The following is a 461,373-nucleotide window of genomic DNA, read 5'->3' on the forward strand; positions in this document are numbered from 1 at the left end:
TGGGGGGTTCCAGAAAAGATCGCAGCCTTCGGCAGCTCCAACAGAGGAATGCGATCCCCTGTAGGAGCTGCCGAAGGCTGCGATCTTCTGATCTTCAGCGCGGTTCGATATGAGCAATCATCAGTTGCACAGTCTCGTTGCCACGAAACTCGTTGACGTCGAGCTTGTAAGCCAGTTCAACCCATTGAATCGTCGGGTTCGGCCACACATCGCGGTCAATGCCAAACGCGATGCCATCGAGCTTCACCGAACCGCATTCGCTTTTCAGCACCACTTTCAAATGCCGTTCGCCAACCACGCGCTGCTCGACCAACTGAAACACGCCATGGAACAGCGGCTCCGGAAAATGCTGCCCCCATGGCCCGGCGTGGCGCAAGGCGCGAGCCAGTTCGAGATGAAACTCTTCAACGGCCAGCGTGCCATCTGAAAGCATCCGCCCAGTGAGGTCTTCTTCGCGAAGTTGCCTACGTACTTCAGCGTCGAATGCCTCGGCGAACAGCGGAAAATTCTCCTGCGGCAAGGTCAGACCAGCGGCCATCGCGTGGCCACCGTACTTGGCGATCAGGTTCGGATGCTGCGCCGCGACCACGCTCAGCGCATCGCGAATATGGAAACCCTGCACCGAGCGACCGGAGCCCTTGAGCAGACCATCACCGGCATCGGCGAAAGCAATGGTCGGGCGGAAATAGCGCTCTTTCATCCGCGAGGCGAGGATGCCGATCACACCCTGATGCCACTCCGGATCGAACAGGCACAGACCGAACGGCATCGACTCGACCGGCAGATCCTTGAGCTGCGCCAGCGCTTCTCGCTGCATGCCCTGCTCGATGGATTTGCGATCCTGGTTCATGCCGTCCAGTTGCGCAGCCATTTCCCGCGCCAGATTGGCGTCGGCGGTGAGCAGGCATTCGATGCCCAGGCTCATGTCGTCCAGACGCCCGGCGGCGTTCAGGCGCGGGCCGACAATAAAACCCAGGTCGGTGGAAGTGATCCGCGCAGCCTCTCGCTTGGCGACTTCGAGGATCGCCTTGATCCCTGGCCGCGCCCGGCCGGCACGAATCCGCTCCAGCCCTTGATGCACAAGAATGCGGTTGTTGGCATCCAGCGGCACCACGTCGGCGACGCTGCCCAGCGCCACGAGATCGAGCAGTTCGCCGATGTTCGGTTGCGGTTTGCTCTCGTACCAGCCAAGGCTGCGCAGGCGTGCGCGCAAGGCCATCAACACATAAAAAATCACCCCGACGCCAGCCAGCGCTTTGCTCGGAAACTCGCAGCCTGGCTGATTCGGATTGACCAGCGCATCAGCCTGCGGCAGTTCATCGCCGGGCAAGTGGTGGTCGGTGATCAACACCTTCAGTCCGGCGCGCTTGGCCGCCGCGACGCCTTCGACGCTGGAGATGCCGTTATCGACGGTGATCAATAGTTGCGGTTCACGGGTCAGCGCGACTTCGACGATTTCCGGCGTCAGGCCATAGCCGTATTCGAAACGGTTCGGCACCAGATAATCGACATGCGCCGCGCCCAGCAGGCGCAGGCCGAGCACACCGACAGTGCTGGCGGTGGCGCCGTCCGCATCGAAGTCGCCGACGATCAGAATGCGCTGGCGTTGCTCCAATGCCGTCACCAGCAGGTCGACCGCCGCATCAATGCCTTTGAGCTGCTGGAACGGGATCAAGCGCGCCAGACTTTTGTCCAGCTCCGCTTCCGATTGCACGCCCCGCGCCGCGTACAGGCGGGTCAGCAGTGGCGGCAGATCACCAAGGAAAGGCAGCGTGGCAGGCAGTTGACGAGGTTCGATACGCATGGGGCGAAGGAGGCTTCTCTTTGATTCGTGGGAAATATCAGCGGTGTCGCGACCTCAGCCGCGCTCACCTTGCAGCCATTGCAACTGGACTTCGTGCTGACCGCGGTCGTCGGTGACGAAGATTGTGCCTTCGCTGATCATCACGTCCCATTTGATGACACGCGGCATGTCCTTGGCCAGGGTCTCCAGCATTTCCTGCGGAACGGCTGCGATGTTGACGTTTTTCAGGTTCTTGATCGCCGGGATCACCTTGGTTTCCCACACACGCAGGCTGCCGTAGGCCAGCAGGCTGGTGCGTTCGGTGCGGCGCGAGCACCAGGTCAGGCGATCGGCATCCGGCTGGCCAACTTCGATCCAGTGCAGGACACGGTCGTCCAGGCTCTTTTCCCACAAGGCCGGTTCATCCACGTCTGACAGACCACGGCCGAACGACAGCTGCTCGTTGTACCAGAGCGCGTAGGCCAGCAGCCGCACAGTCATGCGTTCTTCGGTCTCCGAAGGATGACGGGCGATGGTCTGCTTGACGCTCTCGTAGACGCTGCGGTCGAGGTCGGTGAGGTTCAGTTCGAATTTGTAGGTAGTGGACGGCTGGGCCATGAACGGGCTTCTTGATACGAGGAAAGTCGGCAAGTCTAACCGATGCCACAGGCAATCATCGAATTGATGGCAATCCAGCTGCGGCGTCTGACAGCCGGCTATGTTAAAACCCTGTATCCGTTCAGCCTTGTCCTACAGGATTTCGCATGCCGTTCACCAGCAAACCGCTCTCGGGTCTGAAAGTCATTGAATTGGGTACGCTGATCGCCGGGCCTTTTGCCTCGCGCATTTGCGGCGAATTCGGCGCCGAGGTGATCAAGATCGAGTCGCCGGACGGCGGCGATCCCCTGCGCAAGTGGCGCAAATTGTACGAAGGCACCTCGTTGTGGTGGTTCGTCCAGGCGCGCAACAAGAAGTCGCTGACCCTCAATCTGAAACACCCGGACGGTCTGGCGATCCTGAAACAGCTGCTGGGCGAGGCCGACATCCTTATCGAGAACTTCCGCCCCGGCGTCCTGGAAAAACTCGGCCTGAGCTGGGAAACCCTGCACGCACTGAATCCGAAACTGGTGATGGTGCGCCTGTCCGGTTTCGGTCAGACCGGGCCGATGAAGGACCAGCCAGGTTTCGGTGCGGTCGGCGAATCCATGGGCGGTTTGCGTTATATCACCGGTTTCGAAGATCGGCCGCCGGTGCGCACCGGGATTTCCATCGGTGATTCGATTGCCGCGCTGTGGGGCGTGATCGGTGCGTTGATGGCACTGCGTCATCGCGAGCTCAACGGCGGACTGGGCCAAGTGGTCGACGTTGCGCTGTATGAAGCTATCTTCGCGATGATGGAAAGCATGGTGCCGGAGTTCGACGTGTTCGGTTTCATCCGCGAGCGCAGCGGCAACATCATGCCGGGCATCACGCCCTCTTCGATCCACACCAGCGCCGACGGCAAGCATGTGCAGATCGGTGCCAACGGTGATGCAATCTTCAAACGCTTCATGCTCGTGATTGGCCGCGAAGATCTTGCCAACGACCCGCAGCTGGCCAGTAACGACGGGCGTGACAGTCGCCGGGACGAGTTGTATGGCGTGATTGATCGCTGGGTCAATTCCTTACCACTGCAGACTGTTCTCGACTTGCTCAATCAGGCCGACGTACCCGTCAGCCGGATCTTCAGCGCCGAGGACATGTTCAACGATCCGCAATATCTGGCGCGCGAGATGTTCCTGCATGCCAAGCTGCCGGACGGCAAGGACTTCAAGATGCCCGGCATCGTGCCGAAACTTTCCGAAACCCCAGGTTCATCCGAATGGGTCGGGCCGCAGTTGGGCGAACACAATGCGCAGGTGCTTGGCGATCTGGGCTACGACGCGGCGCAAATGGCTCGGCTGCGTGAAGACGGGGCCATCTGAGCAGCGCCGGGCGCTTGGCTTTTTCGAGCAATAGCCGCGCATTGCGCAAACGCCGGGCAAAAGAAACCCCGAGAAGTGGGGAGACGACTCGGGGTTAAACGGGGTCTGCTTCGAGACCCGTAGCAGCAAGCGACAAGCACCGGAGCACAATGCTTGATCCTGCTGTTATGGGCTCTGACTGACAGGGATGCAGGAAGGTTCCCACAAAAAATATTTCATCTTTACAGGGCCGGACGCTTGTCCAGAGCTGCATTGCGCAACGCCGCAATGACGCAGGGTTCCAGCCGCCCTTCGGCGATCATCACGTCACGGTGCAGGCCGTCCACCACGTCGGTCAGCAAGCGCTTGTCGCTCAACTGGGCCTGATTGAATTCGCGTTCCACCACAATGGCGCCGCTGCTGTTCTTCAGCGTCACCAGACATTCACCATGGCTGCCGCGAGGGGTCAGCGTCACCTGATACGGGCTCAGAGCCTCACCGAGCAATAGACTGATACTTTCCATCTCGATCTCCACTCAATAGTCCGAAAACACAGTGCCTGGGGCGTGTTCACATTAAATGACCACCGGCCCGAGAAGAAAGTTCTGCCTGTCGCGTCCCGACCTTGCGGGTCCGCGTCTGACAGAGCATGCACCGCGAAGATGACAGAAAAATATTCGCCGGTTTCAGGCCTCGATGAGCTCCTGCGGGGTGATCAGATAACTGTCCAGCAGACCTCTCATCAACACCGCCGAAACCGGCGTTTGCAGCCGTCCCAGCAGGCGCAGGCGTTGCTGGCGGAGCAGCGGCTCCAGATCACTCATCAAACTCTGCGCGACCGAGCCCAGCAGAATCAGGGCACGCGCCTCATGGTGCGCCGCCAGGTGATGAATCAAAGCCAGCCCATCGCCACCTTTGAGCTGCGGATCGCAAATGGCGATATCGACCGCGCCGCGATGTCCCAGTGAACTCAAGGCTGACGCCAGCGAAGGCGCGGTCAATACATCGTAGATGCCGATGGCATTGAGCATTTGATGCAATGCCATCAGCTGGAACGGGTTGGGTTCAAGAATCAGGACTTTAAGCGAGCGCATGGGCGACCTCTGGAGCGATCATCGCGGACTCTCACCGCAGTTGTCGTTCACTCTAGGGCAGGCGTCTTAAGCCTCCCATCAGAAAAGTAGCCGCGTCTTGCAGGACATTTCCCTTCTTTACTGCAGACAGCGACACCCGCTCTCGGTCCTGCGCTGAGTGATGTCGGTCCAGCCACCCAACAGGCCGCGCAATTTACCGTCACCGCTGTAAAACGGCACGGTCCACTGATACACCTCGCGAGACCCGCCCTTGAACAGCAGCTGCCGTTTGCTGAAGCGCGACTTGCGGGTCTGCAACTGGGCGATGAATTCGTCGTGCAGCATCCGCGCAGTGGCTTCTGGAAACGCATCGACTTCGATCAGCAGGCGACCCTGCATCTGGTCCAGGCGCACCGACAGTGCTTCCTCGTAACTGCGATTGCAGATGATCAAGCGCCCGTGCAGATCACGGACAAACACCGGATCCGGCATCGAATCGATCAGGGCGTGCTGAAAGGCCAGTTGATCACCCAGCTCCTTTTCCGCTGCGCAGCGCAGCTTGATTACGGCTGCCAGACGCCTGTTCCACACCAGCGACAGCATTCCGAAAACGCCGATTACCCCCATCGCCCAACATGCCCACTCGACCAGCCGTTCCCAGACGGAGGGCACGGGCGGCGGCGAAACGCCTGCCAGCCACTTGAGACGCATCGCCCGCAACTCCGCCGCAGGAAACGCTTCCAGCGCCTTGTTGAGAATACTCAGTAGTTGCGGCATGCCTTTTCGTACAGCCAGATGATCGGCTTCCCACTTGCCCTCTACCAGGGCACCGACCTTGAGCATGCCCAACGGATAGAGCTGCGCGCCGATTTCGTTTTCGATGGTTGCGTAGGCTTCACTGCTCTCGACCAGAGCCCGCGCTTCGGCGTAGGTTTTCACCGAGCGTATTTCAATCGACGGATAGTCGCGCCGAATCGCATCCTCCAGGGCATGACGGGCGGGCAGCACCAGAACGCGCTTGGCCAGTTGCTCGAAAGACTCCACCCGCGGGGTATTGGCATGTCCGACAAAAACCCAGCCTGCCCCTCCAAAAGCATGACTGAAATCGAGAAACGCCTTGCGATCATCACTCATGGCCAAGGTCGTACTGATGTCCGCGACCCCGCTTTGCAGGCGATCGAGCATATGGTCGGTAGAGAACGATTCCTGGTGCTCGAATTGCAGGCCGGTCATTGCGCTGACGCGCTTGAGCACATCGTTGTTCAGACCGCTCCACTGGCCATGTTCGTCCTGAAACAGGTACAACGGATATTGCACCGATGCCACCGTCACTCTGGGGTTGTCACGTATCCATTGTTGCTCGTGCGCATCCAGCTCGATAGCCTGGACACTGGCTGACGCATTGGCCTGATCGAGTGCCATTTGCGCTGCCACGCCGCTGTGTGTCCACCCCAGCACCGCCAACAAAAACAACCAGCCCAGTGCCGGTTTCAAACCTCTGTAAAACAGCATTGCCATTTCCTTCGTGATCGACTCACCCGTCCTTCGTGGGTGAAAACCCGAGCAGTGTGGCAGCAGAAACAAAAAAGCCCGTCAGGAGACGGGCTTCAAAATGTGACAGCTTTTACTGGCTTAGAGCGGCTTGCCGCGGTTGCCATGCTGGCTGACAAAGGCTTGCACGGCTTTCAGGTCGTTTGGCAGAACCGTGCAGCGCTCGTTTCGCTCAAACAAATCAGAAAGATGTGCAGGTAGTTCGAGCGCTTTTCCTACACCCGCTTTCTCCACTGCCTCAGGAAACTTGACCGGATGGGCAGTACCCAGAATGACCATCGGGATATCCAGGCTGCGACGGCATTCGCGCGCGGCTTTCACACCGATGGCAGTGTGCGGGTCGAGCACCTCACCGGTTTGCTCGTAGACGTCGGCGATGGTTTCGCAGGTCTGCGCATCGTCCACCGCCAGCGAATCGAACAGCTTGCGTGCTTCGGTCCAGCGTTCCTGCTCGACGCTGAAACTGCCGTCCTTTTTGAACGAGTCCATCAGGCCGGCAATCGCCGCACCGTTACGCCCGTGCAGGTCGAACAGCAGGCGCTCGAAGTTCGAGGACACCATGATGTCCATCGACGGCGACAGCGTTGCGTGCAGGGTTTCCTTGACGTACTGGTTGCCGCTCATGAAGCGGTGCAGGATGTCGTTGCGGTTGGTCGCGACGATCAACTGGTTGATCGGCAGGCCCATGTTGCGCGCCAGGTAACCGGCGAAGATGTCGCCGAAGTTGCCGGTCGGTACCGAGAACGACACCGAACGCGCCGGACCGCCCAACTGCAGGGACGCATGAAAGTAGTAAACGATCTGGGCCATGATCCGCGCCCAGTTGATCGAGTTCACCGCCACCAGACGCGTGCCTTTGAGGAAGCTCTGGTCGGCGAAGCTGTTCTTGACCATTTCCTGGCAGTCATCGAAGTTGCCTTCGATGGCGATGTTGTGGATGTTCTCGCCGAAGATCGTTGTCATCTGCCGACGCTGCACTTCCGATACACGCTGATGCGGATGCAGGATGAAGATGTCGACGTTTTCGCAGTGCTTGCAGCCTTCAATGGCCGCAGAACCGGTGTCACCCGAGGTGGCACCGACAATCACCACGCGCTCGCCGCGCTTTTCCAGCACGTAATCGAGCAGGCGACCGAGCAGTTGCAGGGCGAAGTCCTTGAACGCCAGGGTCGGGCCGTGGAACAGCTCAAGCACCCATTCATTACCGTTCAACTGACGCAGTGGCGCCACGGCGCTGTGGGCGAACACGCCGTAGGTTTCTTCGAGAATCTTCTTGAAATCGGCATCCGGAATGCTGCCGGTGACGAACGGACGCATCACCCGGAAGGCCAGTTCGTGATACGGCAGGCCGGCCCAGGAAGCGATTTCTTCCTGAGTGAAACGTGGCAGGTTTTCCGGGACGTACAGACCGCCATCGGTCGCCAGACCGGCCAGCAGGACCTCTTCGAAATTCAGGGCCGGGGCCTGCCCGCGAGTACTGATATATCGCATTTTTTTCAAACCTTCGGTTTGAGCTGCAAGCTGCAAGCTGCAAGTCGCAAGTAAAAGCCAGACTGCTTCTCTCTTGCCACTTGCCGCTCGAAGCTTGCCGCTGCTTTTTAGTTCAAATGTTCGACACGGATCCGTACAACCGGGCCGTCAACGCCAGCCAGTGCTTCCAGCGCGGTGATCGCATCGTTGATGCGCTGCTCGATCACGCGGTGGGTCAGCAGGATCATCGGCACCAGGCCGTCATGCTCTTCGACTTCCTTCTGCATGATCGATTCGATATTGATGCCGCGCTCCGACAGGATGCTCGCCACCTGCGCCAGTACGCCCGGATGATCCTTGGCGTGAATGCGCAGGTAGTAAGCGCTTTCGCACGCTTCGATCGGCAGGATCGGATGCGCCGACAGCGAGTCCGGCTGGAAGGCCAGGTGCGGCACACGGTTTTCCGGGTCGGAAGTCATCGCGCGAACCACGTCGACCAGGTCGGCGATCACCGAGGAGGCGGTCGGCTCCATGCCAGCGCCGGCACCATAGAACAGCGTCGAACCGGCGGCGTCGCCGTTGACCATCACTGCGTTCATCACGCCGTTGACGTTGGCGATCAGGCGATCGGCCGGGATCAGCGTCGGGTGCACGCGCAACTCGATGCCGGCGTCAGTGCTGCGCGCCACGCCGAGGTGCTTGATGCGATAGCCCAGCGCTTCGGCGTAGTTGACGTCGGCAGTGGTCAGTTTGGTGATGCCTTCGGTGTAAGCCTTGTCGAATTGCAGCGGAATGCCGAAGGCAATCGACGCCAGAATGGTCAGCTTGTGCGCGGCATCGATGCCTTCGACGTCGAAGGTCGGGTCGGCTTCGGCGTAACCCAGCGCTTGCGCTTCGGCGAGCACGTCTTCGAAAGTACGGCCCTTCTCACGCATTTCGGTGAGGATGAAGTTGCCGGTGCCGTTGATGATCCCGGCAACCCAGTTGATGCGGTTGGCGGACAGGCCTTCGCGGATCGCCTTGATTACCGGAATGCCACCGGCCACCGCTGCTTCGAACGCCACGATCACGCCTTTCTCGCGTGCCTTGGCAAAAATCTCATTACCGTGAACGGCTATCAGCGCCTTGTTCGCGGTGACCACATGCTTGCCATTCTCGATGGCCTTGAGTACCAGCTCGCGGGCAACGGTGTAGCCGCCCATCAGCTCTATGACGATGTCGATCTCAGGGTTCGTGGCCACTTCGAAGACATCGTTGGTAATCGCAATACCGGTCGTCTGGAACTGAGGCTTTGGCGTGCGCGTGGCAATTTGTGCCACTTCGATTCCACGCCCGGCACGACGAGCAATTTCCTCGGCGTTGCGCTGAAGTACGTTGAAGGTACCGCCACCGACGGTCCCTAACCCACAGATGCCTACTTTGACCGGATTCACTGTGAACTCCCCATGAAACGGCCGACACAGGGTCGGCCGGAAAACAACCGCGTGCTCGCGGCTCTCTGTTGATGGCCCGGCGCTGCTGCTGCCGGACCACGATCGTCAACGGTTGCCCGTGACGATGCGAATTACTTCGCGCCCAGCGCCAGTTTGGCGACTTGTGGCGCCGGCTGGTAGCCCGGAATGACCTGGCCGTCGGCCAAAACGATGGCCGGTGTACCGTTCACGCCGATCGACTGACCGAGGGCGAATTGCTTGGAAACCGGGTTATCGCACTTGGCGGCCTTGATTTCCTTGCCATCGACCATTTTGTCCATGGCGGCTTTCTTGTCTTTCGAGCACCACACTGCTTGCAGCTGCTCGTCACCCGGCGAATTCAGGCCCTGGCGCGGAAACGCCACGTAGCGCACTTCAATGCCGCGCTTGTTCAGCTCGGGCACTTCGGCATGCAGTTTGTGGCAGTACGGACAGGTGGTGTCGGTGAACACGGTGATGTGCGACTTGGTCTCGCCCACGGCCGGGTAGACCACGGTTTCGGCCACCGGGATGGCATTGATCAGTTTGGAAATGCCCAGGCGTTCGGTCTTCTCGGTCAGGTTGACCGGTTTGCCATTCGCGAGCTGATACAGGTTGCCCTGCACGATATACTGGCCATCGGCGCTGGCATACAGCACGCGGCTGCCTTTGAGTTTGACTTCGTACATGCCAGGCAACGGGCTGGCACTGATGCTCTCGACCGGAACCTCGAGTTCGAGTTTTTCCAGGCTTTGACGAATGGCTTTGTCAGCCGCGTCGTCGGCGACGGCAAAGGTGCTCACCAACGCAATGGCGGCGGCGGCGAAAATCTGGGTCAGACGCATGAGTACTCCTGAGGGCGGGCCAATGAAACGGTCAGAACGCCCGTGCGAAACACCGGGTCATAACCGTCCATCGTGCAAACCGGCAAAGCCTAACACATAAGGTCACGAGGGCCGAATGCGCCTGTCGCCACACACTCATGTGCAACTGACACATCTTCATGCTTGTACAGCTGACCCACAACCACATGTGGCTGACACACATTATTGTGGCGAGGGGATTTATCCCCGCTGGGTTGCGAAGCAGCCCTGAACCATCCACCGCGATCTTTCAGTCAAAATCGAGCCAGCCGGGTTTGCGACTGCTGCGCAGCCGAACGGGGATAAATCCCCTCGCCAGAGGTCAGTGTTTCAACATTATGGGATGTGTCAGCCGCGTGGGTGGTGCTTCGCGTGCAAGTCCTGCAAGCGGGCGCGGGCGACATGGGTATAGATCTGCGTCGTAGACAGGTCGCTGTGGCCGAGCAGCATCTGCACCACGCGCAAGTCCGCGCCGTGGTTGAGCAGGTGCGTGGCAAACGCGTGGCGCAAGGTGTGCGGCGACAGCGACTTGCCGATCCCGGCGACCTTGGCCTGATGCTTGATCCGATGCCAGAACGTCTGCCGGGTCATCTGCTCGCCGCGCTGACTGGGGAACAGCACATCGCTGGGGCGGCCACCGAGCAACTCGCCACGACCATCACGCATATAGCGCTCGACCCAGACAATCGCCTCCTCGCCCATCGGCACCAGACGCTCCTTGCTGCCCTTGCCCATCACCCGCAATACGCCCTGGCGCAGGTTGACCTGCTCCAGCGTCAAGCTGATCAGTTCGGTCACGCGCAGGCCGCAGGCATACAGCACTTCCAGCATCGCGCGGTCACGCTGGCCGATGGCTTCACTCAGGTCCGGTGCCTTGAGCAGTGCTTCGACATCGGCTTCCGACAGCGACTTGGGCAACGGCCGACCCAGTTGCGGCATGTCGACGCGCAACGTCGGGTCGACGCTGATCAGTTTTTCCCGCAGCAGATAGCGATAAAAGCCACGCACCCCGGAGAGAAATCTCGCCGTCGAGCGCGGCTTGTAGTTTTGCTCCAGCCGCCACGCCAGGTGATCGAGGATCAACTCGCGGCCGGCATTGATCAGCTCGAGATTTTTCTCCTGCAACCAGCCGTTGAACAGCGCGAGGTCGCTGCGATAGGCGTCGCGGGTGTTGTCGGACAGGCCTTTCTCCAGCCATAAAGCGTCGAGAAATTGATCAATCAGCGGATGGTCGATGGCAGGCATGGGTGCTCGGGGCAGGCGGTTTTTAACACTGCGCGCAAATAGACAGTGAACGACGGGAATGGCCGCTAGTCTTTCATAGCCAGCCAGATCAAGGAACAGGGAGCATCAATGAACGAGCAGCAAATTCTCTTGGCATTTGGCGGGATCGGCGCGGCGGCGCTGGGTTGTCAGTGGCTGGCATGGCGCCTGAAGCTGCCAGCCATTCTTTTTTTGCTGCTGACCGGCATTCTGGCCGGCCCGGTGCTGGGTTGGCTCGACCCGCAGGAAATGTTCGGCCCGCTGCTGATGCCACTGGTGTCGCTGGCGGTGGCGCTGATCCTGTTCGAGGGCAGCCTGACCCTGCACCTGTCGGAATGGAAAGAAATTGGCAGCGTCGTCCATCGCCTGGTGACCCTCGGTGCGATCTCGACCTGGATCGTCATCGCGGTTGCCACGCACTTTCTGCTCGGTTTCGACTGGATGCTGGCGATTCTGTTTGGCAGCCTGACGCTGGTCACCGGTCCGACCGTGATCGTGCCGATGCTGCGGGTGGTGCGGCCGAAGGCCTCGATCGCCAACATCCTGCGCTGGGAAGGCATCGTCATCGATCCGATCGGCGCTCTGCTCGCCGTCGTGGTGTACAGCTTCATCATCGCCAGCGCTGAAGGCCATGGCCTCAAGCAAAGCCTCTTCACCTTCGGCGGGGTGATTCTCTGCGGCACCGTGTTTGGTGTCGTCGGGGGTTGGCTGCTGGGGACGGTGATCCGGCGTCAGTGGCTGCCGGAATACCTGCACAATCTGGCCTCGCTGGCAGCGGTGCTGGCGATCTTCATCGGTGCCAACCAGGTGATGCATGAGTCCGGCCTGCTGGCGGTGACGCTGATGGGCATGTGGCTGGCCAACATGAAAGGCGTGGACGTGCGGCACATCCTGCACTTCAAGGAAAACCTCAGTGTATTGCTGATTTCCGGACTGTTCATCCTGCTCGCGGCGCGCCTGGACCTGAACGCTTTGCTTGGTCTGGGACCGCTGGTGTTGATTCTGCTGTTGGTGATCCAGCTGATCGCTCGCCCATTGAATGTTTTGCTCAGCACCGCCGGTTCCAGTCTCAGCTGGCGTGAACGGGCGTTGCTGTGCTGGATCGCGCCGCGGGGGATCGTCGCTGCGGCTGTCTCGGCGATTTTCGCGATTCGCCTGGATGAATCCGGACATGAAGGCGCCCTGCTCCTGGTGCCGCTGACCTTTGCGGTAATCATCGGCACCGTGGTTTTGCAAAGCGCAACGGCGCGACCGCTGGCACGGCTGTTAAAGGTCGCCGAACCGGCGCCGAGCGGTTTTCTGATCGTTGGAGCCAATGGCCCGGCCCGTGAATTGGGCAAGTCGCTGCAGCAACTGGGCAGTCGCGTACTGCTGACCGATTCGAGCTGGGAGAATATCCGCGCGGCACGTATGGAAGGCTTGCCGACCTATTTCGGCAACCCGGCGTCGCAGCATGCCGACGCGCATCTGGATCTGGTGGGGTTGGGGCATTTGCTGGCGCTGTCACCGTCGGGCGAGCTGAACACACTGGCGGCGATGCGCTTTCGTCATGACTTCGGTCATCAGCGCCTGTTCGGTCTGGCCAGCGGCCATGAAAGCCGCCGCAGCGATAAACATCGGGCGAGCCTGGAACACCGAGGCAACCAATTGGGCAGTGAGGCACTGACCTATTCGAAACTGGCCGGCCAGATGGGCCAGGGTGCCGAGCTGTACAGCACAACCTTGACGGATGGGTTTGGCTGGGAGGATTACCAAGCGCTGCACGGCAATCGCGCGACGCTGCTGTTCATGCGTGATGACAGCGGCTGGGTGCATGTGGTGACACCGGAAACGGCGTTGAAGCCGGGGGCTGGGTGGACGTTGCTGGCGTTGATTCAACCGCAAGGTTCCGGCGCCTGACGGATCGATTCGCGAGCAGGCTCGCTCCCACATTTGAATTCCTGTGGGAGCGAGCCTGCTCGCGAAGGCCGCGACTCGGTCAGGGACAGAAGATCTTTGCAGCGCAAATCGCAGGCAACAAAAAAGCAGCCCGTAGGCTGCTTTTTTCTGCATCGGAAGCTGGGCTTAAGCCAGTTTTTCCTTGATGCGTGCTGCTTTACCCGACAGGTCGCGCAGGTAGTACAGCTTGGCTTTACGTACGTCACCGCGACGTTTGACAGCCATGCTGTCGATCTGCGGGGAGTAGGTCTGGAAAGTACGTTCTACGCCAACACCGTTGGAGATTTTACGAACGGTGAACGCACTGTTCACGCCGCGGTTACGCTTGGCGATTACAACGCCTTCGAACGCTTGCAGACGGGAACGATCGCCTTCCTTCACTTTCACCTGAACGACAATAGTGTCGCCTGGGGCGAAGGTAGGGATTTCTTTGGTCATCTGCTCTGCTTCGAGTGCAAGGATGATTTTGTTGGTCATGCTGTGCTCCTAAGGTAAATCGTTCGATCTACCATCGATACGTTGTTAACTATCGTCCCGCTCGCGGATGTATTCCTCGAGCAGCTTCTTCTCTTCTCCAGAAAGCGAGCGGCTTTCCAGAAGATCGGCGCGTCGTTCAAAGGTCCGACCAAGGGACTGCTGTAAACGCCAACGCCGGATATGCGCGTGATTGCCACTCAGCAACACGTCGGGAACACGCTGATCCGCATACACCTCCGGTCGGGTGTAGTGCGGGCAATCCAGCAGACCATCCGTAAAGGAATCTTCCTCAGCGGAATCCGCATGCCCTAAAGCTCCAGGCAGCAGTCGTGTAACCGCATCGATCAGGACCATGGCCGGCAGCTCGCCGCCAGACAGTACATAGTCGCCAATCGACCACTCTTCATCGACATGAGCCTCAATAAAGCGCTCGTCAATGCCTTCGTAGCGGCCGGCAATCAGGATCAATGCATCCGATTGTGCCAGCTCGCGTACCGCCGACTGAGTCAGTTGACGGCCTTGGGGGGACAGGTAAATCACCTTCGCCGCCTCCCCGGCTGCTGCCTTGGCCTGAGCCAGTGCATCTTCCAGGGGCTTGATCTTCATCACCATGCCCGGACCACCGCCAAACGGGCGATCGTCCACAGTGTGATGCCGATCCGTCGTGTAATCTCGCGGATTCCAACAGGTCAGCTGCAAGAGCCCCTGTTTGACCGCACGACTGGTGATGCCGTAATCGCCAATGGCGGAAAACATCTCGGGAAACAAACTGATCACTTCTACGCGCAAGTTAGCCACGTTCAGAAGTCCGCGTCCCAATCCACCTTCATCTCGCCCGCTTCCAGGTCGACGGCCAACACGCATTGCTCCGTATAGGGCAACAGGCGTTCGCGATCATCCAGGCTGCCAGCGCAAGGCTTGACGACCATTACATCATTGGCGCCGGTTTCCAGAAGATGATCGATTTTCCCGAGCAGTTGCCCAAGGGTGTCGATGACCTTCAGACCTTCCAGCTGGTACCAGTAGTACTCGCCTTCGGTCAATTCAGCGAACAGGTTGCGCGGCACGCAGATCTCATAACCGGCCAGAAGACGAGCTTCTTCACGATCATCGAGACCCTTGAGCTTGGCGACCAGGAACTTGTCGCTCCCGCGTCCACTGACCAGCTCGACCTGCTTAACATTGCCTTCGCGCTTGAGCGTCCAGGTTTTGTACTGCAACAGGTTTTCAGTCGGATCAGTAAAGGAATAAACCTTCACTTCGCCGCGAACGCCATGAACAGAATAAATTTTGCCAATAACGATCAAATCATCGGCAGGGGCTGGCGTCGCGTTCATATTGCTCAGGCCGCAGCCTTGGCAGATTCCTTCAACAACTGAGCAACGCGCTCAGAAGGTTGTGCACCAACGCTCAGCCAGTAGGCAACGCGCTCTTGGTTCACGGACAGACGGATTTCCTGACCACGGGCAACAGGGTTGAAGAAACCAACCTGTTCTTTGTGGGAGCCGTCACGCGGGTTACGCGAGTCGGTTACGGTCAGGTGGTAAAACGGGCGCTTTTTGGAGCCGCCAAGGGCAAGACGGATTGTTAGCATGTGAACATCGTTCCTGTAGTCGGTGCTGCAAATCTAAATGCACAGCGGGCATGGGTGCCCGAAAGGCCGCATATTCTAAGGAATATCCGGACTTTTGCAAATGACTTTTTCCGGCGCCCATGGCATGCCGTGCAGATTTGCATAGAGAGCCGTCGATAAAAACGGCCAGTCAGCTCCCGCCGAGTGCGGGTTTGCTGTTGATCCTGCGTCCTTGCAGGGTCTGCGCCGGTGCGACGACCGGCGAAGTCTTTACATTTTCGGCATGCCGCCGCCGGGCAACATACCGCCCATGCCGCGCATCATTTTTGCCATACCGCCCTTGGCGGTGAATTTCTTCATCATCTTCTGCATCTGCTTGTGCTGCTTGATCAAGCGACCGATGTCCTGCACCTGCGTGCCGGAACCCATGGCGATCCGGCGCTTGCGCGAACCGCTGATCAGCTCAGGGTCGCGGCGCTCGGCCGGGGTCATGGAATTGATGATGGCTTCCATCTGCTTGAACTGCTTCTCTGCGGCGTTCTGGGCATTGCCCATCTGCGACAGGTTGACGCCGCCGATGCTCGGCAGTTTGTCCATGAGCCCGCCGAGGCCGCCCATGTTCTTCATCTGTTGCAGCTGATCGCGGAAGTCTTCGAGGTCGAAGCCCTTGCCCTTCTTCAGCTTCTTGGCCAGTTTGTCGGCCTTGTCCTTGTCCAGCGTCGCTTCGGCCTGCTCGATCAGGCTGAGCACGTCGCCCATGCCGAGGATTCGCGAGGCGATACGCTCAGGGTGGAACGGATCGAGCGCTTCGCTCTTCTCGCCCATACCGATGAACTTGATCGGCTTGCCGGTGATGGCGCGCACCGACAGCGCGGCACCGCCACGGGCGTCGCCGTCGACCTTGGTCAGGATCACACCGGTCAGCGGCAGCGCATCGCCGAACGCCTTGGCCGTGTTCGCGGCGTCCTGACCGGTCATGGCGTCGACCACGAACAGGGTTTCGACCGGGTTGATCGCGGCGTGCAGCGCCTTGATCTCGCCCATCATCTCTTCGTCGATGTGCAGACGACCGGCGGTGTCGACGATAACCACGTCGATGAATTTCAGTTTGGCTTCTTTAATAGCCGCATTGGCGATGTCGACCGGCTTCTGGCTCAGGTCGGACGGGAAGAACGTCACGCCGATGTCGTTGGCCAAGGTTTCCAACTGCTTGATCGCGGCCGGACGGTAAATGTCCGCAGACACGACCATGACCGACTTCTTCTTGCGCTCTTTAAGAAAGCGCGCCAGTTTGCCGGCGGTGGTGGTTTTACCCGCGCCCTGCAGACCGGCCATCAGAATCACGGCTGGCGGAACGGCGCTCAGGTTGAGGTCTTCGTTGGCCGCGCCCATCAGGCTTTCGAGTTCGGCCTGGACGATCTTCACGAATGCCTGGCCCGGCGTCAGGCTGCGCGACACCTCGGTGCCGACAGCGCGCTCCTTGACCGAATTGACGAAGTCCTTGACCACCGGCAATGCGACGTCAGCTTCGAGCAACGCCATGCGCACTTCACGCAGGGTGTCTTTGATATTGTCCTCGGTCAGCTTGGCCTTGCCGGTGACATGGCGCAGCGTCTGCGAGAGACGGTCGGTTAAGTTTTCAAACATTGCGCGATCCTTTCAGGCCCTGTACGAACCGGGATAATGGCGGCCCAGACCGGAATCAACATGTGCTCGGCGAGCCTGCGGCGTGGGCAGGTCGCGGATTATAGCGAAGACTGCGGCCGGCGGACACCTCGCCGTCAGCTTGCGGAGTCTTTCGTGCCGTGGCGGTTCTATGCCAAACTCAGCGCCTTTCGGGCTCGCCTAACAGGATTTATGCTCCCCTTGTCACCCAGTTTGCTGACCACCCTCGCCGCCGCCCTGCTCTATGCCGCTGCGACCGTCTATCAAAGTACCCGCCTGGCCACCGGCGCCAAGGCGAACAAGCGCCTGCTGGTCAGCCTCGGCGTCTTCGCCGTGCTCGCCCACGGCGCCAGCCTGCTCACGCATCTATTGACCCCGATCGGCCTCGGCCTGGACTTCTTCAGCGCGTCCAGCCTTATCGCCGCGGCGGTGATTGCCCTGACCTTGCTCGCCTGCTCGCGGATCCCGGTGGAAAACCTGCTGGTGCTGCTGTTCCCGCTGGGTGCGATCACGGTATTGCTGGCGCAGTTCGCGCCGACCGGCACGGTGCAGATCATCGATGAAGAGCCGGGCATCCTCGCGCACATTCTATTGTCGATCCTCGCCTACGGCATGTTCACCATCGCCGTGTTCCAGGCGTTGCTGCTGCTGGTTCAGGACCATCAGCTCAAGCACAAGCACCCGTCCGGGCTGATCAAGAACTTCCCGCCCCTGCAAACCATGGAAAGCCTGCTGTTCGGCTTTCTCTGGGCCGGCTGGACGCTACTGTCGCTGTCGCTGATTTCCGGCTGGCTGTTCGTCGAGAACCTGTTCGCTCAGCACTTGGTGCACAAGACCCTGCTGGCCTGCCTGGCATGGATCGTCTTCAGCGTGCTGTTGTGGGGCCGCAACCGTCTGGGCTGGCGTGGCCACAAGGCGATTCGCTGGACCCTCGCCGGTTTCTGCCTGCTGATGCTGGCGTACTTCGGCAGCAAACTGGTTCGTGAATACATTCTGCACATCTGACGGGCGGCATAAATGGACGGTTTGCCCATAGGGCCGATGCTCGCGGTATTTGTCCTGCTGATTTTATGGTCAGGGCTGTTTACCGCCGTCGAAATCGCGCAGCAGCACCTGCTCGCGCAACGTATCGCCTCGCGCGCCAGCGATAAACCGCTGGCGAAGCTGAGCTTCCCGCTCGACAGCCTGATCCTCTGCAACACCCTGTGCCGCGCTCTCGCGGTGATCATCGCGACGCTGCTGGCGATTTTTCTCTGCGAAGAAAACGGCCCGTGGGCGGCCTGCCTTAGCGCCGGTGGCATCCTGCTGGTGTTCGCCGATTATTTCCCGCGCACCGTGGCCCGGCGCTATCCGGATGCCGTGCTGGCGTTCGGCAATGCCCTGCTGACCGTGCCGATGAAAATCGTCTACCCGTTCGCGTGGCTGTTCAGCCGGGTCAGCGCTTTGTTGATGACCCCGTTCACGCGCAAGGCGCAGGTGGTGCAACAGAGCGACGACGAGTTGCCGGCCGATCATGATGAGGATCACGACCATCCGGTCCGCACCCACCCGGTGTCGGGCATTCATGCGCTGGACAACATCACGGTCAACGACATTCTGGTGCCGCGCAGTGACGTCGACGGCATCAACCTCGACGATTCGATCGAAGAGATCATCGAGCAACTGCGCGAGAACAAGCGCACGCGTCTGCCGGTGTTTCACAGTGACATCAATCAGGTCGAAGCGGTGCTCAACACCCGCCAGATCGGCCATTTGCTAAGCAACGGTGGATTGACCCGCGAGGCACTGCTGGCCGCCAGCTACGAGCCCTACTTCGTCCCGGAAAGCACGCCGCTGCAACTGCAACTGCTGAATTTCCACAAGCAGCAACGCCGCCTCGGCATGGTCGTCGATGAATACGGCGAAGTGCTGGGCATCGTCACCCTTGAAGACATTCTCGAAGAGATCGTCGGCGAATTCGAAAGCGAGCACAGCCTCGACAACCCGCACATCCATCCCCAGGCCGACGGGCGTATGGTGATCGATGGCGCCGCATCGATCCGCGACCTGAACAAGTGCCTGGGCTGGCACCTGCCGAGCGACGGGCCGAAGACGCTCAACGGCCTGGTCACCGAAGCGCTGGAAACCATTCCGGAAAGCGCGGTGTGCCTGAAGATCGGGCGTTATCGACTGGAAATCCTCGAGACCGAGGAGAACCGGGTGAGCAAGGTGTTGATCTGGCATACCTCTTCTGCTCCTGCTTTGGTGCCCGCCAGATAAAAGATCAAAAGATCGCAGCCTTCGGCAGCTCCTACCCTGCGATCTTTTGCGCTTGTTTGATCGTTAGCCCCCTTCCTATAATCAAGGCGCTTACCCAAGCGCCGTCGATCCCTGTGCCTACCCGGCACTGCCCGGATCCTGACTGTTTCCGCTGCAAACCGACGACTGCTCCTACTCGAAACAGCGCTCGCGCCCTACCCCACATCCCTGGGTGTTCGACCATAATAATTCGCTCCACTGGAGCTCATGACTGTCAGGGATCACCGCATGACGACCCATACCGCTTACAGCGAAACCGCGCCTGCCCAGCCGACCAATTCCGCCACCCGCGTGGCCACGGCAAGCTTCATCGGCACCGCTATCGAGTTCTACGACTTCTACGTTTATGCCACTGCTGCGGCGCTGGTGATCGGGCCGGTGTTCTTTCCGCAGACCTCCGGCACGGCGCAGATGCTTTCCGCTTTTCTCACTTTCGGCATTGCCTTCCTCGCCCGACCACTGGGTTCGGCACTGTTTGGCCACTTCGGCGACCGTATCGGTCGTAAATCGACGCTGGTCGCCTCGCTGCTGTTGATGGGCGTGTGCACCACCTTGATTGGCGTGTTGCCGGGCTACGACAGCATTGGTGCCTGGGCGCCGATTCTGCTGTGCGTGCTGCGTTTCGGTCAGGGCCTGGGCCTTGGCGGCGAATGGGGCGGTGCGGCGCTGCTGGCCACGGAAAACGCGCCGAAGGGCAAACGCGCGTGGTTCGGCATGTTCCCGCAGCTCGGGCCATCGATTGGTTTTCTTGCGGCCAACGGCCTGTTCCTGACCTTGGCCATGACCTTGGATGACGAACAGTTCCGCAGTTGGGGCTGGCGCATTCCATTCCTGCTCAGCGCGGCGTTGGTGATGGTCGGCCTGTATGTGCGCCTGAAATTGCATGAAACGCCAGTGTTCGCCAATGCGATCGCCCGTCAGGAGCGGGTCAAAGTGCCGCTGGTCGAGTTGTTCAGCCAATACTGGGCGCCGACCCTGCTCGGGGCGGCGGCGATGGTGGTCTGCTATGCACTGTTCTATATCTCGACGGTGTTTTCCCTGAGCTATGGCGTATCGACGCTGGGTTACAGCCGCGAGACTTTCCTTGGCCTGCTGTGCTTTGCCGTGTTGTTCATGGCCGCCGCGACGCCTTTGTCGGCCTGGGCCAGCGACCGTTACGGGCGCAAACCGGTGCTGATCATCGGTGGCGTGCTGGCGATTCTGTCCGGATTTCTCATGGAGCCATTGCTGACGCAGGGCTCGACCTGGGGCGTGGCGCTGTTTCTGTGCATCGAGTTGTTTTTGATGGGCGTGACATTCGCACCGATGGGCGCGCTGTTGCCTGAGCTGTTTCCGACCCACGTGCGTTATACCGGTGCTTCAGCGGCGTACAACCTGGGCGGCATCGTCGGGGCCTCGGCGGCGCCGTTCTTTGCGCAGAAACTGGTGGCGATGGGCGGGTTGAGCTATGTCGGCGGGTATGTGTCGGCGGCGGCGGTGTTGAGTCTGATTGCGGTGCTGTGCTTGAAGGAGACGCGCAATAACGATCTGAATCAGGTTGCCTGACAGAAGATCAAAAGCTTCGCGAGCAGGCTCGCTCCCACAGGGAAATGCATTCCAAATGTGGGAGCGAGCCTGCTCGCGAATAGCTGCCGCGACCCGGTTTACAGCTCGACAACAACCGCCTGCGACGCACGGGTCGCTTTGGCGCGTGCGGCCTCGATCGACTCATCACGGGCCAGCGCCACGCCCATGCGGCGCTGACCGTTCACTTCCGGCTTGCCGAACAGACGCAGCGCGGTGTCCGGCTCGCTCAACGCAGCGCCCAGATTGGCGAATGCAGTCTGGGTCGACTGGCCTTCCACCAGAATCACGGCCGACGCCGATGGGCCGAACTGACGGATCAGTGGTACCGGCAGGCCGAGAATGGCGCGGGCATGCAAGGCAAACTGCGACAGGTCCTGAGAAATCAGCGTCACCAGCCCGGTGTCATGCGGCCGTGGCGAGACTTCGCTGAACCACACCTGATCGCCTTTGATGAACAGCTCGACGCCGAACAGACCACGGCCACCCAGCGCTTCAGTGACTGCTTTGGCAACGCGCTCGGATTCAGCCAGAGCAATCGGGCTCATGGCCTGCGGCTGCCAGGATTCCTGATAGTCGCCCTTCTCCTGACGGTGACCGACCGGTGCGCAGAACGTGGTGCCGCCAATGTGGCGCACGGTCAGCAGGGTGATTTCGTAGTCAAAGTCGATGAAGCCTTCGATGATCACCCGACCTTTGCCGGCGCGTCCGCCCTCTTGCGCGTAATCCCAGGCTTTCTGTACGTCATCGGCGCTGCGCAGCAGGCTCTGGCCCTTGCCCGACGAACTCATCACTGGCTTGACCACGCAAGGGAAACCCAGGTCCTGAACGGCTTTGCTGTAGTCCTCGAAGGTGTCGGCGAAGTGGTACGGCGAGGTCGGCAGGTCCAGCTCTTCGGCAGCCAGACGACGGATGCCTTCGCGGTTCATGGTCAGCTGTGCCGCACGCGCGGTCGGGATCACAGTGAAGCCTTCGGCTTCCAGCTCGACCAGCGTGGCGGTAGCGATGGCTTCGATTTCCGGCACGATGAAGTGCGGCTTCTCGGCTTCGATCACTGCACGCAGAGCAGCGCCGTCGAGCATGTTGATCACGTGGCTGCGATGGGCGACTTGCATGGCCGGCGCGTTGGCGTAGCGGTCGACGGCAATCACTTCAACGCCCAGGCGCTGCAGTTCGATTACCACTTCCTTGCCCAACTCACCACAGCCACACAGCAATACGCGGGTCGCGGTTGGCGACAATGGAGTTCCGATACGGGTCATCTCAGGTCCTCAAAGGAAGCGGATCATCGAGGAAAGCCACGCAGGTGCGCTTTCCATGGGGAGAAAGCGCGGCATTTTACATGAACCCGAGGGTTTGGCTTCAGCTGGCGACAGCCTGTTTGCGATCACGCCAGGCCATGATCAGCCAGACCGCGGTGACGCCGGCAAACTTGGAGGCCAGCGCGGTGATGATCACCGGCGGCGTCAAGGCGTCGATCATGCCGAAGAAGATGAAGGTATCCAGTGGAATGCTCAGCGCCGAACTGATCCACAGTCGATCACGCAACGGCCGCTTGGTAATGCTGAACACCAGCCAGTCGATGCACTCGGAGACCGCGAACGCCGTGGCGCTGGCCAGCGCGATGGAAGGGTCGGACGTGATGTAGGAGAGCACCAGCGCCGCCAGCATCGCCACGATCGCGCCATGACCGAAGCGCGTTTGCACCATGTCGCGCAGCACGAACACCAGGCCGCCCCAGGCCGACCAGATGATGTCCAGGTGCGGTGCGGTGGAAAAGGCGAAGTTGATCAGCACGACGCTGCTGATGTAGGCGATGAGGAAGATCATGGGGGCGGCCTGTAAATGTGGCGCACAGGTTACTTGAGCGCTGGTATTGCGCCAATAGGTGCGGTGACAGCACCGACGTCTTCGCGAGCAAGCTCGCTCCCACAGTGGAACGCATTTTCAAGGTGGGAGCGAGCCTGCTCGCGAAAGCGGTGGTTCAGACGCCTGACTTCGCGGGAATCATCCAGACCAATCCACTCGCCTTCGCCCGTTCATGACACAACCCCAGCACCACCCGGCGCTCGTCATTGCTCATGCGGCCCCAGCGGGTGATCTCTGCGACCGTGCGCTGGCACCCGGTGCAAACATCATCTTCGTCCAGCGCGCAGATATTCACGCAGGGCGAGGCGACTGGTCGTTCAACAGTCGTCATTGTTCCTGCTCGACCAGATCGCGGGCGTAACGCTGCGAGTTATGCACATAGTGCGCGGCGCTGGCTTCGAGCATATTCTTTTGCGCCTCGGTCAGTTCACGCACGACCTTGCCCGGCGAGCCCATCACCAGCGAACCGTCGGGAATTTCCTTGCCTTCGCCGATCAGCGAATTGGCGCCGATGATGCAGTTCTTGCCGATCTTCGCGCCGTTGAGAATCACTGCGTTGATACCGATCAGGCTGTAATCGCCGACCGTGCAGCCGTGGAGCATCGCGTTGTGGCCGATGGTCACGCCGGTACCGATGGTCAGTGGATAGCCCATGTCGGTGTGCATCACCGTACCGTCCTGCACATTGCTGTTCTTGCCGACGAGGATCAGTTCGTTGTCGCCGCGCAACACAGCGTTGAACCAGACGTTGGCGCCCTCTTCCAGGCGAACCTTGCCCACCAGCACGGCATTGGGCGCGACCCAGCTCTTTGGATGGATTTCGACACGGGCGTCGCCCAGGCGGTATTTCATCTTGTTTTCCTCAGGGCTCACGGCCGTTCGAACGACGGCTCAGGTATCGATAAAGCTTTTCGGCGGTCGGTGCAGGCTGATTTTGGCGTCATAGAGCAGGTTGATCAACTCGACGATCATGATCGCCGTCAGGCCCCAGATCTTGTACTCGCCGAAGCGATAGCTCGGCACGTACCAACTGCGGCCCTGATAATCGATGCGATGGGTATGCTCACGCGGGTCCTTGCGGAAGAATTCCAGCGGCACGCTGAAGACGGCGGCGATCTCGGCGTCATTGGGCTGGTATTCGACAAAGTCGGGAATCACGCCGACATACGGCGTTACCTTGATGCCGTGCAGGGAGATCAGCGGACTGAGCGGGCCGATGACTTCGACCAGGCCCGGTGGCAGGCCGATTTCTTCTTCGGCTTCGCGCAGCGCGGTGAATATGAGGTCCGGATCTTCCGGGTCGCGGCGCCCTCCGGGGAAGGCAACTTCGCCGCCATGGGTCGAAAGACCGCTGGCGCGCAGGGTCAGGACCAGTTCCGGTTCGTCACTGCGGGTGATCGGCACCAGCACGGCGGCTTCGGGGAAACGTGCGTCGGTCTCCAGCGTACGCGGTGTGTGGTTGCTTACCCTATGCAGTAGCTCGTCCAGCATGAGTGTTCTCGATCGGTGCCTTGCTCCGCATCATGCACCAATCAAAGCGAGCGCCCAAGCCCCCGAAACCCGTCGTGTCGCGAAACGACAACTTGCCGACCGGCCCCGCTGCACGCCAAGATAGGCGCAGCATTCAGGAACCCGAGCATGAAATTTTGCAGCCACTGCGGTAACCCGGTCACCCAGCGCATTCCCGAAGGCGACTCGCGGCTGCGATTTGTCTGCGACAGCTGTCAGACTATTCACTACCAGAACCCCAATATCGTCGCCGGGTGCGTACCGACCTGGGGGACGAAAGTGCTGCTCTGCCGCCGCGCCATCGAGCCGCGTCTCGGTTACTGGACGCTACCTGCCGGCTTCATGGAAAACGGCGAGACCATCGAGCAGGCCGCCATCCGCGAAACCGCCGAAGAAGCCTGCGCCCGGGTGCGCAACCTGAGCATCTACACGCTGATCGACGTGCCGCATATCAGCCAGGTGCATGTGTTTTTCCGCGCCGAACTGGCCGATCTGCAATACGCGGCCGGGCCGGAAAGCCTTGAAGTGCAGCTGTTCGAAGAAGCCGACATTCCCTGGGACGAGCTGGCTTTCCGCACGGTCGGTCGCACGCTGGAATGTTTCTTTGCCGATCGGCGCAGCGAGGTTTACCCGGTGCGTTCGGAGTCGATTCCGCCACTGGTGCAGCCGGCGATCACTTGAGCTTCGCGGCACCCTGCCGATAACCACACCTGCATCTATCACTATGTGTCTGCGTCATTCTTGGGGAATCGTTTCAATGCGTTGGTTGCTTGCCCTGTTGTGCCTGTCGTTCGTCAGCGTTTCGCAAGCGTCATTCGTGACCACCGTGACGCCCTCGAACACTCCGCTGATCGAAAAAGTCCTGGTACTGAAATCGGCCCACCAACTGCAGTTGATTGCCGACGGCAAGCCGCTGAAGACCTATCGCATCTCCTTGGGCAAGGGTGCAAAGAAAGGCCCGAAACTGATCGAGGGCGACAAACGCACACCCGAAGGTTTCTATTGGATCGACTGGCGCAAGACCAGCGACAAATTCAACCTGTCGATGCACATCTCCTACCCGAACATCAGCGATGCCGCCCGCGCACGCCGTGAAGGTGTCGAGCCCGGCGGGATGATCATGATCCACGGCACCCCGGATTCGGCAGACAATCCGGAGCAGTTGTTCCATACCCTCGACTGGACCGACGGCTGCATCGCCATGCGCAACGTCGACATGCGTGAAGTGTGGAATCTGGTACCGGACGGCACGATGATCGAGATTCGTCCGTAACCTCGACCGCTGGTCACCGCAAAAAAAATAAATCAAAAGATCGCAGCCTGCGACAGCGCCTACAGGGGTGATACCACTCTCAACTGTAGAAGCTGTCGCAGGCTGCGATCTTTTGCTTTTTATGGGCCACCACTAATACCACTTTAAACAGTGACCCCTGACAACCGCCAATCCATTGGGCCAGACGCCAGTTCATCGCGTTGACATGGTATTCAAGTGGTATTAGCTTCCGTCGCACAAGCGAGCCACAACAATCCTATACTCGCGACGGAAACGACCTACATGAACGACCTTCAAACCCTACGTCCCGATGACTCCCAGCCGACGCCGCTGTACTTGCAACTGGCGCGCAATCTGGAAGCGGCGATTCATGCCGGGCAGTGGAAGGCCGAACAGGCGATGCCGTCCGAGCGCAACCTGAGCGACCAGCTCGGCATCTCCCGGGTCACCGCACGCAAGGCTTTGGAAGTTTTGCTCGAGCAAGGCCTGATCCGCCGCCTGCAAGGCTCGGGCACGTTCATCACCCCACGCCTGGAACAACCGCTGTCGCGTCTGTCCGGCTTCAGCGAAATGCTGCGCCTGAAAGGTTTCGTGCCTAGCTCGAAGTGGCTGGAGCGGGAGATCACCCTGCCGACCCACGAAGAATTGATCCGCCTCGGCCTGTCGCCGAACGACAAGGTGGCGCGCATGAAGCGCCTGCGCAAAGCCGATGACACGGTCATGGCGATCGAGATGAGCACCCTGCCCGCCTCAATCATGCCCAGGCCGCAAGCGGTGGGCGATTCGCTTTACGAATACCTCGACGGCATCGGCAAACCGATCGTCCGCGCCCTTCAGCACATCCAGGCAATCAACGCCTCGGACGAATTCGCCGCGCTGGTCGGCATCGCCCCCGGCACCGCCATGCTGCTGATGACCCGGGTCGGCTATCTGGAAGACAACACGCCGATCGAAGTCACCGACACCTATTGCCGCAACGACTACTACGACTTTGTTGCAGAGCTTCGTAGATAAAGAGCCGCGTCGCTGAGCGCGGCCCCAAGCGAGAACGAAAATGTCCGAAGACAACATCCTCACCGCCAGCGGCTGGGTTCGCGGCCGGCTGATTCACGAACACGGCAAGATCGTGTCGATCGAAGGCGTGCCCTGCGATCCGGCCGCCAACGATCTGCCCTACCTGCTGCCGGGTTTCATCGACCTGCATGTGCACGGCGGCGGTGGCAAAGACATTATGGAAGGCGCCGAAGCCTTCGAAACCATCAGCAAAACCCATGTGCGTTTCGGCACCACCTCGCTGTTGGCCACGACCATGACTGCGCCGAGCGCGGAGATCTCAAATGTCCTGAAAGAGGTAGGACAATTCTGTGAACAGCGTCCGAAAGGCGCCGCGCGTGTTCTCGGCGTGCACCTTGAAGGCCCGTACATCAACCCGGGAAAACTCGGCGCTCAACCGAACTTCGCCCACACCGCATTGATGGCCGAAGTTGAAGAATATCTGGCGCTGGCGCCGATCCGCGTCATCACCATCGCCCCGGAAATCGCCGGTCACGATGCATTGATTCGCGAACTGAGCAGCCGTGGCATCCGCATGCAGATCGGCCACACCCTCGGCAGCTACGAGGAAGGCGTGGCCGCGCTGGCTGCCGGTGCCAGCAGTTTCACCCACCTCTATAACGCCATGAGCCCGCTGCATCACCGCGAGCCGGGCATCGTCGGCGCAGCACTGGCCCACGCCAAATACGCCGAGCTGATTCCCGATCTGTTGCACGTGCATCCCGGCGCCATCCGCGTGGCCCTGCGTTCGATCCCGTGTCTGTATTGCGTCACCGATTCGACCGCCGCCGCCGGCATGCCCGACGGTGAATACAAGCTTGGCAGCCACACCGTGACCAAATGCCTGGGCGGCGTGCGCCTGCCCGACGGCACGCTGGCCGGCAGCACCCTGACCATGGATCAGGCCCTGCGCAATCTGGTGAAAATCGGCCTGCCGATCAGCGAAGCCTCGCAGCGTCTGTCGCAATTTCCCGCCGACTACCTCGGCATTACCGAACGCGGGCGCCTTGCCCCCGGCGCCTGGGCCGACTGCGTGCGGCTCGATCGCTCACTCACACTGACCGCCGTCATGGTCGAAGGAGAAGACATTGACTTCAAAAATGCTTGAAGAGGCGCTGTCCTCGTTCGAGGCCGTGCAAGCCCAACTGCAACAACTCGACGCGCCGATGATCGAGATCGCCGGGCGCCTGCGCCGGCAGCCACCGCAAGTGGCGATGACCGTCGCCCGTGGCAGCTCCGACCACGCGGCGAGCTACTTCGCCTACCTGACCATGCAGCAACTGGGCGTGCCGGTGGCCTCGTTGCCGATGTCGGTAGTGACCATGCAGCAGGCGCCGCTGAAAGTCAGCGGTCAGGTCGCCTTTGCGTTTTCGCAGTCGGGGCAGAGCCCGGATCTGGTCAACAGCCTGCGTCTGTTGCGCAAGCGTGGCGCGCTGAGCGTGTCGATGGTCAACGCTGCCGATTCGCCACTCGAAGCGGCCTGTGAATTCAGCCTGCCGCTGCTCGCCGGCACGGAAAGCAGTGTCGCTGCGACCAAAAGCTTTATCGCCACCCTCAGCGCCAGCGCGCGTTTGATCGCGCACTGGAAAGAGGACCGCGAACTGCTGCAAGCCCACGATGCGCTGCCAGAAGGCCTGCGCGAAGCGGCGAAACAGGACTGGAGCGTGGCCATCGAAGCCCTGCGCGATTGCGAGCGCCTGATGGTGATCGGCCGTGGCGCCGGTTTCGCCATTGCTCAGGAAGCCGCGCTGAAGTTCAAGGAAACCTCGGCGATTCAGGCCGAAGCGTTCAGCAGTGCCGAAGTGCGTCACGGCCCGATGGCACTGATCGACGAACACTATCCGCTGCTGGTTTTCGCCCCACGCGGCGCTGAGCAGGCCGGCCTGCTGAGCCTGGCGGCGGAAATGCGCCAGCGCGGCGCCCGGGTCTTGCTCGCCGCGCCGGATGACGTCAGCGAACGCGACCTGACCCTGACCCGTGCCGAACACCCGGCCCTCGACCCGATTCTGGCGATCCAGAGCTTTTACGTGATGGCCGCAGGCCTGGCCGTGGCGCGGGGCATGGACCCGGATCAGCCGCGCCATTTGAGCAAAGTGACCCGCACGCATTAAGTCCGACTGACTGCACACCTGATGAGATCCAGCCATGCCCGACAACAATAAAGAGCTGACCCTCAGCGCCCCGCTCAGCGGCCCGGTGCTGACGCTCGCCAATGTCCCGGACGCGGTGTTCGCCAGTGGCGCGATGGGCGACGGCATCGCCATCGACCCGCTCAACGACACGCTGTATTCGCCCTGCGCCGGCGTGGTCATCCACGTCGCGCGCAGCAGCCACGCGGTGACCGTGCGCGCCGACAACGGTGCGGAAATCCTCCTGCACCTGGGCCTCGACACCGTTGAATTGAACGGCGAAGGTTTCGCCATGCTGGTCAAGGAAAGCGATCGCGTCAGCCTCGGTCAGCCGCTGCTGCGCTATGACCTGGACAAGGTCGGCCAGCACTGCAAAAGCCTGGTCAGCCTGTTGATCCTGACCAACAGCGCGGATTTTCAGGTGCGGCCGATCACCCTCAAAGCGGTGAAAGTCGGCGAGCCGTTGCTGCACATCATCGCGCGCAATGTGGTGGCGGCGAATACCGATATAAGCGCTGGGCCTGAGGTTCGTGGTCAAGTGCAGGTCGCTCATCGCGGCGGCTTGCATGCGCGCCCCGCTGCGCTGATCCGCCAGACCGCCCAGGGGTTCAGCAGCCACTCACAGCTGCACTTCAACGGCAAATCGGCGCCGTGCAACAGTCTGATCGGTTTGATGGGGCTGGCGATTGGTGAGCAGGATGAGGTGCAGGTCAGTTGTCAGGGACCGGACGCCGATGCCGCATTGCAAGCTCTGCTCAGCGCATTGGCCACGGCGCTGCCGGACGATCATCACGCGCAAGCGCCGACCACCACAGCCGCGCTGAAACGTCCGGCCGAGGCTGGGGTGTTGCACGGTGTTTGCGCCGCGCCAGGGCTGGTCGCCGGGCCGTTGTTTCGCTTGAACGCGATCACCTTGCCGGCGGATACGGGCCATCACGATCCAGTGCAACAGCAGCAGACGCTTGAAACGGCATTGAACGCGGTGCGCAGCGAAATCGCCGCCACCCTCGCCCAGGCGAAAAAGCATAAGAACGCCGACGAAGAAGCGATCTTCGCTGCACACATGGCGCTGCTCGAAGACCCGGCCCTGCTCGACGCCGCGCAGCAATTCATCGCGCAAGGCACCGCTGCGACGCACGCCTGGAGTCAGTCGATCGACACCCAGTGCGACATGCTGCAAGGCACCGGCAGCCCGCTGCTGGCCGAACGGGCCAACGATTTGCGCGACCTCAAGCAACGCGTACTGCGCGCCCTGCTTGGCGAGGCCTGGCAATACCAGGTTCCGGCCGGCGCCATCGTTGCCGCCCACGAACTGACGCCATCGGATCTGCTGCAACTCAGCGCGCAAGGCGTCGCCGGGTTGTGCATGGCCGAGGGCGGCGCGACCTCCCACGTAGCGATTCTGGCGCGCGGCAAAGGTCTGCCGTGCATCGTCGCTTTGGGCGCGCAATTGCTTGAGCAGCCGCAAGATCAGGCCGTGGTGCTCGACGCTGACGATGGGCGCCTCGAATTGACGCCAAACGCCGAGCGCCTGAGCGAAGTACAGCAGGCACAAATCCAGCGCCAGCAGCGTCGCGACAGCCAACAGGCCAAGGCCCATTTGCCCGCTGAAACCCGCAATGGCGTGCACATCGAAGTGGTCGCCAATGTCGCCTCAAGCAGCGAAGCCGCAGACGCTTTTGCCAACGGTGCCGATGGCGTCGGCCTGTTGCGCACCGAGTTTCTCTTCGTCGATCGCCAGACTGCACCGGACGTCGAAGAACAGCGCAGCGCCTATCAAGCGGTGATCGATGCCATGGGCGACAAGCCAGTGATCATCCGCACCATCGACGTCGGTGGCGACAAGCAACTCGAGTACCTGCCGCTGCCCGCCGAGGCCAACCCGGTGCTCGGTCTGCGCGGCATTCGTCTGGCCCAGGCGCGGCCGGAAATTCTCGATCAGCAACTGCGTGCGCTGCTGCAGGTCAAGCCGTTGTCGCGTTGCCGGATTCTGTTGCCGATGGTCACCGAGGTCGACGAACTGCTGCACATCCGCCAGCGCGTCGATGCCTTGTGCCTTGAGCTGGGCATTGCCGAGCGCCCGGAAATCGGCGTGATGATCGAAGTCCCCGCCGCCGCGCTGCAAGCCGAACAACTGGCCGAACACGCCGACTTTCTCTCGATCGGCACCAACGATCTGTCGCAATACACCCTGGCCATGGACCGCGACCACGCCGGGCTGGCGGCACGGGTCGATGCCCTGCACCCCGCGTTGCTGCGCCTGATCGCCATGACCTGCGAGGGTGCGGCGGTACACAAGCGCTGGGTCGGTGTCTGCGGCGCCCTCGCCTCCGACCCGCTGGCCACGCCGGTGCTGATCGGCCTCGGCGTCACCGAACTGTCGGTGAGCCCGGTGCAGATCGGTGAAATCAAGGACCGCGTACGTCAGTTGCATGAAGCCGAATGTCAGCGCCTGAGCCGCGACTTGCTCAAGCTGTCCAGCGCCGCCGCCGTTCGCCACGCCTGTCATCAACATTGGCCTCTGCGCTAACAAAAACAAAAAGGACAAACGCCATGTACCAACTCTTCATCGAAGGCCTGCAACGCCTGGGCCGCGCGCTGATGCTGCCGATCGCGATCCTGCCGATTGCCGGCCTGCTGCTGCGCCTGGGCGACACGGACCTGTTGAACATCGCGATCATTCACGATGCCGGGCAAGTGATCTTTGCCAACCTGGCGATGATCTTTGCCATCGGCATCGCCGTCGGTTTCGCCAAAGACAACAACGGCACCGCCGGCCTGGCCGGGGTGATCGGTTATCTGGTGATGATCTCCACGCTCAAGGTGCTCGACTCGACGATAAACATGGGCATGCTCGCCGGGATCGTCAGCGGCCTGATGGCCGGCGCGCTGTACAACCGCTTCAAGGACATCAAGCTGCCGGAGTATCTGGCGTTCTTCGGTGGCCGGCGTTTTGTGCCGATCGTCACCGGGTTCGCGGCGGTGGGTCTGGGCGTGCTGTTCGGCTATATCTGGCCGCCGATCCAGCAGGGCATCAACGCGTTCGGCGCACTGATGATGGAAAGCGGCAGCATCGGCGCCTTCGTCTTCGGCGTGTTCAACCGCCTGCTGATCGTCACCGGCCTGCACCACATCCTCAACAACATGGCGTGGTTCGTCTTCGGCAACTTCACCGACCCGACCACGGGCGCCTTGGTGACCGGCGATCTGTCGCGGTATTTTGCCGGCGATCCGAAGGGCGGCCAGTTCATGACCGGCATGTTCCCGATGATGGTCTTCGGCCTGCCCGCCGCCTGCCTGGCGATGTACCGCAACGCTTTGCCGGAGCGGCGCAAGGTGATGGGCGGGATCTTCCTGTCGATGGCGCTGACCTCGTTTCTGACTGGCGTCACCGAGCCAATCGAATTTGCCTTCATGTTTCTCGCGCCGCTGCTGTTCCTCCTGCATGCGCTGCTGACCGGGCTGTCGATGGCGATCACCAACGGCTTGAACATTCATCTGGGCTTCACCTTTTCCGGTGGCTTCATCGACATGATTCTCGGCTGGGGCAAGTCGACCAATGGCTGGCTGGTGGTGCCGGTCGGGCTGGCTTATGCGGTCATCTATTACCTGGTTTTCGACTTCTGTATTCGCCGCTTCAATCTGAAGACGCCGGGGCGCGAAGACGTCGCCAGCGCCGAAAAAACCGTGCTCTCGGAAACCGAACGCGCCAGTGCGTATATCAAAGCCTTGGGCGGCGCAGACAACCTGCTGACCGTCGGCGCCTGTACGACCCGACTGCGCCTGGAGATGGTCGACCGCAACAAGGCCTCGGATGCCGAGCTGAAAGCGTTGGGCGCGATGGCGGTGGTGCGCCCGGGCAAGGGCGGCAGTTTGCAGGTCGTGGTCGGGCCGTTGGCTGACAGCATCGCCGATGAAATTCGCTTGGCCATGCCTGCGCTGGGCCGAACAGCGTTGGTGGAAACCGCAGTCATCGATGAGCCGAAGAGCGTTGCGCTTACCCGCAACGAGGCGCAGCAATGGCTGGATGCACTGGGCGGTCGCGACAATGTGCTGCAGCTCGATTGCATCGCCATGACCCGCATTCGCCTGCAACTGGCCGATGCCAAGGCGTTGTCCGATGCGCAGCTCAAAGCGCTCGGTTGCCTGGGTGTCAGCCAGTTGGACGGTGGCGTCTGGCATTTGCTGGTGGGGGACAAGGCCGCGAGTTTGAGCGGGGCGATCGAGGCGTTGCTGAGTCGCGGGGAGGTCAGCGCGCAGGTTTGATCTGCGCGGGTGGCGGGAGGGCTGGAGCGGGCGGGGAAAATCCGGCACGCGCACGATACATGAATACCACCCTCCTCCACGCCCCGCTCGCCATGCTGGCCCTTCATCCCCAGCATGGAAATCGTGCCTATGAGCACCCCCAACGCACCCACACCCGATGAGATCAAAAACGATCTCAACCAGATCGGGCGTCTGCTCTTCAACACCGAAACCCCGCTGCTGCCCGAGCACAAACCGAGCACCGAGCAGGCCCATCTCAAACGCCTCGAAGAGCAGCTGAAAACCTATCGCGACAGCTACCTGCAACGCAGCCGCGCGCTCTATCAGGTGCTGGCAACCAGCGACCTGCAAAGCGAGGCAGGCAAGCAACTGATCGCCACGCTGAAGGTGCGCCTCAGCACGCAACTGATCAACATGGATCTGCGTGACCAGATCGACGGCAAACCGGCAAAAACCTTCCTTAAATACGACGCCGGTTTCACCGCGCTCGAGTACGAGGCGCAACAAGCCGTCAAGGATCGCCTGTTGCACCCGCAGGCTGGTAAGCTGATGAAGAAACTGGCGCTGGGCCCGCTGTTGCGTCCGGCCATGTATGCGTTGCAGTTCACTTATCAGCAAACCACTGTCGAGCTCGCCGGGGCCTTTATTGTTACGCAAAACGACACCCCGAAAGTCAGCGATCTGCTGACCGACCAGAGCGCAGGTTTCGTCGTGTTGTTCACACCCGCCAGGGGCCTGGAGCTGTTCAATTCGCTGGCTGATCTCAACGCCCATCTGCTCGAGACCATGAAGCACAGCATCAGCCGTGGCGAGTTGATGCAGCTGCTGCCCAGCCGCTACCACGAGGTCGGTACAGCAGGAATCTGGCCATTGCAGCTGGCGCCCATCGACAGCCAACCGCTGTTCGAACACATCTATGATGCCTTGATCGAAAAACGCACCCTGGATATCGAATACGCACTGAGTTTCGCCGCTAACCCGCAGCAGGATCCCGCTCGCTTGATCGCCGAGCTGGAGCGCGCCATCGGCGCTGCGCTGCCGGATCTCACTCCGCGTCTGGCCCTTCAGGCACAAACCCTGTTCGAACGGCACCTGCGCAACAGCGCCCCGGACTGGTACCGCAGCGCCGACACCGCCAAGCGGGCCGAACTGGCGTTGCACCTGGGCAACTACAATCAGGCCCGGCAAAACCTGCTTGACCTGATGGGCCCGGCGGTCAGTCTGATGGCCGTGGCCCGCCAGCAATGGCTGGAGCGTCTGAGTGATGATCTGCAAATCGACGATCTGCAACCGGACAACCTGCAAATCACCACCGACCGGCGAGTACCGGGATACGGCGTATATGTGCACAAGCGCAACCTGCTCGAGCTGACCCTGCGCGGCCCGCATATCGGCGATGAGTTGCCAGGCTCGGAGTTTCTCAGCCACACCCGGCTGACTTACAACGACCTGCCGCTATCCGACGAGTACGCGGACGTGACGCCCGCCTGGGTGATCAAGCAGGCACTGGAGCTGGAACCGCGCGTCGACTTCGCACGTTTGCAAACGCAGATGCAGGCAAGCTCCGCAATCAAACCTGCGATTGAGCAGATGCTCGATCAGCGCATCGTCGCGCTCGCCCATACCGCAGCGCTGCAAGGGCACCTGCTCGACAGCGACCTGCAAATGATCCAGCGCCTGCGCAGCGGTAGCGATTCACAGTTGCGTGCCGCCACGCTGTGCTTGCACGGTGCGCAACTCCAAGACCTTTGGGTGCTGCGTCAGAACGATCAGACCGGTGCGCTCAAACGCGTTCTGCTATGCACGCCACAAGCCCCACGCGATCGCCAGTTCGAGGCCTTTGACAGTGAGCGCGAGTGTCAGGCCCATGTGTTGTCGTGGGCCAAGCAGAGTGACGCCGCCCAAACCATGGCCGGTTACCTGGTCAGCCGCGCACCGATGCGCTTTCGTCCTGCTCTGCGCAAAGTCTTGTCGGGGCTGAGCTTCAAGCCGGAAGCAGCGGAGCACCAGAAGGTGACTTTCGATCACCTCGGCAACCATCTCGATTGCCTCAAAGCGATGGCTGAACACGTGCTTGCCACACGCATCGATGATTATGATTTCAGTACACCGGTGTGGTATCGCTCGACCACTGCGGCCAATCGCCGACAACTGACGACGCTGAGCGACGACGCCGAGGGCGCACTGCTCGCATTCAATCAACATCCGCTGTCGGGCGGGCGTTTCCAGACATTTGACGCCTACGTGCACGAGCAAGCGAAGCTCAGCCTGAACCGCTTGCTCAAACGTGCGGCCAATGACGTCGATCCTGACACCGTCTGGGCCTACTCGCCAAAATCGATCGTGCCCTCATGGACACCAAAGCCGTTGACCTATACCCGGCTGTATCGCGACGGCTATGCCGACGGCGTGGGTTTTCTCGAGCAGAAATTTTCACGCTCGGCGCGCTTCAGAGGTCCGCAAGGCGTCGATATCAGCAGCCTGACCGCGCAGAATGTCGCGCGCTCGGTCACAGGGGTGTGGATCGGCCAACGCTATACCGACAAAGTCAAAAAGGAGCTGCAGAATTCCCAGAGCGACGGCTACGCGTTCCGCCGCAACGCGACGCTGGCGATCACTCAGCGCCAGATGCAAAGCGCCGCGCTGGAATGTCAGCTGCAAGGACATATCGCCAGCAGCGACCTGCAATGGCTCCAGCAAAGCATCACCAGCATGGATCAAACGTCGGGGCAGACGCGGACGAAGTACCCGATCCACCGGTTGATGATCGACGGCGAATGGGTGATCGATACCTGGCTGTTCAGCCATGGCAGTAATCCGGTTCTGCTGTATACGCCGGACGCGCCGGACGGCGTGCGTTTTCGTGAAGCGCGCCTGTTCAATTATCTGCTGCTGCAATCGGGCATGGTCGAGTACTTCACCTCGCGCGTGGGTATCAGCGCCCAGACCCGGGTCCGCACGCACCTGGACAACATCCGCAAGAAGCTGCCCAAAGACCTCAACAAAACCACCCCCAGCCCCGCCCGCTACGACTCGATGCGACCGGCTGACGCCGTCAGCGACCTGCTCACCGCGCTCTATGACATGAAGCTGCAACGGCGGATCGACAACGTCCACGCGACCACCACCAGTCGTATCGAAATGATCGCCGGCCTGATCTGGACAAGCGTTGAGTGGGTCGCGGCCATCGCCACCGCGCCCTTCCCGCTGTTGAGCCTGAGCACCGGCCTGTTGCTGGCCTTCAAGGATGCGATGCTCGCCCTGCATGCCTATCGTCAGGGCAACAACAACGAAGCGTTCCGGCACTTGCTCGGTTATCTGTTCAACAGTGCCGGCGCGGTGCTGACGGATCTGCGTCCGGCGCTACGGTCACTCAAGCCCGTCCGGCGTCCGTTGCGTCAGGCTGTCGCAACTGCCGGCGATGAGCAACAGAGTGCTCTGGCATTGGTCGATCAAATGGCCACTGAACCCGTCTGGGATGATATGCAAGCGGTCGCTTTCAGAGGACAGTCGTATTACGCCAGCAACAACCCGGACGCGCTGGGCCGTTATTTGCTCTACCGCCCGGATCCGAATGGCTCCGGACTGCTTTCGACCGGCATTCTGACCGTGCGTAACTCCGACGGGGTGATGGTGCGCAGCGGCCTGTCCGGCGGGGCACCGAAATACGAAGCTGTGCCCGATACACCCGGTCCGCACAAAGATTATGGAGTCGCGATCGACTACCGCGAGCGCGTCGAAACGTTGCTGGTGCCGCAATCGCGCGAGGCATTGCTGCAACTGAGCGACATGGGTATCCCGCGGCAGACCATCATGGCCCGGGTGGTCGATCAGTTGAGCGATGTACGCACAGCCTATCTGCAACAGGTCGAAAAACTCACCAAAGATGCCACGCGCCATTTTGCCCGGCTCGCACCGCTGCCCGCCCGTGCCGAAGTGCCGGCGGTTGCCGCCAATACCTCATTCGCACAGTTGATCGGCAGCGATGCATTCGCCGCAAAAAACCTGGTGATCGGTGCACAACCTGGTTCGATCGCCAGCAAACAGTTATTGATCGAGCATCTCGACGTCCTCGTGGCGAACGGCTACAAGCATCTCTTTCTCGAATACCTGCCGGGTGACGTGTTTCATCTCAAACTGGAAAAGCTCAACAGGAACGGCTCCTGGTTTCATATCAACAAACACCTGAAGGCGCTCGACAAAGCCATGGGGTATGCGCCGGACGCAGCTTTTTCTTACCTGGCGCTGGTGCGCAGGGCCCGGGAAAAAGGCATGAGCATCCATGCGCTAGACGGCTCGGCCAGCTATAAACTCGAAGGGATCATGGTGATGTCCGAGGTCTCGCCGCTGACCCCGCGAAACAACTCCATCAGAAACTTCTATTCGCACAAGGCGCTTGCCAGTGATGTGGCCGACGTCGGCGAAGAGCGCTGGATTGCCCTGACCGAACAGTCGCGCATGACCACGTTCGACAACACGCCCGGCCTGGCCGACCTGCACGAGGCCGTAGCCGTGCGTGTTGAAGACATCGACCTGTACCAACCCGCACGCATAAGCAGGGATACACCCGGCGCCATCGCCGGCGATGCGACTGCGCAAGGTGATTTCCTGGTACAGATGCCGAGCACCTACAAGGCACCTCTACCCGTCTCCAGGCCGCCCGCCGCAGCTAGCGCCGTTGATCACTTCAGCGATTTCGATGTGGCTTTGCCGCTGCGTGACGATATTGCTGAAATGTTGCATAAGCCCTACTCCATGGACTCGAATTACACCCCGACGATCTCCAGTGAAAGAACGGCCTACGAGGCTTTCATCGCCCAGCGCAAGCGCCTGGAAAAAACCGCCAGAGACGCTTTCGCCGACTACGTCCCTCCCGATGCGCCGATCCTGCCGGTGCTCACCTCTGACTGCACATTCGAGACTTTTTTGCGGCAACTGGCCGACGGACGCTTGAATCTGCTGATCGGCGAGGCCCATGCCGATGTAGCGAGCAAAGCGCTGCTGAAAAAGCACATGAAAGCGCTCAAGAAAGCAGGCTATGACACGTTGTATGTCGAGCACCTGTTCACCGATCTGCACCAGGCCGATCTCGACATTTTTTTGCGAACCCAACGTATGCCGGACAGGCTGAAGGCGTACCTGCATCGTCAGGACCGAGGGCACATGATGGCTTACGGTGGGAGCGATACCTACACGGAGCTCTACCAGGCAGCAGCCAAATACAACATCCGCATCAGAGCGATCGATTGCACAGCGTCCTACCACCTCAAGGGCCTGCATGACAAAGCAGTCTCGCGAAACGAGATGTTCAGCTATTTTGCAACCCAAGTGATCGAGGCTGATCAACTGGCCAACGGCCCGCATAAATGGGTGGCCCTCATCGGCAGTACGCACACCAATTACAACCTCGGTGTGCCAGGTCTGGCCGATACGCTTTCAGCCGTCAGCCTGCACGTGCGTGACACCGCCCCTGAACTGGCCAGGGATATTCACCGTGGGACATGGGAATTTATCAGCGACAAGCACGAGGCCAACGTGAGGGCCTTGAGCAGCGACTTTGTGATGGAGGTGGCCGTCCCCGGCACGAGAAAGCCTGCTGCGCCTCCGTCTGTCAGTCGCAGCAGACTGACTCGACAGGGCCAATTCCTGATCGAAAATGCAGATACCCGCAACGCCAGTGTGGTGCATAGATCCAGGTCCGGCGAGATCGTTGAGACGCCGATTCAGATCAATGACAAAGGTCTGTTCTTCATTGATCGCTGGGGGAAAAAAGATGAGAGCTTCAAATACCTGCGAACCTTGGTCGACATGCTTGTAACGGACGTCAAGCTGACACAGGTGACGTGACATCCACGCGATTGCACGTCGTGGAAAACCACCGGGCTCCACGGCCCGGTGGTTTTTTCACGCCTACGGATCAACCCGATCCAGCGCACGGTTCACCGCCAGCTCAGCGAGCATGATGATCTGCTGAATCGCCAGCGCCGTATTGCGCTGCGGTCGCCCCAACTGATCGGCGAAATCACTGGCCAGGGTGTTGGCTGAAGCGAGTGACTCACAGGCGTGGGCCAGCAGGGATTCGGTGTCGACGTCGGGCTGGATGAGGAACATGGTGCCGGGCGGGCGCGCCTTGCTCGGCTGTGGGCACAGGTAAAAATCCAGAGCACGCTTGATCGCTTCGCGGTTTTCGCGAGGTCGTCGGCGCGGATGGTTTGTTCGAGAGGGGTTGTGGGTTCGTGGGGTGGGTCGGGGACGATCTTATCCAAAATGCTTCTCCTGCTGATGCTGATGGGCAGCCATCAATCGCCGGATCTCACGCGGCGAATAGGTGGCAGCTATGTGCGAGGTGAGATCCACCGGAGCAGGCAACCGGCCAGACCGAAGTCTGCCCGCACACAGCCGCCATAAAGCAGGCAGCAGATTGAGCTGGCGCCAATTATCGTGGTGCTGGCGCCAGTTGCAAGCTATCCGGGGATCTCACTCCCGATCGCTGATTCGCAGCGACGGGAAAAGACTAGAGATCGCACGTCCGACGGACAACCTGAAAACCTTGTGGGAAGGTTCTGGTCATTGGGTACCGGATTTAAACAATCTCTAGTTCTCGAGAGCATGGATGGGCCTCATCGCGAGCAGGCTCACTCCTACAGTTGTCATCGGGTCATTCAGTGAGAAACGGGTCGGCTGACAGGCCGCCTTCGCGAGCAGGCTCGCTCCCACAGAAAGCAAAATCAAGATCAAAAGATCGCAGCCTTCGGCAGCTCCTACACAATGAGCGCAAGCTCGAGTGCTCTTGATCTTGATCCACCGGCGACGTCGGAAGGCTGAGTGGAGGGATTGATCCGGGCGTGGGAGCGCAGCGACCGTCTGGCGCAGCCAGACACAGCGGAAGGAGGTGCAGCGAAGCAAACCGGAGCCGCTGCGCCCGGATCAGTCCCGCAGCGAAGGGACCCGAGCCTGCGAGGGCCGAACGTAGGAGCAAGCGTTTTTTTGCTTACTTTTTTTAGGCGTTTGTAAAAAAAGTGAGTCGCCGTAAGGGCGAAACCGCCAGCCGCCACACCCGAAGCAACGGATATTCACCCAATCAGCCAGCATGCTCGCCTGTAAGGGCGCCTTTGCGAGCAGGCTCGCTCCCACAGTGAAAATGCGCCCGCACAAAAATCAGCGGCAACAAAAAACCCGCAGACAATCACTCATCTGCGGGCCTCCCGTTCAAGCAGCCAAGAAGATCAGAAATCCTCCAGCCGCCACACCTCATAAGCCGGCGTCTCATACGGATGACTGAGCTTCAACGCCGCCACCACAGCCACAATCAACTCATCCGCCACGACAAGCTCAACCTTCCATTCCTTAACCCGCTCGACCTGCCCCGCCTGACCAATAAACGGCTGACTGCCGTCCAACGGTCGAAACTGGCCAGAGCCAAGCACCTGCCACGCACAGTGGTCATAGTCACCGATCCGCCCACCACCGGCAGCGAACACAGCCCCTTTGACCACCTCGACATGACTGTCGGGAACAAAAAACGCCAACTTGTACACGACGATCAGTTAACCCACACGCGAGCGTTACGGAACATGCGCATCCACGGCGCGTCTTCGTTCCAGTCTTCCGAACGCCACGAGTTCTGCACCGCACGGAACACACGCTCCGGGTGCGGCATCATGATCGTCACGCGACCGTCACGGCTGGTGAGGCCGGTGATCCCGCGCGGCGAGCCGTTCGGGTTGGCCGGATAGGCTTCGGTGACCTTGCCGTGGTTGTCGACAAAACGCATCGCCACGCAACCGGACAGATCGGCTTCCAGCAGTGCTTCTTCGCTGGCGAACTCGGCATGCCCTTCACCGTGGGCGATGGCGATCGGCATGCGCGAACCGGCCATGCCCTGCAGGAAGATCGAGTTCGATTCCTGGATCTGCACCATCGCCACCCGCGCTTCGAACTGCTCGGAGCGGTTGCGCACGAAGTGCGGCCAGAACTCGCTGCCCGGGATCAGCTCGTGCAGGTTGGACATCATCTGGCAACCGTTGCACACGCCCAGCGTGAAGCTGTCGTTACGCTCGAAGAAGCCCTGGAACGCATCGCGGGCGCGGCTGTTGAACAGCGCCGATTTGGCCCAGCCTTCACCGGCGCCGAGCACGTCGCCGTAGGAGAAACCACCGCAGGCCACCAGGCCTTTGAACTCGTTGAGGTCGACACGACCGGCGAGGATGTCGCTCATGTGCACGTCGATCGCGCTGAAACCGGCGCGGTCGAACGCGGCGGCCATTTCCACCTGACCGTTGACGCCCTGCTCACGCAGCACGGCAACCTGTGGGCGAATGCCTTTCTTGATGTAAGGCGCGGCGATGTCCTGATTGACGTCGTAGCTGAGCTTGATGCTCAGGCCCGGATTGTCTTCTTCCAGCAGCGCGTCGAATTCCTGCTCGGCGCAGTCGGCGTTGTCGCGCAGACGCTGGATCTGATAGCTGGTCTCGGCCCACTGACGTTGCAGCAGACGACGCTGGCCTTCGAACACGGTGTCACCGTTGAAGGTGATGTTGATCTGGCCATTGTTGATCGGCTGACCGATCACCGACACGCAGTCGCCCAGGCCGGCGGCGCTGAATTGCGCGAGGATGTCCGGGGTGGCGTCCTGACGAACCTGGATCACTGCGCCGAGCTCTTCGTTGAACAGGATCGCGGCGATTTCCGAAGCGGATTCGGCAACGCTGTCCAGGTTCAGGCTCAGACCGCAGTGGCCGGCGAAGGCCATTTCCACCACGGAAGTCAGCAGACCACCGTCGGAACGGTCGTGGTAAGCCAGCAGGTGACCGTCGGCGTTGAGGCCCTGGATCACCGCGAAGAAGGCTTTCAGGTCTTCGGCGTCATCGACATCCGGCGCATGCTGGCCGAGTTTGCCGTGGACTTGCGCGAGGATCGAAGCACCCATGCGGTTCTGGCCGCGACCGAGGTCGATCAGGATCAGGTCGGTGGTGCCCTTGTCCATGCGCAGCTCCGGAGTCAGGGTCTGACGGATGTCAGCCACTGGCGCGAAACCGGTAACGATCAGCGACATCGGCGAAGTGACGGTCTTGTCTTCGCCGTTGTCATTCCAGCGCGTGGCCATGGACATCGAGTCCTTGCCCACCGGAATGGTGATGCCCAGCTCAGGGCACAGCTCCATGCCGACCGCTTTCACGGTGTCGTACAGACGCGCGTCTTCGCCCGGGTGACCGGCCGCCGACATCCAGTTCGCCGACAGTTTGATGTCGGAGAGCTTGTTGATGCGCGAGGCAGCAATGTTGGTGATGGTTTCGCCGATGGCCATGCGGCCCGAGGCCGGCGCGTCCAGCAGAGCCAGCGGAGTACGCTCGCCCATCGCCATCGCTTCACCGGTGTAGACGTCGAAACTGGTGGCGGTGACGGCAACGTCGGCCACCGGCACTTGCCACGGGCCGACCATCTGGTCACGGGCAACGAGGCCAGTGATGGTGCGGTCGCCGATGGTGATCAGGAAGCTTTTGCTGGCCACGGCCGGGTGATGCAGAACGCGTTCGATGGACTCGCTGATGTCGAGGTTCGACGGATCGAAGTCATCGCCCAGCTCGGCTTCGCGAACCACCGAACGGTGCATGCGCGGCGCCTTGCCCAGCAACACTTCCAGCGGCATGTCCACCGGGTTGTTGCCGAAGTGGCTGTCGGTCACGGTCAGTTGCGGTTCGGCAGTCGCTTCACCGACTACGGCAAACGGGCAACGCTCGCGTTCGCAGATCGCCTGGAAGCGCTCGAAGTCTTCCGGGCCGACTGCCAGCACGTAACGTTCCTGGGATTCGTTCGACCAGATTTCGTGCGGGGCCATGCCCGGCTCGTCATTCGGGATGTTGCGCAGTTCGAAACGGCCACCGCGGTCGCCGTCGTTGACCAGTTCCGGGAAGGCGTTGGACAGACCGCCCGCGCCGACGTCGTGGATGAAGCTGATCGGGTTCTTGTCGCCCAGTTGCCAGCAACGGTCGATGACTTCCTGGCAACGACGCTCCATTTCAGGGTTTTCACGCTGCACGGAAGCAAAATCCAGATCCGCCGAGCTGGTGCCGGTGGCCATCGACGAAGCCGCGCCGCCACCGAGACCGATCAACATCGCCGGGCCGCCGAGCACGATCAGCTTGGAGCCGACGACGATCTCGCCTTTCTTGACGTGTTCTTCACGGATGTTGCCCATGCCGCCAGCGAGCATGATCGGTTTGTGGTAACCGCGCACTTCGTCGCCGTGCGGGGTAGTGATCGATTGTTCGAAGGTACGGAAGTAGCCGGTCAGCGCCGGACGACCGAATTCGTTGTTGAACGCAGCGCCGCCGAGCGGGCCTTCGATCATGATGTCCAGCGCGGTGACGATGCGCTCAGGCTTGCCGTACGGCACTTCCCACGGCTGTTCGAAGCCAGGGATCTGCAGGTTCGATACGGTGAAACCGGTCAGGCCAGCCTTTGGCTTGGCGCCGCGACCGGTTGCACCTTCGTCACGGATCTCGCCACCGGAACCGGTCGATGCGCCCGGGAACGGCGCAATCGCGGTCGGGTGGTTGTGGGTTTCAACCTTCATCAGAATGTGCACCGGCTCCTGCACCGCGCCGTACTGGCGGGTTTCAGGATTCGGGAAAAAGCGGCCGGCAACGTTGCCGACGATCACCGAAGCGTTGTCCTTGTAAGCGGACAACACGCCTTCGCTGTGCATCTGATAGGTGTTCTTGATCATGCCGAACAGGCTTTTTTCCTGGCTCTGGCCGTCAATGTCCCAACTGGCGTTGAAGATCTTGTGGCGGCAGTGCTCGGAGTTGGCCTGGGCGAACATCATCAGTTCGATGTCGTGCGGGTTGCGCTTCAGACCGTTGAAGGCGTTGACCAGATAGTCGATCTCGTCTTCGGCCAGGGCCAGGCCCAGCTCGGTGTTGGCCTTTTCCAGCGCGGCGCGGCCGCCACCGAGGATGTCGATGGCGGTCAGCGGCTTCGGCTCGGCATGGCTGAACAGACCGGCGGCGTGTTCGAGGTTGGCCAGCACGATCTGGGTCATGCGGTCATGCAGCGCGTCCGAAATCAGCTGGGCTTCGGCTTCGCTGAACTGCCCTGCAACATAGAAGGCGATACCGCGTTCCAGGCGCTGGATCTTGCTCAGGCCGCAGTTGCGGGCGATGTCGCTGGCCTTGCTCGACCACGGCGAGATGGTGCCGAAACGCGGCAACACCAGAAACAGACGGCCGGTAGGCTCTTGAACCGGAACACTTGGGCCGTACTTCAGAAGGCGCGCTAGCACCTGCTGTTCGTCGCCGGTCAGGACGCCGGTGACTTCGGCGAAGTGAGCGAATTCAGCATACAGGCCACTGACAGCTGGAACCTTCTGGCTCAGTTGCTCAAGGAGTTTGCTGTGGCGAAAGGCAGAAAGGGCAGGAGCGCCGCGCAGGATCAACATCTTCGGGACAGCCTCGGGAAGGGGTGTGCTTTGAGGCCGTGCATTCTAGCCTAAACCGACCTCAACATCACCCGAAACGCTACGCACGGTTGCACTCGGGTAGCAATCTGTGTTTCTGCCTTCGGGGTCAGGTAAATCGAGCGTTTCAGCATGGCTTATTTTTACTGTAACAAAATGCCCTGAAGGCCCGTATTCAAGGGATTTCGTTCGATTTTGTGATCGCTAGCAGACTAGTCCTACGCTGTCGAGATATGGCGCCCGTGGCCGTTTGCGTATACTGCGCAGATGTTTTTCCCAACGGCTTTGCGTCCGCGATACGCCAAATGGCTGATCGCAACCGGACTCTTCCTGGTGCTCGGTGGCTGTGTTGATAAACCCAACACACTCGAGCGCGTAAAGGAGGACGGTGTGCTGCGCGTGGTTACCCGCAACAGCCCCGCCACCTACTTTCAGGATCGCAGCGGTGAAACCGGCTTCGAATACGAGCTGGTGAAGCGCTTCGCCGACGATTTGGGCGTCGAATTGAAGATCGAGACCGCCGACAATCTCGACGACCTGTTCAATCAGGTCGGCAAGCCGAACGGCCCGGTACTCGCAGCCGCCGGTCTGGTCAGCAGCGATGAACGCAAGAAGCAGGTGCGGTTCTCCCACTCCTACCTCGAAGTCACCCCGCAGATCATCTACCGCAACGGCCAGTCGCGCCCTACAGATCCGGCGGATCTGGTCGGCAAGAAGATCACCGTGCTAAAGGGCAGCACCCACGCCGAACAACTGGCCGCGCTGAAACAGAAATATCCCGGCATCGACTACGAAGAATCCGACGCGGTTGAAGTGGTCGATCTGCTGCGCATGGTCGATGAAGGTCAGATCGATCTGACGCTGGTCGACTCCAACGAAGTGGCGATGAATCAGGTGTACTTCACCAATATCCGTGTGGCCTTCGACCTCGGCGACGCACGCAGCCAGAGCTGGGCGGTTGGCCCGGGCGAAGACAACAGCCTGCTCAATGAAATCAACGCCTATCTGGACAAGGTGCAAAAGAACGGCACCCTGCAACGCCTGAAAGACCGCTACTACGGCCATGTCGATGTGCTTGGCTACATGGGCGCCACCACCTTCGCCCAGCACTTGCAGCAGCGTCTGCCGAAATACGAACAGCACTTCAAGAACTACGCGAAGAAAGAGAAAGTCGACTGGCGCCTGCTGGCCGCCATCGGCTATCAGGAATCCCTGTGGCAGCCGACGGTGACCTCGAAAACCGGCGTACGCGGCCTGATGATGCTGACCCAGAACACCGCGCAGGCGATGGGCGTATCGAACCGCCTCGACCCCAAGCAGAGCATCATGGGCGGCGCCAAGTACCTGGCTTATATGAAAGATCAGCTAGACGATTCGATCCAGGAACCGGATCGCACCTGGTTCGCGCTGGCGGCGTACAACGTCGGCAGCGGCCATCTGGATGACGCGCGCAAACTGGCGGCGAAGGAAGGCCTGAATCCGGACAAGTGGCTGGACGTGAAAAAGATCCTGCCGCGCCTCTCGCAGAAACAGTGGTATAGCAAGACCCGCTACGGCTACGCCCGCGGTGGCGAGCCGGTGCATTTCGTGGCGAACATCCGTCGCTACTACGACATCCTCACCTGGGTGACCCAGCCGCAGCTTGAAGGCGATCAGGTGGCCGAGGGCAACCTGCATGTGCCGGCGATCGACAAGTCGAAACCGGCGCAGGAACCTGCCCCTCTTTAAAGCAAAAGATCGCAGCCTTCGGCAGCTCCTACAGAGCTATGTGTACACCTGTAGGAGCTGCCGAAGGATGCGATCTTTTGTTCTTAGCCCTTGAGAGCAGCAGCCAGGATCAGCGCTTTCATCTCCGACACAGCAGATTTGAAGCCGACAAACAACGCATGCGCCACCAGCGCGTGGCCGATGTTCAGCTCGTTGATGCCTTTGATCGCAGCCACGGCTTCAACGTTGTGGTAATGCAAGCCGTGACCGGCGTTAACGATCAAGCCTTGGGCCAGACCAAACGCAACGCCATCCGCCACACGCTTCAATTCCTCGGCCACTTCAGTCGGGGTTTCAGCATCGGCATAACGACCGGTGTGCAGCTCGATTGCCGGCGCACCGACGCGCTTGGAAGCCGCAATCTGCCGCTCGTCAGCATCGATGAACAGCGACACTTCGCTGCCGATTTTCGACAAGCGCTCGACCGCAGCCCTTATGCGTTCTTCCTGCCCCGCCACATCCAGGCCACCTTCGGTAGTCAGTTCCTGACGGGTTTCCGGGACCAGGCAGATGTGCGCCGGGCGAATACGCTCGGCGAACGCCATCATTTCTTCGGTGACGCCCATTTCGAAGTTCATGCGGGTTTGCAGCACATCCTTGAGCAGCAGCACGTCACGCTCCTGGATGTGACGGCGGTCTTCGCGCAGGTGCACGGTGATGCCATCGGCGCCCGCCTCTTCTGCATCCAGCGCCGCTTTGACCGGATCCGGGTAGCGCGTGCCACGGGCCTGACGCAGGGTGGCGACGTGGTCGATGTTCACGCCGAGAAGAATGCGATTGCTGCTGGTCACGGATGCGCTCCTGAATTGAGAGGTTCGGCGCACAGCATATCAGGGCTTGCGAAACAGCTCGCGACTGACAAGCGGACGCCCGCCCAAATGCACCGCCAAGGCCTGGCGCATCAGACGCTTGGCCGCCGACAGCGCACCGGGCGCCGACCAGTCGGCTTCGGCCATGGCCAGCAGCTCGGTACCGTTGAACAAGCCGGGTTGCAGCAGGTAAACGCGCTCGAGTCCGGCGTCCACTTGCAAGCGATAGAGGCCGTCAGCAGCGACAGGTTCGCCGTGGATGTCGGTATTCATGGAGAAGCCGTAGCCGAGATCATCCAGCAATCTCCATTCGAAGGAGCGCAACAATGGCTCCAGCGGCCGACCTTCGGCCAGCGCCAGCAAGGTCGCGGCGTAATGATCAAACACTGCGGGATGCGGATCTTCGGCAGGCAACAGGCGAATCAACAGTTCGTTGAGATACAGACCGCTGAACAGCGCCTCGCCGTTGAGCCAAGCAGAGGTGCCAGAACTCTCCATGCGCCCGACATTCTTCAGCTCGCCCTTGCCACGGAACTCGACCTCCAGCGCCACGAACGGCCGCGCCAGCGTCCCGGCCTTGCCTCGCGCACTGCGCAACACCGCCCGCAGCCGACCTTGCGGCGTGAGGAAATCGACCAGTGCGCTGGTTTCGCGATAGGCGCGCGAATGCAGGACGTAGGCGGGTTGGGCGGGAGGCGGGTTTTGCGACATTGAGTTCTCGATGAAAAAACGCGGTTTTTACATGCAACCCAAAACCACTGTGGGAGCGAGCCTGCTCGCGAAAGCGGAGTGCCAGTCAACATCAATGCTGAATGTTACATCCTCTTCGCGAGCAGGCTCGCTCCCACAGTGGGTATCGGTGTTCTCGAGATCGCTACTTACAGGTCGCCGTAACCCAGCGAACGCAGCGCACGCTCGTCATCGGACCAGCCGCCTTTCACCTTGACCCACAGGTTAAGCATGATCTTGGAGTCGAACAGCAGCTCCATGTCCTTGCGCGCTTCGGTGCCGATGCGCTTGATGCGCTCGCCCTTGTCGCCAATGATGATCTTCTTCTGGCCGTCACGCTCGACAAGAATCAGCGCGTGGATGTGCAAGGTCTTGCCCTGCTGCTTGAATTCTTCGATTTCGACGGTGATCTGGTACGGCAGCTCGGCGCCCATCTGGCGCATGATTTTCTCGCGCACCAGTTCGGCGGCAAGGAAACGGCTGCTGCGGTCGGTGATCTGGTCTTCCGGGAAGAAGTGATCATTCTCGGGCAGGTGATCGGCAATGACCTTTTCCAGCGCTTCGAGGTTGTGCCCGTGCTGCGCGGAAATCGGGATGATCTGTGCGTTCGGCAGCTGTTCCTGCAACCAGCTCAGGTGCGGCATCAGCTCGGCTTTGTCTTCGATACGATCGGTCTTGTTCAGCGCGACGATCAGCGGGCCGGTCACGTATTGCACACGCTCCAGAACCATCTGGTCTTCGTCGGTCCACTTGGTGCGGTCGACGACGAAGATCACCACGTCGACGTCTTTCAGCGCCGCCGAAGCGGTTTTGTTCATGTAACGGTTCAGGGCCTTTTCGCCACCCTTGTGCATGCCCGGGGTGTCGACGTAGATCGCCTGCACGTCGCCCTCGGTCTTGATCCCGAGCATGTTGTGGCGAGTGGTCTGCGGTTTGCGCGAAGTGATCGCGAGCTTCTGCCCGAGGATGTGGTTGAGCAGCGTCGACTTGCCGACGTTGGGACGGCCGACGATGGCAACGTAGCCACAGCGAGTTGCGTTTGTATCAGTCATTGCCATTCTCCACGCCCAGGGCAATCAGTGCTGCGGCGGCCGCTACCTGTTCGGCAATACGACGGCTCACACCCTGACCTCGGCTTTTTTCATTCAGTAAAACCACTTCGCATTCGACGAAGAAGGTTCGGCAGTGCGGTTCGCCCTGGATATCCACCACTTCGTAGCGTGGCAGTTCGCAACCGCGCGATTGCAGGTGTTCCTGCAAGCGGGTTTTCGGATCCTTGTTGGTGTCGACCAGCGTCAGGCCTTCGAATTCGCCGGCCAGCCAGGCCAGCACGCGCTCGCGGGCGACGTCCATGCCGGCATCGAGGTAGATCGCGCCAATCAACGCTTCGAGGGCATCGGCCAGAATGGATTCACGGCGGAACCCACCGCTCTTCAGTTCACCCGAACCCAGGCGCAGATAATCGCCGAGGTCGAAACCGCGAGCGAGTACGGCCAGCGTCTCACCTTTTACCAGCCGAGCGCGTAAACGTGACAACTGGCCTTCGCGAGCCAGCGGGAAGCGATCGAACAGCGCCTCGCCAGCGACGAAGTTGAGGATGGCATCACCGAGGAATTCCAGACGCTCGTTGTTGCGCCCGGCAAAACTGCGGTGCGTGAGGGCCAGCAGCATCAGCTCCTGGTCCTTGAAGGTGTAACCGAGCTGGCGCTCGAGACGGCTTAGAGAAACGCTCACGGTTTACCCACGCTGAGTTCGTGGCTGGTTTCCACTGCCATAGCCGGGGTACGGCGCAGGCCTGGGACAATTAACGCTGTGTTCAAAAAATAAATCCTGGCGATTGCGAAGCCGATTGTGCCGGCTCCAGAAATGCATTCGGCGCTGTGGTCAACAGCGCCGTGTTTGATTACTTGATCAGGCCAACCCGCGAGAAATTCGGCAGGTGGCTGAGTTTCGGCTCCGGCCAGCTCATCCAGACCGCGAAGGCCTTGCCGACAATATTCTTGTCGGGAACCATGCCCAGCAGATCCTTGGGAATGTTCGGATCATCCCAGTAGCGGCTGTCGTTCGAATTGTCGCGGTTGTCGCCCATCATGAAGTAGTGCCCGGCAGGCACTGTCCACGAACGATCCGGGGTAGCGCGGTAGCGGCTCATTTCCTTACGGATCAGGTGCTCGGCTGCGCCGAGTTTTTCCTGGTAAAGCTCCGCGCTGCCCAGCGATCCCGCCTCGGCGCCGACCATCTTCTCGGCAATCGATTCGCCGTTGACGAACAGACGCTTGTCGGCGGTGTAACGCACCGTGTCACCCGGCAGGCCGACCACACGCTTGATGTAGTTGACGTTCGGGTCGCTCGGGTAGCGGAACACCATCACATCGCCGCGCTGCGGGTCACCGACTTCGATGATCTTCTTGTCGATCACCGGCAGACGGATGCCGTAGGAAAACTTGTTCACCAGAATGAAGTCGCCGACATCCAGGGTCGGTTTCATCGAGCCGGACGGGATCTGGAACGGCTCCACCAGGAACGAACGCAGCACCAGCACGATAAACAGCACCGGAAAGAACGACTTGCCGTATTCAACCAGCAGCGGCTCTTTGTTCAGCTTCTCGACCACCACAGGCTCGGGCTGGCTGACACTGCCTTGATAAGAGGCAATGGCAGCACGCCGACGCGGTGCCAGGAACAGCAGATCAAGCAACGCCAACAGGCCGCAGACGAACACGGCGATGACCAGCAACAGCGGGAAATTTAGCGACATAGGACCTGATTATTCCAACCTGAGCACGGCGAGGAAGGCTTCCTGTGGAATTTCCACGTTGCCGACCTGTTTCATGCGTTTCTTACCGGCCTTCTGCTTCTCGAGCAGTTTCTTCTTACGACTGACGTCACCGCCGTAGCATTTGGCCAATACGTTCTTTCTGAGCGCCTTGACGGTTGTCCGCGCCACGATCTGACCACCAATGGCAGCCTGGATCGCCACGTCGAACATCTGACGAGGAATCAGTTCTTTCATCTTCTCGGTCAACTGGCGACCTTTGAAGTGCGAATTGTCACGGTGCACGATCAATGCCAGGGCATCGACCTTGTCGCCGTTGATCAGCACGTCCAGTTTCACCAGATTAGCCGATTGGTAACGATCGAAATGGTAGTCCAGCGAAGCATAGCCGCGGCTAGTGGATTTGAGACGGTCGAAGAAGTCCAGGACCACTTCGTTCATCGGCAGGTCGTAGGTCACTTGCACCTGATTGCCGAGGAACAGCATGTCGACCTGAACACCGCGTTTCTCGATGCACAGGGTGATCACGTTGCCCAGGTGTTCCTGCGGTACGAGGATATTGGCGCGCACGATTGGCTCGCGCATGTCCTCGATCGCCGACACGTCCGGAAGCTTCGACGGGTTGTCGACGTAAATCGTTTCACCGGTTTTCAGCACCAGCTCGAAAATTACCGTCGGCGCAGTGGTGATCAGGTCCAGGTCGTATTCGCGCTCGAGGCGCTCCTGGATGATTTCCATGTGCAGCATGCCGAGGAAGCCGCAACGGAAGCCGAAGCCCAGGGCGTCGGAGCTTTCCGGGGTGTACTGCAACGAGGAGTCGTTCAGGGTCAGCTTCTGCAGCGCTTCGCGGAAATCCTCGAAGTCATCGGAGCTGACCGGGAACAGACCGGCGTAAACCTGTGGCTGAATGCGTTTGAAGCCCGGCAGCACCGGCACGTCCGGCGTGGAGCTCAAGGTCAGGGTGTCACCGACCGGCGCACCGTGAATGTCCTTGATGCTGGCGATGATGAAGCCCACTTCGCCGGCCTTCAGATCAACGGTGGCGGTGTGTTTCGGGTTGAACACGCCGACGCTGTCGACCAGGTGCACCTTGCCGGTGGACTTGACCAGAATCTTGTCGCCCTTCTTCACACGGCCGTGGCGCACGCGTACCAGGGAAACAACGCCCAGGTAGTTGTCGAACCAGGAGTCGATGATCAACGCTTGCAGCGGATCTTCGATATTGCCGGTCGGCGCAGGGATGGTGTGCACCAGACGCTCGAGCACTTCGTCGACACCCAGGCCGGTCTTGGCGCTGCAGGTGACGGCGTCGGTGGCGTCGATGCCGATGATCTTCTCGATCTCGTCCTTGACGCGATCCGGCTCGGCCTGGGGCAGGTCGATCTTGTTCAGGACCGGCATGACCTCCAGGCCCTGCTCGATGGCGGTGTAGCAGTTGGCCACGGACTGGGCTTCGACGCCCTGCCCCGCATCGACCACCAGCAAGGCACCTTCGCACGCGGCCAGGGAACGGCTGACTTCGTAGGTGAAGTCGACGTGGCCCGGGGTGTCAATGAAGTTCAGCTGATAGGTGATGCCGTCTTTGGCTTTGTAATAGAGGGTAACGCTGTGGGCCTTGATGGTGATCCCGCGTTCACGCTCAAGATCCATGGAATCCAGTACCTGGGCTTCCATTTCACGCTCGGCCAGGCCGCCGCACATCTGGATGAAACGGTCAGCCAGCGTCGACTTGCCATGGTCAATGTGGGCGATGATGGAGAAATTGCGGATATGACTCAAATCACTCACGGATCAACACTCAAAAAGGCTGCAGGCTTGGCCCGCCGAAAAATAGCCGGGAATTGTACCTGATACACGGCGCAAGCGTCACGTTCGCCTGTCACCCGGATCGCATGCAAAAACGCCCCGGTCTGGCGACCGAGGCGTTTTCAGGGTTCAAGCGCTCAATGAAAGCTTGTTCATCAGCCCGCGCGTCTGAGCAGCCAGACACCCGCCAGCGCACACACGCCGGCCGGCACCAGCACCGCAAACAGCGGCGAGAATCCGAACACCAGACTCGATGGCCCCAGCAGATCCTGGACGATGCGGAAGGTGAAGCCCACCAGCACGCCGGTGAACACACGCTGGCCAAGAGTCACCGAACGCAGTGGACCGAAGATGAACGAGATCGCCATCAGCACCAGCGCGGCGGTCACCAGCGGCTGCAACACCTTGACCCAAAATGCCAGCCAGTAGCGGCCATTGCTCAGGCCCTGCTCAGCCAGATAGTGGATGTAGCCCCACAGACCGCTGATCGACAGCGATTCCGGCGCCATGACTACGGTGCTGAGCAGTTGCGGGCTCAACGCCACGTCCCACTCCTCGCTCGGGGCATTGACGACCTCGGTGCTGCGCTCGTGGAACAGCGTGGTGGCAACGTCGGTGAGCTGCCACTTGGTGCCGTCGAACTCAGCCTTTTTGGCGAAGCTGGAGCTGAGCAGATGGCGCTCCTTGTCGAAGTGATAGCGCGTCACGCCGTACAACAGACCGTTCGGCTGAACCGCGTTGATGTGGATGAATTCTTCACCCTGACGGTGCCACATACCGTGCTTGGCGCTTTGCGCATCGCCGCTGCCCTGGGCCAGCGAGCGATTGGCCTGGGCCATGCTTTCGGTGGCCGGGGCGACGTATTCGCCGATCAGCACGCCGGCGAGCATCAGCACGAGCATCGGCTTCATGACCGCCCAGACAATGCGGCCGATCGACACGCCAGCAGCGCGCATGACCGTCAGCTCACTGCTGCTGGCCAGACTGCCGAGACCGATCAGGCAGCCGATCAATGCCGCCATCGGCAGCATTTCATAGAGCCGGCGCGGTGCGGTCAGCAGTACGAAACTGAGGACATCGACCAGTGTATAGGTGTCGCTGACGTCGCCCATTTCATCGATGAAGGCAAACAGCGTCGCCAGGCCGAGGATGATCGCCAGCACGGCGATGATCGCCATGAATACGCTGCTGCCAATGTAGCGGTCGAGTTTAACCACGGGCCACCTCCAGCGCGGCGCTGCGACGACTGGCCAGCTTCAGGCGCAGCGGCTCCCAATAAAGCAGGCCGAGGCCGATCACCAGGAAGATCGCGTGCACCCACCACAGGCCAAGGGCCGGCGGGATCTTGCCTTTTTCAAGGGCGCCGCGAGCGGCAATCAGGATGGTCAGGTAAGCCATATAAAGAAGAATCGCCGGCAGCAGCTTGAGGAAACGCCCTTGACGCGGATTCACCCGCGACAGCGGCACCGCCATCAGGGTCACGATGAACACCAGCAGTGGCAGGGACATGCGCCATTGCAGTTCGGTTTTCGAACGGATGTCATCACTGCCCCACAGGGACGAGGTCGGCATTGCGTCACGATCGGTGACTTCTTCGCTGACATCCGGCTTGGGCAGCAGCACACCGTAGGTTTCGTAATGAATGGCGCGGTAATCGGCCTGCCCGGGGCTGCCGTCATAGCGGTAGCCGTTGTCGAGAATCAGGTAACGATTGCCGTCGGGGCGGATTTCCTGACGGCCCGACTCGGCCACCAGCACGGAAATCCCGCGGTCCTTTTTATCGGCGCCGAGGTTCTTCTGCGAGATGAACACGCTACCGAGATTGACACGGTCGTCGCTCAGGGTTTCGGTGTAAGTCACTCGGGTGCCGTCGCGCAAGGCCTGGAAGCGTCCCGGTTCGAGGGTATCGAACTCGGTCAGCGCGTCCTGCTTGTTCAGCAGCAGCTGAAACTGGTTGGCGCCCTGCGGAGCCAGGCCGAGGCTCAGCCACGCCACCACCAGTGCCACCAGCGTTGCCGGAAACAGGGTCATGCGAAACAGCTTTTGCTGGCTCATGCCGGTGGCCGAGAGCACGGTCATTTCGCTTTCGAGGTACAGGCGACCGTAGGCCAGCAGGATCCCGAGGAACAGGCCCAGCGGCAGAATCAGTTGCAGGAAACCCGGCAGACGAAAGCCCATGATCAGGAACAGCGAGCCCGGATCGAGCTGACCGGCCGCAGCCTGCGCCAGGTATTTGATGAAGCGACCGCTCATGATGATGACCAGCAGCACGGCACTTACGGCGCTGAGGGTCAACAGGACTTCGCGGGACAGATAACGGAAGACGATCAAACCAGACACTCCAGGGTTGTCAGGCTAAGGCGGCCAAACAAGCAAACACATCGACCGGCCCGCCATGCAGAGCGGTCGAAAAAAGATGCGGCATTATCCTGTGATTGGGTGCGCCTGTCACTGCGCACACTCATCCATCGCTGTAATCCTTTGCTGAGGGTTGTCAGGCGCGGGGAGCGAGGTTCAAACTGCGGCCCTTGTCGCAGGCTTTGGCCTGCGCCTCTTCTATCTATAAGCAGGCGACTGCGGACAACGTCGAACGCCTGCGTGTTGACCATTCATTCAGGGATCCGGACATGGAACTGGTTGTAAAAAGCGTTAGCCCAGAAACGTTGAAAACCGCCACCCTGGTGGTTGCCGTCGGCGAAGGCCGCAAACTCGGTGTCGCCGCCAGACTGGTTGACGAGTCGAGCGGTGGCGCGATCAGCGCCGTGCTCAAGCGTGGCGACCTGGCTGGCAAGGTCGGTCAGAGCCTGCTGCTGCACAGCCTGCCGAACCTGAAAGCCGAGCGCGTGTTGCTGGTCGGCGTGGGCAAGGACGAAGAACTGGGCGACCGTCCGTTCCGCAAAATCGTTGCCAGCATCCTCAACACCCTCAAAGGCCTGGGCGGCGGTGATGCCGTGCTGGCGCTGGATGAAGTCATCGTCAAAGGTCGCGACAGCTACGGCAAGACTCGCCTGCTGGCAGAAACCCTGGTCGACGGCGGCTACACCTTCGACCAGTTCAAGAGCCAGAAAGCCGAACCGCGCGCCCTGAAGAAAATCACTCTGCTGACCATCAAGGCTGCGCAGGCCGAAGTGCAGCGCGCCGTGAATCACGCCACCGCGATTGCCAATGGCATGGCCTTCACCCGCGATCTGGGCAACCTGCCACCGAACATCTGCCACCCGACCTTCATGGGCGAACAGGCCAAGAACCTGGGCAAAGAGTTCAAGGATCTGAAAGTCGAAGTACTCGACGAGAAGAAGATCAAATCCCTCGGCATGGGCTCGTTCTACGCCGTGGGCCAGGGCAGCGCCCAGCCGCCGCGCCTGATCGTCATGCAATACAACGGCGGCAAGAAATCCGAGAAGCCATACGCGCTGGTCGGCAAGGGCATCACCTTCGACACCGGCGGCATCAGCCTGAAGCCGGGCGCCGGCATGGACGAGATGAAGTACGACATGGGCGGCGCTGCCTCGGTGTTCGGCACGTTGCGCGCCGTGCTTGAGCTGAAACTGCCGATCAATCTGGTGTGCATCCTCGCCTGCGCCGAAAACATGCCGAGCGGCAATGCTTCGCGGCCGGGCGATATCGTCACCACCATGAGCGGCCAGACCGTGGAAATCCTCAACACCGACGCCGAAGGCCGTCTGGTGCTGTGCGATGCGCTGACCTACGCCGAGCGCTTCAAGCCACAAGCGGTGATCGACATCGCCACCCTGACCGGTGCTTGCGTAGTGGCCCTGGGCGCACACACGTCTGGCCTGCTGGGCAACAACGACGAACTGATCGACCAACTGCTCAGCGCCGGCAAGGCTGCCGACGACCGCGCTTGGCAACTGCCGCTGTTCGACGAGTATCAAGAGCAACTGGACAGCCCGTTCGCCGACATCGCCAACATTGGCGGGCCGAAGGCCGGCACCATCACTGCCGCCTGCTTCCTGTCGCGCTTCACCAAGAACCTCAACTGGGCGCACCTGGACATCGCCGGCACGGCATGGACCAGCGGCGGCAAGGACAAGGGCGCCACTGGCCGTCCGGTTCCGCTGCTGACCCAGTACCTGCTCGATCGCGCCAAAGCCTGACACCGCTGATGGGCGGCGGCGTCACTTTCGGGTGACGCCGCTTGCCGCTCTGGAACCGCAATGACCAAAGTCGACTTCTATATCCTGCCCAGCGCCGATCCTTCAGCGCGCCTGGATTTCGCCTGCAAGCTCACCGAGAAAGCCTGGCGCATGGGCCATCGCATCTACCTGCATTGCAGCGATGCGGCCCAACGTGACGATCTCGATGCGCGGCTGTGGGCATTCAAGGGCGAAAGTTTCGTGCCTCACGGCCCTGCCGACAGTGAGCCCGACGGTTTGATCGTGCTGGGACACGGGGCAGACTGCGGTGAGCACCAGGATCTGCTGGTCAATCTCGATCTGAAAGTCCCGGCCTTCGCCAGCAAATTCGCCCGCGTGGCGGAAGTGGTGGTGGAAGATCCAACCATCCGCGCAGCGGCGCGGGAGAGTTTCCGTTTCTACCGCGAACAGGGCTATTCTCTGCAAGACCACCGTTTACAGCGACTCTGAGCACTCCAATGGACACTCCGAAACCGCAACAGAAGTCCGCACACCTGCTGGACGATCTCGAATCGATCCGCCAGTTGCTCGGCGATGACAACCTGCAACCGCCGCTGTTGACCGATACGGTCGATGACAGCGAACAGGAACAGATTCCAATGCTGTTCGACTCCGTCGGCAACCAGCCGGCGGCCGTCGAGCCGCCACCAGCGCCGCCGGCTGCCCCGGCTGCCGCACCGGTCGATAAAGGCCCGGACGCCTTGCTGCACCTGGACAGCGAACTGCGCGCCGCCGCGCAATTGATCATGCAAGACGTGATCGACGACTTCGCCCCGCACATCGAAACCGAAATCAAACGCCGCCTCGATGCGCGGATGGAGCGGCTGCTCGCTGCAGCTGCAAGCGGCAAGCTTTAAGCTGCAAGCCAAAGCCAAAGCCAAACCCACCGCTATCCTCTTGCAGCTTGTGGCTTGTGGCTTGTAGCTGCCCCCCCAGCTATACTTGCCGGCTTTTCCTGAATAAATGCCAATAGGGTCCCGCCGCGCATGGATAAGACCTACCAGCCGCACGCCATTGAAACTTCCTGGTACAAGACTTGGGAGTCCGAGAACTACTTCGCCCCGCAAGGCGCGGGCGAGTCCTACACCATCATGATCCCGCCGCCGAACGTCACTGGCAGCCTGCACATGGGTCACGGCTTCAACAACGCGATCATGGACGCGTTGATCCGTTTCCGCCGCATGCAGGGTCGCGACACCCTGTGGCAGCCGGGCACCGACCACGCCGGTATCGCCACGCAAATGCTGGTGGAGCGTCAGCTCGAAGCCCAGGGCCAGAATCGTCACGATCTGGGCCGGGAAAAATTTCTCGAGAAAGTCTGGGAGTGGAAAGATCAGTCCGGCGGCAACATCAGCCGGCAGATCCGCCGCCTCGGCTCGTCCGTCGACTGGAGCCGCGAGCGCTTCACCATGGACGACGGCCTCTCGGAAGCGGTCAAGGAAGCCTTCGTGCGCCTGCATGAAGACGGCCTGATCTATCGCGGCAAGCGTCTGGTCAACTGGGACACCAAACTGCACACGGCGATTTCCGACCTCGAAGTGGAAAACCACGAAGAGAAAGGCTTTCTGTGGAACCTGAAATACCCATTGGCCGATGGCGTTAAAACCGCCGAGGGCAATGACTTCCTGATCGTCGCCACCACCCGTCCGGAAACCATGCTCGGCGACTCCGCCGTCGCGGTTAACCCGAACGACGAGCGCTACAAAGCGCTGATCGGCAAATTCGTCGAGCTGCCACTGGTTGGCCGGCGCATCCCGATCATCGCCGACGATTATTGCGACCCTGAATTCGGCACCGGCTGCGTGAAAATCACCCCGGCCCACGATTTCAACGACTACGAAGTCGGCAAGCGCCACAACCTGCCGCTGCTGAACATTTTCGACAAGAACGCCAACGTGCTGCCTGCCGCGCAGGTGTTCAACCTCGACGGCACGCTGAACGAGAGCATCGACGGCAAGATTCCGGCGGAGTTCGCCGGTCTGGAACGTTTCGAAGCGCGCAAGCAGATCGTTGCCGCGTTCGACGCTGCCGGCCTGCTGGTGAGTGTCAACGATCACAACCTGAAAACGCCGAAAGGCGATCGCTCCGGCACGGTCATCGAGCCGTGGCTGACCGATCAGTGGTACGTATCGACCAAGCCTCTGGCCGAGCCGGCGATTGCTGCCGTTGAAGACGGTCGCATCCAGTTCGTGCCCAAGCAGTACGAAAACATGTACTTCTCGTGGATGCGCGACATCCAGGACTGGTGCATCAGCCGTCAGCTGTGGTGGGGCCACCGGATTCCGGCCTGGTACGACGAGTCAGGCAAGGTCTACGTCGGTCGCGACGAAGCCGAAGTGCGTGCCAAGCACAACCTCGGCCCGGACGTTGCGCTGCAACAGGACAACGACGTACTCGACACCTGGTTCAGCTCCGGCCTGTGGACCTTCTCGACCCTGGGCTGGCCTGAGCAGACCGAGTTCCTGAAGAAATTCCACTCCACCGACGTGCTGGTCACCGGTTTCGACATCATTTTCTTCTGGGTTGCCCGGATGATCATGATGACCATGCACCTGATGAAGAACGAAGACGGCACGCCGCAGGTTCCGTTCAAGACTGTGTACGTACACGGTCTGGTGCGCGACGGCCAGGGCCAGAAGATGTCCAAGTCCAAGGGCAACGTCCTTGACCCGCTGGACATCATCGACGGCATCGACCTGGAAACCCTGGTGCAGAAGCGCACTTCGGGCCTGATGCAACCGAAACTGGCGAAGAAGATCGAGAAAGCCACCCGCGAAGAATTCGCCAATGGCATCGAAAGCTACGGCACCGACGCCCTGCGCTTTACCTTCTGCTCGCTGGCCTCGACCGGTCGCGACATCAAGTTCGACATGGGTCGCGTCGAAGGCTATCGCAACTTCTGCAACAAGATCTGGAACGCCGCGCGTTACGTTCTGGACAAAGGCGAAGACTGCGGCCAGAACGGCGAAGCCTACGAGCTGTCGTTGGCTGATCGCTGGATCATCTCGCAGCTGCAACGCACCGAAGCCGAAGTGACCCGCCAACTGGATCAGTTCCGTTTCGACCTCGCCGCACAAGCGCTGTACGAGTTCATCTGGAACCAGTACTGCGACTGGTATCTGGAACTGTCCAAGCCTGTGCTGTGGGACGAGAACGCGCCGGTCGAACGTCAGCGCGGTACTCGCCGGACGCTGGTGCGCGTGCTGGAAGTGGCGCTGCGTCTGGCGCATCCGTTCATGCCGTTCATCACTGAAGAAATCTGGCAGCGCATCGCGCCGCTGGCCGGTATTCAGGGCAAAACGATCATGCTGCAGCCTTGGCCGGTGGCCAACGAAGAGCGCATCGATCCGGCGGCGGAAAACGACATCGAATGGCTCAAGGAACTGATGCTCGGCACGCGCAACATTCGTGGCGAGATGAACATCGGCCCGGGCAAGCCACTGCCGATCTTCCTGAAGAATGTCAGCGCTGACGACCAGCGCCGCCTGAGCGAGAACGAAGCGCTGCTGAAGAAGCTAGCGCGTCTGGAATCGATCACCGTACTCGCCGCTGGCGAAGAAGCACCGCTGTCCGCCACCGCACTGGTCGGCGAGATGGAAGTGCTGGTGCCGATGGCTGGCCTGATCGACAAAGGCGCGGAACTGGCACGTCTGGACAAGGAAATCCTGCGCTTGCAGGGCGAAGTCCAGCGCGTTGGCGGCAAACTGTCCAACGCAGGTTTCGTCGACAAGGCCCCGGCCGAAGTCATCGAGAAGGAACGCGCCAAACTGGCCGAGGCCGAACAGGCCCTGGGCAAACTGGCCGAGCAGCATGCGCGGATTGCCAGCCTGTAACGGCAAATCGCAGTGAAAAAGGGAGGCCCAGGTGGCCTCCCTTTTTCATGCCCACCACTCTCCCCTGTAGGAGCTGCCGAAGGCTGCGATCTTTTGATCTTGCTTCTAAAAATCAACATCAAAAGATCGCAGCCTTCGGCAGCTCCTACATGGGTTCGGCGCATGGCCCATCAATGTGGGACAATACCCGCCACTTTCAGCCATACCCGAATCGACCACGCCCATGACCGCCCCCCGCACACCCAAACCTGCGCGCAAGAAGCCTGACGCCGCGTCCCCGAGCAAAGCCGTCGAGCCGCGCGAGAAGGCCAGCCTGCATCCGCGCAATCGCCATCAGGGTCGTTACGACTTTCCGGCACTGATCAAGACCACGCCGGAACTGGCCAAGTACGTGATCACCAACCCGTACGGCAAGGAAAGCATCGATTTCGCCAGCCCCGACGCGGTGCGTGTGTTCAACCGGGCGCTGCTCAAGGCGTTCTACGGCATTCAACATTGGGACATCCCGGCGGACTACCTCTGCCCTCCGGTTCCAGGGCGTGCCGACTATGTGCACTTTCTCGCCGACCTGCTGGCGAGCATGAACGACGGTAAGGTGCCGCGCGGCGCGATCGTCAATGTGCTGGACATCGGCATGGGCGCCAACTGCGTGTATCCGCTGATTGGCAACAGCGAATACCGCTGGCACTTCCTCGGCTCGGAGATCGACCCTACAGCCGTGGCGGCGGCGCGAGCGATCGTGCAGTCCAATGATCTGAGCAAGGTGATCCAGCTGCGCCAGCAGGAAAACCGCAAGCACATCCTCATTGGCTTGCTGGAGCCGGGCGAGCGTTTCGACCTGACCATGTGCAACCCGCCATTCCACGCCTCCATGGAAGAGGCGACCAAGGGCAGCGAGCGCAAATGGCGCGCCTTGGGCAAGGCCGACCCGAAACGCAAACTGCCGGTGCTGAACTTCGGCGGGCAGTCGGCGGAGCTGTGGTGTGAAGGCGGCGAAGCGCGCTTCGTGACGCAACTGATTGCCGAGAGCGCGAACTTCCAGCACAAGGTGTTGTGGTTCAGCACGCTGGTGTCGAAGGCCTCGAACCTGCCGGCCATTGAAACCGCGCTGAAGAAGGCCGGGGTGCTGGAGAGCCAGGTCGTGGAGATGTCGCAGGGGCAGAAGCAGAGCCGCTTTGTCGCCTGGACCTTCCAGACCAAGTCCGAGCAGCAGATCTGGCGGCGCGAGCGCTGGGTGCGCTAAGACACAGCAGATCCCCTGTGGGAGCGAGCCTGCTCGCGAAGGCAGCGTGTCAGTCAGCTTCAATATCGACTGACCCACCGCTTTCGCGAGCAGGCTCGCTCCCACATTTGCCCGCGACTTGACCGTCAAATCACAGACACAAAAAAACCGTGCCCCGGATCACTCCGAAGCACGGTTTTTTTATCGCTGCGTCTTACTTGTTCACAGCGTCGGTCAGGCCTTTGGCCACAACCAGCTTGATCACTTTCTTTGCAGGGATTTCGATGGCAGCGCCAGTCGAAGGGTTACGGCCGGTGCGGGCAGGACGCTCGGTCACTTTCAGCTTGCCGATACCTGGCAAGGTGATTTCGCCGCCGTTTTCCAGCTGATCGGCAACGATTTGGCCCAGTTGGTCCAGAGCGTTACGCGCGGTGGTTTTCGGCGCGTCGATAGCTTCAGCGATGTCGGCGATCAGTTGGTCTTTAGTAAGAGCCATGTAGTGTTCCTTCCCTATCAAATTCATATGGATTGCAGAGTGCAGTGTCAGCCATCGAGCCCGATCTTCTGGATCTGGCACCCTCGGCGATAACCACGACGAGTCGGGTTATAGATGCCGAAATCAGGGTTTGGTTCGACCTGACAAATGCTGAATGCACGCTTAACGCAGTGACTTCGCGTAAGACCGGGCAAAACTAGCACAGCGACAAGGAAATATCCGCCTCTAGCTACCCATTTGGTCAGCTTTATTGCGCTAAATCGGTAAAAAACCGCTTAAGGCCGGGCGCGCGCCCCGGTTTTGCCCTGCAACCCGCGCCAAAACCAGTGGTTGCGGTACACTGAGCGCTTTTTCGGGGGAGCCTGCCCTCCTCCCTTCCAACAGCCGAGAAGCCCATGCCGATCCGTCATTGCATCGTCCACCTGATCGACAAAAAACCCGACGGCACGCCCGCAGTTCTGCACGCCCGTGACTCTGAACTGGCCGAGTCCTCAGCCATCGAAAACATGCTCGCCGACCTCAATGAAAGCTACAACGCCAAACAGGGCAAAGCCTGGGGGTTGTTCCATCCGGAATCCGGCGCATTCCCGTTCAGCGGCTGGCTGAAGGAGTACATGGACGGCGGCCGTGACTTCACCGCGTTCAGTAAAGTGGCGGTCGAGCATCTGCAGAAGCTGATGGAAGAATCCAACCTGTCGGTGGGTGGCCACGTGCTGTTCGCCCACTATCAGCAAGGCATGACTGACTACCTGGCGATCGCCCTGCTGCACCACAGCGAAGGCGTGGCGGTGACCGACGAGCTCGACGTGACGCCTTCGCGCCATCTCGACCTTGGCCAGTTGCATCTGGCAGCGCGGATCAACGTTTCCGAGTGGCAGAACAACAAGCAGTCCAAACAGTACATTTCGTTCATCAAGGGCAAGAATGGCAAGAAGGTCTCGGAGTATTTCCGCGACTTCATCGGTTGCCAGGAAGGCGTCGACGGCCCCGGCGAGACGCGCACACTGCTCAAGGCCTTCAGCGACTTTGTCGAGAGCGAAGACCTGCCGGAAGACTCGGCCCGCGAGAAAACCAAGACTCTGGTCGACTATGCCAGCAGCCAGGCCAAGCTCGGCGAACCGATGGGCCTTGAGGAGCTGTCGGAGCTGATCGACGAAGAACGTCCGAAGGCCTTCTACGACCACATCCGAAACAAGGACTACGGCCTCTCGCCAGAGATCCCGGCAGACAAGCGCACCCTCAATCAATTCCGTCGTTTCACCGGCCGCGCCGAGGGCCTGTCGATCAGCTTCGAAGCGCACCTGCTGGGTTCGAAGATCGAGTACGACGAAGAGAACGGCACCCTGATCATCAAAGGCCTGCCGACTTCGCTGACCGACCAGCTGAAGCGGCGTAACTGATGCTCGGCAATGTGCTGAAAAAAGTCGCCTTGGTGCTGCTGGTGGTCGTGGTCTATCAGAACTGGGGCAAGATCGAGCGATTATTCAATCCCGCGCAGATGGTCTCGCAGCAGACCCGGGCGCAGGCCAATGTCGTGCTCTATGCCACCGACTGGTGCGGCTACTGCAAACAGACCAAACGCTTTCTCGACAGCAAGGGTATACCGTTCAAGGAGTTCGATATCGAGAAAGATGCTGATGCGCGCAAGGCGTATGAGGCATTGGGTGGACGCGGGATTCCGCTGATCGATGTAAACGGTACGTTGATTCGCGGATTTGATCCAGACGAAATCCTCGCTGCCCTGAAATAATCCACTGTGGGAGCGAGCCTGCTCGCGAAAGCGCTGCATCAGCCAACAACCATGTTGAATGATCCATCGTCTTCGCGAGCAGGCTCGCTCCCACAGGTTTTGCAGCTGACTGGATAAATCAGCGCGCTTCGATACGGAAACCAAAACGCGGGAAGTGTACGTGCACCACGCCGCCACGTTCGTCTTCACGGCGAATGATCAACTCCTCGCTGCCGGCAAACAACAACTCGCCCACCACCGGATCAACGCCGTAATCGATAGCGGCGATTGCCACTTGCTGGCCCGCCTTGAAGCCGTTCGGATCGACGAACCGCTCATCCGGCAATGCCGCTGGCGTAGCCTCACGCGCGACCTCCAGTGCCTCGGCAGAGGACATCTCGCTCGCCGCGCCATGGCCGAACCCCAGCACCCGACCCAGCCACGCCGCCACCGCCGGATATTCATCCACCAGCGGCGCCGTGACGTAGGTCGCCTTGAGGAACCACAGCGGATGCGCCAGGGCGAAGTCGGCAATCGATGGCTCGCCGAAGAGGAAGTCGCCCTGCTCGCGCTGCAACTGCTGCTCCAGACGCGCCATGATCGTCGGCCACTGATGTTTGGCCTGCTCGGCGGACAGACGCGTGGCGCTGCCACCGCTGAACAAACCGGCGCGGTCGGCCAGGAATGCCTTGATCGCTTCCGGAGGCAATTTGCCGAAACGCACCGCCACCGATTCCGGCTGGAACACCAGGCTCACCGCGTGCTGAAAAACCACCGAATCGGCCCACGCCGCAAAACTGGCGCTGGTCATTTCCTGGCCCTCGGGGAAGAACGCCGGCAGGGCTTTTTCCTGTTCCAGGCGTCGAGCGATCAGTGCGGTGTCGCAATAGATGTCAGCACCGATCTGCAACACTGGAGTCTTGCGGTAGCCACCGGTCAACGCCGTCAGATCCGGCTTTGGCATCACCGGGGAAATATGCACCGAACGCCAGGACAGGCCTTTGAAACCCAGCAGCAGGCGGGCCTTCTCGGCGAATGGAGAGGTCGGGTAATGGTGCAGAATCAACTCGGACATGCTCGGCTCCGCCGCTGGAAAAGTGAATCCGCAGCTTAGCGTGCATTACCTGACAGGCCTACAGATCTGCCTGATGGGAACCAATCAGTCAGATTGATATGACGCCACCAGGCATTCCTTGGCGCTTTTGCGCAGCTTTTTGATCAGCCGTTCCTGGCGCAAAGCATCGCTTTTGTCGCGGCACAGTTCGGTGTAGACCAGCGCCATCGCCGGGCTGGAGAGAAAGAACCGCGCGCCCTTGCCGCTCTGGTGCTTGGCAAAACGCCGCACCGGGTCGTCGCTGATTCCGCAGTACAACGAGCCATTGGCGGCACGCACGAGGTAGACGAACCAGGATTTGCTCACTGGCTCGGCAGCATCGACGGATTGTTCGCTAAGACTGGTCACTTGGGTGATCTGAACGTGTAGGAAAACAGGCGGCGATCTTATCAGCGCCCGGCCTGAAATGCCTTCAGTCCCTTGCGCGCCTGGGCGCGGACGGCGTTGCGCACCAGCGGCGTCCAGCCCAGCAGCAGGCCTTTGAAACCGAGCGCCTGGCGCGACCAGCGCCACAGATCGAAGTGGTCGTGGTGCTCACAGATCTTGCCGTCACGGAACACGAAACGCGCCTGGATATCGTTGATGACGATGTTGCCGGTCTGGCTGAACAGGTAGGTCGCGACCCAGTGTGCGCCGCCGCTGCGTTCGTCGGCGCGGACGTTGTCGAAGGTCAGGGAGAAATCCTTGGCGCGGGTAGTCAGCATGCGCCACATGTCGCCGGCATCGCGCCCGCGCAACTCACCGAACGCCGGATCGCTGAAGACCACGTCATCGGTGTAGCAGGCGGCCATGGCTTCGGCGTCGAGGCGCTGAAAAGCTTGGTAGAAGCGGGTGATCAGGGCGCTGTGGGCTTCGCTCAAGGCAGTCTCCAAAAAATAGGTACAGATTGCCAGCACCATAATCTGCCGCGCGCAGAAACACTATCGGCAATACGCAAAACCCTTGTGGGAGCGAGCCTGCTCGCGAAGGCAATTCAACATTCAACATCCATGTTGACTGAAACACCGCTTTCGCGAGCAGGCTCGCTCCCACATTTGCACCCAGTGCATTCAGATCTTTTCGCTTTGCACCTGCACATACAGCGCCCGGCCGGCACCCAGCCCGGCGAGGATTGCACCGGCGCCGATAATGCCGAAAATCCAGCCCAGCGCATTCCAGCCGCCGGTCCAGTCATGCACCACACCCACGGCGAAAGGCCCCATGGACGCCAGGGTGTAGCCAAAACCCTGCGACATGCTCGACAGGTTCGCCGCGACATGGGAATCGCGCGAGCGCAGGACGATCAGGGTCAGGGCCAGACTGAACGTACCGCCCTGCCCGAGGCCGAGCAGAATCGCCCAGCCCCACAGACCTTCGATCGGTGCGTACAGGCAGCCGAACAGGCCGGCCAGGGTCAGCGCCATGACCACGACGATCGCCAGACGCTGATCCTTGCCACGGGTCGCCAGCCACGGCGCGGCCAGCGAACTGGCCAGCTGAATGATCACCGAACCGGACAGCACCAATCCGGCCTGAGTCGGTGTCAGCCCGCGACCGATGAGGATCGACGGCAACCAGCCAAACACGATGTAGGCCAGCGACGATTGCAGGCCCATGTACAAGGTCACCTGCCAGGCCAGCGGATCACGCAGCAACCCGCGCACGCGGTAGGCGACGTTGTGTGCGCCATGTTTGGAGCCGACTTGTGGCAGCCAGAAAACCGCCGCCACCAATGCCGGAATCACCCAGAAGCCCAGGCCCATCGCCCAGCTGTTGCCGAAGTGTTCACTCAGCGGCACGGTCGAACCCGCCGCCATCGCCGCGCCCAGGCACAGCGCCATGGTGTAGACGCCGGTCATGGTCCCGGCGTGTTTGGCGAAGTCGCGCTTGACGATGCCCGGCAGCAGCACGCCGACGATGCCGATGCTGGCGCCGCCAAGGACGCTGCCGGCGAACAGCCCGATCTCGCCGAAATTGCTGCGCAGGACGATGCCGCCGGCCAGTGTCAGCAGAATCCCCAACACCACCCGCTCAGCACCGAAACGCCGCGCCAGAATCGGCGCCAGCGGTGCGAACAAGCCCAGGCACAGCACTGGCAACGTGGTCAGCAATCCCGCCTGCGCCGCAGACAGCCCGAGGCTTCTGGAGACCTCGCTGAGCAATGGCGCCATGCTCGACAACGCCGGGCGCAGGTTCAGCGCCACCAGAATCAACCCGAGCAGCAGCAACCATGGACGTTTCACCAACGGATGGCTTTGCTGCACCTGCTCGTCATCAGCCTCGGCATCGATCAGCAGCTCTTCAAGTTCGGGGGTGCGTTTCGACGCTGTGGATAACTCACTGCGGGACATGGTTTTCTCGGTTTCAAGGTTCATTGATCAACTGCCTCGACAAGGCTTTGGCCCGTTCCGGGTCGCGTTGCTCGACCGCATCGAGCAACTCGATGTGCAGATCGAACACTTCCTGACGGCGCGGGGAGATATTCAGGGTCTGGCGCAATTGCGCGCCGACGATGCTGGAGAAGTAGCGATACAACTCGCTGAGGGTCGGGTTGTGCGCGGCGTCGACCAGTCGGCGATGGAACACCAGATCGCAGGCGATATAGGTGTCGAGATCGCCGTGGTAATGGCTGCCGCTGGTGCCGAGCGCTTCACGCAGCGCCGCCAGATCCTCATCGGTACGACGCAACGCCGCCAGGCCGATGGCCTCGACTTCAAGGATGTGCCGGGTCTCCCTGGCCTGCTCCAGCGAACAACGCGATAGCGCTTTAAGTGTGTCGAGCGGGTCGACCAGCGCACGAAGATAACTGCCGTCGCCCTGGCGAATTTCGATCAATCCCGAGAACGCCAGAACACGCATTGCCTCACGCACCGTGTTGCGGCTGATGCCCAGCTCGGCGCACAGCTCAGGCTCGGTCGGCAGACGCTCGCCGACCTGCCACGCACCGCTGTTGATGCGCTGACGCAGTTGATCCAAAGCCTGATCGACCAGGGATCGCTTGATCAAAGGGGAAATTTCGGACATGAGCTTCGCCTTTTCATCCAATCATAGGATGAATTTTCCGACATGTTAGTCAGACCCATGTAGGACGGCAACCACCTAGGGTCAATCGGAGACACATGGAGCGGCATTTTCGATTGGTCAAAATTACCCTTTAAGGGTAATTTCAGGGACAGGGTTTTGGCTTCTTATGGAAAAGAACACACCCCATTACGACTTGGCGGTGATCAAGTCTGAAGTGAGGCGACTGGGTCAAAATGCTTTCACCAAAACTTCAGTAAGGTCAGCTGAGAAGCTCGGCTTCAATGTCAGCGAAATGCAGGAAATTGTTTTCGAGCTACAAACCAGGATGTTGTACAAATCGATGACTACTTATGAGGATCATCGAATCTGGCAAGACGTGTATCACATCAATTCACGAGATCAGGAGATTTACATCAAGGTGACATACCGCCCCGGCGGCAGCCCACCGGTGATCTCCTTCAAGGAGAAAAACCCATGAAAACCCAGCAATGTGTCAGCTGCGGTGCACGTGAGGGAATGAGGCATTTTCAGGGGCGTGGCGAAACCCTGAAAGTCAAAGGCATGGAGCGGCGTGTGGATGATCTTTCTGGCTGGGAGTGCCAGAACTGCGGTGAGGTCGAATGGGACGCCGATACCGATAGCGCGGAACGTTATTGCGACGCAGGTGATGAGTTGGTCATCGCTGCCAGGAAAATGATTGGCGACGAGATGAAGCGGATTCGCCGCAAATTGCATCTGACGCAAAAAGAGACGGTGCAACTGCTATCTGGGGGTGGGCATAACGCATTCTCTCGCTACGAGCGCGGCGAAATCTTGCCGCCCAAGGCACTCATACTGCTGATGCGTTTATTGGATCGTTACCCATATTTGCTAACCGATGCAAAGACTCTCGGCGAAGGTGCAGATTTGAGAGGTTTCGAGCACATCGTCCACAAAGAACATGAATCCCTTTCGGTTTCCTGACCCCGAAAAAACAACCCGGCACATGGCCGGGTTGGTTTCACTCATCAACCATCAATGCAAAATCTGACTCAAGAACAACTTCGTCCGATCATTCTGCGGATTGTCGAAGAAATCGTTCGGCGCCGCCTGTTCAACGATTTCGCCCTTGTCCATGAAGATCACGCGGTTGGCCACGGTGCGGGCAAAGCCCATTTCGTGGGTCACGCAAAGCATGGTCATACCGTCTTCGGCCAGACCGATCATGGTGTCGAGAACCTCTTTCACCATTTCCGGATCGAGCGCTGAAGTCGGCTCGTCAAACAGCATGATTTTCGGCTTCATGCACAAGGCGCGGGCGATCGCCACACGCTGTTGCTGGCCGCCGGACAGTTGCCCCGGGTACTTGTGCGCCTGCTCCGGAATGCGTACGCGTTCCAAGTAATGCATGGCGATTTCTTCGGCCTTGCGCTTGGGCATCTTGCGCACCCACATCGGCGCCAGGGTGCAGTTCTGCAGAATGGTCAGATGCGGGAACAGGTTGAAGTGCTGGAACACCATGCCGACTTCGCGGCGGATCGCTTCGATTTGCTTGAGGTCGTTGGTCAGTTCCACGCCATCGACGACGATGCGCCCCTGCTGGTGTTCTTCCAGACGATTGAGGCAACGGATCGTGGTCGATTTACCGGAACCCGACGGGCCGCACAGAACGATGCGCTCGCCCTGTTTGACGTTGAGGTTGATGTCTTTGAGTACGTGAAACTGGCCGTACCACTTGTTCACGCCCTGCATCTGGATAATGCCTTCCGGACCCACAGGCTTTTTGATTGCTTCGCTCATTTACAGAGAACTCCTAACGCTTGTGGCCAGTGTCGAGCTTGCGTTCCAGATGCATGGAATAGCGCGACATACCAAAACAGAAAATCCAGAACACGAGGGCGGCGAACACGTAGCCTTCGGTGGCCATGCCCAGCCATTTCGGGTCGGCGGCGGCTTGCTTGACGCTGTTGAGCAGGTCGAACAGACCGATGATGATCACCAGGCTGGTGTCCTTGAACAGCGCAATGAACGTGTTGACGATGCCCGGGATCACCAGCTTCAGCGCTTGCGGCAGAATCACCAGGCCCATCGAACGCCAGTAACCGAGGCCCATCGCTGCAGCCGCTTCGTACTGCCCTTTGGGAATCGCCTGCAGACCACCGCGCACCACTTCGGCAACGTAGGCCGACTGGAACAGGATCACGCCGATCAGCGCCCGCAGCAGCTTGTCGAAGTTCATGCCTTCGGGCAGGAACAGCGGCAGCATTACCGAGGACATGAACAGCACCGTGATCAACGGCACGCCGCGCCAGAACTCGATGAAAGTCACGCAGACCACACGAATCGCCGGCATGTTCGAACGCCGTCCCAGCGCCAGCACGATGCCCAGCGGCAATGCTCCGGCGATGCCGACGGTGGCGATCACCAGAGTCAGCATCAGGCCGCCCCACTGGCTGGTCGGCACGGTGGTCATTCCGAAACCGCCATGCAACAAGATGAAGGCGATGATCGGGTACAGCACCAGGAAGCTCAGGCCGTACACCGCTTTACGCGGCACGCGCGAGATGAACAGCGGTGCTGCGCCAATGACCGCCAGCCACACGGTCAGGTCGACGCGCCAGCGCAGCTCGGTCGGGTAGTAGCCGTACATGAACTGGCCGAAACGCTGCTGAATGAACACCCAGCAGGCGCCTTCCTTGGTGCAGTCGGCGCGCGTGGTGCCGACCCAGTTGGCATCGACGATCGCCCAGCTGAGGATCGGTGGCACGACCAGGTAGATCAGGTAGAACGCAAACAGCGTCAGCAGGGTGTTGAGCCAGCTGGAGAACATGTTTGCGCGCATCCACGCCACCACGCCGATGCTGCTGTTCGGTGGAGGCATGTCGGGTTTGAAAGTATGAGTACTCATGCGCTTTTCCTTACCGCTCGATCAGCGCAATGCGCTTGTTGTACCAGTTCATCAGCAGGGAAATGCTGATACTGATCGCCAGGTACACGCTCATGGTGATGGCAATCACTTCGATGGCCTGCCCGGTCTGGTTGAGCACGGTGCCAGCGAACAGCGAAACCATTTCCGGGTAACCGATACCGGCGGCCAGCGAGGAGTTCTTCGCCAGGTTCAGGTATTGGCTGGTCAGCGGCGGAATGATCACGCGCAGGGCTTGCGGGATGATCACCTTGCGCAGGGTCGGGCCGTTGCGCAGGCCGAGGGATCGCGCTGCTTCGGTCTGGCCGTGGCTGACCGACTTGATCCCGGAACGCACGATCTCGGCGATGAACGCTGCGGTGTACACGGTGAGCGCCAGGGTCAATGCCAGCAGTTCCGGGATCAGCACCCAGCCACCGACAAAGTTGAAGCCCTTGAGCTCGGGCATTTCCCAGTGCAGCGGAGCGCCGAAGATCAGCGCGCACAGGGTCGGGATCACCAGCGCAATTGCCAGGCCGGTCCAGAACTTGTGGAACGGTACGCCGGTTTCTTCGAAGCGCTTGTTGGCCCAGCGGCACATCAGCACGATGCCGACAATGGCCAGGACGATGCTGATCATGAACGCCCAGAAACCGTCGGCAGCGAGTGCGGCCGGCATGTTCAGGCCACGGCTGCTGACGAAGAAGGTGTCGCCGAAGTTGTGGCTGTTGCGCGGCCCCGGCATGGTCAGGAACACCGCGAAGTACCAGAACAGGATCTGCAGCAGCGGCGGAATGTTGCGGAATACTTCCACATACACCGTCGCCAGTTTGGCGATGATCCAGTTCTGCGACAGCCGCGCCACGCCGACGATGAAACCGAGAATCGTCGCCAGGATCACGCCGATAAAGGTCACCAACAGGGTGTTGAGCAGGCCGATGACAAACACCCGCGCGTAACTGTCCGCTTCGGTGTAGTCGATCAGGGTTTGAGCGATGCCGAATCCGGCACTGCGCTCCAGAAAGCTGAAGCCGGAGGTGATGCCCCGGTGCTGAAGGTTGGTTTGCGTATTGTCGAACAGGTACCAGCCAAGCGAGACCACTGCCACAACGGTGATGATCTGGAATAGCCACGCACGCACTCGTGGATCGCTGAGGCTGAGCCTCTGCTTTGGTGCGCCGATTGAATTTTGCATGAAGTGCCCCGGAAGAAATGGAACAAGAACATCACCCGGCGGTTGGCCCGCCGGGCGATAGAACCATTAGCGCACTGGTGGTGCGTACTGAATGCCGCCGTTGTTCCACAGGGCGTTCAGGCCACGGTCGATTTCCAGCGGAGTGCTCTTGCCGAGGTTTTTCTCGAAGATTTCGCCGTAGTTGCCGACCTGCTTGACGATCTGCACAACCCAGTCTTTCGGCAGTTTCAGGTCTTTGCCGTACTCGCCGTCAGCGCCGAGCATACGGGCTACGTCCGGGTTCTTGGTGGACTTGGCTTCAGCTTCGACGTTCTTCGAAGTGATGCCGGCTTCTTCGGCATTGAGCAGCGCGTAGCCGACCCAACGCACGATGGCCAGCCACTCGTCGTCGCCGTTACGTACGACCGGGCCCAGTGGTTCTTTGGAAATGGTTTCCGGCAACACCACGTAGTCCTTCGGCGAGGCCAGCTTGCTGCGCTGGGCGAACAGCTGGGACTTGTCGGAGGTCAGCACGTCGCAACGACCGGATTCCAGCGACTTGGCGCTTTCATCGGAGGTGTCGAAGGTGATCGGGGTGTATTTCAGACCGTTGCCACGGAAGTAGTCGGAAACGTTCAGTTCGGTGGTGGTACCGGCCTGGATGCAAATGGTCGCGCCGTCGAGCTCTTTGGCACTTTTCACGCCCAGCTTGTTGTTCACCAGGAAGCCGATGCCGTCGTAGTAGGTGATGAAGCCCGGGAATTTCAGGCCCATGCCCGCGTCACGGGAACTGGTCATGGTGGTGTTGCGCGACAGGATGTCGATCTCGCCGGACTGCAGCGCGGTGAAGCGCTCCTTGGCGTTCAACTGGCTGAACTTGACCTTGTTGGCGTCGCCGAAAACGGCTGCCGCCACAGCGCGGCAGACGTCAGCATCGATGCCGAGAATCTTGCCGGTCGCATCCGGTACCGAGAAGCCCGGCAGACCGTCGCTCACGCCACACTGCACGAAACCTTTTTTCTGTACCGCATCCAGGGTTGCACCCGCCTGAGCGAACCCGCTGACGCCGAGTACTGCTGCAGCAGTCACGACCGCCAGAGTGGATTTCAACATCTTCATTCAAACCTCCAGTTTTGCTCTTGTTGTGTCGGAGCTTGAGTCCTGTCGCACCCTTTTGAGGCGTTGTTGACCCGTGTTGGCTTTTTTTGGGGTCAACCGACGTAAGACCTTCGCTATGAGTCTAGTAGGAGAAAATCCACATCATGGATCACTCACTTCTCACCAATCGGCCGAACGGGCTGTAGCCCTTTCACGTTCGCTAAGCCCGTTTCGGCCATTGGCGAACATCCATCACCGGATTCGTTGCTATCCCATCGCGCGACTGACACTGATAGTGTTACCGCCGCGCAACGGATGCTTCGTACGCAAAGCTCCATAGCAAACGCCGTACCACACCGCTTGCGAAAGTGATTGCGCGACACGTCAATAGCTAAACTTGTAACCTTGCGACATCTTGTTAACGGATCAGCCGGGCGCGCCCTTCAATCACGCACTCAATGAGAGCGCCCGCACATTTTTGGAGCAGACATGACCGAGCCCTTGATTCTTCAGCCTGTTAAGCCCGCGGATGCCTGCGTGATCTGGCTGCACGGCCTCGGCGCCGACCGTTACGACTTCCTGCCGGTGGCCGAGGCGTTGCAGGAAAGTCTGTTGAGCACGCGCTTTGTGCTGCCGCAGGCACCGACCCGTCCAGTGACGATAAATGGCGGATTTGCCATGCCCAGCTGGTATGACATCAAGGCCATGAGCCCGGCCCGGGCGATCGATCGCGACCAACTGGAGGCGTCGGCAGAGCGCATCATCGAGCTGATCGAAAACGAGCGCGCCAGCGGAATAGACGCCTCGCGGATTTTCCTCGCAGGATTTTCCCAGGGCGGCGCGGTGGTATTGCATACCGCGTTCCTTAAATGGCAGGGACCGCTGGGCGGGGTGCTGGCGTTGTCGACGTACGCACCGACATTCAGCGACGAACTGGAGTTATCCGCCAGTCAGCAGCGTATTCCGGTGCTGTGTCTGCACGGGCAGTTCGATGGCGTGGTGCAGAACTCGATGGGGCGTACTGCCTATGAGCATTTGGTGAAGCATGGTGTCACCGTGACATGGCAGGAATACCCAATGGAGCACGAAGTGTTACCTGAAGAGATTCGCGACGTCGGCGTCTGGTTGAGCGAACGTCTGCGCTGATTTGCGAGCAATGTCGGCCCATTGATCCCTCCTACTACGCCGCGCCCGATTCTTGCATTACACTGGCCGGCGTACATTCCTTAACCAACTGATGAGATGACCGTGCTCAAAGCACTCAAGAAGATGTTCGGTAAAAGCGAGGCTGAGCAGCTCGCGCCAGTTCCCAGTGCGCCGTCGCACGCCCCCGGTCATCGCACCGATGCCCCGCAGGCCGACCGCCCCGCTCCCGCAGCCGCACCGAAGCCAGAAGAAATACCCGCTGCGCCAGCGCCAATTGCCGTAGAGCCTGCACCCAGCGAAGCGCCGAAACCGGCCAGGCCACGTCGCGAACCGAAGCCCAAGGCACCGGTCATTCCATGGAAACTCGAAGACTTCGTCGTCGAGCCGCAGGAAGGCAAAACCCGCTTTCACGATTTCAAGCTTGCTCCGGAACTGATGCACGCCATCCAGGACCTGGGCTTTCCGTACTGCACGCCGATCCAGGCGCAGGTGCTGGGTTTCACCCTCGCCGGCAAAGACGCCATTGGCCGCGCGCAGACCGGCACCGGCAAGACCGCCGCGTTCCTGATCTCGATCATCACCCAGTTGCTGCAGACGCCGCCGCCGAAAGAGCGCTACATGGGCGAGCCGCGCGCGCTGATCATCGCGCCGACCCGCGAACTGGTGGTGCAGATCGCCAAGGACGCCGCTGACCTGACCAAGTACACCGGCCTCAACGTCATGACCTTCGTCGGTGGCATGGACTTCGACAAACAGCTCAAGCACCTCGAAGCACGTCATTGCGACATCCTCGTCGCCACGCCGGGCCGCTTGCTCGACTTCAACCAGCGCGGCGACGTGCATCTGGACATGGTTGAAGTAATGGTCCTGGACGAAGCCGACCGCATGCTCGACATGGGCTTCATCCCGCAGGTACGGCAGATCATTCGCCAGACCCCACCGAAGTCCGAGCGCCAGACCCTGCTGTTCTCCGCGACCTTCACCGAAGACGTGATGAATCTGGCCAAGCAATGGACCACCGACCCGGCCATCGTCGAAATCGAAATCACCAACGTCGCCAACGAGAACGTCGAGCAGCACATCTACGCCGTGGCCGCTGCCGACAAATACAAACTGCTCTATAACCTCGTCAACGACAACGGTTGGGAGCGGGTCATCGTGTTTGCCAACCGCAAGGACGAAGTACGCCGCATCGAAGAGCGTCTGGTGCGTGACGGCATCAACGCCGCGCAGCTGTCCGGCGACGTACCGCAGCACAAGCGCATCAAGACTCTGGAAGGTTTCCGCGAAGGCAAGATTCGCGTGCTGGTCGCAACCGATGTCGCCGGTCGCGGCATCCACATCGACGGCATCAGCCACGTGATCAACTTCACCCTGCCGGAAGTGCCTGACGACTACGTGCACCGCATCGGCCGTACCGGTCGCGCAGGCGCTGACGGTGTGTCGATCAGCTTTGCCGGCGAGGACGACTCCTACCAGTTGCCGTCGATCGAAGAAAAGCTTGGTCGCAAGATCAGCTGCGAAACCCCGCCGACGCATCTGCTGCGTGCGGTTGAGCGCAAGCGTCCGCAGTAAGCCCCGCTATATGAGAAAGCGCAGCCGGAAACGGACTGCGCTTTTTTTATGCCCGATGGTTGCTCGCCAGAACTAAAAGTCCATAATGGAAAAATAAGTTTAGTTTCAGAGCGCGAAATGTCCAGTACGCCTTATGTGATCGATCAAGCCCAGGCCCATGAGCTATTGGCGCGTATCGATGTTCCGCAAATCCTGCGCAAGCTGTTCCGCGATCTGGCGGCCGGTAACGCCGTGCAGCCGGCGCAGCAATGGGTCGAGTTCCCGCAGGGCGCCGGCGACTTCATCAATTATCTGGGCGTGCTGGCCGAGGATGGCGTGTACGGAGTGAAGACTTCGCCGTACATCGTCCGTGAGCAGGGTGCGCTGGTGACGGCATGGACATTGTTGATGTCGATGAAAACCGGCCAACCGCTGCTGCTCTGTGATGCCGGCGAACTAACCACCGCCCGCACCGCTGCGACCACGGCAGTGGCGGTCGACGCCCTCGCCCCGTTGGACGCCCAGCGACTGGCAATCATCGGCAGCGGCAAGGTCGCTCAGGCGCATCTGCATTACGCCAAGGCGCTGCGCGACTGGCAGAGCATCAGCCTGTATTCGCCATCGCTGCTGGAAGATGCGGAAACACAGACTGTGTTGAAGTCCATCGCGCCGTCACTGAAGATTGCCGACAGCCGCGAGACCGCCATCTCCGATGCTGACGTGATCATGCTCTGCACCTCGTCTGCCGGGCCGGTGATCGATCCGGCGCAACTGCACAAACCGGCGCTGATCACCTCGATCAGCACCAACGCCCCGCGCGCCCATGAAGTACCGCCGCAAAGCCTCAACGACATGCAGGTGTTCTGCGACTATCGTCTGACCACGCCGGGTTCGGCTGGTGAGATGCTGATTGCCGCCGAACAGCATGGCTGGAGCAAGGATTCGATTGTCGGCGACCTCGCCGACTTGCTCAGCGAAAAAGTACAGCGCCCGGGTTACAACCGTCACGTGTTCTTCCGTTCAATCGGCTTGGGCCTGGAAGACATTGCCCTCGCCAATGCGGTTTATCACTTAACCCACTAACGCCAAAAATCCCCTGTGGGAGCGAGCCTGCTCGCGAATGCGGTCTGACATCACCGAAGATGTCGACTGATACACCGCTTTCGCGAGCAGGCTCGCTCCCACAAGGGACTAGCGAACGCCTTGATATTGCGTACCCACTGGAGACCTACATGAACCACGCAGATTTCATCATCATCGGCGGCGGGATTGCCGGCGCTTCTACCGGGTTCTGGCTGGCGCCGCACGGCAAAGTGATCGTGCTCGAGCGTGAAACCCATCCCGGCTATCACTCCACCGGTCGCTCCGCCGCGCTGTACACCGCCGCTTACGGCACCGCACAGGTCCGCGCACTGACTCAGGCCAGCCGCGAGTTTTTCGACAGCCCTCCAAGCGGCTTCTGCGAGCACCCGCTGCTGACCCCACGCGGCGAAATGACCGTCGACTTCATCGGTGATCCCGCCGAACTGAACAACCAATACCTCAGCGCCAAAGCCACGGTGCCGCAGATGCAACTGCTCAGCGCCGACGAAGCCTGCGCGCGTCTGCCGATCCTGCGCCGGGACAAAGTCCACGGCGCGATCTACGATCCATCGGCCTGCGACATCGACACCGACGCGCTGCATCAAGGCTACCTGCGCGGCATTCGGCGCAATCACGGCGAAGTCCGCACCGATTGCGAGGTGCTCGGCTTGAGCCGCGATGCCGATGGCCTGTGGATCGTGCAGACCAACGGCGAGACATTCAGCGCACCGGTGCTCATCAACGCCGCCGGTGCCTGGGCCGACAAGATCGCTGCCCTGGCCGGAGCGCAGCCGCTGGGGCTGCAACCGAAGCGCCGCGCCGCATTTATCTTTGCCGGCCCGGAAGGCGTGGACACTCATCACTGGCCAATGCTGGTCAGCCTCGACGAATCCTTCTACATGAAGCCCGACGCCGGCATGTTCCTCGGCTCGCCGGCCAACGCCGATCCGGTCGAACCGCACGACGTGCAGCCGGAAGAACTCGACATCGCGATGGGCATCTATCAGATCGAAGAGGCCACCACGCTGACCATCCGCCGTCCGACCCGCACCTGGGCCGGTCTGCGCAGTTTCGTTGCCGACGGTGATTTGCTCAGCGGCTTCGATCCGCAGGTGCCGGGGTTGTTCTGGGTCGCCGCGCAGGGTGGTTACGGCATCCAGACGTCGCCAGCGATGGCCCAGGCCAGTGCGGCGCTGGTGCGCGGCGAGCCGTTTCCCGAGCACCTGCATCAATTCGGTCTGGACAGCGCCATGCTCTCCCCGGCCCGACTGGCTTGATCGCATCGACTCGTCGAAAAGATTGCGGCACACTCGCAGCGCCCCGGCACAAGGGGCGCTGACGCTGCCTGGAGTTTCATTGTCATGACTGCCCCCGAATTCGACCCGGCGCTGGATAACTTCCGCGCCATCGCCGACGCCATCGCCACGCTGTTCTTTCCCCATGCCGAGGTGGTGCTGCACGACCTGCGCACGCAGAAGGTCGACTACATCGCCAACAACCTGTCCAAGCGCGAGATCGGCGACGACTCGTCGCTGGAAGACATGCTCAGCGAGGATGTCAGCGAGAGGAACATCGGCCCGTACGAAAAGCTCAACTGGGACGGCCAGAAAATTCGCAGCCTGAGCACCGTGCTGCGTGACAGCGAAGGTCGTCCGCTGGCGGTGCTGTGCATCAATCTGAATATTTCCCTGTTCGAGAACGCCAAGGCGGCGCTGGACCTGTTTCTCTCGCCGAGCAAACTGATTCCGCAGCCGGACTCGCTGTTCCGTGATGACTGGCAGGAGCGCATCAACACCTTCCTCCACGCCTGGTTGCGCGAGCGGCAGTTGAGCCTGAACCTGCTGACCCGCGATCACAAACGCGAACTGGTGCTGGCGCTGCACGCCGAGGGCGCGTTCAAGGGCAAGAGCGCCTCGAACTACGTGGCCAATGTGCTGAACATGGGGCGGGCGACGGTGTACAAGCATTTGAAGGAATTGAAGGGCTGAAGATTTGCATCGCCAGCGCTGGCCTCTTCGCGAGCAGGCTCGCTCCCACATTTGGAATGCGTTACCCCTGTGGGAGCGAGCCTGCTCGCGAAAGCGCTTGATCAATCGCCGTAGATATCGGTCTTGAAATATTTCTCGGAAATCTTCTGATATTCGCCATTCGCGCGAATCCCGTCGATGGCGCTGTTCAACTGGCTGACCAGCTCAGCATTGCCCTTGCGCACGGCAATCCCCGCACCCTCGCCCACGTACTTCGGATCCTTCAGCTCTGGCCCGACAAACGCATAACCCTTGCCGCGCGGCATCGACAGAAAGTCGTTAAGCGGAATGGTGTCGGCAAAAATCGCATCAAGGCGCCCCGCCGCCAGGTCCATGTAGATTTCTTCGTTGTTGCTGTAGCGCTTGACGTTGATGCCCTTGGGTTCGAACACCTCGGTGGCATAACGATCAGTGGTGGTCGCGCGCTGCACGCCGACGTTCTTGCCTTTGAGGCTGGCGTACTGATCATCCACCGTCGCGCCTTCCTTCATAACCAGACGCGAAGAAGTGAAGTAATACTTGTGGCTGAAATCCACGGACTTCTTGCGATCTTCATTGATGGTCATCGACGACAGCGCCATGTCGATCTTCTTCACTTTCAGCGAAGGAATCAGCCCGTCGAACTCACCTTCAACCCACACGCACTTGACCTTCATCTGCGCACACAGGGCGTTGCCGATGTCGTAGTCGAAACCGACGATTTCACCTTTATCGGTTTTCGACGCGAATGGCGGGTAGGCCGCTTCGATGCCGATGCGCAAGGTTTTCTCGGCGGCAAAGGTGCTGGCACAGGCCAGCAGGCTGAAGGCAAGGCCGGTAATGAGGGGGAATTTCTTCATGTTCGTTCTCTCGCGGGTTGTTGTTGGTTTGGCGAAGAAGAGCAGCTACAAGCGGCAAGCTGATAGCTGCAAGACAGAAGCTTTTTTGTACTTGGAAATCCATACTGGACTCTCAGGTACAAATCGTCAATCCGGCAGAGCGGTAGGAATTTTTGGTGTTTCAGAAGGCCCCTTCGCGAGCAGGCTCGCTCCCACAGGGGAACGCATTTCAAATGTGGGAGCGAGCCTGCTCGCGAAGACTGACTGATGAGCGATACAGGAATTACTTTTTCCAGCGATCCGCAGCCGCATGATCACTGTCCCGCCCTTCAACCCAGCGCGGTCCATCACTGGTGTTTTCTTTTTTCCAGAACGGCGCGCGGGTTTTCAGGTAGTCCATGACGAAGGCGCAGGCATCGAACGCGGCCTGGCGATGGGCGCTGGCGGCGCCGACGAAGACGATCGGCTCGCCCGGTTCCAGCGCGCCAATGCGGTGCAGCACTTCTAGCTTCAGCAGCGGCCAGCGCTGCTCAGCCTCGACGGCGATTTTGCCGAGGGCTTTTTCGGTCATACCCGGATAATGCTCGAGGAACATCCCGGCCACGTCGAGACCGTCGTTGAAGTCGCGCACGTAACCGACAAAGCTCACCACCGCGCCAACGCCGACATTGGCCGCGTGCATCGCATTGACTTCAGCGCCCGGATCGAACGGCGTGGCCTGCACGCGAATCGCCATGCTCAGCCTCCGGTCACGGTGGGAAAAAACGCCACTTCGTCGCCATCGACCACCGGCTCGTCGAGCTGGCAGAGGTCTTCGTTACGTGCGCACATCAGGTTCTGCTCGCTCAGCACTTCGGCGCCATCACGTTGCGCCAACAGTGCGCGAACGTCATCGACGGTGGCGAAATCGCCTTCAACCGCAACTGAATCCACGCCCAGCGCTTCACGGTAGCGGGCAAAAAATTTCACGGTCAGTTTCATGGTTGCTCCGCCTGGAAGTGGCCGCTCTTGCCGCCGACTTTCTCCAGCAGACGCACGCTTTCGATGGTCATGCCACGGTCGACGGCTTTGCACATGTCGTAAATGGTCAGGGCGGCGACGCTGGCGGCGGTCAGCGCTTCCATCTCGACACCGGTCTGCCCGGACAACTTGCAGCGCGCGACGATACGCACGCTGTTCTCACCCTCGGCGCTGAGTTCGACTTTGACGCCAGTCAGCATCAGCGGATGGCACAGGGGAATCAGATCGCTGGTTTTCTTCGCCGCCTGAATCCCGGCGATGCGCGCCACGGCGAACACATCGCCCTTGGGGTGGCCGCCGCTGACGATCATCTGCAGGGTTTCAGGGAGCATGCGCACCAGCGCTTGAGCGGTCGCTTCACGGAACGTCACGGCTTTTTCAGTGACGTCGACCATGTTGGCGCGACCTTGGGAATCGAGATGAGTCAGCACGAGGGCCTCCTTGAGGCAACTGCGAGCGGCAAGCTACAAGCGGCAAGTTAAAGCGCGGTAGGCAGGCGTCAGGAAAGCTCGCATTTAAACAGCCGAAAGCCGCAAGCTTCAAGCGGCAAGTGAATTTCACTCGGACCACTTGTAGCTTGCGGCTTGAAGCTTGTAGCTGCTCCTTTTAGAGATGCGATTCGGCGTATTCGGCCAGGATCGAGCGAGGCACCCCTTGCAGGGTGATGTGCACACCGTTGGGGAAGTCCTTGAAGCGTTCGGTCAGGTAGGTCAGCCCGGAGCTGGTCGCGGACAGGTAAGGGGTGTCGATCTGCGCCAGGTTGCCTAGGCACACCACTTTGGAACCGGCGCCGGCACGGGTGATGATGGTTTTCATCTGGTGCGGCGTGAGGTTCTGGCACTCGTCGATCAGGATCAGGCTTTGCTGGAAGCTGCGACCGCGAATGTAGTTGAGCGATTTGAACTGCAACGGCACTTTGCTGAGGATGTAGTCGACGCTGCCATGGGTGTTTTCGTCATCCATGTGCAAGGCTTCGAGGTTGTCGGTGATGGCGCCCAGCCAAGGCTCCATTTTCTCCGCTTCGGTGCCGGGCAGGAAACCGATTTCCTGATCCAGGCCCTGCACGCTGCGGGTGGCGATGATGCGGCGATAACGCTTGCTGACCATGGTCTGCTCGATCGCAGCGGCCAGCGCCAGAATGGTTTTACCGGAGCCGGCGGCGCCGGACAGGTTGACCAGATGAATGTCCGGGTCAAGCAACGCATACAGGGCCAGACTCTGATAGATGTCGCGCGGCTTCAGGCCCCACGCCTCCTGATGCAACAGCGGTTCCTGATGCAGGTCGAGGATCAGCAGGCGGTCTTCCTGGATTTCCTTGATCCAGCCGACAAAGCCCTGCTCGTCGATGATGAACTCGTTGATGTGCACGGCCGGCAGGTTGTCGATCAGTTGCACTTGATGCCAGGTGCGGCCGTGGTCCTGACGGGTTTCGACCTTGCTCACGCGGTCCCAGAATGAGCCGGTCATGTTGTGGTAGCCGTTGGGCAGCAGGGACACGTCATCGACCAACTGGTCGGTGCTGTAGTCCTCGGCATCGATGCCACAGGCGCGCGCCTTGAGCCGCATGTTGATGTCTTTGGTGACCAGCACCACCGGTTTCTGCGGATCGCGGGTATGCAGATCAATCAGTTGGTTGATGATTTTGTTGTCGTTCAGGTGCTCGGGCAGAATCAGGTTCGACTCGGCCTGCTTGCTCATCAGAATTGACAGCAAGCCTTTCGGGCCGCCCTTGCCGCGCTGGATCGGCACACCGAGTTCGACGTCCTCGGGGGACGCATCGCCCAGGGTCTTGTCGATCAGACGGATCGCCTGACGGCATTCGGCGGCCACGCTGTGATGGCCGCTCTTGAGCTTGTCCAGCTCTTCCAGCACGGTCATCGGGATGGCGACGTGGTGTTCTTCGAAATTCAGCAGGGCATTTGGATCGTGAATCAATACGTTGGTATCGAGTACATACAGGATTGGCTGGTTGGAGGAAGGGCTGCGTCCGTGATCATCCATACTCGGTCACCTTTGTGGGAGCCATTCGACGCAATACCTTGACAGTGCTGCGCCTCGAGGTGACTGCCGAATTCATCCACGAGGGCCTGGATGAACTGCACACAATAGGAGTCTGGGAAGACGCCACCTGTGTTGCAGGTTTCGGCGGTCTGTCTTCGTAATACTCCAAAACCGATGACATAAAAAAGCACTTTGACGGTTTTTTTAAGTTTATTTTGCAGAGTGACGAAAAGCCCTTGGCGGACTCCCCGTACCCCGCTAAAGTCGGAAGTCCGCCTGCATCGAATTCCTCCTGAAAATCACCCCAAGTCCAATGTTTACGGGCTTTTTCTCATTTCTCAACGAAACGCGTCCTGACAGTCTTCCCAGCCAATGCCGCTCTGCGCAGTCTGGGTGATCAGCCACGGCAGCGACGTCTTCACCGCATCCTGTTTCATGTTGAAATTGATCACCCCGTGCCGCCACAACAGCATCAGGGTCAGCACCCGCTGCGCGCTCGCCGGCCCCTTGAGCTTGCCGGCACCGTCTTGGGCATCGATGTCCCACAGTGCCACTTGCAGGCCCTGGCTGTTGAAGAAACCTTGTGCATCACTGCGGCGCTGGCCATCCGGCGGACGGAATAGCGGCACGTAGTTTTCCGGCAGTTTGTTCTTCACCAGATCGGCGCTGCGTCGCACCGAATCCTGCCAGTCCTGCCAATGGCTGTGGGAGCGGAACTCCCAGCCCTGCACGCCCACGCACTGCCGGGAGAAACTCGCTTGCAGGCTGCTGACCGAACGGCCGGCGAGTCGTGCCTGAATATCCTTGCCCAGAACAAAGAACGTTCCGCTCAGATTGGACTTGCGCAGGTATTCGGTCAGCCAGTCGGTGTTGTCCGGTTGCGCGTTGGCGGCGCTGTCGAAAGTCAGCAGAAACAGCCGGTCGTGCATGTCGTCGCCGTTGCGCTCGTAGTCGCCGAAACGATCGAATTCGTTACTGGTTTGCGGTGACAGCGCGGCCTTGCGCATCAGCTCGTCGAGGTATTGCAAATGGAAGATCCGGCTCGGCTCGGCCCACTTGGTGTAATAGCTGTCGTCGCTGACGACGAACTTGGCCGCCTGCTCGCGCAGCGTCGGCAGGTCTTCGACGAGGAAGCAGAACGAGGCGTCCTGATCGCAGCTTTGCTGGGCGTGGTTGTAGTTGGCGAGCAAGCGCTGCCAGAGACGCTGGCGCAGCTGATTGACCGCATCGATATTGACCGTGCGCAGGCCCAGGCGCTGGGCCAGTGCCGCCTCGTCGATGGACTCGGTGCCGAGCAGGCCGCGAGCGAACATGAGGATTTCCGCCCGCGACGCGACGTCGAACAGCGTCGGGTTGCTGAGCTGCTCCGGCCAGGTCGTGCGATCCAGCGTCGCCGCATCACCGGGCGCCGCCATGGCGCCGAAGCTCAGCAGCCACGCGGTGAGTAAAAGAACAATGCGCAAAGGGATGTCTCCATAACAAAACCCGCGCGGCACTATATCGCGGGTGGATCAAAACAAAGATCAAAAGATCGCAGCCTTCGGCAGCTCCTACCTGTCCCCATTGAATTCATTGCAGTTTCATGTCGAGCGCAATCTGTAGGAGCTGCCGAAGGCTGCGATCTTGTTCCATGTCACCACCGATCACCTATCACGTTCATAGCTGGAGTCAACAAGGACAACCCCCTAGAATCGCCCCCACGATTAAAGGAGACGACTTCATGCTGATGGTGATTTCCCCCGCCAAGACCCTCGACTACGAAACACCGCCGGCGACCCAGCGCTTTACCCAGCCGCAGTACCTCGACCATTCCCAGGAACTGATCCAGCAGCTGCGCGAGCTGAGTCCGGCGCAGATCAGCGAGTTGATGCACGTGTCCGACAAGATCGGTGGCCTCAACGCCGCGCGTTTTGGCAGTTGGACGCCGGCCTTCACCCCGGAAAACGCCAAACAGGCCCTGCTCGCCTTCAAGGGTGATGTGTACACCGGTCTGGATGCGCAATCCTTCAGCGAGGCGCAATTCGATTACGCGCAAAAACACCTGCGCATGCTCTCCGGCCTATATGGCCTGCTGCGGCCGCTGGACCTGATGCAACCCTATCGCCTGGAAATGGGCACCAAACTGGCCAACGCCCGTGGCAAGGATCTGTATGCGTTCTGGGGCACGCGCATCAGCGAGTGGCTGAACGAAGCGCTGGCCGAGCAAGGCGATGACGTACTGCTCAACCTTGCATCCAACGAATACTTTTCCGCGGTCAAGCGCAGCGCGTTGAAGGCGCGGATCATCAATACCGAGTTCAAGGATCAGAAGAACGGCCAGTACAAGATCATCAGTTTCTACGCGAAGAAAGCGCGCGGTCTGATGAGCCGTTTTGTGGTCCAGGAACGCATCAACGACCCGGCTCAGCTCAAGCAATTCGATGTCCAGGGTTATCGCTACAGCGCCGAACAATCGAAACCTGACAATCTGGTGTTTTTGCGCGACCACGCCCCGGAATAAAGCATGCCCTTTGCACGACTCTTTTCCTCAGGAGTCGTGCAGTCCGCCCGAAGTCAAAATCCCCTCGCGACATATCGCCAAATTCATGGCGCCAATAAAACCACACTCTATTTTCTAATTTTAGTTTCACTCGACACTGAAGTTTTTTTTCAGTAGTGGCACCTAAATTTTTTACCCGTAGTGGCACAAAACTATCGACCCCGGTTTCGTCCCGATAACTAAAGGGCGAAATCGTTAGTGCTATCAATTTGCACCCAGTGCCATCTTCATCAATATTTCAAAAAATTTCGGCTGGCACGATGAGCGGGCTGGAACTATGTCCAAATGCGTTGCTCATACCACCGGTAACGATTCTCGCCGAGTTTGTACGAGATAACTTACGCAGAGCTGATAGCCATGTAACCAAGTTGTCAAAGCAACTTGCCTGAGTGACTAACTAGTCTCAAAACAATCGAAGGACAGGAGATACGCACCATTAATATCCCCTACAAAGGCCAAGGCCGCGCCCCTATAAACGTGCTCGCCTGAGCACCTAACTGCTTGATTTACCGGCTCCCTACCGGACGTCGAGCAGGCTACACGACTGCACTAGAGTCTTCCCGCACGGAAGATCGGCTGCATAACAGGGCAAGTCATAACAACAAGGCCTAGTTGCGCACATCTTGAGTGCACTTATTAGACACTCGGAACTTTGTATGCCTGCACACGGCATTGTGGCGCCTGTAAGCCGCACTTCCGAGTGCACTAGTGACCGCTGAACACCATTAACTCCGGCCTCTAAGGCCTGATATATACAGAGGTAATTGCGATGCGCATCAGCATATTTGGTTTGGGTTACGTTGGCGCAGTATGTGCCGGTTGCCTGTCTGCACGGGGCCATGACGTAGTTGGCGTCGATGTTGCCAAAGACAAGATCGACATGATTAACGCCGGCAAATCGCCGATTGTAGAACCGGGCTTGGGCGAACTGCTGCAACAGGGAGTCCAGACCGCTCGTCTGCGCGGTACGACCAACTTCGCCGAGGCGATTCGTGATACCGACCTGTCGATGATCTGCGTCGGCACGCCGAGCAAAAAGAACGGCGACCTGGAACTGAACTACATCGAGGCCGTGTGCCGCGAGATCGGTTTTGTCCTGCGTGAAAAAACCACCCGTCACACCATCGTCGTGCGCAGCACCGTGTTGCCAGGCACCGTGGCCAACGTGGTCATCCCGATTCTGGAAGACTGCTCGGGCAAGAAGGCTGGCGTCGATTTTGGCGTTGCGGTCAACCCTGAATTCCTCCGCGAATCCACCGCCATCGCTGACTATGATCACCCGCCAATGACTGTCATCGGCGAGTTCGACACCGCGTCGGGCGACGTTCTGCAATCGCTGTACGAAGAACTCGACGCACCGATCATCCGCAAGGACATCGCCGTTGCCGAGATGATCAAGTACACCTGCAACGTCTGGCACGCGACCAAAGTGACCTTCGCCAACGAGATCGGCAACATCGCCAAAGCGGTCGGCGTCGATGGTCGTGAAGTGATGGACGTGGTCTGCCAGGACAAGACCCTGAACCTGTCCCAGTACTACATGCGCCCGGGCTTCGCGTTCGGCGGCTCGTGCCTGCCGAAAGACGTGCGCGCGCTGACCTACCGCGCCGGTTCCCTGGACGTCGAAGCGCCGCTGCTCAACTCGCTGATGCGCAGTAACGAGTCGCAAGTGCAAAACGCCTTCGATATCGTCGAAAGCCATGAAAAACGCAAAGTCGCCCTGCTCGGTCTGAGCTTCAAGGCCGGCACCGACGACCTGCGCGAAAGCCCGCTGGTCGAACTGGCGGAAATGCTGATCGGCAAGGGTTACGACCTGAGCATCTACGACAGCAACGTCGAATACGCCCGTGTCCACGGTGCGAACAAGGACTACATCGAATCGAAGATTCCGCACGTGTCGTCCCTGCTCAACTCCGACTTCGACTCGGTGATCGACAACTCCGACGTGATCATCCTCGGCAACCGCGACGAGAAGTTCCGTTCGCTGGCCCAGGAAGCGCCGCAGGGCAAGCAAGTCATCGACCTGGTGGGCTTCATGTCCAAGTCCACCAGCGCCGGTAGCCGCACCGAAGGGATCTGCTGGTAAGCAGACATTGCGCGGCACCGCATACCGCGTCGCCGCGCACTGACTGTGTGAACCCGTGGTAGGAGCTGACGAGTGAAACGAGGCTGCGATCTTTACCGGGCTCACTTGAGTCGTGAGTGAACACCCAGAAGATCAAAAGATCGCAGCCTTCGGCAGCTCCTACAGTGGGCCATTGATGAGCCTGCCTTAACCCCATCGGGCCCAGCCCGAGATAGAGACGGATGCAGATTATGCACAGGCTAAGACACGGCCTACTTCAGGCCGCCGGTTGGCTGTTTTACCTAAGTTTGTTGATGGGCCTGGCCTTGATGCTGCCCACGTCCACATTCGACTCCGAGTCGAAGGACTTCATTTTCCTGATTGGCGCCGTGGGTATCTGGCGCTACTCGATGGGTGCAACGCACTTTGTGCGCGGCATGATTTTTCTCTACATCGTTTACCCGCACCTGCGTCGCAAAGTACGCAAGCTGGGTAAAGCGGCCGATCCGTCGCATGTGTTTCTGATGGTCACGAGCTTTCGTATTGACGCGCTGACCACCGCGCAGGTCTACAGCTCGGTGATCCGCGAAGCCATCGACTGCGAACTGCCGACCACCATTGTCTGCTCGATCGTGGAAATGTCCGACGAGCTGCTGGTCAAGGCGCTGTGGGCACGGATGAATCCGCCGGAGCGAGTCAAGCTCGACTTCGTGCGTATTCCCGGTACCGGCAAGCGCGATGGTCTGGCCTTCGGTTTTCGCGCGATCTCCCGCCACCTGCCGGACGACCGTGCCGTGGTGGCCGTGATCGACGGCGACACCGTGCTCGGCGAAGGCGTCGTGCGCAAGACCGTGCCGTGGTTCCAGCTGTTCGGCAATGTCGGCGGCCTGACCACCAACGAGTTCTGCGAAGTGCGCGGCGGCTACATCATGAGCGAATGGCACAAGCTGCGTTTCGCCCAGCGCCACATCAACATGTGCTCGATGGCCCTGTCCAAGCGCGTACTGACCATGACCGGTCGGATGTCGGTATTCAAAGCCTCCGTGGTGACCAATCCGGAGTTCATCGCCGACGTTGAAAGCGACTCGCTGCAACACTGGCGTCTGGGCCGCTTCAAGTTCCTGACCGGTGACGACAAGTCGAGCTGGTTCAGCCTGATGCGCCTGGGTTACGACACCTTCTACGTGCCGGACGCCGCGATCAACACCGTTGAGCATCCGCCGGAAAAGAGCTTCATCAAGGCCAGCCGCAAGCTGATGTTCCGCTGGTACGGCAACAACCTGCGCCAGAACTCCCGTGCACTGGGTCTGGGTATCCGCCGCCTCGGCGTATTCACCTCGGTGGTGCTGTTCGACCAGCGCGTGTCGATGTGGACTTCGCTGCTCGGTCTGACCGTCGCACTGATCGCCAGCTTCAAGTACGGCACCGCGTTCATCCTCGTGTACCTGCTGTGGATCGGCATCACCCGCCTGATCCTGACGCTGTTGCTGTCGTGTTCCGGCCACCGCATCGGCCCTGCTTACCCGGCGATTCTGTATTACAACCAGATCGTTGGCGCCCTGGTGAAGATCTACGTGTTCTTCCGCCTCGACCAACAATCCTGGACTCGCCAGCCCACATCCCTGACCCGTGATCTCGCCAGCTTTCAACGTTGGTTCAACACCTGGTCGTCTCGGACCATGACCTTCTCCGCCGGCAGCATTTTTGTCGCCGTGCTGCTGATGATGGTCTGACCCGCTCCTATTGAATTAACAAGGAAATCGCCCCTATGAATACCGCCGTCAACGTCAACGTAGTGCATGAATCCGAAGCCCAGCGCCAGCACGCTCGCGTGAAAATCCCGGCCAAGCTGCGTTTCTTCGGCCCTGACCGGACGCCGCTCGAAGCGCGGGTCCTCGATCTGTCGGCTGGCGGTCTGGCGTTCAACGCCGGGCAGATGCCGCTGACCATCGGCGAGGTGTACAAGGCGCGTCTGCAATTTGTCATCGACAACCTCGGCCTGGCCATGGACGTTGAACTGCAGGTGCGTTCTTTCGATCGTGCCACCGGCCGCGCCGGCTGCCAGTTCCAGAACCTCGAGCCGCAGGACATTTCCACCCTGCGCCACCTGATCACTTCGCACCTGGCCGGCGACATCGTCAGCATCGGCGAAGTGCTGGCGACCCTGCAGCGCGACAACTTCACCAAGGCGCGCAAGAACAAGACCAACGACACCGGCATGACCCCGTTCGGCCGCCTGAAAGCCGTGACCTTCAGCGCCGGCATTTTCGCTGTCGGCCTGGTCGCTGCCGGTTTCATCTTCAAGTCGGTGTATGGCATGTACTTCGTCAGCCACGCCCAGGCCGGTCTGGTCAGCGTGCCGGGGATGAACATCACCATGCCGCGCGACGGCACCGTACAAAGCCTGGTCAAGTCCGACGGCGTTGCCGCCAAAGGCGCACCGCTGGCGACCTTCAGCACCAGCATGCTCGACGTACTCAAGGGCCATCTGGCCGAAGACCAACTGGCCCCGGCCAAGGTTGAAGAACTGTTCGGCAAGCAAATGACCGGCACCCTGACCTCGCCGTGCGATTGCACCGTGGCCCAGCAACTGGTGGCTGACGGTCAGTACGCGAGCAAGGGCGACGTGATCTTCCAACTGGTGCCGCGCAACACCCAGGCCAGCGTTGAAGCACGCTTCTCCTATCGCCAGTTCGGTGACGTGCGTCCAGGTACTCCGGTGAGCTTCCAGATCGCCGGCGAAGACAAGACCCGCACCGGCAAGATCGTCAGCAGCACCAGCCTGAAGAGCGCCGACCTGTCCTCCGACATCCGCGTGCAGATCCAGCCTGACGAGCCGCTCGACAGCAGCCTGGCCGGCCGCCCGGTGGAAGTGAACAGCGACCGTGGCCCGAACCTGAACTGGCTGATCGACAAAGCCATGGCTGCCGGTCTTTAAGTCGAGGACATGCCTGTGACTACGCATAACTTGAACACACCGCCGACCCTGTGGGAGCGAGCCTGCTCGCGAAAGGGCCAGCGCGGTTTGTCTGAAGTACCGAGTCGACTGCTTCGCGAGCAGGCTCGCTCCCACATGGGATTGATGGTGTGCTCGCTGGCACTAGCAGTTTCTATGGCCGGTTGCGCCGGGCTGCCCGATCAGCGTCTGGCCAACGAAGCGCTCAAGCGTGGCGACACCGCCACCGCTGCGCAGAATTACCAGCAACTGGCCGATCTGGGTTACAGCGAGGCGCAAGTCGGCCTGGCCGATATCCAGGTCGACAGCCGTGACCCGGCGCAGATGAAACAGGCCGAAGCGACCTATCGCGCTGCGGCCAGCGTGTCGCCGCGTGCCCAGGCACGTCTGGGTCGTCTGCTGGTGGCCAAGCCGGGCTCCACCGAAGCCGAGCACCACGAAGCCGAAACCCTGCTGAAAAAAGCCGCCGCCAATGGCGAAGGCAACACGTTGATCCCGCTGGCGATGCTGTATCTGCAATACCCGCACAGCTTCCCCAACATCAACGCGCAGCAGCAGATCGATCAGTGGCGCAAGTCGGGCTACCCGGAAGCGGGTCTGGCGCAGGTGCTGCTGTATCGCACCCAAGGCACCTACGACCAGCATCTGGATGACGTGGAAAAAATCTGCAAGGCCGCGCTCAACACCACCGACATCTGCTACGTCGAACTCGCCACCGTTTACCAGAAACGTGGCCAGCCGGATCAACAGGCCGAGCTGATCAAGCAGATGCAGGCTGGTTACAGCCGTGGCACCGTCACCGCGCAGCGTGTCGATTCCGTGGCCCGCGTGCTGGCCGATTCGACCCTGGGCAAGACCGACGAAAAAACCGCGCAGGCGCTACTCGAGCCGATCGCTCCGGGCTACCCGGCGTCGTGGGTCACCCTCGCGCAATTGCTTTACGACTTCCCCGAACTGGGCGACGTCGACCAGATGATGAAGTACCTGGACAACGGCCGCGCCGCCGACCAGCCGCGCGCCGAACTGCTGCTGGGCAAGGTCTACTACGAAGGCAAAATGGTCCCGGCTGACGCGAAAGTCGCCGAGGAACATTTCCAGAAAGCCGTCGGCCGCGAAGTCGCTGCCGATTACTACCTCGGCCAGATCTACCGTCGTGGCTACCTTGGCAAGGTCTATCCGCAGAAAGCTCTCGACCATCTGCTGACCGCTGCGCGCAACGGCCAGAACAGTGCCGACTTCGCCATCGCCCAGTTGTTCTCGCAAGGCAAGGGCACCAAGCCCGACCCGCTGAACGCCTACGTGTTCAGCCAACTGGCCAAGGCGCAGAACACCCCGCAAGCCGATGAACTGGCAGCGACCCTCGAGGCGCAATTGCCGCCCGAGCGCCTGCCCGAAGCCCGCCGCCTGTTGCAACAGGAACAGGCCAGCCGTGGCGCCCTGAACTCGAACACGCTGCAACTGCACGCCCTGCAAGAAGAAGACGGCGAGGAAAAACTATGAAGCTGAACCCATTCGTGAAGGCCGGTATTGGCCTCACCTTCGCGCTGATCTGGTCTTGCCCGACACTGGCTGCGATGACTGAAAGCAAGAACTTCGGTCTGGAAGTGAAACTCACCGGCCAGTCCGAAGACGACCGTGACCTCGGCACTGCCGGCGGCGGCGACGTCAATGGCGTGGGCCTCGACCTGCGTCCGTGGATCTACGGCGAAAGCGGCGCGTGGAGCGCTTATGCGATGGGTCAGGCCGTGACCTCGACCGACATCATCGAGACCGACACCCTGCAACAATCGGACGGCGAACAGGCCACCGACAGCGGTGATCGCGAAACCAAGAAAAACTACCTGGCGATGCGCGAGTTCTGGGTCGGCTACAGCGGCTTCACGCCCTACCCTGGCGAAATTCTCAAGTTCGGTCGTCAGCGCCTGCGCAATGACGACGGCCAATGGCGCGACACCAACATCGAAGCGCTGAACTGGACCTTCGATACCACCCTGCTGCGGGCCAATGCCGGTGTGGCCGAGCGCTTCAGCGAATACCGCACCGACCTCAAAGAGCTGGCGCCGAAAGACAAGGATCGCCTGCACGCCTACGCCGACGCTGCTTACCAGTGGACGCCGGGGCAGTGGGTCGGCATTCGCGGTCATCATGCCCACGATGACGGCAAACTCGATTACGCCGAGCCGGGCGTGCCGCGCGACTCGCTGGACAAAACTCAGAACGGCGACATCAGCTGGATCGGCCTGACCGCCGACAGCGACGCCTACAACTGGCGCAACACCAACACCGTCAACTACTGGGGCAGCATCACCGGCATGAGCGGCGACCGTGACACGGTCAACGCGCTGAACGCCGACGGCACGCGCCCGACACAAGCCAAGCGCAGCGATGACATCAGCGGCTGGGCCGCCGATGTCGGCGTGCGTCTGCGCCTCGATCCGCAGTGGCAAGTCGGCGGTGCCTACGCCCGCGCCAGTGCCGATTACGAACAGAACGGTCTGGAGAGCAACCGCTCCAACTACACCGGTACCCGCTCTCGCGTGCACCGTTTCGGCGAAGCCTTCCGTGGCGAAATGAACAACATGCAGACCGCCACCCTGTTCGGTTCGTGGATGGTCAACGACGAGTACGACGCCAGCCTGATCTACCACAAGTTCTGGCGTGTCGACGGCAACAAGCCGGTCGGCAGCAACGGCATCAACGCGGTGGAAAACAACACCGACGACGTCACCGGCGCAATCCTCTCCAGCACATCCTTGCCGCTTGAAGATGGCAACAAGGACCTGGGTCAGGAAATGGACCTGGTCGTCACCAAGTACTTCAAGCAAGGCCTGTTGCCGGCGGCGTTGAGCCAGTCGATCGACGAGCCTTCGGCACTGGTGCGTTTCCGTGGCGGTGTGTTCAAACCGGGCGATGCCTATGGCAGCCAGGTTGATTCCTACATGCACCGCGCATTCATCGACGTGATCTGGCGCTTCTGATGCAAACCGCCAAGGGAGTGCCCGACATGATCAGCACCAGAACAGGCTCACTCAGCCTGCTGGCCGGCGCGATGCTGCTGGCCAGCGCCAGCGCCTTCGCCAATGTTGAACCGGCCAAACCTGCGACCGTGGCCAAGGAACTGCAACAGGCCAAGACCTATACCGTCAGCAGCGCGCCGACCGACGCGCTGAAACTGGCCAAGCCGACACTGCCCGACCTGTCCGGCTTCACCGCCGAAGCCGCTGCCGCGAAGATCGTGCGCAGCAAACCGGGCAAGATCAGCGTGCGCCGGATGATGCAGGAAAACGCCCTGAAGGACTTCATCGGCGGCGATAACAAGATGGCCGAATGGGTGGTGCGTCAGCACGGCATCCCGCAGGCCATCTTCATCGACGACGGCTACATGAACCTCAAGGATCTGGCGAAAAAACTGCCCAAGCAGTATTTCAGCGAGACCGCTCCGGGCGTGTACCTGGCCAAATTGCCGATCGTGGTCGGCGAGAAAGGCATCCTCGAAATCGATGGTCAGACCCAGGAACTGCGCCTGTCCCAAGAGGCCGGTTCGTTCCTGGTCAACGACGGCAAACTGTTTGTGCGTGACACCAAAGTCACCGGCTGGCGCGAGAAGGACAACGGCCCGGCGACCTTCCGTTCGCCGAAGGAATTCCGTCCGTTCCTGCTCGCCTGGGGCGGCACCGAGACCTACATCGTCAACAGCAAGATGGCCAGTTTCGGTTACGCCAACAGTAAGTCGTACGGGGTGAGTATTTCCCAGTACACGCCAAACATGGCCAAAGTCCTCAAGCGCCCGGAACCGACCGGCTGGATCGTCGGCTCCGAGTTCTCGGACATGTGGTACGGCTTCTACTGCTACGAAACCAGCGACTTTGTGGTCAAGGGCAACACCTACAAAGACAACATCGTCTACGGCATCGACCCGCATGACCGCTCGCACCGTCTGATCATTGCCGAGAACACCGTTCACGGCACGAAGAAGAAGCACGGGATCATTATTTCCCGTGAGGTCAACGACAGCTTCATCTTCAACAACAAGAGTTTCGACAACAAGTTGTCGGGCCTGGTGATCGACCGTAACAGCGTCAACAACATCATTGCCTACAACGAGATCTACAAGAACCACACCGACGGCATCACGCTCTACGAGTCTGCCGACAACCTGCTGTGGGGCAACAAGGTCATCAGCAATACCCGTCACGGCATTCGTATTCGTAACAGCGTGAACATCCGCCTCTACGAAAACGTCGCCATGACCAACGGCCTGACCGGTATCTACGGCCACATCAAGGACCTGACCGACACCGACCGTGACATCAAGCTCGACCCGTTCGACGCGCAGGTCTCGCTGATCGTCGTCGGCGGCGAGCTGGCAGCCAACGGCAGCGGCCCGCTGTCGATCGACTCGCCGCTGAGTGTCGAGCTGTATCGCGTGTCGATGCTGGCGCCGACCAAGTCCAGCGGGATCAGCTTCAACGGCATCCTCGGCGAGCGCCAGGATGAAATTCTCGATCTGTTGGTGCGCCAGCAGAAAGCCGTGCTGATCGACCCTGTCGAACGCCAGACCGAATTGCAGGACTGAGGATAATTTTTATGCACCCACACATGATCAAACTGCTCAGCCTCTCGGCCCTGACCCTCGGCATTCTCGCTGCCGGCAACGCCCGCGCCGATGCTGACGGCGCAAGCGTCACGCCACCGAAGTTCACCGCCGAGCCGTGCTGCAACCTGTGCCCGGCGGCCCATGACGCGAAGAACTACACCACGCGTTATCAGCAGAACTTCACCACCCTGGTACAGGCCCAGGGCGACTGGCTGTTCCGTACCCAGGAAGACCTGCGCACCGAGTTCAACACCACGCCGGCCGGCTACAAGCGCCTGCAACAGTTGCACGACGCGTTCAAGAGCAAAGGCGTCGAGCTGGTGATCGTTTACCAGCCGACCCGTGGCCTGGTGAACCGCAACAAGCTCAACCCGCAGGAAAAAGCCGCGTTCGATTACGAGAAAGCGCTGGGTAACTACAAGACCATGCTCGGCCGTTTCGCCAAGATGGGCTATGTGGTGCCTGACCTGTCGCCACTGACCAACGAATCGCTGCCGGACACCCTGCCCGCCCACGATTTCTACTTCCGTGGCGACCAGCACTGGACACCTTACGGTGCCCAGCGCACGGCAAAAATCGTCGCCGAAAAGGTCAAGCAGATCCCGGCCTTCGCCGACATTCCCAAGCGTGAATTCGAGACCAAGCGCTCCGGGCGCATGGGCAAGACCGGCACCCTGCACAACATGGCCGGGCAACTGTGCGGCACCAGCTACGCGATCCAGTACATGGACCAGTTCACCACCGAGCCGAAAGGCGAGGCTGGTGACGGCGACCTGTTCGGCGATTCCGGCAATCCGCAGATCACCCTGGTCGGTACGTCGCACAGCGGCAAGAACTACAACTTCGCCGGTTTCCTCGAAGAAGCCATCGGCGCCGACATCCTCAACGTAGCCTTCCCCGGCGGTGGCTTCGAAGGTTCGATGCTGCAGTACCTCGGCAGCGAAGAATTCCAGAAGACCCCGCCGAAGATTCTCATCTGGGAATTCTCGCCGCTGTATCGCCTCGACCAGGAAACCATCTATCGCCAGATGATGGCGCTGCTCGATAACGGTTGCGAAGGCAAAGACGCGCAGATGTCCGCCAGTGCCACGCTGAAGCCGGGCAGCAAGCAAGAACTGCTGGTCAACAGCAAGAACCTGAACCTGCAAAACGCCAACCATCAGGTCGACATCCGCTTCGCCGATACGTCGGTGAAAACCCTGCAAGCCACCCTCTGGTACATGAACGGTCGCCACGAGGACATCAAGATCGAGAAACCGGAAACCTCCGACACCGACGGTCGTTTCGCCTTTGAGCTGCGCACGGACGAAGACTGGGCCTCGCAAAACCTGCTGGCGGTCGAAGTCCAGGGTCCTGAAGCCGGACCTGACGCCGCGCCACAAAAAGTCGAAGCGAAAATCTGCAAACGCAACGTATTCCCGGGCGCTGGTCAACAGACCGCGCAGCTCGGGCAATGAGGTCTGCTATGCGAAATCCGAAACTGAAAAACCTGTTGGCACCGACACTCCTGAGCCTGGCGATGTTCGCCGGGGCAACTCAGGCTGCCGCGCCATTGCGTCCACCGCAGGGCTACTTCGCCCCGGTGGATAAATTCAAGACGGGCGACAACAGCGATGGCTGCGACGCGATGCCGGCGCCATACACCGGTCCGCTGCAATTTCGCAGCAAATACGAAGGTTCGGACAAGGCCCGCGCGACGCTGAACGTGCAGTCGGAAAAAGCCTTTCGCGACACCACCAAAGACATCACTACGCTGGAGCGCGGCACCGCCAAGCGGGTCATGCAGTTCATGCGCGACGGTCGCCCGGAGCAGCTCGAATGCACGCTCAACTGGCTGACCGCGTGGGCCAAGGCTGACGCGTTGATGTCCAAAGACTTCAACCACACCGGCAAGTCGATGCGCAAATGGGCGCTGGGCAGCATGGCCTCGTCGTACATTCGCCTGAAGTTTTCCGACTCGCATCCGCTGGCCCAGCATCAGCAGGAAGCGCAGTTGATCGAAGCCTGGTTCAGCAAAATGGCTGATCAGGTGGTCAGCGACTGGGACAACCTGCCGCTGGAAAAAACCAACAACCACTCGTACTGGGCCGCCTGGTCGGTGATGGCCACCGCCGTCGCCACCAACCGCCGCGACCTGTTCGACTGGGCCGTCAAGGAATACAAGGTCGGCGTCAATCAAGTCGATGCCGATGGCTTCCTGCCCAACGAACTCAAGCGCCAGCAACGCGCCCTCGCCTATCACAACTACGCCCTGCCGCCGCTGGCGATGATCGCCAGTTTCGCCCAGGTCAACGGTGTCGATCTGCGTCAGGAAAACAATGGCGCACTGAAGCGTCTGGGTGATCGCGTGTTGGCCGGCGTCAAGGACCCTGACGAGTTCGAAGAAAAGAACGGCAAAAAGCAGGACATGACCGACCTGAAAGAGGACATGAAATTCGCCTGGCTCGAACCCTTCTGCACGCTCTACACCTGTGCGCCGGATGTGATCGAGAAGAAGCGCGACATGCAACCGTTCAAGACTTTCCGTCTTGGCGGCGACCTGACCAAGGTCTACGACCCGTCGCATGAAAAGGGCAACAAGGGTTCCTGAAAACACTGATGGCTGATCGTTCCCACGCTCCGCGTGGGAATGCAGCCGGGACGCTCCGCGTCCCATGCCGAAGCGGACGCAGAGCGGCCATTGAGGCATTCCCACGCAGAGCGTGGGAACGATCGCAGGACTGTTTCACCCCTCCACTACCACGGGGGGGTTTGGGGGGGCTTTGGCCCTTGACTGTTGGTTCAAACATGGAGAGATCGGGATGGTATTTTCATCCAACGTGTTCCTGTTTCTGTTCTTGCCGATCTTTCTCGGCTTGTACTACCTGAGCGGGCAACGCTATCGCAACCTGCTGCTGCTGATCGCCAGCTACGTGTTCTACGCTTGGTGGCGGGTGGACTTCCTCGCGCTGTTCGCAGCGGTCACGCTGTGGAACTACTGGATCGGCCTCAAGGTCGGTGCTGCCGGCGTGCGAACCAAACCGGCGCAGCGCTGGCTGCTGCTCGGCGTGGCCGTCGACCTGTGCATTCTGGGCTACTTCAAGTACGCCAACTTCGGTGTCGACAGCATCAACGAGATCATGACTTCGTTCGGTCTCGAGCCGTTCATCCTCACCCACGTGCTGCTGCCGATCGGTATTTCGTTCTACATCTTCGAATCGATCAGCTACATCATCGACGTGTACCGTGGCGACACTCCGGCCACGCGCAACCTGATCGACTTCGCGGCATTCGTGGCGATCTTCCCGCACCTGATTGCCGGCCCGGTCCTGCGCTTTCGCGACCTCGCCGATCAGTTCAACAACCGCACGCACACCCTCGACAAGTTCTCCGAGGGCTGCACGCGGTTCATGCAGGGTTTCATCAAGAAGGTCTTCATCGCCGACACCCTCGCCGTGGTCGCCGACCATTGCTTTGCCCTGCAGAACCCGACCACGGGTGACGCCTGGCTCGGCGCACTGGCGTACACCGCACAGCTGTATTTCGATTTCTCCGGTTACAGCGACATGGCCATCGGTCTGGGCTTGATGATGGGTTTCCGCTTCATGGAAAACTTCAAACAGCCGTACATCAGCCAGTCGATCACCGAGTTCTGGCGCCGCTGGCACATCAGCCTCTCCACCTGGCTGCGTGACTATCTGTACATCACCCTCGGCGGTAACCGTAAAGGCACGCTGATGACCTATCGCAACCTGTTCCTGACCATGCTCCTGGGTGGTCTGTGGCACGGCGCGAACATCACTTACATCATCTGGGGCGCCTGGCACGGCATGTGGCTGGCGATCGAAAAAATGCTCGGCCTGAACACTTCGCCGCGCAGCCTCAACCCGATCCGCTGGGCACTGACTTTCCTGCTGGTAGTGATGGGCTGGGTGATCTTCCGTGCCGAGAACCTGCACGTTGCCGGGCGCATGTACGGCGCGATGTTCAGCTTCGGTGACTGGTCGCTGTCGGAACTCAATCAGGCCAGCCTCACCGGTCTGCAAGTGGCAACCCTGGTGGTGGCTTACGTGACCCTGGCGTTCTTCGGCCTGCGTGATCTGTACACCAATCAGCCGCCAGCCAAGACCAAACCGGAAGTCAACGTCGAGGCCGATGGTCCTGCCACGGCGACGCCGGGAATGATCAAGGCAGCACCTGGGGAAAATCCGGCGAGCATCCACGAACCTGGCTACACCGTCGGCGTCGAAGCCCAGGTGCAACCGGCTTACTGGACCGCTGACTGGTCGCGCTACGTGATGCGCGGGCTGATCCTGCTGCTGTTCATCGCCTCGATTCTCAAACTCTCGGCGCAAAGCTTCTCGCCGTTCCTTTACTTCCAGTTCTGAGGGATCTGACATGACCCGCTCATTACGCATCTTCTACATCGCCCTGTTCCTGGTGACGCTGTTGGTCCTCGGTCTGTGGTCGATTCGCAGCTTCTTCGGCTTCAGCACCAACGCCGACGCGACGGTGCTCAATGGCCGCTGGACCAAGGCGGTGGAAACCCACTACGACGATGAATTCCCGATCAAGCGTCTGGGCACCAACCTCTGGGCCGCGCTGGATTTCAAACTGTTCAACGAAGGTCGTCCGGGCGTCGTGCTCGGCCGCGACCAGTGGTTGTACAGCGATGAAGAATTCAACCCGATCGTCAACGAACAGCAGAACCTGCAAGGCAACTACGCGCTGGTCGAAGGCGTGCGCCAGACCCTGAAAGAGAAAGGCGTGAAACTGGTGATGGCGATCGTGCCGGCCAAGGTGCGTCTGTATCCGGAGCATCTGGATGAAGTGAAGCCTTCGAGCATTCACCAGAACCTGTATCAGGATTTCCACGCCCGTGTCGCGGCCGACAAGATCCTCGCCCCTGACCTGCTCAGCCCGCTGCAACAGGCCAAGCAGAACGGTCAGCAAGTGTTCCTGCGCACCGACACCCACTGGACGCCGGAAGGCGCCGAGATCGCCGCCAACACGCTGGCGAAAACCATTGCCGAGAAATTCCCGCTGAGCGGCGAGCCACAGCGCTTTGTCACCACGCCAGCAGAGAAGGTCACGCACAAGGGCGATCTGCGTCTGTTCCTGCCGCTCGATCCGCTGTTCGAAAACATGATGCCGGCGCCTGAGCCACTGCTCAAACGCAACACCGTTGCCGCCGAGCAGCCTGCCGGTGACGACGCCCTGTTCGCCAACAGCGAAGTACCGGTCGCGCTGATCGGCACCAGCTACAGCGCCAACCCCAACTGGAACTTCGTCGGTGCGCTCAAACAAGCGCTGCACAGCGACGTCGTCAACTACGCCGAAGACGGCCATGGCCCGATTCTGCCGATGCTCAGCTACCTGAAAAGCGATGACTTCAAGAACAGCCCGCCACAAGTGCTGATCTGGGAGTTTCCTGAACGATATCTGCCTGTGAACAACGAAATCGGCGACGCCGACCCGCAGTGGGTCGCAGAGCTCAAACAAGCCGGCGCCCGCCAACAAAACGTAGCCATCAACACTAAATCCGAGACGCCCGATCGGGCGCAAAACTGAAAGAGAGGTACACCATGACTTTCACTACTACTCCTCGTCGTCTCGCTAAAAGCTTCGCACTGGTTGCTGGCCTCAGCGTACTTTCCGTCCCAGCCTTCGCCGGTGGCGACGCCGCGCTGTACGGCCCGACCGCTCCGAAAGGCTCGACCTTCGTGCGTGTCTACAACGCCAGCAACGCTGAAGTCAGCGCAACTGTCGGCAGCACCAACCTGAGCGACATCGCGCCACTGGCCAGCAGCGACTTCAGCTTCATGCCGGGCGGCGACTACAGCGCCAAGGTCGGCAGCCAGACCCTGCCGGTGAAACTCGCCGGCGACCACTACTACACCCTGGTCAACAACGCTTCCGGCGCGCCACAACTGATCGAAGAGCCGCCATTCAAGAACAAGCAGAAATCCCTGGTTCGTGTACAGAACCTCAGCGACAAGCCGCTGACCCTGAAAACCGCCGACGGCAAGACCGAAGTGGTGCCGAACGTGGCAGCCAAGGGCCGTGGCGAACGTGAAATCAACCCGGTGAAAGTCAGCCTGGCGCTGTACGAAGGCGACAAGAAAGTCGGCGACGTGAAACCGGTCGCCCTGGAGCGTGGTGAGGCAGCCGTCCTGTACGTCACCGGCAACGGCAGCAACCTGTCGCCAGTCTGGGTGAAACGCCCGGTGTCGACTCGCTAATCCTTTTGTGAACTGACGCAGTAACCCTGTAGGAGCTGTCGAGTGAAACGAGGCTGCGATCTTTTGATTTTGAAGATCAAGATCAACAGATCGCAGCCTTCGGCAGCTCCTACAGGTGGACCGCGGCGTCTTCGGACACGAGACAAAAACAAGAGTGAAACGACACAACGTTCGTTGCTCTAACCAAATTGATTTTATGGAGTAAACATTATGATTCCGGTGATCTTGTCAGGTGGTAGCGGTTCGCGTCTGTGGCCTCTTTCGCGCAAGCAATTCCCCAAGCAATTCCTCGCCCTGACCGGCGAACACACACTGTTCCAGCAAACCCTCGAGCGCCTGGTGTTCGAAGGCATGGACACGCCGATCGTGGTCTGCAACAAGGAACACCGTTTCATCGTCAACGAGCAACTGGCCGCACGCAATCTGGAATGCCAGCGCATCCTGATGGAACCGTTCGGCCGCAACACTTCGCCGGCCGTGGCGCTGACCGCGATGATGCTGGTCAATGAAGGCCGTGACGAACTGATGCTGGTGCTGCCGGCCGACCACGTGCTGGAAGACCAGAAAGCCCTGCAACGTGCGCTGGCCCTGGCCACCGTCGCTGCCGAGAACGGCGAAATGGTCCTGTTCGGTGTGCCGGCGACCAAACCGGAAACCGGTTATGGCTACATCAAATCCACTGCTGATTCGCTGCTGCCGGAAGGCGTAAGCCGCGTCTCGCACTTCGTCGAAAAACCGGACGTCAAGCGCGCCACCGAGTACGTCGAATCCGGCGGCTACTACTGGAACAGCGGCATGTTCCTGTTCCGCGCCAGCCGCTTCCTCGAAGAACTGAAAAAGCACGATCCGGACATCTACGACACCTGCCTCCTGACCCTTGAGCGCAGCCAGCAGGACGCCGACACCATCACCTTCGACGAAGCCACCTTCGCCTGCTGCCCGGACAACTCCATCGACTACTCGGTGATGGAAAAAACCCAGCGCGCCTGCGTGGTGCCGCTGACCGCCGGCTGGAGCGATGTCGGCTGCTGGTCGTCGCTGTGGGAAGTCAACGAGAAAGACGCCAACGGCAACGTCAGCAAAGGCGATGTGGTCATCCAGGACAGCAAGAACTGCATGATCCACGGCAACGGCAAACTGGTCTCGGTAATCGGCCTGGAAAACATCGTCGTGGTCGAAACCAAGGACGCGATGATGATTGCCCACAAGGACAAGGTCCAGGGCGTCAAGCAGATGGTCAACACCCTCGATGCCCAGGGCCGCAGCGAAACCCAGAACCACTGCGAAGTGTATCGTCCGTGGGGCTCGTACGACTCGGTGGACATGGGCGGGCGTTTCCAGGTCAAGCACATCTCGGTCAAGCCGGGCGCGTGCCTGTCGCTGCAGATGCACCACCACCGCGCCGAACACTGGATCGTGGTCAGCGGCACCGCCGAAGTGACCTGCGACGAGAACGTGTTCCTGCTCACCGAAAACCAGTCGACCTACATCCCGATCGCCTCGGTGCATCGCCTGCGCAACCCGGGCAAGATCCCGCTGGAAATCATCGAAGTGCAGTCGGGTTCGTACTTGGGTGAAGACGATATCGAACGTTTCGAAGATATCTACGGCCGCTCCACCCCGATCGAACGCGGCGTGTCGGTGAAGACCATCGCGCAGTAATCGATCACTAAAACGAGAAGCCCTCGTCCAGCCCGTTGCGTTCCCTATCCGCAGCGGGCTGGGCGGGGGCTTTTTTTGTCCTGATTCTGTGTCGCCTGCAATGGCCTCTTCGCGAGCAGGCTCGCTCCCACAATTCAAATGCATATCTGTGGGAACGAGCCTGCTCGCGAAGAGCCGGTCAGACGCCGCAAGTCCCGATGCCCATCGCCAACCTCCCCCACGCTTAGGTAGGATGCCTCTCTGTCTCTGCGAGGTTATCCGACATGTTCATCGGCATCCTGCTGGTCATCACCTGGCTGATCCTGCTGCTGCGCTATCCGGCCAAGGCCTTGCCGGTGTCGGTGGCCGCTGCCATCGGCCTCGGCTTCGTGGCGATGTGGGTGGTGTGGCTGGACAACCGCGAGATCAAGCAACTGGCGCGTCTGGAACTGCGTATTGCCTATGCTCCCGAGCATTGCCCGGCCGACCGGCCGCTGCAATTGAAAATGAACAACGGTAACGATGTGCCGCTGACCGAACTGCGTTGGCGCATCGCCGCGTATGCGCCGGGCGATACGGTCAATCTGGCCGACAATCAATACACCGCCCCGCGCTATCGCGGCCCCGGCGAACTGCAGGCCGGCGCGACCTGGGAAGATTGCTTGCCCTTGCCGCCGCTGCGTCCCGGCTATCGCCCGCAAACCCTGGAGTTTCGCGCCGAGCATTTGCAGGGTAGTTTTGCCGACTGATCCCCTCCCCCGACTTTTTTGCACAAGGAATGCGCCATGCCCGTTGCGTTGATTACCGGTTGTTCCAGCGGCATCGGCCGCGCCTTGGCCGACGCGTTCAAAGCGGCCGGCTACGAAGTCTGGGCCAGTGCGCGCAAGACTGAAGACGTCGCTGCGCTCAGCGCCGCCGGTTTCACCGCGATTCAGCTGGACGTCAATGATGGCGCCGCGCTTGAGCAACTCGCCGAGCGTCTGAACCAGCAACACGGCGGCCTCGATGTGTTGATCAACAACGCCGGTTACGGCGCGATGGGGCCGCTGCTCGACGGCGGCGTGCAGGCGATGCAGCGCCAGTTCGAAACCAATGTATTTTCGATTGTCGGCGTCACCCGCGCGTTGTTTCCGCTGCTGCGTCGGGCCAAGGGGCTGGTGGTGAATATCGGCAGTGTGTCGGGTGTTTTGGTCACGCCGTTTGCCGGCGCCTACTGCGCGTCGAAAGCGGCGGTGCATGCGCTTAGCGATGCCTTGCGCATGGAGCTGGGACCGTTTGGCATCCGTGTGATGGAAGTCCAGCCCGGCGCCATCGAATCGAGCTTTGCGAAGAATGCCGGACATGAAGCCGAGCTATTGATCAACGAGCAGTCGCCGTGGTTTCCATTGCGGGAAGGCATTCGGGCACGGGCCAAGGCATCGCAGGACAAACCCACCCCGGCCAGTGAGTTTGCTGCCGAGCTGTTGAAAGCGGTGCAGCAGAGCAAGCCGCCACGGCTGGTTCGCATCGGCAACGGCAGTCGGGCGTTGCCGTTGTTGGCGGCGGTGTTGCCGAAGGGTTTGCTGGAATCGACGTTGATGAAGCGCTTCGGGTTGCACCTGAAATTCTGATCCAGAAGTTTGAGCTCGCCAGCGGCGAGCTCAAACAATCACGACCTAGTAACTGCGGAGCATCAACGCGGAACGGCCGTCAGATTGGGCAGGGATTCAAACGCTGGAGATTGTCCCTTTGCCGCGGGGTATAACAACTGGATGGAGACTGCGACTTCCTCGCCCGGGATTAACACATACCGGTCACCCGGTGGCGTAGCCAATTCGACAATCCCTTCTTTTGCATCATGCACTACATCAAGCCACGGATTGGCATAAATGCTCGTTCCCGTCGGTAAACCCGCACTTGAAAACTTCCATTGGGCAATCGATTGATCACTGGCTTTAACGATAACGTCATAACTGTAGATCCAGCCGCCGGTCACAGTATCCTGCCATTTTGCAGCGAATACCTGACGGGTCGAAATCGCCTGCTTTCCATCTGGCTGGACGAGTACAGGAAAGTATCCTTCCTCATAACTGGGCTGATAATAAACTATGCCGAATATCTCGGAAATCTTTGAAGAGTCCATGTTTACAGGTGTTGTAAACGTCAGCGTGCGCCGCGGATTCCACCCTTCAAATTGATCTTCGGTAATGGTCAAAGTACTGATCTTCAAATCTTCTGAATAGCTCATCTGCGCACCGCTGGAAGGCATCGAAGCGTGCAGGAAAGCCGCACCGTCGCGAGCCCGAAACTGCATACGCGAGCCTACGGGAGGTGGCGTACCATCGGTCAACATTGTAAAACTTAAAGTCACCGGTTCACCGCTGATTATATGACTGACGCGATCGTCCATTCTGATACTAATCAGTTCCATAACTTAACATTCCTTTTTAAAAGCAAATATATGCCGAGGCCTGAATGCAATCGGCAAAAACTTATATCAATGGGTCGTGCCATATTCATGGCGACAGGAAAACACTAACACAATAATGAGTTAAGAAATCGAAGCACAACAGCAACTTACAATTAACCAAACCTTCAAAAAAGAAAAAACCAAACAAACAAAACATAGTCGAGGAGTAAAAATCGCGAGAACCCTGACTTTCTCGCGAAATACTGTTAGTTCAGGCCGTCAACTATGACCGTGCAAGTAATCCCCGCCGCCAGCAACACCCCCGCCGGCACCTCATCAATGTGAATCCTTACCGGCACCCGCTGAGCCAACCGCACCCAGTTGAACGTCGGATTCACATCGGCAATCAGCTCGCGGCTTTCCGGGTTGTCGCGGTCGTAGATGCCGCGCGAAATGCTCTCGACATGGCCCTTGAGCACTTCGCCGCTCATCAACTGCATATCGGCTTTGTCACCCACTCTGACGTGCGGCAGTTTGGTCTCTTCGAAAAATCCGTAAACCCAGAACGAGTTCATGTCGACCACGGCCATTTTCGCCTCGCCGATGCGCGCGTAATCACCGCGATGCACATTGAGGTTGGTCACGTAGCCGTCCACCGCCGCACGCACTTCGGTGCGTTTGAGGTTGAGTTCGGCGGCTTCCAATTGCGCCTGGGCGTGTTGGTAATCGGCCAGCGCGGCGTCGGCGATGTTGCTGGCGTCGTCGCGGTTTTCCTTGGAGATCACCAGATTGTCGAGGTCGGCGCGGCGGTGCGCGTTGACCTTGCGCATTTCCCAGGTCGACTTGCGCGAAGCCACCAGTGACTGCGCCTGCTTGACCGCGATGCGGTAGTGCTCGGGGTCGATGCGCATCAGCAGATCGCCCTTCTTCACCAACTGGTTGTCGCGCACCGGCACTTCGACCACTTCGCCGGTGACGTCGGCGGCGACGTTGATGATGTCGGCACGCACGCGACCATCGCGGGTCCACGGCGTGTTCATGTAGTGCTCCCACAACGTGCGGCCGATCCACAGCGCCAGGGCCAACACCAGCAGGGTCGCGAGCAGGCTGAAAAACTTTTTCATCAAGATGTTCTCAACGGTAGACAGTCAGCGCCATGGCGCCGAACAGACAGGTAAACAGGCTCAGACGCAGCAGCGCCGGGTGCCAGAAAAAACGGTACAGGTCGAACCCCGAGAGGAAGCGGTCAACTGCCCAGGCCAGTCCCGCAGCAATGAAAAACATCAGGGTCATGGTCGGCATGTACACGCCGTGGAAGGCGATTTCACGAGGCATGGGCGAGTCCTTCGGGCCGGGCAGAAGGGAATTGGGCGAGGGGTGATTGCGGGTCGAGCAGCGAGGTGCGGATGAAGTGCAGGTAGCTTTTCACCCGCCGCAACGCCGAGGTATCGAAGTGCGGCGCGAACGGCTCATCGGTGGCGGCGACGCGGCTGATCGCGTGATCGACGGCCACCAGTGCGCGTTCGAGATTGCTCGCGTTCGGCTGCAAAAACAGGCGCACCAACGCGCGCCCCATCACGCGGATTGCCTGGCGCCACGGCTGCGATTCGGCATACGCCGGGTGCACCGGCAGGATCGCCTGTTCCTTGCGCAATTCGATGATCGCGTGGCCGACTTCGAGCACCACGAACATCCAGCGCAGCAGACTCTTCTGCACCTTCGGTTGCCCTGCCGCGAGGCCATACGCCTGATGCAGCAGATCGCGGGTACGGCTCTCGAAACGCGAGGCCAGGCCCTTGAGTTTGCCGCTGATCGCGTAGACCACTTGCCCGCGCAAGTCCTGCTCCAGGCGCTGCCAGAGCCAGCGACTGTTCGGCGGCAGAATAATCGCCCCCGCCGCCGCACACACGAGCATGCCCATGACCATGGCGATGTAGTCGTTGATGAAGGTGTAGGGGTTGTAAATCGTGAGGTTGTCCGGCACTGAACCGGTGCTGAAAAAGATCAACAACCCGAGGCCGACACCGGCGTATTGCGGTCGTGAAGCGAGGAACGAACCGAGCACGATCACCGGCGCGAGCATCACGCAGAGCAAGGGGAAACCGTCGATCAACGGGAAGATGAAAAACATCTCGACGAAGCCGATCAGCGCACCGAGAAAAGTCCCGCAGGCCATTTGAAAAGCCATGCGTTTGGGGTTCGGTGTCGCGGCGGAAAGGCCGACGGTGGCGGCGGCGATCAGGGTCATGGTCGCCCCGCTCGGCCACGCGGTGGCGACCCAATAACTGCCCAACACAATCAGGATGAACGAGGCACGAATTCCCGACGCGGCTGCGGCCCACCAGTTGGTTTGCGGGGTGAAGGGCTCGTCCCAGCGCTCGCGTTCGTGGCGGTGCTCAGCCAGGGACGCGTGGGTCTGCGCATAGCTGTGCAGGTCATCGACGAAGCGGTAGAGCAATTCGTAGGCGGTGTGGAAATCCAGTTGTTCGGCTTCGCTCGGAGCAGTGTCCTGAAAGATCCCGCGCAGGGTTCGGACACGTGCCGGCAGACCTTCCTTGTAGGTGGCCAACGCGGTCGCCAAACGTGCCGCATCGGGGCTGGTCAGCGCGCGACCGCTGAAGCTGTCGAGCACTTCGGCGAGGTCCTGCAACCCCGGTTTGATCGCTGCCACGACATGCTCTTCGCCATTGCCGCGCAGGCGTTCAAGCAATTGATGCAAGGCGTTGAAGCGCGTGGTGATGCCCATGAACTCGCTGTTCAAACGACTCAGACGACCGTTGCGCCGGCGCATGTGCGGGTCTTCGAACACGGTCACGCTGCGCAAGCCTTCCAGGCCCACGGCTTCGGCAATGAAGCGCACGTTGCTGGCTTCGAACGCCTCGGCTTTACTGCGCCCGCGCAAGCCGTCAGTGACGAACAGCGCGAACACGCCGAAGCGCTGATACAAGGCGTTGCGCATCGCCGCACTGGCGGTCTGCGGCAGAATCGCCGCGCTGATCAGGGTTGAGCAGAGAATCCCCAGCGAGATTTCCAGAACCCGCCATACCGCCGCCATAAAGGCGCCGTCCGGGTGAGCCAGCGCCGGTAATCCGACCATCGCTGCGGTGTAACCGGCGAGAACAAAGCCATACGCGCGAAAATTGCGGCAACGCGCGGCACCGGCCGAGCAGATGCCGACCCAGATCGCCAGCGAGCCGAGAAACAGCTCTGTGTTTTGCGCGAACAAAGCGATCAGCGTGACCATCATCGCCGACCCGGCCAGCGTGCCGAGCAAGCGATAGAAACTCTTGGCGAACACCTGACCGCTTTGCGGCTGCATGACGATAAACACCGTGATCATCGCCGTACGCGGTTGCGGAAGTTCCAGACGCATCGCCAGCCACAGGGTGAGAAACGCGGCGAGCAACACCTTGAAGATATACACCCAGGTCACGCCATCGCTGCGTGCCCAGTCGAAAAAACCGCGGCGCCATTCCAGGGTGTGGAGCCAGCGTAGAGGGGCGGGCAAGGGAGTCATTAAATCCTGCTCAATGTTCGAGAACTGAAGAGTTTTCCGTGGTCACTGCAAAACCTGTGGTGAGGGGATTTATCCCCGTTGGGCTGCGAAGCGGCCCCAAAAACTACAACCCGATTCCCACAGTCACACCGCGTGCACTGGCTTTGCGACGGCTGCGCCGCCGAACGGGGATAAATCCCCTCGCCACAGGGTTTGGGGTCAACTCCAAAGGAGGAAATTCCCAGTAGAGATTTAGAGTTCAACGCAGCAGCGCCGGGGTTTTCGGGGCTTGGGTCTGCTCGGCTGTCGGCACGTCATCACCGGCACCGAGGCCGCCCCCCAAGGCAGTCACCAGCTCGGCATGCGCACTCAACCGCGCCGCCTGGACCTGCTGTTGCACTTGCTGCTGTTTGAACAGCAAGGTCTGCGCATTCAGCACATTGAGGTAATCGGTGAGGCCGCGTTGGTAGGCGATCATCGCGATGTCGTAAGTCTTCTGCGCGGCAGCCACGGATTCGGCGGCGAAGTCCTGCTGCTTGTCCATCGACTCGCGGCGGATCAACTGATCGGAAATGTTCTTCAGCGCGTTGATCAGGGTCTGGTTGTAGTGCGCCACGGCGATGTCATAACCGGCCGCCGCTTCGCCCAATTCGCCACGCAGGCGACCGCCGTCGAAGATCGGCAACGAGATCGCCGGGCCGACGTTGTAGTTGAGTTTCTTGCCGGTCAGAAACTCCAGCGCGCCGCCGCCCGTGGCCATGTAGCCGAGGCTGCCGACCAGATCGACGTTGGGGTAGAAACCGCCGTGGGCAACATCGATGCCGCGCGCCTGCGCCGCCACTTGCCAGCGACTGGCGACCACGTCCGGACGCTGGCCAAGCAGTTCGGCAGGCAATGCCGAGGGCAACTTCAACGGCGCCGCGAGGGACAGCGTCGGCCGTTGCAGTTGCGCGGCGGCGCCCGGGCCTTTACCGGCCAGCGCAGCAATCTGGTTGCGGCTCAGGGCAATTTCCTCGTCCAGCGCATCGAGTTGGCGATGGGTTTCCGGCAACGGCGTTTCGGCCTGGCTGACTTCGAAGTGCGTGCCGATCCCGCCGCTCAGGCGTTTCTGCGCCAGATCGAGAATCTGCTGTTGCTGCTGGAGCGTCGCGGCGACGATGTCGCGCTGGGCGTAATGCAGCGACAGCTCGATGTAGGCGCGGACGATGTTGTTCTGCAGTTCCAGTTGCGCCAGGCGCGCCTCGGCCACACTCACATGGGCCAGATCCACCGCGCGTTCACTGGCATTGCGCTCGCGGCCCCAAATATCGAGGGCGTAGCTGAAGCCGAGCGCGGCGTTGTTGTCCCACGTGGTGGTATTGGCCAGTTCGCCGGGGCCGTAGAACTGATCGGTCGGCCAGTTGTGGCGCTTGAGCGTCGATTCGCCGCTTACTTGTAACGATTCGGCAGCCTCGGCTACACCGGCCATGGCCTTGGCCTGACGCACCCGCGCGGCGGCCATGGCCATGCTCGGGCTGCCTTGCACGGCGAGGTCGATCCAGCGATCGAGTTGCGCGTCACCAAACGCCTGCCACCATTGGGCGGTGGGCCAGTGGGCGTCTTTGGCGGCCTCGGCAATGGCAGCGTCGGTGGCCAGTGAATCGGCCGCGAGTGCCTCGCCGTGAGGGGCAATGCCATGGGTAGAGATGCAGCCGCCGAGAGCCAGGGTTAAAGCCAGAACACTGAGCGGCAAAAGCGCTCTGTTGATGCGACGCGGCACAGCTGCGAATTCCTGAGAAGGGGATCAATCGAGGGACTTGTGTAGGAGCTGCCGAAGGCTGCGATCTTTTGATCTTTTTAAAGACAACATCAAAAGATCGCAACCTTCGGCAGCTCCTACAGGGATCGGCGCAATTCTATGGAGCTGCCTCTGCGGCGATAAGCTGGGATTTCTGTGAATCTTTGTTACGGTTAACGAGATAATCCCTTGGTCGGGGGTCTCAGCCCCTGAAACTTCGTGTCACAATTTGCCATCTCCCTTGAGAGCACCCCATGGACACTTTGCAAAACATGCGCGCCTTCAGTTGTGTTGCCGAAGCGGGCAGCTTCACCGCCGCCGCCGTGCAACTGGACACCACCACCGCCAACGTCTCGCGCGCGGTCTCCAACCTGGAAGCCCACCTGCAAACCCGCCTGCTCAATCGCACGACCCGGCGCATCGCCCTGACCGAGGCCGGCAAACGCTACCTGCTGCGCTGCGAACAGATCCTCGCCTATGTCGAAGAGGCCGAAGCGGAAGCCAGCGACGCCCACGCGCGCCCGGCCGGCCAACTGAAAGTGCACACCATGACCGGCATCGGTCAGCACTTCGTCATCGACGCCATCGCCCGCTACCGCAAGACCCACCCCGACGTGACCTTCGACCTGACCCTGGCCAACCGCGTGCCGGACCTGCTCGACGAGGGCTACGACGTGTCCATCGTGCTGGCCAGCGAACTGCCCGATTCCGGCTTCGTTTCGCAACGCCTGGGAATCACCTACAGCATCGTCTGCGCCTCGCCGGCGTACGTGAAAGCCAACGGCGCCGCGCAGAAACCCAGCGACCTGCTCAACCACGCCTGCCTGCGCCTGGTCAGCCCGGTGATACCCCTGGAGAAATGGGCCTTCGACGGCCCGGACGGCCAGGAAACAGTGACCATCAACAGCTCACCGTTCCTGGTGAACTCCGCCGACGCCATGAAAACCGCCATCACCAGCGGCATGGGCGTCGGCGTGCTACCGGTCTACGCCGCCATCGAAGGCCTGCGCAACGGCACTCTGGTGCGTGTCATGCCGAACTACCGCTCGCAGGAACTCAACCTCTACGCGATCTACCCGTCGCGGCAGTACCTGGATGCCAAGATTAAAACCTGGGTGGAGTACTTGCGTGGGTCGTTGCCGGAGATATTAGCGGCGCATCAGGCGGAACTGGTCGCGTATGAACTGACCGGGAGTTTGGCAGGCGTCCGGGTCGCCACCTAAGTTTTAAACACTCGAAGGTTTCGTGTAGGAGCTGACGAGTGCAACGAGGCTGCGATCTTTTGATCCTGCTGTTTAAAAATCAAAAGATCGCAGCCTACGACAGCTCCTACATCGCGGTGTTTTCAAGGAACTTTCCGACAGGGTTTGCAGGTTGTCCGTCGGAAGTGCGCTGGCTAGGATCTGGCGGTTGCTGACGAATCAGCGACCGGACTTGGTCGTCCGGGTTTAGAATGGCGCACATTTTCAAGCATGCTTAATGGCGAGCTGTGCGTGGGAGGGCCTCGGCCCTGCCGGGTTTCCATTCCCTGGTCGACCAACCCGCGTACGGTTCGCCACCCGATTGCTTGGTCGCAGTCAGTGGCGAACTCCACTTCCCGAATGGAGTTTCACCATGTTCAAACCCACACCCAATCCCCCCGAATCCGCAAGCACCTCACCCTACCAATCCCCGGACTCGACGAAACTCCACGCCGCCGCCGAGCGCGCGCTGGATCACTACCTCAAACCGGCCACCACCGCGCAGCAAAGCCACAAACCCAGCACCATGTTCCAAGTCGCCCCGGACCAGGACAACGAAAGCCTGCTGGCCCACGCCTGCGAATCCCTCGCCTCGGCGAGCATCATGAGCAGCGACATCGCCGCCCACGTCGACAGCCCACAGCGGCACACCATACTGGCCATCCAGCAGGTGATCATGCTGGCGGAACTGGCGGTGAACCGGGTGCTGGATAACTACGAAATCCACCAGCCCCCGTCACACAATTGAATCTCTGTGGGAGCGAGCCTGCTCGCGAAGGCTTCGGCACATTCAACATTCGGGTGTCAGATAAACCGCCTTCGCGAGCAGGCTCGCTCCCACAATTCTGGATCGTGTACATCAGCAAGATAGGAGTTGGCTGTCAGACCGCCTTCGCTGGCAAGCCAGCTCCCACAGGGACGGGGTGAATCTGGCAGAGATGGGTTGGCAGTGGAGACGCTTTCGCGAGCAGGCTCGCTCCCACAATTCTGGATCGTGTGCATCAGCAAGATGTGAGTTGGCTGTCAGGCCGCCTTCGCTGGCAAGCCAGCTCCCACAGCGACGGGGTGAATCTGGCAGACAGAGGTTGGCAGTGGAGACGCTTTCGCGAGCAGGCTCGCTCCCACAATTCTGGATCGTGTGCATCAGCAAGATGTGAGTTGGCTGTCAGGCCGCCTTCGCTGGCAAGCCAGCTCCCACAGGGACGGGGTGAATCTGGCAGAGATAGGTTGGCAGTGGAGACGCTTTCGCGAGCAGGCTCGCTCCCACAATTCTGGATCGTGTGCATCAGCAAGATGTGAGTTGGCTGTCAGGCCGCCTTCGCTGGCAAGCCAGCTCCCACAGGGACGGGGTGAATCTGGCAGACAGAGGTTGGCAGTGGAGACACTTTCGCGAGCAGGCTCGCTCCCACAATTCTGGATCGTGTACATCAGCGAGAAACAGGTCGGCTGTCAGGCCGCCATCGCGAGCAGGCTCACTCCTACAAAAGCAAAGGCAAAGCAGCGCAGCTGCCCGCGGCGAAGCCGCCCCACTCAACAATGAGCGCAAGCTCGAGTGCTTTTGATCTTGATCCACCGGCGACGTCGGAAGGCTGAGTGGAGGGATTGATCCGGGGGTGGGAGCGCAGCGACCGTTCGACGAAGTCGAACACAGCGGAAGGAGGTGCAGCGAAGCAAACCGGAGCCGCTGCGCCCGGATCAGTCCCGCAGCGAAGGAACCCGAGCCTGCGAGGGCCGAACGTAGGAGCAAGCCTTTTGGGTTACCTTTTTGGCGTTTGAAAAAGGTGACCCGCCGTAAGGGCGGAACCGTAATCAGCAACACCCGAAGAAACGGATATTCACCCAAAACCCCAAGAACCTGGTCGGCCCAGAGGCCGCCAAGACAACCCGAGCAAGAAAATGTTAGCGTGCTTGCAATCAAGCCCCGACGAGCCCAAGCCCAATGAAAAAAACAGTCCTGGCCTTCAGCCGCATCACCCCGCCCATGATCGAACGCCTGCAAGAAGAATTCGACGTCATCGTCCCCAACCCCAAGACCGGTGACATCAACGCCCAGTTCAACGAAGCCCTGCCCCACGCCCACGGCCTCATCGGCGTCGGCCGCAAACTCGGCCGCGCACAACTGCAAACCGCGACAAAACTCGAAGTGGTTTCGAGCGTCTCGGTCGGCTACGACAACTACGACCTCGACTACTTCAACGAACGCGGGATCATGCTCACCAACACCCCCGACGTGCTCACCGAAAGCACCGCCGACCTCGCCTTCGCCCTGATCATGAGCAGCGCCCGCCGCGTCGCCGAACTCGACGCCTGGACCAAGGCCGGCCAATGGCAGGCCAGCGTCGGCGCCCCGCTGTTCGGCACTGATGTGCACGGCAAGACCCTCGGCATCGTCGGCATGGGCAACATCGGCGCCGCTGTCGCCCGGCGCGGACGCTTCGGCTTCAACATGCCGATCATCTATAGCGGCAACAGCCGCAAGACCGAACTGGAACAAGAACTCGGCGCACAGTTCCGCAGCCTCGATGAGCTGCTGGCCGAAGCCGATTTTGTCTGCCTGGTGGTGCCACTGAGCGACAAGACCCGCCACCTGATCAGCCATCGCGAACTGGCGCTGATGAAGCCGAGCGCGATCATGGTCAACATCTCGCGCGGCCCGGTGGTCGACGAACCGGCACTGATCGAAGCCCTGCAAAACAACCGCATCCGTGGCGCCGGGCTGGACGTCTATGAAAAAGAACCGCTGGCCGAATCGCCGCTGTTCCAGTTGAAAAACGCCGTGACCCTGCCGCACATCGGCTCGGCCACCACCGAGACCCGCGAAGCCATGGCCAACCGCGCCCTGGCCAACCTGCGCAGCGCCCTCCTCGGCGAACGGCCGCAGGATCTGGTCAACCCGCAAGTCTGGCGCGGCTGAAAAAAGAGCCAGCGCAACATTGCGCTGGCCCTTACCTTACATAACTTGCAACCGAACAAGAACGCCAGACTCAGTAACTGCCATATAAGCTCTCGCAACTTATCAACTCATTGATTATTTGCCATGGAGAGCTGATCCCGTGAACACTCTGACCACCGACAAACTCATTCGTTACAGCAAAGTCATCTTGATGGCTTATATAAGTTTCTTTGGCTTGCTGGTGATGATTCATAACTTCACCGACTACGAGTCCAACTACACTTACGTTGCACATATCCTGAGCATGGACACCACCAACGCCAGTGAAAACATCATGTACCGCGCGATCGATTCGCCGATGATCCATCACCGGATCTACTGGTTCATCATTACCATGGAAGTCATCTATACCGTGCTCTGCCTGATCGGTACTTACCAGTTGTATCGCTACATCGATGCATCGCCAGCGGCATTCCATGAAGCCAAGAAGTTTTCGATCATGGGCATATTGGTCGCCATCTTCATCTATTACGTATGTCTGCAAACGGTCGGCGTCGAGTGGTTCGATATGGACACTTCGCTATCATGGAATGCCAAGGACTGGGCAAGGCATATTGTCGACTTCATCTTCCCGGTGATGATCTACATCACTTTGAAAGTTGAGCGCTGAAACCCAGCGCTCGCTTTATCAAGCCAACTTCCCTTGACCCGCAGACAACAGCACTTTCGGTTTACGAAACACCAGCACGTTGCCCAGCATCACCAACACCAGCCCGACCAGCGCCGGTGCGGTCCATTGATAACCTTCGGCAAACGCCGACACGTTCAACGCCACCACCGGGAACAGCACCGTGCAATAAGCCGCTCGCTCCGGGCCCATGCGCCCGACCAGCGTCAGGTACGCAGTGAAGCCGATCACCGAGCCGGGAATCACCAGATACAACAGCGCACCGACATAACGCGGCGACCAATCCATGTCGAAGGGTATGCCCTTGATCAGACACCACACCGTCAGCATCGCTGCGCCGTAAGCCATGCCCCAGGCGTTGGTGGTCAGCGGTCGCAATCCCGCTTTCTGTTGCAGACTCGAGAGCATATTGCCGGCTGAAAAACACAAGGTGCCGCATAACGCCAATCCAAGGCCGAGCAGGGTTTGCGGGCTGGCCTGATGCCCGGCCAGCTCCGGCCAGAACAACAGCCCCAGACCTGACAGCCCCAGCGCACCGCCCATCAGCACATTGCGTGCAATGCGCTGGCCGAAAAACACCCGCGCATTCAGCGCGTTCCACAACGTTGCCGTAGAAAACACCACCGCCACCAGACCGCTTGGAATCCACTGACTGGCGGTCAGAAAACACATGAAGTTCACGCAGAACAGACATAACCCTTGAGCCACACAAATCAAATGCCCACGGCGGTTCATCGGTTGCAGGCGCCGGCTGAGCAGCAATAACGCAAACAACACCAGCGCGGCGAGGCCGAAGCGATAGACAATCGACACCGGGATTTCGACCACGCCCAATTGCCATTTCAAGGCAATCCAGGTGGTGCCCCAGATCAGCACAGTCAGCAGGTACAACGACAGGTTCATGGCAGACACTCCTTAAACAGGCCTTGAGTGTCTGCCTCGGGCAGCCTTCGACGCTTGCACAATCTTGCGCTTTTGTCTGGCGGCAGGCTGGCAGGGCGGCGTCTACGGAGTAGGATGCAAGGCGTTGGAGAGAACCGAACATGGCCGCTATCGATACCCTGCAAGTCTTTCAAGCCCTCAACCGCTCGCCGAATGCACGCCTTGTGCACAGCGCCGAGCTCGGTGACGGCATGTCTGCGGCCTTGTGGACCAACCACCACGATGCCCAGGAGTACGAAGCGCCAAGTCATCACACGCTGTCGTGCTACGTCGCCGGCGGCACCGGCACATTCCGTCGTGGCCAGCCGGGCCGCAAAGGCGGGCCGGACAAGCTGTGCATCCTGCCGGCCGATCATGAATCGGGCTGGGTGATCAATGGCGATATCCGTCTGGCGCACCTGTATTTCAGCGCCGAACAATTCGCCCTCGGTTGCGTCACTTTGCTCGATCGCGAACCGCGCGAGATGCAATTACGCGAGCAGACCTTTCTCGAAGATCCGCAGCAGGCGCAGCGCTTCCGGCAATTGCTGAATCTGAACTGGCAAGAGCCGGCCGAGCGCTTGCTGACCAGCAGCCTCGCCCATGAATTGATCAGCCACACCTTGCTCAGCCAGGTCGGTGCGCGCCAGGGCTTGCGCCTCAAGGGCGGGCTGGCGCCGCACCAGCGCCGACAACTGGTGGAGTTCATCGACAACCAGTTGGCCGAGCCGATCAGCCTCGGGCAACTGTCCGGGCTGTGTGCGCTGTCGGAATATCACTTTGCGCGGATGTTTCGCCTGAGCTTCGGCCTGCCGCCACATCAATATGTGCTGGCGCGGCGCTTGAGCCGGGCGCGGGAATTGTTGCGCGGCACGGCGCTGCCGCTGGGCGAGATCGCGCTGGCGTGCGGGTTTGCCAGTGCCAGCCATTTCACTAATCGGTTCAGGCAGGTTTTGGGTGGGACGCCGGGCGAGTATCGGCAGGCTTTTTTGCGTTAGAAGGTCAAAAGATCGCAGCCTTCGGCAGCTCCTACAGGGGAAACGCATTCCAAATGTAGGAGCTGCCGAAGGCTGCGATCTTTTGACGTTGACTCAAAACTCCAGCGTGCTGGAAAGCGAAACCTGCCGCGAATCCCCCATCGACACAAAGAAGCGGCTCGCCGAAGAGGTGTAATAAGTGCGATCAAACAGGTTCTTCACGTTCAACTGAAACTTGACCTTCTGCCCTTCAACCATGGTGTCGTAAGTGGCAAACGCATCCGCCACGGTGTAGCTCGGCAGATCGAAATCATTCACCGCATTGCCTGCGCGTTCGCCGACGTACCGCGCCCCTGCCCCGACACGCAACTGATCGCCGCCAAACACATTGCCGAAGTCATACACCGCCGACAGCGAGCCGGAATTCTTCGCTACGTTTTGCAGGCGCTTGCCTTTGTATTCCGGGTCTTCGGTGACTTCGGCATCGGTGTAGGCGTAGCTGCCGATCAGGTTCCAGTGCTCGCTGAGCTGCCCGCTCAGGTCAACTTCCAGCCCGCGTGAACGCACCTCGCCTGCCGCACTGTAAATCGTTGTCGGGCCTTCGGAATTGGCCACCAGTACGTTGCGTTTCTTGATGTCGAACAACGCGATATTGCCGGTGATGCTGCCGGGCATATCCAGCCGCGCACCCAGCTCCCACGACTTGGCTTCCTCCGGCGCGATGCTACCGTCGAGCACGGTACTGCTGCCGCTCAGCGGGGCGATGGTCGAGTTGGGTTTGAACGATTCGGTGTAGCTGCCGTAGAACGACAGCGCGTCGGTGTAGCGATACACAAGACCGGCGCGCGGGACCCACTTCTGCCCATTACTGTCGGTGTTGGCCTTGAACGGCACGCCTTTGCCGGCGTACTGGTCGTACTCCTGAAAACGTCCGCCAGCGACGAGAATCCACTGCTCGTTGAGGTGAATCGAATCCTGCAGGAACAGCGAATCGCTGCGCAGTTTGTCGGTCTGCGCGCTGTCGGGTGCACTCACGGTAGTGCCCATCACTTCGCGACCATAGACCGGATTGAGATAGCTGAACGTGGTCAGGCTTTTCTGCCGGATCAGATCCTCGCGGTAGATCTTGCGATATTCGTCGTCGACGCCGAACACCAGATCATGCTGCATGCCCAGTACATTCACTTTGCCTTCGAGGCTGGCGGTGGTGAAACGATCGGTGCTGATCGCGTTCTGGGTACCGTCCATGCTGCGGGTCAGTGTGCCTTTGTTGGTATCGATCGCCGTCACGCGGACTTGGCTGGCGTCGTAGGTTTCGCGGTTCCAGCTGTAGCCGAAGTGGGCTTTCCAGTCGTCGTTGAGTTCATGGTCGGCTTCGAAATGGTAGAGGTCCGAGCGCCCTTCCATGTCGTTGAACGGCTCGTCGAGACGCTGCTTGCGCGAGATATCCAGCGGATGGTTGGTGCGCGGATCGATCAGCGTGCCACGGTCGAAGGGGGTGAGAAACTCGCGGTGCTCGTAGGCGAACAACAGCTTGGTGCGCTCGCCGTACCAGGCCAGCGACGGTGCGATCAGCGTCTCGCGATGGGTGCCGAAGTTGCGCCAGTAATCTTCGTCTTCATGATCGACGACCATGCGATAGGCGAAGCCGGAGTCGCCCAGCGCGCCGGTGCTATCGAAGGCGCCACCGCTGCCGTTCTTGCCGTCACCGTAGGTCGAACCGCGCACGGTCACGGCGTTGTACTGGGTCAGTTCGGGCTTCTTGCTGACCAGGTTGACCACGCCGCCCGGATCCTGAATCCCATAGAGCAACGAGGCCGGCCCCTTGAGCACTTCGACGCGATCCACGGTCGCGTTCATGCCACGGCCCTGCACCAGCGGCATGCCGTCGCGCATGATCGAGCCGTTGCGGTTGTCGCCGAAGCCGCGAGTCATCACCGAGTCCTGGGTACTGCCCAAGGTGTTGCCCTGGGTGATGCCGCTGACATTGGCCAGCGCGTCGTCGAGATTGCGCGGCGCCTGATCGCGAATGACCTGCGCCGGGATGACATTGACCGTCTGTGGAATTTCTTGCAGCGACGCCGATGAGCGCATCACCGAACTGGTTTCCGGCGGCTGATAACTCATCGATTCGTCGCGCGTGGACGTGATGGTGGTGGCGCCGAGATTGAGCGCGCCTGCGGTCGGCATCGGCTCCAGCGCCAACGTGTGACTGTCGGTGCGGCGAAAGCTCAGGCCGGAGTTGCCGAGCAGGCGTTGCAGGGCCTGTTCGGCGCTCATCTGGCCGTTGACTGCCGGAGCATTGAGGCCGTACGGCGCTTCGTCGGTGTAGACCACGCTCTGCCCGGTCACACGGCTGAAATCGCTCAGGGCCTGCGGTAACGGTTTGGCGGCTAGGGCAAAATTGAATTGCTGTTGCGCCTGATTGCTCACCGCTTCAGCGGCCAGCGCGATATTCATCGGCAGCAATGCCAACGTGGAAAAACTCAACGCCGACATGCCCAACCACTGTTTGACCGAACCGGATTTTGCCCTGGACTTCATTGCTCAATGACCTGTGTAGAACCGCAACGGATGCGAATGGCTCGCAGTTTCAGTCACTACACGGATGGGGCTCGGGGTTACCTCACCTTTAATTTGAAAATATTTTTCGGGGAATTTGTTGCCTGGGCTGACGCCTTCGCGAGCAGGCTCGCTCCCACCTTTGGAATGCGTTCCCTGTGGGAGCGAGCCTGCTCGCGAAGAGGCCGGCAGCCTCAGCGCAGAATAATCAGCTGCCCCAATACCCGATGCTGCTCAAACCCCAACACTCCCTGCAACGAATTGAGCACCGCCTGCGGGTCCTTGCTCGGAAAGCTGCCGCTGACCTTGCGCGCCGCCAGCTCATCGTTGAGCAGCACAATCCGCCCCGGGTAATAGCGGCGCAGATCCTCGACGACATCGGCCAGCGTGGTCTTGTAGTAAGTCAACCAACCCTGACGCCAGGCCAGTTGCGCTTCACTGTCCACGGCATGCAGTTTTTCCGCAGTGCCGTCGGCATAAGCAACTTGCTGGCCGGCCGTGAGAATCTGTTGTTGGCCATGCTCATCCGCCGTCACCGCGACACGTCCGGACAACACCGTCACTTGCGCGCCATGAGGTTGCCGGCGCACTTCGAACTGCGTGCCGAGCACCCGCGCCTCGCCCTGCTCCGCCGCCACCACAAACGGATCGCCAGTGTGAGTGACGCTGAAGAAAGCAGCGCCTCTGATCAATTTCACGCGGCGCTGGCCATGACTGAAATCCACAGCAATCGCGCTGTCGGCATCCAGCGTCACTTGCGACTGATCGGCCAGTGTCACCGTGCGAATTTCGCCAGGCGTGGAGACATGATCAGCGCGCAGATCGTCGAGCCAGCGCTGCGCCTGCCACCCCGTGCCGAGGCTGACCATCAACAGTAGACACGCGGCCAGCGCCAGCGCGCCTGACCAACGCAACAACGGCGAACGACGCGGGGCGTCCATCGCCTGCAGATAACCTTGCAGCGCGAGCGCATCTTCATCGGCCAATGCGCGCGCCGGGCCCTCACTGAGTTCCCAGACCACCTGCGCCTGCGCATACGCTTGGGCATGGGCCGGGTCGGCGCGCAGCCATTGGCTGAAGGTGAGTTGATCGCCAGTGCTCGGGCGGTCATGCAACAGGCTCAGCCAGGCCAGCGCGGCCTGCTCCTGGGCCGGCGTCGGTGTGATCGGATCGGATGGCTTCACGGTGCTTTCCCTGGCAGGCGTGGCGCGGGGTCGCGCAGGCTGGCCTTGCAGGCCTCGAGGGCGCGCATCATATGTTTTTCCACGGCGCTTTGGGAAAGCCCCATGGCCTTAGCGATGTCGGCGTACTTGCGCCCGTGAATGCGATTGAGCAGAAAGATCTGCCGCGTACGCTCCGGCAAGGCGCGCAACGCTGCTTCGACGTGGCGCAGATCATTGCCGGCTTCGAGTGCAGCCTGGGGCTCACTGCCATGGCTGTCGGGTTCGTCCGGCTGCCAGCCTTCGTTGACCCGCGTGCGCGTGCCTTCGCTGCGCAAATGATCGATGGCGATGTTGCCGGCGCAGCGCAGCAGATAAGTGCTGAGTTCTTCGACCTGGACCAGCGGCCGCCGCCAGAAGCGCAAAAACAGATCCTGGACCAGATCCGCCGCCGTCGCCCGACAACCGACGCGCCGATTCACCAGCGCCTCCATTTGCGCACGCTGGGACAGAAACACCTGAAGAAAATGCGCACGCGCGCCACGCGCTTCATCGTCACGCGATTCCGGTGGCAGACCGATCAGCACTTCAGCACTGCGCCCATGCGGCGACCGGGCTGGCCAGCAGGCTCAACCCGGCCAGTGCCATGGCCAGACGCGGGCGATACGGCAGCAACAGCACCAATGCCAAAGCGCTGAGCATCAGCACCGCGAACCAGTCGACCAGACCGAAACTCCAGCCACTGGCCGCGACCGCTGCCCACAGCGAAAGCGCCAGCAACAGCCATCCCGCCAACGCCAGACCCTGACGGCGGCGCGTCGACGGTTTGGCGCCGAGCAATTCGGCGTGATGACGTGGCATCGACAGGCACAACGCGGTGAAGCCGGCGTAAGTAAGCAACAGGGCCAGCAGCATCAGTTAGCCCCCTGTTCGACTGTGATCGAGCGAGGCGAAGGACTTGCTTTGCGAACGCTGACGGAGTCGCCCGTACGCTGCATCTTGCGCGCAGCCCAGCCGAGAAAAAGCCCCGTCGCCAGACATGTCAGATCAAATCCGGCCAGTGCCCAGTCGCGTTGCATCAGGCTGGCGCCAAGATTCCACGGCGTGGTCAGCGCATTGATCAGCGGCACCGCGATAAACAGCGCGGCGCCGAACGTCAGCTGTTCGATCCACGCCTTGCGCCCCGGACGCAACACCGCGTGCACCACGCTCAGACTCCAGGCTATGAAGAACGCATTCACTTCCCAATCGGCCCGCCCTGCCAGACTCACCGGCAGCAGTCGATTGGCCAAAAAGAACACCGCCACCGCCGATACCAAGCCGGCCATGCTGGCGATATTCAGCACCTCGACCAGGCGCAATTCGAACGGCAGCGCCGCGCTTTTCACGTGCTTGAGCTGCCGCTTGCCGAGCCAGATCACCAGCCCGGTGCCAATCATCGCCGTGCCAGCCAGTCCGCAAATGAAATACAGCCAGCGCAACAGCGGCCCGGCGAAATGCCCCATGTGCAAACCATAAAACGCGCCACCCACCGCCATCGCCATCGGTTGATCGGGGGTACTGCTCAGAAGCTGTCCGGTGACGCCGTTGAACGTCACCGCCCGGCCGAAATCATGCACCACCCGATCGCCCGCGCGGGACAGCACCACCGTAGCGCTGGCATCGCCCGGATTGCTCACCGACAGGCGCGCGGTGTGGCCGCCCGACCACTGCTCGCTGGCCTTGGCCAGTAGCGGCGCCATGGCGGTCAGCGGTGCGGCGACATCGGCGCGCTCGGGCGTCTTCGAGGCGGGAAAGACTTCGTCGTAGAACTTGCGCACGTCGCTGCCGTAAGAGGCGACGATGCTCGCCGGCATGACCATCGACATGAAAATCACCAGACTGCTGTAAGTGATCATCAAATGAAACGGCAGCACCAGCACGCCCACGGCGTTATGCCCGTCGAGCCAGGAACGCTGGCCCTTGCGCGGGCGGAAGGTGAAGAAGTCCTTGAAGATTTTCTTGTGGGTGATGATGCCGCTGATCAACGCAACGAACATCACCATCGCGGCGAGGGTCGCCAGCCAGCGCCCCCACGGGTAAGGCATCTGCAACTGGAAGTGGAAACGGTAAAAGAACTCGCCGCCCATGCTTTCGCGGCCCTGCACCTCGGCCCCGGTCTGAGCGTCGAGGGTTCGGGATTCGAAGCGGCCGCGCTCGCCGGGGTTGCCCGGCGCCTGTTGCCAGCGCACCGTCAGGCCGGGGTCGCGGGCATCGGGCAAATCGATCAGCCAGCGCGAGGCGCCGGCGGCGTGTTGTTGCAGATAATCTTGCGCCAGCGCCAGGTTCGCTTCGCTATCAAGCGAATGTGCAGCGATTTCCGGCTGCATCCAGTGGCTGATTTCATCTTTGAAATAAGCGAGCGTGCCGGTGAAAAAAATCGCGAACAGCAACCAGCCGAACACCAGCCCGGCCCAGGTGTGCAGCCAGGCCATCGCCTGCCGGAACCCTTCCTTCATGCCAGCCCCAGACCGCGAGCGGCACCGGAAACGGTGGCGAGAATCACGCTCGGCACCAACAGGCCGACCCACGCCGACCACGCGCTGCGGCAGGCAAAGCACCAGAGCACTGCGACCAGATAGACCAGAAAGGACACGGTCATGCCAGTGACCACCGCTTCGGCGCGGTTCAGCGGCAGCCACAACGTCAGGGTGACACTGGCCAGCGCCGCCACCAGATAGCCGCCGAAAATCGCCGCCAGCACTCGCGAAGTGACGGCCAGACGATAGGACATGGGAAGAGTGGCGAGTTTGCCTTTCATGTTTCGACCCTGAAACGAAAAACGTTCGGCCGACAAGCCGAATCTACAGGCGAGCAATATTAATGATAAATATTCTCATACGCAAAAGCATCTGATTGCCGGACACTGTCGTCAGCCTCTACAATGCGAAACGTTCTTGTTCTCTAATGCACGTTCTCTACGCAAGTTTTGCGTCCGGAGTCATTTCGTTGCCGCCCGCCCATCCCGTCGAATCGCTCTACCATGCTCATCACAGCTGGCTCACCGGCTGGTTGCGGCGCAAACTCGGCTGCCCCGACAGCGCGGCGGATCTGGCCCAGGACACGTTCATCAAGGTGCTGACCGCCCGCGAGCCACCGCTGATCATCGAACCGCGCGCCTTTCTCACCACCCTGGCCAAGCGCGTGCTGTTCAATCATTACCGGCGCCAGGATGTAGAACGCGCCTACCTCGAGACACTGGCGCAGATGCCTGAGATGGTCGCGCCGTCGGAAGAGCACAAAGCGATCATCCTGCAGACACTGGTCGAACTCGATGAACTGCTCGACGGCTTGCCGCGCCAGATCAAACGCGCTTTCCTGCTCGCTCAGGTCGATGGTCTGACTTATCCACAGATCGCCGCAGAACTGGGTATTTCGGTGGCCACGGTCAAACGCCATTTGAACAAAGCGGCCATGCGCTGCTATTTCGCCCTGTGAATCGCACGCCGGATTTCTCCGCGCAAGTCGCCGAACAGGCGGTGCACTGGCTGCTGGAAATGCAGCAGGGCACGCTGACCCCGCGCCAGCAACAGGCCTGGCAACAATGGCTGGATGCACACAGCGAACACCGCCGGGCGTGGGAACACATGCAACGAGTCAATCAGCGTTTGCGCGGCGTTTCGTCGCCGTTGGCCCACGCGGCGTTGAACGGACCGAAATCCGGCAGCCGCCGTCAGGCGCTGAAAATGTTGCTGATTCTCGGTGCCGGCTCAGCGGCGACCTGGGGCATGCGCGAGCACACGCCGTTGCCGTCGCTGCTCGCCGATTACCGCACGCCGGTGGGCCAGCGGCGCAAGATCGGCTTGGGCGGTGCCGATTCGTTACAGCTCAATACCGCAAGTTCCGTCGATGTCGATGACACGCAGCATACGATTCGTCTGCTTGAAGGCGAAATGCTGTTGAGCGCTGCAAATCCGTTCGAAATACGCACGGCACACGGCGTGCTGAAAAGCCAAGGTGCGCGCCTCAATGTGCGGCAGTTTGTTGATCACACGCAGATCGCGCTGTTTGAAGGACGAGTCGAACTCATCGCCAGCCAGCGCGCGCCCCTGCTGCTGCCGGTCGCGCGGCAGTTGAGTTTTACTGCCAGCTCCCTCAGCGCGGCCAAACCACTGGACGCCAACAGTGGTGCGTGGACTGACGGCATGCTGGTCGCCGCTCATATGCGCCTCGGTGATTTCCTCGAAGAGCTTGGCCGCTACCGGCGCGGGCAGCTGCGGTGCGACAGCCAGGTTGCCGATCTGCTGATTTCCGGGACGTATCCACTGGATGACAGCGAGCGGATTCTCGACCTGTTGCAGATCAGTCTGCCGGTCAGAGTGAAGCGCTTTACCCGTTATTGGGTGAGCGTCGAAGCGCTGGTTTGAACAGCAAGATCAAAAGATCGCAGCCTTCGGCGGCTCCTACATTTGGAATGCATTTTTTCTGTAGGAGCTGCCGAAGGCTGCGATCTTTTGATTCTGAAAAAATAAATGAGCCGTTTTTCAGATCTGGCGTGACAGAGAAGGAAAGCCCCCTTGATTCCACCTTCTCAGGATCATCCACATGCAGCCCACCCGTCTTACGCCACTGGCCCGCAGCCTGCGCAATCTTCTGCTCGGCGCCAGCCTGAGTTTCACCGCCCTGCCCGCTGCGCTGGGCGCCGAGACCAAGATTTATCACATCGCCCCGGCGTCGCTGGAAACCGCGCTGAACCAGTTTGGCCGTGAAGCCGGCGTGCTGATTTCCTTTGGCTCGCAAGTCACCAGCGGTGTGCAGAGCCGGGGTCTGGAGGGCAATTACACGACGCAACAAGGCCTCGAAGCCTTGCTCGAAGGCACCGGTCTGCAAGCCCGCGCCGAAGGCGACAATGCTTTCAGCCTGCAACCGCTGGCTGACGCGGCGCTGGAGCTGGGCACCTCGACCGTAGTCGGCGACTGGCTCGGCGATGCGGCGCAGCTCAATGTCTTCGAACACCCCGGGGCGCGTGATGTGATCCGCCGCGAAGAATTCGAACGCCAGGGCGCGACCCAGGCCCGCGATGTGCTCAACCGCATCCCCGGTGTGAATGCGCCGGAGAACAACGGCACCGGCAGCCACGAAATGGCGCTGAACTTCGGCATTCGTGGTTTGAATCCGCGCCTGGCCGCACGCTCGACAGTATTGATGGACGGCATCCCGGTGCCGTTCGCGCCGTATGGTCAGCCGCAGTTGTCGTTCGCGCCGATCAGCATGGGCAACATGGATGCCGTGGACGTGGTGCGTGGCGGCGGCGCGGTGCGTTATGGCCCGCAGAACGTCGGCGGCGTGGTCAACTTCGTGACCCGGGCGATTCCTGACGAGCCAACGGTCAAGGGTGGGTTCCAGACTGAAACCAGCCCATCGTCGAGCCACGACGGTTTCAAGACCAGCGCCAATCTGCTGGCCGGCGGCACCAACGCCAACGGCCTCGGTGGTGCGCTGTTGTACTCCGGCACCCGTGGCGGTGACTGGCGCGAACACAGCGACACCGAGATCGACGACCTGATCCTCAAGGGCAAGTACCAGCTCGACGAGGCCAACAGCTTCAACGCCATGGCCCAGTATTACGAAGGCAAGGCCGACATGCCCGGCGGTCTCAACGTCGCCGATTACGATGCCGATCCGTATCAATCGACGCGGCCGAAAGACCAGTTCTGGGGCCGCCGGACGATGTTCAACTTCGGCTATCGCTATCAGGAAGATCGCCGCGAATTCACCGCCAACACCTTCTTCACCAAAACCCTGCGCAGCGGTTATCTGGATCAGGGCACATTCCTCTCGCTGTCGCCGCGCGAGTATTGGGTACGTGGTCTGGAAACCCGTTTCGCCCAAGGTTTCGACCTCGGCCCGAGCAGCCATGAAGTCGGCGTCGGCTACCGCTACATCAATGAGGCCGGCCACGAACTGCGTTATCGCACGCCGATCAGCGCCAACGAATACCCGACCACCAGCAGCCGCAACGACCGCGACACTCGCGGTGGTACCGAGGCCAACGCGTTCTTCGTCGATGACCGCATCGACATCGGCAAATGGACCATCACCCCGGGCGTGCGCTACGAGATGATCGAGTCGCAGCAGACCAACAACCTGACCAACGTCAAATACAAGGGCGACTACAACACTGCGCTGCCGGCGCTGAACGTGCTTTATCACCTCACCGACAGCTGGAACCTGTATGCCAACACCGAAGGCTCGTTCGGCAGCGTGCAATACAGCCAGATGCCCAACCGCGTGAGCAGCGGCGAAGTGAAGCCGGAAAAGGCCCGCACCTGGGAACTCGGCACTCGCTATGACAACGGTGCCCTGCGCGCGGAAATCGGCGCATTCCTGATCAACTTCGACAACCAGTACGAAAGCAACCAGACCAACGATTCGGTGATCGCTCGCGGCGAAACCCGCCATCAGGGCATCGAGACCAGCGTCAATTACGCGCTCGACGACTTGAGCCCGGCGCTGGCCGGTTTCGATGTCTACGCCAGTTACGCCTATGTCGACGCCACCATCCGCGAGGACGGGCCGAACAAAGGCAACCGCGTGCCGTTTTCCTCCAAGCACAAAGGCACGATTGGCGTCGGTTATACCGAAGGGCCATGGAAGCTGAATCTGGACAGCAGCTTCCAGAGCGACCAGTTCGCCGACAACGCCAACACTTCGAGGGAAAGCGCCGATGGCAGCACCGGCAAGATCCCCGGCTACATGCTGTTCAGCAGCCGCGCCGGGTATGACTTCGGACCGCAACTGTCGGATTTGAATGTGGCGGTGGGGGTGAAGAACATCTTCAACACGCAGTACTTCACACGCTCGTTCGATGACAACAACAAGGGCAAGTACGTGGGAGAGCCGCGGACGGTTTATGTGCAGACGTCGGTGGCGTTCTGACCGCAGCCCATTGTAGATCAAAAGCCCCTCACCCTAACCCTCTCCCAGAGGGAGAGGGGACTGACCGAGGTGTATTTACGATTTACGCTCGCCTGCAATATCGAGCCGAACGCTGGACTTGAAAACAACCGGAATCGGCCCCCTCTCCCAGAGGGTGAGGGACTGACCGAGGTGTATTTACGATTTACGCTCGCCTGCAATATCGAGCCGAACGCTGGACTTGAAAACAACCGGGATAGGCTCCCTCTCCCTCGGGAGAGGGCTGGGCGGGCGGCGTTCCGATGAGGGGCTACGGTCTTAAACCCTGCGAGCAATCACCAACACCACAAACAAAAAAACGGGCCTGCATCAGCAGGCCCGTTCTCCTTGTGTGACTTGTGAAATCAGCGCATCAACTGTTGATCGCTGCCTGTTCATTCTCGTCAAATTCTTCCGCCAACAGCTTGTCGTTGGCCTTGCCAGTAAATGGCACTACAGCGGCGCGTGGTTTACCTCGCAGTTTGCCGAACAGATGATCCAGTTTGTGCTCGAGTTTCTCGGCGGCACCGTCGATCGCCTGTTCCAGCGAATCGGCTTTATGGGTCACGGAAATCGGTTGGTGGCCTTTTGGCCGCGCTTCCAGTTGGCAGCGCAAGTCATGGGGACCTGGTTTCTCGCCGTTCTCGTCGCTCAGGTGGACTTCGACACGGGTCAGGTCTTCTTCATAACGGTCGAGCGTGCTCTCAATAGTTGTACGTACCCACTCCTCCAGTCGCTTACTGCTTTGAATATGGTTATCGCTGTTGACTTGGATTTGCATAGTTCATCCCTTATTTCAGCTAGCTCGCTGGAGGCCTTGAAGTGAATTTCCTGACCTCCTGGTTACAACAATCGGCCCGACTGCCGAACATTTCAACCCCTGAAAAAAGAAAAATATTCATTCGCAAAAAAAGCCGGACAACCGAGCGAGGCGCTGTTAATGTCGGGAGTTGGGTCGACCCGCTCCGCAGAAAAATCTGCTCACATCTGCTGCTCATTCAGCGGGTGCAGACTGCGAAAAATCCCCGCCTCCTCCACCAGCCAGTCATGCACAGCGCGCACGCCCGGATGGCTCAACGCCCCCGGCGCATACAGCAGCACATAGCGTTTATGGTTAGGCACCGACAAGCCGAACGGCACGATCAACGTGCCGCGCTCCAGCTCATCGTTGAGCAACGTGCGCCGGGCAATCGCCACGCCCATGCCAGCGATCGCCGCTTCGATGGTCAGGTGATTGCGATTGAACGTGTGGCCGCGTCGCACATCGGCGCCTTCGAAGCCGATCGCGTTCAGGTAGAACTCCCATTCCGCATATTCGTAACTGCCACGCCAGGCGGTGATGTCGTGCAGCAACGGGAAATGCATCAGATCGGCCGGCCCGTGCAACGGCGGGCGCCCACGCAACAGGCTCGGCGCGCACACCGGAAATATCTGCTCGTCGAGCAAGGCTGTGGATAACAATCCGGGATAACTGCCATCGTTGAGGTCGATGGCCAGATCGAAATCGCCCTCATGCAAGGGCACGCTGCTGTCCTCGGCCACCAGGCGCAACTGGATATCCGGAAAGCGTTGCTGCAAGCGCGGCAGGCGCGGGGTCAGCCACTTGCCGAGAAACGACGGGATCGAGCGCAACCGCAGAGTCCCGCTGATCATCCCGGCGTCCAGCCGGCGCAATTCCGCATCGATGCTGCCATAGGCTTCATTGACGGTAATCGCCAGCCGCTGCCCCTGTGCACTCAACTCAACGCCGCGCGCGCGCCGATGAAACAGGCGAAAGCCCAAGCGCTCTTCCAATTGGCGGATCTGCTGGCTGACCGCGCCCGGGGTGATGTGCAGCTCTTCGGCACAACGGGTGAACGACAGGTGCCGCGCGGCACAGGCAAATACCTGCAGCCAGACATAGGTCTGGGCATGCAATTGACGACTCATTGTTTAGTCCTGCTAAAGGCTGTCTTAGGAGGTTTCGTTGGTCACCTCGAACCGAGGCAGGCAGTATCGCCGACATTGCGCTTGTCCGACAAAAAATGGCAGCGATTCCTACTCCATTGCTTGTAAGGGTTTAGCATGGCTATCAGTGTTTTCGATCTATTCAAAGTGGGCATCGGCCCGTCCAGCTCTCATACCGTCGGTCCGATGCGTGCAGCGGCGACCTTTGCCCAGGCTCTGGTCGATCAGCATCTGCTCAATGATGTGCGACGCGTGCAGATCCGCCTGTACGGTTCGCTCTCGGCCACCGGCGTCGGCCACGCCACTGACCGCGCAACGGTCATGGGCCTGATGGGCGAATGGCCGGACAGCATCGATCCCTCGACCATCGATCCACGCATCCAGCAACTGCGCGAAACCGGGCAACTGTCCCTCGCCGGTCAACGTTCGATTGCTTTTGACTGGCAGAGCGATCTGCTGCTGCTCGACGAGAGCCTGCCCTACCACCCCAACGCCATGTCGCTGAGCGCCTTTGGCGAAAGCGCCGAGCTGTTCACGCAAACCTATTACTCGGTGGGCGGCGGTTTCATCGTCGAAGCGGCTGAAGCCGAATCTGGCGTGGCGCCAATCAGCGACGTGGTGTTGCCCTACGATTTTTCCAGCGCCGCCGAACTGCTCGCTTTGTGCAAAAAGCACAATCTGCGCGTGTCCGAACTGATGATGGCCAACGAGCGCGCCTGGCGCAGCGATGACGAGATTCGCCAAGGCCTGCTGCACATCTGGTCAGTGATGCGCGAGTGCGTCGAACAAGGTTTACGCCACGAAGGCATCCTGCCCGGCGGTCTGAAAGTACCGCGCCGCGCGGCGAAACTGCATCGCAGCCTGTTGGAAATCGGCAAACCGAATGTGATCAGTTCGACCCTGTCGGCCATGGAATGGGTCAACCTGTTCGCCCTCGCCGTCAACGAAGAAAACGCAGCCGGCGGGCGCATGGTCACCGCGCCGACCAATGGTGCCGCCGGGATCATTCCGGCGGTTCTGCACTACTACATGAAATTCAATCCGGATGCGTCTGATGATGACGTCGTCGCGTTCTTTCTCGCCGCAGCCGCTGTCGGGATTTTGTGCAAGAAAAACGCCTCCATCTCCGGTGCCGAGGTCGGCTGTCAGGGCGAAGTCGGTTCGGCTTGCGCCATGGCCGCCGCCGGCCTGGCCGATGTCCTCGGGGCGACACCGGAGCAACTGGAGAACGCTGCCGAAATCGGCCTGGAACACAACCTCGGCCTGACCTGCGATCCGGTCGGCGGCTTGGTGCAAGTGCCGTGCATCGAGCGCAATGCCATCGCGGCGGTGAAGGCGATCAACGCCACGCAGATGGCTCTGCGCGGCGACGGCAATCACTTTATTTCCCTCGACCGGGTGATTCGCACCATGCGCGACACCGGCGCCGACATGCACGACAAATACAAGGAAACCTCGCGGGGCGGGCTGGCGGTGAACTGGGTGGAGTGCTGATCGGCCTGACTGCACTGTCAGCGATCATCAGCTCATTCCTGCCCTGAAAACGCGCCACAAAAAACGGCGAGCCCCGAGGCTCGCCGTTTTTTTCGCCGTGTTTATTGTTCGACAATTTTTCCGGCATGCCCCTTGCTATATCACCCTTGAGGCAAACGGACATTGCAAACCTCAGCGAACGAGATGCCAGTGGTCTGGTGTTGCGAACCAAATCGGATCATGGCCGGTCAACAACTGCACGTTCAATCAGGCGGTGACGCATCATGGACAACCCATTTCAAATCATTACCGATGCTTTCGCGCCGGACTATCAGATCAATCTGAGCATTCAGGGCCTGGACGGCAGCATCATGCTGACCCTGTCCAATGCCGGCCGCATCGTGGCCAAGCGCATGATCAGCGCCGAACAGCGCAACGATCCCGAGCGTTTGAAACGGCTGGTACAAAGCATCCAGTTTGGCATCGCCATCGAACAGGGCCACAGCGCCATGTCGATTCTCGAGGCCATGACTAGCGGCGCCGGGCTGACCCCGCCACCGCCACGGGTCGAAGGCCAGCCGGGCCAGGCGGCGGGCCTTTAGAGCTCGCCCTTCTCCACTTCAGGATGTTCGCTGGAACCCGTGCCGATCTTGCGCTGCGGGTTCTCGATCTTCACCGAAGGGAATTGCGACGAGGCGTAACGCACCACCAGGATCGCAAACGCCAGCAGCAGAATGCCGCCGCACAGGTAGATGATGCCCATGTCCGGCGGGTTGTGGTGCGAGACGTTGGAAATCAGCAAGCGCGTCAGTGCAGTGATCGCAACGTAAATCAGAAAGCGCACCGGCATGTGGTTGGTCTTGAAATAAATCCCGACCATCGCGCCCAGTTCCAGATAGATGAACAGCAACAGAATGTCATCGATCTTGATGTGCCCGACTTCGAGCATGCCGAGAAACTCCATCACCGCCGCCCACGCCGTCACCGCACCGATGGCGAACAGCGCCAGATAGTGGAAGGTTTCGACAAACAGGTTGCCCAGGGACTCGGCCAGTTGATGCACGTTACGCCGCAATTTCTCGGCCCAGTTTATTTTCACGATGAGTTTCCTTAGCCCGTTTCGGGCGGATGATGCGTATCGCACGTGACGGTTTTGCGCGCGCGCCTTGTTGCAACGGTTTTCATGCAGGTTCAGGGCCACGCATCATGGCGATCCGCCGCAAATCCCGCGCCGTGGCGTTTGGTCGCACCGCTGGAGTTTCCGTGGGAGCGAGCCTGCTCGCGAATAGCAGTCACACGTACCCCTGACAAACGCCAAATCCGGTCTACATTGAAAAGCCACTACCCATGGCGCAGGGATTCGCTTATCCTTTTCGCTGTATATGGATACAGTAGTCGTCAAGACAACTTAACGTGAAGGCATGTGAGGTGGTGAATGGCCGTCGAAGTGGTATACCGCAGCAGCCGAGATCTGGAGCGCTTGTTCATGGATAAAGCCGAAGCTGATCGTCATGACAAAATGCTCGAATTGGCCGAATATCTGGCCGATGTGCTGCAAAAAGCCGTTCCGTCCCTGACCGAACAGCAAGTGGAAGAAGCCGGGATCTACATGGCGAAGAATCGTGATGTGTTCGCCCGGGCATTCAAGAGCCAGCCCGATGCGCTGTCGGAGCTGATCAATGCGCCGGCCGAGCCTGTCGAAAAAGCTGAAGCGGCAGAACCTGACGAGGCGCCGGCGAAGCCCGCCAAAGCAGCGAAAGCGCCGAAGTAATCAGAAAGATCGTCCGATCGCGGCCCGAGCCTTCGGCAGCTCCTGCATTCCGAGTGCAGGAGCTGCCGAAGGCTGCGATCTTTTGCTGTTTCAGCGATACAAAACCTTCTCCGCCAACTCATCCGCCACCCGCGCCGGCGAACGTTTTTCCGCCTGAGCATGGGCGAAGACCTCCGTGAGCCGCGAACTGATCTTCGACAGATGCGCCGTAATCGTCGGCAACTCCTCCCCGCGATGTTTCAGCGAAACGTAAATAAGCCCGCCAGCGTTGATCACATAATCCGGCGCGTAAAGAATCCCGCGCCGTTCCAGTTGGTCCGCCACATCCAGATGGGAAAGTTGATTGTTCGCCGAACCGGCCACAGCGGAACAGCGCAGTTGCGACACCGAGTGGCTGTTGAGCACACCGCCCAACCCACAAGGCGCGAGAATGTCGCACGGCGTGCTGAGCAACGCGTCGTTGGCGATCGGGTGAGCATTGAGCTGCTCCATCGCCAGTTGCACCTTGCCGTGGTCGATGTCACTGACCAGCAACTCGGCGCCGGCTGCGTGCAGTTGCTCGGCCAGTGCATAACCGACGTTGCCAAGCCCCTGAATCGCGATGCGCAGGCCTTCGAGGTTGTCGCTGCCCAGACGCGCCATCGCCGTGGCGCGAATGCCGGTGAACACGCCCATGGCCGCGTGCGGTGCCGGATCGCCTGCCGAGGTGGTGCTGGTGACATGCCGGGTCTGCTGGGCAATGCAGTCCATGTCCGCCACTGAAGTGCCGCTGTCGATGGCGGTGATGTAGCGACCGTCGAGCTGCTCGATGCAACGGCCGAAAGCCTCGAATAATGCGGCGCGATTCTCGACATGGGCCGGGCGCACGATCACCGCCACCCCGCCGCCCTGCGCAAGGCCGGCCAGCGCCGCTTTGTAGCTCATGTTTTGCGCCAGGCGAATGGCGTCCTCGACCGCAGATTCGTCGTTGGGATAGGCAAGGTAACGGCAGCCGCCCAGGGCTGGCCCCAGGCGACTGTCATGAATGGCAATGACCGCCTTCAACCCGGTGACCGGGTCCACGCTCAAGTGCAGCGATTCCAGGCGAGTGCTTTGCATGAGAGCGAACATCGACAGGCTCCCGAATCACTTCTTGTAGAACGCCAGTATAGGCTTGCCCCTGAAAATTGCTGGCGCGCACCAGCATGAGCCGCCGAGCGGACAATGTTGCGCCGCTATAACTCGCGCTCAACGCGCCCGGCACTGGACGAACAACCCGGACGGGGCTAAAACGAGGCATTGGAGGGAAATTCAGATGAGTGCGCGCCAACGCTTTTTCGAATGCCTGCATCGTTCACCGCCGGCGCTGCTGGAAGCTGCGCTGTGGATAAGTGCCGAGCACGACAAAACCCTCGAGCCCGAGGCATGGTTGCGCACCTTCAAGGATCTGCAACTACGCGTCAGCTATGGGCTGCCGATGCTGCCGGTCAGCGAACTGGCGCAACCGCTGTTGCGGCGCATGGTCGATCTCGGTTTCGCACAGGATGATTTCCTGCCGCTGCGCCCGCAGGCGGCGCTGCTGCATCGTGTGTTGCACACCCAGCGCGGTCAGCCGCTGGCATTGGCGTTGATCGCACTGGAACTGGCGCATGGCCTCGAGATTCCTTTGGTCGGGGTCAACTTCCCCGGGCATTTCCTGTTGCGGGTACCCGGCGCCGACCACTTGCTCGACCCTTGCGGCGGGCGACGCTTGTATCCCAACGACTGTCGCGAACTGTTGCAACGCCAATACGGGCCGAACATGCAGCTCAGCGCCGAGCATCTGCTGACGGCCACGCCAGTGCAGATGCTGCAGCGTCTGTCACGCAACCTGCGCCAATTGCATCTGACCCACGACGATCACATCGCCGCGCTGATCGACGCAGAACGAGTGCTCGAACTGGGTGATGCGAAGGCCTCTGATTACATGGCCCGGGCCAGTCTGTATCAACGGCTGGATTGCCCGAACGCTGAGCGCTTCGATCTGGAGCATGCGTTATTGCTCAGCGAAGACCCGATCCAGCGCCTGCGCCTGACCGAACGCCTCGGCCATCTGCCGCCCAACTCCGTCGTGCATTAACTACCTTCCGCAGGCTGCCCCCATCCTTGAGGCCCACACAAACCTGTGTGGGAGCGAGCCTGCTCGCGAAAGCGGTGTGTTAGCTGAATGAAAGGCCACTGACACTCCGTCTTCGCGAGCAGGCTCGCTCCCACAGGAATTACGGCGTGTCTGGTTGATTGGCAGGATGCGCCTTGATAAACGCCGGATGATCAGCCGCCAAAGCAGCCACACGGCAAATCTTCGGATATGCCTCCAGGCTGACGTTGAACCGCTCAGCCGCATACAACTGCGGAATAAGATACACATCTGCCACGCACGGCCATTCGCCAAAACAGAAACCGCTGTCGCCGATCAACTGCTCCACCGTTGCCAGCCCTTGGCTGATCCAATGGCTGATCCACTCCACCACCTGCGTTTCATCCTGCCCGGACTGGCGCAGGCGATTGAGCACGCTGACGTTGTGCAGTGGATGCACATCGCAGCCGATCACCGCCGCGACACCGCGCACCTGCGCGCGCGTCAGCAGATCATCCGGCAGCAACGGCACCTGTGGATAACGCTCTTCCAGATACTCGATGATCGCCGGCGATTGAATCAGCAGCGCACCGTCATCGGTGCGCAAGGTTGGCACCCGGCCCTGGGGATTGAGCGCCAGATACGCCGGCTGCCGATGTTCACCACCCGACGGTGCGATCAGGTTGACCGGCAGCGACTGGTAATCGAGGCCCTTCAACGCCAGTGCGATTCGCACCCGGTACGATGAAGTGGAACGGTAATAGCCATAGAGATCCATAAGCCGCTCCTGTCAGCGTGCAGCGATCACGGTGCCGCGACATTCGCCGAAGCCGATCGAGGCAAAACCGTCGCGGGCGCAGCGAGCGCGCAGGATGATTTCGTCACCGTCCTCAAGGAACTTGCGCACTTCGCCGGAAGCCAGTTCGATCGGTTTCTTACCGCCCTCGGTAATCTCCAGCAGGCTGCCAAACTGGCCGTTTTCCGGGCCGGACAAAGTGCCCGAACCAAACAGGTCACCAGCCTGCAACTGGCAACCGTTGACGCTGTGATGCGCAACCATTTGCGCGACGGTCCAGTACATGTAGCGGGTGTTGCTCAGGGTCAGGCGATGGGCGGGCAGGTTCTGCTCGCGCATGGCTTCGGTACGCAGCAGCACTTCCAGTTCGATGTCGAAGGCGCCGCCATCCTGGTCACGCTTGTCGAGCAGATACGGCAGCGGCTGCGGATCACCTTCAGGGCGCGCCGGCTGTGCCGTGCGGAACGGCTCGAGCGCTTCGGCCGTCACCACCCACGGCGAAACACTGGTGATGAAGCTTTTCGACAGAAATGGGCCGAGTGGCTGGTATTCCCAAGCCTGGATATCCCGCGCCGACCAGTCGTTGAGCAGGCAGAAACCGGCGATGTGCTCGGCAGCGTCACCGATGGCAATCGGCTCGCCCATCTCATTGCCCTGGCCGATCCAGATGCCCAGCTCCAGTTCGTAATCCAGACGCGCACATGGGCCGAAGACCGGGTCGGTCTGCCCGGCCGGCAGCGTCTGGCCCTTCGGCCGGCGCACGTCGGTGCCGGAGGCTCGCACCGTGGAAGCACGACCGTGGTAACCGATCGGCACGTGCTTGTAGTTCGGCAACAGCGGGTTATCCGGACGGAACAGTTTGCCGACGTTCTGCGCGTGCTCGATGCCGACGTAGAAGTCGGTGTAATCGCTGATTCGCGCCGGCAGGTGCATCTGGCAATCGGCAGCCAGTGGCAAGACTTTCGCGCCTTGCGCTTCGATGCTGCCACGCAGCGTGCTGCCTTCACTGAACAGTTCGATCAGGCGTTCGCGCAGGGCAACCCGCGCCTCACGGCCAAGTTCGAAGAACGCGTTCAACTGCCCGCCATGCATGGCTTCCACCGCACTGCGTGCGACGCCGTCGAACAGCCCGGCCTCTAGCGCGACTTGCAAATCGAAGATGTGCTCACCGATCGCCACGCCCGCGCGCGGACTGCAATCGTTGAGACTGAACACGCCCAGCGGCAGATTCTGCAACGGAAAATCGCTATGACCGTTGGCGGAAGCGACCCAACTGCGGGTGATGGAATTCTGTGTCATGGGTTATCTCCGGGTCGGGTCGAACGTGGCGGGCAGCGAGGCCCAGCAAGCGTCATAACTGGATTGCAATTGAGGGCAGTCGAGGGCGAAACGGCTTGGGCGCAGCACCTGGCTGGTCTCGAACATGAAGGCCATGGTGTTATCGATTTTTGCAGGTGCAAGCTCGGCGTTGATCGCCCTGTTGCAGGTCTCGCCGTCGGGGCCATGGGCGCTCATGCAGCTGTGCAACGACGCGCCGCCGGGCACGAAGCCTTCAGCCTTGGCGTCGTATTCGCCCTGGATCAGGCCCATGAATTCGTTCATCAGGTTGCGATGGAACCACGGTGGCCGGAAGGTGTTTTCGGCGACCATCCAGCGCGGCGGGAAGATCACGAAATCGAGGTTGGCCAGACCGTGCACGCTGGTCGGCGAGGTCAATACGGTGAAGATCGAAGGATCCGGATGATCGAAACTCACCGTGCCAATGGTGTTGAAACGGCGCAGGTCGTATTTGTACGGCACGTTGTTGCCGTGCCAGGCGACCACATTGAGGGGTGAGTGATTGAGTTCGGTGGCCCACAACTGGCCAAGGAATTTCTGCACCAGAGTGGTCGGTTGCTGGAGGTTTTCGTAGGCGGCGACCGGGGTAAGGAAATCCCGTGGATTGGCCAGACCGTTGCTACCGATCGGCCCCAGATCCGGCAGGCGCAGCGGCGCGCCATGGTTCTCGGCGAGGTAGCCGCGTGCCTGTGGATCGAGCAGCTCGACGCGAAACTTCAGGCCACGCGGTAGCACGACGATTTCCAGCGGCGCCACCTCGAGTACGCCCAGTTCGGTGGCGATACGCAGGCGACCGAGTTGCGGCACCAGCAGCATTTCACCGTCAGCGTTGAAGAACACCCGCTCCATCGAACGGTTGGCGGTGTAGTTATAAATGCTGATGCCGGACGGTTTCTCGGCGCCGGCGTTGGCCGCCATGCTGATCAGGCCATCGATGAAATCCGTCGGTTCGGTCGGCAGCTCCAGTGGATTCCAGCGCAGGCGATTGGGCGTCACTTCACCCAACGGTCCGCCGGCCAGTTGCCGTTCCAGTTTGACGAACGCCGGGTGGTTGGCCGATGGCTGAATCCGGTACATCCAGGTGCGGCGCGCTTCGCTGCGCGGCATGGTGAAGGCGGTGCCGGAGAACAATTCGGTATACAGGCCGTACGGGGCTTTTTGCGGGGAATTCTGGCCAACGGGCAGCGCGCCGGGCAACGCTTCAGTGCTGAATTCGTTGCCGAAGCCGGACTGGTAAACCAGGTCCTGCGCGGTTGAATCGAGGTTCATGGAGCCTCCTGAACGGGGAGTCGGCAATGGCCCATCGCTCTGGCTCAGAGGTCTCGGCACGCCGGGGTTGTTATTATCGTAATCTGATTACGCATAACGTAATTTGCTCGCTATCCAGCGTCAAGCTATAAAGACGCCCATTCGAACCGGAACCGCCAGCCCCATGGAAAAAACCAGCGACAGCAACGGCAAACAGAAAGTCCGCTCCGCCGAGGTCGGCACCGACATCCTCAAGGCTTTGGCCGAGTTGTCACCGTCGACTTCGCTGTCGCGTCTGGCCGAACACGTGCAGATGCCGGCGAGCAAGGTACATCGCTATCTGCAGGCGTTGATTGCTTCGGGATTTGCCGAACAGAACGCCGCCACCAACCATTACGGCCTCGGCCGCGAAGCGCTGCGGGTGGGCCTGGCCGCACTCAACAGCATGGACGTGCTTAAGGTCGCTGCCCTGCCGCTGTCCGAGTTGCGCGATGAACTCAACGAAACCTGCTTCCTCGCGGTGTGGGGCAATCAGGGCGCAACCGTGGTGCATATCGAACCGGCGGTGCGCGCGGTGACGGTGGTGACGCAATTGGGTTCGGTGCTGCCGCTGCTCAGCTCGTCCACCGGGCTGGTGTTCAGCGCTTACCTGCCGCACCGGGAAACCGATGAATTGCGCGAGCAGGAAATCGCTGTCGCGGAGCATCCGCTCAAGGATGAAACAGCCTATGCAGCGCTGTGTGAACAGATCCGCGAACGCGGTCTGCATCACGTGCATGGTTTGTTGATGCCCGGTGTGGATGCGCTTTCTGCGCCAGTGTTCAACGCGGTCGGGCAGATCGCTGCGGTGCTGACCATCGTCGGCCCGACCTCGCTGTTCCACGCCGACGAAAACGGCCCGGCGGCGCAGCGGTTGTTGGCTGCGACGCGGGCCGTGAGTTGGCGCATGGGTTACGAAAGTTAGGTAATGCTTATGTGCGCTCGAACCGACTCAACGCACCGTGGTCTTGCTCAATGCGCTGTCACCCTCTTGCATCAGTGACTTGAAGAACCCGATCAGCTCATCGGCGGGGTCTTCATGGCCGGTGTAATACGTTACGAGTTCCGCGACCGTGCGGGCGTCTTCAAACAGACTTAGAAACGAGCGTTGCGCACGGGTAAGTTCTTTGACCGGCGCCCCCGCCGCTGCAGCCTGGCCCAATGTCAGCAGTCCGCTCAATACATCCTGCACATGCCCCAGCGCGGCGGAATAATCACCCCGTCGGTGCGACTGCGACGCGTCATAGATGCTTTTCATCACCTGCACAGCCACCACGACAGTGCCTACGGGGGGCACCAGCAGGCTGACAATGTTTGCCGCCTTCAACAGGTTTTCATAAACCACACCGGCGATTATTTCATTGAGACTGGTGGTCCGTTCGTCGATGTCACTCAATACACGGCGCACTCGCTCGTCATGGAAAGTGAACAGATCAGGCAGTAGCGAACGCTGCTGCGTGCGAATGACCGGTCGGGCATCAACCGTTGCGACCAGATTATCGAAGTAGTCATTGATCACTTTCTGGTCAACCAGCAGTATCCGCTCGCTGTAGTAGGTCCTGAACGGGCCTTTCCGAAAACGAATCGAAGGAATGAACTCAGCGATCGGCCGGAAGCTGACTTGATCCGGCGCGTCAGGCGTATAGAGCAAGTCGAAGAAACCTGACGATAACTTCAGTCGAAAAATATAAACGCCACCCACTGTACGGTCCGTGGCAGCTGTCAGACCCAGCGTGCCGATGTTGAATTTATACAGCCCGACATCCCCTTCGGAGACGCTATTGACGATTGATTGATAGCCGCCGCTTTCTTTCAGATTATCGATAACCCGTTGGATAGCAGAGAAAGACTCAGTGGTTAATCTGCCGTTAGTAAAGTCGGCAAATGCATTGCGGTACATCTCACAGCGGATTTTCCGGGCGTGTACAGCACGTTTGAATGAGTACTCAGGATGCGCCTTGTTCTGATATTGCTCTTTCAGCATCGCGGTATATCTGTCGCCGGGTCGGAATGTTTTCGACAGCGAGGAAAGGTCGCGGATATCCAGTTTTTCAACGACGGGATGGCCGTTGACCAAATAGTATTTCGGGCTGAATTTCGTTTCGTAGGCCGGATGCGCCGCTTCAAAAGCGAGTCCTTCAAGCAAAACGTCGGTAACGCTCTTACGAAATTCTTCGGTTTGCACAATGATCTGGTCGGGATTGACCGAAACGTAACTGCCACGCGAACGCAAAATGTCTTCGATCTGAGCTTTCACCGAGTCATAAGTGAATTGCTCGAATGTCGGAAAGCCATTGTCTCGCGCATCAACCATGGACAGTGCCTTGAATTCGGTGCTCAGACGCGAATAGCGCTTGCGGCCCTCGAAGCCAAGCGCCCGATAACCGGCCGGTGCAATGGCCTTGTGCAGGGCAACTTCGGCGCGGTAAGCGGCATTTGCGTAATCAGCCAGCTGTGCTTTGGGATTGAGGCCGAGATCAACCGGTCGGCTATCGAGCGTATAGCGATAGCTCAGTTGTGTGCGAGCGCTGCCGAGCAACTCACCCGCTTCGTGCAGATAGTCCGGATGGATCAGCAATGCAGCGTATTCACGATCGGCGGACAACGCCGACTCGAGCCAGCGGTTTGCCGCGTAGATATCGGCAAATTTATGCAGTTCGAATTCACCGGCAGGCGTTTTGATCAACATCAGCGACGGTACATATTCTCGGGCCGAAATGATCAGGACCTCTTTCAACGCCGGCACCTGGGATCGGATTCGCATTCCCTGAACCGTCACCGCGGGATCATTGGCCATGGCCCGTGCGATGATATTGGCATCAGTGGAATCCAGTTTCCCGGAGTGGCGAGCAACAAAAGCCGCGAACTCCATCTGACTGAAGAGATAGTTGCAATAAGCCTCTTGGTAAGCCACCGAGGGCGAGTATGCAAGACTGCCGGTAAATTCCAGTCGCAGGTTACGATTTTCCAGCCACTGCTCAAGCGCTACTGCCGTCAGCCGACTTCCGGCGGGAGCGCCGATGATAGTCAGAGCCGCTTTATAACCAGTGTCGTGCAGCCCGAAAACAATAAACTCCGTCAGCGTCCGGGTTTCTTCCTGTTCGATAGTACGCCCGGCAATTTGCAGACTGTACGAACTATGGACATTTATCGATTCCGGATCCAGTTGTTCACCAAGTACCCTATTCGCCCATTCGGCGAATGTGCGCACTACATAATCCTTGAATGAAAAACATGCATCGAAGGTGTTTGAATAGACAGCTTGGTATTGATCCCGCGACTCTTCAAGCTCGCTATAGCGCTGTTGCATATCGCTACCCGCGGCATGCAGCCATAGCGGCCAATCGGTGCGTTTCAATGCAGCCCAAAGCAGATAAAAGCGGGTTTCGATGCCGTAACGCAGCACATGCAGGCCTTGATTGTCCTGCAGCATGGAAGTCAGCGGTTTTGCCAGTTGTTCCTGGCCACCGATCAAGAGTGAAACACTTTCAAGCTGACCTTTGAGGTGAGCCTCGACACAAAACGCATGAGGACTTTGCGCAGCTTTCAGATACTTGATCTGGTCTCCACCCAGGGACAGTCGCTGCTGAAGTTTGCTATGCAGATCGATATTTTTTTCAAAAAATTCAAAGCCGTTTTCCGGCGTATGCAGGAGATAAGAGGTTGACTCATTCACCAGCGGCATTTCTGCATCCGCACGCTCGGCGTTGTCCAGAACGAAACAAGGCTGAAGCGACAGCAGGTAATCCTGTTCAGGTTGCAGCCTGACTTCAAACGCTGCGCGACCGCCATCTGCGTCAAGTAGATGAGCGAATCGCTCGCCCAACCAGGCGTCAAAATTGTTGGCCATGACCGACAGCGAAAGCTCTGCACTGGTGACCACGGCGCAGGCTTCGATGAGAGCCTGCTTATTGGACAACGGTGCCGTGTCCGGTCGCATGGACCTGGCTGGTGCCGCCCAGAATTTTGCGATCTCGGCTTGCAATGTCTTTTGCAACCCGGTGATCATCGCAGCAATCAGATCCTCGACAATAAGGACATTGAGAGCACTGACTTTGAACTGCTCATCCCGGGTGTCCGGCAGAGAATAAACCCCATCACCGCCCATTATGTAAGCGGGGCTGACATTATTATCAAGACAATGAACAGTCACTTCCCAAAGAGTGCCAGAAGGACGACTTCCATTATCGGGAAAAGCCGAGTCTGTATTGATATAAACCTTGTCAATATCGATTGTCTTGCCCAAACGCTTCAATTCACTACCAAGCATGCTACGAAGAATACCCAGCACGCTCGGCATGGCATCGACGATCTTGAAAAGATCTTCTTTTGCCTGGATTGCCTTTTCCCACTCTTCAGACCAGGCAACTTGCTCACCCAAAGAACCACGCATCAGACTTTTATATAACTTGACCACATTTTTTCCTTACTTGACTATCCAGAGCTGCGAACACAGCCGCTGTAGATAGTTGCAAGGTAGTTTCTTTTCCAGGCAACTTGAAGGGCGAACAATTTACAAAACATGCCAACAAACACATGCAATCTTTTGTACTGCAAAACTTCACAACCTAAATCAGTATCCCCATCAACTTTGCTTTTGCCACCGCTTGAGTTCTGCGCTCCACACCCAACTTTCCGTTAATACGTCGCGCATGGGTTTTTACTGTATGCAATGAAATAAACAGTTGTTCGGCAACCTGCTGATTCGAAGCACCCTGAGCAATCAATGTCAGCACTTCGCGCTCGCGTCGACTGAGGCCCGGGGCATGATCAGCGTTTTCGCTCAGCCAGACAGGAATCTGCTTGCCAGACGCCGTGCCGACGCTGCCTCGGCGTAGTTCCCACTCGCGCATGGCTTGCTGCAACCGGCAGCGCTCCGCCAGCATTGCGGCTCGCTGGAAAGCTTGCTGCGCCGCCACCGCATCACCATTCGATTCGGCCAACTGGGCGAAGGCCAGCAGCAACTCCGTTTCCGCCGCCAACATGCCTTTGGCCTGAGCCCGTTTCAGCAATCGTTCAATGGTGGACAGAGCGGTTTCGTCAGGGACCGATTGCGCATTCGCGCAGGCCAGCAGGTATTCGATGCGAATAATCAGTTCGAACGTCGCGGGTGGCGCCTGCAACGCAGAAGGTCCCCGGTAATGCCGTAAGAGTCGGCTCAACGCTTCTTGCACAAGATGCGGTCGGCCCTGTTGCAACCAGAACTGGCTGCTCACCTGCAACACAACACCGCGATAGACCGTATCTGGAATCTGCCGCTGCTGCATGACCCTTTCGGCCTCGCGCAGGCGCTCGAAAGCGCAGGCATAATCGCCGCGATTGCCGGCCAGTTGCGCCTGCCCGAGGTAGCCGTACAAGACTCGTTTGTCTGCACTGCGCAGGCAATCTTCAAGGCCCTGGCTGAACAACTGCGCAGCCTGCTCTTCAAGGCCCATGCACAGCGCCAGTCGTCCGCGTCGCAGGGCGATACGGCCGAGCAGCGGCGTGGGCACCATGCTGCGCTGACGCAGCAAGTGCTCGATCTCCACCAGCAGGCTTTCCGCACGCAAAGGCGCGCCTCGCTGCTCGAGCGATTGCGCATGGTCAAGCTCAAGCAAGCCTTCGAACAGCAAGGAGCCGTGAGCCCGCGCCAGGCACAGCGCCTCGCGGTTGAGGGCATGGGCCTGATCGAGCTCACCGCACAGCAACGCCTGCTGGGTCAGTCCCGACAGGCACATCACACGGGCCTGCCAGGCATCGTCAGCCAGTGCGGACAACGCCTCCTGAAAGCAGGCGCGTGCCGGCTCCATTTGCCCTTGCAGGTGAAAAAGCCACCCCTGTTGCGCCTGCCAGCGGGCCAGCAGTTGCTGCTCCAGCTGCGCTCTCGGTTGCGGCATGAAGCGGCCGAGATGAGCCAGACATTGCCCGGCCTGTTCGAACCGACCGGCAAACAGCAAGGCTCCGGTAACCAGCCCGATCAGCTGCGGTGTCATCAGGGTCAGCTGCTGGCTTTGCTGCTCGTGCAAACGCAACAGCAGGACGACGGTCTGGTCTTCGAACAGATCCTCGAAGCTCAAATGCTGCAACAGGCTGACGGCAGTTTCGTATTCCTCGGCCAACAACGCTTGCTCGAACGCCGCTCGCCAATCCTGCGTCGCGCTGAACCACTGACAGGCGCGCCGGTGCCAGGAACGCGCACACGGCCAGTGCGACTCCTGGATGATTCGCGACAGCGGGCGGAACACCTGGAGCCAGTCAGCGGACGCTTGCCAAGGCTCGATGAAGCAGCCCAGCACTTGCAGATCACGCAGCAGCTGAGCGCCTTCGCCAGGGCCGAACAAATGCTCGCATAACGGCGCGTTGAACCGTGGCAGATGAGCCAGCACACGCCATGCCTCGTCCTGCTCCGAGGTCAGGTTGCTGAACAGTTCGTGCTGCAGATAATCGAGCAGAGTGTCGACACGCTGCTGCGGCTGCAGGTTTTGCGACCAGTCGCACTTTTGCAGGAGCGCCATGCGCGCCCCCGCGCACCAACCGCCGGTACGCTGGATGATACGGTCAGCGACACGCTCGGCCTGGTCTGACGGCAAATGGTGCAACACCGATACCACTTCATCGTGAGTCAGCGCCAGGCTGGCGCTCTCGAATTCGTAGAGTTCGTCATCAAGCAACAGGCGCGGCCAGTTGCACTGCGGCCGGCGCCGAGTGCTGATCCACCAGGTGAGCGCCGGGCTGCTGACCGCCAGCAGGCGATCCAGCAGCGCATCCACAGCCGGATCCGGCAGACGACTGTAATCATCGATGAACAGCGAAGTCGGCCTCGACCAATGGGCCAGCTCCGCCATCAGTTGCGTATCATCAAGGCCTTCGACCAGCCCGAGCGCCCGCGTCAGACGCACGCAGAATTCTTCGCTGCTGAGCGCCACTCCCGCCAGCGGCAGCCAGATGGCCTCGCACTCTGCACGCACCTGAAGAAGACATTCGGTGAGCAGTGCGGTTTTGCCACTGCCCGCGGGCGCGCACAACAGCTTCACCCGCGCGCTGGATGCCAGCAAAGGTGCGCTCAAACGGCTGCGAGGTTGATGATGCGAAGAAAGCCTGGGCAAAAATCCGGGTCGATCCAGGCACGGGGTCATGGCGGTCATCGGGTGAGCCTTCTTATCGTTGTGCGCTCACCCTAGCCCTCTCCCGCGCCCTTGTTGACGAGTATTCAGCACGCTGATTGATGGCCATAAAAAAGGCGACCGTGCGGTCGCCTTTTGTCCAGCGGTGCAGCAGACCCGTTAGCGTACGCCCTCGGCGCGCAGAGCTGACGGGGTGTAATCGGCGGCCTTGGCTTCAAAGCCGAATTCGAAGCTGTGCTTCTCTTCGTTCTTCATGCCCAACGCAATGTAGCGGCCGGCAATGATGTCGTAGAGCGCTTCCAGCGTGTAAGCCTGGGCCTGATGATCGTAGTAGTACTGGGCGTGACCTTCGGCGACGCGCCACAGTTGCCCGCGACCGTCGTAGTGATCGGCCAGTGCCACTTGCCAGCTGTCCTCGTCGATGTACATGTGGCGCTTGGCGTAGATGTGCCGCTCGTTCGGTTTCACCGTGCCGATCACTTCCCAGACGCGGTGCAGTTCGTAACGGGTCAGGTCCTGATTGATGTGCCCGGCCTTGACGATGTCGTCGTACTTGAGCTTCGGCGAGTCGAGTTTGTAGCTGTTGTAGGGAATGTACATTTCCTTCTTGCCGACCAGTTTCCAGTCATAGCGATCCGGCGCGCCGGAGAACATGTCGAAGTTGTCGGAAGTCCTCAGGCCATCGGCCGCTGTACCCGGACCGTCATAAGCCACTTGCGGTGCGCGCCGGACCCGGCGTTGACCGGCGTTGTAGATCCACGCCAGACGCGGTTCCTTCACCTGATCGAGAGTTTCGTGCACCAGCAGCACGTTACCGGCCAGCCGCGCCGGGGCGGTCACCGATTGCTTGAAGAAGGTCAGCACGTTGGCGGCTTTTTCCGGGTCGATGTCTTTCATCAGTTGCGGCACGGCGATCTCTTCTTCGAAGCGGATCGGCGTGTAGCTGCCGTTGGTCTGCGGCGTGACCTGGGTGATGATCCGCCGCAGATTGCCACCGTGATAACGGGTGATGTGGTTCCACAGCACCTCGACGCCGTTCTTCGGAATCGGGAAGGCGTAGTAGCGGTTGCCGGTGAAATTGGCCAGGCCGTTGCCATCGTTGATCGCGTTGACGTTCAGCGCGCTGCGCTTGGCCGACTCATAGATTTCCGCTGGCGCCCCCACGGTGCGGTGGGTCGGGTAGACCGGGATCTTGTAGGTTTCCGGGTAGCGTTTGAACATCGCCACCTGGCCATCGGAGAGCTTGCTTTTGTACTGCTCGACGTTGGCGGCGGTGATGGTGAACAGCGGTTTTTCGTTGGCAAACGGGTCGGCGAGGAAGCCCTTGCTGTCCACCGCGCCGGCGTTTTTCGGGATGCCGCCGGTCCAGGCCGGAATCGAACCGTCCGCATTGCCGGCCTTCTCGGCGCCGAGCGGGGTCAGGCTGGTGCCGAGTTTGTTCGCCTCATCCGGCGACACCGCCGCCATCACGTTGGCGGCCAGCAGACTCAAGGCCAGCACGCCACATTGCAGAATCGTTTTGCGCATTGCAGTCATCCTTCTCGGGCAGATCAGAAGTTCACGCCGAAGCTCAGGGCCACGAAGTCACGGTCTTCGAGGACGTTGTAATCGCCACCGAAAAAGTCGGTGTAACTCAGGCTTGCGGTGTAGGTGTTGCGGTAGTCGGCATCGACGCCGAAGCTGATGGCTTTCGCACCTTCGTTGAACAGACCGTTGGGGCCGTAACCGGCGACGTCATGGGACCACGACAGGTTGGGCTTGAGGTTGATCCCGCCGATGACGTTGGCGTAATCGAGAATCGCCCGGGCGCGATAGCCCCACGATGTCGAAGTGACGAAGCCGTCGGTATCGCCGCCGAAACCGTATTGGCCGTAGACCGAATCACGGCCGTAACGCAGCTCACTGCGTGACTCCAGACCACCGACATGCACCACCGCCGCTTCGCCGACCACAGTCAAACGTTCGGCGCCGAGCACCTGATCGAAGAAGTGCGTGAGGGTGCTCTGGATCTGCGTAACTTCCTTGCGCCGGTAGCCTTTGTTGTCCGCACCCGGCGAAGTCGCGAGTGGCGATGCGGTGCCGCCGGCAATCGGATTGACCAGCGCCAGGGTGAGATCGTTGGTGTTGACTTGCACCGGCGCATTCGGCCGGTAGCTGACCTCGCCGGTCCACGCGGTGCCGGTGGGCAGCGTGGTGGAGAAACTGGCGCCGTACAGGCGAATGTCTTCCGGATATTCGAGGTAGTACTGACCGCGCCCGAGCATCACGCTCTGCGCCAGCCCCGCACCGCTGCCAGGCGCGAGACCGTTGGCGATACCGACCATGCCTGGCAACGCCGCCAGTGTCGACAACCCCGCCGTGGTGGTGCCGACCGTCGGCGTACGACTGTGGTAGTTCATGAAGTAGAGGCCGTATTCGGTGTCTTCGCCGAGCCAGCGCAGCGCCGTGCCCCACTGCCCGGAATCGCGCGCATCACGATCGCCGCCACGGGGGATCACCACGCCCTCGCGGGTCACCTGGATGCCTTGGCCGAACGCAGTGGTCAGCGGCACCAGTGGCGCCACCGCTGGGCTGCCGACGGTGTAGCCGTTGTTGCAACCGTCCGCCGCCACGTCAACGCCAAAGAACGTGCCGCAGTTGTCGAGAACGGTCTGGTCCCACTCCAGTTGGTAGAAGCCTTCGACCGAAAGTTTGTCGGTCAGGCTCTGCGAACCAAACAGCATGTTCACCGGAATCAGGCCTTCCTTGATCTCGGCACCGGGACGGCGGAATGCCGAGACGTCGACCGGGTTGATGCTGTTGATCGAGTTGCCGATGAAGGTACTTTCGCCCCAGCTCACCACCTGCTTGCCGGCCCGCACGGTGCCGGGCAAATCAGCGATGGCGTAGTTGTGATAGACGAAGGCATCGAGGATCTGCGCGCCGGAAGACTTGGCGCCTTCCTTGCGGCCGCTGTCGCTGATCTGTTTGAACTCGCGGTCTTCGTCCTTGAGTTCGAAGTCGTACCAGTATTTGCCCCGCACGAACACGCCGGTATCGCCGTACTTCAGTTCGAGGTCATGGATGCCCTTGAAGATTTTCGAGAAGGTTTCGCCCTTCTTGAAATTCAGGCGCCCGTCATCACCGGTGGACGATTGTCCGCTGCCGCCATTGACCGTGCCGACCAGCGAACTGTCGGCATCGCGCAGGCCCCAGCTCGCGCCGACCGAAAGTGACGAGTCGAAGGTGCCTTCGATTTCGCCGATATTGAAGGCGACCGCGTGCGCCTGGGCGCCGCAACCCAGAGCCACCGCAGCGGCCAGCGCCTGCGGTGTGAAGATGGCGCGCATTGTTGTTTTTGTCATGCGTCTTCCCCGGTGAGTGACAGAAGGCCCCACCCTACTGCCGGGCGCTGCGGTCGATAAGCGCACCAAGGAGGTATTTGCGTTGTCGCTCGAAAGGATGAATGGCCTTGCACGGCGGGGCCTTGAGCGGTTCATGGACTGGCTGGATGGCGCATCATCAGCGTCATCCATGGGCACCCCACTGTTGCGCGCCCCGTAACAGTGCATGTCTGGAATCGGTATTTTTCCTACAGGCTCAAGCACTTATTCTGAGCGCGCTTTCCCGGACATTGCGGAAAGCGCTGAGCCCGCTCCGCTGCATGCGGCTGCGATTGGCTACAGGTTTCGGATAAATCGATTTTCCGGTTTATCACCCCGGTGTTCACTGACGTTGATTTGTAGCTCCTTGATCCAACGTCTTACCTTGGCCGCTGCGTTTGCAGCGGCCTTTTTTATGGGCGTTTAAAAAGGCTGGATAGCGGTTCGGCAACGCTTCCGATGAGCGCGTCAGACATTTCTTCGAAGCTCGGAGGAATTCCTTCTGCATCGATGAAAACCCGCGAAAACCCTTTCGACACAACGCCCTGTTACTGACGGGCTTCTCGGATTTGATTACCGCCACTCTGATGTAACTTGAAACACCTCAACCATTCGCTGGTGACACGGATGTCATCGCCATCCGTGCGCACTTTCAAGCGAGTGAAAACGCACATTCAAAAGGATATGAATATGCCAAAGCCTCCACCGTTGGAACTGGATCCAGTACATATCAGGGAGCTCGGCCCTGATGGCTTCGAACCATTCAAAGAACGCGACATGAATTACTCCTACAGCGGCATGTTCGGCCCTGCCGGCGCCAATCCGTAGACGCGTGAATTGATGCATGAAACGCAAGTCGCCGTGGAACAGGAATTCAACGCAAGAACCGCCTCGATTCCACAAACCATTGAGGTCGAACTGGCGGCGACCAGGCTGGAAGGACCGACGAATCCTTTGCCACCTGCCGCAGCACTGGCCCGCGAAGTGGGCGTCAGGAACACGTTGATTCAACGCAAGAGCGCCGAGTTTCAACGGCAGACTGCCATCGCCAACCGCTTTTATGGCAGCGATCCACTGGGAAAAACCTTCAAGGATTACCTGAATCAGGCATCGGCCAATCGGCGCGCGCATGGCGCAGCGGTCCGCAGCAGAGCGTTGTGGAGCGAGTCCTTTCGGGCCGCCCACGAAGCGCGGCTGCTGGGCCAGACATTGGCGCTGCTCAACCAGCAACAGGCTGGCGTACTCAATTGGCTGGCCACCGTGCAGGCCCAGGATCAGGCCCAGGCGGCAGCGGCAGAGGCGCAACGCCAAGCTGCAGAACATGCCCGCATTGCCGCGGAGCAACAGCGCCAGCGTGACATTGCCGAAGCGGTGCGCCGGGAGCAGGAAGAAATCCGCGCACGCGAACAGGCACGTCTGGCCGCGTTGGCGGAGAAACAGCGTCGCGATGCCGAACAGGCTCGACTGGCGGCTGAGACCGCGCGCCTGAATGCTGAGGCTGAAGCTCGGGAGAAAGAGCGGATGGCTGCGTTGAAAATCGCCCAGGCCGAGGCAGATGCCAAAGCTGAAGCAGCGGCCCTGGCCCATGCGGCAGAACAGGCTCGGTTACAGGATGAAAGGAAACATGTCTTTCCGGCTTCTGGAGCAGTGGCAAGCAACGGCCCGGCCGTCTCTTTCGCTTCGACAGCCGTCCCGCTCAGCCCGGCTATCTCGGCGGGAATACTCAATGCGCTACGCACCGCAAAAACGACCCTGACAGCGACGGGCACGGCGCTGTTCGGCAGTCCAGTACTGATGGGGTTCGCAGCGCTATTGATGCCGTCACCTCTGGGCAACAGCGAACGCTTCGCCATGAGCGTTCCACTGGCCGAACTGTCGTCCGAGCCGGCCGAGACGCTACGTGAAATCGCGGACCGGCAGGGTAGTTTGGAGATGCAGGTCGGGCTAGGCGTCAGGCGACTCGGGGCTGGCACGCAAGTGTTCGTCGCTACGAGTGATGACTTCCATATTCGCTCAAGTGTGCTGGTCCTCAATGCCGCATACGATTTGCTCAACGACGTATACAAGGTCGCACTATCGGACTCGCCCACCGATTTCCTGACCTGGACGCCGGCAATCTCGCCGGGTGACCAATCGACCGCTTTGCCAATAGTGGATACCGGTTCTCCCGCCTATTCCGGCGCTTCTATTGTTCCGGTTGAAGGGCGGCTGGATCTGAACCCGATCCTGGTCGAAGGCTGGGATCGATTCATCATCGTGTTTCCGGCTGATTCGGGGATTGAGCCGCTTTATGTGGTGTTCAGCAGTCCTTATGAGGGGGCGACTGAAGAGGGGAAGCACAGCGGGCGTAGTTTCAACCCTGACGAGATTGGAGATGAAATATCAAATTTGCAGTGGGCAACAGCCGCTGTTTCATCGGAAGGAACGGACATCGTGAAGTTACACATTTCAAAGTTTCCGCAATCAGCTGCCAATGACGTAATGCTTGAACGCCTGGAGCGTATCGCTCGTGGAGAACTCGAAGCTACGGACACCGACAAACGTTTCTACACTCACGAGATAAGAGAGTTCGAACGATTCAGAGCTTTAGGCTTCGGTGATACCGAGATGCCGGAGATCGGATCACCGATCTGGAATAACGTGCATACAGCAACGTTGGAAGATTTCCAGCTAAAAGATGATCCGGCGCTTCTTTACACGCCCGAAGCACTGGCTGCTGCAATGGAGCAGGAAGAACGTGATTACCAGAAATTGCTGAAGGAGATGTGGTAATGAGCACCGTTGAGATGATTGTTAAAAATGAACCTCTGGATGACATTGTCACGGTGTTCGCGTTACTTCAGGCAACGCCACATCTGGACATGATGATCAGACGCCACAATCGAGACCTGATCGACGAGTATGGGACCCTGGAAGCATCGTACTCTCGGCTCTTCGCTGCCGGAATCTTGCTGGAGGGAGAAAAGGGCCTGGCTATCAAAGGACCTAACTGGAAGCCTCCCAAGTTCATGACAGAAAAAAGATACATTTGAAAACTGGAGCCACCCGCCGCGAGGGTTGGTGGCTCCGTTAACTTCAAATCGAATACTTCTGCAAATTCGCCATCATTTCCTTCAACGCTTCAATATTGTCCTTCGGGTGCGCCGCCCCTTCGAAATCACAAATCTGCTGCCAGTGCGCCGCGACGTCTTCCGGCGAGAACCCCTCGCGCGGATCGAAGCCGGCACCGAGGCTGCGTTCCCAGCGCACCTTGCCCATCCAGCCGCCGCCGACTTCGAACAGGCCGGACGTTTCCTGACATTGCTCGCTGGCCAGATACACCACCAGCGGGCTGACCAGTTCCGGCTTCAGTTGCTCGAATACTTGCGGCGGGATCAGGCCCTCGGTCATGCGCGTGCCGCCGGTCGGGGCGATGGCGTTGACCAGAATGTTGTTCTTGCGCCCTTCGATCGCCAGCGTTCGGGTCAACCCGTAAAGCCCGAGTTTGGCCATGCCGTAGTTGGACTGACCGAAATTGCCGTAAATGCCAGAAGTCGACGCAGTGAAAATCACGCGGCCGTAGTTTTGCTCGCGCAGATGCGGCCAGGCAGCACGGGTAACTTTGTAGGCGCCTTCAACATGGACGCGATAGACCAGATCCCAGTCGGCGTCGTCCATCTTGTGAAATGACTTGTCGCGCAGGATCCCGGCGTTGTTCACCACGACGTCGACGCGGCCGAAGGCATCGAGGGCGTTCTGTACCAGTTTGTCGCCGTCAGTCACCGAGTCGTGGTTGGCTTCGGCAATACCGCCGGCCTCACGGATTTCCGCCACTACGCGGTCGGCAGCCGAAGCGTTGGCGCCCTCGCCCTGCGTCGAGCCACCGAGATCGTTGACCAGCACCTTGGCGCCCTGTCTGGCGAACAGCAGCGCATGGGCACGCCCGAGGCCGCCACCGGCGCCGGTGACAATCACGACTTTATCTTCGAAACGCACAGGTTCATTCATCGCGGCAACTCCAGCAGGCCAAGGGATATTGCCCCGAGTGTCAGGCACGGCGCTTTGGGTCACAACGAACACGGCTGCGGCTGAATGGTGCGCGATAAGGTTGAGGGATGATCGAGTGTCAGGACGCCGAGAGCCCGTGCTCTCGGCGAGAATCAGGAGTAAGCCACTTTGCGCGGAGGCAATACCAGACGATCGCGAAACGCCAGATAGTGCTTGAGCACCAGCGCCGGCACCTCGGTTTGCGGATAGTGGCCGATGCCGGGTAAGAGCACGGTGTCTGCATCAGGGATCAGTTCGCGATATCGCTCGACCATGTGCACGCCGGAGATCGGGTCAAATGCGCCATCGATCACCCGCAAGGGAATGTCACCCTGCTGCATGGCCGTCACCCAGCGCTCACGTTGCACCCGGCGCTCGGGGATGTAAGTGATCAATTTATGCAGGATGCGCGGGCCATGGTTGCTTTCGACCAGACTCCAGTAGTCATCCAGCTCGCTTTCAGTGGGCTGGGTCTGCGCGCCGAAGATCTGCCGGAAACCTTTGACCAGCGCCTCACGGCTGAAAGCGCGGCCGAGCAGCCAGCCAATCGGGCTGAGCAGCAGTTTCTGCATCAGCAGCGGACGATGGGTTTCCGGAAACAGACCGCCATTGAGGAACACGCAACTGGCAACTTCGATGCGTTTTTCGTAGTGCCGAGCGAGCAGCTCCTGAGCAACGCTGTCGCCGTAGTCGTGGGCGAGGATGTGCACGGCTTGGTCAACCTGCAGATGGGCGAGCAGCGCCTGTTGCAGATCGGCCTGTTCCAGCAGGCTGTAGGTGTGATTGCGCGGTTTTGCCGAATCGCCGAAACCGAGCATGTCGCAGGCGATCACCTGATAACGCTGGGCCAGTGGCTGCCACAGGTAGTGCCAATCCCAACTGGCGGTGGGAAAACCGTGAATCAGCAACAGCGGTTCACCCTGCCCGACTGTCCAGTAGCGGATCGACTGGCCACGAAAGACAAAAGTCCGGCTGCGCTTGCGCCAGACACTCAGAGGAATCTCGGCGAGTGGCATTAGAATTTATACCCCGGATCCTGCAGGTCGAGTTTGCGCAGCAGCGCCGGCCACGGCAGCGCGCCGCCCATGCCTTGAGCGCTTTTGGTGACGCCGGCAATCATTGCCTTGGCGCCGGCGAGAATCTGCGGTTCGATAGCGATCAGTTCGGCACCTCCCGTCTGCGCCATGACCTGAATGTCGCAGGCTCGCTGGAAGGTGAACATCATCAGAAACGTATCGGCAATAGTGCCGCCACAAGTCAGCAGACCGTGGTTGTGCAGCATGAGGAAACTGTTGTCGCCGAGGTCGGCTTGCAGGCGCGCCTTTTCTTCATGATTCAAGGCCACGCCCTCGTAGGCGTGATAGGCCAGGCTCGACAACACAAACAGTGACTGTTGACTGATCGGCAGCACCCCCTGCCTTTGCGCCGACACCGCAACGCCTGACACAGTGTGCGTATGCAGCACGCAAACCACATCGTGGCGCACTTCGTGGACGGCGCTGTGAATGGTGTAACCGGCGGGGTTAATTTCGTACGGGCTGTCCATGAGTTTGTTGCCGGCCTGATCGACTTTCACCAGGCTTGAGGCGGTGATCTCATGGAACATCAGGCCAAACGGATTTATCAGGAAATCTTCGGTGCCGGGCACCTTGGCCGAGATATGCGTGAAGATCAGATCGTCCCAGCCGTGCAGCGCCACCAGACGGTAACAGGCGGCAAGATCAACGCGGGTCTGCCACTCGGCAGCGCTGACCTGATCTTTGACATTCGGCGACGATTGGACGGGGGCTACGCTCACTGTATGCACCTCTGCGTTCTTCTTGTTCTGCTCGTGTCAGCAGTCTAGTCAGGCGCAGGGCATCGCGTAGTTGCATTGGCAGCCAGCTTGATGACTGAACGAGTCAGCCGGGCAAACAGCCTGGATCCGTTGCAATGCAACAACGCTTAAAAGAGGCAGCGGTTAGTGTCCGCACTCAGCCCTTGAGCGCTTCAATCACTTGCGCCAGCCACGGCTCGGCATCGGTTTCCGGCGTGACGCTTTCGCTGGCGTCGATGCGCAGCATTTCCTGAACCTCGTTTACCCCCAGTTCGGCAAACAGTTCGCGCATCTGCTCGCCACCGCCGCAGAAGGTGTCGCCATAGCTGGCATCACCGAGGGCGATCACCGCGCCGGGCAGGCCGCGCAACGAAGCAGGCAACTGATCGCGCAGGGTCGAATACAACGGTTGCAGGTTGTCTGGCAGCTCACCCATGCCAGTGGTCGAAGTCACAGCGAGAAGGGCCTCAGGGCCGAACGCCTGAATATCGGCCAACGCGGCGCGCGAGTTGTAGAAGGTTTCAAAGCCGGCGGCTTTCAGCAGGTTCTGGGCGTGGCGGGCGACTTCTTCGGCGGTGCCGTAGACCGAACCGGAGAGGATGGCGACTTTCATCAATCTGATCCTGGAACTGAAAAAAAGAGCCGCGATAGTAACAGCCCACGCCGCGAAGTTGCGATTGGCTCTCAATGGAAGCTGCTGGCCTATAGACAGTCCGCGGCTTTCTTCTAGAATGCCTGCCACTGACATAACGGAAGGGATTCTCGGATGATCAACGCCAGCCTGCTGCAAATGGTGATTAATGCGTCGAATGACGGAATCGTGGTCGCTGAAAAGGAAGGCGAGCAGGACAACATCCTTATTTACGTAAACCCTGCCTTCGAGCGCATGACCGGTTATAGCTGTGAGGAAATCCTCTACCAGGACTGTCGTTTTTTGCAGGCGGGAGACCGTGATCAACCAAGTCTGCAGCTGATTCGCGAGACATTGCGTGAAGGCGGTTCCTGCCGGGAAATCCTGCGCAACTATCGCAAGGATGGCACGCCGTTCTGGAACGAATTGTCATTGTCGACGATAAAAAATGCCGATGACGGGCAGACTTATTTCATCGGCGTGCAAAAAGATGTGACGGTTCAGGTCAAGGCGCAGCAGCGGGTTACGCAGCTGGAAGCTCAAGTGGCGGCGCTGCAAAGCGAGCTGGCGGCACTCAAAGCGACGAACGGCGCAAACAAAACCGCGAACTGATGGTCATTAACTACAATCACCAATGACTTTGTAACTATTCACTTCGAGTTAGCCATGCAACGCGACGCCCTCCTCACCCAGGACGAGCTGGATTTCATCCAGACCATGCAGCACAACCCGCAACTTAACGTGCGGGATGCAACGTCGAGTCTGCTGGTTAATGGTGGTTCGCAGATCCGTGACCTGCTGACACGTCTGGCTGCTCACGAGCAGGTGACGATCCAGGCCAACTTCGAAAATCAACAGATGACTTTTCCGCTGCATCTGGTGGAAGACGAGTTCCACGCGCTGCATCTGCGTCTCGGTGTGCCGAGCATCTACGAAGACGGCCCGATGGTGCGCCCATGGCGCCTGGTTCTTGAAGAGCCGGTGGCGCTGGAAAACGCCAAAGGCCAGCCCGGCACGCTGTGGGTACACGAGGTATCGCACAAAGGCGTGTTGCTGGAAGTGCGCAACAAGACCAAACCACCGAAACATTTCGCCCTGTGGTTCAGCCCTTCCGGTTATGAGCGCATCTCGTTGCGCGGCCATTTCGAGCGTGAAACCGAGCAAGGTTTCTTCGCTTACGAACTGAGCCAGACCGATGCCGACGAAACCGAGCGCTTGCGCCAGTTCATTCTGCAACAGCATCGTTTGACCCACCCCGCCCTGCACGCCTGAGTTTCAGGTATCCAGTTTCCCCGCCATGAATTGCTTCATGCGTTGACGCATTGTCGCGCCCTCATTCCCCAGGCATGCCACCGATGAACCGGCCAGGCTGTCTTCGGCCAGTTCCGAGGCATCGCCAGCCAGCATCAATTGGCAATCCAGGCTCAGTGCCAGACGATTCAGGCGCCGGGGCAGCTCCGGACCGGGGGCATGATTGGAAAACAGCACAAGTGCGTCAGGCTTGACCTTTTCGCAGACCAGCGTCAATTCATCGAAAGGCTGGCCCGTGGTGAGCACCCGCACGCCAGAATCGTTGCCGCTGAGAAACAGTGCCGCTACCAGCAACTCAAGCTCTCTGCATTGCCCCGCAAGCGCACTGACGACCACCCGGCGCGGTTGAGCCCCCCGCAGCATGACGATGCGCTGCAGCACGCGCGCCCTGAGAAATCCGTCGAGAAACAACCATTCGCTGGTTTGCCCGAAAGCGTCCTGGCGCTGCAGCAATTGCCGCCACAACGGCATGATGATGGCTTCGAACACCACCGGCAGCGTGTACGACGAGAAAATCTGCCCGTAGACGCGATCCAGCTGCTGATCGTCGAACGCACTGACGGCCTGCTGAACCTGCTCCTGCCATTGCCTGTAATCGGCCTGCACATGGTCATCGGGGATGAAGTTGGCCAATACCTTCAAAGGCTCTGTTTTCGCCAGAATCTTGCCGACCTGGCTCACGGCCACGCCGCGATCGATCCAGTCGACGATGCTGCGAACACGCTCGATATCGTTCATTGAATACAGACGATGCCCGCTTTCGGTGCGGGTCGGCTGGATCAATCCGTAGCGACGCTCCCAGGCCCGCAGGGTCACCGGATTGACGCCGGTCAGGCGCGCCACTTCGCGGATGGGAAACAGCTCTTCGCGCTCGAGCGTGCCGGGTGCTGTTGAAACCGGGCGAGTGTCCGTGATTACAGGCATCTGGCGGTCAACTTCCATGTCGGTTCATTGGATCCCATTTTAAACATGATGGACTGGAAACCTTCAAGTAGTGATCTGCGACGAATATGGCTGGTTTAATCGACAAAATCAGGAATAATCCTTGCTTGTTGTAAAGCGCAGGCCTCTACCCCGGCCTGCGTCAGGCGAAGTTCCTACCCGGAACGACGCACTCGAAATACGGAGATACAAAATGTCTACTTCCCCCGTCACGCTCATGGTAGCGCGTCGCGTCGCCGATGGCCGTTATCACGATCTGATCGCCTGGCTTCGCGAAGGCGAACAACTGGCAACCGATTTTCCCGGCTACCTCGGCTCCGGCGTCCTCGCGCCACCACCGGGTGACAACGAATTCCAGATCATCTTTCGCTTTGTCGATGAGCAGACGCTGCATGCTTGGGAATATTCGGCGTCGCGTACCGCCTGGCTTAACCGCGGCAGCGATTTGTTCGAACATCCTAAAGAGCACCGGGTCAGCGGCATTGAAGGCTGGTTTGGTGCTGCCGGGCAACGCCCACCGCGCTGGAAACAGGCCGTGGCGATCTGGCTGGCGTTTTTCCCGGTGTCGCTGATCTTCAACTTTATCCTCGGCCCGCTGCTGGCTGAGTTGAGCCTGTTGCCGCGCATCTTGATCGGCACGGCGTGCCTGACGCCGCTGATGGTGTATTTCTTCATCCCGTTGTCGACGCGTCTGCTGGCGAACTGGCTGAACAGCACGCCGACCCGGCCACTGGCGGCCACACCGTCGGCGCAAAATCGCTGATCTGCAGCGGGCGGCGAGCCTGTTATAGTTTTCGCTTCAACCGCGATGCGAGCCGCCCATGCCAGATTCCGCAGCCCCGATCCTCATCACCGGCGCCGGCCAGCGTGTCGGTTTGCACTGCGCGCAGCGCTTGATCGAGGACGGCCACCCGCTGATTTTCACTTACCGCACCGAGCGACCGGGCGTGCAGGCCCTTCGCGATCTTGGCGCGACAGCGCTGTTCGCGGACTTTTCCAGCGAGGCCGGGATTCTCGCCTTCATCGACGCGCTGAAAGCCCACACCGACAGCTTGCGCGCCGTCGTGCACAACGCCTCCGAATGGCTGGCAGAAACCCAAGGCAGCGAAGCACAAGCCTTCAATCGCATGTTCAACATTCACATGCTCGCGCCTTACCTGATCAACCTGCACTGCGCCGAGTTGCTGCAGCGCTCGACACCTGCCGACATCATCCACATCAGCGACGATGTCACCCGCAAAGGCAGCAGCAAGCACATCGGTTATTGCGCCAGCAAGGCCGGGCTCGACAGTCTGACCCTGTCGTTTGCCGCGCGCTTTGCGCCGGCCATCAAGGTCAACGGCATCGCCCCGGCGCTGTTATTGTTCAACCCCGACGATGACGCGACGTACCGCGCCAAGGCGTTGGCCAAGTCCGCGTTGGGTATCGAGCCCGGCAGCGAGGTGATCTACCAGAGCCTGCGCTATCTGCTCGACAATCCCTATGTCACCGGCACGACCCTCACCGTCAACGGTGGGCGGCACGTCAAATAGGCCGTCCCGCTTCGGCCGCGAGTCGAGTAAGATCCACCTGAACGCCTGCAATAGACTGGACGGAGCAAATCAATGCCACAACTTCAACCGGGGATGGCGCGCATCCGGGTCAAGGATCTGCGCCTGCGCACCTTTATCGGCATCAACGAGGACGAAATCCTCAACAAGCAGGATGTGCTGATCAACCTGACCATCCTGTACGCAGCGCAGGAAGCGGTGCGTGACAACGACATCGACCACGCGCTGAATTACCGCACCATCACCAAAGCGATCATCGCCCACGTCGAAGGCAACCGCTTCGCCCTGCTCGAACGCCTGACCCAGGAATTGCTCGACCTGGTGATGACCAATGCATCGGTGCTGTACGCCGAAGTCGAGGTCGACAAGCCGCACGCCCTGCGCTTCGCCGAGTCGGTATCGATTACGCTCGCGGCGAGCCGCTAGCTTCAAGCTTCAAGCTTCAAGCTTCAAGCGGTAAGCTAACCGCCTACCCCGATCCAATCCTGCAGCTTGAAGCTTGCCGCTCAAAGCTGTCTCGAAGAGACCCCCATGACTGATCAACAACGCCTGGAACTCGAAGCCGCCGCCTTTCGCCGACTGGTCGCTCACCTCGACAGCCGCAAGGACGTGCAGAACATCGACCTGATGAACCTCGCCGGGTTCTGCCGCAACTGCCTGTCGAAGTGGTACAAGGCCGAAGCCGATCAACGCCAGATCGAGGTCAGCCTCGATGACGCCCGCGAAGTGGTGTACGGCATGCCCTACGCCGAGTGGAAAGCTCAATATCAGCAAGAAGCCAGCGCCGAACAGCAAGCGGCGTTTGCCAAAGGAAAACCCCAATGACTGATCTGAACACCCTGCGCGCCAGCTTCAAGAGTGGCGAGCATGTTTTCGCCGACACCTTGGCGTTCATCGCCGTCGGTTACGACTACCAGCCTCAAACGCTCAACAACGGCGGCGTGGAAAACGCTGCCGGCCAGAATGAAGGCTCCTGCAAGACCCTGGGCCTGGCACTGCTGGAAGGTCTGAGCGATGAAGAAGCGCTGCTGGCGTTCGGCGAGCATTACCGTTCGGTGCTGGCGACGCCTGAGGGCAGCGATCACAGCAATATTCGCGCGTTGATCAAGCACGGCCTGGCCGGGGTGAAATTCACCGCACAACCCCTGACCCGCCGCTGATCCCAACAGCCACACATACCCCCTGTGGGAGCGAGCCTGCTCGCGAAGACGGACTGACATTCTTCGATGATGTCGACTGATACACCGCTTTCGCGAGCAGGCTCGCTCCCACACTGGATGCGTAGCGACTGCTAATCTTGGGCACAAAAAAACCGGCCAATCTCTGGCCGGTTTTTTTGTGCCCTGCGGTCTTAGAACGTGGCGTTCTGCAGGCCGTCCAGGTAGCGCTCGGTGTCCAGTGCCGCCATGCAACCGGCGCCGGCCGAGGTGATGGCCTGACGGTAAACGTGGTCAGCCACATCACCGGCAGCGAAGATGCCTTCGACGCTGGTGGCCGTCGCATTGCCTTCGCGGCCGCCCTGCACAACCAGGTAACCGTCTTTCAGCGTCAACTGGCCTTCGAACAGCGAAGTGTTCGGGGTGTGGCCGATGGCGATGAACACGCCGTCGACTTTGATTTCGTCGAAGCTGCCATCGTTATTGCGCAGACGCGCACCGGTGACGCCCATGTTGTCGCCGAGGACTTCGTCCAGGTTGGCGTTCAACTTGAGGATGATCTTGCCTTCAGCCACACGGGCGTTGAGCTTGTCGATCAGGATCTTCTCGGCGCGGAAGGTTTCGCGACGGTGGATCAGGGTCACGGTGCTGGCGATGTTCGCCAGATACAGCGCTTCCTCAACCGCAGTGTTGCCACCGCCAACCACGGCGACCGGCTTGTTGCGGTAGAAGAAACCGTCGCAGGTCGCGCAGGCCGAGACGCCTTTGCCCATGAACGCTTCTTCCGACGGCAGGCCCAGGTAGCGAGCGCTGGCGCCAGTGGCAATGATCAGCGCGTCGCAGGTGTAGACGGCGCTGTCGCCGGTCAGGGTGTACGGCTTGGCAGCGAAGTCCACGGCGTTGATGTGATCGAAAACGATCTCGGTCTCGAAACGCTCGGCGTGCTCGCGCATGCGCTCCATCAACACCGGACCGGTCAGGCCATGAACATCACCCGGCCAGTTGTCGACTTCGGTGGTGGTGGTCAGTTGACCGCCGGCCTGCATGCCGGTGATCAGCAGTGGCTTGAGGTTGGCGCGTGCCGCGTAGACCGCAGCGCTGTAACCGGCGGGGCCGGAACCGAGAATGATCACTCGCGAATGACGGACTTCAGACATGAATCTGCTCCTGTTGGCCGGCCATGAAAAATCTGGCGCGGACGCCGGACGGCCGGCGGAATAAAAAAGGACCGTGGACACCTTGGGGAAGGCTTGAACTCGACAGTCCTGTAAAAAGTTGGGTGCAGCGTATCGAGGGGGGCAAGATTAAGGAAATACGGTTTAACAATCCAGCTCATAGGTGGTCTCTATGCCGAGACGCTGACGAGATAGACCTCTTTGTTACAGTGAATGTCGATTGCCCTGCCGCGCTTTCGCCGCTCTGGCAAAGCCGGTAACGTCGGCGCGTTTTCCCTTGCTTCGGAGCACCTTATGCCCGCCCCTGTTCTGTCCGGCCCGCAGTACCTGCGCGAAGGCCTCAAACTGGTCCTGAGCCCTGGCCTGCGCCTGTTCGTGTTGTTGCCGCTGGCGATCAACCTGGTGCTGTTCGTCGGATTGATCTATCTGGCCGGCCACCAGTTCAGCCTGTGGGTCGACACGCTGATGCCGTCGTTGCCTGAATGGCTGAGTTTCCTCAGCTATATCCTCTGGCCATTGTTCGTGGTCCTGGTGGCCTTGATGGTGTTTTTCACCTTCACCATGCTCGCCAACATCATTGCCGCACCGTTCAACGGCTTCCTTGCGGAAAAAGTCGAAGTGGTGGTGCGCGGCACTGATGATTTCCCGGCGTTCAGTTGGGGCGAACTGATCGCGATGATCCCGCGCACCCTTTCCCGGGAAATGCGCAAGCTCGGCTACTTCCTGCCGCGCGCCCTCGGCCTGTTCATCCTGTCGTTCATCCCAGTGGTGAATATCGTCGCCGCGCCGTTATGGCTGCTATTCGGCGTGTGGATGATGGCCATCCAGTACATCGACTATCCGGCGGACAACCACAAACTGGGCTGGAACGAGATGCTGGCCTGGCTGCGGCAGAAGCGCTGGCAGAGCATGAGTTTTGGCGGGATCGTCTATCTGGTGTTGCTGATTCCGGTGGTCAACATCCTGATGATGCCGGCGGCGGTAGCCGGGGCGACGTTGTTTTGGGTGCGTGAACGTGGCGCCGAAAATCTGGTGATCCAGCACTGACCGCGTCACAAATCCATCATCCGACCGTAACAAGCTCGACATGGCCTCAGCCGACACTGAGGTCATGACGACAGCTCTACATATAACCCTCATCAGCGAAACCTTCCCACCGGAAATCAACGGCGTGGCCAATACCCTTGGCCGCTTGTGCGAGGGTTTGCGCGCACGTGGGCACCAGGTGGAGCTTGTACGCCCGCGCCAGGCCACCGATCCGCAACGCAGCGAAGACGATGCACTGTTGCTGTGTCGCGGCTGGCCACTACCGGGCTATCCGGGACTGCAATGGGGCCAGTCGTCGATGCATAAACTGCTGCGCCGCTGGAAACGCCAGCGGCCGGATGTGCTGTACATCGCCACGGAAGGCCCGCTCGGATTGTCGGCACTGCGCGCGGCACGGCGCCTGGGGATTGCGGTGGTGAGCGGTTTTCACACCAACTTCCAGCAATACACCAGCCAGTACGGCCTCGGCCTGCTGACGCGGATGCTCACTCATTACCTGCGCTGGTTTCACAATCGTTCGGCAATGACTTTGGTGCCGAGCGCCAGTCAGCGCCTGGAACTGGAGCGTCGGCATTTCGAACGGCTGGCGTTGTTGTCGCGGGGCGTGGACAGCCAGTTGTTTCATCCGAGCAAACGTCAGAGCGCGTTGCGTGAGCAATGGGGACTCTCTGATAAAGATATCGCGGTCATCCACGTAGGAAGGCTCGCCCCGGAGAAAAATCTGGGCTCGCTCAAACGCTGCTTTGAAGGTCTGCGCGAAACTTATCCACAGCGCCATCTGAAGCTGATCGTGGTCGGAGATGGCCCGCAGCGTTCGGCGCTGGAAAAAGAACTGCCGGAGGCGATCTTCTGCGGCGCGCAGCGGGGCGAAGCCCTGGCGGCGCACTACGCCTCAGGAGATCTGTTCGTATTTCCCAGCCTGACCGAAACTTTCGGCAATGTGGTGCTGGAAGCCCTGGCTTCGGGGCTCGGCGTTGTTGCCTATGATCAGGCAGCGGCGGCGCAGCATATTCGCCACGGCTACAACGGCGTGTCAGCCATGCCCGGCGATGAGCAGGCATTTTGCGAGGCGGCGGCGTGGTTGCTGGAGGAGGATGAGCGGTTGCGCTGTGTGCGGCTGAATGCACGGCAGCATGGCAGTCGCCAGGGCTGGGCGGCGATTATCGAGCAGTTCGAGGGGTATTTGCGGGGGGCTTGTGCGGGGGAGCTGGGGGTGCCTGGGGCGCAGACACAACCTTAGATTTTCGTCGACAGAGAAACAGCTTTCGTGAGCAGGCTCGCTCCCACATGGGTACTGCATTCTTTCAGATGGAATGCGGTCGAAGGTGGGAGCGAGCCTGCTCGCGAATGGTTCGAACTGGCGCCGCTTAGACCAGGGTCATCAACGCCTCACGACTGAACGGCAGAATGTCCTGCTCACGCCCTTCACGGACTTTCTGCGCCCAGTCCGGATCGACCAGCAGCGCGCGGCCCACTGCTACCAGGTCAAACTCTTCTTTGTTCAGACGCTCCAGCAGATTTTCCAGGCTGGCCGGTTGCGCGACCTTGTCGGTGTTGACCATGAACTGCAGGAACTCGCCGTCCAGGCCGACGCTGCCCACGGTGATGGTCGGTTTGCCGGTCAGCTTGCGGGTCCAGCCAGCAAGGTTCAGATCCGAACCGTCGAACTCCGGCTCCCAGAAGCGTCGGGTCGAGCAGTGGAAAATGTCCACGCCAGCGTCGGACAGCGGCTTGAGAAATTCGCCCAGCGCTTCGGGAGTTTGCACCAGACGCGCGGTGTAATCCTGCTGCTTCCATTGCGAGAAGCGGAAGATGATCGGGAAACCCTCACCGACGGCTGCGCGCACTGCTTGAATCAATTCGATGGCAAAACGCGAACGATTGGCCAGGCTGCCACCGTATTCGTCAGTGCGCTGGTTGCTGCCTTCCCAGAAGAACTGGTCGATCAGATAACCGTGGGCGCCATGGATTTCCACACCGTCCATACCGATGCTTTGCGCGTCTTTGGCAGCTTGGGCGAACGCGGCAATCACGTCCTGGATGTCCTGCTTGGTCATGCCGTGAACCACGACCTGGCCGTCCTTGAGTTTCTCCGACGGACCGTAGCCCGGCACGCTGGCGTCCGGCTCGGTGCCGAGGCGACGTACGCTGCCGACATGCCACAGTTGCGGGACGATCTTGCCGCCCTCGGCGTGCACGGCGTCGACAACTTTTTTCCAGCCGGCCAGCGGCGCGTCACCGAAAAATTGCGGCACATTCGGATAACCGTTGGCAGCGATATGGCCGACGGTGGTGCCTTCGGTGATGATCAGACCAACCCCGGCGGCCGCACGACGGCGATAGTACTCAATGACCTTGGAATTCGGCACACCGCCCGGCGAAAACGAACGGGTCATTGGCGCCATGACCACGCGGGTCGGCAGTTCGAGGGCACCGAGGTGGAACGGTTTGAACAGGGCTTGAACGGGCATCGAGAGGCTCCACGAAGACGTTGGCGACGGACATTGATCGATATGACGGCGATAATATCCGCCACGTTCTTCGCGTGACAGCACTATTGATCTAAATGATTAAGGGTCAAAAGGCAGGCAAAAAAAATCGCAGCTCAACGCTGCGATTTTCTGATTCAGGCTAAGGCCTTTTCGATCGCGGCAATCACTGTCGGATCATCCGGCGCGGTGCGCGGGGAGAACCGCGCCAGCACCCGGCCATCCTTGCCGAGCAGAAACTTTTCGAAGTTCCAGGTGATGTCACCGGGAAATTCGGCGCCCTCGCCCGCCAGCAGGCGATACAACTGATGCCGCTCGTGGCCGTTGACTTCGAGCTTGCTCGACAACGGAAAGGTCACGCCATAGTTGAGGCTGCAGAACTCCTGGATTTCTTTCTCCGAGCCTGGCTCCTGACCGGCAAACTGGTTGCACGGCAGGCCCAGCACAGCAAAGCCTTTATCTTTGTATTGCTGGTAGAGGTTTTCCAGTGCCGCGTACTGAGGGGTCAAGCCGCATTTGGAGGCCACGTTGACCACCAGCACGACTTGTCCCTTGAACGGCGCCAGCGGTAGCTCCTGACCATCCAGGGCTGTCAACTTAAGGTCGTGAAAAGCACTCATGCCGAACTCCAGGATTCTCGTGTTCTACTCGAAACAGCCACTTGGCGAGGCCACCAAGGACAGCCGCGGACTAAAAAGGCGCCCACAGGCGCCTCTCCAGTACTCGAAGCTTAGCGCAGAAAATCAGTGGTGATGGCCACCTTCGCCATGGACGTGACCATGAGCGATTTCTTCCTGGCTGGCGTCACGGATATCAACGATCTTCACTTCGAAGTTCAGGCGCTGACCGGCCAGAGGGTGGTTGCCATCAACGGTGACGTCGTCGCCGTCCAGATCACGGATGGTGACGATCTGCATCTGGCCGTCCGGCGCCGAAGCGTGGAACTGCATGCCGACTTCCAGCTCGTCAACGCCTTCGAACATGCTGCGGCTCAGGGTGCTGACCAGTTCAGCGGCGTATTCACCGTAAGCGTCTTCCGGCTCAACGGCTACTTTCAGCTCGTCGCCGACAGCTTTGCCTTCAAGGGCTTTTTCCAGGCCCGGGATGATGTTGCCTGCGCCTTGCAGGTAAACCAGCGGAGCGCCGCCGGCGGAGCTGTCGATGACCTCACCAGCGTCGTTGGTCAGGGTATAGTCGATGGAGACAGCCTTATTGGCGGCGATCAGCATGGGGCGAGACCTTTTGCATAAGAATATAGAAAGGCCAAGTTTAGCGAAGCAATCGCGTGAAAGCGACCACAACCCGGACAAACGGGTTTCGACCATCACAGGCTTCCATCAGGACGAAGATGGCCATTGGGTGGTCGAGCTTTCCTGTGGCCACACCCAGCACCTGCGCCACCAGCCGCCGTGGCAAACCCGCGCCTGGGTCCTGGATCCGGCGCAACGTATTGAAAAAACAGGTCAACCCTTTGCCTGCGGTTGGTGTGCACAAGGCTCGGTTAGCGATAACCTTGGCGACTGAATTTCGGTAGTCGGCCAGACATAGGCTGACACCCTTGCATAGAGAATTCCCATGCAAACTTTTTTTATCGCCCCCACCGATTTTGGCGTGGGTCTGACCTCCATCAGCCTCGGGCTGGTGCGCACGCTTGAACGCGCCGGTCTCAAAGTCGGCTTCTTCAAACCGATCGCCCAGCCGCACCCGGGCGACACCGGCCCTGAGCGATCCACCGAACTGGTGGCGCGCACCCACGGCCTGAAACCGCCACAACCGTTGGGGCTGGCGCACGTCGAACGCATGCTCGGCGACGGTCAGCTCGACGAACTGCTCGAAGAAATCATCGCCCTGTATCAGCAAGCGGCGGTCGGCAAAGACGTGCTGGTGGTCGAAGGCATGGTGCCGACCCGCAGCGCCAGTTACGCCGCGCGGGTCAATCTGCATCTGGCCAAGAGCCTGGATGCCGAGGTGATTCTGGTCTCGGCGCCGGAAAACGAAGTGCTCGCCGAGCTTTCTGGCCGCGTCGAGCTTCAAGCGCAATTATTCGGCGGCCCGAAGGACCCGAAGGTCCTCGGGGTGATCCTCAACAAGGTCAAGACCGACGAGAGCATGGACGCCTTCGCCACACGCCTGAAAGAGCATTCGCCGTTGCTGCGCAGCGGTGATTTCCGCTTGCTTGGCTGCATCCCGTTTCAGCCGGAACTCAATGCGCCGCGCACCCGCGACGTCGCCGACCTGATGGGTGCGCAAGTGCTCAACGCGGGAGACTACGAAACCCGGCGCATGAGCAAAATCATCATTTGCGCACGAACCATGCGCAACACCGTCGAGCTGCTCAAGCCCGGCGTGCTGGTGGTGACCCCGGGCGATCGCGACGACATCATCCTCGCCGTCAGCCTCGCGGCGATCAACGGTGTGCCGCTGGCCGGCCTGCTGCTGACCAGCGACACCCTGCCCGACCCGCGCATCATGGATCTGTGCCGGGGCGCGTTGCAGGCCGGTTTGCCGGTGTTGTCGGTGAGCACCGGCTCGTACGACACCGCCAATCTGCTCAATGGCCTGAACAAGGAAATTCCGATCGATGACCGCGAGCGCGCGGAGATCATCACCGATTTCGTCGCCAGCCACCTCGACGCCAACTGGCTGCATCAGCGCTGCGGTACGCCTCGGGAGATGCGCCTGTCGCCGGCGGTGTTCCGCTATCAATTGATCCAGCGCGCGCAAGCGGCGAACAAGCGTATCGTCTTGCCCGAAGGCAGCGAGCCGTTCACCGTGCAAGCGGCGGCAATCTGTCAGGAACGCGGGATCGCCCGCTGCGTGCTGTTGGCCAAGCCCGAAGACGTCGAAGCGGTCGCCCGCGCCCAAGGCATCGTGCTGCCGCCGGGTCTGGAAATCCTTGACCCGGACCATATCCGCGAGCGCTACGTCGAGCCGATGGTGGCCCTGCGCAAAAGCAAAAGCCTCAACGCACCGATGGCCGAGCAGCAACTGGAAGACACCGTGGTGATCGGCACCATGATGCTGGCGCTGGACGAGGTCGATGGGCTGGTGTCCGGTGTGATCAACACCACCGCCAATACCATTCGCCCGGCCCTGCAACTGATCAAGACCGCGCCGGGCTGCACCCTCGTATCGTCGGTGTTTTTCATGTTGTTTGCGGAGCAAGTGCTGGTCTACGGCGACTGCGTCATGAACCCACACCCAAGCGCCAGCGAACTGGCCGAGATCGCCTTGCAAAGCGCTGACTCCGCCGCCGCGTTCGGCATTACCCCACGCGTGGCAATGATCAGCTACTCGAGCGGCGAATCGGCCCGGGGCGAAGAAGTCGAAAAAGTCCGCGAGGCGACCCTGCTCGCCCACGAGCAACAGCACTCGTTGCTGATCGACGGCCCGCTGCAATACGACGCCGCCGCCAACGCCGAAGTTGCCCGACAACTGGCGCCGAACAGTCAGGTCGCCGGGCGTGCCACGGTATTCGTGTTCCCCGATCTGAACACCGGCAACACCACGCACAAAGCCGTGCAACGCAGCGCCGATTGCGTCAGCCTCGGGCCGATGCTGCAAGGCCTGCGCAAACCGGTGAACGACCTGCCGCGCGGCGCGCAAGTCGATGACATCGTCTACACCATCGCGCTCACCGCGATTCAAGCCGCCAACCGACCTATGGATGTGTAAATGCTGGACTTTCTCCCTGCACCGTTGCGCGGCGTGATCGCCTCGCTGTTGTTGGCGCTCAACACGATTCTGCTCTGCTCGTTCCTGTTCTGCGTGGCGCTGGTCAAGGCTTTGCCGTTTGCCTTTACCCAGCGCATCGCCGGTTGGCTGATGAGCCACACCCACGAGGCGTGGATCAGCAATAACAAAGGCTGGATGAATCTGGTACGGCGCACCCGCTGGCACCTCAGCGGTCTGCAAGGCCTCGACTATCAGCACTCGTACCTGATCACCAGCAACCACCAGAGCTGGGTGGATATTCTGGTGCTGCAATACGTGCTCAACCGCAAGATTCAGCCGCTGAAGTTCTTCCTCAAGCAGGAGCTGATCTGGGTGCCGGTAATCGGGCTGGCCTGGTGGGCGCTGGGCTTTCCGTTCATGAAGCGCTACTCCAAGGCGTATCTGGAAAAACACCCGGAGAAAAAAGGCAAGGACCTGGAAACCACGCGCAAGACCTGCGCGAAATTCCGCCATAACCCGGTGGGGATTTTCAACTTCGTCGAAGGCACACGCTTCACCGAAGGCAAGCATGCGCAGCAGCAGTCACCGTTCAAATACCTGCTCAAGCCCAAGGCCGGCGGGATCGCCTTTGTGCTGGATGCGATGGGCGAACAGCTGGAGTCGATCGTCAACGTGACGATTCATTATCCGGCCGGGCGTCCGGGATTCTGGGACTTGCTCTGCGGCAATGTGCGCGATGTGGTGGTGCACTTTGAAGAGCTGAAGATTCCGCCAGCCTTCATCGGCAAGAACTACGATCAGGACGGCGACTACCGCTTGCAGTTTCAGGGCTGGATCAATCAGCTGTGGCTGGACAAGGATGCGTTGCTCGAACAGATGCACCGCGAATTTCCAGGTCGCCAATAACCCCCTGTGGGAGCGAGCCTGCTCGCGAAAGCGGTGGATCAGCATACAAAGATGTTGAATGAGATAAAGCTTTCGCGAGCAGGCTCGCTCCCACAGTTTTAATTGCAGCGCTCTGAAATAAAAAACCCGCCGATGATCACTCATCGGCGGGCTTTTTCTTGCAGCTTGCCGCTTGCCGCTTGCCGCTTGCAGCTAGAAGCTTGCAGCTGCTTCTGCCTTAGATCGCGCCACGCTGACGCAACAGCTCCAGCACTTGCTTGACGCTTTCTTCCAGGCTCAGCGACTGCGTGTCGATCACCAGATCGGCATTGAGCGGCACATCGTACGGGAAGGACTCGCCCGGGATATTGTCGCCGCCAGCGGCGTACAGACCTTGCGGATCACGCTCGGCGCACACGGTCGGCGAGGCCTGCACATAGACCGTCAGCAAGCGATCCTTGCCGATCAGTTCCTTGGCCTGCTCGCGACCTTCGGCACTCGGCGCAACGAACGCGGCCAATGTCAGCAGCCCCGCCTCGTTGAACTGACGCGCCACGTGGGCGGCTCGACGCCAGTTCTCGGTACGCCCGGCGCGATCCTGCGGCAGCCCCTTGTTCAGGTCCTGACGCAGGTTCTGGCCATCGAGGACAAACACCGCGCGACCCATGTCGAACAGCTTGCGTTCGACCGCATACGCCAGGGTGCTTTTGCCCGCGCCGGACAAGCCGCTGAACAGAACCGTGGCCGGTTGCTGGCCGAAGCGCTGAGCACGTTCTTCGGTCGCCACGTGGGCCAATTTGCCGTGGTGGGTGGCGGTGCCATGGGCCACTGGCTGAGCGACGATCATGCCGGCGCCAACGGTGCCGTTGGTCAGGCGATCGATGACGATGAATGCGCCGGTGGTGCGGTTGCTTTCGTAACCGTCGAGGGCAATCGGCGCGTCGAGCGCGATCTTCACCTTGCCGATTTCGTTGAGCTGCAACGCGCTCGCCGGGCCTTCTTCCAACGTGTTGACGTCGACCTTGTTGACGATGCTGGCGATCGAGCCCGGCACGTAACTGGTGGCGCGTTTGATGTCGTATTTCTTGCCCGGCAGCATCGGCTCTTCAGCCATCCACACCAGCATCGCTTCGAAGCTGTCGGTGACCGGTGGCACGTTGTCGGCATGCACCAACAGGTCGCCACGGGAGATATCGATTTCGTCTTCCATGGTCAGCGTTACCGCCTGACCGGGACCGGCGTGTTCCAGCTCACCTTCGAAAGTGACGATGGACTTCACCCGGCTGCTCTTGCCCGACGGCAGCACCACGACTTCGTCGCCCTTGTGCACAATGCCGCTGGCCAGGGTGCCGGCGAAACCACGGAAGTTCAGGTTCGGACGGTTGACGTACTGCACCGGGAAACGCAGATCGGTGAAGTTGCGATCGCCCGCCACTTCCACAGTCTCGAGGATTTCCATCAGCGACTGGCCGGTGTACCACGGCGAGCGCTCGGACTTGTTCACCACGTTGTCGCCCTTGAGGGCAGACATCGGCACGAAGTGCATGCTGGTCGGCTTCATCTTCAAGCCTTCGGCGAACTTCAGGTAGTCGGCCTTGATCGACTCGAACACGCCTTCGTCGAAGTCCTTCAAGTCCATCTTGTTGATGGCGACGACGATGTGTTTGATGCCCAGCAGGGAGGCGATGAAGCTGTGGCGACGGGTCTGGGTCTGCACGCCGTAACGGGCGTCGACCAGAATGATCGCCAGGTCACAGGTGGACGCACCGGTGGCCATGTTGCGGGTGTACTGCTCATGGCCGGGGGTGTCGGCGATGATGAATTTGCGCTTGGCGGTGGAGAAATAGCGGTAGGCGACATCAATGGTGATGCCCTGCTCACGCTCGGCCTGCAGACCGTCGACCAGCAACGCCAGATCGATGTCGTCACCGGTGGTGCCGACCTTCTTCGAATCGCGGGTGATCGCTTCGAGGTGATCTTCGTAGATCATTTTCGAGTCGTGCAGCAGGCGCCCGATCAGGGTGCTCTTGCCGTCGTCGACGTTACCGCAGGTCAAAAAGCGCAGCAGCTCTTTACGTTCGTGCTGGCCCAGGTAGGCGAGGATGTCCTCGCTGATCAAATCAGATGCGTGGCTCATTGCATTCAAGCTCCGAGCTGTAAGCTTCAAGCGGCAAGCTTGTCGGCGTACAGCTAGTCAGAAATTTTGTTGATCAACCCAACCAGCATCCTAGAAAGCTCTCGGGTCTCCATAATCCAATTTTCAGCCAGTGGTTCTGCGATGTAAGCGATATCTCGGCCTATCAGGATCTGGGTGCGCAGCTCTCCACAAGAAGCTTTCGCAATCCAAAGAAAATGAACCTTTTCTTTGCAACTCCGACGCTCCATGCCTTCAGCGATATTGGAAGGCACTGAAAGTGCAGAACGGGTGATCTGATCCTTGAATCCAAAATCCCCGCACCGCGCAAACTCTTTGAAAATCCTCACCGCCAGACATTTGCTTCGCTGCCATACAACCAGTCTCTCGAAATCCATTACGAGTCATCCGATTCCGGCCCGCAGCAACCGGCTGCAAGCGCCAAACTGCAAAGCTACTCATACCGCCTTTAACTTGCAGCTTGCCGCTTGTAACTCGAAGCTTAAAAGTAACCTTGACGTTTTTTGTCTTCCATCGAGCCTGCGCCATCGTGGTCGATGACCCGGCCCTGGCGCTCGGAAGTTCGCGTCAGGAGCATTTCCTGAATGATGTCCGTCAGGCTTTCGGCCTCGGACTCCACCGCGCCCGTCAACGGGTAGCAGCCAAGGGTGCGGAACCGCACTTTCTTTTTCACGATGCGCGCTTTGTCTTCATCGGACAGGTGCTCGAGGATGCGCTCGTCGTCGATCATGATCAGCGTGCCGTTTTTCTCGATCACTTCGCGTTCGGCGGCGAAGTACAGCGGCACAATCGGGATGCCTTCGAGATAGATGTACTGCCAGATGTCCAGCTCGGTCCAGTTCGACAACGGGAATACACGAATGGATTCGCCCTTGTTGACCTTGCCGTTGTAGACATTCCAGAGCTCTGGACGCTGGTTTTTCGGGTCCCAGCGGTGCTTGCTGTCGCGGAACGAGTACACGCGCTCTTTGGCGCGGGATTTCTCTTCATCGCGACGGGCGCCTCCGAACGCTGCATCGAAACCATGCTTGTCGAGTGCCTGTTTCAGGCCTTCGGTTTTCATGATGTCGGTGTGCTTGGCGCTGCCGTGGGTGAACGGGTTGATGTTCTGCGCCACGCCATCGGGGTTGATGTGGGTGATCAGGTCCAGGCCCAAGTCTTCGACCATCTTGTCGCGGAACTTGTACATTTCCTGGAATTTCCAGCGGGTGTCGACGTGCATCACCGGAAACGGCAGTTTGCCCGGGAAGAACGCCTTGCGTGCCAGGTGCAGCATCACGGCGGAGTCTTTACCGATGGAGTACAGCATCACCGGGTTATCGAACTCGGCGGCCACCTCGCGGATGATGTGGATGCTTTCCGCCTCCAGCTGTTTCAGATGCGTCAGTTTGTCGACCATGGCTACTCACGAAAGCTTTCTTATGAACGGCCAGCGGGCCGTGTTCGAGCGAGGAATCCTAGCACAGCGACCTCTTCTAATCAGGACGCCAACTAGATCGAAAGGGTATATGAATATGCCTGCCAGTTCGGCCCGTCAGGGCCGAATGTGGGAGCGAGCCTGCTCGCGAAAGCGGATTGTCAGGCACCTTTGTATCGAAGGTCTGAGGCCTTCGCAAGCAGGCTCGCTCCCACAGGAGTTTGCGGTGAGCTCAGATCGGGTTCGGGATGTCGATGAAGATGTGCTCAAGGGCAAAGCGCTTCGCCAGATACTCACCCAGCGCCTGCACGCCGTAGCGTTCGGTGGCGTGGTGGCCAGCGGCGATGAAGCTGATGTCGTTCTCCCGGGCGCTGTGGAAAGTCTGCTCGGAGGCCTCGCCACTGATGAACAGGTCGACACCCGCCGCCACGCCCTGATCGATATAACCCTGGCCACCGCCGGTGCACCAGCCGACACGGCGGATCATGCCGCTGCCTTCGATCAGCAGCGGCTCGCGGCCCATGACTTCCTGCACCTTGCGCGCGAAATCCCGCGCAGTCATTGGCTCATTCAGCGAACCGACCAGCCCGACGACTTTCGGATTGCTCGGGTCGAGCGGCCCTTCGACAGTGATGTCGAGTTGACGCGCCAGTTGCACGTTGTTGCCGACGTCCGGGTGCAGATCCAGCGGCAGGTGATAGGCGAGCAGACTGATGTCGTGCTTGAGCAGGGTTTTCAAGCGGCGCTGTTTCATACCGGTGACGCAAGGATTTTCGCCTTTCCAGAAATAACCGTGGTGGACCAGGATCAGGTCGGCCTCGGCTTCGACGGCGGCATCGAGCAACGCCTGGCTGGCGGTGACGCCACTGACGATGCGCATCACCTGCGGGCGGCCTTCGACCTGTAATCCGTTGGGGCAATAATCGGCAATTTTCGCACTGCCCAGGTAACGGTCGGCTTCTTCGACGAGGGTGCTGAGGGCAACGGCCATGAAAGACTCCTAAATATCCCGTTCAGAGGCGCGCGCGGCCTCGTATAATGCGCGACATTATGGGCGGTCTGACCTCGCCTGCAACCTTTCCAGGAACGTGCTTAATGCTCAAGGCGCTGCGTTTTTTTGGCTGGCCGCTGTTGGCCGGTGTGCTTATCGCTCTGTTGATTATTCAGCGTTACCCCGAGTGGGTCGGGCTGCCGAGCCTCGACGTCAATCTGCAACAGGCCCCTCAGACCACGATCGTGCAGCAGGGGCCGGTGTCCTATGCGGATGCAGTGAGCATCGCCGCGCCGTCGGTGGTCAACCTGTACACCACCAAGGTCATCAACAAACCGGCGCATCCCTTGTTCGAGGATCCGCAGTTCCGCCGCTTCTTCGGTGACAATTCGCCGAAACAGAAGCGCATGGAATCGAGCCTCGGTTCCGGGGTGATCATGAGCCCGGAAGGCTACATCCTCACCAACAACCACGTCACCAGCGGCGCCGACCAGATCGTCGTGGCGCTCAAGGATGGTCGCGAGACGCTGGCCCGCGTGATCGGCAGCGATCCGGAAACCGACCTCGCTGTCCTTAAAATCGACCTGAAAAACCTCCCGGCGATCACCGTCGGCCGCTCCGACAGCATTCGCATCGGCGACGTTGCGCTGGCCATCGGCAACCCGTTCGGCGTCGGCCAGACCGTGACCATGGGCATCATCAGCGCCACCGGCCGTAATCAGTTGGGCCTGAACAACTACGAAGACTTCATCCAGACCGATGCGGCGATCAACCCGGGCAACTCCGGCGGTGCGCTGGTCGACGCCAACGGCAACCTCACCGGTATCAACACGGCGATCTTTTCCAAATCCGGCGGCTCGCAAGGCATCGGTTTTGCCATCCCGGTGAAACTGGCGATGGAAGTGATGAAGTCGATCATCGAGCACGGCCAGGTGATTCGTGGCTGGCTGGGCATCGAAGTACAACCGCTGACTCAGGAACTGGCGGAGTCGTTTGGCTTGTCCGGGCGCCCGGGGATTGTCGTCGCGGGGATCTTCCGTGACGGCCCGGCGCAGAAAGCCGGCCTGCAACTGGGCGATGTGATTCTGAGCATCGATGGCGAGCCGGCCGGCGATGGTCGCCGCTCGATGAACCAGGTGGCGCGGATCAAGCCGACCGACAAGGTGACGATTCAGGTCATGCGCAACGGCAAGGAGCTGAAGCTGACCGCTGAAATCGGCCTGCGTCCACCGCCGGCACCGGTGAAAGAAAAAGAAGAGTAAAAATGTTTTCGCGCCAGTGGCGCGAATAACAGACATTCTCAACAGGCATGTTATATTGTTTCAATTCTAGCAATTGGAACAACATAACATGTCGTCTCGCAAAAAGGCCTCGCTGTTGGGCCTGACTCTGGGTTTGCTCTGCGATCCCGCCTTCGCCGATGAGCCGCAGCCCGTTGAGCTGGAAGCCATCAGCGTCACTTCCGACTATGAATCCCCCACCGGCCCGGTCAGCGGTTATCGCGCGACTCGCTCGGCCAGTGCGACCAAAACCGACACGGCGATTCGCGATATCCCACAAGCCATCAGCGTCGTTCCGGCCAGTGTGCTCTCGGATCTGGGCAGCACCAGCGTTGAACGCGCGCTGGATTTTGCCGGCGGCGTATCGAAGCAGAACAACTTCGGCGGCCTGACCCTGTACGAATACAGCGTGCGCGGCTTCACCACGTCCGAGTTCTACAAGGACGGTTTCAGCGCCAATCGCGGCTACCCGAGCACGCCAGATGCGGCCAACATCGAGCGCATCGAAGTGCTCAAGGGCCCGGCCGCCAGCCTGTACGGCCGGGGTGATCCCGGCGGCACGGTGAACATCGTCACCAAGAAGCCGCAGCCCGAAGCGTTCACCACTGTGCAAACCAGCGCCGGCAGTTGGGATCGCTATCGCACCGCGCTGGACGTCAACACGCCCCTCGATGATCAGGGCAATGTGCTCTCGCGTGTCAACCTCGCGGTAGAAGACAACAACAGCTTTCGCGACCACGTCGACAGCCAGCGGGTATTCGTCGCGCCTTCGATCAGTTGGCAGTTGAACCCGGACACCTCGCTGCTGGTGGAAAGCGAAATCGTCCGTCACAACTTGACGTTCGATCGTGGCGTGGTGGCGCCGAACAACAAGTGGAGCGGCGTATCGCGCTCGACGTTCTTGGGCGAGCCCAACGACGGCAACATCGACAACCATAACAACCTGCTCCAGGCCGCCCTTGAGCACCATCTGAACGACAGCTGGAAGCTGCGTCTGGCCAGCCACTACAAGGAAGGCAAGCTCTGGGGCGACGCTTCCGAAGCACGACCGCTGAACGCCGACGGCCACACGGTCAATCGCCGCTTGCGCGAACGCGATACGAGTTGGCACGACAGCATCACCCAACTGGAACTGCGCGGTCTGTTCGACCTCGGGCCGTGGCAGCATGAATTGCTGATCGGCACCGAGTACGAGAATTACCGCAAGGACGAACGCGTCACCACCATTGCTGGCGGCCCCTACGCCATCGACATCTATAAGCCGGTCTACGGCCAGCCGAAACCCAACGGCGCACGCTCGGGCACCGACTTCTTCGAACACGTCGAAAGTCATGCGCTGAACCTGCAGGACCAGATCATTTTCACCGACAAGCTGCGCGGCATGGTCGGCGCGCGCTTCGAGCATTTCGATCAGCGCATCGACGATCACAGCCGCAACGCCAAAAGCCAGCAGCGCCACGACGCACTGACTCAACGCGCCGGCCTGCTCTATCAGCTCACGCCGAACACCGGCCTGTTCGCCAATGCCTCGACCTCGTTCAAACCGAACAACGGCCTGGATGCCTCCGGCAAATCCTTCGACCCGGAAGAAGGCGTCGGTTACGAAGTGGGGATCAAGAACGAACTGTTCGATGAGCGCGTGAGCAGCACCCTCGCCTTCTTCCACATCGACAAGGAAAACGTTCTCGCCCTCGATCCGGGCACCGACACCAGCCGCGCCATGGGCAAGGCGCGCAGTCAGGGTTTCGATTGGCAAGTGAGCGGCCAGGTGACCGACGCAGTGCGGGTCATCGGCGCCTTCGCCTACATCGACGCCGAGGTGACCAAGGGCGACGCGACCATTCCTACCGGCAGCCGCATCCTCGGCGTGGCTAAACGCAGCGGCAGTCTGCTGGGTGTTTATGAATTTCAGGATGGCCGACTGCGCGGTTCAGACGTCGGTGCAGCGTTCACCTACGTCGGCGATCGCTCGGGCGAATCCGGCAGCGACTTCGAATTGCCGGCCTACCAGACCGTCGACTTGCTCGCGCATTACAAGGCCAGCGACAACGTCACGCTCGGCCTCAACCTGAACAACATCTTCGACGAGAAATATTACGAGCGCTCCTACAGCAACTACTGGGTCAACCCCGGCGAGCCACGCAATTTCACTGTCAGCCTGACACTCAACCTGTAAAAGGACGTCACCATGCACTACGGCAAATCCCTTCTGCTCATCGCTGCGCTGTTCACCGGTCAGGTGTCGGCGCACGGCCTGTGGACAGAGGAGCGACGCGGCAACATCGAAGTGGTCTACGGTCACGGCGCTGAAGACAACGCCTTCAAGGCGCAGAAAATCAGCGGTGCCTGGGCTTATGACGCAAGCGGCAAAATGATCCCGGTCAGCGTCGAGCGCCTGGCCGATCATGCCCGGCTGAAACCGTTGAAGCCGCCGGCGGTGATGGCCGTGGCGCTGAACAATGGCATGTGGTCGCAGACGGCGGACAAGAAGTGGATCAACGAAGGACGCAGCAAAGTGCCCGGCGCCACCGAGGCCACGCAGACGTTCAAGTACAGTCTGGCGATCTATCAGCCGGGGGCGAAGTTGCCGAAGCTTGACCAGATCAAACTGCTGATCCTGCCGGAGGTCGATCCGCTGACGGTCGGGCCGGGTAAATCGTTACCGGTGCGGGTGCTGCTCGATGGCAAACCGGCGGCGGGGGTGAAGTTGTATGGCGACTATCGCAGCGCGCCAAACACCCTGAGCACCGAGACCGACAAGGATGGGCGTGCGCAGGTGCTGGTGCGTAACGAAGGGTTGAATGTGATTGCGGCGCAGGTTGAAGTGCCGGTGAAGGACAGTGTGGATGTGGACAGTCGTGGGTTGTTCAGTTCGCTGACTTTCTTGGGCGAGCCGCATCACGAATAAAAGCACACCCTCACCCCAGCCCTCTCCCAGAGGGAGAGGGAGCCGACCGAGTTGTCTTGCGGGATACATCGACCTGAAAGACCGAGTTGATTATGGATTCAATACAAATCGTTCAAGTCGGTGAACCTCTGCAATATTCCCCATTCAGTCCCCTCTCCTTCTGGGAGAGGGCTAGGGTGAGGGGCTTTTGCTTTTAAAGGTCGCCAAGCCCATCAATCAACGCCTGATTCTGCTCCGGCGTGCCAATCGAGATCCGCAAGAACTGCGCAATCCGTTCCTGCTTGAAGTGCCGCACGATCACGCCCTGCTCGCGCAGCTTGGCCGCCAGGCCCGCCGCGTCATGCTGCGGGTGGCGAGCGAAGATGAAGTTGGCCGCCGACGGCAGCACTTCAAAGCCTTTAGCCTGCAACTGCGCCACCACCCATTCGCGACTTTCGATCACCTGACGACAGGTCTTGTCGAAATACTCGCGGTCTGCAAAAGCCGCCGCCGCGCCGACAATCGCCAGACGATCCAGCGGATAGGAGTTGAAGCTGTTCTTGATCCGCTCCAGCGCTTCGATCAGGTCCGGATGCCCTACTGCCAGACCGACACGCAGGCCGGCCAGCGAGCGTGACTTGGACAGCGTCTGCGTCACCAGCAGATTCGGATAGCGGTCCACCAGACTGATCGCCGTCTCGCCGCCGAAGTCGATGTACGCCTCATCCACGACTACGACCGAATCAGGACTGGCCTTGAGGATTTGCTCGACCGCGTCCAGCGCCAGCAGGCACCCGGTCGGGGCGTTCGGGTTGGGGAAAATGATCCCGCCATTCGGTTTGGCGTAATCGGCCGGGTTGATCTGGAACTGCGCATCCAGCGGCACCGCGTCGAATTCAATGCCGTACAGACCGCAGTAAACCGGATAGAAGCTGTAGCTGATGTCCGGGAACAGCAGCGGCTGATCGTGTTGCAGCAAGCCGTGGAAGATGTGCGCAAGCACTTCGTCCGAACCGTTGCCGAGGAACACCTGACTGGTTTGCACGCCGTAATATTCGGCCACGGCGCTTTTCAGCAGATCACTGTTCGGGTCCGGATACAGGCGCAGGTTGTCGTTGAGCTCGGCTTGCATCGCCGCGAGCGCTTTTGGCGACGGGCCATACGGATTTTCGTTGGTATTGAGCTTGACCAGTTTGGTCAGCTTCGGCTGTTCGCCCGGCACGTAGGGCACCAGATCCTTGACGAACGGGCTCCAGAATTTACTCATCGCTCAGTTCCCCTGCCCTTTCAGAAAGTCTTGGTCTTTGATGCGGTATTCGGCGCTGCGTGCGTGGGCGCTCAGCGATTCACCACGGGCCAGTACCGATGCTGTTTTGCCCAGCTCGGAAGCGCCGGTCTCGGAGCAGAAGATGATCGACGAGCGCTTCTGGAAGTCGTAGACGCCCAGCGGCGAGGAGAAGCGCGCGGTGCCGGAAGTCGGCAACACGTGGTTCGGGCCGGCGCAGTAATCGCCCAACGCTTCGGAGGTGTGGCGGCCCATGAAGATCGCACCGGCGTGGCGAATCTGCGGCAGCCAGGCCTGTGGATCGGCGACCGACAATTCCAGGTGTTCCGGGGCGATGCGGTTGGCGACTTCGATGGCCTGGGCCATGTCGCTCACCTGAATCAGCGCACCACGGCCATTGATCGAAGTTTCGATGATGGTCGCGCGGTCCATGGTCGGCAGCAGTTTGTCGATGCTCGCGGCCACCTTGTCGAGGAACTCGGCGTCCGGGCTGACCAGAATCGCTTGCGCGTCTTCGTCGTGCTCGGCCTGAGAGAACAGGTCCATGGCAATCCAGTCCGGATCGGTCTGGCCGTCGCAGACCACGAGAATTTCCGAAGGGCCGGCGATCATGTCGATGCCGACCTGACCGAACACATGACGCTTGGCCGTGGCCACATAGATGTTGCCCGGGCCGACAACCTTGTCGACACGCGGCACGCTTTCGGTGCCGTAAGCCAGGGCGGCAACTGCTTGCGCGCCGCCGATGGTGAACACGCGGTCGACACCGGCGATGCAGGCAGCGGCCAGCACCAGCTCGTTGATTTCACCGCGCGGGGTTGGCACGACCATGACTACTTCGGTCACGCCGGCCACCTTGGCCGGAATCGCGTTCATCAATACCGACGACGGATACGAGGCCTTGCCGCCCGGCACGTAAAGGCCTGCGCGATCCAGTGGCGTGACCTTCTGGCCCAGCACTGTGCCGTCAGCCTCGGTGTAGCTCCAAGAATCCTGCTTCTGTTTTTCGTGATAGCTGCGCACGCGGGCGGCGGCTTTTTCCAAGGCCTCGCGTTGCGGCACAGTGATGCGGGTCAGGGCCAGTTCAAGGCGCTCGCGCGGCAGGATCAGGTCGGCCATCGAGGTGACTTCGAGACCGTCGAACTTCTGGGTGAATTCGACCAGCGCCGCGTCACCGCGCTCGCGCACAGCCTTGATGATGTCCAGCACGCGCTGATTGACCGAGTCGTCAGACACACTTTCCCAGCTCAGCAGATGATCCAGATGATGCGCGAAATCCGGGTCAGCAGCGTTGAGTCGGCGAATTGCAGTGGTTGCGGTCATAGCGAGAGCCTCATAGGAATTGGCAAAAAACTCAGGCGCCCGAAACTAGCATTCGATCCGCTTGGGCACCTGAGAATTCTGGCTATGAGGCGGATAGACGGCGCGGCCTCGGGCCGCGCTGGTAGATCAGCCGCGGTGTCGCGATTCCACTGCGTTGCGCAGGGTGTCGATCAACGCCTGGATTCGGGCGTGCTGCATTTTCATCGAAGCCTTGTTGACCACCAGACGCGAGCTGATCGTGGCGATCAGTTCCTGTGGCTCCAGGCCGTTGGCGCGCAGGGTGTTGCCGGTGTCGACCACGTCGATGATCTTGTCGGCCAGCCCGATCAGCGGCGCCAGCTCCATCGAACCGTACAGCTTGATGATGTCGACCTGACGGCCCTGCTCGGCGTAATAACGCTTGGCAACGTTGACGAACTTGGTCGCCACGCGCAGACGGCCCTTGGGCTCGGCCGCGCCGATCTTGCCGGCGGTCATCAGCTTGCACTGGGCGATCTGCAGGTCCAGCGGCTCGTACAGGCCCTGGCCGCTGTATTCCATCAGCACGTCCTTACCGGCGACGCCGAGGTCGGCCGCGCCATGCTCGACATAGGTCGGCACGTCGGTGGCACGCACGATCAGCAGACGCACGTCGTCCTGGGTCGTGGGAATGATCAGCTTGCGGCTCTTGTCCGGATTCTCGGTCGGCACGATGCCCGCTTCAGCGAGAAGCGGCAGGGTGTCGTCAAGGATGCGGCCCTTGGACAGTGCGATGGTCAACATGGGAAACGTCAGTCCTTATCAAGGTACTCATGCCCGGTCGCAATCGGCGCCGGACACACATCGAGGGTGCGTACACCCTCGACTCAAAACGAATTCAGTGGACACGTCCCTGTGTCCCGATGCAGCGATCAGCCCGGAACGCGGCGGATCTTGGCACCCAGCATTTGCAGTTTTTCTTCGATGCACTCGTAACCACGGTCGATGTGGTAGATGCGGTCGATCAGCGTGTCGCCTTCGGCAACCAGCGCCGAGATCACCAGGCTGGCCGACGCGCGCAGGTCGGTGGCCATGACTGGCGCGCCCTTGAGCTTCTCGATACCGGTGACGATGGCGGTGTTGCCTTCAACCTGGATGTGCGCGCCCATGCGGTGCAGTTCGTACACGTGCATGAAACGGTTTTCGAAGATCGTCTCGATCACCGCACCAGTGCCTTCGGCAATGGCGTTGAGCGAGATGAACTGGGCCTGCATGTCGGTCGGGAACGCCGGGTACGGCGCAGTGCGCACGTTGACCGCTTTCGGGCGCTTGCCGTGCATGTTCAGCTCGATCCAGTCTTCACCGCAGGTGATTTCCGCACCGGCTTCACGCAGCTTTTCCAGCACCGCTTCGAGGATGGTCGGATCGGTGTCCTTGACCTTGACGCGACCACCGGTGACGGCAGCGGCGACCAGGTAGGTGCCGGTTTCGATACGGTCAGGCATGACCTTGTAGAACGCCGAACCCAGACGCTCGACGCCATCAATGGTGATGGTGTCGGTGCCAGCACCGGAAACCTTGGCGCCCATGGCATTGAGGAAGTTCGCCAGGTCGACTACTTCAGGCTCGCGCGCGGCGTTCTGCAACACGCTGCGGCCCTTGGCCAGAGCAGCGGCCATCATGATGTTTTCGGTACCGGTCACGCTGACGGTGTCGAAGAAGAAGTGCGCGCCGCGCAAGCCACCTTCAGGTGCCTTGGCCTTGATGTAGCCGCCTTCGACGTCGATGACCGCGCCCATGGCTTCCAGACCGCGAATGTGCAGGTCGACCGGACGCGAACCGATGGCGCAACCACCAGGCAGTGCGACTTCGGCTTCACCGAAACGCGCGACCATCGGGCCCAGTACCAGGATCGACGCACGCATGGTTTTCACCAGTTCGTACGGGGCGATCAGGGTCTTGATGGTGCGCGGGTCGATTTCGACGCTGAGCTTCTCGTCGATCACCGGCTCGATGCCCATGCGCCCGAACAGCTCGATCATGGTGGTGATGTCGTGCAGGTGCGGCAGGTTGCCAACGGTGACCGGGCCATCGCACAGCAAGGTCGCGGCCAAAATCGGCAGGGCGGAGTTCTTCGCGCCGGAAATGCGGATCTCGCCATCGAGACGAGCGCCACCGGTAATAATCAATTTATCCATTAGTATCTCGACGCCCTAGGGCTCAGGTGCGCTCGGCCCAGGCCGTGCTGCTGAAAAATTTCATAGTGACCGCATGGATGCTGCCATCGACGATCCATGGGTTCAAATGGGCATAGACCTGCTGCTGACGCTTCACCGGGCTCAACGCCGCCAGTTCATCGCTGATCACGTTCAGCTGGAAGTTGCAGCCTTCGCCTTCAACTTCTACCAGCGTTCCTGGCAGCTTTCCTTCAAGGAAGCTCTTCACTTCTACGGCCTGCATGCTCAACCTCAATCGGCGCCCTGTGCGCACGGGTCGGACATCATACAAAAAAGCCCCGCGCCTGCGAACCCCGCAACGCAGGACTCTGACGGGGGGCTTCTTTATAGATGAGGGTTCAGGGGTGCGCCAACAGCTCGGTCAACTCGCTGACCTGAGCGATTTCGCGCATGTCTTCGGGCATCGCGCGGATGCTGACGGCCTTGCCGGCCGCCTGAGCATCACGCATGAAGCACAGCAGCAACGACAGGCCGACGCTGCTGGACTTCTGCACCGCCGAACAATCGATGACCAGCGCCGACGCCTTGCTCGACTTGATCAGCGCCTGCCCTTCCTTGCGCAGCTCAGGCCCGGTGCGGTAATCCAGCACGCCGCTGAGCACCAGCTCGTCGACATCACTCATGCGAACTGCCGCCTCACTCATTGCGCTGGCTTCGCGGCGGCTTTGTCGGTTTCCTGCTTGGCCTTGGCGACTTCACCGGCCCAGCCATCGATGGTCTTGTCCAGATCGTTGCCATTGCGCTGCATGGCGTCGGCGAACTGGTCACGGAACAGCTTGCCAATGTTGATGCCATTGATGATCACGTTGCGCAGTTTCCACTCGCCGCTGATCTTCTCAAGCGTGTACTGCACCGGATAGATCGCGCCATTGCTGCCCTTGACGGTCATATTGACGCTGGTGCGCTCGCCCGATTCGTCTTTGGCCGGGTCAACCGTGATGCCCTGGTTGTTGTATTCCAGCAGAGCGTTGCCGTAGAACTGGAACAGACCGCGCTTGAAGTTTTCCTGAAAGCGCTGCATCTGCTCAGGCGTGGCCTTGCGCGAATACTTCACGGTCATGATGCTTTTGGAGATGCCCTCGGCATCCACCACCGGACCGACAATGTTGTTCAGCGCCGCATAGAAATCCTGCGGATCCTGCTTGTACTTCTCTTTGTTCGCCTGCAAATCGGCAAGCATCCGGTTCGTGGTGTCCTGAATCAGGTCATGAGCCGATTGCCCCGGTGCAGCGTTAGCCATCAACGGCAGGGCCGCGAGCAACACCAACAGGCCACGTCGCAAGATAGAGATCATTCAAAAGCTCCTCATTTGGCGTCTTTGCTAACGGTATTGAGCAGGAATTTACCGATCAGGTCTTCCAGTACCAGTGACGACTGCGTGTCGTGGATGGTTCCACCGTCTTTCAACTGGGTGTCTTCGCCGCCGACGCTGATACCGATGTATTTCTCGCCCAGCAGACCCGCGGTGAGGATAGACGCTGTGGAATCGACCGGCAGGTTGTCGACCTTTTTATCCACTTGCAGCGTGACCCGACCGGTGAAGCTGTCGCGATCCAGATCGATAGCGGTGACCTTGCCGATGGTCACACCGGCCATGGTCACTTTGGCTCTGACCGTCAGACCGGCGATATTGTCGAAATACGCATACAACTTGTAAGTGTCGGTGGACGAAGTCGGAGACAGGCCGCTGACGCGCAAGGCGAGCAGCAGCAAAGCCAGGATCCCTGCCAGCAGGAACAGGCCGACACCGATTTCCAGGGTGCGGTTTTGCATCAGAAATCTCCAAACATCAAAGCGGTCAGAATAAAGTCCAGGCCGAGCACTGCCAGCGAGGCAAACACCACGGTCTTGGTGGTGGCACGACTGATCCCCTCGGAAGTGGGCTCACAGTCATAGCCTTGGAATACGGCGATCCAGGTCACCACAAAGGCGAAAACGACACTCTTGATCACGCCATTGAGCACGTCACTGGTGAAATTCACGCTGTTCTGCATGTTCGCCCAGTACGAGCCTTCATAAACGCCCAGCCAGTCGACTGCGACCCACGAACCGCCCCAGATGCCGACGACGCTGAAGATCATCGCCAGCACCGGCAGGGAAATGAAGCCGGCCCACAGGCGCGGGGCAATGATGTACTTGAGCGGATCGACACCGATCATTTCCAGGCTGGACAACTGCTCGGTGGATTTCATGTTGCCGATCTCGGCGGTCAACGCCGAACCGGCGCGCCCGGCAAACAGCAACGCCGTGACCACCGGCCCCAGTTCACGCAGCAACGTCAGGGCGACCATCTGCCCCACCGCCTGCTCTGAACCATAGCTGGAAAGAATGCTGAAGCCCTGCAACGCCAGGACCATGCCGATGAAAATGCCGGAGACCACGATGATCACCAGCGACATGACGCCGACCGAATGCAGCTGCTTGACCAACAGGCCGAAACCACCGCTGATACCGCCACGGCCCAGCAGGGCGTGAAACAGGAACAGGGTCGCTCGACCAAACACCGCGACCGCGTCGATCGCCGATTCGCCGAACCGACGCACGCGTTCCATCAATGAAATTCTGCGCATCAGCGCTTCCCCAGAAGATCTGCGCGGTAATCCGACGCTGGAAAATGGTACGGCACCGGGCCATCGGGATCGCCGGTCATGAACTGGCGGATACGCGGATCATCGGAATTCATCAGCTCATCCGGTGTGCCTTGGCCCAGCACCTGACCATCGCCCACTACATAGATGTAGTCGGCAATGCTCGCGGTTTCTGCAAGATCGTGCGAGACCACGATGCTGGTGATGCCCAGGGCATCGTTGAGCAGGCGGATCAGGCGCACCAGCACGCCCATGGCGATCGGGTCCTGGCCCACGAAGGGCTCGTCGTACATGAGAATCTGCGGATCGAGGGCAATCGCCCGGGCCAGCGCAACACGGCGCTTCATGCCGCCGGACAGTTCGTCCGGCATCAGCTCGATGGCGCCACGCAGACCCACTGCCTGCAATTTGAGCAGGACGATGTCGCGGATCATGTCTTCCGGCAGTTGCGTGTGCACCCGCAGCGGGAAGGCCACGTTCTCGAACACATCAAGGTCAGTGAACAGCGCACCGCTCTGAAACAGCACGCCCATGTGCTTGCGCGCATCGAACAGATCACTGCGCGACAGCGTCGGCAGATTCTGCCCGTTGACCCAGACTTCACCGCTGGACGGCCGCAACTGTGCGCCCATCAGGCGCAGCAGCGTGGTCTTGCCGCAGCCGGAAGGCCCCATGATGCCGGTGACCTTGCCGCGGGGGATGCGGATATCGACGTTATTGAAAATGCTCCGCGCACCGCGCTTGAAGGAGACTCCCTTCAGCTCGACCGCGTAGGCGTTATCGGCACTCATCTAAACTCCTTGCGATGCAGCCTCTCACTGGGATGCCAGACTTTCCTCGGAAACACCTGCATCCCGGGCAGGCCGAACTGGCGGCGAACTATATCACTGCAAAGGCTGAGCGCCCAAGCGAGAACCCGGCCAAGATCGCCGACTGAAGAGGGCCCGAGCGAGTTTCAGAGGGTTTTGGTAACCAGTAATGACAAAGCACGTCGAACTTGCGTGAGGCTTTGCCACATAACCGCTATAATCGCCGCCTTTTCATCGGCCCATACGATTCTGACATGAGCAAAACCCGCGACCTGATTCAATCGGCACAACGCACCATCCGCCTCGAAGTGGAAGCCGTCCAAGGCTTGATGGCCCATATCGACGCCGATTTCGTACGCGCTTGCGAGATGATTCTGGCCAGCAAGGGCCGCGTGGTCGTAGTCGGCATGGGCAAATCCGGGCACGTCGGCAACAAGATCGCCGCCACCCTGGCCAGCACCGGCACCCCGGCGTTTTTCGTGCATCCGGCCGAAGCCAGCCATGGCGACATGGGCATGATCACCCGCGACGACGTGATTCTGGCCCTGTCGAACTCTGGTTCGACCAATGAAATCGTAACGCTGCTGCCATTGATCAAACGCCTGGGTATCCAGTTGATCAGCGTCACCGGCAATCCGCAGTCGCCATTGGCGAAGGCCGCCGAGGTCAATCTCAATGTGCATGTCGAGCACGAAGCCTGCCCGCTGAATCTGGCACCGACCTCTTCGACCACGGCCGCGCTGGTCATGGGCGACGCTCTGGCCGTGGCCTTGCTGGAAGCGCGTGGTTTCACCGCTGAAGATTTTGCCTTCTCGCATCCGGGCGGCGCCCTTGGCCGTCGCCTGTTGCTGAAAGTCGAAAACGTCATGCACGCCGGGCAAGAGCTGCCGCAAGTACAACGCGGCACCCTGCTCAAAGACGCGCTGATGGAAATGACCCGCAAGGGTCTGGGCATGACCGCTATTATTGAAGCCGATGGCAAGCTCGCCGGGATCTTCACTGACGGCGATTTGCGCCGCACCCTGGATCGCGCCATCGACATCCGCAGCGCCACCATCGATCAGGTGATGACCGCACACGGCAAGACCGCCCGGCCCGACATGCTCGCCGCCGAAGCCCTGAAAATCATGGAAGACCATCGAATCAACGCCCTGGTAGTCGTCGACGAGGAGGATCGCCCGATCGGCGCCTTCAACCTCTCCGATCTGCTGCGCGCAGGAGTCATGTAATGAGCAACGATCTGCTGCAACGCGGCAAAGCGATCAAACTGGCAGTATTCGACGTCGACGGTGTGCTCACCGACGGGCGCCTGTACTTCCTCGAAGACGGCAGCGAGTTCAAGACCTTCAACACCCTTGACGGCCAAGGCATCAAAATGTTGATGAATGCCGGCGTGCAGACGGCGATCATCAGTGGTCGCAAGACCCCGGTGGTCGAGCGCCGCGCGAAGAACCTCGGCATCCCGCATCTGTTTCAGGGGCGCGAGGACAAACTGGTGGTACTCGACGGTCTGCTCGCGCAACTGGGCCTAAGCTATGAAGAAGTCGCCTATCTCGGTGACGATCTGCCAGACTTGCCGGTGATCCGCCGTGTAGGGCTGGGCATGGCGGTGGCCAACGCTGCCGATTTCGTCCGCGAACACGCCCACGGCGTTACCCGCGCCCGTGGCGGCGAAGGTGCCGCCCGCGAATTCTGCGAATTGATCCTGCGCGCCCAGGGCCGCCTCGAAGCGGCCAACGCCGCGTACCTGTGAGCCTGACCATGTTTAGCAAAAAGTTTCGCAACTTCCTGCTGTTCGGCTGCATCGCGGCGATTTTCGCTGCGGTCGGCTACTGGAACATCAGCCCGGAACGCTTCCTCGACAAGCCGCCGGTCTCGGCCGCCGAGAATCCGATCGACTGGTACGCGACCAACACGCACACCATTCAGTACCTGCCCGACGGCAAGGTGCAGTATGAGATGACCTCCGACAAGGCCGAACACGTCAAGGCCACTGATATCACGCTGGTGACCAAGCCTGATTTGAACATGTATCGCGGCACCGACTTCCCGTGGCACGTGACCAGCGAACGCGGCGAAGTGAACTCGGGCGGCACCGAAGTGGAATTGATCGATTCGGTACGCGTACAGCGCACCGACGAGAAACAGCGCGGCACCCTGATCACCAGCACCCGCATGACCGTGTTCCCGCAGCAGGAATATGCGCAGACTGCGCAACCCGTTAGAATCGAGGGCGCTGGCGGCGTATCGACTGGCGTCGGAATGAAAGCGTACCTGAAGGACAGCAGGATACACCTGCAATCGAACGTAAGAGGACAGTATGAGGCTCGTTAAAACCCTCCCTATTTTGCTCAGTCTGGGCGCAGCACTGGGAAGCGCGAGCGCCTGGTCCCTGCCGAACGATCAGCAGCAGCCTATCCGCATTCAGGCCGACGACGCCCAACTGGACGACAAGAATGGCATCGCCACCTATAAAGGTGACGTGATCATTACCCAGGGCTCGATGATCGTTAAAGGCAACACCGTGACCATGACGCGCGCGCCCAATGGCGACATCGACGTGGTGACCTCGGTAGGCAACCTGGCTTACTTCGAGCAGTTGCAGACACAGGGCGACGCCAACCCGGTCAAGGGCTACGGCGTGACGATTCAATACCACGCCCAGCAGAATCGGGTGGTGCTGATCGACAAGGCCAAGGTTATCGACAAGGATAACAACGTCACCCAAGGCGAAAAAATCGTCTACGACACCGTGAAGAAACTGGCCAGCGCCGGTCGCGCCACGGGCAGCAAGGTCACCGAATCGCGTCCGCGCATCGACATGGTGATCCAGCCGAAGAAGAAAACCGAAGAGAAATCCCAGTAATGGCAACTCTGAAAGCTCAGCACCTGGCCAAGGCCTATAAAAGCCGCCAGGTCGTGCGTGACGTCAGTCTGTCGATCGACAGCGGGCAGATCGTCGGCTTGCTCGGCCCGAACGGCGCCGGTAAAACGACGTGCTTCTACATGATCGTCGGCCTGGTGCAGGCGGATCAGGGCCGTGTGCTGATCGATGACCTGGACGTCAGCCACCAGCCGATGCACGGCCGCGCCAAGGCCGGTATCGGCTATCTGCCGCAAGAAGCGTCGATCTTCCGCAAACTGTCGGTTGCCGACAACATCATGGCGATCCTCGAGACTCGCCCGGAGCTGGACAAGGCCGGTCGGCGCAAGGAGCTGGAAAGCCTGCTGCAGGAATTCCACATCAGCCACATCCGCGACAACCTAGGCATGAGCCTGTCCGGTGGTGAGCGCCGCCGGGTGGAAATCGCTCGCGCCCTGGCCACTGCACCCAAGTTCATCCTGCTCGACGAACCGTTCGCCGGTGTCGACCCGATCTCGGTCGGCGACATCAAGCAGATCATTCACCACCTCAAGGCCAAGGGCATCGGTGTACTGATCACCGACCACAACGTCCGTGAGACCCTGGATATCTGCGAAACCGCTTACATCGTCAATGACGGTCAACTGATCGCCGAAGGTGATGCCGAGACCATCCTGGCCAACGATCTGGTCAAGGAAGTGTATCTGGGTCACGAGTTCCGCCTGTAAGCGCGACAGCGCTGTATCGATTCAAGGCGCATTTATCCGCTTTAATTGTTACAGCGCTCTAGGCAAACACTTCAGTTTCAGGCATATAATTTGCTTAAGTTTGGCGCTTCGGCGCCCTGTAGTGGATGGCGCAAAGCGCCGGCGAATAAGGTGTTAAGCCCCTGCCATGAAACCATCGCTAGTCTTGAGAATGGGCCAGCAGCTGACGATGACACCGCAGCTGCAACAGGCCATCCGCCTGCTCCAATTGTCGACCCTGGACCTGCAACAGGAGATCCAGGAGGCTCTGGAATCCAATCCGATGCTCGAGCGCCAGGAAGAAGGCGACGACTTCGACAACGCCGATCCTCTGGCCGACAACGCCGAACAGAAGCCCGCCGAAATCCAGGAACCCTCCTACCACGAAACCGCCCCGACGGTGGACAACCTCGAGGATGGCGAGTGGAACGAGCGCATCCCCAACGAACTGCCAGTGGATACCGCCTGGGAAGACGTCTACCAGACGAGCGCCAGCAGCCTGCCCAGCAGCGATGACGATGAGTGGGATTTCACCACCCGCACGTCCGCCGGCGAGAGCCTGCAGAGCCATCTGCTCTGGCAACTGAACCTGGCGCCGATGTCCGACACCGATCGCCTGATCGCCGTGACCCTGATCGACTGCATCAACAATCAGGGCTATCTGGACGAAACCCTCGAAGAAATTCTTGAAGCGTTCGATCCTGAACTGGACATCGAGCTCGACGAGATCGAAGCCGTCCTGCATCGCATCCAGCAATTCGAGCCCGCCGGGATCGGCGCCCGCAACCTCAGCGAATGCCTGCTGCTGCAATTGCGCCAGCTGCCCGCGAAGACGCCGTGGCTGACCGAGGCCAAGCGTCTGGTAGCCGATTACATCGACCTGCTCGGCAGTCGCGATTACAGCCAGTTGATGCGCCGGATGAAGCTCAAGGAAGACGAGCTGCGCCAGGTCATCGAACTGGTGCAGAGCCTCAATCCGCGTCCCGGTTCGCAGATCGAGTCGACAGAAGCCGAATATGTCATTCCCGATGTGATCGTGCGCAAGGACAACGAGCGCTGGCTGGTCGAGCTGAACCAGGAGTCGGTGCCACGCCTGCGTGTCAACGCCCAGTACGCCGGGTTTGTGAAACGTGCCGACACCAGCGCCGACAACACTTTCATGCGCAACCAGTTGCAGGAAGCCCGCTGGTTCATCAAGAGCCTGCAGAGCCGCAACGAAACCCTGATGAAAGTGGCCACGCAGATCGTCGAACATCAGCGCGGTTTCCTCGAATACGGCGACGAAGCGATGAAGCCCTTGGTATTGCATGACATCGCCGAAGCGGTCGGCATGCACGAATCGACGATTTCCCGGGTGACCACACAAAAATTCATGCATACCCCGCGCGGTATTTATGAGCTGAAATACTTTTTCTCCAGCCACGTCAGCACCTCCGAAGGCGGCGAATGCTCGTCCACGGCGATCCGCGCGATCATCAAGAAACTGGTCGCGGCGGAAAATCAGAAAAAGCCGTTGAGTGACAGCAAGATCGCTGGTTTACTGGAGGCACAAGGCATTCAGGTGGCTCGCCGCACCGTCGCCAAGTACCGCGAATCCCTCGGAATCGCGCCTTCGAGCGAACGCAAGCGGTTGATGTAAGCCACGTTACAGCGTTCCAGTGGCAGGCTTTTCGGCCTGCCGCTTTATGCACTGGCAACGAAGGAGAAGCTGTATGCAAGTCAACATCAGTGGACACCAACTGGAAGTGACCGAACCTCTGCGTTCCTACATCGAGGAAAAACTCGACCGATTGGAGAGGCATTTCGACAAAATCACCAACGTGCAAGTCACGATGTGCGTCGAAAAACTGCTGCAGAAGATCGAAGCCACACTGCATATACCCGGCGGAGAAGTAGTTGCCAACGCAGAGCACACAGACATGTATGCCGCGATTGATCTGCTGACCGACAAGCTGGATCGCCAACTCAAAAAGCATAAGGAAAAGACCCAGAGCCTCCTCCAGGGCGCGACCGGTCGTTAACACCCCTATCCATGATCCGACTTGAAACCATCCTGACCCCCGGCCGTTCCCAAGTGAACGCGCCGGGCGGCAGCAAGAAAAAAGCCCTCGAACAGATTGCCAACCTGATCCACCGCGAAGTGCCGGATCTGGCGATGCAGGATGTCTTCGAGGCGCTGATCGCCCGTGAAAAACTTGGCTCCACCGGTTTTGGCAACGGCATCGCCATTCCCCACTGCCGCCTCAAGGGCTGCACGGCACCAGTCAGTGCCCTGCTGCATCTTGAAGCCCCGATCGATTTCGACGCCATCGACGGCGCTCCGGTGGACCTGTTGTTCGTGCTGCTGGTCCCGGAAGCCGCAACCGACGCGCATCTGGAGTTGTTGCGCCAGATCGCCAGCATGCTCGACCGCAAGGAAGTGCGCGAAAAACTGCGCAGCGCCGCGAGCAGCGAAGCCTTGTACCAGGTTGTACTGGACGAGCAGAACGGGCACTAATCATGCGTTTGATCATCGTCAGTGGCCGTTCGGGCTCGGGTAAAAGTACCGCCCTGAATGTCCTTGAGGACAACGGCTACTACTGCATCGACAACCTGCCGGCCGGCTTGCTGCCGGAACTGGCCGAGCGGGCGCTGATCCATACTGAACTGGCGCAGCCGCTGGTTGCCGTGTCGATCGATGCGCGCAACCTGCCGAGCCATCTGTCACGTTTCCCGGAATTGCTCGAAGACGTGCGTGCCAAGCATATCAAGTGTGATGTGCTGTACCTGGACGCCGACGAGGAAACCCTGCTCAAGCGTTTTTCCGAGACCCGTCGTCGTCACCCGCTGAGCAACGCCAATCGCTCACTGGCCGAGGCGATTCACGATGAAACCGCCCTGCTCGGCCCGATCGCCGATCTGGCCGACCTGAAAATCAACACTACTAGCCTGAACCTCTATCAGCTTCGCGACACCCTGAAGCTGCGCCTGCTGAATCAGCCGGAACCCGGCACGGCGTTTCTGGTTGAATCATTTGGCTTCAAGCGCGGCATGCCGGTCGATGCCGATCTGGTCTTCGATGTGCGCTGCCTGCCCAATCCGTACTGGAAACCGGAGCTGCGCGCGCAATCGGGCCTTGATGCACCGGTGGCCGAGTACCTGGCGCAGCAGCCGGATGTCGAAGAAATGTATCAGGACATCTACGCCTACCTGAACAAGTGGCTGCCACGTTTCGCCGCCAGCAACCGTGCTTACGTGACCATTGCCATCGGCTGCACCGGCGGGCACCACCGCTCCGTCTACCTGACCGAACGTTTGGGTCAGGCCCTGCAGAAAACCCTGAAGAACGTCCAGGTTCGCCACCGCGACCTCACCTAAAGGATCCACACCGCGATGCCTGCTCGTGAAATCGAAATCATCAATAAACTGGGTCTGCATGCCCGGGCATCGGCCAAATTCGTCGGCGTAGCGGGTCAGTATCCAGACTGCACGATCCGAGTGGGACGCACACCTGAAACTACTGTCGACGGCAAGAGCATCATGGCGATGATGATGCTCGCGGCGGGCAAAGGCACCAAGATCCATTTGAGCACCGAAGGTGAACAGGCTCAGGAAGCCATGGACGCATTGGTCGATCTGATCGAAAGGTATTTCGACGAAGGTGAATAATCCTTGAGGCGGGGCACACTGTTCCTCGCCTTCATTCAACCCAACGCCGTATCCATCACCATCATCAGACAAAACCCGACCAACAGGCCCAGACTGGCCAGCTTGTCATGCCCATGACGGCGCGATTCCGGGATCACTTCGTGGGTCACCACCAGCAACATCGCCCCGGCCGCCAGTGCCAGCCCCAGCGGCAACAGCACCTGAGCCAGACTCACCAGCCACGCGCATAACAGTGCAAATACCGGTTCGACCAGCCCAGACGCCGCGCCGATCAAAAATGCCCTGACCCGCGACATCCCTGCCCCGGCCAGCACCAACGCAATCACCAGCCCTTCCGGTACATCCTGCAACGCAATGCCCATCGCCAGGCTGTCGGCGTCCGCCATCCCGCCGCCGGCAGATACGCCAACCGCCATGCCTTCCGGAATGTTGTGCGCGATGATGGCGAACACGAACAGCCAGATTCGTGGTGGAATCACCGGATGCTCCAGCGTGCCGACGAGCATCTCCGGCGAGGCACCGGAAACGCGCCGATCCACCAGATACAGACCGAACGCGCCGAGCAGGATGCCGAAGCAGATCAGGCCACTGGCGGCCCACGGCGTAAGACCAAGACTCTCCGCCGCAGCAATGCCCGGCACGATCAGCGAAAACGCCGTCGCCGCCAGCATCACCCCGGCGCCAAATCCCAGCAAGGTGTCGCTGAGTGCCTGCGGCATGCGCCGGATCACCAGCACCGGCACGGCGCCAAGCGCCGTGCCCAAAGCGCAGATGGCACCGCCCTGCAAGGCGCGCAACAGCCGCGGTTCCAGATTCAGCCACTGCAAACCGTGGGCGACCAGCAAAGTCATCCCCGCCAACAGCAACAGCGAGCCCACCGCGTAACGAAACATGCGTCCGCTGGCAATCGCCAGTGTTTCCGTGCCCATAGTCAGCCCTGATTGTTTTTGTGGAAGGCTTAAACCAGTGCGGCCTGATAGCGCGCAGCAACTTCCGGCCAGTTGATTACGTTGTAGAACGCGTTGATGTATTCCGGACGACGGTTCTGGTAGCGCAGGTAGTAGGCATGCTCCCAGACGTCGAGACCGAGGATGGGGGTATTGCCGTTCATCAACGGGCTGTCCTGATTGCCGCTGCTTTCCACAACCAGCTTTTTCGCCGGCGTCACGCTGAGCCAGGCCCAGCCGCTGCCGAAACGGGTCAGCGCGGCTTTGGTGAAGGCTTCCTTGAAGCTGTCGAGTCCGCCCAGTTGCTCATCAATAGCCGTGGCCAGCGCGCCGTCGGGCTTGCCGCCTCCGTTGGGCACCATCACTTCCCAGAACAGCGAGTGATTGGCGTGACCGCCGCCCTGATTGATCACCGCCGCGCGAAGTTTTTCCGGTAGTTGCTGGACGCTGGCGACGAGTTTTTCCACCGGCCATTCGGCAAACTCGGTGCCTTCTACGGCGGCGTTGAGGTTGTTGATGTAGGTCTGGTGATGCTTGGTGTAATGGATCTCCATGGTCTGCGCATCGATGTGCGGCTCGAGGGCATCGTAGGCGTAAGGCAAGGCAGGCAAGGTAAAAGCCATTTCAATGGACTCCATGCTGATGAGAAGTTGAGGCGCGGCGGGCATTGCCGGTGTCGGAATGCAGCAGGCGTTGGGTGCGCGGGTACTCGCCGTGCTCGCTGATGAAATTCAACAGTTCGACGTAGGTCTTGCTGCTCTGGCGCAACGCCGCCTCACGCAGCGCCGGGCGAAGGCGTTCGTCCTGCATGGTCTGCAACAAACGTTGATGGATAGCGCACAGGTATTCGGCGCTCTCCTCCGGTTGGTTCAGGCGCAAATGCAGGTCGGCGAGGTTGTGATGAGAGACGACGCAGGCCGCCACCGCTTCGTCGGCATCCGCCCAGCGTTCGAACAACACTTGCGCCAGGGCCAGGGCTTGCAGGTAAGCCTCACGGGCGTCGATCAGTTCGCCCAGCATGAAGCAGCGATTGGCCCGTTCGATCGTGCGTTTCCAGTGCTCCATGGTGAGCCTCCAAAGCGGTTGCGGGGTTTACACGCCGCCGGCGGTGAGTTTCTCGGGGTTGAGCAACTCTTCCAGCTGGCTGCGCGACAGGTCGGTGTGTTCCAGAGCGACGTCGATCACCGCGCGGCCTTCCTTGTAGGCCTGCTTGGCGATTTCGGCGGCTTTCTGGTAACCGATGATGGGGTTGAGCGCGGTGACCAGAATTGGGTTGCGCGACAACGCTTCTTGCAAGCGCGATTCGTTGACCTTGAAAGTAGCGATTGCCTTGTCACCGAGCAGGCGACTGGAATTAGCCAGCAGTTCGATGCTGCTCAGCAGGTTGTGCGCGATGATCGGCAGCATCACGTTCAGTTCGAAGTTGCCGGATTGACCGGCGACGGTGATCACCGAGTCGTTGCCGATCACTTGCGCAGCGACCATCGCTGTGGCTTCCGGGATCACCGGGTTGACCTTGCCGGGCATGATCGATGAACCCGGTTGCAGCGCTTGCAGTTCAATTTCGCCGAGGCCGGCCAGGGGACCTGAGTTCATCCAGCGCAGGTCGTTGGCGATTTTCATCAGCGACACCGCAGTAGCTTTGAGCTGGCCGGAGACAGAGACTGCCGTGTCCTGCGAGCCAATCAGCGCGAACAGATCCTTGCCCGGGGTGAACTGCACGTCGGTCAGTTGGCTCAGATGCCGACTGAATCGCGCGGCGAACTCCGGATGCGCATTGATCCCGGTACCGACCGCGGTGCCGCCCTGCGCCAGCGCTTGCAGGCTTGGCAGCAAATCCTGCAGATGGCCGATATTGGCCTTGAGCTGCTGCGCCCAACCGTTGAGCACCTGGCTCATGCGCACCGGCATCGCGTCCATCAGGTGAGTGCGCCCGGTCTTCACATGGTGATGCACTTGCTCGGCCTTGCGCTCGATGACCTGGACCAGATGCAACAGCGCCGGCAGCAATTGTTCATGCAGCGCCAGCGCGGCGCTGACGTGGATGGTGGTCGGGATGATGTCGTTGCTGCTTTGCCCGCAGTTGACATGATCGTTGGCGTTGACCGGCTCGCCGAGCATGCGACTGGCCAGCGTCGCGATCACTTCGTTGGCGTTCATGTTCGAGCTGGTGCCGGACCCGGTCTGGAAGATATCCACCGGGAAATGCTGCATGAAATCGCCTTCGAGCAGACCTTGCGCGGCATCATTGATGGCTTTGCCCTGGGCCGCGCTGATCTGGTTCAGCTCAACGTTGGCCCGGGCAGCGGCGGCTTTGGCGAGGATCAGCGCGCGGATGAACTGCGTCGGCATCGGCTTGCCGCTGATCGGGAAGTTGTCCACGGCGCGCTGGGTCTGCGCGCCATAGAGCGCATCGACCGGCACCTGCAGTTCGCCCATGCTGTCGCGCTCAATACGTGTCTTGGTCATGCGAATGTCCTTGCAGCAAATCAATGAGAGGAATCGACGGTTGCAACTCGCAAGTGGCGAGCTGCCAGGTGTAGCGTTGCCAGCGCCGCAAGCGGCATTGGCATAGCGACAGGCGCTCCATTTCACGCAAGGGGCGCCAGGCTTGATCGAGACAGACGCTGCGCCAGTGCCACGGCAACGCGATGTCGGTGGCGGTATCGAGCAGCAGACGGAAAGACGTTTCGGCGACAGTCCAGGGCGAAGTGGCTGTGCAACAGGACAGATAGCGTCCTTCGGCGAGGTAGTGTTCGATCAGGCGCGGTTCGTCAGGATCCAGCGCGCAACGGATCTGGCGGCTCATCCAGCGCCAGCTTTCGAGGTAAGGCTGCTCGTGCAAGGCAGAACTCATGATCCGGGACTCGTTCGGAGATGAGATTTATTATTAGATGATAATGATAACCAACACAAGCACTCGAGTTTGCGCTGCTCACTTGTGGGAGCGAGCCTGCTTGCGAATGCGCTGTGTCAGTCAGCACATTTACAACTGATCCACCGCTTTCGCGAGCAGGCTCGCTCCCACAGGGGATTTGTGCGAAGCGAAGAAAAAAGGCGCGCCATCCAGAACGGATGGCGCGCCTTTTTTTGTTGGCGGATTCGCGGCTTAGCTGCCGGCGACAGTCATCCGCTCGATCAACACCGAGCCGGTGCGGATGTTGCTGCGCAGCTCCAGATCATTACCCACCGCGACAATCTGCTTGAACATGTCGCGCATGTTGCCGGCGATGGTCACTTCCTGCACAGCGAACTGGATCTCGCCGTTTTCCACCCAGAAGCCCGCCGCACCGCGCGAATAGTCGCCGGTGACCATGTTCAGGCCGTGGCCCATCAATTCGGTGACCAGCAGTCCTCGGCCCATGCGCTTCAACAGCGCTGCCTGATCCTCGTCGCCATGGGTGACGAACAGGTTGTGCACACCGCCCGCGTTGGCGGTGCTCGGCATGCCCAGTTTGCGCCCGGAATAGGTGCCGAGGATGTACGAGACCAACTCGCCCTTTTCGACGAACGGTTTCGCGTAAGTTGCCAGGCCATCACCGTCGTAGGAAGCACTGCCCATGGCACGCATCAGATGCGGACGCTCATCAATGGTCAGCCATTCCGGGAACAGCTTCTGCCCCAGTGTGCCTTCCAGAAACGACGATTTGCGATACAGGCTGCCGCCCGACACGGCCGAGAGGAAGCTGCCGAACAGACCGCCCGCCAGTTCGGCGGAAAACAGCACCGGCACTTCGCAGGTCGGCACCGGCCGCGCGCCCAGACGGCTGGCTGCACGTTGCGCGGCACGCTGGCCGATGCTCACCGGATCGGCGAGCAGACTGCCCTGGCGATTGACGTCGTACCAGTAATCGCGCTGCATCTGCCCGTCAGCTTCGGCGATCATCACGCAGCTCAGGCTGTGCCGGGTCGACGCGTAGCCGCCGATGAAACCGTGGCTGTTGCCGTAAACCCGGCAGCCCTGATGGGTGCTGAGGGTGGTGCCGTCGGCGTTCTTGATCCGCGCATCGGCATCGAACGCCGCCGCCTCGCAGAGCAAAGCCTTCTCGATGGCCTGCTCCGGGGTGATGTCCCATTCGTGGAACAGGTCGAAATCCTGCACACCCCTGGCCATCAGTGCGGCGTCGGCGAGGCCCGAGGCTTCGTCCTCGGAGGTGTGTTTGGCGATCGCGAGTGCTGCAGCGACGGTTTCACGAATCGCCTCCGGCCCGGTGGCCGAGGTGCTGGCCGAGCCTTTGCGCTGGCCGACATACAAGGTAATGCCAAAACCCTGATCACGATTGAATTCAACGGTTTCGACCTCGCGCTGACGCACCGAAGTCGACAGGCCTTGCTCCAGCGACACCGCGACTTCACAGGCGCTGGCGCCCTGGCGCTTGGCTTCGGCGATGATCTGCTCGACCTGTTCTTGCAGTGCCGGCAATGCCTGCGGGCCGACGCTTTGAACTGCACTCATGCTCATCTCCACTCAAATTCTGCTTTCGGCTGGGGTCATCGAGCGACCGGGCCGGACAAGCGGCCCCCGACTGGTTATCATGGCGGCGTTTCTTTGCGGACTGCCACCATGGTTGATTCTTACGACGACTCCCTCGATACGGGAGAAAAAAGCAAATCTCAGGTCAAACGCGAGTTGCATGCGCTGGTTGACCTCGGCGAGCGCCTGACCACACTCAAGCCTGATCTGGTCGCCAAACTGCCGTTGACCGACGCTTTGCGCCGGGCATTGGCCGATGCGCCCAAGCACACCGCGAACATCGCGCGTAAACGGCATTTGCAGTTCATCGGCAAACTGATGCGCGACCAGGACACTGACGCGATTCTGACTCTGCTCGATCAACTCGATGCCTCCACTCGCCAGTACAACGAGCGTTTCCATAATCTGGAACGCTGGCGTGACCGCCTGATCGCGGGCGATGACGCCGTGCTGGAGAAATTCGTCATCGAGTACCCGGACGCCGATCGCCAGCAATTGCGTTCCCTGATCCGTCAGGCCCAGCATGAGGTTGCGCAAAACAAACCACCTGCTTCGAGCCGCAAGATCTTCAAATACATTCGGGAGCTGGACGAGACTCAACGCGGCCTGCGTTGAAAATCGCCACCGGGTGGCCGTCCTGCGCGCCACCCGAAAGCCCCGCCTCTCTTATGCGCCCGTGCCACCCACGGTAATCGCATCGATTTTCAGCGTTGGCTGGCCGACTCCCACCGGCACCGACTGCCCATCCTTGCCGCACGTACCCACACCGCTGTCCAGCGCCAGATCGTTACCGACCATCGACACCCGGCTCATCGCCTCGGGGCCGTTGCCGATCAATGTCGCGCCTTTGACCGGTGCGGTGATCTTGCCGTCCTCAATCAGATAAGCCTCGCTGGTGGAGAATACGAACTTGCCGCTGGTGATATCGACCTGACCGCCGCCGAGGTTCGCGCAGTAGATGCCCTTCTTCACCGAAGCGATGATTTCCGCCGGATCACTTTCGCCACCGAGCATGTAGGTGTTGGTCATCCGTGGCATCGGCAGGTGAGCGTAGGATTCGCGGCGACCGTTACCGGTGCGCGCCACGCCCATCAGCCGCGCGTTGAGCTTGTCTTGCATGTAGCCCTTGAGTACGCCGTTTTCGATCAGCATAGTGCACTCGGTCGGCGTGCCTTCGTCATCGACGCTGAGCGAACCGCGACGGCCGCTCAAGGTGCCGTCATCGACGATGGTACAAAGTTTGGAGGCAACCATTTCACCCATGCGCCCGCTGTAGGCCGAGCTGCCCTTGCGGTTGAAATCGCCTTCCAGACCGTGACCGACCGCTTCGTGCAGCAGCACGCCGGACCAGCCGGAACCGAGCACCACCGGCAAGGTACCGGCCGGCGCCGGAATCGCTTCCAGATTCACCAGCGCCTGGCGCAGCGCTTCGCGGGCATAACCCATGGCGCGGTCTTCGGCGAGGAAGTAGCGGTAATCGGTACGCCCACCGCCGCCGTGCCCGCCGCGTTCGCGACGGCCATTCTGCTCAACAATGACGCTAACGTTGAAGCGCACCAGCGGTCGCACGTCGGCGGCCAGGCCACCGTCGGTGGAGGCCACCAGGATTCGCTCCCAGACCCCGGCCATGCTCACGCTGACCTGCTGAATCCGTGGGTCGAGTGCGCGGGTGGCGACGTCGATGCGTTTGAGCAACTCGACTTTTTCCGCGCGGCTGAGCACTTCCAGCGGGTTATCGGGCGCGTACAGTTGCGCGACGTCCTGACTGGTGAATGCCTGCACGGTGCCGTTCTGCCCGGCACGTGAGATCGAACGCGCGGCGCGGGCCGCTGCACCGAGGGCTTCGAGGGTGATCGCGTTGCTGTAGGCAAAACCGGTTTTCTCACCGGACTGCGCGCGCACGCCGACACCTTGGTCGAGGTTGAAGCTGCCTTCCTTGACGATGCCGTCTTCCAGCGCCCACGACTCGGAGATCTGGCCCTGGAAATACAGGTCGGCGGCATCGATGCCCGGCCCGGCCAGATCGCCGAGCACGCCTTGCAGGCTCTCGATCGTGACACCGCCGGGTGCCAACAGGTGATCACTGACTGAGGACAACAACTCGCTCATAGGTTTACGCCTTAAATTCGTGTTCTGAAGCAGGCCGCTGGGCGCCCTGCGAGAAAAACCGCCGATGACGCGTCACCGGCATGCGCGCCCGGATGGACGCTTGTTCATCGCTGTCGCGGGCGGCCAGCAACACCGCCTCGCCTTGATCCTGCTGGACCAGCACACGCCCCCACGGATCGACAATCGCCGCATGCCCGAAGGTCTCGCGTGGCCCCGGATGACTGCCGCCCTGTGCGGCCGCGAGGATATAACACTGTGTTTCGATGGCCCGCGCGCGGATCAGTACATCCCAATGCGCGGCGCCGGTTACGGCCGTAAAGGCCGACGGTGCGGTAATCAACTCGGCACCGGCGGCACGCAATTCGCTGTACAGCTCCGGGAAGCGCAAGTCGTAACACACGCTCAGACCGACGCGCCCCACCGGCGTATCCGCCACCACTACATTACCGCCATAAGCATAGTCATCGGATTCACGGTACCGGCCGCGATTGTCGGCGACATCGACATCGAACAGATGCAGCTTGTCATAGCGCGCGACAATCTCGCCGTGCTCGTTGATCAACAACGAGCAGGCATTGGCTTTGGCCGTGGGTTGACCCAACGGTGGCAACGGCAAAGTGCCGGCGACTATCCATAAGGTGAGGTCGCGGGCGGTCTGTTTCAACCAGGGCAGGATCGGCCCTTCGCCCAAGGCCTCGGCGCGGCCGATATCGGCGACGTCGCGACGGCCCATGGCGGCGAAGTTTTCCGGCAGCACCGCAAGTTTCGCCCCGCCGGCGGCGGCCTGTTCAAGCAGGCGTCGGGCTTGGGCCAGATTGGCCAGCACGTCACTCTGGCTGACCATTTGAATCACCGCTAAAGACATGGCCGCTCCTCGGGATTTGCATATGACTGTGTAGCAGCTGCCGAAGGCTGCGATCTGTTGATTTTTTTAAGAGCCAGATCAAAAGATCGTCCGATCGCGGCCCGAGCCTTCGGCAGCTCCTACAGGGGTAGTGTCTGCTAGTTAAAAAGGCTTGTCGAAGGTGATTTTCGGCTCTTTCCATGGGCCTTTGACGGTGTACTTGACGCTGGCGAAGCGCGCCACGCGGTCGCCGATCAGCTTGTCGATGAGGAACAGCGCGCCGCCGACCGCCGGTGCGCCGACGAGCAGCGCGGCGATCGGCAGGTTGTTGGTCACCGGCAGTGTCACCAGCAATTTCGCATCGACCTTGTCACCGACCAGATCCAGCGTGCCGTCCAGCTCAAGATTGCTCGAAGGCCCGGTCAGGCGAATCGGCTCACGGGTGACGTAGACACCGTTGTTCGCCACCAGCAAACCTTTGACCCGGTCGTAGCTCAAGCCTTTGCCGAACAGGTCGGAGAAGTCCAGACGCAGACGCCGGCCGATCGAGTTGAAGTTGAGCAGGCCGAACACCCGCAGCGCCTGCGCGCCGCCCTCCACTTCAACGAACTGGCCCTTGTTCAGCGAGGCGTCGAGGGTGCCGGAGAAGCGCTTGGTCGCCAGCCACGCCGGCGAGCCCGGCCAGCGGCCGTCGACATCCATGTGGAATTCTTCGCTGGTCACGCTCGGCGCGAAGCCCCAGCCTTTGAGCACGTCAGCCAGATTCTTGCCGCCAATGCGGCCCTTGTACCAACTGCTGGTCGCCCCCGGCGCGCCTTCCCAGCCGCCGTTGCCTTGCAGAAGGATACCCTTGAGGCCCATGTCGAGGTTGTTCAGGGCGATGCCTTTAGCAGTCGGCCGCACTTTCAGCGACCAGCCACCGACCAGATCGGGGCCGAGGAACAACTGATTGAGAGTGATATCCAGCGCCGGGATTTTCGTCGGGTCGACCGACGCCAATGGATCAGGCGCGTTCTCGTCAGCCTGCACCGCCGGGTCCGGCGCCGGCAGTTTCACGTACTGAAGATTCACCGCAATCGGCACGCCTTTGGCGTCCGGCAGGCTGGCACTGCCCTTGGCCTGCTGACTATCGAGAGCGAGATTCCATGCGCCGGGCTTGCGATTGATCTGCACCGAGGCCTGATCCAGTGTGGTGCCGAGCGCGGTCAATTTGCCGACCTTGATGTCAGCGCTGCTGAGCAGTTGCTTGGCGCTGCCGCCCGGATCCCCACCGGCGTATTTGTTGGCCAGATCCTGCCACGGCGCAACGTCCAGCTCTGACAGCACCCCACGAATGCGCAGGCCCTTGGCGCCCGGCAACACCGCTTCGCCAGCGCCGAGGAACAGTTCGCCACGGCCATCGGCGAAATTGCTCGGCGGCGCAGCAAAAGTGAAATTGGCCAGTTGATCGTAATTGACCCAGTACCGCCGCTCCTGCCCTTGCAAGGTCATGCGGAATACCGTGTCACGCCCGACATCGGCGGCCATGCCGAACGGCGCCGGCAAATCCACTGCCACGCCTTTGAGGCTGGAGCTGACCAGCAACTGGCTGTCGGCCCCGGAAAGATTCAGCTGCAACTGATACGGAATCGTCCCGGACACCGGCAACGGCTGGGTCACGCCCAGCCAGTCGGTGAGCTTTTTCACTTCAACCTGTCCGGATGCGGCGACGCGAGTCTTGATCTGATTGGGGCTGCCATCCGCGAATATCTGCGCAGTGACCGGTTTGTCGAAGGCCCGCGCAGAAATGTTCTGGCCGCTGAGGCCTTTGTTACTGTCGAAGCGGAAATCGCCTTTGAGCTGGCTCAGTTCCAGTTTCGGTTCGGCCAGTTTCAGCCGCGCGTTGGCAGTTTTGAAATCGACGAGGATTTTCGGTTGCTCGCCCTTGGCCAGCGGAATGTCCAGTTTGAGCTTGCCATTCAGATCACCAGCGCCTTCCCAACCGGCAAAGGTCTCGCCAGTGCCGATCGGCGCGTCCTGGAGAATCTTCAAGCCGTCGCCCAGGCCACCGGCAAATGCGCCATCAAGAAACAAATGCGAGTTCTGCCCGGCCGGTACGTGAGGAATATTGACGAAGACATCGCTGACTTGCGTATCGAGCAATTGGCCCTTGCTGGCCCAGATGCGCACGCCGCTGTCCTCGATGAACACGTCACCGCTGACCTTGCTCACGTGCGGCCAGCCCGGCTGAAAGGCCAGTTCGGCGTCGTGCACTTTGAAGAACAGGCTGATGCTGCGATCAGCCTCGCCGGCGTTCTTGCTCAGCGAGCCCTGATACTGGAAGAAGCCCTGGTCCACCGCGCCTTTGAGGATCGCCGTGCGCAGCCACTCATCAAGCGCCGGGCTCAACACCGCCGGCAGGTATTTCGCGGTATAGCGACCGTCGCCATCGACCAGGCCGACGCGCAGGTCCATGTAATCTTCCTGGCTATGGTCGAAGTGCAGGCGGATGAGGAAGTCGCCGGCAATCTTGCCCTCCTCGCCCAGCACCTTCAGGTACGGCGCAATCAGGGTGAAGCCATCCTTGTCGAGCTTCCACGTCAGCCGCGCATTGGCCTGCAGGTATTGCCATGGTTTGGCGAAAATCGGATCGAGGTGCAGGACGAAGTCCTTGCTGTCGAGGCGCAACTCACCGCCGTCCAGATTGCCACTCAGGCTGCCACTGACATTCCGCGCCGCTGGAGCGCCGTGATAGGCATCGAAACCGACATTATCGAGGTTGGCGGCAAAGCCGAATTTGTTGCCGTCGGTGGCGGTCGGGCGGAAGTCCAGCAGCACATTACGCAGGCCGCCGGTTACCTTCAAACGCTCGACCACAGTGGCGAAGCTTTGCGGTAACGGCCCAAGCGCATTGAGCAGCGGCGTGATCGGGGTCAGATCGAGGCGATCGGCCTGCAAATGCCAGAGCTCTTCAGCGTTGGCGCTGGCGCGAGTCTGCTGCACCTGCACATGGGATTCCCAACGGGTGTCGCCGAAGCTCATCGCCAGTGAATCAAGAGTGACCTTCGCGCCCTCGGCGGTGTTGCGGTAATAGGCGTTGAGCGCCAGATTGTTGATCTGGATCGGCTTGCGCTCGGCGTAGGCACCGGTCACTTGCGGCGCATTCAGGCGCAACGCGGCGCTTTGCAACGCGCCTTCGGCCCAATCGACCCAGAGTTCACCGCCGGCCTTGATCTCGGAAAAATTCCATTGCTGGGTCAGGCGCTCGGGCAGCCATTTCGACCAGTTGCTCTGCGGCAGGCTGGCATAACCCTCGATGGCGCTGTTCTGCCACTGGTCAGGACGCAGCTGACTGCGCAGGCTCAGCGCGACAGGCTGGCCATCGGGCAAGGTCAGACGCGCGTCGAGACGCTGGCGGCTGGCGCCGGTACGCAGATTCAGACCGACATAGGTGAGCGTCATGGGCGCGTGGTCGACCGGTTGCAGGGTCACCTGGCTATCGAGCACCGACAGTTGCCTGATCATCTGCGAGCGCTGGAACAATTGTGCCGGATCGAACGGTTGATCCTTCTGCACCGGCAGGCCTTCCAGCGCCCAAGTGCCGTCTTCGGCTTCCTTGAGGCTGATCTTCAAACCGTTGAGTTCGATATGCGCGAGGCGTACTTCGCGGGCCAACACGCTACCCCACATATCCGGCACCACCCGCACGCGGTCGAGGCGCAGCGCGTTGGCGCCGTCGCCGACCATCACGTCATGGGCCAGCAGGATCGGCGCGAAACCGCTCCAGTTGCCTTCCAGCTCACCGATTTGCAAAGGCATGCCGAGGGCGGCGCTGGCCTTGTCTTCGATGTCGGCGCGGTATTCCGCCACCAGAGGGGTCAGCTCGCGGCCGAGGCTGACGTACAACGCCATCAACACCAGAACCAACGCGCACAGGCCCAGCCCCCAGCGGGTGAGTGCGGCCAAAATGCGTGTCAGACGCTCCATGTCAGTTGGCTCCCATGGCAAAAATACTGCGAAAAGCTGAGGCCAGCCGCGTTGAATAAGTGGTGATGCAGGGCTTCAGAGCAGCACCACGTCATATTGTTCCTGGGAATACATGGTTTCCACCTGGAAGCGTATGGTGCGACCGATGAAGCCTTCAAGCTCGGCGACGTTACCGGACTCTTCATCGAGCAGACGATCGACCACCTTCTGGTTGGCCAGCACCCGGTAACCCTCGGCCTGATAGGCCCGCGCCTCGCGCAGAATCTCGCGGAAGATCTCGTAACAGATGGTTTCGGCGGTTTTCAGTTTGCCCCGTCCCTGGCAACTGCTGCACGGTTCACACAGTACCTGCTCAAGGCTTTCGCGGGTGCGCTTGCGAGTCATCTGCACCAGGCCCAGCTCGGTGATGCCGATGATGTTGGTCTTGGCGTGATCGCGCTCCAGCTGTTTCTCCAGAGTGCGCAGGACCTGACGCTGGTGCTCTTCATCTTCCATGTCGATGAAGTCGATGATGATGATCCCGCCAAGGTTGCGCAGGCGCATCTGCCGGGCAATCGCCGTGGCCGCTTCGAGATTGGTCTTGAAAATGGTTTCTTCGAGGTTGCGATGACCGACGAACGCCCCGGTGTTGACGTCGATGGTGGTCATGGCTTCCGCCGGATCGATCACCAGATAGCCGCCGGATTTCAGCGGTACCTTGCGCTCCAGCGCGCGCTGGATTTCGTCTTCGACACCGTACAGATCGAAGATCGGCCGCTCACCCGGATAGTGTTCCAGACGATCAGCGATTTCCGGCATCAGTTCGGCGACGAATTGCGTGGTTTTCTGGAAGGTTTCCCGCGAGTCGATGCGGATCTTCTCGATCTTCGGATTGACCAGGTCACGCAGGGTGCGCAGGGCCAGGCCGAGGTCTTCGTAGATCACGCTCGGCGCGGCGATGGTCTTGATCTGTTCGTTGATCTGGTCCCAGAGGCGCCGCAGGTAGCGAATGTCCATGAGGATTTCATCAGCGCCCGCGCCTTCAGCGGCTGTGCGCAGAATGAAACCGCCGGCTTCCTTGATGCCTTCTTTGGCCACGCAATCGCTGACCACCTGCTTGAGACGCTCGCGCTCGGCTTCGTCTTCGATCTTCAGGGAAATGCCGACGTGGGCGGTGCGCGGCATGTACACCAGATAACGCGAAGGAATCGACAGTTGTGTGGTCAGGCGTGCACCTTTGGAGCCGATCGGGTCTTTGGTGACTTGCACCACCAGACTTTGGCCTTCGTGCACCAGCGAACTGATGCTTTCCACCGCCGGGCCCTCACGCAAGGAGATTTCGGCGGCGTGAATGAAAGCCGCACGATCGAGGCCGATGTCGACAAATGCTGCCTGCATGCCCGGCAGTACACGAACGATCTTGCCTTTATAGATGTTGCCGACGATCCCGCGTTTCTGCGTGCGCTCGACGTGGACTTCTTGCAGCACACCGTTTTCGACCACCGCCACGCGCGATTCCATCGGCGTGATGTTGATCAGAATCTCTTCACTCATGGCAGGATCTCGTTCAGGCATGTTCACGATAGTGGCCGCATCTGGATTCGTACGACGCTCAGGGCGTGTTCAGGTTTTGCCAACAGGGTATGCCGAAATGGCCCAACACCTCGCAGGTTTCGCACAGCGGCAGGCCGACCACCGCCGAATAGCTGCCGTCGAGCCCGGCGACAAACACCGCCCCCAGGCCCTGAATGCCATAGCCGCCGGCCTTGTCGCGCGGTTCGCCACTGGCCCAGTAGGCGCCGGCCTCTTCGCGGCTGATGCTGCGAAAACGCACGCGACTGCGCACCACCCGCGACTCGCAGCGCTCACCTTCAAGCACGGCGATGGCGGTCAGCACTTCGTGTTCGCTGCCGGACAACATCATCAGCATGGCGCATGCGTCGGCTTCGTCCACCGGTTTGCCAAGTATTTTGCCGTCGAGTACCACAGCGGTGTCGGCGCCAAGCACGCAGAACGGCTGGTCAGAGGCGACCGAGCGGCGCCCGGCCTCAGCCTTGCCACGCGCGAGGCGCTCGACATAGGCCGAAGGGGATTCTTCAGGAAGCGGGGTTTCGTCGATGTCCGCGCTGATGGCGGAGAACTGTACGCCGATCTGCGTGAGCAATTCACGGCGGCGCGGTGAGCCGGAGGCGAGGTAAAGCAGTTTCATCAAAACATCTCCCTGTTCAGTGCCCTGCTTCACCGGCTCAATAGATTCTGTAGCGTCGGCACATCCCGCGAAGGGCGAAGCTGACCCACGGCCAGAGCAACGCACTGACCAGCGCCGGCAAGACCAGCGCCAGGGTTGGCTGACGGTTGCCGGTCAGAGCGCTGAGCCACAGTTGCGCCAATTGTGCGAGGCCGAAGATCACCAGGATCACCAGGCACTGCTGCCACATCGGGAACATGCGCAGGCGCTGCTGCAACGACAATACGAGGAAAGTAATCAGGGTCAGGATCAGCGCGTTCTGTCCGAGCAGGTCGCCCTGCAGGACATCTTCGGCCAGCCCCAGACAGAACGCCGTCACCATACCGACCGTGTGCGGCATGTACAGCGCCCAGAAAGTCACGAGCAAGGCCAGCCACAGCGGGCGAAGGATTTCCATGAAGATTGGCAACGGCGATACGCTGAGCAGGATGCCGACGAAGAATGTCAGCCAGATCATCCAGCCGTTTGCGGATTTTTTCGCGCCGACCATTATTCTCGTCCCCCGGTAGTCGCTGGCGGTTTCGCCGGTGGTTTGCTCGCGGCCGGCGGTTTGGCAGCGGCCGGAGCGGCAGCGGGCGGTTTGCTCGCGGCGGGCTTGACAGGCGTGGTGGCAGGCGCCGCTGCTTCAGCGGCCGGCGCTGCGGTAGCGGTCGACGGCGTAGCAGGCATGATCAACGGTTTCGGCACGCTGGCCGGCAACATTGGACCGCCACCGTGGGCATCGAGCTGTTCTTGGGCCTGGGCGGCGTCATTGGCGCGTTCCTCGGCAGTGCGGCTGTCGCTGAACACCAGCAGCAGGTAGCGGCTGCGGTTCAGGGCGGCGGTAGGCACGGCGCGGACAATGGCGAACGGTTGGCCGGAATCGTGGATGACTTCCTTGACCGTGGCCACCGGATAACCGGCCGGGAATCGCTGGCCGAGACCGGAGCTGACCAGCAGATCGCCTTCCTTGATGTCCGCCGTGTCGGCGACATGACGCAATTCCAGGCGCTCCGGGTTGCCGGTGCCGCTGGCAATCGCGCGCAGACCGTTACGGTTCACCTGCACCGGAATGCTGTGGGTGGTGTCGGTCAGCAGCAGGACACGCGAGGTGTACGGCATCAATTCAACCACCTGGCCCATCAGCCCGCGTGCATCGAGCACCGGTTGGCCGAGCACCACGCCGTCGCGCTCACCTTTGTTGATGATGATGCGATGGGTGAAGGGGTTGGGGTCCATGCCGATCAACTCGGCCACTTCGACCTTTTCATTGACCAGTGCGGAGGAATTGAGCAACTCGCGCAGCCGAACGTTCTGCTCGGTCAGGGCCGCGAGCTTTTGCATGCGTCCCTGCAACAGCAGGTTTTCGGTCTTGAGTTTTTCGTTTTCGGCGACGAGCTCGGTGCGGCTGCCGAACTGACTGGCGACCCCTTCCCACAAGCGGCCAGGCAGGTCAGTGATCCAGTAGGCATCCATGAGCACCAGCGACGCTTGCTTGCGCGCGGGCTTGAGCAGGTCGAAACGTGCATCGACCACCATCAGTGCGACCGCGAGCACGGCCAGCACCAACAGGCGCACGCCCAACGAAGGGCCTTTGGTGAAAAGCGGTTTAATAAGCCGCTCCTCCCAGGCAAATGTTCTGTTTATTCATACGGCATCAAACCGGCCTGGATGAAGACTGACAGAAGATAAACGCCAACAGGCAGCACTGCAAAGTGCTGCCTGTGCGTTCACCCACGTATTGCATTCGAAGCTTATTCGCTCGAAAGCAGATCCATGGTGTGCTTATCCATCATTTCCAGCGCACGGCCACCGCCGCGAGCAACGCAAGTCAGCGGGTCTTCGGCAACGATCACCGGCAGGCCGGTTTCCTGGGCCAGCAACTTGTCGAGGTCACGCAGCAGCGCGCCACCACCAGTCAGCACCAGGCCACGCTCGGCGATGTCGGAAGCCAGTTCCGGCGGCGATTGCTCCAGCGCGCTTTTCACCGCCTGAACGATGGTGGCCAGCGACTCTTGCAGAGCCTCGAGCACTTCGTTGGAGTTCAGGGTGAATGCGCGTGGAACGCCTTCGGCCAGGTTGCGACCGCGAACATCGACTTCGCGCACTTCGCCGCCCGGGTAGGCCGTACCGATTTCCTGCTTGATGCGTTCAGCGGTGGATTCACCGATCAGGCTGCCGTAGTTACGGCGCACGTAGGTGATGATCGCTTCGTCGAAACGGTCGCCGCCGACACGAACGGATTCGGCGTAGACCACACCGTTCAGGGAGATCAGGGCGATTTCAGTGGTACCACCACCGATATCCACGACCATCGAACCGCGCGCTTCTTCAACCGGCAGGCCGGCACCGATCGCAGCAGCCATCGGCTCTTCGATCAGGAACACTTCACGGGCACCGGCGCCAAGGGCCGATTCACGGATGGCGCGACGCTCAACCTGGGTGGACTTGCATGGAACGCAGATCAGCACACGAGGGCTGGGCTGCAGGAAACTGTTTTCGTGAACCTTGTTGATAAAGTACTGCAGCATCTTTTCGCAGACGCTGAAGTCGGCGATCACGCCGTCCTTCATCGGACGAATGGCAGCAATGTTGCCCGGCGTACGGCCGAGCATGCGCTTGGCCTCGGTGCCGACAGCAACGACACTTTTCTGGTTACCGTGTGTCCGAATGGCCACAACCGATGGCTCATTCAGGACGATACCGCGCTCGCGCACGTAAATAAGGGTGTTGGCAGTGCCCAGGTCAATGGAAAGATCGCTGGAAAACATGCCACGCAGTTTCTTGAACATGGGAAAGGGACCCTAGGCAACGCGTGGGTAAAAAAGTGCGGCAAACTCTAACAACGACAGGGATTTTGGGCAAGGCGCCAATATGTTAAATTGGCCGCTTTTCTGTGCACCAAGCCCCACAATCGCGGCCTTATGACCGTAGAAGTGCGGTAGTGTTCCGACAATCTAACACACGGACGCCGTCCGTTCTGTTTTCCACTGGAGAATCCCGATGGCGCTAGAACGCTCCGACGTGGAAAAAATCGCGCATCTGGCCTGCCTTGGCCTCAACAATGCCGATCTTCCGCACATTACTTCCGCCCTCAACAGCATTCTCGGGCTGGTCGACGAAATGCAGGCCGTTGATACCGACGGTATCGAGCCGCTGGCCCACCCCCTGGAAGCCAGTCAGCGCCTGCGCGCCGACGTGGTGACCGAGACGAATAATCGCGAGGCCTACCAGTCCATCGCACCAGCGGTCGAAAACGGCCTGTATCTGGTTCCGAAAGTCATCGACTAAAGGGAAAGAGCCTGCAATGCATCAAATGACTCTGGCCGAGATCGCCCGCGGTCTCGCCGATAAAAAGTTTTCCTCCGAAGAGCTGACCAAAGTCCTGCTGGCGCGTATTACCCAGCTCGATCCGCAGCTCAACAGTTTCATCAGCCTCACCGAGGATCTGGCCATCGAGCAGGCGAAAGCCGCCGATGCACGCCGGGCCAACGGTGAGAGCGGCGCCCTGCTCGGCGCGCCGATCGCCCACAAAGACCTGTTCTGCACCCAGGGCATCCGCACCAGCTGCGGCTCGAAGATGCTCGACAACTTCAAGGCTCCATACGACGCCACCGTAGTCGCGAAACTGGCCGCTGCCGGCGCCGTGACCCTGGGCAAGACCAACATGGATGAATTCGCCATGGGTTCGGCCAACGAGTCGAGCTGGTACGGCGCAGTGAAAAACCCGTGGAACCTGGAACACGTACCGGGTGGTTCGTCCGGTGGTTCGGCGGCGGCAGTTGCCGCTCGTTTGTTGCCAGCGGCCACGGCCACCGACACCGGCGGTTCGATCCGTCAGCCGGCGGCGTTCACCAACCTCACCGGCCTGAAGCCGACCTACGGTCGCGTTTCGCGCTGGGGCATGATTGCCTACGCTTCCAGCCTCGATCAGGGCGGCCCGTTGGCGCGCACGGCCGAAGACTGCGCGATTCTGCTGCAAGGCATGGCCGGCTTCGACCCGAACGATTCCACCAGCATCGATGAGCCGGTTCCGGATTACTCCGCCAGCCTCGGCGAGTCGCTGCAAGGCCTGCGCATCGGCGTGCCGAAGGAATACTTCAGCGCCGGTCTCGACCCGCGCATTGCCGAGCTGATCCAGAACAGCATCCAGCAGTTGCAAAAGCTCGGTGCCGTGATCAAGGAAATCAGCCTGCCGAACATGCAGCACGCCATACCTGCGTACTACGTGATCGCCCCGGCAGAAGCGTCTTCCAACCTGTCGCGTTTCGACGGCGTGCGTTTCGGCCATCGCTGCGAGAACCCGGAAAACCTCATCGACCTGTACAAACGCTCCCGTGGCGAAGGCTTCGGCGCGGAAGTGCAGCGCCGGATCATGGTCGGTGCCTACGCGCTGTCCGCCGGTTACTACGATGCCTACTACCTGAAAGCGCAGAAGATTCGTCGTCTGGTGAAGAACGATTTCATGGCTGCCTTTAATGAAGTCGACATCATCCTCGGCCCGACCACGCCGAACCCGGCGTGGAAACTCGGCGCGAAGAACAGCGACCCGGTTGCAGCCTATCTGGAAGACGTCTACACCATCACCGCCAACCTCGCCGGCCTGCCGGGCCTGTCGATGCCGGCCGGTTTTGTCGACGGTCTGCCGGTGGGCGTGCAGTTGCTCGCGCCGTATTTCCAGGAAGGCCGCCTGTTGAACGTTGCCCACCAGTATCAGCTCAACACTGACTGGCACACCCGCACCCCAACCGGCTTCTGAGGAGACACACATGCAATGGGAAGTCGTGATCGGGCTGGAGATTCACACTCAGCTCACCACCCGGTCGAAAATCTTTTCCGGTAGTTCCACCACGTTCGGTTCCGAACCGAACACCCAGGCCAGCCTGATCGATCTGGGCATGCCCGGCGTGCTGCCGGTGCTCAACCAGGAAGCGGTGCGCATGGCGGTGATGTTCGGTCTGGCGATTGACGCCGAGATCGGCCAGCACAACGTGTTCGCCCGCAAGAACTACTTCTACCCGGATCTGCCGAAGGGCTACCAGATCAGCCAGATGGAATTGCCGATCGTTGGCAAGGGCCACCTTGACATCGCCCTGGAAGACGGCACGGTCAAACGCGTCGGCATCACCCGTGCGCACCTGGAAGAAGACGCCGGCAAGAGCCTGCACGAAGAATTCAACGGTGCCACCGGCATCGACTTGAACCGTGCCGGCACGCCGCTGCTGGAAATCGTTTCCGAGCCGGACATGCGCAGCGCCAAGGAAGCCGTGGCTTACGTCAAGGCGATCCACGCACTGGTGCGTTACCTGGGCATCTGCGACGGCAACATGGCCGAAGGCTCGCTGCGTTGCGACTGCAACGTCTCGGTACGGCCGAAAGGCCAGGTCGAGTTCGGCACTCGCTGCGAGATCAAGAACGTCAACTCGTTCCGTTTCATCGAGAAGGCGATCAACTCCGAGATCCAGCGCCAGATCGAGCTGATCGAAGACGGCGGCAAAGTGATCCAGCAGACCCGCCTGTACGATCCGAACAAGGATGAAACCCGTCCGATGCGTTCGAAAGAGGAAGCCAACGACTACCGTTACTTCCCCGATCCGGACCTGCTGCCGGTGGTCATCGAAGAGTCGTTCCTCGGTGAAGTACGTGCGACCCTGCCGGAACTGCCACCGCAAAAGCGCGAGCGCTTCCAGAGCCAGTTCGGTCTGTCGGCCTACGACGCCAACGTGCTCGCCACCAGCCGCGAGCAGGCGGACTACTTCGAGAAAGTCGCGGCCATCGGTGGCGACGCGAAACTGGCGGCGAACTGGGTGATGGTCGAGTTGGGCAGCCTGCTCAACAAGCAGGGCCTGGACATCGAGGATTCGCCAGTTTCCGCCGAGCAACTGGGCGGCATGCTGCAGCGCATCAAGGACAACACCATCTCCGGCAAGATCGCCAAGGTGGTGTTCGAAGCGATGGCCAACGGCGAAGGCAGTGCTGACGAGATCATCGAGAAGCGCGGCCTCAAGCAAGTCACCGACACCGGCGCGATCTCCGCCGTGCTCGATGAAATGCTCGCGGCCAACGCCGAACAGGTCGAACAGTACCGCGCGGCAGACGAAGCCAAACGCGGCAAGATGTTCGGCTTCTTCGTCGGCCAGGCCATGAAAGCCTCGAAAGGCAAGGCCAACCCGCAGCAGGTGAACGAACTGCTGAAAAGCAAGCTCGAAGGCTGACCACCAATGGAGCCAGATCCAAAGCCTGGCTCCATCCCCTGTGGAAGGGACCTGTGGCGAGGGGATTTATCCCCGTTGGGCCGCGAAGCGGCCCCAATTGCTGAGCTTGATTTGCACCAGATAAATCGAGTTCTCAGTTTTGGGACTGCTGCGCAGTCCAACGGGGATAAATCCCCTCACCACAGGTCACTCCTACATTTGATCCGGGATACCTTTGAATGAAGCGTCTGTTGCTGAGCAGCGCCCTGCTCTCCCTGCTGGCCGGTTGCGCCAGTACCGACACCATCGACCCGCACGGTTACGACCAGACCGGCGTCGCCTCCTACTATGGAGCCAAACATCACGGTAAACGCACCGCCAGCGGCGAAGCGTTCAACCAGCATTCCCTGACCGCCGCCCACCGCCAGTTGCCGTTCGGCACTCGGGTGAAGGTCACCAACCTGAAAAACGATGAATCAGTCGTGGTCCGCATCAATGACCGTGGCCCGCACACCCGTGGCCGGCTGATCGATCTGTCGCGCGAGGCTGCCGATGAAATCGGCATGCTGCGCAGCGGCACCGCACGGGTTCGCGTGCAGGCCCTCGACTGATGGAGCGCCGACCATTTTCGGACTAGCCGATCTGCCGCTGATCAACCTCATCGAATTGCTCAGTGGCCTGGTTCTTTTGATCCTCGGCGCCGAGCTGATGGTACGCGCCGCCGTGCGTCTGGCCGAGCGCCTGCATGTGCGTCCGTTGATCATCGGCCTGACCATCGTCGCCCTCGGCAGCAGCGCGCCGCAGATGACCGTCAGCCTGCAAGCGGCGCTGACCGATAACCCGGACATCGCCGTCGGCAGTGTAGTCGGCAGCGGCATCTTCAACATCCTCGTAACCCTTGGCCTGTCGGCGTTGATCATCCCGCTGCGCGTGTCGCGGCAACTGGTGCGTCTGGATATACCGTTGATGATCGGCGCCAGCCTGCTGGTATTCATCCTAGCCTGGAATAAAGACCTCGGGCGTTTCGACGGCGTCCTGCTGCTCGGGGCGTTGGCGCTGTACCTTGGCTTGTTGTTCCGCCAGTCGCGACACTCGACCCGCCCCCATACCGAACGCCCGAAGGATACGCAGCAATCCTGGCTGATCAGTGTGCTGATGATTCTCGCTGGCCTGGCCATGCTGGTGTTCGCCGGGCGTTTGCTGCTCGGCGCCGCCGTGGTCGTGGCCACCGACCTGGGCCTTTCCGAACGGGTCATCGGTCTGACCGTGGTTGCGGTCGGCACCTCGCTGCCGGAACTGGCGACCTCGCTGATCGCCGCCCTGCGCGGGCAGCGTGACATTGCCGTGGGCAATGTGATTGGCGCCAACCTGTTCAACCTGCTCGGGGTGCTCGGCCTGACCGCCCTACTCGCACCGACGCCGCTTTCCGTTTCCCCGAATGCGCTGGATTTCGACTTGCCGGTGATGCTCGGCGTCGCGGCGCTGTGCTTGCCGGTGTTCTATTCCGGCTACCGCGTTACCCGGGCCGAAGGCTTGCTGCTGCTTGGTTTGTATCTGGTCTACGGGCTGCATGTGGTGTCGTTCACCACCGGCATGCCGCTGGCCGGCAAACTCGAGCGCTTGATGCTGTTTTATGTCCTGCCGGCGCTGCTGACGTTTCTGCTGTTCACGTCGATCCGCGCCTGGCGTCGCCAACACCACAAGAGAGATGTGCCATGAGCGAGTCGAAGCAGTCCGGGGTTGAAATCCGTCGTCAGGTCATGGGCGATGCGTTCGTTGATCGCGCCCTGGGCAACGCCACCGAGTTCACCCAGCCGTTGCAGGATTTCGTCAATGAACACGCTTGGGGCGGGGTGTGGAATCGTGAGGGGCTGCCGCTGAAAACCCGCAGCCTGATCACCCTCGCCGCGCTGACCGCGTTGAAGTGTCCGCAGGAGTTGAAAGGCCATGTGCGCGGTGCGCTGAACAATGGCTGCACGGTGGAAGAGATTCGCGAGGCGCTGCTGCATTGCGCGGTGTATGCCGGCGTGCCGGCGGCGATCGATGCGTTTCGCGCGGCGCAGGAAGTGATCGACAGCTACCAGAAAAGCTAAAAGATCGCAGCCTTCGGCAGCTCCTACAGGAGACCGCATTTCCATGTAGGAGCTGCCGAAGGCTGCGATCTTTTGATCTTGCCTTTAGATCCACCCACCCCACTGCAACACAAAGATCCCGACATTGGTGGTAATCGCCGCCATCAACGTGGTCATCACGATAATCGCCGCTGCCAGCTCATGATTGCCCTGCGCCGCCCGGGCCATGACGAAACTTGCCGCCGCCGTCGGGCTGCCAAAGTAGAGAAACAGAATCCCCAGTTCCGCCCCGCGAAAGCCCCACAACCACGCGCCCACGGTTGCCAGTAACGGCAGACCGACCATCTTCACCAGGCTGGAGCTGAGCGCCATCTTGCCGCTCTTGCGCAGCGCCGCCAGTGACAGCGTGCCGCCGATACAGATCAGCGCCAGCGGCAGCGTGGTCTGCGCCAGGTACTGGCCGGAAGTTTCCAGCCAGCCCGGCAAACCGATCTTGAAATAAGCGATCGGCGCCGCCGAAATCACGCTGATGATCAGCGGGTTGCTGAACACGCTTTTGCAGATGCTCCACGGATCGGACTTGATCACCGGGCTGTACACCGCCAGCACGATGGTCGACAGCGTGTTGTAGAACAGGATCACCAGCGCCGCGAGAATTGCCCCGAGGGAAATGCCGTAATCGCCGTACATGCTCGCCGCCAGCGCCAGACCTATCACGCCGTTATTGCCGCGAAACGCGCCCTGGGTGTAGATGCCGCGATCTTCCCGCGGACACTTGAAAATCGCCCAGCCCCAGGCCACGGCGAAACTCACCAGCGTCGCCAGGGAAAAGTAGATGAGTAGCGAGGGTTGCAGTGCGGCGTGCAGGTCAGCGTGGAGGATGCCGAGGAACAGCAGCGCCGGCATGGTCACGTTGAACACCAGCGACGAGGCGGTGTGGATGAAGTTGTCGTTGATCCAGTCGATGCGCTTGAGCAGCACACCGAGAAACAGCATGGCAAACACCGGCGCGGTGATGTTCAGGGTTTCAAGAAAGATTGCCAGCATGCCGGGGAGCCTTGGGTGAGCGTCGATAGGGGGCTAATGATAAGCCACAAGTCCTTCGGCGTCTGGCAGATCGCTTTCGCGAGCAGGCTCGCTCCCACATTTGCAATGCATATCCCTGTGGGAGCGAGCCTGCTCGCGAAGAACGATGACGCGGTCTCAGGTAATCGGCGCCGGGTTGAACAAGGTGATGTCGTTATGCAGCTTGTGCTTCTCCGCCCAGGTCTGTTGCTTGCCACTGGCAACATCCAGGTAATAGTGAAACAACTCCCAGCCGAGTTCTTCGATGGTCGCGCGCCCGGTAGCAATGCGGCCGGCGTCGATGTCGATCAGATCCGGCCAGCGCTGCGCCAGTTCGGTCCGCGTCGATACCTTGACCACCGGCGCCATGGCCAGCCCGTAAGGCGTGCCGCGGCCAGTGGTGAACACGTGCAGGTTCATCCCCGCCGCCAGTTGCAGCGTACCGCAGACAAAATCACTGGCCGGCGTTGCGCAGAAAATCAGGCCCTTGTGCTTGAAACGCTCGCCCGGGCCCAGCACGCCATTGATCGCGCTGCTGCCGGACTTGACGATCGAGCCCAGGGACTTCTCGACAATGTTCGACAACCCGCCCTTCTTGTTGCCGGGCGTGGTGTTGGCGCTGCGATCGGCTTCGCCCTTGGCCAGGTAACGATCGTACCAGTCCATCTCGCGTACCAGCTCTTCGGCGACGGTTTGCGTTTGCGCCCGCGACGTCAGCAGGTAGATCGCATCGCGCACTTCGGTGACTTCGGAAAACATCACCGTCGCCCCCGCACGCAACAGCAAGTCTGAGGCATAACCCAGCGCCGGGTTGGCGGTGATGCCGGAGAACGCGTCGCTGCCGCCGCACTGCATACCGAGAATCAGCTCGGAGGCCGGCACGGTTTCGCGGCGGCGCTGGTCGAGTTTCTTCAAGCGCACTTCGGCCAGTTCCATGATCTGTTCGATCATTTCGGTAAAGCCGTGACTGGAATCCTGCAAGCGGTACAGCCACGGATCGCTGAGATCCACCGAGGCATCGTCCTCGTGCATCACCTGCCCGGCCTGCAATTTCTCGCAGCCCAGACCGATCACCAGCGCCTCGCCGCCCAGGTTCGGGTTGCGCGCCAGATTGCGCACGGTACGAATCGGGATGTAGGCGTCGGTGGCGGTTATCGCCACACCGCAGCCATAACTGTGGGTCAGTGCCACCACGTCATCGACGTGCGGGTACTTCGGCAGCAGCTCTTCCTTGATGCGCTTGACCGCGTGATCGAGCACGCCGGTGACGCACTGCACGGTGGTGGTGATGCCGAGAATGTTGCGCGTGCCGACGGTGCCGTCGGCGTTGCGATAACCCTCGAACGTGAAGCCTTCCAGCGGTGCCTGCGCATCCGGCACATCAGTGGACAGCGGCAAGCTGTCCAGCGGCGGCGCGGTGGGCATGCGCAGTTGATCTTCCTTGACCCAACTGCCGCGACGGATCGGCTGCAAGGCGTAGCCGATGATCTGCCCGTAACGAATCACCGGGCCGCCTTCGGGAATATCCTCCAGGGTGACCTTGTGGCTCTGCGGTACGAAATCCAGGGTGACCAGGCCGTCGGCGAACTCGGTACCGGCCGGTACGCCCTGATCGTTGACCACCACTACAACGTTGTCCCGCTCGTGCAGGCGGATGTAGCGCGGCGAGTCGGAATGTTCAATCAACTGCATGACGCCGCTCCTCAGGAATGCGCTTGAGACAAATTGCCGGTGGCTTCATTGCCGCCCTTGGCTGGCGGCTCTTTCAAGACCACACGCTTGATCGGGCCGACGATCACCAGATAGCTGAACACCGCGACCAGTGCGTTGGCGCCGACAAACACCAGCGCCCATTTGAACGAGCCGGTGGAGCTGATGATGTAGCCGATCACGATCGGCGTGGTGATCGAAGCGATGTTGCCGAAGGTGTTGAACAAGCCACCGCTCAGACCGGCGATCTGTTTCGGCGAGGTGTCGGAAACCACCGCCCAGCCCAGTGCGCCAACGCCTTTGCCAAAGAATGCCAGAGCCATGAAGCCCACGACCATCCATTCCACGTCAACATAGTTGCACGCGACGATGCTGCTCGACACCAGCAGACCAGCGATGATCGGCGCCTTGCGGGCGAAGGTCAGCGAGTGGCCCTTGCGCAGCAGGTAGTCGGAAATCACCCCGCCGAGTACGCCGCCGATAAAGCCGCAGATCGCCGGCAACGAAGCGATGAAACCGGCCTTGAGAATGGTCATGCCACGCTCTTGCACCAGATACACCGGGAACCAGGTCAGGAAGAAGTAGGTGATGCCGTTGATGCAGTACTGGCCCAGATACACGCCAAGCATCATGCGGTTGGTCAGCAACTGACGGATGTAGTCCCACTTCGGCCCATCGGCTTTTTTGCCTTTGTTCTGGTCCATGTCGACCATGCCGCCGTTGTCAGCGATGAAGTTGACTTCAGCTTCGTTGGCCATCGGGTGTTGGCGCGGGCTGTGGATAACCTTCAGCCACACCAGCGAGAAGAGGATGCCCAGAATCCCCATGACGATGAACACGTGCTCCCAGCCGAAGCTGTAGACGATCCAGCCCATCAGCGGCGCGAACAACACGGTGGCAAAGTATTGCGCCGAGTTGAAGATCGCCGAAGCGGTGCCGCGTTCAGCGGTCGGGAACCACGCCGCCACGATGCGCGCGTTGCCGGGGAACGATGGCGCTTCGGCCAGGCCCACGAGGAAACGCAGCATGAACAGCGCAACCACTGCCGTGGACATGCCGAACTCACCGACGAAGCCTTGCAGTACGGTGAACAGCGACCAGGTGAAAATGCTCAGGGCATAGACTTTTTTCGAGCCGAAGCGATCGAGCAGCCAGCCACCGGGAATTTGCCCGGCGACGTAGGCCCAACCGAATGCGGAGAAGATGTAGCCGAGGGTAACGGCGTCAATGCCGAGGTCCTTTTGCAGGCTGGAGCCGGCAATGGCGATCGTGGCACGGTCGGCGTAATTGATCGTGGTCACCAGAAACAGCATGAGCAGGATCAAATAGCGGACGTGAGTCGGCTTGGAGGATTGCATGCAGATGTACTCCCACTGATTATTTTTATGCGGGGTGAAGCTTCTTTGGTCTTGCATTTATTCCCTGTAGGAGCTGCCGAAGGCTCGGGCCGCGATCGGACGATCTTTTGATCTTGGTCTTAAAAACAGGATCAAAAGATCGCAGCCTTCGGCAGCTCCTACAGGGGTATTGCGTGTATCAGGAGCCTACGTAGGCGGTTTTCACCACGGTGTAGAACTCTTGTGCATAGCGGCCCTGCTCACGGGAGCCGTAGGACGAGCCTTTACGCCCGCCGAACGGTACGTGGTAATCCACACCGGCGGTCGGCAGGTTGACCATCACCATCCCGGCCTGGGAGTGGCGCTTGAAGTGGTTGGCGTATTTCAGCGAGGTGGTGGCGATGCCGGCCGACAAGCCGAATTCGGTGTCGTTGGCCATTGCCAGCGCAGCTTCGTAATCGGCGACACGAACAATGTTGGCCACCGGGCCGAAAATTTCTTCGCGGCTGATGCGCATCGACGCTTCACTGTCGGCAAACAAGGTTGGTGCGAGGAAGTAGCCTTCGGTATCGCAGGTCACCACACCACCGCCGCTGACCAGACGTGCACCTTCGGACTGGCCGATGTCGATGTACTTCATGTCCTGTTCAAGCTGCGCCTGGGAAACCACCGGACCGATGTCGGTGCCGGCTTTCAGCGCGTGGCCGACCTTGATCGACTTCATGCGCTCGGCCATCGCTTCAACGAACTTGTCGTGGATGCCAGCGGTGACGATCAGACGGCTCGACGCTGTGCAGCGCTGGCCGGTGGAGTAGAACGCGCTCTGCACCGACAGCTCGACCGCTTGCTTGAGGTCGGCGTCGTCGAGAATGATCTGCGGGTTCTTGCCGCCCATTTCCAGCTGCACCTTGGCCTGGCGCGAAACGCAGTTGACGGCGATCTGACGACCCACGCCCACCGAACCGGTGAAGCTGATACCGTCGACTTTCGGGCTGTTGACCAACGCCTCGCCAACCACGCGACCGCTGCCCATTACCAGGTTGAACACACCGGCCGGGAAGCCCGCGCGGGAGATGATTTCCGCCAGCGCCCAGGCGCAGCCCGGCACCAGATCGGCAGGCTTGAGTACGACGCAGTTGCCGTAGGCCAGGGCCGGAGCAATTTTCCACGCCGGGATCGCAATCGGGAAGTTCCACGGCGTGATCAGACCGACCACGCCCAGCGCTTCACGGGTGACTTCGACGTTGACGCCCGGGCGTACCGACGGCACGTAGTCACCGGACAGGCGCAGGCATTCACCGGCGAAGAACTTGAAAATATTGCCGGCGCGGGTCACTTCACCGATCGCTTCCGGCAGGGTCTTGCCCTCTTCACGGGCCAACAGCGTGCCGAGCTCTTCGCGACGGGCGAGGATCTCGCTGCCGACTTTATCCAGCGAATCGTGACGGGCCTGAATGCCCGAAGTGGAGTACGCCGGGAACGCAGCGCGGGCAGCGTCGATTGCGGCGTTGACTTGGGTCAGGTCAGCCTTGGCGTAGTCGCCGATGGTGTCGCTGAGTTCGGACGGGTTGATGTTGGCCGAGTAATCGGCACCGGCGACCCATTCGCCATTGATGTAGTTGTCGTAGCGTTTTGCAGTTGTCACAGGGCAACCCTCAACTCTAAAAGCCTTCACGCAAAAAGCCGCTGATTGCTCAGCGGCCTCGCTTTTCTCGTTTATTGCGCGCCTTGCTTGTCGATCAGCGCGGCGAGCATTTCGTACTCTTCGCCGGTCAGGTCGGTCAGCGGCGCACGCACCGGACCTGCGTCATAGCCGGCGATTTTTGCACCTGCCTTGACGATGCTCACGGCGTAACCGGCCTTGCGGTTGCGGATGTCCAGGTACGGCAGGAAGAAGTCGTCGATGATCTTGCCGACGGTGGCGTGATCTTCGCGAGCGATCGCGTGGTAGAAGTCCATCGCGGTTTTCGGGATGAAGTTGAACACCGCCGAGGAGTAGACCGGCACGCCCAACGCCTTGTAGGCAGCGGCGTAGACTTCGGCGGTCGGCAAACCACCCAGGTAGCTGAAGCGATCACCGAGGCGGCGACGGATCGACACCATCAACTCGATATCGCCCAGGCCATCCTTGTAGCCGATCAGGTTCGGGCAGCGCTCGGCCAGACGTTCCAGCAGCGGCGCGTTGAGGCGGCAAACGTTGCGGTTGTAGACGACCACGCCGATCTTCACCGATTTGCACACGGCCTCAACGTGGGCGGCAACACCGTCCTGGCTCGCTTCGGTCAGGTAGTGCGGCAGCAGCAGCAGGCCTTTGGCGCCCAGACGCTCGGCTTCCTGAGCGTATTCGATGGCCTGGCGGGTCGAACCACCGACGCCGGCGAGGATCGGCACGCTGGTTGCGCAGGTGTCGACGGCAGTCTTGATGATTTCCGAGTATTCGCTGGCGGCCAGGGAGAAGAACTCACCGGTGCCGCCGGCGGCGAACAGAGCCGAAGCGCCATACGGAGCCAGCCATTCCAGGCGTTTGATGTAGCCCGCGCGGTTGAAATCGCCCTGCGCGTTGAAATCGGTCACCGGGAAAGACAGCAGGCCGGCAGAGAGGATGGACTTCAGTTCTTGTGGATTCATTATTCGAACACCCTGGTAGCAACGTTTTATTGTGAGTGGACCGTTCAGCCTTCGCCGAAGTTGTAGGTCATCGTACAACTTAAAAAATAACCGTCAACTGCATTTCATCGTTGGCAGGGCTTTTTTGTCCGACAAAATCGCTGTCTATGCTTCTGGAAATCGCTGGAAGGCCCGTCCTTGAAGCATTTTCTCGCGGAAATATCTCGTCTGGATTCGTTTAATTCTGAGAGGACCAGCGGCTCGTAAAGTACGTCGACTGCCACGAAGGATCGTGGCGGACCACTCAAAGGAAGCCGTTATGTCGATGCATTTTGCTGCCCCCACCCTGACCCACGCCGCCCCTGCGCAAGACGATTGCGTGACGCTTCAGCTCTCGCAATTGCCGGACATCCTCACCGTGCAGGTCCCGGACTCCAGCGATTTCGCAGCGAACTGGAGCGTCTACGCGATTCTCGGCAGCGATGGAGAAGAGCCTGAATGGGAAGGTGATGAAGTGGACACTGGCGCCTGGGATGACGCCGAGGATGAAATGGAAAAGCTGTTCGACATCGAGGTGCAGCTGCCGAAAGAGGCGCTGCAACCGTACCTGAACCGCGAGGTGGAGCTGCGCTACAAGTTTCGGGATGAATCGAGTATGGAGCCGTATTCGCGGGCGTTGAGGTTGCGGGTTGAGGCGTGAGTGGTACGGCGTTAGAGGGCTGACCGTTGGTCGGGACTGGTATTTCTTACAGGTGCGAGGCTCTGGCAGTCCAGACATTAATAAGCGTGAGCTGCCTAGGGCTCGTTTCGACAACCAAAAGGATTTTGAAGATGACCGATAAACGCTACGCAATTCAAACTCTGCCTCCACCTGTACTTAAAGAAGCACTCGGTGGCGTCCTCTACGTGCACAACCTGATCGACCCGGCTCATGGGTTAGTACCTGTGCCCGAAGCAGCGGCGCAAGGAGACATAGTCACATTGACAGTGAGTAACTCAAACGACGCCGAGCAATGGTCAAATTCGGTGCCCCTGCCTTCACCACCGCTCCGCCCACAGCTGGAATTCAACATCCCGAAAGCAGTTTTTGAAAAAATGCTCAGTGCAGAGACCGACGCCACACTGAAATATTCCATCGAACGTTCCGGCAACGCACTGGTATCAGAGCCACTGAAAATTGAGCTCAAACACTGATACTACTTCATCCCTGCGCCTGCGCCTCTTCATGGGCCTGGCGCAGTCTTTCGCGGCTGTTCGTCAGGTGCAACCGCATTGCCGCACGCGCGGCATCGGAATCCTGGCGGGCGATCGCGTCGTAGATTTCTTCGTGCTCACGGCTCAGACGGCCCATGTAGTGCTGTTGATCATCATGAGCCAAACGCGCCGAGTTCAGCCGCGTACGCGGAATGATGCTGGTGCCCAGGTGGGTCATGATGTCGGTGAAATAGCGGTTACCGGTGGACAGGGCGATTTCCAGGTGGAAAGCGAAGTCCGACGACACCGCATCGCTGGCATGGGAGGCGCTTTCGTTCAAGGCATCGAGGGCGGCGCGCATGGTTGCCAGTTGTTCGGGGCTGCGGCGTTGCGCGGCGAGGCCAGCGGATTCGACTTCGAGGCTGATGCGCAATTCGAGGATCGCCAGCACGTCACGCAGGGTGACCACGGTGGCCGGATCGATACGGAAACCGCTCGGGCTCGGCGTGTCGAGGACGAAAGTGCCGATGCCGTGGCGGGTTTCCACCTGACCGGCGGCCTGCAGACGGGAAATCGCCTCGCGGACCACGGTGCGGCTGACGCCATGGGCTTCCATGATCGCCGACTCGGTGGGCAACTTGTCGCCACGCTTGAGCAGGCCATCACGGATCTGCTCGCTCAACACCGTCACCAATTCCTGGGCGAGGCTGCGGCGCTTGCGGGGGAGGCGCGGGGTGTCGATCAGCTTTTCCATGGTCTGCATCTTGTCTCGAAAGTTCGGCTTGGCGCCATCATAGCTCAAGCGAGTTGTACGATCACCGTCAACACGACCTCCATGTAGGAGCTGCCGAAGGCTGCGATCTTTTAATCTTGATCTTAAAAACCAAAAGATCGCAGCCTTCGGCAGCTCCTACAAGGGATCCGTGGGGTCAGGCAGTCACGGGTTGCTCCACCAAATGCCCGCTGTCGATCCGCACATGCCGTGGATGGAATCGTTTCAAACTGCTTCGGTGACCGACGCTGACGATGCTCAGACCCGGAATCTCGTCGATCAACGCCTGATACAACGTCGCCTCGTCTTCTTCATCCATCGCCGATGTAGCCTCGTCCATGTACAGCCATTGCGGTGCGTAAAGGAGCGCGCGGGCGAAGGCCAGGCGTTGTTGCTCGCCCGGTGAAAGCATGCGCTGCCAGTGATTGGCTTCATCCAGCCGCCCGACCAAATGTGGCAAGCGACAGGTTTCCAGCACCTGTGCATAACGCTCCGGCGCGTAGGTATCGCCCGGCTGTGGATAACTCAGCGCTTCACGCAATGTTCCGATCGGCAGATAAGGCTTCTGCGGCAAGAACAGATAACGCGCCGCCGGCAACCGAATATTGCCGTGCCCCGCCGGCCACAAATGTCCCATCGCCCGCAGCAGTGTCGACTTGCCGCTGCCGGAACGGCCGCTGAGCATCACTCGCTCGCCTGCTTCTACGGTCAGGTCGGCGCTGGTCAGCAAATGACGACCATCGGCCAGATCCAGGCCGAGGTTGTGCACCTGCAACTCACTGCCCTGATTCTGCACGTCGATGGCCGGGGTGCGTTGTTCGTTGTCGCTCATGGCCTGACGGAAACTCAGCAGACGATCACAGGTGGCGCGCCACGCGGCGAGATCCGAGTAGGCAGTGATGAACCAGCTGAAATTCTCCTGCACGTTGCCGAACGCCGAGTTGATTTGCATTAGCTCGCCCAGTTCGATCTTGCCGGACAGATAGCGCGGCGCGGCGACGACAAACGGGAAAATAATTGCGATCTGACCGTAACCGGAGGTGAAGAACGTCAGGCGCTTGGACACGCGCATGATGTCCCAGAAATTGTGCCAGACCAGCCCGAAGCGGTTGCTCAGGCGGCGGTTCTCATTCGGTTCGCCGTTGTACAAGGCGATGCTTTCCGCGTTCTCACGCACGCGCACCATGGAAAAACGCAAGTCTGCTTCGAAGCGTTGTTGCTTGTTGTTCAGACCGATCAGACGGCGACCGATCAAATGCGTCAGCCAACTGCCCACCGCTGCATACAACAGCGCGCACCAGAACATGTAGCCGGGAATCTCGATGCCGAACACTTCGATACTGCCCGACACGCCCCACAAAATGATCGAGAACGACACCAGACTGACAATCGTGCGCAGCAGCCCGAGGCCCAGGCTCAGGGTGTTGGCAGTGTAAGTGTTGAGGTCTTCGGAAATCCGCTGGTCGGGGTTATCGGTATAACCGCCCTGCTCCAGCTGATAGTAATTCTTGTGGTCTAGCCAGCGCTTGAAGTGTTTTTCGGTCAGCCACGCCCGCCAGCGGATCGTCAGCATCTGCGTCAGATACAAGCGATACACCGCGCCGAGAATCGCCACCGTCGCGATGCCGCAGAAATACAGGATCAACTGCCAGAACGCGGCTTCATCCTTTCTCTGCAAAGCGTTGTAGAAATCCTTGTACCAACTGTTGATCCACACCGAGATCGCTACGCTGAACAGCGTCAGCGCAATTACGGCAATCAGCAACGTCCAGGCCTTGCCCTTCTCTTCGCTGCGCCAGTAAGGCGTGGTCATCGCCCAGACTTTGCGAAAAAACTGCCCGCGCACAGCATCGTTGACCGCGGAATATTCAGCGTTCTGATTCATGGATAAGGCTCGATAGTAAAAAGAACGGACACGCGCCGATCATAGATGATCGGCGCGATTTATCGCGAGGGCTGGCGATAGTCGTTCAGCGCAGGTTCAGCGACGAACCGGACGCTTCTGCAATTTGCGCTGCAAGGTGCGGCGGTGCATGCCCAGCGCGCGGGCCGTGGCGGAAATATTGCCTTCGTGCTCGGTGAGCACGCGCTGGATGTGCTCCCATTGCAGACGATCGACCGACATCGGGTTTTCCGGCACCAGACTGTCGAGGTCGGCGTGCTCGGACAGGAGCGCGGCCAGCACGTCGTCGGCATCGGCGGGCTTGCACAGGTAGTTGCAGGCGCCACGCTTGATCGCCTCCACCGCCGTGGCAATGCTCGAATAACCGGTGAGGATCACCACGCGCATTTCCGGATCGAGTTCCAGCAGCTTGGGCAGCAGAACCAGACCGGAATCACCGTCCATTTTCAGGTCCAGCGCTGCGTAATCAGGCAGATCGGCCTGGGCGATGGTCAGGCCTTCTTCAGCGGAACCGGCGGTGCTGACGCGAAAGCCGCGGCGGGCCATGGCGCGGGCCATGACGCGGGTGAAGGTCGCGTCGTCGTCGACCAGCAGCAGATGCGGCAGTTCTTCGCCTTCGACTTGGATTTCGTCACTCATGTTGGTCTCCTCGGGCGCCGTGGGGCAGGCGCAGCTCGGTGAGCGTGCCGCCTTCCTCATGACTATAGAGTTTCACTGAGCCGCCGGCGCGTGTCACGCTGGCCTTGCTCAAAAACAGGCCCAGGCCGAAACCTTTGCCCTTGGTTGTAAAAAACGGTTTGCCGATCTGCTCGGCGATGGCCAGCGGCACACCGGCGCCGTGATCGCGAATGCTGATCGTCAAAGTCTCTGCGTCCCAGTCCAGCGTCACCTGGAGATTTTCCGGGCAGGCGTCAGCGGCGTTATTGAGCAGATTCAGCAAAGCCTGGGTCAGATCCGGCGGCGGCGCCATGCGCGGCACAGCACCCTGGCCGAGACGCTGGAAGCGGTAACTGGCTTCCGGGCGCATCAGGTGCCAACGGTTCAACGCCTCGTCGAGCCAGTCGGTGACGTCCTGCATCTCCACCGCCAGACGCCGGTTGGCCTCGGCGGCGCGGACCAGTTGCTGCAAGGTTTCCTTGCACAGCTTGACCTGATCCTGCAGCACTTTCAGATCGTCCTGCAGCAACGCATCGGGGTGATCCTGCTGCATTTCCTTGAGCAGCACGCTCATGGTCGCCAGCGGTGTGCCCAATTCATGCGCAGCACCGGCGGCCTGGGTCGCGACGGCGAGCAACTGCTGATCACGCAGCCCCTCCTCCCGGCGAATCGCGCGCAACTCTTCCTGCCGGCGCAACTCTTCAGCCATCCGCGCGGCGAAGAAGGTGATCACCGCAGCAGCCAGGGCAAAGCTCAGCCACATGCCGTAAATCTGCAGATTCTCACGGGCGACCGGCAGGGTTTCCAGCGGATAGAAACGCGTCAGCATCAGCGTGTACAGCGCCAGCGCGATGCCCGACAGAATCACCGAATAACGCCACGGCAACGTCACCGCCGCAATGGTCAGCGGCACCAGATAATAAGAAACGAAGGGGTTGGTCGAACCGCCGGAGAAATACAGCAGCGCACTGTGAATCACCAGATCGCAGGCCAGTTGCAGCGCGTACTCAAGCTCGGTCACCGGCCACGATGTGCGCAGGCGCACGGCAGTGAACACGCAGAGCAGAATCGAACAGCCCAGGGTCATCGCCAATTGCACCCACGGCAAAGGCAACAATTGCAGCCAGTAGGCCAGGCCCACGGACCCGGCCTGCGCGGCGAGCACCAGGGTGCGGATGAAAGTCAGCCGCCAGAGGTTCTGGCGAGTGGCGGAAGTCAGTTGTACGGGGGCGAGCATGAGCTCTCCTGATGAGCGCTCCAGGCGGATCGCACGGAGTATAACCAACGCGCGGGGTTCAGAGGCGAAAGTGCGGCAAACGACCACATGGCGACGATGGAGAATTCATCTGAGTTGAAGAAGATTCCGAGGGCTATTGGCGATCAATTGTGGCGAGGGGATTTATCCCCGCTGGGTGGCGGAGCCGCCCCCAAATCATGCGACCTCATTTAACCAGACATACCGCATCAGCCGTATTTGCGACTGCTGCGCAGCCGAACGGGGATAAATCCCCTCGCCACAGAAGCACTCCACTGCGCGCAGTGCATCTGTATAGAAGTTGTAACTGGGCGAACCGGATCATAGAAGTTAGAGTCTGATGGTTCACGCAGGCCGCGACCCATCACCTGCGCCTCATTCAAGGAGCCTTCATGCACACATTTCGCCGCAGCGCCGCCCTCCTCGCTCTGACCGTCGGCAGCGTCGCCAGCCTCCCGGCGCTGGCCGCCGATGAGCTGCACTACAACCAGATTTCCCTGCGCGCCGAAGTCAGCCAGGAAGTGGCCCGCGACCAGATGATCGTGACGCTCTACACCGAAGAGCAGAACACCGACCCGGCCAAACTCGCCGCCGCCATCAGCACTACCATGAACATGGCCACCGCCCAGGCCAAACAAGTCAAAGACATCACCCTGCGCACGGGCAGCCGCAACAGCTATCCGATCTACGACACCAAAGGCCAGAAGATCACCGGCTGGCGCGAACGCGCCGAACTGCGCCTGGAAAGCACCGACTTCGCCGCCCTGTCCAAACTCACCGGCGAGCTATTGACCGACCTGAAAATGGGCGGCATGGACTTCGCCATCGCCGACCCGACCCGCAAGGCCAGCGAAGACCAGTTGCTCAAAGAAGCGGTCACCGCCTTCAAGACCCGCGCCCAACTGGCCACCGACGCCCTGGGCGGCAAGGGTTATAAAATCGTCAACCTGAACCTCAACAGCAACGGATACCCACAACCGTACCTGCGCGCGCCCATGATGATGAAAGCCGCAGCCATGGATTCCGCACCAGTCACCCCGGAAGTCGAAGCAGGCACCAGCCAGGTCAGCATGACCGCTGATGGCTCGATTGAAGTGTTGATGCAGTGATTTGAGCCTGGCTGAATGAAAGACCGGCAATCAGTAAATGGTTGCCGGTTTTTTTGTGCCTGGGTTTTGTAGTGAATGATCCACCGCTATCGCTGGCAAGCCAGCTCCCACAGGTTTTGTTGTGTCTTGAAAATCGCAAATAACCCTGTGGGAGCGGGCTTGCCCGCGAAAAACGATAACGCGGTGGCCCTGACTGATTACGTACGCGGATCAACCCGATCCAGCGCCCGATTCACCGCCAGCTCCGCCAGCATGATGATCTGCTGAATCGCCAGCGCCGTATTGCGCTGCGGTCGCCCCAGCTGATCAGCGAAATCGCTGGCCAGGGTGTTGGCTGAAGCGAGGGATTCACAGGCGTGAGCCAGCAGGCTTTCAGTGTCGATGTCGGGCTGGACCAGAAACATCGTGCTGGGCGGATGGGGTTTGCCGGGTGGCGGGCAGAGATAGAAATCGAGGGCACGCTTGATGGCTTCGCGGTTCTTCGCGAGATCGTCGGCGCGCAGCGCGGCTTCGAGGGGGGTAGTGGTTTCTTCGGGTGGGTCGGGGACTGGTTTGCTCATGCGCTTCACCTATGAGGTTGAGCCATCTCGATGCCGTTTCTCACACGGCGAAGAGGTGGCAGCTTTGTGCGGGGTGAGAAAACCGGTCATAGGCACCCGGCCGGACATAAGCCCGCCCGCACAGAGCCGCCATAACGCACTTGCAGGCAGCAAACTTGCTGGCGGCAATTATGCGGATCTGGGCACTGAATGACTATGAATGTCGGGTTCTCACACCCGATCGCTGAACAACCAGCGACGACCCAAGCCTAGAGAGCGCACGTCCGACGGACAACCTGAAAACCTTGTGGGAAGGTTCGGGTTATTTGGCATCGGAATTAAACAAACTCAAGCCCTCGGGAGCCCTGGACGTGCCTCATCGCGAGCAGGCTCACTCCTACAATTGGATCGAGCACAACCTCAAGAAACAGGTCGGCTGTCAGGCCGCCTTCGCGAGCAGGCTCGCACACAGAAAAGCAAAAGCAAAAGATCGCAGCCTTCGGCAGCTCCTACACAATGAGCGCAAGCTCGAGTACCGCTTTTGATCTTGATCCACCGGCGACGTCGGAAGGCTGAGTGGAGGGATTGATCCGGGTGTGGGAGCGCAGCGACCGTTCGACGAAGTCGAACACAGCGGAAGGAGGTGCAGCGAAGCAAACCGTAGCCGCTGCGCCCGGATCGATCCCGGAGCGAAGGAACCCGAGCCTGCGAGGGCCGAACGTAGGAGCAAGCCTTTTGGGTTACCTTTTTGGCGTTTGAAAAAGGTGACCCGCCGTAAGGGCGGAACCGTAATCAGCAACACCCGAAGAAACGGATATTCACCCAAACCAACCAACACCCTGGTCGGCCCTAAGGCCGCCAAGGTGCCACCAATCGAAACACCCCAGTTGCACCAAGTAAAACTCCCCAATCCCTGCCCCAATCCACCCCACCCAAGCCCACCCCAAAAACCCCTCAACCCTGCCCATCCCCAAGGGTATAAATAAGTAACACCAAGCCCCACCCAAGCGCACAGAACGAGACCGGCGCACCATTTCAGTGCCGCAAATGCACCGCAAAAACCACCCGCAAACGGTCAAATGCGTCAAAAGTTATACGGATGCGACATTAAGGTACGTTCGTGCCACCGTTTAACGCCGCCGACCGCTCTGGATCTTGCATTGGGTATGGGGCCTGCATAAGTATCCGCAGGCACGACTCACGAGGTCGTACCTCACAACTAAAAAATGACAACAAATCATGAGGCCAACATGCTTAAACACGCGGTCATTCCGTTTCTAGTCGGCGCAGGCTTGTTAGCCTCCGCACCTTTCGCCACCGCTGCGACTAACCTGGTGTTCTGCTCCGAAGGGAGCCCGGCCGGTTTTGATCCAGGCCAGTACACCACCGGAACCGACTTCGACGCCTCAGCCGAAACCATGTTCAACCGCCTGACCCAGTTCGAGCGCGGCGGCACCGCCGTGATTCCTGGTCTGGCGACCAAGTGGGACATTTCCGACGATGGCCTGACTTACACCTTCCACCTGCGTGAAGGCGTCAAGTTCCACACCACCCCGTATTTCAAGCCGACTCGTGAATTCAACGCCGACGACGTGCTGTTTACGTTCAACCGCATGATCAACAAGGACGACCCGTTCCGTAAGGCCTACCCGACCGAATTCCCGTACTTCACCGACATGGGGATGGACACCAACATCACCAAGATCGATAAAGTCGACGACCACACCGTCAAGTTCACTCTGAAAGAAGTCGATGCCGCGTTCATCCAGAACATGGCCATGAGCTTCGCGTCCGTGCAGTCCGCCGAATACGCGGCCCAACTGCTCAAGGATGGCAAAGCCGCCGACATCAACCAGAAGCCGATCGGCACCGGCCCGTTCGTGTTCAAGAGCTATCAGAAAGACTCGAACATCCGTTACACCGGCAACAAGGATTACTGGAAACCTGAAGACGTGAAGATCGACAACCTGATCTTCGCCATCACCACCGACCCGTCGGTGCGTATCCAGAAGCTGAAAAAGAACGAGTGCCAGGTCACCCTGTTCCCGCGTCCGGCCGATCTGAAAGCGCTGAAAGAAGACAAGTCGCTGAAGATGCCGGATCAGGCTGGCTTCAACCTGGGCTATATCGCTTACAACGTGATGGACAAGGTCAAGGGCAGCAACGAGGCCAACCCGCTGGCTGACCTGCGCGTGCGTCAGGCGCTGGACATGGCCGTGAACAAGCCGCAGATCATCGATTCGGTTTACCAGGGCGCGGGCCAACTGGCCGTCAACGCCATGCCGCCGACCCAGTGGTCCTACGACACCACCATCAAGGATGCCAAGTACGATCCTGAGAAAGCCAAACAGCTGCTCAAGGAAGCCGGCGTCAAGGAAGGTACCGAGATCGTCCTGTGGGCGATGCCGGTGCAGCGTCCGTACAACCCGAACGCCAAACTGATGGCTGAAATGCTCCAGTCCGACTGGGCCAAGATCGGCTTGAAAGTGAAGATCACCAGCTACGAGTGGGGCGAGTACATCAAGCGTTCCAAAGGTGGCGAGAACCAGGCCATGATCATTGGCTGGAGCGGTGACAATGGTGATCCGGACAACTGGCTCAACGTTCTGTTCGGCTGCGACTCGCTGAGCGGCAACAACTTCTCCAAGTGGTGCGACAAGAAGTTCGACGGCCTGGTGAAAGAAGCCAAACGCACTACTGACCAGGGCAAGCGCACCGAGCTGTACAAACAGGCGCAACACGTCCTCAAAGATGCAGTTCCAATGACACCTATCGCTCACTCGACGGTGTATCAACCCATGCGCGCCAACGTGCAGGATTTCAAGATCAGCCCATTTGGCCTGAATTCCTTCTACGGCGTCAGCGTCAGCAAGTAAGACATTGCAACGGCGGCGTTTCTGACGTCGCCGTTGCTTTATCTACCGGGAAAAAAGGAAAAGGCCTACACCCAAATCCGCCGCAGATGATTGCTTCGGTATAGGCGCGTCGACTTTTCCTACGAGCATTAAGGCAATTACGTATTTACTGCCAGAGGCACGGTGCCTACCGTCGCGTACTGACCAGTGTCTGCGTGGGCCACCGGTTTTGCCGTACGTATTGGATTGAGCTCAATGCGACCAGAAAGTCCCGGGATAGGGACCCTGACGCATTGCACAACACTAAAAAGAGGGAGCGTCATGCGCCATACCTTGATTTTTTCCGCACTGTTGGGCGCCGGCCTGTTGGCCGCCACGTCTGCAAGCTACGCCGCCAGCGACAGCCTGGTGTTTTGCTCGGAAGGCAGCCCGGCGGGTTTCGATACCGCGCAATACACGACGGCCACCGACAACGACGCCGCCGAGCCGCTGTACAACCGCCTCGTCGAGTTTGAAAAAGGCGCGACCAATGTCGTACCGGGTCTGGCGACCAAGTGGGACATTTCCGAAGATGGCCTGAAATACACCTTTCACCTGCGTGAAGGCGTGAAATTTCATACAACCCCTTACTTCAAGCCGAGCCGCGATTTCAACGCTGACGATGTCGTGTTCACGTTCACTCGCATGCTCGATGCGCAACAGCCGTTCCGTAAGGCCTATCCCACCGAGTTTCCGTACTTCAACGGGATGAGCTTGAACAAGAACATCGCCAAGGTCGAGAAGACCGGGCCGCTGACCGTGGAGTTCACGCTCAACAGCGTCGATGCCGCGTTCATCCAAAACATCGCGATGAGCTTCGCTTCGATTCTGTCTGCCGAATACGCCGACAAGCTGCTGGCCGACGGCAAGCCGAGCGACATCAACCAGAAGCCGATCGGCACCGGGCCGTTCGTATTCAAGAGCTACCAGAAAGACTCGAACATCCGCTATACCGGCAACCCGCAGTACTGGGATCCGAGCCGGGTCAAGCTGAAGAACCTGATTTTCGCGATCAATACCGACGCTTCGGTACGCGTGCAGAAGCTCAAGGCCAACGAGTGCCAGATCACCCTGCACCCGCGCCCTGCCGATGTTGAAGCGCTGAAGGCCGACCCGAAACTGCAACTGATTTCCAAGCCGGGCTTCAACCTCGGCTACATCGCTTACAACGTCCGCCACAAGCCGTTCGATCAACTGGAAGTGCGTCAGGCGCTGGACATGGCGGTGAATAAACAGGGAATTCTCAACGCTGTTTATCAAGGCGCCGGCCAACTGGCCGTCAACGCCATGCCACCGACCCAATGGTCCTACGACGACACCATCAAGGACGCCGCCTACAACCCGGAAAAAGCCAAGGAACTGCTCAAGGCCGCCGGCGTGAAAGAAGGCACCGAGATCACCCTGTGGGCGATGCCAGTGCAGCGCCCCTACAACCCGAACGCCAAGCTGATGGCCGAAATGCTCCAGTCCGACTGGGCCAAGATCGGTCTGAAAGTGAAGATCGTCAGCTACGAATGGGGCGAGTACATCAAGCGCACCAAGAACGGCGAGCACGACGTCAGCCTGATCGGCTGGACCGGTGACAACGGGGACCCGGACAACTGGCTGGGCACGCTGTACAGCTGCGACGCCATCGGCGGCAACAACTATTCCATGTGGTGCGATCCGGCTTACGACAAGCTGATCAAACAGGCCAAGGTCGTCACCGACCGCGACCAGCGCACCGTGCTTTATAAACAGGCCCAGCAATTGCTTAAACAGCAAGTGCCGATCACGCCTGTCGCCCACTCGACGGTCAACCAGCCGTTAAGCACCCGGGTCGAAGGGTTTAAAGTCAGCCCGTTCGGCCGCAACGTGTTCTCGGGTGTCAGTATCGATTAAACCAACCGATTAGCCGCAATGCTGAGGGGAGCCGTCTACTCCCCTCACGCAAGCGCTTTGCCGAAATTCGCCAATCCGGCCTTTTGCAAACGTTTGCGATGTGTGAACGAGTTCTAAACCAATAACCGGCATACCAAAAAAAGCCGGGATAAAAAGAAAGTAAAGGAGCTTCACCCATGAAACTGAGCAGCACCGCGATACTGGCCCTGGCCATCAGCAGCATCACCGCCACGGCTTATGCGGAAACCCAGAGCCAGGCGTTCACTCCGGTGACCGTCAACGAGAAGAGCGCCCAGGCCGAAGCCACCGGCTTCCTCGAAGGGCAATCGATCAGCGGTTCGACCCGTAACTGGTACGCCAACGAACAACTCAAGCGTGGCGGCAAGTTCGCTTACCGCAAGAATGGCCAGTCCACCGAAACCGATCGCCGGATCAACTGGGTCCAAGGCACGATCATCAAGTACAACTCGGGCTTCACCGAAGGCACTGTCGGCTTCAGCACCGAAGTGGCTGCTTACAACGCGATCGCCCTTGAGCGCGACCGCGAGAACCTCGCCGCAAACAACGGCGGCGCTCCAGGCACTCGCCCAGGCGCAGGCAACAACCGGACCTTGACCCGCGAAGGCGGTGACGCTGTCGGCCAGTGGAGCAAGCTGGGCCTGGCCAACGTCAAGGCGCGCATCTCCAACACCACCCTGACCGCCGGCCGCATGAACTTCAGCAGCCCGCAAGTCGACGTGATCGGTAACCGTCCGCTGCCATCGAGCTTCGAAGGTATCGCGATCCACAGCGAAGAGCTGAACAACCTGGCGTTCGACGTCGCAACCTTCGACCGCGTTTCGCCACGTACCGAAGAAAGCCTGAGCAAGTTCCGCTCCGAATACGGTGACATCAACGCTGAAGCCGATCACGTCAACACCGCCGGTATTTCCTACCAGCCGTTCGCCAGCCTGACCACCAGCCTGTGGGGCACCCAGGCCGAAGACCTGTGGAACCAGTACTACTTCGGCGCTACCCACGTTTTGGGTGACAGCTCGGTACTGAGCCTGACCACCGGTCTGAACTACTACAAGACCGTCGACGAAGGCAAAAAACTGCTCGGCGACATCGACAACGATACCTACTCGCTGTCGTTTGGCCTGACTCATCAGGCCCACACCGTGACCTTCTCGTACCAGGAAGTGAACGGTAACGAGTACTTCGACTACCTGCACGAAACCAACGGTATCTACCTGGCCAACTCCCTGCTCTCGGACTTCAACGGCCCGAACGAGAAGTCCTTCCAGGTTTCCTACGGCCTCAACATGGCTGAGTACGGTGTACCAGGCCTGAAATTCAACATCTACCAGGCACGCGGCTGGGGCATCGACGGCACTCACTACAAGGGTGGCGGCTACGATGGCGTGCAGGCGATGGATGGCGAGCACCACTATGAATACGGCGTCGGTGCAACCTACGCAGTACAGAGCGGCCCGCTCAAAGCCACGACCATTCGCGGCACTTACACCGCTCACCGTGCCAGCGAAAACCAGGCTGACGGCAGCATCAACGAGTTCCGTCTCGTAACCACCATCCCGTTCAACATTCTGTAAAAACGCCAACCAACGGCTGACTCATGATGAGTCGGCCGTTCGGTTTTCTGTCTTCAACCGATTGCAGAGGGTTATCGATGAAAATGCTTCCCCTACGTGCGGCCATCGCGGCTGCGTTGCTGAGTGTCGCTGTCGGCGCCTCGGCCAAACCCTTGGTGGTCTGCACCGAAGCCAGCCCGGAAGGCTTCGATATGGTCCAGTACACAACTGCAGTCACGGCGGACGCTGTGGCCGAAACCATCTTCAATCGCCTGGCCGATTTCAAGCCCGGCACCACCGAGGTGATCCCGGCACTCGCCGAGTCCTGGGACATCAGCGAAGACGGCCTGACCTACACGTTCCACCTGCGCAAAGGCGTCAAGTTTCACACCACCGAATATTTCAAGCCGACCCGCGACATGAACGCCGACGACGTGGTCTGGAGCTTCCAGCGTCAACTGGACCCGAATCACCCGTGGCACAAACTGTCGAGCGTGGGCTTCCCATACTTTGAAAGCATGGGCTTCAAGGAACTGCTCAAAAGCGTAGAAAAAGTCGACGACAACACAGTCAAGTTCACCCTGACCCGCCGCGAAGCGCCGTTCCTGGCCGACATCGCCATGGCGTTCTCGTCGATCTACCCGGCCGAATACGCCGACCAGTTGCTCAAGGCCAACAAGACTGGCGATCTGAACAACAAGCCGATCGGTACCGGCCCGTTCATCTTCCAGCGCTACGCCAAGGATGCGCAGGTGCGCTTCAAGGCCAACCCGGACTACTTCCGTGGCAAGCCACCGGCCGATGCGTTGATCCTGGCGATCGCCACCGACAACAACGTGCGCCTGCAAAAGCTCAAGGCCAACGAGTGTCAGGTCGCGCTGTATCCGAAACCGGATGACATCCCGAGCATCAAGAAAGACAGCAAGCTGAAAGTCGACGAGCTGGACGCGATGACCGTTTCGTACATCGCCATGAACACCCAGCACAAGTACATGAGCGACGTACGCGTGCGCAAAGCCATCGACATCGCGTTCGACAAGGAAGCCTACGTCAACGCGCTGTTCGGCAAGGGTAACGCGTCGGTGGCGGTCAACCCGTACCCGCCGACCCTGCTCGGCTACAACCATGATCTGAAAAACCCGCCACGCGACCTGGACAAGGCACGCGCCCTGCTCAAGGAAGCCGGGGTTCCGGAAGGCACCACCTTCACTCTGTTCACCCGTAACGGCGGCGGTCCGACCAACCCCAACCCGATGCTCGGCGCGCAGATGATGCAGGCTGACCTGGCGAAAGTCGGGATCAAGATCGACATCCGCGTGATGGAATGGGGCGAGATGCTCAAGCGCGCCAAGGCCGGCGAGCACGACATGGTCTCGGCCGGATGGGCGGGCGACAACGGCGACCCGGATAACTTCCTGACGCCTATGCTCAGTTGCGAGGCCGCCAAGAACGGCGAAAACTACGCACGCTGGTGCAACGAGAAATTCCAGGCACTGCTGGATGAAGCACGGGCTAAAGTAGATCCGGCCGAACGCGCCGCGCTCTACGAACAGGCCCAAGTGCTGTTTAATCAGGACCAGCCATGGATCAGCATGGCCCATACTCGGATGTTCACTGCAATGCGCAACAATGTAGAGGGCTACCACATCAGCCCTCTCACCACTAATAACTTCGCCACCACCCAGGTGAAGTAGATAAGAAACGCCCGGTGCTCCTGACCTATGGAACACCGGGCACGCCTAACCGGCTGATGAGGTACCACACAAGATGTTTAGTTTTATTGCCCGCCGACTGGGGTTATTGATCCCCACGTTTTTCGGCATCACCTTGTTGACTTTCGCGTTGATTCGCATGATTCCGGGCGACCCCGTGGAAGTGATGATGGGCGAACGTCGGGTCGACCCCGAAATGCACGCTCAGGCAATGGAACGCCTGGGGCTGAACAAGCCGCTGTATGCCCAGTATCTGGACTACATCGGCAAACTGGCCCAGGGCGATCTCGGTGAGTCGTTGCGTACCCGTGAAAGCGTGTGGACCGAGTTCACCTCTCTTTTCCCGGCGACCCTGGAACTGTCCATGGCCGCCCTGCTGTTCGCTGGCATCCTCGGGCTTCTGGCCGGGGTGATCGCGGCACTCAAGCGAGGATCGCTGTTTGACCACGGGGTGATGGGCATCTCCCTCGCGGGCTATTCGATGCCGATCTTCTGGTGGGGCCTGATCCTGATCATGTTCTTCTCGGTGAGCCTGGGCTGGACTCCGGTGTCCGGGCGCATCGACCTGCTGTATGACATCGAGCCGAAAACCGGCTTCATGCTGATCGACACGCTGCTGGCCGATGACGTCGGCGCGTTCTTCGACGCCCTGCATCACCTGATCCTGCCGGCCATCGTGCTCGGTACCATTCCGCTGGCGGTAATCGCGCGGATGACCCGTTCGTCGATGCTTGAAGTGCTGCGCGAAGACTACATCCGCACCGCCAAGGCCAAAGGCCTGTCGCCGTCGCGCGTAGTGTTCGTCCACGGTCTGCGTAACGCACTGATCCCGGTGCTTACGGTTGTAGGTCTGCAAGTCGGTACTTTGCTGGCCGGTGCGGTCCTGACCGAAACCATCTTCTCCTGGCCCGGCATCGGTAAATGGCTGATCGAAGCCATCGGCGCCCGGGACTATCCGGTGGTGCAAAACGGCATCCTGTTAATCGCCTGCCTGGTGATTCTGGTCAACTTCGTGGTGGACATCCTCTACGGCTTTGCCAACCCACGCATCCGTCATCAGCGCTGAGGTCAATACCCATGAGCACTCCAACATCCTCAGTAGCCACCGCCACGTCCGCCGTGGATCAAAGCCTGCTGTACCCGTCGCCGTACAAAGAATTCTGGCAAGCGTTCTCCAAGAACAAGGGCGCCGTTGCCGGCCTGCTGTTCATGCTGCTGATCATCTTCTGCGCGATCTTCGCGCCGTGGGTCGCACCGCATAATCCGAGCGAGCAATACCGTGACTTCCTGCTGACGCCGCCGGCGTGGCTCGAAGGCGGGCAGATGCAGTTCCTGCTCGGCACCGACGAACTCGGCCGTGACCTGCTGTCGCGTCTGATCCAGGGTTCGCGCCTGTCGCTGCTGATCGGCTTGTCGTCGGTGGTGATGTCGCTGATTCCGGGGATCCTGCTGGGTCTGTTCGCCGGTTTCTTCCCGAAAGTGGTCGGCCCGACCATCATGCGCCTGATGGACATCATGCTGGCCCTGCCATCGCTGCTGCTGGCCGTGGCGATCGTCGCCATCCTCGGCCCTGGCCTGATCAACACCGTGATCGCGATTGCCGTGGTTTCCCTGCCGTCCTACGTGCGTCTGACCCGTGCTGCCGTCATGGGCGAACTGAACCGCGACTACGTCACCGCCGCGCGTCTGGCCGGTGCCGGTCTGCCGCGTCTGATGTTCATCACCGTGCTGCCCAACTGCATGGCGCCGCTGATCGTGCAGGCAACCCTGAGCTTCTCCTCGGCGATTCTCGATGCCGCCGCACTGGGCTTCCTCGGCCTCGGCGTCCAACCGCCAACTCCTGAGTGGGGCACCATGCTGGCCTCGGCCCGCGACTACATCGAACGCGCCTGGTGGGTGGTAAGTCTGCCTGGCCTGACCATTTTGCTCAGCGTGCTGGCAATCAACTTGATGGGCGACGGCCTGCGCGATGCGCTGGACCCGAAACTCAAGAACGCCGCCTGAGGAGATTCAAATGTCACTGTTAGAAATCAAGAATCTCAACGTCCGCTTCGGCGACAAGACCGCGACCCCGGTGGTCGACGGCCTAGACCTCAAGGTCGACAAGGGCGAAGTGCTGGCCATCGTTGGCGAGTCGGGTTCGGGTAAATCCGTGACCATGATGGCGCTGATGGGCCTGATCGAGCATCCCGGCATCGTCACCGCCGACTCGCTCAGCTTCGACGGCAAGGACATGCTCAAGCTGAGCAATCGTCAGCGTCGGCAGATCGTCGGCAAAGACCTGTCGATGGTCTTCCAGGACCCGATGACCGCACTGAACCCGAGCTACACCGTCGGTTTCCAGATCGAGGAAGTGCTACGCCTGCACCTAAAAATGTCCGGCAAACAAGCGCGCAAGCGTGCCATCGAACTGCTGGAAAAAGTCGAGATCCCGGGCGCCGCCAGCCGCATGGACGCCTATCCGCATCAACTGTCTGGCGGTATGAGCCAGCGCGTCGCGATCGCCATGGCGATTGCCGGCGAGCCGAAACTGTTGATCGCCGACGAACCGACCACCGCGCTGGACGTGACGATTCAGGCGCAGATCATGGATCTGCTGCTGGCGTTGCAGAAAGAGCAGAACATGGGCCTGGTGCTGATCACTCACGACCTCGCGGTCGTGGCTGAAACCGCCCAGCGCGTCTGCGTGATGTACGCCGGCCAGGCCGTTGAAGTCGGTCAGGTGCCGCAACTGTTCGACATCCCGGCGCACCCTTACAGCGAAGCGCTGCTCAAGGCGATTCCCGAGCACAGCCTCGGCGCCTCACGCCTGTCGACCTTGCCGGGCATCGTCCCGGGCCGTTACGACCGTCCGCAGGGTTGCCTGCTGTCGCCGCGCTGCCCGTATGTGCAGGACAACTGCCGCACCCAGCGTCCGGGCCTTGATCCGAAAGCCAACAGCCTCGCCCGCTGCTTCTACCCGCTGAACCAGGAGGTGGCGTAATGGCCGTCGTACTTACCGCCCGCGACCTTACCCGTCACTACGAAGTCTCCCGTGGCCTGTTCAAGGGCCACGCCACCGTGCGCGCGCTCAACGGCGTGTCGTTCGAACTGGAAGCCGGCAAGACCCTTGCCGTGGTAGGCGAATCGGGCTGCGGCAAATCCACCCTCGCCCGCGCCCTGACGCTGATCGAAGAGCCGTCGTCGGGCTCGCTGCAGATCGCCGGTCAGGAAGTTGCCGGCGCTGACAAGGCCGAGCGCAAGCAACTGCGCAAAGACGTACAGATGGTGTTTCAGAGCCCGTACGCGTCGTTGAACCCACGGCAGAAAATCGGTGATCAACTGGCCGAGCCGCTGCTGATCAACACCAAGCTGTCGGCCACCGAACGTCGCGAGAAAGTCCAGGCGATGATGAAGCAGGTCGGCTTGCGCCCTGAGCATTACCAGCGCTATCCGCACATGTTCTCCGGCGGTCAGCGTCAGCGTATCGCTCTGGCGCGGGCAATGATGCTGCAACCGAAAGTGCTGGTCGCGGACGAACCGACTTCGGCGCTGGACGTGTCGATTCAGGCCCAGGTGCTCAACCTGTTCATGGATTTGCAGCAGGAGTTCAACACCGCCTACGTGTTCATCTCGCACAACCTCGCGGTGGTGCAGCACGTGGCCGATGACGTGATGGTGATGTACCTCGGCCGCCCGGTGGAACTGGGACCGAAAAACGACATCTACGAGCGCCCGCTGCACCCGTATACCCAGGCGCTGCTGTCGGCGACCCCGACGATTCACCCGGACCCGAACAAGCCGAAAATCAAGATCGTCGGCGAACTGCCCAACCCGCTGAACCCGCCACCAGGCTGTGCTTTCCACAAGCGCTGCCCGTACGCGACCGAGCGCTGCACCACGGAAGAGCCGCTGTTGCGTGAACTGGATAATCGGCAGGTGGCTTGCCACTACGCCGAGCAATTCCTCGACGGCGCGGCGTAGGCCGCGGCAAGACCTGTAGGAGCTGACGAGTGCAACGAGGCTGCGATCTTTTGATTTTCACAATCAAGATCAAAAGATCGCAGCGTTCCGCAGCTCCTACAGGGGATTTGCGTTGAACCAGAGTTAACAAAAACCCCTTGTACCTCGATTGCGCATCAGTCGAGGCCGAAGGGGTTTTTCTTTGCCCTGTGATTTATGTTTGGCTATCGCCTTCGCAGTCCGGATCATCAGTGTCCCACTCATCGTGGTCGAATCGTCGTCCTCGCCGCTGTCGCCCTCATTTATATCTTCTTCGCCAAAAACGCATCTAACTCTTTCTGCGCCCAATCAGCAAACTCATGGGAGCCCGTCTGGGCATCAAAAGTGCCCTCGCCCACAATGTGAATATCAGATCTGTTACCAAGTGGATCTGTTGCGAACAAATCAAATGAAACCTTGGCTTTACGTCCAGCAAAATTAAATATATCGAACGTGATACTTCCTCGGCTCACATAAGAAATTTCGGTTTCACGCTCCTTGTACGTAAAAGCATAAGGCTTCCCGGGGCCAAGTTCATAAGTCTGCCCCTGTTTAATCGTATCTTGACCTATAAAAAGAAACTCCTGATCAGGTCGGCAGACCGCCAGCAATGTAAACGGCTGTTCACCCGGATTACCTGAATGAATGGTAAACGACCCACGGTCACCGTTGAAGTCAGGCTTGGAGACTTTTGCAGTCACTTTTGCACTAAAGCCACCTTCATCATGAAAATCCATACCGATCTCCCTTTTAAAATAGATAGAGTTGAAGCCGCACCCCATACTTATTGATGAGAACCAGGTCGTCTACTGTCAAACCTGACAGGTTAACGATTCAGCAACTGCATAACGATGCAATTCCACGCATTTTTTGACAAAAATTCAAACCATTCACACGTGACAAACCAGCTATTTATTTATATTCATCCGAAAATAAAAACCCGCAGCTTTCGCGGCGGGATACGGGGGAAGCCATAAGTGTCTTAATAAATTTAAAGTACTTGCCGGAGCGGATGCGCATATGCGATACGGTCGCCCCTCTGCCTCGATTGCGCATCAGCCGAGGCAGAAGGGTTTTTCTTTGGTCGACTATCTATGTCTGGCTATCGCCTTCGTCATCCGGGTCATCGGTATCCGGATCGTCCGTGGTCGAGTCGTCGTCATCGGCGCTGCCACCCTGATTCATATCCCCCGGTTCCGACTCGGACTTGGCGAGCATCAGCCCGCTATGCCCGACCTGCCCATTGAACGCTTGAGATTCGTGATCCTCGCACTCGGCCCATGCCGTTGCGGTGCCGAGGGATAGCATCACCATCACTTTCAACAACATCAAAACCCGTAGCAATCTGCTTTTCATGGCCGACTCCATCCTGTTGCGCTAAGACATGCTTGCCGGACTGGCTCGATGTGAAATCTAGTTGCGATCCGACCGGCTCACCACTTAGGACGCGACCGCGCAGGCAGAAATGCCATCGAACGCCAGATTGCTTTCGAATAACCCCGATAACTGAAACAGCTAAGCGCCGCGCGTGGCCTGCCAGGTCAACGGAATAGAGAGCAGCACCAGCAGCGCACTCATCAGCCACACACTGTGCCCGCCAAACTGGCCGTAGAGTTGACCGCTGAGCACCGGCGACAACAACGCGCTGGCGCTCCAGCTCATGAAGAACAGCCCGAAGTACTGACCGCTCTTGCCGCTCTGCGCGAACTGCATCGCCAGCACATTCAATGGCGGCATGAACAGCGCCTCGCCCAGCGTCCAGATCAGCGTCGAAAAACAGACAAAAGCCAACCCGGAACCGTACGGCAACATGCCCAATCCGCAGGCCAACAGCACACTGCCGACGAGCATTTGCCAACGCGAGCCCCAACGCTCGACCGAGTGCGACAGCGGAATCTGCAGCGCGATCACCAACAGCGCATTGAGCCCGAACTGCCAGCCGATCGCTTCGGTGCTCAGGTGGTAGTAATCACGCAGATAATTGCCCAGCGTGCTGTACACCGTGTCGAAAGCGATGCCCAATACGGCCGTCGCCGCCAGCAGCCAGAGGAACGGCTTGTCGCGATACGGCAGGCTTGAGCCATCGATCGATTCGTCTTCAACCACTAGCACCGCCCGCCGCCACGTCGTGCGCACGAACCACAGCAACGCCAGCATCGTCATCGCCGCACTGGCGAAAAACACCCAACGAAAATCCGCCTGAGCCAACACTCCGCCCGCCACCCCGGCAGCGGCCATGCCCAGATTACGCGCTACCCGGCTCAGCGCTTGCGCACGGGAACGTTGCGCGACTTCGCAATACTCCATGATCAGCCGCTGATGCAACGTCCGAATCGCGCCATCGATGACACCGCTGAGCAACAGCAAACCGGCCAGCCACGGCACCTGCGGCACCAGCCCCAACAGCATCAGCACCCACACCGAAACGAAAAACAGCGCCGCCGTCAGCCGCGCCGTGCGCACATGATCACTGAGCCAACCTCCCAGCATCGAACCGACCAGCAACCCGGCGCCATAGGCCGAAAGCAACCAGCCCACGGTTTCAATCGCCAGGCCCAGCTCCTGACGCAGGTACAACGCCATGAACAGCTTGACCATGGCGCTGAGGCGATTGATGAACAACAGAGCCGCGAGGACCCAGGCCATGGGGGTGAAATAGCCTTTAAGAAGCAACAGGGGATTCAGCCGACTCGTCACTCCATTGACCTCTTCGAACGACTTGCAGGGACTGGAACACTACCGGTCAGCATGGCGGTTGTCGCATACCTGCACACCAAAACCAGGAAAAAAAGGATTCGCCCTACAACCTGCTGTAGGACATGCCGCAGGCCGAGAACTCTTGACCTTGATTTTCAAGCTCGCATTCTCCAACAGCCGAGCTGGATTGATTGCATCAAACAGAAAATCGTCGGCTCGCAGATCGCCTTCGCGAGCAGGCTCGCTCCCACAATTGGATTGGGGACGACCTCAAGAAACAGGTCGGCTGTCAGAGCAGGCTCGCTCCCACAGAAAAGCAAAGCAGCGCAGTTGCCCGCGGCAAAGCCGCCCCACTCAACAATGAGCGCAAGCTCGAGTGCTTTTGATCTTGCTGTTGATCCACCGGCGACGTCGGAAGGCTGAGTGGAGGGATTGATCCGGGGGTGGGAGCGTAGCGACCGTTCGACGAAGTCGAACACAGCGGAAGGAGGTGCAGCGAAGCAAACCGTAGCCGCTGCGCCCGGATCAGTCCCGGAGCGAAGGAACCCGAGCCTGCGAGGGCCGAACGCAGGAGCAAGCCTTTTCGGTTACCTTTTCGGCGTTTGGAAAAGGTGACTCGCCGTAAGGGCGAAACCGCCAGCCGCAGCACCCGCAGCAACGGATATTCACCCAAAACCCCAACAGCCTGGTCGGCCCAAAGGCCGCCAAGACCAAAACCGGCAGCCCATAAAAAAGCCCCCAAGGCCTACACCTCAGGGGCTTTCAGAAAAACACCTCAAATCTTAATGATGCTCCCGCGTCGCGCGGAATTTCACATCCGGCCAGCGCTCTTCCATCAACGCCAGATTCACCCGTGTCGGCGCCAGGTAAGTCAGGTGACCACCGCCATCGAGCGCGAGGTTCTCCACCGCCTTGTTGGAAAACTCCTCAAGCTTCTTCTTGTCGTCGCACTCGATCCAGCGCGCCGAATACACGGTGATCGGCTCATACGAGCACTCGACCTTGTATTCCTCTTTCAAGCGGCTGGCGACCACATCGAACTGCAGCACACCAACGGCGCCGAGAATGATGTCGTTGCTGCGCTCGGGGAAGAACACCTGCGTCGCGCCCTCTTCCGCCAACTGCTGCAGCCCCTGACGCAACTGCTTGGATTTCAGCGGATCACGCAGACGCACGCGACGGAACAGTTCCGGGGCGAAGTGCGGAATACCGGTGAAACCGAGGACTTCGCCTTCGCTGAAGGTGTCGCCGATCTGGATCGTGCCGTGGTTGTGCAGACCGATGATGTCGCCGGCGTAGGCCTCTTCCAGTTGCTCACGCTCGGAGGAGAAGAACGTCAGGGCGTCGCCGATGCGCACGTCCTTGCCGGTACGCACGTGGCGCATCTTCATGCCTTTTTCGTACTTGCCCGAGCAGATACGCATGAAGGCGATGCGGTCGCGGTGTTTCGGGTCCATGTTCGCCTGGATCTTGAAGATGAAACCCGAGAACTTCTCCTCCACCGGCTCGACAGTACGCTCGTTGGCCACACGGGCCAGCGGACGCGGCGCCCAATCGACGACAGCATCGAGCACATGGTCGACACCAAAATTGCCCAGCGCGGTACCGAAGAAAACCGGAGTCAGTTGACCGTCGAGGAATTCCTGCTGGTTGAATTCGTGGCAGGCGCCCTGTACCAGTTCCAGCTGCTCGATGAAGCGCTCGTACTCATCGCCCAGGTGCGCGCGCGCCTCGTCGGAGTCGAGTTTCTCGATGATCTTGGTTTCGGTGCGCTCGTGACCGTGACCGGCGGTGTAGACAATGATGTAGTCGTCGGCCAGGTGATACACGCCCTTGAAATCGCGGTAGCAACCGATCGGCCAGGTGATCGGCGCAGCCTTGATCTTCAGAACGGCTTCGATCTCGTCGAGCAGTTCGATCGGGTCGCGGATGTCACGGTCGAGTTTGTTGATGAAGCTGACAATCGGTGTGTCACGCAGACGGCAGACGTCCATCAGCGCAATGGTCCGTGGCTCAACACCCTTACCGCCGTCGAGCACCATCAGGGCCGAGTCCACCGCTGTCAGGGTGCGGTAGGTGTCTTCGGAGAAGTCTTCGTGGCCCGGAGTGTCGAGCAGGTTGATCATGTGTTCGCGATAGGGGAACTGCATGACCGACGTGGTAATGGAAATACCCCGCTGTTTCTCCATCTCCATCCAGTCGGATGTCGCATGGCGATCGGATTTACGGGATTTCACCGTACCGGCCACTGCAATCGCCTTGCCCATCAACAGGAGCTTTTCGGTGATCGTGGTTTTACCGGCATCGGGGTGGGAAATAATGGCGAAAGTGCGGCGTTTCGCGACTTCGGCGGCCTGTTGGGTCATGGGAAATCGCCTGGCGGTGATTCAAAAAAGGGCCGCGATTATAGCCCAACTCGCTGCAATAACCGAACCGTTGAGCACATTAAGGGTGGCCAAATGCTGCCTCAGATGGGAACCTTTTAAAGCACGGAGACGTCCATCCCCTGTTACGAACTTTCGTCAGGGGCTGAAAAATCAGCAAGTTAGCCTGACGAGGCTGCGCTCATGGCTCGCTTTCAGACCGCTTTGCCGGCTCTGAAAAACGGCTACTTTTCGCGAACGACGCTCCCGGCAGCCAAGGCTTGGCATGCCACACGGGACTGCGCTCGCCGACTACAAAAAAAGGAGTCCGCCTGTGGCTATCCGCTATGGCAAAGGGCTGATGGGAGGTGCGGTGGTGATCGCGCTCCTGGCCCTGCTGGTCCACTGGATCGGCATCAACACGATCGAACACTACCGCGACGATTTGTTGTTTTACCTGCAAGCTCATCTGATTCTCGTCCTCGCTTCCATGCTGGCCGCCCTTGTCGTGGGCATTCCCGCCGGTATCTTCCTCAGCCGCCCGACCATGGTCGGCCGCGCCGAACGCTTCATGCAGATCTTCAATATCGGCAACACCGTGCCACCGTTGGCCGTGCTCGCGATTGCGCTGGGCATCCTCGGCATCGGCAGTGGGCCGGCGATCTTCGCCCTGTTCCTCGCCTCGCTGTTGCCGATCGTGCGCAACACCTATGAAGGCCTGAAAAATGTGCAGGGCTCGCTGAAAGAAGCCGCTGTCGGCATCGGCATGACGCCGCGCCAAGTGCTATGGAAAGTCGAATTGCCCAACGCCGTGCCGATCATCGTCGGTGGCGTGCGGGTCGCACTGGCGATCAACGTCGGCACCGCGCCGCTGGCGTTCCTGATCGGCGCCAACAGCCTCGGCAGCCTGATCTTCCCCGGCATCGCCCTGAACAATCAGCCGCAACTGCTGCTCGGCGCCGCGTGCACCGCGCTGTTGGCGCTGTTGCTCGATGGCGTGGTCACCCTCGCCAGCCGTCTCTGGCTGGAACGCGGTTTGCGCCCGTCTTAAGGCTTTGCGAAGGAATATTTATGAAACGACTTAGCTTGATCTTAGGCTGCGTCCTGCTGTTCGCAGGAATCGCGCAAGCCGCTGAAAAACCGCTCATCCGCCTCGGCGCCCGGGTCTTCACAGAGCAGACCCTGCTCGCCGAAATCACCGCGCAATACCTGCGCAGCAAAGGCTACGACGCGCAGATCACCGGCGGTCTGGGCAGCAACCTCGCGCGCAGCGCCCACGAAAGCGGCCAATTGGACCTGCTCTGGGAATACACCGGCGTGTCGCTGGTGGCCTACAACCATGTCACCGAGAAACTCGACAGCGCGCAATCCTACGCCCGGGTCAAAGAACTCGACGCGAAAAAAGGCCTGGTCTGGCTGACGCCGTCGAAATTCAGCAACACCTACGCCCTCGCTTTGCCGAAAAAAGTCGCCGAGCAATACCCGCAGATCGGCAATATCAGCCAGCTCAACGAAGTGCTGCGCGCCGAGGCCAAGACCAACCACCTGGTGGCGCTGGATACCGAGTTCGCCAACCGCTCTGACGGTCTCGACGGCATGGTCAAACTCTACGACATGAACCTGACCCGCAAGAACATCCGCCAGATGGACGCCGGCCTGGTCTACACCGCGCTACGCAACGGTCAGGTGTTTGCCGGCCTGGTCTACACCACCGATGGCCGTCTCAATGCCTTCGGCCTGAAATTGCTGGAAGACGACAAGCATTACTTCCCCGACTACACCGCCGCTCCCGTGGTGCGTCAGGCCACGCTGGACGCCAACCCGAAACTGGCCGAACAACTCAAGCCGCTGGCCGAACTGTTCGACGACGAAACCATGCGCCAACTCAACGCGCGGGTCGACGTCGACCACGAAAGCCCATCGTCCGTTGCCGCCGATTTCCTGCGCCAGCACCCACTGAATTAAGAGAGGAGAAGTCATGGAATTTCTGAACGCCTTTTCCCATCTCGACTGGCAGCAGGTGATGCACCTGACCTGGCAGCACATCACTCTGGTCGGCATCGCCGTGACCCTGGCGATTGTCGTTGGCGTGCCACTGGGCATCCTGATGACCCGCTTTCCGACCCTTGCCGGGCCGTTGCAGGCCAGCGCCACGGTGCTGCTGACCGTGCCGTCGATTGCCCTGTTCGGTCTGCTGTTGCCGTTCTACTCCAAGTTCGGCCAGGGCCTCGGGCCACTGCCAGCGATCACTGCCGTGTTCCTTTATTCACTGCTGCCGATCATGCGCAACACCTACCTCGCCCTGACCGGCGTCGAGCCGGGCATCCGCGAAGCCGCGCGCGGCATCGGCATGACCTTCGGCCAGCGCCTGCGCATGGTTGAACTGCCGATCGCGGTGCCGGTAATCCTCGCTGGCGTGCGCACCGCCGTGGTGATGAACATCGGCGTGATGACCATCGCCGCGACCATCGGCGCCGGCGGCCTCGGTGTGTTGATCCTCGCCTCCATCAGCCGCAGTGACATGTCGATGCTTATCGTCGGCGCGCTGCTGGTCAGTCTTCTGGCGATTTTCGCCGACCTCGTTTTGCAGTGGCTGCAACGCTCGCTGACTCCAAAAGGATTACTCAAATGATCGAACTTCAAAACCTCAGCAAAACTTTCCAAAGCAACGGCAAAGATGTCAAAGCCGTGGACTCGGTGAGCCTGACCGTCAATGAAGGCGAGATCTGCGTATTCCTCGGGCCATCGGGTTGCGGCAAAAGCACCACGCTGAAAATGATCAACCGCCTGATCAAACCGACCTCGGGCAAGATCCTGATCAACGGCGAAGACACCACCGATCTCGACGAAGTGACCCTGCGCCGCAACATCGGCTACGTGATTCAGCAGATCGGTCTGTTCCCGAACATGACCATCGAAGAGAACATCGTCGTCGTGCCGAAACTGCTCGGCTGGGACAAACAGAAATGCCACGACCGCGCCCGCGAACTGATGAGCATGATCAAGCTCGAGCCCAAGCAGTATCTGCATCGCTACCCGCGTGAATTGTCCGGTGGTCAGCAACAGCGTATTGGCGTGATCCGTGCTTTGGCGGCGGATGCGCCGCTGCTGCTGATGGACGAGCCGTTCGGCGCGGTCGACCCGATCAATCGCGAGATGATCCAGAACGAATTCTTCGAGATGCAACGCGCGCTGAACAAGACCGTGATCATGGTCAGCCATGACATCGACGAGGCGATCAAACTGGGCGACAAGATCGCGATCTTCCGCGCCGGCAAACTGCTGCAAATCGATCATCCGGACACCCTGCTCGCGCACCCGGCGGATGAGTTCGTCAGCAACTTCGTCGGTCAGGACAGCACCCTCAAGCGTCTGCTGTTGGTGAAAGCCGAAGACGCGGCAGACAACGCGCCATCGGTGAGCCCGGAAACGCCGGTGGCCGATGCGCTGGAATTGATGGACGAACACGACCGTCGCTACGTCGTGGTGACGTGCGCCGAAAACAAGGCGCTGGGCTACGTACGCCGTCGCGACCTGCATCGCCAGACCGGCACCTGCGCGCAATTCCTGCGTGAGTTCAACGCCACCGCAGCGTACGACGAGCACCTGCGCATCCTGCTGTCGCGCATGTACGAGTTCAACCGCGCCTGGCTGCCGGTGATGGATGCCGAACGAGTGTTCCTTGGCGAGGTGACGCAGGAGTCGATTGCGGCCTACCTGAGCTCGGGACGTTCGCGCGGCATGAAGACCAGTATCGTCTCGCCGGCTGAGACCGTCGTCGCATAAACCATCTGCGCGGTTGAAACCCGATCCCTGTGGGAGCGAGCCTGCTCGCGAAAGCGCAATATCAGTCCACGCTGATGGCGGCTGTGAAAATGCCTTCGCGAGCAGGCTCGCTCCCACAGGATCTACGCAACTTTGTTGATCTTCACTGGGTGACAAAGAATCTCAACACCCTCTCCTGCAAGAGCGTCGTCAATTCAGCCTCTTCAAGGTTCAAATCCCCCTTCAAAAGACTCTCTCGCCGCCAACGTCGCCGATGTTGCTGCCATCACACTTACCAGCGATCTAGCCGACAAAAGCCGCGAACGTGCAGGTATTTTTAACACTCGAAAATTCGCCGGGAACATCTGCCCGTCATCTCGGTCGGGTAGAAGGAGTGATGAACGCGACGCACGTCAGAAGCGTGCAAAAACGCGACATTTTTAGTTGATCTCGCGCCCCTCACGCCCTAAAGTTCGCGCCGAACGTCCATGCTGGAAACGATCCATCCGGCTCAAGTACTGACGACGAGACAGCGAGGCCAAGGGATAGCTGCACATCTCTGGGCCTTTTTGCTTTCGGCGACATGCCTTGGGAAGTAGGCGAACCAAAGTGGGGATACGGAGGGCGTTCATGCACCCATTGATTAACTTAGTTTGCCAGCAGGAGTTCCCAGCATGTCGATCCAGGTCGAAGACTATTTCGCGCGCGCTACATTCGACAAAATGAAGGCGTTCGCCGACAAACAGGAAACCCCGTTCGTGGTGATCGACACCGCGATGATCGCCCAGGCCTACGATGACCTGCGCGCCGGTTTCGAATTCGCCAAGGTCTACTACGCGGTCAAGGCCAACCCGGCCGTCGAGATTATCGACCTGCTCAAAGACAAGGGCTCGAGCTTCGACATCGCCTCGATCTACGAGCTGGACAAGGTCATGGATCGCGGCGTCAGCCCGGACCGTATCAGCTACGGCAACACCATCAAGAAATCCAAGGACATCCGCTACTTCTACGAGAAGGGCGTGCGTCTGTTCTCCACCGACTCCGAAGCCGACCTGCGCAACATCGCCAAGGCTGCACCGGGTTCGAAAGTCTATGTGCGCATCCTCACTGAAGGCTCGACCACCGCTGACTGGCCGCTGTCGCGCAAGTTCGGCTGCCAGACCGACATGGCCATGGACCTGCTGATCCTCGCCCGTGACCTGGGTCTGGTGCCGTACGGCATCTCCTTCCACGTCGGCTCGCAACAGCGCGACATCAGCGTCTGGGACGCAGCGATCGCCAAGGTCAAAGTGATTTTCGAACGCCTGAAAGAAGAAGACGGCATTCATCTGAAGCTGATCAACATGGGCGGTGGCTTCCCGGCCAACTACATCACCCGCACCAACAGCCTGGAAACCTACGCCGAAGAGATCATCCGCTTCCTGAAAGAAGACTTCGGCGATGACCTGCCGGAAATCATTCTCGAGCCGGGCCGTTCGCTGATTGCCAACGCCGGTATCCTGGTCAGCGAAGTGGTGCTGGTTGCGCGCAAATCCCGCACTGCGGTCGAGCGCTGGGTGTACACCGATGTGGGCAAGTTCTCCGGCCTGATCGAAACCATGGACGAAGCGATCAAGTTCCCGATCTGGACTGAGAAGAAAGGCGAGATGGAAGAAGTCGTGATCGCCGGCCCGACCTGCGACAGCGCCGACATCATGTACGAGAACTACAAGTACGGCTTGCCGCTGAACCTGGCGATTGGTGATCGTCTGTACTGGTTGTCGACCGGTGCGTACACCACCAGCTACAGCGCGGTCGAGTTCAATGGCTTCCCGCCGCTGAAGTCGTTTTACGTTTAAGGAGCAGCTGCAAGAGAAAAGCCCATGACGTGTCATGGGCTTTTTTGTGTCCGCAAATCCCATGTAGGAGCTGCCGCAGGCTGCGATCTTTTGATCTGGCTTTTAAAAAAATCAAAGGCAAAAGATCGCAGCCTGCGGCAGCTCCTACAGGGATTGCGCGTAGCGTTGGGAATATTGATTGGCCATGGCCTGGATTCTGGGATCCGTAGCGCTCGCCAGCGTCTGACTCGCCACCCGCAGGAAATTCAGATTGCCGGCGGCCAAGGCTTTCTCCAGCCAATCGACCGCTTCATCAACCCGCCCCTCAGCCGCCAACACCGCGGCATAACTGAACTGCCCACGAAAATCCCCTGCCTCGGCCGAACGCCGATACCACTCGCGCGCCGCCAGCGGATCCGCCGGACACACCTGCCCTTCCTCCAGATAACGCCCCAGCAGATTCATCGATTTCGCATGGCCCAACTCAGCCGCGCGCCGATACAACGCCAGCGCTTGCTGATGATCAACCGTCACCCCGCGCCCGGTCGCCAGCAAGTTGGCCAGGTTGTACATCGCCCAATCAAGCCCCGCCTCGGCGGCGGCTCGATAATGCTGCGCCGCCACCGAGGCATCCGCCGCACATCCCCAACCATGCTCATGGCAACGCCCCAGCATGTTGCGCGCCATCAGATGCCCGCGATTGGCGGCAATAGCGAACCAGCGCAGCGCCAATGGCTGATCCTGGGCGATGCCTTGGCCATCCAGCAGGATCTGCCCAAGCAACGCCTGCGCTTCAACCTCGCCCTCGCCCGCCGCCAGCAAAATCGCCTGCGCAGCGCGGGCCGGGCTTTCTTCAAGCATTGCCGCCAACCCGGCCGCATCGAGAACTTCCTCGCGGCGCAACTGGAAACTCATACCTCGACCCAGCGCCGCAGCAGGTTGTGATAAGTGCCAGTGAGGCGGATCAGCGAAGGGTGATCAGGCATGTCCTGCGTAAGCTGCTGAATCGCCCCGTCCATTTCGAACAGCAAGGCGCGCTGGCTGTCTTCGCGCACCAGGCTCTGCGTCCAGAAAAACGAGGCATAACGCGCTCCACGTGTAACCGCGTTGACCTTGTGCAAACTGGTGCCCGGATACAACACCATGTCGCCGGCTGGCAGCTTCACGCGCTGGGTGCCGTAGGTGTCCTGAATCTCCAGTTCGCCGCCGTCGTAATCTTCCGGCTCGCTGAAAAACAGCGTCGCCGACAGATCGGTGCGCACCCGCTCGATGCTGCCCTTGGGCTGGCGCACGGCGTTGTCGATATGGAAATCGAAACTGCCGCCAGCCGTGTAGCAGTTCACCAACGGCGGGAAGACCTTGTGCGGCAATGCGGCAGACATGAACAGCGGATTCTTCCACAGTCGCTCGAGCATCGCCGCGCCGATTTCCTTCGCCAGTGGATGGCCTTCGGGCAGTTGCAGATTGTGCTTGGCCTTGGCCGACTGGAAGCCGGCGGTGATCTTGCCGTCGGCCCAATCCGCTTGCTCCAGGGCTTGGCGGATGCGCTGCACTTCGTCTTTTGCGAACAGCCCGGGAATGTGCAGCAGCATGGCGATGTCACCTGATGGCAAGAAGGCGGCAATGGTATTGATTCTTATTGCCCATGTAAAACCCGCAAGACGAACGAACAGGCAGAAACCGTAAGGGCAAATTGTAAAGAATGTAAATTCAATGCGAATAACAATGTTTCGCAATTGATACGAATACTTGTTTACCCTATATTTCGCCGCCTCAAATCCTTGGGGAGGGGAATAAAAATGGCACGTCAACACGCACAATTACCGGTCAGTTCACCACGTCTGCTCGCCTCGGCAATCGGTGTCGCAATCACCGCCGGCTCGGCTGGGCAGATGGTCTTCGCGGCGGAAAAAACCGACAGCAAAGCGTCCGGCAACGCCATCGCCCTGGACGCCACCGCCATCACCGGCGAAGCCCAGGACTCGACGTCCTACCAGGTCGAAAAAGCCTCCTCGCCCAAGTACACCGCACCGCTGGTCGACACCCCGCGCTCGGTCACCGTCATCCCGCAACAAGTGCTCAAGGACACCGGCGCGCTGAACATGCAGGACGCGCTGCGCACCGTGCCGGGCATCACCTTCGGCGCCGGTGAAGGCGGCAACCCGCAGGGCGATCGTCCGTTCATTCGCGGCTTCGACGCCCAGGGCGACACGTATCTGGACGGCGTGCGCGATACCGGTTCGCAAAGCCGTGAAATCTTCGCCGTGGAAAACATCGAAGTCAGCAAAGGCCCGAACTCGGCGATCGGCGGTCGCGGCGCGGCCGGCGGCAGCATCAATCTGGTGAGCAAGAAAGCGCACCTGGGCAACTCCTTCGACGGCGGCTTCACCTATGGCTCCGACCAGACCCAGCGCTACACCCTCGACGGTAACTACCAGTTCAGCGACAGCGCTGCCGGCCGTCTCAACCTGATGAGCCACGAGAGCAACGTCGCCGGTCGCGACAAGGTCGATTACGACCGCTGGGGCATCGCGCCGTCGCTGGCCTTCGGCCTGGGCACCGATACCCGCGTCAACCTCGACTACTACCATCTGGAAAGCAACGACACCCCGGACTCGGGCATCCCGTACACCATTCCCACCGGTGGTTCGGCCGCACGCACCAAGTCCAACCCGGACAAGCCATACGCCGGGGGCGATCACGACAACTTCTATGGTCTGGATCGCGACTTCCGCAAGGGCCGCACCGACACCGCGACCTTCGCCATCGAGCACGACCTGAACGATGCGCTGACCATCAAGAACACCCTGCGCCACGGCAGCAGCATGCAGGATTACATCCTCACCCAGCCGGACGACAGCAAGGGCAACGTCAACAACGGCAGCGTCTGGCGTCGGGCCAACACGCGGGTGAGCAATACTGAAACCACCACCAACCAGACCGACCTGTTCGGCACCTTCTACGTGGCCGGTTTCAAGAACAGCTTCTCCACCGGTGTCGAATACACCCGCGAGCAGAGCGAGAAATCCTCGTACAACGTCAACACCGACACCACGCCGCGCACCAGCGCCATCACTACCAACTGCAACCCTGGCCTGATCGGTGCCGCCAGCGGGTACAACTGCACCTCGCTGTCGAACCCGAACCCGAACGATCCGTGGAACGGTGCGATCTCGCGCAACTACGCCGGCACCGACACCCAGGCCGACACCTACGCACTGTACGTGTTCGACACGCTGGAGTTGTCCGAGCAATGGCTGGTGAACATGGGCCTGCGCTACGACCACTTCGACACCGACTACAAAACCTACAACGCCGCAGGGACCACCACCTCCAAGGGTGATGACACCAGCGAATTCGTCACCGGCCAGTTCGGCGTGGTCTACAAGCCGGCGGAAAACGGCAGCATCTACGCCTCTTATGCGACCTCGGCGACGCCGCCGGGCAACACTTTGGGCGAAGGTCAGGAAGGCAACCCGCTGGGCGGCACCCCGGATCGCAGCGGCAACCTGCTGAGCAGCGACATGGAGCCGGAAACCACCAAGAACTACGAGATCGGCACCAAGTGGGATCTGCTCAATGATCGCCTGTCGCTGACCGCCGACATCTTCCGCACCGAGAAGGAAAACGCTCGCGTGCAGGTCGACACCAGCTCCTACGAGAACGCCGGCAAGACCCGCGTACAAGGCTTTGAACTGTCGGCCAGCGGCAAGATCACCGACAAGTGGCAGGTGTTCGCCGGTTACGCCTTCATGGACAGCGAACAGGTTGACGGTGGCCCGCTGGGTCGTGCCAACGACGGCAACGATCTGCCGAACACACCGAAAAACAGCGCCAGCCTGTGGACCACGTATCAGGTCACGCCGAAGCTGACGATCGGTGGTGGCGCGTTCTACGTCGACGACGTCTACGGCAGTGTCGCCAACACGACGATGGTCGATTCGTACGTGCGTTACGACGCGATGGCGGCCTACAAGCTGACCAAGAACGTCGACCTGCAACTCAACGTGCAGAACCTGACCGACGAAACCTATTACGACAAAGCCTTCTCGACCCACTTCGCCAATCAGGCGGCGGGACGTACGGCGCTGTTGAGCACCAATTTCCACTTCTGACCCTGTAGGAGCTGCGGCACGCTGCGATCTTTTTCATCTTGCTTTTGATTCTGCAAAAAAATCAAAAGATCGCAGCCTTCGGCAGCTCCTACAAAGAACAATCGGCCCCGTTCATTCAGTTGAACGGGGCTTTCGTGTGTTACGCAAAACGCTTCTTGATAACCCACGGCATAATGCGCGCCGTGATGACAATTTCCGAACGGACGGCGAGTGACGTGTTGAAGAAAACCCTGTTCCAGTTGCACTGGTTTTTTGGCATCACCGCAGGGCTGGTGCTGGCTCTGATGGGCATCACCGGCGCGGCCTATTCGTTTCAGGACGAGATCCTGCGCGCGCTGAATCCGTCCGTTCTGCAGGTGGAAAAGCAGGTCGCCGGCGTGCTGCCGCCAGTTGAACTGGTGGAGCGCATCGAAGCCGCGTCCGGCAAGAAAGTCGCGATGCTCTGGGTCGAGACCGACAGCGGTCACGCCGCACGGGTATTCTTCACTCCGCCCAAGGGCGAACGGCGTGGCGAGATGCGCTACTTCGATCCGTACACCGCCGAGTTCAAGGGCGATGCCACCGGTCAGGATTTCTTCGGCCTGATGCTGCAACTGCACCGCTTCCTCGCCATGGGCGACACCGGGCGCAACATCACCGGCGCCTGCACCTTGATGCTGTTGTTCTTCTGTCTCTCTGGCCTGTATTTGCGTTGGCCGCGCCAATGGAACAGCTGGCGCGTGTGGTTGACCCTGGACTGGAAAAAGAAGGGCCGCGCGTTCAATTGGGATCTGCACTCGGTGGCCGGCACCTGGTGCCTTTTGGTCTATTTGCTGCTGGCGTTGACCGGTTTGTCATGGTCGTACGAGTGGTACAACAAAGGCCTGACCCGACTGCTTTCCGACGCGCCGCAAAACGAACGCGTACGCGGCGGTCGCGGCCCGGCGCCGGAAGGTCCGGCACCGACCGCCGACTACGCGGCGATGTGGAGCAGCATCTACAGCGCTGCCGGCCCGGGTCTGGCCGCGTACAACATTCGCATGCCGGCGGTGGCCGGCCAACCGGCGACGGTGTTCTACCTGCTCGACAGCTCGCCCCATGACCGCGCGCTGAATCAGATCACCCTCGATCCGGCCACCGGCGTGGTCAAACGCGTCGACCGCTATGCCGACAAAAGCTTCAAGGCCCAACTGCTGACCAGCATTTATGCGCTGCACGTCGGCAGCTATTTTGGCCTCGTCGGGCGCATCATCGTGACGATTGCGGCGGTGTGCATGCCGCTGTTTTTCATCACTGGCTGGCTGCTGTATCTGGACCGTCGACGCAAGAAAAAGCAGATCAAGGATGCCCGCCAAGGTCTCGCACAACCGTCCGCCGATGCTTCGGCGTGGCTGATCGGTTTCGCCAGCCAGAGCGGATACGCCGAGCAACTGGCGTGGCAGACCGCCGGACAATTGCAGGCCGCCGGATTGCCGGTCAACGTGCAGCCGCTGGCCAATCTGAGCGAACAGGATCTGCGTGAGTCGAACAACGCATTGTTCGTGGTCAGCACCTTCGGCGACGGCGAAGCGCCGGACAGCGCCCGTGGTTTCGAACGCAAAGTGCTGGCCAAGGCCTCGACACTCGACAGCCTCAACTACGCCGTGCTCGGTCTCGGCGATCGGCAGTATGCGCACTTCTGCGGCTTCGCCAAGCGCTTGCATCAATGGCTCGGCGAGCACGGCGGCAAGACCTTGTTCGCCCCGGTGGAGGTCGACAGCGGCGATCCTTACGCGTTGCGTCACTGGCAAACGCAACTCGGCCAGCTCACCGGACAGGCGCCGAGCGAAACCTGGCAAGCACCGAGCTACGACAACTGGACGCTGGTCCGGCGCGACCTGATGAACCCCGACAGCAGCGGCGCGCCGGTCTTTCTGCTCGGCCTCAAAGCCCCGGACACCCGCAGTTGGCTGGCCGGTGACCTGGTCGAAGTGCTGCCACGCAATTGCCCGTGGGCCATCGAACATTTCCTCGACGGCCTCGGCATTCGGGGCGAAACCCCGGTGAAGGTCAACGGCATCGACGAACCACTGGAAGTGGCCCTCGCCTCACGCCAACTGCCCGAGCACCGCGCGCATCTGGTCGGCCTGCATGCGCAGTCGCTGGTCGACGCAATGGTGCCGCTGGCGATGCGCGAATACTCGATCGCCTCGATTGCTGCTGACGGCGTGCTGGAACTGATCGTGCGTCAGGAACAGCACAACGACGGCAGCCTCGGCATCGGCTCAGGCTGGCTCACCGAGCATGCGCCTGTGGGCGGCAGCATCAGCCTGCGCGTGCGGCGCAACAGCGGTTTCCATCTGCCGAACGAGCCGGTGCCGATGATCCTGCTGGGCAACGGCACTGGTCTGGCCGGCCTGCGCAGCTTGCTCAAGGCACGCATTGCCGACGGCCAGCAACGGCAGTGGCTGCTGTTCGGCGAGCGTAACCGCGAGCACGATTTCCTCTGCCGCGCCGAGCTGGAGGAATGGCTGGTCAATGGTGATCTGGCGCGGCTGGAACTGGCGTTTTCACGGGATCAGGCTGAGAAGATTTATGTGCAGGATCGCTTGCGTGAGTCGGCGGATGAATTGAAGAAATGGTTGGCAGATGGTGCCGTCATCTATATCTGCGGCAGCCTTCAAGGTATGGCCTCAGGCGTGGACCTGGCCCTCAACGATATCCTCGGCAGCGCCGAAGTCGAACGCCTGATCGAACAGGGCCGCTATCGCCGGGATGTTTACTGACCCAACACCATCCCCTTGTGGTGCGAGCCTGCTCGCGAAGGCGATTTAACAGTCAACATTGGTGTTGGCTGTAAGTCCGCTTTCGCGAGCAGGCTCGCTCCCACAGGGGACGCGTTGCTCAGACCGGTTGGAGTTTCTGTTCGAAAACAGCGATGCCATCCAGATCCCGCAACACCACGCTCATCTCGCCGCTTTGCCCTTCGATATTCACCTCACCAAAAAACTGAAACCCGGCAAACGGCGAGGTGTTCTGTGCGGGCGGTGCTTTCTCGAACACCACCTCTGGGCCAAACGTCTTGTCCAGTGGATTCGGCCCGAAACTGCCAGCGTTCAGCGGCCCGGCGACAAATTCCCAGAACGGTTCGAAATCCTGAAACGCCGCGCGGTCCGGATGATAGTGATGCGCCGCGCAGTAGTGCACGTCCGCCGTCAGAAACACGAAATTACGCACCTGCTGCGCACGTAAAAATCCGAGCAATTCGGCAATTTCCAGTTCACGCCCCTGCGCCGGGCCGGGGTCGCCGTTGGCCACGGCTTCCCAACGCGCAACGCCCGGGCTGACCTCGCCGTCCGGCACGCCCAGGCCGATGGGCATGTCGGCGGCGATGACTTTCCACTGCGCCGTCGACGCCTGCAATTCACGCTTGAGCCAGTCCAGCTGTTCACGGCCGAGAAACGGTTTTGCCGCGCCGAGGTTGTCGTCGTTGGCTTCGCGATAGCTGCGCATATCCAGCACGAATACGTCGAGCATCGGCCCGTAACTGAGCTTGCGATAAATGCGCCCGCCGCCGTCCGCCGCCTGCAAACGCATCGGCGCATATTCGAGCCACGCCTGCCGCGCACGGCCGACCAGCTTGTGGATATCTTTTTCCTGATAACGCTCATCCAGCTGCTTGCCCGGTGACCAGTTGTTGACCACTTCGTGATCGTCCCACTGCCAGATCTGCGGCACTTCGGCGTTGAAGCGACGGATGTTTTCGTCCATCAGGTTGTAGCGATAGTTGCCGCGATAATCGTCGAGGGTCTGCGCGACTTTGCTCTTGGCTTCGGTGGTGATATTGCGCCAGATGCGCCCGCTTTCGGTGGTCAGTTGCGCGGGGACCGGGCCGTCGGCGTAGATGGTGTCGCCGCTGTGAATAAAGAAGTCCGGCAGACGCAGGCGCATGGCTTCGTAGATGCGCATGCCGCCGATGTCCGGGTTGATTCCGAAGCCCTGGCCGACTGTGTCACCGCTCCAGACAAAACGAATGTCGCGTTTTGTCGTCGGCACGCTGCGCAGATGGCCGAACCACGGTTCGCTGGCGACGCCGCTCTGCGCATCTTCGAAGTGCACGCGATAGAAGATTGCCTGGTTGGCCGGCAGGCCGGTGAGTTCGACGCGGGCGGTGAAATCGCTGCGCGCATCGGCCAGTGGCGAGACGAATTTGCGCGGGTTGCCGAACAGGCTGCCGGTGTCCCACTCGACCACCATGCGCGCCGGGCGATCGCTGCGACTCCAGATCATCGCGCGGTCGCCGAGCAGGTCGCCGGACTGCACGCCGTCGGTGAGTTGCGGACGATCCTTGACCGAGGCAATCACCGCCGGCGCCAGCCCCGGCAGCAACAGCCCGGCGCCGACCGCTTGCATGACGCGACGCCGACCGAGATTGAAATCGCTCATGGTGTTCTCCCTGCAAAAGGGAAAACTTAAGCACGGGTGTATGAACCCGCTATGACAATGCAGACTCCTGTGGGAGCGAGCCTGCTCGCGAAGGCGTCCTGCCAGTTACCACATCTTCAGCTGGCACTCCGCTTTCGCGAGCAGGCTCGCTCCCACAGGGATTTGGTGTTGTCGGTCAGGCCTTGGCGGGCTCCAGCGGTAGCTCGACAGCCTCAGGCCGTTTAAGCAGCGCATACACCACCGCCGTAACCAGACTCCCCGCGACGATCGCCAGCAGATACAGCAGCGCATGGTTGATCGCATTCGGGATCGCCAGCACAAACAAGCCACCGTGCGGCGCCATCAGCTTGCAGCCGAGGTACATCGACAAGGCACCGGTCAGCGCGCCGCCAGCGATGCTCGCCGGGATCACCCGCAGCGGATCTTTCGCGGCAAACGGAATCGCCCCTTCGGAGATAAAGCACAGGCCCAGCACGAACGCCGCTTTGCCGGCCTCGCGCTCGGTCTGGGCGAACTTGCGCCGGGCAATGAAGGTGGCGATGCCCAGGCCAATCGGCGGCACCATGCCGGCGGCCATGGTCGCGGCCATCGGTGCGTAACTCTGCGAGGCCAACAGCCCCACCGAAAACGCATAGGCAGCCTTGTTGATCGGCCCGCCGAGGTCGACGCACATCATGCCGCCGAGCAACACGCCGAGCAGAATCGCGTTGGTGGTGCCCATGCTGTCGAGGAACTGGGTGAGCGCGGCGAGCATGCCGGCGACCGGTTTGCCGACCACGTAAATCATCACCAGGCCGGTGGCCAGACTGGCCAGTAACGGGATGATCAAGATCGGCTTCAGCGCTTCCAGGCTCTGCGGCAATTTCACATAGCGGGCGATGGCTTTGGCGGCATAACCGGCGATGAAACCGGCAATGATGCCGCCGATGAATCCGGCGCCCAGAGTGCCCGCCAGCAAGCCGCCGATCATCCCCGGCGCAAGGCCCGGGCGGTCGGCAATCGAGTAAGCGATGTACCCGGCCAGCAGCGGCACCATCAGCTTGAACGCGGTTTCGCCGCCGATCTGCATCAGTGCCGCCGCCAGCGTGCCTTCTTCCTTGTACGCGGTGATGCCGAACACGAAGGACAGCGCGATCAGCAAACCACCCGCCACCACCATCGGCAGCATGTACGACACACCAGTAAGCAAGTGTTTGTAGACGCCGGTTTTTTCCGACTTGGCCGGAGCCTTGCCGTCGCTTGCCGCACTTTCCACTGCGCCTTCGGCCAGCGCTTTTTTCAGGGTCGCTTCGGATTGCTTCAGCGCAACGCCAGTGCCGCAGCGATAGATTTTCTTGCCGGCGAAACGCTCGGTGGCGACGTCGATATCCGCCGCCAGCAGCACCACGTCTGCCTCGGCGATGGCCGTTGCGCTGAGCGGGGTTTTCGCGCCAACCGAGCCTTGGGTTTCGACCTGCAATTCATAGCCCAGGCGCTTGGCAGTCTGCTGCAACGCTTCGGCGGCCATGAAGGTGTGGGCGACGCCGGTAGGGCAGGCCGTGATGGCGACGATGCGCGGCGCACGGGGCGTATCGAGCGCCGGTTCGACTGTGCTGGCCACGTAGACTTCGGCTTCTTCAGCACCGCGACGCAGCACCGCTTCGACATCCTGCAAGGCCTGCGCCGGAGCGATCTGGAACACGCGCTTGCCGACGAAGCGACTCATGTCCACCGCGCCAGTGGTGACCAGCAACACCCACTCGGCGGCTTCGATGGTCGCCGCCGACAATTCGCGTTCCGGGTGCGCCGGATCGACCACTTCAACGCTGGTGCTCCAGCCCTGACGCTGCGCCGCTGCATCGAGCAGACGCGCGCACAGCACACTGGTGACCATGCCGTTCGGGCAAGCCGTAACAATGGCTAACTTCATGACAAACCCTCTTATTGTTCTGTCAGGGGGCGCACGCGCACGCCCTGTTCGAGCTGCGCCAGTTGCGCTGCGTCGTTGATACCAAAACCGATCTGGGTCACCGCCATCGCCGCAATCGCGGTGGCGGTGCGCAGGGTTTGCTCGGGGGTGTCGGCGCTAAGCAGACCGTGGAGCATGCCGGCGAGCAATGAATCGCCGGCACCGACCGTGCTGGCCACGCTGACCTTCGGCGGCGAGGCATGCAAGGCCGAGCCGACACTGAACCAGTTGACCCCGTCAGCGCCGTGGGAGATCACCACGTGCTCGATGCCTTGCGCATGCAAACGTGCCGCGGCTTGTGCTTCGGCGATCGGCGAGACCACTTCGCAGCCGAGGGCGTGGGCCAGTTCTTCGGTGTTCGGTTTGATCAGCCAGGGGCTGGCCTGCAACGCGACGCGCAAGGCTTCACCGCTGGAGTCGAGGGCGACTTTCAAGCCGAGCGCGTTCAACCGTTCAATCAGCTCGCGCAACCATTGCGCCGTGACGCCGCGCGGCAGACTGCCGGCGACCACCACCGCATCGTGCCCCGGTGCGATCTGCTGCAAGCGATCAAGCAAGGCTTGCTGCGCCGTTGCATCGACCACCGGGCCGGGGCCGTTGATGTCGGTGATGCGCCCGTCCTGTTCGGCGACTTTGATGTTGCTGCGCGTCTCGCCCGGCACGCGGATGAACGCGTCGACGAAACCGCGCTTGGCGAACAGGGTTTCGAACGCTTGCTGATTGTCTTCGCCGAGAAAGCCGCTGACGGTGACCTGATGGCCAAGATCCGCCAGCACTTGGGCGACGTTGACGCCTTTGCCCGCAGCGTGGGTGTGCATCTCCTCGCTGCGATTGACCTGACCGGCATCCAGCCGTGACAGCTCGACGGTGAGGTCGAGGGCCGGGTTGAGGGTCAGGGTAAGAATCTTGGCCATTACAGGGCCTCCACTAATGCGCGTACTTCATTCGCGCTGCCCACGGCCAGGGCCTGTTGAGCGAGGGTTTGCGCCTGGGGCAGGCTGAGTTCACGGATGCGCGCCTTGACTTCGGCAATGCTGCGCCCGGACACGCTGAGTTCGTCGACACCGAGGCCGACCAGCACCGGCACCGCCAGCGGATCTGCCGCCAGTTCGCCGCAGACTCCCACCCATTTGCCATGGGCATGGGCGGCGCGCACGGTGATGTCGATCAGTTGCAGGACCGCCGGGTGCAAGCCGTCCGCTTGAGCAGACAGGGTCGGGTGACCACGGTCGATGGCCAGGGTGTATTGGGTCAGGTCGTTGGTGCCGACGCTGAAGAAGTCGACTTCCTTGGCCAGCACGGGCGCAAGCAACGCGGCCGACGGCACCTCGATCATGATCCCCAATTGCAGGTCGGCGACTGGAATTTCCAGACGCAGGCGTTCGGTCATGTCGCGGGCCTGGCGCCACTCTTCGACGCTGCCGACCATCGGGAACATGATCCGCAGCGGACGGTTGTCGGCCGAGCGCAGCAAGGCGCGCAGTTGCGCTTCCATGATCTGCGGCCGCTGCAGGGTCAGGCGAATGCCGCGCACGCCGAGGAACGGGTTTTCTTCCTTGGCGATCGGCCAATACGGCAACGGTTTGTCGCCGCCGACGTCGAGCGTGCGCACCACCAGCGGCCGCCCGGCCAGACCATCGAGCACGCGACGGTATTCGGCTTCCTGGGTTGCCTCGTCCGGTGCCTGTGGGTGGGCCATGAAAATCAGTTCGGTGCGCAGCAGACCAATGCCTTCGGCGCCCTGCTCCACCGCGCTGGTCACGCCTGCACTTTCGCCGATGTTGGCGAACACTTCGACGGCGTGGCCGTCGGTGGTGTGCGCCGGTTGATGGCGTTGTTCGGCGGCGATCTTCAGGCGTTGCTCGCGGTTGTCGCGCTCTTCAGCGGCACGCTTGAGGGTCGCGGCATCGGCGTCGACATGCAGACGGCCACGCTGACCGTCGAGCAATAGCGGCGTGCCCGGCTCGAGCAACAGCACCGCTGCACCCGCGCCGACCAGTGCTGGAATACCGAGCGCGCGGGCGACGATGGCGCTGTGCGCGGTAGCACCGCCGCGCGCGGTGAGAATCCCTGCCACTCGCGCAGGATCCAGGCGCGCGACATCGGACGGGCCGACTTCGTCCATCACCAGAATGTATGGTTGCTCAGGTTCGTTCGCGGTCTGCACGCCACACAGCTGCGCCAGCACCCGGCGACCGATGTCGCGCAGATCGGCGGCACGCTCGGCGAGCAAAGCGTCCTGCAGCGATTCCTGCTGTTTGGCGGCGGCTTCGATCACCGCCATCCACGCCGCTTCGGCGCTTTCGCCTTGCTTGAGGCGGGTGTCGACTTCGTCGGTCAGATCCGGGTCGTCGAGCATTTCCTGGTGAGTGATGAAAATCTCGCGGATCGCCTTGGCCTTGCTGCGTTCGATCAAGCCTTGGATGTCGCGGCGCACGTCGCTCAGCGCTTGCTTGAGGCGCTCGCGCTCGATCGCGGCAGATTCGCCGCGCAACGGGTAATCGATGGCTTGCAGCACCTGAATGTGCGCAGGGCCGATGGCGATGCCCGGTGCGGCAGGAATCGCCTGCAACAGGCTGCCGGAGGCCGGAGCCACCAGCACTTCGGCGATGTCGGCGATCACTTCGCGCTGCTGACTCACGGCCGGCAGCGGCTCGACTTCCTCACCGAGGCCCTCTTCAATCGCCGCGAGCAGGGCCGGCAAGGCATCGGCGGCGATGCTCGGCTCGGCGATCAGCTCCAGCACCTGACCGCGCCGGGCGCCGAGGCTCAGCAGTTTGCTCAGGCTCTTCACCGATACGGCGCTGTCCTGGCTGTCGACGATGCGCACGCGGATTTCGCCATCAAAACTCTTCGCCAGTTGCGCGAGGATCTTCGCCGGCCGTGCGTGCAGACCATGGGCGTTGGCCAGGGCAATACGTGCACTCGGCCAATCGGCCGGCAATTCACCGCCCAGCACTTCAAGGACTTTGCGACTGCTGGTGGCGCGGCCCAGTTCGTGGCCGCGACCTTCGATCAGCAACGCGCACAAACGCTCGAGCAACGCCTGATGCGCTTCGCCCAGACTGGCGAGGCAGAACAGACCGCTGAGCGGCTGGCCGAGGTAGCGCATCGGTTTGTCCGGGGTGACAAACGCCAGCCCCGGACGCTTCACGGTCTGCTCGCTGTGCAACCACCACAGGCCATCGCCCAGGGGCAGCGCTTCGACTTGCTGCAACACGCCGGCAAAGCCGTTGCTCACACAATCGGCCTGACGCAGCAGACGTGCGCCGCGCCAGACCAGTTCTTCGAAATCGTCGGCCGACACGCCGAGGCCGATCATCTGCGCATCCAGCGCCAGTTCCTGCGGCGCGCCTTGCAGCAGTTTCAGCAGCGCTTCGGGCGAGCTGGCACGACGGAGGGCCTGGCCCAGATCGGTCTCGCCGAGGGCGCGGGTCAGCAGTTGCAGCAGGCGCAGGTGTTCGTCGGATTTCGCCGCGATGCCGATCGCCAGATAAACGATCTGGCCATCGCCCCAATCGACGCCGTCGGGAAACTGCATCAGGCGCACGCCGGTGGCGAATACCTGATCGCGGGTTTCCGGCGTACCGTGGGGAATGGCGATGCCTTGACCGAGAAAGGTCGAGCCCTGGGCTTCCCGGGCCTGCAGGCCGGCGAGGTAGCCGTCGGCAACCAGACCGTCGGCAACCAGATGACTGGCCAGCAATTGCAGGGCAGCGGGTTTATCCACGGCCGACTGGCCCATGGATATCTGCTCTATAGTGAGCTCGAGCATGCGATCTCCTTTTTGGCGCAGTTCAACGCCAGGTATTGTTTTGAATGGTTCACAGCTTAGGCGCTCTGCCGCGCTTTTCAGCGGCAGTTTTGGCGGTTTCACGGCAGGACCGGCCAAAGGCACCTAAAACGTAGAAAATACGCTTGCTGAAACGTTTAATCTAGATTGATCGGCACGTTACTCGATAATGTCTCATCCTTGAAGTCCAACTGGTCGGATCTGCCCAGGCAATAAGTCGGCTGCCCTTATCGGGTAGGATTGGCGAAAATGTCGCGGCATGCTCGAAAAAACAAGGAAATACCGGGTTGAAACTCAGTGATATCGCGCGGTTGGCCGGCGTCTCCGTCACCACCGCCAGCTACGTCATCAACGGCAAGGCCGAACAGCAACGCATCAGCAACGCGACCGTCGAGCGCGTGCGCGCGGTGGTCGATCTGCATGGCTTCACGCCCAATCCGCAAGCGGCCGGCCTGCGCAGTCGGCACACGCGCACCCTGGGTTTTATCCTGCCGGATCTGGAAAACCCCAGTTACGCGCGGATCGCCAAATTGCTCGAGCAAGGCGCGCGGGCGCGCGGTTATCAATTGCTGATCGCCAGCTCCGACGATGCGCCGGACAGCGAGCGCCAGTTGCTGCAACTGTTCCGCGCGCGTCGCTGCGATGCGCTGATCGTCGCCAGTTGCCTGCCGGCCGGTGATGACAGCTATCGCCAGTTGCAGGCCAAGGGTCTGCCGATCATCGCCATCGACCGGGTCATGGAACCGGAGCATTTCTGCTCGGTGATCAGCGACGACCGCGAGGCCAGCCTGCATCTGACCCAGAGCCTGCTCGATCCGCAGCTCAAACAGATCGTGCTGCTCGGCGCACGGCCGGAGCTGAGCATCAGCCAGGAGCGTGCCGCCGGCTTCCGCGCAGCGCTCAACGATTTCAAAGGCGAGGTGCTGGTCGAGCACGCCGAGTCGTTCAGCCGCGAGTGCGGCAAGCAATTGATGGAAGAACTCCTGCAGCGGCTGGGGCATTTGCCTGACGCGCTGGTGACCACTTCCTACGTGCTGCTGCAAGGCGTGTTCGATGCGCTGCATGATTTCCCGCTGAAATCGCGGCCGCTGCGCCTCGGCACCTTCGGTGACACGCAGTTGCTGGATTTCCTGCCGCTGCCGGTCAATGCCATGTCCCAGCAACACCAGTTGATCGCCGACAAGGCCCTGGAACTGGCCCTGGCCGCCGTGGAGCAGGACGACTACCAACCGGGCGTGCAAGCCATTGCGCGGACCTTCAAGCAGCGTATTCATCGGGACTGAATCGTGGAGCTGATCGACAGCCACACCCACCTCGACTTCCCCGACTTCGACGCCGATCGCGCAGAGTTGCTGGCCGAAAGCCGCGCCCTCGGCGTGCGGCGCATCGTCGTGCTGGGCGTGCATCAGGGCAACTGGCAACGCGTGTGGGATCTGGTGCAGAGCGATGCCGACCTGTACGCCGCGTTCGGATTGCACCCGGTATTTCTCGATCAGCATCGCCCCGAAGATTTGAGCGCGCTGGGGGACTGGCTGACGCGCTTGCGCGGGCATCGACAGTTATGCGCGGTGGGCGAAATCGGCCTGGATTACTTCATCGAAAACCTCGATCGCGAACGGCAACAGGCGTTGTTCGAAGCGCAGCTGCAACTGGCGGCGGACTTCGAGTTGCCGGCGCTGATCCACGTACGCCGCAGCCACGCAGCGGTGATCGCCACGCTCAAGCGCTTCAAGCTCAAACGCGCGGGCATCATCCACGCCTTCGCCGGCAGTCGCGAGGAAGCGCGGGAGTACATCAAGCTCGGGTTCAAACTGGGTATCGGCGGCGCACCGACCTGGCCGCAGGCATTGCGCATGCATCGGGTGCTGCCGGAACTGCCGCTGCAATCGGTGGTACTGGAAACCGACTCACCAGACATGGCCCCCGCCATGTTCCCCGGCCAGCGCAACAGCCCGGCGCATCTGCCGGCGATTTGTGCGGCGCTGGCCGAGCTGATGAATATCACGCCTGAACAACTCGCCGCTGCCAGCACGGCCAACTGCTGCGAAGTCTTCGGCTGGTAGCACCGCAATCCCCTGTGGGAGCGAGCCTGCTCGCGAAAGCGGTGTGTCAGTTACAGCTATTTTTCAGACAGACCGCTATTACGAACAGGCTCTCCCCTACATTCTAGATTGTGCTAAATGATGTAATCACTTAGTGCTTTCAGCACACTACTGCGAAATATTCGATATTCCAATAAGTTCAAGGAATTTGACCAAGACCACAAAGCGGAGGGCACAGAACAGCACATACCACGGCCAAAGTTTGATTTAACCTGCCTACTTCTAAACAGCAAGTCACTTTCCGGGAAAAGTATAGAAGACGGAATTCTCCCCGCTCTCATCAGAGAAAGGAAGATCAAAATCAAACCTGACATACACTCGAGCTTTTTTATTTGCCCCTACATACCCTCCGACAGCCCACTCGTTCCACTTATCGTCCTGTCGCATATTGTCTTCAGAATCTTCACCCCACCATTGAACATCATCAAAACTGAAATGTATGTTGGCCTTATGCCTTCCAAAATAATCTGGATCATTAATTGTGTACTCCGTGGAATAACAGTAAAAAATACTTCCATCGCTACTCCACCAATATCTGTATCTTATTTGTCCCCGGTAAGCTCCCCTGACCGCATGAAGCTCTCCGTCATATAAAGTCGCGTTCTTGCTAAGCCTTTCAAAATTCTCTTTGGTGATAGTATTTTTTTTAGAAACGTTCTCTACACCAGGCGCAGGTCTGCCACCGGAAAATCTGTTACTTGCTTTCATGATCGCTCCTTAAAACATAGTAAAGACAAGATGAAAATAGGTCGGGTCGTTCAGGCCAATTTAGTAAATCCGATTGACCCAACTCGTCCTACTGTAAAACCTGACAGTCCCGACGAGCGGCTTCACTCAGCCGTGCCGAAATCAAGAATCTACGAAGATGCTTGCGCTGAACGCGAAAACGGAAAACTGCGATGGATGTCTAAAGGGCGAGCGAGAGGCAGGGGGATACATCAAGCGGGATTCAACTGGGTCTCGGCAGTGCAACGACCTGCCGGAACTGCCGCTGCAATCGGTGGTACTGGAAACCGACTCACCAGACATGGCCCCCGCCATGTTCCCCGGCCAGCGCAACAGCCCGGCGCATTTGCCGGCGATTTGTGCGGCGCTGGCCGAACTGATGAATATCACGCCTGAACAACTGGCCAACGCCAGCACCGCCAACTGCTGCGAAGTCTTCGGCTGGTAATACTGCCGTCCCCTGTGGGAGCGAGCCTGCTCGCGAAAGCAATCTGTCAGTGACATCGTCAATGCCTGACCCACCGCCTTCGCGAGCAGGCTCGCTCCCACATTTTTGATCCGGTTCCAGCCTTTCAGACGCGAAATGCGCTGATCAGTTGTTTGAGCTCAACCACCTGCGCCGACAGCGCGCGGCTGGCATCTTCGGTCTGGTGCGCACCTTGTGCTGTGCGTTCGCCAGCGCGGTTGATCTCGACGATGTTCTGATCGATGTCGTGGGCCACGGCGGTCTGCTGTTCGACGGCAGCGGCGATCTGCTGGTTCTGGTCGACGATCATGCCCACCGCGCCAAGAATGTTCTCCAGCGCCTGCTGAACCTTCTCCGACTGGCCCACCGTGCCGTTGGCCATCTGATGGCTGACGCCCATGGCCTTCACCGCCGCGCCGACGCCGCCATGCAGTTTGGCGATCATCTGCTCGATTTCTTCGGTCGATTGCTGGGTACGCTTGGCCAAGGTGCGCACTTCATCTGCGACCACGGCAAAGCCGCGCCCCTGCTCGCCGGCTCGCGCCGCTTCGATCGCCGCATTGAGTGCTAGCAGGTTGGTCTGCTCGGCGATGCTCTTGATCACTTCCAGTACACGGCTGATCGACTGGCTGTCGCTGGCCAGTTGATTGATCACCAGCACCGACTGATCGATTTCGCTGGCCAGTGCGGCAATGCTGCCCTGCTGCGATTCCACCAGCCCGCGCCCGCTGAGGGTTTCGTCGTTGACGCTGTGGGCGCTGCTCACCGCCGCAGCAGCACTGCGCGCGACTTCCATTGAAGTCGCCGACATCTGGTTCATCGCCGTCGCCACTTGTTCGATCTGCGACCGCTGCCCAGCGACAGCCTGATTGCTCTGCGCCGACACGCTTTCGACCTGGCCGGCCTGACGCTCGACCTCGCCAACGGTGTGGCCGACACGCTCGATCAGGTCGTGAATCTTCTTCACCGTGCTGTTGAACACCTCGCCCAACTCGCCCAGTTCATCGCGGCTGCTGGCCTTGAAGTTGACGGTCATGTCACCGGCGGCGACCTTGTCCATCATGGCGCCCAGGCTTTTCAGGGTGGTGCGGGTCGAGGCGTAGAAACCGCCATAAAGATAGAAAATCAGCACAAAGACCACCGACAGCGCCGAGGCTTGCAGAATCATGTGCGTGCGGTTCTGCGCCAGACGCTGCTGCAATTGGCTGTCGAGGAATTTCAGCGTGGCCTGATTGAGCTGGTAGGTGTGTTCCATCAGCCCGGTCACTTGGTCGTAAAACGCCTGCCACGGCGCATCGAGGGTGTCGGCCATCACCACTTGTTCTTCGAACAGCTCGCTGGCCTGCTTGAGCGAAGCCTTGCTGCTGTCGGCCTGGGCACTGAGCGATTCGCGTGCGGCGTTGCTGGAGCCGAGGGCGTCTTGCAGTTTCAGGGCGTACTCGGCCTGGAGTTTTTCGATCTGCACCAGCAACTCGTCAAAACGCGTGCTCGAGGAACTGTTGAGAAAACCCTGACCCAACGAATACGAACCCATCGCCCGGCCCTCGCCGAGGGTTTGCGTCACGCTAGGGGTAATCAGCGTGACCAGTTCGCTGAGCTGACGAATGTCGCTCTGGTTGTCGCGGCTCAACCCGGCCTGACTGGTGATGATCTGGCTGAAAATCTGCGCACTGGCCAGCAACTTGCCGATCAGCGCGCTTTTGCTTTGCAGCGAGCTCTCCGCTTGCTGGGCCTTGAACGCGGCGATCATTTCATCGCGCTTGGCCTCGAACTGCCTGATCTGTTCGGGATCCTCGGTCATCGCTGTCAGCCCTTCGAGGCGCGCGAGCACGGCTTGCTCCAGCGTCTGGATCTGCGCCTCGACATTGCCGGCCTTGCCGGACTGGCCGAGGGTGACGTCGATCTGCACCAGGTTGTTCAAGGTTTCCAGATCCCGGCGCAGGCTCAGGCTGCTGCTCAACAGGTCGAGACTTTGCAGTTCGACGCGGGTGCCCTGAAATTCGCGATAGGAATCGCGCACCAGATAGAAATTGGTCACCAGCATCGGCACCAGGAACAGCACGCTGATCAGACTGAACTTCATGCCGAAGCTCAGACGGTTCATCAGCGAGACGGCGGGATAGAGCAAGCTCTTCACTGGAAGTCTCCCTTGGTTTTTCTTGTTTTTATTGGCAGGCGCGGGACGACAGCAGATAGCCACTATCGGGCGCTATCTCTGTATAGCGTAAATCGGCGGGAGGTTTTGTAACTTATGGTTACTGATGAATGGTGGAACAGGGTTTTCAGGGCTGCGACGCAGCCCATCGGGGATAAATCCCCTCGCCACAATGAGTTTCACGCTGGCTTATCAGTGAACCAGAACCGTCCACAAGGCAAACCCGGCATACCACAGCACCGCCGCGCGCAGCAGCAGTTCCCACAGGCAATCGAGGGTGTTGATGCCGTCCGGGCCGACCACTGGCGGTGGAACTTCCCCGGCTGCCAGGCCGACCTTGTTGATCAACTGCGCAGCGCTGATGTTCCAGTTGAGCAGCTCATGCAGCATCACTCGGCTGACCGCAACGAAGTTGCCGACCAGCGCAAGACTTGCCGCCAGCAAACGCACCGGCACCCAATCGAAAGCGTGACGCAATTGCGCAGCACGCTCGACCAGCGCCGGATTGCTGCCGTGCTCTTCGGCCAGCGCCAACAGGCGATAAGCCAATGCCGCCACCGGACCGAGGAGGAAGTACCAAAAGATCACCGCAAAGAAACTCTGGTAGGCCTGCCACAGCAGATGCCCCTGCACTTGTTCAAGCAATTGCTCGCCGCTGTCGGCGCAGATGTCCAGGTCGCGCTTGGCCACGTGGGCCGCCGCTTGCAGATCCTCACGGCGCCAGGAATCGCGGAACGGTCCGAGGCCGCCGAGCAGGTCGCCACGCCCGAGGCTGTAAATCACCACCAGCAAATGCACCGGCAGCGCCAGCAGACCGTACGCCACCGGTTCCAGCACCAGCAGCAACAGCGCCAGCAACGCCACCGGGCACAGCACCAGAATCGTCAGCACCAGCCACGGTTGCCTGGCCAGCCGTTTGCTGTTTTCGAGTTTGTGCAGTTCGCGGATCCATCCGCCGTCGCGTTGAAGCCGATGACGCAGGGCCGAAAACTTCTCGATCCACACCGCCAGCAGTAACACCAGAAAACTCATTGTCCTTCCTCTTTTGCCAGGGCTGCGCGGTAGCGTGCCCAGTCGAATGCCGGTCCCGGATCGGTCTTGCGCCCCGGCGCGATATCGCTGTGGCCACAGATACGCTGAGCGGTGATCGCCGGAAAACGTTTCTGCAACTGCCGGGTCAGCGCAGTCAGCGCGCGATATTGCTCGTCGGTGAACGGCAGATCATCGGTGCCTTCCAGCTCGATGCCGACGGAAAAATCGTTACAGGTTTCACGGCCCTCGAACACAGAAACCCCGGCATGCCACGCCCGCGCAAGACAAGAGACAAACTGGGTGACCTTGCCGTCACGTTCGATCAGAAAGTGCGCCGAGACACGCAGGTCAGCGATGCCTGCAAAGTAGGGATGTTCGGTGACATCCAGACGATTCTGGAAAAATTCCTGCACCTTGCCCGTGGCGAATTGCGCCGGCGGCAGGCTGATGTTGTGGATGACCAACAGGGACACTTCGCCCGCCGGGCGCTCATTGAAGTTGGGCGACGGGCAGATCTGCACGCCATGACACCACCCGCTCGCGGGATCCAACTGCATACCGATTCCTTCATCGCCGACCATGTGGGCGCCCAGTATGCCGCGATCCGCCCCCGCCGCGCGATCACTTGCCGCGATTGAGTCGCCGCAGGTCGCCCAGCACCGATTCCAGTGCGCGGTCGAACAGCAAGGTGTCATCCAGTGCGCACGCGACGCCACGGCTGAAAGCCAAGGCGAGGTCGGCGCGGCTGTGATCCAGCACTTTCGTCCCGGTGCGGTCGACGAAGACATATTTGCCGGTCTCTTCGATGATCGCGGCGAGTTTGCAACGCAAGCTCTGTTCGTCGTCTGCGTCAAACACCACCCAGTGGCCCACACGCAACTGCTCGACCTGAGACAGACCGGCAGCGTCTTGCGCCAGGCGCGGCGCCGGGGTGGCTGCTGCCTGGTCGGCACTGTGCTGCAAGACCTCGGGCGTGACTTCGACCAGCGGCATGGCGCTGTGATCGGCATCGTCGGAACGCTCCAGCACCCGCACGTGCAGAGCCTCCAGCTCACTGAAAAATTCGCTGGTGGCAAACGGGTCGAACGCGGTGCTGCTCAGGCCATCGCGCAATGACTTGAGCAACCCCGGGACCAGTGCCAGCAGGCGCAGGCTGGATTCGCCGTCGTCATGGCGCTGCACGCTCCAGACCAACTGTTCCATGGTCTGCACGTCGGCGTGCCATTCGGCGGACTGATCACCGTGCTTGAAGCAGGTCAGCAACAGCACTTTGCTCCAGGCCTGCTGGACGAAACTCACCACCGTCGCCGGCAGCACTTTGCCCAGTAGCGCCTGTTGCAACGCCTGCGCGACACGCCGCTGAGCCAGCTCGGCCTTCGCCCGGCCTTCCTCGGCATCCCGCAAGCGTTGTTCCAGCAGTTCAGTGCGACGACGTTCTTCCTGAGTGAAGGCGAGGAAGTCGGCGAGCAGTTCGGAGAAGATCGCCGGGTCGTCAACAAAATCACTCAGCAAGCGCTGCACCACTTGCTCGATGCGCACGTAGAGGTTGTCGCGCTCAGCGCCGTCGCAATCGCTCCAGCCCATTGCGGCCTCGGCGATTTCGTTGAGCAGGCGCCGCGCCGGGTGCGTACTGCGGCTGAAGAAACTCTTGTCGAGCACGGCGACCTTGAGCATCGGAATCTGCAATCGGCCGATCAGCGCCTTGAGCGCGTCAGGCACGTTGCGATCGTCGAGGATGCAGTCGAAGACCATGGCGATCAGGTTGATCACATCTTCGTCAGCAGTCGCGACGACGCGGGAGCGGCCACTTCTGACGCTGACCCGGGTCAGCAATTGTTCGAGCTGATGGCGCAGATCGAAATCCTCCTGGGCCTCAAGCGCCGGTACGTATTGCTGCAAGTGCGATAACAACCGCAGCAGGTCGCGGGTGTTGATCGGATGCGCCGGGGCGCCGGGCTCCAGGGTCGGTGTGACGCGGCCGCGCACCTGGGCGAGCAATTGCTGCATCGCGGCGAACACTTCCTCGATGCCTTCGTCCGCTGGCGGCTCGTCGAGATCTTCAATCAATGTGTCGCTGTCCGCAGGCTCGACCATGCGACGAGCCACGGCGGGTTTCAGATGTGGCAACACGCCGGTCGCGAGCAACAGCTGATTGGCCTCGCCATACAGCTGCTCGGTGTCAGCCAGCACATAGCGTTCGAACAGCTTGAGCAGGATCAGCTTGACCTTGATCTCGACGCCGAGGTTACGCCCGGCCTGCAGGAAATATTCGCAGAGCATCGCCGGACTCAGCGGGTTGTGCTGATCGTCCAGACGCTTGCCGAGCATCGAGCTGAAGCGGGCGGTCAGTTGGTCGAGAGCGAAGCCGTCGCGCTTGAGCACGCGACTGACCATGGTCTGCACGGCGACGGTACGCTCCATGGCATCGGTGCGCGGCGCCGACTCTTCGACCACCGGCGTGCGTGGCAGGGTGTTGGCGGCGGGGTCGTATTGGGTAAGGCCGGCGAAGGCTTCAAAGAACAGTTCAAGAAAGCCGCGCTCGATATTCTTGCGCTTGAGGCGCAGGTCGCGCATGGCTTCGAAAAAGATGTTCTGATCGACGTCGTTGCGCGCCCGGTCGGCCATTTCGAACAGCGTGTCGTCGGCGTTATCGAACAGCTCCTGCAAATCGTGGCGCAGCTGCTGCGCAGCCTTGTCGCGGACCTGCAGCAGAATCACCGGCAAGCGGGCAAGCGGCGAGTGGTCCGCCAGATCGGCAGTCGCCCGGTGCAAAGGCACCACTTTCCCGTCGTTGCGCATCCAAGCCTCCTGGAACGGTGATTCGGTTCGTCGCTTTCGACACTGCCCCAGCGGAGTCGTTCGTCAAAGCCATGACGTCAAATACAAGGCGGATTATCTGGCAAAAGAGGCCGGCGATGCTATAGGCCTCAGGGTTTCCCCTATACGCCATACACCTCGCACTCAGCGCAGGAAAATCGACCAGATGCGCCAGGCACGCACGTTCTCGCCTTGGGTTGGCTCACGCCCTGCCCCTATAATCGAACCACTTTGTTTGTGGAGTCCGTTATGCCGAATCTACGTCTCGCCGATCTGACCGCCGAAATCGAAAACAACGTGCGCCGTGCGTTGCTCGAAGACGTCGGCAGCGGCGACATCACCGCGCAACTGATCCCGGCCGAACGCCTGGCCAAAGCCACCATCATCACCCGTGACGACGCCGTCATCTGCGGCACCGCATGGGTCGATGCGGTGTTTCGCCAGCTCGATCCGCGCGTGGCGGTGCATTGGCAAGTGGTCGACGGCCAGCGGGTCAAAGCCAATCAGCCGCTGTTTCACCTCGAAGGCCCGGCTCGCTCATTGCTGACCGGTGAACGCAGCGCATTGAACTTCCTGCAGTTGCTGTCTGGCGTGGCGACGCGCGCGCAGTACCTGGCAGACTTCGTCGGAGAGACGCAGGTCAAGTTGCTCGACACCCGCAAAACCCTGCCCGGCCTGCGTCTGGCACAGAAATACGCCGTAACCTGCGGCGGCTGCCACAACCATCGCATCGGTCTCTACGACGCCTTCCTGATCAAGGAAAACCACATCGCCGCCAGCGGTGGCATCGCCGAAGCCGTGGCCGCCGCACACAAGATCGCCCCGGGCAAACCGGTGGAGATCGAAGTGGAAAGTCTTGAAGAGCTGAAGCAAGCGCTGGAAGCCGGCGCCGACATCATTATGCTCGACGAACTGAGCCTGGACGACATGCGCGAAGCGGTACGCCTGACCGCCGGCAAAGCGAAACTGGAAGCCAGCGGCGGCATCAACGAAAGCACGCTGCTGCCGATCGCCGAAACGGGTGTGGATTACATTTCGATTGGTGCGATGACCAAGGATGTCAAAGCGGTGGACCTGTCGATGCGACTGAGCCTCTAAACGCAGCGGCAAGCTACAAGCTACAAGCTACAAGCCAAGCGACTCTGCTTTGACTTGCAGCTTGTAGCTAGAAGCTCGCAGCTGCTCTTATACGACGAGATTATTCATCTCGCAGTACTCTTCCCACTCGACACCCAATACTTCCGCCGCTTCCTTGTGCAGCACGAGGCGCTGCGCCTCGAACTCCTCCGGAGTGCTCGTGTACTTTAGGGTCAGCTCCCACGGCTGCAAGCCCTGCGCTTCGGCTTCATCTTCGAAGGCCCACTGGATCTGGTCTTTTTGATCATCGGGACTCAGGTCCTTGATCTCATCCTTCAGGTCCGGCACATCCAGAAGGTATTTTTCCAGCGCTTGTTCGTGGCGTTGCTCTTGGGTCAATTCAGTCATGGGGTTCTCGCTGATCTTAGGAATGGAGGATGGATCTGGATCATCAAGGATCTCTCTGACGCGGACTAGCCGGCCTTCGGAACCATTCGGGATCATCTGAAAACTGCTAAGCGATGCTCATGCAGGCACCGAATATAGGACGTTTGCATGACGAATTACACGGCTCTTTACATCTCTTGCACAAAAAGCTGACCTGCGGAACATGAATCGATGTGGCGCGCTGAGGAGTTGGTGCCCGAGACAGGAATCGAACCTGCGACCTTCGCGTTACGAGTGCGCTGCTCTACCGGCTGAGCTACACGGGCGGTGGGCTAAACCTAGCACCGGTCTCGAGCTGCGGCAAATTTGTGGGTTGTCTGATGGTTTTCTTTTGAGGACCACATTTGTGGCGAGGGGATTTATCCCCGTTGGGCTGCGAAGCGGCCGTGAATCTGGCACCTCGGTGTTTCAGGCGGTCCGCAGTGTCCGGTTTTACGACTGCTTCGCAGCCGAACGGGGATAAATCCCCTCGCCACAATTTCTTTATTTCAGATAAAAAAATGCCCCCGCCGTTTGCACGGCGGGGGCATCTTCATTGCGCTAAAGCGTTGGGGTGATTAAACGCCCGAAGCCTTGGCAGCTGCCACGTCTTTGATGGACAGCTTGATACGGCCGCGGTTGTCCACGTCCAGTACCAGCACTTCCACTTCCTGACCTTCTTTCAAAATGTCGGTGACTTTCTCTACGCGAGCGTCGCTCAGCATCGAGATGTGCACCAGACCGTCCTTGCCCGGCAGGATGTTTACGAATGCGCCGAAGTCGACGATGCGCTCAACCTTACCGACGTAGATCTTGCCGATCTCGGCTTCTGCAGTGATGCTCAGAACGCGTTGACGAGCAGCTTCTGCAGCATCCTTGGTTTCGCCGAAGATCTTGATCGAGCCGTCGTCTTCGATGTCGATCGAAGCCTTGGTTTCTTCGCAGATCGCACGGATGGTCGCGCCACCTTTACCGATAACGTCACGGATCTTGTCGGTGTCGATCTTCATCGCGATCATGGTCGGAGCGTTGGCCGACAGTTCGGTACGCGACTGGCCAATGATCTGGTTCATCTGGCCGAGGATGTTCAGGCGCGCTTCAAGGGCCTGGCCCAGAGCGATTTCCATGATCTCTTCGGTGATGCCCTTGATCTTGATGTCCATCTGCAGCGCAGTAACACCTTTGGCGGTACCGGCTACCTTGAAGTCCATGTCGCCCAGGTGATCTTCGTCGCCGAGGATGTCGGTCAGGACGGCGAACTTCTCGCCTTCTTTAACCAGACCCATGGCGATACCGGCCACCGGTGCCTTCATCGGTACACCAGCGTCCATCAGTGCCAGGGAAGCACCGCACACGGAAGCCATCGAGCTCGAACCGTTGGATTCGGTGATTTCCGACACCACGCGGATGGTGTACGGGAACACGTCAGCGGCTGGCAGCATGGCCGAAACCGAACGACGGGCCAGACGGCCGTGACCGATTTCGCGACGACCGGCGCCACCCATGCGACCACACTCGCCCACCGAGAACGGCGGGAAGTTGTAGTGCAGCATGAACGGGTCTTTCTTTTCGCCTTCCAGGGTGTCGAGCAGTTGCGCGTCACGGGCGGTGCCCAGTGTTGCCACAACCAGTGCCTGGGTCTCGCCACGGGTGAACAGTGCCGAACCGTGAGTCTTCGGCAGAACGCCGACTTCGATGTTCAGCGGACGTACAGTCTTGGTGTCGCGACCGTCGATACGTGGCTTGCCGTTAACGATGTTTTCGCGAACGGTGCGGTATTCGATTTCGCCGAAGGCGGCTTTGACTTCAGCAGCGCTTGGCTGGCCTTCTTCACCGGACAGCTTGGCAACCACTTGGTCCTTCAGCTCACCCAGGCGAGCGTAACGGTCGGCCTTGATGGTGATGGTGTAAGCCTGGGAGATCGCTTCGCCGAACTCGGCGCGGATAGCGCCCAGCAGTTCGGTGGCTTCTGGCGCAGGAGCCCAGTTCCAGGTTGGCTTGGCGGCTTCGGCAGCCAGTTCCTTCACAGCGTTGATCACAACCTGGAATTCGTCGTGAGCGAACAGTACCGCGCCCAGCATCTGGTCTTCGGTCAGCTCTTTGGCTTCCGATTCAACCATCAGCACGGCGTCGGAAGTACCGGCAACGACCATGTCCAGGCTCGAAGCGGCCTGCTGCTCGTAAGTCGGGTTCAGCAGGTAGCCGGTGCTTTCGTGGAAAGCCACGCGAGCGGCGCCGATCGGGCCGTCGAACGGAATGCCGGAAATGGCCAGGGCAGCCGAGGTACCGATCATCGCAGCGATGTCCGGATCGGTCTTCTTGCTGGTGGAAACGACGGTGCAGACAACCTGCACTTCGTTCATGAAGCCTTCTGGGAACAGCGGACGGATCGGACGGTCGATCAGTCGGGAAGTCAGGGTTTCTTTCTCGGAAGGACGGCCTTCACGCTTGAAGAAACCGCCAGGGATCTTACCGGCAGCGTAAGTCTTTTCCTGGTAGTGCACGGACAGAGGGAAGAAACCCTTGCCCGGATCGGCTTGCTTTGCACCGACAACAGTCACCAACACGCTGACGTCGTCGTCAACGGTGACCAATACTGCGCCGGAGGCCTGACGGGCGATACGGCCTGTCTCGAGGGTAACGGTCGATTGACCGAACTGGAATTTTTTGATTACCGGGTTCACGGTGTCCTACCTTCTTTGTGGCTCTTGGGGGAAACGGTTTCTTGCGAATTCTTGGGCAATCTCGGGAATCGGCCCGATGACAATTGTCCGGGTGCTACAGGTAAAGCCATGCTGCAGATAAAACTTGAGGCTGGGAGCCTGCAAGGCGCCAGCGGAAAACCGCTGACGCCCGACAGACCACCAACCTCATAGCGCAATCGCTGATTAGCGACGCAGACCCAGGCGAGCGATCAGCGCGGCGTACCGGCTTACGTCCTTGCCTTTCAGGTAGTCCAGCAGCTTGCGACGCTGGTTAACCATGCGGATCAGACCACGACGGGAGTGGTGATCTTTACCGTTGGCCTTGAAGTGACCTTGCAGTTTGTTGATGTTGGCGGTCAGCAGTGCAACCTGCACTTCTGGCGAACCAGTGTCACCAACAGCTTGCTGGTAGTCAGCAACGATTTGAGCTTTTTCTTGAACGTCGAGAGCCATGAGGCAATCCTTCCTTATCAGGAAACTGTTTCAGGGAAACAGCTTCAACAGGCCAGGGACAAATCCCTGTATCTATAAATGAGTAGTGACCATGCCTGTTAACAGCCACACTCGCCGGCCCGCTTAACGCAGACCGGTTCCGGTCATTCTGACCGAATCAAGCGACGCGGCGCGATGCGCCCGTCTTCGCTCACTTCACCGATACCGATGAAGCGACCATTGTGATCCTGTACCCGCACCATGCCGAACTTCGGCGCATCCGGGGCACGTACTGGCTGGCCGTTGAGCCAGTAGAACGCGCTCGCTTCGGAAAAGTGCAGCAACGGCCAATCCTGCAGGCCGCTGTCCGATGGCATCAGGAAGCGATCGACCGCTTCATTGCCGCCTTCGGCATGTACCGCTTCCAGCTCTTCGAGGGTCACGGTCTGCGCCAGGGTGAAAGGCCCGGCCTGGGTCCGACGCAGTTCTGCGACGTACGCACCACAACCGAGTTGCTCACCGATATCCTCCACCAGGGTACGAATATAGGTGCCCTTGCTGCAGTCCGCCGCAAGCCGCGCAGTATCGCCTTCGAAGGCCAGCAATTCCAAGCGCGCAATAGTAACAGAACGCGGTTCGCGCTCCACTACTTCGCCTGCACGTGCCAGTTTGTACAGCGGCTGGCCATCACGCTTGAGTGCCGAGTACATCGGCGGTATCTGACTGATTTGCCCACGAAATTTCGGCAGAACCGCCTCGACATCGGCGCGACCAACGGTCACCGGACGCTCCTGCAAAACCTCGCCTTCGGCATCGGCCGTGGTGGTGGTCTTGCCCAGTTGCGCCAGGGTCTCATAGCCCTTGTCGGAATCGAGCAGGTATTGCGAGAACTTGGTCGCCTCGCCGAAGCACAGCGGCAACACGCCGGTGGCCAACGGATCGAGGCTGCCGGTGTGCCCGGCCTTCTCGGCATTGAGCAGCCAGCGCACCTTCTGCAAGGCAGCGTTGGAGGTGAACCCCAACGGCTTGTCGAGCAGGATGATGCCGCTGACGTTACGACGGATACGTTTGACCTGAGCCACCGAATTACTCCTTGGTGTCTTCAGGTGCTGGAGCGGCAACGTGCTGATTGTCTTCAGCCACGGCGCGCTCGATCAATGCCGACAGGTGTGCACCACGCACGACCGATTCGTCGTAGTGGAAGTGCAATTGCGGCACGCTGCGCAGCTTCATTTCGCGGGCCAACTGCATGCGCAGGAAGCCTGCGGCGGCGTTGAGCACCTTGATGCTTTGCGCGATGTCTTCAGCGTTGTCCTGCCCCATCACGGTGATGAAAATCTTCGCATGACCGACGTCACGGGACACTTCCACAGCAGTGATGGTGACCAGGCCGACGCGCGGGTCTTTGACTTCGCGACGGATCAGTTGCGCCAGCTCGCGCTGCATCTGATCGCCGATACGTTGGGTACGGCTGTATTCTTTTGCCATGATTTGTTACCTGTTACTGCCCAGCGGTGAAACCCGCAAGGTCTGAAAGCGGCAAACGCCCGGCCTGACAAAAGCCAGACCGGGCGTTGCGTTTAGAGTCCGGACGCTGTGCCGTGCATTTGCATGCTACGGCCCATCGTGGCCCTTGAAGTGCGCGAGTCAGAGGCTGCGAGCAACCTGAACCTTCTCGAAAACTTCGATCTTGTCGCCGACTTTGACGTCGTTGTAGCTCTTCACGCCGATACCGCATTCCATGCCGGCACGTACTTCGGAAGCGTCATCCTTGAAGCGGCGCAGGGATTCCAGCTCGCCTTCGAAGATAACGATGTCTTCACGCAGTACACGGATCGGACGGTTACGGTGCACGACACCTTCGATCACCATGCAACCGGCGATCGCGCCAAATTTCGGCGAACGGAACACGTCACGCACTTCGGCCACACCCAGGATGTTCTCGCGAACATCGCTGCCGAGCATGCCGGTCAGGGCTTTCTTGACGTCTTCGATGATGTCGTAGATCACGTTGTAGTAACGCATATCCAGACCTTCCTGCTCGACGATCTTGCGAGCGCCGGCATCGGCACGCACGTTGAAGCCGAACAGTACAGCGTTGGAAGCCAGTGCCAGGTTGGCGTCGGATTCGGTGATACCACCGACACCGCCACCCACTACGCGCACTTGTACTTCATCGTTGCCCAGGCCATTCAAGGCACCGTTCAACGCTTCCAGCGAACCACGGACGTCGGATTTGAGGACGATGTTGAGCGTCTTCTTCTCGGCCTGACCCATGTTTTCGAAGATGTTTTCCAGCTTGCCGGCGTGAGCGCGAGCCAGTTTGACTTCGCGGAACTTGCCTTGACGGAACAGAGCCACTTCACGGGCTTTCTTCTCGTCGGCAACCACGCTCATCTCGTCGCCAGCATCCGGGGTACCGTCCAGGCCGAGGATCTCGACAGGGATGGATGGACCGGCTTCCTTGATCGGCTTGCCGTTCTCGTCGAGCATGGCACGTACACGGCCGTAGTTCGAACCGACCAGAACCATGTCGCCTTGACGCAGCGTACCGTCCTGAACGAGCACGGTTGCCACCGGGCCACGACCCTTGTCGAGACGCGATTCAACCACCACACCACGGCCAGGAGCCGACGGAGTAGCTTTCAGTTCGAGAACTTCGGCCTGCAGCAGAACGGCTTCAAGCAGCTCGTCCACGCCAGTACCCATCTTCGCCGAAACCGGAACGAATGGCGTGTCGCCACCCCAGTCTTCGGAAGTCACGCCGTGAACCGACAGCTCGCTGCGGATGCGATCGAGATCGGCGCCCGGCTTGTCGATCTTGTTCACTGCTACCACCAGCGGCACGCCAGCTGCCTGAGCATGCTGAACCGCTTCGATGGTTTGCGGCATCACGCCGTCGTCCGCTGCAACCACGAGGATCACGATGTCGGTCGCCTTGGCACCACGGGCACGCATTGCGGTAAACGCAGCGTGACCCGGGGTATCGAGGAAAGTGACCATGCCGCGATCAGTCTCAACGTGGTATGCACCGATGTGCTGGGTGATACCGCCGGCTTCGCCAGCAGCTACCTTGGCACGACGGATGTAGTCGAGCAGGGAAGTCTTACCATGGTCAACGTGGCCCATTACGGTCACGACTGGTGCACGGGAGAACGACTCACCTTCAAACTTCAGGGACTCGGCCAGGGAATCTTCCAGAGCGGTGTCGCTGACCAGGGTCACTTTGTGGCCCAGTTCTTCGGCTACCAGTTGAGCAGTTTCCTGATCAAGCACCTGGTTGATGGTCGCTGGAGTACCCAGTTTGAACATGAACTTGATGATTTCAGCCGCCTTGACCGACATCTGGTTGGCCAGATCGCCAACCGTGATGGTCTCGCCGATCTGCACGTCACGCACGACAGGGCCGGTCGGGCTCTGGAAACCGTGGGCGTTGCGCTTCTTCAGCTTGGCCTTGCCGCGACCACCACGACGGAAGCCATCGCTTTCTTCGTCGGTAGTGCGTGGCGCCACGCGTGGTGCCGGGGCTTTTTCTTTGACCGATGCGCGATGCGGAGCGTTTTTGCGCTCGCCATCACCGCCGCCGCTGCGACGATTGTTGTCGTCGGCACGCGGCTTGTCCGGACGGCGCTGTTCGTTCTGCTTGTTGCGAACGTCAGCCGATGGAGCAGGAGCAGCAGCCACCGGTGCGCTTTCGCGAACAGGTTCGGCAGCAGCCGGCGCCGCAACGGCGTCGCTGGCAGCGGTTTGCGCAGCAGCAGGCTGGCGACGCGCTTCTTCTTCGGCGCGTTGCTTGGCTTCTTCTTCAGCCTTCTGACGGGCAGCATTTTCTACTGCGCGACGCTCATCCAGTTCACGCTTGCGCTCGGCTTCGATTTCTTCCGGGCTACGCTGTACGAAAACTTTCTTCTTGCGAACTTCAACGCTGATGCTCTTGCTACCAGCCACACGAAGGGTGCTGGTGGTTTTACGCTGCAGCGTGATCTTGCGTGGTTCTTCCACTTTCGCCTTGTGACTGCTCTTCAAGTGAGTCAGCAGGGATTGCTTCTCACTGTCAGTCACATTTTCGTCGGCGGCGGTGTGCGGCAGACCTGCCTCACGCATCTGCTGCAACAGGCGCTCTACCGGTGTTTTGACCTCATCGGCCAGTTGTTTCACCGTGACTTGCGTCATGCACTTCTCTCCTCAGGCCGCGCCTAATTACTCGAACCAGTGGGCTCGGGCGGCCATGATCAACTTGCCGGCACGATCATCGTCAATGCCGTCGATGTCGAGCAGGTCGTCAATAGACTGCTCGGCCAGGTCTTCGCGGGTAATTACGCCGCGCACCGCCAGTTCCATCGCCAAATCCTTGTCCATACCCTCAAGCGAGAGCAGGTCTTCGGCCGGATGGGCGTCTGCCAGCTTTTCCTCAGTAGCGATGGCTTTGGTCAACAAGCGATCCTTGGCGCGAGCACGAAGCTCGTTGACGATGTCCTCGTCAAAGCCGTCGATGTTGAGCATCTCCTCCACCGGTACGTAGGCAATCTCTTCCAGGCTGGTGAAGCCTTCATCTACCAGCACCTGAGCCAGTTCTTCGTCGACTTCCAGCTCGTCGATGAAGTTGCGCAGGATGTCGCCGGTTTCTGCTTGCTGCTTAGCCTGGATGTCCGATTCGGTCATCACGTTCAGGGTCCAGCCAGTCAACTGGCTGGCCAGACGCACGTTCTGACCACCGCGACCGATGGCCTGAGCCAGATTGTCTGCGCCAACGGCGATGTCCATGGCATGGGCATCTTCGTCAACGATAATTGCCGCAACCTCGGCCGGGGACATGGCGTTGATGACGAACTGGGCCGGGTTGTCGTCCCACAGCACGATATCAACACGCTCACCGCCCAACTCACCCGATACCGCCTGGACGCGCGAACCGCGCATACCGATGCAGGCACCTTGCGGGTCGATGCGCTTGTCCTTGGAACGGACGGCGATCTTGGCTCGCGAACCCGGATCACGGGAGGCGGCCATGACCTCGATGAGGCCTTCGGCGATTTCCGGCACTTCGATACGGAACAGCTCGATCAGCATTTCCGGCGCGGTACGCGACAGGATCAGCTGCGGGCCGCGGTTCTCGGTGCGGATTTCCTTGAGCAGCGCACGCAGACGCACGCCGACACGGAAGGTTTCGCGAGAAATGATGTCTTCACGGGCCAGCAATGCTTCAGCATTGTTGCCCAGATCGACGATCACGTTGTCGCGGGTGACTTTTTTCACGGTGCCGGAGATGATTTCTCCCAGGCGCTCGCGATAGGCGTCAACCACTTGAGCGCGCTCGGCTTCGCGAACTTTCTGCACGATGACCTGCTTGGCAGTCTGTGCAGCGATGCGGCCGAACTCGATGGATTCGATTTTCTCTTCGACGACGTCACCAACCTTGGCGCCAGGATGCGTTTCGGCAACCTTGCTTGGCCAGGTCTCGATGGCCGGATCGTCGAGATCATTCTCTTCGACGACCGTCCAGCGACGGAAGGTTTCGTAGGAACCGGTGTGGCGGTTGATTTCCACACGCAGGTCCACTTCGTCTTCAAAACGCTTTTTGGTAGCAGTGGCCAGAGCCAGCTCCAGCGCTTCAAAAATTACGCTTGCCGGTACACCCTTTTCATTGGATACCGACTCAACAACCAGCAGTACTTCTTTGCTCATCGTACGCCTCGCCTTTCGCAAGCCATTGGATCCGCGGGATCCGCGTCTCAGTCAAAACTGGGAATAATGTTGGCCTTGTCGATCATATCGATCGGCAACAGGAACTCGTGGTCTTCTACCTGCACCACGACGTCCTGCTCTTCTACACCGCGCAGAAGGCCCTGAAAATTGCGTCGACCTTCGAAAGGCGAACGCAGCTTGATCTTCACTTGTTCACCGGCAAATTTGGCAAACTGCTCAAGAGTGAACAGCGGGCGCTCCATGCCAGGCGAGGAAACTTCAAGGGTGTATTCAACGGAGATCGGATCTTCAACATCCAGAACACCGCTGATCTGACGGCTGACAATGGCGCAATCGTCCACCAGCACGCCACCCTCTTTATCGATATAAACGCGCAACATCGAGTGACGACCCTGAGCCGAAAACTCGATACCCCAGCATTCATAGCCCAGGGCCACGACCACCGGGGCCAGCAAGGCCTGCAACTCTTCTAGCTTGCTCGACACCTGAACCCCCTAGTGCATGATATGTGCATGCTTTGCAAAATAAAAAAATGGGCATAACGCCCATCCTTGAAACGCCGTCGAACAGCGGCGTTGAAAGTATCCAGCTAACAAAAAGCCCCTTAAAAGGGGCTCCTTAAACTGGTTGCGGGGGCCGGATTTGAACCGACGACCTTCGGGTTATGAGCCCGACGAGCTACCAGACTGCTCCACCCCGCGACAAAGCTGGGGCGGAAGTATACGACCGATCCCTTTTAGGGTCAATGTAACCTTCCACCTGCAAGAAAGCCCGCAACAGCGGGCTCTCCTGACTAATTGGTACCGAGAAGGGGACTCGAACCCCTACACCCTATGGGCACAACCACCTCAAGGTTGCGTGTCTACCAATTCCACCACCTCGGCAATACTACGTTTGAAACCCTTCTTACTTCTGCTCTTGAGCTGGAGGCACGTCAGTCGCTGGAGTAGCCGACTTTTGCTCTTGAAGCACCGGGACATCATCAGAAGCCGGTTGTTGCTTAGGTACTTCCAACACTGCTGGATCTGGCAGACCTGCTTGAGTCAGCTGATGAGCTTTCTCTTTAGCAAAGTAACCTAACCCCAAGCTGGTTATGAAGAAACCGGCGGCAAGTATAGCAGTAAACTTACTAAGAAAGGTAGAGGAACCTTGGCTTCCGAACACAGTATTTGAAGCACCTGCTCCGAAAGACGCGCCAGCGTCCGCACCCTTACCCTGCTGCAGCAAAACCAGAGCAACTACGCCCAATGCACCCAGCAGATGAAAAACGACTACGACTGTTTCCAGCATTTTTTCAGTTTCCCGCGGCGCGACAGATCGCACCGAACTCATCTGCATTCAGGGAAGCTCCACCAATGAGCCCCCCATCGATATCCGGCATGCCGAACAGTTCGACCGCATTGGCCGCCTTCACGCTGCCGCCGTATAGAAGCCGCACACCTCGTGCGACTTCAGAATTCTCTGCCGCCAACTGCTCGCGAATGGCTTTATGCACATCCTGAGCCTGTTGCGGCGTTGCAGTCAGCCCGGTACCAATGGCCCAGACCGGCTCGTATGCAATCACTGCCTTGGCAAAGGCACCGACACCCAACTCCTCGATAATGCTGCCCAGCTGACGCCCGACAACTTCAAGAGTTTTTCCGGCTTCGCGCTGCTCGAGGGTTTCCCCGACACACAACACCGGAATCAAGCCACATGCCTGCGCCGCTGCGAACTTGCGATTCAGCATCCCGTCTCGCTCGCCCATAATCTGGCGGCGCTCGGAGTGCCCGACAAGCACCAGGGAACAACCTGCATCCACCAGTTGGCTGGGAGCAATCTCACCAGTCAACGCACCTTGCATGGCTTCCACCGCAGAATTCTGCGCGCCGACCGAAATCGACTTGCCTTTCAAGCCATCAATCACTTGATTGATATACAAGCAAGGCGGGAACACCGCGACATCAACACCGCTTGGCAAGGCCAGATGACGAAGGCCGTTAATCAGCTCAGCGACGCTGGCGCGGGTACCGTGCATCTTCCAGTTACCAGCTACCATAGGGCGACGCATGCTGTACCTCGTCGGTCAAAGTGGGCGCAGATGTTACCCAACACAATCATGGCTTGCAAGCCGTATCAGGCAGAAACTTCGGTTACCAGTTTTGCCAGCTCTTCGGCATAGCCGCGGACCTGGTTTTCGTCCTCGCCTTCGACCATTACGCGCACCAAAGGCTCTGTGCCGGACTTGCGCAGAAGCACGCGACCGCGCCCCGCCATCGCCTGAGTGACACGGGCACTGGCCTCCTTGACAGCCGGATGCTCCAGCGGGCTTTCACCGCCGCCAAAGCGAACGTTGATCAGCACCTGAGGGCACTTGCGCAACGCCTGGCGCGTTTGTGCCAGACCTTCATTGCGGGATTTCAGAGCCATCAACACCTGTAGGGCAGCGATGATCGCGTCGCCCGTAGTGGTGTGATTGAAGCACACCACATGCCCGGAGTTTTCCCCGCCAACGAGCCAGTTGCGCTCTTGCAGTTCGGCAATCACGTAGCGGTCACCAACATTGGCGCGAACGAACGGGATCGACAGATCCGCCAAGGCCAGCTCGAGACCAAGATTGCTCATCAATGTACCGACGACGCCACCCTGCAACTTGCCACGCTCATGCAGATCGCGAGCAATGATGAACAGCAGGTCATCACCATCAACGATGGTGCCGGTGTGATCGACCATCAATACCCGATCACCATCACCATCGAAGGCGATACCCAGGTCCGCATGCTCAGCCAGAACGGCGGCCTGCAACGGCCCCATATGCGTGGAACCGCAGTTATCGTTGATGTTCAGCCCGTTCGGCTGGGCGGAAAGCACGACAACTTCAGCGCCCAACTCACGGAAGACGCTCGGTGCAACCTTGTAAGTCGCACCATGCGCGCAGTCGATAACGATCTTCAGACCGGCGAAATTGGTCCCGGTAGGCACGCTGCTTTTGCAGAACTCAATGTAGCGACCCGATGCGTCATTGATTCGCGACACTTTACCGATCTTGCTCGACTCGACGACGGTCATCGGCGTATCGAGCAACTCTTCGATCATCAGTTCCAATTCATCGGGCAGCTTGGTGCCTTTGCCGGAGAAGAACTTGATGCCGTTGTCATCATGCGGGTTGTGCGAAGCACTGATCACGATGCCGGCTTCAGCCTGGAACGTACGCGACAGATAAGCGATGGCAGGCGTCGGCATCGGGCCGAGCAGCATCACATCGGCACCCGCCGAGGTCAGCCCGGCCTCGAGTGCCGACTCGAACATATAGCCGGAGATCCGCGTGTCCTTGCCGACCAGCACCTTACAGGCACCCATCTTGCGAAAAGCCATACCAGCAGCCCAGCCGAGCTTGAGCATGAAGTCAGGCGTGATCGGGTATTCACCTACACGACCGCGAATGCCGTCGGTACCAAAATATTTCTTGCTCATAAGTGCTCCATCATTCTTATTCGGCTGATTCTACGGCCGCGATCATTCGCACTACATCGACAGTTTCCGCCACGTCGTGGACGCGCAATATCCGCGCGCCCTTGACCGACGCCAGCGCTGCCAGCGCCAGGCCGCCATGCAGACGCTCGCCTACGGGACGGTTCAAAGCGTGGCCAATCATACTCTTGCGCGAAACACCTACCAGCAGTGGTCGACCCAGTGCATGCAGGGCCTCCATGTGTTTGAACAAGCTTAGATTGTGCTGCAGGGTCTTGGCGAAGCCGAAGCCGGGATCGAGAATGATCCGCTCGGCAGGAATGCCCGCCTGGGCACAATGATCCATGCGTTCGGCGAGAAACTCACCGACCTCGCGGGTGACATCCTGATACTGCGGATTGTCCTGCATATCCCCCGGCTCGCCGAGCATGTGCATGAGGCAGACCGGCAATCCGGTGGCCGCCGCCGCATCCAGCGCGCCATCGCGACGCAACGAACGCACATCATTGATCAGTCCGGCACCGAGCCGGGCGGTTTCGCGCATGACTGCGGGGGTCGAAGTATCGACCGAGATGATCACATCCAGCTCGCGATTGATCAGCTCGACAATCGGCGCGACGCGCTCGAGCTCCTCCAGAGGAGAAACCGCTCGCGCGCCTGGCCGGGTCGATTCGCCGCCGACATCAATCAGCGTCGCGCCAGCCAGCACCATGGCTTCGGCGTGGCGCAAAGCCGCATCGAGCTGGCTATAGCGACCACCATCGGAGAAAGAATCAGGAGTGACATTGAGAATACCCATGACATGCGTCTGGGCCAAATCAAGAACCCGGTTGCCGCAAGGCAACCGGGTCAGGGACTGAACAGAAGTCATTTCAAGCCTTAAACGTCAGCAGCCGGACCGCCAATCGGTTTTTCCGGACGCTCGTCCTGCACGACAGGCGGCGGAGGCGTACCGGTGCCACCCGACCAGTCGCGAGGTTCGCGAGGTGTGCGGCCAGCCATGATGTCGTCGATCTGCTCGGCATCGATGGTTTCGTACTTCATCAGCGCATCAGCCATGGCATCCAGCTTGTCACGGTTATCCGTGAGGATCTGCTTGGCGGTGCCGTAGCACTGATCAATGATGCTGCGTACTTCGGAGTCGATCAGCTTGGCTGTCTCACCGGAGAAGCTGGCAGCCTGGCCGCCACCGCCGCGACCAAGGAACACTTCGCCCTCTTCTTCGGCATACATCAGCGGACCGAGTTTTTCCGACAGGCCCCATTTCGTCACCATGTTCCGGGCAATCTGACTTGCACGCATGATGTCGTTGGACGCACCGGTGGTTACACCGTCAAAGCCCAGAGTCATTTCTTCTGCGATACGGCCACCGTACAACGAGCAGATCTGGCTGATCAGCGCACGTTTGGACAGGCTGTAACGATCTTCTTCCGGCAGGAACATGGTCACACCCAGCGCACGACCGCGCGGGATGATCGACACCTTGTAGACCGGATCATGCTCAGGCACGACGCGACCAACTATGGCGTGGCCGGCTTCGTGGTAAGCAGTGTTCTGCTTTTCTTTCTCGGACATGACCATGGATTTGCGCTCGGCGCCCATCATGATCTTGTCTTTGGCCAGTTCGAACTCTTTCATCTCGACGATGCGTTTGCCGCTACGGGCAGCGAACAACGACGCTTCGTTGACCAGGTTGGCCAGGTCAGCACCGGAGAAGCCCGGAGTACCGCGTGCGATCACTGCCGGAGCAACGTCGTCGCCCATTGGCACTTTGCGCATGTGAACTTTAAGAATCTGCTCGCGACCACGAATGTCAGGCAAGCCGACGACCACCTGACGGTCGAAACGGCCCGGACGCAGCAGCGCAGGGTCGAGTACGTCCGGACGGTTGGTCGCAGCAATAACAATGATGCCGTCATTCATTTCAAAGCCGTCCATCTCTACCAGCAACTGGTTTAGAGTCTGCTCACGCTCGTCATGACCGCCACCCATGCCGGCGCCACGATGGCGACCCACGGCATCGATTTCGTCGATGAAGATGATGCAAGGGGCGTGCTTCTTGGCCTGCTCGAACATGTCGCGGACGCGGCTGGCGCCGACACCGACGAACATTTCGACAAAGTCGGAACCGGAAATGGTGAAGAACGGCACTTTCGCTTCGCCGGCAATCGCCTTGGCCAGCAAGGTTTTACCGGTACCCGGCGGGCCGACCATCAGCACGCCGCGCGGGATACGACCGCCCAGACGCTGGAATTTGCCCGGATCACGCAGGAACTCGACCAGCTCGCCGACTTCTTCCTTGGCTTCGTCGCAACCGGCAACGTCAGCCAAAGTGGTTTTCACCTGATCTTCGGAGAGCAGGCGTGCCTTGCTCTTGCCGAAGCTCATCGGCCCGCCCTTGCCGCCTGCGCCGCCCTGCATCTGGCGCATGAAGAACATGAACACCGCGATGATCACCAGGATCGGGAAGCTGGCCACCAGGAGCTGAGTCCAGATGCTTTGCTGTTCAGGCTGCTTGCCTTCAACCACAACGTGATTGTCGACCAGATCGCCGATCAGGCCATTGTCCTGAATTGCCGGACGAATGGTCTTGAAGCTGTCGCCATCGGTGCGCTTGCCGGTAATCACATAGCCGTCAACGGCTACGCGCTCGACCTTGCCATCCTTGACCTGCTGGATGAAGTCGGAATAGTTGAGGGTCTGCGGCTCGTTAGGGCTGGAGAAGTTGTTCATCACCGTCACCAGGACTGCCGCGATGATCAACCACAGGATCAGATTCTTTGCCATATCGTTCAATTAACTACCCTCTGAAGCAAGCTCCGCTACTGGCGCGCGCTTCGCATGATATTCACCGGCCTAACTTACTACATTACCTACAACTCTGGCAGGCGCCGTCTGTAACCCTTTGTGAAACACTTTCTACACAATATTCGCTTATGCCTGCAGAGCGAAATATGAAAAACCTATCGCCCCGCCGAAAAACCTCGTTTTACGCATCACCGCCGCGATAACCCCAAGCCAGCATGTACTGCTCACGGGAGCTGCCACGGGAAGAGTCTGGCTTGATCATCTGGATCTTGTCGAATTTCTTCCGAGCGTCCTTCAGATAAACATCAAACCCTTCACCCTGAAAAATCTTGATGACGAAATTGCCACCGGGCTTGAGGATCCGTTCCGCCAGGTCCAGCGCCAGCTCACACAGGAACATGGCCTTGGGCATATCCACTTCGGGTGTACCACTCATATTGGGGGCCATATCGGAAATCACAAGGTCCACCTGCGAATTACCCACGGCCTCCAGGATTTCAGCGAGCACCGAGTCCTCCGTGAAGTCGCCCTGGATAAAATGCACGTCCGGAATGCTGTCCATTTCCAGGATGTCCGAAGCGATCAGACGACCCTGACCGCCGATCAACCGACTGGTCACCTGGGACCAGCCACCCGGCGCGGCGCCGAGGTCGACCACGCTCATGCCGGGACGGATCAGTTTGTACTTTTCCTGGATCTCCAGAAGCTTGTAACTTGCACGCGAGCGGTAGCCATCCTTCTGCGCCTGCTTCACATAAGGATCGTTGACATGTCTTTTCAGCCAACCAAGGCTTGTCTTGGAACGCGCCATTGGGCACCTCGATGATTAGGGTCGTGATTAGTTGGGCGGATCCACGAACCCTCGGGTAAAATGGCCGCCATTTTACAGAATCCAGACGAAAGGGTCAGATTATGCCGCTCACTCCAGAGCAGAAGAAACAGTACAAATCCATCGGCCACCACCTCAAACCAGTGTTGACGGTGGCGGACAACGGTTTGACTGAAGGTGTTTTAGCCGAACTTGAACGCGCCTTGGCCGATCACGAGCTGATCAAGATCAAGCTCAATATCCTCGATCGCGAGTCGCGCCTGGCGCACATCGCCGAACTGTGCAAGGTCGGCAAAGCGGACCTGGTTCAGGTGATCGGCAAGATGGCTCTGGTCTACCGCAAGAACTTCAGCGCCAACAAGCAGCTGTCGAACGTTCATCGCTTCAAGTGATGTGCAGGGTCAAGGGTGTGCTTCGCGCACCCTGCCACTCCATCCCGGCACCGGCTGCATGACCAGCACCAACCCGGAAAATCCCAGCACCAGATAACTGAATACCTGCCAGCGCTGCGCATCCGGCCAGCCGACACGCACAGCGACATACATCGCGCACGCGTACAACGCCATCAACAGCACCTGCCCGCGAAAATCCCGCCATAGACTGCCAAGACCCTCGGCCTGTACCAGCACCAAAGCCTGAAAGATCACGCACAGAGCGGCAAACCCCACCACCAGCACTTCGAATGCACTGGCGACTTCATCGATCAACAGCGGCGCCAGGCCGATCTGGCCCAACGCCGGCTGCAAACCGATATGAATCAACCACAGGCCACCGACCCAAAGCATCTGGGTCAGTTGCCAAAGCATGGCGCCCGCATGCAGCGGGCGCCTTCTTTCAGATGTGACGAACTTCGACAATCTCGTACTCGATCACGCCGCTTGGCGTTTTGACGGCGACCACGTCACCCTCTTCCTTGCCAATCAAGGCGCGGGCCAGCGGCGAACCGACGGAGATCTTGCCGAGTTTGAAGTCAGCCTCATCCTCACCCACGATGTGGTAAGTGACGCTTTCATCAGTCTCGACGTTGGCGATCTCGACGGTGGTACCGAAAATCACTTTACCGGTGTGAGGAATGGTCGTGACGTCGATGATGACCTGATTCTGAATCCGGCCTTCGATATCACGAATACGCGCTTCGACCATGCCTTGCTGTTCGCGGGCAGCATGGTATTCAGCGTTTTCCTTCAAGTCACCCAACTCGCGGGCCGTACCGATGTCCTGGCTGAGCTTCGGACGGACGACCTTGGTCAGGTGAGCATGCTCCTCTTCCAGGGCGCGAGCGCCCTGAACAGTCATTGGGTACTTGGTTATGCTCATGCCTTCAATCCTGCGTGTAGATCCTGCAAGCGGCGCACGGTCTTTTCCGGACCGAACTTCAGCGCTTCGCAGATCGCTTCGCCCGCAGCGATAGTGGTGGTGCAGTAGATCTTGTGCTGCAGGGCATTGCGACGAATGGAGTACGAATCGGCGATCGACTGACGACCTTCGGTGGTGTTGATGATCAGCGTGACTTCGTCATTCTTGATCATGTCGACCACGTGTGGACGACCCTCGGTCACCTTGTTCACGCGGCGCACTTTCAGGCCTGCGGCTTCGATCAGCTTGGCAGTGCCGGCAGTGGCGACCACTTCGAAGCCCAAGTTGATCAGATCACGGGCCACACCTGCAACCAGTGGCTTGTCGTCATCGCGCACGCTGATGAACGCGGTACCGCCGGTCGGCAGCACTTCGCTGGCGCCCATCTGCGCCTTGGCGAATGCTTCACCGAAGGTGTCGCCGACGCCCATTACTTCACCGGTCGACTTCATCTCTGGGCCGAGGATCGGGTCAACGCCAGGGAACTTGGCGAACGGGAACACCGCCTCTTTCACGCTGTAGAAGTTCGGGATGATTTCCTTGGTGAAGCCGATTTCCTTCAGGGTCTTACCGGCCATCACGCGCGCAGCGATCATGGCCAGGGAAACACCGATGCACTTGGAAACGAACGGTACGGTACGCGAGGCGCGCGGGTTGACTTCGATGACATAGATGTCTTCGCCCTGCAGAGCCAATTGCACGTTCATCAGGCCGACAACGCCCAGTTCCAGAGCCATTTTCTTGACCTGTTCGCGCATCTCGTCCTGGATGTGCGATGGCAGCGAATACGGCGGCAACGAGCAAGCGGAGTCACCGGAGTGGACGCCCGCCTGTTCGATGTGCTGCATGATCGCGCCAATTACTACATCTTTGCCGTCGCAGACCGCATCCACGTCCATTTCGATGGCGCAGTTGAGGAAGTGGTCGAGCAGCACCGGGCTGTCGTTGGACACTTGCACCGCGTCACGCAGGTAACGCTTGAGCTCGTCTTCCTTGTATACGATTTCCATCGCACGGCCGCCCAACACGTAGGACGGGCGCACCACCAGCGGATAACCGATCTTTGCCGCAGCGCGAACAGCTTCATCTTCGCTGCGCACAGTGGCGTTTGGCGGCTGACGCAGGTTCAGGCGCTCGACCATTTGCTGGAAGCGCTCGCGGTCTTCGGCGCGGTCGATCGCGTCAGGGCTGGTGCCGATGATCGGCACGCCAGCAGCTTCCAGAGCACGAGCCAGTTTCAGCGGAGTCTGGCCGCCGTACTGGACGATCACGCCTTTCGGCTTCTCGACGCGGCAGATTTCCAGTACGTCTTCCAGGGTTACCGGCTCGAAGTACAGACGGTCGGAAGTGTCGTAGTCGGTGGATACGGTTTCCGGGTTGCAGTTGACCATGATGGTTTCGTAGCCGTCTTCGCGCAGGGCGAGCGCAGCGTGAACGCAGCAGTAGTCGAACTCGATGCCTTGGCCGATACGGTTCGGACCGCCACCAAGAATCATGATCTTGTCGCGGCCCGACGGCGCTGCTTCGCACTCTTCCTCGTAGGTCGAGTACAGGTAAGCGGTGTCGGTGGCGAATTCGGCGGCGCAGGTGTCAACGCGCTTGTAGACCGGGAACACTTCCAGCTTCTGACGGTGCGTACGCAGGTTTTTCTCGGTGACGCCCAGCAGCTTGGCCAGACGCTGATCGGAGAAGCCTTTGCGCTTGAGCTTGAACATCAGGTCGCGGTCGATCGAGGACAGACCGAGGGTCTTGACCTTCTCTTCGTCCTTGATCAGGTCTTCGATCTGCACCAGGAACCACGGGTCGATCATATTCATGCCGAAGATGTCTTCGACCGACAGACCGGCGCGGAAGGCGTCAGCCACGTACCAGATACGCTCAGCGCCCGGCACGGTCAGTTCGCGCTTGAGCACGCTCATGCTGTCCGGGTTGCTCAGATCGAGCTTCTCGTCCAGACCGCAAACGCCGACTTCCAGACCGCGCAGGGCTTTCTGCAGGGATTCCTGGAAGGTCCGGCCGATGGCCATGACTTCGCCAACCGACTTCATTTGCGTGGTCAGGCGCGCGTCAGCCTTGGCGAACTTCTCGAAGGCGAAGCGTGGCAGCTTGGTGACGACGTAGTCGATCGACGGTTCGAAGGACGCCGGGGTCTTGCCGCCGGTGATGTCGTTCGACAGCTCATCAAGGGTGTAACCCACAGCCAGTTTGGCCGCGACCTTGGCAATCGGGAAACCGGTGGCTTTCGAAGCCAGTGCCGAGGAGCGCGAAACACGCGGGTTCATTTCGATCACGACCATACGGCCAGTGTTCGGGCAGATACCGAACTGCACGTTGGAACCGCCGGTCTCGACGCCGATCTCGCGCAGTACCGCCAGCGAGGCGTTACGCAGGATCTGGTATTCCTTGTCGGTCAGCGTCTGGGCTGGAGCTACGGTGATCGAGTCGCCGGTGTGCACGCCCATCGGGTCGAAGTTTTCGATCGAGCAGACGATGATGCAGTTGTCCTTTTTGTCGCGGACAACTTCCATTTCATATTCTTTCCAGCCGATCAGCGATTCGTCGATCAGCAGCTCTTTGGTCGGCGACAGGTCCAGACCACGGGCGCAGATTTCTTCGAACTCTTCACGGTTGTAAGCGATACCGCCACCGGTGCCGCCCATGGTGAAGGACGGACGGATGATGCACGGGAAACCGAGGGTTTCGAGGACCGCGTTGGCTTCTTCCATGCTGTGGGCGATGCCGGAACGCGGGCAGGCCAGGCCGATGGATTTCATCGCCTTGTCGAAACGCGAACGGTCTTCAGCCTTGTCGATAGTGTCGGCATTGGCACCGATCATCTCTACGCCGAACTTCTCCAGAACGCCTTCGCGCTCCAGGTCCAGGGCGCAGTTCAGAGCGGTCTGGCCGCCCATGGTTGGCAGTACGGCGTCCGGACGCTCTTTTTCGATGATCTTGGCCACGGTCTGCCATTTGATCGGCTCGATATAGGTGGCGTCGGCCATGTCCGGGTCGGTCATGATGGTGGCCGGGTTGGAGTTCACCAGGATGACGCGGTAACCCTCTTCGCGCAGGGCTTTGCAGGCCTGGGCGCCGGAGTAGTCGAATTCGCAGGCCTGGCCGATCACGATCGGGCCAGCGCCGAGAATCAGGATGCTTTTAATGTCTGTACGTTTTGGCATGGTTTGTCACTCAAATCCGCAGGTCAGTCGGCAAGCCGTCTTGATCGATTTCTGAAGTCCCGAGGGGGCCGCCGGAACCGGGGCCGCCCTCGCGGGCTTCTCTCTACAGTCTCAAGGCGAACGCTTAGCGTCGCTTGGCCATCTCGTTGATGAAGCGGTCGAACAGTGGCGCAACATCGTTCGGGCCCGGGCTCGCTTCAGGGTGACCCTGGAAGCTGAACGCGCTCTTGTCGGTGCGTTCGATGCCTTGCAGGGTGCCGTCGAACAGCGATTTGTGGATCGCGCGCACGTTGGCTGGCAGGGTGGCTTCGTCTACCGCAAAACCGTGGTTCTGGCTGGTGATCATCACCACGCCCGTGTCCAGATCCTGCACCGGATGGTTGGCACCGTGGTGGCCGTGGCCCATTTTCAGGGTCTTGGCGCCGGAGGCCAGAGCCAGCAACTGGTGGCCGAGGCAGATGCCGAATACCGGCGTCTCGGTTTCCAGCACTTCCTTGATCGCCTGGATCGCGTAGTCGCATGGCTCCGGGTCACCAGGGCCGTTGGACAGGAACACGCCGTCCGGCTTCAGCGCCAGCACATCGGCGGCTGGAGTCTGCGCAGGCACTACGGTGACGCGGCAGCCGCGCTCGACCAGCATGCGCAGGATGTTGACCTTGACGCCGTAGTCGTAGGCGACCACGTGATATGGCAGCTCGGAAGCTTCGATGGTCGCGTGGCTGTCGGTTTTCAGATCCCAGACAGTCGAGCGCCATTCGTACTGGGTCTTGGTGCTGACGACTTTCGCCAGATCCATGCCCTTCAGGCCCGGGAAGCCTTGCGCAGCGGCGATGGCCGCTTCTTCGGAGATGTTGTCGCCGGCCATGATGCAGCCGTTCTGAGCGCCTTTTTCACGCAGGATGCGGGTCAGGCGACGGGTGTCGATACCGGCGATTGCCACCACGTTGTTGGCTTTCAGGTAATCGGACAGGGACATCGTGTTACGCCAGTTGCTCGCTACCAGCGGCAGGTCACGGATGACCAGGCCAGCGGACCAGACGCGGTCGGACTCGGCGTCTTCCGGCGTGGTGCCGGTGTTGCCGATGTGCGGGTAAGTCAGGGTAACGATCTGTTGGGCGTAGGAAGGATCGGTAAGGATTTCCTGATAGCCGGTCATTGCGGTGTTGAACACCACCTCACCAACGGTCTGACCGTCGGCTCCAATGGCTTCGCCGCGAAAAATGCTGCCATCAGCAAGGGCGAGTATGGCTGGCTTAGTCAAGAAGACCTCCCGTAAATAACGCATGAAAGGGCAATCGCAGGTTGTAAAAAAGCGGAGTGACGTATGGACACGTCACCCCGCTTCTTCACTGAAATTATTCTGCGCGCTTTTAGTGGACACACTAAAGCTGTAGCTTACAGAAAAAGGCGTTTTTGGTCCACCGCTAAAGAGCCTTAAAGGCCGGAGAATGCGACAGGTCGTCGCCAAGCGGTAAAAACCGGCGCAAAACGGGACGTTTGCGCCGGGTTCAGCAACGACTCAACGCAGGTCGAGTACGTCTTGCATGTCGTACAGGCCCGGCTCGCGACCGTCCAGCCACAGCGCCGCACGCACCGCGCCCTTGGCGAAGGTCATGCGGCTCGATGCCTTGTGGGTGATCTCGACGCGCTCGCCATCGGCAGCGAACAGCACGGTGTGATCACCGACGATATCGCCGGCACGCACGGTAGCGAAACCAATGGTTTCACGCTCACGCGCACCGGTCTGGCCTTCACGACCGTAGACCGCGACCTTCTTCAGATCACGCCCCAGGGCATCGGCAATCACTTCACCCATGCGCACCGCCGTACCTGACGGAGCATCGACCTTGTGGCGGTGATGGGCTTCCATGATCTCGATATCGACATCGTCGCCCAGCACGCGCGCAGCGGTGTCGAGCAACTTAAGACACAGGTTGACGCCGACGCTGAAGTTGGCGGCGAAGACGATCGGAATGTCCTTGCCCGCCTCGGCCAGCAATTGCTTCTCTTCAACACTGAAACCGGTGGTGCCGATGATCATCGCTTTGCCGTGTTTGCGGCAGAACGCGAGGTTCTTCAGAGTCACGGTCGGGTGAGTGAAGTCGATCAACACATCGAACTCTTCAACCACACGATCGAGATCACCGGACAGCGGCACGCCGATACGGCCCAGCGCTGCCAGCTCACCGGCATCCGCGCCAACCAGCGTGCTGTCGGGACGATCGACCGCCGCCGTCAGACCGGCGCCCGGCGTCTGCTGCACCGCTTCAATCAGGGTCTTGCCCATGCGCCCGGCGGCGCCCATCACTGCAATACGTCGCATGCCGACTCCTTACAAATCGCCGAAGAAACGCTTCACACCGTCGAACCAACCGGTGGTTTTCGGCGAGTGGCTGTTGTCGTCGGCCAGGGAGCTGCGGAATTCTTCCAGCAGTTCACGCTGACGACGGTTGAGGTTGACCGGCGTTTCCACAGCGACACGGCACATCAGGTCGCCGGCACCGCCGCCACGCACTGGCGCAACGCCCTTGCCGCGTACGCGGAACTGCTTGCCGGTCTGCGTGCCTTCGGGGATTTTCAGTTTGACGCGACCGTCGAGGGTCGGAATTTCCAGCTCGCCGCCCAGTGCTGCGTCGACGAAGCTGATCGGCACTTCGCAGAACAGATGCTTGCCGTCACGCTGGAAGATGTCGTGTTCGCGCACATTGATCACAACGTACAGGTCGCCAGTCGGCCCGCCCTGAGTACCCGCCTCGCCTTCGCCGGACAGACGAATGCGGTCGCCAGTATCAACACCGGCAGGCACTTTGACCGACAGGGTTTTGTACTCTTCGACACGACCGTCGCCGTGGCAGGAGTCGCACGGATCGGAAATGATCTTGCCCTGGCCATGGCAGCGCGGGCAGGTCTGCTGCACCGAGAAAAAGCCCTGCTGCATGCGCACCTGACCGATGCCGCCGCAGGTCGGGCACGTCGTCGGCGACGAGCCTTTCTTGGCGCCGGAACCATCGCACGGTTTGCAGTTGACCAGTGTCGGAACGCGGATATTCACCGACGTACCGCGCACCGCTTCTTCCAGATTCAGCTCCAAGGTGTAGCGCAGATCGCTGCCACGCTGAGCGCCGCCACGGGCACCGCCGCGACCGCCACCAAAGAAATCGCTGAAGACATCGCCGAAGATGTCCGAGAAGTTCTGACCACCGAAACCGGCACCGCCGCCGCCCATGCTCGGATCGACGCCGGCATGACCGTATTGGTCGTATGCCGCGCGCTTGCTGGCGTCGGACAACACTTCATAGGCCTCGTTGGCCTCTTTGAATGCTTCTTCCGAAGCCTTGTCGCCGGGATTACGGTCGGGGTGGTGCTTCATGGCCAGACGGCGATAGGCCTTCTTCAGGTCCGCTTCGCTCGTGCCCCGCTCGACACCCAATACTTCGTAATAGTCACGCTTTGCCATAAGTTCTTTGCACTCTTAAGGACGTTCGGCAAACCCCTCCTGAGCCTCGCCAAACTCGTTGAGCCCCCATTAAGGCCCGGACCCAACTCACGTCAATTCAACGATCCTGGTCTTGATTGATGCGGTATTTGCGGCGTGAAAAGCAGGAGCATTTTCAGCCATACCACCAACACGCGAGCGTTGTCGCATGCTGTAAAAATTCACGTATTCCAGATACGCCAACGCGGGAGGCAAGCTCCCGCGCGGCGACATCCTACCAGTCACCGCCGCAAGGCAGTCAACCGGGCGACCAACAACTTACTTGTGGTCTTTGACTTCTTCGAACTCGGCATCGACAACGTCGTCAGCCTTCTCAGCCGATTCGCCTTGCGGGGCTGCGCCATCAGCTGGCTGAGCCTGCTCGGCGTACATCTTTTGAGCAACCGGAGCGGAGACTTTCGACAGCTCTTCAACCTTGGCTTCGATGGCAGCCTTGTCGTCGCCTTTGACGGCGGCTTCAAGAGCAACCACAGCCGCTTCGATTGCAGTCTTCTCTTCGGCGGTGACCTTGTCGCCTGCGTCAGCGACCATCTTGCGAGTCGAGTGCACCAGTGCGTCACCCTGGTTACGGGCAGCGGCCAGCTCTTCGAACTTACGGTCTTCCTCGGCATTCGCCTCGGCGTCACGCACCATGCGCTCGATTTCTTCGTCGGACAGACCGGAGTTGGCCTTGATCACGATCGACTGGGTCTTGCCGGTAGCCTTGTCTTTCGCGCCGACGTGCAGGATGCCGTTGGCGTCGATGTCGAAGGTCACTTCGATCTGCGGCACGCCACGTGGAGCTGGTGGAATGTCGGCCAGGTCGAACTTGCCCAGCGATTTGTTCTGGGCAGCTTGCTTGCGCTCACCTTGCAGAACGTGAATGGTCACAGCGCCCTGGTTGTCGTCGGCAGTCGAGAACACTTGCGATTTCTTGGTAGGAATCGTGGTGTTTTTCTCGATCAGCGCGGTCATCACGCCACCCATGGTTTCGATACCCAGGGTCAGCGGGCTGACGTCGAGCAGCAGCACGTCTTTCACGTCACCGGCCAGAACAGCGCCCTGAATCGCAGCACCCATGGCAACAGCTTCGTCCGGGTTGACGTCTTTACGCGCTTCCTTACCGAAGAAATCGGTAACCAGCTTCTGTACCAGCGGCATACGAGTCTGACCACCGACCAGAATCACGTCGTTGATCGCGCTGACGTCGATACCGGCGTCTTTCATGGCAATGCGGCAAGGTTCGATGGTGCGCTGAACCAGGTCTTCAACCAGTGCTTCGAGCTTGGCACGCGAGATCTTCACGTTCAGGTGCTTAGGACCGGTCGCGTCTGCAGTGATGTACGGCAGGTTGACGTCGGTCGACTGAGCGGACGACAGCTCGATCTTGGCTTTCTCAGCGGCTTCTTTCAGGCGCTGCATCGCCAGCGGGTCACCTTTGAGGTTCATGCCGCTTTCTTTCTTGAATTCGTCAACGAGGTAGTCGATCAGACGAATGTCGAAGTCTTCACCGCCGAGGAAGGTGTCACCGTTGGTGGCCAACACTTCGAACTGGTGCTCGCCGTCAACTTCAGCGATTTCGATAACGGACACGTCGAAGGTACCGCCACCCAGGTCATAAACGATGACGGTGTGATCGCCCTTGGCCTTGTCCATACCGTAAGCCAGAGCAGCTGCGGTTGGCTCGTTGATGATACGTTTTACGTCCAGACCAGCGATGCGGCCGGCGTCTTTGGTGGCCTGACGCTGGCTGTCGTTGAAGTAGGCCGGAACGGTGATCACCGCTTCGGTCACTGCCTCGCCGAGGTAGTCTTCGGCGGTCTTCTTCATCTTCTTCAGAATTTCAGCCGAGATTTGTGGCGGTGCCATTTTCTGGCCGTTCACTTCTACCCAGGCGTCGTTGTTGTCAGCCTTGACGATCTTGTAAGGGACCATCTGGATGTCTTTCTGCACAACTTCTTCGTCGAAACGACGACCGATCAGACGCTTTACCGCGTACAGGGTGTTGTGCGGGTTGGTTACAGCCTGACGCTTGGCCGACTGACCTACCAGAATTTCGCCATCGTTGGCGTAAGCGATGATCGACGGCGTGGTACGCGCGCCTTCAGCGTTTTCAATAACTTTGGCTTTGCCGTTTTCCAGCACGGAGACGCAGGAGTTGGTAGTCCCCAGGTCGATACCGATAATTTTGCCCATGTTCACTCTCCCGAAACTTTGGATTTTGTTGCCGCAGCAGTGGTGGCTGACTGCGGTAGCACTTAAACGCTTGACTTCTAAATGGGGGCCTTGCGGCTAATTTCAAGCCTGCTCGTCAATCGAAGGCGAAACCGGTGCCGGCGCCTTGCTGACCACGACCATCGCCGGGCGCAGCAGGCGACCATTGAGCTGGTAGCCCTTCTGGAAAACCTTCAATACGCTGTTCGGCTCGACGTCAGCACTTTCCTGCATGGCCATCGCCTGATGGTGAACGGCGTTGAACGGTTCGCCATGCGGATCGATCGCTTCAAGCTGGTAGCGCTTGAGGGTGTCGTGGAACATTTTCAGGGTCAGCTCGATGCCTTCGCGCATCGGACGGATGCTTTCGTCGTCCGGGCTCGACAGCTCAAGGCCGCGCTCCAGGCTGTCGACGATCGGCAGCAGGTCGCTGGCAAATTTCTCAAGGGCAAACTTGTGCGCCTTCTCGACGTCCTGCTCGGCACGGCGGCGAACGTTCTGCAGATCGGCAGCAACACGCAGAGACTGATCCTGCGCGGCGGCCAATTGCTCTTCGAGCACTTGCACACGGGTCGCCAGGTCGTCACCCGAACCTTCGGGCGCCTGATTGGCATCTGGGTTTTGCGTATCTACTGTCTGTTCGTCAGCCATAGAATTCTCCTTTCAATTTCGTCCGCGAGCCTGACTCGCGCTTCTGCCCCGATATATGGGGCCGCAAAATCAGGCTTCAAGGGCTGAAAACAATTGTCCCTACAAAAAAGTGCTGAATACTCATTCTTGAATGCGCTAAGAAAACTCTCTGATCAAGCAAATCGAGCTAAGGGCGGGCATTGTCAGGCCTGAACAAAACACTGTATAAATAACCAGACCTCAAGCCTGGGAGCTGCCTTTATGCTGGTGCACCTGTCCGTACACAACTACGCCATCGTCGAACATCTCGATCTCGAACTTGATCGCGGGATGAGCGTGATCACAGGGGAAACCGGCGCCGGCAAGTCGATCATGCTCGACGCCCTGGGCCTGACCCTGGGCGATCGCGCCGACAGCGGCGTGGTTCGCCCAGGCGCTGATAAAGCCGACATTCTTGCCACCTTCGATCTTGCTGATATCCCCGAAGCCAGCGCCTGGCTGGCCGAGCGCGATCTGGAAAACGACGGGCCGTGCATCCTGCGCCGGGTCATCACCTCGGAAGGTCGTTCTCGCGGCTATATCAACGGCACACCCTGCCCGCTTGGCGACCTTAAAGCCCTCGGCGAGCTGCTGATCGATATCCACAGCCAGCACGAACATCAATCGCTGCTGAAAACCGATACCCATCGCCGCCTGCTCGACGAGTACGCCGGTGCCACCGATCTGGCGCGTCAGGTGCAACTGGCCGCACAGCGCTGGCGCCAGACTCGTCAGGAACTGGAGCGGCTGTCCAACTCCGGCGACGAACAGCGCGCACGTCATCAACTGCTCAGCTATCAACTCGAAGAGCTGGAAAACCTCGGCCTCGGCGAAAATGAACTGGAGCAACTGGAGCAGGAACACAAGAACCTGACCAACGCCGAAACCTTGCTGGGCATTTGCCGGCAAGTGGTCGAGCAGTGCAGCGAAAGCGACTCCGGGAATGTCCTGAATGCGCTGACCGCCAGCCTCAATCGTCTGTCCAGTGTGAACAGCTCGGTGGGCGCGCTGGGTGAAGCCAGCAGCCTACTGACCAGCGCACAGATCCAGGTGGAAGAAGCGGTTGGTGAGCTCAACCGCTTCCTCGATAACTTCGATGCCGACCCGGCTCGCCTGCAATACCTCGAAGAGCGCCTCGACGCGATCTACACCTTGGCGCGCAAACACCGGATTCAGCCGACCGAAGTCGGTGAGATGCAGCAGAAGCTGCTCGATGAAATCGAAACCCTCAACGCCAACGATGAATCCATCGAGCGCCTGGGTGAAGAACTGGCGTCCTATGCCCGCCACTATCAGGAGAAAGCGCGCGAGCTGAGCGACCTTCGTCATCAAGCCGCCGGCAGCCTCGCCAGTGCAGTGGAGCAGGAAATCCAGCGCCTGGGCATGCCTGGCGGCCGCTTCACCATCGAACTGAAAGCCAACAGCAGCGACGAGTTGCTGCCGAATGGTCTGGAACAGGTCGAACTGCTGGTCAGCGCCAACCCCGGCCAACCGCTCAAGGCGCTGGCAAAAGTTGCCTCCGGTGGTGAGCTGTCGCGGATCAGTCTGGCGATTCAGGTCATTACCGCACAGACCTCCCGCGTGCCGACGCTGGTATTCGACGAAGTGGACGTAGGCATTGGCGGGCCGACTGCCGAGATTGTCGGCCAGTTACTGCGCCGTCTCGGTGATCGCGGCCAGGTCCTGACCGTGACGCACTTGCCGCAAGTGGCAGCGCAAGGGCATCAACACCTGTTCGTGCACAAGGTCCGCGACGAGAAGGCGACTCACACCGCTGTCGCGAAGCTCACGAAGAACGAGCGAATCGAAGAAGTCGCGCGCATGCTCGGCGGCATCGATCTGACCAAGGAATCCCTGGCTCACGCGAAAAAAATGGTGGTGACCGCCAAGGCATAACAAATAGTAGAAAGCACGAAGGCGACCCTTGGGTCGCCTTCGTTCGTTTCGCGAATGTGAAATTCGCGCGACATGCTTACTTTTTCTTGCGTACGTACAGCACCAGGTTGTGATCAACCATCTCGAAGCCATGCTTCTCGACGATCGATTTCTGAAGCTTTTCGATTTCTTCGTCGAAGAATTCGATCACTTCACCCGATTCCACGTTGACCATATGGTCGTGGTGGCCACCGTCAGCCAGTTCGAAGACCGCGTGGCCGCCGTCGAAGTTGTGGCGGACCACGAGGCCGGCCGCTTCGAACTGGGTCAGAACACGGTAAACCGTGGCCAGACCGACGTCCTCACCAGCTTCCATCAACGCCTTGTAGACGTCCTCGGCACTCATGTGACGCTGCTCGGTAGAGTCGAGCATTTGCAGGATCTTGACCCGTGGCAGGGTCACTTTGAGGCCGGCTTTGCGTAGTTCGCTATTTTCAACCATGGTCAGCTTTCTCGCGATGCTGCTTCGCAGCTTCTCTTAATGCGGGTATGATCGGCGTTTACGTTGTCCCAGCCAAGATAGTGGAAGTCGCCCACCGATGCAAAACACCAAGCTCTTGCTAACCAGTTTCACCTTTGTGGGACTGCTCGCACTCGCCGGTTGTTCATTCCCCGGGGTTTACAAAATCGACATCCAGCAGGGCAATGTCGTCACGCAGGACATGATAGACCAGTTACGCCCGGGAATGACCCGGCCGCAAGTACGGTTTATCATGGGCAACCCTCTGCTTGCCGACACGTTCCATGCCGATCGCTGGGATTATCTGTACAGCCTGCAACCGGGTGGCGGTGAACGCCAGCAGGAACGAATCAGCGTTATCTTCAATTCCAACGACCAGCTTGTCAGCCTGTCCGGTGACTTCATGCCCGGCGTGAGCCGTGACGAAGCCATTCTCGGCAAGGACAGCGGTACTACCGTGACCGCGCCGGCTGAAAACACCGACAAGCCAGAAGCTGAAAAACCAGCCAAACCAGGCTCCTTGCTGGATCAGATCCAGAAGGACGTCGATGGCGTGGAAACCGTACCGGTTCCGACACCAGAGCCGCTGGACACCTCGCCGCAGTAATAGGCGAGGCAATAAAAAACCCGGACATTCCGGGTTTTTTATTGCCTGCCGTTTGGTCTGATCAAGAATTGCGAGCTTTGGCTTCGGCAGCCTTGGCCGCGCGCAACCGTCGAACTTCCTTGGGGTCAGCCAGCAGCGGTCGGTAAATTTCGATGCGATCGCCCGCCTGCACAGCACGAGAATCCGCATCAGCCACGACCTTGCCAAAAACCCCCAGCAGGCACTCCGCCAGATCCAGCTCAGGAAACTCGGCTGCAATGCCCGATTCGTGCACCGCCGCCCGAACGCTAACGCCTTCAGCGACGCTGATCGCACGCAGAACCTGCCGATCAACCGCCGCGTACACGACTTCTATCTCGATCACCGGCTTAACCATGCATCTGCTTGGCGCGCTGGCAGAAAGCATCCACCAACTGATTGGCCGCCTGATTGAACAATGGCCCCAGAGTCGCGCGCACCAGCGGCCCGGCATAATCGAACGACAGATCCAGACTGATCTTGCAGGCCTTTTCGTTCAGCGCCTTGAATACCCAGATGCCGTGCAACTGAGTGAACGGGCCTTCTTCGAGATTCATCTCGATCGACTGCCCCGGAACCAGCGTATTGCGCGTGACGAAATGCTGACTGAGGCCGCCCTTCGCTACGCCGACACTGGCGCGCATGTGTTCTGGGGAGCTTTCCAGCACTTCAGCCTCCGAGCACCACGGCAGAAACTCCGGGTACCGCGCGACGTCGTTGACCAGGTCGTAGAGAAACTGCGCCGGGTACGGCAGGAGCGCGGATCGTTGGATATGTGTCGTCATGTAAGCGTTACTTCCAGAGCTGAGCGGCAAAGACTACAAGAATGCCGATAGGCGCCACGTAGCGCATCAAGAACAGGGACAGAGCAAACAGAACCGGGTTACGGATGGACAATTCATCCCGCACCGCTTCACGCCCCATCACCCATCCCGCGAACAGCACGAAACACAAGCCACCGAGGGGCAACATGATCCGCGAGGTGAAGAAATCGATCACGCCGAAGAAGTCGAGACCGCTCTGCGCACCCCATTGATAGAGGCTGAACGCCCCGCCTTCGTTCACGAAAAACTTGGCTTCCTTCCAGATATTGAAAGAAAACACCGTGCCCAGACCAACGAACCAGCAGGTGAACGCAAGCCAGAACGTCACCCAGATGCGGCTGATTTTAGTGCGTTCAACCAGGTAAGCCACCATCGGTTCGAGTAGCGAAATAGCCGAACTCCAGGCAGCCACCGCGACCAGCACGAAGAACACCACGCCCATCAACTGGCCGAAAAAGACGTTACCAAAAGCAAACGGCAGGCTGACGAACATCAGTCCCGGGCCTTCGCTTGGGTTCAGGCCAGCAGCGAACACAATCGGAAACAGCGCCAGACCGGCGACCAGCGATACGAAAGTATCCAACAGCGCAACACCGACCACCGTGCCCGACAGCGAGGTGTTCTTAGGCATGTAGGCGCCGTAGATCATGATCGAACCAACGCCGACGCTCAGCGAGAAGAATGCGTGCCCCATCGCCGGCAGCAGACCGTCGAGGACTTTTTCCGGGTGGAAGTCGAACATGAAATGCACGCCTTCCATGAAATGCCCGGTGGTCATGCTGTAACCCAGCAGCACCAGAATCATCACGAACAGCAGCGGCATCATGATCCGCAGGCTGCGTTCAAGCCCGGCGACCACGCCTTTGGCGATCACGAAGGCCGACAGCAGCATGAAAATCGTGTGCCAAAGTGTCAGGCGCCATGGATTGGAGATGACATTGCCGAAATAGGCGCCGACCTGATCGGCCGTCGCGCCTTGGAAATCGCCACGGCCCATGTCGACGATGTAATCCAGCGACCAACCACCGACCACACTGTAGAAAGACAGAATCAGCAGGGCCGTGATCATCCCGGCGAACGCGCCCCACGACCATTTCGCCGAGTGCCCGGCTTCCAGTGCCAGCACCTTCAGGGCATTCGCCGGACTTTGCCGGGCACGCCGGCCGATCAGGGTTTCCGCGAGCATGACCGGCACGCCGATGAGTGCGATGCACGCCAGAAACATCAGCACGAAAGCGCCGCCGCCGTAGACCCCGACCATGTAGGGGAACTTCCAGATACTACCCAGTCCCACGGCCGAACCGGTCGCGGCGAGTATGAATACCCAGCGGCTAGCCCAACTGCCGTGGACAGAAACCTTGTCTGTCGACATCGTTTATCACGCCCAAGCGTTAGAAAAAGAGGCCGCATTGTCCGGGATTCACTCAACCTGCTCAAGCACGCAGCAACACCGTAGCCGACAGCCGAACAACTCCATATAATGCCGCCCCTATGGCTAAACAGAAGAAACACCCAACAGGGACCATCGCGCAGAATAAAAAGGCGCGACACGATTACTTCATCGAGCACAAGTTCGAGGCTGGTCTGGTCCTGGCCGGCTGGGAAGTAAAAAGTCTGCGGGCGAGCAAGTTGCAGCTGGTCGACAGCTATGTGCTGCTCAAGGACGGCGAAGCATGGTTGCTCGGCAGCCACATCACGCCGTTGATGACCGCAAGCACTCACGTCATCGCCGACCCGGTGCGCACGCGCAAACTGCTGCTCAACCGCCGCGAGCTGGACAAGCTCGCCGCCGCCGTGCAGCAGAAGGGTTACGCCTGCGTCTGCCTGTCCTGGTACTGGAGCAAGCACATGGTCAAGTGCGAGATCGCTCTGGGCAAGGGCAAGAAGGAATACGACAAGCGTGATACCGAGCGCGAGCGCGATGCCGGTCGTGAATTGCAGCGTGCGGTGCGCAACAAGGGCAAGGAAGACTGATCTTCCTCCTTTAGCGCCAATTCGCGAGCAGGCTCGCTCCCACCTTGGAATGCATTTCAAAGGTGGGAGCGAGCCTGCTCGCGAAAGCTATTTCAGCATCAACACAAACACACCTGATCACGTCCCCTTGCGCCGCTCCGCCCGAGCCATGCGCTGCACCTCCTGACGCACCTCTTCGAGCACTTCCTGCACATACAAAATATGTCGGCTGGACACTTCTCGCGCCTGCTCGGCACGCCCTTCAATAATCGCCAGATACAATTCCCGATGCTGCGAGATCAGCATGTCGCGGGTTTCCGTACGCTGTTTGTACATGCCGCCGATGTTGGTCACGACGTTGCGCTTGAGCAGATCGAACAAGCCGCGAATCGTATGCAGCAACACCGCGTTATGGCTGGCTTCGGCAATCGCCAGATGAAACTTCGCATCCGCCGCGCCCTCTTCCGCCCGGCTGACTTCTTCGTGACGCGAGTAGCAATCCTGCAGCTCTTCGAACGCAGCGGTCAGTCGCTCACGATCGACATCGGTGGCGCGCAATGCGGCGTAGTAGGCGCACGATGCCTCCAGGGTGTGCCGGAATTCGAGCAAATCACGTTGCGCTTCGGGATTGCTTTCAAGTAATTGCAACAGCGGATCGCTGAACGTCGACCCGAGACCCTCCACCACATAATTGCCGCCGCCCTGGCGACTGACCAACAAGCCTTTGGCTGCCAGTTTCTGAATCGCCTCGCGCAACGACGGGCGTGATACGCCAAATTGTTCGGCCAGCGTGCGCTCGGCCGGCAGCCGCTCACCCGACTTCAGCGTGCCCTCAAGGATCATCCCTTCGAGGCGCTCGACAATATCGTCAGACAAACGGCGCTGACGTATCTGATCAAAGCCCATAACTCATTTCTCCACGATCCCGACCGCTCGCCGGGGTGTCTATTCTGGCCTATCCGCGCGCCGCCGACACCTGCCAGACGGCACTTCGCCAAAGCGGATCAGTTGCGCTCTGCACCGCATCTTCGACGAAAGTTTCAGAGCGGCAAATTGACACACCGCCACCAAGGCTTTTACCCTAGCCAACAGCGCTTGTAAATTGGTCTTACCAATTATCCAAGATCGCTCACAGTGCCTGACCAACAACAATTAGGGGCCACCCCACCATGCAAACCTGGCAACAGCTCTACAGTCCGCTCGGCAGCCTTGGCGTCTCCGCTCTCGCGGCCGTCATTCCCATCGTGTTCTTCTTTCTCGCCCTGGCGGTGTTCCGCCTCAAAGGCCATGTGGCCGGCAGCATCACCCTCGCGCTTTCGATTGCCGTGGCGATTTTCGCCTTCCAGATGCCAGTGGACATGGCCTTCGCCGCCGCTGGTTACGGTTTCGCTTATGGCCTGTGGCCGATTGCCTGGATCATTGTCGCGGCGGTGTTCCTCTACAAACTGACGGTGAAAAGCGGTCAGTTCGAGGTCATCCGCAGCTCGGTCCTGTCGATCACCGATGACCAGCGCTTGCAGGTGTTGCTGATCGGTTTCTGCTTCGGCGCATTTCTGGAAGGTGCCGCCGGTTTCGGCGCGCCGGTAGCTATTACTGCCGCACTCCTTGTAGGACTGGGCTTCAACCCGCTGTACGCCGCCGGCTTGTGCCTGATTGCCAACACTGCGCCGGTAGCGTTCGGCGCGCTGGGGATTCCGATCATCGTGGCGGGCCAGGTCACTGGCATCGACGCCTTCAAGATCGGCGCCATGACCGGTCGCCAGCTGCCACTGCTGTCGCTGTTCGTGCCGTTCTGGCTGGTGTTCATGATGGACGGCCTGCGCGGTGTGCGCGAAACCTGGCCAGCCGCGCTGGTGGCAGGCTTGAGTTTCGCCATCACCCAATACTTCACTTCCAACTTCATCGGCCCGGAACTGCCGGACATCACCTCGGCACTGGCCAGCCTGATTTCCCTGACCCTGTTCCTCAAGGTCTGGCAACCACGTCGCGCCGCCGGTCAGCACATCGTTGGCGCCGTATCCGCTTCGGTGGTCAGCGCCAGCGTCGGCGGTTTCGGCCAGAAGCGCACCACCGTGGCTTCGCCCTACAGCCTCGGGGAAATTTTCAAGGCGTGGTCGCCGTTCCTGATCCTCACTGTGCTGGTGACCATCTGGACGCTGAAGCCTTTCAAAGCCATGTTCGCCTCCGGCGGCTCGATGTACAGCTGGGTGTTCAACTTCGCGATTCCGCACCTTGATCAACTGGTGATCAAGACTGCGCCGATCGTGGCCAACCCGACCGCCATTCCAGCGGTGTTCAAACTCGACCCGATTTCCGCCACCGGCACGGCGATTTTCTTCTCCGCGCTGATTTCGATGCTGGTGCTGAAGATCAATTTCAAAACTGGTCTGACCACTTTGAAAGAGACCTTCTACGAACTGCGCTGGCCAATCCTGTCGATCGGCATGGTGCTGGCGTTCGCTTTTGTCACCAACTACTCCGGCATGTCCTCGACCATGGCCCTGGTGCTTGCGGGTACTGGCGCGGCGTTCCCGTTCTTCTCGCCGTTCCTCGGTTGGCTGGGCGTATTCCTCACCGGTTCGGATACGTCGTCGAACGCGCTGTTCAGTTCGTTGCAAGCGACCACCGCACACCAGATCGGCGTCAACGACACTTTGCTGGTGGCGGCCAATACCAGCGGCGGCGTGACCGGCAAGATGATCTCGCCGCAATCGATCGCCGTGGCCTGCGCCGCGACCGGGCTGGTCGGCAAGGAATCGGATCTGTTCCGCTTCACCCTCAAGCACAGCCTATTCTTTGCAACGATTGTCGGTTTGATCACCCTGGCTCAGGCCTACTGGTTCACCGGCATGCTGGTGCACTAAACCTACAAGACGCCTACAAGAAAGACGGAAATAACCGACGCCGGCCCGTGATCCGGCGTCAGCAATTCACCACCGGGTCTGTAAGGCTGCTGAAAGCAATGCGCTTTATATTCGGCAGCCGCAGCAGACGGATAACCGGGCCCACCCGGAGACACGCCTGATGAGCGAGCTTTTTTACAACGCCGTGCCGAACGCGACCCGCGTGGCACCGCCACTGCCCGAACCTCGGCAATACCCCAGCGAGAAACCGTCGCGGGTCTACCTGTTCGGCACGTGTGTGGTCGACCTGTTCTACCCCGAAGCCGGGATGGACGCGATCCATCTGCTGGAGCGCGAAGGGATCCGGGTCGAGTATCCGCAAGGCCAGAGCTGCTGCGGCCAACCGGCCTACACCTCGGGTTACACCGAGCAGGCGCGGACGGTAGCGCGCTCGCAACTGGCGTTGTTTGCCGGCGATTATCCGGTGGTGGTGCCGTCGGGTTCCTGCGCCGGCATGCTGCGTGAGCATTACGCCGACTTGTTCAAGGACGAGCCGGAAACGTTGAAACAGGTGCAGGCCCTTGCGGCGCGCACTTATGAACTGGCCGAGTTTCTGCTGTTCGTCTGCAAGGTGCAGCTCAAGGACAGCGGTGAACCGGTGAAAGTCGCGCTGCACACCTCGTGTTCGGCACGCCGCGAAATGAACACCCACCTGCACGGCCGCGAGTTGTTGGCGCAGTTGAGCAACGTGGAGCGGGTCAATCACGACCACGAAAGCGAATGCTGTGGCTTCGGTGGGACTTTCAGCGTCCGTATGCCAGACATTTCCGGCGCGATGGTGGCTGACAAGACCCGCGCGCTGAAGGAGTCCGGCGCGCACAAGGTACTGAGTGCCGACTGCGGCTGTTTGATGAACATCAACGGCGCGCTGGAGAAACAGCAGGAAGCGTTGCGCGGGCAACATCTGGCGAGCTTCCTCTGGCAGCGAACCGGAGGTGCGCAATGAGCACCTCAACGATTATTCCTACGGTCGCCGTAGAAGAAGATTTCCGCACCCGGGCACACAACGCCTTGGGTGATCAGCAACTGCGGAACAACTTCCGCACTGCCATGGATTCACTGATGAACAAGCGGGCAGCGGCTTTCAGCGATGCCCACGAAAGAGAACACTTGCGCGCACTGGGCAATTCGATCAAGGCCCGCGCGCTGTCCAAGTTGCCCGACCTGCTCGAGCAACTGGAACAGAACCTGACCCGCAACGGTGTGACAGTGCACTGGGCGGAAACGGTGGACGAGGCCAATGGCATCGTCTTGTCGATCATCCGCGCTCACGAGGCGCGGCAAGTGATCAAGGGCAAATCGATGGTCAGCGAAGAGATGGAGATGAACCATTTCCTCGAGGCTCGGGACATTGAATGTCTGGAGTCCGACATGGGGGAGTACATCGTCCAGCTCGACCACGAGAAGCCTTCACACATCATTATGCCGGCGATCCACAAGAATGCCGGTCAGGTCGCGTCCTTGTTCCACGACAAACTTGGCGTGGAATACACCAAGGACGTTGACCAACTCATTCAGATCGGTCGCAGGGTCCTGCGGCAGAAATTCTTCGAAGCCGACATCGGCGTCTCCGGCGTCAACTTCGCCGTCGCCGAAACCGGCACCCTGCTGCTGGTGGAAAACGAAGGTAACGGGCGCATGACCACCACCGTGCCGCCGGTGCATATCGCCGTCACCGGCATCGAAAAAGTCGTGGAAAACCTGCGCGACGTGGTGCCGCTGCTGTCACTGCTGACGCGCTCGGCGCTGGGCATTCCGATCACCACCTACGTCAACATGATCTCCGGCCCGCGCAAGGAACACGAACTCGATGGCCCGCAGGAAGTGCATCTGGTGCTGCTCGACAACGGTCGCAGCCAGGCCTTCGCCGACAGTGAATTGCGCCAGACCCTGAACTGCATCCGCTGCGGCGCCTGCATGAATCATTGCCCGGTGTACACCCGCGTCGGCGGCCACACCTATGGCGAGGTCTACCCAGGCCCGATCGGCAAGATCATCACCCCGCATATGGTCGGCCTGGCCAAGGTCCCGGACCACCCGAGCGCGTCCTCACTGTGCGGCGCCTGCGGTGAAGTCTGCCCGGTGAAGATTCCGATCCCGGCGATCCTGCGCCGTCTGCGTGAGGAAAACGTCAAAGCTCCGGACGCGCCGAATCAGGTGATGCGCGGTCAGGGCAGCAAGTATTCGCGCAAGGAACGTTTCATCTGGAACGCCTGGGCCAGACTCAATAGCTCGCCGACGCTGTACCGCTTGTTCGCTTTTTTCGCCACGCGCCTGCGCGCCCTTACGCCGAGCAATGTCGGCCCATGGACGCAAAACCACAGCGCGCCAAAACCGGCCGCGCGTTCGCTGCATGACATGGCCCGCGAGCATCTGGCCAAACAGGGAGAGCGTCGATGAGCGCCAAGCAAAATATCCTCGGCAAGCTGCGGAAAAGTCTGACCGGCACCACGCCAATCGCCGACAACTTCGACGTCGATCTGGTCACCCAGCCCTACACCTACACCTACAGCGCCGAGCAACGCATCCCGCAACTGCGCAAACTGATGGAAGCGGTGCACACCGAAATCCACCTGACCTCGGGCGCCGAGTGGCCGGCATTACTGGCACAACTGCTGCGCGACCGCCAATTGCCGAGCCTGCTGATCGCACCGACTACACCGCACGGGCAACGCATCGCACAGCACTGGGCGAAGAATCCCGAGCTGCCAGAACTGAAGTCCTACGATCGGCCAATGGAAGAGTGGAAAGCCGAACTGTTCAACGACACCCCGGCCAGCCTCACCGGCACCCTCGGTGCGATCGCCGCGACCGGCAGCCTGATTCTCTGGCCAACCCGTGAAGAACCGCGCTTGATGAGCCTGGTGCCGCCGGTGCATTTCGCCCTGCTCAAGGCCAGCGAAATCCGCGACAACTTCTATCAGGTGCAAGAGGAATTCGAATGGGCGCAAGGCATGCCGACCAACGCGCTGCTGGTCTCCGGCCCGTCGAAAACCGCCGATATTGAACAGGTGCTGGCGTATGGCGCGCATGGCCCGAAAGATCTGGTCGTGCTGATTCTGGAGGATCAATGAGTCTTCCTGCTGCTTTCCTGCGTGATGCCGAGCGATTGATTCCGCCAGAGCGGCGCTTCGACGATCCGCTGTCGACCCTGGCCTTTGGCACCGACGCCAGTTTCTATCGACTGATCCCAAAACTGGTGATCCGCGTCGAGTCCGAAGACGAAGTCGTGGCGCTGCTGCAACTGGCCCAGCGCGACAAGGTGCCGGTGACCTTCCGCGCCGCCGGTACCAGCCTGTCCGGGCAGGCGATCAGCGATTCCGTGCTGATCGTGCTTGGGGATAACTGGAACGCCCGTGAGATCCGCGGCCAGGGCACGCAAATCCACCTGCAACCGGGCGTGATCGGCGCGCAGGCCAACGCCTGGCTGGCGCCGTTCGGACGCAAGATCGGCCCGGATCCGGCGTCGATCAATGCCTGCAAGATCGGCGGCATCGTCGCCAACAACGCCAGCGGCATGTGCTGTGGCACCGCGCAGAATACCTATCACACCCTGGCCGGAATTCGGCTGGTGCTGGCCGACGGCACGCGTCTCGACAGCGAAGACCCTGCCAGCGTCGCGGCATTTCGCTCCAGCCACGGCGACCTGCTCGAAAGACTGGCGACATTAGGCCGCGAGACCCGCGCCAACGCCGAACTGGCCGCAAGAATCCGCCACAAATACCGTCTGAAAAATACCACCGGCCTGTCGCTCAACGCCCTGGTGGATTTCGACGAGCCTGTGGATATCCTGAGCCACCTGCTGGTCGGCTCCGAAGGCACCCTCGGCTTTATCAGCGCGGTGACTTACGACACCGTCATCGATCACCCGAACAAGGCCTCGGCGCTGATCGTGTTTCCCGATGTCGAGACCTGCTGCAACGCGGTCACCGTGCTGAAAAGCCAACCGGTGTCAGCGGTGGAGTTGCTCGACCGACGCAGTCTGCGCTCGGTGCAGGACAAAAAAGGCATGCCCGCTTTCGTACAGCTGCTGTCGGAAAATGCCTGTGCGCTGCTCATCGAATCCCGCGCCGCTTCGTCGACATTGCTGCAGGAACAACTGGCGCAAATCATGGCGTCCCTGCGCGATTTCCCCGTAGAGAAGCAGGTCGACTTCACCGAAGACCCGGTGGAAAACGCCCGCCTCTGGGCCATCCGCAAAGACACCTTCCCCGCCGTCGGCGCCGTGCGCAAAACCGGCACCACAGTAATCATCGAAGACGTGACCTTCCCGGTCGAACAACTGGCCATCGGCGTCAATCGCCTGATCGAGCTGTTCGACAAACATGCCTACGACGAAGCGATCCTTTTCGGACACGCACTGGAAGGCAATCTGCACTTCGTCTTCACCCAAGGCTTCAACAGCCCGGAAGAAATCGCACGCTACCAAGCGTTCATGGACGACGTCGCGCAACTGGTCGCGGTGGAATTCGGCGGCTCGCTGAAGGCCGAACACGGCACCGGCCGCAACATGGCGCCGTTCGTGGAACTGGAATGGGGCAGCGACGCCTATCAACTGATGTGGCAGCTCAAACGCCTGCTCGACCCCAACGGCATTCTCAATCCGGACGTGGTGCTCAGCGAAGATCCGCAGATCCACCTCAAGCACCTGAAACCGCTGCCGGCGGCGGACGAGATTGTGGATAAGTGCATCGAGTGCGGTTTCTGCGAACCGGTCTGCCCATCGAAAGGCCTGACCCTAAGCCCGCGTCAGCGCATCGTGATCTGGCGCGACATTCAGGCGAAAAAGCGCGCCGGCGTCGACACCACCGAACTGGAAAAAGCCTACGACTACCAAGGCATCGACACCTGCGCCGCGACCGGTCTGTGCGCGCAACGCTGCCCTGTAGGCATCAACACCGGCGAACTGGTGAAAAAGCTCCGTGGCCGACACGCCACGCACCAGAAAACCGCTGACTGGATCGAAGGAAATTTCGCCAAGACCCTGCAAGGCGCGCGCTTCACACTGCACGTCGCCAACGGCGCGCGGATGATGCTCGGCGCGCCGCGTCTGGCGAAGCTGTCGGCAACGCTCACGCGCTTGTCCAAAGGCCAGGTGCCGCTGTGGACCAACGCCATGCCACAACCGGAAAAAGCCATTTGCTTCAGCCCGAGCGTTTCGGACGAGCGCCCGCGCGTGGTTTATCTGGCGGCTTGTGTGTCGCGGGTCATGGGTCCGGCGGCGGGCGACAAAGAACAGATGTCGCTGTACGACAAAACCCGTGGCCTGCTGGAAAAGGCCGGCTACCAGGTAGTCTTTCCCGACAACCAGGACAACCTCTGCTGCGGTCAGCCGTTCGCCTCCAAAGGCTACGCCGAACAGGCCGAGCACAAGCGCCAGGAACTGATCAGCGCCCTGCTCCACGCCAGTCGCGGCGGCCTCGATCCGATCTATTGCGACACCAGCCCGTGTACGTTACGGCTGGTTCAGGACATCGGCGAAACACGACTGGATCTGTACGATCCGGTGCGCTTCATCCGTACGCATTTGCTGGATCGTCTGGACTTCACACCCCAGGAAGCGCCGATTGCCGTGCACGTGACCTGCAGCACTCAACACTTGGGCGAAAGCCAGGCGCTGATCGATCTGGCGCGCAAATGCAGCAACACCGTGGTGATTCCTGAAGGCATACATTGCTGCGGATTTGCCGGCGACAAAGGCTTCACCACACCGGAGCTGAACAGCCATTCGCTGCGTACGCTCAAGGACGCCGTGCAGTACTGCAGCGAGGGGATTTCCACCAGCCGCACCTGCGAAATCGGCCTGACCCAGCACGGTGGCATCGACTACCACGGGCTGGTTTATCTGGTGGATCGGGTGACACGCGCGAAGGCTGTCTGAAAAAAATAGAACTCTTGAGCGAGACGGCAATCCACAGAACAGGCCCCGACAAATCGGGGCTTTTCCTCCATTCGGTGGCTCGCCCAGCGGTCAGCGAAGCCTGGATCCCTCAGTTCAAGGAGATACACATGAAGCGTTCTGTACTGTTAGGTCTGTTCGTTACTGCCTCGATGATGGCGTCCACTTCGTTCGCCGCAGACAAGCCTGCCGATCTGTGCGATGCCAACATCCAGACTATCAACAACGCCAAAGGGCAGTTGTCGGCGAATCCGGAATTGAGCCAGCGCGCCGAAACCAGCGTGAGCAAGGCCCAAGCGCTGAAAGCGGAAGGCAAAATCGACGACTGCGTTGCCGAAACCTCGCAAACCATCGTAGAGCTGCGTAAATCGACCGGTACCAACAACTGATACATGCTGACGAGCCAACCTGCGGGTTGGCCTCGTCGGCAGATTGACGTACACTGTGCACGCTTGTTGCCCGATCAGATTCACCGGGCAATGAGTTCGGGGCCGTTTAGGATTCGACGCCGGTTGCGAAACTCTAGGTGCATGCCGACTTGGTAACAGAAGTCGTAAATCCACTGTTGCAACTACTTATAGTTGCCAATGACGACCAATACGGTGTTGCTCTCGCTGCTTAATTGCAGCTGACAATGCTCCTGGTACCTTCGGGTCCAGCAATCATCAGGGGATGTCTGTAAACCCGAAATGATTGTCATATAGAACAGAATCGCCGTGCAGTACGTTGTGGACGAAGCGGCTAAAACTTACACAACTCGCCCAAAGCACCCTGCCCGTCGGGTCGCTGAGGGTTAACTTAATAGACACGGCTACGCATGTAGTACCGACAGCGGAGTACTGGCGGACGGGGGTTCAAATCCCCCCGGCTCCACCACTTCAACATCTAAAGACGTCCACGGACGTCTTTTTTTGTGCCTGAAATCCAGTAAATACGGGGGTTTCAGGGCCACGGGAGGCTTTCCAGGCTTTTTGAGTTCCAGGCAGTTTGGTATTCCCAATGGTATTCCCGGCTCCCCGGCGCTAATCTTGGGAATACCAAAAGGTGTCATGGAGTACTTCTCATGTGCGCTCAAACCACCCGCCTCTCCGACCGCCAGCTCAAGGCGGTCAAACCGAAAGACAAGGATTACGTCCTCACGGATGGCGACGGGCTCCAACTGCGAGTCAGGGTCAATCGCTCGATGCAGTGGAATTTCAACTACCGGCATCCCGTCACCAAGAATCGAATCAACATGGCACTGGGCTCTTATCCCGAGGTTTCTCTTGCACAAGCAAGGAAGAAAACCGTTGAGGCCAGAGAGCTGCTTGCACAGGGCATCGACCCAAAAGCTCAGCGCAATGAGCTGCAGGAAGCCAAACGAGCGGAAACGGAACATACGTTCGAGAACGTAGCCACCGCATGGTTTGAATTGAAGAAGGACTCCGTCACCCCGGCGTATGCCGAAGACATCTGGCGCTCGCTAACACTGCATGTTTTTCCAAGCATGAAATCAACGCCGTTATCGGAAGTGAACGCGCCGATGGTCATCAAGCTGCTTCGTCCGATTGAAGCTAAAGGCAGCCTCGAGACAGTTAAGCGAGTGAGCCAGCGCCTTAACGAGATCATGACCTACGGGGTCAACTCCGGAATGATCTTTGCCAACCCTCTCAGCGGCATTCGAGCGGTGTTCAAGAAACCCAAGAAAGAAAATATGGCCGCGCTACCGCCTGACGAGCTTCCGGAGCTCATGATGGAAATCGCGAACGCTAGCATCAAGCGGACGACCCGCTGCCTGATCGAATGGCAGCTTCATACCATGACCCGCCCCTCCGAAGCGGCGACCACCCGATGGGCAGATATCGATTTCGACAAACGCATCTGGACAATCCCTGCAGAGCGAATGAAAAAGCGTCGTCCGCACATAATCCCGCTTACCGAACATGCACTTTCGTTATTGGATACGCTTAAGCCCCATAGCGGCCACAGGGAATATGTGTTCCCGTCAGATAGAAACCCGCGCACCCACGCGAATAGCCAGACAGCCAATATGGCGTTGAAAAGAATGGGCTTTCAGGACCGCTTGGTCAGCCACGGCATGCGCTCCATGGCCAGCACAATCCTCAACGAGCATGGATGGGATCCGGAGCTAATCGAAGTCGCGCTGGCGCATGTCGACAAGGACGAAGTTCGGAGCGCTTACAACCGGGCGGATTACATCGAACGTCGGCGCCCGATGATGGCCTGGTGGAGTGAACATATCCAGAAAGCGGCTACCGGCAGCCTGTCAGCGTCGGCCATCAATCAAACCAGGGACCGCAACGTGGTGCCGATACGCTGACATCACGGCGACAGTTTATGCCATCCGTGCAGTGGAGCTTGCCAGCGCTTCTTCGGCCAAGCCCCTGAGTATGGGAAGGCTCCGCATTCCCATACTCAGGGGCTCACGCTAAAGGCCTATCAGACAACCCCGAATTTCGCTTTTCTCCGGCGGATCATCCCTGCTGTTAATTCGTAGTAGTAGACGGTAGCCGGAGCTGAGCATCGCAGATAGTGCTCCAGAAACCATCTCATGTGCTTTTCTCTCCAGGACCAGGGAGTCGCGCAACCCCAGCGCTCACGAATCGCCTCGTGCATCCTTTCTGCTTGTCTAATATGCCGCTGCCGCGTGGCATAAGCACCTTTGAGCACAGGGCGCAGGAACAACGCTATGTCGAACTCCGCCGTCATCGCCGACCTCCGATGTAGGCACTCACCACATCGATGCGGTTATGTCCCAACTCGTGGCTGATTTGCTGTCGTGCACGCTGATCGAGCTGGCGATCTTCTCGATGCCTACCACCGCCATTGATGGGTGCAGGGAAGTCAGTCAGTTGCTCATAGCGCTCACAAGCGTAAGCCGCCCGCAGCTCATGAAAGCCTTTTAATCCATGCTCATGCAGAAGGTCCCGCGCCGGTCGCACGACTGTCTGAATGAAGTCTTTGTAGCTTTCGTCGGGCGCCAACAAATTCCGACTGCCACTGGGTGAAGCCTCCCAGGCCCTATCCAAGGCGCCACGGATTTGATCAGTGACCGCGATCCAGCGCGGTGCTGACGCGCCTGATCGACCACCTTTGGTGCCGTCTTGGATGTTGATCTTGCCCAGTTGCCCGGCCTCACGTTGCAGTCGGGGCAGGTCCGCCAAAATCGCTTCACGCAGGCGCATGCCGGTCTCCCGGGCGAGAAGCACAATGGCACTCACCCTCGATTGCTGGCCTCGCTCTGACAACGCCTGTGCGATCAACTCGATCTGGACCCGGTCTTGGCCTTGCGGGGCCTCACTACGCACACCTGAGCGCTGCAAGCCAAGCGCCTTGCTCGGACTGGGGATTTTGACGTATTGATCACCGCGCAGCGCGGCCATGGTTCGGTTCACACTGGACAGGCGGTTCTGCGCGGTGGCAATGCCGACGTTGCCCTGATCAACCTGCTCCCTCACATAAGTGGCGTACCGCATGAGGATGTCACGGTCGATCTGCCGCGCGTCATTGAGCCTTGGACCTTCCTCGGATCGACACCAATTCACGAAGGCCTGCCAGCGATCGCTATGGGCTTTGACGGTAGCGAAATGGCCGTTGCCAAACAGATCCTTCAGTGCTTGCGGTCCGGCATAGCTGAGCTGGCGACCGAAGCCGAAATTTCTTCCCGCTCGCTTACCGACCCGAGTCATTTTTCTGCTCCTGATCGACTGCCGCGAGAACACGCAAGAGGGCTTGCCAATGCGCACTCACGATGGCGAGCTGAGCCCAATCAGTCGGGCGAAAACATAGCGTGTTGTCGGTGACGTAGAGATGCGCGCCCTCCTCTTTCAAGCATTGGATGATGGCTGTCGTCGGGGTGATAGCTTTACGGGTGGTAGCGACATCGGCGACAGCGGCGACAACCCTTGTCCTGCTTCGCTTTGAGCGTGGCGACAAAGTGGCGACAGTCGCGGCGACAACCCGCGCTTTCGGCTCCTTTTGGCGCTGAGCCAGATGGTTGCGCAGCGCTTCATCAAGATTGAACATGGCGCACCTCGAAGGTGTGGCCGTCGGTGATCAGCCACTGATGATCAAGCAACTCGACTAACAGCTTGGTGGCATGGCGACTGCTTTTACGGGCAAAGCGGGGGCCGTTGCGATTCAGCTCTCGAATACTGAAGCGTTTCCAATTCTTGACCTGCAGCCAGCGCAGCAGCCGATCTGCTTCTTCCTTTACCCGACACACTGGCTCCTGCTCAGTCAGGCGCTGGATCTCGGTAAGGTAGTAGCCGACTAAAGCGGAGGCCCGTTGGATATGGTCGACCTCCACGACGCTGCTCTCCTCCACTACTGCCAGATTGCCGGCGACGCGCAGCAGGTTGTCGGCGGCCTTCGATCCGCTAGGCCGTACGCTTGCCAACTCGCCAAACTCACCCAACTGGGCTTCGATGGCATCATGCAGATCAATCCAGCGACGACGAGCCAATGGACTGAGGCTCAGCGGTGACAGCCGCAAGGCACCGTCAGTGGAAAGTGACCAAGGCTGATGAAACAGGGCCGAAAGGCGGTGGTGATATCGCTTTAGGGCGAGGTCTTTTGACAAGTCGACAGCCTGATAACTGCGTTGTCCGGCCAGGCTGGTGGGCCAGGTCATGAGGCAGCGACCGAGAATGCCTTGCCCCTGCAGCAACGGGTCACTGAGTAACTGCATGGCTAGATACGGTTGCAGCATCAGGTGCAGGCTCAGGCGTCGATCGTAAGCTCGCAAGCTTTCACCCACCATGGACCGCGCGCGATCTAACGGACTGCCGTCCCAGAGTGACGACAAGGTCGTAACCGCTTTCAAACGGTTATCCCGACTCATGGTGCTGCTACCGAGGAATTGTCCCCCCTCGTCACAGAACAGGCCCATGCTCGGCAAGTCATGGCAGAGTCCCTTGATCAGGGCCTCGATAGTCGGATCCGTGGTGATCAGCCTAGGTGCTGAGGGCTCCGCTTCAAGCGGTACGCCGTTTGTGGGGTTGGGATCGCCAGGGTTGATACGCTGCGCCTGTCGCTGCGCGACACGGTACCGGGCGAGTTGTTCGCGATAGCGCTGCCACTGCTCACGCTCCCATTGCCGTGCGGGCAGCAATGCAAAACGATCTGCCGCCGTTTTGCGATCGCCGGATGCGGCCACGGTGATCAGGTACAGCGACAGCGGATAATTTCTCCCATCGAGCTGTAAGCCCGCATGACCTTGAGTAGCCAGCGCCGAAGCAGCCAACACCGATTGTGCAGCCAATGCCTGGGGCACCCTGATGACCTCAGCCATGCGTTCGACTGCAGGCCCAAGAATCCCACCCAGTGCCTGCACCGGATAAGGCTGGGCCACGGGATTCGACTCAATCAGCGGTCGAGGTAGTTGTGGTAGTTCAAGCTTCGGATCTAACTGCTGCATGGGCCGTCTCCTCGTTCATTGCTGGTTGTCCTCACGTAGTCCCGCCACGGCTGTTGAGTGTTATCAGGGATCAAGGCCCCTGCGGCCTGTGAGGTGTTCACTGACGTGGAACGAACGGCTCCTTACGACCGGGAGCAAGGGCATGACCCCATGAATCTGGCCTCCTTAGACGCATCCGAAGATGCGGGCGGGTGGAGGCTGTGCCGACTGACGAGTTCGGCACCTGGAGATCCTGAGCGGGAGAAGGCAACAACATCGACACTTGGGGCATGCCTGACTGTCAGTCAGGTGCAGTCTCTCCATAGGCTGCGGCACCGGTGTCTGTGTCGTTGCGGATGGCGACGAATCGGATTTGTCTGGCCGATTGTCACGAGGAGAGTTGCGGCAACGCCCTGTACGACCTGGCTTGCAGCAGTGCTACGAGCGCCCGTCTCTTTCCAGGAGAAAGAGACGGGCGAGGTCTGGCGCAGCGAAGTGTGCCAAGGGGTGAGGTTGCTGCAATGCAGCGAGGTAGGTCCATCGTCAGCCGCAGTGGGCAGATTGGTCGAGTAGGCATCCATCACTCTTGGGGAGTGACCGTGCGAGCCGCCGGACGCTAATCGCACTTGGGGAAGAACCACCACGCGAGGGGCGTAGCCTTAAAGGTTCTGGCTACCTTGGCAGGTGCTGTCAACGACAGCGATCCGTGCACCAATTTTTATACCCACTCGAAAAGGTGGTCAAGCGTCACAGCCAATGCGCTGAGAAAGTGGCGACTGTCGCCACTTCTGTCGCCATGCTCCAGACCACGTTATACGTGGGTTGTCGCCGCCGTCGCCGCTGTCGCCACACCTACATCCATGCCCAACGAAAAGATTCGGACACACACTGAATAACGTTGCGCTCGATGGAAATCGTGGCGAATTACTGATGGTGAAAGTAGGCGTGGTGTGAATTAAATTTGAGCATGGAGGGTGGAACGCGGCGGCTTCGAGAAAAAGCGAGTGAACCCTCCGATCGGCGCGATCAAAGATCGCTTGATCGGAGGGTTTGGCGGGAAAAGCAAATCTCAAACGTCAATTACAGACTCAGGCATCAAAGCAGGTTGATTGGGAAGTGACGGCCTCACGTCGCATGATCAGCGTCTGCTGCAACCGCAGCAAAAAACCTGCTTCAAATGCCTCTTGTGGATCACCTGGACGATGACGTTTTCGGTTCTGAGACAGCGCCCACCATAACGGTAATGATGAGCCCTCAAGCCAAGTCTCTGCGCAACGAACGCCCTCCTTGATTACCGGAGCGAACTCATCGCCCCACGGAGTTTGGATCGCGGGAGCCCCTTCAACTGACGGGACAGAGACATATTCATGGATCTGTTGATGGACGCTTTGAGCTGGGATGCCAGTCAGATTCCGGAACGCCCTGTCGTACAACACCGCGGCGTCATCCAGCAGCTCTACTGCCAGCTCAACGTCTTGCGGAAAATGAAGCAGAATACTCTGGGCTCCGTTAAGCCGGAGAGTGGCAGCCTGCCGCAGTTTAATCGCTGCATCTTCAGGGGTAAGCACTGAAGTATCGATGCTGTTGGGTTTGGGGAGACCGATGAGAAGCGAAAGATCAAACATCGCGGAATCCTCCGAGATAGTTTGCAGCTTGAACCATTTGGCCGGGGTGGCGCACGAGCTTAAAAGGTGGGCATGCCATTTTCCTTATCTCCTTGGTTTGATTAAGGATTGCCATCCACCGTTCTGACGCGGCATTGGGTGGCAAACCGTACGGGGGTCAGAAACCGGAAACCAAGGAACCGGCCAGGCCGAAGCCTGCCCCGCACGGTCCGCCATAGAAAAGCAGCAGCTAGCGCACGAAGCACTGGCTGTGCGGAATGGAAGAAACCGCGCCTTGGTTTTGATTCAGGTTCTGACGCCCGGTCCCGGGATTGACCGCGACGGGGCAAAGCGTAAATGTGAAGCGGCGACAACACAAGCATGAGTGTCAATAAGCGCCGCATTCAAACGAGAGCTCCGGGCTTTTTTCGTACTGGCCATGGTTCAATTTGTTACAGGCTTAAGGTGGGCGATTCTCGCTCAAATCGACATGGTCAGAACTCACAGGTGACGCCTGCGTGCCGACCAACCAGTTTGGTTTCTACCTTTCTACCTTTTCTAAATTTCTAACTTTCTAACCTTCTAACCTTCTAACTTTCTAACTTTCTAACTTTCTAAATTTATAACTTTCCCTGTACTGAGTAATTGTCAGCTACTAACGCATCGAAACTAACGCGTAATAGCTGCGTTTAGAGTGATTGGGGTCGTTACGGTGTGACTTAAAAGCGGTGTAGGCGTAGACGTTTATGGCTGCATATACTCCTCTGGCGAGGGACCTACAAAAAGCTTCGAAAAAAGAGTGGTTTTTTTCAGAGAAGTCAGTTGTAATATTCGGACAAGTTAACGGCTAAGCCGGTTCTTGTGTCAACGGCCGTCGGACTCTCGATGGTCACTCAAAATCGCAAATGGGATATAACCATGAGCAAAAAAATCACCCTTCATAGGAGTACATTTTATGGCGACAGAGGAAAAAGAAAAAGATTACGATGTTGAGCTCAAGCTGGAAATTCAAAAGTTACTTTCTGAGCTTCCGGGGCTGATCGTTGAGATTGAGGCGGAACTGTCAAAACGTCCGGAACTGATCCTCAAGATCGATAAAGGCTTTGAAGTGTTTCGTGGTCAACCCTCAATGTATGATTCCAAGCCACCTTTTTATAATCCCACGTCTGATTCAAGATATGGGGATCTTTGGAAGGCGATTGGTGTTTGGTACGTAGCTGGCAGCCGCGAAGTTGCTATTGCAGAGACGTTTCAGCATGGGCGGGTTGGTCCGGGAACTCCTGTTTTGAGAAGTGAGATTGAGGGATGCTCGTTGCATAAACTGGAAACAGCACGTGTGCTGAGACTGGTCAACGTAGAGCGTCTTTCCACCTACATGGGCGGGAAGTTGAGAGATCTTGTCAAAGCTAAAGGGCAAGGTAGTGAAGGCTACCTTCGTACCCAGATGCTAAGTGCAGCGATCATGAGACTTAGTATTAAGGTCGATGGGCTTTACTACGGCTCGACTGTGTTCCCATCGCCTGGTTCCTGGGATGGATGTAATTTCGCGCTTTTCGACGGGCGCGGACCGCAGTTGTCGCCAGTTAGCATTACACCTTTAACCGAGGTGTTGCTGGCTAGTGATGAAACGGCAATTGAACTCTTGGTTGGTTTGAAAGTTTCAATTGAGTAACGGAATCGGACTTCCTTTCCGGAAGTCCGATTCTTACTTGCCCATTTCTAAGCGATTTTTAAAGTCGCGAACGATAACTTTGAAAGCCGCATCATTGTCTAAAAGCTCGTAACGAGGATGTAAATTTTCTTTCTCTCCTAAATTGGAAAAGTCCATAAGGTTTGCTAGAAAGCCAATCAAAAGATTTACCATTGACTCGTTTCCTGAGTCTATCTCAAGCGTCTTTATCAGTTTGCCAGATGAAGGTGTGACTTTGTTTTCTTTGAACTGAAAGTCAGGGTAGTATTTGCGACGGTTATTGGTGTACGCAATTATTTGACCTGCCTTGGTTTTCTTGCTTAGTGCTTGTTTTGAGATTCCTAATATTTCGCAAACATCACCAGCATCTAGCAAGTCGTACGACGCTTTTACTGCCTCAAAGGCATTTGCTTTTAGCTTGGCAAAGGCTATCTCATTACGAGCCTTAATGCTTAGCGGCTTATTCTTTGTCTTCCCGGAATCCTGAATAATTACAGCCAAAGCCTTGTCGTCATCGAGCCTTGCAGCATTGATAACCTCGGATTCGGGTACTCTGTTCATCCGGGCTATGAATTTCTGCACGAGCGAGGCTTTAGCTTCGTCAAGTGACTTGACGGTGCTTTGGGGTCTCTCAATCGCTGCGGTGTTCATAGGTTCTCCTTCCGTTGCTCATATTTGAGCAAGTGAGCAAAGCGTACGCCTCGGCTGACACGCCTGTCAACCTGTCAACCTGTCCACTCGTCAACAAAATGTTGCTTCCGTTCTCCTGTGTAGGCATAAGTGGGCAATGCAGCTCGTCACCCTTGTTCTCACTGAGTTTTGGAGTTTTTCGTATGGCCATGCCTTCAACCCCTACTTATATAGCGCGCCTTGGCGAGCTTCGGCACAAATCTCCGCGTGTGGCAAAACTAACTGCCAGGATTGCTGCGGCCATAAAGCCTGAGCGTCAATCACTGGAGTCCGAGGACCTGGAGCGAGTGCTATTTGATCACGCAAATGCCATCGCCCATCAGATCCCGTCTTGCACCATCCGTCTGAGCGTTTGGCTCAACCTTTTGGCCATGGATGAAGTCAAGGTTCTGGAGCACCGGGACGTTGCAATCTTTGTCAACGAAGCGGCTACCTTAGGCGGAGCATCCGGCATGCTGACGGGGTGAATCCTGAGAAACCTAGGTCGTTAGGCTGGTATCTACATGAAAGGGTTGATGGCGGTTGACATGATGCCCGTAAGCGACAGCGACAAACTGTTGAGTACAATCTTCTCTAACCTAACGATATGGAAATTCGTCAAAATTTGTCTAAATCTCACGATTTGGAAGGATTTAGCATCTATTGGCGTGCCCGCATGATGCTTCGTGGTTTGCTAAAGTTCCACCTTGGTACTTTCGTCATTTTCGCGCCCGCGAAACTGGTGAGCGTTGGGCTCAACGTTTGCTATCGCACCAGGGCCTTAATAAAGCTGCTTTAATGCAAAGCTTCCGAGAAGATTCTGCATGCGAAATCTTTGCCGCCTATCTATAAGGTGGTCTGGCTGTCCCAACTTGGGTTCGAGCGCTGATCGAAAAAGCTGCGCAAATTTAGCGGCTAAATTTTGGCAAAAAAAAACCGCCTTAGGAGGGCGGTTTTTTCGTCGCGTATTCGGTAGGTCCGAATCCGCCTTCTCACAGGGAATCTCTAACGGGGCTGAGTCTATAAGAGAGTAAATAACGGCGCCACTACGATTTCCGCAAAATCGAACGTAAACGACGAACGAAAGCGGCGTTATGAAAGCGCTGCGAAAGTTGTTGAAGGAAATCTGCTAGCGAATCCGTCAGCTTGAATGGATTGAATAGTGTTGTCGCTTTGCATAGAAATGCCGTGAAATCAGCGCATCTACGGCGAAAAGGCTCTAATTTTACGGTATACCATAAATCTTAAAATATTATTTTTCATGGCTTGTCAATATCAAATACTTAAATTTGAAAATAAACTACAAGTTTCGGTTTTAACTCTTTTTACACCGCGCTTCGGCGGTTAACATCCGGGCCATCATCAGGATTCGTCCTATGAGAGGCCCCTCGCACACGGTGTAGGAACCGTGCCGGAAACGCATCATGCTAAGGGCCTAAAAATATCTTGCCTCACAGGGAATCTCTAACAATTCCCATACAAATGCACGTGTTCCGGTAAGTGCATTGAGGCAAGTCCAATATTGGAGGCCTCATGTCTCGATTTTGGCAGCTCATGTGGGCTCTCGTGCTAAACGTGTTTCGCGCTCACAGCGTGTACCGTTTCATCCGAGACTGTTGGGATGAGTTTTCCTAGCTAGTGTTGCAATCCACGCCCCGGCTTTTGCTGGGGCGTTTTTTTGTCTCCAAACTCATTCAGCACTGATCAGTCCTCGCCCAACCCACTCCGCCACTTACGTAGCAACCGCAATTTAGGCACCAAAGGCCTCCGAAGGTTGGCCGCATCCCGTCCGAGGCGACGACCATCATTTTTCCGCCGTTCGCTGTCACTCAACTATCTGGCGCGGAACCGCCTGCAGGTTCTTCGTCCTGCGATAGATCAGTGATGCCTTCGTACGTCTCATTGTGTGGGTGCCATACATGGCTGGATCAAGGCCCACTGCTTTCACCCAGCCTTTGACGATACGAGCGTATTGACGAGTGGATAGATGGTCTGACGTATGCAGCCGGCTAGGAAAAAGGCAGTCCTCGCTGCGTAGCTGGGCCCGACGTATCCAGGCCGCGACAGCAGACGGTGTTTGCTCAGTGATCTCAAACTGTACAGGCCGCAGCGTTTTCTGCTGCATCACCATGGCTCGTGATGATACGTGCTCGCCATGAGCGACATCGCGCACGCGGAGCTTGGTTATGTCACAGGCTCAAAGCTTGCTGTCGATGGTCAGATCGAAGAGAGCCAGATCTCGGGTTCTTTCCGCAATTTGAAGCCTTACTCGGATGGCCCAGATATCTCTCAGTCGGAGTGGGGTCTTCTGCCCGACCAGTTTTCCTTTGTTCCAGGGCTGACGGCTGCAGGTAGCGATTATGTTCATGACAAGTCCTCCACGTGTGGAAGGACAAGGATGGCTAATCAGAGTAACGGTCGCTAACCGGCCAACAGCGGTCATCCGACGTCTACAAAACCAGGGGCGATTCACATAGTCGGATTGCGGCCAATGGAAGGCTCCTGGGTTTCTGGGCATGCACTTGCAGTACATAGAAGAATGCGGAAAGATCTAGCGTTACGCATAACAAGCAATTCAGCCGTTCACTACCCCCCTCGGGACTACGTCTGCAATCCCTTAACCTATTCGCCATATTCCCCTACGGAGCGCCCTTGCGATGACCTTTGAAGACTGGATGCGCCACCGAGGGCTATCTCCATCATCGGTGAAAAAATACGACGGCGCAGTGCGTGGAGTGATGTCCGAATGGGCCATGGATAACGGTCTTATTCAAGGCCCATTGATATCTTTAAACAGCCAATCTGAATTTGAAATCATTGCATCTAAAATGCGTGCGCTTCCAATTTATAAAGAAAGAAACGAACGTGGCCATCACATGTACAGCAGCGCCCTTTTAAAGTTTTCAGAATATCTTTCAGAGGGATATTATAGTGACATTGAATCCGATATTGATGAAATTTTGAGTGCTACTGATATTGGCGAAACAGAGAAAAGCAGCCTAGTTAAATCTAGAATCGGTCAAGGTATCTTCAGGCAGAAACTTGTTGACTATTGGAATTGTTGTGCGATAACCGGCTTTAAGGACGTGAGTTTACTAGTCGCCTCACACATAAAACCTTGGCGAGGCTCAAATAATTCTGAGCGCCTGGATCCATTCAATGGCCTCTTGCTTACCCCAAACTTAGATAAGGCGTTCGATAAAGGCTACATAACCCTATCGCCAGCAGGCAACTTAGAGATATCCCCTCTCCTGACAGAGCCGGAAATACTAGGTATCTTTCCAAACATGCGAATTGCCCTAGCTCCGGAGCATGAGCCATTCCTTGCATTTCACCGATCAGAGGTGTTTCGTGCCACATGACAGTGCCTTCGAAACGGCTCACGTCACTCAATGACCGTTGAACGATTTAGCCAATCTGTTGCGTCGACCGGTTGAATCCACAGCCGAAAGCCGCCGGTCGAGAACCGCTGCCATCGGCCAAAAGCAGACGGTGATCCGTCCAAAGCTGCTCCCCCATAAGTCTGTGATTATGGCTGAGACTGACGGGCTGAAGAAACGATGGCAAAGTTATCTCTCACGCCATTTTTACCACGATATCGGACATTCTCCTCAGCGCGCCCAAGCCCTGAGTGAAATTTCAACAGTGAGAACTTAATGAAGACCCTATTGGCCGCGAGATTTACTGAAATACTGGACTCGCTAAAAGGTGAAAGTGATCGAGGATGTGTATTGGTCGTAGGTTCGATGGTAGAGTTGGCTATCGAAGATCACATATCTAGGAGAATTCTTCCTCCAGTCAAAAAAACTGGGGAGCTCATTGGAAGGGGAAGCAAACCCATAGCCACCTTCAGCGCAAAGATTGATCTAGCTTACGCCTTGGGCTTGTTCACAGAAGAAGAATGGTGCATCTATCACCAACTTCGAGAGCTGAGAAATACGTGCGCTCATGAAATAAAGCAACAAAATTTCAATGCGGATCATTTTTCTGCCCGAATGTTAAATATTATCAATGCTTCCCCATCCCTTTGGCCGATTCTCGCTACCTCAATCGGAAACAAAATTTTTGAAAGCAATTTGCCTTTGACCGTTGAGCTATTTGTTAAAAAACTCGGCTGGCGAATTTCGTTTGAGATGTTTTTCTCGTTGGTCATAGCCCACAAAGAAATATCGGCTGATAGAGTCTCTCGAGTCAAACCTCTCTACGAACTTGGTTGACGCACGGTCAAGCAAAGAACGTAACGACAGCTAAGATGAGCAGCTACCATGATACCTCTCAAGAGGGAGCAGAAGCAGTTGAACACCTGGGTCAGTTTTCAGTCGGCAGAACAGCCTCTACTGGGTCAGTTTTCGGTCAGCGGCAACAGGGTAGCCTAAAGCGCTGGTAAGTTCGGCGCTAAATTTTAGGGATATATGATTTTCATGAAGAAACCTCGCTGGTACCTGCCTCTCAGTGAAAACCTCAGCGCTGCGCTTTCAATCGGGAATGCTCCAGATGTGGGTCGTCTGTCTCGGTATGAGGTAGCGGCGATTCTCTACGTGCTCCAGCTGCCCAAGCTGCCCGTGCGCTCGCCTCTGGAGATGGAGCGGGTGTTTGCAAATCTGCTGACTCATCACTCCGATAAGCTGAGATCGGCTTTGGCCGGGGCCTACAGCCAGGTTGATTTTGAAACGGGACTTCTCCAAGCATCAGCAGTCGAGATTGGTCTGATGGACAAAGAATCGGTTGCTCGCCGTCAGTACATTCATCCCGAGGGCACCTGGAATTTCGATTATGCGAAGCAGCACACGGCTTCATTAAGTGCGATCAAACATGAGCATGTTCGCCGCAGTGGTTTGGTAGTAAAGCTAAGCGATCACCAGCTTCGGCTGGTTCAGAACATTAGGGCAAACATGGAGGATTCCATCGATGCCCAAGCTCACGCGGGCACTGGGAAGTCCTTTGTGCTGAATGAGATATTGGCTCTTATGCCAGAGCGTAGAATCCTGTTCCTCGCTGATGTGGAACCGAAGCTCAAACCCATACGGGCTCGATTTTCCGAGGATCAGGTTTGGGCGGTAACATTCAGGTGGATGGCTACCAGACTTCTGGCGGGTGGGAATAGGACTCTTGAGACAAGGTTGGACGCGATTTCGAGATTGCCACTCTCGTATTCAGCGCTCGCAGAAAAGGCAGGGATCAGCTCCATCGGTAATCGTAATGCTGCCCGTGTGGCGGCTCTTTGCTGGTCGGTAATCGCCAAATTTAGTTTTTCAAACGATGCTCGGATCACCATCAGTCATATACCTTCCGACCAGGTCCGCTGGCTCTCGACTTCGGAACAAGAAATAGTAGCGGCCGCGGCCGGAAAGCTTTGGTTCAAGATGACAAGCTTTGAGGAAGAGGCGGATCCCCTTCCGGTCCGTGGCTACCACCGCGTGAAACAACTGGCTTTATCGAGACTTCATTTACCTGAATCTATTGATACGGTAATCGTCGACGAAGGCCATGACTTGAGCGGGCCAATGGTCGACATCCTCGACAGGTCTCCTCAAACTGTAATTACTTTAGGGGACCAGTTCCAAAATCTGCAAGGACGATACATGCCCCATAACGCGAGGATTCGCCATCGCGAAATGGCTATTTCGTTACGAGCAGGCCCAGCATTGGTCGATTACATCAACCCACTTTTAGCTGAGTTCCCAGACGTAAGCGCGTTACCGTTTGTAGCTGATAAGGCGAAAGACACGGTAGTGGCTGAATACCGAGCGGACTCATTCCCTCCTGAACCCTCAGTAATTCTGGTGGCCGATGAATGGGGTATTTTCGACTGGTTAATTCGCAATCGCGATTTGAGCCAAGGTGCTGCGGTCATTGACTGGACCAATCAGTTCGAACCATTCCTAGAGGGGTGTCTTGATTTATATATGCATGACAAGCGTCCGAGCCACGGGGCTATTGCTCGTTTCCGAAGCTGGGAACAATTGCATGCGGAAATGAGGTGGAACGACGCTTTTCTCAGGGTTGAGCAATGGCTTGAAGTTGTGGGTACCAAATTTGGTGTTTCCGGGCTTTACCAATGCGCAAAATTGGCTGAGCTCGCTGATGGAAAACCGTCACGTCCGTTGTTGGCCACAGTATTTACGGTGAAAAACTACGAATTTCCGAGAATGGCAGTTTCTGAGGACCTGTACTATTTTGCTGACCTGCGAAGTAAAACCGAGCTGTCAAAAAAGCTCGCATTGCTGTACACCGCGATCACAAGATCGTCTGGAAAAATCTACTTTCCGGATACGCATCAGGAGCGAATTGCGACAATTTTGAGCGCCCAAAGCTTGAGAGCAAAGCCACTAAACCTTCTTCACCTGAATGTCTAAGTAATTGCTGAGGCATTGGAGTTCATACGATGCGTCGGACCAATGCTTCATTGATCTATCGGAGAACGAAAAACACCAGAGCAGTACAGATCCTTCTCGCTCACACCAAGTTGGAAAGCACTGAATCGCCCATGGTTTCGTGAACATACCTACTGACTGCTCCTGGCCGGATTCTGCCAGTCACCACCTTCAGCTTTTCATCAAGCGTAACCTGTGTCCTGACAGCGGCAGGAAGATCACCCCTGATCATTGATGAGAGCGGGGTGTAAAATTGATTACAAGCGACGGGCTAGAGCTTGGCTATCTCGTGAGGTATTCCAATTGGTATTCCAATGAAAATACAAAGCCAATATTAATGATAATAATCAATCATATAAAATACCAATTCAGATTACCCCGGCCTCTCAACGACGAGTTCCCCCAAGTGCGGGCTTCGTAGCCCCTACCCTTCGGAAAACCGCAGCACCCGATTCCCTAACCACAACCGTCATAGCCATCGACAAGCACCGCGCCCCAAGGTCCGCCAACAAAGGCCCAGAAAAATCCCGAAGATAGCAAAACCAAGGCCACCCATTTACCATTCCGCAGCTGGCTGGATGCTTCGCAGAGAAAACCGATCGGCACGTGAAATACTCAACCTGCACAAGGAAGGCAATAAACCATGAGCTTCATCGAAACAATCCAATCCAAGGAAGTCGATATCTACATATCGGCGTTCTTCACCATCCTCGGCTTGATTCTGGGAGCCATTCTGGATCGGATACTGAAGGGCGATTCTCCACAATCCGCCAATCAGCCGGGCCATTCGGTAAACCTGACCTTCAACACGGTGGTCAATCCACCACCGGGCGTGAACGCCGCCACCACAAGCCAGGATATGACTCCAGTCATCTGCATGATGATGGTGATTGCCGGGCTGATTTATGTGTTTTTACGGGCCGAGATACTCAACCTGCTTTCCTGGATCACGCTGTTCACCATTTCACTGTGGGCCGGCGGAACCCTGCATAGCCTTTACCGGGGCTTCTTCGCGGGCGTTAAGTGGGTCGTTGCGCTTTTGTTTTGCTTGGCATTTTGCGTGGCCGCGACGTATGTCACCGACGAAGCTTTTATGCCCACACAGGCGCCGCCAAATTTCCAGAACGGCCAGCGAATCATCAATGAGCAGGGACTGACGGGGATAAAGGAAAATTTCGTCTTGCTGGATATGCATTGGTTTTTGCTGCACCTGTCGGGCGTGATCCTGCTTATTTACACAAGTCTGCGGATGATGCTGTTTTCAACCTACTTCATCGTTGCGGGCGCACATGCCAATAACAACGGCACTCACGAATCATGGCTTTCCAGAAAAACCCGCAAGTACGCCAATCTGCGCAAAAACATTATCTTCATCCCTATCCTGCTGGTTCTCGCGTATCTGCTTACCTCGGGTCTTGCTTTCGACTGGTTCATTCACACCATGCCAAATCAGGTCAATGCGTTGATGAACACGGTGCTGTATGGGCGCTGATATTTTCATCGTGCGTTGAAGATCGACTGTCGGGGGCATCAACCCGGTCGGCAGAAGCGACATGAATTTTTCTTCACTGCGCCCAGCCGGGACAGCCTGTAAAGTCCACTCGCTCATTCAAGAAACTACGGTTCGCCCGCGCTCCTAGCGGGCTTTTTTTCGCCTCGGCTTCTCCATATCTTGCCGCTCCCCAGCATATGCGCGACTCTGCCAGCAGATCCCTCGCCAAGGAGCGCTCGATGCCGCTGCTATCCCTGCCCTGCCCGCGCCTGACATTGGCGATCCTCTCCCCCGATCAGGCCGAGCTCGAAAGCGCGTTCTACCAGCGCAACCTCCGCCACCTGGCGCCGTGGTCGCCCATCCGCACCACCGACTATTTCTCCACCGCCAACATCCGCCGTCGCTTGGAGATCCAAGCCAGCGCCTTCGAAGCCGGGTTAGCCATGCATTTCGCGCTGCTGTCGCCGGACGGTCAGCAGATGATTGGTGCGTGCAATTTCAGCGGGATTATTCGCGGGGCGTTTCAGGCGTGTTATCTGGGTTATCACATCGATGAGGCGCATGAGGGGCAGGGTTTGATGCAGGAGGGGCTGGAGGCGGGGATTGGTTATATGTTCGATGTGCAGAATCTGCATCGGATCATGGCCAATTACATTCCCGGCAATGAGCGCAGTGCGCGGTTGCTTGAGCGCTTGGGTTTTGAGCGGGAGGGGTATGCGAAGGCGTATCTGAACATTGCCGGGCGCTGGCAGGATCATGTGCTGACGGCGCTGGTCAATCCGGGGTTCGAGGGGCCGGATCAGCGCTGGTCGCGGCGCCTGGGTTGAGTTGCGCGAAATCTGTCCGACAAAAATCCTTTCAGCTCTCGGGTTTGCGGCCGATACAGACCTGCTAACACCCCTGCTGGCTCAAAAGAACAACAATCTTCCAGCTTAACTGACGACCAAGAAACCCAACGTTTCTGGAGGATTTGCATGAATAGCTGGTTCGGTAACATCAGCGTGAACATGAAACTCGGCCTGGGCTTCGGCCTGGTGCTGGCCCTGACCTGCGTTCTGGCGCTGACCGGCTGGACCAGCCTCGGCGGCCTGATCGACCGCAGCAACTGGATGAGCGACATCACCCAGCTCAACGCTGGCCTGACCAAATTGCGCGTGGTGCGCCTGCAATACATGCTGACCAACGGCGACGAAACCGCCGCGCAGAATGTGCAGACAACCCTGGAAAGTTTCGCCGCTCAGCAGCAGGCGTTGATCAGCAAATTCAAGAGTCCGGAGAACGTCAAACTGCTCAAGCAGCAGGCTGCGACCATCGCTGAATACCAGACCTCGCTGAACAAAATGCGCAACGCCTATCGCACCGGCAACAGCGCGCGCGACACCATGAGCGCCAACGCCCAGACCGCCTACAACCTGATCGAATCGATCAGCCAGCGCGTGCAGCAGATGGAGATGAGCGATCAGCGTTTCGAGCAGTTCCAGGCGGTTACTGCCGCCAAGGAAGCGTTCATCCTCGCGCGCTATGAAGTGCGTGGTTACACCGCGACCAGCAACGCCGAGACCGAGCAGAAAGCCGTCGGCCAGATCGACGCGGCCATCGCCAGCCTCAAGCCACTGAATGCGCAATTTGCCGCGACTCAGCAGGATGCCTTGCGCCAATTGGAAACCGCGCTGACCAGCTATCGCGGCGCGTTGATGGCGTACAAGAACGCCAACACCGAAGCCGTGCAGGCGCGTAAGGAAATGACCGATCAGGGCACCACCATCGTCGCCCTGAGCGAGCAGCTGTACCAGATCCAGCTTGATCGCCGTGATGCTGAAAGCGCTCAGGCGCGCACCTTCCAGTTGATCAGCACGTTGCTGGCGCTGCTGGTTGGCGTGATTGCAGCAGTGATCATCACCCGTCAGATCACCCGTCCGTTGCAGGAAACCCTGGCCGTGGTCGAGCGCATCGCCAGCGGCGACCTGACCCAGAACGTCACCGTCACCCGTCGCGACGAACTCGGCGTGTTGCAGCAAGGCATCGCGCGTATGGGCGTGACCCTGCGTGATTTGATCAGTGGCATCCGCGACGGCGTTACTCAGATTGCCAGCGCCGCTGAAGAACTCTCGGCCGTGACCGAGCAGACCAGCGCCGGTGTGAACAGCCAGAAAGTCGAGACCGATCAGGTCGCCACCGCCATGCACGAAATGACTGCCACGGTGCAGGAAGTTGCGCGCAACGCCGAAGAAGCGTCGCAAGCCGCCGCCGCTGCGGACGGCGAGGCCCGTGAAGGCGACAAGGTGGTGAATGAGGCCATCGCGCAGATCGAGCGTCTGGCCAGCGAAGTAGTGCGCTCGACCGAAGCGATGAGCGTGCTGCAACAGGAAAGCGACAAGATTGGTAGCGTCATGGACGTGATCAAGGCTGTTGCCGAACAGACCAACCTGCTCGCGCTCAACGCCGCGATCGAAGCAGCGCGTGCCGGTGAAGCCGGGCGTGGGTTTGCCGTGGTCGCCGATGAGGTGCGTGGTTTGGCTCAGCGTACGCAGAAGTCGACTGAGGAAATCGAAGGTCTGGTCGCCGGTCTGCAGAACGGCACCCAGCAGGTTTCGGCGGTGATGAACAACAGCCGCGCGCTGACCGACAGCAGCGTCGCCCTGACGCGCAAGGCCGGCGCCTCGCTGGAAAACATCACCCGTACAGTGTCGAACATCCAGTCGATGAACCAGCAGATCGCCGCCGCTGCCGAACAGCAAAGCGCCGTGGCTGAAGAGATCAGCCGCAGCATCATCAACGTCCGCGACGTGTCCGAGCAGACCGCAGCGGCGAGTGATGAGACGGCAGCGTCGAGTGTTGAACTGGCGCGGTTGGGTGGTCAGTTGCAGCAGATGGTCAGCCACTTCCGCGTTTGATGTTGGTTTTGCGCTGAGGCTGAAACCGAATCGCGGGCAAGCCCGCTCCCACAGGTTTTCGTGGTCGAGCACTGCGGATGTGTTCACCTCGATAACTGTGGGAGCGGGCTTGCCCGCGATGGCGGTGGGTCAACCAAATCGACGTTGCCTGACACTCCGTCTTCGCGAGCAGGCTCGCTCCCACATTTGGATTTGTGTGACTCACCGGATTTTGAGCACACCGCAGATCCCTTGTGGGAGCGGGCTTGCCCGCGATGGCGGTGGGTCAACCAAATCAACAGTGCCTGACACTCCGCCTTCGCGAGCAAGCTCGCTCCCATTGGATTTGTGTGGCTCGCTGGATTTTGAGCACACCGCAATACCCCTGTGGGAGCGGGCTTGCCCGCGATGGCGGTGGGTCAATCAAATCGACGTTGCCTGACACTGCGCATTCGCGAGCAAGCTCGCTCCCACATTTGGATTTGTGTGACTCACCGGATTTTGAGCGCACAGCAATACCCCTGTGGGAGCGAGCCTGCTCGCGAAAGCGGTGGATCATTCAGTTCATCATTGACTGACACTCCGCCTTCGCGAGCAGGCTCGCTCCCACAGGGGTCTAGGGTGTCGGGACTATTCGGGATACCCGGTGATTTTGCGGATGCTTTGGTACAGCGGTTTGAGTTGCCGGTACATACGCAAATACACCTCTCTGTACAACTGCTCATAAACCTTCTGCGCCTCAGGCTGCGGTGTGAAGACAGCTCCAACCCGAGTCATCGCCGCAATGGCCGCTGGAAAATCCCTGTGCAATCCCAACCCCACCGCACAGCAAATAGCCGCCCCCAACCCTGACGCTTCGTACACATGCGGGCGCTCTGCCGGCAGGCCGAAGATGTTGGCGGTCAGTTGCATCGCGGCGTCGCTTTGCGAGCCGCCGCCGGCGACACGCAGGCGCTGGATCGAGACCTTTGAGCGTCGTTCGATGTTCTCCATGCCCTGGCGCAGGGCATAGGCCAGGCCTTCGAGAATCGCGCGGTAGATGTGCGCGCGGGTGTGTACGTCGCCGAAGCCGATCATCGCGCCCTTGGCTTCCACGCCCGGTTCGCGGATGCCCGGTGACCAGTAGGGTTGCAGCATCAAACCCATCGAACCCGGCGGCACCGCGTCGACCAGTGCGTCGAACAGTTGCTCCGGCTCGATGCCCTGCGCTTTCGCCTGCTGCATCTCGCGCAGGCCGAATTCGTTCTTGAACCAGCTGACCATCCAGTAGCCGCGATAGATCATCACTTCGCAGTTGTACTGATCGGGCACGGCCGAGGGGTACGGCGGGATCAGCGGGACGATTTCCAGGTAGCGCGAGCGGGTGCTGGTGATGGTCGCGGTGGTGCCGTAAGACAAGCACACGGTGAGCGCATCGACCACGCCGGAGCCGATCACTTCGCAGGCCTTGTCGGCGCCGGCGGCAATCAGCGGCAGGCCTTCGGGAATGCCGGTGTGGCGCGTGGCTTCGGCCGTGATGTAGCCGAGGGTTTCGCCGGGTTTGTGCAGGGTCGGCAACTGCTCCGGGCGCACCGCCAGTGCCTGCCATTTCCAGTCGCGCGGCGCCGCCCACTTCAGCCGTTTGAAGTCGAAGGGCAGATAGCCGACGCAACAGCCGATGGAGTCGACGAAGCGCCCGCACAGGCGATGAGTCAGAAAACCCGAGAGCAGCAAAAACTTGTCAGTCGCCGCCCACACCTCGGGCTGATGCCGGGCGATCCAGTTGGCCTCGGCCTGGGCGCGAAAATAATCCACCGTCGCTTGGGCGCCGACCAGTTTGAACAGCCAGCCCCACGGCCCTTTGATGCTGCCCTCGACCTCAGCCTGACGTTGATCGAGCCAGACAATTGCCGGGCGTAGCGGTTTGCCCTTGGCGTCCACGTTGATCACTGTGCCGCGCTGGGTGGTCAGGGACACGCCGGCAATCTGCGCACGGTCGATGCCGGTCTGCTGCCAGAGTTGCTGGCAGGCCTCGCCGAGTTTCGCCCAGTAATATTCCGGGTCCTGCTCGGCCCAACCGGGTTGCGTCGAGTAGTACGCCAGCAAGTCGACTTTGCCTTTGCCGAGCAGATTGCCCTGTAGATCGAAGAGCAACGCGCGCACGCTCTGGGTGCCGTTGTCGATGGCTAACAGGTATTTCATGGCGTGATCTCCGGCAAGCCGTGATCGCGCAGCCACAACAATCGATAACGCTGAATTTCCGCTAGCCAGCGCTCATCATCCCAGGCCAATCGTGGCTGGCACAGCGTGCGGATCGCCGGGAAAAAATCCTCGCCACCGCGCGGCAACAACAAGCCCAAACGGGTGCGACGCAGCAGCAAATCATCCAGGTGCAGAATCATTTCCGCCTCGCAGGCAAACGCCAGCTCTGCCCACAAAGTATCGCTGGCGCCAACCGTTTCCAGACCGAGTTCGCCGAGCAATTGCGCCAGCCTCGGCAGGTCTCGACCGTGACGTCCGGCCAGGCGTCGCCATTGATTGCCACTCAGTCCCGCAATCGTCAGCGGCGGCACAGCGGCGAACACCGGCGCGCCGTCATCGACAAAAGAGCGCCCGAGCATCACCGCACACGCCTTGAGCACTTCGATCGCTTGCGGGCGAAATGTAGTCAGTTTGCCGCCGGCCAAAGTCACGCAACCGGGCTCTTGCCACAGCACATGTTCGCGGGTCTCGTTGGACGGTTTGCCCTGCTGCGCACCCGTCGCGCTGCCGACCACCGGACGCACGCCTGACCAGGTCGAGAGCACGTCGTCGACACCAATTTCGGCGCCGGGAAATTGCTGCTGGCACGCGGCGAGCAGATAGTCGAGTTCGTCGCTGGAAATGCGCGCGCTGTGGTCGAGGTCTTCGCGGTGATCGAGGTCCGTGGTGCCGACCACCGTCGCGCCTTCCCACGGAAACACGAACACCGGGCGCCGATCGCGCGCATGCAGAAAGGTGAACGCCTGCGCCACTGGCAAACGCCAGCCCGGCAGCAACAGATGACTACCGCGCAACGGTCGCAATTGCTTCGCAGCGTCAGCGGGACGGAGGCGCTCAGCCCACGCGCCTGTGGCCACGGCCAACACAGCGGAGCGCAATTGCAGCGTCGCCCCGCCCTCGCCATCTTCGATCTGAACCCCGCACACCCGCCCGCCTTCACGCAGAAGTTGCGTGACCCGCACACCACTGATAATCACCGCACCATCGGCCCGGGCCTCGCGCAGTACGCGCATCACCAGCCGCGCGTCATCAGTCAGCGCATCGACAAAACAGCTGCCGCCGAGCAGGCCCTTTTCCTTCACCCCCGGAGCGAGAAAACGCAGTTGCTGCGCGTCATGAAAAGCATGGTTGCGCCGCCCCGCCAGCGCGTCGTACACCGCGAGCAAGCCGCCCATGACGCGCGGGCCGGGGAAGCCGCCGCGATAGTGCGGCATCATGAAACTCATCGGCTCGACCAGCCCCGGCGCCTCGTCGAGGAGGCGCTGACGCTCGCGCACCGAATCGCGGGTCAGGCGCCACTGGCCCTTGGCGATGTAACGCAAACCGCCGTGGACCATTTTCGATGATCGGCTGGAGGTGCCCCAGGCAAAATCGCGCTGTTCCAGCAGCAAACAGCGCCAGCCCCGGCGCGCGGCTTCGCGGACGATTCCGGCGCCGCTGATGCCGCCGCCGATGACGATCAGGTCCCAGGTGTCATCCACCAGCGTCGGCAGAATCTGCTCGCGCCACTGCGCATTCCAGTTCGCCGTCATGGCCGCGACTCTGGCAACAGCGTGCCCGGGTTGAGGCGCCCCTCCGGGTCGAAATGTTCGCTCAGCGCCTGCAACGTCTGCATCGCCAGCGGGCCTTTTTCGCGCAGCAGATACGGCGCGTGATCCTTGCCGACGCCGTGCTGATGACTGATGGTGCCGTGGTTGTCGACGATGGGCTGGCTGGCCGCGTGTTTGAGCACCCGCCAGCGCGCCAGCGTCGCCGCATAGTCCGCTGCCGGGCGAAACACGTAAGTGGTGTAAATGCTCGAGCCTTCGCCGTAAACGTGCGAGAGATGAGTGAACACATGCACGCGCTCGCCCTCGGCGGCCAGGGCATCGCGCAGGCTGTTTTCGATCAGGCTGAGCAAGTGATCGACGTTGCTCCAGTCGGTGGCCGTTTCGAGGGTGTCGACCACGTAACCGGCGTTCCACAGGTTCTCGCGCAGGTAGGGAAAGCGGAAGCGGTTCTGCGCCCACTTCTTGCCCAGCAGGGTGCCGGTGAACACGCCGCCGAAGGCTTTCAGATGCTGGCGCGCGTGTTTCAGTGACAGTGCGTTTTGCTGCCGATTGCCGGTGACGCCGAAGGTCAGCAGGCATTTTCCGGCGCCGGCGCCGCGCAGCTTGAGGTACTTTTCCAGCCAGGCGATCTGCTGCGGATGGCCGGCCAGCGCCAGTTGCGTTTCGGTTTCCACCGCGTTGGACAGACGCAGCATCGACAGCGGTACGCGCGCCTGCGCCAGTTGCCGGATTGCTTGCAGCGCGTGCGGCCAGTCGGGCAGGAACACACCGTAGAAACGTTCGTCCGCCGGCAACGCACTGACCCGCACCTTGACCTCGGAAATGATTCCGAAACGGCCCTCGCAACCGAGCACCATTTCACGCAGATCCGGTCCAGCCGCCGACGCCGGAAACGTCGGAATCTGCAGAGGCCCGGCGAACGTTTCCAGGGTGCCGCCCGCGAACAATTGCTCGATCCGCCCGTAGCGCAACGACTGCTGACCACTGGAACGACTGGCGACCCAACCGCCCAGCGTCGACAGCTCCCACGACTGCGGAAAATGCCCCAGCGTGTAGCCGCGCGCACGCAACTGGCTTTCCACTTGCGGCCCGCTGGCGCCGGGGCCGAATGTCGCCAGCAGGCTCTGTTCGTCGAGGTCGGTCAGGCGATTCATCCGCGCCAGCGACACCGTCAGCACCGGGCGCGCGGAGTTCGGTGGATTGATGTGCCCGGCCACCGATGTGCCGCCGCCGTAGGGAATCAGGCACAGATCCTGATCATGGGCGAGCGCCAGCAATTGGCGGATCTGCTCGGCGGTTTCGGGAAAGGCCACGGCATCGGGATAAGTACCCAGCGCACCTTCGCGTAATGCCAGCCAGTCCGGCAGGCTCTGGCCGCGCGCGTGCAGCAGGCGATCGTGAGCATCGACGCTGTACAAGCGATGCGGCACCAGGCGCGAGGTCGGCACTTGCGCCAACGCCGCTGCCAATGTCGCATCGGGCAACGCGTGGCCGGCGCCCAGGCGTTCGTGGAGAAATGTCGCGCCCTGGGCCGGCAGTTCGACCACCGTGCCTGCCTCTCCCCAGCCGTTCCAGCGTCGCATGCGTGTGTCCTTTTTCTGCCGTTGGATCAAGCTTGCATACTAGTCAGCGCTGGAGATCTGTCACGGTCGCATCCGGCCAGATCCTGTAGCGAATGGCGCCAAACGTCGGGGCATTTACTTTCGCCGGGCAATCCACTTACCTTGCGCCATTCATTCGCTCACGCGCCGTCGATCAAAGGACCGCGACCATGCCATCGCTTGGCTTCACTTCCGTTCCGCCGCTGCTCAAATACCTGCGCCATGCCGAACAGCTGGGCATGGCCATCGAGCCTGCGTTGGCGGCAGCCGGGTTGCAGGCGCAGCAGTTGAGCGACAACACCTTGCGCCTGCCGGGTGAAGTTCACGAGCGCTTGCTGGATTATTTCTGCGAGCACTCGGGCGATGGATTGTTCGGGCTGCATGCGGCGAATTTCGTCCTGCCCAATTCGTGGAGCGTGCTCGGTTACATCACCATGAACTGCGCCACGTTGGGCGATGCGATGAGCCGGATCATGCCGTTCGAAAAACTGGTCGGCGACATGGGCGTCAGCCGCGCCGAGGTGCAGGGCGAGCACGTGCACCTGATCTGGACCTGTCGTTACCAGCGGCCACGGATTCGTCGGCATCTGGTGGAAAACGTGCTCGGTTCGTGGCTGCACTACGCGCGCTGGATCGCCGACACGCAGCTGTCGCCGGCCTGCGTATGGCTGGAGCATGCGCGGCCGGATGCGGTGACGCTGGCCGAGTACGAGGCGTTTTTCGGTTGCCCGGTGCGGTTCGATCAGGCGTATTCGGCGCTGGTGGTGCCGCTGGATTATTTGCAGTTGCCGTTGCGTCAGGCCGATGCGCAATTGCTGCGAACCCTGGAAGAACACGCGATGGGTTTGCTGGCGACGCTGGAGGATGTGTCGCTGGCGCAGCAGGTGAAAAACATCCTGCGCGGTTTGCTCAAGGAGGGCTTGCCGCGCAAGGAGCAAGTGGCGGAGCAGCTCAGCGTTTCGGTGCGCACGTTGCAGCGGCAATTGCAGCAGGCGGGGACGTCGTATCAGCAGATTCTTGATGAGCTGCGTCAGGAGTTGGCGGAGCACTATTTGCTCAACGGCACGTTGCCGATTCAGGACATTGCGCAGTATCTGGGTTTCACCGAACCGCGCTCGTTTCATCGCACCTTCAAGAGCTGGCGCGGGATGCCGCCGGGGGAGTTTCGGCTGCGGAATCGGCGGTGAGGCTGATGGCCTCTTCGCGAGCAGGCTCGCTCCCACAGTAGTTCTCGGTTGCCTGCATTTCCGAGTTCACCGCAGATCCCCTGTGGGAGCGAGCCTGCTCGCGAAGGCGTCATTCGCCACATCGATTAAACACGCCTTGGCACAACTGTTTAAAACCGCCAGACATTCCGCGAAACCACCCACAATTCCTTGCGCCGCTGCCTACGCCTGCGCCAGAATCCGCCGGCTTGTGCGCCCCAGACCTCATCGCTACTGTGATTGCGTCACTGCCTATCAGTGATCGGGTTTAGTAGCCCGGAGTATTTGGGGTGCATCGTTCATCAGACAGTCAGGTCTCGCCTGAGCTATATGGTGGCTGTGCGCAGGGCGCTCTCGGGCGCGCCGGCTTCCCAGATCCCCGGTCTACTAACCTGCGCACAGCTGCCTCCACTTTCTTTAGTAGGAAAGCGGTGGCCAGCCAAAATGAGGATCTGGATATGTTCAAAGTAACCCCAAACCCGCCCCCCACCGACTCGGCATCCCCCTACGAATCCGCCGACTCAAAGAAATTCCACGAAGCCGCCGACCGCGCCCTCGACCATTACCTCGGCCCGTCCAGCGCCGAATTCATGGCCCCGCCCTACAAATCCAACACGCTGTACATGGCCAATCCCGACGCCGACAACGAATCGCTTTTGGCCGATGCCTGCGAAACCCTGGGCTCGGCGACGGTGATGCTCAACGATCAGGCGGGGCTGGTGAACGGCTCGCAGCGCAAGACGTTGCAGGGCATCGCGCAGATTGTGATGGTCGCGGAGATGGCGGTGAATCGGGTGCTGGATCGGTTGGTGCCGACGGAATGAGGTGAGCGCCCGCAAGTATTACTGATGCCTGCGGGCAATCCCAAGAGGTCAGGTCGCGCTAGGCGTTCAAGTCAAAGACTGATCGCATTGGTAAACACCAACCGATTGCCAAACGGATCAGCAATGGTCATGTCCTGACTGCCCCACGGCATCGCCTGAATCTGCGGATGCGAGAACTTGTAATCCTTGGCCATCAGTTGCTGCTGAAACGCCTCCAGCTCATCGGTCTCGATACGCAGCGCCGAACCCGGGCAGGCATCGCCGTGATGCTCGGACAGATGCAGCACACACTCGCCCCGTGACACCTGCAGATACAGCGGAAAATTCGCTTCGAAGCGATGCTGCCAGTCGATCTTGAAACCGAGAAAATCGACGTAGAACTCGACAGCCTTGGCCTCATCGAAGATCCGCAGGATCGGGGTGGTTTTGCCGAAGCTCATGGGGTGCTCCCTGACTGATTGGCCCCACAGTGTAGACGGGGAGGATGTCAGCAAATCGGCTTGTGGATGGCTTTCTTTAATCTCATAGTGCCATCACTTTAGAAAATCAGAAGATCGCAGCCTTCGGCAGCTCCTACAATGGAACGCGATCTCCTGTAGGAGCTGCCGCAGGCTGCGATCTTTTGGCGCCATCACCATCAATGAAATCCTTCGCGCAAATCACCTTCGCGCGCAAGAAACCGCCCTGCCCTCGCCCCATTTGCCTGCCCGTCGCGATAGCTCAACACGCCGTTGACCCAAACCCCGTCAATCCCCTGCGCCGCCCGCTGCGGCTCGTTGAAATCGGCCACGTCACGCACGGTCGCCGGATCGAACAACACCAGATCCGCCCAATGTCCTTCACGAATCTCGCCCCTTTCCTGCAAGCCAAAACGCGCCGCCGACAGGCCGGTCATCTTGTGCACGGCGGTGTGCAGCGGAAACAACCCGACGTCGCGACTGAAATGGCCCAGCACCCGTGGGAAAGCGCCCCATAGGCGCGGATGCGGGAACGGGTCTTCGGGCAGTCCGTCAGAGCCGACCATCGAAAGCGGATGAGCGAGGATTCTTCTGACGTCGGCCTCGTCCATGCCGTAGTACACCGCGCCCGCCGGTTGCAGACGTTTCGCGGTTTCTTCCAGCGACAGTTTCCATTCGCCAGCAATGTCGATCAGGTCTCTCCCGCTGACTTCCGGGTGCGGTGTTGACCAGGTGATGGTGATGCGATGGGCATCGGTGACTTGCTTCAAATCCAGGGTCGAGGAACTCGCCGCATAGGGATAGCAATCGCAGCCGACCGGATGGGTTTTCGCTGCCTCTTCCAGCGCTGCGAGCAATTGCGGACTGCGTCCCCAGTTACCGACGCCGGCGCATTTGAGGTGAGAAATGATCACCGGCGATTGCGCGTGTCGGCCGATCTGAAACGCTTCGTCCATCGCCTCCAGCACCGGAGCGAATTCGCTGCGCAAATGGGTGGTGTACACCGCTCCGAACGCCGTCAGTTCTTCGGTCAGTTGCATGACTTCATCGGTGGACGCGTTGAAGGCGCTGGCGTAGGCCAGGCCTGTGGATAAACCCAACGCGCCGGCCTCGAGACTGTCGCGCAACTGCGCGCGCATGGCGGTGATTTCGTCGGGGGTCGCGGTGCGGAACAAGTCGTCGAGGTGATTGCTGCGCAACGCGGTGTGGCCGACCAGTGCGGCGACGTTCAACGTGGGGTTGGCCGCTTCGACGGCGGCGCGGTAGTCGCTGAAGCGCGGATAGGCGAACGCCGCTGCGCTGCCGAGCAGGTTCATCGGGTCCGGCGGATTGCCCTTCAAAGTGACCGGCGAAGCGCTGATGCCGCAGTTGCCGACAATCACCGTGGTCACGCCCTGGCTGAGCTTGGGTAGCATTTCGGGTTGGCGGATGACCACGGTGTCGTCGTGGGTGTGCACGTCGATGAAACCCGGCGCCAGCACCCGGCCGGCGGCGTCGATTTCTTCGGTGGCGCGGGCGTCAGGCAGATCGCCGATACGCTCGATGCGACCATTGAGAATCGCCACGTCGGCGCGGTAGCCCGGCGTGTTGCTGCCGTCGATGAGCAGAGCGTTGCGGATGAGCGTGTCGTACTGCATGTCAGTCTCCCAGCGGCAGGTGATCGTCGCCGCCACGGTATTCGTCGAGGGCGAGTTTGATTCGCCGCAGACGTTCTTGATTGTCTTCAGGGCTGGCCAGCGCCAGCTCCGTGGCGAGCACGTCGATGGCCAGCAGCATGCCGTAGCGCGCCGCCGTCGGTTTGTAGATGAACGAGGTTTCCGCGCCTTGCAGCGGCAGCACGACGTCGGCCAGTTCGGCCAGCGGTGAGTCGGCGCGAGTGATGGCGAGGATGCGCGCGCCGTAGTTGCGTGCCAGCTCCACGGTTTCCAAAAGCTCCGGGGTGATGCCGGTCAGCGAGCAGGCGATCAGCACTTGCTCGGCGTTCAAACTGGCGGCGGTGACGCGCATCATCACCGCGTCATGACACACCGCAATCGGGTAACCGAGGCGCACCAGGCGCACCTGCAATTCATCGCTGCACAGGGTCGAGCAACCGCCCATGCCGAACGCGTGAATCATCCGCGCCTGACTGAGCAATTTCACTGCGTCGGCGAAGCGCGATTCGTCGAAACCGGCCAGATGCTGGCGCAGCGTGGTTTCGATGTCGCCGACGATCTGCCCGTAGAACGCCGACTGCTCAGGCGTGCCCGCCGGGTCGAGAAACCGGCTGCCAACGCCGCTGGCCTGGGCCAGTTGCAGACGCAGATCACGCAGGTCACGGCAGCCGACCGTGCGGGCAAAGCGCGACAGCGTGGCGGTGCTGACCTCGGCGCGTTGTGCGAGGTCTTCGAGGCTGGCGCTGGCGGCAAAGCCGACATCGTCGAGCATCAACCGCGCAATGCGCCCCTCGCCGGCACTGAAGGAATCCTGGCGGGCGCGGATCTGGTAGAGGATGTCCATGGGCGGCGGGCTCCGGTTACAGCAGGTAGGAAAGGCCGACGGTCAGCGCGAAAGCGACCAGCGAAATCAGCGTCTCGAGCACGGTCCAGGTCTTGAACGTCTGCGCGACCGTCATGTTGAAGTATTCCTTGATCAACCAGAAGCCGCCGTCGTTGACGTGGGAAAAGATAACCGAGCCGGCGCCGGTCGCCAGCACCAAAAGCTCAGGATGTGGATAACCCAGACCGATGGCCACCGGCGCGACAACGCCTGATGCGGTGGTCATCGCCACGGTGGCCGAGCCAGTGGCAACGCGCATCAGCGCAGCGAACAACCAGCCCATGATCAGTGGCGACAAATGAAATTCATGGGCAAGGCTGACGATCTGATCGGTGACGCCGGCATCCACCAGAATCCGGTTCAAGCCGCCGCCCGCGCCGACCAGCAAGGTGATGCTGGCGGTGGGCGCGAGGCATTCGTTGGTGAACTTGAGGATCGATTCGCGGTTGAAACCTTGGGCAATCCCTAGCGTCCAGAAGCTCAGCAAAGTCGCCAGCAACAGCGCGATCACCGAATTGCCGATGAACAGCAGAAACTGGTTGAAAGCGCTGCCGGGAGTGGAAATCAGGTTAGCCCAGCCGCCGATCAACATCAGCACCACCGGCAGCAGAATGGTCGCCATGGTAATGCCGAAACCCGGCAGTTTGTCGCGCGGTTCACGGTCGAGAAATTGCTTTTCCAGCGGATTGTCCGCCGGCAATTGAATGCGCGGCACGATGAACTTGGCGTACAGCGGCCCGGCGATGATCGCGGTCGGAATGCCGATCGCGATCGCGTACAGCAAGGTCTGCCCGACCGAGGCCTGATAGGCCTGCACCGCGAGCATCGCCGCCGGGTGCGGCGGCACCAGCGCATGCACCACCGAAAGGCCGGCCACCATCGGCAGCCCGACCATCAGAATCGACACACCAACGCGGCGCGCCACGGTGAAAGCGATCGGCACCAGCAAGACGAAACCGACTTCGAAGAACAGCGGCAAGCCGACCAGAAACGCGATGCAGACCATCGCCCAATGCGCGTTCTTCTCGCCGAATCGCTCGATCAGCGTGCGCGCCATCTGCTCGGCCCCACCGGACTCGGCCATCATCTTGCCGAGCATCGTTCCCAACGCCACCACCAGCGCAATATGCCCCAGCGTCTTGCCGACGCCGGCCTCATACGCACCGACCACCGCCGACGGCGGCATCCCGGCCACCAGCGCCAGGCCCAGGGAGATCAGGGTGATGACAATGAACGGATTGAGCCGGTAACGGGCGATCAACACGATCAGCGCAATGATGGCCACGGCGGCGTAGACCAGCAGCCAATAGCCGAAGGAAGGCGTCATGCGGTACTCCTCGAAAGGGTCACGTTCGAATGGGTTGTGAAACTCATAAATCATTTCGAGATAGAGATTTCAAACCAAATGAAAGTAATTTTCGTGGAGAGGCACGAGGTGTCGCTGATGGGTATGGGGTGTCGTGATTAATGAAAATCGGAGTGCGGGATTTTCATGGCATTTCAAATCTCCACTTAACTCTGTGGGAGCGAGCCTGCTCGCGAAGACCGCTTCACATTCACCATCTTCATTGACTGACCCACCGCTTTCGCGAGCAGGCTCGCTCCCACAGTTTTTGATCGCATTTCTCCAGACAGAACGCAGTCAATCTGTAGGCCTGCTCGCGATGGCTGCTTCAAATTCAATATCTCTGCTGACTGACCCAACGCAATCGCGAGCAGGCTCGCTCCCACAGTTTTTATCGCATTCCTTCAGGCAGAACGCGGTCACCTGTGGGAGCGAGCTTGCTCGCGAATGGCTTCACTCGGTGCGCGCTGGACTCACACCATTTCGTTACGAATCCATTCCACCACCGACGTGCGCTTCGGCTTCCAGCCCAGCAGGTCGCGGGCGTGTTTGCCGCGTACGCGGCTGTTGGAACCGAGGCCGTAGTTGGCCATTTCGTAGCCCCATTCGGCTTCGGCGTCTTGCAATGGCCAGTCTTGCGGTTTGCCCAGATTGAGGGCTTCGGCCATGGCGGTGGTCATGTCGATGAACGAGGCTTCACCGCTCTCGACGAAGTAGAAAGTGCCCGGCACGTTTTTGGTCAGCGCCAGCTGGTATAGGGCGACGACGTCTTCGATGTGCACGTTGGACCAGATGTTCTGCCCTGTTCCGAGGTGGCGAACGACGCCGCTTTTGCGCGCCTGTTTCAGCAGTCGCGGCAATTGCACGCTGTCGCGGTTGACGCCCAGGCTGTGGCCGTAGATCAGCGTGTTGCAGATCACCGCCGAGTTCACGCCATCCTGCGCCGCCGCGAGCACGAGGTTGTCGATGACTACGCGATCGGCCTTATCGACAGTCGGCTCCGGCAGGTTGTCCTCGTAGTAAATGTCATCGCTGGATTTGCCGCCGGAAGCGTCGCCGACGATGCTCGAACCGCTGGTGTGCAGAAAGACCTTGTTCGAGCCGCGCAAAGCGTCGAGCAACGCTTCCACTGCACCGCGATGATCGCTGCTGGCAGCATTGATGACGGCATCGGCAGCACGCGCCTGTTGCGCCAGCAATTGGCTGTCATCGAGGGTGCCGATTACCGCGTTCATGCCCAATGCTTTCAGCTCATCAGCCTGCTCGGCGCTGCGCACCAGGCCGGTGGCGATGGAACCGCCGATAAAACCGGCAGCGCCGGTGACGAATACGTTCATGGAGAAACTCCCTGCGTGAATAAGTGATGCAGCGAGTATCGGCCGATGAAACCCGGCGAAAAACCCGCCCTCGGCCAATTCACTCTTGCGCAGGGATCACGAATCAGCCCTTGAATTCGGCGCTGGCGTAGGCGGCGAGTTTGCCCTGGATAAAGTCGAGGAAGCACTGGATGCGCAACGCCAGTTGCGAGTTGCGGTAGTACACGGCGTTGATCGGCTGGCGGTAGCCGCTGTTGAATTCGCCGAGCAGGACTTTCAGGCGTCCGGCGCGGATGTCGTCGATGGTCATGAAGTGCGACAGGCAGGCAATGCCCTGCCCCTCCAGCGCCAAATGGCGCACGGTCTCACCACTGGAAGCGCTGATCGCCGGGTTGATCGGCCAGCGGTCGCCATGCACATAGCGCAGCGGCCATTGGTTGAGGCCTTCGTTGTGGGTGAAGCCGAGCAGCGTGTGTTCACTGAGGTCTGCGACCTGCCGGGGCACACCGTGTTTTTTCAGGTAAGCAGGGCTAGCGACGATCATTAACGGACTGCAACCGAGCGAACGCGCATGCAGCGTCGAGTCGGCGAGAGTGCCGATGCGGATGGCGACGTCGGTGCTTTGTTCCAGCAGGTCAATGATCAGGTCGTTGCTGTTGAGTTCGAGTTGGATGTCCGGATAGAGCTGCCGGAATTCGTCGATGTAGGGAACGATGGCGTGGAGCATGAACGGCGAGGCGGCGTTGATGCGCAGGCGCCCGGAGGGAGTTTGCTGGCGCGAAGACAGACGCTCTTCGAGTTGATCCATCTGATCGAGAATCAGCTTGGCCTGTTCGAAGAAATACTTGCCCTCCTCGGTCAGGTCCATGCGCCGCGTGGTGCGGTTGATCAGCGTGGTGTCGAGCTTGGCTTCGAGCTTCGACAGCGTGCGACTGACGGCCGACGGCGTCTGGCCGACCTGCTCGGCGGCGGCGGAAATCGAACCGCACTCGATCACGCAGACGAAAATCTGCAACTCATCGGATCTGGCTTTCACGGGTGTCCTCGCTGGAATCGCCGATCGCAGCCTGTAGCCATGCCCCCTGTAGAAGCTGCCGTAGGCTGCGATCTTTTGCTGTACCCGGATAGTAGCCCGAAACCCATCAAGCCTTGAGGCCAAACACCTCAGTCAGATGCTGCTCATAGCGCACAACATCATTGTCGATGTTCGGGCGCTTCATTACGTCGACGCAGAGAAAGGTCGGCAGTGCGGTCATGCCCAGAAACTCGTTGGCCTTGTGGAACGGGAAGTACACCGCGTCCACGCCTTTGGCTTCGAAGAAATCCGTCGGGTCATCGAAGGCTTGCTGCGGCGCGTTCCAGGTCAGCGACAGCATGTATTGCTTGCCCTGAATCAGACCGCCGCTGCCGTACTTCTGCGAAGCATCGGAACGGGTGCGACCGTCGCTGGCGTAGAGGCTGCCGTGGCCTTCGGTGAAAACTTCGTCGATGTACTTTTTCACCGTCCACGGCGCGCCCATCCACCAGCCCGGCATCTGATAAATGATCACGTCGGCCCAGAGGAACTTGGCCACTTCTTCGGCAACGTCATAGCCCTCGTCGATAAACGTGGTCTTGACGTCGACACCACCGCGATCGAGCACGCTCAGCGCGGTTTCGTGCAGGGTGGTGTTGTAGCGGCCATCGGAGTGGGCGAATTTTTTACCGCCATTGAGCAGCAGGACTTTTTTCATCGGAAAACCCTTGGCGCAGCCTTCAAGGCTGGATTGAAACAGGAATTGGAATGGCGGCAGATTAACCATCGATCTCGCGCGGAAACAGCCACGTCGGCGCAAAATACATTTGATCAAAACGCACGAATCGATCGCCAATTGTTGCCGTAGCATCGCCGCTTTCTGCTTTGAGGAAGTTGTGATGAGTGAACGCCAGGGTTTCATCCTGCACGCCAAGACCCGCCCGGAAAAAGCCGCCGAATTCGAAGCGCTGTTCCGTGCTTACGTGGAGCCGAGCCGCGCCGAACCGGGCTGCATCGAGTACCACATGCTGCGCGACCAGCAGGATCCGACGCTGTTTATCTTCTACGAGATCTGGGCCAGCCAGGCGCATCTGGATGAGCACTCGGCATTGCCGCACATGAAAGCGTTCTTCGCCAAACGCATGGACTATCTGGAGCGTGATTTCGATATCCGCCCGATCGACATGCTCAGCGAATCCTCGGCTAGCCGCTGATCAGCAAATGGGCGCCGAGCGCGCCCAGTCCGATAAAGAACACCCGCTTGAACAGCACCGCACTGATGCGCTGACGCAACCATTGGCCAAGCCACATGCCGAGCATGGCCGGGATCAGCGCCAGCAGCGAGGCGCTCAATTCGCCACCGCCGAGTGCGCCGTGCCAGAGCAGCCCAAGCGCCAGCGCCAGGGTCGAAACCGTGAAGGACAGGCCGAGTGCCTGCACCAGTTCATCGCGGCTCAGCCCCAACGCTTGCAAGTACGGCACCGCCGGAATCACGAAGACGCCGGTGGCGGAGGTGATGACGCCGGTGATCAGGCCACACAGCGGGCCGAGCCAGCGTTCATGTCGCGGGTTGACGTGCAAAGTCGGCAGAAACAGTCCGCTCAATGCATACAGCAAGAGCGCCGCGCCAAGTCCGTGCACCACCCAATGGCCGCCGGCCATGCCGATCCACAGGGTGCCGATGCCGGTGCCGAGGAAGATCATCAGCAGCATGGGCCAGAGGCGTTTGATCAATCCTTGCAGATGACCGCCGAAGGCCAGTTGCCAGAGGTTGGTCAGGGTCGCCGGAATGATCAACAGCGCGGCTGCCTGCGCCGGCGCCATAGCCAGACCGAGCAGGCCCATGGCGACAGTGGGCAGGCCGAGGCCAATCACGCCTTTGACCGTGCCGGCGAGGAGGAAGGTGGCGATTACCAGCAGAGACATGGTCAGGCCGAGGGTTTGGTAGAAGTCGGTTAGTGTGTGCATTGGGGTAATGTGCACTGATCCGGGCTGGGGGAAAATCTGCCATATACTGAGGCAGCCTCTTCCTTTGCAAGAGGCTGATCTTTGCAGTGATGCATCTGGCCTCATCGCTGGCAAGCCAGCTCCCACAGAATCTCGGTTGTTCATCCATTTAGAGATCAACAAGAAACCTGTGGGAGCTGGCTTGCCAGCGAAAGGACCAGCCCACACACCATAAAAATCAGAGGCAAACCCCATGCACTTCGATCTCACCGACCTGCGCCTCTACCTGCACATCCTCGACACCGGCAACATCACCGCCGGCGCCGCCCGCAGCCACTTGTCCCTGGCCGCCGCCAGCGCTCGAATCCGCGCGATGGAAGCCTCGCTGGGCGCCGAATTTCTCGAGCGCGGCCGCCGTGGCGTCACCCCGACGCCGGCCGGCAAAGCCCTCGCCCGCCATGCGCGCATCCTTTTGCAACAGGCCGAACGCATGCAGCAGGATCTGGCCGATTACGCGCACGGCGTCAAAGGTCAGGTGCGGCTGTTGTGCAATACCACGGCGATCACCGAGTACCTGCCGGAAGTGCTCGCGGATTTCCTGCGCAGCCATCCCAATCTCGACATTGATCTACAGGAACTGCCCAGCGCGCGGATCACCCATGCCTTGCGCGAAGGAGCGGCGGAACTGGGGATTGTGTCCGACGCGGTCGACACCAACGGCCTACAGACTCAAGCGTTTCGCTACGATCCGCTGGTGCTGATTCTGCCGCTCGATCACCCGTTGTCTGACGCCGCTGAGGTCAGTTTCAGCGACGCGTTGCAGCACGACTTTGTCGGACTCAGCGCCGACAGCGCATTGGCGATTTATCTGGAAGAACAGGCGCTGCACAGCGGCGCACGAATGCAGGTGCGCATTCGCGCCGATGGCTTTGATGGCGCAATGCGCATGGTCGCCCATGGCGCCGGCCTGGCCATCGTGCCGTTGGCCGCTGTCCAACGCGCGATGCTCGAGCAGTTCAAGTGCGTGACTCTGAATGAGCCATGGGCGCGTCGCAGGTTATTGCTCTGCGCGAGAGACTTCGCCGCGCTGCCGGGTTATGCCCAGGCATTGTTACAAGCGCTCATCGCTGCGCGTTTCTGAGCACTCCGATGTCGACCCCAGACAACTGAGCGACAACCGGGCGCTATAGGGTGCGACTTCAATTCTCAAGTCCACTTGCCCGGAGTCCCTCATGACCGCGACCGCCCCAATCACCGTTCTACGCGACACTCACCCGCTGCCGGTACTCGACGCCTGCAAGTGGGAAAAACTCGAAGGCGACCCGCACACCGTCAACCTCAACGCCTACACCAGCGAAGACGGCAGCAAGATCATGGGCACGTGGATCTGCACACCGGGCAAGTGGCGCGTCGATTATGTGAAGTGGGAGTACTGCCATTTCCAGGAAGGCTACTGCGTGATCACCCCGGACGGCATGGCGCCGATCCACCTGCGCGCCGGCGATATCTTCGTGGTTGAGCCGGGCATGAAGGGCACGTGGGAAGTGGTCGAGACCGTACGCAAATACTTCGTCTTCGCCTGATAAAGCAAAGATCGCAGCCTTCGGCAGCTCCTACAGGAACGCATTCCCATGTAGGAGCTGCCGAAGGCTGCGATCTTTTTCTTCCTGCACAAAAAGCCGGGAAATCACCCGACGTGATTTCCCGGCAAATGTCCCGGCGTTGCTAAAACCTGTGGCGAGGGGATTTATCCCCGCTCGACTGCGCAGCAGTCGCAACCCCTGAGCACGCGGTTCACCTGACACAATCCAGGGGGCTGCTGCGCAACCCAACGGGGATAAATCCCCTCGCCACAAGGGCTGATCGCGATTACTGCGGCTTGCGATAGCTGTTGATGATCGCCGAGAAGTCTTTCCCACCATCACCACGCTGACTCATCGCCTGATACAACTGCTGCGCCACCGCGCCGAGCACCACCGGTTGATGCGCCTGCCGCGCCGCTTCCGTCGCCAGCCCCAGATCCTTGAGCATCAACTCCGCGCCGAAACCACCGGTATAACCGCGCGAGGCCGGCGCCGTTTCGACGATGCCCGGCCACGGGTTGTACATCTCCGAACTCCAGCAACGGCCGGTCGAGCTGTTGATGATCCCGGCCAAAACGCCGGTGTCGATCCCCAGCGCATCGCCCAACGCCATCGCCTCACTGACGCCGACCATCGAAATCGCCAGCAGCAGGTTGTTGCAGATCTTGGCGATCTGGCCGGTGCCGACTTCACCGCAATGGACGATGTTGCGGCCCATCTGCGCCAGCACCGGCTGCAGGGTGGCGAACAGTTCCGGGGTGGCGCCGACCATGAAGGTCAGCGTGCCGGCGGTCGCGCCGCCAGTGCCGCCGGAGACCGGCGCATCGGCCATGGCCACGCCGTGTTTGGCGGCGGCCGCAGCAACGTCGCGGGCGGTCTGCGGATCGATGGTGCTGCAATCCACCGCCGGCACGCCTTGGCGAATGCCGGCGAGCACGCCCTCCTCACCCAGCCAGACGCTGCGCACGTGCACAGCCGCCGGGAGCATGGTGATCACCAGTTCGGCATCTTCCGCCGCCTCGCGGGCCGAAGCGCGGATGGTGCCGCCCAGTTGCTCGAGTTCCGCCAGCACGGTTTTGTTCAGGTCGACCAGGTTCAACGAGTGGCCAGCCTTGATCAGGTTGCGCGCCATCGGCGCGCCCATGTTGCCCAGCCCGATAAATGCGATTTTCATGATCGAATCCTCAGCGCAGGTTGATGGTGGTGTTCACGCCGTCGTTGACGCTGTCGTCATCGAACCAGCGCGCCGTGACCGTTTTGGTCTGCGTGTAGAACTGCACCACTTGCTTGCCGTACGGGCCGAGGTCGCCGAGTTTCGAGCCGCGCGAACCGGTGAAGCTGAAGAACGGTACCGGCACTGGAATCGGGATGTTGATGCCGACCTGACCGACGTCGATTTCAGTCTGGAATTTACGCGCCGCCGCGCCGCTCTGGGTGAACAGGCCGGTGCCGTTGCCGAACGGATTGGCGTTGACCAGCGCAATCGCCTGATCGAGGGTGTCGACTTCAAGCACCACCAGCACCGGGCCGAAGATTTCCTGGGTGTAGATCTGCATGTCGGTGGTCACCCCGGAGAACAGGGTCGGGCCGACAAAATTGCCTTGCTCGTAGCCCGGCACGCTGATGTCGCGACCATCGAGCTCAAGCTTGGCGCCTTCGTTGATGCCGCTTTCGATCAGTTCAAGGATCCGCGCCTTGGCCTTTTTCGAAATCACCGGACCGACATCGGTGCCCGGCTCGCTGCCGGCGTTGACCTTGAGCTTTTGCGCCAGCGCTTTCAGATCCGGCAGCCATTGTTTCGCCGCGCCCACCAGCACTACCACCGAGGTGGCCATGCAGCGTTGCCCGGCGGCACCGAAACCGGCACCGACCAAGGCGTTCAGCGCTTGTTCGCGATTGGCATCCGGCAGCACCACAGCGTGATTTTTCGCGCCCATCATCGACTGCACGCGTTTGCCGTGTTTGCCGGCCAGGTCATAAACGTGGGTGCCGACAGCGGTCGAACCGACGAAAGACACGGCTTTGATGTCTTTGTGTGTGCACAGGCCATCGACCACATCCTTGCCGCCATGAACGACGTTGAGCACGCCCGCCGGAACGCCAGCCTCAATGGCCAGTTCCACCAGCAGCATGGTCGACAGCGGATCCTGTTCCGAAGGCTTGAGCACGAAGGTGTTGCCGCACGCGATCGCCATCGGGAACATCCACAGCGGAATCATCGCCGGGAAGTTGAACGGCGTGATGCCGGCGCACACACCGATCGGCTGGCGCAGGGTGTAAGTGTCGACGCCGCCGGCGACGTTCTCGGCGAACTCGCCCATTTGCAGAGTGCCGATCGAGCACGCGTGCTCGACCACTTCCAGGCCACGGAAAATATCGCCCTCGGCGTCAGCAATGGTCTTGCCCTGCTCAGCGCTGAGGACCACGGCGATGCGCTTGGAGTGCTCGCGGATCAGCGCTTGCAGCTTGAGCATGATGCGCATCCGCGCGCCGATCGGGGTCAGTTTCCAGGTCTGGAAGGCACGCTGCGCGGCGCTGACAGCGGCATCGACCTCAGCGGCGGTGGCGAACGGAACCTTGGCCAGCACTTGCTGGGTGGCCGGGTTGACGATGTCGTGCCACTCGGTGGTCTGCGACTCGACCCATTCGCCGTCGATCAGCAGTTTGACCTTTTGCAGCGTGGTCTCGTTGGGCGTAAGCGATGCGTTCATGCTGGTCTCCAGAACTTGTTTTTATCGTAGGAGCCAAGGCGAAAGGTTCGCCTTGAGATGAGGCGTGTGTCACGAATTGGTTGTCGGACTGTTTTTGGAGTATAGATGTGCAAACTTCTAATAAGAACGCACATATAAGCCCGACCATCATGCAAAAAAACATCACCTCGCTAGGCTCGCTGAACTGGGACGACCTGAAGTTTTTCCTCGAAGTCGCCCGCACCCGCAAGGCCAGCACCGCCGCCAAACGCCTGGCTGTCGACTACACCACGGTGTCGCGACGGATCAGCTCGCTGGAAGCGGCGCTCGGCACATTGCTGTTCGAAAAATCCCGCACCAGCGGTTTCGTCCTGACCACTGAAGGCCAGCGCTTGCTCGGTTATGCCGAGTCGATCGAAAGCACGTTGCACATGGCCTGCGAGCAAGTCTCGGGCTCGGGCGTTGCCCTGTCCGGGCACGTGCGCATGGGCTGCACCGAAGGCTTCGGCAGTTTCTTCATCACCCCGCAGCTGAGCCATTTCGTCGACGCCTACCCGGCGATCTCGGTGGACATCCTGCCGCTGCCGCACTTCATCAGCCTGTCCAAGCGCGAGGCCGACATCGTCATCGCCCTCGAGCGGCCGGAGCACGGGCCATACGTCTGCTGCAAACTCTGCGACTACCGTTTGCAGCTGTACGCAACCCAGGACTATCTGGACAAACACCCACCGATCCGCCGCCCGGCCGACTTGAGCAAGCATCAATTCATCAGTTATGTGGATGATCTGGCGTTCAGCTCAGAGCTGCTTTACCTGGCCAATGTGCTGCCCGGCGCCAGCGCAAACTTGCGCAGCACCAGCGTGATCGCGCAATACGTCGCCGCACAGCAGGGGCGCTCGCTGGCGATCCTGCCGTGCTTTCTCGCCGCGCAGGATCCACGATTGCTGCCGGTGTTGCCGGAGGAAATCGACATCACCCGGCAGTTCTGGATGTACTGCCGGGAGGATTTGCGCAAGTTGAAGCGGATCACGTTGTTGTGGGATTACATTCGTGAGGTGACTGAGCGTAATCAGGCGTTGTTGATGGGTGAAACGCGGGAGATGCGCTTTGCCGATTAGTCGGCGCTGACCACGATCGACACCCGACGATTTTCCGTACGCCCCGCTGCGGTGTCGTTGGAAGCCACCGGTTCGCTGCTGCCCAGGCCTTGCAGCTGGATGTTTTCCTGCTTCATGCCGACCGTGCCGAGGACGTTGGCAACGCTCTTGGCCCGGCGCAGCGACAGTTGCTGATTGTAGGTTTCCTTGCCGGACGCATCGGTGTGGCCATCGACGCGCACCCGCTCGATCCCCACGCCGAGCAGCGCCTTGCCGATGCGTTCGACGATTTCCGTGCTGGCTGCGTTCAGGCTTTCGACGTCACTGCCAAAAAGCACTTTGCCCGACAGGCCGAATTCCCAACCGTCGTCGGTCAATTCGAAACCCTGCTGTTTGAGCACGGCAACCTGCGCCGGTGTCAGGCCTTTTTGCGGGGCGGTCTGGCAACCGCCCAGGGTCAGCGCGGCGATCAGCAGCAATGCGGAAAACAGTCGAAAGGGAAGTGTGAACACGGGCATCAGCTCCTGGTGTGAACGGAATCGACCGGGCGCTCCGACCCGGCGGTGAATTGCGCGCCACGCGACAGGCGCTTGGCCTGATACATCGCCGCGTCGGCTGCGTTGAGCAAGGCGCCCGGCGTGGCGCCATGATCGGGATAGACGGCAATACCGATACTGAGCGAGGTCACTACACTGCTGTCGCCGGGCAGGGTGATCGGCATGTCCATGCTGGCGAGAATCTTGTCTGCGATGTGCTCAGCGTCTTCGACCGTGTGCAGCGGCGCGAGCAGCACAGCGAACTCGTCGCCGCCCAGCCGCGCGACCAGATCATCCTCGCGCAATTGCGCTCGCACGCGATTGGCGATCGCCACTAGCACGGCGTCGCCCGAGGCGTGGCCGAAGTTATCGTTGATGCCTTTGAAGCGGTCGCTGTCGAGAAACAGCACGGCGACCCGCTCATCGTGTTTTTTGCCGTTGCGCAAGGCGCGCATCAAGCGGCCTTCGAAAAACGCGCGGTTGGGCAAACCGGTGAGGCTGTCGTGGGTCGCTTGGTGAGCGAGAGTTTCGTTTTCGTTTTGCAGATGGGTTTGCCACGACTCGAGTTCGCCGAGCAAGGCATTGAAGTCGTTGCCCAGGTTATCCAGTTCAGCGATTTGCGCCGGCGGCACGCGCCGATCCAGCGCTCGTTCGCTACGGGCGGCGTGGGCAACGGCGGCGAGGCTGTGCAACGGGCCGATGATCGCGCGCAGCTGCCGCCGCGCCAGATAGAGCGCGACCCAGGCGCTGATCGCGGTGCACAGCACAATCCCGGCCAGGCCGCTGAGCAGGAAGCGCATCAGGCTGCCGCCGTGACCGATGAGCAGGACGCGACCGATTTCGCGGTCCTGATGTTCGATCGGCAGGCTGACCGGTTTTTCCAGAATGGCGCGGGTGACCTGCATTTCCAGCTCGGAGAACAAACCGGTCTCAGCGCGCTGCCATTGCGCGATCAATTGGCCCTGCGCGTCCAGCACTCGGGCATCTGCCACTTCCTCGGTAGCGGCAATGATCGCCAGCGCCTCAGTTGCCGCCGCTTTGTCATTGAACACGACGGCCGCCTCGACGGTGTAGCTGATCGACCGGGCGATCAAATGCAGGTTGTGATCGGCATAGACCCGCAGCGCCAGCACGCCCAGCAAGGTCAGCGAAACACTGGCCATTGCCACCGCCACCAGCGCGACAATCAAATGCCCACGGCCGATGACCGAGCCCAGTGTCGGGCGAGCCTTCCAACTGAACAGCTTCATGGCGCTGCCGCTTTGCGACGGGACAACTGCAACACGCTGGGGTGTATGCGCACACCACTGCGAGCCACGGAGTCGAGATTGACCTCGAACGACACTTGCTCATCGCCAACGCGCAGGCAGAACAGACTGCCGACGGTGCATTGATCGTCTGCTTCGCTGATGCTCAGCACCGGGTGCCCGATCAACGATGCAAACAGACGACTGCGTTCATCGGCGGTGAGCTTGCCGATGTACACCGCATCGCATTCGCTGACGATGCCCGGGTTGTCCGCCAGCAGACGCCGCACAGCCACCGGCCGGCCCGTGGCTTGGGTGGTGCCTTTGACCAGGTCATCGGTGTATTCGGTGGGGCCGACGATGCACAGGCGCAACTGCGCCGGTTCCACTGGCCAGCGTGCGTAACTGAGGATGCCAAGAACCACTTGCGTGACTGCTTTGGCCCGCTGTTCGGCCGGCCCGGTTTGCGCTTGGGCGATGGCGCTGCCCGTGAACAACCAGAGCAAAACGATCAGCAATGCGTGCTGGCAGGCCACCACACGCTGTGTCGCCCAGACGGCCACCTTCATGGAGGGATTCTCTTGGAGCGTAACGAAATGATGCCGCAACGATAGCACAGCGCCAGAACACCAGCGAGGCGCCTGCCTCTGACCGGTTGGTCAGTAATCGTTGTCGGTCATTCAGCACTTCATCCCTGAGACTCGGCGCCCTCCTCCAGTTCCAGCATCAGCCCGCTCAGACGCTTGACCTTGCGCTGCACCGCTTCCTCAAACACGCCGGCACGTGGCTCGATCAAGGTGAACCAGTGTCGGGCGCGAGTGATTCCGGTGTAGATGAGTTCTTTGGTCAGCACGGGGTTCAACGCATCCGGCAGGATCAGCGCCGTGTGGGCAAACTCCGAACCCTGGGACTTGTGCACCGTCATGGCGTACACGGTTTCGACATCATTGAGCCGACTCGGCAACACGAAGCGCACGCCGCCCTCTCCATCGTTACGCGGGAAGGCCACGCGCAGAACCGTTTTGCCGATCTCTGCGCCTTCACGCTCGGGCAGTTTCAGGGCGATGCCGATGTCGCCGTTCATCAGGCCCAGACCATAGTCGTTACGAGTCATCAGCACGGGCCGACCTTCATACCATTGCTGGTCGCTCTCGATCAGACGCGCCTTGAGCAACGCAGCGGTGATGCGCTGGTTCAGACCTTCAACGCCCCACGGCCCTTTGCGCACCGCGCACAGCAACTGGAACGTATCGAACGCCTGCAAGACTTCCCGCGCCCAATCGGTCCAGTCCGCATGCTCAAGAGGCCGCGTCGACGGTGGACGCTGATCGCGCAGTACGCTCAAGTAATGGCGATAACCTTGCGGGCCATTGCCGTGACCTTCGAGCAACAGGCGTTCGAGCTTGTAATCGTGCTCGCCTTTGAGCGGCAGCGAATACACGTCGTCGTAGCTGCCGGCCGCGAGCAACTGTCGCGCTTCATCGGCCAATTGCTGATTGACCCGGCGCGCAAGCTGACCGATGCCGCTGCCCTCGCCGAAACGGCGCGAGTGACGCAGCATCACCACTTGCTGCGCCAGCGGGTGGGTGCCGTCGCGGTCCTCATGCAAACCGCTGCCCTGCAACGACTCGCCACTGACTGACTCCAGCCATTGCCGCGTCTGCGGGCTGTACCAACCGCCCTCGGCGTCACGGCACAGATCGCCCAGCACCGCACCGGCCTCGACCGAGGCCAGTTGATCCTTGTCGCCCAGCAATACCAACCGCGCATGGGCCGGCATGGCGTCGAGCAAGTTGGCCATCATTTCCAGGTCGATCATCGAAGCTTCGTCGACCACCAGCACATCCAGCGGCAGGCGGTTGCCGGCATGGTGACGGAAATGCCGGGTGCCCGGTCGACTGCCGAGCAGACGGTGCACGGTGGTCACATCGCTGGGGATCGCCGCGCGCACCGCTTCGGCGACTTGCAGTGATTGCACTTGCTGACTGATCGACTCGGTCAAACGTGCAGCGGCCTTGCCGGTCGGGGCGGCCAGACGAATGCGCAGCGGATGGCCAGCCTTGACGGCCGGTGCCTGCAGCAACGCGAGCAAGCGCACCACGGTAGTGGTTTTCCCCGTGCCCGGGCCGCCAGTGATGATGCTGAAGGCGCTGCGCGTAGCGATGGCGCAGGCGAGTTTTTGCCAATCGATGACATCTGCGGATTCCGCGCCGCCGAACAATTCGTTCAGACGCGGCGGCAGATCATCCGGCGTCGGCTCCTGTTGCATCAAGCGTTGGCGCAACGCTGCATCGATGCGGCGTTCGTAGGTCCAGTAGCGGCGCAAGTACAGGCGTTTCGAGGACAGCACCAACGGACGTGTCTGCGCTGGTTCACTGGCATCGGCGGCCAGCGCGACCAGCGAGCTGCTTGCCAGCACTTTGCACCAATGGGCTCCATCGAGCGTTTCGAGCAATTGCGAGGGCAGCAACAACACACCGCCCTGCACATCGCCTTCGGGCGGCAATGACAGGGCAAAATCCGGCGCCTTGAGGGTTTCGAACAAATCCAGACACACATGACCATGGCCGAGCTGGTGACTGGTCAACGCCGCCGCCAGCAGCACCAGCGGATCGGTCTCGGGCTCGAGTTCATGCAGGAAAGCGACAAAGGCGCGGTCCAGCGCGCGCAGCCAACCGCGCTCGACCCAACGGCTCAGCAACAACAGCAAATCATCGGCGCGGGTCAGCGGCGAGAGTTTCGACAGGCTGTCCGCTTCAAGCGGCGTCGGCAGCAGATCGGCGAATGTGCGGCTCATAGCAGGACTCCCTGTTCCCAGGCGGGTTCGGACTTGGGTTCGGGTTTGCCCTGGAACATCCGGTCGAGGCGTTCTATCAATTCCCGTGGTGGACGCACGAAGTACACGCCGCGACTTTCCGCACGCGTGCCGCGCAGAAACAGATAAAGCGCCCCGCCGATGTGACGGTCGTAATCGTAATCCGCCAGCCGCGCCTTCAACTGGCGATGCAGTGCCAGCAGATACAGCACGTATTGCAGGTCATAACGGTTGTCGAGGATCGACTGCTCCATCGCCTGCACGGTGTAGGCCTGATCATCCACGCCGAGCCAATTGGATTTGTAATCGGCGACGTAATAGCGGCCAGCGTGCTCGAAGGTCAGGTCGATAAAGCCCTTGAACATGCCGTTGAGTTGTACCGGTTCTGCCGCAACACGAGCCACGCCATTGTGGGTGTGCTGGCGCACCTGCTCGTCGAGCTTGAGCACGTCGACTTTGTGACTGGCGAACCAGAACTCCATCTCGACGCGATATTGCTTCAGTTGCTCAAGAACCACCGGCGGTTGCCCGCCCGCGATCGGCAACGGCGACTTGAGCAAATGCTGCAGCCAGTCCGTCAGCGTGGTGATCCAGCCTTGCCAGCCGCGCAGGTTGCAACGCCGGGCAATCGCATCTTCCAGCGCTTCGCGGGTAACCGAAAAACCTTCAGCACCCGCCCATTCGAGCAAGCCATGCAAAAACGTGCCGGGATTCGGTCCGCGAGGAAAACGGTGGATATCGGCGCCACCGCTGATGATTTCTCGTGGCGCGTCGGGGTCGAGGCGCTCATCGTCAAAGAGCTTTTGCGCCTGCGGGCTGTCCGGTGCTTCATCGCTGCCGATGCTCATTATGTCGCTGATGCGCAGGGCGCTGTACGACGCGATCCACCAGTTTTCACTGGCTTTGCGCTTGGGCCGTAGCGTCGCTCGTAGCACTGCTTCATTGCGCGGCGGCTGGTAATGCTCATCAGTGGGCTGAGGCATTTCGCCGATGCCAATCGCCGCGCAGTCTTGCTGCAGATCCCGCAGCCAGCGGTTCAATTCGCTGGACTCGCCCAAGGCGGCACCGCCACCGAGCAAATAACCCAGCGCCGACCGGTGCAACACCGAGCTGTTGTTATTGCCGCGCTTGAGATCGGTGACGCCCAGCCAGCAGGCATGCTGCGCGCGCGTTAATGCGACATACAGCAGCCGCAGATCTTCGGCCAGACGCTCATCGTCAGCCAGAGCGATCAACTCGGGAGTCGGCTTGAGGCTGATCTGCGCCTTGCCCGCAGCGTCGTGGTAATGCAGCGGCAAGTGGCTGCCATCCACCGGTTTCGCCGAGCAAATGAATGGCAGGAACACCAGCGGATATTCCAGACCCTTGGATTTGTGGATGGTCACCACTTTGACCAGTTGCTCGTCGCTTTCCAGACGCAGAATCTGCTCTTCACCGGCCTGACCGGACAGTGCCAGCAGCTCGGCCAGATGGCGGATCAATGCTTGCTCGCCGTCCAGTTCAGCAGCGGCTTGCTGCATCAGCTCCGACAGGTGCAAAAGGTTGGTCAGTACGCGCTCGCCGTCACTGCGCTGCATCAGGGTTTGCGGCAGGTGGAAGTCGTGAAGAAGGCGTCGCAACATCGGCAACACGCCCTGTTTGCGCCAGAGCTCTCGATAGCCGCGGAACTGCATGACCCGGGCTTCCCAGACCATTTCATCCTGGTTCAGGCGCTCCAGCTCGATCAGCGGCAGGTTCAGGGTGGTGCAGGCCAGCGCAGCCTTGAGCGAGCGTTCGACATCGGGTTCGGCGCAAGCCTTCAGCCACGCCAGGAGGTCGTGCGCCTCTTGCGCGGCGAACACGGAATCCTTGTCTGACAGATAAACACTGCGCACCCCTCTGGCGGCGAGTTCGGCGCGTACGGCCTGTGCCTCTTTACCGTCGCGGACGAGGATCGCGATGTCAGAAGGACGCAGACCTCTGAAGTCAGCTGCCTGAACAAAACCAGCGCTACCGTTTTGCCCGCCATTGAGCAGTGCGGTGATTTCACTGGCGCAGGCGGCGGCCATTTGCTGGCGATAGACCGCGCCGGACAGCGGCTGATCGCCAGACAACAGCCAGACATTCAGTGCCGCGACGTCTTGCCCGGCAATCCGCAGCGTTTCCTTGCGCCCCTGAGACTCGACCGGGAGGAACGGCACCGGGTTTTCGCCGGTTTTCTCGCGAAACAAAAACGCGCCGCGTCCTTGCTCTCGGGACTCGGCGCGTTCGAATACGTGATTAACCGCTGTGACCATGCCGTGGCTGGAGCGGAAGTTGGTGCCGAGCGTATGCAAGCGGCCGGTGGTGGCCTGACGTGCGCGCAGATAGGTGTAGATGTCGGCACCACGGAAAGCGTAGATCGCCTGTTTGGGATCGCCGATCAGGAACAGGCCGGTGTCAGGGTGATTGTCTTCGATGCGGTAGATGCTTTCGAAGATGCGGTATTGCACCGGATCGGTGTCCTGGAATTCGTCGATCAGCGCGACCGGAAACTGCTCGCGAATCAGCGTTGCCAGACGCTCGCCGCCCTCCGATTGCAGCGCGGCGTCCAGACGCAGCAACATGTCGTCGAACCCCATTTCTGCACGACGGCGCTTCTCTTCCTCAAAACGCGTGCCGACCCACTTGGCAGCGTGTTGCAGAACAGCGGCATCGGGGGTCGGCAATGCGTCGAGGCTCGACTTCAGTGCGGACATGGCGTCCAGCCCCGGATGACTCGGGGCCTGGCCTTTCCAGGCTTCGGCCATGCCATCGGGTGTGAGTCGGGTGAAGCCGGTACCAATGTCCAGTTGCTCAAGCGATTCGTCTGCGGCCCAGGTCTTGAGCTTGTCGAACCAAGGCTCGAAATAACGCGCCTGCATCTTGCGGCCATCGACGGTTTTGCTGGCCACGCCTTCATGGCAGAGCGCAAGCAGCTCGTCTGCCCAGTCACGCCAAGGCGCTTTCAGTTCGACCAATGCTGCTCGCCGCTCCAGTAAACACTCGGCGATCAGCTCCGCAGGCACCTTGCCTTCATCGGTGTCACGCTCGCTGGCGAACAAGCCTCGTACCCGAGGCAACAATGCTGCGGGGCCAGCCCAATTGCTGCGCACCCAGTTCAGCGCATCGCCCTGCATCGGGTAGCAGAACAGTCGCCAGTAATCGCGCAACACTTCGCCAAGCAAATCGCTGTGATCGGTTTCCAGGGATTGCGTGAAGAGGCTGCCGCTGTCGAACGCATGCTCGCGCAGCATGCGCTGACACCAACTGTGAATGGTCGAGACGGCGGCTTCGTCCATCCACTGCGCGGCGATATCGAGGCGGTTGGCACAGCCCGGCCATTGCTGCGCATCGAACTGTTCGCGCAGCTCGGCAATCAATCCGTCCGGAGCAGTAATTTCGTCGCGGAAGAACCGCGCGGCCTCTGCCAAGCGTGTCCGAATGCGTTCACGAAGCTCTTTGGTGGCAGCGTCGGTAAACGTCACTACGAGGATCTGCGGCGGCAGCAGTTCGCGTGCAAAACCGCTTGTCTCGCCGCCATGACCGAGAATCAGCCGCAGATAAAGTGCCGAGATCGTAAAGGTTTTACCGGTGCCGGCGCTTGCTTCGATCAATTGACTGCCGCGCAGCGGGAAGGCCAGAGCCAACGGTGTTTTGGTACTCATGCGCGCGCACCTTCACTGGACAAGGAACGCCAAGGCGCTTCGAATAACGGGCGGTACAAGGCATCGCACCAGCCGGTGAAGGTTTCGTCTGCCAGCAATGCATCGAAATCGGGATATTGCCGGAGCAGTGCAGGGCTTTCACGCCGCTCGCCCTCGCTGGTCTGGCCTTCACCTTCATAGGCTTTTCGCGCAGCGGCTTCGGCTTTCATTGGGTCGGATTGCGACAGCCAGGCGAACGCGGTTTTTATCGCAATCGGCAAAGGTTGGCGCATGCCGGTTTGCCAGGCGAGCAGCAAGTCACCGAGCAATCGCAGCGCTCGGTCCCGCTCCATTGGCTCAAGCAACAGTGTGTCGTCACTGGCGACCAATGCCGTCGTCAACACATGCTCGCTGGCGCAGGCGACCAGATGGGTGACCCACGGTTTGGTCAGCCGGTGCCACTTGCGCGTTTTGATCGAGCCGATGCTGTTGGGAATGGTGGTGACTGACAGTAGTCCGCCATCGGCGCGTTGATGCAGGCTTGCAAGCCAGCCCTCCAGCCGCATACCTTGCAAGTCGAGACTGACCGGGATCGCACTGGTCAACGGCGTCGGCCATAACGTCAGCAACTGTTCATAACGCTGCAGAAGATCCGGCAGCGGTTCGATCAGTTCACGCTGCAGGCATTCGCCAAAACCGGCCATAGGCAGCAGACCACTGTTTTGCAGGCGTAGCGCACGGGCTTGCAGCGCCTGATCGATATTGTCCGGCTGGCTGAGCGCGGCTTCCAGCAAGCTGTCGCTGAGCGTGTAGCGCTGCAGCGCGTCGAGCACGAAAGGTTCTTCATCGGCCAACGGCGCTTGCGCAGCCTCGAAATACACTTTGAGACGCTGAGTGAAAAAATGCCGAACCGGGTTACGCAGAAAGTCCTGCAGTAAAGCCAGTGTCAGCGGTTCTTCCTGAACATACGGCGCGAGTAACGGCGTCTCGCTTTGATGCGTTTGCTCTTGATGCAACACTTGCCACTCGCTGGCGTAGCTGAACAGTTGCTCGCCTTCGTGGAAATAGCGGGCGCTGAAAGGTTGCAGGGGATGTTCTTCGGTCAGCGTTTCCAATAGATCCTGGCTTGGGTCGATTGAACGCCAGCCGCTGGCGAGGTGATCGCGCAACTGGCCGATGAGCACCGAGGCAGGTCGTTCGCTGTTGTCACGGATGCTGCGACCGACCCAACTGATATAGAGCTGAGAGCGTGCGGACAACAGCGCTTCAAGTAACAGGTAGCGGTCGTCTTCACGTCGTGAGCGATCCCCAGGTCGGTAATCGCTGCCCATCAGATCGAAGTCCAGCGGTGGCTGCGCGCGCGGATAATCGCCGTCGTTCATGCCCAGCAGACATACCAGTTTGAAAGGAATGGCACGCATCGGCATCAAGGTGCAGAAATTCACCGCACCGGCGAGGAATCGTTGCGACAAACGGCCCTGATCCAGCCCGGCGAGCCAGGCTTCGCGCACGACAGTCAGCGGCAGTTCGTCAGTCAGCCCGACCGCCTCGCAGGTCTCCAGCCAGGTTTCGCGAAGCTCTTCCAGTTGGGTCAGCAGGTAGTCGTCGTGCTCGTTGCTCGCCTGGAAGAACACCTGCATCAGCGCTTGCAAACGCAGCCCCCACTCTTTCGGTTGAGCCGGTTGCGTGAGTTGCTGGTGAGCGATCTCCAAGGCATCCAGCAGCGCCACCAGTGGTCCGATCAGAGCAGCATCAAGCCCACCGATTTCGTCGTAAGGCTCGATACCTGCACATGCGTCGGCACTGCCGACGGCGTACCCCAGCAGCATTCGGCGCAGGCCGAAATGCCAGCTGTTCTGCTCCAGTTCCTCCGGCAAACCGAGACCGGCCCGTTGCTCTGCGCTCATGCCCCAACGCACGCCGGCGCCTTCGATCCAGCGATGCAAAGTTGGCAGGTCGCGTTCTTCTACGCCAAAGCGAGCACGTAAAGCTGGAACATCGAGCAGGTCGAGAATCTCGCTGACCGGGAAACGGCTATCTGGCAACTTGAGCAGGTGCTCGACGGCGATTAGTAATGGGTCACGTCCTCGCTGGCCCTGGTCCGCCAAAGTGAACGGAATGAAGCGCGGGTCAAATCGATCGAGCTGACCGAAAACCGCGCGGATATGCGGCGCATAGCTGTCGATGTCCGGGACCATGACGATTACGTCGCGGGGGCGCAAGTCCGGGTCGGCGCTGAAACGCGCCAGCAGTTGATCGTGCAGGATCTCGACTTCACGCTGGGCGCTGTGGGCGATGTGAAAACGTATTGAATGGTCTTGGGTTGAATCGACCGCTGGCCAGAGTTCGCGTGTCTCGTTAAGTGGACGTAACTCAAGAATGTCGTCCTGCAGCTGGTTGAGCATGTTGTGGGGCTGGGCTTCGCTGAACAGGTCGATGCGTCCGTCACGAAAGGCTGCGCGATAGCTGTTGGGGTCGTCGTAGCTGTCGAGCAGGTTGATATAGTCTCGACCTTGCTTGCCCCAAGCGGCCAGCAATGGATGTGCGTGCTGATGCAGGGTCTCGGCATCAAGGACCACCGGCATCCCGCTTTTGCGTTGTTGCCGCTTGTATTGATGCCGCAGCAGATCCTTGTCGGCGACGATATCGGCCCAGTGATGGCGACAGGGGTTGTGTACGCAAAGCAATACCTGGCTAAAACGTGCCAGACCGGCGAGCGCTTCAAGTACCTGCGCGGGTAGCGAAGAAATACCAAAAACGATCACACGCGGTGGCAGTGAAGCCGGTGCCTCATCAAGAGTGTTGATGCGCTCCATGAAACGTTGATGGACGCCGGCACGACTCTGCGCCATGCCTTGTTCGCCGACGTCATCCAGCAGCGCTCGCCACAACTCGGCCTGCCAGCAACTGGTCGGTGGCAGCGGCTTTATTTCACCTCTGACATTGCGCAGTTGATGACGCCCCTCAGCCCAATCTTCCAGCCAGTCGGCCCGGTAGACCTGATATTGGTCGAACAGATCAGCTAGACGCTCTGACAACTGATAGCGCTTGCGCAGATCGCTGTCGTGGGTGAGGAAGCGTTGCAGCGGCTCGAAATGGGCGCGGTCGATTACCTGTGGCAAGAGGCGCATCAGGCGCCAGGTCAGCGGGGCTTTGTCGAGCAGGGATTTAGCCGGAATTTCTTCTCGTCCCAATACCATGCGATAGAGCTGCCACATGAAACTGCCGGGTAGTTGAACGTCAATCGCCGCAGCGATTCCGCAACCGCCAAGGTCGTCGTCTTCGGGATCCTCGGCCAATGCCAGTTTGAGCCATTGGGCGATGCCGTTGCTTTGCACCAAAGCGATTTCATTTTCCAAGGGGGCCAGAGGGTAGCGCCGCATGATGCTGACCACAAGGCTGCGCAGCTCATCGAGACTGTTGCTCTGAACCACCATAAATGCAGCGTTGAGGGACTGGGCGTCCGACATATGGATTCCTTGAAAGATCGCTGAAGCCGAGGCAGAACCTTAGCATTGTCGGCCGGCTGTGACAGCGGGACGTGGTCTGCAAAGGCTGTAAGAACTTTCTCGCAGGCAAAACAAAACCCCAACTGCTTTCGCAATTGGGGTTTCGGAATTTAATCTTGACGATGACCTACTCTCACATGGGGAAACCCCACACTACCATCGGCGATGCATCGTTTCACTGCTGAGTTCGGGATGGGATCAGGTGGTTCCAACGCTCTATGGTCGTCAAGAAATTCGGGTACTGACTCGTGACCAGATGGCCTCGCTTCAGCAAATTGGGTATGTGACAGCTTTCGGTGTTTGTGCGCTTCGAACTTTCGGTTCGTTTCGTCTTCACACACCGCAATCTGGTGCCTTCTCAGGTCAGCAAATTGCTTGGGTGTTATATGGTCAAGCCTCACGGGCAATTAGTATTGGTTAGCTCAACGCCTCACAGCGCTTACACACCCAACCTATCAACGTCGTAGTCTTCGACGGCCCTTCAGGGAACTCAAGGTTCCAGTGAGATCTCATCTTGAGGCAAGTTTCCCGCTTAGATGCTTTCAGCGGTTATCTTTCCCGAACATAGCTACCCGGCAATGCCACTGGCGTGACAACCGGAACACCAGAGGTTCGTCCACTCCGGTCCTCTCGTACTAGGAGCAGCCCCTCTCAAATCTCAAACGTCCACGGCAGATAGGGACCGAACTGTCTCACGACGTTCTAAACCCAGCTCGCGTACCACTTTAAATGGCGAACAGCCATACCCTTGGGACCGGCTTCAGCCCCAGGATGTGATGAGCCGACATCGAGGTGCCAAACACCGCCGTCGATATGAACTCTTGGGCGGTATCAGCCTGTTATCCCCGGAGTACCTTTTATCCGTTGAGCGATGGCCCTTCCATACAGAACCACCGGATCACTAAGACCTACTTTCGTACCTGCTCGACGTGTCTGTCTCGCAGTCAAGCGCGCTTTTGCCTTTATACTCTACGACCGATTTCCGACCGGTCTGAGCGCACCTTCGTACTCCTCCGTTACTCTTTAGGAGGAGACCGCCCCAGTCAAACTACCCACCATACACTGTCCTCGATCCGGATAACGGACCTGAGTTAGAACCTCAAAGTTGCCAGGGTGGTATTTCAAGGATGGCTCCACGCGAACTGGCGTCCACGCTTCAAAGCCTCCCACCTATCCTACACAAGCAAATTCAAAGTCCAGTGCAAAGCTATAGTAAAGGTTCACGGGGTCTTTCCGTCTAGCCGCGGATACACTGCATCTTCACAGCGATTTCAATTTCACTGAGTCTCGGGTGGAGACAGCGCCGCCATCGTTACGCCATTCGTGCAGGTCGGAACTTACCCGACAAGGAATTTCGCTACCTTAGGACCGTTATAGTTACGGCCGCCGTTTACCGGGGCTTCGATCAAGAGCTTCGCGTTAGCTAACCCCATCAATTAACCTTCCGGCACCGGGCAGGCGTCACACCCTATACGTCCACTTTCGTGTTTGCAGAGTGCTGTGTTTTTAATAAACAGTCGCAGCGGCCTGGTATCTTCGACCGGCATGAGCTTACGGAGCAAGTCCTTCACCCTCACCGGCGCACCTTCTCCCGAAGTTACGGTGCCATTTTGCCTAGTTCCTTCACCCGAGTTCTCTCAAGCGCCTTGGTATTCTCTACCCAACCACCTGTGTCGGTTTGGGGTACGGTTCCTGGTTACCTGAAGCTTAGAAGCTTTTCTTGGAAGCATGGCATCAACCACTTCGTCACCCAAAGGGTAACTCGTCATCAGCTCTCGGCCTTAAGATCCCGGATTTACCTAAGATCTCAGCCTACCACCTTAAACTTGGACAACCAACGCCAAGCTGGCCTAGCCTTCTCCGTCCCTCCATCGCAATAACCAGAAGTACAGGAATATTAACCTGTTTTCCATCGACTACGCTTTTCAGCCTCGCCTTAGGGACCGACTAACCCTGCGTCGATTAACGTTGCGCAGGAAACCTTGGTCTTTCGGCGTGGGTGTTTTTCACACCCATTGTCGTTACTCATGTCAGCATTCGCACTTCTGATACCTCCAGCAAGCTTCTCAACTCACCTTCACAGGCTTACAGAACGCTCCTCTACCGCATCACCCGAAGGTGATACCCGTAGCTTCGGTGTATGGTTTGAGCCCCGTTACATCTTCCGCGCAGGCCGACTCGACTAGTGAGCTATTACGCTTTCTTTAAAGGGTGGCTGCTTCTAAGCCAACCTCCTAGCTGTCTAAGCCTTCCCACATCGTTTCCCACTTAACCATAACTTTGGGACCTTAGCTGACGGTCTGGGTTGTTTCCCTTTTCACGACGGACGTTAGCACCCGCCGTGTGTCTCCCATGCTCGGCACTTGTAGGTATTCGGAGTTTGCATCGGTTTGGTAAGTCGGGATGACCCCCTAGCCGAAACAGTGCTCTACCCCCTACAGTGATACATGAGGCGCTACCTAAATAGCTTTCGAGGAGAACCAGCTATCTCCGAGCTTGATTAGCCTTTCACTCCGATCCACAGGTCATCCGCTAACTTTTCAACGGTAGTCGGTTCGGTCCTCCAGTCAGTGTTACCTAACCTTCAACCTGCCCATGGATAGATCGCCCGGTTTCGGGTCTATTCCCAGCGACTAGACGCCCTATTAAGACTCGCTTTCGCTACGCCTCCCCTATTCGGTTAAGCTCGCCACTGAAAATAAGTCGCTGACCCATTATACAAAAGGTACGCAGTCACAGAACAAAGTCTGCTCCCACTGCTTGTACGCATACGGTTTCAGGATCTATTTCACTCCCCTCTCCGGGGTTCTTTTCGCCTTTCCCTCACGGTACTAGTTCACTATCGGTCAGTCAGTAGTATTTAGCCTTGGAGGATGGTCCCCCCATATTCAGACAAAGTTTCTCGTGCTCCGTCCTACTCGATTTCATGACTAAGAGATTTTCGCGTACAGGGCTATCACCCACTATGGCCGCACTTTCCAGAGCGTTCCGCTAATCTCAAAGCCACTTAAGGGCTAGTCCCCGTTCGCTCGCCACTACTAAGGGAATCTCGGTTGATTTCTTTTCCTCAGGGTACTTAGATGTTTCAGTTCCCCTGGTTCGCCTCTTGCACCTATGTATTCAGTACAAGATAACCATCTTATGATGGCTGGGTTCCCCCATTCAGACATCTCCGGATCAAAGTCTGTTTGCCGACTCCCCGAAGCTTTTCGCAGGCTACCACGTCTTTCATCGCCTCTGACTGCCAAGGCATCCACCGTATGCGCTTCTTCACTTGACCATATAACCCCAAGCAATCTGGTTATACTGTGAAGACGACATTCGCCGAAAATTCGAATTTCTCAACTAAGAGAACTCACAAATTTTACCTTAGCCTGATCCGTTACCAGTGAAAGTAACGTTCAGTCTATCTTTCTATCACATACCCAAATTTTTAAAGAACGATCTAGTCAAAGACTAGAAATCAACATTCATCACCGAACCGGTGGAATGCTCATTTCTAAGCTTTCAAACTTCAGAAGCAGTAGTGGTGGAGCCAAGCGGGATCGAACCGCTGACCTCCTGCGTGCAAGGCAGGCGCTCTCCCAGCTGAGCTATGGCCCCGTATTTCTACAGGCGTTTCCCACACAAAATTGGTGGGTCTGGGCAGATTCGAACTGCCGACCTCACCCTTATCAGGGGTGCGCTCTAACCAACTGAGCTACAGACCCAATTTCGAGCTGCTAAGGCCGACCTCACCCTGCTCTTTACCACACAGCATGGGGTGCGCTCTAACCAACTAAGCTACAACCCTTTAGGCTGCTTCTATCGTCTTCTTCAATGAATCAAGCAATTCGTGTGGGAGCTCATGCAGCAGCTGATGTCGTCGATTAAGGAGGTGATCCAGCCGCAGGTTCCCCTACGGCTACCTTGTTACGACTTCACCCCAGTCATGAATCACACCGTGGTAACCGTCCTCCCGAAGGTTAGACTAGCTACTTCTGGTGCAACCCACTCCCATGGTGTGACGGGCGGTGTGTACAAGGCCCGGGAACGTATTCACCGCGACATTCTGATTCGCGATTACTAGCGATTCCGACTTCACGCAGTCGAGTTGCAGACTGCGATCCGGACTACGATCGGTTTTATGGGATTAGCTCCACCTCGCGGCTTGGCAACCCTTTGTACCGACCATTGTAGCACGTGTGTAGCCCAGGCCGTAAGGGCCATGATGACTTGACGTCATCCCCACCTTCCTCCGGTTTGTCACCGGCAGTCTCCTTAGAGTGCCCACCATTACGTGCTGGTAACTAAGGACAAGGGTTGCGCTCGTTACGGGACTTAACCCAACATCTCACGACACGAGCTGACGACAGCCATGCAGCACCTGTCTCAATGTTCCCGAAGGCACCAATCCATCTCTGGAAAGTTCATTGGATGTCAAGGCCTGGTAAGGTTCTTCGCGTTGCTTCGAATTAAACCACATGCTCCACCGCTTGTGCGGGCCCCCGTCAATTCATTTGAGTTTTAACCTTGCGGCCGTACTCCCCAGGCGGTCAACTTAATGCGTTAGCTGCGCCACTAAGAGCTCAAGGCTCCCAACGGCTAGTTGACATCGTTTACGGCGTGGACTACCAGGGTATCTAATCCTGTTTGCTCCCCACGCTTTCGCACCTCAGTGTCAGTATCAGTCCAGGTGGTCGCCTTCGCCACTGGTGTTCCTTCCTATATCTACGCATTTCACCGCTACACAGGAAATTCCACCACCCTCTACCATACTCTAGCTTGCCAGTTTTGGATGCAGTTCCCAGGTTGAGCCCGGGGATTTCACATCCAACTTAACAAACCACCTACGCGCGCTTTACGCCCAGTAATTCCGATTAACGCTTGCACCCTCTGTATTACCGCGGCTGCTGGCACAGAGTTAGCCGGTGCTTATTCTGTCGGTAACGTCAAAATTGCAGAGTATTAATCTACAACCCTTCCTCCCAACTTAAAGTGCTTTACAATCCGAAGACCTTCTTCACACACGCGGCATGGCTGGATCAGGCTTTCGCCCATTGTCCAATATTCCCCACTGCTGCCTCCCGTAGGAGTCTGGACCGTGTCTCAGTTCCAGTGTGACTGATCATCCTCTCAGACCAGTTACGGATCGTCGCCTTGGTGAGCCATTACCTCACCAACTAGCTAATCCGACCTAGGCTCATCTGATAGCGCAAGGCCCGAAGGTCCCCTGCTTTCTCCCGTAGGACGTATGCGGTATTAGCGTTCCTTTCGAAACGTTGTCCCCCACTACCAGGCAGATTCCTAGGCATTACTCACCCGTCCGCCGCTGAATCCAGGAGCAAGCTCCTTTCATCCGCTCGACTTGCATGTGTTAGGCCTGCCGCCAGCGTTCAATCTGAGCCATGATCAAACTCTTCAGTTCAAACATCTTTGGGTTTTTAAGAAACCCTAAACTTGGCTCAGCAATCGTTGGTTACATCTTTGATTTCTCGCGGAGTAACTTGTGATGCTGATAATCTTGTTGACTATCAGTCTGACTGCACAAGCACCCACACGAATTGCTTGATTCAGTTGTTAAAGAGCGGTTGGTTAAGATCTTTCGTCTCAACCGAGGCGCGCATTCTACAGCAGCCTCATTTGCTGTCAAGTGATTATTTTCAGAAGTTTTCGAAGAATTCTTCAACAACTTCAACCACTTGCGCTTCCGACCTCTCGTTAGCGGGAGGCGAATTCTACAGCGTTAATCGCTGCTGTCAACACCTCTTTTTCTCCGCTTTCGACCGAGAAGATCGAACCGTTAAAAGAGCCAAACATCACCGCTCTTTCAACTCCTTCCAGGCTTCGATGATCTGAAGCAAGCCGCTGTCGAAAACTGCGTAACTCTTTGAATCTCAAGGAGTTTTCCGTTTCGACTGCGCCGGAAGTGGGGCGAATTATAGACCTCTGGAATCTGCCGTCAACACCTATTTTCATATTTCTGTCATATCGGTCAAAAAGCCCCGAAAACGCGAAGGCCGACCTGAAAGGTCGGCCTCCTGCACATCCAGCTACTTATAAGCTAGGGAATGCGAACTGCGAAGCTTCATGGCTCGCACGTTGCGGCCAGCGCTGGGTGATTGCCTTGCGACGAGTATAGAAGCGCACGCCGTCCGGACCATACGCATGCAGGTCGCCAAACAGCGAACGCTTCCAGCCGCCGAAGCTGTGATAAGCCACCGGCACCGGCAGCGGTACGTTGACGCCGACCATGCCGACTTCGATCTCGTCGCAGAACAGCCGCGCCGCTTCGCCGTCACGGGTGAAGATGCAGGTGCCGTTGCCGTATTCGTGATCATTGATCAGTTGCATCGCCTCTTCCAGGCTGTTCACCCGCACCACGCACAGCACCGGCCCGAAGATCTCTTCTTTATAGATGCGCATCTCTGGAGTGACGTTGTCGAACAGGCAGCCACCGAGGAAGAAGCCTTCTTCATGCCCGGCAACGCTCAAACCACGACCATCGACCACCAGGGTCGCGCCCGCCGCCACACCGTCGTCCACATAACCGCTGACCTTGTCACGCGCCTGACCGGTAACCAACGGCCCCATGTCCAGACCGCACGAGGTACCCGCGCCGATTTTCAGCGCTTTGATCTGTGGAACCAGTTTCGCCACCAGCGCATCCGCAACCTGATCGCCAACACACACGGCCACCGAGATGGCCATGCAGCGTTCGCCGCAGGAACCATAAGCCGCGCCCATCAGTGCGCTGACCGCATTGTCCAGATCGGCATCCGGCATCAGCACCGCGTGGTTCTTAGCGCCGCCCAGCGCCTGAACGCGTTTGCCGCGCTTGGTGCCTTCGGCGTAGATGTATTCGGCAATCGGCGTCGAACCGACGAAGCTCAGCGCTTTGACTTCCGGCGCTTCGATCAACGCGTCCACCGCCGTCTTGTCACCATGAACCACACTCATCACGCCTTTCGGCAACCCGGCTTCCAGCAGCAACTGAGCGATCAGCAGCGTCGAGCTTGGATCGCGCTCGGATGGTTTGAGGATGAAGCAGTTGCCGCAGACGATCGCCAGCGGGTACATCCACAGCGGCACCATGGCCGGGAAGTTGAACGGGGTGATACCAGCCACAATCCCCAACGGCTGGAAGTCCGACCAGGCGTCGATGTTCGGGCCGACGTTGCGGCTGTACTCGCCCTTGAGGATTTCCGGGGCGGCGCAGGCGAACTCGACGTTCTCGATACCGCGCTTCAATTCACCGGCGGCGTCTTCAAGAGTCTTGCCGTGCTCTTCGCTGATCAGTTGCGAGATGCGCGCCTCGTTCTGCTCCAGCAGTTGCTTGAAGCGGAACATCACTTGGGCGCGTTTGGCCGGGGGCGTGTTGCGCCAAGCCGGAAACGCAGCCTTGGCGGCATCAATGGCTTTCTGAATGGTGGCCTGGCTGGCCAGTGGCAGTTTGTGAATTGCCTGACCGGTAGACGGGTTGAACACATCTACCGCGCGACCGGTTTCGGTCACCAGTTCGCCATTGATCAAATGCGGGATAACGCTCATCGAACACTCCTGAATTCTGGTCCGCAGGCGCCGTGAGAGGCGCCCGCACTTTTGTACATATATAGAGGGAAAAATCAGTCGAGCTTGTTCAGCACTTCGCCGACCGCGTCGAACAAACGATCGAGGTCTTGCGGCTTGCTGTTGAAGGTTGGGCCAAATTGCAGAGTGTCGCCGCCGAAGCGCACGTAGAACCCGGCTTTCCACAGGGCCATGCCCGCTTCGAACGGACGCACGATGGCGTCGCCGTCACGCCCGGCAATCTGGATCGCGCCGGCCAAGCCGTAGTTACGGATGTCGATCACGTTCTTCGAGGCTTTCAGGCCGTGCAACGCGTTCTCGAAATGCGGCGCGACTTCGGCGACGCTCTGCACCAGGTTTTCCTTTTGCAGCAGATCGAGTGCCGCAAGACCGGCGGCACAGGCCACCGGGTGCGCCGAATAGGTGTAGCCATGGGGGAATTCCACGGCATATTCCGGCGTCGGCTGGTTCATGAAGGTCTGGTAGATCTCGGAGCTGGCAATCACCGCGCCCATCGGAATCGCGCCGTTGGTGACTTGCTTGGCGATGCACATCAGGTCCGGAGTCACGCCGAAGCTGTCGGCGCCGAACATCGAACCGGTGCGGCCGAAACCGGTGATCACTTCGTCGAACACCAGCAGGATATTGTGCTGATCGCAGATCTCGCGCAGACGCTTGAGGTAACCCTGCGGCGGAACCAGCACCCCTGCAGAGCCGGCCATCGGCTCAACGAACACCGCAGCGATGTTGGAAGCGTCGTGCAGTTCGATCAACTTGAGCAATTCATCGGCCAAAGCAGTACCGCCCTGCTCCGGCATGCCACGGGAAAAGGCATTGCTCGCCAGCAGTGTGTGCGGCAGGTGATCGACGTCCATCATCGCCTGGCCGAACAGCTTGCGGTTGCCGTTGACGCCACCGAGGCTGGTGCCGGCGATGTTCACACCGTGGTAACCACGGGCGCGGCCGATCATCTTGGTCTTGGTCGCCTGGCCTTTCAGGCGCCAGTAGGCACGGACCATTTTCACCGCGGTATCGGCGCATTCGGAACCGGAGTCGGTGAAGAACACGTGGTTCAGGTTGCCCGGGGTCAGTTCGGTGATTTTCTCTGCCAGCTGGAACGACAACGGATGGCCGTACTGGAAGCCCGGCGAGTAATCGAGGGTGCCCAGTTGTTTCGAAACGGCTTCCTGAATTTCCTTGCGGGTGTGCCCGGCGCCGCAGGTCCACAGACCGGACAGCGAGTCGTAGATCTTGCGGCCCTTGTCGTCGAACAGCCAGCTGCCTTCAGCGCCGACGATCAGACGCGGGTCGCGCTGAAAGTTGCGGTTGGCGGTGTACGGCATCCAGTGCGCGTCCAGCTTCAGTTGACTGGCCAGTGGCGACGGCGCGTTTTCAGGCATGTTCATCGGGCAAAACCTCGCAGGGCATAAGCGTCAGGGAGATGGAAAGCGTTGTTGCAGCTAAATTGCCACGGCGATAAAGTCGGTGAAATCCAACTCTTCTAACCTTCAGTTAGATCATTGCTAAACAAAGAGAACAAAAAATGAGCAGCCGCCGCGCCGATCCATTGGCCCAGGTCAGTGATTTTGATATTCGCCTGCTGCGGATTTTTCGCAGTGTCGTGGAGTGTGGCGGCTTCTCCGCAGCGGAAACCGTGCTCGGCATCGGTCGCTCGGCGATTAGCCAGCAGATGAGCGATCTGGAACAGCGCCTCGGCTTGCGCTTGTGTCAGCGTGGGCGGGCCGGATTTTCGCTGACCGAGGAAGGTCGTGAGGTGTATCAATCAGCGCTGCAATTGTTGAGTGCGCTGGAGAGTTTCCGCACTGAGGTTAACGGCCTGCACCAACACCTGCGCGGCGAGCTGATCATCGGCCTCACCGACAACCTCGTCACCCTGCCGCACATGCGCATCACCCACGCCCTCGCGCAGTTAAAAGAACGCGGGCCGGATGTGCAGATCCAGATTCGCATGATTGCACCAAACGAAGTTGAACAAGGTGTGCTCGACGGGCGCCTGCACGTTGGCGTGGTGCCGCAGGCCAGCGCTTTGTCGGGACTGGAATATCAGCCGTTGTACAGCGAGCGTTCGCTGCTGTATTGCGCGGTGGGTCATCCGCTGTTTTATGTCGACGACAAGCAACTCGATGATCAACGCCTCGACAGTCAGGACGCGATTGCGCCGACCTTTCGTTTGCCGGCGGAGATTCAGGCGCATTATCAGGCGCTCAACTGCACCGCCAGTGCCTCTGACCGTGAAGGCATGGCGTTTCTGATTCTGACCGGGCGCTACATCGGTTACCTGCCGGATCACTACGCCAATCTTTGGGTGCAGCAGGGGCGCTTGCGTGCGCTCAAGGCCGGCACGCGTTTTTACGATTTGAGTCTGGCATCGGTCACGCGCAAGGGGCGGCGCCCTCATTTGGTGCTGGAAAGTTTCCTCGAGAGTCTGGCCGCGACGCGATAGATAAGCGCGCAGAGCCCAGCCCGGCTGGGCCTCATCGACAGAATCGAGGAATAACCTGAGCAAGTGGACAGGTTTTTGCAGAGAAGGGATAACTCTCCTTCAAGAAGCCAAAGCCATGCAGCCAGATTCCGACTCGTCCAGTGAACTGATCTACGGCCTCAACGACCGCCCCAAACCACTCGCCGCCATTCTCGCCGCGCTGCAACACGTGCTCGCCAGTTTCGTCGGCATCATCACCCCGCCACTGGTGATCGGTTCCGCGCTCGGGCTGACCGCGCATCTACCGTACCTGATCAGCATGGCGCTGATGGTCTCGGGCGTCGGCACCTTTATCCAGGCGCGGCGACCGTTCGGCATTGGCGCGGGGATGATCTGTCTGCAAGGCACCAGTTTCGCGTTTCTCGGTGCGGTGCTGTCGGCCGGGTTTCTGGTCAAGCAGCGCGGCGGCAGCCCGGAAGATATTCTGGCGATGATTTTCGGCGTGTGCTTTTTCGGCGCAATCGTGCAGATCGTGCTCAGCCGCTTCATCGGTCAGTTGCGCCGAGTGGTGACACCGCTGGTGACCGGCATCGTCATCACGCTGATCGGCATCAGCCTGATCAAGGTCGGCATCACCGATCTGGGTGGCGGCTTCAACGCGCCGGACTTCGGCACGCCGGGCAATCTGGCCTTGGGCGTGTTTGTGCTGCTGACGATCATTCTGCTCAACCGCTCGAATACGCCGTGGGTGCGACTGTCGGCGATCATCATCGGACTGGTGCTCGGCAGCCTCGCGGCGTGGTTCAGCGGGAAACTGGTCCCGCAGCCGTTGCCTGACTTGCCACTGGTGAGTTTTCCTACGCCGTTCAAGTTCGGATTCAACTTCGACTGGACGGCTTTCCTGCCGGTCGCGCTGATTTACCTGATCAGCACCATCGAAACCGTCGGCGACCTCACCGCCAATTGCATGCTTGCCCGCCAACCGATCAGCGGCCCTTCTTATATAAGCCGCTTGCGCGGTGGCGTGCTCGGTGATGGTGTCAGTTGCATGATCGCGGCGACTTTCAGCGCTTTCCCCAACACAACGTTCGCGCAGAACAACGGCGTGATCCAATTGACCGGCGTTGCCAGCCGCTACGTCGGCCTGTACATCGGCGCGATCCTGTTCTGCCTCGGCCTGTTCCCGATGATCGGTGCGGTGCTGCAACAAATCCCGAAACCGGTGCTGGGCGGTGCAACGCTGGTGATGTTCGGCGCTGTGGCGGCGGCGGGCGTGCGCATTCTCGCGCAGTCGCCGCTGGACCGGCGCAGCATGTTGATCATCGCCACTTCGTTCGGCGTCGGCCTCGGCATCGCCGCGCAACCGAACCTGCTGCACCTGCTGCCGAAACTGGTGCAGAACCTGTTCGACTCGGCGATCACCAGCGGCGGGCTGACGGCAATCATCCTGTGTCTGTTGTTGCCGGAAGGCAAAACCGCTGAGGCAAAAAGCCCCGCGTCATTGAACAAGATCGAACAGGCGTAACTGTTTTTCCGCGCAAGGACTTGTCGGATGCCTGTGGGTGCGCTATCAACGCAACTGGTTGCACCCACAGACAATCCCGGAAGTGCCTATGACCTTTGAAGTCCCAGCCCACGGCGGCAAACCCGCCAGCCGCATTCGTCAGAAGAACGAAGAGACCATTCTCAAAGCCGCCGAAGACGAGTTCGCCCGTCACGGGTTCAAAGGCACCAGCATGAACACCATCGCGCAGAATGCCGGGCTGCCCAAGGCCAACCTGCATTACTACTTCACCAACAAGCTCGGTTTGTATGTGGCGGTGCTGAGCAACATCATCGAGTTGTGGGACAGCACCTTCAACACCCTCACTGCCGAGGATGACCCGGCCGAAGCACTGACCCGCTACATCCGCGCGAAGATGGAATTCTCCCGGCGCCAGCCACAGGCTTCGCGAATCTTCGCCATGGAAGTGATCAGCGGCGGCGAATGCCTGAGCGAATATTTCAATCAGGACTACCGCGCCTGGTTCACCGGGCGCGCGGCGGTGTTTCAGGCGTGGATCGATGCGGGCAAAATGGACCCGGTCGATCCGGTGCACCTGATTTTCCTGCTGTGGGGCAGCACTCAGCATTACGCCGACTTCGCCACGCAGATCTGCCGCGTCACCGGGCGCAACAAGTTGACCAAGCAGGACATGGAAGACGCCGGCAACAACCTGATCCGCATCATTCTCAAAGGCTGCGGCCTCACTCCTTCTCTATAAGACGTTTATGCCTTTCACCCTCAGCGGTTTTTGCGAGTACCGCGAAGAGATTCGCAAAAGCCGTTTCATCACTCTGGCGACGCCGATCAGCAGCCCCGCCGATGCGCAGGCGTTTTTCGAGCAGCACAGCGATTTGAATGCCACGCACAATTGCTGGGCGTGGAAACTCGGCGCGCAATACCGCAGCACTGACGATGGCGAACCCGGCGGCACGGCCGGACGCCCTATTCTGGCGGCGATCGAAGCGCAGGACTGCGATCAGGTCGCGGTGCTGGTGATTCGCTGGTACGGCGGCATTCAACTGGGCACCGGCGGTTTGGCCCGGGCCTATGGCGGTGGCGCCAACAAGTGCCTGCAAGCGGCGCAGAAAGTCGAGCTGATCAGCCGCGTGCCGCTGACTTGCGCTTGCGGATTTGCCGAGTTGGCACTGGTGAAGTTGCGCGTGGCCGATCTCGGTGGATTGGTGGTGGAGGAAAACTTCACGGCCAATGGGGTGGAGTTGAAGTTGGCGGTGGGGCAAGCACAGATCGACGTGTTGCAGGGTCAGTTGGCGGATCTGAGCCGGGGGCGGATTTTGTTGCAGCGTTGAGAGTGGAAGATCAAAAGATCAAAAGATCGCAGCCTTCGGCAGCTCCTACAGGGGATCGCATTCCGATTGTAGGAGCTGCGGAACGCTGCGATCTTTTTCAGGGCATTCCCCAATTGGCGACTTGCCCACACCTGCTGTGCACCCGACTGTGGATAACCTGAGCACACACCGCTGTAACCCTTCTGTCATGCGGCTTTGCGCGATTTGTTCAATTTTCGTTCAATTGACCCGACGAAAGGGAAATCCAGCGTAAAAACAAACAGTTACCTTCGTTTATGACCATTAGAACAAAGCATCGCAGTGCTTATGCCCACCCTCGGCGCTTGCGCACAATTACTGTGGAGCAACCTGTGGATAAGCCGTTCATGACCGCCGCAGCCGCTGGATCTGTCTGGCTCCCAGGCAGTTGCTCGTTTTTTAACCAACTGCAAGCGGGCAAAACTGGAGCCTGTTCAATGGCTTTGCGCTGAATTGGTGCTCGAGAGAAAGACAAAATGCCCGCCGATGCGCTGCTGTCGGCACTTGCGGACTGGCTCCGCAAGCGTTCCTGACTCAATGGCCAGGAAATTGCTTTATCCACAGGCACAACTCCAAGTCAGTCGAGCCTGTCATGTCCATCGCCCCTTCCCCGCCGCGCCTGCAACTGCGCCAGATCAGCAAACGCTACCCCGGTTGTCTGGCCAACGACGCCATCGACCTGAGCATCGCGCCGGGTGAGATCCATGCCCTGCTCGGTGAAAACGGCGCGGGCAAAAGTACGTTGATGAAGATCATTTACGGGGTCACCCAGTGCGACAGCGGTGAAATGCTCTGGGAGGGGCAGCGCGTGCAGATGCGCAACCCGGCGCAGGCGCGGCAGTTGGGCGTTGGCATGGTGTTCCAGCATTTCTCGCTGTTCGAAACCCTCAGCGTCGCGCAGAACATTGCCCTGGCGATGGGCGCGGCGGCCGGCACGCCGAAGCAACTGGAGCCGAAGATTCGCGAAGTCTCGCGGCGTTACGGCATGGCGCTGGAGCCGGAGCGACTTGTCCACAGCCTGTCGATCGGCGAGCGCCAGCGGGTGGAAATCATCCGTTGCCTGATGCAGGACATCCGCCTGCTGATTCTCGACGAGCCGACCTCAGTACTGACGCCGCAAGAGGCGGACGAATTGTTCATCACCCTGCGGCGCCTCGCCGATGAGGGCTGCAGCATTCTGTTTATCAGCCACAAGCTCGGTGAAGTGCGCGCCTTGTGCCATAGCGCCACGGTGCTGCGCGGCGGCCGGGTTGCCGGGCATTGCGAGCCCGCCGAATGTTCGGACCAGCAACTGGCGCAAATGATGGTCGGTGAAGCGGCGGCTTTGATTGGCGAGTATCCGAAGGTCAGCGGTGGCGCGGCGTTTCTGCAGGTGCAGGGTTTGAGCTGGCACAACCCGGATCCGTTCGGTTGCTCGTTGACCGACATCGACCTGCAAGTGCGCAGCGGCGAAATCGTCGGCATCGCCGGGGTCGCGGGCAATGGTCAGGATGAGCTGCTCGCCCTGCTCAGCGGCGAGCAGCCCTTGCCTCGTGCGCAAGCGGCGACCCTGCGCTTCGCAGATAGAAACGTCGCTGACCTGCGCCCGGATGCGCGGCGCAAACTCGGTCTGGCCTTCGTGCCGGCCGAACGCCTCGGCCACGGCGCGGTGCCGGAGTTGAGTCTGGCCGATAACGCCCTGCTCAGTGCTTTCCAGCACGGACTGGTCAGCCACGGGTTGATTCAACGCGGCAAAGTCGAAGCGCTCGCGCAGCAGATCATCCAGCGTTTCGGCGTGAAGACCCCGGACACGCAAACGGCTGCGCGCAGCCTGTCCGGCGGCAACTTGCAGAAATTCATCCTCGGCCGGGAAATTCTTCAGCAACCGAAACTGCTGATCGCCGCGCACCCGACCTGGGGCGTCGACGTTGGCGCCGCCGCCACCATCCATCGCGCCTTGATCGCCCTGCGCGATGCCGGCGCGGCGATTCTGGTGATTTCCGAAGACCTCGATGAGCTGTTCCAGATCAGCGATCGCCTCGGCGCGCTGTGCGGCGGGCGTCTGTCGGCACTGCAAGACACCAGCGCTACACAACTGAGCGATGTCGGCGCGTGGATGGCCGGCCAGTTCGATCACTCACCTCGCGCCGCCTCGGTTTAACGGAGTTCCAACCATGCTGCTTTCTCTCGAACCCCGTGGCCAGCAATCGCGCCTGATGCTGTGGTGCTCGCCGTTATTGGCGGCGGCCCTGACCCTCGGCTGCGGCTCGCTGTTGTTCATCGCGCTGGGCCACGACCCACTGCAAACCTTGCACACACTGCTGATCGCACCGGTCAGCGATTTGTATGGCGTGTCTGAATTGCTGGTCAAGGCGCTGCCGATTCTGCTCTGCGCACTGGGCCTGGCCGTGGCCTATCAGGCGCGGATCTGGAACATCGGCGCCGAAGGCCAGCTGCTTCTCGGCGCACTGGCCGGCAGTGCTCTGGCGGTGAACATTATTGGTATGCAAAGTCGCTGGGCGCTGGTGCTGATTCTGCTGACGGGGACGCTGGCGGGCGCCGCATGGGCCGGGCTCACCGCATGGCTGCGCACGCGCTTCAATGCCAACGAAATCCTCACCAGCATCATGCTCAACTACATCGCGCTGAACCTGCTGCTGTTCTGCGTGCACGGGCCGTTGAAGGATCCGGCGGGCTTCAATTTTCCCGAGTCGGCGATGTTCGGCGACGCCAGTCGTTTGCCGCTGCTGCTGGAGGACGGCCGCGTGCATGCCGGCGTGTATTTCGCCCTGCTCGCGCTGGTTGCGGTGTGGGTGTTGTTGCAGAAAAGCTTTATCGGCTTCCAGATCAAAGTGCTCGGGCTGGACAAACGTGCGGCAGGTTTTGTCGGCTTTCGCGAGAAGCGCCTGATCTGGCTGGCGCTGTTGATCAGCGGTGGTCTGGCCGGGCTCGCCGGGGTCTGCGAAGTGACCGGGCCGATCGGCCAACTGGTGCCCCAAGTGTCGCCGGGCTATGGCTACGCAGCGATCACCGTGGCGTTCCTCGGACGGTTGAATCCGCTTGGCATTCTGTTCTCCAGTCTGCTCATGGCGCTGCTGTACATCGGCGGCGAGAGCGCGCAGATGTCGCTCAATCTGCCGCAAGCGATCACCCAATTGTTCCAGGGCATGATGCTGTTTTTCCTGCTCGCCTGTGACGTGCTGATTCTCTATCGGCCACGCCTGAAACTGCGCTGGACCCGGCGCGCCTCGACCCCTGCCGTAACCGCCGGAGCGCTGTGATGGATATCGATCTGTTGAGCAATATTTTCTACGCGATGGTCCGCTGCGGCACGCCGCTGTTGCTGGTGGCTTTGGGTGAGTTGATCTGCGAGAAAAGCGGCGTCCTCAACCTCGGCCAGGAAGGCATGATGCTGTTCGGTGCGGTGATCGGTTTTATCGTCGCGCTGAACAGCGGCAACCTGTGGCTGGGTGTGCTGTTGGCGATGTCGGCCGGGATGTTGTTGTCGTCACTGTTTGCCCTGGTCGCGCTGGTGTTCAACGCCAATCAGGTGGCGACCGGGCTGGCCCTGACGATCTTTGGTGTCGGGCTTTCGACGGTTGTCGGCGCGGCATGGGTGGGTAAGCCGCTGGCGGGTTTCGAGCCTCTGGCGATTCCGTATCTGAGTGAGATCCCGCTGATCGGGCGGATGCTGTTTGCCCAGGATCTGCTGGTGTATCTGTCGTTCGCCCTGTTTGCGCTGGTGGCGTGGGTGATCATCAAAAGTCGTGTCGGCCTGATCATTCAAGCGGTCGGTGAAAACCCGGATGCGGCCAGCGCCATGGGCTTGCCGGTGCTGACCGTACGCACCTTGGCGGTGTTGTTCGGCGGAGCAATGGCCGGGCTGGCCGGGGCCTATCTATCGTTGGCCTACACACCGATGTGGGCAGAGAACATGACCGCCGGGCGCGGCTGGATCGCTCTAGCGCTGGTGGTGTTTGCCAGTTGGCGGGTGTGGCGGTTGTTGCTTGGGGCGTATCTGTTCGGCCTCGCCAGCATCCTGCACTTGGTGGCACAGGGATTGGGACTGGCGATTCCTTCGAGCCTGCTGGCGATGCTGCCGTATGTGGCGACGATTTTGGTGCTGGTGCTGCTGTCCCGCGATGCCGTGCGCACTCGGTTGTATGCGCCGGTTTCGCTGGGGCAGCCGTGGCAGGCGGGACATTAGTTGATGTCAGAGCGGGCCTGCTCGCGAAGGCGTCCGCACCGGCAACACCTGGAGCACGCCTCATGATTGTTTCTGATCAAACACCCTCGAGAAACTCGAGAGGCCTGGAGTATGCTCCGGGGTCAAAGCCTGTTTTCGCCAAGCGCTGCAACTGTGGCGCGGTCAGGCGTGTCCATTGAATCCTGAATGCTGACTTTCAAGGAAACCCATCATGTCTCAGGCAAAAAACGCACTGATCATCGGCGCCTCCCGGGGCTTGGGCCTCGGTCTGGTGAAGACCCTGCTGGGCGATGGCTGGCAAGTGACCGCGACGGTGCGCAATCCGCAGAAGGCCGAGGCGCTGCAAGCGCTGGGTGACGTGCGCATCGAGAAGCTCGACATGGACGATCAGCAAGCGGTTATCGCTCTGAGCCAGAAACTCAAGGGCGAAACCTTCGATCTGTTGTTCGTCAACGCCGGGGTCAAAGGCCCGGACGTGCAGACGCCGGGCGGCGCGACCCTGGCCGAGGTCGGGCAACTGTTTTTCACCAACGCGGTGGCGCCGATCAATCTGGCCCAGCGTTTCGTCGGGCAGATTCGCGACGGCAGCGGCGTGCTGGCGTTCATGAGTTCGGTACTCGGCAGCGTGACCATGCCCGACGCGCCGGAACTGGCGCTGTACAAGGCGAGCAAGGCGGCGCTGAATTCGATGACCAACAGTTTTGTCACGCAACTGGGCGAGCAGAAACTGACCGTACTTTCGCTGCACCCGGGCTGGGTGAAGACCGACATGGGCGGCGAAGGCGCCGATCTCGACGTCGAGACCAGCACTCGCGGGCTGATTGACCAGGTCAATGCATTCACCGGCAAGGGCGGGCATCACTTCGTCAATTACAAGGGTGAAACCATTCCCTGGTAAGTCTACGAATCTCCTGTGTAGGAGCTGCCGAAGGCTGCGATCTTTTGATTTTCAAGATCAAGATCAAAAGATCGCAGCCTTCGGCAGCTCCTACACGGGACCGTGGTGTCCGGTCGGGTTGGGCTTGCCCGATGGGGCGATTTGTTTGAAACTGCGCGCCTCGTCCTTCGCGGCGACCCTGGATCAGCAGACAGGGCAACACTGAGCTGGCAACCCTGAACCCAACTTTCAGAGGAGCCGGCCACAATGCCTGCGACCCGTACCTGGTTAAAAAATCCCCTCGCCATTTTCACCTCCAACGAGCTTGATGCCCGTGGCGGTCTAGTCGTGCAAGACGGTGTGATCGTCGAAGTGCTCGCTGCCGGTCAGCAGCCGTCGGCGCCGTGCAATGAAGTGTTCGATGCCCGCGAGCATGTGATCCTGCCGGGCCTGATCAACACTCACCATCACTTCTATCAAACCCTGACCCGCGCCTGGGCGCCGGTGGTCAATCAGCCGCTGTTTCCGTGGCTGAAAACCCTGTACCCGGTATGGGCGCGGCTGACCCCGGAAAAACTCGCCCTCGCCACCAAAGTGGCGCTGGCCGAATTGCTGCTCTCAGGTTGCACCACAGCTGCCGACCATCACTATCTGTTCCCGGACGGTCTGGAAAACGCCATCGACGTGCAGGTCGAAACGGTGCGTGAACTGGGCATGCGCGCCATGCTCACGCGCGGCTCGATGAGCCTTGGCGAGAAGGACGGCGGCCTGCCTCCACAACAAACGGTGCAGGAAGGTCAGGTGATTCTTGATGACAGCCAGCGGCTGATTCACGAGTATCACGAGCGTGGCGATGGTGCACAGATCCAGATCGCTCTGGCGCCATGTTCGCCATTTTCGGTGACCCCGGAAATCATGTCGGCCAGCGCTGATCTGGCGAACAAACTCGATGTGCGTCTGCACACCCACCTCGCTGAAACCCTTGATGAAGAAGACTTCTGCCTGCAACGTTTCGGTCTGCGCACCGTCGATTATCTGGACAGCGTCGGCTGGCTCGGCCCGCGTACCTGGCTGGCCCACGGCATCCATTTCAACCCCGACGAAATCGCCCGCCTCGGCCAGGCCGGTACCGGCATCTGCCACTGCCCAAGCTCGAACATGCGCCTGGCGTCCGGCATCTGCCCGAGCATCGAGCTGACCGACGCCGGCGCGCTGTTCGGCCTTGGCGTCGACGGTTCGGCGTCCAACGATGCCTCGAACATGATCCTCGAAGCGCGTCAGGCCCTGTACATCCAGCGCCTGCGCTACGGCGCCGAAAAGATCACCCCGGAGCGCGTGCTGGGCTGGGCGACCAAGGGTTCGGCGAGCCTGCTCGGCCGCACTGACATCGGCGAAATCGCCGTGGGCAAACAGGCGGATCTCGCGTTGTTCAAGCTCGATGAACTGCGCTTCTCCGGTAGCCATGATCCGATTTCGGCGCTGTTGTTGTGCGGCGCGGATCGGGCGGATCGAGTGATGATTGGCGGCAAGTGGCGTGTGGTTGGTGGTCAGGTTGAAGGGTTGGATCTGAAAGGTTTGATCGCCGATCACAGTCAAGCCGCTCGCCAACTGATCGCCGGGACCTGACTCACCGCCGTTGAAAACTGTGGGAGCGAGCCTGCTCGCGAAGAAGGAGTGTCAGACAACATGTTTGTTGGATGACACACCGTTTTCGCGAGCAGGCTCGCTCCCACATGGGTATCTGTCAGCCCTAAAGGCCCAGTAGCGACAGCATGATGAACGTGGCAAACAGTACAAAGTGCGTCATCCCCTCAATGGCGTTGGTCTCGCCGTCATTGAGGTTGATCGCGCTGACGATCAGGGTGATGAAGATCATCACCGTTTGCACTGGGGTCATCGCCATTTGAAACGGCTGGCCGGTGTACAGCGCCATCGCTTCCATCACCGGTACGGTCAGAATCACCGTCGACAGTGACGCGCCCATCGCAATGTTGACCACCGACTGCATGCGATTGGCCAGTGCCGCACGCAGTGCAGTCAGAATCTCCGGAGCGGCGGAAATCGCTGCCACCAGAATCGCCGTGATCACCGGCGGCGCGCCCGTGCCTTCCAGGCCCAGATCGAGAGTCTTGGACATCACCTCGGCCAGTGCGCCGATGATCACCACCCCCGACACCAGAATGCCGATCGACAGCGCCAGGCTGACCGACTTCGGCTCCTGCTCGACCGGCTCCTTCTTGCGACGTTTGTCCGGGTAGCTGTAGCTGAAAAAGTAACTGTGCGGGCCGACCTGCATGCGCAGGAACAGCGCGTAAAGCACCATCATCGCGCCAATGGTGAACGCCGAATACATCTTCCAGTTGGCCTCGGGAATGAACTCCGGGACCACCATCGACACGCCCATCGCAGTGAGGATCATGACGCTGTAGCTGCGCGCCGAATCGTCGTTGTAGGACTGCTCGCCGTGTTTGATCCCGCCCATCAGTGCGGCGAGGCCGAGGATGCCGTTGATGTCGAGCATGACCGCTGAATAAATCGTGTCGCGCACCAGTGTTGCCGAGGCTTCGTTGCTCATCATGATCGCCAGGATCACCACTTCGACCAGCACCGCCGAGAGCGTGAGGATCATCGTGCCGTAGGGATCGCCGACCTTTTCCGCGAGCAGTTCGGCGTGATGAGCGACGCGCATCGAGGCGGCGACAATAAAGGCGATCAGCAGCAGACCGCCGCCCAGCGCGACGATCTGGCCGCTGTGCAGCAGCCAATGTTCCAGTGGATAAGCGACGCACGCGGCAAGGACTGCCAGCAGCAGGAAGCTTTCTTGTTTGAGGATCGAGAGCATGACGGGCCTTTTGCCGAAAAGAGCTGATGAAGCTACTGACTGCCGCGCGCCGCTAACGTTTCGTTACATCTTTGCGCACCACGCGATGGCAGCTGGATTCAGGCATGCACTTTTATTGGCCTTGCCGGCCTCTTCGCGAGCAGGCTCGCTCCCACATTGAAATGCGTCCCTGTGGGAGCGAGCCTGCTCGCGAAGGCCGCGCCGCGTTTTCAAATGTGTTTGTTGTCCTGTTGGTCAGCAATTTGCATTGGCCCTGAGCACACACAACAAAATGGAGTTCGGGTTCATGCCAATACGTCCGCTGCACAAACTGCTGTACGCCGCCATCGGTCTGGGAATCAGCCTGAGCGCCAGCGCTGCCGATCCGCTGAAGGTCGGTTTCGTCTACATCGGCCCGATCGGTGACCACGGCTGGACGTATCAGCACGAACAGGGGCGCAAGGCCCTGGCGGAAAAACTCGGCACGCAGATCACCACCAACTACGTGGAAAACGTCGCCGAGGGCGCCGACGCCGAGCGGGTGATCCGCAACATGGCCAAGGACAAATATGACCTGATCTTCACCACGTCTTTCGGCTACATGAACCCGACAGTGAAAGTCGCCAAGCAATTCCCCAAGGTCACTTTCGAACACGCCACAGGCTACAAGCAGGACAAGAACCTCGGCACTTACCTGGCGCGCACTTACGAGGGCCGTTACGTCGGCGGTTTCCTCGCGGCGAAGATGACCAAGACCAAGAAGATCGGCTATGTCGCCTCGTTCCCGATTCCGGAAGTGATCCGCGACATCAATGCCATCCAGTTGGCCCTGAACAAGTACAACCCTGGCACCGAAATCAAAGTGGTGTGGGTCAACTCCTGGTTCGATCCGGGCAAGGAAGCCGACGCCGCCAACGCGCTGATCGATCAAGGCGTCGACGTGGTGTTCCAGCACACCGACAGCCCGGCGCCGATCCAGGCTGCCGAACGGCGCGGCGTGTATGCCGTAGGCTACGCCTCGGACATGGCCCACTTCGGCCCGAAAGCGGTGCTGACCTCGATCGTCAACGACTGGGCGCCACACTACATTCAGGCGACGCAGAGCGTGATCGATCACACCTGGAAATCCCAGGATTACTGGGGCGGGTTGAAGGAAGGCACAGTGGAACTGCCGATCAGCGATCTGGTGCCGGCGCCGGTGAAAGCCGAAGCCGAGCAATTGATCGCCGACATCAAGAGCGGCGCATTGCAGCCGTTTACCGGGCCGATCAAGGATCAGGCCGGTGTGGAAAAAATCCCCGCGGGCGTGAGCGCGACCAATGCGGAACTGGCTTCGATGAATTACTACGTTGAGGGCATGAAGGCCGAGATGCCGAAGTAGTCCCCCGATTCACCACACAGAACCCTGTGGGAGCGAGCCTGCTCGCGAAAGCGGTGTGTCATTAAACAAAAATGTTGTCTGACACTCCCTCTTCGCGAGCAGGCTCGCTCCCACATTGGAAACACAGCGTATTCAAGGATTGTGTATGGATCAGCTTCCGATCATTGATATCAGCCCGCTCTATGGCGACGACGAAAATGCCTGGCCTGCGGTGGCCGGGCAGATCGACCAAGCCTGTTGCGAATGGGGCTTTTTCTACATCAAGGGCCATCCGATCTCGGCGCAGCGCATCGACGATCTGCTCGATCACGCCCAGCGCTTCTTTGCATTGCCCGCCACAGAAAAACTGAAGATCGACATTACTCAGACCCGCCACCATCGCGGCTACGGCGCGATTGCCACCGAGCAACTGGACCCGGACAAACCCAGCGATCTCAAAGAAACCTTCGACATGGGCCTGCACCTGCCGAACGAGCATCCCGAGGTGCTCGCGGAAAAACCCTTGCGCGGCCCCAATCGGCACCCGGCGCAACCCGGCTGGGAAGCTCTTATGGAGCAGCATTACCTCGACATGCAGGCGCTGGCGCAAACACTGTTGCGGGCGATGACCATTGCGCTGGGCATCGAGCGCGACTTCTTCGATTCGCGCTTTGTCGACCCGGTCAGCGTGTTGCGCATGATCCATTATCCGCCGCGTCACACCGCCAGCTCCGCCGAGCAACAAGGTGCCGGCGCCCATACCGATTACGGCTGCATCACCCTGCTCTATCAGGACAGCGCCGGCGGTTTGCAGGTGAAGAACATCAATGGTGAATGGATCGACGCGCCACCGATTGACGGCACGTTCGTGGTCAACCTCGGCGACATGATGGCGCGCTGGAGCAACGACCGTTATCGCTCGACGCCGCACCGGGTGATCAGCCCGCTGGGCGTGGATCGCTATTCGATGCCGTTCTTCGCCGAACCGCACCCGGACACGCGCATCGAATGCCTGCCCGGTTGCCAGGACGCACAGCATCCGGCGAAATATCCGACCACCACCTGCGCCGAATTCCTGCTGTCGCGCTTCGCCGATACCTATGCCTATCGTCGCGAGCAAGAGGCGGTTTGATCGATCACCTGGTCAGGTTTTGCCAATTGTTGCGGCCAGCCTCTGTAGAATGCCGGCATTGCACCTGATGAGAAAAGACTATGTACGACTGGCTCAACGCCCTGCCCAAAGCCGAACTGCACCTGCATCTGGAAGGTTCGCTGGAGCCTGAACTGCTGTTCGCCCTGGCCGAACGCAACAAGATCGCCCTGCCGTGGAGCGACGTCGAAACCCTGCGCAAGGCTTACGCCTTCAACAATCTGCAGGAATTTCTCGATCTGTATTACCAGGGCGCCGACGTGCTGCGCACCTCGCAGGACTTCTACGACCTGACCTGGGCCTACCTGCTGCGCTGCAAAGCACAGAACGTGATTCATACCGAACCGTTTTTCGATCCGCAGACCCACACCGACCGGGGCATCCCGTTCGAAGTGGTGGTCAACGGCATCGCCGCCGCGCTCAAGGATGGCGAGACGCAACTGGGTATCAGCAGCGGTTTGATCCTCAGCTTCCTGCGCCACCTCAGCGAAGACGAAGCGCAGAAAACCCTCGATCAGGCGCTGCCGTTCCGTGATGCGTTTGTCGCGGTCGGGCTCGACAGTTCCGAGATGGGCCACCCGCCGAGCAAATTCAAACGCGTCTTCGATCGCGCCCGCGACGAAGGCTTCCTCACCGTCGCCCACGCTGGTGAAGAAGGCCCGCCGGAGTACATCTGGGAAGCCATCGACCTGCTGAAAATCCAGCGCATCGACCATGGCGTGCGCGCCATCGAAGACGAGCGCCTGATGCAGCGGATCATCGACGAGCAGATTCCGCTGACCGTATGCCCGCTGTCGAACACCAAGCTCTGCGTGTTCGATCACATGTCGCAGCACAACATCCTCGACATGCTCGAGCGCGGCGTGAAGGTCACGGTGAACTCAGATGACCCGGCGTATTTCGGCGGGTACGTGACCGAGAACTTCCATGCGCTGCACGAGCATCTGGGCATGACCCAGGATCAGGCCAAGCGCCTGGCGCAGAACAGCCTGGATGCGCGGTTGGTAAAACCGTAAGCAACTGCAAAATCACATCAATACCTGTGGGAGCGGGCTTGCCCGCGATAGCGGATTGTCAGTCAACATAGATGTTGAATTTGCTGGCCCCATCGCGGGCAAGCCCGCTCCCACAGGGTACTGCGTTTATTTGAATGGCTGCGCTTCGGTCAGCTCTTCCAGGGTCTTGCCCCGCGTCTCCATCCCGAACAGCCACACCACTCCCGCCGCAATCGCAAAGCACGCCGCGCCCAGCGCGAACACCCCGCCCTGCCCGGTAATCGGGAACACCAGCCCGGTCACCAGTGGCCCGAGCAGCGAGCCGACGCGGCCGATCGCCGAGGCGAATCCCGAGCCGGTTGCCCGTGCCGAAGTCGGGTACAGCTCCGGCGTGTAGGTGTAGAGCACCGCCCACATGCCGAACAGGAAAAACTGCATCAACAATCCGGTGCCGATCAGCAGCGCCACGTTGCCGCCGAATACCGCGCTCTGCCCATACAGAAACGCCATCACCCCGCCGCCGAGCAGGGTGACGATGCACACCGGTTTGCGCCCCCAACGCTCGACCAGCCACGCCGCCATGAGGAAGCCGGGAATCCCGCCGAGCGAGATCAGCACGGTGTAATACACTGATTGCGTCACGGCGAAACCTGACTGCTGCAGCAATGCGCTGAGCCAGGAAGTCAGCCCGTAGAAACCCAGCAATGCGAAGAACCACAGACTCCAGATCATTGTCGTGCGCTGGCGATATTGCGGCGACCAGATCTGCTTGAGTGCCGAGAAGAAATTGCCCGGTGGCGTCACCGTGCGAGGCAAACGAACCGGTTCCGGTAACGCCGCACCGCTCAGCGAAGCACGCACCCGCGCTTCAATGCCGTTCAACACCTTGTCCGCGTCGGCGTCGCGCCCGGCCTGTTCCAGCCAGCGCGGCGACTCAGGGATGAAAAAGCGGATTGCCAGGACAAACACCGCAGGCACCGCCAGTACCAGGAAGATATCGCGCCAGCCAATCAGCGGCAGCAGGAAGTACGAGAGCACGCCCGCCGCGACAAAACCCAGCGGCCAGAAGCCGTCCATCAGGGCGATGTAGCGCCCGCGTCGTTGCGCCGGAATCAATTCCGACAGCATCGACTGTGCGATGGGAAACTCCATGCCCATGCCGATTCCGAGCAGGATGCGAAACAGCGTCAGCGTCTCCACCGTCTGCGCCGTCGAACACAGGTAACTGGCCACGCCCCACAACACGATGCTCCACTGAAACACCGGTTTGCGCCCGAAGCGGTCGGCGAGCATTCCCGACAGCGACGCCCCGAGCACCATGCCGAAGAAGCTCGAGCTGGCCAGCAGCCCTGCCTGTGCACTGCTCAGGCCGAACTCGGCTTTGATCGAGCCGAGCAGGAAAGTCATCATCGCCAGATCCATGGAGTCGAAGAAAAACGCCAAGGCAATGATGATGAAAATGACGCGGTGATAGCCGCTGAGCGGCAGCCGTTCCAGGCGTTCAGCCGCACTAAAGCGTTGTGTATTCATGTTGTGCTCCCCCATCCGGAAAATCCCCGGATCGAGTGTGCGCGATGGTCATACAGAGGTCGTACTGGATGCGACCTGTTCACAGCCGTGGACGACGTCAGCCTTCAGCTCATCGCCGAGCAACGCTCTAGAACGCTGTTACCAGCTCGGTTTCCTTGGCAAAGCGATGGATTTCGCGCTGGCCCGTCGCGGTCAACTGCAAGGCGCGGGAATCGTTGGGCAAGGTCAGCCAGCCGGACTGCATGAACAACTGCAACAGCGCCGCGCCCAGTGAACCGCCCATGTGCGGACGGCGCTCGCTCCAGTCCGGGCAGGCGCAGGCGACCTGCACGTTGCGGTGGGCCAGGGCCTGGATGAACACTCCGCGCTGCGCCAGTCGGGTGGAGCCCTTGTGCGTCACCACTACCCGCTGCTCAAGCTGCTCGATCCAGCCGGCATCGAGCAGGCGCTGATACAGGTCGGCCGCCAGGGTACCGCCCAGATGATCGTCGCAGAACCGCGCGCGCAACAGCGAAGACGGCGCCGCCTGTGGCCTGACCATGGGAGTCGTGCGTTTCAGCGCATCAGGGATTTGCCGTGGCGCGCTGGCAATGGTGGCGCTGGCCAGTGCTTCGATCGCCGCGCCGACTTCCGGGGCCGCCAGGCGAAAGAAGCGTTTGCGCCCGCGCATTTCGATGTTCAACAGCCCCCCTGCGGACAGGCGTCCCAGATGCGCACTGGCCGACGACGGCGAGAGCCCGGCCAGCAGCGCCAGCTCTTCGGCTTGCCGCGCCGAGCCATCCATCAACGCCCACATCATCGCGCTGCGCTTGGGGTCGGCCAGCAATGTCGCGATCTGGCTGATGCACGGTGCATGTTCCATATGTTCACTCCCTGTTGAATCGTATCGTCTACCGCTCGGAGACATCCTGGCCGGTTATGGGGCATCGGCCAACACGCGAAAATCGCCCGGGATCGGTGGCAAGGGATGCCACCGACACCAGCTGCTCCGGCACACAACCTGGCAGCAGAAGTAGCAACCGTCACCAAAAGCCGGCAACGCGTTACGGGGTCTGCGCGCCGGGTGTCAGTGCAGGCATGAGGCGGGCGCTAGTATAAGCGGGTTAAGCCAGACGTCCTGCGCCTGGGCCTGGGCAGGTGGCGATTGTTCCTGACAGAAATTTCTCTAATTGCCTGCGACTAATGATCAACTTTGAGGAAACCGGGAAATTGACTACTCAATTCGGCGCATCGGCTGGCGAGCATCTCCCTCAGCAGGTTCACCGGCTTACTCAATTGTGCGCGATGGGCGCACAACAGATTCAGCGGTGCGCGCTCACACAGCAGTTCCGGCATCAGCACTTTGAGGCGTCCGGCGAGCACATCGGCGCCGACGTCGAGCCAGGATTTGTAGGCAATACCGGCACCGGCCAACGCCCATAGCCGCACGACGTCAGCGTCATCGCTGAAGCGGTCGCCACTCACGGTCAGGCCGACTTCACGCTTGCCATCGTGAAAACTCCAGTGGTCATGAACGCGGCTGCCGAGCATGTACAAAAGGCAGTTGTGCTGGGCCAGTTGTTCGAGCTGACGCGGCTCGCCATGCCGGGCCAGATAGTCGGGGGACGCGCACAACACCCGGCGATTGTGTGGCGCGATGGGCAAGGCGATCAGGCTGGAATCTTCCGGCTCGCCATAGCGCAGGGCGATGTCCACCGGTTGCCGAAACAGGTCGGCGATGCGGTCGCCAAGCAGCAGGCGCACCGTCAGTTTCGGGTGCTCACGTTGGAATGCGTCGAGCCACGGCAGCAGCAGATTGCGCCCGAAATCCGAGGGTGCTGACAGTTGCAGAATTCCGCTGACCTGGTCCTGTCCGCTGGCGAGCAGTCGACGGCCTTCGTCGAGATTGCTCAGGGCGGCGCGGGCATATTCGAGGAAGCCTTCGCCCTCCGCGGTCAGGCGCAGGCTGCGGGTCGACCGCGCCAGCAGCCGCGCACCGAGTTGCTGCTCGATGCGCTTCAACGCCGCGCTGGCCACAGCGGCCGACATGTCCATCACCCGCGCCGCCGCTGAGAGACTGCCCAGATCCGCCGCGCGAACAAACAACTGCAAGTCATCAAAACGCAGCATGCACCGCCTCGATTATCAAAAAAATATTGAAAGAGCCTGCTCTTTTAGCCGGTTTTATCGCGCAGAGAAATAGCCAATGATGACCTCTATCGAATTCAGCCGTTTTCCTTCTTCTATCAACTGTACGGAGCCATCCATGAAAGCCATCGCCTATTACGCGTCCCTTCCGATCAGCGACGCCAAGTCCCTGCAAGACATTGAACTGCCAGAACCGGTCGCTGGCCCGCGCGACCTGCTGGTGGAGGTCAAAGCCATTTCGGTCAACCCGGTCGACACCAAGGTGCGGCAGAACGCGGCGCCGGAAAACGGCGCGGCGAAAGTGCTGGGCTGGGACGTTGCCGGTGTGGTCAAGGCGGTCGGCAGCGACGTCACCCTGTTCAAGGCCGGTGACAAGGTGTTCTACGCCGGTTCGATTGCCCGGGCCGGTGGCAACAGCGAGTTGCACGTGGTCGATGAGCGCATCGTCGGTCACATGCCCAAGTCCCTCGGTTTTGCCGAAGCCGCTGCGCTGCCGCTGACCGCGATCACTGCGTGGGAATTGCTTTTCGAGCGCCTGCAAATCAGCGAGGGCAGCAACGATGAAGGCCAGAGCCTGCTGATCGTTGGTGCGGCGGGCGGCGTGGGCTCGATCCTCACTCAATTGGCCAAGCAATTGACCGGCCTGAAAGTCATCGGCACTGCCTCCCGTGCGCAAACCCGTGACTGGGTCAGCGCACTCGGTGCCGATCTGGTCATCGATCACAGCCAGCCGCTGAGCGAAGAATTGAAACGCGCCGGCATTGCCAGCGTGACCCACGTCGCCAGCCTGACCCAGACCGACCAGCATCTGGCGCAACTGGTCGAAGCCCTCGCGCCGCAAGGCAAGCTGGCGCTGATCGACGATCCGAAGTCCCTCGACATCAGCCTGCTCAAGCGCAAGAGCCTGTCGCTGCACTGGGAGTTCATGTACACCCGCTCGCTGTTCGAAACGCCGGACATGATCGAACAGCACAAGCTGCTCAACCGCGTCGCTGAGCTGATTGACGCCGGCACTCTGAAGACCACCCTGGGCGAGCACTTCGGCGCGATCAACGCGGCCAACTTGCGCCGTGCCCATGAGCTGCTGGAAAGCGGCAAGGCCAAGGGGAAAATTGTTTTAGAAGGTTTCTAAAAAAATAAAGCCTCGCAAACGCTCGTGATGCCAGAGCGGTTGCGGGGCTTTTTGCCGTCAGTCGGTTGCTTGACCCTTGTCACAATTGCGCGGGTATCGGGGTCTACAATCGAAGCCTCTGCGATACATCTTTTACGCAAGGGAGGTCAGCAATGAAGATCCTGATAAAAGAAGTGGCAAAGTCTCAATGGCAGGTGCGTCTGGACCAGCACGTCGTGACCTTTCGCAGTGAAGCCGAGGCTCTGGCCTTCACTCGCACCCTCGAAGCGCGACTCTGCGCGCCCCACCGGATTCCCGAACCCAGCCAGCAGCGCGCCGCCGGCTGAGCTCCAAAGTCGAGCGTTCAGACCTGGGCTTGCGCCAGCGCCCGGGCATTCTGCAAGCGCCGGGTGAGCAGCGCGACGCTCACCACCAGCAAACCGCAAAGGCTGATGACCATGGCCATCGGCACGGCGCTGCCATCGTGCAACACCCCCACCAACGCGGCGGCACCGGCGGCGATGCTGAATTGCAGGCAACCGAGCATTGCCGATGCACTGCCGGCACGGGCGCCCTGACCGTTCATCGCGCAGGCCGAGGCGTTGGGAATGATGCAGCCGAGGCTGGCAATGCAGATGAACAGCGGAATCAGCAACGGCCACAAGGCCTCTGGACGCATCGCGCTCACCGCCAGCAACGTCAGCCCGGCGAGGAAGTACACCCACACCGCGCGCACCAGCAAAAACGCCGGACCACGCTTGACCAGCAAACGAGCATTGACCTGCGCCACCAGAATGAAGCCCGCCGCATTGGTGCCGAACAGCCAGCCAAAATGCTCGGCGGGTACACCGTAGAGCTTGATGAACACAAACGGTGAACCGGCGATGTAGGCGAACATGCCGGCGATGGCGATGCCACCGGTCAGGGCATGGCCGAGGTAGACCGAATCCTTGACCAGTCGCGCGTACTGGCGCAACGCACCGGACAACGGCTGGCGCGGCACGTGGGCCGGCATGCTTTCCGGCAGCCCCAACGCCACCGCCAGACCCGCCGCCGCACTGAACCCGGTGAGGACCAGAAAGATCGACTGCCAACCCGTGGTATTGACCAGCAGCCCACCGAGCATCGGCGCCAGAATCGGCGCCAGGCCCATCACCAGCATCAATTGGGAAAACACCTTCGCCGAGCCCACCGCGTCGCACTTGTCGGCAACCACCGCGCGGGAAATCACCATGCCCGCACAGCCACCGAGTGCCTGGACGAAACGCGCGCCGATCAGCCATTCCAGGCTCGGCGCGTAGGCGCAGGCCAATGACGCCAGGGTGAACAGAGCAACGCCGCTGAGCAGCGGAAGTCGCCGGCCGAAACGATCGGAAATCGGCCCGTAAGCCAGTTGGCCCAGAGACAGACCAAGGAAGTACGCCGCCAGCGTCAGCTGGACATGCTGCTCATCGGTGCCGAAGGCCAGCGCCATGGCCGGGAAGGCAGGTAAATAGAAGTCGATCGCCAAAGGACCGAAGGCGCTCAAGGCGCCGAGTATCAAAATCGTGCGGAAATTCATCAGGCATCCAGGTGGGCAAGTCGCAGCCCGACAGTCTAGCCGCGCCCGGACGCCTTGAACATTCCGATAGCTCGCTAACGATCAATTTCAGACGAGCTTCACCTCATAACCCTCTTCGCGGATCGCTGCGATGACCTGATCGGCACTTAGCGCGCTTTCGACGCCGACTTCCTTGGCTGCCAGATCGACGCGCACGCTGGCCGCCGGATCCATGGCTTGCACCGCTTGAGTAATGGCTTTGACGCAATGACCGCAGGACATGCCTTGAACATTGAACACTTGCATGGGAAGACTCCTTTGAGTGAGGTTGTCGGCAGTCTCAGGCTTGCCACGATGGCAAGGTCAAGTTCTGCGAAAAACTGCCGGGCTGGCAATCGGCGCCGCGCTCGGCCAAGCTGCGTGCATCAATGACTCGAATTCAGGAGATTCAGCCATGCGCTGGTCAGCTTTGGGCCTGTTTGGCTTGCTCAGCCTTTTCGCCGCCGTCCCGCAGGTGCAAGCCGCCGGCGAGGATTACGCGGTACTGATCATTTCCCGCGAGCGCCTCGAAGTGGCGACCTCGTGCGAGATCGGCGTGTATATCCAGGACCAACTCTCGGCACGCCTGTTCCAGGAGCAGAGCGCTTCGTTCAACCTGCCGCCGGGCAAGGTTTCGCTGCGCCTGAAACTGCTGCCGGGCCAGGCACCGGGTTGCAACCCCGGCATGCTCGCACCGGGTTCGCAGGAAGTCGTGCTGCGTGCCGGGGATGTGCTGAAGTTCCGCCTGGCGATGAATGCCGAAGGCGTGTACCTGAAGCGGGCTGGCCTGGGTTACTGAGCCAATCGCCGATCCGTTGCCGATCGTTCCCACGCTCTGCGTGGGAATGCAGCCATGGACGCTCTGCGTCCCGAAGCGTGACGCGGAGCGTCACAGGAGGCATTCCCACGCGGAGCGTGGGAACGATCAACATCTTGCGGAATGGTGCTTGACCTTGCCCGCATGGCAAGGTTGATCCTGTAGACATCCACTACAGGGAGCGCGACCGATGTCCGAATCCACCACTTTCGACCTGCCGATTGCCGGCATGACCTGCGCCAGTTGCGCCGGGCGTGTCGAGCGGGCGCTGCGCAAGGTCAGCGGCGCCAGTGCCGTCAGCGTCAACCTCGCCACCGAACAGGCCCGGGTGCAGGCGCCCGGCGACAGCCTGCCGGCGCTGATGCAAGCCGTGGAGCGCGCCGGTTACAGCGTGCCCCGGCAAACCGTCGAATTGAGCATCGACGGCATGACTTGCGCGTCCTGCGTCGGTCGCGTCGAACGCGCCCTGAGCAAAGTCCCAGGCGTGAGCAGCGTCAGCGTCAATCTGGCCAACGAACGTGCGCACCTCGAATTGCTCGGCCAGGTCGATACGCAAACCCTGCTCGACGCGGTGAGCAAGGCCGGTTACTCGGCCAGCGTCTGGCAAGCTGAACGGCCACAGTCCGATGACCAGCAAAAACGCCTGCACCGTGAGCGGTGGGCATTGATCTGTGCGATCGCCCTCGCTCTGCCGCTGGTGCTGCCGATGTTACTGCAGCCGTTCGGCATTCACTGGATGCTCCCGGCCTGGGCGCAATTCGCCCTCGCCACTCCCGTGCAATTCATCTTCGGCGCACGCTTTTATGTGGCGGCGTGGAAAGCCGTGCGCGCCGGTGCCGGCAACATGGACCTGCTCGTCGCCCTCGGCACCAGCGCCGGTTATGGCCTGAGTGTCTATGAATGGGCCAGCGCCGCCGGACGCATGCCGCATCTGTATTTCGAGGCCTCGGCGGTGGTCATCGCTTTGGTATTGCTCGGCAAATATCTCGAAAGCCGCGCCAAACGTCAGACCGCCAGCGCCATTCGCGCCCTCGAAGCGTTGCGGCCGGAGCGCGCGATTCAAGTCATCGACGGGCGTGAGCAGGACGTTGCGATCAGCGCCCTGCGCCTCGACGATCTGGTGCTGGTCAAACCCGGCGAACGCTTCCCGGTGGATGGCGATGTCGTCGAAGGCCAGAGCCACGCCGACGAAGCGCTGATCAGCGGCGAAAGCCTGCCAGTGCCGAAACAACCGGGCGACAAGGTCACCGGCGGCGCGATCAATGGCGAAGGTCGTTTGCTGGTGCGCACCCAGGCGCTCGGCGCGGAATCCGTGCTGGCGCGGATCATTCGTCTGGTCGAAGACGCGCAAGCAGCGAAAGCGCCGATCCAGAAACTGGTGGACAAGGTCAGCCAGACTTTCGTGCCGACCGTATTGCTGATCGCCCTGGCCACGCTGATCGGCTGGTGGCTTCACGGCGCCCCGCTGGAAACGGCGGTGATCAATGCCGTCGCCGTGCTGGTGATCGCCTGCCCGTGCGCCCTCGGCCTCGCCACTCCGACGGCGATCATGGCCGGCACCGGCGTCGCCGCGCGTCATGGAATTCTGATCAAGGACGCCGAAGCGCTGGAGCGCGCCCATGAAGTCAGCAGCGTGGTGTTCGACAAGACCGGCACGCTGACCTCGGGCACGCCGCGAATCGCGCACTTCAGCGCGGTCGATGGTGACGAAAATAATCTGCTGACCTTGGCCGGTGCGTTGCAGCGCGGCAGCGAGCATCCTTTGGCCAAAGCGGTGCTGGATGCAGCCGCTGAACGCGGCTTGAACGTGCCCGATGTCAGCGACAGCCAGTCGCTGACCGGACGCGGCATCGCCGGCACGCTGGATGGCCGGCGCCTGGCGCTGGGCAATCGGCGGATGCTCGACGAAAGCGGGTTGGGTACCAGCGATCTGAGCGCATCCGCCGAGGCTTGGGAAAGTGAAGGCCGCACATTGTCGTGGTTGATTGAGCAAAGTCCCGAGCCGAAGGTACTGGGTCTGTTCGCCTTCGGTGACACGCTGAAACCCGGCGCTCTGCAAGCGGTGCAACAACTTGCCGCGCGGGATATCCAGAGCCACCTGCTGACCGGCGACAATCGCGGCAGCGCACGGGTGGTGGCCGAGGCTCTGGGCATCCAAAATGTCGACGCCGAAGTGCTGCCTGCCGACAAGGCCGCGACCGTCGCCGAGCTGAAGAAAACCGGCGTAGTCGCCATGGTCGGCGATGGCATCAACGACGCCCCGGCCCTCGCCGCCGCCGACATCGGCATCGCCATGGGCGGCGGCACCGACGTCGCCATGCACGCGGCCGGCATCACCTTGATGCGCGGCGATCCGCGACTGGTGCCGGCAGCGCTGGAGATCAGCCGCAAAACGTACGCGAAGATTCGCCAGAACCTGTTCTGGGCTTTTGTCTACAACCTGATCGGCATTCCGCTGGCGGTGTTCGGCTTCCTTAATCCGGTGCTGGCCGGCGCGGCGATGGCACTGTCGAGCGTCAGCGTGGTGAGCAATGCGCTACTGTTGAAAACCTGGAAACCCAAGGACCTGGAGGAACACCGATGAACATCGGCCAAGCAGCCCGGCAGAGTGGCCTGAGCGCAAAGATGATTCGTTATTACGAGTCGATCGGCCTGCTCAAAGCGGCCAATCGCACCGAAAGCGGCTACCGCGTGTACGGCAGCGATGACCTGCACACGCTGGCGTTTATCAAGCGCTCGCGGGATCTGGGCTTTTCTCTGGAGGAGGTCGGCAAGCTGCTGACCCTCTGGCAGGATCGCCAGCGTGCCAGCGCTGATGTGAAAGCACTGGCGCGCCAGCACATCGACGAGCTGAACCAGAAGATCCGCGAGCTCGGCGAGTTGCGCGACACCCTGCAGGATCTGGTCGAGCATTGCAGCGGCGACCATCGCCCGGACTGCCCGATCCTCAAGGAACTGGCGTCGGGCTGCTGCGCGCAACCCGCCCGCGCCTGATCCGCAACAGCGTCACCACGCCCAAGGTGCCGAGGGGAATGCCGTGGAACAGCATGACCACGGCCCCCGGCGTCCACCACGCGTAGAACGGCGCGGCAACCAGCATGCCGATGCCGAAACCGCTCATCTGCAGCAAGGTCAGCACACTGAAAATCGGCAGGCGCAACGCCGCAGGTTCCCGTTGCAAACGGGACATCAGGCTGACTTCGGAAACCCCGTCGCCAAGCCCGGCCGGCAAGGCGAACAGCAGCAGACTGTAGAGGCCGTGCTGCTGGAACATCAGAATGAAACCGCAGGACATCAGCGCCACGCCGCAGAAAAATCGTCTTTCAAGGTGGCTGTTCTCCGAGCCCTTGAGGTGACTGGCGATGCGCGCGCCGAGCAGTTTGCCGCTGGCCCATACCGCAAGCGCCAGGCCCAAGGTCGTACTCGCCGCCTCGGGCGTGAGCAGTTTCGAAATGATAGGGAACCCGACGTTGTGCGCGGCACTGCCCAAGGTGTCGGCCATGGTCACCGCGAGCATTGCCGCAACCACTGGCGTCGAACGCAGGCCTTGCCGCAGGGCAAACCATTCACCGCGCTCCGGCTGTTCGCTGACGTGCGTTTTTTCGAAACGCAGCGGCACGATCAGCAGCGCCGCGAGCACATAGGTCAGCGCGTTGAGGGCGAAGACCGTTTCGAAACCCAAAGCAGCCACCAGCAACCCCGACACCAGACTGCCGCCGACCATGGCGGCTGAAGAGGCTGAAGTGATCCAGGCATTGGCCTTGAGCAATTGCGCCGGCGCGATCAAACGCGGCACCTGGCTGTTGAGGCCGATGGCGAACATCGAATTGCCCAGGCCGAGGCCGAAGGCAATGAACGGCAACAGCCATGCCTGCTGACTCGCCGGAGTGATCAACAGTAGCCCCAGCAGTGCAGCGCGCAACAGATCGAAAGCAATCAGCGGCGCGCGGCCCTGCCAGCGCCGGTAGAAGCGCGTGCCGATCAGGCTGGCGAAGATTCCTCCACCGACGCGGCTGGCAAGGAAGATGCCGACGCTCATGGCGCTGTTGCTCAGCAAATAAACGTAAGTGGCGAGCGCGACCATGTTGAGGAAGGCGCCTAAATCGGAGATCAGCCGGGCGGTTACGATCAGGTGGATGTTGCGTGGGGTACTCACATACGATCCTTGTAGGAGCTGCCGAAGGCTGCGATCTTTTGATCTTGTCCTTGAAGCAAAGGCAAAAGATCGCAGCCTTCGGCAGCTCCTACAAGGGCATGCTCGCGTTTGCGGAAAATGCGCAGGCACAAAAAACCCGGCCGAAGCCGGGTTTTTCATCACGCGATTACTGCATCCACGGCGGTGGAGGCGGTTCTTCGGGTTTGCCTTTCGGCGCGTCGTCCGCCGCGCGAATGGCCTGCTTGCGTTCCTCGTCGAGGCGCGCCGCTTCGATTTCGCGCAACACCCCGCCGACATCCGCCAGGTCTTCCGGATCGTCGAACTCGCCGGTCAGCACACTGTTCGGGTGCAAGGTGCCGGCTTCGTACAACGCCCACATTTCCTTGGCGTACTTGGTCTTCTTCAATTCCGGCGCGAAACGGCCGAAGTACGAAGCCATGTTGCCAACGTCACGCTCGAGCATGCTGAACGCGTGGTTGTTGCCCGCAGCGTCGACTGCCTGGGGCAGGTCGATGATGACCGGGCCGGTCGGGGTCAGCAGCACGTTGAACTCGGAGAGGTCACCGTGCACCAGACCGGTACACAACATCAGCACGATCTGCGAAATCAGGAACGCGTGATACTCGCGCGCCTGATCCGGCTCCAGTACCACGTCGTTCAGCCGTGGCGCGGCGTCGCCGAATTCGTCGGCCACCAGCTCCATCAACAGCACGCCGTCGAGGAAGTCATAGGGTTTGGGCACTCGCACACCGGCGCCGGCGAGACGGAACAGCGCCGCCACTTCAGCGTTCTGCCAGGCGTCTTCGGTCTCTTTGCGACCGAACTTGGACCCCTTCGCCATGGCCCGCGCCTGACGGCTGTTACGAACCTTGCGGCCTTCCTGATACTCGGCCGCCTGGCGGAAACTGCGTTTATTCGCCTCCTTGTAGACCTTTGCGCAACGTAACTGATTGCCGCAGCGCACTACATAAACAGCTGCCTCTTTGCCACTCATCAGTGGGCGCAGCACTTCGTCGACCAGACCGTCCTCGATCAGGGGTTCAATGCGTTTTGGAGTCTTCATCAGCTTTTATTGTGGGTCCTTTATTACCAAACACGCGAATGTCACTCGTTATACGGCAATCCTCGCCCGACGGGGAGGGGTTGCCGACCTGTGAACCTTGAGGATGCACACACTGTGCCGGATCAATCGCAGCGACCCGGGCGAATCATAGCCGAGACGGTGGCATTGATTGGTATCGGTCGGCAAGGGCATTTGCGACAGAATCTGACATGCACATGCATCGGAAACCCTGTGGGAGCGAGCCTGCTCGCGAAAGCGGTCTGTCAGCAGAGAATGATGGCGACTGACACGGCGCCTTCGCGAGCAGGCTCACTCCTACACGGGATCGCGTTTAGCGTTCGATAATCGCGGTGACACCCTGCCCGCCCGCTGCACAGATCGAGATCAACCCTCGCCCCTTGCCCGCCGCATCCAGCAGCTTGGCCAGATTCGCGACAATGCGCCCGCCCGTCGCAGCAAACGGGTGCCCCGCCGCCAGCGAACTGCCTTTGACGTTAAGCCGACTGCGATCAATCGAACCCAGGGCCGCGTCGAGCCCCAAGCGGGTTTTGCAATATTCCGGATCTTCCCAGGCCTTGAGCGTGCACAGGACCTGCGCAGCGAAGGCTTCGTGAATTTCGTAGTAATCAAAATCCTGCAACGTCAGCCCATTGCGCGCCAGCAAGCGTGGCACGGCATATACCGGCGCCATCAGCAGGCCCTCGGCACCGTTGACGAAATCCACCGCCGCCGCCTCTCCGTCGCGCAGATAAGCGAGGATCGGCAAGCCGCGCGCTTTGGCCCATTCCTCACTTCCCAGCAACACCACCGAAGCGCCATCGGTGAGCGGCGTAGAGTTACCCGCCGTCAGCGTGCCCTTGGCGCTTTTCTCGAAGGCCGGTTTCAGCGTGGCGAGTTTTTCCAGGGTCAGGTCCGGGCGCAGATTGTTGTCGCGGGTCAGGCCGAGGAACGGCGTCATCAGATCGTTGTGCCAGCCTTCGCTGTAGGAAGCGGCGAGTTTGTGGTGGCTTTCGAGGGCCAGTTGATCCTGTTCTTCGCGGGGAATATTCCAGGTCTGCGCCATCAGTTCGCAATGCTCGCCCATCGACAGGCCAGTGCGTGGCTCGCCGTTGCGCGGGAATTCGGGAATCAGATGCCGGGGGCGCAACTGCAAAAGGGTTTTCAGTTTGTCGCCGGTGCTCTTGGCGCGGTTGGCCTGTAGAAGAATCCTGCGCAGGCCTTCGCTGACGCTGATCGGCGCATCGGAAGTGGTGTCGACGCCGCCGGCGATGCCGCAGTCGATCTGGCCGAGGGCGATTTTGTTGGCCACCAGCAGCGCCGCTTCCAGACCGGTGCCGCAGGCTTGCTGGATGTCATAGGCCGGTGTCGCTGGAGACAGGCGCGAGCCGAGCACGCATTCGCGGGTCAGGTTCATATCCCGTGACAATTTGAGCACCGCGCCGGTAACCACCTCGCCGATGCGCTGGCCGTGCAGGTTGTAGCGTTCGATCAGGCCTTCCAGCGCGGCGGTGAGCATCGCCTGATTGCTGGCGGTGGCGTACGGCCCGTTGGAGCGGGCGAAAGGGATGCGGTTACCGCCGATGATCGCGACGCGGCGCAGCTGGGTCATGGATAACTCCTGTGGAATTTGCGGATTCACATGGAAACCTGTGGGAGCTGGCTTGCCAGCGATGGGGGCGGCATTTCCAACCCTTCAGCGGCTGGCACTCCGCCATCGCGGGCAAGCCCGCTCCCACAGGGTCAGTGGTCTACTCTGCTAAACCAGCGTAGGCCTTAATGCTCCGATCGAACGATTGATTGCCGTGGACAGTCCACACTTTGAACCCCAACTTCTGGAGAGCGTTCCATGTCTGACCGCTATATCGACTTCGCCAACTCATCCTTCGGCCATCGTCTGGTCGGGGCCTTGGGCCTGCCGTCGCCGGTGCGGCTGGAACGCTGGCAGGCGGGGCGTCTGCGGCCGATCGAGGGCGCCCTGTTGATCGGTGGCGGGCCGCTGGCCGAACGGATCAGCGGGTTTGCCAATCGCTTGACCGACGCGATCTACAGCTACGGCACCGAGCCCTCGCTGGCCACCGCGTGGATCCCCGGCCACGGGCCGAAAATCAAAGCGGTGGTGTTCGACGCCAGCGCTCTGCAACACACTGACCAGCTCAAGCAACTGCGCGAATTCTTCCAGCCATTGATGAAGAACCTCGACCATAGCGCGCATCTGGTGATCCTCGGTCGCGCGCCGGAATCCTTGAGTGATCCATTCGCCTCCAGCGCACAACGAGCACTCGAAGGCTTCTCCCGCTCACTGGCCAAAGAGCTGCGCGGCGGTGGCACCTTGCAGCTGATTTACGTCGGCGAAGGTGCCGAAGATCAACTGGAAGGCCCGCTGCGATTTTTCCTCTCGCCGAAAAGTGCATTCGTTTCCGGCCAGGTGATTCGCCTGACCGCGTGCGCTACGCCAGTCACTGACTGGACCCGCCCGCTGGCCGGGCGCAAGGCGCTGGTCACCGGTGCCGCGCGCGGCATCGGCGCGTCGATTGCCGAAACCCTGGCCCGTGATGGCGCCGAGGTGATCCTCCTCGACGTACCGCCAGCCAAGACCGACCTTGAGGCCCTTGCCGCGCGCCTCGGCGGCCGTGCGATCACCCTCGATATCTGCGCCGATGACGCCGCCGCGCAATTGATCGAACAGCTGCCCGACGGCCTCGACATCCTCGTGCACAACGCCGGCATCACCCGTGACAAAACCCTGGCCAACATGACCCCGGAATTCTGGGACGCGGTGCTGGCCGTCAACCTCAACGCGCCGCAAGTGCTGACCAAGGCGCTGCTCGACAGCGGCACCCTGCGCGACAACGCACGGGTGGTCCTGCTCGCCTCGATCAGCGGCATCGCCGGCAATCGCGGGCAGACCAATTACGCGGCGAGCAAGGCTGGCCTGATCGGTCTGGCCCAGGCCTGGGCGCCGACGCTGCTGGAACGCGGCATCAGCGTCAACGCCGTGGCTCCCGGTTTCATCGAAACGCAAATGACCGCGCACATTCCGTTCGGCCTGCGCGAAGCCGGGCGGCGCATGAGTTCGCTGGGCCAGGGCGGCTTGCCGCAAGACGTCGCCGAAGCCGTGGCGTGGCTGGCGCAACCGGGCACGGGCGCGTTCACCGGGCAGGCGTTGCGGGTCTGTGGGCAAAGCGTTCTGGGGGCTTGAGCATGAGCATCGAATGGCACACGCTGGATCGCGAACCGAGTCTGCCCGCGCTGTACTCGCGCGCAGCGACGCGACGCAAAATCACCGGTACGCAACTGCCCGACAGCGGCCTGCGCTGCTGGGTCGATATCGACGGCAAGCGGCTGGCGGCCTATCGCAAGGTCTGCGGTTTCGTCGATGACGGCCTGCTGCCGCCGACCTATCCACACATCCTCGCCTTCGCCTTGCAGATGCAATTGCTCACGGCCAGGGACTTTCCGTTCCCGCTGCTGGGGCTGATTCACCTGAGCAACCGCATCCGCGTGCTGCGGCCGATGGGCGCCATCAGTCGCGCGCAAGTCAGCGTGCGCGTGCACAACCTGCAACCACATGCCAAGGGCGCGACATTCGATCTGTTGACCACCCTCGACGATCAGCTCGGGCCGCTGTGGGAAGCCGAAAGCCGGATGCTCTGTCGCGGGGTGAAACTCGAGGGCGAGGCGCTGGCTCAGGACTGGCAGCCGTCACAGGATTTGCTCGAAGTGACGCGCTGGACTGCGCCGGCCGATATCGGTCGCCAGTATGCGAAAGTCTCCGGCGACTACAACCCGATTCACCTGAGTGCGGCGAGCGCCAAGCTGTTCGGTTTTCCCACGGCGATCGCGCATGGCTTGTGGAACAAGGCACGCACGCTGGCGGCGCTCTCTGATCACCTGCCCAAAGCCAACCTGGAAATCGCCGTGCACTTTCGCAAACCGGTGCGCCTGCCCAGTGAAGTGACATTGCTGGCCAGTGCCGCGGGCTCCAGCGGTGAGTTGCGCCTGGTCGGTGCCGGCGACCTGGAACATATGGTCGGTCAGTGGCAACCGATCGCCTGATCTGGCGGGGCGGAAAACCCGTTAATTGTGTATATATCACTTAAGTTTTTCCGCGCCCTGCCCGCCGCTTTGCAAAAAACCGAGCCTTGAATTTCAAGGCTTTTTTTTGCCCGTTTATTACTTGGGTACTAGTCCTTCGGCATAGCGCCGAGCCCTCTATATAAAGGGGTTAATACCAACTTGAGAATGGTGAAAAACCTGCCGTCGACTGAGATTACAGCCACGGACGAGGCATCGCCGACGACAGATCGGCGAGCCATCGAAGGCAACGTAACGTTGTGACAGGTGCAGGAATCTCAATCATGAAAACTCAAGTGATGTGGTCCAAATCGGCAATCGCGCTGGCACTGATTCTTTCGGTCGGCCTCGTCGGCTGCAGCAGCGGCGGTGGCGGCCATCGCAGCAGTTCGGGCAGCTCGACGGCGGACGGCACGGCGGGCACCGATGGCAGCGGTGGCGCGGGCGGCGGAAGCGGCGGCGATACTGCCGGCACTGGCGGCGGAACCGGTGGCACTGGCGGTACCGGCGGTGGCACTGATCCGACCAACCCAACCAATCCGACAGACCCGACCGATCCCACCAACCCGACCAATCCCGCTGCACCTTCGCTGGTGACCACAACACTTGTTCAGGATGTCGGCAAAACCGTCAGCGGTGTCGGTGATGGCGTCGGCCAGATCGGTGATTCGCTGAGCACGGTTCCAGTCGCTGGCGGCATCGTACAAAGCCTGGCCAACACCACCGGCAACGTCGTCAGTACCTTGGGCGATGGTGTCAGCAATGGCATCGGCAAACTGGCCACTGACCCCAACGGTCTGACCACCACAGCGGCCTCGCTTGGCGGCGTGGTTTCCGATGTTGGCGACGGCGTGTCGGACCTCAGCGTCAAACTGAACACAACGACCCGTAGCGTTCCCGTCGTGGGCGGCGTAGTCACCCGCGTGGCGCCGCTGGTCGATGGCATCGGTGAAAAAGTCACCATGCTTGGCGACACCCTCAACACCTCACTGACCAGCGGCCCGACCAGCCAGTTGACCAACAAGGTCGGCAGCGGCCTGGTGCCGGTGATCGCCATGGTCGAAAGCACCACCGACAAGCTCGGCGATGCCACCGGCCTGGGTGATCCGCTCAAAGGGGTGATCTCGAAAGTGGGCGGCACGGTGAACAGCCTCGGCGGCAAAGTTACCGACGCAGGCAGCGGCAATGCCCTGACCAACACCCTCGGCGGCGCGCTGAGCAACACCGGCACGGCGGTCGGCAAAGCGGGCGGCCTGGTGTCCAATGGCACTGGCTCGGGTACTGGCGGCATCGGTGGCATCGGTGGTGGCCTCGGCGGTACCGGCCTGCTGCAAACCGTCGGTGGTGCGGTGGTCAACGTCGGCAGCGGCCTGAATGCCGGCAGCACCAGCGGCGTGGTCAGTGCCGGCGGTGTTACCGCTGGCGGGCTGGGCACCACGATTGCGTCGATCAACACCGTACTCGGCGGCTCGGGCACACCGATCACTGCAACCACGTCGCCGCTGGCGAGTGTCGGCGCCGCAGTCGGTACGGGCCTCAATCCGGTCACCAGCGCGGTCACCACTGTCACTCAACAGGTCGGCGCCGCTACCGGTCTCGGCACTCCGGTCGCTGGTCTTACAAATCAGGTGGGCGCCGCAGTCGGCAATCTCGGCGGAGCGATTGCCGCCACCAACAACCCGGTCACCACTGCTGTCGGCGGTCTGGTTACCAACGTCGGCGGCACCGTGGCGGCGGTCGGTGGCCTGGTCAACGGCGGCACTGCCACTGGCGGCACAACTGGCGGTCTGGGCGGGGTACTCGGCGGCCTGACCGGCGCGCTGGGCGGCAACAAACGCTAAATTGCACCTGGCCGATTCGACGGCCTTACCTACAGCGCCTACGCTTGGTTGAGGGCGGAAGATTCCCACGAGTCTTCCGCCTTTTTTCTACGGAAATACTTGCCCTGTGCTGTGTTCTGACCATGGAGTGTCCTATGCGCGTACTGGCATCCCTGCTGTGCCTGAGCCTCAGTTCCGCTGCCCTCGCCGACACCTTGCCCAGTTTTCTCAACAGCAACGAAACCATCCGCAACCTCCCCGTACCCAACCTGCCCGCCGACGCCTATCGGCCGAGCGCAGCGCCGCTGCAAGTGCCGGACCCGGGTGCGACCGCCGCACAGCCATTGCTGATGGAAACCAAGGTCAACCTCAAGACCGTGCAGATCGAAGGCGGCACGATCTACCCGCTCAACGAACTCGCGGAAATCTACAAGCCCCTGATCGGCCGTCAGGCCAGCCTTGCCGAACTGATCGAAGCCACGCGCAACATCACCCGTCGCTATCAGCAGGACGGCTATCTGTTGTCCTATGCGTTCCTGCCGCAACAGAGCTTCGATGACGGCGTGGCGCGGGTGGTACTGGTCGAGGGCTACGTGCGCGATATCCAGATGCAGGGCGACATCGGCCGGGTCAAAGGCCTGCTCGACAAACTCGCCGCGAAAATCCAGGCCGAACGCCCGCTGACGCGCAAGACCTTCGAGCGCTACACCACGCTGATGAGCCGCATTCCCGGGGTAACCATTCAAGCGCAAGTGCCACCGCCGGGCACCACCGATGGCGCGACCACTCTGGTCGCCCAGGCCAGTCGCAAACCGTTCACCAGCACCCTGAGCACCACCGAAGACAACCGTAACGGCCCGCAGGCGTTGCTCGGTGTCAGCAGCAATTCGCAGACGTCGATGGGCGAACAGTTGAGCCTCAGCGGCCTGTTCCCACCGGGCGATGACAAAGAGCATTACTACCGTCTCGACTACAGCCAGTTCCTCGATACCGAAGGCACGCAACTCAACGTCTCGGCATCGCGTTACCGCGCCGACCCGGACACCGAAGTGCTGGTCGGCGGTGGCGGACGCCTGAGTACCCACCGCGAAAACGATCGCTACTCGATCGGCTTCAGCACGCCCCTGATCGCCTCCGCCAACGAACTGCTGACCGCCGGCTCGCGCCTGTATGCGGTCGACGACAAGACGCGCTATGACGGCATCAACTTTCCCTTCAGCACCGAACTGCGCACCGACGTCCGCGCCCTGGCTTTCGAAGGCGACTGGCGCAAGGCCGACGCCCGCCAACTGCGCATCCTCAGTGCCGGTGTCTACCAGGGCTTCGACAGCCTCGGCGCGCACACCAACTACGACGACATCGACCTGGATTTCTTCCGCGTCAGACTGTCCGGCGTGCAGAGCGACAAGTTTCTCGACAACTGGCAAGGCGTGCTCTCGGCGGCGCTGTACTGGAGCGACGACACCTTGCCTGACAGCGAACGCGCCGTATTCGGCGGGCAGAACTTCGGCCGTGGCTACCCCGACGACCAGGCCTCGGGCGACAAGGGTTGGGGCGTGGCCTACGAGGTCAACTACAGCTTCAACCGCGACGGCAACTGGGTGCGCATCCTGCAACCCTACGTCGTCGTCGACCGCTCGCGCAGCTGGTTCAACCAACTGCCGGTGCAGGCCAACAACCTGTCATCGACAGCCGTCGGGCTGAGGTTCGGCGATGCCAAGTACTACAACGTCGCCCTGGAAGTGGCGAAGGCCATGTCCGATGAAGCGCTGGATACGTTGAACCGCAAGCCTCGGTACAGCATCAGTTTCAGTTATCAGTTGTGATGGCCGAGCGGTGTGTCAGTCAGGATTTTTTTGACTGACGCACCGCCTTCGCGAGCAGGCTCGCTCCCACAGATTCGGCGGTGTTCACGGTTCCTCAGTACAACCGCCGGCCCTGTAGGAGCAAGCCTGCTCGCGAAAGCGTTCGGCTATTCAACCGATTTATCGCAGCGCTTAAACCAGCCGTTTAAACACACGCCCCGTTACCTCGCAACAGCCCACAAATCCTTGCGCCTTTGCCTACGGCTACGCCAGAATCCGCCGGCTTGTGCGCCTGGGGCGCGGGTTCTATCGTTTGCCTGCCACTGCTCATCAGTGGTCGGGTTTAGTCGCCCGCTTGTCCACGACGCACAGGTTCCTGTCAGCCAGGTATTGCATACCTGCACTTGATGGTGGCTGTGCGCAGGGCGCCTTCGGGCGCGCCGATTTCGTGGCTCATCGGTCGACTAACCTGCGTGCAGCTGCCTCCCTTTCGTTTAGTCGCGAACGGGTTGCGGCCCTACTCCATCAGGAGACTGAGCCCGTGAAAAAAATAACGCCCGATCCACCTCTTGCCGATCCAGCCTTCGCCGACCCGCTCGTCGAAGCGCAAAAACTCAAGGAAGCCGCCGACCGCGCCATCGATTACTACCTCAACCCCCGCCTCATCAAAGACCCTGCCGCACCGCGCAAACCCAGCACCCTGTTCATCGTCGACCCGGCTGCGGACAACGAAACCCTGCTGGTGCATGCCTGCGAATCACTGGCCTCGGCAAGCATCATGGCCAGCGACCTCGCCGGATTTATCGATGGACCGCAGCGCAATTCCCTGTTGGGAATACAGCAAGTGATCATGCTGGGCGAACTGGCAGTCAACCGCGTACTGGACAGGCTCGTGCCGGAGTGACAAGAGCAAGAGGTTGATTGCGCAGGTGGTGAGTCAGGCAGAGCGTTGTCGGCTGGCAGGCCGCCTTCGCTGGCAAGCCAGCTCCCACAGGATTGATGTACATCAGGAAGAAAATGGTTGGCTGGCAGGCCGCCTTCGCGAGCAGGCTCGCTCCCACAGTTTGAATCGAGTACATCAGCGAGAAACAGGTCGGCTGGCAGGCCGCCTTCGCGAGCAGGCTCGCTCCCACAGTTTGAATCGAGTACATCAGCGAGAAACAGGTCGGCTGGCAGGCTGCCTTCGCCGGCAAGCCAGCTCCCACAGGATTGATGTACATCAGGCAGGAATGGGTTGGCTGGCAGGCCGCCTTCGCGAGCAGGCTCGCTCCCACAGTTTGAATCGAGTACATCAGCGAGAAACAGGTCGGCTGGCAGGCCGCCTTCGCTGGCAAGCCAGCTCCCACAGGATTGATGTACATCAGGAAGAAATTGGTTGGCTGGCAGGCCGCCTTCGCGAGCAGGCTCGCTCCCACAGAAGCAAAAGCAAAGCAGCGCAGCTGCCCGCGGCGAAGCCGCACCACTCAACAATGAGCGCAAGCTCGAGTGCTCTTGATCTTGATCCACCGGCGACGTCGGAAGGCTGAGTGGAGGGATTGATCCGGGCGTGGGAGCGCAGCGACCGTTCGACGCAGTCGAACACAGCGGAAGGAGGTGCAGCGAAGCAAACCGGAGCCGCTGCGCCCGGATCAGTCCCGGAGCGAAGGGACCCGAGCCTGCGAGGGCCGAACGTAGGAGCAAGCCTTTTGGGTTACCTTTTTGGCGTTTGAAAAAGGTGACCCGCCGTAAGGGCGGAACCGTAATCAGCACCCCCCGCAGCAACGGATATTCACCCAAAACCCCACCAACACGGTCGGCCCAAAGGCCGCCGAGTCACCCGGCCTGCACCCGAGGCTCGGGAAACAGATTATTGAGAGTCTCCAACAACCTCACGTGATAAATCGGCTTGCGAAACAGATCCAGCACCTGCAACCGCAACATATCGCTGACATCCTCCATATCCGCATGCCCCGACATCACAATCACCGGCAAATGCTCCCGCGACGTATGCTCACGCAGCCGCCTGATCAGCGACATGCCCGACTCCTCGGGCATACGCAGATCAGTAATCACCAAAGCAATATCCGGATGCCGGGTCAACAGATGCAACGCCAGCTTCACCGACGTCGCGGTATGACAGGTAAAGCCCTCCCCCTCCAGCAACTCCGCCAACTCCAGCAACGCGTCTTCTTCATCATCAACCAGAAGCAGTTGTTGGCGGGGCGACGAAGACGCGTTCATAGGCAATACCTGAATACTGAAAGGTAAATCCAGTGTAGTGCGATATCAGCCAAGTGCAGAGTTCACAAAATCACGGCGTTGGCCGGGTCACAGCCGTACCATCGAGCGAGGTCAGAATATTGTTGAAGATCGCCAAGACCCTGTCTCCAAGCGGAGTGACGAACGCCACAACCACCACCGCCACCATCGCCACCACAATCGCATACTCGATCGCCGAAGCACCCTCTTCACTGCGGGCAAATGCGCGAGCCTTGGCCATCAGATAATCAAAAGTCATACCAAACATAGCTCCACTCCTTCGCGCCTCTGGCGCCGACATCACCACTGCGGCAAGGTTCCACCGTGCCACCTGAGCATTGTCAACAAACCCCCGCCCAACAACTGTAAGAACGCATTAATCACAAAGCATTAATCCCATCGTTTTTCCGCCGTTTCCGGCTGTTAACTGGCCAGAGTCATACTTTGGTACGGTTATTTCGCCTGTCATTAATGGCGCTTTTGCTTGGATCAGCTAGCTTGGAAATAGCGAAATAGTTGCATGTTCATAGCTGCCGAAGCAGTCCGCCTTTCGCAAGCAAATGCAATCGGTTGTGCAGCAGGAAGGGAGAGCCGTCATGAACAGTCGCGTCACCATGGGCCTAGCCGCGTTGCTGTTGCTCGGCGCGGTTTTTGTCGGTTACTGGGGGCTGGTGCTCAGTCGTCAGCCGGCCCCGGTCGCCGAGGCGCCCGTCGCCCCAGCGGTCAGCATTGAACAGACTGTCGCGATTGCCGAAGACCAGACCCGCCAACCGGTGGTGGTGCTGCTCCACGATGTAGCGCCGTTCACGCCGTTGACCGCCGCCGATGTGACCGTGGAAAAACTGCGCAGCGCACCGGCCGGCAGCCTGACCAGCATTGAACAAGCAGTCGGCCGCACACCTTGGCGCCACCTCAGCGCCGGCACCTGGCTCAATGACGAAAGCTTCCAGGCTGGCGGTGCGTTGGCGCGGATGATTCGCCGCGACGAGCGCGCACTGACCGTGGCCGTCGATGAGGTGATCGGTGGCGCCGGGCAGTTGCTGCCGGGCGATTACGTCGATGTGCTGCTGTATCTGCGCGAGGACGCGAGCAATCTGCAGCAGTCGGCGCAGATCGCCGTTCCGGCCCTGCGCGTACTCGGGATCGGTGATCAGTACGGCCTGACCAACGATGGCCAACCGGCATCCCCCAACCTCAGCGCCGAAGAAAAACTCAAACAGGACCAGCGCCGCATCGCCGCACGCACCGTGGTGCTGGCGGTGCCGGAACAACTGCTCAGCCGCCTGATGCTCGCCACTCAAGTCGGCACCTTGCGCCTCGCGGTGCGCAGCAGCGAAGAACAACGGCTGGCCAAATACTGGGCCGGCGAAGCGCAATCGCCCGCGCACCTGGATCGCACCAACAGCCAGCTTTTCCAGTTCACTCAACTCGCCCTGGGCAGCGCCCAAAGAGCACCTGCCACCGCGAGTGCCGGCGCGGCGCCGAGGCCTGCGGTGGAAATCATTCGCGGCAACCAGATCAGCCAACAAACCCCATGACTGCGCAAGGATTCACGTGCATGCAGAGTCGACTCAGACCGACATTGAAACCGGCGCTCCGGGCCTTGCTGTTGTTGGGATTGACGATGGACAGCGCCTTCGCGGCGGTGGGCAACTGCTCGGCACTGCCGCGCCTGCCCTCGGTGATCGAAATCGGTGAAGGCTTCCAGCAGGACATGCAGTCACCGGTGGCAATCACTCGGCTGGCAGTGGGCGATCCGAAAATTGCCGACGTGCATGCCAATGGCGGTTCGTCCTTTTTGCTCACGGGCGTCGGCCCCGGCGCGACCAGCCTGATGGTCTGGACGGCCTGTTCGGCGCAGCCGCAACAAGCCATGGTCTTCGTCCAAGGCGCGGCGACCACGGCGCTGACCAGCAGCGTGCCGTCGGACGATCCGACCCTGCCGTCGCAAGTGCAGACCGACATCCGTTTCGTCGAAGTCAGCCGCACCAAACTCAAGGAAGCCACGGCGTCGCTGATCGGCACGCGCGGTAATTTCCTGTTCGGTTCGCCCGGCACGCTGCCACCAATTGACGGCGTGCCGCAGCCACGCCTGCCGGTGGATAACTCGCTGTTCAATTTCTCCTGGGTCGGCGGCAAGACCATGGCGATCATCAACGCCCTGGAAACCAGCGGCTTCGCCTACACCCTGGCGCGACCAAGTCTGGTGGCGTTGAACGGGCAGAGTGCAAGCTTCTTGGCCGGCGGGGAAATCCCGATTCCGGTGCCCAGTTCCGGCAGCGACAGCGTGTCGATCGAGTACAAGGAGTTTGGCATCCGCCTGACCCTGACGCCGACCATCATCGGCCGCGACCGCATCGCCTTGAAAGTCGCCCCGGAGGTCAGCGAACTGGATTTTGCCAACGCGGTGAACATCGCCGGCACCACCGTTCCGGCGCTGACCATCCGCCGCACCGATACCAGCGTGTCACTGGGTGATGGCGAAAGTTTCGTCATCAGCGGTTTGATCAGCACCACCAACAGCTCGCAAGTGAACAAGTTTCCCGGCCTGGGTGACATTCCCATCCTCGGCGCGTTTTTCAAAGGTTCGCAGATCAAACGCGAAGAGCGCGAGCTGCTGATGATCGTCACCCCGCACCTGGTCCAGCCACTGGCGGCGGACGCGCGACTGCCGTCGTTGCCGGGGGAGAAACTGCGCAATTACGACCCGAATTTCTATCGCATGTTCTTCCTCGAGAACGGCAACTTCGACAAGCGCAGCGGGTTATCGCAATGAACCAGAATCTCAGTCAGACCTTCCTCGCCATCACCCGCAACAGCACCGATCTGGAATGGCTGCAAAGCGCCCTCGCGCCACTCGGCCAGGTCATCAGCGCCGGTGCCGGCAGCCTCGACGAATTGCTCGCACTGGCCGATGTAACGTTCGCCAATCTGGTCTTCGTCGGTCTCGACCGCGAGCATGTCGTGGCGCAGAGCGCGCTGATCGAAGGTGCGCTGGAAGCCAAGCCGATGCTGGCGATCGTTGCTCTTGGCGACGGCATGGACAATCAGCTTGTGCTCAATGCGATGCGCGCCGGCGCGCGGGATTTTGTCGCCTATGGCTCGCGTTCCAGCGAAGTCGCCGGACTGGTGCGGCGCCTGGGCAAACGCCTGCCCGCCGTCACTCCCAATACCCAGCTCGGCGGGCTTACCGTGATGTACGGCGTGCAGAGCAGTTCCGACGGTGCCTTGCTCGCCAATCACATGGCCATGGTCGTGCAGAAAAGCGGCCAGCAAACCCTGCTGCTCGACCTCGGTCTGCCCCGGGGCGACAGCCTCGCGTTGTTGGGACTGGAGAGTTCGTTTCACTTCGGCGATGCCCTGCGTCATTTGCGCCGCCTCGACGCGACGCTGATCGACAGCGCATTCACCAGCGCCGACCACGGCCTGCGCATTCTTGCCTACGCCAACACTGACGAGCCGCTGGAAACCACCAGCGCCGCCGAGCTGTACATGCTGCTCAGCGCCCTGCGCCAACACTTTCAGCACATTGTCGTGAACCTCACCGGGCAGGCCGACAGTGAGGCATTGCGCACCTTCGTCAGCCATTGCGACAAACTGCTGTGGTACACCGACCAGAACGTACTCAACTGCCGACGCAACCTCGCCGTGCTCAACCAGTGGCGCGAGAAAGGCATGAAACTCGAGCACGGGCGCTTGCTGATCGATCGCTACCTGAGCAACGTTGCGCCGGATGCCGATACCCTGGGCAAGACCTTCAATCTGGAAGTCATCGCCGTGCTGGCGTTCAGTCCCGATGTGCGCCTGAACGCGAAAAACCAGGGCGTGAGTCTGTTCGAACTGGCGCCGCGAGAGAAACTCACCCAGAGCCTGCGCGCCCTCGGCGAACGTTTGGCCAAGCGTTCCGAAGGCCTGAGCAAACCGAAAGTCACCTGGTTTGATCGTCTGCGAGGTAACTCATGAGCGCAGAAAAACTCTTTGGCGCGACGCCACGCGGAGCGATCGGTAACAGCGATCACGAAGGCCTGAAACTGGTCCTGCACCGCTACATCATCGACGCCATCGAGGAGTCGGGGAAAAACCTGCTGGAAGGTTCGCGCCAGCAACTGGCGCAGTTCGTCACCGACAAGGTCGCCGAATACATCGCGCGTTTGCACCTGGCGATTTCGCGCTACGAGATGGAGCGCCTGGGCGAGGAAATCGTCGACGAACTCACCGGATTCGGCCCACTGGAAGTCCTGCTGCGCGACCCGTCGGTGACGGAGATTCTGGTCAACGGCCCGCACCGGGTGTTCATCGAGCGCGACGGCGTTTTGCATCAGAGCGATCTGCGTTTTATCGATGCGCATCACGTCGAGCGGGTCATGCAACGCATCCTTGCGCCGCTCGGCCGCCGCCTCGATGAGTCCTCGCCGATGGTCGATGCGCGCCTGCCCGATGGCAGCCGGGTCAACGCGATCATCCCGCCGATTGCCCTCGACGGCCCGTGCCTGTCGATCCGCAAGTTCCGCAAGGACATGCTCAAGAGCACCGACCTGATGGCGATGCAGACCATCGATCTGGCGATTTTCGAATTCCTGCAGAACGCCGTGGGCAGGCGCTGCAACATCCTGATCAGTGGCGGCACCGGCACCGGCAAGACCACGCTGTTGAACATCCTCAGCCAGTTGATCAACCCGCACGAACGGCTGGTGACCATCGAAGACGTCGCCGAACTGCAGCTCGGCCATCCGCATGTGGTGCGCCTGGAAACCCGTCCGCCGAATGCCGAGGGTCATGGCGAGGTCAAGGCCAGCGACCTGATTCGCAACGCCCTGCGCATGCGTCCCGACCGGATCATTCTCGGCGAGATCCGTGGCGTCGAAGTGGTCGACGTGCTCACCGCGATGAACACCGGCCACGACGGTTCGATGAGCACCGTGCATGCCAACAATGCGCAGGACGCGTTGCTGCGTCTGGAGACTCTGGTCGGCCTGACCGGGCGCTCGATCGCCGAACGCACCTTGCGCCAGATGATCTGCGCCGCCCTCGACGTGATCATTCAACTGACACGCATGCCCGACGGTCGACGCTGCGTCAGTGAAGTGGTGGAAGTGGTCGGCATCCGCGAGGACGTCTACGTCACCAACACCCTGTTCCGCCTCGACCGCCGCACGGGGTTCGGCTTTGTGCGCGAAGCGGTCAACCCGGCCGGCGACAAGCTGCGCCAAGACGCTCACCTGGGCTGACGGCGAGGAGCACGCAGATGCTGGGACCGATCATTCTTATCGCCATCTGCCTGATGCTGCTGGGGCTGTCGATCTATCTGTTCCTGCAAGGCCTGCGCAAGACCGCGACGGAAAAAGTCCTCAATCGACTCGCTGCGGGGCAACCGCAATTGGCCGTGGAACAGACGAAATGGGTGGGATTGGAGCGCATGTTTTTGCGTGCCGGCCTCGGTCAGCCGAGCGAGCGCTTCGGCCTGTGGCTGAGCCTGTGGGCGGCGGCCATGGGCCTGGGATTTCTGCTCGGGAGCTGGGTTGGTCTGCTGATCATGATGATCGTCCCGCCCGTGGCGTTGCGGCTGTACATCGCCATTCGCTACCGACGGCGGATCCGCCGCATGATCGAACAACTGCCGCAACTGCTCGACCACACCGTGCGCAGCCTCAAGTCCGGGCGCACGCTGAGCGATGCGGTGCTGGGCGGCATCGAGGCCAGTGAAGATCCCTTGAAAGCGGCCATGGGCCGGGTCCAGCGCAACGTGCAGTTGGGAGTGAATCTGCCCGATGCGGTCAACGATTTTGCCGAACTCTACGAGCAGGACGAACTGCGCATGTTCGCCCTCGGCCTGAAGGTCAATCACCGCTACGGCGGCAATGCCAGTGAGCTGCTGGAGAATCTGATCAAACTGATCCGCGAGCGCGACCAGGGCGCGCGGCAGTTGCGCGCGCTGACCGGGGAAACGCGCATGACCGCTTGGGTGCTCGGTTTGCTGCCTTTGATTCTGGTCAGTTACTTCATGCTGACCAACCCCGGCTACATGCTCGGCATGTGGCACGACGAAAGCGGCCAGACCATGCTGCTCAGCGCCGCCGTGTTGCAGGTGCTGGGCAGTCTGGCGCTGTGGCGCATGTTGCGGAGCGTTTGAGATGGTCTGGCTCGCGGCGTTGCTGTTGCTCCTCGGTTCGCTGTTATTGGTGGGCAATCACCTGCTCACCGAGCGCCGCCGCGTGCGTCAGGTGCATCAGCGCTTGCACGGTCAATTGGTCCGGGAGAACCGTTTCGGCCACTGGCTGCGCGCGCTGGGCAACAGCCGTTTCGGCCGGGGCTCGGTGAGCATCGACAGCGAAACCCAGACCCTGCTCTGCCGCCTCGGCTGGCGCCGCGCCAACGAGCGCGCGCTCTTCGCCGCCTGCCAGATCGGCACGCCGCTGCTCGCTCTGGGGCTGGCGATCTTTTTGCAGGAAGTGTTTTTCCCGCAGACCAGCCACCGCTGGATGGCGCCGATGTTCGCTGCGGGCGGCGGCTATTTACTGCCCAAACGCCTGCTCGCCTACGCCGCCGCCCGCCGACAGAAAACCATCGCCGTGGAAATTTCCACGTTCATTCCGCTGCTGCGCATCCTCTTCGAATCCGGCATGGCCGTTGAACAAGCGCTGCGCGTGCTCAGCGTCGAAGCACAGAAACTGCTGCCGGAGCTGACCAGCGAACTGCGCCTGATCCTCAGCCGCGTCGACTCCGGTCTGGAGCTGGGTCAGGAGCTGAACAAGACCGCGGTGATGCTCGCGGTGGACGAATTCACCGACACCTGCGTGATTCTCCAGCAACTGATCCACCAGGGCGGCGGTGCGATGAAATCACTGCTGGCACTCAAGCAATTACTGGACGACCGACGCCTGACCCGGCTGCAGGAATACATCTCGAAGATGTCGGCGAAGATGTCGGTGGTGATGATGCTGTTTCTGTTTCCGGCCCTGCTGATCGTACTGGCCGGCCCGGGTTTCACCGCCATTGCCCGCGCGTTCGCAAACTGACCTTGGCTCATGGAGAGCGTTTGATGAAAGTACTGATAGTCATGGCAAGTCTGTTGCTGCTCAGCGGCTGCGCCACGGATGGCCAGGCGCCGTGGACCTCGCTGCTGTCGCCGTCCAGCTGCAGCAAACTCACGTCGGAGCAGGAACTGTCGCTGAACCTCGCCGATGATCTGGCCAGCGACGGCAAGCTCCACGCCAGCCTGGCCAATCTGCAAAGCCTGCCGGACAACCTCAGCGAAGTGCGCCTGCGCAAAGCCAAGGTCTATCGCCTGCTCGGCCGCAGCGAAGCCGAGCCGCTCTACCGCAGCCTGCTCGGCGGCTGCCTCACCGCCCAGGCCGAACATGGCCTGGGCCAGGTCTACGCCGCCCGTGGCGACAACGGCCAGGCCCAGGCCCACCTGCAACGCGCCGCGCGCCTGGCGCCCACCGACGAAAAAATCCGCAATGACCTCGGCGTGGTCTACCTCAACCAACTGCGCCTCAACGAAGCGAAATTCGAATTCCTCACCGCCATCGAGCTGAGCCAGAACAATCAACTGGCGACGCTGAACATGGTCACCCTGCTGCTCTACCAGAACGACTGGCCGCAAGCTGCGGAAATCGTCAGCCGCTCGAAACTGAGCCCGGAACAATTCACCGAAGCGCAGCAACGCGCGGAAAAACTCAAAGCCCCGGCCCACGCAAAAGCCGCACCCGGCGACCGCGTCGCCGCCTTCATCGACCCGCTACCGCCGACGCTCGAATAGGAGACAGCCATGACCATCCGCAAAGGCCTGTGCTACCTGACCCTGCTCACCCTGCCCCTCAGCGCCCACGCCATCGACACCGGCCCTGCTTCTGCGCAGCAGCAGGAAACCGAAGGCTGGCTGGTCCTGCAAAGCCGCAACAAAGCCGCCTCGCCGAAACCGCAAAGCGCCACCGCCACCGAACGCGAACTGGCGATGCAGCGCTGGCTGAAGAAATACCAATACGAGATCCCGGATTTTTACGATCCGGATGCGGGCGGGAAGATCGAGAGCAAGAATTAGTTTGGTGGAGCCCTTGAAGGCCCCTTCGCGAGCAGGCTCGCTCCCACAGTTTGCAATGCATTTCCCCTGTGGGAGCGAGCCTGCTCGCGAAGAACGATAACGCGGTCGCAGGTCAGCTCTGCGGATCCACCCGATCCAGCGCCCGATTCACCGCCAACTCCGCCAGCATGACAATCTGCTGAATCGCCAACGCCGTGCTGCGCTGAAACCCGCTCAATTCACCAGCGAAATTACTCGCCATCGCACTCGCTGACGCCAGCGACTCACAGGCATGAGCCAACAGGCTTTCGGTATCGACATTGGGCACCACCATGAACAGCGTGCTGGGCGGGTGCGGTTTTGCGGGTGCGGGGCAGAGATAGAAATCGAGCGCGCGTTTTATCGCTTCGCGGTTTTTCACCAGATCGTCGGCGCGCATGGCGTCTTCGAGCGGCGTGGTGGGGGATGGGGGTGGGTCTGGGATCAGTTTGTCCATGAGAACTCCTACTTGGCTGTGACGCCCTCTTCTGTCGTTTCCACACGACAAAAGGTGGCAGCTGTACGCAGGGTGGAAAACCGATAAGTAGGCAACCGGCCAGACCAAAGTCTGCCCACGCACAGCCGCCGCGACACAGTTTGCAGACGAACGAACACGCCGACAACGATTACGGTAGCAATGCAAAGCAACTACTTGAATTTCAGGTTTCCACACCTGGACGCTGAGTTGTCAGCGACAGCCAGAGACTAGTGACCCGACGTCCGACGGACAACCTGAAAACCTTGTGGGAAGGTTCTGGCAAATCAGACACAGATTTAAACAATCAAAATCAAAAGCACCCTCACCCTAGCCCTCTCCCAGAGGGAGAGGGGACCGACCCGAGTTGTTTGGGCGAAGTACACCGACCTGAAATACCGAGTTGAATACAGATTTTGAAGCAGATCAAAAGCACCCTCACCCTAGCCCTCTCCCAGAGGAGAGGGGACCGACCGAGTTGTTTGGGTCAGGTATGCCGACCTGAGATACCGAGTCGAATGCAAATTTTGAACAACCCGCAAATCGGCTCCCTCTCCCTCGGGAGAGGGCTGGGGTGAGGGGCGAATCCAGCGCAAAACAAAAGCCAGACACCGCATGCTTTTCACCACTCAAAACAATGAGCGCAAGCTCGAGTAGCTTTTGATCTTGATCTGGGAGCCCGTCGGCAGGCTGAGTGGAGGGATTGATCCGGGCGTGGGAGCGCAGCGACCGTACGACGCAGTCGTACACAGCGGAAGGAGGTGCAGCGAAGCAAACCGTAGCCGCTGCGCCAGGATCGATCCCGGAGCGAAGGAACCCCGAGCCCCAGCGAGCGGGCCGAACGTCAGGGCGAAGACCTTTTGGTTACTTTGGGCTGGGCCGGCATTCCGGCGTTTGCCAAAAGTGACCCGCCGTAAGGGCGGAACCGTAATCAGCGACACCAAAAAAACGGATATTCACCCCAACCACCCAAAGCATGGTCGGCCCAAAGGCCGCCAATTCAATGCGCCGTAACCCGCTGCCGCCCCGCCGAACTACCAGGAGAAAGCGCCAAAGCCAACTGCGTCCGATTATGCATATGCGTCAACCGCAACACCTGCGACACATACAACTTCACCGTATTCTCGGTAATCCCCAACTCACAGGCAATCTGATAATTGGTCTGCCCCTTGCCCACCAACCGCGCCACATCCAACTGCCGCGGCGACAACTGACTGAACACCGCCGGCATCTCCACAGACTCAGGCTCACCATCACTCACCACCGGCACGGGCGAGCGCCGCACCTTGTCCAGATCCTGATAAAGGTCATCAATCGACTCGGACAAAAACTGCAACTTCTGATTCAAATGCCCCAGATGCAGATTCTTCTGCCGCTCCTGCAAAGCCAGTTCCTGGCGCTGCACCCCCTCAAGCAACTCTGCCAGATCGATCGGCTTCTGATAGTAATCGGCAATCCCCGCACGCAACGCCTTGATCACATCCTGCTTGTCAGCGCGCCCGGTGAGCATGATCGCCTCGAACACCCGCTGCTTGCCGGCCAGCCGCTGCAACGCCTGGATCAACTCGATGCCGTCCATGTCCGGCATGTGCAAGTCACTCAGCACCAGACCGATGTCCGGGTCCGCCCTGAACAGCTCGATGGCTTCAAGACTCGAGTCGCACGGCACGCAACGGTAGCCACTGCTCTCGAGAAACTCACAGAGTTCTTCGACGATCAGCGGCTGATCATCGACCACGAGGATTTTTACCGAATTAGGCTTGTTCACGAACCACTCCATTTGCTCGGCCAACGCTGACGGTTCCTGCACTTTGGTGGCGTATTCGCCTGAATTGAAAGTAGACCCACTTTCCGACTATGTACATAGGACTAGTGGCACCCCGCGATCAGGTGATCCAGTACAGCGAAAGCACTACCCCTACCCACACGAACGGCGCAAATGGCAGCTTTTTTGACTTGTCCGGGGCCAGATGACGCACATGCTCTCTAACCCCTTGAGCCATATGAGGCCAGACTTTTGGCGCGAGCAGCAGCCACAGCACGCTGGCCACGCCCGCGCCGATAAACGCGCCAAGAACGAATATGCCGTTCGTCGCAAGAGCCAGGGCTGTCATTAATTTCACATCGCCGGCGCCCATGCGGCCCAAGAAATAACCCGGCAGCGTCAGCAGCAGAGCGATCAGGCAGGCCCAGCCGCCTTGCGCCGCGTTGGCGCCCAGCCAAGTAGTGCCAGTCGCCAACAACCAGACCAACGCCAGCGCGCCGACGCCTAACGTCAAAGCGTTGGAAATGCGCCGCTGCCGGGCATCTTGGGCGGCGCAGATCGCCAGCCAGATCAGAACAAGGAAAATCTGCATCCGCTGAAAGCCGTCCGTTTTGCCTGATTGATTCTATGCTGATACTACGCAGTGACTGTCAGGGTAGACGCACGCATGAAAAACGGCTTTCGCAGGTCGCAAAAAGGTGCGGTGGCGATCGAATTCGCCTTGGTGTTCATCATCTTTTTCGCAGTGTTTTACGGGTTGGTCAGCTACGGCCTGCCCTTCGTGATGATGCAATCGTTCAACCAGGCCACCGCCGAGGCGGTGCGCCGCAGCGTTGCGGTGGACCCGACCACGCCGAACTATTCGACGGTGGTGGTCAACACCGCCAATGCCGCGCTGACCCAACAACTGCAATGGCTGCCCTCGGCCTTGAATCTGGTGGTCGGCACCGACACCAGTGCGGCCTACGACGCGGGGACTGGCACCCTGACCGTCAGCGTCAATTACCCGGTGAGCAAGCTCAATCAGATCATGCCGTTTCTGGTGCTGCCCGGGATCGGCACGGTGCCCAATCTGCCGACGCACCTGACCGCCCGCTCGAGCCTGCAATTTTGACCGCCGGCGATAAGCTTTTCGGGCGCTTGCTCAAGCGCGCCCCCGTCGCAGCCCACGACTTGCCGGACCACCTCGGCGCGCCGCCGATCGGCCTGCATTTTTATCTGGATGGCAACGGCGATGTATTGCAGATCGCCGGCCCGCTGCGGCATTTGCTCGCCCAGCACAAACCCCAGGGTCAGCCGCTGCCGCTCAGCGCCTATCTGCTGCCGCACAGTCTGCTGACCATCGAAGGTCAGCCGAGGGACTGGCACGGGCAATTACTCGATCTGGATTTCACTGGCTTGAATGATCAGCCGCTGCACCTGCGCGGCTGGGTGCAGCCACTAAACGATGGCTGGCAACTGCAGATGCTCGACATCGCTGACCTGTTGCTCGAACGTCAGCAAGCGCGCGACCGCGACGCCTGCCAGACCCTCGCCGCGCAGGTCAGCGATCGTCTGCGCACGTGCAGCCTGACGCGTCTGCCGACGGTGCTTGGCGAACAATTGCAGGCCATCGCCCAGCGCTGGCACATCCCCTGCCTCGCCGTGGCGTTACTGGATGAACAGGCCCAGGGCTGGCAGATTCATCAACAGTTTCGCGGCCATGACGCTCCACAATTGTGGGAGGACGGCCAGCCATTGGGCACGCCGCTGGACAGCCTCAACGGCAGCGCGCCGCAACGCCTCGCCGGCCCGCAGGGCCGCTATGAACATTCGCGATTGCAGGCCACGTTCGGCAACGCCAACGGGTTCGCTGTGCCCTACAGCAATGATCAAGGCGTGGTCGCCTGGCTGCTTTGCGGGTTTTATACGGTCGACAACGTGGCGCCATGGCTGACCGATCGTGACTGGCTGACGTTGGCCGGCGCGCTGGCCGGACCGCTGCTCAGCCGCTTGCGCGAGCAGCGCCATGTGCAATCGATGGAGCGCCTTGATTCCCTGCAAAACCTTCTCGGCACTGGCTGGTGGGAAATCAGTGCCGAAGAGCAGATTACGCTGGCGCCGACGCTGGCCTCGGCACTGAATCTCAGCGATCGCCTGCTGCCGGTAGAAGACTGGCTGTCGCTGTTTCATCCCGCCGATCGCGCCGAGTTGCGCAGCCGCCTGCGCGCCCTGCAACTGCAAGGAGAAGCGCTGACCCTGAGCGTGCGTCTGCACCGCGCGGAGGTCGGCGCAGCAGCGACGTGGTATCGGATTCAGGGCCAGGTCAGCGGCACCGGTGAGCATCGGCGTCTGGTCGGGTTCATGCTCGACATCAGCGACATCCAGAATCAACAACAGCGCGCCGCTGCCGCCCATGCGCGGCTGGATAATCTGATTGCCAGTTCACCGGCGGTGATCTACGTGCAGCGCTATGCAGAAGGTGCGCTGATCCCGGCGTTTTTCAGCGCCAGCCTGCAACCCTTGCTGGGCTGGACGCTGGAAGATTGCGATGCAGCAACACTGGTCGAGCGCGTGCATCCCGACGACCGTGAACTGTATTTCCAGCGCAACCGCCAGTTGCTGCGCGAAGGTTCGGTGCGTGCGCGTTATCGCCTGCGCGACAGCCGTGGCGACTATCACTGGCTGCTCGATGAGGCAAAACTGCTGCGCAACGATCTCGGCCTGCCGGTCGAGGCGGTGGGCCTGTGGCTGGACGTCACCGACGCGACGCTTGCCGCCGAGCAGGTGCGGCAAAGCGAAGAGCGCTACCGGATTCTGGTCGAGGACTCGCCGGCGATGATCTGCCGTTATCGCCCTGACCTGACGCTGATCTTTGGCAACCGACCGTTGGCGACTTATCTGGAATGCACCCCGGAACAACTGCCCGGGGTTGATCTGGGTGGCTGGATGTCCGAAGAACAGCGCGGCGCTTTTGTGCAGCGCCTGAGCCAACTGACCCCGCAACAGCCAGTGAGTACAGCGGAAATCAGCCTGCAATTGCCCGGACGCGAACACGCCTGGTGGGTCTGGTCGGATCGCGGCGTGTTCGATGAGCAGGGACAGTTGATCGAAGTGCAAGCGGTGGGCCGCGACAACACCGAGGTGCGCCGCTCGCAACAGCAACTCACGCAAAGCGCGAAAATGGCCACCCTCGGCGAAATGGCCACCGGCCTTGCCCACGAGATCAATCAACCGCTGAACGTGATGCGCATGGCCATCGTCAACGTGCTCAAGCGCCTCGGCAACGGTGAGGTGCAGGTCGATTATCTGACCGACAAACTCAACCGCATCGACGCTCAGGTTCAACGCGCGGCGAAGGTGGTCGACCACATGCGCGTGTTCGGCCGGCGCTCGGAAATCGAACAACAGTTGTTCAATCCGGCCCAAGCCATCGAAGGCACCCTGTCGCTACTGGCCGAAGGCATGCGCGGCAAAGGTGTCGATCTGCGCATCAGTGAGACCGGTTTCGAGGCGCAGGTGCGCGGCTACGTCGATCAGTTGGAGCAGGTGCTGATCAACCTGATGGTCAACGCCCGTGACGCCCTGCTCGGCAAGCGCGAGCACGACCCGGCATTCAAACCGTGGATTTCAATCTACGCCGAGCGTGACGAGGAAAGCGTGCGGCTGTGGGTCGAGGACAATGGCGGCGGTATCGATCCGCGATTGCTGGAGCGGATCTTCGAGCCGTTCTTCACCACCAAGCCGATTGGCGTCGGCACCGGTCTGGGCCTGTCGGTGAGCTACGGCATCATCGCCAACATGGGCGGGCAATTGAGCGTGCGCAACTCCACGGAGGGCGCACGGTTCTGCATCGAATTGCCGATTGCCACGGATGATCAGATCACCAGATAGGCCTTGCCGGTCTGCCCGCAGGTCATGTTGGCGCCCACCTCGGTGTTCATCAGATTGATGCCCAGGCCTTTGAGCAAATTGTTCAACAACGGGTCGAGCAAGGGACTGATCAAACCGGTGACCACTGGCAACAAACGGTTGCTGACGTCGCTGATCAACGAAGCCACACCGGTGACGACAGCGCCCAGCGGGTTGCTGCCCACGGGTTTGTAGACGATCAGGTTGATGCCCGACAGGGTATTCGCCAGGCTGCCGACGATGTTGCTGGTCGGCGCGGCCGGTAGCACGCTGGGCGGCAGTTTCAGATTGGCCGGGGTGGCGAAGGGTGTGGTGCTTGAGAACAGCAGATTCTGCGTGGTCTGCGCGACGCTGGTGTCGAGTTTGATGGCGATGCCGCCCGCGCCGTATTGCACGTGGGAGGCGGCATCGCAACTGCCGATGCCGAGAATCCTGTGGCAGGTGATGATGCCGAGATCGACCAGCGGCAGCGGCGCCACCGTTGGTTCGGCGACTGAAGAGAACGCCGCGACAGGATCGATCTTGCCGAGTTTGAGATCTGCCAGAGAGGTCGTGGTGGCGGCAGTCAGGCTTTTGCTGCCGCTGTCGTCGGTCGGGCAGCGGTAATCGGTGACATAGCTTTTCGCCCCGCCGGCATCCAGCGCGATGTCGATCTGCGGTGAGGGCAGCAGCTTCGGATCGAGCTGTTGGCAACCGGCACCCAACAGGCAGAACACTGAATTGATTGTGTCCACCAGATTCAGGCTCAACAGCGCATTGAGCGTCGGCGTCAGCGTACCGACCAGGCCCAGCACCGCATTGGTCAGCCCCGTCACCCCCGTGAGCACCGGCAGATTCACCGACAGCAGCGTGCGCACCTGCGCAGTGCGCACATAAATCCGGTCCGGTCCCAACGGATCGGCCTTGGCCCGCGCCGGGTCGCCAATCGCCGAGAACTGCGGCGGTTCGATCACCTTCACCCGCACCGTGACACCGGCCAGCCCCAGCACGTTGACCGGCAAGGTCGCCGCCACCGCGCTCTTGCTGTTGGCCAGTTGCACCACGCCTTGCACCAGTTGCAGCAATTGCAGATTGGCATCCAGCCCCGCCGCCGTAGTGCCGGTCTGCAGTTGCAGGATCTCGCCGAGTCTGACCGGCGCCGCATTGATGGCGGCGACCTGCAACTGGCCCAGCGCGGTGACCACTTGCGCGGTCGCACCGTTGAGCTGCACCACCGTCGCTGCGGCCTGAATCAACTGCGTCACCGTCGCTTGGGTATTGACTAATTGCGTGTAGTTGCCGGCGCCGACGTTGAGGTCGATGGCCAGTTGATCGAGGTATTTGAGCAGGTTGATATCGGTGTGCAGCAGACCGTCCCAGCCCACCGCCGTGAGGTTGACGTTGCCGCCGAGCAACCCGGAAAACAGCGGATTGAGGATGTTCGACTGCGCCGTGTCGATGCTGGCGAGGGTGCTGCGAATATTCAGTTGGGCGACGGTCGGCTGCGGTTTCGCGGCAACTGCCGAAGCATTGAGCGTGGTATTGAGGCTGACCGGCGTGGCGCTGAACAGCGCCTGCACACCGCCAGCAAAACTGCTGGTGACCGTACGACTGGCAGCGACCTTGACTGCGCTTGATTGCGTGGCATCGACAGTGAAACTGCGCAAACCGCTGGCAGCGGTGGCCAGTGTGCCGCAAGTGGTGACGAGCGTATTGGCGGCATCGACCACGTAACCATTGCGCAGCGCACTTTGCCCGGCATAACTGGCGGCGGTCAGCCCGGGCAGGCAATTGCCGCCGCGACTGACCGCTTCGAGGGCGGCGGTATCGACGACCCGCTGCAATTTGCGCTGTTCCATGTACAAGCGACCGCTGTCGACCACCAGCAACATCATCACCAGCGCCATACTCAGGGTGGCGGCCGCCATCAAGCCGATCGCCCCGCGTTGCCGGGCCGGGCCGTTGCCTTGCGATCCTGGCGACATGGCGCACTCCTTTGCCGGCGCAGTGCCGAGCGCTACCTCCGTTAATGAAAAAGAGTGTAGACGCGGTCGGTCGAGAGTGCTGGCGTCGCGCCATTCCTGTCAGCACCGCCACTGTGGGAGCGAGCCTGCTCGCGAAAGCGTCGTGCCAGAGGATTCAATGCTGCATGACACACCGCCTTCGCGAGCAGGCTCGCTCCCACAGGGACGGTTCAGAGCGGTTCAACGCGGTGGATAGTTGGCCAGAATCCTTGCGACGGTCTCGCGAATGGCATTGCTGCGGTCAGCCGGATTCGGGCGGTTGCTGAGCATTTGCTCATCGCTGCCACGCCAGACCAGTTTGCCGTCCTTGCCGTCGAGCAGGTCGATCTGAATGGTCGCGACCTTGTAGGTGATGTTGCGCGTTTCGTTGTACATCGGCGCGCCCCAGTAGCCGTTCCACGGGCCGCCCCAACCGCCGCCGTAATTGGTTGTCACCTGCTGCTGCCGGTCCTCGACGATCAGATAGGTCTGCACGCTCAGATCACCTTTGCCGCCGCCGGCAGCCGGGCGCAAACCGCGCTGATCGAGTTGATCGGACACCGCCTGGCGGATGCGCTGTTCGGTGAGGTCGCTTTTGATGCGCGGATCATCGGGGCGATATTGCAGGGCCGGGTCTTTCCAGCTCCAGCTGCGATAAGCGGCAAAGTCGCGGCTGGCGTCGAAATCGTGATTGACCTGATTGGCGGCGCAGGCACTGAGCAGCGCGGCAACAGCGAGTAGAGCGAGACGGCGGAACATGATTTTTCTCCGGGTGAAGGCATGAACCTGCTGACACGACGTCAGCTGGGAGGATACGCCGCCATGGCTTTTTCCACAGCCTCGCGAATCGCGTCGGCGCGTTCGATCTGATTGCCCTGGGTGCCGGTCTCGGCGCTGGCGCTCCACACCGGCTGACCGGTGCCGGCATCGAACAGATCCACCCGCACCACCACGACCTGCTCCTGATAAGTGCGCATGACCGGCACGCTGTTGTACATGCCGTAACCGCGACCATAACGATCATAGCCGCCGTATCCGCCGTAGTAGCCGTAGTCGTCGCGAACCTGACGCAAACGGGTTTCCAGACGCAGGTCGGCGCTGACCAGCAGGTCGGCCGGGCGGTTGTCGCGCATCGGCCGCAAGCCGCGTTGGTCGAGGGCGTTGCTGACCGCCTCGGCCACTTGCGCCGAGTCAGCCCACGCCGTGCCCGGCGGCAACTGCCCGTCGCGCCAGGCCCAATTGCGGTAGCGCCCGTAATCCCGCGGCGGCGCCGGGTAGGCGCTGCGGTCGAAGGTGGTGGCGGCTTGCGGCGGTGCCGGCGGCAACGGCCGTGACTGGGCCACGTAGGGGTTGCTGCCCTGGCAAGCGGCCAACCCCAGACTTATCAGCAATAACCCGCATCGAGCTTTCATGTCGCGCTCCGCTCAGATCGGCCGGCAGATCCAGTGCAAGTAACGCCCAAGCCCGGCGAAGCCTGGGTGACGACGGTGCGCGAGTTCCATTTCCAGCAAGTCCGCCAGTTCGGCGCGGGCCTGGAATTCCACCGGCATGTAATCGTGAAATACCCGTACGCCGCTTTGACTTTCGACCTGCCACATACCGGCGAGTTGCGTTGCCAATTCCCGTGGGTCGAGAGGCTGCTGCGGGGTCAGGCTCTGCTTCTCGCCGGCCATGACGTTCTTGCGCATTTTCTTGAAATGGCCCTTGAGCAGATTGCGATAAATCAGCGCGTCACGGTTGTAGAAGGCCAGCGACAGCCAGCCGCCGGGCTTGGTCAACTGGTGCAGCACCGGCAGGATCGCGTGGGGCTCGGCGAGCCATTCCAGCACGGCGTGGCAGATCACCAGATCGTAGGGCTCGGTGAGCTGACCGGGCAGTTCCTGCCACGGCGCCTGAATGAATGTCGCGGTGTGTCCGGCTTCGGCAAAACGCTGGCGCGCGCCTTCGAGCATCGGTTCGGCCGGTTCGGTGAAGGTGACGTCATGACCGCGCTCGGCCAGCCACAGCGACATATGCCCCAGGCCCCCGCCGATATCCAGCACACGCAGGGGACGGTCCGGCAAAGCCTCGCTCAGGTCGGCCTGCAGCACGGCGAGGCGAATCGCGCCTTTGGCGCCGCCGTAGATTTTTTCGGCGAAGCGCGTGGCCAACTGGTCGAAATGACGGTCGCTCATCAGCTGAACCGCCGTTCGCTGTCGGCGAGCTTGGCGCGCACCACTTCATTCATGTCCAGACCCAGTTCGCTGCACAGCAGCAACAGATACAGAACGATATCGCCGACTTCCTGCCCGGCATGCGCGAGTTTGTCCGCCGGTAACTGGCGTGACTGGTCTTCCGTCAGCCACTGGAAGATTTCCACCAGCTCGGCCATTTCGACGCTGGCGGCCATGGCGAGGTTTTTCGGGCTGTGAAATTGCCGCCAGTCATTGCGGTCACGAATGGCGTGCAGGCGTTCGGTCAGTTCTACAAGGTTCATCGGGCTCTCCTGAAGACGCATAGCTTCGGGGGGATGCGGGCTGAAGGCAAGCAGCGCAGATGATCAATTGTGGGGGCGAGCCTGCTCGCGAAGGCGGTGGATCATCCAGACCGGATTTGCCTGACACGCCGCCTTCGCGAGCAAGCTCGCTCCCACACATGATCCGGGCAAACCTTCTATCATGCAGGGAACTCGGCCGCCCTCGGCGTGGCCCAAGGCTCAGCTCTTTCATCAGGGATGCACACATGCGTGTAGAAAGCTTTTTCGAATGGCTCGGCCAGGCACTCGGTTCGGTCATCCGCTTTATCGTCGATGGCCTCAGTGGCCTGTTCAACATGCTCAGCAATGCCGGCAGCAACTTTGTCGATGGCCTGGCGCAAACGCTGGGGATGGACACCTCGATCATCAGCATCATCGCGCTGATCGTTGGCTTGATGCTGTTATGGTCGGCGATTCGGGCGTTCATGAATGCGTCGATCATTGCCGGGATCATCTGGCTGTTGCTGGGGTTGTGGTTGTTGAGCTGGATTATTCACTGATCACCTTCCCCTCTTTCAGCTCGGCGAAGAGGGGAAGGTGGGACATCAATCAGGTTTTTACTCAATCGAGGTTGTTTTTTCTTCGACGACATACGAGATATCGATGTCCCGGTGAGCATGAATAACGATCGGATGCGCACTTGAATAGTCCAGTGTGTTATCCGTCAGGACCAATGCCATTGTTTCCACATGGGTCACCGGACAAGCTACTTTTGTGGAGTCGAAATACGGGTAATCCAGGCGGAAGTAACCCGACGGATTTTTTTTCAGCTTGGCAGGCGTCAAAAAAACCTGGTTGCAATCCACCGCTCGCTCGATCTCAGCTTTGATCACGACATTAGACTCGCCTCGTCGCTACGCTTTTTCAACCAGATGATGTGCTTTCTGTAGGGTTGGCTGACCGGCGCGTTCTCTGCGCTGTCAAAGTAACCGGTCGAGCGAAGTGTTCTGGCTACAGCGTTGGAAACTTCGGTGATGATGCTCTGGGTATGGTCCATATATCGCCTATGCAGATTGGGTGGTAGTTAATTTCAAGGCGATTCAAACCCGGGCAAGGGCCACACGTGCGGTAGATATGTATATCGTGGAATTCAAAGACCACGGGTACAGCAAATCTTCAGCGAATGGATACAATCCCCGCTCCCCCAAGGAGCCTGCATGTCCTCTCTGATTACCGACTGGCGCGATCGCCCGACTCACCGCAAGGTCTGGGCGCTGGCTGCGCCGATGATTCTTTCCAATATTTCCGTGCCGCTGGTGGCGCTGGTCGACAGCACTGTCATCGGCCACCTGCCGCACGCCCATCAACTGGGTGCGGTGGCGGTCGGTGCAAGTCTGTACACGTTTCTGGCCTGGGCGATGGGTTTTCTGCGCATGGGCACCACCGGGTTTGCCGCGCAGGCTGCCGGGCGCAGCGATGGCGCGGCGTTGCGGCAGATTCTCTTGCAGGGCCTGCTGCTGGCGATGGGGCTGGCCGTCGTGCTCGGCACTCTTGGCGTGCCGCTCAGTGGCGTTGCCCTGCACTTCATGCAACCGTCGGCTGAACTGGATCAGCTGACCCGGGAGTTTTTCCACACGCGTCTGTTTGGCTTGCCCGCAGCGCTGGCGACGTATGCGCTGGTCGGCTGGTTCCTCGGCACGCAGAACGCGCGGGCGCCGCTGGCGATTCTGCTGAGCACCAACCTGATCAACATTGTCCTAAATCTGTGGTTTGTCATCGGCCTTCACTGGGGCGTGGTCGGCTCGGCGCGCGCTTCGGTAATCGCCGAATGGAGCGGCGCCCTGCTCGGCCTGTGGCTGACGCGCACAGCGTTGCGCGCCTATCCGGGGCAGATCATCTGGTCGGCGCTGAAAGTCTGGCAGAGTTGGCGCCCGCTGCTGGCGGTCAACCGGGACATTTTCATCCGCAGCCTCGCCCTGCAATCGGTGTTTTTCCTGATCACCGTGCAAGGCGCGCGGATCGGCGATGCGACTGTGGCGGCCAATGCGCTGCTGCTCAACGGCCTGCTGCTGACGGCCCATGCACTGGACGGACTGGCGCATGCCGTTGAAGCCTTGTGCGGCCATGCCATCGGCGCCCGGGATCGCCTGGCCTTGCGTCGATCGCTGGTAGTGGCCGGCGGCTGGTCGCTGATCGCCAGCCTCGGGTTCGCTGTGCTGTTTCTGCTCGCCGGGCACCTGTTCATCGAGATGCAGACCGACATTCAGAGCGTGCGCGACACGGCGTTCATCTATCTGCCCTACCTCGCCGTGCTGCCGCTGATTGCGGTGTGGAGTTACCTGCTCGACGGTTTGTTCATCGGCGCCACCCGTGCGCGGGAAATGCGCAACGGCATGCTGCTGACGGTGCTGCTGTTGCTGCCGTTCGCCTGGTTTTTGCAGGCCTTGGGCAATCACGGCCTGTGGATATCTTTTCTGCTGTTCATGGTCTTGCGCAGCGTGACCCTTGGCGCGCAAGCCTTGTGGCTCAAGCGCAGCGATGGCTGGTTCAGCGGCAAGGCTCACTGACCAGAAAAGTCAGTCCGCCGCGCCCCACTGCCGACGCAGAAAGTCGAGCCGTTCCGGCTGGGTCAGTCCGGCCGGCGGCACGACCAGCACGGCGCGCGGATTGAGCAGGCGCAGCCACAGCCAGCCATCCAGCACGGCACGATCGCTGAAACCCAGCGCCAGACCTTGTTGCACATGCACAGCGATCGTCTGGTAATCAACCCTCAGAGACTGGCACCAGCGCCAGATGTGCTGCTCCAGCAAACAGGTCTGCAGACGCTCGCGCTGGCGCCGGGTCAGGCTTTCTTCGATGCCCAAAGGTTCGACGAGCAGACCGGGATTGCGCAGCTGTTGCCAGCCCTGACTGCCGATGGCGCGGTCCGCCCAAGTGCCGCCAAACCAGCGCAACTGGCGGATTGGCCCGAGCCAGCGACTCAGTTGCGTGGCGTCACAGGCGTCGAAGAAATAACTGGCGGTCTGACGGTTGTAATAGCTGAGCAAGGCCCGATGATTCAAACCGAACGAGACGGTAAGCATGCGCTGCAAGTGGCTGAGCAGCTGCTGCGCCGGTATCTCGCAGCTCAGTAACAGACCGCGCCAGGTGTCCGGGTCGCGCAGGCACAGGGCGGTCAATGCCGGGCTCTCGCGCAAATCGACGAGGACCGGACCGTGCTCACTGACCGGCTGAAATTCGGTGCCGTCGAACAAGCGGTGCCGCTGCACATCGGCAAACCCTTGGCGCAAGGTCAGCAGGGCGCGTGCCGCGTCCGGGGTGTCGAGCAACAGCCATTGCGCCATGGGCTCAAGCGCCGCGCCGCTCATCGTGCGCTGCTCTGATCGAGCGCGGTGAGCAGCCGGCAACTGCACACGGACTCGGCGCAGTGGTTGAAGCTGCCACCGCCCGGCATCAGGCACAGCAACAGCAACGGCTCGCCAGACTGCAACGATTGCTGCAACCCATCGCTCACCAGCAGTTCGGGGAGCGATACCGGTTCATCGTCCTCGACCGCAGCCTCTGGCAACACCGAGGGCTGGAGCACGCCACTGACCACCGGCTGATCGGGATCGCCCTCTAGAAAACTCACCACCACCTCCACGCCATCGGCGAGTGCCGCCGAGGGCAGCTCGTTCAGGTCAGGCGCGAGGGGCAGCCAGCAATGGCTCGGCGCTGCGCCTTCGCCCTGATACAGCCAGTCGAATTGCACCGCCACCGGCCGCGCGCGATCCGGCTGCGGCTCATCGACGCTGACTACCCAGGCCCGCTGCAAGCTGTGCATGCGCTGCTTGGACTGCGCAGCGGCGGGCGCACAGACGGGTACCCGCGCGGCCGCGAACAGGCGATTGCAATAGGGCGATTCGAGAGATTGATCGGCACGGTGTTCGATGCGGGTCAGCAGCCATGGCCGGTTGCATTCGAGGAAAGGATGGCCGTCCAGCGGCAACCACTGACCACTGCGCAAGGCCGGCAGATCGCTGTGGCCTTCGGCATCGGGGCCTCGCTGGCTGGCCTGCGAGTCTTCGCGCAGTCGCCATTGGCGGACGGCTGGAGCGACGCCCTGCTGGTCATGCTCGCCCTGATAGTGCGCGACGTCTGCCTGGGGCATCCGCGTCGGATCGTCGCCGAACACCAGGCAGTGCCTGTCGCGGTGATGCTCGAAGTAATAGTGAATGCGCGCCTCTGCGCACAGGCGCTGGAGCAGTTGCAGATCGGATTCGCGGTATTGCGTGCAGAAGGTGCGGGCCGGGTAGTCGCTGTGCAACTCGTAACGTCGCTGCTGGCCGACGATGCCATGTTCGCGCAGCACCTGTTCGATGATCTGCGGCACGCAGCGGCCGCTGAAGATGCGCTGGCTCAAACGCAGGTCGAGGCAGTCGACCCTCGGCCCGAGACGTACTCGGCACAAACGCAAGCCATGGCCGTGCTCGTGCTGGACAAGGCTGTGCAATTGCCCGTGCACACCCTGGTCGGGCGCGCCGAAACACAGAAACGCAGAACGGTGCAGCAGGCCGGCTAGATCCAGATGCGGATCGTCGATCACCACATCGATCTCGAAGGCGAAGGGTTCGCTGAGCGCTTCCCTTCCGGTAAAGGCGAGAACTTCGAAGGGGTCGGACAGGCCCGCTACATCGAGACGAAACGACGGCTCGTTGACTGGATCGAACATGGGCGGATCTCTACAGGAGGGGCGGCCGGGGATTCTCGCCGAGAGGCATGGCCGAGTAGAGAGGCGAAGTACAACTTAGGAAATGACCTACGCGAAAAGCAGACCAGATGAGTTTGCTGACCGTGATAGCACAGGTTTTCGAGAAAAAATCAGGAGATGTCCCACCGGGTTGTCCGACTTTTCCACAGCTTGCGGAAAAAAATCAGACAACCCGGCCGGAGCGCTATCGGGTCTCAGGAAGACAGATAGGAGGAGCGGGTCAGGCCCAGACGCAAGGCATCGAGGAACTGCGTGCGCTCGCTGGCACTGATGCGGGCACTGGCGCACTTGTCGCGGTAGTGAGTCATCAGTTCTTCCGGCGACAAGTGCACGTAACGCAGCATGTCTTCGATGGTGTCGTGGGTCTCGATACCGGCGTGGTACACGCTGCCATCGGCGTTCTGGTAGATGTTCACCGAGTCGGTGTCACCGAACAGGTTGTGCATGTCACCGAGGATTTCCTGATAGGCGCCGACCAGGAACACGCCCAGCAGGTAATCTTCGCCTTCATTCAACGCGTGCACCGGCAGGCTGGTTTCGATGCTCTGCTCGTCGACGTACTGGTTGATCTTGCCGTCGGAGTCGCAGGTCAGATCCTGCAGCACCGCGCGGCGCAGCGGCTCTTCGTCGAGGCGATGCAGCGGGATGATCGGCAACACCTGATCGATCGCCCAGGTGTCCGGCAGGCTCTGGAACACCGAGAAGTTGCAGATGTACTTGTCGGCCAGCTTGTCGTTGAGTTCGTCGAGCACCTGGCGGTGCGAACGCTGACGCGCCTTCAGCGAGTTGTGCAAGCGCCGGCACACGGCGAAGTAGCACTGCTCGGCCAGGGCTTTTTCCGCCAGGGTCAGCTTGCCATCGGCATACTGCGCGGCCACGTCGCTCATGTAGTGGGTGGCGCGCCAGTAGGTTTCGGTGACCATTTCGATGTCGGTCGGGCCGAGCAGATCGACCAGCCACTGCACGGTTTCCGGCAGGCTTTCCTTGTTTTCGATCAGCGGGATTTCGTCGTTGTGTTTCTCGACGTCGGTGACCTGCACCACCAGCATTGCGTGGTGCGCCGTCAGCGAGCGGCCGCTTTCGGAGAAGATGTGCGGATGCGGCAGGCTCTGCGCGTCGCAGAATTCCTTGAGCATGCCGACCACGACGCCGGCGTAATCGTCCATGTCGTAGTTGATCGAACTGGCGTTGCGCGAGTGGGTACCGTCGTAGTCGACACCGAGGCCGCCGCCGACGTCGATGTGATCGACCGGCAGACCGAGGTTGCGCAATTCGCCGTAATAACGGATCGCTTCCTTGAAGCCGTGCTGGTAGTCAGCGAGGTTGGCGATCTGCGAACCCATGTGGAAGTGCAGCAGGCGGATGCCCTGATCGAGGCCGGCGCCACGGAAACGCTCAACCACCGACAGCAGCTGTGCCGCCGACAGACCGAATTTGGATTTCTCGCCACCGGTGTCGGCCCACTTCGACGAGGCCAGCGACGACAGGCGCACGCGCAGGCCCACCTGCGGCTTGACCTTCAGCGAGGCGGCTTCTTCGATCACCAGGCCGACTTCGGATTCTTTCTCGATAACGATGAACACGTTGTGGCCGAGCTTCTGGCCCATCAGCGCCAGACGGATGAACTCGCGGTCCTTGTAACCGTTGCAGACGATGGTGCCGCCCTTCGGCGCCAGCGCCAGCACCGCCAGCAGCTCAGGCTTGGAGCCGGCTTCCAGACCGATGGAGACGTTCTGGGTGGCGATGATGTTCTCGATCACCGCTTCCTGCTGGTTGACCTTGATCGGGTACAACGCAGTGTATTTGCTCTGGTATTCCAGGCGCTCGATGTTCGAATCGAAAGCACCGGTCAACTGACGGACACGGTCTTGCAGGATGTCGGGGAACCGCACCAGCAGCGGCAAGGACAAACCGCTCTTGCGCAGTTGGTCGACTTGCTCGAACAGATCGATAGGCGAGCTGCTCGGGCCGTTCGGACGTACTTCGACGCGACCGGCTTCATTGATCGCGAAATACCCGGCCCCCCAATGGCGAATCCCGTAAACGCTGCGGCTGTCCGCAACTGTCCATTGGCTGCCATCGTCTTTACGTGTGCGTCGTACGGACATCGAAGTCCCCTATAAAGAAGTCAGAGTGCGTCGCCTGACGTTCAGGCCGGCGCAGTCTAAAGAATGAAAATGACGGTTCGTCAGTGCGGCGGTAGACCGCACTGACTGCGTGGAGTTTAGAAACCGGTCATGAACAGGCTCTGTGAAAACCATGGCGACGACGCCGGATCCGAGAACACTCGAAGCCGGATCAAGCCGCCGGAGGGTTTCACAGAGGCTGCTAGCCGCCGGATTTCTTCGCTTTGAAACCGTGCTTGATCAGCTCTGCCAAGAGTAGCTCGACGTGATCGCCCTGGATTTCGATGATGCCGTCCTTCAGCGCCCCGCCGGTGCCACAACGTTTCTTCAACGTCGTCGCCAGCTCCTTGAGCGCGTCTTCGGCCAGAGGCACGCCGGTGATGGTGGTCACCGTCTTGCCGCCACGCCCTTTGCTTTCGCGACGCACGCGGGCAATGCCGTCACCGGCCGGGATCACGGTTTGTTTGCAGATACAGGCGTCCACCGGCTTGCTGCATTCCGGGCAATGACGACCTGCGTCGGTGGAAAATACCAGGCCGCCCAGGGCGGCGAAGGATGCGGCTTTCTTGGCCACCGGCAATCCTCTCGGGAGGACAAAGACTGATCGCAACCTTGGGCAAGGTCAGCGACCGCGAAGCCCCACTCAGGCAGGGGCAGCGCTACTGCATCGGCGCTTTTTGGGAAGCATTCGGTGCAGTTTGAAAAGGTCGCGCAGTGTAACGGCAAAAATCGCGATTGCTAAGTGCCAATCGGCGCCAATTCATGTGTTCTTTGCGACGTTGCTTTGCTGCGCCTTGAGATAGCGCTTCAGCGCGGCCAGAGAGTCCGGGCAATAAGGCTTTTCGCTGATTTCGCGCATGACCTGTTCGACGGGGATGAATCGCGCTTCGAGGACTTCTTCCGGCTGCAATTTCAGCGGCCCGTCCCACACGGCGGAAAACGCCGAACACCACAGGCGGTTGCCGGTGTCTTCGAAGTAGAAGTGATCGTGAGCGATGAGTTCGACGCCGCTGACGCCCAGCTCTTCTGCAAGCTCGCGCGCCGCCGACTCGGCATAACTTTCGTCGGCCTGAACCATGCCGCCTGCGGCAACATCCCAGTAACCGGGGTAAATCGCCTTGCTCAACGTGCGCCGGTGCACGCACAGCTCACCGGCGGAATTGAACAGCATGATGTAGGTGCCACGGCCAATCAGCCCGCGCTCGCGCAAATCGGAGCGCACCAGCGCGCCGAGCAAGTTGTCCTGCTCGTCGACCCAGGCGATCTGTTCGGCGTCCGAGGCGGCGCGATGGGCCGCCTCTCTTGTGCTCTGGCTCACTTATCAGCCCTGATTGAGCAGTTGACGCAAATCGATCACCGCAGCGTTGGCCCGGGAAATGTAGTTGGCCATGACCAGCGAGTGGTTGGCCAACACGCCGAAACCGCTGCCATTGAGGATCATCGGGCTCCACACCGGCTCTTGCGAAGCCTCCAGCTCACGGATGATCTGGCGCACGCTGACGGTGGCGTTCTTCTTCGCCAGCACATCGGCGAAGTCGACCTCGATGGCACGCAGGAGATGCGACAGCGCCCAGGCCTGACCGCGTGCTTCGTAGAACACGTTGTCGATCTGCATCCACGGGGTTTCCACGACTTCTTCGTCTACCTGCGGCACTTCGCCGACTGCCGGAACTTCGGTCTTCAGCGCGGTATTGAGCTTGACCCGACCGACACTGGCCGACAGGCGTTGCGACAGCGAACCGAGACGGGTACCGACATCGCCCAGCCAGTTGTTGAGGTTGTCGGCGCGGGCGTAGAACAGCGCGTTTTTCTGATTCGGATCCGACAAGCGCGACTGATAACGGCTCAGGGAGTTGATGCCTTCCTGGTATTCCGACTCGCTGGACGGCAGCACCCAGCTCTTGTTGTCGAAGTTGAAGCGTGGTTCGGCCTTGGCCAGATCGGCGTCTTCGGCCGACTGCGATTGCGAACGGGCAAAATCCTTGCGCAGGGCGCGGGTCAGGTCACGCACCTGCACCAGCACGCCATATTCCCAGCTCGGCGTGTTGTCCATCCACAGACCCGGCGGGAAACGGTCATTGGAAATGTAACCGCCCGGCTTGTTGAGCAAGGTGCCGGCAACGGTCTTCAGGGTCTCGACCGTGGTGTAGCCGACCACCATTTGCTTGCCCTCTTTCTCGGCAGCCACCTGGGCGTTCTGCGCCACCGGAAACAGCTCCGGTTCCTGGCTCCAGTACCAGCCCAGCGCGATGGTGACCAGCAAATACAGACCGACCACTGTGGCCAGCGCCCGGCTGAACAGCAGCCCGCCGACATAGCTGCGGGTGGCCGACTTGGGCTCGGCGGCACGTTCAGGCGCGCTGCCCGCGCGGTTTTTCCAGTCCAGCATGGCGATATCCTTTCAATCACTTGGGTTCAACGGTTCGACCACAACCATACAACAACGTGCCAAGGCCGGGCACCCGTCGCTAACGATAAGCCGCAAATGGTGCGGCCCGATGACGCTTCGCGACACACTAAGGGATTCCCTGATACGGCAACGCCAGCAACGCAGTGAACTCTGATCTGGATTCGGCCCGAGCAGCGATGTACAAATTCCCGACTGTTCTGCCCTGCCCTTCAAGTCAAGCGTCCGGATTTCGGGCATCTGACTGACCTGCAAGTGCATGAGAAAACCACCCGGTCAGAAACTGAATCGTGTCGTCCAGCAGATTATTGACGTACGACACTCGTCTAAGGGAAAAGAGGTGCTAGCATAGAGCCACCAGTCGATCTCAGCATGCACCCTAACTAGTAGTCAGGATATGACCGAGCCAGAAGACCCCAGCCGTGAGCGTCTCAAGCACCACTTTGCCCAGCGGGTAATTCATCAGGCACGTCAGATTCTTGAGATATGGCAGCGCCTGCAACGTAGCGAGTGGTCCACCGTCGATCTTGCCGAACTGAGCGAGGCGAATCTGCGTCTGCTGCGTTTTGCCGAGCGTTTCGAACAGCCGGAACACACCCAGTTGGCGCACCACATCAGCCAGTCGTTGCAAGCGGTGGATGCCAACCGTGGGCGCCTCAGCAGCGGCCTGATCACTGATCTGAATCGGTTGATGCAGCGCCTGTCGCGTACCGGCCTGCGCCATGGTGATCAGCTCGACCAGACTTTCCTGCCGCCGCTGCGCAAGCCGATCTACGTAATGTTGCAGGATCACGACCGCGCCGAACGCCTGGCCAAGCAGCTCGAATTCTTTGGCCTCAGCGCGCAGGCACTGGACAGCGTGGCAGCGTTTCGTTCGTCGATGGTCGAGCGCTTGCCCGCGGCTATCGTCATGGACGTGGATTTCAGTGGCCCCGGCATCGGCCTGAAACTCGCCGCCGAAGCTCAGGTCGGCCTCGAAGAACCCCTGCCGCTGCTGTTCTTCAGCCTGCACGAAACCGACACCCCGACCCGCCTCGCCGCCGTGCGCGCCGGTGGCCAGGAATTCCTCACCGGCACCCTTGAAGCCTCGAGCCTGCTGGAAAAAATCGAAGTGCTGACCTGCGTTGCCCAGTACGAGCCCTATAAAGTGCTGATCATCGACGACTCGCGCGCCCAGGCCTTGCACACCGAGCGCCTGCTCAACAGCGCCGGGATTGTCACCCGCACCCTGATCGAACCGATTCAGGCAATGGCCGAACTGGCGGATTTCCAGCCGGACCTGATCATCCTCGACATGTACATGCCGGCCTGCACCGGCACCGAGCTGGCCAAAGTCATCCGTCACAACGACCGCTACGTCAGCGTGCCGATCATTTACCTGTCGGCCGAGGATGATCTGGACAAGCAGCTCGACGCCATGAGCGAGGGCGGCGATGACTTCCTGACCAAGCCGATCAAACCGCGACACCTGATCACCACTGTGCGCAACCGCGCCGCGCGGGCGCGCAATCTCAAGGCGCGGATGGTTCGCGACAGCCTCACCGGCCTGTACAACCACACGCACATCCTGCAATTGCTCGAAGACTGCTCGTTCCGCGCCCGCCGCGAGAACAAGCCGCTGAGCTTTGCCATGCTCGATATCGACCACTTCAAACGGGTCAACGACAGCCACGGCCACCCCATGGGCGACCGTGTGATCAAGAGCCTGGCGCTGTTTCTCAAGCAGCGGTTGCGCAAGACCGACTTCATCGGCCGTTACGGCGGCGAAGAGTTCGCAATTGTCATGCCCGACACCGATATCGATGCGGCGCACAAAGTCCTCGACGAGATTCGTCAGCGCTTCGCCGAGATTCATTACCCGGCGCAGCCGCAGGACCTGTGGTGCACGTTCAGCGCCGGCGTGGTGGAAATGTGCGATGACTCCGACAGCCTGATGATGGCCAGCCAGGCCGACGAGGCGCTGTACCGCGCCAAAGGTGCCGGACGCAATCGGGTGCAGACCGCGCGACAGTCAAAGCAAAGTGCCACTTTTTCATCGGAATCTACTGATTCGGTCATAACCTTGTAATAGAACCGCAATAAATTCAGGCGCTTACCATTCCTGCCGTTGGTAGCCGTCATGCGCCTGAAGTTGCTCACCAATCTCAACACCTTGCTGCTGGTCGCCGTCTGCGTGGCCCTTGGCGCCACGCTGTGGTGGTCGCAAAAAGCCCTCGAACGCCCCTATCTGTTGATGGAGCGTTATCTCGGGCTGTCGCAACAATTTCAGAACGAGGTTGCGCGCAACGTTGAGGATTACCTCGCCAGCGGTGACGCGCTGCGCCTGAGCAGCGCCGCCCAGGCCATAGACAGCGTGCACAAGCAACTGGGTGAGCTGCCCCCGGCGCTGGCCGACAGCGTGCAGCCAAGCCTGTCGAGCCTTGATGAATTCAGCAAAACCGACCTGCTCGCCGCCGGCAAACTGGCGGGCGATCCGCAGGCGCTGCTGTTGCAGGCCGAACGCGAACTCAGCGCCAGCCTCGATCAGCTCAACACCTACGCCAATGGCAACGCCGCCTACCTTGCACCACTGCTCGCCGCATCGCAGCATCTGGGCAAACTTTCGCTGGCGCGGGACAAACTGGTTAGCAGCGGGCGCAGTGAACTGGCTGCCGATGTCGAGCGCGAAGTGAGCAACATGCGCGCCCAGGCCGAAGCCATCGATGCCCTGCCCTTGCTCGGTGTGGTCGCCAGCAACGAATCGAGCAACGACGATTTTGCCGCGTTGATGGGCATCGAAAACACCGACAAAGCTGCCGCCGAAGATGCCGGTGTCGCCCTTAAACGTGAACTGAACAGTTTGCTTGGCCGCTATCCGGCGGAACTGGCGCGCACCCGCGAACAGATCCAGAAACGCGCCGATCTCAGCGCCGCCACCCACGAAAAAATCACCAGAGTGCAACACGCCATTGCCGGCCTCGAACCGGTGGTACGCGCGCAACACGGGCAGATCCAGGGCGAAGTACGCCTGATGCAAGGCGTGATGATCGGGCTGATTCTACTGATCGCCCTGCTCATCGATACCTTGCAGCGGCGCCTGGCCCGCACCCTGACCAACCTCGCGCCGGCATTGTCGACTTGGGCCGAGGGCGATTTCAGTCGCGACATCCAACTGGGCAAGACCAATCGCGAATTGCACGACATCGAAGCGTCGCTCAATCGCTTGCGCGCCTATCTGGTGGATCTGGTCGGCACCATTCGCGGCAATGCCGAGCAAGTCGCGGGCAGCAGCCGCACCCTTGCGGAACTGAGCAATGACCTGCACAGCGGCGCCGAGCATCAGGCCGGCGATACCGCGCTGATTCGCGACTCGCTGGGTGAACTCGAGGCGACCATTCAGCAAGTGGCCGGCGATGCCCGGCAGGCTGCGGACGCCAGCCGTCATGCCGGACTGGCCGTCGAGCATGGCCAGACGGTGATCGGCCAGAGCCTGACCGGGCTGCATGCGCTGGTCGGTGAAGTTCAAGGCAATGCGCAGATGATCGAACATCTGGCCGAAGAGTCGGCAACCATTGGCGGCGTGCTGACGGTGATTCGTTCGATTGCGGATCAGACCAATCTGCTCGCCCTGAACGCCGCAATCGAGGCGGCCCGCGCCGGGGAGATGGGTCGTGGATTTGCAGTCGTAGCCGAGGAGGTGCGCTCGCTGGCACAACGCACCGCTGGGGCCACGGCGGAAATCCAGACGCTGATCGCCGGCCTGCAGACCGCCGCGCGGCAATCGGTCGAAGGCATGCGCGCGCAGGTCGAACACGCCGAAGCCACGGCCAGTCAGGCGCAAGCGGCCGACGGTGCATTGGACAAAATCGTCGGCGCGATCCAGACCATCGCCGACACCGCCGTGCGCATCGCTGATGTCACTGCGCAGCAAAGTGGCGCGGTCAGCGAGATCCGCGATCACAGCGAGCGCATTCATCAATTGGGTGGGGATAACCTGCTGCGCATCGGCCAAGGGCGCGAACAGGGCGAGAACCTGTTGATTCTCGGCGGCCAATTGCATACGGCCGTTCAGGCCTTCCGCGTCTGACACACCGCCTTCGCCAGCAGGCTCGCTCCCACTTTGGAATGCATGCCCCTGTGGGAGCGAGCCTGCTCGCGAAGAGGCCCTTGCCAACATCGCGAATGACCGGATCAGCTCACCCGGTCACAAATTTCGCGCAAACATCGCCCATCGTGCCGCCTATTGCATGGAACTGGACAGTCACAAAGGCTTTGCGGCATAGTCGCCGGGTTCTGACGACTGCTCATTGATAACAAGGACAACGCAGATGGCGACGCTACTGGTGCTGCATGGCCCCAACCTGAACCTGCTCGGCACCCGGGAACCGGGGACCTACGGGTCGACGACCCTGGCGCAGATCAATCAGGATCTGGAGCGGCGCGCCCGCGAAGCCGGCCATCATCTGCTGCATCTGCAAAGCAACGCCGAGTACGAATTGATCGATCGCATCCACGCTGCGCGCGGTGAAGGCGTGGATTTCATTCTGATCAATCCGGCGGCTTTTACGCACACAAGTGTTGCATTACGTGACGCGCTGCTGGGAGTGAGCATCCCATTCATCGAAGTGCATTTGTCCAACGTGCACAAGCGCGAACCTTTCCGCCATCACTCCTACTTCTCCGATGTAGCGGTAGGAGTGATCTGCGGCCTTGGCGCCAGCGGTTACCGACTGGCCCTGGAGGCCGCACTAGAGCAGCTTGAACACCAAGCTATACGCCCCTGACCGACCCTTGGGAGTTGATGATTCATGGATATCCGTAAAGTTAAGAAACTGATCGAATTGCTGGAAGAGTCCGGCATCGACGAGCTCGAGATCAAGGAAGGCGAAGAGTCCGTACGCATCAGCCGCCACAGCAAGACCCCGGCGCAGCAGTACTACGCGCCAGCCCCGATGCAGGCTCCGGCCGCTGCCCCTGCTGCCGCGCCAGTCGCTGCCGCTGCTCCGGCTGCCGCTGCTGCACCGGCGCTGAACGGCACCGTTGCCCGTTCGCCGATGGTCGGCACCTTCTACCGTAAATCTTCGCCAACCTCGCCTGCCTTCGTTGAAGTCGGCCAGACCGTGAAGAAAGGCGACACCCTGTGCATCGTCGAAGCCATGAAGATGATGAACCACATCGAAGCTGAAACCAGCGGTGTGATCGAATCCATCCTCGTCGAAGACGGCCAGCCGGTTGAGTACGACCAACCGCTGTTCACCATCGTTTGAACCGCGGAGAGCCTTTGATGACTGCGAAGTTGGAAAAAGTTCTGATCGCTAACCGCGGTGAGATCGCCCTGCGGATTCTGCGTGCCTGCAAAGAGATGGGCATCAAGACCGTCGCCGTTTACTCCAAGGCCGACAAAGAGCTGATGCACCTGGGTCTGGCAGACGAATCCGTCTGCATCGGCCCGGCGTCCGCCGCTCAGTCTTACCTGCACATTCCGGCCATCATCGCTGCCGCTGAAGTGACCGGCGCTACCGCCATTCACCCAGGCTACGGTTTCCTCGCGGAAAACGCCGATTTTGCCGAGCAGGTCGAGAACTCCGGCTTCGCCTTCATCGGCCCGAAAGCCGACACCATCCGCCTGATGGGCGACAAGGTATCGGCCAAGCACGCGATGATCGAAGCAGGCGTACCGACCGTTCCAGGTTCTGACGGCCCGCTGCCGGAAGACGAAGAAACGGCGCTGCGCATCGGTCGTGAAGTCGGCTACCCGGTGATCATCAAGGCCGCCGGCGGTGGTGGTGGTCGCGGCATGCGCGTGGTGCACAAGGAAGAAGACCTGATCGCCTCGGCAAAACTGACCCGCTCCGAAGCAGGCGCGGCGTTCGGCAACCCGATGGTCTATCTGGAAAAATTCCTCACCAACCCGCGCCACGTCGAAGTGCAGGTACTGTCCGACGGCCAGGGCCACGCCATCCACCTGGGCGACCGCGACTGCTCGCTGCAGCGTCGTCACCAGAAGGTTCTCGAAGAAGCACCGGCACCGGGCATCGACGAGAAGGCGCGCCAGGAAGTATTGGCTCGCTGCGTCAAGGCATGCATCGACATCGGCTACCGTGGCGCCGGTACTTTCGAGTTCCTCTACGAGAACGGCCGTTTCTACTTCATCGAAATGAACACCCGTGTTCAGGTGGAGCACCCGGTTTCGGAGATGGTCACCGGTATCGACATCGTCAAGGAGATGCTCAGCATCGCCGCTGGCAACAAGCTGTCGTTCACTCAGGATGACGTGGTCATCCGCGGTCACTCGCTGGAGTGCCGGATCAACGCTGAAGATCCGAAGACCTTCATGCCGAGCCCAGGCACGGTCAAGCATTTCCACGCTCCAGGCGGCAACGGCGTTCGCGTCGATTCGCACCTGTACAGCGGTTATGCCGTGCCACCGAACTACGACTCGCTGATCGGCAAGCTGATCACTTACGGCGCAACCCGCGACGAAGCCATGGCACGCATGCGCAACGCCCTGGACGAAATCGTGGTCGACGGGATCAAGACCAACATCCCGCTGCATCGTGACCTGGTTCGTGACGAAGGCTTCTGCAAGGGCGGTGTGAACATTCACTACCTCGAGCACAAGCTGGCCAAACAGTCGTAAGGCTGAAGCGGCATGAAAAACCCGATCCCTGCGGATCGGGTTTTTTTATGCCTGCAACAAACCCATCAGACCATTACCGTGGAGAACGCCTGCTGCTCGACCATTGTGGCAGATGCCCGCAGGCCAGCCTCATCGACCACCACTCCTGCTGCGTTTTCATGTAACGGGCTGCGGATGAACCGCCTCGTAAAGGCTCGGGCGCGTATCGAGAGCCCGTCCGTGGCATAGCTCGATCTGGCGATAAGCGGGTTGTACAACGTGCCAATCTGGCCAGAGGAATGCTTGAACACTCTTGAGACTCCATTGTTCAGATTCAGCACCACGCCATAGCTGTTGCCCAGGCACGACGAGTATGACCAGTAATCCCAGGTCGGCTGCAGGCCCTGTTCGCGCAACACGCGCCTGACCGGACCGCCGATGTCAGCGCCCGCCGACAGCCAGTCGCCGCCCACCAGCGTGGCACGAATGTTCTGCGGTGTTCCCCCCAGACGCTCCAGCACCTGCGTGACACTTCGCTCGATCAAGGGGCGAATATTGTGATCAAAATGAATGACCGCCCCCACCCTTGTCGTCGGGTTATACAGCGAGGCGATGACGCAACTCTGCGCATTCAACGAAAACAGATAGTTATCTGGCGATCCGGGACGAAAATGCGCCACCACCGCTTCGCCCTGCAGCGCACCGCGGTTCAGCACGGGCTCGACACCTCCAGGAAAAGCATCATTCAAATCGCTCACGCGCCCAAGGTTGCGCACGTTGCCACCCGTGAGCCCGACCCTGGCGTGTGTCCACTTGCCCCCCGGAGCAAGCCGAATCGGTTGCTGATAGATGGCGGTCGGGCGACGGGCATCCACCAGGCTCAGCCCACCAAAATGCGGATTTTCCCTGACCAGGAAATACTTGCCCTTGTTGCGAATGTAATAGGCCGGTTGCGGCTGCGCAGCGCTGGGCGGACTGCGCCATGTGCCGAAAAAGACGCCTTCTTCGGTCACCCTTTGCAAACGCTCGGGCGCCTTGCTGACGGCCTGCCTGGCATGGAAGCGTACTTCGCGGATCGCCGGCAGTGCTTCCCTGCGCAGCGGAGCCACGGTGTTCAGACGCTCTGACAACAACGAGGCCGGCCGCATGGTGTGCTTCAGACTTCTGGCCGCACCGCCCAGCCACTTGATCGCACTGCCGGCGCCGACCATAGCGAACAACGCGCCCCACGACGCCTCCAGCCAGTGGCCGAGCGCGCCATCGACGTCACCCTCCAGATGCGCAGCGACCGCCTGACCGGCGCTGACGGCGATGAACACGACATCGAGCAGCAAGGCAAACGGAGGGAACACCATGCAAAACGGTGCAGCTGCAAACATCAGCCCCTTGACCACTTGGCGTTCGATCATTTGCGCGCGGCTGGTGGTGATGTCCTGCACATCCGTGACCGCGCGCTCGATGTACGCGTTGAACTCGCTGCGTGCGTCAATCAGGCGCTGCGCTTCGTACAGCGTATCGACGCGTTGTTTTTTTGCCGCAATCGCATACAGGGTGCGCGACACGATGCTGCGCGCGGCGACCGGCGTACGCGCCATCAAGTAGTCATGCAAAGCGCCTGCGATGTCGCCGAACAGCGACTGATACGCACGCACCACAATGCCGTCGGGCGCATCAGGCGTGTACAGCCACCAGGACGGCTCGGGGTTGAACGAGGTCAGGACATAAACCCCGAGCACGACGTGATGGCGCACCGTGAACCTGAACACGCCGTCACTTTCAACCATGCTGGCGCCCGGAAAATGCGTATCCGGCGCTGGCACCTGGCTCAACAGAGAGACCTGACGGACCAGCGCTGAATACACCGCGTCGCTCAATCGCGCCTGACTTCTGGCCACGCGCAAATCACGGTCCATCTTTGACAGCAATACGTTGCGGTAGGCAAAGCGACGCGGTTCGTAGGCAGCATCACGCGGGTCGAGATATTTGCCACGGATCTCGCTGGCGTATTTTTCACCCAGCCACGCCCGGCGCAGATACAGCGCCAGATCGGCGCTGCGCACCTGGCTCAGATCCTGGCCAACCGACGATCGCACGCCTCTTTTCGGATGTTCGATGCCGGAGTTGTCATCGTAGCCGTGAATGGCCAGGTCGAGCAGCGTGGCAACCTGCTGCTTCCTGCGGTCAGCGACGCCAGGGTTGTAATCGATCAACACGGTGGCCGGATCGACCGGTTCCAGCACGTTCTTGCTGCGCATATAGGGCGTGATCGCTGCGGCAACCGTGCGCCTGGCGAAATCGACGAAAACCTCGAAACCGCCCAGCAGCTCGTTGAACACCTGCTGATGAACGATCAGTTCCTGATTCAGACTGCTGATGCGCCGGCGAGCCTCGAGCCCGAGCGTCGTGTACCAGCGCAGCGAGTTGTCCTGCTCGACCCGCTGCAGGTTGTTTGCCAGGCCCATTTTTGCAGCGGCTTCGACGCATTCGGTGAACGGCAGGGGCGCTCGGCGAAGGTCACTCTGCATGCCCCAGAGAGCAGGGCTGGCCGCAGCGGCCAACAGATAATCCCGTGCAGGGTGATGTGCAGCCGGCGAAAGCTGCTGCAACAGATACTCGCGACCGGATTCGCTCTGCGTCCAGCTCCACACTTCGCCGGTCAACGCCGCGATCGAAGGTAACCGGACCCACTCCTGACCGTCCGGCTTGTTGGGCGCGTACAGCACCAGGTTATTCACCGTTTGCTCAGTCTCTGCCTGGTAGAACACCAGAAGATCGGCGCACTGCATGCCGTTGGGCAGCGTCAGTGCCGCCACTTGCAACGGTTTGTTTATAGCGTGCCCAGTCCACAACTGCTCCAGACGCTCATGGTCGGAGTCCGACAGATGAGCTGCGCAGCGCGCGACGAATGCGCTCTGCCGAAGCCGTGCGGCAAACCAGTCGACAAGTGCCTTTTGCACCTCTATACGCTCGTACTGTTCGGCGAGAACGCGCAGGTAGTCCGCCGGATAATCCTGCTCCGCCAGCATGTCGGCAATGAATGTCGGCTTCAGTGACTGGTTGCGCAATGGCGCAGGACTGCTGATCTCCAGTACCGCTGCGAAGTCCTGCCCGATCGGCCCGCATGCCAGCAGGTCACTGAGGCTGCGATTGTGGGTCGGCTCACCAACCGCAGAGCGCCATCTGAGCCGCACGTCGATCCGGTCTGGTTCAACCGTCATGTCGAGCTTGAGCTGAATGTATTCGATGGCCTGCTGGCGGGCAAAGTCGCGCAACGAGCCGTAGCCCAGCAGCAGGTCATCGAGTGCTGCCTGGGCCAGTGAGGTCTGCTCCTGATAATCACGCAACAAGGCGCGATCCGGCTCCTTCAGCGCCTTCATCCATGACGGCAGTTGCGCAAAGGAATGCGCCTCGAGAATCTTTTTCTCTGCACCGGTTGCCAGGGCAGTCAATCGATACCGACGCGTGCTGCGGGCCTGAACCCGGTCGATTTTGCTGCGCAATTGATCCAGTGTCAGGCCCGCCAGTTGGTCACGGCGCAACAGCAACTCGATGTCCTTGATATAGCGCCGCAGCTTGCGTTTGATCAGGCGATCGAACAACGCCTCCCGCCCTTTTGTCGCCCAATGTTCTCGCAGGTATTTCTTGTACTGGTCGAGGAAGTGCAACGAAACGCTATCCACCGTCCGGATCACATGCTCATGACGGCTGGACGGCAAACCGGGATCGGCGCCCCCAGGCCAGCGAAATGGCGCGTCCTGGAGCGCCAGGAACATGACTGGCCGGCCGTCGATAAGCTTTTGCAGAATGGCGTCAAGCAGGGCAACCACAAAACCCGGCGCGAAATGGCCGTCCGGGTAATGCCTGCGCAGTTCAGTCAATGCGAAGTGCTCCAGCGCCTCGAGCAACGTCATCTGGCTGTTCAAGCGCTTGTCGATCATCACCTGCCAGCGCGTGATGCGCAGCAGGATCTCCTGCACCGACCCCGTAGACGCAGCGGCTATCGGTGGTTTTTCTTCTACAGTCCCTTGTTGATCCGCCATGTCGTCCAGCCTTTTGTTGCGTAGAGATGAGCGCTCACTCTATTTGCCGACAAAAGTGCTCAGGCCATACATATGTATATCGCGGCCGCGAATGTGTAACAGCCAAGCGGTGTGTCCACTTTGCCGGCGACCTGGCGTAAACTGCGCGCTTTTGCAGCTTCGGGCTGCCCCACAGATTTTCAAAGGTGCCCGCCATGCCTTGGCTGCAAGTCCGTCTCGCCATCACCCCGGAACAAGCCGAAACCTACGAGGACGCATTCCTCGAAGTCGGCGCCGTGTCGGTGACTTTCATGGACGCCGAAGACCAGCCGATCTTCGAACCGGAACTCAACACTACGCCGCTGTGGTCGCACACCCACTTGCTGGCGCTGTTCGAAGGCGGTACCGAACCGGAACCGGTGCTGGCCCATCTGGAATTGCTGACCGGCAGCCCGTTGCCCGAACATCACAGCGAAGTGATCGAAGATCAGGACTGGGAACGCAGCTGGATGGACGGTTTCGAGCCGATGCGTTTCGGCCAGCGCCTGTGGATCGTGCCGAGCTGGCACGCCGCACCCGAGCCTGACGCGGTCAATCTGCTGCTGGACCCGGGCCTGGCGTTCGGCACCGGCACCCACCCGACCACCGCACTGTGCCTGGAATGGCTCGACGGCCAGGATCTGAAAGACTGCCACGTGCTCGACTTCGGCTGTGGCTCGGGGATTCTGGCGATTGCCGCCCTGCTGCTCGGCGCCAAACAAGCTGTGGGCACCGACATCGACGTGCAAGCGCTGGAAGCCTCGCGCGACAACGCCGGGCGCAACAACATTGCCGATGAGCTGTTCCCGCTGTACCTGCCCGAGGATCTGCCGCCGGTTCCGGCCGACGTGCTGGTGGCCAACATTCTCGCCGGCCCGCTGGTGTCGCTGGCACCGCAGCTGTCCAGCCTGGTCAAGAGCGGTGGGCGCCTGGCGCTGTCGGGCATTCTCGCCGAGCAGGGCGAAGAAGTAGCGGCAGCTTATGCGCAGGACTTCGAGCTCGACCCGATCGCCAATCGCGACGGCTGGGTGCGCATCACCGGGCGTCGGCGCTAAAATGACCGCTTGCCTGAACCGGATCGCCGCATGACCGACAGTTTCGTCACCCAATGCCCGCATTGCCAGACCAGTTTCCGCGTCAACCATGCTCAGTTGAGCGTGGCGCGCGGCGTGGTTCGTTGCGGCTCCTGCCTGCAAGTGTTCAATGCCGCCAAGCAGCTGCTCGAGCAACATTCTGGCAAGGACACGGTGACGCCGCTCGCACCAGCGCTGCCTGAAGCGCCCGCGCCTGTCAGCGATTCTGCGGTCGTCGAACAGATCCCCGCACCGCGCGCCATCAGCCAGAAGCAATGGAGCGCGTCGGAACTGGATCTGGACAGCCTCGATCTGGACGAAGAACTCGCCCGCCTCGAACAGCGCGAAATCCAGCCCGCCGCCGAATTCGGCCGTACCCGCGAAGAATCCTTGAGCGCCCGGCGCGACAGCCCGGAACCGGACGAAGGCACATGGCCCGACAGCCTGTTCAGCGAGCCTGCCGATGAGCGCAGCGCAGCGCCGGATGTCGAACCAGATATCGAACCGTATATCGAGGGCGTCGAAACCCTCGAACCCGAGCGCACCGAACCTTCGCTATCGCTGGAGCCGGTGGATCTGGATGACGAGCCGCCGATCCCGCAACTGCGCCTGCACGATCCGATTGACCCGGCCGCCCGCCGCGAACGCTTCTCGGCCAGCGACGACAGCGATGACGACGATCTGCCATTGATCACTTCGCCGCGCAAAAAACGCGAACGGGCCGAGCCCGGCGTGCGCGCCGAGGTCCTGCAGGATCTGACCGACGACCCGCTGCAACTGGACTGGCAGCAACGCCGTTCGCCCTGGGGCCGGCGCCTGCTGTGGCTGGTGCTGGTGGTATTGGCCGCCGGCGGCCTTGCCGCTCAGTACGTTGCCTATCACTTCGAGGAACTGGCGCGGCAGGATCAATACCGACCGTGGTTCCAGCAGATCTGCCCGCAGATTGGCTGCACCGTGCCGTCGAAAGTCGATATCGGCAAAATCAAGAGCAGCAACCTGGTGGTGCGCAGCCATCCCGAGTTCAGCGGGGCGCTGGTGGTCGATGCGATCATTTACAACCGAGCGACGTTTTCCCAGCCGTTCCCCTTGCTCGAGCTGCGTTTTGCCGACCTCAACGGTCATCTGATCGCCAGTCGTCGCTTCAAACCCGGCGAGTACCTGAGCGGCGATCTCGAGGGCCTGGCGGAAATGCCGCCGCAGACGCCGATCCACATCGCCTTGGATATTCTCGATCCGGGGCCGAAAGCGGTGAATTACAGCCTGAACTTCCACTCACCGGAATGAACCGCTTCAGCGTTTCCCGATTGACGGCATTTTTCTGACTGATCGCGGCCGACCAAACCGTTGGCGATAACAGAATAACTGTTCAGATTTTGTTCAATTCAGCCTTTAACCAGTCATCGAGAGCGGGTATCATGCCCACCCTTTTTCGAACTCTCATGATCCGGCCCCACTTCAGGGAAGTCCTATGTCGGCGGTACGCATCGGCCCATATACATTGCAGAACGGTTTGATTCTCGCCCCGATGGCGGGCGTCACCGACCAACCCTTTCGTCAGCTGTGCAAGCGTCTGGGCGCAGGGCTTGTAGTCTCGGAAATGGTCACCAGCGACATGAGCCTGTGGAATACCCGCAAGTCGCGCATGCGCATGATCCACGAAGGCGATCCCGAACCGCGCTCGGTGCAGATCGCCGGTGGCGACGCGCAGATGCTGGCCGATGCGGCACGGGCCAACGTCGAGCTGGGCGCACAGATTATCGATATCAACATGGGGTGCCCGGCCAAGAAGGTCTGCAACAAGGCCGCCGGCTCCGCGTTGCTGAAAGACGAAGCACTGGTGACCGAGATCCTGCAGGCCGTAGTGGCCGCGGTTGATGTGCCGGTTACCCTGAAGATCCGCACCGGCTGGGATCGCGAGAACAAGAACGGTCTGAACGTGGCG

391 protein-coding genes, 5 tRNA genes, 3 rRNA genes, 1 other RNA gene and 6 pseudogenes (1 of these 406 cut by a window edge) are annotated in these 461,373 nt (G+C 60.1%); 182 read left to right on the plus strand and 224 right to left on the minus strand.

All coding sequences use genetic code 11. The features are described 5' to 3' along the window. Nucleotides 1–94: 94 nt before the first annotated feature. Together recJ and AB4N47_RS17985 are read right to left on the minus strand one after the other, a co-directional pair. Entirely contained in the window at nucleotides 95–1,804 is a 1,710-nt protein-coding gene (gene recJ / locus AB4N47_RS17980; protein ID WP_016771527.1) for a single-stranded-DNA-specific exonuclease RecJ, read from the minus strand. 54 nt (nucleotides 1,805–1,858) lie between these two features. After that, a complete protein-coding gene (locus tag AB4N47_RS17985; protein ID WP_341639161.1) occupies nucleotides 1,859–2,401 on the minus strand; it encodes a YaeQ family protein in 543 nt (180 codons plus the stop codon). A 146-nt stretch (nucleotides 2,402–2,547) separates the two neighbouring features. Here AB4N47_RS17985 and AB4N47_RS17990 point away from each other — a divergent pair, with 146 nt between their 5' ends. Continuing rightward, nucleotides 2,548–3,747 carry a CaiB/BaiF CoA transferase family protein gene (locus AB4N47_RS17990; RefSeq protein ID WP_341639160.1) on the plus strand — a complete coding sequence of 400 codons (1,200 nt, stop codon included), beginning with the start codon at nucleotides 2,548–2,550 and terminating at the stop codon, nucleotides 3,745–3,747. A 221-nt stretch (nucleotides 3,748–3,968) separates the two neighbouring features. Here the strand turns inward: AB4N47_RS17990 and AB4N47_RS17995 are convergent, their stop codons facing one another. The 7 genes from AB4N47_RS17995 to xerD all read right to left on the minus strand — a co-directional run bounded on the left by AB4N47_RS17995 (nucleotide 3,969) and on the right by xerD (nucleotide 11,379). Continuing rightward, nucleotides 3,969–4,250 (minus strand): DUF3509 domain-containing protein, encoded by a 282-nt coding sequence (locus AB4N47_RS17995; protein WP_016771530.1) that lies wholly within the window; start codon nucleotides 4,248–4,250, stop codon nucleotides 3,969–3,971. A 162-nt stretch (nucleotides 4,251–4,412) separates the two neighbouring features. Next, a complete protein-coding gene (locus AB4N47_RS18000) occupies nucleotides 4,413–4,820 on the minus strand; it encodes a response regulator (protein ID WP_016771531.1) in 408 nt (135 codons plus the stop codon). Between the two features lie 117 nt (nucleotides 4,821–4,937). Continuing rightward, nucleotides 4,938–6,311 carry a transporter substrate-binding domain-containing protein gene (locus AB4N47_RS18005; protein WP_341639159.1) on the minus strand — a complete coding sequence of 458 codons (1,374 nt, stop codon included), beginning with the start codon at nucleotides 6,309–6,311 and terminating at the stop codon, nucleotides 4,938–4,940. A 120-nt stretch (nucleotides 6,312–6,431) separates the two neighbouring features. After that, the gene (gene thrC / locus AB4N47_RS18010; RefSeq protein WP_024011723.1) at nucleotides 6,432–7,841 is read right to left on the minus strand and encodes a threonine synthase; all 1,410 of its coding nucleotides are present in this window, start codon (nucleotides 7,839–7,841) and stop codon (nucleotides 6,432–6,434) included. Between the two features lie 107 nt (nucleotides 7,842–7,948). Next, on the minus strand, nucleotides 7,949–9,253 hold the full coding sequence (locus tag AB4N47_RS18015) for a homoserine dehydrogenase (protein WP_071174489.1): 1,305 nt from the start codon (nucleotides 9,251–9,253) through the stop codon (nucleotides 7,949–7,951). A 131-nt stretch (nucleotides 9,254–9,384) separates the two neighbouring features. Beyond that, entirely contained in the window at nucleotides 9,385–10,116 is a 732-nt protein-coding gene (dsbC, locus tag AB4N47_RS18020; protein ID WP_016771534.1) for a bifunctional protein-disulfide isomerase/oxidoreductase DsbC, read from the minus strand. Nucleotides 10,117–10,482: 366 nt separating this feature from the next. After that, entirely contained in the window at nucleotides 10,483–11,379 is an 897-nt protein-coding gene (xerD, locus tag AB4N47_RS18025) for a site-specific tyrosine recombinase XerD (RefSeq protein ID WP_186569435.1), read from the minus strand. A 108-nt stretch (nucleotides 11,380–11,487) separates the two neighbouring features. Between xerD and AB4N47_RS18030 the strand changes: the two genes are divergently transcribed. Beyond that, complete coding sequence (locus tag AB4N47_RS18030) at nucleotides 11,488–13,296, plus strand: cation:proton antiporter (protein ID WP_341639158.1); 1,809 nt, start codon at nucleotides 11,488–11,490, stop codon at nucleotides 13,294–13,296. 165 nt (nucleotides 13,297–13,461) lie between these two features. On the opposite strand, the gene rplS is transcribed toward AB4N47_RS18030, so the two are convergent. The 5 genes from rplS to ffh form a co-directional block, all read right to left on the minus strand. Next, nucleotides 13,462–13,812 (minus strand): 50S ribosomal protein L19, encoded by a 351-nt coding sequence (gene rplS, locus AB4N47_RS18035; RefSeq protein WP_003175895.1) that lies wholly within the window; start codon nucleotides 13,810–13,812, stop codon nucleotides 13,462–13,464. 45 nt (nucleotides 13,813–13,857) lie between these two features. Next, nucleotides 13,858–14,610 (minus strand): tRNA (guanosine(37)-N1)-methyltransferase TrmD, encoded by a 753-nt coding sequence (trmD, locus tag AB4N47_RS18040; protein ID WP_122598058.1) that lies wholly within the window; start codon nucleotides 14,608–14,610, stop codon nucleotides 13,858–13,860. A 2-nt stretch (nucleotides 14,611–14,612) separates the two neighbouring features. Next, nucleotides 14,613–15,149, minus strand: a complete 537-nt coding sequence (rimM, locus tag AB4N47_RS18045; protein ID WP_016771538.1) for a ribosome maturation factor RimM — start codon at nucleotides 15,147–15,149, stop codon at nucleotides 14,613–14,615. A 5-nt stretch (nucleotides 15,150–15,154) separates the two neighbouring features. Then, nucleotides 15,155–15,406, minus strand: a complete 252-nt coding sequence (rpsP, locus tag AB4N47_RS18050) for a 30S ribosomal protein S16 (RefSeq protein ID WP_003185073.1) — start codon at nucleotides 15,404–15,406, stop codon at nucleotides 15,155–15,157. A gap of 249 nt (nucleotides 15,407–15,655) precedes the next feature. Beyond that, nucleotides 15,656–17,032, minus strand: a complete 1,377-nt coding sequence (gene ffh, locus AB4N47_RS18055) for a signal recognition particle protein (protein WP_007967791.1) — start codon at nucleotides 17,030–17,032, stop codon at nucleotides 15,656–15,658. A gap of 210 nt (nucleotides 17,033–17,242) precedes the next feature. Here ffh and AB4N47_RS18060 point away from each other — a divergent pair, with 210 nt between their 5' ends. The 3 genes from AB4N47_RS18060 (at nucleotide 17,243) to AB4N47_RS18070 (ending at nucleotide 20,893) form a co-directional block, all read left to right on the plus strand. After that, on the plus strand, nucleotides 17,243–18,055 hold the full coding sequence (locus AB4N47_RS18060) for a cytochrome C assembly family protein (RefSeq protein ID WP_016771539.1): 813 nt from the start codon (nucleotides 17,243–17,245) through the stop codon (nucleotides 18,053–18,055). A gap of 12 nt (nucleotides 18,056–18,067) precedes the next feature. Beyond that, entirely contained in the window at nucleotides 18,068–19,309 is a 1,242-nt protein-coding gene (locus tag AB4N47_RS18065) for a CNNM domain-containing protein (protein WP_341639157.1), read from the plus strand. 267 nt (nucleotides 19,310–19,576) lie between these two features. Continuing rightward, a complete protein-coding gene (locus AB4N47_RS18070) occupies nucleotides 19,577–20,893 on the plus strand; it encodes an MFS transporter (protein WP_016771542.1) in 1,317 nt (438 codons plus the stop codon). A 98-nt stretch (nucleotides 20,894–20,991) separates the two neighbouring features. On the opposite strand, the gene purT is transcribed toward AB4N47_RS18070, so the two are convergent. From purT to AB4N47_RS18095, 5 genes are all read right to left on the minus strand, one after another. After that, entirely contained in the window at nucleotides 20,992–22,173 is a 1,182-nt protein-coding gene (gene purT, locus AB4N47_RS18075) for a formate-dependent phosphoribosylglycinamide formyltransferase (protein WP_024011715.1), read from the minus strand. 100 nt (nucleotides 22,174–22,273) lie between these two features. Further along, a complete protein-coding gene (locus tag AB4N47_RS18080; RefSeq protein ID WP_016771544.1) occupies nucleotides 22,274–22,741 on the minus strand; it encodes a VUT family protein in 468 nt (155 codons plus the stop codon). Nucleotides 22,742–22,895: 154 nt separating this feature from the next. After that, nucleotides 22,896–23,111 carry a DUF1289 domain-containing protein gene (locus AB4N47_RS18085; RefSeq protein ID WP_071174484.1) on the minus strand — a complete coding sequence of 72 codons (216 nt, stop codon included), beginning with the start codon at nucleotides 23,109–23,111 and terminating at the stop codon, nucleotides 22,896–22,898. Beyond that, complete coding sequence (locus AB4N47_RS18090; protein ID WP_341639156.1) at nucleotides 23,108–23,632, minus strand: gamma carbonic anhydrase family protein; 525 nt, start codon at nucleotides 23,630–23,632, stop codon at nucleotides 23,108–23,110. Before AB4N47_RS18090 ends, AB4N47_RS18085 begins: the two co-directional genes overlap by 4 nt. A gap of 39 nt (nucleotides 23,633–23,671) precedes the next feature. Beyond that, nucleotides 23,672–24,271: a CoA pyrophosphatase gene (locus AB4N47_RS18095; protein ID WP_016771547.1), complete on the minus strand. Its 600-nt coding sequence runs from the start codon at nucleotides 24,269–24,271 to the stop codon at nucleotides 23,672–23,674. Nucleotides 24,272–24,418: 147 nt separating this feature from the next. On the opposite strand from AB4N47_RS18095, the gene AB4N47_RS18100 reads away from it, so the two are divergent. The 8 genes from AB4N47_RS18100 (at nucleotide 24,419) to AB4N47_RS18135 (ending at nucleotide 38,857) form a co-directional block, all read left to right on the plus strand. After that, on the plus strand, nucleotides 24,419–24,970 hold the full coding sequence (locus tag AB4N47_RS18100) for an NUDIX hydrolase (RefSeq protein ID WP_016771548.1): 552 nt from the start codon (nucleotides 24,419–24,421) through the stop codon (nucleotides 24,968–24,970). Nucleotides 24,971–25,046: 76 nt separating this feature from the next. Continuing rightward, entirely contained in the window at nucleotides 25,047–25,562 is a 516-nt protein-coding gene (locus AB4N47_RS18105) for a L,D-transpeptidase family protein (RefSeq protein ID WP_024011712.1), read from the plus strand. A 282-nt stretch (nucleotides 25,563–25,844) separates the two neighbouring features. Beyond that, nucleotides 25,845–26,576 carry a GntR family transcriptional regulator gene (locus AB4N47_RS18110; protein WP_016771550.1) on the plus strand — a complete coding sequence of 244 codons (732 nt, stop codon included), beginning with the start codon at nucleotides 25,845–25,847 and terminating at the stop codon, nucleotides 26,574–26,576. 40 nt (nucleotides 26,577–26,616) lie between these two features. Further along, the gene (gene nagA, locus AB4N47_RS18115) at nucleotides 26,617–27,723 is read left to right on the plus strand and encodes an N-acetylglucosamine-6-phosphate deacetylase (RefSeq protein WP_125927637.1); all 1,107 of its coding nucleotides are present in this window, start codon (nucleotides 26,617–26,619) and stop codon (nucleotides 27,721–27,723) included. After that, complete coding sequence (locus tag AB4N47_RS18120; protein ID WP_122610742.1) at nucleotides 27,704–28,726, plus strand: SIS domain-containing protein; 1,023 nt, start codon at nucleotides 27,704–27,706, stop codon at nucleotides 28,724–28,726. Before nagA ends, AB4N47_RS18120 begins: the two co-directional genes overlap by 20 nt. 34 nt (nucleotides 28,727–28,760) lie before the next feature. Continuing rightward, complete coding sequence (gene ptsP, locus AB4N47_RS18125; protein ID WP_341639155.1) at nucleotides 28,761–31,274, plus strand: phosphoenolpyruvate--protein phosphotransferase; 2,514 nt, start codon at nucleotides 28,761–28,763, stop codon at nucleotides 31,272–31,274. 23 nt (nucleotides 31,275–31,297) lie between these two features. Then, nucleotides 31,298–33,010: an N-acetylglucosamine-specific PTS transporter subunit IIBC gene (gene nagE, locus AB4N47_RS18130; RefSeq protein WP_341639154.1), complete on the plus strand. Its 1,713-nt coding sequence runs from the start codon at nucleotides 31,298–31,300 to the stop codon at nucleotides 33,008–33,010. 129 nt (nucleotides 33,011–33,139) lie between these two features. Continuing rightward, nucleotides 33,140–38,857: a membrane-targeted effector domain-containing toxin gene (locus AB4N47_RS18135; RefSeq protein ID WP_460154296.1), complete on the plus strand. Its 5,718-nt coding sequence runs from the start codon at nucleotides 33,140–33,142 to the stop codon at nucleotides 38,855–38,857. Nucleotides 38,858–38,920: 63 nt separating this feature from the next. On the opposite strand, the pseudogene AB4N47_RS18140 reads toward AB4N47_RS18135, so the two are convergent. The 3 genes and pseudogenes from AB4N47_RS18140 to purL form a co-directional block, all read right to left on the minus strand. Next, a pseudogene (locus AB4N47_RS18140) lies at nucleotides 38,921–39,276 on the minus strand (DUF6124 family protein). A gap of 960 nt (nucleotides 39,277–40,236) precedes the next feature. After that, the gene (locus AB4N47_RS18145; RefSeq protein WP_341639152.1) at nucleotides 40,237–40,548 is read right to left on the minus strand and encodes a YqfO family protein; all 312 of its coding nucleotides are present in this window, start codon (nucleotides 40,546–40,548) and stop codon (nucleotides 40,237–40,239) included. A 5-nt stretch (nucleotides 40,549–40,553) separates the two neighbouring features. After that, a complete protein-coding gene (purL, locus tag AB4N47_RS18150) occupies nucleotides 40,554–44,450 on the minus strand; it encodes a phosphoribosylformylglycinamidine synthase (protein WP_460154297.1) in 3,897 nt (1,298 codons plus the stop codon). A gap of 285 nt (nucleotides 44,451–44,735) precedes the next feature. Here purL and mltF point away from each other — a divergent pair, with 285 nt between their 5' ends. After that, the gene (mltF, locus tag AB4N47_RS18155) at nucleotides 44,736–46,196 is read left to right on the plus strand and encodes a membrane-bound lytic murein transglycosylase MltF (RefSeq protein WP_341639150.1); all 1,461 of its coding nucleotides are present in this window, start codon (nucleotides 44,736–44,738) and stop codon (nucleotides 46,194–46,196) included. Nucleotides 46,197–46,279: 83 nt separating this feature from the next. Here the strand turns inward: mltF and pdxJ are convergent, their stop codons facing one another. The 8 genes from pdxJ to lptF all read right to left on the minus strand — a co-directional run bounded on the left by pdxJ (nucleotide 46,280) and on the right by lptF (nucleotide 54,686). Then, complete coding sequence (gene pdxJ, locus AB4N47_RS18160) at nucleotides 46,280–47,026, minus strand: pyridoxine 5'-phosphate synthase (RefSeq protein ID WP_016771560.1); 747 nt, start codon at nucleotides 47,024–47,026, stop codon at nucleotides 46,280–46,282. Between the two features lie 39 nt (nucleotides 47,027–47,065). Further along, nucleotides 47,066–47,755, minus strand: coding sequence for a DNA repair protein RecO (gene recO, locus AB4N47_RS18165; protein ID WP_041479514.1), 690 nt, complete (start codon nucleotides 47,753–47,755; stop codon nucleotides 47,066–47,068). Nucleotides 47,756–47,922: 167 nt separating this feature from the next. Then, nucleotides 47,923–48,825, minus strand: a complete 903-nt coding sequence (gene era, locus AB4N47_RS18170; RefSeq protein ID WP_016771562.1) for a GTPase Era — start codon at nucleotides 48,823–48,825, stop codon at nucleotides 47,923–47,925. Next, complete coding sequence (gene rnc, locus AB4N47_RS18175; protein WP_024011703.1) at nucleotides 48,818–49,507, minus strand: ribonuclease III; 690 nt, start codon at nucleotides 49,505–49,507, stop codon at nucleotides 48,818–48,820. The genes era and rnc overlap by 8 nt, the downstream gene beginning before the upstream one ends. A gap of 169 nt (nucleotides 49,508–49,676) precedes the next feature. Beyond that, the gene (gene lepB, locus AB4N47_RS18180) at nucleotides 49,677–50,531 is read right to left on the minus strand and encodes a signal peptidase I (RefSeq protein ID WP_016771563.1); all 855 of its coding nucleotides are present in this window, start codon (nucleotides 50,529–50,531) and stop codon (nucleotides 49,677–49,679) included. A gap of 9 nt (nucleotides 50,532–50,540) precedes the next feature. Beyond that, nucleotides 50,541–52,337: a translation elongation factor 4 gene (gene lepA, locus AB4N47_RS18185; RefSeq protein WP_016771564.1), complete on the minus strand. Its 1,797-nt coding sequence runs from the start codon at nucleotides 52,335–52,337 to the stop codon at nucleotides 50,541–50,543. Between the two features lie 173 nt (nucleotides 52,338–52,510). Next, on the minus strand, nucleotides 52,511–53,572 hold the full coding sequence (gene lptG, locus AB4N47_RS18190) for an LPS export ABC transporter permease LptG (RefSeq protein WP_341639149.1): 1,062 nt from the start codon (nucleotides 53,570–53,572) through the stop codon (nucleotides 52,511–52,513). Further along, nucleotides 53,565–54,686 carry an LPS export ABC transporter permease LptF gene (gene lptF, locus AB4N47_RS18195; protein WP_016771566.1) on the minus strand — a complete coding sequence of 374 codons (1,122 nt, stop codon included), beginning with the start codon at nucleotides 54,684–54,686 and terminating at the stop codon, nucleotides 53,565–53,567. Before lptF ends, lptG begins: the two co-directional genes overlap by 8 nt. Nucleotides 54,687–54,982: 296 nt before the next feature. Here lptF and AB4N47_RS18200 point away from each other — a divergent pair, with 296 nt between their 5' ends. The 5 genes from AB4N47_RS18200 (at nucleotide 54,983) to rlmF (ending at nucleotide 61,588) form a co-directional block, all read left to right on the plus strand. Next, on the plus strand, nucleotides 54,983–56,473 hold the full coding sequence (locus AB4N47_RS18200) for a leucyl aminopeptidase (RefSeq protein WP_341639148.1): 1,491 nt from the start codon (nucleotides 54,983–54,985) through the stop codon (nucleotides 56,471–56,473). Nucleotides 56,474–56,533: 60 nt separating this feature from the next. Further along, complete coding sequence (locus tag AB4N47_RS18205) at nucleotides 56,534–56,962, plus strand: DNA polymerase III subunit chi (protein WP_056783088.1); 429 nt, start codon at nucleotides 56,534–56,536, stop codon at nucleotides 56,960–56,962. An 8-nt stretch (nucleotides 56,963–56,970) separates the two neighbouring features. Next, complete coding sequence (locus tag AB4N47_RS18210) at nucleotides 56,971–57,369, plus strand: DNA polymerase III subunit chi (protein ID WP_110647046.1); 399 nt, start codon at nucleotides 56,971–56,973, stop codon at nucleotides 57,367–57,369. A gap of 129 nt (nucleotides 57,370–57,498) precedes the next feature. Beyond that, nucleotides 57,499–60,345 (plus strand): valine--tRNA ligase, encoded by a 2,847-nt coding sequence (locus AB4N47_RS18215; protein WP_217864281.1) that lies wholly within the window; start codon nucleotides 57,499–57,501, stop codon nucleotides 60,343–60,345. A 223-nt stretch (nucleotides 60,346–60,568) separates the two neighbouring features. Then, nucleotides 60,569–61,588 carry a 23S rRNA (adenine(1618)-N(6))-methyltransferase RlmF gene (rlmF, locus tag AB4N47_RS18220; RefSeq protein WP_016771571.1) on the plus strand — a complete coding sequence of 340 codons (1,020 nt, stop codon included), beginning with the start codon at nucleotides 60,569–60,571 and terminating at the stop codon, nucleotides 61,586–61,588. A gap of 193 nt (nucleotides 61,589–61,781) precedes the next feature. On the opposite strand, the gene AB4N47_RS18225 is transcribed toward rlmF, so the two are convergent. After that, entirely contained in the window at nucleotides 61,782–62,063 is a 282-nt protein-coding gene (locus tag AB4N47_RS18225; protein WP_003221909.1) for an HU family DNA-binding protein, read from the minus strand. 395 nt (nucleotides 62,064–62,458) lie between these two features. Here AB4N47_RS18225 and yejK point away from each other — a divergent pair, with 395 nt between their 5' ends. Further along, nucleotides 62,459–63,463, plus strand: coding sequence for a nucleoid-associated protein YejK (yejK, locus tag AB4N47_RS18230; protein WP_341639147.1), 1,005 nt, complete (start codon nucleotides 62,459–62,461; stop codon nucleotides 63,461–63,463). Beyond that, nucleotides 63,463–63,813 carry a glutaredoxin family protein gene (locus AB4N47_RS18235; protein ID WP_341639146.1) on the plus strand — a complete coding sequence of 117 codons (351 nt, stop codon included), beginning with the start codon at nucleotides 63,463–63,465 and terminating at the stop codon, nucleotides 63,811–63,813. Before yejK ends, AB4N47_RS18235 begins: the two co-directional genes overlap by 1 nt. Nucleotides 63,814–63,931: 118 nt before the next feature. On the opposite strand, the gene AB4N47_RS18240 is transcribed toward AB4N47_RS18235, so the two are convergent. The 5 genes from AB4N47_RS18240 to AB4N47_RS18260 form a co-directional block, all read right to left on the minus strand. After that, a complete protein-coding gene (locus AB4N47_RS18240) occupies nucleotides 63,932–64,867 on the minus strand; it encodes a glutathione S-transferase family protein (RefSeq protein WP_341639145.1) in 936 nt (311 codons plus the stop codon). Nucleotides 64,868–64,951: 84 nt separating this feature from the next. Further along, nucleotides 64,952–65,254 carry a GIY-YIG nuclease family protein gene (locus AB4N47_RS18245; RefSeq protein ID WP_073473642.1) on the minus strand — a complete coding sequence of 101 codons (303 nt, stop codon included), beginning with the start codon at nucleotides 65,252–65,254 and terminating at the stop codon, nucleotides 64,952–64,954. A gap of 41 nt (nucleotides 65,255–65,295) precedes the next feature. Continuing rightward, the gene (locus AB4N47_RS18250) at nucleotides 65,296–65,766 is read right to left on the minus strand and encodes a nuclear transport factor 2 family protein (RefSeq protein WP_071174467.1); all 471 of its coding nucleotides are present in this window, start codon (nucleotides 65,764–65,766) and stop codon (nucleotides 65,296–65,298) included. Nucleotides 65,767–65,955: 189 nt separating this feature from the next. Continuing rightward, on the minus strand, nucleotides 65,956–67,260 hold the full coding sequence (locus AB4N47_RS18255) for a CynX/NimT family MFS transporter (RefSeq protein WP_280074446.1): 1,305 nt from the start codon (nucleotides 67,258–67,260) through the stop codon (nucleotides 65,956–65,958). Beyond that, on the minus strand, nucleotides 67,250–67,909 hold the full coding sequence (locus AB4N47_RS18260; protein ID WP_122692897.1) for an FCD domain-containing protein: 660 nt from the start codon (nucleotides 67,907–67,909) through the stop codon (nucleotides 67,250–67,252). Before AB4N47_RS18260 ends, AB4N47_RS18255 begins: the two co-directional genes overlap by 11 nt. A gap of 166 nt (nucleotides 67,910–68,075) precedes the next feature. Between AB4N47_RS18260 and AB4N47_RS18265 the strand changes: the two genes are divergently transcribed. Together AB4N47_RS18265 and AB4N47_RS18270 are read left to right on the plus strand one after the other, a co-directional pair. Beyond that, a complete protein-coding gene (locus AB4N47_RS18265; protein WP_122610756.1) occupies nucleotides 68,076–68,387 on the plus strand; it encodes a type II toxin-antitoxin system MqsR family toxin in 312 nt (103 codons plus the stop codon). After that, nucleotides 68,384–68,872, plus strand: a complete 489-nt coding sequence (locus tag AB4N47_RS18270) for a type II toxin-antitoxin system MqsA family antitoxin (RefSeq protein WP_122601891.1) — start codon at nucleotides 68,384–68,386, stop codon at nucleotides 68,870–68,872. The genes AB4N47_RS18265 and AB4N47_RS18270 overlap by 4 nt, the downstream gene beginning before the upstream one ends. Nucleotides 68,873–68,923: 51 nt before the next feature. On the opposite strand, the gene AB4N47_RS18275 is transcribed toward AB4N47_RS18270, so the two are convergent. From AB4N47_RS18275 to AB4N47_RS18290, 4 genes are all read right to left on the minus strand, one after another. Beyond that, complete coding sequence (locus AB4N47_RS18275) at nucleotides 68,924–69,688, minus strand: amino acid ABC transporter ATP-binding protein (RefSeq protein WP_016771581.1); 765 nt, start codon at nucleotides 69,686–69,688, stop codon at nucleotides 68,924–68,926. A gap of 13 nt (nucleotides 69,689–69,701) precedes the next feature. Continuing rightward, a complete protein-coding gene (locus AB4N47_RS18280) occupies nucleotides 69,702–70,796 on the minus strand; it encodes an amino acid ABC transporter permease (RefSeq protein ID WP_110600243.1) in 1,095 nt (364 codons plus the stop codon). Nucleotides 70,797–70,806: 10 nt separating this feature from the next. Then, entirely contained in the window at nucleotides 70,807–71,988 is a 1,182-nt protein-coding gene (locus tag AB4N47_RS18285) for an amino acid ABC transporter permease (protein WP_341639144.1), read from the minus strand. Nucleotides 71,989–72,054: 66 nt separating this feature from the next. Beyond that, nucleotides 72,055–73,086 (minus strand): amino acid ABC transporter substrate-binding protein, encoded by a 1,032-nt coding sequence (locus tag AB4N47_RS18290; protein WP_016771583.1) that lies wholly within the window; start codon nucleotides 73,084–73,086, stop codon nucleotides 72,055–72,057. 468 nt (nucleotides 73,087–73,554) lie between these two features. On the opposite strand from AB4N47_RS18290, the gene AB4N47_RS18295 reads away from it, so the two are divergent. The 5 genes from AB4N47_RS18295 to AB4N47_RS18315 all read left to right on the plus strand — a co-directional run bounded on the left by AB4N47_RS18295 (nucleotide 73,555) and on the right by AB4N47_RS18315 (nucleotide 78,836). After that, nucleotides 73,555–74,211: an alpha/beta hydrolase gene (locus tag AB4N47_RS18295; protein ID WP_341639143.1), complete on the plus strand. Its 657-nt coding sequence runs from the start codon at nucleotides 73,555–73,557 to the stop codon at nucleotides 74,209–74,211. Between the two features lie 96 nt (nucleotides 74,212–74,307). After that, on the plus strand, nucleotides 74,308–75,786 hold the full coding sequence (rhlB, locus tag AB4N47_RS18300) for an ATP-dependent RNA helicase RhlB (RefSeq protein WP_016771585.1): 1,479 nt from the start codon (nucleotides 74,308–74,310) through the stop codon (nucleotides 75,784–75,786). A gap of 117 nt (nucleotides 75,787–75,903) precedes the next feature. Further along, the gene (locus tag AB4N47_RS18305) at nucleotides 75,904–76,848 is read left to right on the plus strand and encodes an ornithine cyclodeaminase family protein (RefSeq protein WP_341639142.1); all 945 of its coding nucleotides are present in this window, start codon (nucleotides 75,904–75,906) and stop codon (nucleotides 76,846–76,848) included. Between the two features lie 149 nt (nucleotides 76,849–76,997). Continuing rightward, complete coding sequence (locus AB4N47_RS18310) at nucleotides 76,998–78,125, plus strand: NAD(P)/FAD-dependent oxidoreductase (protein WP_341639141.1); 1,128 nt, start codon at nucleotides 76,998–77,000, stop codon at nucleotides 78,123–78,125. Nucleotides 78,126–78,209: 84 nt separating this feature from the next. Next, nucleotides 78,210–78,836 carry a helix-turn-helix transcriptional regulator gene (locus AB4N47_RS18315; protein WP_341639140.1) on the plus strand — a complete coding sequence of 209 codons (627 nt, stop codon included), beginning with the start codon at nucleotides 78,210–78,212 and terminating at the stop codon, nucleotides 78,834–78,836. A 101-nt stretch (nucleotides 78,837–78,937) separates the two neighbouring features. On the opposite strand, the gene AB4N47_RS18320 is transcribed toward AB4N47_RS18315, so the two are convergent. The 6 genes from AB4N47_RS18320 to AB4N47_RS18345 form a co-directional block, all read right to left on the minus strand. Further along, entirely contained in the window at nucleotides 78,938–79,714 is a 777-nt protein-coding gene (locus AB4N47_RS18320; RefSeq protein WP_341639139.1) for an ABC transporter substrate-binding protein, read from the minus strand. 262 nt (nucleotides 79,715–79,976) lie between these two features. After that, nucleotides 79,977–80,429, minus strand: coding sequence for a molybdopterin synthase catalytic subunit MoaE (gene moaE, locus AB4N47_RS18325; protein WP_016771590.1), 453 nt, complete (start codon nucleotides 80,427–80,429; stop codon nucleotides 79,977–79,979). Nucleotides 80,430–80,431: 2 nt separating this feature from the next. Beyond that, a complete protein-coding gene (locus AB4N47_RS18330; protein WP_016771591.1) occupies nucleotides 80,432–80,674 on the minus strand; it encodes a MoaD/ThiS family protein in 243 nt (80 codons plus the stop codon). Beyond that, nucleotides 80,671–81,144: a cyclic pyranopterin monophosphate synthase MoaC gene (gene moaC / locus AB4N47_RS18335; protein WP_341639138.1), complete on the minus strand. Its 474-nt coding sequence runs from the start codon at nucleotides 81,142–81,144 to the stop codon at nucleotides 80,671–80,673. The genes AB4N47_RS18330 and moaC overlap by 4 nt, the downstream gene beginning before the upstream one ends. Before the next feature lie 175 nt (nucleotides 81,145–81,319). After that, nucleotides 81,320–82,714, minus strand: a complete 1,395-nt coding sequence (locus tag AB4N47_RS18340) for a PhoH family protein (protein ID WP_024011685.1) — start codon at nucleotides 82,712–82,714, stop codon at nucleotides 81,320–81,322. A gap of 338 nt (nucleotides 82,715–83,052) precedes the next feature. After that, the gene (locus AB4N47_RS18345; RefSeq protein ID WP_374046167.1) at nucleotides 83,053–84,129 is read right to left on the minus strand and encodes a polysaccharide deacetylase family protein; all 1,077 of its coding nucleotides are present in this window, start codon (nucleotides 84,127–84,129) and stop codon (nucleotides 83,053–83,055) included. A 305-nt stretch (nucleotides 84,130–84,434) separates the two neighbouring features. Here AB4N47_RS18345 and yaaA point away from each other — a divergent pair, with 305 nt between their 5' ends. The 15 genes from yaaA to AB4N47_RS18420 all read left to right on the plus strand — a co-directional run bounded on the left by yaaA (nucleotide 84,435) and on the right by AB4N47_RS18420 (nucleotide 104,343). After that, nucleotides 84,435–85,214 (plus strand): peroxide stress protein YaaA, encoded by a 780-nt coding sequence (gene yaaA / locus AB4N47_RS18350; RefSeq protein ID WP_341639136.1) that lies wholly within the window; start codon nucleotides 84,435–84,437, stop codon nucleotides 85,212–85,214. 808 nt (nucleotides 85,215–86,022) lie between these two features. After that, the gene (locus AB4N47_RS18355; RefSeq protein WP_341639135.1) at nucleotides 86,023–87,339 is read left to right on the plus strand and encodes a nucleotide sugar dehydrogenase; all 1,317 of its coding nucleotides are present in this window, start codon (nucleotides 86,023–86,025) and stop codon (nucleotides 87,337–87,339) included. A gap of 230 nt (nucleotides 87,340–87,569) precedes the next feature. Next, nucleotides 87,570–89,051, plus strand: a complete 1,482-nt coding sequence (alg8, locus tag AB4N47_RS18360; RefSeq protein ID WP_408005039.1) for a mannuronan synthase — start codon at nucleotides 87,570–87,572, stop codon at nucleotides 89,049–89,051. 35 nt (nucleotides 89,052–89,086) lie between these two features. Beyond that, complete coding sequence (locus tag AB4N47_RS18365; RefSeq protein WP_341639134.1) at nucleotides 89,087–90,256, plus strand: alginate biosynthesis protein Alg44; 1,170 nt, start codon at nucleotides 89,087–89,089, stop codon at nucleotides 90,254–90,256. 9 nt (nucleotides 90,257–90,265) lie between these two features. Continuing rightward, nucleotides 90,266–91,774: an alginate biosynthesis TPR repeat lipoprotein AlgK gene (gene algK, locus AB4N47_RS18370; RefSeq protein WP_212615370.1), complete on the plus strand. Its 1,509-nt coding sequence runs from the start codon at nucleotides 90,266–90,268 to the stop codon at nucleotides 91,772–91,774. Further along, nucleotides 91,771–93,252: an alginate export family protein gene (locus AB4N47_RS18375; protein ID WP_281877470.1), complete on the plus strand. Its 1,482-nt coding sequence runs from the start codon at nucleotides 91,771–91,773 to the stop codon at nucleotides 93,250–93,252. The genes algK and AB4N47_RS18375 overlap by 4 nt, the downstream gene beginning before the upstream one ends. Nucleotides 93,253–93,278: 26 nt before the next feature. Further along, the gene (algG, locus tag AB4N47_RS18380) at nucleotides 93,279–94,850 is read left to right on the plus strand and encodes a mannuronan 5-epimerase AlgG (protein ID WP_122508307.1); all 1,572 of its coding nucleotides are present in this window, start codon (nucleotides 93,279–93,281) and stop codon (nucleotides 94,848–94,850) included. 11 nt (nucleotides 94,851–94,861) lie between these two features. Beyond that, entirely contained in the window at nucleotides 94,862–96,328 is a 1,467-nt protein-coding gene (locus tag AB4N47_RS18385; RefSeq protein WP_130926963.1) for an alginate O-acetyltransferase, read from the plus strand. An 8-nt stretch (nucleotides 96,329–96,336) separates the two neighbouring features. After that, a complete protein-coding gene (locus AB4N47_RS18390; RefSeq protein ID WP_123418168.1) occupies nucleotides 96,337–97,461 on the plus strand; it encodes a mannuronate-specific alginate lyase in 1,125 nt (374 codons plus the stop codon). Between the two features lie 211 nt (nucleotides 97,462–97,672). Then, entirely contained in the window at nucleotides 97,673–99,238 is a 1,566-nt protein-coding gene (locus tag AB4N47_RS18395) for an MBOAT family O-acyltransferase (RefSeq protein ID WP_024011674.1), read from the plus strand. A 10-nt stretch (nucleotides 99,239–99,248) separates the two neighbouring features. Beyond that, on the plus strand, nucleotides 99,249–100,421 hold the full coding sequence (locus tag AB4N47_RS18400; RefSeq protein WP_341639133.1) for an alginate O-acetyltransferase: 1,173 nt from the start codon (nucleotides 99,249–99,251) through the stop codon (nucleotides 100,419–100,421). Nucleotides 100,422–100,435: 14 nt separating this feature from the next. Continuing rightward, nucleotides 100,436–101,092: an alginate O-acetyltransferase AlgF gene (locus tag AB4N47_RS18405; protein WP_016771605.1), complete on the plus strand. Its 657-nt coding sequence runs from the start codon at nucleotides 100,436–100,438 to the stop codon at nucleotides 101,090–101,092. A 210-nt stretch (nucleotides 101,093–101,302) separates the two neighbouring features. Continuing rightward, nucleotides 101,303–102,754, plus strand: a complete 1,452-nt coding sequence (locus AB4N47_RS18410; protein WP_341639132.1) for a mannose-1-phosphate guanylyltransferase/mannose-6-phosphate isomerase — start codon at nucleotides 101,303–101,305, stop codon at nucleotides 102,752–102,754. Nucleotides 102,755–103,017: 263 nt separating this feature from the next. Further along, nucleotides 103,018–103,482 carry a hypothetical protein gene (locus AB4N47_RS18415; RefSeq protein ID WP_024011672.1) on the plus strand — a complete coding sequence of 155 codons (465 nt, stop codon included), beginning with the start codon at nucleotides 103,018–103,020 and terminating at the stop codon, nucleotides 103,480–103,482. Nucleotides 103,483–103,518: 36 nt separating this feature from the next. Continuing rightward, nucleotides 103,519–104,343 carry an SDR family oxidoreductase gene (locus AB4N47_RS18420; RefSeq protein WP_341639131.1) on the plus strand — a complete coding sequence of 275 codons (825 nt, stop codon included), beginning with the start codon at nucleotides 103,519–103,521 and terminating at the stop codon, nucleotides 104,341–104,343. Between the two features lie 62 nt (nucleotides 104,344–104,405). Here the strand turns inward: AB4N47_RS18420 and AB4N47_RS18425 are convergent, their stop codons facing one another. From AB4N47_RS18425 to AB4N47_RS18445, 5 genes are all read right to left on the minus strand, one after another. Beyond that, on the minus strand, nucleotides 104,406–105,143 hold the full coding sequence (locus tag AB4N47_RS18425) for a hypothetical protein (RefSeq protein ID WP_341639130.1): 738 nt from the start codon (nucleotides 105,141–105,143) through the stop codon (nucleotides 104,406–104,408). Between the two features lie 245 nt (nucleotides 105,144–105,388). After that, nucleotides 105,389–106,246, minus strand: a complete 858-nt coding sequence (locus AB4N47_RS18430) for an HlyD family secretion protein (RefSeq protein ID WP_341639129.1) — start codon at nucleotides 106,244–106,246, stop codon at nucleotides 105,389–105,391. A gap of 10 nt (nucleotides 106,247–106,256) precedes the next feature. Further along, on the minus strand, nucleotides 106,257–106,457 hold the full coding sequence (locus AB4N47_RS18435) for a DUF1656 domain-containing protein (RefSeq protein WP_016771611.1): 201 nt from the start codon (nucleotides 106,455–106,457) through the stop codon (nucleotides 106,257–106,259). Beyond that, nucleotides 106,447–108,639 carry an FUSC family protein gene (locus AB4N47_RS18440; RefSeq protein WP_341639128.1) on the minus strand — a complete coding sequence of 731 codons (2,193 nt, stop codon included), beginning with the start codon at nucleotides 108,637–108,639 and terminating at the stop codon, nucleotides 106,447–106,449. The genes AB4N47_RS18435 and AB4N47_RS18440 overlap by 11 nt, the downstream gene beginning before the upstream one ends. Nucleotides 108,640–108,877: 238 nt before the next feature. After that, the gene (locus tag AB4N47_RS18445) at nucleotides 108,878–110,377 is read right to left on the minus strand and encodes an efflux transporter outer membrane subunit (protein WP_341639127.1); all 1,500 of its coding nucleotides are present in this window, start codon (nucleotides 110,375–110,377) and stop codon (nucleotides 108,878–108,880) included. 272 nt (nucleotides 110,378–110,649) lie between these two features. Between AB4N47_RS18445 and AB4N47_RS18450 the strand changes: the two genes are divergently transcribed. The 4 genes from AB4N47_RS18450 to AB4N47_RS18465 all read left to right on the plus strand — a co-directional run bounded on the left by AB4N47_RS18450 (nucleotide 110,650) and on the right by AB4N47_RS18465 (nucleotide 115,199). Continuing rightward, entirely contained in the window at nucleotides 110,650–111,618 is a 969-nt protein-coding gene (locus AB4N47_RS18450) for a LysR family transcriptional regulator (RefSeq protein WP_039759257.1), read from the plus strand. A 391-nt stretch (nucleotides 111,619–112,009) separates the two neighbouring features. Next, the gene (locus AB4N47_RS18455; RefSeq protein WP_341639126.1) at nucleotides 112,010–112,384 is read left to right on the plus strand and encodes a DUF6124 family protein; all 375 of its coding nucleotides are present in this window, start codon (nucleotides 112,010–112,012) and stop codon (nucleotides 112,382–112,384) included. Nucleotides 112,385–113,575: 1,191 nt separating this feature from the next. Then, the gene (locus AB4N47_RS18460; RefSeq protein WP_341639125.1) at nucleotides 113,576–114,550 is read left to right on the plus strand and encodes a 2-hydroxyacid dehydrogenase; all 975 of its coding nucleotides are present in this window, start codon (nucleotides 113,576–113,578) and stop codon (nucleotides 114,548–114,550) included. 139 nt (nucleotides 114,551–114,689) lie between these two features. Continuing rightward, complete coding sequence (locus tag AB4N47_RS18465; RefSeq protein ID WP_341639124.1) at nucleotides 114,690–115,199, plus strand: DUF2165 domain-containing protein; 510 nt, start codon at nucleotides 114,690–114,692, stop codon at nucleotides 115,197–115,199. Nucleotides 115,200–115,217: 18 nt separating this feature from the next. On the opposite strand, the gene AB4N47_RS18470 is transcribed toward AB4N47_RS18465, so the two are convergent. After that, the gene (locus AB4N47_RS18470) at nucleotides 115,218–116,120 is read right to left on the minus strand and encodes an EamA family transporter (RefSeq protein WP_122751906.1); all 903 of its coding nucleotides are present in this window, start codon (nucleotides 116,118–116,120) and stop codon (nucleotides 115,218–115,220) included. Between the two features lie 140 nt (nucleotides 116,121–116,260). On the opposite strand from AB4N47_RS18470, the gene AB4N47_RS18475 reads away from it, so the two are divergent. Continuing rightward, nucleotides 116,261–117,136: an AraC family transcriptional regulator gene (locus tag AB4N47_RS18475; RefSeq protein ID WP_341639123.1), complete on the plus strand. Its 876-nt coding sequence runs from the start codon at nucleotides 116,261–116,263 to the stop codon at nucleotides 117,134–117,136. Nucleotides 117,137–117,229: 93 nt separating this feature from the next. Here AB4N47_RS18475 and AB4N47_RS18480 read toward each other — a convergent pair whose 3' ends face one another. The 6 genes from AB4N47_RS18480 to AB4N47_RS18505 form a co-directional block, all read right to left on the minus strand. After that, nucleotides 117,230–119,659, minus strand: coding sequence for a TonB-dependent siderophore receptor (locus AB4N47_RS18480; protein WP_341639122.1), 2,430 nt, complete (start codon nucleotides 119,657–119,659; stop codon nucleotides 117,230–117,232). Nucleotides 119,660–119,871: 212 nt separating this feature from the next. Beyond that, nucleotides 119,872–120,861, minus strand: a complete 990-nt coding sequence (locus AB4N47_RS18485; protein ID WP_341639121.1) for a FecR family protein — start codon at nucleotides 120,859–120,861, stop codon at nucleotides 119,872–119,874. Beyond that, on the minus strand, nucleotides 120,858–121,424 hold the full coding sequence (locus AB4N47_RS18490; protein ID WP_071174434.1) for an RNA polymerase sigma factor: 567 nt from the start codon (nucleotides 121,422–121,424) through the stop codon (nucleotides 120,858–120,860). The genes AB4N47_RS18485 and AB4N47_RS18490 overlap by 4 nt, the downstream gene beginning before the upstream one ends. 1 nt (nucleotide 121,425) lies before the next feature. After that, on the minus strand, nucleotides 121,426–121,752 hold the full coding sequence (locus tag AB4N47_RS18495; RefSeq protein ID WP_122610800.1) for a DUF3325 domain-containing protein: 327 nt from the start codon (nucleotides 121,750–121,752) through the stop codon (nucleotides 121,426–121,428). Next, nucleotides 121,752–123,335, minus strand: coding sequence for a PepSY-associated TM helix domain-containing protein (locus tag AB4N47_RS18500; protein ID WP_341639120.1), 1,584 nt, complete (start codon nucleotides 123,333–123,335; stop codon nucleotides 121,752–121,754). The genes AB4N47_RS18495 and AB4N47_RS18500 overlap by 1 nt, the downstream gene beginning before the upstream one ends. Beyond that, a complete protein-coding gene (locus AB4N47_RS18505; RefSeq protein ID WP_041479671.1) occupies nucleotides 123,332–123,637 on the minus strand; it encodes a DUF3649 domain-containing protein in 306 nt (101 codons plus the stop codon). Before AB4N47_RS18505 ends, AB4N47_RS18500 begins: the two co-directional genes overlap by 4 nt. Nucleotides 123,638–123,783: 146 nt before the next feature. On the opposite strand from AB4N47_RS18505, the gene AB4N47_RS18510 reads away from it, so the two are divergent. The 3 genes from AB4N47_RS18510 to fecA all read left to right on the plus strand — a co-directional run bounded on the left by AB4N47_RS18510 (nucleotide 123,784) and on the right by fecA (nucleotide 127,755). Then, nucleotides 123,784–124,314, plus strand: coding sequence for a sigma-70 family RNA polymerase sigma factor (locus tag AB4N47_RS18510; RefSeq protein ID WP_341639119.1), 531 nt, complete (start codon nucleotides 123,784–123,786; stop codon nucleotides 124,312–124,314). Continuing rightward, nucleotides 124,311–125,243 (plus strand): DUF4880 domain-containing protein, encoded by a 933-nt coding sequence (locus AB4N47_RS18515; RefSeq protein WP_341639118.1) that lies wholly within the window; start codon nucleotides 124,311–124,313, stop codon nucleotides 125,241–125,243. Before AB4N47_RS18510 ends, AB4N47_RS18515 begins: the two co-directional genes overlap by 4 nt. A 178-nt stretch (nucleotides 125,244–125,421) precedes the next feature. Next, nucleotides 125,422–127,755 carry a TonB-dependent Fe(3+) dicitrate receptor FecA gene (gene fecA / locus AB4N47_RS18520; protein ID WP_341639117.1) on the plus strand — a complete coding sequence of 778 codons (2,334 nt, stop codon included), beginning with the start codon at nucleotides 125,422–125,424 and terminating at the stop codon, nucleotides 127,753–127,755. Between the two features lie 391 nt (nucleotides 127,756–128,146). On the opposite strand, the gene AB4N47_RS18525 is transcribed toward fecA, so the two are convergent. Beyond that, nucleotides 128,147–128,554: an HPF/RaiA family ribosome-associated protein gene (locus AB4N47_RS18525; protein ID WP_016771629.1), complete on the minus strand. Its 408-nt coding sequence runs from the start codon at nucleotides 128,552–128,554 to the stop codon at nucleotides 128,147–128,149. 200 nt (nucleotides 128,555–128,754) lie between these two features. Next, nucleotides 128,755–129,702 carry a LysR substrate-binding domain-containing protein gene (locus AB4N47_RS18530; RefSeq protein ID WP_123443455.1) on the minus strand — a complete coding sequence of 316 codons (948 nt, stop codon included), beginning with the start codon at nucleotides 129,700–129,702 and terminating at the stop codon, nucleotides 128,755–128,757. Nucleotides 129,703–129,837: 135 nt separating this feature from the next. Between AB4N47_RS18530 and AB4N47_RS18535 the strand changes: the two genes are divergently transcribed. Both AB4N47_RS18535 and AB4N47_RS18540 read left to right on the plus strand, forming a co-directional pair. Further along, entirely contained in the window at nucleotides 129,838–131,214 is a 1,377-nt protein-coding gene (locus AB4N47_RS18535; protein ID WP_341639116.1) for an L-serine ammonia-lyase, read from the plus strand. Between the two features lie 263 nt (nucleotides 131,215–131,477). Continuing rightward, nucleotides 131,478–131,795, plus strand: coding sequence for a DUF3509 domain-containing protein (locus AB4N47_RS18540; RefSeq protein ID WP_341639115.1), 318 nt, complete (start codon nucleotides 131,478–131,480; stop codon nucleotides 131,793–131,795). Here the strand turns inward: AB4N47_RS18540 and AB4N47_RS18545 are convergent. Continuing rightward, on the minus strand, nucleotides 131,792–132,292 hold the full coding sequence (locus AB4N47_RS18545; protein WP_016771633.1) for a phosphate-starvation-inducible protein PsiE: 501 nt from the start codon (nucleotides 132,290–132,292) through the stop codon (nucleotides 131,792–131,794). The two genes, AB4N47_RS18540 and AB4N47_RS18545, sit on opposite strands and share 4 nt — an antisense overlap. Nucleotides 132,293–132,628: 336 nt before the next feature. Here AB4N47_RS18545 and AB4N47_RS18550 point away from each other — a divergent pair. Beyond that, nucleotides 132,629–132,883, plus strand: a pseudogene (locus AB4N47_RS18550) (YebG family protein); the annotation flags it as partial. Between the two features lie 171 nt (nucleotides 132,884–133,054). On the opposite strand, the gene AB4N47_RS18555 reads toward AB4N47_RS18550, so the two are convergent. Next, nucleotides 133,055–134,074 (minus strand): Glu/Leu/Phe/Val dehydrogenase family protein, encoded by a 1,020-nt coding sequence (locus AB4N47_RS18555; RefSeq protein WP_016771635.1) that lies wholly within the window; start codon nucleotides 134,072–134,074, stop codon nucleotides 133,055–133,057. 184 nt (nucleotides 134,075–134,258) lie between these two features. Between AB4N47_RS18555 and AB4N47_RS18560 the strand changes: the two genes are divergently transcribed. After that, a complete protein-coding gene (locus tag AB4N47_RS18560) occupies nucleotides 134,259–135,062 on the plus strand; it encodes a SirB1 family protein (RefSeq protein ID WP_024011653.1) in 804 nt (267 codons plus the stop codon). A gap of 139 nt (nucleotides 135,063–135,201) precedes the next feature. Here the strand turns inward: AB4N47_RS18560 and maiA are convergent, their stop codons facing one another. Genes maiA through hmgA form a run of 3 tightly spaced genes read right to left on the minus strand, consistent with a single transcriptional unit; the run spans nucleotide 135,202 to nucleotide 138,462 of the window. Further along, nucleotides 135,202–135,837 (minus strand): maleylacetoacetate isomerase, encoded by a 636-nt coding sequence (gene maiA / locus AB4N47_RS18565; protein ID WP_341639114.1) that lies wholly within the window; start codon nucleotides 135,835–135,837, stop codon nucleotides 135,202–135,204. 12 nt (nucleotides 135,838–135,849) lie between these two features. Further along, nucleotides 135,850–137,154 carry a fumarylacetoacetase gene (gene fahA, locus AB4N47_RS18570; protein WP_341639113.1) on the minus strand — a complete coding sequence of 435 codons (1,305 nt, stop codon included), beginning with the start codon at nucleotides 137,152–137,154 and terminating at the stop codon, nucleotides 135,850–135,852. Between the two features lie 3 nt (nucleotides 137,155–137,157). Further along, entirely contained in the window at nucleotides 137,158–138,462 is a 1,305-nt protein-coding gene (gene hmgA, locus AB4N47_RS18575) for a homogentisate 1,2-dioxygenase (RefSeq protein WP_341639112.1), read from the minus strand. 163 nt (nucleotides 138,463–138,625) lie between these two features. On the opposite strand from hmgA, the gene AB4N47_RS18580 reads away from it, so the two are divergent. Continuing rightward, a complete protein-coding gene (locus AB4N47_RS18580) occupies nucleotides 138,626–139,405 on the plus strand; it encodes an IclR family transcriptional regulator (RefSeq protein WP_024011648.1) in 780 nt (259 codons plus the stop codon). 27 nt (nucleotides 139,406–139,432) lie between these two features. On the opposite strand, the gene AB4N47_RS18585 is transcribed toward AB4N47_RS18580, so the two are convergent. The 4 genes from AB4N47_RS18585 to AB4N47_RS18600 form a co-directional block, all read right to left on the minus strand. After that, the gene (locus AB4N47_RS18585) at nucleotides 139,433–142,897 is read right to left on the minus strand and encodes a dermonecrotic toxin domain-containing protein (protein WP_341639111.1); all 3,465 of its coding nucleotides are present in this window, start codon (nucleotides 142,895–142,897) and stop codon (nucleotides 139,433–139,435) included. Between the two features lie 151 nt (nucleotides 142,898–143,048). Next, entirely contained in the window at nucleotides 143,049–145,604 is a 2,556-nt protein-coding gene (locus AB4N47_RS18590) for a LuxR C-terminal-related transcriptional regulator (protein WP_341639110.1), read from the minus strand. A gap of 138 nt (nucleotides 145,605–145,742) precedes the next feature. Next, nucleotides 145,743–147,110 (minus strand): DUF1329 domain-containing protein, encoded by a 1,368-nt coding sequence (locus tag AB4N47_RS18595; protein WP_039759308.1) that lies wholly within the window; start codon nucleotides 147,108–147,110, stop codon nucleotides 145,743–145,745. A gap of 23 nt (nucleotides 147,111–147,133) precedes the next feature. Further along, nucleotides 147,134–148,927, minus strand: a complete 1,794-nt coding sequence (locus AB4N47_RS18600; protein WP_038860649.1) for a DUF1302 domain-containing protein — start codon at nucleotides 148,925–148,927, stop codon at nucleotides 147,134–147,136. A gap of 708 nt (nucleotides 148,928–149,635) precedes the next feature. Between AB4N47_RS18600 and AB4N47_RS18605 the strand changes: the two genes are divergently transcribed. The 3 genes from AB4N47_RS18605 to AB4N47_RS18615 are packed head-to-tail and all read left to right on the plus strand — an operon-like array spanning nucleotide 149,636 to nucleotide 151,977. Next, entirely contained in the window at nucleotides 149,636–149,773 is a 138-nt protein-coding gene (locus tag AB4N47_RS18605) for a hypothetical protein (protein WP_460154298.1), read from the plus strand. 12 nt (nucleotides 149,774–149,785) lie between these two features. Next, nucleotides 149,786–151,717, plus strand: a complete 1,932-nt coding sequence (locus tag AB4N47_RS18610; RefSeq protein WP_460154299.1) for an S-type pyocin domain-containing protein — start codon at nucleotides 149,786–149,788, stop codon at nucleotides 151,715–151,717. Continuing rightward, nucleotides 151,717–151,977 (plus strand): hypothetical protein, encoded by a 261-nt coding sequence (locus AB4N47_RS18615; RefSeq protein WP_341639108.1) that lies wholly within the window; start codon nucleotides 151,717–151,719, stop codon nucleotides 151,975–151,977. The genes AB4N47_RS18610 and AB4N47_RS18615 overlap by 1 nt, the downstream gene beginning before the upstream one ends. Before the next feature lie 43 nt (nucleotides 151,978–152,020). Here AB4N47_RS18615 and AB4N47_RS18620 read toward each other — a convergent pair whose 3' ends face one another. From AB4N47_RS18620 to AB4N47_RS18635, 4 genes are all read right to left on the minus strand, one after another. Then, nucleotides 152,021–152,932 carry an SDR family oxidoreductase gene (locus AB4N47_RS18620; protein WP_056782986.1) on the minus strand — a complete coding sequence of 304 codons (912 nt, stop codon included), beginning with the start codon at nucleotides 152,930–152,932 and terminating at the stop codon, nucleotides 152,021–152,023. Between the two features lie 152 nt (nucleotides 152,933–153,084). Beyond that, nucleotides 153,085–153,987: an alpha/beta fold hydrolase gene (locus AB4N47_RS18625; RefSeq protein WP_341639107.1), complete on the minus strand. Its 903-nt coding sequence runs from the start codon at nucleotides 153,985–153,987 to the stop codon at nucleotides 153,085–153,087. Next, the gene (locus tag AB4N47_RS18630) at nucleotides 153,987–154,769 is read right to left on the minus strand and encodes a class II aldolase/adducin family protein (RefSeq protein WP_341639106.1); all 783 of its coding nucleotides are present in this window, start codon (nucleotides 154,767–154,769) and stop codon (nucleotides 153,987–153,989) included. The genes AB4N47_RS18625 and AB4N47_RS18630 overlap by 1 nt, the downstream gene beginning before the upstream one ends. A gap of 175 nt (nucleotides 154,770–154,944) precedes the next feature. After that, complete coding sequence (locus tag AB4N47_RS18635) at nucleotides 154,945–155,400, minus strand: flavodoxin (protein ID WP_341639105.1); 456 nt, start codon at nucleotides 155,398–155,400, stop codon at nucleotides 154,945–154,947. A 153-nt stretch (nucleotides 155,401–155,553) separates the two neighbouring features. Here AB4N47_RS18635 and AB4N47_RS18640 point away from each other — a divergent pair, with 153 nt between their 5' ends. Then, entirely contained in the window at nucleotides 155,554–156,030 is a 477-nt protein-coding gene (locus AB4N47_RS18640) for a PAS domain-containing protein (RefSeq protein ID WP_341639104.1), read from the plus strand. Nucleotides 156,031–156,084: 54 nt separating this feature from the next. After that, nucleotides 156,085–156,690 carry a hypothetical protein gene (locus AB4N47_RS18645; RefSeq protein ID WP_024011639.1) on the plus strand — a complete coding sequence of 202 codons (606 nt, stop codon included), beginning with the start codon at nucleotides 156,085–156,087 and terminating at the stop codon, nucleotides 156,688–156,690. A gap of 3 nt (nucleotides 156,691–156,693) precedes the next feature. Here the strand turns inward: AB4N47_RS18645 and AB4N47_RS18650 are convergent, their stop codons facing one another. Beyond that, a complete protein-coding gene (locus AB4N47_RS18650) occupies nucleotides 156,694–157,653 on the minus strand; it encodes a MerR family transcriptional regulator (protein ID WP_341639187.1) in 960 nt (319 codons plus the stop codon). A 211-nt stretch (nucleotides 157,654–157,864) separates the two neighbouring features. On the opposite strand from AB4N47_RS18650, the gene AB4N47_RS18655 reads away from it, so the two are divergent. The 5 genes from AB4N47_RS18655 to AB4N47_RS18675 all read left to right on the plus strand — a co-directional run bounded on the left by AB4N47_RS18655 (nucleotide 157,865) and on the right by AB4N47_RS18675 (nucleotide 160,381). After that, nucleotides 157,865–158,434 (plus strand): antibiotic biosynthesis monooxygenase, encoded by a 570-nt coding sequence (locus AB4N47_RS18655; RefSeq protein ID WP_073473745.1) that lies wholly within the window; start codon nucleotides 157,865–157,867, stop codon nucleotides 158,432–158,434. 58 nt (nucleotides 158,435–158,492) lie between these two features. Next, nucleotides 158,493–159,203 (plus strand): dihydromonapterin reductase, encoded by a 711-nt coding sequence (gene folM, locus AB4N47_RS18660; RefSeq protein ID WP_341639103.1) that lies wholly within the window; start codon nucleotides 158,493–158,495, stop codon nucleotides 159,201–159,203. A gap of 72 nt (nucleotides 159,204–159,275) precedes the next feature. After that, nucleotides 159,276–159,647 (plus strand): dihydroneopterin triphosphate 2'-epimerase, encoded by a 372-nt coding sequence (gene folX, locus AB4N47_RS18665; RefSeq protein WP_016771653.1) that lies wholly within the window; start codon nucleotides 159,276–159,278, stop codon nucleotides 159,645–159,647. Between the two features lie 105 nt (nucleotides 159,648–159,752). Next, a complete protein-coding gene (locus tag AB4N47_RS18670; protein ID WP_076565887.1) occupies nucleotides 159,753–160,046 on the plus strand; it encodes a DUF1244 domain-containing protein in 294 nt (97 codons plus the stop codon). Next, a complete protein-coding gene (locus AB4N47_RS18675) occupies nucleotides 160,043–160,381 on the plus strand; it encodes a HopJ type III effector protein (protein ID WP_460154300.1) in 339 nt (112 codons plus the stop codon). The genes AB4N47_RS18670 and AB4N47_RS18675 overlap by 4 nt, the downstream gene beginning before the upstream one ends. Nucleotides 160,382–160,572: 191 nt before the next feature. On the opposite strand, the gene trxB is transcribed toward AB4N47_RS18675, so the two are convergent. After that, nucleotides 160,573–161,535: a thioredoxin-disulfide reductase gene (trxB, locus tag AB4N47_RS18680; RefSeq protein ID WP_016771656.1), complete on the minus strand. Its 963-nt coding sequence runs from the start codon at nucleotides 161,533–161,535 to the stop codon at nucleotides 160,573–160,575. Nucleotides 161,536–161,847: 312 nt separating this feature from the next. On the opposite strand from trxB, the gene cysZ reads away from it, so the two are divergent. Then, nucleotides 161,848–162,600, plus strand: a complete 753-nt coding sequence (cysZ, locus tag AB4N47_RS18685) for a sulfate transporter CysZ (protein WP_125917950.1) — start codon at nucleotides 161,848–161,850, stop codon at nucleotides 162,598–162,600. Between the two features lie 40 nt (nucleotides 162,601–162,640). After that, nucleotides 162,641–163,840: a glycosyltransferase family 4 protein gene (locus AB4N47_RS18690; protein WP_341639101.1), complete on the plus strand. Its 1,200-nt coding sequence runs from the start codon at nucleotides 162,641–162,643 to the stop codon at nucleotides 163,838–163,840. 127 nt (nucleotides 163,841–163,967) lie between these two features. Here AB4N47_RS18690 and AB4N47_RS18695 read toward each other — a convergent pair whose 3' ends face one another. From AB4N47_RS18695 to AB4N47_RS18705, 3 genes are all read right to left on the minus strand, one after another. Continuing rightward, the gene (locus tag AB4N47_RS18695) at nucleotides 163,968–165,071 is read right to left on the minus strand and encodes an NADH:flavin oxidoreductase (protein ID WP_197890285.1); all 1,104 of its coding nucleotides are present in this window, start codon (nucleotides 165,069–165,071) and stop codon (nucleotides 163,968–163,970) included. A gap of 155 nt (nucleotides 165,072–165,226) precedes the next feature. After that, complete coding sequence (locus AB4N47_RS18700; RefSeq protein WP_016771660.1) at nucleotides 165,227–165,709, minus strand: glutathione peroxidase; 483 nt, start codon at nucleotides 165,707–165,709, stop codon at nucleotides 165,227–165,229. Between the two features lie 123 nt (nucleotides 165,710–165,832). Beyond that, nucleotides 165,833–166,318 (minus strand): FKBP-type peptidyl-prolyl cis-trans isomerase, encoded by a 486-nt coding sequence (locus AB4N47_RS18705; protein WP_016771661.1) that lies wholly within the window; start codon nucleotides 166,316–166,318, stop codon nucleotides 165,833–165,835. Here AB4N47_RS18705 and AB4N47_RS18710 point away from each other — a divergent pair. The 3 genes from AB4N47_RS18710 to AB4N47_RS18720 are packed head-to-tail and all read left to right on the plus strand — an operon-like array spanning nucleotide 166,287 to nucleotide 169,670. Next, nucleotides 166,287–166,613, plus strand: coding sequence for a DUF3565 domain-containing protein (locus tag AB4N47_RS18710; RefSeq protein ID WP_082530248.1), 327 nt, complete (start codon nucleotides 166,287–166,289; stop codon nucleotides 166,611–166,613). The genes AB4N47_RS18705 and AB4N47_RS18710 overlap by 32 nt on opposite strands. A 51-nt stretch (nucleotides 166,614–166,664) precedes the next feature. Further along, a complete protein-coding gene (gene pta, locus AB4N47_RS18715; protein WP_341639100.1) occupies nucleotides 166,665–168,764 on the plus strand; it encodes a phosphate acetyltransferase in 2,100 nt (699 codons plus the stop codon). Then, nucleotides 168,765–169,670, plus strand: coding sequence for an acyltransferase (locus tag AB4N47_RS18720; RefSeq protein WP_341639099.1), 906 nt, complete (start codon nucleotides 168,765–168,767; stop codon nucleotides 169,668–169,670). A 217-nt stretch (nucleotides 169,671–169,887) separates the two neighbouring features. Here AB4N47_RS18720 and cysN read toward each other — a convergent pair whose 3' ends face one another. The 4 genes from cysN to AB4N47_RS18740 all read right to left on the minus strand — a co-directional run bounded on the left by cysN (nucleotide 169,888) and on the right by AB4N47_RS18740 (nucleotide 174,212). Beyond that, the gene (gene cysN / locus AB4N47_RS18725; RefSeq protein WP_122747700.1) at nucleotides 169,888–171,786 is read right to left on the minus strand and encodes a sulfate adenylyltransferase subunit CysN; all 1,899 of its coding nucleotides are present in this window, start codon (nucleotides 171,784–171,786) and stop codon (nucleotides 169,888–169,890) included. A 53-nt stretch (nucleotides 171,787–171,839) separates the two neighbouring features. After that, complete coding sequence (locus tag AB4N47_RS18730; RefSeq protein WP_039759341.1) at nucleotides 171,840–172,181, minus strand: four helix bundle protein; 342 nt, start codon at nucleotides 172,179–172,181, stop codon at nucleotides 171,840–171,842. A gap of 104 nt (nucleotides 172,182–172,285) precedes the next feature. Next, complete coding sequence (gene cysD, locus AB4N47_RS18735; protein ID WP_016771664.1) at nucleotides 172,286–173,203, minus strand: sulfate adenylyltransferase subunit CysD; 918 nt, start codon at nucleotides 173,201–173,203, stop codon at nucleotides 172,286–172,288. Between the two features lie 250 nt (nucleotides 173,204–173,453). Next, complete coding sequence (locus AB4N47_RS18740) at nucleotides 173,454–174,212, minus strand: Nif3-like dinuclear metal center hexameric protein (protein WP_130901481.1); 759 nt, start codon at nucleotides 174,210–174,212, stop codon at nucleotides 173,454–173,456. Between the two features lie 104 nt (nucleotides 174,213–174,316). On the opposite strand from AB4N47_RS18740, the gene algW reads away from it, so the two are divergent. From algW to AB4N47_RS18755, 3 genes are all read left to right on the plus strand, one after another. Continuing rightward, on the plus strand, nucleotides 174,317–175,474 hold the full coding sequence (algW, locus tag AB4N47_RS18745; RefSeq protein ID WP_039759347.1) for a Do family serine endopeptidase AlgW: 1,158 nt from the start codon (nucleotides 174,317–174,319) through the stop codon (nucleotides 175,472–175,474). An 88-nt stretch (nucleotides 175,475–175,562) separates the two neighbouring features. Further along, nucleotides 175,563–177,668, plus strand: a complete 2,106-nt coding sequence (locus AB4N47_RS18750) for a TonB-dependent siderophore receptor (RefSeq protein ID WP_341639098.1) — start codon at nucleotides 175,563–175,565, stop codon at nucleotides 177,666–177,668. A gap of 12 nt (nucleotides 177,669–177,680) precedes the next feature. Further along, a complete protein-coding gene (locus AB4N47_RS18755; RefSeq protein WP_341639097.1) occupies nucleotides 177,681–178,400 on the plus strand; it encodes a DUF4198 domain-containing protein in 720 nt (239 codons plus the stop codon). 193 nt (nucleotides 178,401–178,593) lie between these two features. Here AB4N47_RS18755 and hisC read toward each other — a convergent pair whose 3' ends face one another. From hisC to AB4N47_RS18805, 10 genes are all read right to left on the minus strand, one after another. Then, nucleotides 178,594–179,646: a histidinol-phosphate transaminase gene (gene hisC / locus AB4N47_RS18760; protein ID WP_341639096.1), complete on the minus strand. Its 1,053-nt coding sequence runs from the start codon at nucleotides 179,644–179,646 to the stop codon at nucleotides 178,594–178,596. A 3-nt stretch (nucleotides 179,647–179,649) separates the two neighbouring features. Beyond that, the gene (gene hisD, locus AB4N47_RS18765) at nucleotides 179,650–180,987 is read right to left on the minus strand and encodes a histidinol dehydrogenase (protein ID WP_341639095.1); all 1,338 of its coding nucleotides are present in this window, start codon (nucleotides 180,985–180,987) and stop codon (nucleotides 179,650–179,652) included. Nucleotides 180,988–181,113: 126 nt separating this feature from the next. After that, nucleotides 181,114–181,749 carry an ATP phosphoribosyltransferase gene (hisG, locus tag AB4N47_RS18770; protein ID WP_016771668.1) on the minus strand — a complete coding sequence of 212 codons (636 nt, stop codon included), beginning with the start codon at nucleotides 181,747–181,749 and terminating at the stop codon, nucleotides 181,114–181,116. Between the two features lie 128 nt (nucleotides 181,750–181,877). Continuing rightward, a complete protein-coding gene (murA, locus tag AB4N47_RS18775) occupies nucleotides 181,878–183,143 on the minus strand; it encodes a UDP-N-acetylglucosamine 1-carboxyvinyltransferase (RefSeq protein WP_016771669.1) in 1,266 nt (421 codons plus the stop codon). Nucleotides 183,144–183,165: 22 nt separating this feature from the next. Further along, on the minus strand, nucleotides 183,166–183,405 hold the full coding sequence (locus tag AB4N47_RS18780; protein WP_137215495.1) for a BolA family protein: 240 nt from the start codon (nucleotides 183,403–183,405) through the stop codon (nucleotides 183,166–183,168). Between the two features lie 115 nt (nucleotides 183,406–183,520). Next, nucleotides 183,521–183,826, minus strand: a complete 306-nt coding sequence (locus AB4N47_RS18785) for an STAS domain-containing protein (RefSeq protein WP_130909585.1) — start codon at nucleotides 183,824–183,826, stop codon at nucleotides 183,521–183,523. Continuing rightward, complete coding sequence (locus AB4N47_RS18790) at nucleotides 183,823–184,476, minus strand: MlaC/ttg2D family ABC transporter substrate-binding protein (RefSeq protein WP_110603726.1); 654 nt, start codon at nucleotides 184,474–184,476, stop codon at nucleotides 183,823–183,825. The genes AB4N47_RS18785 and AB4N47_RS18790 overlap by 4 nt, the downstream gene beginning before the upstream one ends. An 11-nt stretch (nucleotides 184,477–184,487) precedes the next feature. Then, nucleotides 184,488–184,955 carry an outer membrane lipid asymmetry maintenance protein MlaD gene (gene mlaD / locus AB4N47_RS18795; RefSeq protein WP_016771673.1) on the minus strand — a complete coding sequence of 156 codons (468 nt, stop codon included), beginning with the start codon at nucleotides 184,953–184,955 and terminating at the stop codon, nucleotides 184,488–184,490. Then, nucleotides 184,955–185,752, minus strand: a complete 798-nt coding sequence (gene mlaE, locus AB4N47_RS18800; RefSeq protein WP_016771674.1) for a lipid asymmetry maintenance ABC transporter permease subunit MlaE — start codon at nucleotides 185,750–185,752, stop codon at nucleotides 184,955–184,957. Before mlaE ends, mlaD begins: the two co-directional genes overlap by 1 nt. Then, entirely contained in the window at nucleotides 185,752–186,561 is an 810-nt protein-coding gene (locus AB4N47_RS18805; protein WP_341639094.1) for an ATP-binding cassette domain-containing protein, read from the minus strand. Before AB4N47_RS18805 ends, mlaE begins: the two co-directional genes overlap by 1 nt. 272 nt (nucleotides 186,562–186,833) lie before the next feature. On the opposite strand from AB4N47_RS18805, the gene AB4N47_RS18810 reads away from it, so the two are divergent. The 10 genes from AB4N47_RS18810 (at nucleotide 186,834) to AB4N47_RS18855 (ending at nucleotide 193,836) form a co-directional block, all read left to right on the plus strand. Beyond that, the gene (locus tag AB4N47_RS18810) at nucleotides 186,834–187,808 is read left to right on the plus strand and encodes a KpsF/GutQ family sugar-phosphate isomerase (RefSeq protein ID WP_041477981.1); all 975 of its coding nucleotides are present in this window, start codon (nucleotides 186,834–186,836) and stop codon (nucleotides 187,806–187,808) included. Then, complete coding sequence (locus AB4N47_RS18815) at nucleotides 187,808–188,332, plus strand: KdsC family phosphatase (protein WP_016771677.1); 525 nt, start codon at nucleotides 187,808–187,810, stop codon at nucleotides 188,330–188,332. The genes AB4N47_RS18810 and AB4N47_RS18815 overlap by 1 nt, the downstream gene beginning before the upstream one ends. 8 nt (nucleotides 188,333–188,340) lie before the next feature. Further along, nucleotides 188,341–188,913 (plus strand): LPS export ABC transporter periplasmic protein LptC, encoded by a 573-nt coding sequence (gene lptC / locus AB4N47_RS18820; RefSeq protein ID WP_041477980.1) that lies wholly within the window; start codon nucleotides 188,341–188,343, stop codon nucleotides 188,911–188,913. Continuing rightward, nucleotides 188,900–189,445 carry a lipopolysaccharide transport periplasmic protein LptA gene (lptA, locus tag AB4N47_RS18825; protein WP_016771679.1) on the plus strand — a complete coding sequence of 182 codons (546 nt, stop codon included), beginning with the start codon at nucleotides 188,900–188,902 and terminating at the stop codon, nucleotides 189,443–189,445. Before lptC ends, lptA begins: the two co-directional genes overlap by 14 nt. Beyond that, nucleotides 189,445–190,170: an LPS export ABC transporter ATP-binding protein gene (lptB, locus tag AB4N47_RS18830; RefSeq protein ID WP_024011621.1), complete on the plus strand. Its 726-nt coding sequence runs from the start codon at nucleotides 189,445–189,447 to the stop codon at nucleotides 190,168–190,170. Before lptA ends, lptB begins: the two co-directional genes overlap by 1 nt. Nucleotides 190,171–190,336: 166 nt before the next feature. Then, the gene (locus AB4N47_RS18835) at nucleotides 190,337–191,827 is read left to right on the plus strand and encodes an RNA polymerase factor sigma-54 (protein ID WP_341639093.1); all 1,491 of its coding nucleotides are present in this window, start codon (nucleotides 190,337–190,339) and stop codon (nucleotides 191,825–191,827) included. Nucleotides 191,828–191,900: 73 nt separating this feature from the next. After that, on the plus strand, nucleotides 191,901–192,209 hold the full coding sequence (hpf, locus tag AB4N47_RS18840) for a ribosome hibernation-promoting factor, HPF/YfiA family (protein WP_341639092.1): 309 nt from the start codon (nucleotides 191,901–191,903) through the stop codon (nucleotides 192,207–192,209). Between the two features lie 11 nt (nucleotides 192,210–192,220). Further along, nucleotides 192,221–192,685, plus strand: a complete 465-nt coding sequence (gene ptsN / locus AB4N47_RS18845) for a PTS IIA-like nitrogen regulatory protein PtsN (protein ID WP_341639091.1) — start codon at nucleotides 192,221–192,223, stop codon at nucleotides 192,683–192,685. Nucleotides 192,686–192,687: 2 nt separating this feature from the next. Continuing rightward, entirely contained in the window at nucleotides 192,688–193,545 is an 858-nt protein-coding gene (gene rapZ, locus AB4N47_RS18850; protein ID WP_016771684.1) for an RNase adapter RapZ, read from the plus strand. A gap of 15 nt (nucleotides 193,546–193,560) precedes the next feature. After that, complete coding sequence (locus AB4N47_RS18855) at nucleotides 193,561–193,836, plus strand: HPr family phosphocarrier protein (protein WP_016771685.1); 276 nt, start codon at nucleotides 193,561–193,563, stop codon at nucleotides 193,834–193,836. A 35-nt stretch (nucleotides 193,837–193,871) separates the two neighbouring features. Here the strand turns inward: AB4N47_RS18855 and AB4N47_RS18860 are convergent, their stop codons facing one another. The 6 genes from AB4N47_RS18860 to pmbA form a co-directional block, all read right to left on the minus strand. Then, nucleotides 193,872–194,765 carry a ZIP family metal transporter gene (locus AB4N47_RS18860; RefSeq protein WP_341639090.1) on the minus strand — a complete coding sequence of 298 codons (894 nt, stop codon included), beginning with the start codon at nucleotides 194,763–194,765 and terminating at the stop codon, nucleotides 193,872–193,874. A gap of 29 nt (nucleotides 194,766–194,794) precedes the next feature. Continuing rightward, nucleotides 194,795–195,406, minus strand: a complete 612-nt coding sequence (locus AB4N47_RS18865; protein WP_341639089.1) for a superoxide dismutase — start codon at nucleotides 195,404–195,406, stop codon at nucleotides 194,795–194,797. Nucleotide 195,407: 1 nt separating this feature from the next. Beyond that, nucleotides 195,408–195,848, minus strand: a complete 441-nt coding sequence (locus AB4N47_RS18870) for a hypothetical protein (protein ID WP_341639088.1) — start codon at nucleotides 195,846–195,848, stop codon at nucleotides 195,408–195,410. Nucleotides 195,849–195,875: 27 nt separating this feature from the next. Continuing rightward, complete coding sequence (locus AB4N47_RS18875; protein ID WP_460154301.1) at nucleotides 195,876–197,252, minus strand: class II fumarate hydratase; 1,377 nt, start codon at nucleotides 197,250–197,252, stop codon at nucleotides 195,876–195,878. Then, on the minus strand, nucleotides 197,233–197,640 hold the full coding sequence (locus AB4N47_RS18880; protein ID WP_016771690.1) for a hypothetical protein: 408 nt from the start codon (nucleotides 197,638–197,640) through the stop codon (nucleotides 197,233–197,235). The genes AB4N47_RS18875 and AB4N47_RS18880 overlap by 20 nt, the downstream gene beginning before the upstream one ends. Nucleotides 197,641–197,892: 252 nt before the next feature. Further along, nucleotides 197,893–199,239 (minus strand): metalloprotease PmbA, encoded by a 1,347-nt coding sequence (gene pmbA / locus AB4N47_RS18885; protein ID WP_445941216.1) that lies wholly within the window; start codon nucleotides 199,237–199,239, stop codon nucleotides 197,893–197,895. A 108-nt stretch (nucleotides 199,240–199,347) separates the two neighbouring features. Between pmbA and yjgA the strand changes: the two genes are divergently transcribed. After that, complete coding sequence (yjgA, locus tag AB4N47_RS18890) at nucleotides 199,348–199,872, plus strand: ribosome biogenesis factor YjgA (protein WP_016771692.1); 525 nt, start codon at nucleotides 199,348–199,350, stop codon at nucleotides 199,870–199,872. A 51-nt stretch (nucleotides 199,873–199,923) separates the two neighbouring features. Here the strand turns inward: yjgA and tldD are convergent, their stop codons facing one another. The 8 genes from tldD to mreB form a co-directional block, all read right to left on the minus strand. Further along, complete coding sequence (gene tldD, locus AB4N47_RS18895) at nucleotides 199,924–201,366, minus strand: metalloprotease TldD (protein ID WP_341639086.1); 1,443 nt, start codon at nucleotides 201,364–201,366, stop codon at nucleotides 199,924–199,926. A gap of 4 nt (nucleotides 201,367–201,370) precedes the next feature. Next, on the minus strand, nucleotides 201,371–202,231 hold the full coding sequence (locus tag AB4N47_RS18900; RefSeq protein ID WP_341639085.1) for a carbon-nitrogen hydrolase family protein: 861 nt from the start codon (nucleotides 202,229–202,231) through the stop codon (nucleotides 201,371–201,373). A 141-nt stretch (nucleotides 202,232–202,372) separates the two neighbouring features. Then, complete coding sequence (locus tag AB4N47_RS18905) at nucleotides 202,373–206,176, minus strand: YhdP family protein (RefSeq protein WP_341639084.1); 3,804 nt, start codon at nucleotides 206,174–206,176, stop codon at nucleotides 202,373–202,375. A 75-nt stretch (nucleotides 206,177–206,251) separates the two neighbouring features. After that, complete coding sequence (gene rng / locus AB4N47_RS18910) at nucleotides 206,252–207,709, minus strand: ribonuclease G (protein ID WP_016771696.1); 1,458 nt, start codon at nucleotides 207,707–207,709, stop codon at nucleotides 206,252–206,254. 58 nt (nucleotides 207,710–207,767) lie between these two features. Beyond that, the gene (locus tag AB4N47_RS18915) at nucleotides 207,768–208,364 is read right to left on the minus strand and encodes a Maf family protein (protein WP_341639083.1); all 597 of its coding nucleotides are present in this window, start codon (nucleotides 208,362–208,364) and stop codon (nucleotides 207,768–207,770) included. Between the two features lie 37 nt (nucleotides 208,365–208,401). Next, nucleotides 208,402–208,893, minus strand: a complete 492-nt coding sequence (gene mreD / locus AB4N47_RS18920; protein ID WP_042608773.1) for a rod shape-determining protein MreD — start codon at nucleotides 208,891–208,893, stop codon at nucleotides 208,402–208,404. Beyond that, the gene (mreC, locus tag AB4N47_RS18925; RefSeq protein ID WP_341639186.1) at nucleotides 208,893–209,996 is read right to left on the minus strand and encodes a rod shape-determining protein MreC; all 1,104 of its coding nucleotides are present in this window, start codon (nucleotides 209,994–209,996) and stop codon (nucleotides 208,893–208,895) included. Before mreC ends, mreD begins: the two co-directional genes overlap by 1 nt. A 140-nt stretch (nucleotides 209,997–210,136) precedes the next feature. Next, on the minus strand, nucleotides 210,137–211,174 hold the full coding sequence (gene mreB / locus AB4N47_RS18930) for a rod shape-determining protein MreB (protein ID WP_002555108.1): 1,038 nt from the start codon (nucleotides 211,172–211,174) through the stop codon (nucleotides 210,137–210,139). A gap of 211 nt (nucleotides 211,175–211,385) precedes the next feature. Here mreB and gatC point away from each other — a divergent pair, with 211 nt between their 5' ends. The 6 genes from gatC (at nucleotide 211,386) to AB4N47_RS18960 (ending at nucleotide 216,669) form a co-directional block, all read left to right on the plus strand. Further along, nucleotides 211,386–211,673, plus strand: coding sequence for an Asp-tRNA(Asn)/Glu-tRNA(Gln) amidotransferase subunit GatC (gene gatC, locus AB4N47_RS18935; protein WP_341639082.1), 288 nt, complete (start codon nucleotides 211,386–211,388; stop codon nucleotides 211,671–211,673). Nucleotides 211,674–211,689: 16 nt separating this feature from the next. Then, nucleotides 211,690–213,141: an Asp-tRNA(Asn)/Glu-tRNA(Gln) amidotransferase subunit GatA gene (gatA, locus tag AB4N47_RS18940; RefSeq protein ID WP_024011605.1), complete on the plus strand. Its 1,452-nt coding sequence runs from the start codon at nucleotides 211,690–211,692 to the stop codon at nucleotides 213,139–213,141. Between the two features lie 10 nt (nucleotides 213,142–213,151). Continuing rightward, on the plus strand, nucleotides 213,152–214,597 hold the full coding sequence (gene gatB, locus AB4N47_RS18945) for an Asp-tRNA(Asn)/Glu-tRNA(Gln) amidotransferase subunit GatB (protein ID WP_016771702.1): 1,446 nt from the start codon (nucleotides 213,152–213,154) through the stop codon (nucleotides 214,595–214,597). Nucleotides 214,598–214,815: 218 nt separating this feature from the next. Continuing rightward, nucleotides 214,816–215,187 carry a septal ring lytic transglycosylase RlpA family protein gene (locus tag AB4N47_RS18950; protein WP_024011604.1) on the plus strand — a complete coding sequence of 124 codons (372 nt, stop codon included), beginning with the start codon at nucleotides 214,816–214,818 and terminating at the stop codon, nucleotides 215,185–215,187. Between the two features lie 97 nt (nucleotides 215,188–215,284). After that, nucleotides 215,285–216,295: a calcium/sodium antiporter gene (locus AB4N47_RS18955; protein ID WP_050977862.1), complete on the plus strand. Its 1,011-nt coding sequence runs from the start codon at nucleotides 215,285–215,287 to the stop codon at nucleotides 216,293–216,295. Continuing rightward, entirely contained in the window at nucleotides 216,292–216,669 is a 378-nt protein-coding gene (locus AB4N47_RS18960; RefSeq protein ID WP_122610841.1) for a carboxymuconolactone decarboxylase family protein, read from the plus strand. The genes AB4N47_RS18955 and AB4N47_RS18960 overlap by 4 nt, the downstream gene beginning before the upstream one ends. A gap of 84 nt (nucleotides 216,670–216,753) precedes the next feature. On the opposite strand, the gene AB4N47_RS18965 is transcribed toward AB4N47_RS18960, so the two are convergent. The 5 genes from AB4N47_RS18965 to kdgD all read right to left on the minus strand — a co-directional run bounded on the left by AB4N47_RS18965 (nucleotide 216,754) and on the right by kdgD (nucleotide 223,388). After that, a complete protein-coding gene (locus tag AB4N47_RS18965) occupies nucleotides 216,754–217,695 on the minus strand; it encodes an AEC family transporter (RefSeq protein ID WP_341639080.1) in 942 nt (313 codons plus the stop codon). Between the two features lie 156 nt (nucleotides 217,696–217,851). Then, a complete protein-coding gene (gene garD, locus AB4N47_RS18970) occupies nucleotides 217,852–219,405 on the minus strand; it encodes a galactarate dehydratase (protein ID WP_016771706.1) in 1,554 nt (517 codons plus the stop codon). An 11-nt stretch (nucleotides 219,406–219,416) separates the two neighbouring features. Further along, nucleotides 219,417–220,781 (minus strand): MFS transporter, encoded by a 1,365-nt coding sequence (locus AB4N47_RS18975; protein ID WP_460154302.1) that lies wholly within the window; start codon nucleotides 220,779–220,781, stop codon nucleotides 219,417–219,419. A 178-nt stretch (nucleotides 220,782–220,959) separates the two neighbouring features. Continuing rightward, complete coding sequence (locus tag AB4N47_RS18980; protein WP_137215508.1) at nucleotides 220,960–222,405, minus strand: aldehyde dehydrogenase family protein; 1,446 nt, start codon at nucleotides 222,403–222,405, stop codon at nucleotides 220,960–220,962. A gap of 71 nt (nucleotides 222,406–222,476) precedes the next feature. Further along, nucleotides 222,477–223,388 (minus strand): 5-dehydro-4-deoxyglucarate dehydratase, encoded by a 912-nt coding sequence (gene kdgD, locus AB4N47_RS18985; protein ID WP_016771708.1) that lies wholly within the window; start codon nucleotides 223,386–223,388, stop codon nucleotides 222,477–222,479. Between the two features lie 298 nt (nucleotides 223,389–223,686). Here kdgD and AB4N47_RS18990 point away from each other — a divergent pair, with 298 nt between their 5' ends. Both AB4N47_RS18990 and AB4N47_RS18995 read left to right on the plus strand, forming a co-directional pair. Further along, nucleotides 223,687–224,067, plus strand: coding sequence for a hypothetical protein (locus tag AB4N47_RS18990; protein WP_341639079.1), 381 nt, complete (start codon nucleotides 223,687–223,689; stop codon nucleotides 224,065–224,067). Nucleotides 224,068–224,198: 131 nt separating this feature from the next. Continuing rightward, nucleotides 224,199–224,561 carry a hypothetical protein gene (locus tag AB4N47_RS18995; protein ID WP_460154303.1) on the plus strand — a complete coding sequence of 121 codons (363 nt, stop codon included), beginning with the start codon at nucleotides 224,199–224,201 and terminating at the stop codon, nucleotides 224,559–224,561. A 7-nt stretch (nucleotides 224,562–224,568) separates the two neighbouring features. Here the strand turns inward: AB4N47_RS18995 and AB4N47_RS19000 are convergent, their stop codons facing one another. The 4 genes from AB4N47_RS19000 to AB4N47_RS19015 form a co-directional block, all read right to left on the minus strand. Continuing rightward, nucleotides 224,569–225,315: a FadR/GntR family transcriptional regulator gene (locus AB4N47_RS19000; protein ID WP_024011597.1), complete on the minus strand. Its 747-nt coding sequence runs from the start codon at nucleotides 225,313–225,315 to the stop codon at nucleotides 224,569–224,571. Nucleotides 225,316–225,490: 175 nt separating this feature from the next. Beyond that, nucleotides 225,491–227,218: an ABC transporter ATP-binding protein/permease gene (locus AB4N47_RS19005; protein ID WP_341639077.1), complete on the minus strand. Its 1,728-nt coding sequence runs from the start codon at nucleotides 227,216–227,218 to the stop codon at nucleotides 225,491–225,493. A gap of 96 nt (nucleotides 227,219–227,314) precedes the next feature. Then, complete coding sequence (locus AB4N47_RS19010) at nucleotides 227,315–227,875, minus strand: response regulator transcription factor (protein WP_003221630.1); 561 nt, start codon at nucleotides 227,873–227,875, stop codon at nucleotides 227,315–227,317. Continuing rightward, nucleotides 227,868–229,130 carry an ATP-binding protein gene (locus AB4N47_RS19015; protein ID WP_016771713.1) on the minus strand — a complete coding sequence of 421 codons (1,263 nt, stop codon included), beginning with the start codon at nucleotides 229,128–229,130 and terminating at the stop codon, nucleotides 227,868–227,870. Before AB4N47_RS19015 ends, AB4N47_RS19010 begins: the two co-directional genes overlap by 8 nt. A gap of 410 nt (nucleotides 229,131–229,540) precedes the next feature. Here AB4N47_RS19015 and AB4N47_RS19020 point away from each other — a divergent pair, with 410 nt between their 5' ends. Then, on the plus strand, nucleotides 229,541–230,257 hold the full coding sequence (locus tag AB4N47_RS19020) for an SIMPL domain-containing protein (protein ID WP_460154304.1): 717 nt from the start codon (nucleotides 229,541–229,543) through the stop codon (nucleotides 230,255–230,257). A gap of 197 nt (nucleotides 230,258–230,454) precedes the next feature. On the opposite strand, the gene AB4N47_RS19025 is transcribed toward AB4N47_RS19020, so the two are convergent. Further along, nucleotides 230,455–230,817, minus strand: a complete 363-nt coding sequence (locus AB4N47_RS19025) for a DUF6124 family protein (protein ID WP_160767833.1) — start codon at nucleotides 230,815–230,817, stop codon at nucleotides 230,455–230,457. A 1,229-nt stretch (nucleotides 230,818–232,046) separates the two neighbouring features. On the opposite strand from AB4N47_RS19025, the gene AB4N47_RS19030 reads away from it, so the two are divergent. From AB4N47_RS19030 to AB4N47_RS19065, 8 genes are all read left to right on the plus strand, one after another. Beyond that, entirely contained in the window at nucleotides 232,047–233,672 is a 1,626-nt protein-coding gene (locus AB4N47_RS19030; protein ID WP_016771716.1) for an ABC transporter substrate-binding protein, read from the plus strand. A 300-nt stretch (nucleotides 233,673–233,972) separates the two neighbouring features. After that, nucleotides 233,973–235,571 (plus strand): ABC transporter substrate-binding protein, encoded by a 1,599-nt coding sequence (locus AB4N47_RS19035; protein WP_024011591.1) that lies wholly within the window; start codon nucleotides 233,973–233,975, stop codon nucleotides 235,569–235,571. A 176-nt stretch (nucleotides 235,572–235,747) separates the two neighbouring features. Continuing rightward, nucleotides 235,748–237,163 (plus strand): OprD family porin, encoded by a 1,416-nt coding sequence (locus AB4N47_RS19040; protein ID WP_122508211.1) that lies wholly within the window; start codon nucleotides 235,748–235,750, stop codon nucleotides 237,161–237,163. 77 nt (nucleotides 237,164–237,240) lie between these two features. Continuing rightward, a complete protein-coding gene (locus AB4N47_RS19045; protein WP_024011590.1) occupies nucleotides 237,241–238,836 on the plus strand; it encodes an ABC transporter substrate-binding protein in 1,596 nt (531 codons plus the stop codon). Nucleotides 238,837–238,909: 73 nt separating this feature from the next. Then, entirely contained in the window at nucleotides 238,910–239,920 is a 1,011-nt protein-coding gene (locus AB4N47_RS19050; RefSeq protein WP_016771720.1) for an ABC transporter permease subunit, read from the plus strand. Nucleotides 239,921–239,931: 11 nt separating this feature from the next. Beyond that, nucleotides 239,932–240,858 (plus strand): ABC transporter permease subunit, encoded by a 927-nt coding sequence (locus AB4N47_RS19055; RefSeq protein WP_016771721.1) that lies wholly within the window; start codon nucleotides 239,932–239,934, stop codon nucleotides 240,856–240,858. A 10-nt stretch (nucleotides 240,859–240,868) separates the two neighbouring features. Then, nucleotides 240,869–241,837 (plus strand): ABC transporter ATP-binding protein, encoded by a 969-nt coding sequence (locus AB4N47_RS19060; protein WP_016771722.1) that lies wholly within the window; start codon nucleotides 240,869–240,871, stop codon nucleotides 241,835–241,837. Next, nucleotides 241,837–242,817 (plus strand): peptide ABC transporter ATP-binding protein, encoded by a 981-nt coding sequence (locus AB4N47_RS19065; RefSeq protein WP_016771723.1) that lies wholly within the window; start codon nucleotides 241,837–241,839, stop codon nucleotides 242,815–242,817. The genes AB4N47_RS19060 and AB4N47_RS19065 overlap by 1 nt, the downstream gene beginning before the upstream one ends. A 281-nt stretch (nucleotides 242,818–243,098) precedes the next feature. Here the strand turns inward: AB4N47_RS19065 and AB4N47_RS19070 are convergent, their stop codons facing one another. From AB4N47_RS19070 to AB4N47_RS19085, 4 genes are all read right to left on the minus strand, one after another. After that, complete coding sequence (locus AB4N47_RS19070; protein ID WP_341639076.1) at nucleotides 243,099–243,572, minus strand: hypothetical protein; 474 nt, start codon at nucleotides 243,570–243,572, stop codon at nucleotides 243,099–243,101. Nucleotides 243,573–243,927: 355 nt separating this feature from the next. Continuing rightward, the gene (locus AB4N47_RS19075) at nucleotides 243,928–244,191 is read right to left on the minus strand and encodes a hypothetical protein (RefSeq protein WP_071174375.1); all 264 of its coding nucleotides are present in this window, start codon (nucleotides 244,189–244,191) and stop codon (nucleotides 243,928–243,930) included. 159 nt (nucleotides 244,192–244,350) lie between these two features. Next, nucleotides 244,351–245,481 carry an MFS transporter gene (locus AB4N47_RS19080; protein ID WP_341639075.1) on the minus strand — a complete coding sequence of 377 codons (1,131 nt, stop codon included), beginning with the start codon at nucleotides 245,479–245,481 and terminating at the stop codon, nucleotides 244,351–244,353. Nucleotides 245,482–246,314: 833 nt separating this feature from the next. Further along, nucleotides 246,315–247,898 carry a peptide chain release factor 3 gene (locus AB4N47_RS19085; RefSeq protein ID WP_016771727.1) on the minus strand — a complete coding sequence of 528 codons (1,584 nt, stop codon included), beginning with the start codon at nucleotides 247,896–247,898 and terminating at the stop codon, nucleotides 246,315–246,317. Nucleotides 247,899–248,256: 358 nt separating this feature from the next. Between AB4N47_RS19085 and AB4N47_RS19090 the strand changes: the two genes are divergently transcribed. The 5 genes from AB4N47_RS19090 to AB4N47_RS19110 all read left to right on the plus strand — a co-directional run bounded on the left by AB4N47_RS19090 (nucleotide 248,257) and on the right by AB4N47_RS19110 (nucleotide 253,498). Further along, on the plus strand, nucleotides 248,257–248,946 hold the full coding sequence (locus AB4N47_RS19090; protein ID WP_172667905.1) for an ABC transporter permease: 690 nt from the start codon (nucleotides 248,257–248,259) through the stop codon (nucleotides 248,944–248,946). Between the two features lie 20 nt (nucleotides 248,947–248,966). Then, nucleotides 248,967–249,860: a glycine betaine ABC transporter substrate-binding protein gene (locus AB4N47_RS19095; RefSeq protein ID WP_341639074.1), complete on the plus strand. Its 894-nt coding sequence runs from the start codon at nucleotides 248,967–248,969 to the stop codon at nucleotides 249,858–249,860. A 13-nt stretch (nucleotides 249,861–249,873) separates the two neighbouring features. Further along, the gene (locus AB4N47_RS19100) at nucleotides 249,874–250,527 is read left to right on the plus strand and encodes an ABC transporter permease (protein WP_341639073.1); all 654 of its coding nucleotides are present in this window, start codon (nucleotides 249,874–249,876) and stop codon (nucleotides 250,525–250,527) included. Then, complete coding sequence (locus AB4N47_RS19105; protein ID WP_341639072.1) at nucleotides 250,524–251,681, plus strand: osmoprotectant ABC transporter ATP-binding protein OsmV; 1,158 nt, start codon at nucleotides 250,524–250,526, stop codon at nucleotides 251,679–251,681. Before AB4N47_RS19100 ends, AB4N47_RS19105 begins: the two co-directional genes overlap by 4 nt. Nucleotides 251,682–252,334: 653 nt before the next feature. Continuing rightward, on the plus strand, nucleotides 252,335–253,498 hold the full coding sequence (locus tag AB4N47_RS19110) for a type III PLP-dependent enzyme (RefSeq protein ID WP_016771733.1): 1,164 nt from the start codon (nucleotides 252,335–252,337) through the stop codon (nucleotides 253,496–253,498). A gap of 144 nt (nucleotides 253,499–253,642) precedes the next feature. Here the strand turns inward: AB4N47_RS19110 and AB4N47_RS19115 are convergent, their stop codons facing one another. Together AB4N47_RS19115 and AB4N47_RS19120 are read right to left on the minus strand one after the other, a co-directional pair. Next, nucleotides 253,643–254,392: a tetratricopeptide repeat protein gene (locus tag AB4N47_RS19115; protein ID WP_341639071.1), complete on the minus strand. Its 750-nt coding sequence runs from the start codon at nucleotides 254,390–254,392 to the stop codon at nucleotides 253,643–253,645. After that, a complete protein-coding gene (locus AB4N47_RS19120) occupies nucleotides 254,389–255,069 on the minus strand; it encodes a Fe2+-dependent dioxygenase (protein ID WP_130928102.1) in 681 nt (226 codons plus the stop codon). Before AB4N47_RS19120 ends, AB4N47_RS19115 begins: the two co-directional genes overlap by 4 nt. A 207-nt stretch (nucleotides 255,070–255,276) precedes the next feature. Between AB4N47_RS19120 and AB4N47_RS19125 the strand changes: the two genes are divergently transcribed. Together AB4N47_RS19125 and AB4N47_RS19130 are read left to right on the plus strand one after the other, a co-directional pair. Further along, nucleotides 255,277–257,592 (plus strand): TonB-dependent receptor, encoded by a 2,316-nt coding sequence (locus AB4N47_RS19125; protein ID WP_341639070.1) that lies wholly within the window; start codon nucleotides 255,277–255,279, stop codon nucleotides 257,590–257,592. 215 nt (nucleotides 257,593–257,807) lie between these two features. Beyond that, nucleotides 257,808–260,336, plus strand: a complete 2,529-nt coding sequence (locus tag AB4N47_RS19130; RefSeq protein ID WP_341639184.1) for a sulfite reductase flavoprotein subunit alpha — start codon at nucleotides 257,808–257,810, stop codon at nucleotides 260,334–260,336. 118 nt (nucleotides 260,337–260,454) lie between these two features. On the opposite strand, the gene AB4N47_RS19135 is transcribed toward AB4N47_RS19130, so the two are convergent. The 4 genes from AB4N47_RS19135 to ptsP (AB4N47_RS19150) all read right to left on the minus strand — a co-directional run bounded on the left by AB4N47_RS19135 (nucleotide 260,455) and on the right by ptsP (AB4N47_RS19150) (nucleotide 267,719). Continuing rightward, nucleotides 260,455–261,996: an alkaline phosphatase D family protein gene (locus tag AB4N47_RS19135; RefSeq protein WP_341639069.1), complete on the minus strand. Its 1,542-nt coding sequence runs from the start codon at nucleotides 261,994–261,996 to the stop codon at nucleotides 260,455–260,457. A 175-nt stretch (nucleotides 261,997–262,171) separates the two neighbouring features. Further along, a complete protein-coding gene (locus AB4N47_RS19140) occupies nucleotides 262,172–263,905 on the minus strand; it encodes a PTS fructose-like transporter subunit IIB (protein ID WP_341639068.1) in 1,734 nt (577 codons plus the stop codon). An 11-nt stretch (nucleotides 263,906–263,916) separates the two neighbouring features. Continuing rightward, nucleotides 263,917–264,858, minus strand: a complete 942-nt coding sequence (gene pfkB, locus AB4N47_RS19145) for a 1-phosphofructokinase (RefSeq protein ID WP_341639067.1) — start codon at nucleotides 264,856–264,858, stop codon at nucleotides 263,917–263,919. Further along, nucleotides 264,858–267,719, minus strand: a complete 2,862-nt coding sequence (gene ptsP, locus AB4N47_RS19150) for a phosphoenolpyruvate--protein phosphotransferase (RefSeq protein WP_341639066.1) — start codon at nucleotides 267,717–267,719, stop codon at nucleotides 264,858–264,860. Before ptsP (AB4N47_RS19150) ends, pfkB begins: the two co-directional genes overlap by 1 nt. Before the next feature lie 305 nt (nucleotides 267,720–268,024). On the opposite strand from ptsP (AB4N47_RS19150), the gene cra reads away from it, so the two are divergent. Next, entirely contained in the window at nucleotides 268,025–269,020 is a 996-nt protein-coding gene (gene cra, locus AB4N47_RS19155) for a catabolite repressor/activator (protein ID WP_341639065.1), read from the plus strand. A gap of 3 nt (nucleotides 269,021–269,023) precedes the next feature. Then, the gene (locus tag AB4N47_RS19160; protein WP_341639064.1) at nucleotides 269,024–269,800 is read left to right on the plus strand and encodes a TatD family hydrolase; all 777 of its coding nucleotides are present in this window, start codon (nucleotides 269,024–269,026) and stop codon (nucleotides 269,798–269,800) included. Nucleotides 269,801–270,073: 273 nt separating this feature from the next. On the opposite strand, the gene AB4N47_RS19165 is transcribed toward AB4N47_RS19160, so the two are convergent. After that, nucleotides 270,074–270,547, minus strand: coding sequence for a hypothetical protein (locus tag AB4N47_RS19165; RefSeq protein ID WP_341639063.1), 474 nt, complete (start codon nucleotides 270,545–270,547; stop codon nucleotides 270,074–270,076). 268 nt (nucleotides 270,548–270,815) lie between these two features. Between AB4N47_RS19165 and AB4N47_RS19170 the strand changes: the two are divergent. After that, nucleotides 270,816–271,013 (plus strand): annotated as a pseudogene (locus AB4N47_RS19170) (TatD family hydrolase); the annotation flags it as partial. A gap of 124 nt (nucleotides 271,014–271,137) precedes the next feature. Here AB4N47_RS19170 and AB4N47_RS19175 read toward each other — a convergent pair. The 5 genes and pseudogenes from AB4N47_RS19175 to AB4N47_RS19195 form a co-directional block, all read right to left on the minus strand. Continuing rightward, nucleotides 271,138–272,067 (minus strand): methyl-accepting chemotaxis protein, encoded by a 930-nt coding sequence (locus tag AB4N47_RS19175; RefSeq protein ID WP_373878005.1) that lies wholly within the window; start codon nucleotides 272,065–272,067, stop codon nucleotides 271,138–271,140. Continuing rightward, nucleotides 272,044–273,135, minus strand: a pseudogene (locus AB4N47_RS19180) (methyl-accepting chemotaxis protein); the annotation flags it as partial. The pseudogene AB4N47_RS19180 and the gene AB4N47_RS19175, both read right to left, overlap by 24 nt. 243 nt (nucleotides 273,136–273,378) lie before the next feature. Then, a complete protein-coding gene (gene ampE / locus AB4N47_RS19185) occupies nucleotides 273,379–274,218 on the minus strand; it encodes a regulatory signaling modulator protein AmpE (protein WP_341639061.1) in 840 nt (279 codons plus the stop codon). After that, on the minus strand, nucleotides 274,215–274,775 hold the full coding sequence (gene ampD / locus AB4N47_RS19190) for a 1,6-anhydro-N-acetylmuramyl-L-alanine amidase AmpD (RefSeq protein WP_125927175.1): 561 nt from the start codon (nucleotides 274,773–274,775) through the stop codon (nucleotides 274,215–274,217). The genes ampE and ampD overlap by 4 nt, the downstream gene beginning before the upstream one ends. A 64-nt stretch (nucleotides 274,776–274,839) precedes the next feature. Then, complete coding sequence (locus AB4N47_RS19195) at nucleotides 274,840–277,017, minus strand: DUF1631 domain-containing protein (RefSeq protein ID WP_341639060.1); 2,178 nt, start codon at nucleotides 277,015–277,017, stop codon at nucleotides 274,840–274,842. A gap of 267 nt (nucleotides 277,018–277,284) precedes the next feature. Between AB4N47_RS19195 and nadC the strand changes: the two genes are divergently transcribed. Continuing rightward, a complete protein-coding gene (gene nadC / locus AB4N47_RS19200) occupies nucleotides 277,285–278,133 on the plus strand; it encodes a carboxylating nicotinate-nucleotide diphosphorylase (RefSeq protein ID WP_016771747.1) in 849 nt (282 codons plus the stop codon). A gap of 87 nt (nucleotides 278,134–278,220) precedes the next feature. Here the strand turns inward: nadC and AB4N47_RS19205 are convergent, their stop codons facing one another. From AB4N47_RS19205 to rlmE, 17 genes are all read right to left on the minus strand, one after another. Then, nucleotides 278,221–278,520 carry a DUF6388 family protein gene (locus AB4N47_RS19205; protein ID WP_076565788.1) on the minus strand — a complete coding sequence of 100 codons (300 nt, stop codon included), beginning with the start codon at nucleotides 278,518–278,520 and terminating at the stop codon, nucleotides 278,221–278,223. A 229-nt stretch (nucleotides 278,521–278,749) separates the two neighbouring features. Next, nucleotides 278,750–278,825 (minus strand) — tRNA-Thr (locus tag AB4N47_RS19210). 291 nt (nucleotides 278,826–279,116) lie between these two features. Further along, nucleotides 279,117–281,222, minus strand: coding sequence for a polyribonucleotide nucleotidyltransferase (gene pnp, locus AB4N47_RS19215; protein ID WP_024011572.1), 2,106 nt, complete (start codon nucleotides 281,220–281,222; stop codon nucleotides 279,117–279,119). A gap of 204 nt (nucleotides 281,223–281,426) precedes the next feature. Then, entirely contained in the window at nucleotides 281,427–281,696 is a 270-nt protein-coding gene (gene rpsO, locus AB4N47_RS19220; RefSeq protein WP_016771751.1) for a 30S ribosomal protein S15, read from the minus strand. Between the two features lie 143 nt (nucleotides 281,697–281,839). Beyond that, nucleotides 281,840–282,757, minus strand: coding sequence for a tRNA pseudouridine(55) synthase TruB (gene truB / locus AB4N47_RS19225; protein WP_341639059.1), 918 nt, complete (start codon nucleotides 282,755–282,757; stop codon nucleotides 281,840–281,842). A gap of 4 nt (nucleotides 282,758–282,761) precedes the next feature. Next, nucleotides 282,762–283,163 carry a 30S ribosome-binding factor RbfA gene (gene rbfA, locus AB4N47_RS19230; protein ID WP_016771753.1) on the minus strand — a complete coding sequence of 134 codons (402 nt, stop codon included), beginning with the start codon at nucleotides 283,161–283,163 and terminating at the stop codon, nucleotides 282,762–282,764. Nucleotides 283,164–283,322: 159 nt separating this feature from the next. Further along, nucleotides 283,323–285,848, minus strand: a complete 2,526-nt coding sequence (gene infB / locus AB4N47_RS19235) for a translation initiation factor IF-2 (RefSeq protein WP_041477933.1) — start codon at nucleotides 285,846–285,848, stop codon at nucleotides 283,323–283,325. A 27-nt stretch (nucleotides 285,849–285,875) separates the two neighbouring features. Then, on the minus strand, nucleotides 285,876–287,357 hold the full coding sequence (gene nusA / locus AB4N47_RS19240) for a transcription termination factor NusA (RefSeq protein ID WP_024011569.1): 1,482 nt from the start codon (nucleotides 287,355–287,357) through the stop codon (nucleotides 285,876–285,878). 47 nt (nucleotides 287,358–287,404) lie between these two features. Then, nucleotides 287,405–287,863, minus strand: a complete 459-nt coding sequence (rimP, locus tag AB4N47_RS19245; RefSeq protein WP_007973115.1) for a ribosome maturation factor RimP — start codon at nucleotides 287,861–287,863, stop codon at nucleotides 287,405–287,407. A 139-nt stretch (nucleotides 287,864–288,002) separates the two neighbouring features. Further along, a tRNA-Met gene (locus AB4N47_RS19250) sits at nucleotides 288,003–288,079 on the minus strand. Nucleotides 288,080–288,176: 97 nt separating this feature from the next. Next, nucleotides 288,177–288,262 (minus strand) — tRNA-Leu (locus AB4N47_RS19255). A gap of 22 nt (nucleotides 288,263–288,284) precedes the next feature. Next, entirely contained in the window at nucleotides 288,285–288,668 is a 384-nt protein-coding gene (gene secG, locus AB4N47_RS19260; RefSeq protein WP_016771756.1) for a preprotein translocase subunit SecG, read from the minus strand. A gap of 4 nt (nucleotides 288,669–288,672) precedes the next feature. After that, nucleotides 288,673–289,428, minus strand: coding sequence for a triose-phosphate isomerase (tpiA, locus tag AB4N47_RS19265; RefSeq protein WP_007915248.1), 756 nt, complete (start codon nucleotides 289,426–289,428; stop codon nucleotides 288,673–288,675). 65 nt (nucleotides 289,429–289,493) lie between these two features. Further along, complete coding sequence (glmM, locus tag AB4N47_RS19270; protein ID WP_073473855.1) at nucleotides 289,494–290,831, minus strand: phosphoglucosamine mutase; 1,338 nt, start codon at nucleotides 290,829–290,831, stop codon at nucleotides 289,494–289,496. Between the two features lie 16 nt (nucleotides 290,832–290,847). Beyond that, entirely contained in the window at nucleotides 290,848–291,699 is an 852-nt protein-coding gene (folP, locus tag AB4N47_RS19275; protein ID WP_341639058.1) for a dihydropteroate synthase, read from the minus strand. A gap of 8 nt (nucleotides 291,700–291,707) precedes the next feature. Further along, nucleotides 291,708–293,615, minus strand: a complete 1,908-nt coding sequence (gene ftsH / locus AB4N47_RS19280) for an ATP-dependent zinc metalloprotease FtsH (RefSeq protein ID WP_016771759.1) — start codon at nucleotides 293,613–293,615, stop codon at nucleotides 291,708–291,710. 202 nt (nucleotides 293,616–293,817) lie between these two features. Then, complete coding sequence (gene rlmE, locus AB4N47_RS19285; RefSeq protein WP_016771760.1) at nucleotides 293,818–294,447, minus strand: 23S rRNA (uridine(2552)-2'-O)-methyltransferase RlmE; 630 nt, start codon at nucleotides 294,445–294,447, stop codon at nucleotides 293,818–293,820. Nucleotides 294,448–294,548: 101 nt separating this feature from the next. Here rlmE and AB4N47_RS19290 point away from each other — a divergent pair, with 101 nt between their 5' ends. Continuing rightward, nucleotides 294,549–294,857 carry a YhbY family RNA-binding protein gene (locus AB4N47_RS19290; RefSeq protein ID WP_016771761.1) on the plus strand — a complete coding sequence of 103 codons (309 nt, stop codon included), beginning with the start codon at nucleotides 294,549–294,551 and terminating at the stop codon, nucleotides 294,855–294,857. 9 nt (nucleotides 294,858–294,866) lie between these two features. Here AB4N47_RS19290 and AB4N47_RS19295 read toward each other — a convergent pair whose 3' ends face one another. From AB4N47_RS19295 to grpE, 8 genes are all read right to left on the minus strand, one after another. Beyond that, nucleotides 294,867–295,271 (minus strand): hypothetical protein, encoded by a 405-nt coding sequence (locus tag AB4N47_RS19295; RefSeq protein ID WP_016771762.1) that lies wholly within the window; start codon nucleotides 295,269–295,271, stop codon nucleotides 294,867–294,869. 28 nt (nucleotides 295,272–295,299) lie between these two features. Next, nucleotides 295,300–295,776 carry a transcription elongation factor GreA gene (gene greA, locus AB4N47_RS19300; RefSeq protein WP_038861135.1) on the minus strand — a complete coding sequence of 159 codons (477 nt, stop codon included), beginning with the start codon at nucleotides 295,774–295,776 and terminating at the stop codon, nucleotides 295,300–295,302. A 2-nt stretch (nucleotides 295,777–295,778) separates the two neighbouring features. After that, nucleotides 295,779–299,000, minus strand: coding sequence for a carbamoyl-phosphate synthase large subunit (gene carB, locus AB4N47_RS19305; RefSeq protein WP_341639057.1), 3,222 nt, complete (start codon nucleotides 298,998–299,000; stop codon nucleotides 295,779–295,781). A gap of 124 nt (nucleotides 299,001–299,124) precedes the next feature. Further along, the gene (gene carA, locus AB4N47_RS19310) at nucleotides 299,125–300,261 is read right to left on the minus strand and encodes a glutamine-hydrolyzing carbamoyl-phosphate synthase small subunit (protein ID WP_016771765.1); all 1,137 of its coding nucleotides are present in this window, start codon (nucleotides 300,259–300,261) and stop codon (nucleotides 299,125–299,127) included. A gap of 258 nt (nucleotides 300,262–300,519) precedes the next feature. Then, a complete protein-coding gene (gene dapB / locus AB4N47_RS19315; RefSeq protein ID WP_016771766.1) occupies nucleotides 300,520–301,323 on the minus strand; it encodes a 4-hydroxy-tetrahydrodipicolinate reductase in 804 nt (267 codons plus the stop codon). 9 nt (nucleotides 301,324–301,332) lie between these two features. Beyond that, complete coding sequence (gene dnaJ, locus AB4N47_RS19320) at nucleotides 301,333–302,457, minus strand: molecular chaperone DnaJ (protein WP_016771767.1); 1,125 nt, start codon at nucleotides 302,455–302,457, stop codon at nucleotides 301,333–301,335. A 297-nt stretch (nucleotides 302,458–302,754) separates the two neighbouring features. Next, nucleotides 302,755–304,671 (minus strand): molecular chaperone DnaK, encoded by a 1,917-nt coding sequence (gene dnaK / locus AB4N47_RS19325; protein ID WP_024011565.1) that lies wholly within the window; start codon nucleotides 304,669–304,671, stop codon nucleotides 302,755–302,757. Between the two features lie 102 nt (nucleotides 304,672–304,773). After that, the gene (grpE, locus tag AB4N47_RS19330; protein ID WP_039759570.1) at nucleotides 304,774–305,340 is read right to left on the minus strand and encodes a nucleotide exchange factor GrpE; all 567 of its coding nucleotides are present in this window, start codon (nucleotides 305,338–305,340) and stop codon (nucleotides 304,774–304,776) included. Nucleotides 305,341–305,580: 240 nt separating this feature from the next. Here grpE and recN point away from each other — a divergent pair, with 240 nt between their 5' ends. After that, nucleotides 305,581–307,254 carry a DNA repair protein RecN gene (recN, locus tag AB4N47_RS19335; RefSeq protein ID WP_016771769.1) on the plus strand — a complete coding sequence of 558 codons (1,674 nt, stop codon included), beginning with the start codon at nucleotides 305,581–305,583 and terminating at the stop codon, nucleotides 307,252–307,254. Nucleotides 307,255–307,330: 76 nt separating this feature from the next. Here recN and fur read toward each other — a convergent pair whose 3' ends face one another. After that, entirely contained in the window at nucleotides 307,331–307,735 is a 405-nt protein-coding gene (fur, locus tag AB4N47_RS19340; protein ID WP_016771770.1) for a ferric iron uptake transcriptional regulator, read from the minus strand. 97 nt (nucleotides 307,736–307,832) lie between these two features. Here fur and AB4N47_RS19345 point away from each other — a divergent pair, with 97 nt between their 5' ends. Next, nucleotides 307,833–308,360: an outer membrane protein assembly factor BamE gene (locus tag AB4N47_RS19345; RefSeq protein ID WP_110603496.1), complete on the plus strand. Its 528-nt coding sequence runs from the start codon at nucleotides 307,833–307,835 to the stop codon at nucleotides 308,358–308,360. A gap of 61 nt (nucleotides 308,361–308,421) precedes the next feature. Here the strand turns inward: AB4N47_RS19345 and AB4N47_RS19350 are convergent, their stop codons facing one another. From AB4N47_RS19350 to AB4N47_RS19360, 3 genes are read right to left on the minus strand one after another with little or no spacing between them, the layout of a single operon-like run. Next, complete coding sequence (locus tag AB4N47_RS19350) at nucleotides 308,422–308,736, minus strand: RnfH family protein (RefSeq protein WP_341639056.1); 315 nt, start codon at nucleotides 308,734–308,736, stop codon at nucleotides 308,422–308,424. After that, on the minus strand, nucleotides 308,729–309,163 hold the full coding sequence (locus tag AB4N47_RS19355; protein ID WP_016771773.1) for a type II toxin-antitoxin system RatA family toxin: 435 nt from the start codon (nucleotides 309,161–309,163) through the stop codon (nucleotides 308,729–308,731). The genes AB4N47_RS19350 and AB4N47_RS19355 overlap by 8 nt, the downstream gene beginning before the upstream one ends. Nucleotides 309,164–309,170: 7 nt before the next feature. Further along, nucleotides 309,171–310,574, minus strand: a complete 1,404-nt coding sequence (locus tag AB4N47_RS19360; protein ID WP_016771774.1) for a sodium-dependent transporter — start codon at nucleotides 310,572–310,574, stop codon at nucleotides 309,171–309,173. Nucleotides 310,575–310,693: 119 nt separating this feature from the next. On the opposite strand from AB4N47_RS19360, the gene smpB reads away from it, so the two are divergent. Then, a complete protein-coding gene (gene smpB, locus AB4N47_RS19365; protein ID WP_007953781.1) occupies nucleotides 310,694–311,176 on the plus strand; it encodes an SsrA-binding protein SmpB in 483 nt (160 codons plus the stop codon). A 117-nt stretch (nucleotides 311,177–311,293) separates the two neighbouring features. On the opposite strand, the gene AB4N47_RS19370 is transcribed toward smpB, so the two are convergent. Beyond that, a complete protein-coding gene (locus AB4N47_RS19370; protein WP_341639055.1) occupies nucleotides 311,294–312,061 on the minus strand; it encodes an FCD domain-containing protein in 768 nt (255 codons plus the stop codon). Nucleotides 312,062–312,324: 263 nt separating this feature from the next. Between AB4N47_RS19370 and AB4N47_RS19375 the strand changes: the two genes are divergently transcribed. The 8 genes from AB4N47_RS19375 (at nucleotide 312,325) to AB4N47_RS19410 (ending at nucleotide 322,277) form a co-directional block, all read left to right on the plus strand. Beyond that, nucleotides 312,325–314,019 (plus strand): lactate permease LctP family transporter, encoded by a 1,695-nt coding sequence (locus tag AB4N47_RS19375; protein WP_341639054.1) that lies wholly within the window; start codon nucleotides 312,325–312,327, stop codon nucleotides 314,017–314,019. A gap of 160 nt (nucleotides 314,020–314,179) precedes the next feature. Then, nucleotides 314,180–315,004, plus strand: a complete 825-nt coding sequence (locus AB4N47_RS19380; protein ID WP_041477925.1) for a (Fe-S)-binding protein — start codon at nucleotides 314,180–314,182, stop codon at nucleotides 315,002–315,004. After that, nucleotides 315,001–316,458: a LutB/LldF family L-lactate oxidation iron-sulfur protein gene (locus AB4N47_RS19385; protein WP_341639053.1), complete on the plus strand. Its 1,458-nt coding sequence runs from the start codon at nucleotides 315,001–315,003 to the stop codon at nucleotides 316,456–316,458. Before AB4N47_RS19380 ends, AB4N47_RS19385 begins: the two co-directional genes overlap by 4 nt. Continuing rightward, the gene (locus tag AB4N47_RS19390; RefSeq protein ID WP_341639052.1) at nucleotides 316,455–317,132 is read left to right on the plus strand and encodes a LutC/YkgG family protein; all 678 of its coding nucleotides are present in this window, start codon (nucleotides 316,455–316,457) and stop codon (nucleotides 317,130–317,132) included. The genes AB4N47_RS19385 and AB4N47_RS19390 overlap by 4 nt, the downstream gene beginning before the upstream one ends. Further along, the gene (locus AB4N47_RS19395) at nucleotides 317,129–319,939 is read left to right on the plus strand and encodes an FAD-binding and (Fe-S)-binding domain-containing protein (protein ID WP_460154305.1); all 2,811 of its coding nucleotides are present in this window, start codon (nucleotides 317,129–317,131) and stop codon (nucleotides 319,937–319,939) included. The genes AB4N47_RS19390 and AB4N47_RS19395 overlap by 4 nt, the downstream gene beginning before the upstream one ends. Before the next feature lie 128 nt (nucleotides 319,940–320,067). Beyond that, complete coding sequence (locus AB4N47_RS19400) at nucleotides 320,068–320,346, plus strand: hypothetical protein (protein ID WP_076565773.1); 279 nt, start codon at nucleotides 320,068–320,070, stop codon at nucleotides 320,344–320,346. Between the two features lie 98 nt (nucleotides 320,347–320,444). Then, nucleotides 320,445–320,833, plus strand: a transfer-messenger RNA (tmRNA) gene (ssrA, locus tag AB4N47_RS19405). A gap of 187 nt (nucleotides 320,834–321,020) precedes the next feature. After that, entirely contained in the window at nucleotides 321,021–322,277 is a 1,257-nt protein-coding gene (locus AB4N47_RS19410) for an integrase domain-containing protein (RefSeq protein WP_460154306.1), read from the plus strand. A 119-nt stretch (nucleotides 322,278–322,396) separates the two neighbouring features. Here the strand turns inward: AB4N47_RS19410 and AB4N47_RS19415 are convergent, their stop codons facing one another. The 5 genes from AB4N47_RS19415 to AB4N47_RS19435 form a co-directional block, all read right to left on the minus strand. Further along, complete coding sequence (locus AB4N47_RS19415) at nucleotides 322,397–322,666, minus strand: hypothetical protein (protein ID WP_460154307.1); 270 nt, start codon at nucleotides 322,664–322,666, stop codon at nucleotides 322,397–322,399. Continuing rightward, nucleotides 322,663–323,646 carry an integrase domain-containing protein gene (locus AB4N47_RS19420; protein ID WP_460154308.1) on the minus strand — a complete coding sequence of 328 codons (984 nt, stop codon included), beginning with the start codon at nucleotides 323,644–323,646 and terminating at the stop codon, nucleotides 322,663–322,665. The genes AB4N47_RS19415 and AB4N47_RS19420 overlap by 4 nt, the downstream gene beginning before the upstream one ends. Next, nucleotides 323,630–323,983 (minus strand): hypothetical protein, encoded by a 354-nt coding sequence (locus tag AB4N47_RS19425; RefSeq protein ID WP_169850661.1) that lies wholly within the window; start codon nucleotides 323,981–323,983, stop codon nucleotides 323,630–323,632. The genes AB4N47_RS19420 and AB4N47_RS19425 overlap by 17 nt, the downstream gene beginning before the upstream one ends. Beyond that, a complete protein-coding gene (locus AB4N47_RS19430; RefSeq protein WP_460154309.1) occupies nucleotides 323,970–325,376 on the minus strand; it encodes a YfjI family protein in 1,407 nt (468 codons plus the stop codon). Before AB4N47_RS19430 ends, AB4N47_RS19425 begins: the two co-directional genes overlap by 14 nt. 1,067 nt (nucleotides 325,377–326,443) lie before the next feature. Further along, on the minus strand, nucleotides 326,444–326,980 hold the full coding sequence (locus tag AB4N47_RS19435; protein ID WP_460154310.1) for a LasR-specific antiactivator QslA: 537 nt from the start codon (nucleotides 326,978–326,980) through the stop codon (nucleotides 326,444–326,446). Between the two features lie 934 nt (nucleotides 326,981–327,914). On the opposite strand from AB4N47_RS19435, the gene AB4N47_RS19440 reads away from it, so the two are divergent. Next, nucleotides 327,915–328,631, plus strand: a complete 717-nt coding sequence (locus AB4N47_RS19440; RefSeq protein ID WP_122571345.1) for an RES family NAD+ phosphorylase — start codon at nucleotides 327,915–327,917, stop codon at nucleotides 328,629–328,631. Between the two features lie 33 nt (nucleotides 328,632–328,664). On the opposite strand, the gene AB4N47_RS19445 is transcribed toward AB4N47_RS19440, so the two are convergent. Next, nucleotides 328,665–329,300 (minus strand): helix-turn-helix domain-containing protein, encoded by a 636-nt coding sequence (locus tag AB4N47_RS19445; protein ID WP_460154311.1) that lies wholly within the window; start codon nucleotides 329,298–329,300, stop codon nucleotides 328,665–328,667. Between the two features lie 182 nt (nucleotides 329,301–329,482). On the opposite strand from AB4N47_RS19445, the gene AB4N47_RS19450 reads away from it, so the two are divergent. Continuing rightward, a complete protein-coding gene (locus AB4N47_RS19450) occupies nucleotides 329,483–329,806 on the plus strand; it encodes a hypothetical protein (protein WP_194237219.1) in 324 nt (107 codons plus the stop codon). Between the two features lie 1,337 nt (nucleotides 329,807–331,143). Here AB4N47_RS19450 and AB4N47_RS19455 read toward each other — a convergent pair. Next, nucleotides 331,144–331,686 (minus strand): annotated as a pseudogene (locus tag AB4N47_RS19455) (tyrosine-type recombinase/integrase). 289 nt (nucleotides 331,687–331,975) lie between these two features. Between AB4N47_RS19455 and AB4N47_RS19460 the strand changes: the two are divergent. The 7 genes and pseudogenes from AB4N47_RS19460 (at nucleotide 331,976) to AB4N47_RS19490 (ending at nucleotide 340,078) form a co-directional block, all read left to right on the plus strand. Then, nucleotides 331,976–332,680, plus strand: a complete 705-nt coding sequence (locus AB4N47_RS19460; protein ID WP_460154312.1) for an HNH endonuclease — start codon at nucleotides 331,976–331,978, stop codon at nucleotides 332,678–332,680. A gap of 294 nt (nucleotides 332,681–332,974) precedes the next feature. Further along, a complete protein-coding gene (locus AB4N47_RS19465) occupies nucleotides 332,975–333,535 on the plus strand; it encodes a hypothetical protein (protein ID WP_194237222.1) in 561 nt (186 codons plus the stop codon). A gap of 204 nt (nucleotides 333,536–333,739) precedes the next feature. Continuing rightward, nucleotides 333,740–335,674, plus strand: coding sequence for a hypothetical protein (locus AB4N47_RS19470; RefSeq protein ID WP_228102234.1), 1,935 nt, complete (start codon nucleotides 333,740–333,742; stop codon nucleotides 335,672–335,674). Nucleotides 335,675–336,335: 661 nt separating this feature from the next. After that, the gene (locus AB4N47_RS19475; protein WP_341639036.1) at nucleotides 336,336–337,184 is read left to right on the plus strand and encodes a hypothetical protein; all 849 of its coding nucleotides are present in this window, start codon (nucleotides 336,336–336,338) and stop codon (nucleotides 337,182–337,184) included. A gap of 239 nt (nucleotides 337,185–337,423) precedes the next feature. Next, nucleotides 337,424–338,011 carry a GNAT family N-acetyltransferase gene (locus AB4N47_RS19480; protein ID WP_341639035.1) on the plus strand — a complete coding sequence of 196 codons (588 nt, stop codon included), beginning with the start codon at nucleotides 337,424–337,426 and terminating at the stop codon, nucleotides 338,009–338,011. Nucleotides 338,012–338,293: 282 nt separating this feature from the next. Continuing rightward, nucleotides 338,294–339,220, plus strand: a pseudogene (locus AB4N47_RS19485) (methyl-accepting chemotaxis protein); the annotation flags it as partial. Between the two features lie 144 nt (nucleotides 339,221–339,364). After that, nucleotides 339,365–340,078: a methyl-accepting chemotaxis protein gene (locus AB4N47_RS19490; RefSeq protein ID WP_371915160.1), complete on the plus strand. Its 714-nt coding sequence runs from the start codon at nucleotides 339,365–339,367 to the stop codon at nucleotides 340,076–340,078. Between the two features lie 609 nt (nucleotides 340,079–340,687). On the opposite strand, the gene AB4N47_RS19495 is transcribed toward AB4N47_RS19490, so the two are convergent. From AB4N47_RS19495 to AB4N47_RS19505, 3 genes are read right to left on the minus strand one after another with little or no spacing between them, the layout of a single operon-like run. After that, nucleotides 340,688–342,238, minus strand: a complete 1,551-nt coding sequence (locus AB4N47_RS19495; protein WP_341639033.1) for an FGGY-family carbohydrate kinase — start codon at nucleotides 342,236–342,238, stop codon at nucleotides 340,688–340,690. Continuing rightward, nucleotides 342,235–343,830, minus strand: coding sequence for a glycerol-3-phosphate dehydrogenase/oxidase (locus AB4N47_RS19500; protein WP_460154313.1), 1,596 nt, complete (start codon nucleotides 343,828–343,830; stop codon nucleotides 342,235–342,237). Before AB4N47_RS19500 ends, AB4N47_RS19495 begins: the two co-directional genes overlap by 4 nt. Next, nucleotides 343,827–345,431 (minus strand): FAD-binding oxidoreductase, encoded by a 1,605-nt coding sequence (locus tag AB4N47_RS19505; protein ID WP_341639031.1) that lies wholly within the window; start codon nucleotides 345,429–345,431, stop codon nucleotides 343,827–343,829. The genes AB4N47_RS19500 and AB4N47_RS19505 overlap by 4 nt, the downstream gene beginning before the upstream one ends. Before the next feature lie 188 nt (nucleotides 345,432–345,619). On the opposite strand from AB4N47_RS19505, the gene gliR reads away from it, so the two are divergent. Together gliR and AB4N47_RS19515 are read left to right on the plus strand one after the other, a co-directional pair. Continuing rightward, the gene (gene gliR / locus AB4N47_RS19510; RefSeq protein WP_341639030.1) at nucleotides 345,620–346,636 is read left to right on the plus strand and encodes an AraC family transcriptional regulator GliR; all 1,017 of its coding nucleotides are present in this window, start codon (nucleotides 345,620–345,622) and stop codon (nucleotides 346,634–346,636) included. Between the two features lie 476 nt (nucleotides 346,637–347,112). Further along, entirely contained in the window at nucleotides 347,113–347,478 is a 366-nt protein-coding gene (locus AB4N47_RS19515; protein WP_280074902.1) for a DUF6124 family protein, read from the plus strand. 71 nt (nucleotides 347,479–347,549) lie between these two features. On the opposite strand, the gene AB4N47_RS19520 is transcribed toward AB4N47_RS19515, so the two are convergent. The 7 genes from AB4N47_RS19520 to AB4N47_RS19550 all read right to left on the minus strand — a co-directional run bounded on the left by AB4N47_RS19520 (nucleotide 347,550) and on the right by AB4N47_RS19550 (nucleotide 354,868). After that, nucleotides 347,550–347,918 carry a glyoxalase superfamily protein gene (locus AB4N47_RS19520; protein WP_016771789.1) on the minus strand — a complete coding sequence of 123 codons (369 nt, stop codon included), beginning with the start codon at nucleotides 347,916–347,918 and terminating at the stop codon, nucleotides 347,550–347,552. A gap of 197 nt (nucleotides 347,919–348,115) precedes the next feature. Continuing rightward, nucleotides 348,116–349,573 carry an N-acyl-D-amino-acid deacylase family protein gene (locus AB4N47_RS19525; protein ID WP_341639029.1) on the minus strand — a complete coding sequence of 486 codons (1,458 nt, stop codon included), beginning with the start codon at nucleotides 349,571–349,573 and terminating at the stop codon, nucleotides 348,116–348,118. A gap of 1 nt (nucleotide 349,574) precedes the next feature. Further along, entirely contained in the window at nucleotides 349,575–350,435 is an 861-nt protein-coding gene (locus AB4N47_RS19530; protein WP_341639028.1) for a MurR/RpiR family transcriptional regulator, read from the minus strand. A 16-nt stretch (nucleotides 350,436–350,451) separates the two neighbouring features. Beyond that, on the minus strand, nucleotides 350,452–351,801 hold the full coding sequence (locus AB4N47_RS19535; RefSeq protein WP_460154314.1) for a GntP family permease: 1,350 nt from the start codon (nucleotides 351,799–351,801) through the stop codon (nucleotides 350,452–350,454). 491 nt (nucleotides 351,802–352,292) lie between these two features. After that, on the minus strand, nucleotides 352,293–353,156 hold the full coding sequence (locus tag AB4N47_RS19540) for an NAD-dependent epimerase/dehydratase family protein (RefSeq protein WP_460154315.1): 864 nt from the start codon (nucleotides 353,154–353,156) through the stop codon (nucleotides 352,293–352,295). Between the two features lie 103 nt (nucleotides 353,157–353,259). After that, nucleotides 353,260–354,171 carry a LysR family transcriptional regulator gene (locus AB4N47_RS19545; protein ID WP_341639025.1) on the minus strand — a complete coding sequence of 304 codons (912 nt, stop codon included), beginning with the start codon at nucleotides 354,169–354,171 and terminating at the stop codon, nucleotides 353,260–353,262. A 106-nt stretch (nucleotides 354,172–354,277) separates the two neighbouring features. After that, complete coding sequence (locus AB4N47_RS19550) at nucleotides 354,278–354,868, minus strand: NADPH:quinone oxidoreductase MdaB (RefSeq protein ID WP_016771795.1); 591 nt, start codon at nucleotides 354,866–354,868, stop codon at nucleotides 354,278–354,280. A 181-nt stretch (nucleotides 354,869–355,049) separates the two neighbouring features. Between AB4N47_RS19550 and AB4N47_RS19555 the strand changes: the two genes are divergently transcribed. Then, a complete protein-coding gene (locus AB4N47_RS19555; protein WP_122602648.1) occupies nucleotides 355,050–355,364 on the plus strand; it encodes a putative quinol monooxygenase in 315 nt (104 codons plus the stop codon). Here AB4N47_RS19555 and AB4N47_RS19560 read toward each other — a convergent pair. Beyond that, nucleotides 355,354–356,118, minus strand: a complete 765-nt coding sequence (locus tag AB4N47_RS19560; protein WP_341639024.1) for a sulfite exporter TauE/SafE family protein — start codon at nucleotides 356,116–356,118, stop codon at nucleotides 355,354–355,356. The two genes, AB4N47_RS19555 and AB4N47_RS19560, sit on opposite strands and share 11 nt — an antisense overlap. Nucleotides 356,119–356,350: 232 nt before the next feature. On the opposite strand from AB4N47_RS19560, the gene AB4N47_RS19565 reads away from it, so the two are divergent. Beyond that, nucleotides 356,351–357,238 (plus strand): LysR family transcriptional regulator, encoded by an 888-nt coding sequence (locus AB4N47_RS19565; protein ID WP_460154316.1) that lies wholly within the window; start codon nucleotides 356,351–356,353, stop codon nucleotides 357,236–357,238. Nucleotides 357,239–357,329: 91 nt separating this feature from the next. Continuing rightward, entirely contained in the window at nucleotides 357,330–357,680 is a 351-nt protein-coding gene (locus tag AB4N47_RS19570; RefSeq protein ID WP_016770579.1) for a cupin domain-containing protein, read from the plus strand. 286 nt (nucleotides 357,681–357,966) lie between these two features. Here AB4N47_RS19570 and mmsB read toward each other — a convergent pair whose 3' ends face one another. Further along, on the minus strand, nucleotides 357,967–358,854 hold the full coding sequence (gene mmsB, locus AB4N47_RS19575; RefSeq protein ID WP_016770578.1) for a 3-hydroxyisobutyrate dehydrogenase: 888 nt from the start codon (nucleotides 358,852–358,854) through the stop codon (nucleotides 357,967–357,969). Nucleotides 358,855–358,864: 10 nt separating this feature from the next. Next, nucleotides 358,865–360,391, minus strand: a complete 1,527-nt coding sequence (locus tag AB4N47_RS19580; RefSeq protein ID WP_341639022.1) for a CoA-acylating methylmalonate-semialdehyde dehydrogenase — start codon at nucleotides 360,389–360,391, stop codon at nucleotides 358,865–358,867. Between the two features lie 149 nt (nucleotides 360,392–360,540). Here AB4N47_RS19580 and AB4N47_RS19585 point away from each other — a divergent pair, with 149 nt between their 5' ends. Continuing rightward, entirely contained in the window at nucleotides 360,541–361,488 is a 948-nt protein-coding gene (locus AB4N47_RS19585) for a LysR family transcriptional regulator (RefSeq protein WP_016771799.1), read from the plus strand. Here AB4N47_RS19585 and AB4N47_RS19590 read toward each other — a convergent pair. The 14 genes from AB4N47_RS19590 to aptA form a co-directional block, all read right to left on the minus strand. Next, nucleotides 361,485–361,985: an OmpA family protein gene (locus AB4N47_RS19590; RefSeq protein WP_341639021.1), complete on the minus strand. Its 501-nt coding sequence runs from the start codon at nucleotides 361,983–361,985 to the stop codon at nucleotides 361,485–361,487. The two genes, AB4N47_RS19585 and AB4N47_RS19590, sit on opposite strands and share 4 nt — an antisense overlap. Next, nucleotides 361,985–363,253, minus strand: coding sequence for a diguanylate cyclase domain-containing protein (locus AB4N47_RS19595; protein ID WP_217864420.1), 1,269 nt, complete (start codon nucleotides 363,251–363,253; stop codon nucleotides 361,985–361,987). The genes AB4N47_RS19590 and AB4N47_RS19595 overlap by 1 nt, the downstream gene beginning before the upstream one ends. Then, nucleotides 363,250–363,819 (minus strand): YfiR family protein, encoded by a 570-nt coding sequence (locus AB4N47_RS19600; RefSeq protein ID WP_024011482.1) that lies wholly within the window; start codon nucleotides 363,817–363,819, stop codon nucleotides 363,250–363,252. Before AB4N47_RS19600 ends, AB4N47_RS19595 begins: the two co-directional genes overlap by 4 nt. A 119-nt stretch (nucleotides 363,820–363,938) precedes the next feature. Continuing rightward, nucleotides 363,939–366,047: an exodeoxyribonuclease V subunit alpha gene (recD, locus tag AB4N47_RS19605; protein WP_341639020.1), complete on the minus strand. Its 2,109-nt coding sequence runs from the start codon at nucleotides 366,045–366,047 to the stop codon at nucleotides 363,939–363,941. Next, on the minus strand, nucleotides 366,044–369,730 hold the full coding sequence (gene recB, locus AB4N47_RS19610; protein WP_341639019.1) for an exodeoxyribonuclease V subunit beta: 3,687 nt from the start codon (nucleotides 369,728–369,730) through the stop codon (nucleotides 366,044–366,046). Before recB ends, recD begins: the two co-directional genes overlap by 4 nt. Beyond that, the gene (recC, locus tag AB4N47_RS19615) at nucleotides 369,727–373,179 is read right to left on the minus strand and encodes an exodeoxyribonuclease V subunit gamma (RefSeq protein WP_341639018.1); all 3,453 of its coding nucleotides are present in this window, start codon (nucleotides 373,177–373,179) and stop codon (nucleotides 369,727–369,729) included. The genes recB and recC overlap by 4 nt, the downstream gene beginning before the upstream one ends. A 153-nt stretch (nucleotides 373,180–373,332) precedes the next feature. Continuing rightward, nucleotides 373,333–373,448 (minus strand): 5S ribosomal RNA (rrf, locus tag AB4N47_RS19620). Nucleotides 373,449–373,604: 156 nt separating this feature from the next. After that, nucleotides 373,605–376,498 (minus strand): 23S ribosomal RNA (locus AB4N47_RS19625). A gap of 247 nt (nucleotides 376,499–376,745) precedes the next feature. Then, nucleotides 376,746–376,821, minus strand: a tRNA-Ala gene (locus AB4N47_RS19630). Between the two features lie 30 nt (nucleotides 376,822–376,851). Further along, a tRNA-Ile gene (locus AB4N47_RS19635) sits at nucleotides 376,852–376,928 on the minus strand. 160 nt (nucleotides 376,929–377,088) lie between these two features. Next, a 16S ribosomal RNA gene (locus AB4N47_RS19640) occupies nucleotides 377,089–378,625 on the minus strand. The 16S, 23S and 5S rRNA genes sit together here with 2 tRNA genes alongside, the layout of an rRNA operon. Before the next feature lie 293 nt (nucleotides 378,626–378,918). Then, nucleotides 378,919–379,098 carry a hypothetical protein gene (locus AB4N47_RS19645; RefSeq protein WP_217862915.1) on the minus strand — a complete coding sequence of 60 codons (180 nt, stop codon included), beginning with the start codon at nucleotides 379,096–379,098 and terminating at the stop codon, nucleotides 378,919–378,921. 156 nt (nucleotides 379,099–379,254) lie between these two features. Beyond that, nucleotides 379,255–380,748, minus strand: coding sequence for a CoA-acylating methylmalonate-semialdehyde dehydrogenase (locus tag AB4N47_RS19650; RefSeq protein WP_024011478.1), 1,494 nt, complete (start codon nucleotides 380,746–380,748; stop codon nucleotides 379,255–379,257). Between the two features lie 74 nt (nucleotides 380,749–380,822). After that, a complete protein-coding gene (gene aptA, locus AB4N47_RS19655) occupies nucleotides 380,823–382,172 on the minus strand; it encodes an omega-aminotransferase AptA (RefSeq protein ID WP_341638556.1) in 1,350 nt (449 codons plus the stop codon). 137 nt (nucleotides 382,173–382,309) lie between these two features. On the opposite strand from aptA, the gene AB4N47_RS19660 reads away from it, so the two are divergent. The 9 genes from AB4N47_RS19660 to AB4N47_RS19700 all read left to right on the plus strand — a co-directional run bounded on the left by AB4N47_RS19660 (nucleotide 382,310) and on the right by AB4N47_RS19700 (nucleotide 392,769). Continuing rightward, entirely contained in the window at nucleotides 382,310–383,230 is a 921-nt protein-coding gene (locus AB4N47_RS19660) for a LysR family transcriptional regulator (protein WP_016771807.1), read from the plus strand. A 115-nt stretch (nucleotides 383,231–383,345) separates the two neighbouring features. After that, nucleotides 383,346–384,734 carry a uracil-xanthine permease family protein gene (locus AB4N47_RS19665; protein ID WP_341638555.1) on the plus strand — a complete coding sequence of 463 codons (1,389 nt, stop codon included), beginning with the start codon at nucleotides 383,346–383,348 and terminating at the stop codon, nucleotides 384,732–384,734. Nucleotides 384,735–384,822: 88 nt separating this feature from the next. Beyond that, complete coding sequence (locus tag AB4N47_RS19670; protein WP_341638554.1) at nucleotides 384,823–385,473, plus strand: TetR/AcrR family transcriptional regulator; 651 nt, start codon at nucleotides 384,823–384,825, stop codon at nucleotides 385,471–385,473. A gap of 7 nt (nucleotides 385,474–385,480) precedes the next feature. Beyond that, complete coding sequence (locus AB4N47_RS19675) at nucleotides 385,481–386,062, plus strand: IMPACT family protein (protein WP_341638553.1); 582 nt, start codon at nucleotides 385,481–385,483, stop codon at nucleotides 386,060–386,062. Nucleotides 386,063–386,672: 610 nt separating this feature from the next. Next, on the plus strand, nucleotides 386,673–388,220 hold the full coding sequence (locus AB4N47_RS19680) for an ABC transporter ATP-binding protein (RefSeq protein WP_341638552.1): 1,548 nt from the start codon (nucleotides 386,673–386,675) through the stop codon (nucleotides 388,218–388,220). A 13-nt stretch (nucleotides 388,221–388,233) separates the two neighbouring features. Next, nucleotides 388,234–389,340: an ABC transporter permease subunit gene (locus AB4N47_RS19685; RefSeq protein WP_122699960.1), complete on the plus strand. Its 1,107-nt coding sequence runs from the start codon at nucleotides 388,234–388,236 to the stop codon at nucleotides 389,338–389,340. Next, entirely contained in the window at nucleotides 389,340–390,266 is a 927-nt protein-coding gene (locus AB4N47_RS19690; protein WP_341638551.1) for an ABC transporter permease, read from the plus strand. Before AB4N47_RS19685 ends, AB4N47_RS19690 begins: the two co-directional genes overlap by 1 nt. A 211-nt stretch (nucleotides 390,267–390,477) precedes the next feature. Further along, on the plus strand, nucleotides 390,478–391,164 hold the full coding sequence (locus tag AB4N47_RS19695; RefSeq protein WP_016771812.1) for an SDR family oxidoreductase: 687 nt from the start codon (nucleotides 390,478–390,480) through the stop codon (nucleotides 391,162–391,164). A 246-nt stretch (nucleotides 391,165–391,410) separates the two neighbouring features. After that, on the plus strand, nucleotides 391,411–392,769 hold the full coding sequence (locus AB4N47_RS19700) for an 8-oxoguanine deaminase (protein ID WP_186569822.1): 1,359 nt from the start codon (nucleotides 391,411–391,413) through the stop codon (nucleotides 392,767–392,769). Between the two features lie 124 nt (nucleotides 392,770–392,893). On the opposite strand, the gene AB4N47_RS19705 is transcribed toward AB4N47_RS19700, so the two are convergent. Next, on the minus strand, nucleotides 392,894–393,985 hold the full coding sequence (locus tag AB4N47_RS19705; protein ID WP_341638550.1) for a calcium:cation antiporter: 1,092 nt from the start codon (nucleotides 393,983–393,985) through the stop codon (nucleotides 392,894–392,896). Between the two features lie 286 nt (nucleotides 393,986–394,271). Here AB4N47_RS19705 and AB4N47_RS19710 point away from each other — a divergent pair, with 286 nt between their 5' ends. The 3 genes from AB4N47_RS19710 (at nucleotide 394,272) to AB4N47_RS19720 (ending at nucleotide 397,490) form a co-directional block, all read left to right on the plus strand. After that, nucleotides 394,272–395,345, plus strand: a complete 1,074-nt coding sequence (locus AB4N47_RS19710; protein WP_016771815.1) for a BMP family ABC transporter substrate-binding protein — start codon at nucleotides 394,272–394,274, stop codon at nucleotides 395,343–395,345. Nucleotides 395,346–395,490: 145 nt separating this feature from the next. Further along, complete coding sequence (locus tag AB4N47_RS19715) at nucleotides 395,491–396,456, plus strand: 2-oxoglutarate and iron-dependent oxygenase domain-containing protein (RefSeq protein ID WP_341638549.1); 966 nt, start codon at nucleotides 395,491–395,493, stop codon at nucleotides 396,454–396,456. 80 nt (nucleotides 396,457–396,536) lie between these two features. Next, nucleotides 396,537–397,490, plus strand: a complete 954-nt coding sequence (locus AB4N47_RS19720; RefSeq protein ID WP_460154317.1) for an adenosine deaminase — start codon at nucleotides 396,537–396,539, stop codon at nucleotides 397,488–397,490. Between the two features lie 126 nt (nucleotides 397,491–397,616). On the opposite strand, the gene AB4N47_RS19725 is transcribed toward AB4N47_RS19720, so the two are convergent. The 3 genes from AB4N47_RS19725 to AB4N47_RS19735 form a co-directional block, all read right to left on the minus strand. Beyond that, complete coding sequence (locus AB4N47_RS19725) at nucleotides 397,617–398,999, minus strand: MFS transporter (RefSeq protein WP_341638548.1); 1,383 nt, start codon at nucleotides 398,997–398,999, stop codon at nucleotides 397,617–397,619. Between the two features lie 127 nt (nucleotides 399,000–399,126). Then, nucleotides 399,127–399,861 (minus strand): ArsR/SmtB family transcription factor, encoded by a 735-nt coding sequence (locus tag AB4N47_RS19730; RefSeq protein ID WP_341638547.1) that lies wholly within the window; start codon nucleotides 399,859–399,861, stop codon nucleotides 399,127–399,129. 317 nt (nucleotides 399,862–400,178) lie between these two features. Then, a complete protein-coding gene (locus AB4N47_RS19735; protein ID WP_016771820.1) occupies nucleotides 400,179–401,108 on the minus strand; it encodes a LysR family transcriptional regulator in 930 nt (309 codons plus the stop codon). Between the two features lie 136 nt (nucleotides 401,109–401,244). On the opposite strand from AB4N47_RS19735, the gene AB4N47_RS19740 reads away from it, so the two are divergent. Together AB4N47_RS19740 and AB4N47_RS19745 are read left to right on the plus strand one after the other, a co-directional pair. Next, nucleotides 401,245–402,258, plus strand: coding sequence for a zinc-binding alcohol dehydrogenase family protein (locus AB4N47_RS19740; protein ID WP_341638546.1), 1,014 nt, complete (start codon nucleotides 401,245–401,247; stop codon nucleotides 402,256–402,258). A gap of 152 nt (nucleotides 402,259–402,410) precedes the next feature. Then, complete coding sequence (locus tag AB4N47_RS19745) at nucleotides 402,411–402,584, plus strand: hypothetical protein (protein ID WP_016771823.1); 174 nt, start codon at nucleotides 402,411–402,413, stop codon at nucleotides 402,582–402,584. 17 nt (nucleotides 402,585–402,601) lie between these two features. Here the strand turns inward: AB4N47_RS19745 and AB4N47_RS19750 are convergent, their stop codons facing one another. Together AB4N47_RS19750 and AB4N47_RS19755 are read right to left on the minus strand one after the other, a co-directional pair. Next, nucleotides 402,602–403,798: a multidrug effflux MFS transporter gene (locus AB4N47_RS19750; protein ID WP_341638545.1), complete on the minus strand. Its 1,197-nt coding sequence runs from the start codon at nucleotides 403,796–403,798 to the stop codon at nucleotides 402,602–402,604. Nucleotides 403,799–403,885: 87 nt separating this feature from the next. Beyond that, nucleotides 403,886–404,083, minus strand: a complete 198-nt coding sequence (locus AB4N47_RS19755) for a heavy-metal-associated domain-containing protein (RefSeq protein WP_341638544.1) — start codon at nucleotides 404,081–404,083, stop codon at nucleotides 403,886–403,888. 148 nt (nucleotides 404,084–404,231) lie between these two features. Between AB4N47_RS19755 and AB4N47_RS19760 the strand changes: the two genes are divergently transcribed. From AB4N47_RS19760 to cueR, 3 genes are all read left to right on the plus strand, one after another. Continuing rightward, entirely contained in the window at nucleotides 404,232–404,615 is a 384-nt protein-coding gene (locus tag AB4N47_RS19760; RefSeq protein WP_341638543.1) for a hypothetical protein, read from the plus strand. A 208-nt stretch (nucleotides 404,616–404,823) separates the two neighbouring features. Continuing rightward, nucleotides 404,824–407,217, plus strand: a complete 2,394-nt coding sequence (gene cueA, locus AB4N47_RS19765; protein WP_341638542.1) for a copper resistance metal-translocating P1-type ATPase CueA — start codon at nucleotides 404,824–404,826, stop codon at nucleotides 407,215–407,217. Then, nucleotides 407,214–407,627, plus strand: a complete 414-nt coding sequence (cueR, locus tag AB4N47_RS19770; RefSeq protein WP_122748096.1) for a Cu(I)-responsive transcriptional regulator — start codon at nucleotides 407,214–407,216, stop codon at nucleotides 407,625–407,627. Before cueA ends, cueR begins: the two co-directional genes overlap by 4 nt. On the opposite strand, the gene AB4N47_RS19775 is transcribed toward cueR, so the two are convergent. From AB4N47_RS19775 to AB4N47_RS19785, 3 genes are all read right to left on the minus strand, one after another. Further along, complete coding sequence (locus AB4N47_RS19775) at nucleotides 407,581–408,789, minus strand: MFS transporter (RefSeq protein WP_341638541.1); 1,209 nt, start codon at nucleotides 408,787–408,789, stop codon at nucleotides 407,581–407,583. The genes cueR and AB4N47_RS19775 overlap by 47 nt on opposite strands. Nucleotides 408,790–408,955: 166 nt before the next feature. Next, nucleotides 408,956–409,852, minus strand: a complete 897-nt coding sequence (locus AB4N47_RS19780; RefSeq protein ID WP_016771829.1) for a PA4780 family RIO1-like protein kinase — start codon at nucleotides 409,850–409,852, stop codon at nucleotides 408,956–408,958. Nucleotides 409,853–410,183: 331 nt separating this feature from the next. Next, a complete protein-coding gene (locus AB4N47_RS19785) occupies nucleotides 410,184–411,461 on the minus strand; it encodes an acetyl-CoA C-acetyltransferase (RefSeq protein WP_341638540.1) in 1,278 nt (425 codons plus the stop codon). Nucleotides 411,462–411,698: 237 nt separating this feature from the next. Here AB4N47_RS19785 and AB4N47_RS19790 point away from each other — a divergent pair, with 237 nt between their 5' ends. The 5 genes from AB4N47_RS19790 to AB4N47_RS19810 all read left to right on the plus strand — a co-directional run bounded on the left by AB4N47_RS19790 (nucleotide 411,699) and on the right by AB4N47_RS19810 (nucleotide 418,455). Then, nucleotides 411,699–413,051: a 3-oxoacyl-ACP reductase gene (locus tag AB4N47_RS19790; protein WP_341638539.1), complete on the plus strand. Its 1,353-nt coding sequence runs from the start codon at nucleotides 411,699–411,701 to the stop codon at nucleotides 413,049–413,051. A 2-nt stretch (nucleotides 413,052–413,053) separates the two neighbouring features. Continuing rightward, a complete protein-coding gene (locus tag AB4N47_RS19795; protein ID WP_341638538.1) occupies nucleotides 413,054–413,908 on the plus strand; it encodes a MaoC family dehydratase in 855 nt (284 codons plus the stop codon). Nucleotides 413,909–414,210: 302 nt separating this feature from the next. Next, the gene (locus tag AB4N47_RS19800; protein ID WP_341638537.1) at nucleotides 414,211–415,767 is read left to right on the plus strand and encodes a collagen-like triple helix repeat-containing protein; all 1,557 of its coding nucleotides are present in this window, start codon (nucleotides 414,211–414,213) and stop codon (nucleotides 415,765–415,767) included. A gap of 134 nt (nucleotides 415,768–415,901) precedes the next feature. Next, nucleotides 415,902–417,572, plus strand: coding sequence for a ShlB/FhaC/HecB family hemolysin secretion/activation protein (locus AB4N47_RS19805; RefSeq protein ID WP_460154318.1), 1,671 nt, complete (start codon nucleotides 415,902–415,904; stop codon nucleotides 417,570–417,572). A gap of 520 nt (nucleotides 417,573–418,092) precedes the next feature. Next, the gene (locus AB4N47_RS19810) at nucleotides 418,093–418,455 is read left to right on the plus strand and encodes a DUF6124 family protein (protein WP_264364477.1); all 363 of its coding nucleotides are present in this window, start codon (nucleotides 418,093–418,095) and stop codon (nucleotides 418,453–418,455) included. Here the strand turns inward: AB4N47_RS19810 and AB4N47_RS19815 are convergent. The 3 genes from AB4N47_RS19815 to AB4N47_RS19825 form a co-directional block, all read right to left on the minus strand. Then, a complete protein-coding gene (locus tag AB4N47_RS19815; RefSeq protein ID WP_341638535.1) occupies nucleotides 418,421–419,011 on the minus strand; it encodes a hypothetical protein in 591 nt (196 codons plus the stop codon). The genes AB4N47_RS19810 and AB4N47_RS19815 overlap by 35 nt on opposite strands. A gap of 352 nt (nucleotides 419,012–419,363) precedes the next feature. Beyond that, nucleotides 419,364–419,771, minus strand: coding sequence for a response regulator (locus AB4N47_RS19820; RefSeq protein WP_341638534.1), 408 nt, complete (start codon nucleotides 419,769–419,771; stop codon nucleotides 419,364–419,366). Between the two features lie 70 nt (nucleotides 419,772–419,841). Further along, nucleotides 419,842–420,048 carry a Flp family type IVb pilin gene (locus tag AB4N47_RS19825; RefSeq protein WP_038861137.1) on the minus strand — a complete coding sequence of 69 codons (207 nt, stop codon included), beginning with the start codon at nucleotides 420,046–420,048 and terminating at the stop codon, nucleotides 419,842–419,844. A 337-nt stretch (nucleotides 420,049–420,385) separates the two neighbouring features. Between AB4N47_RS19825 and cpaB the strand changes: the two genes are divergently transcribed. The 8 genes from cpaB to AB4N47_RS19865 are packed head-to-tail and all read left to right on the plus strand — an operon-like array spanning nucleotide 420,386 to nucleotide 427,833. Then, a complete protein-coding gene (gene cpaB, locus AB4N47_RS19830) occupies nucleotides 420,386–421,327 on the plus strand; it encodes a Flp pilus assembly protein CpaB (protein WP_341638533.1) in 942 nt (313 codons plus the stop codon). 20 nt (nucleotides 421,328–421,347) lie between these two features. Beyond that, nucleotides 421,348–422,565 (plus strand): type II and III secretion system protein family protein, encoded by a 1,218-nt coding sequence (locus AB4N47_RS19835; protein WP_024011445.1) that lies wholly within the window; start codon nucleotides 421,348–421,350, stop codon nucleotides 422,563–422,565. Beyond that, nucleotides 422,562–423,752 (plus strand): pilus assembly protein, encoded by a 1,191-nt coding sequence (locus tag AB4N47_RS19840; RefSeq protein WP_341638532.1) that lies wholly within the window; start codon nucleotides 422,562–422,564, stop codon nucleotides 423,750–423,752. The genes AB4N47_RS19835 and AB4N47_RS19840 overlap by 4 nt, the downstream gene beginning before the upstream one ends. Further along, complete coding sequence (locus AB4N47_RS19845; protein ID WP_039763729.1) at nucleotides 423,749–425,017, plus strand: CpaF family protein; 1,269 nt, start codon at nucleotides 423,749–423,751, stop codon at nucleotides 425,015–425,017. The genes AB4N47_RS19840 and AB4N47_RS19845 overlap by 4 nt, the downstream gene beginning before the upstream one ends. Nucleotides 425,018–425,034: 17 nt before the next feature. After that, nucleotides 425,035–425,919, plus strand: coding sequence for a type II secretion system F family protein (locus AB4N47_RS19850; protein ID WP_341638531.1), 885 nt, complete (start codon nucleotides 425,035–425,037; stop codon nucleotides 425,917–425,919). Between the two features lies 1 nt (nucleotide 425,920). Next, a complete protein-coding gene (locus AB4N47_RS19855) occupies nucleotides 425,921–426,805 on the plus strand; it encodes a type II secretion system F family protein (RefSeq protein ID WP_252877376.1) in 885 nt (294 codons plus the stop codon). A 23-nt stretch (nucleotides 426,806–426,828) separates the two neighbouring features. Continuing rightward, complete coding sequence (locus tag AB4N47_RS19860; RefSeq protein ID WP_217879254.1) at nucleotides 426,829–427,551, plus strand: tetratricopeptide repeat protein; 723 nt, start codon at nucleotides 426,829–426,831, stop codon at nucleotides 427,549–427,551. Between the two features lie 9 nt (nucleotides 427,552–427,560). Next, on the plus strand, nucleotides 427,561–427,833 hold the full coding sequence (locus AB4N47_RS19865) for a DUF3613 domain-containing protein (protein WP_110647083.1): 273 nt from the start codon (nucleotides 427,561–427,563) through the stop codon (nucleotides 427,831–427,833). Nucleotides 427,834–427,945: 112 nt separating this feature from the next. Here the strand turns inward: AB4N47_RS19865 and AB4N47_RS19870 are convergent, their stop codons facing one another. From AB4N47_RS19870 to AB4N47_RS19880, 3 genes are all read right to left on the minus strand, one after another. Further along, nucleotides 427,946–428,308 (minus strand): DUF6124 family protein, encoded by a 363-nt coding sequence (locus tag AB4N47_RS19870; RefSeq protein WP_122508647.1) that lies wholly within the window; start codon nucleotides 428,306–428,308, stop codon nucleotides 427,946–427,948. 1,018 nt (nucleotides 428,309–429,326) lie between these two features. Beyond that, the gene (locus tag AB4N47_RS19875; protein WP_166554736.1) at nucleotides 429,327–430,106 is read right to left on the minus strand and encodes a response regulator; all 780 of its coding nucleotides are present in this window, start codon (nucleotides 430,104–430,106) and stop codon (nucleotides 429,327–429,329) included. 106 nt (nucleotides 430,107–430,212) lie between these two features. Further along, nucleotides 430,213–430,683, minus strand: a complete 471-nt coding sequence (locus AB4N47_RS19880) for a prepilin peptidase (protein WP_341638530.1) — start codon at nucleotides 430,681–430,683, stop codon at nucleotides 430,213–430,215. Nucleotides 430,684–430,758: 75 nt separating this feature from the next. Between AB4N47_RS19880 and AB4N47_RS19885 the strand changes: the two genes are divergently transcribed. Continuing rightward, entirely contained in the window at nucleotides 430,759–431,205 is a 447-nt protein-coding gene (locus AB4N47_RS19885) for a TadE/TadG family type IV pilus assembly protein (protein WP_024011435.1), read from the plus strand. Next, nucleotides 431,202–433,964 carry a PAS domain-containing sensor histidine kinase gene (locus AB4N47_RS19890; RefSeq protein WP_341638529.1) on the plus strand — a complete coding sequence of 921 codons (2,763 nt, stop codon included), beginning with the start codon at nucleotides 431,202–431,204 and terminating at the stop codon, nucleotides 433,962–433,964. Before AB4N47_RS19885 ends, AB4N47_RS19890 begins: the two co-directional genes overlap by 4 nt. Here the strand turns inward: AB4N47_RS19890 and AB4N47_RS19895 are convergent. The 5 genes from AB4N47_RS19895 to AB4N47_RS19915 all read right to left on the minus strand — a co-directional run bounded on the left by AB4N47_RS19895 (nucleotide 433,949) and on the right by AB4N47_RS19915 (nucleotide 438,440). Then, nucleotides 433,949–435,946 (minus strand): pilus assembly protein TadG-related protein, encoded by a 1,998-nt coding sequence (locus AB4N47_RS19895; RefSeq protein ID WP_460154319.1) that lies wholly within the window; start codon nucleotides 435,944–435,946, stop codon nucleotides 433,949–433,951. The two genes, AB4N47_RS19890 and AB4N47_RS19895, sit on opposite strands and share 16 nt — an antisense overlap. A gap of 219 nt (nucleotides 435,947–436,165) precedes the next feature. After that, nucleotides 436,166–436,723, minus strand: a complete 558-nt coding sequence (locus AB4N47_RS19900) for a DUF4136 domain-containing protein (protein ID WP_041480657.1) — start codon at nucleotides 436,721–436,723, stop codon at nucleotides 436,166–436,168. Nucleotides 436,724–436,764: 41 nt separating this feature from the next. After that, the gene (locus AB4N47_RS19905; protein ID WP_341638527.1) at nucleotides 436,765–437,376 is read right to left on the minus strand and encodes a DUF4136 domain-containing protein; all 612 of its coding nucleotides are present in this window, start codon (nucleotides 437,374–437,376) and stop codon (nucleotides 436,765–436,767) included. A gap of 12 nt (nucleotides 437,377–437,388) precedes the next feature. Beyond that, nucleotides 437,389–438,138, minus strand: a complete 750-nt coding sequence (locus AB4N47_RS19910) for a methyltransferase (protein ID WP_073471798.1) — start codon at nucleotides 438,136–438,138, stop codon at nucleotides 437,389–437,391. Then, on the minus strand, nucleotides 438,138–438,440 hold the full coding sequence (locus AB4N47_RS19915; protein WP_016771852.1) for a MazG-like family protein: 303 nt from the start codon (nucleotides 438,438–438,440) through the stop codon (nucleotides 438,138–438,140). Before AB4N47_RS19915 ends, AB4N47_RS19910 begins: the two co-directional genes overlap by 1 nt. Before the next feature lie 245 nt (nucleotides 438,441–438,685). On the opposite strand from AB4N47_RS19915, the gene AB4N47_RS19920 reads away from it, so the two are divergent. Further along, nucleotides 438,686–438,979 carry a hypothetical protein gene (locus AB4N47_RS19920; RefSeq protein WP_016771853.1) on the plus strand — a complete coding sequence of 98 codons (294 nt, stop codon included), beginning with the start codon at nucleotides 438,686–438,688 and terminating at the stop codon, nucleotides 438,977–438,979. A gap of 57 nt (nucleotides 438,980–439,036) precedes the next feature. On the opposite strand, the gene AB4N47_RS19925 is transcribed toward AB4N47_RS19920, so the two are convergent. Then, on the minus strand, nucleotides 439,037–439,312 hold the full coding sequence (locus tag AB4N47_RS19925) for a hypothetical protein (protein WP_460154320.1): 276 nt from the start codon (nucleotides 439,310–439,312) through the stop codon (nucleotides 439,037–439,039). Nucleotides 439,313–439,636: 324 nt separating this feature from the next. On the opposite strand from AB4N47_RS19925, the gene AB4N47_RS19930 reads away from it, so the two are divergent. Continuing rightward, the gene (locus AB4N47_RS19930) at nucleotides 439,637–440,986 is read left to right on the plus strand and encodes an MATE family efflux transporter (protein WP_341638525.1); all 1,350 of its coding nucleotides are present in this window, start codon (nucleotides 439,637–439,639) and stop codon (nucleotides 440,984–440,986) included. Nucleotides 440,987–440,995: 9 nt separating this feature from the next. On the opposite strand, the gene AB4N47_RS19935 is transcribed toward AB4N47_RS19930, so the two are convergent. The 6 genes from AB4N47_RS19935 to AB4N47_RS19960 form a co-directional block, all read right to left on the minus strand. Then, nucleotides 440,996–441,787, minus strand: a complete 792-nt coding sequence (locus AB4N47_RS19935) for a DUF4123 domain-containing protein (RefSeq protein ID WP_016771855.1) — start codon at nucleotides 441,785–441,787, stop codon at nucleotides 440,996–440,998. After that, on the minus strand, nucleotides 441,784–443,130 hold the full coding sequence (locus tag AB4N47_RS19940) for a type VI secretion system Vgr family protein (protein ID WP_341638524.1): 1,347 nt from the start codon (nucleotides 443,128–443,130) through the stop codon (nucleotides 441,784–441,786). The genes AB4N47_RS19935 and AB4N47_RS19940 overlap by 4 nt, the downstream gene beginning before the upstream one ends. A gap of 233 nt (nucleotides 443,131–443,363) precedes the next feature. Further along, nucleotides 443,364–445,277, minus strand: a complete 1,914-nt coding sequence (gene speA, locus AB4N47_RS19945) for an arginine decarboxylase (RefSeq protein ID WP_016771856.1) — start codon at nucleotides 445,275–445,277, stop codon at nucleotides 443,364–443,366. Nucleotides 445,278–445,497: 220 nt separating this feature from the next. Beyond that, complete coding sequence (locus AB4N47_RS19950) at nucleotides 445,498–445,869, minus strand: translation initiation factor Sui1 (RefSeq protein ID WP_007914613.1); 372 nt, start codon at nucleotides 445,867–445,869, stop codon at nucleotides 445,498–445,500. Between the two features lie 186 nt (nucleotides 445,870–446,055). Further along, on the minus strand, nucleotides 446,056–446,613 hold the full coding sequence (locus AB4N47_RS19955) for an NUDIX hydrolase (RefSeq protein WP_122508639.1): 558 nt from the start codon (nucleotides 446,611–446,613) through the stop codon (nucleotides 446,056–446,058). A 3-nt stretch (nucleotides 446,614–446,616) separates the two neighbouring features. Continuing rightward, nucleotides 446,617–447,684, minus strand: coding sequence for a DUF2333 family protein (locus tag AB4N47_RS19960; protein WP_016771859.1), 1,068 nt, complete (start codon nucleotides 447,682–447,684; stop codon nucleotides 446,617–446,619). 415 nt (nucleotides 447,685–448,099) lie between these two features. Here AB4N47_RS19960 and gcbA point away from each other — a divergent pair, with 415 nt between their 5' ends. The 5 genes from gcbA (at nucleotide 448,100) to accC (ending at nucleotide 454,321) form a co-directional block, all read left to right on the plus strand. Then, nucleotides 448,100–449,770 (plus strand): diguanylate cyclase GcbA, encoded by a 1,671-nt coding sequence (gcbA, locus tag AB4N47_RS19965; RefSeq protein WP_016771860.1) that lies wholly within the window; start codon nucleotides 448,100–448,102, stop codon nucleotides 449,768–449,770. Nucleotides 449,771–450,724: 954 nt separating this feature from the next. After that, nucleotides 450,725–451,768, plus strand: a complete 1,044-nt coding sequence (locus AB4N47_RS19970) for a methyl-accepting chemotaxis protein (protein WP_374190761.1) — start codon at nucleotides 450,725–450,727, stop codon at nucleotides 451,766–451,768. A gap of 241 nt (nucleotides 451,769–452,009) precedes the next feature. Further along, nucleotides 452,010–452,465: a type II 3-dehydroquinate dehydratase gene (aroQ, locus tag AB4N47_RS19975; protein ID WP_016771861.1), complete on the plus strand. Its 456-nt coding sequence runs from the start codon at nucleotides 452,010–452,012 to the stop codon at nucleotides 452,463–452,465. A 24-nt stretch (nucleotides 452,466–452,489) separates the two neighbouring features. Further along, on the plus strand, nucleotides 452,490–452,948 hold the full coding sequence (accB, locus tag AB4N47_RS19980; protein ID WP_016771862.1) for an acetyl-CoA carboxylase biotin carboxyl carrier protein: 459 nt from the start codon (nucleotides 452,490–452,492) through the stop codon (nucleotides 452,946–452,948). A gap of 17 nt (nucleotides 452,949–452,965) precedes the next feature. Next, a complete protein-coding gene (gene accC, locus AB4N47_RS19985) occupies nucleotides 452,966–454,321 on the plus strand; it encodes an acetyl-CoA carboxylase biotin carboxylase subunit (RefSeq protein WP_024011424.1) in 1,356 nt (451 codons plus the stop codon). 65 nt (nucleotides 454,322–454,386) lie between these two features. Here the strand turns inward: accC and AB4N47_RS19990 are convergent, their stop codons facing one another. Then, nucleotides 454,387–458,340, minus strand: coding sequence for a type III effector 1 (locus tag AB4N47_RS19990; protein WP_460154321.1), 3,954 nt, complete (start codon nucleotides 458,338–458,340; stop codon nucleotides 454,387–454,389). 194 nt (nucleotides 458,341–458,534) lie between these two features. Between AB4N47_RS19990 and prmA the strand changes: the two genes are divergently transcribed. The 3 genes from prmA to dusB all read left to right on the plus strand — a co-directional run. Further along, the gene (gene prmA, locus AB4N47_RS19995; RefSeq protein ID WP_341638520.1) at nucleotides 458,535–459,413 is read left to right on the plus strand and encodes a 50S ribosomal protein L11 methyltransferase; all 879 of its coding nucleotides are present in this window, start codon (nucleotides 458,535–458,537) and stop codon (nucleotides 459,411–459,413) included. A gap of 30 nt (nucleotides 459,414–459,443) precedes the next feature. Then, the gene (locus AB4N47_RS20000) at nucleotides 459,444–460,715 is read left to right on the plus strand and encodes a DUF3426 domain-containing protein (RefSeq protein WP_341638519.1); all 1,272 of its coding nucleotides are present in this window, start codon (nucleotides 459,444–459,446) and stop codon (nucleotides 460,713–460,715) included. Between the two features lie 184 nt (nucleotides 460,716–460,899). Continuing rightward, nucleotides 460,900–461,373, plus strand: the beginning of a protein-coding gene (gene dusB, locus AB4N47_RS20005) for a tRNA dihydrouridine synthase DusB (RefSeq protein ID WP_016771866.1). Its footprint extends 537 nt past the window's final position; the window shows 474 of its 1,011 coding nt (coding positions 1–474); its start codon is at nucleotides 460,900–460,902; its stop codon lies off the right edge, out of view.

The sequence above is a fragment of the Pseudomonas sp. S3_G06 genome (assembly GCF_054667565.1).

Excerpts from the sequence above, each read along its gene's own strand:
- AB4N47_RS19760 (WP_341638543.1), top strand. The coding sequence starts at position 404,232 with ATGCGCTGGTCAGCTTTGGGCCTGTTTGGCTTGCTCAGCCTTTTCGCC.
- ampE (WP_341639061.1), bottom strand. The coding sequence starts at position 274,218 with ATGAGTTTTCTGGTGTTACTGCTGGCGGTGTGGATCGAGAAGTTTTCG.
- rimM (WP_016771538.1), bottom strand. The coding sequence starts at position 15,149 with ATGAACGCGACGCCAGCCCCTGCCGATGATTTGATCGTTATTGGCAAA.
- AB4N47_RS18095 (WP_016771547.1), bottom strand. The coding sequence starts at position 24,271 with ATGCTGGACGAGCTACTGCATAGGGTAAGCAACCACACACCGCGTACG.
- AB4N47_RS19525 (WP_341639029.1), bottom strand. The coding sequence starts at position 349,573 with ATGCAGTACGACACGCTCATCCGCAACGCTCTGCTCATCGACGGCAGC.
- AB4N47_RS19385 (WP_341639053.1), top strand. The coding sequence starts at position 315,001 with ATGAGCACCTCAACGATTATTCCTACGGTCGCCGTAGAAGAAGATTTC.
- AB4N47_RS19895 (WP_460154319.1), bottom strand. The coding sequence starts at position 435,946 with ATGTCGCCAGGATCGCAAGGCAACGGCCCGGCCCGGCAACGCGGGGCG.
- AB4N47_RS19990 (WP_460154321.1), bottom strand. The coding sequence starts at position 458,340 with ATGGCGGATCAACAAGGGACTGTAGAAGAAAAACCACCGATAGCCGCT.
- lptB (WP_024011621.1), top strand. The coding sequence starts at position 189,445 with ATGGCAACTCTGAAAGCTCAGCACCTGGCCAAGGCCTATAAAAGCCGC.
- AB4N47_RS19480 (WP_341639035.1), top strand. The coding sequence starts at position 337,424 with ATGCCGCTGCTATCCCTGCCCTGCCCGCGCCTGACATTGGCGATCCTC.
- rapZ (WP_016771684.1), top strand. The coding sequence starts at position 192,688 with ATGCGTTTGATCATCGTCAGTGGCCGTTCGGGCTCGGGTAAAAGTACC.
- nagA (WP_125927637.1), top strand. The coding sequence starts at position 26,617 with ATGTCCGAAGACAACATCCTCACCGCCAGCGGCTGGGTTCGCGGCCGG.
- AB4N47_RS19825 (WP_038861137.1), bottom strand. The coding sequence starts at position 420,048 with ATGACTTTTGATTATCTGATGGCCAAGGCTCGCGCATTTGCCCGCAGT.
- recO (WP_041479514.1), bottom strand. The coding sequence starts at position 47,755 with ATGTCGCAAAACCCGCCTCCCGCCCAACCCGCCTACGTCCTGCATTCG.
- AB4N47_RS18640 (WP_341639104.1), top strand. The coding sequence starts at position 155,554 with ATGATCAACGCCAGCCTGCTGCAAATGGTGATTAATGCGTCGAATGAC.
- AB4N47_RS18740 (WP_130901481.1), bottom strand. The coding sequence starts at position 174,212 with ATGGCCGTTGCCCTCAGCACCCTCGTCGAAGAAGCCGACCGTTACCTG.
- AB4N47_RS19860 (WP_217879254.1), top strand. The coding sequence starts at position 426,829 with ATGAAAGTACTGATAGTCATGGCAAGTCTGTTGCTGCTCAGCGGCTGC.
- AB4N47_RS19060 (WP_016771722.1), top strand. The coding sequence starts at position 240,869 with ATGTCACTGTTAGAAATCAAGAATCTCAACGTCCGCTTCGGCGACAAG.
- AB4N47_RS18375 (WP_281877470.1), top strand. The coding sequence starts at position 91,771 with ATGAAGCTGAACCCATTCGTGAAGGCCGGTATTGGCCTCACCTTCGCG.
- AB4N47_RS19395 (WP_460154305.1), top strand. The coding sequence starts at position 317,129 with ATGAGTCTTCCTGCTGCTTTCCTGCGTGATGCCGAGCGATTGATTCCG.
- AB4N47_RS18030 (WP_341639158.1), top strand. The coding sequence starts at position 11,488 with ATGAACGAGCAGCAAATTCTCTTGGCATTTGGCGGGATCGGCGCGGCG.
- AB4N47_RS19050 (WP_016771720.1), top strand. The coding sequence starts at position 238,910 with ATGTTTAGTTTTATTGCCCGCCGACTGGGGTTATTGATCCCCACGTTT.
- AB4N47_RS19390 (WP_341639052.1), top strand. The coding sequence starts at position 316,455 with ATGAGCGCCAAGCAAAATATCCTCGGCAAGCTGCGGAAAAGTCTGACC.
- cueA (WP_341638542.1), top strand. The coding sequence starts at position 404,824 with ATGTCCGAATCCACCACTTTCGACCTGCCGATTGCCGGCATGACCTGC.
- yjgA (WP_016771692.1), top strand. The coding sequence starts at position 199,348 with ATGGTTGATTCTTACGACGACTCCCTCGATACGGGAGAAAAAAGCAAA.
- AB4N47_RS18875 (WP_460154301.1), bottom strand. The coding sequence starts at position 197,252 with ATGACCAAGACACGTATTGAGCGCGACAGCATGGGCGAACTGCAGGTG.
- ptsP (WP_341639066.1), bottom strand. The coding sequence starts at position 267,719 with ATGCTCGAGCTCACTATAGAGCAGATATCCATGGGCCAGTCGGCCGTG.
- AB4N47_RS19090 (WP_172667905.1), top strand. The coding sequence starts at position 248,257 with ATGGGAGGTGCGGTGGTGATCGCGCTCCTGGCCCTGCTGGTCCACTGG.
- AB4N47_RS18510 (WP_341639119.1), top strand. The coding sequence starts at position 123,784 with ATGCACGTTCTCTACGCAAGTTTTGCGTCCGGAGTCATTTCGTTGCCG.
- AB4N47_RS19680 (WP_341638552.1), top strand. The coding sequence starts at position 386,673 with ATGTCCATCGCCCCTTCCCCGCCGCGCCTGCAACTGCGCCAGATCAGC.
- AB4N47_RS19360 (WP_016771774.1), bottom strand. The coding sequence starts at position 310,574 with ATGTCGACAGACAAGGTTTCTGTCCACGGCAGTTGGGCTAGCCGCTGG.
- AB4N47_RS18495 (WP_122610800.1), bottom strand. The coding sequence starts at position 121,752 with ATGCTGCTGGCCCTGTTGCTTACTTACGCCGGCTTCACCGCGTTGTGC.
- mmsB (WP_016770578.1), bottom strand. The coding sequence starts at position 358,854 with ATGAAAATCGCATTTATCGGGCTGGGCAACATGGGCGCGCCGATGGCG.
- AB4N47_RS18440 (WP_341639128.1), bottom strand. The coding sequence starts at position 108,639 with ATGACTCCCTTGCCCGCCCCTCTACGCTGGCTCCACACCCTGGAATGG.
- AB4N47_RS18700 (WP_016771660.1), bottom strand. The coding sequence starts at position 165,709 with ATGAGTGCTTTTCACGACCTTAAGTTGACAGCCCTGGATGGTCAGGAG.
- AB4N47_RS18620 (WP_056782986.1), bottom strand. The coding sequence starts at position 152,932 with ATGAATGAACCTGTGCGTTTCGAAGATAAAGTCGTGATTGTCACCGGC.
- AB4N47_RS17990 (WP_341639160.1), top strand. The coding sequence starts at position 2,548 with ATGCCGTTCACCAGCAAACCGCTCTCGGGTCTGAAAGTCATTGAATTG.
- AB4N47_RS18635 (WP_341639105.1), bottom strand. The coding sequence starts at position 155,400 with ATGAAAGTCGCCATCCTCTCCGGTTCGGTCTACGGCACCGCCGAAGAA.
- AB4N47_RS19295 (WP_016771762.1), bottom strand. The coding sequence starts at position 295,271 with ATGCTTTGGCAACTGACCCAGATGCTTTGGGTCGGTGGCCTGTGGTTG.
- AB4N47_RS19795 (WP_341638538.1), top strand. The coding sequence starts at position 413,054 with ATGAGCATCGAATGGCACACGCTGGATCGCGAACCGAGTCTGCCCGCG.
- AB4N47_RS18650 (WP_341639187.1), bottom strand. The coding sequence starts at position 157,653 with ATGCCTGTAATCACGGACACTCGCCCGGTTTCAACAGCACCCGGCACG.
- AB4N47_RS19715 (WP_341638549.1), top strand. The coding sequence starts at position 395,491 with ATGGATCAGCTTCCGATCATTGATATCAGCCCGCTCTATGGCGACGAC.
- aptA (WP_341638556.1), bottom strand. The coding sequence starts at position 382,172 with ATGAACATGCCTGAAAACGCGCCGTCGCCACTGGCCAGTCAACTGAAG.
- AB4N47_RS19495 (WP_341639033.1), bottom strand. The coding sequence starts at position 342,238 with ATGAAATACCTGTTAGCCATCGACAACGGCACCCAGAGCGTGCGCGCG.
- AB4N47_RS18710 (WP_082530248.1), top strand. The coding sequence starts at position 166,287 with ATGGAGACAGCCTTATTGGCGGCGATCAGCATGGGGCGAGACCTTTTG.
- AB4N47_RS18085 (WP_071174484.1), bottom strand. The coding sequence starts at position 23,111 with ATGACGACTGTTGAACGACCAGTCGCCTCGCCCTGCGTGAATATCTGC.
- AB4N47_RS18365 (WP_341639134.1), top strand. The coding sequence starts at position 89,087 with ATGAATACCGCCGTCAACGTCAACGTAGTGCATGAATCCGAAGCCCAG.
- fur (WP_016771770.1), bottom strand. The coding sequence starts at position 307,735 with ATGGTTGAAAATAGCGAACTACGCAAAGCCGGCCTCAAAGTGACCCTG.
- lptC (WP_041477980.1), top strand. The coding sequence starts at position 188,341 with ATGTTTAGCAAAAAGTTTCGCAACTTCCTGCTGTTCGGCTGCATCGCG.
- AB4N47_RS18855 (WP_016771685.1), top strand. The coding sequence starts at position 193,561 with ATGCCTGCTCGTGAAATCGAAATCATCAATAAACTGGGTCTGCATGCC.
- AB4N47_RS18860 (WP_341639090.1), bottom strand. The coding sequence starts at position 194,765 with ATGGGCACGGAAACACTGGCGATTGCCAGCGGACGCATGTTTCGTTAC.
- recN (WP_016771769.1), top strand. The coding sequence starts at position 305,581 with ATGCTGGTGCACCTGTCCGTACACAACTACGCCATCGTCGAACATCTC.
- ampD (WP_125927175.1), bottom strand. The coding sequence starts at position 274,775 with ATGCAGTTGGATCCCGCGAGCGGGTGGTGTCATGGCGTGCAGATCTGC.
- AB4N47_RS19745 (WP_016771823.1), top strand. The coding sequence starts at position 402,411 with ATGAAGATCCTGATAAAAGAAGTGGCAAAGTCTCAATGGCAGGTGCGT.
- hpf (WP_341639092.1), top strand. The coding sequence starts at position 191,901 with ATGCAAGTCAACATCAGTGGACACCAACTGGAAGTGACCGAACCTCTG.
- AB4N47_RS19460 (WP_460154312.1), top strand. The coding sequence starts at position 331,976 with ATGACCTTTGAAGACTGGATGCGCCACCGAGGGCTATCTCCATCATCG.
- AB4N47_RS18610 (WP_460154299.1), top strand. The coding sequence starts at position 149,786 with ATGCATGAAACGCAAGTCGCCGTGGAACAGGAATTCAACGCAAGAACC.
- rhlB (WP_016771585.1), top strand. The coding sequence starts at position 74,308 with ATGACCGTGCTCAAAGCACTCAAGAAGATGTTCGGTAAAAGCGAGGCT.
- infB (WP_041477933.1), bottom strand. The coding sequence starts at position 285,848 with ATGACGCAAGTCACGGTGAAACAACTGGCCGATGAGGTCAAAACACCG.
- AB4N47_RS19805 (WP_460154318.1), top strand. The coding sequence starts at position 415,902 with ATGCGCGTACTGGCATCCCTGCTGTGCCTGAGCCTCAGTTCCGCTGCC.
- purT (WP_024011715.1), bottom strand. The coding sequence starts at position 22,173 with ATGACCCGTATCGGAACTCCATTGTCGCCAACCGCGACCCGCGTATTG.
- aroQ (WP_016771861.1), top strand. The coding sequence starts at position 452,010 with ATGGCGACGCTACTGGTGCTGCATGGCCCCAACCTGAACCTGCTCGGC.
- AB4N47_RS19475 (WP_341639036.1), top strand. The coding sequence starts at position 336,336 with ATGAGCTTCATCGAAACAATCCAATCCAAGGAAGTCGATATCTACATA.
- AB4N47_RS19555 (WP_122602648.1), top strand. The coding sequence starts at position 355,050 with ATGAGTGAACGCCAGGGTTTCATCCTGCACGCCAAGACCCGCCCGGAA.
- AB4N47_RS18580 (WP_024011648.1), top strand. The coding sequence starts at position 138,626 with ATGGAAAAAACCAGCGACAGCAACGGCAAACAGAAAGTCCGCTCCGCC.
- gatC (WP_341639082.1), top strand. The coding sequence starts at position 211,386 with ATGGCGCTAGAACGCTCCGACGTGGAAAAAATCGCGCATCTGGCCTGC.
- AB4N47_RS18105 (WP_024011712.1), top strand. The coding sequence starts at position 25,047 with ATGCGTTGGTTGCTTGCCCTGTTGTGCCTGTCGTTCGTCAGCGTTTCG.
- AB4N47_RS18530 (WP_123443455.1), bottom strand. The coding sequence starts at position 129,702 with ATGAGTCGTCAATTGCATGCCCAGACCTATGTCTGGCTGCAGGTATTT.
- AB4N47_RS18690 (WP_341639101.1), top strand. The coding sequence starts at position 162,641 with ATGGCCTCAGCCGACACTGAGGTCATGACGACAGCTCTACATATAACC.
- AB4N47_RS19735 (WP_016771820.1), bottom strand. The coding sequence starts at position 401,108 with ATGCTGCGTTTTGATGACTTGCAGTTGTTTGTTCGCGCGGCGGATCTG.
- AB4N47_RS19970 (WP_374190761.1), top strand. The coding sequence starts at position 450,725 with ATGATCGGGCTGATTCTACTGATCGCCCTGCTCATCGATACCTTGCAG.
- recJ (WP_016771527.1), bottom strand. The coding sequence starts at position 1,804 with ATGCGTATCGAACCTCGTCAACTGCCTGCCACGCTGCCTTTCCTTGGT.
- AB4N47_RS19125 (WP_341639070.1), top strand. The coding sequence starts at position 255,277 with ATGGCACGTCAACACGCACAATTACCGGTCAGTTCACCACGTCTGCTC.
- rlmF (WP_016771571.1), top strand. The coding sequence starts at position 60,569 with ATGACCGCCCCCCGCACACCCAAACCTGCGCGCAAGAAGCCTGACGCC.
- cysD (WP_016771664.1), bottom strand. The coding sequence starts at position 173,203 with ATGGTCGACAAACTGACGCATCTGAAACAGCTGGAGGCGGAAAGCATC.
- AB4N47_RS19165 (WP_341639063.1), bottom strand. The coding sequence starts at position 270,547 with ATGAAAGCAAGTAACAGATTTTCCGGTGGCAGACCTGCGCCTGGTGTA.
- cueR (WP_122748096.1), top strand. The coding sequence starts at position 407,214 with ATGAACATCGGCCAAGCAGCCCGGCAGAGTGGCCTGAGCGCAAAGATG.
- AB4N47_RS18780 (WP_137215495.1), bottom strand. The coding sequence starts at position 183,405 with ATGCAGGCCGTAGAAGTGAAGAGCTTCCTTGAAGGAAAGCTGCCAGGA.
- AB4N47_RS19870 (WP_122508647.1), bottom strand. The coding sequence starts at position 428,308 with ATGGACAAACTGATCCCAGACCCACCCCCATCCCCCACCACGCCGCTC.
- AB4N47_RS19415 (WP_460154307.1), bottom strand. The coding sequence starts at position 322,666 with ATGACGGCGGAGTTCGACATAGCGTTGTTCCTGCGCCCTGTGCTCAAA.
- AB4N47_RS19530 (WP_341639028.1), bottom strand. The coding sequence starts at position 350,435 with ATGGACATCCTCTACCAGATCCGCGCCCGCCAGGATTCCTTCAGTGCC.
- tpiA (WP_007915248.1), bottom strand. The coding sequence starts at position 289,428 with ATGCGTCGCCCTATGGTAGCTGGTAACTGGAAGATGCACGGTACCCGC.
- AB4N47_RS18590 (WP_341639110.1), bottom strand. The coding sequence starts at position 145,604 with ATGACCGCCATGACCCCGTGCCTGGATCGACCCGGATTTTTGCCCAGG.
- AB4N47_RS18605 (WP_460154298.1), top strand. The coding sequence starts at position 149,636 with ATGCCAAAGCCTCCACCGTTGGAACTGGATCCAGTACATATCAGGGAG.
- speA (WP_016771856.1), bottom strand. The coding sequence starts at position 445,277 with ATGTCCGTACGACGCACACGTAAAGACGATGGCAGCCAATGGACAGTT.
- AB4N47_RS19885 (WP_024011435.1), top strand. The coding sequence starts at position 430,759 with ATGAAAAACGGCTTTCGCAGGTCGCAAAAAGGTGCGGTGGCGATCGAA.
- pmbA (WP_445941216.1), bottom strand. The coding sequence starts at position 199,239 with ATGAGTGCAGTTCAAAGCGTCGGCCCGCAGGCATTGCCGGCACTGCAA.
- AB4N47_RS19500 (WP_460154313.1), bottom strand. The coding sequence starts at position 343,830 with ATGACGGCGAACTGGAATGCGCAGTGGCGCGAGCAGATTCTGCCGACG.
- AB4N47_RS18705 (WP_016771661.1), bottom strand. The coding sequence starts at position 166,318 with ATGCTGATCGCCGCCAATAAGGCTGTCTCCATCGACTATACCCTGACC.
- AB4N47_RS18915 (WP_341639083.1), bottom strand. The coding sequence starts at position 208,364 with ATGAAACTGCTTTACCTCGCCTCCGGCTCACCGCGCCGCCGTGAATTG.
- xerD (WP_186569435.1), bottom strand. The coding sequence starts at position 11,379 with ATGCCTGCCATCGACCATCCGCTGATTGATCAATTTCTCGACGCTTTA.
- mltF (WP_341639150.1), top strand. The coding sequence starts at position 44,736 with ATGTTTTTCCCAACGGCTTTGCGTCCGCGATACGCCAAATGGCTGATC.
- AB4N47_RS18320 (WP_341639139.1), bottom strand. The coding sequence starts at position 79,714 with ATGAAGAAATTCCCCCTCATTACCGGCCTTGCCTTCAGCCTGCTGGCC.
- AB4N47_RS19590 (WP_341639021.1), bottom strand. The coding sequence starts at position 361,985 with ATGCCCGTGTTCACACTTCCCTTTCGACTGTTTTCCGCATTGCTGCTG.
- AB4N47_RS18410 (WP_341639132.1), top strand. The coding sequence starts at position 101,303 with ATGATTCCGGTGATCTTGTCAGGTGGTAGCGGTTCGCGTCTGTGGCCT.
- maiA (WP_341639114.1), bottom strand. The coding sequence starts at position 135,837 with ATGGATCTCTATGGCTATTACCGTTCCACTTCATCGTACCGGGTGCGA.
- recC (WP_341639018.1), bottom strand. The coding sequence starts at position 373,179 with ATGTCGGACGCCCAGTCCCTCAACGCTGCATTTATGGTGGTTCAGAGC.
- AB4N47_RS19085 (WP_016771727.1), bottom strand. The coding sequence starts at position 247,898 with ATGACCCAACAGGCCGCCGAAGTCGCGAAACGCCGCACTTTCGCCATT.
- AB4N47_RS18275 (WP_016771581.1), bottom strand. The coding sequence starts at position 69,688 with ATGAGCGAAGCAATCAAAAAGCCTGTGGGTCCGGAAGGCATTATCCAG.
- AB4N47_RS19875 (WP_166554736.1), bottom strand. The coding sequence starts at position 430,106 with ATGGAGTGGTTCGTGAACAAGCCTAATTCGGTAAAAATCCTCGTGGTC.
- AB4N47_RS18345 (WP_374046167.1), bottom strand. The coding sequence starts at position 84,129 with ATGGCGGCGCCCGGTGATGCGGCGACGCTGGATCGCACGACCTGGCCG.
- kdgD (WP_016771708.1), bottom strand. The coding sequence starts at position 223,388 with ATGAATCCACAAGAACTGAAGTCCATCCTCTCTGCCGGCCTGCTGTCT.
- AB4N47_RS18255 (WP_280074446.1), bottom strand. The coding sequence starts at position 67,260 with ATGAACCTTGAAACCGAGAAAACCATGTCCCGCAGTGAGTTATCCACA.
- algG (WP_122508307.1), top strand. The coding sequence starts at position 93,279 with ATGATCAGCACCAGAACAGGCTCACTCAGCCTGCTGGCCGGCGCGATG.
- AB4N47_RS18415 (WP_024011672.1), top strand. The coding sequence starts at position 103,018 with ATGTTCATCGGCATCCTGCTGGTCATCACCTGGCTGATCCTGCTGCTG.
- AB4N47_RS18785 (WP_130909585.1), bottom strand. The coding sequence starts at position 183,826 with ATGAGTGAGGCGGCAGTTCGCATGAGTGATGTCGACGAGCTGGTGCTC.
- AB4N47_RS18695 (WP_197890285.1), bottom strand. The coding sequence starts at position 165,071 with ATGCCCGTTCAAGCCCTGTTCAAACCGTTCCACCTCGGTGCCCTCGAA.
- AB4N47_RS18425 (WP_341639130.1), bottom strand. The coding sequence starts at position 105,143 with ATGGAACTGATTAGTATCAGAATGGACGATCGCGTCAGTCATATAATC.
- AB4N47_RS19535 (WP_460154314.1), bottom strand. The coding sequence starts at position 351,801 with ATGACGCCTTCCTTCGGCTATTGGCTGCTGGTCTACGCCGCCGTGGCC.
- AB4N47_RS19670 (WP_341638554.1), top strand. The coding sequence starts at position 384,823 with ATGACCTTTGAAGTCCCAGCCCACGGCGGCAAACCCGCCAGCCGCATT.
- AB4N47_RS18455 (WP_341639126.1), top strand. The coding sequence starts at position 112,010 with ATGTTCAAACCCACACCCAATCCCCCCGAATCCGCAAGCACCTCACCC.
- AB4N47_RS18815 (WP_016771677.1), top strand. The coding sequence starts at position 187,808 with ATGAGCAACGATCTGCTGCAACGCGGCAAAGCGATCAAACTGGCAGTA.
- AB4N47_RS19720 (WP_460154317.1), top strand. The coding sequence starts at position 396,537 with ATGTACGACTGGCTCAACGCCCTGCCCAAAGCCGAACTGCACCTGCAT.
- AB4N47_RS18525 (WP_016771629.1), bottom strand. The coding sequence starts at position 128,554 with ATGCAAATCCAAGTCAACAGCGATAACCATATTCAAAGCAGTAAGCGA.
- AB4N47_RS19840 (WP_341638532.1), top strand. The coding sequence starts at position 422,562 with ATGAACCAGAATCTCAGTCAGACCTTCCTCGCCATCACCCGCAACAGC.
- AB4N47_RS19035 (WP_024011591.1), top strand. The coding sequence starts at position 233,973 with ATGCGCCATACCTTGATTTTTTCCGCACTGTTGGGCGCCGGCCTGTTG.
- prmA (WP_341638520.1), top strand. The coding sequence starts at position 458,535 with ATGCCTTGGCTGCAAGTCCGTCTCGCCATCACCCCGGAACAAGCCGAA.
- AB4N47_RS18670 (WP_076565887.1), top strand. The coding sequence starts at position 159,753 with ATGACTGATCAACAACGCCTGGAACTCGAAGCCGCCGCCTTTCGCCGA.
- AB4N47_RS19000 (WP_024011597.1), bottom strand. The coding sequence starts at position 225,315 with ATGGAAAAGCTGATCGACACCCCGCGCCTCCCCCGCAAGCGCCGCAGC.
- AB4N47_RS19140 (WP_341639068.1), bottom strand. The coding sequence starts at position 263,905 with ATGAAGTTAGCCATTGTTACGGCTTGCCCGAACGGCATGGTCACCAGT.
- dnaJ (WP_016771767.1), bottom strand. The coding sequence starts at position 302,457 with ATGGCAAAGCGTGACTATTACGAAGTATTGGGTGTCGAGCGGGGCACG.
- yejK (WP_341639147.1), top strand. The coding sequence starts at position 62,459 with ATGCCGATCCGTCATTGCATCGTCCACCTGATCGACAAAAAACCCGAC.
- AB4N47_RS18290 (WP_016771583.1), bottom strand. The coding sequence starts at position 73,086 with ATGAAGATGTTGAAATCCACTCTGGCGGTCGTGACTGCTGCAGCAGTA.
- AB4N47_RS18430 (WP_341639129.1), bottom strand. The coding sequence starts at position 106,246 with ATGAAAAAGTTTTTCAGCCTGCTCGCGACCCTGCTGGTGTTGGCCCTG.
- AB4N47_RS19755 (WP_341638544.1), bottom strand. The coding sequence starts at position 404,083 with ATGCAAGTGTTCAATGTTCAAGGCATGTCCTGCGGTCATTGCGTCAAA.
- garD (WP_016771706.1), bottom strand. The coding sequence starts at position 219,405 with ATGCAGTTGATTGAACATTCCGACTCGCCGCGCTACATCCGCCTGCAC.
- folX (WP_016771653.1), top strand. The coding sequence starts at position 159,276 with ATGCCACAACTTCAACCGGGGATGGCGCGCATCCGGGTCAAGGATCTG.
- AB4N47_RS18005 (WP_341639159.1), bottom strand. The coding sequence starts at position 6,311 with ATGCTGTTTTACAGAGGTTTGAAACCGGCACTGGGCTGGTTGTTTTTG.
- accB (WP_016771862.1), top strand. The coding sequence starts at position 452,490 with ATGGATATCCGTAAAGTTAAGAAACTGATCGAATTGCTGGAAGAGTCC.
- rbfA (WP_016771753.1), bottom strand. The coding sequence starts at position 283,163 with ATGGCAAAAGAATACAGCCGTACCCAACGTATCGGCGATCAGATGCAG.
- AB4N47_RS19115 (WP_341639071.1), bottom strand. The coding sequence starts at position 254,392 with ATGAGTTTCCAGTTGCGCCGCGAGGAAGTTCTCGATGCGGCCGGGTTG.
- pfkB (WP_341639067.1), bottom strand. The coding sequence starts at position 264,858 with ATGGCCAAGATTCTTACCCTGACCCTCAACCCGGCCCTCGACCTCACC.
- cysZ (WP_125917950.1), top strand. The coding sequence starts at position 161,848 with ATGCCCGCCCCTGTTCTGTCCGGCCCGCAGTACCTGCGCGAAGGCCTC.
- AB4N47_RS19740 (WP_341638546.1), top strand. The coding sequence starts at position 401,245 with ATGAAAGCCATCGCCTATTACGCGTCCCTTCCGATCAGCGACGCCAAG.
- AB4N47_RS18460 (WP_341639125.1), top strand. The coding sequence starts at position 113,576 with ATGAAAAAAACAGTCCTGGCCTTCAGCCGCATCACCCCGCCCATGATC.
- AB4N47_RS19040 (WP_122508211.1), top strand. The coding sequence starts at position 235,748 with ATGAAACTGAGCAGCACCGCGATACTGGCCCTGGCCATCAGCAGCATC.
- rpsO (WP_016771751.1), bottom strand. The coding sequence starts at position 281,696 with ATGGCTCTCGACGTTCAAGAAAAAGCTCAAATCGTTGCTGACTACCAG.
- AB4N47_RS19725 (WP_341638548.1), bottom strand. The coding sequence starts at position 398,999 with ATGAATACACAACGCTTTAGTGCGGCTGAACGCCTGGAACGGCTGCCG.
- gatB (WP_016771702.1), top strand. The coding sequence starts at position 213,152 with ATGCAATGGGAAGTCGTGATCGGGCTGGAGATTCACACTCAGCTCACC.
- thrC (WP_024011723.1), bottom strand. The coding sequence starts at position 7,841 with ATGCGATATATCAGTACTCGCGGGCAGGCCCCGGCCCTGAATTTCGAA.
- nadC (WP_016771747.1), top strand. The coding sequence starts at position 277,285 with ATGCCGAATCTACGTCTCGCCGATCTGACCGCCGAAATCGAAAACAAC.
- folP (WP_341639058.1), bottom strand. The coding sequence starts at position 291,699 with ATGACTTCTGTTCAGTCCCTGACCCGGTTGCCTTGCGGCAACCGGGTT.
- AB4N47_RS19540 (WP_460154315.1), bottom strand. The coding sequence starts at position 353,156 with ATGAACGTATTCGTCACCGGCGCTGCCGGTTTTATCGGCGGTTCCATC.
- AB4N47_RS18420 (WP_341639131.1), top strand. The coding sequence starts at position 103,519 with ATGCCCGTTGCGTTGATTACCGGTTGTTCCAGCGGCATCGGCCGCGCC.
- AB4N47_RS19075 (WP_071174375.1), bottom strand. The coding sequence starts at position 244,191 with ATGAAAAGCAGATTGCTACGGGTTTTGATGTTGTTGAAAGTGATGGTG.
- cysN (WP_122747700.1), bottom strand. The coding sequence starts at position 171,786 with ATGAGCCACGCATCTGATTTGATCAGCGAGGACATCCTCGCCTACCTG.
- AB4N47_RS18260 (WP_122692897.1), bottom strand. The coding sequence starts at position 67,909 with ATGTCCGAAATTTCCCCTTTGATCAAGCGATCCCTGGTCGATCAGGCT.
- AB4N47_RS19550 (WP_016771795.1), bottom strand. The coding sequence starts at position 354,868 with ATGAAAAAAGTCCTGCTGCTCAATGGCGGTAAAAAATTCGCCCACTCC.
- AB4N47_RS18210 (WP_110647046.1), top strand. The coding sequence starts at position 56,971 with ATGGACACTCCGAAACCGCAACAGAAGTCCGCACACCTGCTGGACGAT.
- AB4N47_RS18790 (WP_110603726.1), bottom strand. The coding sequence starts at position 184,476 with ATGATCTCTATCTTGCGACGTGGCCTGTTGGTGTTGCTCGCGGCCCTG.
- AB4N47_RS18395 (WP_024011674.1), top strand. The coding sequence starts at position 97,673 with ATGGTATTTTCATCCAACGTGTTCCTGTTTCTGTTCTTGCCGATCTTT.
- AB4N47_RS19905 (WP_341638527.1), bottom strand. The coding sequence starts at position 437,376 with ATGAAAGCTCGATGCGGGTTATTGCTGATAAGTCTGGGGTTGGCCGCT.
- AB4N47_RS18475 (WP_341639123.1), top strand. The coding sequence starts at position 116,261 with ATGGCCGCTATCGATACCCTGCAAGTCTTTCAAGCCCTCAACCGCTCG.
- AB4N47_RS18070 (WP_016771542.1), top strand. The coding sequence starts at position 19,577 with ATGACGACCCATACCGCTTACAGCGAAACCGCGCCTGCCCAGCCGACC.
- grpE (WP_039759570.1), bottom strand. The coding sequence starts at position 305,340 with ATGGCTGACGAACAGACAGTAGATACGCAAAACCCAGATGCCAATCAG.
- AB4N47_RS19690 (WP_341638551.1), top strand. The coding sequence starts at position 389,340 with ATGGATATCGATCTGTTGAGCAATATTTTCTACGCGATGGTCCGCTGC.
- murA (WP_016771669.1), bottom strand. The coding sequence starts at position 183,143 with ATGGATAAATTGATTATTACCGGTGGCGCTCGTCTCGATGGCGAGATC.
- AB4N47_RS18235 (WP_341639146.1), top strand. The coding sequence starts at position 63,463 with ATGCTCGGCAATGTGCTGAAAAAAGTCGCCTTGGTGCTGCTGGTGGTC.
- AB4N47_RS19370 (WP_341639055.1), bottom strand. The coding sequence starts at position 312,061 with ATGGGCTTTGATCAGATACGTCAGCGCCGTTTGTCTGACGATATTGTC.
- AB4N47_RS18135 (WP_460154296.1), top strand. The coding sequence starts at position 33,140 with ATGAGCACCCCCAACGCACCCACACCCGATGAGATCAAAAACGATCTC.
- AB4N47_RS18595 (WP_039759308.1), bottom strand. The coding sequence starts at position 147,110 with ATGCGCAAAACGATTCTGCAATGTGGCGTGCTGGCCTTGAGTCTGCTG.
- trxB (WP_016771656.1), bottom strand. The coding sequence starts at position 161,535 with ATGTCTGAAGTCCGTCATTCGCGAGTGATCATTCTCGGTTCCGGCCCC.
- AB4N47_RS18205 (WP_056783088.1), top strand. The coding sequence starts at position 56,534 with ATGACCAAAGTCGACTTCTATATCCTGCCCAGCGCCGATCCTTCAGCG.
- hmgA (WP_341639112.1), bottom strand. The coding sequence starts at position 138,462 with ATGAACCTCGATTCAACCGCGCAGGACCTGGTTTACCAGTCCGGCTTC.
- AB4N47_RS19005 (WP_341639077.1), bottom strand. The coding sequence starts at position 227,218 with ATGAATCAGAACGCTGAATATTCCGCGGTCAACGATGCTGTGCGCGGG.
- AB4N47_RS18535 (WP_341639116.1), top strand. The coding sequence starts at position 129,838 with ATGGCTATCAGTGTTTTCGATCTATTCAAAGTGGGCATCGGCCCGTCC.
- AB4N47_RS20000 (WP_341638519.1), top strand. The coding sequence starts at position 459,444 with ATGACCGACAGTTTCGTCACCCAATGCCCGCATTGCCAGACCAGTTTC.
- fecA (WP_341639117.1), top strand. The coding sequence starts at position 125,422 with ATGCAGCCCACCCGTCTTACGCCACTGGCCCGCAGCCTGCGCAATCTT.
- mreD (WP_042608773.1), bottom strand. The coding sequence starts at position 208,893 with ATGGTCGGCGCGAAAAAATCCGCAAACGGCTGGATGATCTGGCTGACA.
- AB4N47_RS18865 (WP_341639089.1), bottom strand. The coding sequence starts at position 195,406 with ATGGCTTTTACCTTGCCTGCCTTGCCTTACGCCTACGATGCCCTCGAG.
- AB4N47_RS19175 (WP_373878005.1), bottom strand. The coding sequence starts at position 272,067 with ATGACCGTCAACTTCAAGGCCAGCAGCCGCGATGAACTGGGCGAGTTG.
- AB4N47_RS18600 (WP_038860649.1), bottom strand. The coding sequence starts at position 148,927 with ATGACAAAAACAACAATGCGCGCCATCTTCACACCGCAGGCGCTGGCC.
- AB4N47_RS18755 (WP_341639097.1), top strand. The coding sequence starts at position 177,681 with ATGCACTACGGCAAATCCCTTCTGCTCATCGCTGCGCTGTTCACCGGT.
- alg8 (WP_408005039.1), top strand. The coding sequence starts at position 87,570 with ATGCACAGGCTAAGACACGGCCTACTTCAGGCCGCCGGTTGGCTGTTT.
- AB4N47_RS18315 (WP_341639140.1), top strand. The coding sequence starts at position 78,210 with ATGACTGCCCCCGAATTCGACCCGGCGCTGGATAACTTCCGCGCCATC.
- recD (WP_341639020.1), bottom strand. The coding sequence starts at position 366,047 with ATGAGCCGCACATTCGCCGATCTGCTGCCGACGCCGCTTGAAGCGGAC.
- AB4N47_RS19420 (WP_460154308.1), bottom strand. The coding sequence starts at position 323,646 with ATGACTCGGGTCGGTAAGCGAGCGGGAAGAAATTTCGGCTTCGGTCGC.
- AB4N47_RS18065 (WP_341639157.1), top strand. The coding sequence starts at position 18,068 with ATGGACGGTTTGCCCATAGGGCCGATGCTCGCGGTATTTGTCCTGCTG.
- pta (WP_341639100.1), top strand. The coding sequence starts at position 166,665 with ATGCAAACTTTTTTTATCGCCCCCACCGATTTTGGCGTGGGTCTGACC.
- AB4N47_RS19920 (WP_016771853.1), top strand. The coding sequence starts at position 438,686 with ATGCGTGTAGAAAGCTTTTTCGAATGGCTCGGCCAGGCACTCGGTTCG.
- AB4N47_RS18265 (WP_122610756.1), top strand. The coding sequence starts at position 68,076 with ATGGAAAAGAACACACCCCATTACGACTTGGCGGTGATCAAGTCTGAA.
- AB4N47_RS18270 (WP_122601891.1), top strand. The coding sequence starts at position 68,384 with ATGAAAACCCAGCAATGTGTCAGCTGCGGTGCACGTGAGGGAATGAGG.
- AB4N47_RS18385 (WP_130926963.1), top strand. The coding sequence starts at position 94,862 with ATGCACCCACACATGATCAAACTGCTCAGCCTCTCGGCCCTGACCCTC.
- AB4N47_RS19960 (WP_016771859.1), bottom strand. The coding sequence starts at position 447,684 with ATGCTGGACTGGAAAAACCGCGCGGGCAGCGCGCCTGAACGTGCCGCC.
- algW (WP_039759347.1), top strand. The coding sequence starts at position 174,317 with ATGCTCAAGGCGCTGCGTTTTTTTGGCTGGCCGCTGTTGGCCGGTGTG.
- gcbA (WP_016771860.1), top strand. The coding sequence starts at position 448,100 with ATGACCGAGCCAGAAGACCCCAGCCGTGAGCGTCTCAAGCACCACTTT.
- ptsN (WP_341639091.1), top strand. The coding sequence starts at position 192,221 with ATGATCCGACTTGAAACCATCCTGACCCCCGGCCGTTCCCAAGTGAAC.
- AB4N47_RS18240 (WP_341639145.1), bottom strand. The coding sequence starts at position 64,867 with ATGTCCGAGTTGATTCTGCACCATTACCCGACCTCTCCATTCGCCGAG.
- AB4N47_RS19135 (WP_341639069.1), bottom strand. The coding sequence starts at position 261,996 with ATGAGCGATTTCAATCTCGGTCGGCGTCGCGTCATGCAAGCGGTCGGC.
- lptA (WP_016771679.1), top strand. The coding sequence starts at position 188,900 with ATGAGGCTCGTTAAAACCCTCCCTATTTTGCTCAGTCTGGGCGCAGCA.
- AB4N47_RS19650 (WP_024011478.1), bottom strand. The coding sequence starts at position 380,748 with ATGAGCGTTATCCCGCATTTGATCAATGGCGAACTGGTGACCGAAACC.
- AB4N47_RS18295 (WP_341639143.1), top strand. The coding sequence starts at position 73,555 with ATGACCGAGCCCTTGATTCTTCAGCCTGTTAAGCCCGCGGATGCCTGC.
- AB4N47_RS19350 (WP_341639056.1), bottom strand. The coding sequence starts at position 308,736 with ATGGTTAAGCCGGTGATCGAGATAGAAGTCGTGTACGCGGCGGTTGAT.
- AB4N47_RS18560 (WP_024011653.1), top strand. The coding sequence starts at position 134,259 with ATGAGTGCGCGCCAACGCTTTTTCGAATGCCTGCATCGTTCACCGCCG.
- AB4N47_RS19560 (WP_341639024.1), bottom strand. The coding sequence starts at position 356,118 with ATGCACACACTAACCGACTTCTACCAAACCCTCGGCCTGACCATGTCT.
- tldD (WP_341639086.1), bottom strand. The coding sequence starts at position 201,366 with ATGAGCGAGTTGTTGTCCTCAGTCAGTGATCACCTGTTGGCACCCGGC.
- rng (WP_016771696.1), bottom strand. The coding sequence starts at position 207,709 with ATGAGTGAAGAGATTCTGATCAACATCACGCCGATGGAATCGCGCGTG.
- ptsP (WP_341639155.1), top strand. The coding sequence starts at position 28,761 with ATGCCCGACAACAATAAAGAGCTGACCCTCAGCGCCCCGCTCAGCGGC.
- AB4N47_RS19785 (WP_341638540.1), bottom strand. The coding sequence starts at position 411,461 with ATGACCCAGCTGCGCCGCGTCGCGATCATCGGCGGTAACCGCATCCCT.
- AB4N47_RS18310 (WP_341639141.1), top strand. The coding sequence starts at position 76,998 with ATGAACCACGCAGATTTCATCATCATCGGCGGCGGGATTGCCGGCGCT.
- AB4N47_RS18505 (WP_041479671.1), bottom strand. The coding sequence starts at position 123,637 with ATGAAAGGCAAACTCGCCACTCTTCCCATGTCCTATCGTCTGGCCGTC.
- AB4N47_RS19505 (WP_341639031.1), bottom strand. The coding sequence starts at position 345,431 with ATGCGACGCTGGAACGGCTGGGGAGAGGCAGGCACGGTGGTCGAACTG.
- AB4N47_RS18435 (WP_016771611.1), bottom strand. The coding sequence starts at position 106,457 with ATGCCTCGTGAAATCGCCTTCCACGGCGTGTACATGCCGACCATGACC.
- AB4N47_RS19110 (WP_016771733.1), top strand. The coding sequence starts at position 252,335 with ATGTCGATCCAGGTCGAAGACTATTTCGCGCGCGCTACATTCGACAAA.
- AB4N47_RS18810 (WP_041477981.1), top strand. The coding sequence starts at position 186,834 with ATGAGCAAAACCCGCGACCTGATTCAATCGGCACAACGCACCATCCGC.
- AB4N47_RS19930 (WP_341638525.1), top strand. The coding sequence starts at position 439,637 with ATGTCCTCTCTGATTACCGACTGGCGCGATCGCCCGACTCACCGCAAG.
- AB4N47_RS19030 (WP_016771716.1), top strand. The coding sequence starts at position 232,047 with ATGCTTAAACACGCGGTCATTCCGTTTCTAGTCGGCGCAGGCTTGTTA.
- AB4N47_RS19865 (WP_110647083.1), top strand. The coding sequence starts at position 427,561 with ATGACCATCCGCAAAGGCCTGTGCTACCTGACCCTGCTCACCCTGCCC.
- AB4N47_RS18805 (WP_341639094.1), bottom strand. The coding sequence starts at position 186,561 with ATGAGTGCCGATAACGCCTACGCGGTCGAGCTGAAGGGAGTCTCCTTC.
- AB4N47_RS18905 (WP_341639084.1), bottom strand. The coding sequence starts at position 206,176 with ATGGAGCGTCTGACACGCATTTTGGCCGCACTCACCCGCTGGGGGCTG.
- AB4N47_RS19010 (WP_003221630.1), bottom strand. The coding sequence starts at position 227,875 with ATGAGTGACGAAATCCAAGTCGAAGGCGAAGAACTGCCGCATCTGCTG.
- AB4N47_RS19100 (WP_341639073.1), top strand. The coding sequence starts at position 249,874 with ATGGAATTTCTGAACGCCTTTTCCCATCTCGACTGGCAGCAGGTGATG.
- AB4N47_RS18870 (WP_341639088.1), bottom strand. The coding sequence starts at position 195,848 with ATGGAGCACTGGAAACGCACGATCGAACGGGCCAATCGCTGCTTCATG.
- AB4N47_RS19345 (WP_110603496.1), top strand. The coding sequence starts at position 307,833 with ATGCAAAACACCAAGCTCTTGCTAACCAGTTTCACCTTTGTGGGACTG.
- nusA (WP_024011569.1), bottom strand. The coding sequence starts at position 287,357 with ATGAGCAAAGAAGTACTGCTGGTTGTTGAGTCGGTATCCAATGAAAAG.
- AB4N47_RS18750 (WP_341639098.1), top strand. The coding sequence starts at position 175,563 with ATGTCGTCTCGCAAAAAGGCCTCGCTGTTGGGCCTGACTCTGGGTTTG.
- AB4N47_RS19430 (WP_460154309.1), bottom strand. The coding sequence starts at position 325,376 with ATGCAGCAGTTAGATCCGAAGCTTGAACTACCACAACTACCTCGACCG.
- AB4N47_RS18950 (WP_024011604.1), top strand. The coding sequence starts at position 214,816 with ATGAAGCGTCTGTTGCTGAGCAGCGCCCTGCTCTCCCTGCTGGCCGGT.
- AB4N47_RS19940 (WP_341638524.1), bottom strand. The coding sequence starts at position 443,130 with ATGTTCGATCCAGTCAACGAGCCGTCGTTTCGTCTCGATGTAGCGGGC.
- rlmE (WP_016771760.1), bottom strand. The coding sequence starts at position 294,447 with ATGGCGCGTTCCAAGACAAGCCTTGGTTGGCTGAAAAGACATGTCAAC.
- AB4N47_RS17995 (WP_016771530.1), bottom strand. The coding sequence starts at position 4,250 with ATGGAAAGTATCAGTCTATTGCTCGGTGAGGCTCTGAGCCCGTATCAG.
- AB4N47_RS19450 (WP_194237219.1), top strand. The coding sequence starts at position 329,483 with ATGGCCATGCCTTCAACCCCTACTTATATAGCGCGCCTTGGCGAGCTT.
- AB4N47_RS19675 (WP_341638553.1), top strand. The coding sequence starts at position 385,481 with ATGCCTTTCACCCTCAGCGGTTTTTGCGAGTACCGCGAAGAGATTCGC.
- AB4N47_RS18480 (WP_341639122.1), bottom strand. The coding sequence starts at position 119,659 with ATGAAGTCCAGGGCAAAATCCGGTTCGGTCAAACAGTGGTTGGGCATG.
- AB4N47_RS19750 (WP_341638545.1), bottom strand. The coding sequence starts at position 403,798 with ATGAATTTCCGCACGATTTTGATACTCGGCGCCTTGAGCGCCTTCGGT.
- recB (WP_341639019.1), bottom strand. The coding sequence starts at position 369,730 with ATGAGTACCAAAACACCGTTGGCTCTGGCCTTCCCGCTGCGCGGCAGT.
- folM (WP_341639103.1), top strand. The coding sequence starts at position 158,493 with ATGCCAGATTCCGCAGCCCCGATCCTCATCACCGGCGCCGGCCAGCGT.
- AB4N47_RS19195 (WP_341639060.1), bottom strand. The coding sequence starts at position 277,017 with ATGCGCAACGACGGGAAAGTGGTGCCTTTGCACCGGGCGACTGCCGAT.
- AB4N47_RS18965 (WP_341639080.1), bottom strand. The coding sequence starts at position 217,695 with ATGCTGGCAATCTTTCTTGAAACCCTGAACATCACCGCGCCGGTGTTT.
- AB4N47_RS18215 (WP_217864281.1), top strand. The coding sequence starts at position 57,499 with ATGGATAAGACCTACCAGCCGCACGCCATTGAAACTTCCTGGTACAAG.
- AB4N47_RS19290 (WP_016771761.1), top strand. The coding sequence starts at position 294,549 with ATGCCGCTCACTCCAGAGCAGAAGAAACAGTACAAATCCATCGGCCAC.
- AB4N47_RS19585 (WP_016771799.1), top strand. The coding sequence starts at position 360,541 with ATGCAAAAAAACATCACCTCGCTAGGCTCGCTGAACTGGGACGACCTG.
- AB4N47_RS18305 (WP_341639142.1), top strand. The coding sequence starts at position 75,904 with ATGTCCAGTACGCCTTATGTGATCGATCAAGCCCAGGCCCATGAGCTA.
- AB4N47_RS19835 (WP_024011445.1), top strand. The coding sequence starts at position 421,348 with ATGCAGAGTCGACTCAGACCGACATTGAAACCGGCGCTCCGGGCCTTG.
- AB4N47_RS19695 (WP_016771812.1), top strand. The coding sequence starts at position 390,478 with ATGTCTCAGGCAAAAAACGCACTGATCATCGGCGCCTCCCGGGGCTTG.
- AB4N47_RS18340 (WP_024011685.1), bottom strand. The coding sequence starts at position 82,714 with ATGGATGATCACGGACGCAGCCCTTCCTCCAACCAGCCAATCCTGTAT.
- moaE (WP_016771590.1), bottom strand. The coding sequence starts at position 80,429 with ATGGCGATTCGCGTGCAGGCCACGCCGTTCGATCCGGGCGCTGAAGTC.
- AB4N47_RS18200 (WP_341639148.1), top strand. The coding sequence starts at position 54,983 with ATGGAACTGGTTGTAAAAAGCGTTAGCCCAGAAACGTTGAAAACCGCC.
- nagE (WP_341639154.1), top strand. The coding sequence starts at position 31,298 with ATGTACCAACTCTTCATCGAAGGCCTGCAACGCCTGGGCCGCGCGCTG.
- lepB (WP_016771563.1), bottom strand. The coding sequence starts at position 50,531 with ATGTCGCTAAATTTCCCGCTGTTGCTGGTCATCGCCGTGTTCGTCTGC.
- hisD (WP_341639095.1), bottom strand. The coding sequence starts at position 180,987 with ATGACCGCAACCACTGCAATTCGCCGACTCAACGCTGCTGACCCGGAT.
- AB4N47_RS18285 (WP_341639144.1), bottom strand. The coding sequence starts at position 71,988 with ATGCAAAATTCAATCGGCGCACCAAAGCAGAGGCTCAGCCTCAGCGAT.
- algK (WP_212615370.1), top strand. The coding sequence starts at position 90,266 with ATGCCTGTGACTACGCATAACTTGAACACACCGCCGACCCTGTGGGAG.
- AB4N47_RS19850 (WP_341638531.1), top strand. The coding sequence starts at position 425,035 with ATGCTGGGACCGATCATTCTTATCGCCATCTGCCTGATGCTGCTGGGG.
- AB4N47_RS18080 (WP_016771544.1), bottom strand. The coding sequence starts at position 22,741 with ATGATCTTCCTCATCGCCTACATCAGCAGCGTCGTGCTGATCAACTTC.
- fahA (WP_341639113.1), bottom strand. The coding sequence starts at position 137,154 with ATGACACAGAATTCCATCACCCGCAGTTGGGTCGCTTCCGCCAACGGT.
- AB4N47_RS19375 (WP_341639054.1), top strand. The coding sequence starts at position 312,325 with ATGCAAACCTGGCAACAGCTCTACAGTCCGCTCGGCAGCCTTGGCGTC.
- AB4N47_RS19900 (WP_041480657.1), bottom strand. The coding sequence starts at position 436,723 with ATGTTCCGCCGTCTCGCTCTACTCGCTGTTGCCGCGCTGCTCAGTGCC.
- AB4N47_RS18615 (WP_341639108.1), top strand. The coding sequence starts at position 151,717 with ATGAGCACCGTTGAGATGATTGTTAAAAATGAACCTCTGGATGACATT.
- AB4N47_RS18880 (WP_016771690.1), bottom strand. The coding sequence starts at position 197,640 with ATGAGTTCTGCCTTGCACGAGCAGCCTTACCTCGAAAGCTGGCGCTGG.
- AB4N47_RS19845 (WP_039763729.1), top strand. The coding sequence starts at position 423,749 with ATGAGCGCAGAAAAACTCTTTGGCGCGACGCCACGCGGAGCGATCGGT.
- mlaD (WP_016771673.1), bottom strand. The coding sequence starts at position 184,955 with ATGCAAAACCGCACCCTGGAAATCGGTGTCGGCCTGTTCCTGCTGGCA.
- AB4N47_RS19565 (WP_460154316.1), top strand. The coding sequence starts at position 356,351 with ATGCACTTCGATCTCACCGACCTGCGCCTCTACCTGCACATCCTCGAC.
- gliR (WP_341639030.1), top strand. The coding sequence starts at position 345,620 with ATGCCATCGCTTGGCTTCACTTCCGTTCCGCCGCTGCTCAAATACCTG.
- AB4N47_RS18995 (WP_460154303.1), top strand. The coding sequence starts at position 224,199 with ATGACCGATAAACGCTACGCAATTCAAACTCTGCCTCCACCTGTACTT.
- AB4N47_RS19730 (WP_341638547.1), bottom strand. The coding sequence starts at position 399,861 with ATGGAACATGCACCGTGCATCAGCCAGATCGCGACATTGCTGGCCGAC.
- dapB (WP_016771766.1), bottom strand. The coding sequence starts at position 301,323 with ATGCGACGTATTGCAGTGATGGGCGCCGCCGGGCGCATGGGCAAGACC.
- AB4N47_RS19570 (WP_016770579.1), top strand. The coding sequence starts at position 357,330 with ATGACCGCGACCGCCCCAATCACCGTTCTACGCGACACTCACCCGCTG.
- AB4N47_RS18540 (WP_341639115.1), top strand. The coding sequence starts at position 131,478 with ATGGACAACCCATTTCAAATCATTACCGATGCTTTCGCGCCGGACTAT.
- dsbC (WP_016771534.1), bottom strand. The coding sequence starts at position 10,116 with ATGCGTCTGACCCAGATTTTCGCCGCCGCCGCCATTGCGTTGGTGAGC.
- gatA (WP_024011605.1), top strand. The coding sequence starts at position 211,690 with ATGCATCAAATGACTCTGGCCGAGATCGCCCGCGGTCTCGCCGATAAA.
- AB4N47_RS18500 (WP_341639120.1), bottom strand. The coding sequence starts at position 123,335 with ATGAAGGAAGGGTTCCGGCAGGCGATGGCCTGGCTGCACACCTGGGCC.
- AB4N47_RS18975 (WP_460154302.1), bottom strand. The coding sequence starts at position 220,781 with ATGCAATCCTCCAAGCCGACTCACGTCCGCTATTTGATCCTGCTCATG.
- AB4N47_RS19205 (WP_076565788.1), bottom strand. The coding sequence starts at position 278,520 with ATGACTGAATTGACCCAAGAGCAACGCCACGAACAAGCGCTGGAAAAA.
- AB4N47_RS19440 (WP_122571345.1), top strand. The coding sequence starts at position 327,915 with ATGGCGACAGAGGAAAAAGAAAAAGATTACGATGTTGAGCTCAAGCTG.
- AB4N47_RS19070 (WP_341639076.1), bottom strand. The coding sequence starts at position 243,572 with ATGGATTTTCATGATGAAGGTGGCTTTAGTGCAAAAGTGACTGCAAAA.
- AB4N47_RS18655 (WP_073473745.1), top strand. The coding sequence starts at position 157,865 with ATGTCTACTTCCCCCGTCACGCTCATGGTAGCGCGTCGCGTCGCCGAT.
- AB4N47_RS18835 (WP_341639093.1), top strand. The coding sequence starts at position 190,337 with ATGAAACCATCGCTAGTCTTGAGAATGGGCCAGCAGCTGACGATGACA.
- AB4N47_RS19665 (WP_341638555.1), top strand. The coding sequence starts at position 383,346 with ATGCAGCCAGATTCCGACTCGTCCAGTGAACTGATCTACGGCCTCAAC.
- AB4N47_RS18280 (WP_110600243.1), bottom strand. The coding sequence starts at position 70,796 with ATGAGTACTCATACTTTCAAACCCGACATGCCTCCACCGAACAGCAGC.
- AB4N47_RS19490 (WP_371915160.1), top strand. The coding sequence starts at position 339,365 with ATGCACGAAATGACTGCCACGGTGCAGGAAGTTGCGCGCAACGCCGAA.
- AB4N47_RS19705 (WP_341638550.1), bottom strand. The coding sequence starts at position 393,985 with ATGCTCTCGATCCTCAAACAAGAAAGCTTCCTGCTGCTGGCAGTCCTT.
- AB4N47_RS19400 (WP_076565773.1), top strand. The coding sequence starts at position 320,068 with ATGAAGCGTTCTGTACTGTTAGGTCTGTTCGTTACTGCCTCGATGATG.
- AB4N47_RS19515 (WP_280074902.1), top strand. The coding sequence starts at position 347,113 with ATGTTCAAAGTAACCCCAAACCCGCCCCCCACCGACTCGGCATCCCCC.
- AB4N47_RS18225 (WP_003221909.1), bottom strand. The coding sequence starts at position 62,063 with ATGGCTCTTACTAAAGACCAACTGATCGCCGACATCGCTGAAGCTATC.
- purL (WP_460154297.1), bottom strand. The coding sequence starts at position 44,450 with ATGTTGATCCTGCGCGGCGCTCCTGCCCTTTCTGCCTTTCGCCACAGC.
- AB4N47_RS19595 (WP_217864420.1), bottom strand. The coding sequence starts at position 363,253 with ATGAAGCTGTTCAGTTGGAAGGCTCGCCCGACACTGGGCTCGGTCATC.
- AB4N47_RS19020 (WP_460154304.1), top strand. The coding sequence starts at position 229,541 with ATGCACACATTTCGCCGCAGCGCCGCCCTCCTCGCTCTGACCGTCGGC.
- AB4N47_RS18900 (WP_341639085.1), bottom strand. The coding sequence starts at position 202,231 with ATGTCTTTAGCGGTGATTCAAATGGTCAGCCAGAGTGACGTGCTGGCC.
- AB4N47_RS19855 (WP_252877376.1), top strand. The coding sequence starts at position 425,921 with ATGGTCTGGCTCGCGGCGTTGCTGTTGCTCCTCGGTTCGCTGTTATTG.
- AB4N47_RS19470 (WP_228102234.1), top strand. The coding sequence starts at position 333,740 with ATGAAGAAACCTCGCTGGTACCTGCCTCTCAGTGAAAACCTCAGCGCT.
- AB4N47_RS18450 (WP_039759257.1), top strand. The coding sequence starts at position 110,650 with ATGGACACTTTGCAAAACATGCGCGCCTTCAGTTGTGTTGCCGAAGCG.
- hisC (WP_341639096.1), bottom strand. The coding sequence starts at position 179,646 with ATGAGTAAATTCTGGAGCCCGTTCGTCAAGGATCTGGTGCCCTACGTG.
- AB4N47_RS19910 (WP_073471798.1), bottom strand. The coding sequence starts at position 438,138 with ATGAGCGACCGTCATTTCGACCAGTTGGCCACGCGCTTCGCCGAAAAA.
- AB4N47_RS19820 (WP_341638534.1), bottom strand. The coding sequence starts at position 419,771 with ATGAACGCGTCTTCGTCGCCCCGCCAACAACTGCTTCTGGTTGATGAT.
- AB4N47_RS18100 (WP_016771548.1), top strand. The coding sequence starts at position 24,419 with ATGAAATTTTGCAGCCACTGCGGTAACCCGGTCACCCAGCGCATTCCC.
- AB4N47_RS19700 (WP_186569822.1), top strand. The coding sequence starts at position 391,411 with ATGCCTGCGACCCGTACCTGGTTAAAAAATCCCCTCGCCATTTTCACC.
- AB4N47_RS19780 (WP_016771829.1), bottom strand. The coding sequence starts at position 409,852 with ATGAAGACTCCAAAACGCATTGAACCCCTGATCGAGGACGGTCTGGTC.
- AB4N47_RS18555 (WP_016771635.1), bottom strand. The coding sequence starts at position 134,074 with ATGTTCGCTCTCATGCAAAGCACTCGCCTGGAATCGCTGCACTTGAGC.
- hisG (WP_016771668.1), bottom strand. The coding sequence starts at position 181,749 with ATGTTGACCATCGCACTGTCCAAGGGCCGCATCCTTGACGACACCCTG.
- AB4N47_RS19080 (WP_341639075.1), bottom strand. The coding sequence starts at position 245,481 with ATGGCCTGGGTCCTCGCGGCTCTGTTGTTCATCAATCGCCTCAGCGCC.
- ftsH (WP_016771759.1), bottom strand. The coding sequence starts at position 293,615 with ATGGCAAAGAATCTGATCCTGTGGTTGATCATCGCGGCAGTCCTGGTG.
- AB4N47_RS19425 (WP_169850661.1), bottom strand. The coding sequence starts at position 323,983 with ATGTTCAATCTTGATGAAGCGCTGCGCAACCATCTGGCTCAGCGCCAA.
- AB4N47_RS19355 (WP_016771773.1), bottom strand. The coding sequence starts at position 309,163 with ATGACGACACATATCCAACGATCCGCGCTCCTGCCGTACCCGGCGCAG.
- AB4N47_RS18955 (WP_050977862.1), top strand. The coding sequence starts at position 215,285 with ATGGTACGCGCCGCCGTGCGTCTGGCCGAGCGCCTGCATGTGCGTCCG.
- AB4N47_RS18060 (WP_016771539.1), top strand. The coding sequence starts at position 17,243 with ATGCTCCCCTTGTCACCCAGTTTGCTGACCACCCTCGCCGCCGCCCTG.
- AB4N47_RS19580 (WP_341639022.1), bottom strand. The coding sequence starts at position 360,391 with ATGAACGCATCGCTTACGCCCAACGAGACCACGCTGCAAAAGGTCAAA.
- glmM (WP_073473855.1), bottom strand. The coding sequence starts at position 290,831 with ATGAGCAAGAAATATTTTGGTACCGACGGCATTCGCGGTCGTGTAGGT.
- AB4N47_RS19710 (WP_016771815.1), top strand. The coding sequence starts at position 394,272 with ATGCCAATACGTCCGCTGCACAAACTGCTGTACGCCGCCATCGGTCTG.
- secG (WP_016771756.1), bottom strand. The coding sequence starts at position 288,668 with ATGCTGGAAACAGTCGTAGTCGTTTTTCATCTGCTGGGTGCATTGGGC.
- AB4N47_RS19445 (WP_460154311.1), bottom strand. The coding sequence starts at position 329,300 with ATGAACACCGCAGCGATTGAGAGACCCCAAAGCACCGTCAAGTCACTT.
- AB4N47_RS19800 (WP_341638537.1), top strand. The coding sequence starts at position 414,211 with ATGAAAACTCAAGTGATGTGGTCCAAATCGGCAATCGCGCTGGCACTG.
- AB4N47_RS18960 (WP_122610841.1), top strand. The coding sequence starts at position 216,292 with ATGAGCGAGTCGAAGCAGTCCGGGGTTGAAATCCGTCGTCAGGTCATG.
- cpaB (WP_341638533.1), top strand. The coding sequence starts at position 420,386 with ATGAACAGTCGCGTCACCATGGGCCTAGCCGCGTTGCTGTTGCTCGGC.
- AB4N47_RS19045 (WP_024011590.1), top strand. The coding sequence starts at position 237,241 with ATGAAAATGCTTCCCCTACGTGCGGCCATCGCGGCTGCGTTGCTGAGT.
- smpB (WP_007953781.1), top strand. The coding sequence starts at position 310,694 with ATGGCTAAACAGAAGAAACACCCAACAGGGACCATCGCGCAGAATAAA.
- AB4N47_RS19685 (WP_122699960.1), top strand. The coding sequence starts at position 388,234 with ATGCTGCTTTCTCTCGAACCCCGTGGCCAGCAATCGCGCCTGATGCTG.
- AB4N47_RS19025 (WP_160767833.1), bottom strand. The coding sequence starts at position 230,817 with ATGAGCAAACCAGTCCCCGACCCACCCGAAGAAACCACTACCCCCCTC.
- AB4N47_RS19520 (WP_016771789.1), bottom strand. The coding sequence starts at position 347,918 with ATGAGCTTCGGCAAAACCACCCCGATCCTGCGGATCTTCGATGAGGCC.
- AB4N47_RS19600 (WP_024011482.1), bottom strand. The coding sequence starts at position 363,819 with ATGAAGGTGGCCGTCTGGGCGACACAGCGTGTGGTGGCCTGCCAGCAC.
- AB4N47_RS19790 (WP_341638539.1), top strand. The coding sequence starts at position 411,699 with ATGTCTGACCGCTATATCGACTTCGCCAACTCATCCTTCGGCCATCGT.
- dnaK (WP_024011565.1), bottom strand. The coding sequence starts at position 304,671 with ATGGGCAAAATTATCGGTATCGACCTGGGGACTACCAACTCCTGCGTC.
- AB4N47_RS19380 (WP_041477925.1), top strand. The coding sequence starts at position 314,180 with ATGAGCGAGCTTTTTTACAACGCCGTGCCGAACGCGACCCGCGTGGCA.
- AB4N47_RS18645 (WP_024011639.1), top strand. The coding sequence starts at position 156,085 with ATGCAACGCGACGCCCTCCTCACCCAGGACGAGCTGGATTTCATCCAG.
- rplS (WP_003175895.1), bottom strand. The coding sequence starts at position 13,812 with ATGACCAACAAAATCATCCTTGCACTCGAAGCAGAGCAGATGACCAAA.
- AB4N47_RS18110 (WP_016771550.1), top strand. The coding sequence starts at position 25,845 with ATGAACGACCTTCAAACCCTACGTCCCGATGACTCCCAGCCGACGCCG.
- AB4N47_RS18990 (WP_341639079.1), top strand. The coding sequence starts at position 223,687 with ATGTCGATGCATTTTGCTGCCCCCACCCTGACCCACGCCGCCCCTGCG.
- AB4N47_RS18625 (WP_341639107.1), bottom strand. The coding sequence starts at position 153,987 with ATGCCACTCGCCGAGATTCCTCTGAGTGTCTGGCGCAAGCGCAGCCGG.
- AB4N47_RS18405 (WP_016771605.1), top strand. The coding sequence starts at position 100,436 with ATGACTTTCACTACTACTCCTCGTCGTCTCGCTAAAAGCTTCGCACTG.
- AB4N47_RS19410 (WP_460154306.1), top strand. The coding sequence starts at position 321,021 with ATGTGCGCTCAAACCACCCGCCTCTCCGACCGCCAGCTCAAGGCGGTC.
- accC (WP_024011424.1), top strand. The coding sequence starts at position 452,966 with ATGACTGCGAAGTTGGAAAAAGTTCTGATCGCTAACCGCGGTGAGATC.
- AB4N47_RS18090 (WP_341639156.1), bottom strand. The coding sequence starts at position 23,632 with ATGAAATACCGCCTGGGCGACGCCCGTGTCGAAATCCATCCAAAGAGC.
- yaaA (WP_341639136.1), top strand. The coding sequence starts at position 84,435 with ATGCTGATGGTGATTTCCCCCGCCAAGACCCTCGACTACGAAACACCG.
- AB4N47_RS18470 (WP_122751906.1), bottom strand. The coding sequence starts at position 116,120 with ATGAACCTGTCGTTGTACCTGCTGACTGTGCTGATCTGGGGCACCACC.
- AB4N47_RS18675 (WP_460154300.1), top strand. The coding sequence starts at position 160,043 with ATGACTGATCTGAACACCCTGCGCGCCAGCTTCAAGAGTGGCGAGCAT.
- AB4N47_RS19935 (WP_016771855.1), bottom strand. The coding sequence starts at position 441,787 with ATGAGCGGCGCGGCGCTTGAGCCCATGGCGCAATGGCTGTTGCTCGAC.
- carB (WP_341639057.1), bottom strand. The coding sequence starts at position 299,000 with ATGCCAAAACGTACAGACATTAAAAGCATCCTGATTCTCGGCGCTGGC.
- AB4N47_RS18400 (WP_341639133.1), top strand. The coding sequence starts at position 99,249 with ATGACCCGCTCATTACGCATCTTCTACATCGCCCTGTTCCTGGTGACG.
- AB4N47_RS19915 (WP_016771852.1), bottom strand. The coding sequence starts at position 438,440 with ATGAACCTTGTAGAACTGACCGAACGCCTGCACGCCATTCGTGACCGC.
- AB4N47_RS19660 (WP_016771807.1), top strand. The coding sequence starts at position 382,310 with ATGAGCAGCCGCCGCGCCGATCCATTGGCCCAGGTCAGTGATTTTGAT.
- AB4N47_RS19435 (WP_460154310.1), bottom strand. The coding sequence starts at position 326,980 with ATGTTTGATCTTTCGCTTCTCATCGGTCTCCCCAAACCCAACAGCATC.
- AB4N47_RS17985 (WP_341639161.1), bottom strand. The coding sequence starts at position 2,401 with ATGGCCCAGCCGTCCACTACCTACAAATTCGAACTGAACCTCACCGAC.
- AB4N47_RS18000 (WP_016771531.1), bottom strand. The coding sequence starts at position 4,820 with ATGCGCTCGCTTAAAGTCCTGATTCTTGAACCCAACCCGTTCCAGCTG.
- AB4N47_RS18355 (WP_341639135.1), top strand. The coding sequence starts at position 86,023 with ATGCGCATCAGCATATTTGGTTTGGGTTACGTTGGCGCAGTATGTGCC.
- AB4N47_RS19880 (WP_341638530.1), bottom strand. The coding sequence starts at position 430,683 with ATGCAGATTTTCCTTGTTCTGATCTGGCTGGCGATCTGCGCCGCCCAA.
- rpsP (WP_003185073.1), bottom strand. The coding sequence starts at position 15,406 with ATGCTAACAATCCGTCTTGCCCTTGGCGGCTCCAAAAAGCGCCCGTTT.
- AB4N47_RS19120 (WP_130928102.1), bottom strand. The coding sequence starts at position 255,069 with ATGCTGCTGCACATTCCCGGGCTGTTCGCAAAAGACGAAGTGCAGCGC.
- AB4N47_RS18720 (WP_341639099.1), top strand. The coding sequence starts at position 168,765 with ATGCTGGACTTTCTCCCTGCACCGTTGCGCGGCGTGATCGCCTCGCTG.
- AB4N47_RS19065 (WP_016771723.1), top strand. The coding sequence starts at position 241,837 with ATGGCCGTCGTACTTACCGCCCGCGACCTTACCCGTCACTACGAAGTC.
- AB4N47_RS19055 (WP_016771721.1), top strand. The coding sequence starts at position 239,932 with ATGAGCACTCCAACATCCTCAGTAGCCACCGCCACGTCCGCCGTGGAT.
- mlaE (WP_016771674.1), bottom strand. The coding sequence starts at position 185,752 with ATGCGCAGAATTTCATTGATGGAACGCGTGCGTCGGTTCGGCGAATCG.
- ffh (WP_007967791.1), bottom strand. The coding sequence starts at position 17,032 with ATGTTTGAAAACTTAACCGACCGTCTCTCGCAGACGCTGCGCCATGTC.
- AB4N47_RS19095 (WP_341639074.1), top strand. The coding sequence starts at position 248,967 with ATGAAACGACTTAGCTTGATCTTAGGCTGCGTCCTGCTGTTCGCAGGA.
- AB4N47_RS18390 (WP_123418168.1), top strand. The coding sequence starts at position 96,337 with ATGCGAAATCCGAAACTGAAAAACCTGTTGGCACCGACACTCCTGAGC.
- AB4N47_RS19465 (WP_194237222.1), top strand. The coding sequence starts at position 332,975 with ATGAAGACCCTATTGGCCGCGAGATTTACTGAAATACTGGACTCGCTA.
- AB4N47_RS19105 (WP_341639072.1), top strand. The coding sequence starts at position 250,524 with ATGATCGAACTTCAAAACCTCAGCAAAACTTTCCAAAGCAACGGCAAA.
- mreB (WP_002555108.1), bottom strand. The coding sequence starts at position 211,174 with ATGTTCAAGAAACTGCGTGGCATGTTTTCCAGCGATCTTTCCATTGAC.
- AB4N47_RS19015 (WP_016771713.1), bottom strand. The coding sequence starts at position 229,130 with ATGCTCGCCCCCGTACAACTGACTTCCGCCACTCGCCAGAACCTCTGG.
- AB4N47_RS18730 (WP_039759341.1), bottom strand. The coding sequence starts at position 172,181 with ATGGATTTCGAGAGACTGGTTGTATGGCAGCGAAGCAAATGTCTGGCG.
- era (WP_016771562.1), bottom strand. The coding sequence starts at position 48,825 with ATGACTGATACAAACGCAACTCGCTGTGGCTACGTTGCCATCGTCGGC.
- AB4N47_RS18330 (WP_016771591.1), bottom strand. The coding sequence starts at position 80,674 with ATGAAACTGACCGTGAAATTTTTTGCCCGCTACCGTGAAGCGCTGGGC.